This window comes from Plantibacter sp. Leaf314, from assembly GCF_001423185.1.
Lineage (GTDB): Bacteria > Actinomycetota > Actinomycetes > Actinomycetales > Microbacteriaceae > Plantibacter.
In genome coordinates, this window is record NZ_LMOB01000001.1 from 342,999 (window position 1) to 798,443 (window position 455,445).

421 protein-coding genes, 9 tRNA genes, 1 other RNA gene, 1 pseudogene and 1 riboswitch (1 of these 433 cut by a window edge) are annotated in these 455,445 nt (G+C 69.3%); of the genes and pseudogenes, 154 read left to right on the forward strand and 278 right to left on the reverse strand.

Annotated features, from left to right (window positions below; all coding sequences use genetic code 11):
• Positions 1 to 114 precede the first annotated feature (114 nt).
• Genes ASF68_RS01615 through dut form a run of 3 tightly spaced genes read right to left on the reverse strand, consistent with a single transcriptional unit; the run spans position 115 to position 2,027 of the window.
• Positions 115 to 903: a DUF3159 domain-containing protein gene (locus tag ASF68_RS01615; RefSeq protein ID WP_056005922.1), complete on the reverse strand. Its 789-nt coding sequence runs from the start codon at positions 901 to 903 to the stop codon at positions 115 to 117.
• A gap of 3 nt (positions 904 to 906) precedes the next feature.
• The gene (locus tag ASF68_RS01620) at positions 907 to 1,527 is read right to left on the reverse strand and encodes a DUF3710 domain-containing protein (protein WP_056005926.1); all 621 of its coding nucleotides are present in this window, start codon (positions 1,525 to 1,527) and stop codon (positions 907 to 909) included.
• A complete protein-coding gene (dut, locus tag ASF68_RS01625) occupies positions 1,524 to 2,027 on the reverse strand; it encodes a dUTP diphosphatase (RefSeq protein WP_056005929.1) in 504 nt (167 codons plus the stop codon). Before dut ends, ASF68_RS01620 begins: the two co-directional genes overlap by 4 nt.
• 38 nt (positions 2,028 to 2,065) lie before the next feature.
• Between dut and ASF68_RS01630 the strand changes: the two genes are divergently transcribed.
• Positions 2,066 to 2,512 carry a DUF3093 domain-containing protein gene (locus tag ASF68_RS01630; RefSeq protein ID WP_056005932.1) on the forward strand — a complete coding sequence of 149 codons (447 nt, stop codon included), beginning with the start codon at positions 2,066 to 2,068 and terminating at the stop codon, positions 2,510 to 2,512.
• Between the two features lie 96 nt (positions 2,513 to 2,608).
• On the opposite strand, the gene ASF68_RS01635 is transcribed toward ASF68_RS01630, so the two are convergent.
• Complete coding sequence (locus ASF68_RS01635; RefSeq protein WP_056005937.1) at positions 2,609 to 2,902, reverse strand: DUF4193 domain-containing protein; 294 nt, start codon at positions 2,900 to 2,902, stop codon at positions 2,609 to 2,611.
• 200 nt (positions 2,903 to 3,102) lie between these two features.
• Between ASF68_RS01635 and sepH the strand changes: the two genes are divergently transcribed.
• The gene (gene sepH / locus ASF68_RS01640) at positions 3,103 to 4,224 is read left to right on the forward strand and encodes a septation protein SepH (protein ID WP_056005941.1); all 1,122 of its coding nucleotides are present in this window, start codon (positions 3,103 to 3,105) and stop codon (positions 4,222 to 4,224) included.
• 12 nt (positions 4,225 to 4,236) lie between these two features.
• On the opposite strand, the gene ASF68_RS01645 is transcribed toward sepH, so the two are convergent.
• Positions 4,237 to 5,379 (reverse strand): alkaline phosphatase family protein, encoded by a 1,143-nt coding sequence (locus tag ASF68_RS01645; RefSeq protein WP_056005944.1) that lies wholly within the window; start codon positions 5,377 to 5,379, stop codon positions 4,237 to 4,239.
• An 87-nt stretch (positions 5,380 to 5,466) separates the two neighbouring features.
• On the opposite strand from ASF68_RS01645, the gene ASF68_RS01650 reads away from it, so the two are divergent.
• Complete coding sequence (locus ASF68_RS01650) at positions 5,467 to 7,977, forward strand: DNA topoisomerase (ATP-hydrolyzing) subunit A (RefSeq protein ID WP_056005947.1); 2,511 nt, start codon at positions 5,467 to 5,469, stop codon at positions 7,975 to 7,977.
• A gap of 107 nt (positions 7,978 to 8,084) precedes the next feature.
• Here the strand turns inward: ASF68_RS01650 and ASF68_RS01655 are convergent, their stop codons facing one another.
• A complete protein-coding gene (locus ASF68_RS01655; RefSeq protein ID WP_056005950.1) occupies positions 8,085 to 10,163 on the reverse strand; it encodes a type IIA DNA topoisomerase subunit B in 2,079 nt (692 codons plus the stop codon).
• Between the two features lie 215 nt (positions 10,164 to 10,378).
• Between ASF68_RS01655 and ASF68_RS01660 the strand changes: the two genes are divergently transcribed.
• Positions 10,379 to 10,609 carry a hypothetical protein gene (locus ASF68_RS01660; protein WP_056011197.1) on the forward strand — a complete coding sequence of 77 codons (231 nt, stop codon included), beginning with the start codon at positions 10,379 to 10,381 and terminating at the stop codon, positions 10,607 to 10,609.
• A 58-nt stretch (positions 10,610 to 10,667) separates the two neighbouring features.
• On the opposite strand, the gene ASF68_RS01665 is transcribed toward ASF68_RS01660, so the two are convergent.
• From ASF68_RS01665 to ASF68_RS01685, 5 genes are all read right to left on the reverse strand, one after another.
• Complete coding sequence (locus ASF68_RS01665; RefSeq protein WP_056005953.1) at positions 10,668 to 11,417, reverse strand: type 1 glutamine amidotransferase; 750 nt, start codon at positions 11,415 to 11,417, stop codon at positions 10,668 to 10,670.
• Complete coding sequence (locus ASF68_RS01670; protein ID WP_056005956.1) at positions 11,414 to 12,676, reverse strand: MurT ligase domain-containing protein; 1,263 nt, start codon at positions 12,674 to 12,676, stop codon at positions 11,414 to 11,416. The genes ASF68_RS01665 and ASF68_RS01670 overlap by 4 nt, the downstream gene beginning before the upstream one ends.
• 4 nt (positions 12,677 to 12,680) lie before the next feature.
• Positions 12,681 to 13,967, reverse strand: a complete 1,287-nt coding sequence (locus tag ASF68_RS01675; protein ID WP_056005959.1) for an RNA polymerase sigma factor — start codon at positions 13,965 to 13,967, stop codon at positions 12,681 to 12,683.
• Between the two features lie 224 nt (positions 13,968 to 14,191).
• Positions 14,192 to 15,499: a nitrate/nitrite transporter gene (locus ASF68_RS01680; protein WP_056005962.1), complete on the reverse strand. Its 1,308-nt coding sequence runs from the start codon at positions 15,497 to 15,499 to the stop codon at positions 14,192 to 14,194.
• Positions 15,500 to 15,508: 9 nt separating this feature from the next.
• Positions 15,509 to 16,432 (reverse strand): proteasome assembly chaperone family protein, encoded by a 924-nt coding sequence (locus ASF68_RS01685; RefSeq protein ID WP_056005965.1) that lies wholly within the window; start codon positions 16,430 to 16,432, stop codon positions 15,509 to 15,511.
• 120 nt (positions 16,433 to 16,552) lie between these two features.
• Between ASF68_RS01685 and ASF68_RS01690 the strand changes: the two genes are divergently transcribed.
• The 3 genes from ASF68_RS01690 (at position 16,553) to ASF68_RS01700 (ending at position 20,995) form a co-directional block, all read left to right on the forward strand.
• Entirely contained in the window at positions 16,553 to 18,055 is a 1,503-nt protein-coding gene (locus ASF68_RS01690) for a leucyl aminopeptidase (RefSeq protein ID WP_056005968.1), read from the forward strand.
• A 95-nt stretch (positions 18,056 to 18,150) separates the two neighbouring features.
• Complete coding sequence (gene lpdA, locus ASF68_RS01695) at positions 18,151 to 19,524, forward strand: dihydrolipoyl dehydrogenase (protein ID WP_056005971.1); 1,374 nt, start codon at positions 18,151 to 18,153, stop codon at positions 19,522 to 19,524.
• 61 nt (positions 19,525 to 19,585) lie between these two features.
• Entirely contained in the window at positions 19,586 to 20,995 is a 1,410-nt protein-coding gene (locus ASF68_RS01700) for a 2-oxo acid dehydrogenase subunit E2 (RefSeq protein WP_056005974.1), read from the forward strand.
• A 30-nt stretch (positions 20,996 to 21,025) separates the two neighbouring features.
• On the opposite strand, the gene ASF68_RS01705 is transcribed toward ASF68_RS01700, so the two are convergent.
• Positions 21,026 to 22,552, reverse strand: a complete 1,527-nt coding sequence (locus ASF68_RS01705; RefSeq protein ID WP_056005977.1) for a protein kinase domain-containing protein — start codon at positions 22,550 to 22,552, stop codon at positions 21,026 to 21,028.
• A 131-nt stretch (positions 22,553 to 22,683) separates the two neighbouring features.
• Here ASF68_RS01705 and ASF68_RS01710 point away from each other — a divergent pair, with 131 nt between their 5' ends.
• Positions 22,684 to 23,388, forward strand: a complete 705-nt coding sequence (locus ASF68_RS01710; RefSeq protein ID WP_056005980.1) for a DUF4191 domain-containing protein — start codon at positions 22,684 to 22,686, stop codon at positions 23,386 to 23,388.
• Positions 23,389 to 23,480: 92 nt separating this feature from the next.
• Here ASF68_RS01710 and ASF68_RS01715 read toward each other — a convergent pair whose 3' ends face one another.
• Positions 23,481 to 23,912, reverse strand: a complete 432-nt coding sequence (locus tag ASF68_RS01715) for an RDD family protein (RefSeq protein ID WP_056005983.1) — start codon at positions 23,910 to 23,912, stop codon at positions 23,481 to 23,483.
• Between the two features lie 139 nt (positions 23,913 to 24,051).
• Here ASF68_RS01715 and glnA point away from each other — a divergent pair, with 139 nt between their 5' ends.
• On the forward strand, positions 24,052 to 25,476 hold the full coding sequence (gene glnA, locus ASF68_RS01720) for a type I glutamate--ammonia ligase (RefSeq protein WP_056005986.1): 1,425 nt from the start codon (positions 24,052 to 24,054) through the stop codon (positions 25,474 to 25,476).
• A 75-nt stretch (positions 25,477 to 25,551) separates the two neighbouring features.
• On the opposite strand, the gene ASF68_RS01725 is transcribed toward glnA, so the two are convergent.
• From ASF68_RS01725 to ASF68_RS01740, 4 genes are all read right to left on the reverse strand, one after another.
• A complete protein-coding gene (locus ASF68_RS01725; RefSeq protein WP_056005989.1) occupies positions 25,552 to 28,545 on the reverse strand; it encodes a bifunctional [glutamine synthetase] adenylyltransferase/[glutamine synthetase]-adenylyl-L-tyrosine phosphorylase in 2,994 nt (997 codons plus the stop codon).
• A gap of 21 nt (positions 28,546 to 28,566) precedes the next feature.
• Positions 28,567 to 29,922 carry a glutamine synthetase family protein gene (locus ASF68_RS01730; protein ID WP_056005992.1) on the reverse strand — a complete coding sequence of 452 codons (1,356 nt, stop codon included), beginning with the start codon at positions 29,920 to 29,922 and terminating at the stop codon, positions 28,567 to 28,569.
• A gap of 99 nt (positions 29,923 to 30,021) precedes the next feature.
• Positions 30,022 to 31,935: a hypothetical protein gene (locus ASF68_RS01735; protein ID WP_056005994.1), complete on the reverse strand. Its 1,914-nt coding sequence runs from the start codon at positions 31,933 to 31,935 to the stop codon at positions 30,022 to 30,024.
• A gap of 139 nt (positions 31,936 to 32,074) precedes the next feature.
• Positions 32,075 to 32,260, reverse strand: a complete 186-nt coding sequence (locus tag ASF68_RS01740; protein ID WP_056005997.1) for a hypothetical protein — start codon at positions 32,258 to 32,260, stop codon at positions 32,075 to 32,077.
• Between the two features lie 34 nt (positions 32,261 to 32,294).
• Between ASF68_RS01740 and map the strand changes: the two genes are divergently transcribed.
• Together map and ppgK are read left to right on the forward strand one after the other, a co-directional pair.
• Positions 32,295 to 33,197, forward strand: coding sequence for a type I methionyl aminopeptidase (map, locus tag ASF68_RS01745; protein WP_056006000.1), 903 nt, complete (start codon positions 32,295 to 32,297; stop codon positions 33,195 to 33,197).
• Between the two features lie 10 nt (positions 33,198 to 33,207).
• On the forward strand, positions 33,208 to 33,984 hold the full coding sequence (gene ppgK / locus ASF68_RS01750) for a polyphosphate--glucose phosphotransferase (protein ID WP_056006003.1): 777 nt from the start codon (positions 33,208 to 33,210) through the stop codon (positions 33,982 to 33,984).
• An 86-nt stretch (positions 33,985 to 34,070) separates the two neighbouring features.
• Here ppgK and rnpB read toward each other — a convergent pair.
• From rnpB to ASF68_RS01765, 4 genes are all read right to left on the reverse strand, one after another.
• Positions 34,071 to 34,437: RNase P RNA component class A (gene rnpB / locus ASF68_RS13260), an RNA gene on the reverse strand.
• 72 nt (positions 34,438 to 34,509) lie between these two features.
• Positions 34,510 to 35,247, reverse strand: coding sequence for a zinc ribbon domain-containing protein (locus ASF68_RS01755; RefSeq protein WP_056006005.1), 738 nt, complete (start codon positions 35,245 to 35,247; stop codon positions 34,510 to 34,512).
• Between the two features lie 23 nt (positions 35,248 to 35,270).
• Positions 35,271 to 36,110, reverse strand: coding sequence for a Nif3-like dinuclear metal center hexameric protein (locus ASF68_RS01760; protein ID WP_056006008.1), 840 nt, complete (start codon positions 36,108 to 36,110; stop codon positions 35,271 to 35,273).
• A gap of 50 nt (positions 36,111 to 36,160) precedes the next feature.
• Positions 36,161 to 36,778, reverse strand: a complete 618-nt coding sequence (locus ASF68_RS01765; protein WP_056006011.1) for a LysE/ArgO family amino acid transporter — start codon at positions 36,776 to 36,778, stop codon at positions 36,161 to 36,163.
• Positions 36,779 to 36,846: 68 nt separating this feature from the next.
• Here ASF68_RS01765 and ASF68_RS01770 point away from each other — a divergent pair, with 68 nt between their 5' ends.
• From ASF68_RS01770 to ASF68_RS18630, 3 genes are all read left to right on the forward strand, one after another.
• A complete protein-coding gene (locus ASF68_RS01770) occupies positions 36,847 to 37,746 on the forward strand; it encodes a LysR family transcriptional regulator ArgP (protein ID WP_200921007.1) in 900 nt (299 codons plus the stop codon).
• A gap of 63 nt (positions 37,747 to 37,809) precedes the next feature.
• Positions 37,810 to 38,229: an organic hydroperoxide resistance protein gene (locus ASF68_RS01775; RefSeq protein WP_056006014.1), complete on the forward strand. Its 420-nt coding sequence runs from the start codon at positions 37,810 to 37,812 to the stop codon at positions 38,227 to 38,229.
• A gap of 82 nt (positions 38,230 to 38,311) precedes the next feature.
• Entirely contained in the window at positions 38,312 to 38,461 is a 150-nt protein-coding gene (locus tag ASF68_RS18630) for a hypothetical protein (RefSeq protein WP_157579782.1), read from the forward strand.
• A gap of 46 nt (positions 38,462 to 38,507) precedes the next feature.
• Here the strand turns inward: ASF68_RS18630 and ASF68_RS01780 are convergent, their stop codons facing one another.
• The 3 genes from ASF68_RS01780 to ASF68_RS01790 form a co-directional block, all read right to left on the reverse strand.
• A complete protein-coding gene (locus ASF68_RS01780) occupies positions 38,508 to 38,747 on the reverse strand; it encodes a hypothetical protein (RefSeq protein WP_157580142.1) in 240 nt (79 codons plus the stop codon).
• A gap of 147 nt (positions 38,748 to 38,894) precedes the next feature.
• Positions 38,895 to 39,821, reverse strand: coding sequence for an aldose 1-epimerase family protein (locus ASF68_RS01785; RefSeq protein ID WP_056006020.1), 927 nt, complete (start codon positions 39,819 to 39,821; stop codon positions 38,895 to 38,897).
• Between the two features lie 9 nt (positions 39,822 to 39,830).
• Positions 39,831 to 41,129 carry a kynureninase gene (locus tag ASF68_RS01790; RefSeq protein WP_056006023.1) on the reverse strand — a complete coding sequence of 433 codons (1,299 nt, stop codon included), beginning with the start codon at positions 41,127 to 41,129 and terminating at the stop codon, positions 39,831 to 39,833.
• A 71-nt stretch (positions 41,130 to 41,200) separates the two neighbouring features.
• On the opposite strand from ASF68_RS01790, the gene ASF68_RS01795 reads away from it, so the two are divergent.
• Both ASF68_RS01795 and ASF68_RS01800 read left to right on the forward strand, forming a co-directional pair.
• The gene (locus tag ASF68_RS01795; RefSeq protein WP_056006026.1) at positions 41,201 to 41,845 is read left to right on the forward strand and encodes an FMN-dependent NADH-azoreductase; all 645 of its coding nucleotides are present in this window, start codon (positions 41,201 to 41,203) and stop codon (positions 41,843 to 41,845) included.
• A gap of 90 nt (positions 41,846 to 41,935) precedes the next feature.
• Positions 41,936 to 43,510: a molybdopterin-dependent oxidoreductase gene (locus ASF68_RS01800; protein WP_056006029.1), complete on the forward strand. Its 1,575-nt coding sequence runs from the start codon at positions 41,936 to 41,938 to the stop codon at positions 43,508 to 43,510.
• Between the two features lie 18 nt (positions 43,511 to 43,528).
• On the opposite strand, the gene ASF68_RS01805 is transcribed toward ASF68_RS01800, so the two are convergent.
• The 6 genes from ASF68_RS01805 to arfB form a co-directional block, all read right to left on the reverse strand.
• Positions 43,529 to 44,305: an SGNH/GDSL hydrolase family protein gene (locus ASF68_RS01805; protein ID WP_056006033.1), complete on the reverse strand. Its 777-nt coding sequence runs from the start codon at positions 44,303 to 44,305 to the stop codon at positions 43,529 to 43,531.
• Positions 44,306 to 44,369: 64 nt separating this feature from the next.
• Entirely contained in the window at positions 44,370 to 45,413 is a 1,044-nt protein-coding gene (locus ASF68_RS01810) for an LLM class flavin-dependent oxidoreductase (RefSeq protein ID WP_056006036.1), read from the reverse strand.
• 49 nt (positions 45,414 to 45,462) lie between these two features.
• Positions 45,463 to 45,813: a hypothetical protein gene (locus ASF68_RS01815; protein WP_056006039.1), complete on the reverse strand. Its 351-nt coding sequence runs from the start codon at positions 45,811 to 45,813 to the stop codon at positions 45,463 to 45,465.
• A gap of 176 nt (positions 45,814 to 45,989) precedes the next feature.
• Positions 45,990 to 46,649: a ThuA domain-containing protein gene (locus ASF68_RS01820; protein WP_056006042.1), complete on the reverse strand. Its 660-nt coding sequence runs from the start codon at positions 46,647 to 46,649 to the stop codon at positions 45,990 to 45,992.
• Positions 46,650 to 46,698: 49 nt separating this feature from the next.
• A complete protein-coding gene (locus tag ASF68_RS01825) occupies positions 46,699 to 47,661 on the reverse strand; it encodes an NAD(P)-dependent oxidoreductase (RefSeq protein WP_056011203.1) in 963 nt (320 codons plus the stop codon).
• A gap of 107 nt (positions 47,662 to 47,768) precedes the next feature.
• Positions 47,769 to 48,191, reverse strand: coding sequence for an alternative ribosome rescue aminoacyl-tRNA hydrolase ArfB (gene arfB, locus ASF68_RS01830; RefSeq protein WP_056006046.1), 423 nt, complete (start codon positions 48,189 to 48,191; stop codon positions 47,769 to 47,771).
• 78 nt (positions 48,192 to 48,269) lie between these two features.
• Between arfB and ASF68_RS01835 the strand changes: the two genes are divergently transcribed.
• Positions 48,270 to 49,277: a diacylglycerol kinase family protein gene (locus ASF68_RS01835; protein ID WP_056006049.1), complete on the forward strand. Its 1,008-nt coding sequence runs from the start codon at positions 48,270 to 48,272 to the stop codon at positions 49,275 to 49,277.
• 21 nt (positions 49,278 to 49,298) lie between these two features.
• On the opposite strand, the gene ASF68_RS01840 is transcribed toward ASF68_RS01835, so the two are convergent.
• From ASF68_RS01840 to ASF68_RS01870, 7 genes are all read right to left on the reverse strand, one after another.
• Positions 49,299 to 50,012 (reverse strand): cyclodeaminase/cyclohydrolase family protein, encoded by a 714-nt coding sequence (locus tag ASF68_RS01840; protein WP_056006052.1) that lies wholly within the window; start codon positions 50,010 to 50,012, stop codon positions 49,299 to 49,301.
• Between the two features lie 66 nt (positions 50,013 to 50,078).
• On the reverse strand, positions 50,079 to 51,092 hold the full coding sequence (locus ASF68_RS01845) for a LacI family DNA-binding transcriptional regulator (protein WP_056006055.1): 1,014 nt from the start codon (positions 51,090 to 51,092) through the stop codon (positions 50,079 to 50,081).
• Between the two features lie 43 nt (positions 51,093 to 51,135).
• A complete protein-coding gene (locus tag ASF68_RS01850) occupies positions 51,136 to 53,388 on the reverse strand; it encodes a beta-L-arabinofuranosidase domain-containing protein (RefSeq protein ID WP_056006058.1) in 2,253 nt (750 codons plus the stop codon).
• A gap of 3 nt (positions 53,389 to 53,391) precedes the next feature.
• Complete coding sequence (locus ASF68_RS01855; RefSeq protein WP_082455774.1) at positions 53,392 to 55,791, reverse strand: beta-glucosidase; 2,400 nt, start codon at positions 55,789 to 55,791, stop codon at positions 53,392 to 53,394.
• Entirely contained in the window at positions 55,788 to 56,681 is an 894-nt protein-coding gene (locus tag ASF68_RS01860; protein ID WP_056006061.1) for a carbohydrate ABC transporter permease, read from the reverse strand. The genes ASF68_RS01855 and ASF68_RS01860 overlap by 4 nt, the downstream gene beginning before the upstream one ends.
• The gene (locus ASF68_RS01865; RefSeq protein ID WP_056006064.1) at positions 56,681 to 57,640 is read right to left on the reverse strand and encodes a carbohydrate ABC transporter permease; all 960 of its coding nucleotides are present in this window, start codon (positions 57,638 to 57,640) and stop codon (positions 56,681 to 56,683) included. The genes ASF68_RS01860 and ASF68_RS01865 overlap by 1 nt, the downstream gene beginning before the upstream one ends.
• Positions 57,641 to 57,720: 80 nt before the next feature.
• Positions 57,721 to 58,980 carry an ABC transporter substrate-binding protein gene (locus ASF68_RS01870; RefSeq protein ID WP_162235729.1) on the reverse strand — a complete coding sequence of 420 codons (1,260 nt, stop codon included), beginning with the start codon at positions 58,978 to 58,980 and terminating at the stop codon, positions 57,721 to 57,723.
• A 258-nt stretch (positions 58,981 to 59,238) separates the two neighbouring features.
• Between ASF68_RS01870 and ASF68_RS01875 the strand changes: the two genes are divergently transcribed.
• The 5 genes from ASF68_RS01875 to ASF68_RS01895 are packed head-to-tail and all read left to right on the forward strand — an operon-like array spanning position 59,239 to position 67,753.
• Positions 59,239 to 60,237, forward strand: a complete 999-nt coding sequence (locus tag ASF68_RS01875; protein ID WP_056006070.1) for a LacI family DNA-binding transcriptional regulator — start codon at positions 59,239 to 59,241, stop codon at positions 60,235 to 60,237.
• 52 nt (positions 60,238 to 60,289) lie between these two features.
• Positions 60,290 to 62,500, forward strand: coding sequence for an alpha-galactosidase (locus tag ASF68_RS01880; RefSeq protein WP_056006073.1), 2,211 nt, complete (start codon positions 60,290 to 60,292; stop codon positions 62,498 to 62,500).
• 32 nt (positions 62,501 to 62,532) lie between these two features.
• Positions 62,533 to 64,065 carry an alpha-N-arabinofuranosidase gene (locus ASF68_RS01885; RefSeq protein ID WP_056006076.1) on the forward strand — a complete coding sequence of 511 codons (1,533 nt, stop codon included), beginning with the start codon at positions 62,533 to 62,535 and terminating at the stop codon, positions 64,063 to 64,065.
• Positions 64,062 to 65,360 carry a glycoside hydrolase family 27 protein gene (locus ASF68_RS01890; protein ID WP_235522544.1) on the forward strand — a complete coding sequence of 433 codons (1,299 nt, stop codon included), beginning with the start codon at positions 64,062 to 64,064 and terminating at the stop codon, positions 65,358 to 65,360. The genes ASF68_RS01885 and ASF68_RS01890 overlap by 4 nt, the downstream gene beginning before the upstream one ends.
• Positions 65,360 to 67,753, forward strand: coding sequence for a glycosyl hydrolase family 95 catalytic domain-containing protein (locus ASF68_RS01895; protein WP_056006079.1), 2,394 nt, complete (start codon positions 65,360 to 65,362; stop codon positions 67,751 to 67,753). The genes ASF68_RS01890 and ASF68_RS01895 overlap by 1 nt, the downstream gene beginning before the upstream one ends.
• 20 nt (positions 67,754 to 67,773) lie before the next feature.
• On the opposite strand, the gene trxA is transcribed toward ASF68_RS01895, so the two are convergent.
• Together trxA and ASF68_RS01905 are read right to left on the reverse strand one after the other, a co-directional pair.
• Positions 67,774 to 68,151: a thioredoxin gene (trxA, locus tag ASF68_RS01900; protein WP_056006082.1), complete on the reverse strand. Its 378-nt coding sequence runs from the start codon at positions 68,149 to 68,151 to the stop codon at positions 67,774 to 67,776.
• A gap of 93 nt (positions 68,152 to 68,244) precedes the next feature.
• Positions 68,245 to 69,123 (reverse strand): DUF2510 domain-containing protein, encoded by an 879-nt coding sequence (locus ASF68_RS01905; RefSeq protein WP_056006085.1) that lies wholly within the window; start codon positions 69,121 to 69,123, stop codon positions 68,245 to 68,247.
• Positions 69,124 to 69,265: 142 nt separating this feature from the next.
• Between ASF68_RS01905 and ASF68_RS01910 the strand changes: the two genes are divergently transcribed.
• The 10 genes from ASF68_RS01910 to ASF68_RS01955 all read left to right on the forward strand — a co-directional run bounded on the left by ASF68_RS01910 (position 69,266) and on the right by ASF68_RS01955 (position 80,856).
• Positions 69,266 to 69,640 (forward strand): hypothetical protein, encoded by a 375-nt coding sequence (locus tag ASF68_RS01910; protein WP_056006088.1) that lies wholly within the window; start codon positions 69,266 to 69,268, stop codon positions 69,638 to 69,640.
• Between the two features lie 14 nt (positions 69,641 to 69,654).
• Positions 69,655 to 70,497: an AraC family transcriptional regulator gene (locus tag ASF68_RS01915; protein WP_056006091.1), complete on the forward strand. Its 843-nt coding sequence runs from the start codon at positions 69,655 to 69,657 to the stop codon at positions 70,495 to 70,497.
• A 164-nt stretch (positions 70,498 to 70,661) separates the two neighbouring features.
• Positions 70,662 to 71,723: an ABC transporter substrate-binding protein gene (locus ASF68_RS01920; RefSeq protein WP_056006094.1), complete on the forward strand. Its 1,062-nt coding sequence runs from the start codon at positions 70,662 to 70,664 to the stop codon at positions 71,721 to 71,723.
• An 8-nt stretch (positions 71,724 to 71,731) separates the two neighbouring features.
• Entirely contained in the window at positions 71,732 to 72,829 is a 1,098-nt protein-coding gene (locus ASF68_RS01925) for an iron ABC transporter permease (RefSeq protein WP_056011208.1), read from the forward strand.
• A gap of 32 nt (positions 72,830 to 72,861) precedes the next feature.
• The gene (locus ASF68_RS01930) at positions 72,862 to 73,872 is read left to right on the forward strand and encodes an iron chelate uptake ABC transporter family permease subunit (RefSeq protein ID WP_235526736.1); all 1,011 of its coding nucleotides are present in this window, start codon (positions 72,862 to 72,864) and stop codon (positions 73,870 to 73,872) included.
• Between the two features lie 10 nt (positions 73,873 to 73,882).
• Entirely contained in the window at positions 73,883 to 74,671 is a 789-nt protein-coding gene (locus ASF68_RS01935; protein ID WP_056006100.1) for an ABC transporter ATP-binding protein, read from the forward strand.
• Entirely contained in the window at positions 74,668 to 76,305 is a 1,638-nt protein-coding gene (locus ASF68_RS01940; RefSeq protein WP_056006103.1) for an ABC transporter ATP-binding protein, read from the forward strand. Before ASF68_RS01935 ends, ASF68_RS01940 begins: the two co-directional genes overlap by 4 nt.
• 7 nt (positions 76,306 to 76,312) lie before the next feature.
• Complete coding sequence (locus tag ASF68_RS01945; protein WP_056006106.1) at positions 76,313 to 78,124, forward strand: ABC transporter ATP-binding protein; 1,812 nt, start codon at positions 76,313 to 76,315, stop codon at positions 78,122 to 78,124.
• Positions 78,121 to 79,011: a siderophore-interacting protein gene (locus ASF68_RS01950; RefSeq protein WP_056006109.1), complete on the forward strand. Its 891-nt coding sequence runs from the start codon at positions 78,121 to 78,123 to the stop codon at positions 79,009 to 79,011. The genes ASF68_RS01945 and ASF68_RS01950 overlap by 4 nt, the downstream gene beginning before the upstream one ends.
• Positions 79,012 to 79,155: 144 nt before the next feature.
• Complete coding sequence (locus tag ASF68_RS01955) at positions 79,156 to 80,856, forward strand: cell wall metabolism sensor histidine kinase WalK (protein ID WP_056006112.1); 1,701 nt, start codon at positions 79,156 to 79,158, stop codon at positions 80,854 to 80,856.
• 6 nt (positions 80,857 to 80,862) lie between these two features.
• Here ASF68_RS01955 and ASF68_RS01960 read toward each other — a convergent pair whose 3' ends face one another.
• The 5 genes from ASF68_RS01960 to ASF68_RS01980 all read right to left on the reverse strand — a co-directional run bounded on the left by ASF68_RS01960 (position 80,863) and on the right by ASF68_RS01980 (position 86,102).
• Positions 80,863 to 81,144, reverse strand: coding sequence for a helix-turn-helix transcriptional regulator (locus tag ASF68_RS01960; protein ID WP_056006115.1), 282 nt, complete (start codon positions 81,142 to 81,144; stop codon positions 80,863 to 80,865).
• A 108-nt stretch (positions 81,145 to 81,252) separates the two neighbouring features.
• Positions 81,253 to 82,932 carry a glycoside hydrolase family 13 protein gene (locus tag ASF68_RS01965; RefSeq protein ID WP_056006118.1) on the reverse strand — a complete coding sequence of 560 codons (1,680 nt, stop codon included), beginning with the start codon at positions 82,930 to 82,932 and terminating at the stop codon, positions 81,253 to 81,255.
• 70 nt (positions 82,933 to 83,002) lie between these two features.
• Positions 83,003 to 83,896 carry a carbohydrate ABC transporter permease gene (locus ASF68_RS01970; protein WP_056006121.1) on the reverse strand — a complete coding sequence of 298 codons (894 nt, stop codon included), beginning with the start codon at positions 83,894 to 83,896 and terminating at the stop codon, positions 83,003 to 83,005.
• On the reverse strand, positions 83,896 to 84,807 hold the full coding sequence (locus tag ASF68_RS01975) for a carbohydrate ABC transporter permease (RefSeq protein WP_056006124.1): 912 nt from the start codon (positions 84,805 to 84,807) through the stop codon (positions 83,896 to 83,898). Before ASF68_RS01975 ends, ASF68_RS01970 begins: the two co-directional genes overlap by 1 nt.
• Positions 84,804 to 86,102 (reverse strand): ABC transporter substrate-binding protein, encoded by a 1,299-nt coding sequence (locus tag ASF68_RS01980; RefSeq protein ID WP_056011211.1) that lies wholly within the window; start codon positions 86,100 to 86,102, stop codon positions 84,804 to 84,806. Before ASF68_RS01980 ends, ASF68_RS01975 begins: the two co-directional genes overlap by 4 nt.
• A gap of 211 nt (positions 86,103 to 86,313) precedes the next feature.
• Here ASF68_RS01980 and ASF68_RS01985 point away from each other — a divergent pair, with 211 nt between their 5' ends.
• The gene (locus ASF68_RS01985; RefSeq protein WP_056006127.1) at positions 86,314 to 87,513 is read left to right on the forward strand and encodes an ROK family protein; all 1,200 of its coding nucleotides are present in this window, start codon (positions 86,314 to 86,316) and stop codon (positions 87,511 to 87,513) included.
• Between the two features lie 9 nt (positions 87,514 to 87,522).
• Here the strand turns inward: ASF68_RS01985 and ASF68_RS01990 are convergent, their stop codons facing one another.
• From ASF68_RS01990 to ASF68_RS02015, 6 genes are all read right to left on the reverse strand, one after another.
• Positions 87,523 to 88,188, reverse strand: coding sequence for an HAD family hydrolase (locus tag ASF68_RS01990; protein WP_056006130.1), 666 nt, complete (start codon positions 88,186 to 88,188; stop codon positions 87,523 to 87,525).
• 84 nt (positions 88,189 to 88,272) lie between these two features.
• Complete coding sequence (locus ASF68_RS01995; RefSeq protein WP_082498440.1) at positions 88,273 to 91,902, reverse strand: family 43 glycosylhydrolase; 3,630 nt, start codon at positions 91,900 to 91,902, stop codon at positions 88,273 to 88,275.
• Between the two features lie 81 nt (positions 91,903 to 91,983).
• Positions 91,984 to 93,027: an ABC transporter permease gene (locus tag ASF68_RS02000; RefSeq protein WP_082455782.1), complete on the reverse strand. Its 1,044-nt coding sequence runs from the start codon at positions 93,025 to 93,027 to the stop codon at positions 91,984 to 91,986.
• A complete protein-coding gene (locus ASF68_RS02005) occupies positions 93,024 to 94,148 on the reverse strand; it encodes an ABC transporter permease (RefSeq protein ID WP_369796407.1) in 1,125 nt (374 codons plus the stop codon). The genes ASF68_RS02000 and ASF68_RS02005 overlap by 4 nt, the downstream gene beginning before the upstream one ends.
• Positions 94,145 to 95,671: a sugar ABC transporter ATP-binding protein gene (locus tag ASF68_RS02010; protein ID WP_056006133.1), complete on the reverse strand. Its 1,527-nt coding sequence runs from the start codon at positions 95,669 to 95,671 to the stop codon at positions 94,145 to 94,147. The genes ASF68_RS02005 and ASF68_RS02010 overlap by 4 nt, the downstream gene beginning before the upstream one ends.
• A 116-nt stretch (positions 95,672 to 95,787) precedes the next feature.
• Positions 95,788 to 96,786, reverse strand: a complete 999-nt coding sequence (locus tag ASF68_RS02015; protein WP_056006135.1) for an ABC transporter substrate-binding protein — start codon at positions 96,784 to 96,786, stop codon at positions 95,788 to 95,790.
• Positions 96,787 to 97,051: 265 nt separating this feature from the next.
• Between ASF68_RS02015 and ASF68_RS02020 the strand changes: the two genes are divergently transcribed.
• The gene (locus ASF68_RS02020) at positions 97,052 to 98,632 is read left to right on the forward strand and encodes a sugar ABC transporter ATP-binding protein (RefSeq protein ID WP_056006138.1); all 1,581 of its coding nucleotides are present in this window, start codon (positions 97,052 to 97,054) and stop codon (positions 98,630 to 98,632) included.
• On the forward strand, positions 98,625 to 99,671 hold the full coding sequence (locus ASF68_RS02025; protein ID WP_056006141.1) for a LacI family DNA-binding transcriptional regulator: 1,047 nt from the start codon (positions 98,625 to 98,627) through the stop codon (positions 99,669 to 99,671). Before ASF68_RS02020 ends, ASF68_RS02025 begins: the two co-directional genes overlap by 8 nt.
• 19 nt (positions 99,672 to 99,690) lie before the next feature.
• Here the strand turns inward: ASF68_RS02025 and ASF68_RS02030 are convergent, their stop codons facing one another.
• From ASF68_RS02030 to ASF68_RS02055, 6 genes are all read right to left on the reverse strand, one after another.
• Complete coding sequence (locus ASF68_RS02030) at positions 99,691 to 101,238, reverse strand: GMC family oxidoreductase (RefSeq protein WP_235522545.1); 1,548 nt, start codon at positions 101,236 to 101,238, stop codon at positions 99,691 to 99,693.
• Complete coding sequence (locus ASF68_RS02035; protein WP_056006144.1) at positions 101,235 to 102,626, reverse strand: alpha/beta fold hydrolase; 1,392 nt, start codon at positions 102,624 to 102,626, stop codon at positions 101,235 to 101,237. Before ASF68_RS02035 ends, ASF68_RS02030 begins: the two co-directional genes overlap by 4 nt.
• The gene (locus ASF68_RS02040; protein ID WP_056011222.1) at positions 102,623 to 103,522 is read right to left on the reverse strand and encodes an SDR family oxidoreductase; all 900 of its coding nucleotides are present in this window, start codon (positions 103,520 to 103,522) and stop codon (positions 102,623 to 102,625) included. The genes ASF68_RS02035 and ASF68_RS02040 overlap by 4 nt, the downstream gene beginning before the upstream one ends.
• A gap of 100 nt (positions 103,523 to 103,622) precedes the next feature.
• On the reverse strand, positions 103,623 to 104,924 hold the full coding sequence (locus ASF68_RS02045; protein WP_056006147.1) for a glycosyltransferase: 1,302 nt from the start codon (positions 104,922 to 104,924) through the stop codon (positions 103,623 to 103,625).
• Positions 104,921 to 105,895, reverse strand: a complete 975-nt coding sequence (locus ASF68_RS02050) for a hypothetical protein (protein ID WP_157580144.1) — start codon at positions 105,893 to 105,895, stop codon at positions 104,921 to 104,923. Before ASF68_RS02050 ends, ASF68_RS02045 begins: the two co-directional genes overlap by 4 nt.
• Positions 105,892 to 106,821 carry a WcbI family polysaccharide biosynthesis putative acetyltransferase gene (locus ASF68_RS02055; protein ID WP_056006153.1) on the reverse strand — a complete coding sequence of 310 codons (930 nt, stop codon included), beginning with the start codon at positions 106,819 to 106,821 and terminating at the stop codon, positions 105,892 to 105,894. Before ASF68_RS02055 ends, ASF68_RS02050 begins: the two co-directional genes overlap by 4 nt.
• A gap of 227 nt (positions 106,822 to 107,048) precedes the next feature.
• Here ASF68_RS02055 and ASF68_RS02060 point away from each other — a divergent pair, with 227 nt between their 5' ends.
• A complete protein-coding gene (locus ASF68_RS02060; protein ID WP_056006156.1) occupies positions 107,049 to 107,345 on the forward strand; it encodes a hypothetical protein in 297 nt (98 codons plus the stop codon).
• 109 nt (positions 107,346 to 107,454) lie between these two features.
• Here ASF68_RS02060 and ASF68_RS02065 read toward each other — a convergent pair whose 3' ends face one another.
• From ASF68_RS02065 to ASF68_RS02085, 5 genes are all read right to left on the reverse strand, one after another.
• On the reverse strand, positions 107,455 to 109,275 hold the full coding sequence (locus tag ASF68_RS02065; RefSeq protein ID WP_162239330.1) for a cell wall metabolism sensor histidine kinase WalK: 1,821 nt from the start codon (positions 109,273 to 109,275) through the stop codon (positions 107,455 to 107,457).
• Positions 109,276 to 109,344: 69 nt separating this feature from the next.
• Positions 109,345 to 110,532: an ABC transporter permease gene (locus ASF68_RS02070; RefSeq protein ID WP_056006162.1), complete on the reverse strand. Its 1,188-nt coding sequence runs from the start codon at positions 110,530 to 110,532 to the stop codon at positions 109,345 to 109,347.
• Positions 110,525 to 111,232, reverse strand: a complete 708-nt coding sequence (locus tag ASF68_RS02075; RefSeq protein ID WP_056006165.1) for an ABC transporter ATP-binding protein — start codon at positions 111,230 to 111,232, stop codon at positions 110,525 to 110,527. The genes ASF68_RS02070 and ASF68_RS02075 overlap by 8 nt, the downstream gene beginning before the upstream one ends.
• Entirely contained in the window at positions 111,229 to 112,272 is a 1,044-nt protein-coding gene (locus ASF68_RS02080) for a peptidoglycan-binding protein (RefSeq protein WP_082498442.1), read from the reverse strand. The genes ASF68_RS02075 and ASF68_RS02080 overlap by 4 nt, the downstream gene beginning before the upstream one ends.
• Positions 112,269 to 112,883 (reverse strand): hypothetical protein, encoded by a 615-nt coding sequence (locus tag ASF68_RS02085; protein WP_157580148.1) that lies wholly within the window; start codon positions 112,881 to 112,883, stop codon positions 112,269 to 112,271. The genes ASF68_RS02080 and ASF68_RS02085 overlap by 4 nt, the downstream gene beginning before the upstream one ends.
• Positions 112,884 to 112,998: 115 nt before the next feature.
• Between ASF68_RS02085 and ASF68_RS02090 the strand changes: the two genes are divergently transcribed.
• Complete coding sequence (locus tag ASF68_RS02090; protein ID WP_082498443.1) at positions 112,999 to 113,682, forward strand: response regulator transcription factor; 684 nt, start codon at positions 112,999 to 113,001, stop codon at positions 113,680 to 113,682.
• A 40-nt stretch (positions 113,683 to 113,722) separates the two neighbouring features.
• Here ASF68_RS02090 and ASF68_RS02095 read toward each other — a convergent pair whose 3' ends face one another.
• Positions 113,723 to 114,151 (reverse strand): MarR family winged helix-turn-helix transcriptional regulator, encoded by a 429-nt coding sequence (locus ASF68_RS02095; RefSeq protein ID WP_056006178.1) that lies wholly within the window; start codon positions 114,149 to 114,151, stop codon positions 113,723 to 113,725.
• A 95-nt stretch (positions 114,152 to 114,246) separates the two neighbouring features.
• Here ASF68_RS02095 and ASF68_RS02100 point away from each other — a divergent pair, with 95 nt between their 5' ends.
• From ASF68_RS02100 to ASF68_RS02115, 4 genes are all read left to right on the forward strand, one after another.
• Positions 114,247 to 115,164 (forward strand): SDR family NAD(P)-dependent oxidoreductase, encoded by a 918-nt coding sequence (locus ASF68_RS02100; protein ID WP_056006181.1) that lies wholly within the window; start codon positions 114,247 to 114,249, stop codon positions 115,162 to 115,164.
• 68 nt (positions 115,165 to 115,232) lie between these two features.
• Entirely contained in the window at positions 115,233 to 116,489 is a 1,257-nt protein-coding gene (locus ASF68_RS02105; protein ID WP_056006184.1) for an efflux RND transporter periplasmic adaptor subunit, read from the forward strand.
• On the forward strand, positions 116,489 to 117,205 hold the full coding sequence (locus ASF68_RS02110; RefSeq protein ID WP_056006187.1) for an ABC transporter ATP-binding protein: 717 nt from the start codon (positions 116,489 to 116,491) through the stop codon (positions 117,203 to 117,205). Before ASF68_RS02105 ends, ASF68_RS02110 begins: the two co-directional genes overlap by 1 nt.
• A 26-nt stretch (positions 117,206 to 117,231) precedes the next feature.
• Complete coding sequence (locus tag ASF68_RS02115) at positions 117,232 to 118,386, forward strand: ABC transporter permease (protein ID WP_157580150.1); 1,155 nt, start codon at positions 117,232 to 117,234, stop codon at positions 118,384 to 118,386.
• 13 nt (positions 118,387 to 118,399) lie between these two features.
• Here ASF68_RS02115 and ASF68_RS02120 read toward each other — a convergent pair whose 3' ends face one another.
• From ASF68_RS02120 to ASF68_RS02180, 13 genes are all read right to left on the reverse strand, one after another.
• Positions 118,400 to 119,941, reverse strand: a complete 1,542-nt coding sequence (locus tag ASF68_RS02120) for a cell wall metabolism sensor histidine kinase WalK (protein ID WP_056006194.1) — start codon at positions 119,939 to 119,941, stop codon at positions 118,400 to 118,402.
• The gene (locus ASF68_RS02125) at positions 119,941 to 120,735 is read right to left on the reverse strand and encodes a response regulator transcription factor (protein ID WP_235526737.1); all 795 of its coding nucleotides are present in this window, start codon (positions 120,733 to 120,735) and stop codon (positions 119,941 to 119,943) included. Before ASF68_RS02125 ends, ASF68_RS02120 begins: the two co-directional genes overlap by 1 nt.
• A gap of 51 nt (positions 120,736 to 120,786) precedes the next feature.
• On the reverse strand, positions 120,787 to 121,752 hold the full coding sequence (locus tag ASF68_RS02130) for a hypothetical protein (RefSeq protein ID WP_056006197.1): 966 nt from the start codon (positions 121,750 to 121,752) through the stop codon (positions 120,787 to 120,789).
• A gap of 108 nt (positions 121,753 to 121,860) precedes the next feature.
• Complete coding sequence (locus ASF68_RS02135) at positions 121,861 to 123,084, reverse strand: alkaline phosphatase family protein (RefSeq protein ID WP_056006200.1); 1,224 nt, start codon at positions 123,082 to 123,084, stop codon at positions 121,861 to 121,863.
• Positions 123,081 to 123,974: a LysR family transcriptional regulator gene (locus ASF68_RS02140; protein WP_056006203.1), complete on the reverse strand. Its 894-nt coding sequence runs from the start codon at positions 123,972 to 123,974 to the stop codon at positions 123,081 to 123,083. The genes ASF68_RS02135 and ASF68_RS02140 overlap by 4 nt, the downstream gene beginning before the upstream one ends.
• Positions 123,971 to 125,326 (reverse strand): cation:dicarboxylate symporter family transporter, encoded by a 1,356-nt coding sequence (locus ASF68_RS02145; RefSeq protein WP_162239331.1) that lies wholly within the window; start codon positions 125,324 to 125,326, stop codon positions 123,971 to 123,973. Before ASF68_RS02145 ends, ASF68_RS02140 begins: the two co-directional genes overlap by 4 nt.
• Positions 125,327 to 125,683: 357 nt before the next feature.
• On the reverse strand, positions 125,684 to 126,526 hold the full coding sequence (locus ASF68_RS02150; protein ID WP_056006209.1) for an NAD(P)-dependent oxidoreductase: 843 nt from the start codon (positions 126,524 to 126,526) through the stop codon (positions 125,684 to 125,686).
• A 99-nt stretch (positions 126,527 to 126,625) separates the two neighbouring features.
• Positions 126,626 to 127,498, reverse strand: a complete 873-nt coding sequence (locus tag ASF68_RS02155) for a MerR family transcriptional regulator (RefSeq protein WP_056006212.1) — start codon at positions 127,496 to 127,498, stop codon at positions 126,626 to 126,628.
• A gap of 111 nt (positions 127,499 to 127,609) precedes the next feature.
• On the reverse strand, positions 127,610 to 128,476 hold the full coding sequence (locus tag ASF68_RS02160; RefSeq protein ID WP_056006215.1) for a zinc-ribbon domain-containing protein: 867 nt from the start codon (positions 128,474 to 128,476) through the stop codon (positions 127,610 to 127,612).
• Between the two features lie 133 nt (positions 128,477 to 128,609).
• The gene (locus ASF68_RS02165; protein ID WP_056006218.1) at positions 128,610 to 129,152 is read right to left on the reverse strand and encodes a GNAT family N-acetyltransferase; all 543 of its coding nucleotides are present in this window, start codon (positions 129,150 to 129,152) and stop codon (positions 128,610 to 128,612) included.
• Positions 129,149 to 129,598, reverse strand: a complete 450-nt coding sequence (locus ASF68_RS02170; RefSeq protein ID WP_056006221.1) for a hypothetical protein — start codon at positions 129,596 to 129,598, stop codon at positions 129,149 to 129,151. Before ASF68_RS02170 ends, ASF68_RS02165 begins: the two co-directional genes overlap by 4 nt.
• Positions 129,599 to 129,711: 113 nt before the next feature.
• Positions 129,712 to 130,449, reverse strand: a complete 738-nt coding sequence (locus tag ASF68_RS02175) for a hypothetical protein (RefSeq protein WP_157580152.1) — start codon at positions 130,447 to 130,449, stop codon at positions 129,712 to 129,714.
• Positions 130,450 to 130,459: 10 nt separating this feature from the next.
• Positions 130,460 to 130,831 (reverse strand): hypothetical protein, encoded by a 372-nt coding sequence (locus ASF68_RS02180; RefSeq protein ID WP_056011225.1) that lies wholly within the window; start codon positions 130,829 to 130,831, stop codon positions 130,460 to 130,462.
• 259 nt (positions 130,832 to 131,090) lie between these two features.
• Between ASF68_RS02180 and ASF68_RS02185 the strand changes: the two genes are divergently transcribed.
• A complete protein-coding gene (locus ASF68_RS02185; protein ID WP_056006227.1) occupies positions 131,091 to 131,363 on the forward strand; it encodes a hypothetical protein in 273 nt (90 codons plus the stop codon).
• Between the two features lie 49 nt (positions 131,364 to 131,412).
• On the opposite strand, the gene ASF68_RS02190 is transcribed toward ASF68_RS02185, so the two are convergent.
• The gene (locus ASF68_RS02190) at positions 131,413 to 131,988 is read right to left on the reverse strand and encodes a hypothetical protein (RefSeq protein ID WP_056006230.1); all 576 of its coding nucleotides are present in this window, start codon (positions 131,986 to 131,988) and stop codon (positions 131,413 to 131,415) included.
• A gap of 103 nt (positions 131,989 to 132,091) precedes the next feature.
• Between ASF68_RS02190 and ASF68_RS02195 the strand changes: the two genes are divergently transcribed.
• On the forward strand, positions 132,092 to 132,661 hold the full coding sequence (locus ASF68_RS02195; protein WP_056006233.1) for a hypothetical protein: 570 nt from the start codon (positions 132,092 to 132,094) through the stop codon (positions 132,659 to 132,661).
• A gap of 89 nt (positions 132,662 to 132,750) precedes the next feature.
• Here ASF68_RS02195 and ASF68_RS02200 read toward each other — a convergent pair whose 3' ends face one another.
• A complete protein-coding gene (locus ASF68_RS02200) occupies positions 132,751 to 133,098 on the reverse strand; it encodes a metalloregulator ArsR/SmtB family transcription factor (protein WP_200921011.1) in 348 nt (115 codons plus the stop codon).
• Positions 133,099 to 133,182: 84 nt separating this feature from the next.
• Between ASF68_RS02200 and ASF68_RS02205 the strand changes: the two genes are divergently transcribed.
• Entirely contained in the window at positions 133,183 to 134,502 is a 1,320-nt protein-coding gene (locus tag ASF68_RS02205) for an NAD(P)-binding domain-containing protein (RefSeq protein WP_056006237.1), read from the forward strand.
• A gap of 16 nt (positions 134,503 to 134,518) precedes the next feature.
• On the opposite strand, the gene ASF68_RS02210 is transcribed toward ASF68_RS02205, so the two are convergent.
• Together ASF68_RS02210 and ASF68_RS02215 are read right to left on the reverse strand one after the other, a co-directional pair.
• On the reverse strand, positions 134,519 to 134,917 hold the full coding sequence (locus ASF68_RS02210) for a low molecular weight phosphatase family protein (protein WP_056006240.1): 399 nt from the start codon (positions 134,915 to 134,917) through the stop codon (positions 134,519 to 134,521).
• Between the two features lie 22 nt (positions 134,918 to 134,939).
• Positions 134,940 to 135,614, reverse strand: a complete 675-nt coding sequence (locus ASF68_RS02215; protein ID WP_056006244.1) for a helix-turn-helix domain-containing protein — start codon at positions 135,612 to 135,614, stop codon at positions 134,940 to 134,942.
• A gap of 48 nt (positions 135,615 to 135,662) precedes the next feature.
• On the opposite strand from ASF68_RS02215, the gene ASF68_RS02220 reads away from it, so the two are divergent.
• Both ASF68_RS02220 and ASF68_RS02225 read left to right on the forward strand, forming a co-directional pair.
• Entirely contained in the window at positions 135,663 to 136,418 is a 756-nt protein-coding gene (locus ASF68_RS02220) for an MIP/aquaporin family protein (RefSeq protein ID WP_056006247.1), read from the forward strand.
• Positions 136,419 to 136,429: 11 nt separating this feature from the next.
• Complete coding sequence (locus ASF68_RS02225; RefSeq protein WP_056006250.1) at positions 136,430 to 137,803, forward strand: FAD-dependent oxidoreductase; 1,374 nt, start codon at positions 136,430 to 136,432, stop codon at positions 137,801 to 137,803.
• A 98-nt stretch (positions 137,804 to 137,901) separates the two neighbouring features.
• Here the strand turns inward: ASF68_RS02225 and ASF68_RS02230 are convergent, their stop codons facing one another.
• A complete protein-coding gene (locus tag ASF68_RS02230) occupies positions 137,902 to 138,180 on the reverse strand; it encodes a GNAT family N-acetyltransferase (protein WP_200936382.1) in 279 nt (92 codons plus the stop codon).
• A 23-nt stretch (positions 138,181 to 138,203) separates the two neighbouring features.
• On the opposite strand from ASF68_RS02230, the gene ASF68_RS02235 reads away from it, so the two are divergent.
• Both ASF68_RS02235 and ASF68_RS02240 read left to right on the forward strand, forming a co-directional pair.
• Entirely contained in the window at positions 138,204 to 138,623 is a 420-nt protein-coding gene (locus ASF68_RS02235) for a hypothetical protein (RefSeq protein ID WP_157580154.1), read from the forward strand.
• Positions 138,624 to 138,670: 47 nt separating this feature from the next.
• A complete protein-coding gene (locus tag ASF68_RS02240) occupies positions 138,671 to 139,429 on the forward strand; it encodes a GntR family transcriptional regulator (RefSeq protein WP_235526809.1) in 759 nt (252 codons plus the stop codon).
• Here ASF68_RS02240 and ASF68_RS02245 read toward each other — a convergent pair.
• The 7 genes from ASF68_RS02245 to ASF68_RS02275 all read right to left on the reverse strand — a co-directional run bounded on the left by ASF68_RS02245 (position 139,426) and on the right by ASF68_RS02275 (position 147,120).
• Complete coding sequence (locus ASF68_RS02245; RefSeq protein WP_056006256.1) at positions 139,426 to 140,607, reverse strand: zinc-binding dehydrogenase; 1,182 nt, start codon at positions 140,605 to 140,607, stop codon at positions 139,426 to 139,428. The genes ASF68_RS02240 and ASF68_RS02245 overlap by 4 nt on opposite strands.
• Positions 140,604 to 141,326, reverse strand: coding sequence for a phosphonatase-like hydrolase (locus ASF68_RS02250; RefSeq protein WP_056006259.1), 723 nt, complete (start codon positions 141,324 to 141,326; stop codon positions 140,604 to 140,606). Before ASF68_RS02250 ends, ASF68_RS02245 begins: the two co-directional genes overlap by 4 nt.
• On the reverse strand, positions 141,323 to 142,516 hold the full coding sequence (locus tag ASF68_RS02255) for a TIGR03364 family FAD-dependent oxidoreductase (RefSeq protein ID WP_056006261.1): 1,194 nt from the start codon (positions 142,514 to 142,516) through the stop codon (positions 141,323 to 141,325). Before ASF68_RS02255 ends, ASF68_RS02250 begins: the two co-directional genes overlap by 4 nt.
• On the reverse strand, positions 142,513 to 144,270 hold the full coding sequence (gene phnE, locus ASF68_RS02260) for a phosphonate ABC transporter, permease protein PhnE (protein WP_056006264.1): 1,758 nt from the start codon (positions 144,268 to 144,270) through the stop codon (positions 142,513 to 142,515). The genes ASF68_RS02255 and phnE overlap by 4 nt, the downstream gene beginning before the upstream one ends.
• Positions 144,267 to 145,103, reverse strand: a complete 837-nt coding sequence (gene phnC, locus ASF68_RS02265) for a phosphonate ABC transporter ATP-binding protein (protein WP_056006267.1) — start codon at positions 145,101 to 145,103, stop codon at positions 144,267 to 144,269. The genes phnE and phnC overlap by 4 nt, the downstream gene beginning before the upstream one ends.
• 55 nt (positions 145,104 to 145,158) lie before the next feature.
• The gene (locus ASF68_RS02270) at positions 145,159 to 146,100 is read right to left on the reverse strand and encodes a phosphate/phosphite/phosphonate ABC transporter substrate-binding protein (protein WP_056006270.1); all 942 of its coding nucleotides are present in this window, start codon (positions 146,098 to 146,100) and stop codon (positions 145,159 to 145,161) included.
• A gap of 114 nt (positions 146,101 to 146,214) precedes the next feature.
• Entirely contained in the window at positions 146,215 to 147,120 is a 906-nt protein-coding gene (locus ASF68_RS02275) for an EamA family transporter (protein ID WP_056006273.1), read from the reverse strand.
• Between the two features lie 285 nt (positions 147,121 to 147,405).
• Between ASF68_RS02275 and ASF68_RS19385 the strand changes: the two genes are divergently transcribed.
• The 3 genes from ASF68_RS19385 to ASF68_RS18635 all read left to right on the forward strand — a co-directional run bounded on the left by ASF68_RS19385 (position 147,406) and on the right by ASF68_RS18635 (position 149,175).
• The gene (locus ASF68_RS19385; protein WP_369796474.1) at positions 147,406 to 148,098 is read left to right on the forward strand and encodes an alpha/beta fold hydrolase; all 693 of its coding nucleotides are present in this window, start codon (positions 147,406 to 147,408) and stop codon (positions 148,096 to 148,098) included.
• A 152-nt stretch (positions 148,099 to 148,250) separates the two neighbouring features.
• Positions 148,251 to 148,880 carry a maleylpyruvate isomerase family mycothiol-dependent enzyme gene (locus ASF68_RS02285; RefSeq protein WP_056006276.1) on the forward strand — a complete coding sequence of 210 codons (630 nt, stop codon included), beginning with the start codon at positions 148,251 to 148,253 and terminating at the stop codon, positions 148,878 to 148,880.
• Positions 148,881 to 148,998: 118 nt separating this feature from the next.
• A complete protein-coding gene (locus tag ASF68_RS18635) occupies positions 148,999 to 149,175 on the forward strand; it encodes a hypothetical protein (protein ID WP_157579791.1) in 177 nt (58 codons plus the stop codon).
• Positions 149,176 to 149,241: 66 nt separating this feature from the next.
• Here ASF68_RS18635 and ASF68_RS02290 read toward each other — a convergent pair whose 3' ends face one another.
• From ASF68_RS02290 to ASF68_RS02305, 4 genes are all read right to left on the reverse strand, one after another.
• On the reverse strand, positions 149,242 to 149,451 hold the full coding sequence (locus ASF68_RS02290; RefSeq protein ID WP_056011234.1) for a hypothetical protein: 210 nt from the start codon (positions 149,449 to 149,451) through the stop codon (positions 149,242 to 149,244).
• Between the two features lie 52 nt (positions 149,452 to 149,503).
• Entirely contained in the window at positions 149,504 to 149,980 is a 477-nt protein-coding gene (locus ASF68_RS02295; RefSeq protein WP_157580156.1) for a DUF6301 family protein, read from the reverse strand.
• Positions 149,981 to 150,148: 168 nt separating this feature from the next.
• Positions 150,149 to 150,781: an NAD(P)-dependent oxidoreductase gene (locus ASF68_RS02300; protein WP_056006282.1), complete on the reverse strand. Its 633-nt coding sequence runs from the start codon at positions 150,779 to 150,781 to the stop codon at positions 150,149 to 150,151.
• Between the two features lie 26 nt (positions 150,782 to 150,807).
• On the reverse strand, positions 150,808 to 151,473 hold the full coding sequence (locus ASF68_RS02305; RefSeq protein WP_056006285.1) for an SDR family oxidoreductase: 666 nt from the start codon (positions 151,471 to 151,473) through the stop codon (positions 150,808 to 150,810).
• 120 nt (positions 151,474 to 151,593) lie between these two features.
• On the opposite strand from ASF68_RS02305, the gene ASF68_RS02310 reads away from it, so the two are divergent.
• On the forward strand, positions 151,594 to 152,157 hold the full coding sequence (locus tag ASF68_RS02310) for a TetR/AcrR family transcriptional regulator (RefSeq protein WP_056006288.1): 564 nt from the start codon (positions 151,594 to 151,596) through the stop codon (positions 152,155 to 152,157).
• Positions 152,158 to 152,221: 64 nt separating this feature from the next.
• On the opposite strand, the gene ASF68_RS02315 is transcribed toward ASF68_RS02310, so the two are convergent.
• Positions 152,222 to 152,734 carry a PaaI family thioesterase gene (locus ASF68_RS02315; RefSeq protein ID WP_082498445.1) on the reverse strand — a complete coding sequence of 171 codons (513 nt, stop codon included), beginning with the start codon at positions 152,732 to 152,734 and terminating at the stop codon, positions 152,222 to 152,224.
• 47 nt (positions 152,735 to 152,781) lie between these two features.
• On the opposite strand from ASF68_RS02315, the gene ASF68_RS02320 reads away from it, so the two are divergent.
• Complete coding sequence (locus ASF68_RS02320) at positions 152,782 to 153,603, forward strand: NAD(P)-dependent oxidoreductase (RefSeq protein WP_200936384.1); 822 nt, start codon at positions 152,782 to 152,784, stop codon at positions 153,601 to 153,603.
• A 21-nt stretch (positions 153,604 to 153,624) separates the two neighbouring features.
• On the opposite strand, the gene ASF68_RS02325 is transcribed toward ASF68_RS02320, so the two are convergent.
• Positions 153,625 to 154,155: a GNAT family N-acetyltransferase gene (locus ASF68_RS02325; protein WP_200936386.1), complete on the reverse strand. Its 531-nt coding sequence runs from the start codon at positions 154,153 to 154,155 to the stop codon at positions 153,625 to 153,627.
• A 354-nt stretch (positions 154,156 to 154,509) separates the two neighbouring features.
• Between ASF68_RS02325 and ASF68_RS02330 the strand changes: the two genes are divergently transcribed.
• Positions 154,510 to 154,734: a hypothetical protein gene (locus ASF68_RS02330; protein ID WP_056006298.1), complete on the forward strand. Its 225-nt coding sequence runs from the start codon at positions 154,510 to 154,512 to the stop codon at positions 154,732 to 154,734.
• Positions 154,735 to 154,843: 109 nt separating this feature from the next.
• Here the strand turns inward: ASF68_RS02330 and ASF68_RS02335 are convergent, their stop codons facing one another.
• Positions 154,844 to 155,590: a hypothetical protein gene (locus tag ASF68_RS02335; RefSeq protein ID WP_056006301.1), complete on the reverse strand. Its 747-nt coding sequence runs from the start codon at positions 155,588 to 155,590 to the stop codon at positions 154,844 to 154,846.
• Positions 155,591 to 155,768: 178 nt separating this feature from the next.
• Between ASF68_RS02335 and ASF68_RS02340 the strand changes: the two genes are divergently transcribed.
• Positions 155,769 to 157,508, forward strand: coding sequence for a PHP domain-containing protein (locus ASF68_RS02340; protein ID WP_056006304.1), 1,740 nt, complete (start codon positions 155,769 to 155,771; stop codon positions 157,506 to 157,508).
• A 23-nt stretch (positions 157,509 to 157,531) separates the two neighbouring features.
• Here ASF68_RS02340 and dnaE read toward each other — a convergent pair whose 3' ends face one another.
• The gene (gene dnaE, locus ASF68_RS02345) at positions 157,532 to 160,819 is read right to left on the reverse strand and encodes a DNA polymerase III subunit alpha (protein WP_162239332.1); all 3,288 of its coding nucleotides are present in this window, start codon (positions 160,817 to 160,819) and stop codon (positions 157,532 to 157,534) included.
• A complete protein-coding gene (locus ASF68_RS02350; RefSeq protein WP_235526738.1) occupies positions 160,816 to 161,139 on the reverse strand; it encodes a hypothetical protein in 324 nt (107 codons plus the stop codon). The genes dnaE and ASF68_RS02350 overlap by 4 nt, the downstream gene beginning before the upstream one ends.
• Before the next feature lie 301 nt (positions 161,140 to 161,440).
• On the opposite strand from ASF68_RS02350, the gene ASF68_RS02355 reads away from it, so the two are divergent.
• Genes ASF68_RS02355 through ASF68_RS02370 form a run of 4 tightly spaced genes read left to right on the forward strand, consistent with a single transcriptional unit; the run spans position 161,441 to position 166,199 of the window.
• On the forward strand, positions 161,441 to 162,775 hold the full coding sequence (locus tag ASF68_RS02355; protein ID WP_056011239.1) for an O-acetylhomoserine aminocarboxypropyltransferase/cysteine synthase family protein: 1,335 nt from the start codon (positions 161,441 to 161,443) through the stop codon (positions 162,773 to 162,775).
• 2 nt (positions 162,776 to 162,777) lie between these two features.
• Positions 162,778 to 164,088, forward strand: a complete 1,311-nt coding sequence (locus ASF68_RS02360) for an LLM class flavin-dependent oxidoreductase (RefSeq protein WP_056006312.1) — start codon at positions 162,778 to 162,780, stop codon at positions 164,086 to 164,088.
• A 60-nt stretch (positions 164,089 to 164,148) separates the two neighbouring features.
• Entirely contained in the window at positions 164,149 to 165,141 is a 993-nt protein-coding gene (locus ASF68_RS02365) for a putative oxygenase MesX (RefSeq protein WP_056006315.1), read from the forward strand.
• Entirely contained in the window at positions 165,138 to 166,199 is a 1,062-nt protein-coding gene (locus ASF68_RS02370; RefSeq protein WP_056006317.1) for a methionine synthase, read from the forward strand. The genes ASF68_RS02365 and ASF68_RS02370 overlap by 4 nt, the downstream gene beginning before the upstream one ends.
• Positions 166,200 to 166,310: 111 nt before the next feature.
• Here ASF68_RS02370 and imm47 read toward each other — a convergent pair whose 3' ends face one another.
• Positions 166,311 to 167,105, reverse strand: coding sequence for an Imm47 family immunity protein (gene imm47, locus ASF68_RS02375; protein WP_056006320.1), 795 nt, complete (start codon positions 167,103 to 167,105; stop codon positions 166,311 to 166,313).
• Between the two features lie 342 nt (positions 167,106 to 167,447).
• Here imm47 and ASF68_RS02380 point away from each other — a divergent pair.
• Positions 167,448 to 167,523, forward strand: a tRNA-Val gene (locus ASF68_RS02380).
• Positions 167,524 to 167,948: 425 nt separating this feature from the next.
• The gene (locus ASF68_RS02385) at positions 167,949 to 168,329 is read left to right on the forward strand and encodes a nuclear transport factor 2 family protein (RefSeq protein WP_056006324.1); all 381 of its coding nucleotides are present in this window, start codon (positions 167,949 to 167,951) and stop codon (positions 168,327 to 168,329) included.
• 151 nt (positions 168,330 to 168,480) lie between these two features.
• On the opposite strand, the gene ASF68_RS02390 is transcribed toward ASF68_RS02385, so the two are convergent.
• The 7 genes from ASF68_RS02390 to ASF68_RS02420 form a co-directional block, all read right to left on the reverse strand.
• Positions 168,481 to 170,517, reverse strand: coding sequence for a beta-galactosidase (locus tag ASF68_RS02390; RefSeq protein ID WP_082498448.1), 2,037 nt, complete (start codon positions 170,515 to 170,517; stop codon positions 168,481 to 168,483).
• A complete protein-coding gene (locus ASF68_RS02395) occupies positions 170,514 to 172,685 on the reverse strand; it encodes a glycoside hydrolase family 36 protein (protein WP_056006328.1) in 2,172 nt (723 codons plus the stop codon). Before ASF68_RS02395 ends, ASF68_RS02390 begins: the two co-directional genes overlap by 4 nt.
• Entirely contained in the window at positions 172,678 to 173,574 is an 897-nt protein-coding gene (locus ASF68_RS02400; protein WP_056006330.1) for an ABC transporter ATP-binding protein, read from the reverse strand. The genes ASF68_RS02395 and ASF68_RS02400 overlap by 8 nt, the downstream gene beginning before the upstream one ends.
• Complete coding sequence (locus ASF68_RS18640) at positions 173,571 to 174,461, reverse strand: ABC transporter ATP-binding protein (protein ID WP_056006333.1); 891 nt, start codon at positions 174,459 to 174,461, stop codon at positions 173,571 to 173,573. The genes ASF68_RS02400 and ASF68_RS18640 overlap by 4 nt, the downstream gene beginning before the upstream one ends.
• Entirely contained in the window at positions 174,458 to 175,492 is a 1,035-nt protein-coding gene (locus ASF68_RS18645; RefSeq protein WP_056006335.1) for an ABC transporter permease, read from the reverse strand. The genes ASF68_RS18640 and ASF68_RS18645 overlap by 4 nt, the downstream gene beginning before the upstream one ends.
• 64 nt (positions 175,493 to 175,556) lie before the next feature.
• Positions 175,557 to 176,546 (reverse strand): ABC transporter permease, encoded by a 990-nt coding sequence (locus tag ASF68_RS02415; RefSeq protein WP_056006338.1) that lies wholly within the window; start codon positions 176,544 to 176,546, stop codon positions 175,557 to 175,559.
• A 64-nt stretch (positions 176,547 to 176,610) separates the two neighbouring features.
• Positions 176,611 to 178,314 (reverse strand): ABC transporter substrate-binding protein, encoded by a 1,704-nt coding sequence (locus tag ASF68_RS02420; RefSeq protein WP_056006341.1) that lies wholly within the window; start codon positions 178,312 to 178,314, stop codon positions 176,611 to 176,613.
• Positions 178,315 to 178,479: 165 nt separating this feature from the next.
• On the opposite strand from ASF68_RS02420, the gene ASF68_RS02425 reads away from it, so the two are divergent.
• On the forward strand, positions 178,480 to 180,711 hold the full coding sequence (locus tag ASF68_RS02425; RefSeq protein WP_082498449.1) for an alpha-galactosidase: 2,232 nt from the start codon (positions 178,480 to 178,482) through the stop codon (positions 180,709 to 180,711).
• A 57-nt stretch (positions 180,712 to 180,768) separates the two neighbouring features.
• Here ASF68_RS02425 and ASF68_RS02430 read toward each other — a convergent pair whose 3' ends face one another.
• The gene (locus ASF68_RS02430; RefSeq protein ID WP_056006344.1) at positions 180,769 to 183,258 is read right to left on the reverse strand and encodes a glycoside hydrolase family 2 protein; all 2,490 of its coding nucleotides are present in this window, start codon (positions 183,256 to 183,258) and stop codon (positions 180,769 to 180,771) included.
• A gap of 147 nt (positions 183,259 to 183,405) precedes the next feature.
• Here ASF68_RS02430 and ASF68_RS02435 point away from each other — a divergent pair, with 147 nt between their 5' ends.
• Positions 183,406 to 184,563, forward strand: coding sequence for an ROK family transcriptional regulator (locus tag ASF68_RS02435; RefSeq protein ID WP_235526739.1), 1,158 nt, complete (start codon positions 183,406 to 183,408; stop codon positions 184,561 to 184,563).
• Between the two features lie 214 nt (positions 184,564 to 184,777).
• On the opposite strand, the gene ASF68_RS02440 is transcribed toward ASF68_RS02435, so the two are convergent.
• Positions 184,778 to 185,233 carry an acyl-CoA thioesterase gene (locus ASF68_RS02440; protein ID WP_082498450.1) on the reverse strand — a complete coding sequence of 152 codons (456 nt, stop codon included), beginning with the start codon at positions 185,231 to 185,233 and terminating at the stop codon, positions 184,778 to 184,780.
• 9 nt (positions 185,234 to 185,242) lie between these two features.
• Positions 185,243 to 186,523: a transaldolase family protein gene (locus tag ASF68_RS02445; protein WP_369796408.1), complete on the reverse strand. Its 1,281-nt coding sequence runs from the start codon at positions 186,521 to 186,523 to the stop codon at positions 185,243 to 185,245.
• On the opposite strand from ASF68_RS02445, the gene ASF68_RS02450 reads away from it, so the two are divergent.
• Positions 186,522 to 187,283 (forward strand): GntR family transcriptional regulator, encoded by a 762-nt coding sequence (locus tag ASF68_RS02450; RefSeq protein WP_056006350.1) that lies wholly within the window; start codon positions 186,522 to 186,524, stop codon positions 187,281 to 187,283. The two genes, ASF68_RS02445 and ASF68_RS02450, sit on opposite strands and share 2 nt — an antisense overlap.
• An 18-nt stretch (positions 187,284 to 187,301) precedes the next feature.
• Here ASF68_RS02450 and ASF68_RS02455 read toward each other — a convergent pair whose 3' ends face one another.
• Positions 187,302 to 187,706, reverse strand: coding sequence for a tautomerase family protein (locus ASF68_RS02455; protein WP_056006353.1), 405 nt, complete (start codon positions 187,704 to 187,706; stop codon positions 187,302 to 187,304).
• A 184-nt stretch (positions 187,707 to 187,890) separates the two neighbouring features.
• Here ASF68_RS02455 and ASF68_RS02460 point away from each other — a divergent pair, with 184 nt between their 5' ends.
• The 4 genes from ASF68_RS02460 to ASF68_RS02475 all read left to right on the forward strand — a co-directional run bounded on the left by ASF68_RS02460 (position 187,891) and on the right by ASF68_RS02475 (position 192,524).
• The gene (locus tag ASF68_RS02460; RefSeq protein WP_056006357.1) at positions 187,891 to 188,916 is read left to right on the forward strand and encodes a substrate-binding domain-containing protein; all 1,026 of its coding nucleotides are present in this window, start codon (positions 187,891 to 187,893) and stop codon (positions 188,914 to 188,916) included.
• A 101-nt stretch (positions 188,917 to 189,017) separates the two neighbouring features.
• Positions 189,018 to 190,109: an ABC transporter permease gene (locus ASF68_RS02465; protein WP_056006360.1), complete on the forward strand. Its 1,092-nt coding sequence runs from the start codon at positions 189,018 to 189,020 to the stop codon at positions 190,107 to 190,109.
• Positions 190,106 to 190,900, forward strand: a complete 795-nt coding sequence (locus tag ASF68_RS02470) for an ATP-binding cassette domain-containing protein (RefSeq protein WP_157580162.1) — start codon at positions 190,106 to 190,108, stop codon at positions 190,898 to 190,900. The genes ASF68_RS02465 and ASF68_RS02470 overlap by 4 nt, the downstream gene beginning before the upstream one ends.
• Before the next feature lie 190 nt (positions 190,901 to 191,090).
• Complete coding sequence (locus tag ASF68_RS02475; RefSeq protein WP_056006363.1) at positions 191,091 to 192,524, forward strand: sugar porter family MFS transporter; 1,434 nt, start codon at positions 191,091 to 191,093, stop codon at positions 192,522 to 192,524.
• 97 nt (positions 192,525 to 192,621) lie between these two features.
• Here the strand turns inward: ASF68_RS02475 and ASF68_RS02480 are convergent, their stop codons facing one another.
• The 11 genes and pseudogenes from ASF68_RS02480 to ASF68_RS02525 form a co-directional block, all read right to left on the reverse strand.
• A complete protein-coding gene (locus ASF68_RS02480) occupies positions 192,622 to 193,647 on the reverse strand; it encodes a Gfo/Idh/MocA family protein (protein ID WP_056006366.1) in 1,026 nt (341 codons plus the stop codon).
• Positions 193,644 to 194,555: a sugar phosphate isomerase/epimerase gene (locus ASF68_RS02485; protein WP_056006369.1), complete on the reverse strand. Its 912-nt coding sequence runs from the start codon at positions 194,553 to 194,555 to the stop codon at positions 193,644 to 193,646. Before ASF68_RS02485 ends, ASF68_RS02480 begins: the two co-directional genes overlap by 4 nt.
• Before the next feature lie 61 nt (positions 194,556 to 194,616).
• Entirely contained in the window at positions 194,617 to 195,681 is a 1,065-nt protein-coding gene (locus ASF68_RS02490) for a Gfo/Idh/MocA family protein (RefSeq protein ID WP_056006372.1), read from the reverse strand.
• 41 nt (positions 195,682 to 195,722) lie between these two features.
• Positions 195,723 to 196,646 carry a sugar phosphate isomerase/epimerase gene (locus ASF68_RS02495; RefSeq protein ID WP_056011258.1) on the reverse strand — a complete coding sequence of 308 codons (924 nt, stop codon included), beginning with the start codon at positions 196,644 to 196,646 and terminating at the stop codon, positions 195,723 to 195,725.
• A gap of 42 nt (positions 196,647 to 196,688) precedes the next feature.
• The gene (gene iolD / locus ASF68_RS02500) at positions 196,689 to 198,611 is read right to left on the reverse strand and encodes a 3D-(3,5/4)-trihydroxycyclohexane-1,2-dione acylhydrolase (decyclizing) (protein ID WP_056006375.1); all 1,923 of its coding nucleotides are present in this window, start codon (positions 198,609 to 198,611) and stop codon (positions 196,689 to 196,691) included.
• Positions 198,611 to 199,549: a 5-deoxy-glucuronate isomerase gene (gene iolB / locus ASF68_RS02505; RefSeq protein ID WP_056011260.1), complete on the reverse strand. Its 939-nt coding sequence runs from the start codon at positions 199,547 to 199,549 to the stop codon at positions 198,611 to 198,613. Before iolB ends, iolD begins: the two co-directional genes overlap by 1 nt.
• A 110-nt stretch (positions 199,550 to 199,659) precedes the next feature.
• On the reverse strand, positions 199,660 to 200,374 hold a 715-nt coding region (locus tag ASF68_RS19135; protein ID WP_235526741.1), incomplete at its 5' end, for an aldehyde dehydrogenase family protein.
• A gap of 1 nt (position 200,375) precedes the next feature.
• Positions 200,376 to 201,262, reverse strand: a pseudogene (locus ASF68_RS19140) (aldehyde dehydrogenase family protein); the annotation flags it as partial.
• A 53-nt stretch (positions 201,263 to 201,315) separates the two neighbouring features.
• Positions 201,316 to 202,242 carry a class I fructose-bisphosphate aldolase gene (locus ASF68_RS02515; RefSeq protein ID WP_056006378.1) on the reverse strand — a complete coding sequence of 309 codons (927 nt, stop codon included), beginning with the start codon at positions 202,240 to 202,242 and terminating at the stop codon, positions 201,316 to 201,318.
• Entirely contained in the window at positions 202,239 to 203,231 is a 993-nt protein-coding gene (iolC, locus tag ASF68_RS02520) for a 5-dehydro-2-deoxygluconokinase (RefSeq protein WP_056006381.1), read from the reverse strand. The genes ASF68_RS02515 and iolC overlap by 4 nt, the downstream gene beginning before the upstream one ends.
• A gap of 219 nt (positions 203,232 to 203,450) precedes the next feature.
• Complete coding sequence (locus ASF68_RS02525; RefSeq protein ID WP_056006384.1) at positions 203,451 to 204,473, reverse strand: amidohydrolase family protein; 1,023 nt, start codon at positions 204,471 to 204,473, stop codon at positions 203,451 to 203,453.
• Positions 204,474 to 204,566: 93 nt separating this feature from the next.
• Between ASF68_RS02525 and ASF68_RS02530 the strand changes: the two genes are divergently transcribed.
• The gene (locus ASF68_RS02530; protein ID WP_082498632.1) at positions 204,567 to 205,331 is read left to right on the forward strand and encodes a TetR/AcrR family transcriptional regulator; all 765 of its coding nucleotides are present in this window, start codon (positions 204,567 to 204,569) and stop codon (positions 205,329 to 205,331) included.
• Here the strand turns inward: ASF68_RS02530 and ASF68_RS02535 are convergent.
• Complete coding sequence (locus ASF68_RS02535) at positions 205,328 to 205,891, reverse strand: TetR/AcrR family transcriptional regulator (protein WP_157580164.1); 564 nt, start codon at positions 205,889 to 205,891, stop codon at positions 205,328 to 205,330. The two genes, ASF68_RS02530 and ASF68_RS02535, sit on opposite strands and share 4 nt — an antisense overlap.
• A 113-nt stretch (positions 205,892 to 206,004) precedes the next feature.
• Between ASF68_RS02535 and ASF68_RS02540 the strand changes: the two genes are divergently transcribed.
• Complete coding sequence (locus tag ASF68_RS02540; protein ID WP_056006390.1) at positions 206,005 to 207,168, forward strand: epoxide hydrolase family protein; 1,164 nt, start codon at positions 206,005 to 206,007, stop codon at positions 207,166 to 207,168.
• A 317-nt stretch (positions 207,169 to 207,485) separates the two neighbouring features.
• Entirely contained in the window at positions 207,486 to 208,502 is a 1,017-nt protein-coding gene (locus tag ASF68_RS02545; RefSeq protein ID WP_200936388.1) for a hypothetical protein, read from the forward strand.
• Here ASF68_RS02545 and ASF68_RS02550 read toward each other — a convergent pair.
• From ASF68_RS02550 to ASF68_RS02565, 4 genes are all read right to left on the reverse strand, one after another.
• Positions 208,475 to 209,887 (reverse strand): HAMP domain-containing sensor histidine kinase, encoded by a 1,413-nt coding sequence (locus ASF68_RS02550; protein ID WP_056006393.1) that lies wholly within the window; start codon positions 209,885 to 209,887, stop codon positions 208,475 to 208,477. The two genes, ASF68_RS02545 and ASF68_RS02550, sit on opposite strands and share 28 nt — an antisense overlap.
• Before the next feature lie 8 nt (positions 209,888 to 209,895).
• Complete coding sequence (locus ASF68_RS02555) at positions 209,896 to 210,576, reverse strand: response regulator transcription factor (RefSeq protein WP_056006395.1); 681 nt, start codon at positions 210,574 to 210,576, stop codon at positions 209,896 to 209,898.
• 56 nt (positions 210,577 to 210,632) lie between these two features.
• Positions 210,633 to 211,475 (reverse strand): hypothetical protein, encoded by an 843-nt coding sequence (locus ASF68_RS02560; protein ID WP_056006398.1) that lies wholly within the window; start codon positions 211,473 to 211,475, stop codon positions 210,633 to 210,635.
• 105 nt (positions 211,476 to 211,580) lie between these two features.
• Entirely contained in the window at positions 211,581 to 212,222 is a 642-nt protein-coding gene (locus ASF68_RS02565; protein ID WP_056006401.1) for a DedA family protein, read from the reverse strand.
• A gap of 196 nt (positions 212,223 to 212,418) precedes the next feature.
• Here ASF68_RS02565 and ASF68_RS02570 point away from each other — a divergent pair, with 196 nt between their 5' ends.
• Together ASF68_RS02570 and ASF68_RS02575 are read left to right on the forward strand one after the other, a co-directional pair.
• Positions 212,419 to 212,808 (forward strand): VOC family protein, encoded by a 390-nt coding sequence (locus ASF68_RS02570; protein WP_056011263.1) that lies wholly within the window; start codon positions 212,419 to 212,421, stop codon positions 212,806 to 212,808.
• Positions 212,809 to 212,868: 60 nt separating this feature from the next.
• Positions 212,869 to 213,333 (forward strand): hypothetical protein, encoded by a 465-nt coding sequence (locus tag ASF68_RS02575; RefSeq protein ID WP_056006404.1) that lies wholly within the window; start codon positions 212,869 to 212,871, stop codon positions 213,331 to 213,333.
• 274 nt (positions 213,334 to 213,607) lie between these two features.
• Here ASF68_RS02575 and ASF68_RS02580 read toward each other — a convergent pair whose 3' ends face one another.
• Positions 213,608 to 214,009, reverse strand: a complete 402-nt coding sequence (locus ASF68_RS02580; protein ID WP_056006407.1) for a MerR family transcriptional regulator — start codon at positions 214,007 to 214,009, stop codon at positions 213,608 to 213,610.
• A 67-nt stretch (positions 214,010 to 214,076) separates the two neighbouring features.
• Here ASF68_RS02580 and ASF68_RS02585 point away from each other — a divergent pair, with 67 nt between their 5' ends.
• A complete protein-coding gene (locus ASF68_RS02585) occupies positions 214,077 to 215,075 on the forward strand; it encodes an arsenic resistance protein (protein WP_235526742.1) in 999 nt (332 codons plus the stop codon).
• 126 nt (positions 215,076 to 215,201) lie between these two features.
• On the opposite strand, the gene ASF68_RS18430 is transcribed toward ASF68_RS02585, so the two are convergent.
• Positions 215,202 to 215,597, reverse strand: coding sequence for a helix-turn-helix domain-containing protein (locus ASF68_RS18430; protein WP_082498453.1), 396 nt, complete (start codon positions 215,595 to 215,597; stop codon positions 215,202 to 215,204).
• Positions 215,598 to 215,652: 55 nt separating this feature from the next.
• Between ASF68_RS18430 and ASF68_RS02590 the strand changes: the two genes are divergently transcribed.
• Both ASF68_RS02590 and ASF68_RS02595 read left to right on the forward strand, forming a co-directional pair.
• Entirely contained in the window at positions 215,653 to 216,498 is an 846-nt protein-coding gene (locus ASF68_RS02590; protein ID WP_056006410.1) for an SDR family oxidoreductase, read from the forward strand.
• Positions 216,499 to 216,791: 293 nt separating this feature from the next.
• The gene (locus ASF68_RS02595; protein WP_056006413.1) at positions 216,792 to 217,037 is read left to right on the forward strand and encodes a hypothetical protein; all 246 of its coding nucleotides are present in this window, start codon (positions 216,792 to 216,794) and stop codon (positions 217,035 to 217,037) included.
• Positions 217,038 to 217,357: 320 nt separating this feature from the next.
• Here the strand turns inward: ASF68_RS02595 and ASF68_RS02600 are convergent, their stop codons facing one another.
• Positions 217,358 to 217,780, reverse strand: a complete 423-nt coding sequence (locus tag ASF68_RS02600; RefSeq protein ID WP_056006416.1) for a MerR family transcriptional regulator — start codon at positions 217,778 to 217,780, stop codon at positions 217,358 to 217,360.
• An 88-nt stretch (positions 217,781 to 217,868) separates the two neighbouring features.
• Here ASF68_RS02600 and ASF68_RS02605 point away from each other — a divergent pair, with 88 nt between their 5' ends.
• The 6 genes from ASF68_RS02605 (at position 217,869) to ASF68_RS02630 (ending at position 224,065) form a co-directional block, all read left to right on the forward strand.
• Entirely contained in the window at positions 217,869 to 218,852 is a 984-nt protein-coding gene (locus ASF68_RS02605) for an aldo/keto reductase (protein ID WP_056006419.1), read from the forward strand.
• A gap of 243 nt (positions 218,853 to 219,095) precedes the next feature.
• On the forward strand, positions 219,096 to 219,713 hold the full coding sequence (locus ASF68_RS02610; protein ID WP_056006421.1) for a hypothetical protein: 618 nt from the start codon (positions 219,096 to 219,098) through the stop codon (positions 219,711 to 219,713).
• Positions 219,714 to 220,130: 417 nt separating this feature from the next.
• Entirely contained in the window at positions 220,131 to 220,739 is a 609-nt protein-coding gene (locus ASF68_RS02615) for a copper resistance CopC family protein (protein ID WP_056006424.1), read from the forward strand.
• Between the two features lie 62 nt (positions 220,740 to 220,801).
• Positions 220,802 to 221,332 (forward strand): copper chaperone PCu(A)C, encoded by a 531-nt coding sequence (locus tag ASF68_RS02620; protein WP_056011268.1) that lies wholly within the window; start codon positions 220,802 to 220,804, stop codon positions 221,330 to 221,332.
• A complete protein-coding gene (locus ASF68_RS02625) occupies positions 221,329 to 222,567 on the forward strand; it encodes a Dyp-type peroxidase (protein WP_056006427.1) in 1,239 nt (412 codons plus the stop codon). The genes ASF68_RS02620 and ASF68_RS02625 overlap by 4 nt, the downstream gene beginning before the upstream one ends.
• A 46-nt stretch (positions 222,568 to 222,613) precedes the next feature.
• The gene (locus ASF68_RS02630) at positions 222,614 to 224,065 is read left to right on the forward strand and encodes a PepSY domain-containing protein (RefSeq protein ID WP_056006429.1); all 1,452 of its coding nucleotides are present in this window, start codon (positions 222,614 to 222,616) and stop codon (positions 224,063 to 224,065) included.
• Between the two features lie 72 nt (positions 224,066 to 224,137).
• On the opposite strand, the gene ASF68_RS02635 is transcribed toward ASF68_RS02630, so the two are convergent.
• Both ASF68_RS02635 and ASF68_RS02640 read right to left on the reverse strand, forming a co-directional pair.
• Positions 224,138 to 224,569, reverse strand: a complete 432-nt coding sequence (locus tag ASF68_RS02635; RefSeq protein ID WP_157580166.1) for a hypothetical protein — start codon at positions 224,567 to 224,569, stop codon at positions 224,138 to 224,140.
• A gap of 7 nt (positions 224,570 to 224,576) precedes the next feature.
• Entirely contained in the window at positions 224,577 to 225,182 is a 606-nt protein-coding gene (locus tag ASF68_RS02640) for a hypothetical protein (RefSeq protein WP_157580168.1), read from the reverse strand.
• A gap of 725 nt (positions 225,183 to 225,907) precedes the next feature.
• Between ASF68_RS02640 and ASF68_RS02645 the strand changes: the two genes are divergently transcribed.
• Positions 225,908 to 226,717, forward strand: coding sequence for a thymidylate synthase (locus ASF68_RS02645; RefSeq protein WP_056011270.1), 810 nt, complete (start codon positions 225,908 to 225,910; stop codon positions 226,715 to 226,717).
• Positions 226,714 to 227,238: a dihydrofolate reductase gene (locus tag ASF68_RS02650; protein WP_056006439.1), complete on the forward strand. Its 525-nt coding sequence runs from the start codon at positions 226,714 to 226,716 to the stop codon at positions 227,236 to 227,238. Before ASF68_RS02645 ends, ASF68_RS02650 begins: the two co-directional genes overlap by 4 nt.
• A gap of 39 nt (positions 227,239 to 227,277) precedes the next feature.
• On the opposite strand, the gene ASF68_RS02655 is transcribed toward ASF68_RS02650, so the two are convergent.
• A complete protein-coding gene (locus tag ASF68_RS02655) occupies positions 227,278 to 227,748 on the reverse strand; it encodes a peroxiredoxin (protein ID WP_056006442.1) in 471 nt (156 codons plus the stop codon).
• Positions 227,749 to 227,989: 241 nt separating this feature from the next.
• Here ASF68_RS02655 and aceE point away from each other — a divergent pair, with 241 nt between their 5' ends.
• The 6 genes from aceE to ASF68_RS02685 all read left to right on the forward strand — a co-directional run bounded on the left by aceE (position 227,990) and on the right by ASF68_RS02685 (position 235,721).
• Complete coding sequence (gene aceE, locus ASF68_RS02660) at positions 227,990 to 230,716, forward strand: pyruvate dehydrogenase (acetyl-transferring), homodimeric type (RefSeq protein ID WP_056006445.1); 2,727 nt, start codon at positions 227,990 to 227,992, stop codon at positions 230,714 to 230,716.
• A 16-nt stretch (positions 230,717 to 230,732) separates the two neighbouring features.
• A complete protein-coding gene (locus ASF68_RS02665; RefSeq protein ID WP_200921016.1) occupies positions 230,733 to 231,977 on the forward strand; it encodes a CdaR family transcriptional regulator in 1,245 nt (414 codons plus the stop codon).
• A 109-nt stretch (positions 231,978 to 232,086) separates the two neighbouring features.
• Entirely contained in the window at positions 232,087 to 233,010 is a 924-nt protein-coding gene (locus tag ASF68_RS02670) for an ACP S-malonyltransferase (RefSeq protein WP_056006451.1), read from the forward strand.
• A gap of 19 nt (positions 233,011 to 233,029) precedes the next feature.
• The gene (locus ASF68_RS02675; RefSeq protein ID WP_056006454.1) at positions 233,030 to 234,034 is read left to right on the forward strand and encodes a beta-ketoacyl-ACP synthase III; all 1,005 of its coding nucleotides are present in this window, start codon (positions 233,030 to 233,032) and stop codon (positions 234,032 to 234,034) included.
• A 59-nt stretch (positions 234,035 to 234,093) separates the two neighbouring features.
• The gene (locus ASF68_RS02680; protein ID WP_056006457.1) at positions 234,094 to 234,342 is read left to right on the forward strand and encodes an acyl carrier protein; all 249 of its coding nucleotides are present in this window, start codon (positions 234,094 to 234,096) and stop codon (positions 234,340 to 234,342) included.
• Between the two features lie 140 nt (positions 234,343 to 234,482).
• Positions 234,483 to 235,721, forward strand: a complete 1,239-nt coding sequence (locus ASF68_RS02685; protein WP_056006459.1) for a beta-ketoacyl synthase — start codon at positions 234,483 to 234,485, stop codon at positions 235,719 to 235,721.
• A gap of 187 nt (positions 235,722 to 235,908) precedes the next feature.
• Here ASF68_RS02685 and ASF68_RS02690 read toward each other — a convergent pair whose 3' ends face one another.
• Positions 235,909 to 236,412 (reverse strand): DUF3145 domain-containing protein, encoded by a 504-nt coding sequence (locus tag ASF68_RS02690; protein WP_056006461.1) that lies wholly within the window; start codon positions 236,410 to 236,412, stop codon positions 235,909 to 235,911.
• 215 nt (positions 236,413 to 236,627) lie between these two features.
• On the opposite strand from ASF68_RS02690, the gene ASF68_RS02695 reads away from it, so the two are divergent.
• A complete protein-coding gene (locus tag ASF68_RS02695; protein ID WP_056006463.1) occupies positions 236,628 to 237,530 on the forward strand; it encodes an ROK family protein in 903 nt (300 codons plus the stop codon).
• A gap of 108 nt (positions 237,531 to 237,638) precedes the next feature.
• Here ASF68_RS02695 and ASF68_RS02700 read toward each other — a convergent pair.
• From ASF68_RS02700 to ASF68_RS02710, 3 genes are all read right to left on the reverse strand, one after another.
• A tRNA-Ile gene (locus ASF68_RS02700) sits at positions 237,639 to 237,713 on the reverse strand.
• A 40-nt stretch (positions 237,714 to 237,753) separates the two neighbouring features.
• Positions 237,754 to 239,034, reverse strand: a complete 1,281-nt coding sequence (locus ASF68_RS02705; RefSeq protein WP_369796410.1) for a glycosyltransferase — start codon at positions 239,032 to 239,034, stop codon at positions 237,754 to 237,756.
• 121 nt (positions 239,035 to 239,155) lie between these two features.
• Complete coding sequence (locus tag ASF68_RS02710; RefSeq protein ID WP_235526743.1) at positions 239,156 to 240,136, reverse strand: DMT family transporter; 981 nt, start codon at positions 240,134 to 240,136, stop codon at positions 239,156 to 239,158.
• 70 nt (positions 240,137 to 240,206) lie between these two features.
• On the opposite strand from ASF68_RS02710, the gene def reads away from it, so the two are divergent.
• Positions 240,207 to 240,773 carry a peptide deformylase gene (gene def / locus ASF68_RS02715; protein ID WP_056006469.1) on the forward strand — a complete coding sequence of 189 codons (567 nt, stop codon included), beginning with the start codon at positions 240,207 to 240,209 and terminating at the stop codon, positions 240,771 to 240,773.
• Between the two features lie 192 nt (positions 240,774 to 240,965).
• Here the strand turns inward: def and ASF68_RS02720 are convergent.
• The 5 genes from ASF68_RS02720 to dusB form a co-directional block, all read right to left on the reverse strand.
• Positions 240,966 to 241,038, reverse strand: a tRNA-Asn gene (locus tag ASF68_RS02720).
• A gap of 93 nt (positions 241,039 to 241,131) precedes the next feature.
• Complete coding sequence (locus ASF68_RS02725) at positions 241,132 to 241,980, reverse strand: ATP-binding cassette domain-containing protein (protein ID WP_056006472.1); 849 nt, start codon at positions 241,978 to 241,980, stop codon at positions 241,132 to 241,134.
• A gap of 102 nt (positions 241,981 to 242,082) precedes the next feature.
• A complete protein-coding gene (gene dnaG / locus ASF68_RS02730; protein ID WP_056006475.1) occupies positions 242,083 to 243,945 on the reverse strand; it encodes a DNA primase in 1,863 nt (620 codons plus the stop codon).
• 88 nt (positions 243,946 to 244,033) lie between these two features.
• Complete coding sequence (locus ASF68_RS02735) at positions 244,034 to 245,281, reverse strand: deoxyguanosinetriphosphate triphosphohydrolase (RefSeq protein WP_082455798.1); 1,248 nt, start codon at positions 245,279 to 245,281, stop codon at positions 244,034 to 244,036.
• A gap of 25 nt (positions 245,282 to 245,306) precedes the next feature.
• Positions 245,307 to 246,467 (reverse strand): tRNA dihydrouridine synthase DusB, encoded by a 1,161-nt coding sequence (dusB, locus tag ASF68_RS02740; RefSeq protein ID WP_056006481.1) that lies wholly within the window; start codon positions 246,465 to 246,467, stop codon positions 245,307 to 245,309.
• A gap of 51 nt (positions 246,468 to 246,518) precedes the next feature.
• Between dusB and ASF68_RS02745 the strand changes: the two genes are divergently transcribed.
• Positions 246,519 to 247,037 (forward strand): aminoacyl-tRNA deacylase, encoded by a 519-nt coding sequence (locus tag ASF68_RS02745; RefSeq protein WP_056011278.1) that lies wholly within the window; start codon positions 246,519 to 246,521, stop codon positions 247,035 to 247,037.
• On the opposite strand, the gene ASF68_RS19145 is transcribed toward ASF68_RS02745, so the two are convergent.
• The 4 genes from ASF68_RS19145 to recO are packed head-to-tail and all read right to left on the reverse strand — an operon-like array spanning position 247,028 to position 249,438.
• Positions 247,028 to 247,177 (reverse strand): hypothetical protein, encoded by a 150-nt coding sequence (locus ASF68_RS19145; RefSeq protein WP_235526744.1) that lies wholly within the window; start codon positions 247,175 to 247,177, stop codon positions 247,028 to 247,030. The two genes, ASF68_RS02745 and ASF68_RS19145, sit on opposite strands and share 10 nt — an antisense overlap.
• Complete coding sequence (locus ASF68_RS02750) at positions 247,174 to 247,854, reverse strand: DsbA family protein (protein WP_056006484.1); 681 nt, start codon at positions 247,852 to 247,854, stop codon at positions 247,174 to 247,176. Before ASF68_RS02750 ends, ASF68_RS19145 begins: the two co-directional genes overlap by 4 nt.
• Before the next feature lie 28 nt (positions 247,855 to 247,882).
• The gene (locus ASF68_RS02755) at positions 247,883 to 248,704 is read right to left on the reverse strand and encodes an isoprenyl transferase (RefSeq protein ID WP_056006487.1); all 822 of its coding nucleotides are present in this window, start codon (positions 248,702 to 248,704) and stop codon (positions 247,883 to 247,885) included.
• Positions 248,701 to 249,438, reverse strand: a complete 738-nt coding sequence (gene recO / locus ASF68_RS02760) for a DNA repair protein RecO (protein WP_056006490.1) — start codon at positions 249,436 to 249,438, stop codon at positions 248,701 to 248,703. Before recO ends, ASF68_RS02755 begins: the two co-directional genes overlap by 4 nt.
• 83 nt (positions 249,439 to 249,521) lie before the next feature.
• On the opposite strand from recO, the gene ASF68_RS02765 reads away from it, so the two are divergent.
• On the forward strand, positions 249,522 to 250,190 hold the full coding sequence (locus tag ASF68_RS02765; RefSeq protein WP_056006494.1) for a trimeric intracellular cation channel family protein: 669 nt from the start codon (positions 249,522 to 249,524) through the stop codon (positions 250,188 to 250,190).
• Positions 250,191 to 250,197: 7 nt separating this feature from the next.
• Here ASF68_RS02765 and ASF68_RS02770 read toward each other — a convergent pair whose 3' ends face one another.
• The 14 genes from ASF68_RS02770 to hrcA form a co-directional block, all read right to left on the reverse strand.
• Positions 250,198 to 251,610 carry an ABC transporter permease gene (locus ASF68_RS02770; protein WP_056006497.1) on the reverse strand — a complete coding sequence of 471 codons (1,413 nt, stop codon included), beginning with the start codon at positions 251,608 to 251,610 and terminating at the stop codon, positions 250,198 to 250,200.
• The gene (locus tag ASF68_RS02775) at positions 251,607 to 252,365 is read right to left on the reverse strand and encodes an ABC transporter ATP-binding protein (RefSeq protein WP_056006499.1); all 759 of its coding nucleotides are present in this window, start codon (positions 252,363 to 252,365) and stop codon (positions 251,607 to 251,609) included. Before ASF68_RS02775 ends, ASF68_RS02770 begins: the two co-directional genes overlap by 4 nt.
• Before the next feature lie 106 nt (positions 252,366 to 252,471).
• Positions 252,472 to 253,161, reverse strand: a complete 690-nt coding sequence (locus ASF68_RS02780; protein WP_056006502.1) for a response regulator transcription factor — start codon at positions 253,159 to 253,161, stop codon at positions 252,472 to 252,474.
• Positions 253,158 to 254,342: a sensor histidine kinase gene (locus tag ASF68_RS02785; RefSeq protein WP_056006505.1), complete on the reverse strand. Its 1,185-nt coding sequence runs from the start codon at positions 254,340 to 254,342 to the stop codon at positions 253,158 to 253,160. The genes ASF68_RS02780 and ASF68_RS02785 overlap by 4 nt, the downstream gene beginning before the upstream one ends.
• 128 nt (positions 254,343 to 254,470) lie before the next feature.
• Entirely contained in the window at positions 254,471 to 256,231 is a 1,761-nt protein-coding gene (gene leuA / locus ASF68_RS02790; protein WP_056006507.1) for a 2-isopropylmalate synthase, read from the reverse strand.
• Between the two features lie 156 nt (positions 256,232 to 256,387).
• Positions 256,388 to 257,659 (reverse strand): esterase family protein, encoded by a 1,272-nt coding sequence (locus ASF68_RS02795; RefSeq protein WP_162239333.1) that lies wholly within the window; start codon positions 257,657 to 257,659, stop codon positions 256,388 to 256,390.
• Between the two features lie 128 nt (positions 257,660 to 257,787).
• Entirely contained in the window at positions 257,788 to 258,696 is a 909-nt protein-coding gene (gene era, locus ASF68_RS02800) for a GTPase Era (RefSeq protein WP_056006509.1), read from the reverse strand.
• Positions 258,693 to 259,997, reverse strand: coding sequence for a hemolysin family protein (locus ASF68_RS02805; protein ID WP_056006513.1), 1,305 nt, complete (start codon positions 259,995 to 259,997; stop codon positions 258,693 to 258,695). Before ASF68_RS02805 ends, era begins: the two co-directional genes overlap by 4 nt.
• Positions 259,997 to 260,464, reverse strand: a complete 468-nt coding sequence (ybeY, locus tag ASF68_RS02810; protein ID WP_056006516.1) for an rRNA maturation RNase YbeY — start codon at positions 260,462 to 260,464, stop codon at positions 259,997 to 259,999. The genes ASF68_RS02805 and ybeY overlap by 1 nt, the downstream gene beginning before the upstream one ends.
• A complete protein-coding gene (locus tag ASF68_RS02815) occupies positions 260,461 to 261,474 on the reverse strand; it encodes a PhoH family protein (RefSeq protein WP_082498636.1) in 1,014 nt (337 codons plus the stop codon). The genes ybeY and ASF68_RS02815 overlap by 4 nt, the downstream gene beginning before the upstream one ends.
• Positions 261,475 to 261,550: 76 nt before the next feature.
• Positions 261,551 to 261,904: an HIT domain-containing protein gene (locus tag ASF68_RS02820; RefSeq protein WP_056006522.1), complete on the reverse strand. Its 354-nt coding sequence runs from the start codon at positions 261,902 to 261,904 to the stop codon at positions 261,551 to 261,553.
• 50 nt (positions 261,905 to 261,954) lie between these two features.
• Entirely contained in the window at positions 261,955 to 262,692 is a 738-nt protein-coding gene (locus tag ASF68_RS02825; RefSeq protein WP_056006525.1) for a 16S rRNA (uracil(1498)-N(3))-methyltransferase, read from the reverse strand.
• Position 262,693: 1 nt separating this feature from the next.
• Complete coding sequence (dnaJ, locus tag ASF68_RS02830) at positions 262,694 to 263,815, reverse strand: molecular chaperone DnaJ (protein WP_056006528.1); 1,122 nt, start codon at positions 263,813 to 263,815, stop codon at positions 262,694 to 262,696.
• A gap of 54 nt (positions 263,816 to 263,869) precedes the next feature.
• The gene (gene hrcA / locus ASF68_RS02835; protein WP_056006531.1) at positions 263,870 to 264,892 is read right to left on the reverse strand and encodes a heat-inducible transcriptional repressor HrcA; all 1,023 of its coding nucleotides are present in this window, start codon (positions 264,890 to 264,892) and stop codon (positions 263,870 to 263,872) included.
• 215 nt (positions 264,893 to 265,107) lie between these two features.
• Between hrcA and ASF68_RS19150 the strand changes: the two genes are divergently transcribed.
• The gene (locus ASF68_RS19150; protein WP_235522547.1) at positions 265,108 to 265,665 is read left to right on the forward strand and encodes a DUF4870 domain-containing protein; all 558 of its coding nucleotides are present in this window, start codon (positions 265,108 to 265,110) and stop codon (positions 265,663 to 265,665) included.
• Between the two features lie 111 nt (positions 265,666 to 265,776).
• Here ASF68_RS19150 and hemW read toward each other — a convergent pair whose 3' ends face one another.
• Genes hemW through lepA form a run of 3 tightly spaced genes read right to left on the reverse strand, consistent with a single transcriptional unit; the run spans position 265,777 to position 269,505 of the window.
• Positions 265,777 to 267,003 carry a radical SAM family heme chaperone HemW gene (gene hemW / locus ASF68_RS02845; protein WP_056006538.1) on the reverse strand — a complete coding sequence of 409 codons (1,227 nt, stop codon included), beginning with the start codon at positions 267,001 to 267,003 and terminating at the stop codon, positions 265,777 to 265,779.
• Positions 267,004 to 267,013: 10 nt separating this feature from the next.
• Complete coding sequence (locus ASF68_RS02850) at positions 267,014 to 267,658, reverse strand: DUF1990 family protein (RefSeq protein ID WP_056006540.1); 645 nt, start codon at positions 267,656 to 267,658, stop codon at positions 267,014 to 267,016.
• Positions 267,655 to 269,505 (reverse strand): translation elongation factor 4, encoded by a 1,851-nt coding sequence (gene lepA, locus ASF68_RS02855; protein WP_056006543.1) that lies wholly within the window; start codon positions 269,503 to 269,505, stop codon positions 267,655 to 267,657. The genes ASF68_RS02850 and lepA overlap by 4 nt, the downstream gene beginning before the upstream one ends.
• A 219-nt stretch (positions 269,506 to 269,724) precedes the next feature.
• On the opposite strand from lepA, the gene rpsT reads away from it, so the two are divergent.
• Positions 269,725 to 269,985 (forward strand): 30S ribosomal protein S20, encoded by a 261-nt coding sequence (gene rpsT / locus ASF68_RS02860; protein ID WP_056006546.1) that lies wholly within the window; start codon positions 269,725 to 269,727, stop codon positions 269,983 to 269,985.
• 177 nt (positions 269,986 to 270,162) lie between these two features.
• On the opposite strand, the gene holA is transcribed toward rpsT, so the two are convergent.
• From holA to ASF68_RS02905, 9 genes are all read right to left on the reverse strand, one after another.
• On the reverse strand, positions 270,163 to 271,218 hold the full coding sequence (holA, locus tag ASF68_RS02865; RefSeq protein ID WP_056006549.1) for a DNA polymerase III subunit delta: 1,056 nt from the start codon (positions 271,216 to 271,218) through the stop codon (positions 270,163 to 270,165).
• A 25-nt stretch (positions 271,219 to 271,243) separates the two neighbouring features.
• Positions 271,244 to 273,670: a ComEC/Rec2 family competence protein gene (locus ASF68_RS02870; RefSeq protein ID WP_157580172.1), complete on the reverse strand. Its 2,427-nt coding sequence runs from the start codon at positions 273,668 to 273,670 to the stop codon at positions 271,244 to 271,246.
• A 22-nt stretch (positions 273,671 to 273,692) separates the two neighbouring features.
• Positions 273,693 to 274,391, reverse strand: a complete 699-nt coding sequence (locus ASF68_RS02875; RefSeq protein WP_157580173.1) for a ComEA family DNA-binding protein — start codon at positions 274,389 to 274,391, stop codon at positions 273,693 to 273,695.
• A gap of 125 nt (positions 274,392 to 274,516) precedes the next feature.
• A complete protein-coding gene (leuS, locus tag ASF68_RS02880; RefSeq protein WP_056006556.1) occupies positions 274,517 to 277,078 on the reverse strand; it encodes a leucine--tRNA ligase in 2,562 nt (853 codons plus the stop codon).
• 114 nt (positions 277,079 to 277,192) lie between these two features.
• A complete protein-coding gene (locus ASF68_RS02885; protein WP_056006559.1) occupies positions 277,193 to 278,554 on the reverse strand; it encodes an anthranilate synthase component I family protein in 1,362 nt (453 codons plus the stop codon).
• Positions 278,554 to 280,212 carry a thiol reductant ABC exporter subunit CydC gene (cydC, locus tag ASF68_RS02890; protein ID WP_369796411.1) on the reverse strand — a complete coding sequence of 553 codons (1,659 nt, stop codon included), beginning with the start codon at positions 280,210 to 280,212 and terminating at the stop codon, positions 278,554 to 278,556. The genes ASF68_RS02885 and cydC overlap by 1 nt, the downstream gene beginning before the upstream one ends.
• A 4-nt stretch (positions 280,213 to 280,216) precedes the next feature.
• Positions 280,217 to 281,923 carry a thiol reductant ABC exporter subunit CydD gene (cydD, locus tag ASF68_RS02895; RefSeq protein WP_082498456.1) on the reverse strand — a complete coding sequence of 569 codons (1,707 nt, stop codon included), beginning with the start codon at positions 281,921 to 281,923 and terminating at the stop codon, positions 280,217 to 280,219.
• A gap of 9 nt (positions 281,924 to 281,932) precedes the next feature.
• A complete protein-coding gene (gene cydB, locus ASF68_RS02900) occupies positions 281,933 to 282,937 on the reverse strand; it encodes a cytochrome d ubiquinol oxidase subunit II (RefSeq protein WP_056006571.1) in 1,005 nt (334 codons plus the stop codon).
• A gap of 9 nt (positions 282,938 to 282,946) precedes the next feature.
• Positions 282,947 to 284,368, reverse strand: a complete 1,422-nt coding sequence (locus tag ASF68_RS02905; protein ID WP_056011283.1) for a cytochrome ubiquinol oxidase subunit I — start codon at positions 284,366 to 284,368, stop codon at positions 282,947 to 282,949.
• Positions 284,369 to 284,568: 200 nt separating this feature from the next.
• Here ASF68_RS02905 and ASF68_RS02910 point away from each other — a divergent pair, with 200 nt between their 5' ends.
• Genes ASF68_RS02910 through ASF68_RS02920 form a run of 3 tightly spaced genes read left to right on the forward strand, consistent with a single transcriptional unit; the run spans position 284,569 to position 287,398 of the window.
• Positions 284,569 to 285,249: a DedA family protein gene (locus ASF68_RS02910; protein ID WP_056006574.1), complete on the forward strand. Its 681-nt coding sequence runs from the start codon at positions 284,569 to 284,571 to the stop codon at positions 285,247 to 285,249.
• 59 nt (positions 285,250 to 285,308) lie between these two features.
• Complete coding sequence (locus ASF68_RS02915) at positions 285,309 to 286,346, forward strand: App1 family protein (RefSeq protein ID WP_056006577.1); 1,038 nt, start codon at positions 285,309 to 285,311, stop codon at positions 286,344 to 286,346.
• An 11-nt stretch (positions 286,347 to 286,357) separates the two neighbouring features.
• Positions 286,358 to 287,398, forward strand: a complete 1,041-nt coding sequence (locus ASF68_RS02920; RefSeq protein WP_056006580.1) for an aromatic acid exporter family protein — start codon at positions 286,358 to 286,360, stop codon at positions 287,396 to 287,398.
• A gap of 63 nt (positions 287,399 to 287,461) precedes the next feature.
• Here ASF68_RS02920 and ASF68_RS02925 read toward each other — a convergent pair whose 3' ends face one another.
• Positions 287,462 to 288,016 (reverse strand): YceI family protein, encoded by a 555-nt coding sequence (locus ASF68_RS02925; RefSeq protein ID WP_056006583.1) that lies wholly within the window; start codon positions 288,014 to 288,016, stop codon positions 287,462 to 287,464.
• Between the two features lie 105 nt (positions 288,017 to 288,121).
• Positions 288,122 to 289,294, reverse strand: coding sequence for a glycoside hydrolase family 3 N-terminal domain-containing protein (locus ASF68_RS02930; protein WP_056006586.1), 1,173 nt, complete (start codon positions 289,292 to 289,294; stop codon positions 288,122 to 288,124).
• Between the two features lie 116 nt (positions 289,295 to 289,410).
• Here ASF68_RS02930 and ASF68_RS02935 point away from each other — a divergent pair, with 116 nt between their 5' ends.
• Positions 289,411 to 290,580 (forward strand): lytic transglycosylase domain-containing protein, encoded by a 1,170-nt coding sequence (locus ASF68_RS02935; protein ID WP_056006589.1) that lies wholly within the window; start codon positions 289,411 to 289,413, stop codon positions 290,578 to 290,580.
• On the opposite strand, the gene ASF68_RS02940 is transcribed toward ASF68_RS02935, so the two are convergent.
• A complete protein-coding gene (locus tag ASF68_RS02940) occupies positions 290,567 to 291,433 on the reverse strand; it encodes a UbiA family prenyltransferase (RefSeq protein WP_056006591.1) in 867 nt (288 codons plus the stop codon). The genes ASF68_RS02935 and ASF68_RS02940 overlap by 14 nt on opposite strands.
• Before the next feature lie 47 nt (positions 291,434 to 291,480).
• On the opposite strand from ASF68_RS02940, the gene ASF68_RS02945 reads away from it, so the two are divergent.
• From ASF68_RS02945 to ASF68_RS02955, 3 genes are read left to right on the forward strand one after another with little or no spacing between them, the layout of a single operon-like run.
• Positions 291,481 to 292,608 carry a type III polyketide synthase gene (locus ASF68_RS02945; RefSeq protein ID WP_056006593.1) on the forward strand — a complete coding sequence of 376 codons (1,128 nt, stop codon included), beginning with the start codon at positions 291,481 to 291,483 and terminating at the stop codon, positions 292,606 to 292,608.
• The gene (locus tag ASF68_RS02950) at positions 292,608 to 293,324 is read left to right on the forward strand and encodes a methyltransferase domain-containing protein (RefSeq protein WP_056006596.1); all 717 of its coding nucleotides are present in this window, start codon (positions 292,608 to 292,610) and stop codon (positions 293,322 to 293,324) included. The genes ASF68_RS02945 and ASF68_RS02950 overlap by 1 nt, the downstream gene beginning before the upstream one ends.
• Positions 293,321 to 294,478, forward strand: coding sequence for an NAD(P)/FAD-dependent oxidoreductase (locus tag ASF68_RS02955; protein ID WP_056006600.1), 1,158 nt, complete (start codon positions 293,321 to 293,323; stop codon positions 294,476 to 294,478). Before ASF68_RS02950 ends, ASF68_RS02955 begins: the two co-directional genes overlap by 4 nt.
• Positions 294,479 to 294,523: 45 nt before the next feature.
• Here the strand turns inward: ASF68_RS02955 and ASF68_RS02960 are convergent, their stop codons facing one another.
• A complete protein-coding gene (locus ASF68_RS02960; RefSeq protein ID WP_056006603.1) occupies positions 294,524 to 296,014 on the reverse strand; it encodes a DHA2 family efflux MFS transporter permease subunit in 1,491 nt (496 codons plus the stop codon).
• 162 nt (positions 296,015 to 296,176) lie between these two features.
• Here ASF68_RS02960 and ASF68_RS02965 point away from each other — a divergent pair, with 162 nt between their 5' ends.
• Positions 296,177 to 297,004: an aldo/keto reductase gene (locus ASF68_RS02965; RefSeq protein WP_056006606.1), complete on the forward strand. Its 828-nt coding sequence runs from the start codon at positions 296,177 to 296,179 to the stop codon at positions 297,002 to 297,004.
• Between the two features lie 70 nt (positions 297,005 to 297,074).
• Here ASF68_RS02965 and ASF68_RS02970 read toward each other — a convergent pair.
• From ASF68_RS02970 to rplU, 10 genes are all read right to left on the reverse strand, one after another.
• A tRNA-Ala gene (locus ASF68_RS02970) sits at positions 297,075 to 297,147 on the reverse strand.
• Between the two features lie 106 nt (positions 297,148 to 297,253).
• Positions 297,254 to 297,631 carry a ribosome silencing factor gene (rsfS, locus tag ASF68_RS02975; RefSeq protein WP_056006609.1) on the reverse strand — a complete coding sequence of 126 codons (378 nt, stop codon included), beginning with the start codon at positions 297,629 to 297,631 and terminating at the stop codon, positions 297,254 to 297,256.
• 55 nt (positions 297,632 to 297,686) lie between these two features.
• Complete coding sequence (locus ASF68_RS02980) at positions 297,687 to 298,958, reverse strand: hypothetical protein (protein WP_157580178.1); 1,272 nt, start codon at positions 298,956 to 298,958, stop codon at positions 297,687 to 297,689.
• A 23-nt stretch (positions 298,959 to 298,981) separates the two neighbouring features.
• Complete coding sequence (gene nadD / locus ASF68_RS02985) at positions 298,982 to 299,599, reverse strand: nicotinate-nucleotide adenylyltransferase (protein ID WP_255353616.1); 618 nt, start codon at positions 299,597 to 299,599, stop codon at positions 298,982 to 298,984.
• 10 nt (positions 299,600 to 299,609) lie between these two features.
• Positions 299,610 to 299,819 carry a hypothetical protein gene (locus tag ASF68_RS02990; RefSeq protein WP_056006618.1) on the reverse strand — a complete coding sequence of 70 codons (210 nt, stop codon included), beginning with the start codon at positions 299,817 to 299,819 and terminating at the stop codon, positions 299,610 to 299,612.
• Between the two features lie 49 nt (positions 299,820 to 299,868).
• Complete coding sequence (locus tag ASF68_RS02995) at positions 299,869 to 301,137, reverse strand: glutamate-5-semialdehyde dehydrogenase (protein ID WP_056006621.1); 1,269 nt, start codon at positions 301,135 to 301,137, stop codon at positions 299,869 to 299,871.
• Between the two features lie 36 nt (positions 301,138 to 301,173).
• Complete coding sequence (proB, locus tag ASF68_RS03000) at positions 301,174 to 301,953, reverse strand: glutamate 5-kinase (RefSeq protein WP_056006623.1); 780 nt, start codon at positions 301,951 to 301,953, stop codon at positions 301,174 to 301,176.
• A complete protein-coding gene (gene obgE, locus ASF68_RS03005) occupies positions 301,950 to 303,524 on the reverse strand; it encodes a GTPase ObgE (RefSeq protein WP_082498458.1) in 1,575 nt (524 codons plus the stop codon). Before obgE ends, proB begins: the two co-directional genes overlap by 4 nt.
• Before the next feature lie 92 nt (positions 303,525 to 303,616).
• On the reverse strand, positions 303,617 to 303,874 hold the full coding sequence (gene rpmA / locus ASF68_RS03010) for a 50S ribosomal protein L27 (protein WP_056006626.1): 258 nt from the start codon (positions 303,872 to 303,874) through the stop codon (positions 303,617 to 303,619).
• 20 nt (positions 303,875 to 303,894) lie between these two features.
• Positions 303,895 to 304,203, reverse strand: coding sequence for a 50S ribosomal protein L21 (rplU, locus tag ASF68_RS03015; protein ID WP_082455812.1), 309 nt, complete (start codon positions 304,201 to 304,203; stop codon positions 303,895 to 303,897).
• 331 nt (positions 304,204 to 304,534) lie between these two features.
• Between rplU and ASF68_RS03020 the strand changes: the two genes are divergently transcribed.
• Positions 304,535 to 304,825 carry a DUF4031 domain-containing protein gene (locus tag ASF68_RS03020; protein ID WP_056006632.1) on the forward strand — a complete coding sequence of 97 codons (291 nt, stop codon included), beginning with the start codon at positions 304,535 to 304,537 and terminating at the stop codon, positions 304,823 to 304,825.
• Positions 304,826 to 304,835: 10 nt separating this feature from the next.
• On the opposite strand, the gene ASF68_RS03025 is transcribed toward ASF68_RS03020, so the two are convergent.
• Positions 304,836 to 307,220 (reverse strand): Rne/Rng family ribonuclease, encoded by a 2,385-nt coding sequence (locus ASF68_RS03025; RefSeq protein WP_082455814.1) that lies wholly within the window; start codon positions 307,218 to 307,220, stop codon positions 304,836 to 304,838.
• Positions 307,221 to 307,540: 320 nt separating this feature from the next.
• Here ASF68_RS03025 and ASF68_RS03030 point away from each other — a divergent pair, with 320 nt between their 5' ends.
• A complete protein-coding gene (locus ASF68_RS03030; RefSeq protein ID WP_056006635.1) occupies positions 307,541 to 308,140 on the forward strand; it encodes a vitamin K epoxide reductase family protein in 600 nt (199 codons plus the stop codon).
• A 76-nt stretch (positions 308,141 to 308,216) separates the two neighbouring features.
• Here the strand turns inward: ASF68_RS03030 and ndk are convergent, their stop codons facing one another.
• The 5 genes from ndk to ASF68_RS03055 form a co-directional block, all read right to left on the reverse strand.
• Entirely contained in the window at positions 308,217 to 308,633 is a 417-nt protein-coding gene (gene ndk, locus ASF68_RS03035; RefSeq protein WP_056006638.1) for a nucleoside-diphosphate kinase, read from the reverse strand.
• Positions 308,634 to 308,635: 2 nt separating this feature from the next.
• A complete protein-coding gene (locus ASF68_RS03040) occupies positions 308,636 to 309,010 on the reverse strand; it encodes a DUF4233 domain-containing protein (RefSeq protein ID WP_056006641.1) in 375 nt (124 codons plus the stop codon).
• Positions 309,007 to 310,386 (reverse strand): folylpolyglutamate synthase/dihydrofolate synthase family protein, encoded by a 1,380-nt coding sequence (locus ASF68_RS03045; protein ID WP_056006643.1) that lies wholly within the window; start codon positions 310,384 to 310,386, stop codon positions 309,007 to 309,009. Before ASF68_RS03045 ends, ASF68_RS03040 begins: the two co-directional genes overlap by 4 nt.
• On the reverse strand, positions 310,376 to 313,744 hold the full coding sequence (gene ileS, locus ASF68_RS03050) for an isoleucine--tRNA ligase (RefSeq protein ID WP_056006646.1): 3,369 nt from the start codon (positions 313,742 to 313,744) through the stop codon (positions 310,376 to 310,378). The genes ASF68_RS03045 and ileS overlap by 11 nt, the downstream gene beginning before the upstream one ends.
• A gap of 240 nt (positions 313,745 to 313,984) precedes the next feature.
• The gene (locus tag ASF68_RS03055; protein WP_056006648.1) at positions 313,985 to 314,629 is read right to left on the reverse strand and encodes a TetR/AcrR family transcriptional regulator; all 645 of its coding nucleotides are present in this window, start codon (positions 314,627 to 314,629) and stop codon (positions 313,985 to 313,987) included.
• A 224-nt stretch (positions 314,630 to 314,853) separates the two neighbouring features.
• On the opposite strand from ASF68_RS03055, the gene ASF68_RS03060 reads away from it, so the two are divergent.
• The 4 genes from ASF68_RS03060 to ASF68_RS03075 are packed head-to-tail and all read left to right on the forward strand — an operon-like array spanning position 314,854 to position 319,980.
• Positions 314,854 to 316,461 (forward strand): ABC transporter substrate-binding protein, encoded by a 1,608-nt coding sequence (locus ASF68_RS03060; RefSeq protein ID WP_056006651.1) that lies wholly within the window; start codon positions 314,854 to 314,856, stop codon positions 316,459 to 316,461.
• Complete coding sequence (locus tag ASF68_RS03065) at positions 316,458 to 317,435, forward strand: ABC transporter permease (protein WP_082455820.1); 978 nt, start codon at positions 316,458 to 316,460, stop codon at positions 317,433 to 317,435. Before ASF68_RS03060 ends, ASF68_RS03065 begins: the two co-directional genes overlap by 4 nt.
• Positions 317,432 to 318,310, forward strand: coding sequence for an ABC transporter permease (locus tag ASF68_RS03070; protein ID WP_056006654.1), 879 nt, complete (start codon positions 317,432 to 317,434; stop codon positions 318,308 to 318,310). Before ASF68_RS03065 ends, ASF68_RS03070 begins: the two co-directional genes overlap by 4 nt.
• A complete protein-coding gene (locus ASF68_RS03075; RefSeq protein ID WP_056006656.1) occupies positions 318,307 to 319,980 on the forward strand; it encodes an ABC transporter ATP-binding protein in 1,674 nt (557 codons plus the stop codon). Before ASF68_RS03070 ends, ASF68_RS03075 begins: the two co-directional genes overlap by 4 nt.
• Here the strand turns inward: ASF68_RS03075 and ASF68_RS03080 are convergent.
• The gene (locus ASF68_RS03080) at positions 319,960 to 322,164 is read right to left on the reverse strand and encodes an acyltransferase family protein (RefSeq protein ID WP_082498460.1); all 2,205 of its coding nucleotides are present in this window, start codon (positions 322,162 to 322,164) and stop codon (positions 319,960 to 319,962) included. The two genes, ASF68_RS03075 and ASF68_RS03080, sit on opposite strands and share 21 nt — an antisense overlap.
• A 132-nt stretch (positions 322,165 to 322,296) precedes the next feature.
• On the opposite strand from ASF68_RS03080, the gene valS reads away from it, so the two are divergent.
• The 4 genes from valS to ASF68_RS03100 are packed head-to-tail and all read left to right on the forward strand — an operon-like array spanning position 322,297 to position 327,649.
• Positions 322,297 to 324,894, forward strand: coding sequence for a valine--tRNA ligase (valS, locus tag ASF68_RS03085; protein ID WP_056006662.1), 2,598 nt, complete (start codon positions 322,297 to 322,299; stop codon positions 324,892 to 324,894).
• Positions 324,891 to 325,337 carry a GNAT family N-acetyltransferase gene (locus ASF68_RS03090; protein WP_056006664.1) on the forward strand — a complete coding sequence of 149 codons (447 nt, stop codon included), beginning with the start codon at positions 324,891 to 324,893 and terminating at the stop codon, positions 325,335 to 325,337. The genes valS and ASF68_RS03090 overlap by 4 nt, the downstream gene beginning before the upstream one ends.
• Positions 325,337 to 325,582, forward strand: coding sequence for a hypothetical protein (locus ASF68_RS03095; protein ID WP_056006667.1), 246 nt, complete (start codon positions 325,337 to 325,339; stop codon positions 325,580 to 325,582). The genes ASF68_RS03090 and ASF68_RS03095 overlap by 1 nt, the downstream gene beginning before the upstream one ends.
• 33 nt (positions 325,583 to 325,615) lie before the next feature.
• A complete protein-coding gene (locus ASF68_RS03100) occupies positions 325,616 to 327,649 on the forward strand; it encodes a M3 family metallopeptidase (protein WP_056006670.1) in 2,034 nt (677 codons plus the stop codon).
• Positions 327,650 to 327,717: 68 nt separating this feature from the next.
• On the opposite strand, the gene clpX is transcribed toward ASF68_RS03100, so the two are convergent.
• The 6 genes from clpX to ASF68_RS03130 all read right to left on the reverse strand — a co-directional run bounded on the left by clpX (position 327,718) and on the right by ASF68_RS03130 (position 332,709).
• Entirely contained in the window at positions 327,718 to 328,995 is a 1,278-nt protein-coding gene (clpX, locus tag ASF68_RS03105) for an ATP-dependent Clp protease ATP-binding subunit ClpX (RefSeq protein WP_056006673.1), read from the reverse strand.
• Positions 328,996 to 329,106: 111 nt separating this feature from the next.
• Entirely contained in the window at positions 329,107 to 329,775 is a 669-nt protein-coding gene (locus ASF68_RS03110) for an ATP-dependent Clp protease proteolytic subunit (protein ID WP_056006676.1), read from the reverse strand.
• A gap of 29 nt (positions 329,776 to 329,804) precedes the next feature.
• Positions 329,805 to 330,398 carry an ATP-dependent Clp protease proteolytic subunit gene (locus tag ASF68_RS03115; RefSeq protein WP_056006680.1) on the reverse strand — a complete coding sequence of 198 codons (594 nt, stop codon included), beginning with the start codon at positions 330,396 to 330,398 and terminating at the stop codon, positions 329,805 to 329,807.
• A 133-nt stretch (positions 330,399 to 330,531) separates the two neighbouring features.
• Positions 330,532 to 331,032, reverse strand: a complete 501-nt coding sequence (locus ASF68_RS03120; protein ID WP_056006683.1) for a tetratricopeptide repeat protein — start codon at positions 331,030 to 331,032, stop codon at positions 330,532 to 330,534.
• Between the two features lie 81 nt (positions 331,033 to 331,113).
• Positions 331,114 to 332,580: a trigger factor gene (tig, locus tag ASF68_RS03125; RefSeq protein ID WP_056006686.1), complete on the reverse strand. Its 1,467-nt coding sequence runs from the start codon at positions 332,578 to 332,580 to the stop codon at positions 331,114 to 331,116.
• Positions 332,581 to 332,635: 55 nt separating this feature from the next.
• Positions 332,636 to 332,709, reverse strand: a tRNA-Pro gene (locus ASF68_RS03130).
• A 192-nt stretch (positions 332,710 to 332,901) separates the two neighbouring features.
• Between ASF68_RS03130 and ASF68_RS03135 the strand changes: the two genes are divergently transcribed.
• Both ASF68_RS03135 and ASF68_RS03140 read left to right on the forward strand, forming a co-directional pair.
• Positions 332,902 to 332,972 (forward strand) — tRNA-Gly (locus tag ASF68_RS03135).
• A gap of 87 nt (positions 332,973 to 333,059) precedes the next feature.
• Positions 333,060 to 333,251 carry a hypothetical protein gene (locus tag ASF68_RS03140; protein WP_056006689.1) on the forward strand — a complete coding sequence of 64 codons (192 nt, stop codon included), beginning with the start codon at positions 333,060 to 333,062 and terminating at the stop codon, positions 333,249 to 333,251.
• Here the strand turns inward: ASF68_RS03140 and ASF68_RS03145 are convergent.
• Positions 333,248 to 333,784, reverse strand: a complete 537-nt coding sequence (locus ASF68_RS03145; protein ID WP_056006692.1) for a gamma carbonic anhydrase family protein — start codon at positions 333,782 to 333,784, stop codon at positions 333,248 to 333,250. The two genes, ASF68_RS03140 and ASF68_RS03145, sit on opposite strands and share 4 nt — an antisense overlap.
• A 214-nt stretch (positions 333,785 to 333,998) precedes the next feature.
• Here ASF68_RS03145 and ASF68_RS03150 point away from each other — a divergent pair, with 214 nt between their 5' ends.
• The gene (locus ASF68_RS03150; protein WP_056006695.1) at positions 333,999 to 334,487 is read left to right on the forward strand and encodes a Dps family protein; all 489 of its coding nucleotides are present in this window, start codon (positions 333,999 to 334,001) and stop codon (positions 334,485 to 334,487) included.
• 113 nt (positions 334,488 to 334,600) lie between these two features.
• On the opposite strand, the gene ASF68_RS03155 is transcribed toward ASF68_RS03150, so the two are convergent.
• From ASF68_RS03155 to ASF68_RS03170, 4 genes are all read right to left on the reverse strand, one after another.
• On the reverse strand, positions 334,601 to 336,154 hold the full coding sequence (locus ASF68_RS03155; RefSeq protein ID WP_082498461.1) for an amidohydrolase: 1,554 nt from the start codon (positions 336,152 to 336,154) through the stop codon (positions 334,601 to 334,603).
• Between the two features lie 37 nt (positions 336,155 to 336,191).
• Positions 336,192 to 337,193, reverse strand: a complete 1,002-nt coding sequence (locus tag ASF68_RS03160) for an Fpg/Nei family DNA glycosylase (RefSeq protein ID WP_056006697.1) — start codon at positions 337,191 to 337,193, stop codon at positions 336,192 to 336,194.
• A 62-nt stretch (positions 337,194 to 337,255) separates the two neighbouring features.
• On the reverse strand, positions 337,256 to 337,744 hold the full coding sequence (locus tag ASF68_RS03165) for a ribose-5-phosphate isomerase (RefSeq protein ID WP_056006700.1): 489 nt from the start codon (positions 337,742 to 337,744) through the stop codon (positions 337,256 to 337,258).
• Between the two features lie 35 nt (positions 337,745 to 337,779).
• Positions 337,780 to 338,403: a DsbA family protein gene (locus ASF68_RS03170; protein ID WP_056006703.1), complete on the reverse strand. Its 624-nt coding sequence runs from the start codon at positions 338,401 to 338,403 to the stop codon at positions 337,780 to 337,782.
• A 144-nt stretch (positions 338,404 to 338,547) separates the two neighbouring features.
• Between ASF68_RS03170 and pepN the strand changes: the two genes are divergently transcribed.
• The 6 genes from pepN to ASF68_RS03200 all read left to right on the forward strand — a co-directional run bounded on the left by pepN (position 338,548) and on the right by ASF68_RS03200 (position 346,466).
• On the forward strand, positions 338,548 to 341,091 hold the full coding sequence (gene pepN / locus ASF68_RS03175) for an aminopeptidase N (RefSeq protein WP_056006706.1): 2,544 nt from the start codon (positions 338,548 to 338,550) through the stop codon (positions 341,089 to 341,091).
• Positions 341,092 to 341,292: 201 nt separating this feature from the next.
• Positions 341,293 to 342,522: a sensor histidine kinase gene (locus ASF68_RS03180; protein WP_162239334.1), complete on the forward strand. Its 1,230-nt coding sequence runs from the start codon at positions 341,293 to 341,295 to the stop codon at positions 342,520 to 342,522.
• Positions 342,519 to 343,193, forward strand: coding sequence for a response regulator transcription factor (locus ASF68_RS03185; RefSeq protein ID WP_056006712.1), 675 nt, complete (start codon positions 342,519 to 342,521; stop codon positions 343,191 to 343,193). The genes ASF68_RS03180 and ASF68_RS03185 overlap by 4 nt, the downstream gene beginning before the upstream one ends.
• 81 nt (positions 343,194 to 343,274) lie before the next feature.
• Positions 343,275 to 344,282 (forward strand): mechanosensitive ion channel family protein, encoded by a 1,008-nt coding sequence (locus ASF68_RS03190; RefSeq protein WP_056006714.1) that lies wholly within the window; start codon positions 343,275 to 343,277, stop codon positions 344,280 to 344,282.
• Positions 344,279 to 344,707, forward strand: a complete 429-nt coding sequence (locus tag ASF68_RS03195; RefSeq protein ID WP_056006716.1) for a globin — start codon at positions 344,279 to 344,281, stop codon at positions 344,705 to 344,707. The genes ASF68_RS03190 and ASF68_RS03195 overlap by 4 nt, the downstream gene beginning before the upstream one ends.
• 76 nt (positions 344,708 to 344,783) lie before the next feature.
• Positions 344,784 to 346,466 carry an FAD-binding dehydrogenase gene (locus tag ASF68_RS03200; RefSeq protein WP_056006719.1) on the forward strand — a complete coding sequence of 561 codons (1,683 nt, stop codon included), beginning with the start codon at positions 344,784 to 344,786 and terminating at the stop codon, positions 346,464 to 346,466.
• Positions 346,467 to 346,469: 3 nt separating this feature from the next.
• Here ASF68_RS03200 and ASF68_RS03205 read toward each other — a convergent pair whose 3' ends face one another.
• Complete coding sequence (locus tag ASF68_RS03205; RefSeq protein WP_056006722.1) at positions 346,470 to 347,144, reverse strand: hypothetical protein; 675 nt, start codon at positions 347,142 to 347,144, stop codon at positions 346,470 to 346,472.
• Between the two features lie 124 nt (positions 347,145 to 347,268).
• Between ASF68_RS03205 and ASF68_RS03210 the strand changes: the two genes are divergently transcribed.
• A complete protein-coding gene (locus ASF68_RS03210) occupies positions 347,269 to 348,141 on the forward strand; it encodes an acyl-CoA thioesterase II (protein WP_056006724.1) in 873 nt (290 codons plus the stop codon).
• Between the two features lie 26 nt (positions 348,142 to 348,167).
• Here ASF68_RS03210 and ASF68_RS03215 read toward each other — a convergent pair whose 3' ends face one another.
• The 4 genes from ASF68_RS03215 to ASF68_RS03230 all read right to left on the reverse strand — a co-directional run bounded on the left by ASF68_RS03215 (position 348,168) and on the right by ASF68_RS03230 (position 351,479).
• A complete protein-coding gene (locus ASF68_RS03215; protein ID WP_056006727.1) occupies positions 348,168 to 348,641 on the reverse strand; it encodes a thioesterase family protein in 474 nt (157 codons plus the stop codon).
• Between the two features lie 84 nt (positions 348,642 to 348,725).
• Positions 348,726 to 350,408: an energy-dependent translational throttle protein EttA gene (ettA, locus tag ASF68_RS03220; RefSeq protein ID WP_056006730.1), complete on the reverse strand. Its 1,683-nt coding sequence runs from the start codon at positions 350,406 to 350,408 to the stop codon at positions 348,726 to 348,728.
• A gap of 68 nt (positions 350,409 to 350,476) precedes the next feature.
• Positions 350,477 to 351,001, reverse strand: coding sequence for a DUF6993 domain-containing protein (locus ASF68_RS03225; RefSeq protein ID WP_235522549.1), 525 nt, complete (start codon positions 350,999 to 351,001; stop codon positions 350,477 to 350,479).
• 22 nt (positions 351,002 to 351,023) lie between these two features.
• Positions 351,024 to 351,479 carry a single-stranded DNA-binding protein gene (locus ASF68_RS03230; protein ID WP_056006732.1) on the reverse strand — a complete coding sequence of 152 codons (456 nt, stop codon included), beginning with the start codon at positions 351,477 to 351,479 and terminating at the stop codon, positions 351,024 to 351,026.
• A gap of 281 nt (positions 351,480 to 351,760) precedes the next feature.
• On the opposite strand from ASF68_RS03230, the gene ASF68_RS03235 reads away from it, so the two are divergent.
• Both ASF68_RS03235 and ASF68_RS03240 read left to right on the forward strand, forming a co-directional pair.
• On the forward strand, positions 351,761 to 351,961 hold the full coding sequence (locus ASF68_RS03235) for a hypothetical protein (protein WP_056006735.1): 201 nt from the start codon (positions 351,761 to 351,763) through the stop codon (positions 351,959 to 351,961).
• 79 nt (positions 351,962 to 352,040) lie between these two features.
• Complete coding sequence (locus ASF68_RS03240) at positions 352,041 to 352,754, forward strand: hypothetical protein (protein ID WP_157580183.1); 714 nt, start codon at positions 352,041 to 352,043, stop codon at positions 352,752 to 352,754.
• Between the two features lie 73 nt (positions 352,755 to 352,827).
• On the opposite strand, the gene nadE is transcribed toward ASF68_RS03240, so the two are convergent.
• From nadE to orn, 4 genes are all read right to left on the reverse strand, one after another.
• Entirely contained in the window at positions 352,828 to 353,649 is an 822-nt protein-coding gene (gene nadE / locus ASF68_RS03245) for an ammonia-dependent NAD(+) synthetase (protein WP_056006741.1), read from the reverse strand.
• 91 nt (positions 353,650 to 353,740) lie between these two features.
• On the reverse strand, positions 353,741 to 354,091 hold the full coding sequence (locus ASF68_RS03250; protein ID WP_056006744.1) for a metallopeptidase family protein: 351 nt from the start codon (positions 354,089 to 354,091) through the stop codon (positions 353,741 to 353,743).
• Between the two features lie 57 nt (positions 354,092 to 354,148).
• Positions 354,149 to 354,224 (reverse strand) — tRNA-His (locus tag ASF68_RS03255).
• Positions 354,225 to 354,274: 50 nt separating this feature from the next.
• Positions 354,275 to 354,895 (reverse strand): oligoribonuclease, encoded by a 621-nt coding sequence (gene orn, locus ASF68_RS03260; RefSeq protein WP_056006747.1) that lies wholly within the window; start codon positions 354,893 to 354,895, stop codon positions 354,275 to 354,277.
• A gap of 52 nt (positions 354,896 to 354,947) precedes the next feature.
• On the opposite strand from orn, the gene ASF68_RS03265 reads away from it, so the two are divergent.
• Positions 354,948 to 355,166 carry an SCO4848 family membrane protein gene (locus tag ASF68_RS03265; RefSeq protein ID WP_056006750.1) on the forward strand — a complete coding sequence of 73 codons (219 nt, stop codon included), beginning with the start codon at positions 354,948 to 354,950 and terminating at the stop codon, positions 355,164 to 355,166.
• Positions 355,167 to 355,209: 43 nt separating this feature from the next.
• Here ASF68_RS03265 and ASF68_RS03270 read toward each other — a convergent pair whose 3' ends face one another.
• Positions 355,210 to 356,226, reverse strand: coding sequence for an acyltransferase family protein (locus ASF68_RS03270; protein WP_056006754.1), 1,017 nt, complete (start codon positions 356,224 to 356,226; stop codon positions 355,210 to 355,212).
• A gap of 75 nt (positions 356,227 to 356,301) precedes the next feature.
• Between ASF68_RS03270 and ASF68_RS03275 the strand changes: the two genes are divergently transcribed.
• Positions 356,302 to 356,374: transfer RNA gene (locus ASF68_RS03275), tRNA-Arg, on the forward strand.
• Between the two features lie 261 nt (positions 356,375 to 356,635).
• On the opposite strand, the gene ASF68_RS03280 is transcribed toward ASF68_RS03275, so the two are convergent.
• The 6 genes from ASF68_RS03280 to dinB form a co-directional block, all read right to left on the reverse strand.
• Positions 356,636 to 357,202, reverse strand: a complete 567-nt coding sequence (locus ASF68_RS03280) for a hypothetical protein (RefSeq protein WP_157580185.1) — start codon at positions 357,200 to 357,202, stop codon at positions 356,636 to 356,638.
• On the reverse strand, positions 357,199 to 357,999 hold the full coding sequence (locus tag ASF68_RS03285; protein ID WP_056006760.1) for an energy-coupling factor transporter transmembrane protein EcfT: 801 nt from the start codon (positions 357,997 to 357,999) through the stop codon (positions 357,199 to 357,201). Before ASF68_RS03285 ends, ASF68_RS03280 begins: the two co-directional genes overlap by 4 nt.
• Positions 357,996 to 359,462: an ABC transporter ATP-binding protein gene (locus tag ASF68_RS03290; RefSeq protein ID WP_056011297.1), complete on the reverse strand. Its 1,467-nt coding sequence runs from the start codon at positions 359,460 to 359,462 to the stop codon at positions 357,996 to 357,998. Before ASF68_RS03290 ends, ASF68_RS03285 begins: the two co-directional genes overlap by 4 nt.
• 11 nt (positions 359,463 to 359,473) lie before the next feature.
• Entirely contained in the window at positions 359,474 to 360,103 is a 630-nt protein-coding gene (locus ASF68_RS03295; protein ID WP_056006763.1) for an ECF transporter S component, read from the reverse strand.
• 36 nt (positions 360,104 to 360,139) lie between these two features.
• Positions 360,140 to 360,248, reverse strand: a riboswitch (TPP riboswitch).
• A gap of 50 nt (positions 360,249 to 360,298) precedes the next feature.
• Positions 360,299 to 360,628: a hypothetical protein gene (locus tag ASF68_RS03300; RefSeq protein ID WP_056006766.1), complete on the reverse strand. Its 330-nt coding sequence runs from the start codon at positions 360,626 to 360,628 to the stop codon at positions 360,299 to 360,301.
• A gap of 9 nt (positions 360,629 to 360,637) precedes the next feature.
• A complete protein-coding gene (gene dinB / locus ASF68_RS03305) occupies positions 360,638 to 361,936 on the reverse strand; it encodes a DNA polymerase IV (RefSeq protein WP_056006769.1) in 1,299 nt (432 codons plus the stop codon).
• Between the two features lie 82 nt (positions 361,937 to 362,018).
• Here dinB and ASF68_RS03310 point away from each other — a divergent pair, with 82 nt between their 5' ends.
• On the forward strand, positions 362,019 to 363,344 hold the full coding sequence (locus ASF68_RS03310; RefSeq protein WP_082498465.1) for an acyltransferase: 1,326 nt from the start codon (positions 362,019 to 362,021) through the stop codon (positions 363,342 to 363,344).
• Here ASF68_RS03310 and ASF68_RS03315 read toward each other — a convergent pair.
• The 4 genes from ASF68_RS03315 to gatC all read right to left on the reverse strand — a co-directional run bounded on the left by ASF68_RS03315 (position 363,315) and on the right by gatC (position 367,335).
• Positions 363,315 to 363,911, reverse strand: coding sequence for a hypothetical protein (locus ASF68_RS03315; RefSeq protein ID WP_082455830.1), 597 nt, complete (start codon positions 363,909 to 363,911; stop codon positions 363,315 to 363,317). The two genes, ASF68_RS03310 and ASF68_RS03315, sit on opposite strands and share 30 nt — an antisense overlap.
• A 114-nt stretch (positions 363,912 to 364,025) precedes the next feature.
• Positions 364,026 to 365,525, reverse strand: a complete 1,500-nt coding sequence (gatB, locus tag ASF68_RS03320; RefSeq protein WP_056006775.1) for an Asp-tRNA(Asn)/Glu-tRNA(Gln) amidotransferase subunit GatB — start codon at positions 365,523 to 365,525, stop codon at positions 364,026 to 364,028.
• 2 nt (positions 365,526 to 365,527) lie between these two features.
• Positions 365,528 to 367,039, reverse strand: a complete 1,512-nt coding sequence (gene gatA / locus ASF68_RS03325; RefSeq protein WP_056006778.1) for an Asp-tRNA(Asn)/Glu-tRNA(Gln) amidotransferase subunit GatA — start codon at positions 367,037 to 367,039, stop codon at positions 365,528 to 365,530.
• Positions 367,036 to 367,335, reverse strand: coding sequence for an Asp-tRNA(Asn)/Glu-tRNA(Gln) amidotransferase subunit GatC (gene gatC / locus ASF68_RS03330; protein WP_056006781.1), 300 nt, complete (start codon positions 367,333 to 367,335; stop codon positions 367,036 to 367,038). The genes gatA and gatC overlap by 4 nt, the downstream gene beginning before the upstream one ends.
• Positions 367,336 to 367,425: 90 nt before the next feature.
• On the opposite strand from gatC, the gene ASF68_RS03335 reads away from it, so the two are divergent.
• The gene (locus tag ASF68_RS03335; protein ID WP_056006785.1) at positions 367,426 to 369,147 is read left to right on the forward strand and encodes a long-chain-fatty-acid--CoA ligase; all 1,722 of its coding nucleotides are present in this window, start codon (positions 367,426 to 367,428) and stop codon (positions 369,145 to 369,147) included.
• Positions 369,148 to 369,149: 2 nt separating this feature from the next.
• Here the strand turns inward: ASF68_RS03335 and ligA are convergent, their stop codons facing one another.
• Positions 369,150 to 371,465, reverse strand: a complete 2,316-nt coding sequence (ligA, locus tag ASF68_RS03340; RefSeq protein WP_056006788.1) for an NAD-dependent DNA ligase LigA — start codon at positions 371,463 to 371,465, stop codon at positions 369,150 to 369,152.
• 150 nt (positions 371,466 to 371,615) lie between these two features.
• Here ligA and ASF68_RS03345 point away from each other — a divergent pair, with 150 nt between their 5' ends.
• A complete protein-coding gene (locus ASF68_RS03345; RefSeq protein WP_056006791.1) occupies positions 371,616 to 373,103 on the forward strand; it encodes a sugar porter family MFS transporter in 1,488 nt (495 codons plus the stop codon).
• Positions 373,104 to 373,163: 60 nt separating this feature from the next.
• Here ASF68_RS03345 and mnmA read toward each other — a convergent pair whose 3' ends face one another.
• Both mnmA and ASF68_RS03355 read right to left on the reverse strand, forming a co-directional pair.
• Positions 373,164 to 374,276, reverse strand: a complete 1,113-nt coding sequence (mnmA, locus tag ASF68_RS03350) for a tRNA 2-thiouridine(34) synthase MnmA (RefSeq protein ID WP_235526745.1) — start codon at positions 374,274 to 374,276, stop codon at positions 373,164 to 373,166.
• A gap of 59 nt (positions 374,277 to 374,335) precedes the next feature.
• Entirely contained in the window at positions 374,336 to 375,559 is a 1,224-nt protein-coding gene (locus ASF68_RS03355; protein WP_056006795.1) for a cysteine desulfurase family protein, read from the reverse strand.
• Positions 375,560 to 375,626: 67 nt separating this feature from the next.
• Between ASF68_RS03355 and glgX the strand changes: the two genes are divergently transcribed.
• Together glgX and ybaK are read left to right on the forward strand one after the other, a co-directional pair.
• The gene (gene glgX / locus ASF68_RS03360) at positions 375,627 to 377,669 is read left to right on the forward strand and encodes a glycogen debranching protein GlgX (RefSeq protein WP_056006798.1); all 2,043 of its coding nucleotides are present in this window, start codon (positions 375,627 to 375,629) and stop codon (positions 377,667 to 377,669) included.
• A gap of 2 nt (positions 377,670 to 377,671) precedes the next feature.
• On the forward strand, positions 377,672 to 378,163 hold the full coding sequence (gene ybaK / locus ASF68_RS03365) for a Cys-tRNA(Pro) deacylase (protein WP_056006801.1): 492 nt from the start codon (positions 377,672 to 377,674) through the stop codon (positions 378,161 to 378,163).
• Between the two features lie 8 nt (positions 378,164 to 378,171).
• Here the strand turns inward: ybaK and glgP are convergent, their stop codons facing one another.
• Entirely contained in the window at positions 378,172 to 380,745 is a 2,574-nt protein-coding gene (glgP, locus tag ASF68_RS03370) for an alpha-glucan family phosphorylase (protein ID WP_056006804.1), read from the reverse strand.
• A gap of 172 nt (positions 380,746 to 380,917) precedes the next feature.
• Here glgP and ASF68_RS03375 point away from each other — a divergent pair, with 172 nt between their 5' ends.
• Both ASF68_RS03375 and glgB read left to right on the forward strand, forming a co-directional pair.
• On the forward strand, positions 380,918 to 382,972 hold the full coding sequence (locus ASF68_RS03375) for a maltotransferase domain-containing protein (RefSeq protein ID WP_082498466.1): 2,055 nt from the start codon (positions 380,918 to 380,920) through the stop codon (positions 382,970 to 382,972).
• Complete coding sequence (glgB, locus tag ASF68_RS03380; RefSeq protein ID WP_157580187.1) at positions 382,969 to 385,251, forward strand: 1,4-alpha-glucan branching protein GlgB; 2,283 nt, start codon at positions 382,969 to 382,971, stop codon at positions 385,249 to 385,251. The genes ASF68_RS03375 and glgB overlap by 4 nt, the downstream gene beginning before the upstream one ends.
• Positions 385,252 to 385,335: 84 nt before the next feature.
• Here glgB and ASF68_RS03385 read toward each other — a convergent pair whose 3' ends face one another.
• From ASF68_RS03385 to rpsB, 11 genes are all read right to left on the reverse strand, one after another.
• Complete coding sequence (locus tag ASF68_RS03385) at positions 385,336 to 386,328, reverse strand: tetratricopeptide repeat protein (protein ID WP_056006807.1); 993 nt, start codon at positions 386,326 to 386,328, stop codon at positions 385,336 to 385,338.
• Positions 386,325 to 388,193 (reverse strand): hypothetical protein, encoded by a 1,869-nt coding sequence (locus ASF68_RS03390; protein WP_056006810.1) that lies wholly within the window; start codon positions 388,191 to 388,193, stop codon positions 386,325 to 386,327. Before ASF68_RS03390 ends, ASF68_RS03385 begins: the two co-directional genes overlap by 4 nt.
• A 119-nt stretch (positions 388,194 to 388,312) precedes the next feature.
• Positions 388,313 to 389,056, reverse strand: a complete 744-nt coding sequence (locus tag ASF68_RS03395) for an alpha/beta hydrolase (protein WP_056006813.1) — start codon at positions 389,054 to 389,056, stop codon at positions 388,313 to 388,315.
• A gap of 55 nt (positions 389,057 to 389,111) precedes the next feature.
• Complete coding sequence (locus ASF68_RS18435; protein WP_082498467.1) at positions 389,112 to 389,402, reverse strand: hypothetical protein; 291 nt, start codon at positions 389,400 to 389,402, stop codon at positions 389,112 to 389,114.
• A gap of 56 nt (positions 389,403 to 389,458) precedes the next feature.
• A complete protein-coding gene (locus ASF68_RS03400) occupies positions 389,459 to 390,127 on the reverse strand; it encodes a lytic transglycosylase domain-containing protein (protein ID WP_200921020.1) in 669 nt (222 codons plus the stop codon).
• A 75-nt stretch (positions 390,128 to 390,202) separates the two neighbouring features.
• The gene (locus ASF68_RS03405; protein WP_235522551.1) at positions 390,203 to 390,760 is read right to left on the reverse strand and encodes a DivIVA domain-containing protein; all 558 of its coding nucleotides are present in this window, start codon (positions 390,758 to 390,760) and stop codon (positions 390,203 to 390,205) included.
• Positions 390,761 to 390,815: 55 nt separating this feature from the next.
• The gene (locus ASF68_RS03410) at positions 390,816 to 391,862 is read right to left on the reverse strand and encodes a phosphatidate cytidylyltransferase (protein ID WP_235526746.1); all 1,047 of its coding nucleotides are present in this window, start codon (positions 391,860 to 391,862) and stop codon (positions 390,816 to 390,818) included.
• A 71-nt stretch (positions 391,863 to 391,933) separates the two neighbouring features.
• Complete coding sequence (gene frr, locus ASF68_RS03415) at positions 391,934 to 392,488, reverse strand: ribosome recycling factor (RefSeq protein WP_056006819.1); 555 nt, start codon at positions 392,486 to 392,488, stop codon at positions 391,934 to 391,936.
• Positions 392,489 to 392,560: 72 nt separating this feature from the next.
• Positions 392,561 to 393,274, reverse strand: a complete 714-nt coding sequence (gene pyrH / locus ASF68_RS03420) for a UMP kinase (RefSeq protein WP_056006822.1) — start codon at positions 393,272 to 393,274, stop codon at positions 392,561 to 392,563.
• A 169-nt stretch (positions 393,275 to 393,443) separates the two neighbouring features.
• Positions 393,444 to 394,271: a translation elongation factor Ts gene (gene tsf / locus ASF68_RS03425; protein WP_056006825.1), complete on the reverse strand. Its 828-nt coding sequence runs from the start codon at positions 394,269 to 394,271 to the stop codon at positions 393,444 to 393,446.
• A gap of 18 nt (positions 394,272 to 394,289) precedes the next feature.
• A complete protein-coding gene (rpsB, locus tag ASF68_RS03430; RefSeq protein WP_056006828.1) occupies positions 394,290 to 395,216 on the reverse strand; it encodes a 30S ribosomal protein S2 in 927 nt (308 codons plus the stop codon).
• Positions 395,217 to 395,530: 314 nt separating this feature from the next.
• Between rpsB and ASF68_RS03435 the strand changes: the two genes are divergently transcribed.
• Positions 395,531 to 396,055 (forward strand): murein hydrolase activator EnvC, encoded by a 525-nt coding sequence (locus ASF68_RS03435; RefSeq protein ID WP_162239335.1) that lies wholly within the window; start codon positions 395,531 to 395,533, stop codon positions 396,053 to 396,055.
• Here ASF68_RS03435 and ASF68_RS03440 read toward each other — a convergent pair.
• From ASF68_RS03440 to ASF68_RS03490, 11 genes are all read right to left on the reverse strand, one after another.
• Positions 396,028 to 396,957, reverse strand: a complete 930-nt coding sequence (locus ASF68_RS03440; RefSeq protein ID WP_056011311.1) for a tyrosine recombinase XerC — start codon at positions 396,955 to 396,957, stop codon at positions 396,028 to 396,030. The two genes, ASF68_RS03435 and ASF68_RS03440, sit on opposite strands and share 28 nt — an antisense overlap.
• A 57-nt stretch (positions 396,958 to 397,014) precedes the next feature.
• The gene (gene dprA / locus ASF68_RS03445; RefSeq protein WP_056006834.1) at positions 397,015 to 398,304 is read right to left on the reverse strand and encodes a DNA-processing protein DprA; all 1,290 of its coding nucleotides are present in this window, start codon (positions 398,302 to 398,304) and stop codon (positions 397,015 to 397,017) included.
• On the reverse strand, positions 398,301 to 399,830 hold the full coding sequence (locus ASF68_RS03450; RefSeq protein ID WP_056006836.1) for a YifB family Mg chelatase-like AAA ATPase: 1,530 nt from the start codon (positions 399,828 to 399,830) through the stop codon (positions 398,301 to 398,303). Before ASF68_RS03450 ends, dprA begins: the two co-directional genes overlap by 4 nt.
• Positions 399,830 to 400,186: a YraN family protein gene (locus ASF68_RS03455; protein ID WP_056006838.1), complete on the reverse strand. Its 357-nt coding sequence runs from the start codon at positions 400,184 to 400,186 to the stop codon at positions 399,830 to 399,832. The genes ASF68_RS03450 and ASF68_RS03455 overlap by 1 nt, the downstream gene beginning before the upstream one ends.
• Positions 400,187 to 400,309: 123 nt before the next feature.
• Entirely contained in the window at positions 400,310 to 400,633 is a 324-nt protein-coding gene (locus ASF68_RS03460) for a DUF2469 domain-containing protein (RefSeq protein WP_056006841.1), read from the reverse strand.
• A 12-nt stretch (positions 400,634 to 400,645) separates the two neighbouring features.
• Positions 400,646 to 401,290, reverse strand: a complete 645-nt coding sequence (locus ASF68_RS03465; RefSeq protein WP_056006844.1) for a ribonuclease HII — start codon at positions 401,288 to 401,290, stop codon at positions 400,646 to 400,648.
• Positions 401,290 to 402,039, reverse strand: coding sequence for a signal peptidase I (lepB, locus tag ASF68_RS03470; RefSeq protein ID WP_056006848.1), 750 nt, complete (start codon positions 402,037 to 402,039; stop codon positions 401,290 to 401,292). Before lepB ends, ASF68_RS03465 begins: the two co-directional genes overlap by 1 nt.
• Positions 402,040 to 402,114: 75 nt before the next feature.
• Positions 402,115 to 402,462: a 50S ribosomal protein L19 gene (gene rplS, locus ASF68_RS03475; RefSeq protein ID WP_056006851.1), complete on the reverse strand. Its 348-nt coding sequence runs from the start codon at positions 402,460 to 402,462 to the stop codon at positions 402,115 to 402,117.
• Between the two features lie 164 nt (positions 402,463 to 402,626).
• Positions 402,627 to 403,154, reverse strand: coding sequence for a hypothetical protein (locus ASF68_RS03480; protein ID WP_056006854.1), 528 nt, complete (start codon positions 403,152 to 403,154; stop codon positions 402,627 to 402,629).
• A gap of 76 nt (positions 403,155 to 403,230) precedes the next feature.
• Positions 403,231 to 403,890: a response regulator transcription factor gene (locus tag ASF68_RS03485; RefSeq protein ID WP_056006855.1), complete on the reverse strand. Its 660-nt coding sequence runs from the start codon at positions 403,888 to 403,890 to the stop codon at positions 403,231 to 403,233.
• Complete coding sequence (locus ASF68_RS03490) at positions 403,887 to 405,140, reverse strand: ATP-binding protein (protein WP_082498469.1); 1,254 nt, start codon at positions 405,138 to 405,140, stop codon at positions 403,887 to 403,889. Before ASF68_RS03490 ends, ASF68_RS03485 begins: the two co-directional genes overlap by 4 nt.
• Before the next feature lie 112 nt (positions 405,141 to 405,252).
• Between ASF68_RS03490 and ASF68_RS03495 the strand changes: the two genes are divergently transcribed.
• Entirely contained in the window at positions 405,253 to 406,758 is a 1,506-nt protein-coding gene (locus ASF68_RS03495; RefSeq protein ID WP_056006858.1) for a PspC domain-containing protein, read from the forward strand.
• Entirely contained in the window at positions 406,755 to 407,087 is a 333-nt protein-coding gene (locus ASF68_RS03500) for a hypothetical protein (protein WP_056006861.1), read from the forward strand. Before ASF68_RS03495 ends, ASF68_RS03500 begins: the two co-directional genes overlap by 4 nt.
• A gap of 26 nt (positions 407,088 to 407,113) precedes the next feature.
• On the opposite strand, the gene trmD is transcribed toward ASF68_RS03500, so the two are convergent.
• Genes trmD through nirD form a run of 3 tightly spaced genes read right to left on the reverse strand, consistent with a single transcriptional unit; the run spans position 407,114 to position 408,997 of the window.
• Positions 407,114 to 407,821, reverse strand: a complete 708-nt coding sequence (gene trmD, locus ASF68_RS03505; RefSeq protein ID WP_056006863.1) for a tRNA (guanosine(37)-N1)-methyltransferase TrmD — start codon at positions 407,819 to 407,821, stop codon at positions 407,114 to 407,116.
• A gap of 46 nt (positions 407,822 to 407,867) precedes the next feature.
• The gene (locus tag ASF68_RS03510) at positions 407,868 to 408,626 is read right to left on the reverse strand and encodes a sirohydrochlorin chelatase (protein ID WP_056006866.1); all 759 of its coding nucleotides are present in this window, start codon (positions 408,624 to 408,626) and stop codon (positions 407,868 to 407,870) included.
• On the reverse strand, positions 408,623 to 408,997 hold the full coding sequence (gene nirD / locus ASF68_RS03515) for a nitrite reductase small subunit NirD (protein WP_056006869.1): 375 nt from the start codon (positions 408,995 to 408,997) through the stop codon (positions 408,623 to 408,625). The genes ASF68_RS03510 and nirD overlap by 4 nt, the downstream gene beginning before the upstream one ends.
• 211 nt (positions 408,998 to 409,208) lie before the next feature.
• On the opposite strand from nirD, the gene nirB reads away from it, so the two are divergent.
• The 6 genes from nirB (at position 409,209) to ASF68_RS03545 (ending at position 419,222) form a co-directional block, all read left to right on the forward strand.
• Entirely contained in the window at positions 409,209 to 411,809 is a 2,601-nt protein-coding gene (gene nirB / locus ASF68_RS03520; RefSeq protein ID WP_056006873.1) for a nitrite reductase large subunit NirB, read from the forward strand.
• The gene (gene cobA / locus ASF68_RS03525) at positions 411,810 to 412,589 is read left to right on the forward strand and encodes a uroporphyrinogen-III C-methyltransferase (RefSeq protein WP_056006875.1); all 780 of its coding nucleotides are present in this window, start codon (positions 411,810 to 411,812) and stop codon (positions 412,587 to 412,589) included.
• Entirely contained in the window at positions 412,586 to 413,749 is a 1,164-nt protein-coding gene (locus ASF68_RS03530) for a uroporphyrinogen-III synthase (protein ID WP_056006878.1), read from the forward strand. Before cobA ends, ASF68_RS03530 begins: the two co-directional genes overlap by 4 nt.
• A 190-nt stretch (positions 413,750 to 413,939) precedes the next feature.
• Entirely contained in the window at positions 413,940 to 415,358 is a 1,419-nt protein-coding gene (locus ASF68_RS03535; protein WP_056006881.1) for an MFS transporter, read from the forward strand.
• Between the two features lie 37 nt (positions 415,359 to 415,395).
• A complete protein-coding gene (locus ASF68_RS03540) occupies positions 415,396 to 417,558 on the forward strand; it encodes a molybdopterin oxidoreductase family protein (protein ID WP_056006884.1) in 2,163 nt (720 codons plus the stop codon).
• Positions 417,555 to 419,222, forward strand: a complete 1,668-nt coding sequence (locus ASF68_RS03545; RefSeq protein ID WP_056006887.1) for an FAD-dependent oxidoreductase — start codon at positions 417,555 to 417,557, stop codon at positions 419,220 to 419,222. Before ASF68_RS03540 ends, ASF68_RS03545 begins: the two co-directional genes overlap by 4 nt.
• 93 nt (positions 419,223 to 419,315) lie before the next feature.
• On the opposite strand, the gene rimM is transcribed toward ASF68_RS03545, so the two are convergent.
• The 3 genes from rimM to rpsP are packed head-to-tail and all read right to left on the reverse strand — an operon-like array spanning position 419,316 to position 420,637.
• Positions 419,316 to 419,960, reverse strand: coding sequence for a ribosome maturation factor RimM (gene rimM, locus ASF68_RS03550; protein WP_056006890.1), 645 nt, complete (start codon positions 419,958 to 419,960; stop codon positions 419,316 to 419,318).
• Positions 419,961 to 420,212 (reverse strand): RNA-binding protein, encoded by a 252-nt coding sequence (locus ASF68_RS03555; protein ID WP_056006893.1) that lies wholly within the window; start codon positions 420,210 to 420,212, stop codon positions 419,961 to 419,963.
• A gap of 2 nt (positions 420,213 to 420,214) precedes the next feature.
• On the reverse strand, positions 420,215 to 420,637 hold the full coding sequence (gene rpsP / locus ASF68_RS03560; RefSeq protein ID WP_056006896.1) for a 30S ribosomal protein S16: 423 nt from the start codon (positions 420,635 to 420,637) through the stop codon (positions 420,215 to 420,217).
• A gap of 251 nt (positions 420,638 to 420,888) precedes the next feature.
• On the opposite strand from rpsP, the gene ASF68_RS03565 reads away from it, so the two are divergent.
• On the forward strand, positions 420,889 to 422,031 hold the full coding sequence (locus ASF68_RS03565; RefSeq protein WP_056006899.1) for a glutamate--cysteine ligase: 1,143 nt from the start codon (positions 420,889 to 420,891) through the stop codon (positions 422,029 to 422,031).
• Between the two features lie 10 nt (positions 422,032 to 422,041).
• Here the strand turns inward: ASF68_RS03565 and ASF68_RS03570 are convergent, their stop codons facing one another.
• Positions 422,042 to 422,422 carry an META domain-containing protein gene (locus tag ASF68_RS03570; protein ID WP_056006902.1) on the reverse strand — a complete coding sequence of 127 codons (381 nt, stop codon included), beginning with the start codon at positions 422,420 to 422,422 and terminating at the stop codon, positions 422,042 to 422,044.
• A 16-nt stretch (positions 422,423 to 422,438) separates the two neighbouring features.
• Complete coding sequence (ffh, locus tag ASF68_RS03575; protein ID WP_056006905.1) at positions 422,439 to 423,992, reverse strand: signal recognition particle protein; 1,554 nt, start codon at positions 423,990 to 423,992, stop codon at positions 422,439 to 422,441.
• A gap of 103 nt (positions 423,993 to 424,095) precedes the next feature.
• Here ffh and lipB point away from each other — a divergent pair, with 103 nt between their 5' ends.
• Positions 424,096 to 424,770, forward strand: coding sequence for a lipoyl(octanoyl) transferase LipB (lipB, locus tag ASF68_RS03580; RefSeq protein ID WP_056006907.1), 675 nt, complete (start codon positions 424,096 to 424,098; stop codon positions 424,768 to 424,770).
• Positions 424,767 to 425,783 (forward strand): lipoyl synthase, encoded by a 1,017-nt coding sequence (lipA, locus tag ASF68_RS03585; protein ID WP_235522553.1) that lies wholly within the window; start codon positions 424,767 to 424,769, stop codon positions 425,781 to 425,783. Before lipB ends, lipA begins: the two co-directional genes overlap by 4 nt.
• 37 nt (positions 425,784 to 425,820) lie before the next feature.
• Here lipA and ASF68_RS03590 read toward each other — a convergent pair whose 3' ends face one another.
• Genes ASF68_RS03590 through ASF68_RS03600 form a run of 3 tightly spaced genes read right to left on the reverse strand, consistent with a single transcriptional unit; the run spans position 425,821 to position 430,895 of the window.
• Complete coding sequence (locus ASF68_RS03590) at positions 425,821 to 426,321, reverse strand: DUF2004 domain-containing protein (RefSeq protein ID WP_056006910.1); 501 nt, start codon at positions 426,319 to 426,321, stop codon at positions 425,821 to 425,823.
• Positions 426,321 to 427,199 carry a signal recognition particle-docking protein FtsY gene (gene ftsY / locus ASF68_RS03595; protein ID WP_056006913.1) on the reverse strand — a complete coding sequence of 293 codons (879 nt, stop codon included), beginning with the start codon at positions 427,197 to 427,199 and terminating at the stop codon, positions 426,321 to 426,323. The genes ASF68_RS03590 and ftsY overlap by 1 nt, the downstream gene beginning before the upstream one ends.
• A 51-nt stretch (positions 427,200 to 427,250) precedes the next feature.
• Complete coding sequence (locus ASF68_RS03600) at positions 427,251 to 430,895, reverse strand: AAA family ATPase (protein ID WP_056006916.1); 3,645 nt, start codon at positions 430,893 to 430,895, stop codon at positions 427,251 to 427,253.
• Between the two features lie 149 nt (positions 430,896 to 431,044).
• Here ASF68_RS03600 and ASF68_RS03605 point away from each other — a divergent pair, with 149 nt between their 5' ends.
• On the forward strand, positions 431,045 to 432,127 hold the full coding sequence (locus ASF68_RS03605; protein WP_056006925.1) for a GNAT family N-acetyltransferase: 1,083 nt from the start codon (positions 431,045 to 431,047) through the stop codon (positions 432,125 to 432,127).
• 3 nt (positions 432,128 to 432,130) lie between these two features.
• Here ASF68_RS03605 and mutM read toward each other — a convergent pair whose 3' ends face one another.
• The 6 genes from mutM to ASF68_RS03635 all read right to left on the reverse strand — a co-directional run bounded on the left by mutM (position 432,131) and on the right by ASF68_RS03635 (position 437,281).
• Complete coding sequence (gene mutM, locus ASF68_RS03610) at positions 432,131 to 433,021, reverse strand: bifunctional DNA-formamidopyrimidine glycosylase/DNA-(apurinic or apyrimidinic site) lyase (protein WP_056006929.1); 891 nt, start codon at positions 433,019 to 433,021, stop codon at positions 432,131 to 432,133.
• A complete protein-coding gene (gene rnc, locus ASF68_RS03615; protein ID WP_056011317.1) occupies positions 433,005 to 433,661 on the reverse strand; it encodes a ribonuclease III in 657 nt (218 codons plus the stop codon). Before rnc ends, mutM begins: the two co-directional genes overlap by 17 nt.
• Positions 433,662 to 433,773: 112 nt before the next feature.
• Positions 433,774 to 433,983: a 50S ribosomal protein L32 gene (gene rpmF, locus ASF68_RS03620; protein ID WP_056006932.1), complete on the reverse strand. Its 210-nt coding sequence runs from the start codon at positions 433,981 to 433,983 to the stop codon at positions 433,774 to 433,776.
• A 3-nt stretch (positions 433,984 to 433,986) separates the two neighbouring features.
• Entirely contained in the window at positions 433,987 to 434,499 is a 513-nt protein-coding gene (locus ASF68_RS03625; protein ID WP_056006935.1) for a DUF177 domain-containing protein, read from the reverse strand.
• A gap of 111 nt (positions 434,500 to 434,610) precedes the next feature.
• Entirely contained in the window at positions 434,611 to 435,093 is a 483-nt protein-coding gene (gene coaD, locus ASF68_RS03630) for a pantetheine-phosphate adenylyltransferase (RefSeq protein ID WP_056006938.1), read from the reverse strand.
• A 19-nt stretch (positions 435,094 to 435,112) separates the two neighbouring features.
• The gene (locus ASF68_RS03635; protein WP_056006941.1) at positions 435,113 to 437,281 is read right to left on the reverse strand and encodes an ATP-dependent DNA helicase RecG; all 2,169 of its coding nucleotides are present in this window, start codon (positions 437,279 to 437,281) and stop codon (positions 435,113 to 435,115) included.
• A gap of 72 nt (positions 437,282 to 437,353) precedes the next feature.
• Between ASF68_RS03635 and rsmD the strand changes: the two genes are divergently transcribed.
• Positions 437,354 to 437,926 carry a 16S rRNA (guanine(966)-N(2))-methyltransferase RsmD gene (gene rsmD, locus ASF68_RS03640; protein WP_056006944.1) on the forward strand — a complete coding sequence of 191 codons (573 nt, stop codon included), beginning with the start codon at positions 437,354 to 437,356 and terminating at the stop codon, positions 437,924 to 437,926.
• 31 nt (positions 437,927 to 437,957) lie between these two features.
• Here the strand turns inward: rsmD and thiL are convergent, their stop codons facing one another.
• A complete protein-coding gene (thiL, locus tag ASF68_RS03645; RefSeq protein WP_056006947.1) occupies positions 437,958 to 438,974 on the reverse strand; it encodes a thiamine-phosphate kinase in 1,017 nt (338 codons plus the stop codon).
• A 25-nt stretch (positions 438,975 to 438,999) separates the two neighbouring features.
• On the opposite strand from thiL, the gene ASF68_RS03650 reads away from it, so the two are divergent.
• Entirely contained in the window at positions 439,000 to 439,491 is a 492-nt protein-coding gene (locus ASF68_RS03650) for a DUF3515 family protein (protein WP_056006950.1), read from the forward strand.
• 34 nt (positions 439,492 to 439,525) lie between these two features.
• On the opposite strand, the gene ASF68_RS03655 is transcribed toward ASF68_RS03650, so the two are convergent.
• From ASF68_RS03655 to ASF68_RS03705, 11 genes are all read right to left on the reverse strand, one after another.
• Positions 439,526 to 440,617 (reverse strand): D-alanine--D-alanine ligase family protein, encoded by a 1,092-nt coding sequence (locus tag ASF68_RS03655; protein WP_056006952.1) that lies wholly within the window; start codon positions 440,615 to 440,617, stop codon positions 439,526 to 439,528.
• Complete coding sequence (locus tag ASF68_RS03660) at positions 440,514 to 441,659, reverse strand: NAD(P)H-dependent glycerol-3-phosphate dehydrogenase (protein WP_056006955.1); 1,146 nt, start codon at positions 441,657 to 441,659, stop codon at positions 440,514 to 440,516. The genes ASF68_RS03655 and ASF68_RS03660 overlap by 104 nt, the downstream gene beginning before the upstream one ends.
• Complete coding sequence (locus ASF68_RS03665) at positions 441,649 to 442,389, reverse strand: 1-acyl-sn-glycerol-3-phosphate acyltransferase (protein WP_056006958.1); 741 nt, start codon at positions 442,387 to 442,389, stop codon at positions 441,649 to 441,651. The genes ASF68_RS03660 and ASF68_RS03665 overlap by 11 nt, the downstream gene beginning before the upstream one ends.
• 6 nt (positions 442,390 to 442,395) lie before the next feature.
• Positions 442,396 to 443,766 (reverse strand): UDP-N-acetylglucosamine 1-carboxyvinyltransferase, encoded by a 1,371-nt coding sequence (gene murA / locus ASF68_RS03670; RefSeq protein ID WP_056006959.1) that lies wholly within the window; start codon positions 443,764 to 443,766, stop codon positions 442,396 to 442,398.
• Between the two features lie 19 nt (positions 443,767 to 443,785).
• Positions 443,786 to 444,382: a 3-isopropylmalate dehydratase small subunit gene (gene leuD / locus ASF68_RS03675; protein WP_056006962.1), complete on the reverse strand. Its 597-nt coding sequence runs from the start codon at positions 444,380 to 444,382 to the stop codon at positions 443,786 to 443,788.
• Positions 444,382 to 445,878: a 3-isopropylmalate dehydratase large subunit gene (gene leuC, locus ASF68_RS03680; RefSeq protein WP_056006965.1), complete on the reverse strand. Its 1,497-nt coding sequence runs from the start codon at positions 445,876 to 445,878 to the stop codon at positions 444,382 to 444,384. The genes leuD and leuC overlap by 1 nt, the downstream gene beginning before the upstream one ends.
• A 180-nt stretch (positions 445,879 to 446,058) precedes the next feature.
• Positions 446,059 to 447,162 carry a DUF4333 domain-containing protein gene (locus ASF68_RS03685; protein WP_056006968.1) on the reverse strand — a complete coding sequence of 368 codons (1,104 nt, stop codon included), beginning with the start codon at positions 447,160 to 447,162 and terminating at the stop codon, positions 446,059 to 446,061.
• Positions 447,159 to 448,085, reverse strand: coding sequence for a hypothetical protein (locus tag ASF68_RS03690; RefSeq protein WP_056006971.1), 927 nt, complete (start codon positions 448,083 to 448,085; stop codon positions 447,159 to 447,161). Before ASF68_RS03690 ends, ASF68_RS03685 begins: the two co-directional genes overlap by 4 nt.
• Complete coding sequence (locus tag ASF68_RS03695; RefSeq protein ID WP_056006974.1) at positions 448,082 to 449,137, reverse strand: serine protease; 1,056 nt, start codon at positions 449,135 to 449,137, stop codon at positions 448,082 to 448,084. Before ASF68_RS03695 ends, ASF68_RS03690 begins: the two co-directional genes overlap by 4 nt.
• Positions 449,138 to 449,322: 185 nt before the next feature.
• A tRNA-Glu gene (locus tag ASF68_RS03700) sits at positions 449,323 to 449,395 on the reverse strand.
• Positions 449,396 to 449,504: 109 nt separating this feature from the next.
• Positions 449,505 to 450,407, reverse strand: a complete 903-nt coding sequence (locus tag ASF68_RS03705; RefSeq protein WP_056006977.1) for a diacylglycerol kinase family protein — start codon at positions 450,405 to 450,407, stop codon at positions 449,505 to 449,507.
• Positions 450,408 to 450,490: 83 nt separating this feature from the next.
• Here ASF68_RS03705 and ASF68_RS03710 point away from each other — a divergent pair, with 83 nt between their 5' ends.
• Complete coding sequence (locus ASF68_RS03710) at positions 450,491 to 451,129, forward strand: MBL fold metallo-hydrolase (protein WP_056006980.1); 639 nt, start codon at positions 450,491 to 450,493, stop codon at positions 451,127 to 451,129.
• A gap of 10 nt (positions 451,130 to 451,139) precedes the next feature.
• On the opposite strand, the gene ASF68_RS03715 is transcribed toward ASF68_RS03710, so the two are convergent.
• Entirely contained in the window at positions 451,140 to 452,234 is a 1,095-nt protein-coding gene (locus tag ASF68_RS03715; protein WP_056006983.1) for an acyl-CoA desaturase, read from the reverse strand.
• Positions 452,235 to 452,609: 375 nt separating this feature from the next.
• On the opposite strand from ASF68_RS03715, the gene ASF68_RS03720 reads away from it, so the two are divergent.
• Positions 452,610 to 452,813, forward strand: coding sequence for a cold-shock protein (locus tag ASF68_RS03720; RefSeq protein WP_056006986.1), 204 nt, complete (start codon positions 452,610 to 452,612; stop codon positions 452,811 to 452,813).
• A gap of 184 nt (positions 452,814 to 452,997) precedes the next feature.
• Here ASF68_RS03720 and ASF68_RS03725 read toward each other — a convergent pair whose 3' ends face one another.
• Entirely contained in the window at positions 452,998 to 453,699 is a 702-nt protein-coding gene (locus tag ASF68_RS03725) for an SOS response-associated peptidase (RefSeq protein ID WP_056006988.1), read from the reverse strand.
• Positions 453,700 to 453,840: 141 nt separating this feature from the next.
• Here ASF68_RS03725 and ASF68_RS03730 point away from each other — a divergent pair, with 141 nt between their 5' ends.
• The gene (locus ASF68_RS03730) at positions 453,841 to 454,575 is read left to right on the forward strand and encodes a hypothetical protein (protein WP_056006991.1); all 735 of its coding nucleotides are present in this window, start codon (positions 453,841 to 453,843) and stop codon (positions 454,573 to 454,575) included.
• Positions 454,572 to 455,445 carry the 5' portion of a DNA polymerase Y family protein gene (locus tag ASF68_RS03735; protein WP_056006994.1) on the forward strand. 722 nt of this gene lie beyond the right edge of the window, so 874 of the gene's 1,596 nt are visible here — the first part of the coding sequence; the start codon lies at positions 454,572 to 454,574; the stop codon falls past the right edge of the window. The genes ASF68_RS03730 and ASF68_RS03735 overlap by 4 nt, the downstream gene beginning before the upstream one ends.

Below are 455,445 nucleotides of genomic sequence, written 5' to 3' on the forward strand. Positions count from 1 at the left end.
CGCGCATATATCTTGATGTCGAGACAATTCTAGCACCGCGCCGTCAGGATCCCGGACAGCACGAGAGCCCGGTGCCGAACGCACGACGGCGTCGGTCCGGGCTCTCGGTCGTGGTCATGCGACGGTGGACGCCGGCGCTTTCGGGAACACGGCCCGCACGACGAGCCAGCTGAGCACGAGCAGCGGAGCGTAGAGCGGGATCCCCATCAGGAGGCGGAGGGTTCCGAGCAGTTCGACGTTCCCGCTGAAGTACAGCGGGAGCTGGACGAGGAGACGGGCGGCGAACATCGCCACCCACACGAGCGTGAGCCAGCGCATGGCGCGGCGCTGTCCTGGGTGGGTGCGCCAGCTGGTGCCACTCCCCATGAGATACCCGGCGACGAGTCCGACGGCCGGCCATCCGACGAGCACGGAGACGAGCAGGGCCACCGCGTACGCCCCGTTCGTCCAGAATCCGAGCACGTAGAAGTCTTCGGCGCGTCCGGAGAGCAGCGCGAGGGCGGCGGAGAGCGCGATCCCGAGCAGTCCACCGACAGCCTGGGTCACCGGCTGGCGCTGTACGAGTCTCGCGATGGCGAACAGGACGCCGAGGGCGACGGGAGCCACGATCGACGGCACGAGGTCGAAGGTGAGGGTGTAGACGATGAGGAAGACGAGTCCGGGCAGGATCGCCTCGGCGATGCCCCGGATGCCGCCCATGGCCGCGAGGAGGGCCTTCCCCGTAGGGGCGTCACCCTCCGCCATGGCTCCGAGGCCCGACTTGCGGGCTGCCGCACCGAACGCGGCGCTCATCGACGGACCCGCCTGCGGGCGACCGCCATCGGCCACCGGATCGGCGCCCTCGGCCGAGGCCGCGGCGTGCCGCTCGGGGTCGTGCGGCCCGGTTCCTGCTGCTCCCGACATGCTCTAGGCGCTCGTGGCCGTCGGCATGCGCAGCGGGATGAGGTCGCGCGGCGGCATCGGCGAGTTTCCCCGGACGACGACGAGGCTGCGGAAGAGGTCGTCGACGAGCGCTGCGGCGTCCGGCTTGGAGGCACCCTCGCCGGCGACCACGCCACGGAGGAACCAGCGCGGGCCGTCGACCCCGATGAACCGTGCGAGGTGGGTGGCTTCGGCACCGGCGGCTCCGCCGGTCGGGACCTCGGCGACGAGTTCCGGGCCGAACTCCCCTTCGCGCTCGGTGACCGTCCCACCCTGCTGCGCGATCTGCTCGGCGATCTGGGCGCGGGTCTCGTTCCACAGTCCGGTGGACCGCGGGGCGGCGAAGGGCTGGACCTGCAGGGTCGAACCGGCGTAGTCGAGGCCGACGGCGACGACACGCTTGGTGGCCTCCTCGACCTCGAGACGGAGGTTCAGACCCTCGCGCGGCAACACCTTGACGCCGCCGAGGTCGATGTACGGACGGACCGGGTTGGCCTCGCTCTCGTCGAACGGGCCGGCGCTGTCGCGGTCCTCCGGCGCGGACTTCGCGTCGTCGGGCAGCTCGGCGTCGACGTCGAGGTCGGGAAGGTCTTCGAGTTCGCTCATGCGAGGGTTCCTGTCTGCGCGGCACCGTGGGTGCTGGTGGATGAGTCGGCGGGTGCGTGTGCGAGGGCGCCGCGGCCCGTCGAGCCGAACCCACCCGTTCCGCGTGCGCTCCCCGGCAGGCGGTCCACCGGGATGAAGTTGGCACGGGCCACCGGCATCACGATGAGCTGGGCGATCCGGTCGCCGGGCTCGATCGTGAACGCGGCGTCGCGGTCCGTGTTGAGGAGGGTGACCTTGACCTCGCCCCGGTAGCCGGCGTCGACGGTGCCCGGCGCGTTGACGACCGTGATGCCGTGCTTGGCTGCGAGGCCGCTCCGGGGGACGACGAAGGCGGCGAACCCGTCGGGCAGGGCGATGGACACCCCGGTTCCGACGAGGGCACGCTCCCCCGGTCGGAGGACGACGTGTTCGGCGGAGACGAGATCGGCTCCCGCATCGCCCGGGTGTGCGTAGCCGGGCAGATCCGGCGCGATAATGAGTACGTCAACGCTTTCGGTCACGAATCGAGGGTAGTGCAGTTCTCTGAGACAAGGCAGACATGCAGCCGTACCGTGAAACCCTCTGGCCCAGTCCCTGGGTCATCATCGCCCTCGCCCTCGTGGTGCCGGCGACCATGCTCGTCCTCGCACCGGTGTCGCTTCCGGCCGGGGTCATCGGGGCGGTGGTCCTCTACGGCGGGTGTCTCGCCTTCGCCTTCGGGTCGGCGCCGAGGATCGAGGTCTCCGGTACGACCCTGTCGGTCGGCAAGGCGTCCATCCCGCTCGCGCAGGTGGGTGAGGTCGTCGTGTACACCGGAGCGGAGGCGACCGCACAGCTCCGCACCAAGCTGGACGCCAGGGCGTGGCTGATGATCCGCGGGTGGGTCCACAGCCTCGTCAAGGTGGAGATCACCGACCCGGCCGACCCGACGCCGTACTGGTTGTTGTCGTCCCGGCGGCCGCAGCTGCTCGCCGACGCGATCGCCGCCGCGCGCTCGACCGTCTGAACCCGACCGAACCGCACCCGGCGGGAGCGGGAACGACGGAACCCCTCCGGATCGAGATCCGGAGGGGTTCCGTCTACCGCTGATGCGGTGGTGTCGTCAGGCTGCGCACTCCGCGCAGATCGGGCCGAACTTGCCCTCGTGGTCCAGCTGCGAGCGGTGCTTCACGAGGAAGCACTCCATGCAGGTGAACTCGTCCGCCTGAGGCGGGAGCACGACGACGTCGAGGTCGAGGTCGGAGAGATCGGATCCGCCCAGGTTGTAATCGCCCGGGTTGTCGGCGTCTTCGGAGTCGACGACTCCCGACAGCTTGTCTGGAACGCGCTCCTTCAGGGCCTCGATCGACTCGGAATCGTCGTCGGTCTTGCGGGGAGCGTCGTAATCAGTTGCCATGCCTATCCACTTCTCGATGCCGTCGGATACAAAATCGGCGGGCACAGTTTGCATCAGTTCCGCGTGAATAGCAAACCGTGTTCAGGAGGGGGTGCGGAACCTTCCCGTGCAACTGACGGCACGCCCGGTGTATTCCCCGGATCACCCGGTGATCCGTGAGAACGTGGGTCAATCACGTGGCGCGCTGAGAGGCATTCATCATGCAGGAATTGAAGGTAGTCGGGGCGGAGCTCGGAGCTCTGATCGTTGCTGATCGGAACGAGGAGGAGTACCGCCTCATCGTCGACGACGCATTCCACGTCAACCTCCGGCGGGCGAAACCGGCCGGGGCCCCCATCGGCGGCGCCACCAAGATCAGCCCGCGCGAAGTGCAGGCGCACATCCGCAGCGGTCTGTCCGCCGAGGACGTCGCCGCGGTCACGGGAGCGTCCCTGGAGTACGTCCAGCGGTTCGAGGGTCCGGTGATGGCGGAACGCGAACACATCGTCGGCACCGCCCTCGGGGTCGCCGTGCTCCCGACGACGGACACCACCGCCGACGACATCGAGGCGACGTTCGGGAACGTCATCCGGGCCCGGCTCGAGAAGCTCGGAGCCACCGACGAACGTTGGACCAGCTGGAAGGAACCGGAGGGTGGTTGGATCGTCAAGCTCTCCTTCACGGCTGAACAGGTCGACCACGACGCGCGTTGGGCGTTCGAGCCGAAGAAGCTCGCGCTCACCCCCATCGGCAGTGAAGCCACCACGCTCTCCCGGCAGGGCGACCTCCCAGCCGCGCTGATCCCACGCCTGCGTGCGGTCGACACCGACGACTCCCCCGACACCTCCCGCTTCGACAGCGGAGCGTTCTCCCTCGACCGGGCGTCCACGGAACCGCCCGCCGAGGTGACGCGAGCGGCGGAGACCCGTCCGATCGATCCGCTGCCGTTCGCGGCCGACACCGGCTTCGGCCGCGCGCCCTCCTCGAAGGCGGCGACCCAGGCGGCCATCAACCGTGAGGCCTCCAGCCCCGATCAGCACAACCAGACCGCGGACCTCCTCGAGGCGCTCCGGAAGCGTCGAGGTGAGCGGGAGTCCGCGCCCAGCGAACCCGAACCCGCCGAACGGCCGTCGACGCCGCATGCCGTGCCGGACCAGCAGACGCCCCTGGCGGTGTTCGACACCGGTGAGTTCGAGGCGGCGCAGCAGCGACGCTCGGGCGACACCGATCCCCATGGGGACGGTGCTACACCGGCCGGTGCGAAGGCACGACGCGGACGCGCGTCGATGCCGTCCTGGGACGAGATCGTGTTCGGTGCGAAGTCCGACGACGACCCCGTCTGATCGGCGGAGCCGTCAGGGCTCGTAGCGCCCGAGGCCGAGAAGCGGGATCCGACGTTCGTCGTCGGTGAGTGACCCGTGCTGGCCGATCATCCCGCGCGCACTCTGATCGGTCGGCCGGGAGTCGTAGTAGGCGATGCGTTTGCGGGTGGCCACGATGACGTCCCCGATACGCGGCAGCACCTCCGGATCGACCTCGCCGTACCAGCCGTGCTCGATCGCCTCGGCTCGCGTCGCGACCCAGGACCGAGCGCCCTCCTCGGACCTCCAGGACGCCGCCAGCCGCTCGTGGTCCGCGGCGTCCGCGGCGGCGTCGAGATAGAGGTGCAGGCATCGCGGCTCGCCACCGACGTGTCGTACACCGTCCACGAGCGCCGGGGCCTGATCGAACAGGACGTGCTGGTGGGCCGGGACGTCGACGACGCCGTGGTCGGCGGTGACGAGGGCTCCCGCCGTGGCCGGTAGCCGGGCCGACCACCGTCTCAGGTCGCCGTCGAGCTCTTCGAGCAGCGCCGTCCAGCGGGCTGACTCCCACCCGTACTCGTGCGCCGCCTGGTCGAGTTCCGGGACGTACACGTAGCTCAGGGTCCGTCCGGAGCTCGCGGCGACGACGTCGAGCGCCGCGTCGAGACGGTCGGCCATCGAGCGTCCCGCCCGGTAGTCCGCGCCACGGAGGACCGCTCGGGTGAAGCCCGAACCGCGGTACCGCTCCTGGCCGATGACCGTGGTGGTGACGCCCTCGGCACGTGCCCGTTCGAACACGGTGGGCAGACGCTGCCAGGTCTCGGGGACCATGCCGGGGTCCCAGCCGCTCAGCTGGTTGACGACCCGGTCTCCGGCGAGGTCCCTGGCTCGATAGCTGACGAGTCCGTGACGGCCGGGGAGTGCCCCGGTGGTCAGCGTCGCGATCCCGGCGGCGGTCGTCGACGGGAACGCGGAGGTCGTCGTCGACCGAGGGCCGAGACGGGGGGCGAGGAAGCGGGCGTGAGCGGCGGCTCCGCGGAGGTTCGCAGCGCCGAGGCCGTCGACGAGGACGACGATGGCATGGTCCGCCGACGGCAGCGATCCACCGCTCGAGGTCAGGGATGCGAGGCAATCCGGGAGGACATCGGCAAGGCTGCGCGAGTCAGGATCGACCGTCGGTAGCATGGAGGTCATCGGGCTCAGTCTCGCACACCGCATGGTCGAGCGAGCCCCGCCATCGCCGCCGAGCATCGGCTCGGTGTCCCTCAGCAGAGACACGGAATGACCCGCCAACAGCAGACCCCGCCGACGGAGCCCAGTGGCGAGCGCATCGAGGACATCGATGTCTCGTCGGAGATGCAGACCTCCTTCCTGGAGTACGCCTATTCGGTCATCTACGCCCGCGCCCTCCCGGATGCCCGCGACGGGCTGAAGCCCGTCCAGCGCCGCATCCTCTATCAGATGACCGAGATGGGTCTCCGCCCGGATCGCGGTCACGTGAAGTCGGCGCGGGTCGTCGGTGAGGTGATGGGCAAGCTGCACCCGCACGGCGACACGGCGATCTACGACGCGCTCGTCCGCCTCGCGCAGCCGTTCACCCTGCGTGTGCCGCTGATCGACGGCCACGGCAACTTCGGATCGCTCGACGACGGACCAGCCGCCCCCCGGTACACGGAGGCCCGGCTGGACGCCGCTGCCCTCGCGCTCACCGCCGACCTCGACGAGGACGTCGTCGACTTCGTCCCGAACTACGACAATCAGTTCATGCAGCCGGAGGTGCTGCCGGCGGCGTTCCCCAACCTGCTCGTGAACGGTGCCAGCGGCATCGCGGTCGGTATGGCGACGAACATGGCGCCGCACAACCTCGTCGAGGTCATCGGCGCCGCCCGGCACCTCATCGCGCACCCGCAGGCGACCCTCGAGGACCTCATGGAGTTCGTGCCCGGACCGGACCTGCCGTCCGGCGGGACGATCGTGGGGCTCGACGGGATCAAGGACGCATACGCGACGGGCCGTGGTTCCTTCAAGACCCGCGCGAAGGTGTCCGTCGAACCGGTGACCGCCCGGAAGACCGGCCTCGTCATCACGGAACTCCCGTACCTGGTCGGGCCCGAGAAGATCATCGAGAAGATCAAGGACGGCGTCACCTCCAAGAAGCTCAACGGCATCTCGGACGTCACCGACCTCACCGACCGGATGCACGGACTTCGGCTCGTGATCGGGATCAAGACCGGCTTCTCCCCCGAAGCCGTCCTCGAGCAGCTCTACCGGTACACCCCCCTCGAGGACTCGTTCAGCATCAACAACGTCGCCCTCGTGGACGGCGGCCCGCAGACGCTCGGTCTCCGCGAGCTGCTCCAGGTGTACGTCGACCACCGCATCAGTGTGGTCACCCGCCGGAGCCGGTTCCGGCTGGCGAGGCGGAAGGAACGCCTGCACCTCGTCGAGGGTCTCCTCATCGCGATCCTCGACATCGACGAGGTCATCCAGGTCATCCGGGCGAGCGACGACTCGGAGCAGGCCCGCGCGAGACTGATCGAGGTCTTCGACCTGTCCCAGCTGCAGGCCGAGTACATCCTCGAGCTCCGGCTACGACGGCTCACGAAGTTCTCGCGGATCGAACTCGAGGCGGAGCGCGACAAGCTGCTCGCGGAGATCGCCGAACTCGAGCGCCTGCTCGGGAGCCAGCGACTGATCCGGGCGGCGGTCTCGGCGGAACTCGCCGCCGCAGCCGAGCAGTTCGGCACCCCACGACGGACGATGCTGACGAACGCCAAGCCGAGCGTCGCGACGACCGGGCGCGGCAAGAGCGCCCCGATCCTCGAACTGGCCGACACCCCGTGCCGTGTCTACCTCAGCGCGACGGGACGGGCGCTCCGCGTCGACCTCGACCCGGACGCTCAGGCGCCCCGGCCAGGACGTCGGAGCAAGCACGATGCGATCCTGAGCGTCGTCGAGACCACCAGCCGCACCGAGCTCGGCGCCGTCACGAGCAAGGGACGGCTCATCCGGTTCACGCCGCTCGACCTCCCCGCGGTGCCCGCGGCGTCCATCCAGCTCGCGGCCGGCGTCCGGATCGGTGAGTACCTCTCCCTGCCCGACCGCGATGAGCGGGTGCTGGCCATCGTCTCCCTCTCCAGCGAGCAGCCGATCGTGCTCGGCACCGAGACCGGCGTGGTCAAACGCGTCATCCCGGGCGATCTGCCCGCGAAGCCCGACTTCGAGGTCATCACGCTGAAGCCGCGCGACCGCGTCATCGGTGCGGCGCAGGTCGGTGACGACGCCGAGCTCGTGTTCGTCGCCTCCGACGCGCAGCTCCTCCGCTTCGCCGCGTCGTCCGTCCGGCCGCAGGGTCGTGCCGCGGGTGGCATGGCCGGCATCAACCTCGCCGCCGGTGCGAAGGTCATCTCCTTCACCGCCGTCCTCCCGGACGACGAGGTCGTCGTCGTCACCGTCGCGACGAACTCACTCACGCTGGCCGGGACGGACACCGGCAGCGCGAAGGTGTCCGAGTTCTCGGAGTTCCCCGCCAAGGGTCGGGCGACGGGCGGGGTCCGGTCGCAACGCTTCCTGAAGGGTGAGGATCAGCTGGCCGTCGCCTGGGTCGGCGCCGCTCCGGCACACGCCGTCGGCACGGACGGGACGCCTCGGACGCTCCCGGAGGTCGGGGCCAAGCGTGACGCATCCGGCACGCCGCTCGACGCTCCCATCGGGTTCATCGGCGGCGCGATCACACCGCCGGTCGCTCCGCCGACCACGGATGACGCGACCGCCGGCGACGAATCCGACTGAATCCTGTCCTGCGCCGACGAGGCCCGGTCCGAGCATCCGCTCGCACCGGGCCTCGATCGTTCCCGAACCAGAGGGGTCGTCCTCGGGCCTCGTGAACCCCGCGAGGATCAGACGTCGATGCTCTCGCGGGACAGTCGGTCGGAGCTGTCCACGATGAACTCCTTCCTCGGGGCGACGTCGTTGCCCATGAGGAGTTCGAAGATACGTCCGGCCGACTCGGCGTCCTCGACGCGCACGCGGCGGAGCGTGCGGTGGCGTCGATCCATCGTGGTCGTCGCCAACTGGTCGGCGTCCATCTCGCCGAGTCCCTTGTACCGCTGGATCGGTTCCTGATGCTTCTTGCCGGTGCGCTTGAGGTCGGCGAGCACGGCGTGCAGCTCGGCTTCGGAGTAGGTGTAGATCGTCTCGTTCGGCTTCGAACCGGGGTTGATGACGATGACCCGATGGAGCGGTGGCACCGCAGCGAAGACGCGGCCCGCCTCGATGAGCGGCCGCATGTAGCGGAAGAAGAGCGTGAGCAGGAGCGTGCGGATGTGCGCACCGTCGACGTCCGCGTCGCTCATCAGGATGATCTTCCCGTACCGGGCGGCGTCGAGGTCGAAGGATCGACCTGACCCGGCTCCGATGACCTGGATGATGGACGCGCACTCGGCGTTCGACAGCATGTCGGAGACGGAGGCCTTCTGCACGTTCAGGATCTTGCCGCGGATCGGGAGGAGCGCCTGGTACGAGCTGTCGCGCGCCAGCTTCGCCGTCCCGAGGGCGGAGTCCCCCTCGACGATGAACAGTTCACTCGACTCGAGGTTGCCCGAGCGGCAGTCGACCAACTTGGCCGGCAGTGACGAGTTCTCGAGGGCGTTCTTCCGGCGCTGCGTCTCCTTGTGGGTCCGGGCGGAGATCCGGGACTTCATCTCGGACACGATCTTCTCGAGCACGAGCGCCGTCTGCGCCTTGTCATCCCGTTTCGTCGAAGCGAACCGCTCCTTGAGTTCCTTGGCGACGACGTTCGCCACGATGGCCCGCACGGCAGGCGTCCCGAGGATCTCCTTCGTCTGGCCCTCGAACTGCGGCTCCGCGAGCCGGACCGTCAGCACGGCGGTCAGGCCGGCGAGGACGTCGTCCTTCTCGAGCTTGTCCGAGCCGACCTTCAGGCGGCGGGCGTTCTGCTCCACCTGGGCCCGGAGGAACTTCAGCAGCCCCTGATCGAACCCCAGCTGGTGCGTGCCGCCCTTCGGCGTGGCGATGATGTTGACGAAGCTCCGCATGACCGTCTCGTACCCGGTCCCCCAGCGAAGGGCGATGTCGACCTCCGCCTCCCGTTCCACCTCGGTCGCGACCATGGTGCCCGACGGCGACAGGACGGGCACCGTCTCGGTGAACGTGCCGCTTCCGGTGAGACGCCAGGTGTCGGTGAGGGCGGTGTCGCCCGCCAGGTAGTCGACGAACTCCGAGATGCCGCCCTCATAGCGGTACATCGCCTCGGTCGGTTCCTCGACGGTCTCGTCGCGGATGTGGATGCCGAGCCCCTTGATGAGGAAGGCCGTCTGACGGGCTCGGCCCAACAGCTCCTCAGCCTGGAACTGTGCACCCTTCGTGAAGATCTGGCGGTCGGCCCAGTAGCGGATCCGCGTGCCCGTCACGCCGCGCTTGGTCTTCCCGATGACCCGGAGTTCGCTCTGCTTCTCGAAGGGGGTGAACGGCGCGTCCGGCGTGGGCTCACCGGTGTCGGCGAAGATGCCGGGCTCGCCACGGTGGAAGGACATCGCGTAGGTCTTGCCACCGCGGTCCACCTCGACATCGAGCCGTTCCGAGAGCGCATTGACGACGGAGGCGCCGACGCCGTGCAGCCCGCCCGACGCGGCGTAGGACCCACCGCCGAACTTGCCGCCGGCGTGCAGCTTCGTGAACACGACCTCGACGCCCGACAGGCCGGTCTTCGGCTCGATGTCGACCGGGATGCCGCGCGCGTGGTCTCGGACCTCGACGCTCTGGTCGGCGTGCAGGATGATCTCGATCTCGTCGCCGTGCCCGCCGAGGGCCTCGTCGACCGAGTTGTCGATGATCTCCCAGAGGCAGTGCATGAGGCCCCGCGAGTCCGTCGATCCGATGTACATGCCGGGTCGCTTGCGCACCGCCTCGAGGCCTTCGAGGACGGAGAGATGCCGGGCGGAGTAGTCGCTGCTCACCTCTCAAGAGTAGTCTCCGCGTCCGACACGCCGATGGTGACACTCGGCGGCGATCCCGCCATCCTGCATTCCGGCCGGCCACCCATCCGGCTGAGGGTCTGGTCCGAATGATCTACGCGCAGAGCGAAACGAACGCGCAAAGGCACACCGTTGCGGCGAACGCGTGCTTTCATGAGTACTACGAGTTTCGTAGCCGCCCGAGTCAGGAGGAGCACATGTCACAGACTGCTACCGAGAGCACGCCGAGTGACCTCGACGCCCAGCAACTGACTGCCGCCGATCGTTGCGATCTGTGCGGAGCACAGGCCTACATCCGCGTGCAGATGAACAGCGGTGAGCTGCTGTTCTGCGCGCACCACGGCAAGAAGTACCAGGAGAAGCTGACGCAGGTCGCGACCGACTGGCACGACGAGTCTGCGCGGCTCTTCACCGAGCAGCGCGCGTAGCCTCCCCAGTCATGACGAAGGGCCCCGGATCCGAGATCCGGGGCCCTTTGTCATGGGTTCAGCCGATGGATGTGACGATCTGTGCCCGTGCCTGCTCGGCGATGTGGTCGAGCGCCCGCAGTTCCGGCGACTCGTCGAGCATCGACGTCCCACCCGCGACGGCGATGGCCTGACGGAGCAGACGGTCGGCCAGTTCGGGGTTCTTCGCCAGCACCGGTCCGTGCAGATGGGTGCCGATGAACGGACCGACCATCGCCCCCTCGGTGCCGTCTCCGTTGCCGCGGCCGTGGCGCACCGCGCCGACCGCCTGGACGCCCGTACCGGCGCGGAAGTCCCTCGCGTGGTTCTCGTAGCCTACGAGGACGGGCGACTCCAGCTCGAGGTCGCCGGCCGGCACGACGAGCAGGTCGTCGCTGGCCCGAGCGCTGCGGAGCGGGGCGTCCCCCTCGATGATCGCGAGTCCGTCCACCCAGCTGCCCGGTGTCAGTTCGAGACGACGGGTGAGGAGCTTCCATCCGTTCGCCACGGCGAGGACCGGCACCCCAGCCTCCACCCAGGCGATGAAGGCGTCGCGGAACGGTCGGAGCGCTTCGAGGACGACCGGGGCGGACGGGTCGTCGCAGGAGCCGAGCACGACGGCGTGGACCGCGTCGGGCAGATCGGACACCGACTCGACGGGGACCAGCTCGACGGTGAGCCCGCGAGCGCGACCGCGGCGGGCGAGGACCGATCCGTTCTCGGCGTCGCCGTTGACGTTGCAGCTCGATGGCAGCAGGACGGCGATGGTGATCGTCGGCTCGGTCGTCATGCGTCGTCCTGATCGTTCGAGGCGAGCCCGAGGTGCGCACGCGTGCGACGCATCGAGTCGGCGGTGAAGATGACGGTCTTACGGCCGACACCAGGGGCGGGGAGCGCCAGGAACGCGTCGAGGGCCGCACCGAGATCCGGCTCGATGCGATCGATCTCGACGCCGTCGTACCCGAGCTGGAGCGCCGCCTCCCAGGCCTTCGACCCGGAGACGACGGCGACACGACCGAGACGGGCCGTGTCGACCGGCCACAGGTAGGACGGGTCGCGGACGTCGCTGCCGACGGCCACCAGGATCTGTTCCGTGTCCGGGGCGAGACTGTCGATGTTCAGTTGGAAGCTCGCCGGGTTCTGGACGAGCACGAACTCCACTTCGACGCCACGCACGGTGGTCACCTCTCCGCGGCCGAAGACCGGGGTCAGGGCCTCGAACGAGGCCGCCGCCGTCGCGAGTCGGAACTCCGGCCCGAGGACGGCCGCAGCACCGGAGATGGCTGCAGCCGCGTCGACGGCGTAGTGCACGCCGCGAGCAGGGAGACGGAACCGCGCGGTCTCGCCCTTGTGCGCGATGACCACCTCATCGCCGGCCAGCGACTGCACCACCGTGCCGGCGTCCGCGTCCACACGATCCGGAGCGGTCGAGCTGTAACCGAGACCACGTGGGCTGGCTTCCAGGACCGAGGCCGAGACGCCGTACCGCCACCGGGTCGCGGCACTGCCCGAGGCAACCGCGTCGACCAGCGCGTCGTCGCCGTTCAGCACCAGCGAACCGGTCGATCGTCCGGCGATCGCGTCGAGCATCCGGGACACCATGGCGGCATCGTGGAAGCGGTCGATCTGGTCGACGGACACGTTCGTCAGGATGACATGCGCTGGACGGAGCCGCGGGGCGATCAGGGCGCCGTGGCCCTCGTCCATCTCGAGCACGCCCAGGTCCGCGTCGATCCGACCTCGCAGGTCGGCACGTTCGAGTAATGCCGAGGTGAGGCCCTGTGAGATGTTCGCCGTGGACGGGTTCGTGAACACCGAGACCTGATGCGCGCGCAGGATACCTACGAGCATCTTGGTCGTGGTGGACTTCCCGCTCGATCCGCTCACGATGACGAGGCCACGCGGGAAGCTGTTCAGCGTGTCTGGCAGAAACCCGGGCGCGACCCGGTTGACCACGAGGCCGGGAACGGCAGATCCCCCGCCCGGCTTACGCAGCCTGGCGAGGAATCGGACGGCTCGACCCGCGAGGATGGCGGGGGCGTAGCGCATGCTCCTACTCGAGGTAGTCGCGGAGCGACTGGGATCGGCTCGGGTGACGCAGCTTCGCCATGGTCTTCGACTCGATCTGTCGGATCCGCTCGCGCGTGACGCCGAACGTGTCACCGATCTGGTCGAGCGTCTTCGGCATGCCGTCTCCGAGGCCGAAGCGCATCCGGATGACCCCGGCTTCACGCTCGGACAGTGAATCGAGCAGCGACTCCAACTGCTTCTGCAGCATGGTGAAGCTCACCGCATCGGCGGGGACGACCGCCTCGGTGTCCTCGATCAGGTCGCCGAACTCGCTGTCGCCGTCCTCGCCCAGCGGGGTGTGCAGCGAGATGGGCTCGCGGCCGTACTTCTGGACCTCGATGACCTTCTCAGGCGTCATGTCGAGCTCACGGCTCAGTTCCTCAGGCGTGGGTTCGCGACCGAGGTCCTGGAGCATCTGGCGCTGCACGCGGGCGAGCTTGTTGATGACCTCGACCATGTGCACGGGGATGCGGATGGTCCGCGCCTGGTCGGCCATGGCTCGCGTGATGGCCTGACGGATCCACCAGGTCGCGTAGGTGGAGAACTTGAAGCCCTTCGTGTAGTCGAACTTCTCGACGGCACGGATGAGACCGAGGTTCCCCTCCTGGATGAGGTCGAGGAACTGCATGCCTCGTCCGGTGTAGCGCTTGGCGAGGCTCACGACGAGTCGGAGGTTGGCACCGAGCAGGTGGCTCTTCGCCCGGGCTCCGTCCTTCGCGACCCACTGGAGTTCTCGGCCGACCCGCGAACGCTTCTCGAGGTCGGACAGCTGCGAGAGCTTGTCCTCCGCGAAGAGTCCGGCCTCGATGCGCATGGCGAGTTCGACCTCCTCTGCTGCGTTGAGGAGGGCGACCTTACCGATCTGCTTGAGGTAGTCCTTCACCGGGTCGGCGGTCGCGCCGGTGATCGCGGCGGAGTAGACCGGGATCTCGTCGTCGTCGCTGTTGGAGAGCACGAGTGCGTCGGTGGGGAGGGTGATCTCGGGGACGGACTTGTCGTCCTCCTCCTCGACCGTCTCCGTCGCTTCGCCGGCGGGTGCGTCGACCACGGCGTCGTCGGCGACGACCTCGACGACGACGTCCTCGTCGTCGGCAGCCTCATCGGCCTCCGAGTTCGTCTTCGGGGCGGCCTTGGCACGCGTGGCCTTCGCCTTGGGAGCGGCTTTCGTGCGCGGCGTTGCGGGCTTGGTGGTCCGAGCCTTCGCTGCGGGAGCCTCCGTGGCCTCGTCTGCCGGCGCTGCTTCGTCTGCGCGAGCGGTCTTGGTGGCCATAGCTGCACCTTCCTGTTCGGACCCGGCTTCGAGAGTCAACGCCGGATCGTCCGTGATTTCGGACATTACGAGGACCCATGTCAAGTCTTGGTGCAGTGCAACCCGAAAAGGGCCGCCGACATTCCGAGAGGTGAACGGGTCCGAGTTCCATTATAGCGCGCTACGGAAGGCCGCAGAGCCACCGGCGGTTTGTCAAGAGCTGGTCCGGCGCACGGGGCGAACGCTCAGCGACGGCGACCGAGTCGGGCGCGGACGGCGATCCACAGCGGGCCGACCGCGATCCCCTCCTCCTCGACGAAGCGCTTCCGTGTGCGCGACCTGGCCACGAGCAGCATGGCGACGCCGAAGCCGATCACGAGGTACTGCACCGAGAACGCGATCCTGAAGCTGTCCATCGAGTAGTCGGCGCGCGAGCCGCCACTGACCGCGTCGATGATGAGGCCGATCAGGAACATGATGACGAAGCTCGCGAGGAACCCGCCGACGTTGACGATGCCGTTCGCACCGCCGAGCGCACGGATGGGGTTGAAGGTCCTGGCGAAGTCGAACCCGATCAGCGACCCCGGTCCGCCGACCCCCACGACGACGAACAGGACGATGACGAGCCACATCGGTGGCACGCCGGGCCACAGGAGCAGCGCCGCCCACGCAAGGCCCATGACGGTCACGATGCAGAGCACCAGGTTGCTGCGCCGATACGGGAACCGAGCGGTGAGCACGCCGATGATCGGTCCCGCGATCATGCCGGAGACGACGATCACGATGAGGAGCGACGCCGCAAGCGGCTGCGAGTACCCGAGCGCGTAGACCATGAACGGGAAGCCCCAGAGGAGGGTGAGGACGGTCCCGGAGGACTGGGTCACGAAGTGCGACCAGAACCCGAGACGGGTGCCGGGCCGCCGCAGGCTGACCACCACCTCGCGGACGACGTGGCCCCAGCTCTCCGGCCGGGGTGCCTCGTCGGACCCCGTCGGGCGGTCGCGGACGACGATCAACACGCCGACCAGGGCGAGCAGGACGAGGCCCGCCGCGCCGAGGAACGCCGGCGACCACCCGAGGGCGTGCAGGACGAACGAGAAGGGGACCGCCGACAGGACCTGCCCGATCTGCCCGATGTTGCCCACCCACTGCGAGACGATCGGGACCCGGTGCGTCGGGAACCAGGAGTTCACGAGCCGGAGGACCGAGGTGAACACGGCGGCGTCGCCGAGTCCGACGAGCATCCGCCCGATGATGGCGCCTCCCAGTTCGGTCGTGAGCCCCAACCAGATCTGACCGATCATGACGACCGACAAGCCCGCTGCGATGAGGATCCGTGGACCGAGGCGGTCGATGAGGACGCCGACGGGGACCTGCATCGCGGCGTAGACGATCAGCTGCGCGACCGCCAGCGTCGACAGGGCGGCGGCGTCGATGTGGAATCGGCCGGTGGCGTCGACGGCTGCGACACCGAGCGTCGACCGCTGCATGACGGTGATGAGGTAGGCGAACACCCCGACGCCGAACACCCACCAGACGCGTCGAGATCCCACCGATCCAGCTTAGGTGCTCGAACGGTCCTCGTCGCCGTGCCGCCTGCTGGCGAGGAACTTCTCGAGTTCGGCCGCGATCTCGTCGGCGGTCGGCAGGGCACCGTCGATGTCGGTGAGCGGCGACTTCGGGGAGTTGTCCGCCATGTAGGCGTCGTAACGCTCTTCGAGCGTCGTGACCAGCTGACCGAGTTCGTGGTTCGTGCCGACCTGTTCGTCGATCTTGGCGAGGAAGTCACGGCCGTCCTCACGGAGCCGGTCCGTGGGGAAGATCAAACCGGTCGCGGCACTCAGGCTCTCGATGGCCATGATCGCCGCGGCGGGGAACTCCGTGTCCGCCAGGTAGTGCGGGACGAGGAGGACGAACGCCGCGATGCTGTCGCCGCGCTCATAGAGGCGGTGTTCGAGCAGGTGCAGCACGTTGGACGGCACCTGAGTCCGCGGGCGCCAGACCGAGAGCGACTCGATGAGATCGAAGCGGTTGCCGCTCACGGTCACGCCGATGGGTCGGGTGTGCGGGACCGGCATGGGGATCGCGTGGACCCACGTCGTGTCGCTCACCCGGAACCGGTCGACGAGTTCCAGCACCGCGGCGACGAACCGTCCCCACAGGAAGTCCGGCTCGAAGCCGGTGAGGAGGAGGAACGGCGATCCGAGCTCGTCATGCGCGAGCGAGAGCGTCAACCGCGGCGGACGGTATTCCGTCAGGTGGTCCTGGTCGAAGGAGATGATCGGTCGGCGCGCGCGGTAGTCGAGCAGCACGTCGGCGTCGAACTCGGCGACGACCGTCGTGTCGAGCACGTCGTCGAGGTAGGAGTTCAGCTGCCCGACCGCTCCCCCGGCGTCGGAGAAACCGGTGAGCCCCGCGACCAGGTGCAGGCCGGCCGGCACGTCGATCTCTGCGTGCACCTCGTAGAGGTCGTCTGGCGTAGGCATGGTCCAACTCTAAACGGGGGTGTCCGAGGGCTCCGCCCCTCTGGCCCCTCCGGGTACCGCCGAGAGCGAACAGGGGCGGCGTCGCGTCCGGCCCGCGGGGCGCGTGCCTACGATGGAGACATGACGATCCCCGCACTGTCCGTCGTGTCCGCCACCGTGGAGCAGCTCGAGGGCGAGTTACTCGTCCTCGCAGTGAGGCAGGGCCAGGACGGCCCGGAACTGCTCGCTCCCGAGCCGTACACGGCACTGACCGCAGTACTTCGCGCCTCTGGTGTCTCCGGGGCCGAAGACCAGGTGCGTCGGCTCCCCGACCACTTCGGGACCGCGGCGGGTCTCGTCCTCATGGGACTCGGCGCCGACACGGACCCTGCGGCCTTCCGTCGCGCCGCAGGCGCGGTGACCCGAGGGCTGGACGGCCACGCCTCCATCACGTTCGCGCTGACGGAGGAGACGGCGGAGGCAGCGGAAGCCGTCCTCGAGGGCGCGGCCATCGGCGCGTACCGCTACGCCGCGTCCCGTGGCACGGGAACGCCGTCGGCGCCCGACCCCCTCGAGCGCGTCACCGTCGTCGTCCCGCCCGCCCTCGACGCCCCTGGTGTCGACGTCGCCGAGCACGCTGCGGCGGTCGCCGAAGCCATCGGGCTCGTCAAGGACCTCGTCAACACCCCACCGAACGAGCTCTACCCGGCGACCTTCGCCGACGCCGCGCGGGCCGCCGTCGACGGCCTCGACGTCGAGGTCGAGGAATGGGACGAGACCCGCCTGGCCGAGGACGGCTTCGGCGGCATCCTCGGGGTCGGGCAGGGATCCTCACGGCCCCCGCGTCTCGTGAAGCTGAGCTACCACCCGGAGGCGGCTCGAACGCACCTCGCGCTCGTCGGCAAGGGCATCACCTTCGACAGCGGTGGGCTGTCGTTGAAGCCGCCGGTGTCGATGGTCGGCATGAAGTACGACATGACCGGGGCGGCCACCGTCCTCGCCGTCCTGGCCGCCGCTGCGCGCCTCGGCGTGCCGACGAGACTCACCGCCTGGTTGTGTCTCGCCGAGAACCTCCCCTCCGGGACCGCGATCCGACCGAACGACGTCCTCACCATCCGTGGTGGACGCACGGTCGAGGTCACCAACACCGACGCCGAGGGCCGTCTGGTCCTGGCGGACGGTCTGGTCGCCGCCGGCGAGGAGGAGCCGGACGCGATCATCGACGTCGCGACCCTCACCGGCGCCGCCGTGGTGGCGCTGGGCAACCGCTACACCGGGGTCATGGGCGACGCCGCGTTCGTGACCGACCTCATCGCGACCGGGTCCGGCGCCGACGAGCTCTTCTGGCCGATGCCGTTCCCAGCGGAACTCCGCAAGGTGCTCGACTCGGACGTGGCCGACCTCGCGAACGCGAAGCCTGGCACCACCGCGGGCGGCATGCTCGTCGCCGGGACCTTCCTGCAGGAGTTCATCCCCGAACGCACCGATGCCGAGGGCGTGGCGACCCGCATCCCGTGGGCGCACCTGGACATCGCCGGCAGCGCCATGAACGGCGACGCCGCATACGGCTTCACCGCCAAGGGACCGACCGGTGTCGCGGTCCGTACCCTCCTCGCAATGGCCGAGGAGATTAGCCACCCGTAGTAAGGTCGACGGGGGCGGTTCGACCTGCCTCGACACCGCCGAACACACCACGACGGTTTCCGATCGACCACGAAGCACACACAAGGAGCAACGGAGTGTCCGAGCAGAATTTTGACCTGGTAGTCCTGGGAGGCGGAAGCGGCGGATACGCTGCGGCGCTGCGCGCTTCGCAGCTCGGCCTCACCGTCGGCATGATCGAGAAGGACAAGGTCGGCGGCACCTGCTTGCACCGCGGCTGCATCCCGACCAAGGCGCTGCTGCACTCCGCCGAGGTCGCCGACGCGTCCCGCGAGTCCGAGAAGTTCGGCGTCAAGTCGACCTTCGAGGGCATCGACATCGAGGGTGTCACGAAGTACCGCGAGGGCATCGTCGCGAAGAAGTACAAGGGGCTCCAAGGCCTCGTGAAGGCTCGTGGCATCACCACGATCGAGGGTGAGGGCCGTCTGGTCTCCCCGACGAGCGTGCAGGTCGGCGACGACCTCATCACGGGCAAGAACGTCATCCTCGCGACGGGTTCGTACAGCCGCTCGCTCCCCGGCCTCGAGATCGGTGGCCGTGTCATCACGAGCGAGCAGGCGCTGCAGCTCGACTTCGTCCCCAAGAAGGTCGCCGTGCTCGGCGGCGGCGTGATCGGCGTCGAGTTCGCCAGCGTGTGGAAGTCCTTCGGCACCGAGGTGACGATCATCGAGGCGCTCCCCCACCTCGTCCCCAACGAGGACGAGGCCATCAGCAAGGCCCTCGAGCGCGCGTTCCGCAAGCGCGGGATCGAGTACTCGCTCGGCGTCCGGTTCCAGGGCGTCACCCAGGACGACCAGGGTGTGCAGATCACGCTCGAGGACGGCAAGACCATCGACGCCGAGCTCCTGCTCGTCGCCGTCGGCCGTGGCCCGTCGACCGCCGGACTCGGTTTCGAGGAGGTCGGTGTCACCATCGACCGCGGCTTCGTCATCACCAACGACCGCCTCGAGACGAACATCCCCGGCCTCTACGCCGTCGGCGACATCGTGCCCGGCCTCCAGCTCGCGCACCGCGGCTTCCAGCAGGGCATCTTCGTCGCCGAGGAGATCGCCGGTCTCAAGCCGGTCGTCATCGAGGACATCAACATCCCGAAGGTCACCTACAGCGACCCCGAGATCGCGTCGGTCGGTCTGAGCGAGGCGAAGGCGGCTGAGCAGTACGGCGCCGACAACATCACGAGCTACGACTTCAACCTCGCCGGCAACGGTAAGAGCGAGATCATCGGCACGAGCGGCAACGTCAAGGTCATCCGCGTGAACGACGGCCCGGTGATCGGCGTCCACATGATCGGTGCCCGGGTAGGCGAGCTCATCGCCGAAGGCCAGCTCGCCGTCAACTGGGAGGCATACCCGGAGGACATCGCGCCGCTCATCCACGCACACCCCACGCAGAACGAGGCGCTCGGCGAAGCATTCCTCGCGCTCGCAGGCAAGCCCCTGCACGCGCTGTGACGCGGCCCGAACACCCCAATAAGCTAAAGCACACACAACAGGTTTCAAAGGAGACAAGGTCATGAGCGAATCCGTCAGCCTCCCGGCACTCGGCGAGAGTGTCACCGAGGGTACGGTCACCCGCTGGCTGAAGAATGTCGGCGACACCGTGGAGGTCGACGAGCCGTTGCTCGAAGTTTCGACCGACAAGGTCGACACCGAGATCCCTTCGCCCGTCGCGGGTGTCATCGAAGCGATCCTCGTCCAGGAAGACGAGACCGTCGAGGTCGGTACCGCCCTCGTGACCATCGGTGATGGTTCGGGCGCTGCCGCAGCCGAAGAGCCCGCCCCCGCGGCGGAGCCGGCAGCTGAAGCACCCGCCCCTGCCGCCGAGCCCGAGCCGGCCCCGGCAGCCGAGCCTGCTCCGGCTCCCGCCGCTGCTCCGGCTCCGGCTGCTGCTCCGGCTCCGGCTGCTGCTCCGGCACCGGCCGCTGCTCCGGCTCCCGCGCCTGCTGCTCCGGCTCCCGCGCCTGCTGCTCCGGCTCCGGCCGCTGCTCCGGCACCTGCTGCTTCCGAGCAGCCTTCCGGTGTCGTCAACTCCGGCTATGTCACGCCGCTCGTCCGCCGCCTGGCGAACCAGCACGGGGTCGACCTCAACACCGTCACCGGCACCGGTGTCGGTGGACGCATCCGCAAGGAGGACGTCCTCCAGGCACAGCGTGCCGGCAGCACGACCGACACCGAGACCGCAGCGGCACCCGCCGTCCAGGTCTCGGAACTCCGCGGCACGAGCAAGGCCATGTCGCGTCTCCGCAAGGTCGTCGCCGAGCGCGCCGTCGCTTCGATGCAGGGCACCGCCCAGCTCACGAGCGTGGTCGAGGTCGACGTCACGAAGGTCGCCGCCCTGCGCACGGCCGTCAAGGACGAGTTCCTGGCCAAGACCGGCAACAAGCTCTCCTTCCTGCCGTTCTTCGCCCTCGCAGCCAGCGAGGCGCTCCAGACGTACCCGATCATCAACGCCACGGTCGACGGCGATCAGATCGTCTACCCGGAGACCGAGAACCTCGCGATCGCGGTCGACACCGAGCGTGGTCTCCTCACCCCGGTCATCCGCGACTCCGGCTCCAAGTCGATCGCGGAGCTCGGCGCGGAGATCGCCGACCTCGCTCAGCGGACGCGCGACAACAAGCTGCAGCCCGACGAGCTCTCCGGCGGGACGTTCACGCTGACCAACACCGGCTCGCGGGGTGCGCTGTTCGACACCCCGATCGTGTTCCTGCCGCAGTCGGCGATCCTCGGAACCGGCATCGTGACCAAGAAGCCGGTCGTCGTGACGGTCGACGGGGCTGACGCCATCGCCATCCGCTCGACGGTCTACCTCGCCCTGAGCTACGACCACCGGATCATCGACGGCGCGGACGCTGCACGCTTCCTCGTCCAGGTGAAGAACCGCCTCGAAGCAGGCGACTTCCGCGGCTCGCTCGGGATCTGATCGCAGCACGACCACCCGGGGATCTCCGCCTCATCCGGCGGTGAAGACCTCCCGCAGACGCCAGCCCGTCTCGCCCCTCACCACGAGGAGCGTGACGGGCTGGCGTCGTTTCGTCGCACCGTCGTCCGTGGCCACTCCTTCGCCGGTGCCACGGAGGACCGCCGCGTCGCCCTGGCGGTCGACGAGCTCCAGCGTCGCCGCCTCGATCGATCCGATCCCGTCGCCCACCTGCTCCTCGTCGCCGAACGGCGATCCCGGTTCGACAGCCTCCCAGAGGCACGTTGCATCCGAACTCGAACGACACTGGTCGCGTCTGAGCACGAGTGCGCGGGCGGCTGCGAGCGGATCATCGCCCTCGACGGCCTCATCGCCCTCGCCGGCCTCGGCGGATGCGGCGGCATCGGGCTGCACGGAGGGGACGGGCGCAGGAACGGAGGACGGGGGCTGCGACGTCGAGGGCCGCTGCCCGCTCGATCCGGCGTCTGCGGTGCTCGGCGCCTCCGGCGGCAGGAGCACCATCGCGGTCGACGCCAGTACCACCGCCATGCCCGCTCCCCCGAGGATCAGGCGCCGGCGCGGTGGGCCGCTCCGCCGCACCGCAGGGCGGTCGGCGCTCGCCTCACGGGAGCGGCGACCCCCACGAACGTCGATGCACTGACGCAGCCTCGTGGTCAGGGGCGTGCGGCGCCTCGCCTCGGCGACAGCACGTCTCGTCGGCGGCGCGGTCGACCGCATCGCCCGGTCGTGTTCGACGGCAGCGCGGATCTCGTCGGCTGCGGTACCCGTCGGAGGATCGATGCGGTCCAGGAGGACAGGCAGGGGTCGTGCGAGGGCATGGATCCGCTGCTGCAGGCGGTTGGCGATCTCATGGTCGGCGAGTCCGGGCGCGACTTCCGCGACCCACGGCTCAGTCTCGGGCTGATCGGCGGACGGCGTCGATCGCAGCACTCCGTCCATGAGTCTGGAGAACGCCGACCAATCCTCGACGAACGCCGGGTCGGGTTGGCCGGTGCCGCCGCTGAGACCGGGACGGTCGACGGCGACGGCCTGGGACCAACCGGCGAGGACCGGTCGACCGTCGGCGGCGAAGGACACCGCCGTGGCCGCGATGCCACCGTGACTGATGCCCGCGAGATGCGCCGCTCGGACGGCGTCGACGAGCGGCGCCAGGATGGTGACGGCTTCGCCAGGAGCGATCGACTCGCGGCGTCGTAACAACTCCCCCAGCGTGCCACCGGCGAGCCGCTCGACCAGCAGGCACGGAAGGCCACCTGGGTCCTCTGCGACGTCGATGAGTCTCACGATGTGCGGATGATCGAGACGCGACAGGATGGCCGCCCGCCGCCAGAGGCTCCGTTCAGCGGCGTCCGCCCTGGCGCGGAGCAGGACGGCGTCGGCGACGGTCGGCGCAAGGACTCCTCCGCCGCGTCCGCCGGGCTGGACCTCGACCGGGACCGTCGAGTAGGCCGTCCACTCCTGGCCGGTACCCAGGCGCCTGACGAGGCGACGGCCTGCCACGGTGACTGCTGCATCGGACGGATCGATCGTCGTTTCCATATCCCGATCCTGTGACGTCGAGGGTCCGGTGCGTCCCTCCGCTCACATCGTTGTGGACAAGGAACCGGCGGGGCGCTCCTGTGGAGCACATCTCAGCATCACGACCCTCCGGCACCGGCTATCCTGGGAGCATGGCTCAGAAGGACGCGCCCCCGGCGGCGCAGAAGGAACCAGGGCGGATCAAGCAGCTCTGGCAGGTGTTCCAGCTCACCCGTCGCCACGACAAGGCGGCGCAGTGGTTGATGCTCGGTGGGTTCATCCTGCCGGTCCTCATCGGCATCGCCGTGGCGCTGCTGTTCTCCGCCGGAAACATCTTCGCGCTCGTCATGTGGATTATCGCGGGCGTGCTCGCGGGTATCCTGGCTGCGCTGTTCATCCTCACGCGTCGCGCGGACAAGGTCGTCTACACGCAGATCGAGGGTCGGCCCGGCGCTGTCGGACAGGTCCTCCGTGCGGCTCCGCGCTCGTGGCAGACCAGCGAGATGCCCGTCGCCGTGAACCCCAAGACCCAGGACGCGATCTACCGCGCCGTCGGTCGCGGGGGCGTCGCCCTCATCGCCGAGGGACCACGTTCGCGCACCTCACGCCTGCTCGAGGACGAGAAGCGCAAGGTCACCCGTATCCTCCCGAACGTCCCCATCACGGTCTTCCACGTCGGCCCCGACGCCGACTCCGTGCAGCTCCGTCAGCTCTCCGGTGCCCTCCGGAAGGTCAAGAAGTCCTTGACCAACCCAGAGGTGCTCGCCGTGAGCAACCGCCTGTCGTCGTTCGGCACCCAGCTCCCGATCCCGAAGGGCGTCGACCCGATGCGGGTCCGCCCGCAGCGCGCACGCTGATCACCTGACGTCGCGCAACGTCTCCCGCGCAACCGCAACGGCCGCCCTCTCCGGAGGGCGGCCGTTGTCGCGTTCCGATCGTCAGCGCGGATTCAGCGCACGCGGAGGAGCACCGTGCCGGCGACCTTGTCGTGGAAGCCGCGCTGGTCCGAGTCCCAGACGAGCGCCGGCACGACGACGCACAGGAGCACCGTCCGGACCACCGGACGCCACAGCCCGACCCAACCGCCGGTCAGTGGCATCAACCGCATGCCGCATAGGCGGTGACCGATGCTGCCACCGATCGTCGGGATGAACACGAGCTGCATGATCGCGAAGATGACGAGCGTCGCCGTGGCGTCGTAGGCGAAGAAGGCGACGGAGAGCACGACGGCGAGAGTCCAGTCGATCACGAGGGCGGTGATACGCCGACCGACCCGCGCGACCGAACGGACGCCGCTCTCGGGAAGTCCGAGCCGTTCGCCAGGGAAGGCACTGGGAGGAAGCTCACCGAAGGTCCGTGGATTCTGCGGGGTCTGGGGCACTGTGCCATTCTATTCGGGCGGGGATTCTCGTAACATCCACGAAACATGGGTGTCATGGCGGGGTAACCCCCTCCCCGTAGTCTCACAGGTGGCTGCGCTGTGCAGCCTCCCTGTACCAACCCCATTTGGAGCCATTCACATGTTCAGTGATTCTTCCGAAGTGCTCAAGTTCATCAAGGACACCGATGTCAAGTTCCTCGACATCCGCTTCACGGACCTTCCCGGCGTGCAGCAGCACTTCAACATCCCGGCCAGCACCGTCGACGAGGAGTTCTTCACCGTCGGCCAGCTCTTCGATGGCTCGTCCATCCGTGGCTTCGCCAACATCCACGAGTCCGACATGCAGCTGATCCCGGATGTCTCCACCGCCTACATCGACGCCTTCCGTGCCGAGCGCACGCTCATCATGGTGTTCGACATCTACAACCCCCGCAACGGCGAGATCTACTCGAAGGACCCGCGTCAGGTCGCCAAGAAGGCTGAGAAGTACCTCGCCTCGACCGGCATCGCCGACACCGCCTTCTTCGCCCCCGAAGCAGAGTTCTACATCTTCGACGACGTCCGCTACGAGGTGAACCAGCACTCGAGCTTCTACTCGGTGGACTCCGAAGAGGGAGCTTGGAACACCGGTCGCGCCGAAGAGGGCGGCAACCTCGGTAACAAGACGCCGTACAAGGGTGGCTACTTCCCCGTCAGCCCCGTCGACAAGCAGGCCGACCTCCGCGACGACATCAGCCTCAAGCTGATCGACGCCGGCCTCATCCTCGAGCGCGCTCACCACGAGGTGGGCACCGGCGGCCAGGCCGAGATCAACTACCGCTTCGACACCATGGTCGCCGCGGCGGACGACATCCTGAAGTTCAAGTACATCGTCAAGAACACGGCTGAGCTGTGGGGCAAGACCGCGACCTTCATGCCGAAGCCGCTCTTCGGCGACAACGGTTCGGGCATGCACACGCACCAGTCGCTCTGGAGCGACGGCAAGCCGCTCTTCTACGACGAGAACGGCTACGGCGGTCTCTCCGACCTCGCCCGCTGGTACATCGGTGGTCTGCTGAAGCACGCCCCCGCGGTCCTCGCCTTCACGAACCCGACGGTGAACTCCTACCACCGCCTCGTCCCCGGCTTCGAAGCTCCGGTCAACCTGGTCTACTCGGCCGGCAACCGCTCAGCGTCGATCCGTATCCCGATCACGGGCACGAACCCGAAGGCCAAGCGCATCGAGTTCCGCGCGCCCGACGCCTCCGGCAACCCGTACCTGGCGTTCGCCGCGCAGCTGATGGCGGGCCTCGACGGCATCAAGAACCGTATCGAGCCGCACGAGCCCGTCGACAAGGACCTCTACGAGCTTCCCCCCGAGGAGGCCAAGAACATCCCGCAGGTGCCCGCATCGCTCGGTGCCGCACTCGAGGCACTCGAGGCGGACCACGAGTTCCTCCTCGCCGGCAACGTCTTCACGCCGGAGCTCATCGAGACCTGGATCCAGTACAAGCGCGAGAACGAGATCAAGCCGCTGGCCCAGCGCCCGCACCCGTTCGAGTTCGAGCTGTACTACGGCGTCTGAGTCCCTTCAGCACCACGAACCGCCCCGTCATCCCTCCGGATGGCGGGGCGGTTCCGCGTGATCGGTGAGCCGGGCTCAGAGCCCGTAGAACCCGTGCTCGAAGACGGTGCGGGCCCGACGGGTGGCGGCGAGGTAGTCCTGTTCCAGGAGGCTCGCCGATCCGGTCGGGTACTCCAACAGCCGTGCGACGCCCTCGAGCTGCAGTCGGTCGCTGGGCAGCACGTCCTGGGTCTTGTTCAACCACAGGGTCATGGCCGAGCGGATCCGCGACGCCAGGATCCACGCGTCGCGCAGACGGTCGGCGGACTCCCGATCGACGAAGTCCGCCTCCACCGCCGCGTCGAGCGCCCGCAGCGTCGACGTCGTCCGGAGCGCAGGCACATCCGCACCACGCTCGAGCTGCAGCAGCTGCACGAACCACTCGACGTCGCTCAGTGATCCGCGTCCGAGTTTGAGGTGTCGGGTCGGATCGGCGCCCTGCGGCAGTCGTTCGTTCTCGACCCGCGCCTTGATCCGCTTCACCTCACGGACGGACTGCTCGCTGATCTCCGCCGGGTAGCGGACGGTGTCCGCCACCTCGGTGAAGGCGGCGATCAGGTCGGGGTCGCCGACGACGCCGGCAGCCCGCAGGAGCGCCTGCGCCTCCCAGGTGAGCGACCAGCGCGCGTAGTAGTTCCGGTAGGAGTCGAGGGACCGCACGAGTGGCCCGTTCTTGCCCTCCGGGCGCAGGTCGAGGTCGAGGTCGAGCGGAAGTCGTGCGTCCTCGCTCAGCCGGTTGAGCTCGGCGGCGATCGCAGCCGCCTGCCGTTGCGCGAGCTGTGGCTCGACGTCCGGAAGCGCCCGGAACACGTAGAGGACGTCCAGGTCCGAGCCGAGGCCCAGCTCGGCTCCGCCGTACCGACCCATGGCGATGATGGCGAACTCGATGTCGGCTCCGAGCCCGCCGATGCGGCGGACGGCACCGAGGAGTCCGGCGAGCGTGGCCGTCGAGACGTCGGTGAGACCTGCGGCCAGCCCCTGGACGTCGAGCATGCCGACCGTGGAGGACATCGCGAGGCGCAGGACCTCGCGGCGCCGTACCGCCCGGATGGCTGCGGCCGCGGAGTCGGGAGAGTCGTGTCGTCGGAGGATCGCAGCGATCTCCTCGCCGAGCGCTGCCGACGACCGGGGGCGGAGGTCCTCATCGCCGGCGAGCCAGGCAGCGGACTCCGGGATCCGGTCCATGAGCTCGCCGATGAACCGCGAGCCGGACAGCACGCGGGTGAGGCGCTCGGCCGCACCCGAGGAGTCGCGCAGCATCCGGAGGAACCAGTGCGACTCGCCGAGCGCTTCGCTGAGTCGTCGGAACGCGAGCAGGCCGTAGTCGGGGTCGGCGCCGTCCGCGAACCACCCCAGCATGACGGGGAGGAGGTGCCGTTGGATGTTCGCGCGACGGGACACCCCGGCGGTGAGCGCTCCGATGTGGGCCAGCGCACCGCGGGGGTCGACGAAGCCGATCGCCGCGAGTCGGGCCTCAGCCTGCCCGCTGGTCAGACTCAGTCCGCTCTCGGGCAGGGCGGCGACCGCCGAGAGCAACGGACGGTAGAACAGCCGCTCGTGCAGTTGCCGGACGCCGTGCTTCGTCGTCTCCCACCGGGAGACGAGTGCCTGGGCGGTCGTCGCGAGCGTGCTCGACCGTGCCAGCGACCGGAGCGACGGCTCGTCGCGCGGCATCATATGGGTGCGTTGCAGTCGCGTCAGCTGGAGACGGTGTTCGAGGACGCGGAGCAGGCGGTAGTCGTGCGCGAACTCCTGCGCCTCGGCGCGACCGATGTATCCGGCCGTGGCGAGGCCGTCGAGCGCCGCGAGCGTGCCGCGCTGGTGCACGGAGTCGTCGAGCTGGCCGTGCACCAGCTGCAGGAGCTGGACGGTGAACTCGATGTCGCGGAGGCCACCCGGGCCGAGCTTCAACTGATAGTGGACGTCCTCCGCGGGGATGTTCTCGGTGACGCGCTCGCGCATGCGCTGCACGGACTCGACGAAGCCCTCACGTGACGCACTCCCCCACACCTTCGGCTGCACCGCCTCGATGTAGCGCGCCCCGAGCTCCTGATCGCCGGCGAGAGCCCTGGCCTTGAGGAGGGCCTGGAACTCCCAGCTCTTCGCCCACCGGTCGTAGTAGACCAGGTGTGACTCGAGGGTGCGCACCAGGGCGCCCGCCTTTCCCTCCGGGCGCAGGTTCGGGTCGACCTCCCAGAGGCTCGGCTCGAGACCGGCCTGGCCGAGGCCCCGCATGGTGAGGACGGCGAGTCGGGTGGCGATCTCGACGGCACGACCGTTGTCGAGGCCGCCCTCGTCATCCCCCGAGCCCTCACCGACGAAGATGACATCCACGTCCGAGACGTAGTTCAGCTCTCGCGCGCCGGCCTTGCCCATACCGATGATGGCGAACCGTGTCGCCGCGACCTCCTCGCGCGGATAGACGCCGGGACCGCGTGAGCCGCTCGTCTGCGTCCTGGCGACCGCGATCGACGCCTCCAAGGCGCCGGCAGCGAGATCGGAGAGGGCGCTCGCGACGCGGTCGAGGACGACGATGGGATCGGGTGCGCAGAGGTCGAAGAGCGCGACCTCCGCGAGCAGACGCCGGTAGACGACGCGGATCGCGTCCCAGGCCGGTTCCTCGACGACCTCGGCGAAGCCGTCCACGGCACCGACGCTCGCGAGCAGCTCGTCGCGGGCTTCGTCGAGGGTCGGGACCCTCGTGACCGGCAACTCGAAGACCGACAACTGGTCGGGGTGCCGCAGGAAGAAGTCGATGAACCCCTGCGATGCCCCCAACAGCCGGAACAAGCGTTCGGTCGACGCCTGGTCGGCGAGGAGCGCGGCGAGCTCGTCGGGCGACTTCCGGCCGATCATGAGCACACCGACGAGCGCCGCGTCCGGATCCGCCGCGACGGCGAATGACGGCGTGATGACCGCCGGGTCGACCGGGACGAGCGCCGCGAGTTCCTGCAACCGATCCCGGGCCTCACCGAGACCGGTGAAGCCGAGCCTCGCGAGGGTGCTGAGCGAGATGTTCTCCCGGACCATACGAGCCACCGGCCCCCTCGGTTAGAGCATCTCCAGGTTGCTGGCCAATTCGAACGGGGTCACCTGGGCGCGGTACTCCTGCCACTCCTGACGCTTGTTCAGCAGGACGTAGTTGAAGACCTGCTCACCGAGCGTCTCCGCGACGAGTTCTGATCCCTCCATGAGGCTCACGGCACGATCGAGGCTGGCGGGCAGGGCGTTGTACCCGAGGGCACGCCGCTCCGTGTCGGAGAGGGTCCAGACGTTGTCCTCGGCCTCGGGTGGGAGCTCGTAGCCCTCCTCGATGCCCTTGAGGCCGGCCGCGAGCATGAGCGAGAACGCGAGGTACGGGTTCGCCGCCGAATCGATGGCACGGTACTCGACCCGGGCGCTCTGGCCCTTGTTGGGCTTGTAGAGCGGGACCCGGACGAGCGCCGAACGGTTGTTGTGACCCCAGCAGACGAAGCTCGGCGCCTCGGAGAGCTTGTTCGGCCCGACGCCACCCCACAGTCGCTTGTAGGAGTTCACGAACTGGTTGGTGACCGCGGTGATCTCCGGAGCGTGCGTGAGGAGCCCGGCGATGAACTGCCGGCCCGTCTTCGAGAGCTGGTACTGCGCACCGGCCTCGTAGAACGCGTTGGAATCGCCTTCGAACAGCGACATGTGCGTGTGCATGCCGCTCCCCGGCTGGTGGACGAGGGGCTTCGGCATGAAGGTCGCGTAGACGCCCTGCTCGATCGCCACCTCCTTCACGACGGTGCGGAAGGTCATGATGTTGTCCGCCGTGGTGAGGGCGTCCGCGTACCGGAGGTCGATCTCGTTCTGACCCGGCCCGGCCTCATGGTGGCTGAACTCGACGGAGATGCCCAGGTCTTCCAGCATCCGGACGGAGCGACGACGGAAGTCGTGCGCGGTCCCGCCGGGGACGTTGTCGAAGTAGCCGGCGGAGTCCACGGGCTCCGGGCCGTCGACGCCGTACTGCGAGGACTTCAGGAGGTAGAACTCGATCTCGGGGTGCGTGTAGAAGGTGAACCCCATGTCGGCCGCCTTGGCCAGGGTGCGCTTCAGGACGTTCCGCGGGTCGGCCACGGCCGGCTGGCCGTCGGGCGTCGTGATGTCGCAGAACATGCGCGCGGTCGGGTCGATCTCGCCGCGCCACGGGAGGATCTGGAACGTCGTCGGGTCCGGGTGCGCCAGCAGGTCCGACTCGTAGGAACGGCTGAGCCCCTCGATCGCGGAGCCGTCGAAACCGAGGCCCTCGGAGAAGGCGCCTTCGACCTCGGCCGGAGCGATCGCGACGGACTTGAGGGTGCCGACGACGTCGGTGAACCACAGCCGGACGAACTTGACGCCCCGCTCCTCGATCGTGCGGAGAACGAAGTCGCGCTGCTTATCCATCTGCCCCTCTTCCTTCGGCCGGCGGCCCGTGTCTAGGCTACTGGCTCCGTCCGTCTTCGTGCTCATCAGCACGCCAGGCGGAGGCGTTCGACAGGTCCGTCACCACCAGGCGAGCACGTAGACCGCCGTCCACAGCGCGGTCGCCGCCCAGAGCGTGGAGATCGCCGCGATCCGGACCCGTGAACCGCGGTGCGCCCCCTCCCAGACCGGTACGAGGCCGAGGCAACTGACGAGGAGCGCGATCGACAGCCATGGCAGGGCCGCGGGGACGCCGATCACGCCGACCGCCGGGTTCGTCAGGCCGTCCCGCAAGAGCAGAGCCACCGCGCCCACGGCCCAACTCGCGCCGAACACCGGCGCGATCCCCAGGCGGAGACCGTCCTGCACCGGTTCGCGCCGGAGTGCCTGGGCGATCAGTCGGTAGGCCCAGGCGATGGACCATCCGATCGCGACCAGGGCGAACAGCATCGGGAGCGCCAGGACGAGCCACGGTCCGCCGCCACCGGTCGTGTCCGTCACCCACCTGGCGCTCGGGGATACGGCTGCTGCGTCGATGACGGGGATCGCGGCGTCGTCACCGGCACACAGTGCCGCTCGGTAGCTCGACGGTTCACTCAGCCAGGAGCGGACCGCAACCGACGCACAGGAGCTTTCCGCCGTGGGGATCGCGCCGGAGCCGGGGAAGACCGCGGCGATGGCGGAGGCCGACCAGGTGCTCGGCGGGGACGCCCAGGCGGCGTCCTGTTCGGGCGCACTGACGACGAGGAGCGGGCGGTCGAGCGGTGATGGCGCGGGGCTCGCCGCCACGCCGAACGTGGTGCAGGCCGCCGCGGCGACGTCCTCGAGGAGGGTCGTCGTCGGGGTCCCGGGATCGGTCCGTTCGGCAGCTCCAGGCCAGGCGGCCGTCGAGCACCCGAGCACGCGCCCGAGCACGCCGCCCCGTGAGAGGTCGTCGACCGCCGCCGCGGCCAGCGGGTCGAGCGCGGCACGGTGCCCCTCCGCCACGGTCTCCAGCAGGACGGGCAGCGCCGCCTGGGTCGTCGGGTCGGTCAGGGCGTGCGAGACGAGCGTGAGCAGCGCGTCGCCACCGATCGTCGTCGGCCGAGCGCCGGTCGTGCGGTGCGGGCTGGCCGTGAGCGCCTCGCTCGCCGCCGTCAGCCGCTCAGCCGACCAGGAGGTGTCGAGGATCGGAGCCGAGGCGGTCGCCGGTCCCGCATCGCTCGTCTCGGTCTCGTCGGGGCTCGACGGAGTCGGTGCGCGATCGTCGCCCCGCGCGCGGATCACGGAGAGCGCCGCTTCGACCCCTCCGGAGGACACGATCCCCGGCGCGCCCAGATCGGGTCCGTCGAGGACGACCCCGTCGACACCCTCCGGGTCGATGCCCGTCGCGGTGAGCGCGACACCGGCCGAGGAGCCGACCGCGAGCACCGTCCAGCGGGCATAGCCGAGTTCCTGCCGGAGGTCCCGCAGGTCCGCAGCCGCAGCCTGCACCCCGAAGTCGCCCGCCGAGAAGCCGTCCTCCTGCCAGCCCTCCGCGCAGCTCGTGAAGGCGGCTGCGACGGCGGTGACCCGTTCCTCGCGGCTCCCCTCGGTACCGAGCGCCGACCGGAACGCCTCGGCCGCCGGATCGCATGCCAGCGTCGGGGCCGCATCCGCTCCGCCCCGCCGTTCGACGAGGACCACGTCTCGGTCGGCCGCCAGTCCACGCTCGACCGTCAGCGCGGCGACGTCGAGTTCGGAGAGCGGCGTGTCTCCGGCGAGGTAGACGAGGGGCACCCGGCCGGTGTCGAGGGTGGCGGGTACCAGCACGTACGGGAGCATCGCCTGGGCCGAATCGGGCACCTCACGCGAGATCGGGACGCTCAGCTCACCGCAGCGGGAACCGCCCGGCACCTCGACCACGCACTCGGCTGCGCGGACCTCGGCGCGAGCCGTCGGCACGGCGACCGCAGGGATGGCCGGCAGCAGGACGACGACGGCTGCCACGAGGACCGCGGCCACCTTCCAGGGCACACCACGTAGCGTCCGCGGACGGTCGATCCTGTGCATGTTCCCCCCGCTCGAGCTTCATCGCTCGGCCCATCCTGGCGGAACACACCGCAGCTCCGGAAGAGGGAAGACCCGCACGCAGCTCGCGATGCGAGCCGGGGGCTCAGTCGTCGGCGGCTTCCTCGGCGTCCCACTTCGCGCTGTTCGCGCGCAGACGCTCGAGTGCGTGCGAGGCCTCCGCGGCCGTCTCGAAGGGGCCGACGCGGTCGACGACGCTCGACTCGAATCCGAACTCGACCTGACCGGTCTTCGTGTTGTACCAGTACTGCTCGGACGGTTCTTTGGCCACGGCGCTGCTCCCCTGCTCGGTTAGGCTCGATCCTATGCCTTTCGACTCCGCAGGTCACCTGATCCCCGGCCTCGTCGGCCGTCCGCGAACGGTGCCGGCGGTGATCGCCAGACCGGAGTACGTCGGTCGCGCGGCTCCGGCCCCTGACGACCGCGGCGACCTCTACACGCCCGAGGAGATCGAGCGGATCCGCGTCGCCGGGACCATCGCAGCCGACGCGATCCAGGCGGTCGGAGCGGCGGTCCGCCCCGGGGTCACGACCGACGAACTGGACGCCATCGGACACGCCTTCGTCGTCGGCGCGGGCGCGTACCCGTCGACACTCGGCTACCGCGGGTACCCGAAGTCCATCTGCAGCTCCGTGAACGAGGTGATCTGCCACGGCATCCCGGACGACACCGCGCTGCGTGACGGCGACCTGATCAACATCGACATCACGGCCTACCTCGACGGCGTCCACGGTGACAGCAACGTCACCTTCCTCGTCGGCGACGCCGCCGAGGAGACGCGCCTCCTCGTGGAGCGCACGAGGGAGGCGCTCAACCGCGGGATCAAAGCGGTCGCACCCGGTCGCCAGATCAACGTGATCGGGCGGGCGATCGAGTCCTACGCCAAGCGGTTCGGCTACGGCGTCGTGCGCGACTTCACCGGCCACGGGGTCGGCAGGTCGTTCCACTCGGGGCTCATCGTGCCCCACTACGACGCGGCGCCGCAGTACGACACCGTCATGGAGGTCGGTATGGTCTTCACGATCGAACCGATGCTCACCATCGGCGCGCAGGAGTGGGAGCAGTGGGACGACGATTGGACGGTCACGACGCGCGACCGGTCCCTCACGGCCCAGTTCGAACACACCCTCGTCGTGACCGAACGTGGTGCCGAGGTCCTCACGCTCCCGAGCGGGATCGACACCACTCCAGCGCCCCGAGCGCTCTAGGCTGGACGACATGACGAATGCAGCTCCCCGGTCCGCCGTCGGCATCGATATCGGAGGGACCGGCATCAAGGGCGCGGTCGTCGATCTCACGACGGGTGCGCTCCTCACCGATCGGGTGAAGATCCCGACCCCGAAGGGCGGGGAGCCGAAGGACATCGTCGTGACCGTCCGCGAGGTGCTCGAGCAGCTCTCACCCGCCTCCGACGGGCTGCCGCTCGGCGTGTGCTTCCCGGCGATCGTGCGCAACGGGCGGACGATGTCCGCCGCGAACGTCTCCGACGCCTGGATCGGTCTCGAGGCCGAGGAGCTGTTCGAGCAGGGGCTCGGCCGGGAGATCACCTTCGTGAACGACGCGGACGCCGCCGGATACGCGGAGACCGAGTTCGGAGCGGCGAAAGGCGCGTCCGGACTCACGATCCTGACCACGCTCGGCACCGGTATCGGCACGGCGCTCATCTACAACCGCACGCTGATCCCCAATGCGGAACTCGGCCACCTGGAGATCGACGGCAAGGATGCGGAGACCCGTGCCTCCTACGCCGTCAAGGAGCGCGAGGACCTCAGCTGGGAGAAGTGGGCCAAGCGCCTGCAGAAGTACTACGAGCGCCTCGAGTTCTACTTCTCGCCCGACCAGTTCGTCGTCGGTGGCGGGGTGTCCAAGCACGCCGACCACTTCCTGCCGCTGCTCAAGCTCGACACCCCCATCATCCCGGCCGTGCACCGCAACAACGCGGGCATCCTCGGCGCGGCCTCACTCGCCGCCGGCCCCGCGGAACGCATCGCCTGAGCGCGGCGGTCGCGCTGCGGCGATGTCGTCGCAGCGTGGGCGAGTCGTCGTAGCACGACGGAACCGTGGCCGTGCCAGGGGGGGTGTGAACGGGTCGACCGGTACGCCGGGTTCTGTCCCACGCTCTCGCGTTTGGACGGCCATCTCTCTCGGGACGACGTTGCCGCCGCCCTCTAGCGGTCTACCCGGGAACTTGGCGAGCAGCCTCAGCGTTCCCTGTTGACCTTGCTCCGGACGAGGTTTACCGAGCCGGCCGGGTCACCCCGGTCGCTGGTGGGCTCTTACCCCACCGTTTCACCCTGACCGTGGTCGCCCACGGCGGTCTGTTCTCTGTGGCACTGTCTCGCGGGTCACCCCGGGTGGGTGTTACCCACCGCCCTGCTCTGTGGAGCCCGGACGTTCCTCGGCACCGTGACCCGGAGGCCGCGGTGACGCGACCGTCTAGCCGGCCCGTTCACGGAGACGAGTCTACCGGCCCACGGTCGGCACGATGGACCGGCGTGCTGCTCGGCCCGACCCGACGGGTCAGATGAGGCCGGACTCGTCGGTCCGTACGACGATCGCGGCGCACTCCGGGCACTGCACGACGTCCTCGGACGGCGCGGCACGGACGGCCTGCAGGTCGTTCCCGGTGAGGGACATCTTGCAGGCGCCGCAGGTGCCGGCGCGGAAGAGGGCCGCGCCGATGCCGCCGCGGGCACGACGCTGGTCGTAGAGCGCGAGGAGATCGGCGGGGATGCCGGGGGCGAGCGACTCGCGGTCGGCGGTGAGGCGCGCCCGTTCCGCTTCGAGTTCGACGAGCTGCGCGTCGCGCTTGGCGACGACCTCGTCGAGGAGCTCCTGGAGTCCGGCGCGCTCGGCGTCGACCTGGGCGACGGCTTCATCGGCCGTCTCGACCCGTTCCATGACGTTCAGCTGGATCTCTTCGAGGTTGTTCTGCCGGTTCTGCAAGGAGGCGATCTCGCTCTGCAGGGCCTCGACGTCCTTGACGGAGGTCGACGACTGGAGGCGGTCGGCGTCGCGCTTCAGGCGGGCCGCGACGACGGCGACGTCGGACTCGATGCGTCCGAGCTCGGTCTGCGCGTCGTCGCGCACCCCGACACGCTCCAGCCGACGGAGCCGGACGGTCTCGATCTCGGCCTGCAGCTGGGCGATCCGGGCGACGTCGGGGAGGTTCGACGCACGGTGGGCGGTGCGCCGCACGCCGGTGTCGATGCTCTGCAGGGTGAGCAACGTCTTCTGGTCTGCTGGGCTGGCTTTCACGTCTGTTCCAAACTCTCGACTCATCACCCTACCGGCCGCGTCGCCTCCTGGGTGACGACGAAATCCCACGGGTCGGTGCGCTGTCCGCTGACCCGGATGTCGAGCTCCGGGAGCTCCCGGCGCAGCGCGACGGCCGCGACCTCCAGCCAGAGCGACTCGCTCGCCCAATGCGAGACGTCGATGAGCGCGGGCCCGCCGGCGAGGATCGCCTGCTCCCTGGCCTCGGACGCCGGGTGGTGGCGCAGATCCGCGGTGACGTACAGGTCGGCTCCTCGGACGGTGTCGTGGGAGAGCAGCGAGTCGCCCGCTCCCCCGCAGACCGCGATCCGCCGGACCGGCTGGTCGACGTTGCCCGCCACGCGCACGCCGGTCGCCGTCGCGGGAAGCACCTCGGCGAGGAGCCGGGCGATCCGCCCGAGGGTGGTCGGTTCGGCCAGGTCGCCCACGCGGCCGAGGCCGGTCACCCCGTCGGGCGCTGGGACGATCGGGACGGCGTCCACGAGGCCGAGGCGGTGCGCGAGCACGTCGGAGGTACCATCGACCACCACGTCCGCATTCGTGTGGGCGGCGATGAGGGCCGCATCACCGCGGATGAGCCGTGTGATGAGCGCGCCCTTGTAGCGGTCGCCCGCCACCGTCGTGACGCCACGCATGAGCAGCGGATGGTGCACGAGCAGGAGCCCGCCGGGCTCCTGGAGCAGCTCGTCGACCGTGGCACCCACGGCGTCGACCGCCAGCAGGACCCGCGCGACCGGCTGATCCGGGTCGCCGACCACGAGGCCGGGCGCATCCCAGTCCGACGCTCCGGACAGCGGCCACAGCCGCTCGACGACGGCATTGACCTCACGGAGTGTTCTCGTCACCCGGCAAGCCTACCGACGATGGACGATCAGCCGGTGGCGGGCACCGACGGTCAGTGCCGCACGATGAGCAGGACGGCGAGGGTCACCATCACCACGGCGATCGCGGCGTCGAGCACCCGCCAGGCGACCGGCTTCGCGAAGAGGCCCTTCAGGAGACGGGCGCCGAAGCCGAGGGCCGTGAACCACACCACGCTCCCCAGCGCGGCGCCGGCCGCGAACCACCACCGGCCCGGTTCGCCGTGCGTGTTCGCGATCGACCCGAGCAGGAGCACCGTGTCGAGGTACACGTGGGGGTTGAGCCAGGTGAGGCCAACCACCGTGAGCACGGCCGCCCGGAGCGAGGTCTTCGTCCCCGGCCCGTCGGCCGTGAGACCACTCGGTGAGATGGCCCGGCGGGCGGCGAGCAGCCCGTACGCGACGAGGAAGGCGGCACCGGCCCAACGGAGGATGTCGAGCACGAGGGGGAAACGCTCGATCACGAACCCGATCCCGCTGACGCCGGCCACGATCAGGACCGCGTCCGACAGGGCGCAGACGAGGACGACCGGGAGGACGTGCTCGCGGCGGATGCCCTGGCGGAGCACGAACGCGTTCTGCGCACCGATGGCGACGATCAGCGAGAGGCCCAGCCCGAAACCGGCGAGGATGTCCTGGATGGCGGAGGTCATGAGGCGACGGTAAGCCACCAAGGAACATGAGACCAGTTCATGTTTCTCATGGACCATGAGAAACTCTGATGATGGACCTCCAGTTCGATCAGCTCCGTGCCTTCCTCGCCGCCGTCGACCGAGGCTCGTTCGACGCGGCGGCCCGCGAGCTCTCGGTGACCCCGTCGGCCATCAGTCTGCGGATCAAGGCGCTCGAGCAGCACGTCGGCCGGGTCCTGCTCCTCCGGACGCGACCCATCACGACCACCGCATCCGGCGAGACCATCCTCCGCCTCGCGCGAGCGGTGCGACTCCTCGAGCGCGACGCCTCGAGGGAGCTGCACCCGGACGGGGCGTCCGGCGGCGCCGCTCCCTCAGCCATCCCGATCGTCGTCAACGCCGACTCGCTCGCCACCTGGCTCCTCCCGGTGCTGGCCGAGCTGGCCGCCACGGAACCGGTCGCCTTCGACCTCTCCCGCGAGGACCAGGACCACTCCACGGCCCTCCTGCGAGACGGGACCGCGATGGCGGCGGTCACCTCGAGTTCGGAAGCGGTCCAAGGCTGCACCGTCCAATCGCTCGGCCGGATGCGGTACCGACCCGTGGCGTCGCCGCACTTCGCAGCACGATGGTTCGCCGACGGGGTGACGGCAGCCGCCCTGGCCGATGCTCCGGTGGTCGTGTTCGACCGGAAGGACGATCTCCAGGACGCCTATCTCCGTCGTCGCGGTGTCGACCCGGCCGGCCCGCCCCGACACCATGTCCCGGCGTCGGCGGACTTCGCGACCGCCGTCCTCCTCGGCCTCGGCTGGGGCATGCTCCCCGATGCGCAAGGGGCGGCACCGGCCGCGGCGGGCGACCTCGTGGCCCTCGACGACGACGGCGTGCTCGACGTGCCGCTGTACTGGCAGCAGTGGCGACTGGACTCGCCGCTCCTCCAGACCGTCGCGTCGGCGGTCATCGCCGGCGCTCGCGACGCACTCCTCTGAACGCCAGCCGAGAGCTCGCGAGCAAGGTGCACGAGCCGGGCGCGACGGTGCGAGGATGGAGCAATGGATATCGCGTACACAGCAGTTGCCCATGCCACCGGAGGCGGACGAGACGGACACGTCCGCAGTGAGGACGACCTCCTCGACTTCGACACCCGGCCCCCCAAGGAACTCGGTGGGAGTGGCGAGGGCACCAACCCCGAACAGCTCTTCGCCGCCGGCTACGCCGCGTGCTTCCTGAGTGCCCTGCACTCCGTCGCACGGAGCTCCAAGCTCGACACCACCGACGCGGCGGTCTCCGCCAGCGTGGGCATCGGATCGAACGGCGAGGGCGGATTCGGCCTCGCGGTCGAACTCGACGTCTACGTGCCCAACGTCTCCCACGACGAGGCACAGCAGCTGGCCGACCAGGCGCACCAGGTGTGCCCGTACTCGAACGCCACGCGCGGCAACATCGAGGTCACCGTCTCCATCGTCGACTGACGTCGCACCGCCCACGCAAGCCCTGTCGATCGTCGTGCCCGCTGGCTAGGCTGGCGGGCACGACGATCGAGAGGAACACACCGTGTCGGATTTCGGAGCAGTCGAAGGCATTCGCGACGAGGGCGCGGCGGCGATGCTGCCGGGTCTCCCCGATGACGCGGTGGAGGACGAGCTCTTGGAAGACGAGGCACCGGAACCGACAGCTGCCGACGACAGCGCCACTGCGGACTGAATCGCCGTCTCCTCGCCGCTCCGGTGGGACACCCCGCCGTCGATCGTCAGCGCACCATGGCCGCGGCGATCACGCCGACGATACCGAGCTGCATGACGAGCACGAGGCCGATGGTGAGGAACAGGGTGCTCCAGAGCACCATGTTCCCGAGCAGCACGCCCACGAAGGCGGCGACGCGACCTCGAGGTCGGTCCACCGGACGCGCCACGGCCACTCGTTCGGCGCGGGCGATGCGCGGCGTGGACATCGTGAAGGTGATCGGGCTGGTGTCCAGGTGCGTGGTCATGGATCCAGTGTCCGTCGCGACCACCATGGTCGGCATCGGACGATGAGACGATCATCGCGGCTGCGGAGTCATCCTCTGAGCTGACGCTCGTCCGCACCTGGGACCAGGCGCCCTCCCCCGGTCGGCGTGCCTGCGGGGACGCTCAGCTCAAGAGGCCGTCAAACGGATCCCCCACGACAGCGACCACTGCTCATCGGGTTCCAGCCACCGCAGACCGGTCCCGCTGTTCAAGGCGTCCGCCGGGGCCGTCATCGGCTCGATCGCGATCGCCTGCACGGGTCCCTCCGGCGTCGGGAAGTCGCTCGGGGTGTAGACCTGGACGAACCGGAAGTCGTCGTCCGCCCAGAGCTCGACACCATCGCCGTCCGGAGCGGTGAGCCGATGCCTGACGCCTCCGTCGATCGGGCGGACGTCGCCGAGCCCGACATCGATCGCGAGGTCACCCACGCGGACGCCGGAGCGCAGATCGTGGTCCGTGCCGTCCACGGGGCGAGTGACGACCGGGATGCGCTGCTCGTCGGTCTCGAACCAGGAGTCGGCGGCGATCGTGACGGTGAGATCCGCCGTCGAGACGCCCCCGAGCGCGAGATAGGGGTGCGCGCCGACGGCGACCGGTGCCGGTCGCGCCGACCGGTTCACGATCGTGTGGGTGACCCGCAGGCCGTCGTCGACGAGGGCGTAGGCCACCGAGGTGTCGAGGTGGAACGGATAGCCGTGCTGCGGGAACACCGATGCGAGCAGGGTGACGGCCGCGTCCGAACGCCCACCCTCGCGATACCCGCAGTTGCGGAGCAGGCCGTGCGAGGCGTTCCCCGTCGCCGCCTCGGTGACGTCGAGCTGTTGCGGCTCACCGTCGAGCGTCCACCGTGCGTCCCGCACCCGGTTCGGCCAGGGGACGAGGATCAGGCCGCAGCCCTTCGGCGCGACGACATCCTCGCCGAAGGACTGGACGAGCGAGCGCCCGCCGACGGAGAGTTCACGCAATCCCGCGGCGAGCTCGGTGACGGTCGCCCGGACCTCCCCGTGCGGACCGAGGTGGCTGAGGCGGTACTGGATTCCGGAGACAGGCGACATGTCGTCAGCCTACGACGGCTGCCCTCCACGCGGCGTGGAACCCGCGCGCTGGGTCCACTGCTCGATCGCGGCGGCGATACGGAGGAGGCCGCGCTCGAGTTCCACGAACCCGGAGCTCAACGGGGCGAGTCCGATGCGGAGCCCGTCCGGGTGCCGGAAGTCGGGGATGACGCCCACCTCCCACAGCTCCGGCGTGATCTCGCGGAAGGACGGATGCGCGAGGGTCACATGCCCGCCGCGGCGCTCCGGCTCCCGTGGGGTCATCACCCGGACGCCGAAGGCTGCGAGGTGCTCGTCGACCCATGAGATGGCGAAGGCGGTGAGTGCGAGCGACTTCTCGCGGATCGCCGGGACACCCGCGGTCTCGATGAGCGAGAGGGCGTCCTCGAGGGGCAGCATTCCCACGATCGGCGGGGTGCCGCTGAGGAATCGACGCATCCCCTCGGCCGGCCGGTACGTGTCGGCCATCGCGAACACGTCGGAGGCACCCATCCAGCCCTGGACGGGCTGCAGGAGCCGATCCTGATGCCGTTTCGCGACGTAGGCGTACGCCGGAGCGCCGGGACCGCCGCCGAGGTACTTGTAGGAGCATCCGACCGCGAGGTCGACGCCCCAGGCGTCCAGCTCGACCGGGACCGCGCCGGCGGAGTGGCAGAGGTCCCAGAGCACGAGGGCACCGGCCTCGTGCGCGACGGTCGTCAACCCCGCGACGTCGAGGAGGGCTCCCGACCGGTAGTCGACCTGGCTCAACACCACGAGGGCCGTCCGTCCGTCGACGACCTCCCGCAGCTGGTCCGCCGTGACGCCGTGGACCGGATCGGCGTCGATCCACCGCACGCGGAGACCACGCTCGGCCGCGATCCCCTCGACCACGAAGCGATCCGTCGGGAAGTTCCCCACGTCGATGACGATGTCCTCGCGGACCGGTGCCGTCGTTCCGTCGGCGGTGCTCGCGTCGACCGCGGCGCGGATCAGCTTGTAGAGGAGCACGGTGGTCGAGTCGGCGACGACGGTCTGCCCGCCGGCCGCCCCGAGCACGGCGGCTCCGAGACGGTCGCCCAGGGTCAGCGGCATCGCGAACCACCGGTCGTCCCAGGAGCGGATGAGCCTCGTGCCCCACTCCTCGGTGATGAACGACTGCAGGCGATCCGCGGTGGCCCGGAGCGGCCGCCCCAGCGAGTTCCCGTCGAAGTACGCCGACACCCCGTTCGCGGGCACGAAGGCCGCGAGGTGCTCGGCGAGCGGATCGTCCGCGTCGAGCGCGAGCGCATCCGGACGGGCGGGCGTGACAGGGAGGGTGGCGCTCATGGTGCGACGCTAACCGGCCGCGATGAGTGCCGCAAGGAGGTGTACACCGCTCGGCTTGCTAGCGTTGCCGCATGCCAACGCTCCTGCACCTCGACTCGTCCGCCGATCTGGCCACCTCCCGCTCCCGCCGCCTGTCGCAGGCGGTGGTCGACGCCTGGCGGGATGCCGATCCCACCGGTGTCGTCGTCCGACGGGACCTGCACCTGGACCCCGTCCCGCACCTCGCGGACGCGAGCCTGCACTGGTCCGCCGCCGATCGCGAGCCCGGCTCGAACCCGCCCGCCGAGGCGGAGGCGCTGCAACGCGCCCTGCTCGACGAGCTCCTCGCCGCCGACATCGTCGTGATCGGGGCACCGCTCTACAACTTCTCGATCCCGTCGTCGCTCAAGGCCTGGATCGACCACATCCACGTCCCCGGCGTGACGTCGGCGGACACCGGTGCCTTGACCGGCAGGCCGGTCGTGATCACCACCAGCCGCGGCATCGCGTACGACGCGGGCACGCCCACGGAGGGGTGGGACCACGAGGTGCCGGCGCTCCGCACCCTGTTCGGTGGCGCGCTCGGTATGGACGTCCACGTCATCACGACGAGCCTGACCCTGGCCGACCGCGAGCCCGGCCTCGCCGGGCAGCGCGACCGCAGTGCACAGGAGCTCGACGAGGCCCTGCGGCTGGCGGCCGAGACCGGCACCCGACTGGCCGTCGCGACCGCCTGAGCCGTCGGTCGGTGCACCCGGCGCGGATCGGACCAGCCTGATTGTCGCTGTGCTCCGAACTCCTGTCGAACCACGACCAGGGAGTTGCACATGCGATCGAAGCATCAGACCGGCACCAACCGAACGGGACGACGTCTCGTCGTCCTCGCTGCGGCCCTCGCCGGCATCGTCTCGGCCGCGGTGTTCCTCGCCGTCGCAGAGCTCGCCGCGCTGCTGTTCGCCCGCGGCAGCAGCCCGCTGCTGACCGTCGGCTCCTTCGTCATCGACATCGTCCCGCGCTGGGCGAAGGAGTTCGCGATCGAGGCGTTCGGGAGCAACGACAAGATCTTCCTGCTCGTCAGCCTCGGCGTCGCCGTCGTGATCGCGGCAGCGGTCGCCGGTGTCCTCCAGCAGGTCCGACCGCCGCTCGGCGTCGTGATCCTCGTGGCGGCCGGCGTGTTCGCCGGAGCGACGACGGTGACCCGTGCCGGTGCGACGCCGCTCGCGGTGGTCCCGGTGATCCTCGGGCTCGCAGCCGGCGTCACCATCCTGATCCTGCTCAGCCGACGACTGCCGAACCGCCGTGGGGCCGGAGCCGAGGCCCGCGAACGTGACGGGTTCGACCGCCGTGGCTTCTTCCGGGTCGCCGGGATCGCCGCCGTCGGAGCGGTCGTCGTGGGGGTCGGTGCCCGGATCATCAACGTCACGACCTCGTCGATCACCGCGGTCCGGGACGCGCTCAAGCTCCCCGCTCCGAAGTCGACCGTGACCATCCCGGACGGCGCCGAAGTGGACGTCGACGGCATCAGCCCGCTGTTCACCCCGAACGACAAGTTCTACCGCGTCGACACCGCGCTCACCGTGCCGACCATCGACCCCGGCACCTGGTCGCTCACGATCGACGGCATGGTCGGCGAACAGGTCCAGATCTCGTTCGACGAGCTGCTGGCCATGGGGCTCGACGAATACGTCATCACCATGACCTGCGTCTCCAACGAGGTCGGCGGCAGCCTGCTCGGCAACGCGAAGTGGCTCGGTATCCCCGTGCGCGACGTGCTCAAGCGTGCGATGCCCGACTCGAAGGCCGACATGGTCCTCTCCACGAGCGTCGACGGCTTCACCGCGAGCACCCCGCTGGAGTCACTGACCGACCCGAACCTCGACGCGATCCTCGCCGTCGCGATGAACGGCGAACCCCTGCCCCTCGAGCACGGCTTCCCCGTCCGCATGGTCGTGCCGGGGCTGTACGGGTACGTCTCGGCGACCAAGTGGCTCACGAAGCTGACGGTGACCACGTTCGACAAGGACGAGGCCTACTGGACGCCCCGCGGCTACGACGCGAAGGCGCCGATCAAGCTTTCCTCACGCATCGACACGCCTCGGATCGACAAGCAGGTCACGCCGGGCCCGGCGAAGATCGCCGGTGTCGCCTGGGCGCAGACCGTCGGCGTCGCCAAGGTCGAGGTCAGCATCGACAACGGCGACTGGCAGAGCGTGAACCTCTCGACCGCCATCAACGACGACACCTGGGTGCAGTGGTGGATGGACTGGGAGGCGACCGCCGGGACGCACTACGTGGCCGTCCGCGCCACCGACAAGGCCGGGAACCTGCAGATCGAGGAGCAGGCGCCGATCGCGCCGAACGGTTCCTCCGGGTGGCAGCGGACGCTCGTCCGCGTCGGCTGAGCCGATCGGCCCGCGCGGTCAGCCGCGCGGGTCCACCGGCTGGAGCTCCGCGATCTTCGGTTCGCGACCGTCTCCGGAGGACCGCCCGGTCAACCGGCGTCCGATCCACGGCAGGACGTGCTCGCGGTAGTAGGCGGCCGTTCGGCGCTGGCGTGGGCCGGGCGGCGCCGCCGCGACGTCGTCGATCCCCCACTCCTCGGGCACCGGCACCCCGAGGGCCGTGAGGACGTTGCTCGCCACGCGGGCGTGGCCGAGCGCGTTGAGGTGCAGCCGGTCCACGGACCAGTAGCGGAGATCGCCCAGCGGCTCGTCGGCCCAGTTGTCGACGAAGGTGACGCCGTCGCGCGGGTACCGGACGCGGACCGCTCGGGCGAGTTGCTCGCCGCGGCGCGCGAGGAGCGAGCCCATCGGGATGTGCGCGGACGGGTTCGCACCGCTCAGCAGGAGGACGTGCGCTCCCCCGCTGCGCAGCCGTTCGACCGCACCGTCGAGTCGATCGGCGACGCCGTCGATCGACACCCGTGGGCGCATGATGTCGTTCCCGCCGCCGTTGAAGCTGACGAGGTCCGGCCCCATCCCGATGGCCCGATCGAGCTGCTCGTCGAGGATGGGGATGAGCTTGCGGCCCCGGATGGCCAGGTTCGCGTACGCGACCGGCTCGGTGCTCGAACGGGCGAGCCCGAGTGCCACGAAATCGGCCCATCCGCGCAACGAGCCGTCGTCGCGGACGTCACCGTACCCCTCGCTGAAACTGTCGCCGATGGCCACGTACCGCTTGAACCCGTGCTGCGTCATACCTGCACCCTACGCGCGACCGGGCGCGGTCTCGGACGGGTCGTCCGGGCCGGACGTCCGCCGCTCAGGCGGGCCTGGTCGCGCCGTCAGCGGCAGGCCGCCATCCGAGCGCCGGTCCGAGGGCGCCGGCGATGTCGGTGAGCAACTGGGTGTAGTCGTCGGGTTCGAGGGTGAACGGCAACGCGAACGCGACCTCGTCAACCTCCTGGAATCCGGCGTGCTCGTGCAGTCGCTCCGCGATCTCGGCACTCGTCCCCAGCAAGTCCTCGGCGAACAGCATGCGGCGCGGACCGTGCGCGACGCCGACGCGGTGCCGCCTCGACTCGACGTAGTCGCGGTAGCGGCTGCGCTGCGCGGACGTGGCGGAATCGGTCGGCATGACCACGAGGCCCTGCGACACCCGGGCCCGCGCGCCGTCGGGATGCCGCTCGCGGAACAGCCTGACCTGCGCGGCCTGGTTCGCGGCGAAGTCGGTCGTGCCGTCCTCCGCCGCGATGACGCTGCTGGTGAGCAGGTTGAAGCCGTGCTCCCCGGCCCAGCCTGCCGAGCGGAGGCTGCCGGCACCGTACCAGAGCCGCTCGGCGAGCCCGGCGGCGTGCGGCTCGACGCGCGAGGAGTAGTCCTCCTGCCCCTCGCGACCGGCGGTGTCGCTCACGACGTCGCCTCGGATGAAGGACCGCAACCGCAGGACGCGGTCGTACCCGAGGTCCTCCTGCTCGAGGGTGGTGGGATACAGGGCGTCCTTGAACGCGTCGAACCGCATCGGCTCACCCGTGCTGAAGCCCGGCAGCAGGCGTCCGCCGGCCAGCACGTCGACCGTGCCGAGGTCCTCGGCCAGTCGGAAGGGGTTCTCGGCACCCAGTGGGGTCACCGCCGTCCCGAGCGCGATGCGCGTGGTGCGCTGGCTGGCCGCGGCGAGGACGGCGACCGGGGACGAGATGCCGAACTGCAGGTGGCGGTGTCGCAACCAGGCGCTGTCGAATCCGAGGTGCTCACCGAGTTCGATGAGTCGCAGAGTGGACTCGTGCCCGCCCGCCGGATCCTCGGGGTCGAACAGACCCATCGTGAGGAAGCCGAGTCTGCGGAGCGGTGCTGAGGATCGGGGCATACTCCGACCCTACGACGGCTGCGCGACAGGATGCGCCCTCGGGCACCCGTCAGCTCGGTGCGCCGAGCAGCACGGTGAACATCGCCCCGATGCTGCCGAGGATGAAGAGCATGGTGCCGAGCTGCATGGTGAGCGACTTGTTGCGGGACGCCGTCGGGACGTCCACCTCCAGGATCGGGCACCCGGACCAGCCGAGCAGCCCGATGCTCAAGCCGACGATGACGGAGCAGCACCACCACAGCACGCGGAGCCCCTCGGTGAGGATCGCGGGGCGCCAGCCGGAGGCGAGCAGCAGCCCCAGGGTGATCGCGGTACTCCCGACGGCGACGCCGAACCAGACGGTTCCGGTACGCATGATGCGCTCGACGGTGCGCTCGGATGACATGAGGTCGTGTGACACGTGGTGCGGCTTTCTCGGGGTCCCGGATCCTGACACGGGCCGCGGCCGGTGTTCCCGCTCTCTCGCAGCCCCGAACAGGATCCTAGACCCGTGGAAGTGGCGCGATGTCCTTTGCCCCGGGGCTTGCATCAGGAGCGGTCACCCGACACACGGCGTCCGTCGGGATCCGTTCCGCATCATGCCGACGGGGCCCGCGCCGCCCAGCGGGCGAGCGACGCCACCAGGGCGCGATGCTCGGGAGCGGCGTACGAGCGCTCATCGTGTCCGAGGGCGTCGACGGCGACACGAGCGGCTCCGACCTCACGGACCCACACCGCGGGGAACCGCTCGCCGTCCACCTCGTGTTCGGCGACCGTCGTGCTCCGCCCGATCGCCTGCAACCGCAGGTACTGCTCGTCCTCGATCGGCACGTCGGCGACCCGCCCGCCGTCGGGCATCGTGAGCCCGCGGACGACGGAGTGGCCGATCGGCGGATGCCAGGACACCCCGGGCAGCCACATCGCACCGATCGCCGGCGCCCACTCGGGATAGTCGCGGAGCGAGGCGAGCGCCGCGTGCATCGCGAGGACGCCGACGCCTCGACGGAGCGCCTCGGAGAGTCCCTCGACCGCGGCCTCGGGTGCTCGGCCGGACTCCTCCGACCGCCACGGATCGCCGGCGTTCACGATGAGCAGGTCGACGTCGGCGAGCCGGGTCATCGCGCGGTCGACGTCCTCATGGACCTCGACCGAGAAACCGGCGTCCCGCGCGATCTCCGCGAGGAGCGGACTCGTCCGCGTGTAGGGGTGCCAGGGATCGCCGTACCGGCCGGTCCCCGAGGCGATCAATGCCTTCACCGCTACTCCGTTCCTCGGACGACGGTCGACGTCGCCGCGGCCTGACGGTTCACGGGCTCGGGACGTCCAGCTCGTCGTTGGCCACGAGCCAGCGGAGCGCGTCCCTGACCGCGTCCGTCGAGGTGTGCTTCGGCGCGTACCCGAGCAAGGAGCGGGCCTTCTCGATCGAGACGCAGTGACTGCGCACCAGGTGCTCCCACGAGGTGTCGGCGTGTTCCCGGCTCGTGGTCGAACGGAACTCCTCCCAGGTGACCGGGGTGAGATCGGCCGAGCGCCCGAACCAGGAGGCCGCCGCCTCGGCGAACCCCCGCACCGTGATCGCCGAAGCCGAGGTGACGTTGAGGTCCTCGCCGGCGACGCGGTCCCGATGCGCCACCGCGAGCTCGAACGCCTGGGCGACGTCGTCGGCGTGCACGTGGTGCAGCATCTCCGCGCCGAGCCCGGGAATTCGCAACGGCTCCCCGTCTGCCAGGATCCGCCAAACGTCGGGGTCGAAGTTGCCCAGGGGGTTCACCGGGGCCCAGCCGGGTCCGACGATGTGCCCGGGATGGAGCGACGTCGTGACCAGGCCACCGTTGGCGGTCTCCTGCTGGAGCATCCGAGCGATACGGTCCTTCTCGACGCCGTATTCCCCGAAGGGCGGCGTCCCACCACCCTCGACGATGGGTACGACGGCGCTCGGACCGTACCGCCAGATCGACCCGCAGTGCAACAGATGTCCGACGTGGCCGCGGAGGCCTTCGACGAGCGCCTCGGCGGACGGCAGGGTGAAGCAGACCAGGTCGATCACGACGTCGCAGCCGAGCGCGGCGATCCGTGCCGGGAACGTCCCCGCCTCGTCTTCGGCCTCGCGGTCGACGACGAGGCACTCGACGTGCTCCCATTCCGCGGCCTCGGTGTAGGGCGCGCGCGTCCCACGGCTGACGCTGACGACCTCGTGGCCGGCCCGGACGAGTCTCGGGACGAGGAACGACCCGATGTGGCCCGTACCCCCGATGACGACGATTCGCATGATGATCCTCCGTTCGCGCACGCCGACGTCCTCGGGGCTGCGCCTGCACGGCAGGTTAGTCGAGTCGCGCAGGTGCCGCAGGCCCTTGCCACGGACGACGACCGACGTCAATCGTCGGCGGGGCGCCGCCGCTGTTGCTTCGTGGCCGAACGCTGTTGCTTCGCCGCAGTGTGGCGTCGAGCCGACCCACGGGTCGGGCGGGTGGGCCGACGAGGCGCGGCGGACGGCGCCAGCGCTGCACGCAGGCGTCCGGCCAACGCGTCCAGGGCGAGCTCACGGTTGCGCAGCTGGGACCGTTCCTGCGACACCGTCACCGTGATGGTGCCGGCGACGAGCCGGGCACCGAGCTGGGCGAGGAGCCGCTCACGCTGCGCCTCGGAGAGGACGACAGACTCGGCCACACTCCAGGACAACTGGACGCGACTGTCCGAGGTGTTGACGTGCTGCCCTCCGGGACCCGAAGACCGCGAGAACCGCCACCGGAGTTCGGCGGCGGGGATCGTCAACTGCGGCGACACCTCGAGGTCCATGGTGCAAGCGTCTCACGGGCCGACGGCACCCCGGCGTCCACGGCTGCTTCCGAGCGTGCGCCTCCTATCCTTGTGGCTGTGAACGATGCACCAGCCGGACCCGGCCCCCGACGGGCCGCCGTCGTCGTCAATCCCTCCAAGGTGGATGTCGCCGCACTCCGCGCCGCCGTCGCGGACGCCGAGGCGCTCCACGGACTGTCCCCCTCGAGCTGGCACGAGACGAGCGCCGACGACGACGGCCGTGCCGCGGCCGAGGCCGCCATCGCGACCACGCCGTCCGTCATCCTCGTCGCCGGCGGGGACGGGACGCTCCGGGTCGCCGCCGGGGTCGTCGCCTCCACCGGCATCCCCCTCGCGCTCGTGCCGGCGGGGACCGGCAACCTCTTCGCCCGAGCGCTCGGCCTGCCGCTCAACGACCTGCGTCGGTCGGTCGAGATCGCCTGGTCGGGTCACGATCAGCCCGTCGACGTCGGTCGGGTGCGTCTCGGCCGTTCGGACGGCACGCACGGCGAGGAGGTCTTCCTCGTGATGGCCGGCATCGGACTCGACGCGCACATGGCCGGCCACACCAACGCCTGGCTGAAACGACGGATCGGGTGGCTGGCCTACTCGGACCCCATCGCGCGGAGCATCTTCGGCAACCGGCAGTTCGACCTGCACTACCGCCTGGACGAGCTCCCGGAGACGACCGCCCGGGCGCACACGATCATCGTCGGCAACTCCGGGACACTCACCGGAGGCGTCCTGCTGCTCCCGGAGGCGGTCGTCGACGACGGCCTCCTCGACGCCGTCATGCTCCGGCCGGGGCGCGGCCCCGGGTGGACGAACATCGGCTATCGCCTGACCTTCAACCGGATGCTCCACCGTACGAGGTTCGGTCGGCTCGTCGGGCGGTTCTCGCCGAAGGTCCGCGCCATCAGCTACGCCCAGGCGACGTCGATGCGGGTGCGACTGGACGAGCCCCAGGAGATCCAACTCGACGGGGACTCCCACGGCGCCGTGACCTCGGTCGCCCTCACCAACCTCCACCACGCGTTGATCGTCCGCGTGCCGGACGGCGCCCGTCCGCGTCCGCTCGCGGACTGAGCCTCGACCTGGCGCAGCGGGTCACTCCGTCGGTGCCGCGTCGGCGTCGATGGAGGCCGCGAGTCGGTCGATGCGCTCGAGGGCGCGGTCGAACACCGGCACGAGGTCGAACAGTGCCGGCTCCGCCCGGCGGACCTCCTCGAGCGATTCGTGGGCGCTGCGCACCGAACCGAGGTCGAAACTGACGTTCGTGCGCGCACCGGTGATCGCGGCTCGGAGGGCACCGATCGCGACCGCGACGTCGGCGATCAACGCCGGATTGCCGTGTCGGGCCAGCCAGGCGAGATCGTCGACGGCCTCGACGGCGTGCTCCCCGAGCCGTGCCGAAGCGGCGGCCGCCCCGATCGACGCCGCCCGGATCGCCTCGTCGCGCTCCGGACCCCGTGGCCGCCGGAAGGCGCTGCCGAACGCGTGAGAGGCCTCCGCGTCGGCATCGGCCAGGCCGAGGGCGAGTGCTGAACGTGCTTCGGCCCTGGCTCGCAGGGCGGTGATCGTCGCCTCCGGATCGTCGCCGGATCCCGAGGTGCCTTCGCCTCGCCCGGACGCAGCCGCCGACACATGCTCCGGCTCGGTGTACCCGGCGACCATCGCGGTGAGGCCGGCGGCGATCGACAGCATGAGACCGGACGCGGCACCACCGCCGGGGTTCCCCGTCGCCCGCCCCAACGCCCGCATCCACTCGGAGACGCTGGAGCGCGCCGTCGACACCCCGTCCTGCTTCGGTGATCCCGTCATGGAGACCATTCTCGCCGCGGCCGATCGCCGGGCGGCAGGGCTTGCGGGGGCGCGTGGCGGCCAGGCTCAGCTGGAGGCGCGGACGATGAGCTCCGTCGGGAACTCGGCACGGTCCCCCGGGTCGGCGCCCGGTTCCGCGTCGAGCACGAGCTGCACGGCTCGCGCCGCCATCGCCCGCATGGGTTGCCGGACCGTCGTCATCGGCGGGGGCATGAGCCGGGACTGCGGAAGATCGTCGAACCCGACCACCCGGACGTCGTCGGGGATGCGCAACTGCAGTTCCTCGACCGCCCGATAGACGCCGTACGCCATCTCGTCGTTGCAGCTGAAGACGCCGATCGGCAGCCCGCCCTGCCGCAGCAACCGACGGACGGAGACGAACGCGCTCTCGGAGGACCACGGCGACGAGACCTCCTCGACCGTCGCACCCTCGGCGAACCGCTCGACCGCGGTGCGGAACCCCGCCTCGCGTGCGCGTCCGAACCGGTACTTCGGTCTCCCGGTGATGATCAGGAACCGCCGGGTCCCGCGACGGGCGAGGTGCCGACCCGCGTCGAAGCCGCCCTGCCAGTCCGTCGAGCCGACGCTCGGCAGGCTCCGCGCGGGCTCGGCACGCGGATCGAGCAGTACCACGGGGATGTTCGCCGAAGCGAGGATGTCGAGTTGCGAGACATTGGGGCGGATCAGGCACACGACGACGCCGGCGGAGCCGCGTGCGCGGGCGCGGTTGGGCCAGTCGTCGACCATCGAGTCGCTCTCCGGCGTGAGCACGAGGTCGTAGTCCGCAGCGGCCGCCGCCCGCCGGACGCTCGTGACGACGGTGTTCGCCCAGGGATCGTCCCACTGGCTCATCGCCAGGTCGAGGAGCCGAGGCACGGACCGTGGCCGGCCGCGCCGCTGTGCCGATCGGTCGTACCCGAGTTCGAGCGCGACCGCCAGGATCCGGTCCCGGGTCTCGGGAGCCGCGTGGCGCTTGCCGGACAGCACGCGCGAGACGAGGGACACCGAGAAGCCGGACCTCGCAGCGACGTCCGCGAGGGTCACGCCCCGATCGTCCTCGTGGTCGGGCGTCGTCGTCATGTCCCCATCGTCTCGCACGTGCGGTCGTCGTGCCCGCAGCCGCTCAGGCGTCGCTCGCCGTCAGCACCCTGAGTTCGGTCACCCGCGGGGTCTCCTGCCCCGACGGGGCGAGGATCGTGAACCGTCTGACGCCCCAGCCGGCGGTCGTCGGCGGCAACGGGACCTCGACCCAGGCCAGCTCGCCGTCGCGTCCGCCGAACTGTTCCTCAGTGACCAGGCCGTCGATCTCGATCGCGAACCCCCGAGCGTCGTCGTCGGGCAGCCACGAGACCCTGACGACGCGCGCCAGCAGGTGCGGGTCCACGAGCGTGACCGACATCCGGTCCGAGGTGCTGCGCCACCGGACCCCGCCGGCCGCTCCTGACCGGGTCGACGCGCCTCGGAACCCGTGGTCGGCCTCCGGTTGCTGCTCGCCCAGCGCGACACGGTCGACCGTGCGTCCGTCGAGCGTCGCGGCGATCCGGTCCCGATCCGCCAGACGCGCGCGGCGTTCGTCGACGGACCGCTGGTCCGTGCCGGAGGCGACGGGGAAGCTCACGGTGTACCGCGCGTCGTGGAGCCCGGCGAAGGGCTCCAGCCGGATCGGGCCCCGATCCGAGTCGACCCAGAACGCGCCGTCCGCATCCCGCCGGGGCACGGACGAGCGCGGGACGATCGGTGCCGTGGCGAGCGGGGTGAGCGGGCCGACCGCCGTGTGTGCGGCGTGCGGCCGGTCGGCGACGACCGTCTCGGCCTCGAGCGCCGACCCGCGTGCGGCGAGGACGGACGGACCCCAGAGCAACGCCGTCCAGTCTGATCCGTCCGGAAACGGCTCCGAGCGCCCGGTCATCCCGAGCTCGAACGACACGACGTCCCCGTCCTCCCACCCGCGGTCCAGGACGAGGTGCCCGCCGTCGACCGTCGCCTCGACGTCGGTGCCGTTCACCCGCACGAGCGGCACCGAGGCGGTCCACCCCGGCACGCGGATGCGCACCGGGAACCGCCTGCCCCGCTCGAGCCGGAACGTCAGCGCCACCTCGCCGTCCACCGGGAACGCGGTCTCCTGTTCGAGCGTGAGACCGAGCTCCGGGACGCGGGCGGTCGACGACGCGAAGAGCTCCACCGACACCGCCTCGCCGTCCAACCGGTAGAGGGACTCGCCGTGTTTCGCGTGGCTCTCGAGCCCCGTCCCGACGCAGCACCAGAAGCTGTGCTGCGGCGCCGAGTACACGCGGTAGTGGTCCGGCCGCATCGAGGTGAAATACACGAGACCGCCGTGTCCGGGATGCTGCGCGGACAGGAGGTGGTTGAAGAGGATCCGCTCGATCATGTCCGTGACGTCCGGATCCGCCGCGTCGGCGGAGAGCCGTCTCGCGAGCTTGATCAGGTTGTAGCTGTTGCACGTCTCGGGGCCTTCACGGTCCTCCGTCATCGGCGTGAAGTCGTCGACCGCGTGGAAGTGCTCACGCACGCTGTTGCCGCCGATCGCCACCGACCGGCGCGTCACGATGGTCTGCCAGGCGAACCGGGCGGCCCGCCCGAGCGCGGGATCGCCGTTGCGAGCGGCCAGCGCGGCGAAGCCGACGAACTGCGGGATGCGGGTGTTCGCGTGGAGACCGGTCAGTTCGTCGGAGGAGCGCGACAAGGGCCCGCTGAGGGCGGCCCCTGTGAAGCGTGCCGCCATGGCGAGGTGGCGCGGGTCTCCCGTCAGGTCGAACAGGTCGACGTAGGCCTCGTTCATCCCACCGATCTCGGTCTCGAGCATCAGCTGGAAGTGCTCCTCGTCGATGCCGGACGCCAGTGCCTCCCACCAGTCCGCCAGGCGGACGACGACGTCACGGGCCGCCTCGTTCCCGGTCAGGCACGCGGCGTCGATGAGGCCCGCGTACAGCTTGTGCAGGTTGTACCAGGGCACCCAACGGTCGCCACCGAAGGTCGACGCCGTGATGCCCTCCGCCACCTCCTCCCAGAGTTCGGCGCTCCTCGGGATGCCGCCGACGTATCCGGTGCCGAGGTGGGCCTGCGCACGCGAGAGCTCGGCGACGGTGTACGCGAGCCGCGACGCCAGGACCTCGTCGCCGGTCGACGCGACCATGAGGGAGCAGGCTGAGAGGTAGTGGCCCGCGGTGTGGCCGTCGAGCCCGCGCCGCTCCCAGTCGTCGTAGGACGGGGCGCGCGGCGGGAGTCCGGCCTCGCGGAGGAACGGAGCGAGGAGCCGGTCCGGTTCGAGGGCGTGGAGATAGGCGCGGTCGGCCTCCTGCGCCTGCAGGAGCGGGCCCCCGGTGAGCGTCACCTGGGAGACGGGGATGTACGGCATGGCTCACCGACCTCCCGTCGGGTCGACCGCGAGGTCGAAGCCGCGATCGTCTGGACCGAGTCGGTGCCAGTCCACCCTGAGGCTGCGTCGGCCGGTGAGGACGCGCCGCGTACCGGTCACCTCGATCGTCCGGGTGACGGGCCGTTCGCCGGCCGACGGACCGGCGGACAGCACGGACCTGCCCGGCTCGACGACCCGCCGACCGTCGACCCCGGTGAACGAGAGCCGATCGGCGGACACGGCGAACCGGACCGTCGCCGTCGTCCCCGCCGCGAGGTCGATCCGTGCGAACGCGAGCAGCTCGACGGCGGGCCGGACGACCGAGGCGACGAGGTCCGAGCCGTAGAGCTGGACGACCTCGACGGCGTCCGCGTCACCGACGTTCTCGACCGTCACCTCCACCAGGAGCTCTCCGTCCACGGCGAGTTCGGGCGCCGCCTCGAGTGAGCGGTAGCGGACGTCGCCGCCGGTCAGGCCATGACCGAACGGATAGAGCGGTGTGGGGTCGAGCACGCTGATCCCCCGCGACGCGAGACCGAGCGGTGGTTGCAGCGAGGTGCCCGACATGGCGGGCGACCGCGGGATCTGGACCGGGAGCCGTCCGCTCGGCGCGACGCGTCCGGAGAGCACACCCGCGACGGCTGCGGCACCCTCCTGGCCGGGGAAGAACGCCTGGACGACCGCCTCGGCGGCTCCGTACTCGCCCAGCGCGTACGGGCGTCCGGACAACACGACGAGAACCACCGGTGTGCCCGTCGCGAGGACGGCGAGCACGAGCTCGTGCTGTCCACCCGGGAGCCGGAGGTCCTCGGCGTCGCACCCCTCACCAGAGGTGCCGTCGCCGAAGAGACCGGCGATGTCACCCACGGCGAGCACCACGACGTCGGCCTCCGTCGCCGCCCTCACGGCCGCCGGGATGCCGGAACGGTCGGTGGTGGTGATGCCACAGCCCTCCTCCGACACGAGGTCGGCGCCCGGGAACTCCGTGCGCACCGCGTCCAGCAGGGTCGGGATCGCGATCCCGAGATCGTGGCCCGGGTGCTTCGACAGGACGTGGTTCGGGAAGGCGTAACACCCGACGAGACTGCGGAACTGGTCGGCGGCCGGGCCGATCACAGCGATGCGCGACCGCGCGTCCAGCGGAAGCACGCCGCTGTTCCGGAGGAGCACGATCGACTCCTCGGCGAGCCGGGTCGCGATGGCGCGGTTCCGCGGACCGTCGAGATCGGTCGCCGCGGCGTCCTCCGGCACCAGCGGGCCCCCGTCGAGCAGGCCGAGCTCGACCTTCTGCCGCAGATGCCGGAGGACGGCCCGATCGACGAGCGCTTCGCTGACGGTCCCGTCCCGGACCGAGCCGACCAGAGCGGCGCCGAACCCCACGGTCTCCGGGAGCTCGACGTCGATCCCCGCGGTGAGGGCGAGGGCTCCGGCTTCCGCCGCACCGTCGGCGATCCGGTGCATCGTCGCGAGGAACGGGATCGCCCAGTAATCGGCGACGACGGTGCCGTCGAAGCCCCACTCGTCGCGCAGGACGCCCGTGAGCAGCTCCACGCTCGCCCCAGCAGGGACGCCGTCGAGGTCGGTGTACGCGTTCATGACGCTCCGGGCGCCGCCGAGCCGGATGGCGGTCTCGAACGGCGGCAGCACGACGTCGGCGAGCTCACGCCGGCCGATGCTCACCGGGCCGTGGTTCTTCGCCCCGCGCGAGGCGGCGTAGCCCGCGAAGTGCTTGAGCGTCGCGACGACGCCCGTACGCTCGAGGCCCCGGACATAGGCGGCGCCGAGCTGGCCGACGAGGTACGGGTCCTCCCCCAGGGTCTCCTCGACCCGGCCCCAGCGGTAGTCCCGGACGACGTCGAGGACGGGTGCGAGTCCCTGGTGCACCCCGACGGCGCGCAGGTCGGCGCCGATGGACTCGGCCAGGCGTTCGACGAGGTCCTCGTCGAAGGAGGCGGCCCAGGCGAGCGGCGTCGGGAACGCGGTCGCGCCGTACGCGGCGAAGCCCGTCAGGCACTCCTCGTGCGCGATCGCGGGGATGCCGAAGCGGTTGCCGTCGACGACCTGCTGCTGCAGCTCGCTGAGTCGGCGCACCCCGTCCGGCACCGTCACCGGCTCAGTCCCGAAGATCCGGGTGAGCTGTCCGAGTCCGCCGTCGAAGCCGGTGTCCGTGGGAGACGACACCGTCTCCGCGGCTGCGGTGGAATCGGTCGCTTCGACACTCGGGGCGAAGTCGCCGCCGGAGTCGGTGAACCACACCGAACCGAGTTGCGCCACCTTCTCCTCGAGCGTCATCGCTTCCAGGAGCGCCTGCGCCCGCTCCACCGGCGACAGACTGCGGACGTTCCAGCGACCCCGCTCGACCGGCCGCGTGGCCGACCGGGGGCCTTCGTGTTGCAGGGTCATCCCTTGAACGCTCCGTCCATGATCCCCGTCACCATGCGCTTGCCGACGAAGATGAAGGCGATGAGCAGCGGGATGGTGGCGAGGAACGAGCCGGCCATCGCGAGACCGAGGTCGATCGACCGCTGCGACTGCAGCGCCTTGATCGCGATCTGGACGGTGTACATCTCGGGCGACTTCAGGACGATGAACGGCCAGAGGAAGTCGTTCCAGGACCCGACGAAGCCGAGCAATCCCAGGACGAACGCCGCGGGACGGATGACCGGGAAGACGATCCGCCAGAAGATCTGCCAGGTGTTGGCACCGTCGAGTTTCGCCGCCTGCAGCAGTTCGTCGCTGACGGAGCTCGAGATGTGCTGCCGCATCCAGAAGATGCCGAACGCACTCGCGAGCCCGGGGACGATGAGCGCCTGCAGGGTGTCCACCCAGTCGAGGGCGCTGATGATGAGGTACTGCGGGATCACGCTGAGCTGCGTGGGCACCGTCATCGTGAGGACCACGAGGATGAACAGGGCGTTCCGGCCGCGGAACTCCAGTTTCGCGAAAGCGAAACCGGCCAGCGCGCACAGCAGCGCCGAACCGACACCGATCGACAGCGCGACGATGAGGCTGTTGATCATCGACTGGACGAACGGCACCGTCTCGAGGACCAGCCCGACGAGGTGGAACAGGTTGTCGCCCGGGTACAGCCGTGGCGGCAGGGTCGTCGCCGTCGCCGAATCCGTGGTGGCGACCACGAACATGAAGTACAGCGGGAACATGCTCACGATGACGGCACACACGAGCAGCACGTAGGTGTACCACGGGATGCGGCCGACCCGGCCACTGTTCCGCTTCCGGCCGGCGGAGGTCGCGCTCGCCAGCAGCTGGGTGGAGTTGAGCGTCTCGGACATCAGCGTCCTCCTCGGGTTCGGGTGGACAGGAAGAAGTTCAGGAGGGCGACGAGCACGACGATCACGAACAGGGCGACACCGATCGCCGACCCGTACCCGAACTCGAACTGGCCGAAGCCCTGCTCGTACAGGAACAGCGTGAGGGTCTGACACTGTCGGGCCGCACCACAGGTGAGACCGGTGGCCGGGTTGACCAGCAACGGTTCCGTGAACACCTGGAGCCCACCGATCGTCGAGGTGACGATCGTGAACACGATGATCGGTCGGAGCGACGGGATGGTGATGTAGACGAACTGCTTCCAGCCACCCGCACCGTCGACCGCGGCGGCTTCGTACACGTCCCGCGGGATCGCCTGCAGGGCCGCCAGGTACAACAGGGTCGTGTACCCCGTCCATCGCCAGACGACCATCAGGGCGACGAGGAACCAGGAGCCGACCTTGTCGTTCAGGAAGTCGACGTGGTCGCCCCCGAAGAAGCCGATCAGGTAGTTGAACAGGCCGTAGTCGCGGTCGAACAACTGGGCGAACACGATCGTGGTCGCCGCGACCGAGGTGATGTACGGCACGAGCATGGCCATCCGGAAGCCGGTCGCGAAGCGCAGACGCACGTGGTTGAGGAGGTGTGCGAGCCCGAGCGCGATGACCAGCTGCGGCACCGTCGAGATGATGAAGATCGCGAAGGTGTTGAGCATCGCGTTCCAGAACCGGGGGTCGGCGGCGAGTCTCGTGAAGTTGTCGAAGCCGATGAACGTCTGTTGCCCGATCGGGTTCCAGTCGAACAGGGAGACCACGAAGGTGAACACGAGCGGGATCAGGCCGAAGACGGCGAAGATCAGGAAGAACGGGGCGATGTAGAGGTACGGGGCGAAGCGTTCCGGCAGGGTGTTGCGGATCCGCGTCCCGATACCGGGCGGCGACTGCTTCGGCAGCAACCGGGGTGGGGCGATGAAAGTAGTCACGATGATCCTTCGGGGGCGTTCCGGCGTGCTGCTCGGCCGGAACGCCCCGGGTCGGAGCGGAGGTGTGGACGGAAGTGGGGTCAGCCGCCGAGGGCGTCCTTCACGGCCTTCATCGCGGCGTCCCACGCCTTGTCCGGTGGGGTGTTGCCCGCCTCGACGTCGGTGACGGTGTTGATCATCGCCGAGCCGATCGTCGCGGTCTCCGGACCGTTGAAGAACGGCTTGAACTCCTGCAGGGACTTGCCGAGCACGTCACCGATCTTCGAGTCGCCGAAGAACGGGTCGGTGTAGTCGGCGATCGCCGTCGACTCGTACGCTGAGACCGTGCTGGGCAGGGCACCGGTGTCGGTGAAGTTCTTCAGCTGCGACTCGGGCGACTGCATCTCCTTGATGTACGCCCACGCGGCCTCCGGGTTCGCCGCGCGCTTCGGGATGGCGAGGTAGCTGCCACCCCAGTTGCCGGCGACCTTCGGCACCGTCGTCACACGCCACTGGCCCGAGGTGTCCGGCGCGTCCGTCTTGATGCTCTTCAGCATCCAGGAGGGAGCCGCCATCGCGGCGAAGGCGCCGTTGGTCTTGCCCGTGCTCCAGCCGGTGGAGAAGGCGGGGACGTTCGCGGTGATGCCCGCCTCGATCGCCTTGATCGAGATGTCGAACGCCTCCCGAACCTGCGGATTCGTGTCGTACACGAGCTCACCCTCCGGCGTGTAGTACTTCTCGTCGACCTGGTTCACGGTCTGGAAGAAGACCGAGGTGCCGGCGTTGTCGAGGAACGGCTTCCCGGTGGCGGCGACGTACTGCTCCCCGACAGAGATGAAGTCGTCCCAGGTGGGCCACAGCGCCGCGACCTCGTCCGGGTCCGATGGCAGGCCGGCGGCCTCGAAGAGGTCCGCGCGGTACGCCATCGACATCCCGCCCACGTCGGTCGGCACCCCGACGACGGCGTCGTTCTGCGCGACCGCCTGGTCCCAGACCCATGGCAGGTAGTCCTTGGAGATGTCGTCGGCGCCCATCGTGCTCAGGTCGACGAAGTTGTCGGGGTTCGCGACGAAGTTCGGCAGGTCGTCGCCCTGGATGAGCACCAGGTCGGGGACCTTGCCACCGGCCAGCGCAGCGGTGAGCGCCTGAGCGGTCTCCTGCGTGCTGCCGACCTCGGTGAGCTTGACGGTGATGTCGGGGTGGGCTTCTTTGTACTTCGCGACATCGGCCTTCTGGTTGATGCCCGTGAAGGACCAGAACTGGAAGGTCTTGTCATCGCCGCCGCCGGACCCGGAACAACCGGTGACCAGGGCGCCGACCATGACGGCGACGGTTGCTGCTGCTGCAAGACGGAATTTCACTGGAAATCCCCCTCCTATGCGGGATCGTGTTCCGCGGTGTCGCGCTACGTTGCGGTCACCGGCCGGAGAGCGATCTCCGGCTCGCGCCGATGTCGACTGGATCGGGAAGCATCCGGACCGTTCGGGCGTGGTGATCACCATAGGCAGCGCGGTTCCGGGGCACCAGGTCAATATTGCGCAACTCGGAGACCGCTCTCTCGGACTCTGCGATGCTCGTCACCAGACCACCGGCAGGTGGACGATCGCAAAGGAGCGAGGATGCGCAAACCGACCCTGGTCGACGTCGCCCGAGAGGCCGGCGTCTCCCGAGCGACCGCCTCGCGGGTCCTCGCCGGAGCCTCGACGGTCGACGCGTCGATGGTCGTCGCCGTCCGGGAGGCGGCCGTGAAACTCGCCTACCGGACGAACGTCGCAGCCCGGTCGCTGGCCGGCGGCAGGACGGGCGCCGTCGCGATCGTCCTCGCGGCCGGCGAACTCGAACCGTTCTCCGGCTCGTTCGTCGCGGCACCGCTCAAGGGCGCGACCGCCGCCCTTCTCTCGGCGGCCCAGCAGCCCGCCCTGTTCCTCGCGGATCCACACCAACTCGACGCACTCGTCGCCTACCTGGCGGCGCACTACGTGGACGGGGCGGTGGTGATCCTGCAGCACGAGATCAGCACGATCACCCAGGCGCTCGCGCCGGTGGACCTCCCGATCGTCTTCGTCGGCCGCCCGATGGGCGAGCACACGGAGGACGTCACCTTCGTCGACTCCGACAACTACGCGGGCGGCCGTCTCGCGGCCGAACACCTGATCGCCCTCGGCCGCACGCGGATCGGCGTCATCTCGGGCCCCGCCGACATGGCCGCCTCCAGCGACCGCGTCCGAGGCTGGCGGGACGTCCTCACCGAGCGCGGCCTCGACACCCGGGCGATCGCCCGAGGCGACTTCACCATGCCCAGCGGGTCGTCGGCCATGGCGCGGCTGCTCTCCCGATACCCGGACCTCGACGCCGTCTTCGCGGGCTCGGACCTCATGGCGGTCGGGGCGATGCGCGTCCTCGAGGCCAGCGGCCGAAGCGTCCCGGACGACATCGCGCTCGTCGGCTTCGACGACACGGTCGTCGCAGCCACGGCGGAACCGCCGCTCACCTCGGTCCGCCAACCGTTGGAGCAGATGGGACGGGTCGCCGCGGAACTCGTCATGGAGCTCATCGCCGGCCGGACGGTCGCTCCGCGCTGGCTCGACACGACGCTCGTCGTCCGCGACTCCGCCTGACCATCGGCCCACCGGCCACTCAGACCACCTCATCGACCGGTTCGGAGGAACCATGTCCGATCTCCCAGCGACGCCCGACCTCCGCGTCATCCATCTGCAGTGCGACGGCGTCTCCGTCGTCCTCACCCAACGCGGGACCCGTCTCCCGGCGATCGCGCACTGGGGAGCCGCCGTCCAGGGCACCGACGCCGAGTGGCTGGCGGCTGCTGCAGCCACCGTGCGCGGCGACCTCGTCGACGGCTCGGACGCACCGTACGAGCCGAGCCTCCTGCCCGAACACGCGCTGGGCTGGTCGGGTCTCCCCGGCCTCCGGGCGCATCGGGCCGGAACCGCCTGGTCGTCGCGCTTCGACGTCACCTCGGTCGAGGTCGACGGTCGAGCCCTGCGGGCCGGCGAGGTGCTGCAGTGCGGCGCCGCGCTGATCGCGGTGTCGGCGGTCGACGGACAGACCGGCACCGTGATGCTCCTGGAGGTCGAGCTGACGTCGAGCGGTCTGCTGCGGACCCGCGCGACCGTCGGGAACCGCGGCGACGACCTCCTCGAGATCGAGGGCGTCGCCCCCGCTCTGGCGATCCCGACGTCGGCGCGCGAGATCCTCGATTTCGCCGGGCGGTGGGGCACCGAGAAGCTTCCGCAGCGTCACCCCGTCGTGACGGGCACCCACCTCCGCGAATCGCGGCACGGTCGCCCCGGTCTCGACGCCACCGGGGTGACCGCGATCGGAACGCCGGGGTTCGACAGCCGGCAGGGCGAGGTGTGGCTGTGCCACGTGGGGTGGAGCGGGAATCACACCATCGGTGTCGAACGCACCGACGGACACCTCGCGTTCCGTGGTGGAGAGCTGCTCCTGCCCGGCGAGATCCGACTCGGCCCGGGTGACGACCACCGGACGCCGTGGTTGTACGGCGCCTACGGCGTGGGCCTCGACGACGCGTCGTCGCGGTATCACCGGTGGTTGCGTTCCGCCTCGCGGGCGGCTCGTCGTCCGCGACCGGTCACCCTGAACGTCTGGGAGGCGGTCCTGTTCGATCACGACCTCGACGTGCTGGCCGAGCTGGCGACCCGTGCCGCGGATCTCGGGGTCGAACGTTTCGTCCTCGACGACGGGTGGTTCCGTGGACGCCACGACGACACCCGTGGCCTCGGCGACTGGACCCCGGACCCCGAACGCTGGCCGGACGGTCTCGCCCCACTCGCCGACCGGGTCCGGTCGCTCGGCATGGAGTTCGGGCTGTGGTTCGAACCGGAGATGATCAACGAGGACTCCGACCTCGCCCGGGAGCACCCGGACTGGATCCTCCGCGCGCGGGACGAGCTCCCGCCGCCCGTCAGGCACCAGCAGGTGCTCGACCTCGACAATCCGGCAGCCTTCGCGTACATCCTCCGATCCATCGACACGCTGGTGACCGACCTGGGGATCGCGTACCTCAAGTGGGACCACAACCGCGACCTCGTCGACGCCGGCCATCCGTCGTCCGGCCGGGCGGCCGTGCACGACCAGACCGAAGCCCTCTACCGGCTGCTCGACGAGCTCCGGGCGAGGCACCCGCAGCTCGAGATCGAGAGCTGCGCATCGGGTGGCGGTCGCATCGACCTCGGCATCCTCGAACGGACCGATCGCGTCCACACCTCCGACAACCACGACCCCGTCGAGCGCGCACGGATGCTCCGGTGGACAGGACTCCTCGTGCCACCCGAGATGCTCGGATCCCACGTGGCCTCGGCACGATCGGCCACGACCGGACGCACGCACACGCTCCACACGCGGAGCGCGATCGCGCTGCTCGGGCATTTCGGCGTGGAGTGGGACCTGCGGGAGCTCGACGAGGACGAACGCGCGGTCGTCGCCCGGTGGATCAGCGTGTTCAAGCGTCACCGGGCCCTCATCGCCTCGGGACGCGTCGTCGGCGACGGCGAGTGGGACGACGACGCCCCGACGCTGCGCGGCGTGGTCGCCGAGGACGGTGGTACCGCGCTGTACACCCTCGTGACTCCCCCACGGTCGGCCGACTCCCGGCGTCGGGTCCGCCTCCCCGGGCTCCGCCCGGACGGCCACTACCGCCTCGCCGTCGCCCAGGACGACTCCCTCGGCCCCCGCTGGGTGATCCCAGCCTGGCTCCGGGAAGCGCCGCCGCTCGACGCCGACCCGGCCGCGCTCGAGGCGGCACCCGTGCTGAGCGGTGGCCAGCTCTCCGGAGTCGGCCTCGACCTCCCCACCTTCCAGCCCGACCGCGTGATCACGATCCTCGTGACCGCCGTCTGACCCACGACCCGCTGCACAGAACAGGACCATCCATGGACTCCACTGCGACCATCGCCGTCGACCTCGACCGCCCGGGCCCCACTATCAGCCGACACGTCTACGGCCACTTCGCCGAACACCTCGGACGCGGCATCTACGACGGCTTCTGGGTCGGCGAGGACTCGCCCGTCCCGAACGTCGGCGGCATCCGGCTCGACGTCGTGGAGGCGCTCCGCGAACTGCGCATCCCGAACCTCCGCTGGCCGGGTGGTTGCTTCGCGGACCGGTATCACTGGACGAGCGGTGTCGGGCCTCGCGAGGACCGCCCGAAGCTCATCAACACGCAGTGGGGTGGGACGAGCGAGACGAACGCGTTCGGCACCCACGAGTTCATGGAGCTGTGCGAACTCCTCGGCGCCGACGCGTACATCTCGGGCAATCTCGGTTCGGGCACGGTGCAGGAGATGGCCGACTGGATCGAGTACCTGACCGGTGCCGGCGAGACGCCGATGGCCGAGTTGCGCCGAGCGAACGGCCGCGATGAACCCTGGGACGTGCCGTTCTGGGGGCTGGGCAACGAGCCGTGGGGGTGCGGCGGCAATCTGCGCGCCGGCGCCTACGCGGACCTGGCACGCCAGTTCGGCACGTTCTGCGAGAGCGGTGGGAAGGTCCCGCTCTACCGGATCGCGGCCGGTGCCGACGGCTTCGACGTCGCCTGGACGAAGACCCTGATGGAGGTCGTGGAGGACGTCGCCTCCCACCCGTTCTCGGCGACGCCCTGGGAGGCCGTCTCCGTGCACTACTACACGATCGGCGGCAGCTGGAAGGCGAAGGGCGGCGCGACCGGGTTCGCCGCCGCCGAGTACTGGAGCACGATCGCCGCAGCCCAGGGGGTCGAGCGACTCCTGTCGTCGCATGCCGCGGTCATGGACGTGTACGACCCGGAGGAACGGCTCGGGATGGTGCTCGACGAGTGGGGCACCTGGTGGGACGTCGAGCCGGGCACCCATCCCGGGCACCTGTTCCAGCAGAACACCATCCGCGACGCCATGGTCGCGGCCTGGCACTTCGACGTGTTCCACCGGTTCGCCGGCCGGCTGCGCATGGCGAACATCGCCCAGACGGTCAACGTGCTGCAGGCGATGCTCCTGACCGATCCCGAGGGCGGCGAGATGGTCCGCACGCCGACCTTCCACGTCTTCGAGATGAACAGCCGGCACCAGGACGCCACCTCGCTCCCGACCCACGTGGTCGGACCGAGCCGGGTGGCCGACGCGACGGCTCCCGGGATCCCGACCGTCTCCGCCTCGGCGAGTGTCAAGGACGGCGTCCTGCACTGCTCGCTGACGAACGTCGACCTCGACGCGCCGCTCGTCGTCGAGATCGACTTCCGCGGCGGATCGGTGACGGATCCGCACGGGCGACTGCTCACCGCCGAGCGGCCCGACGCCCACAACCGCCCAGGTGAGACCGACGCCGTGTCGCCACGACCGCTGACCGACCTCCACGTCACCGCCACCGGTATCCGGGTGACGCTGCCGCCGCACTCCTTCGCCACCATCACGGCTCAGGTCGTCGCCTCGTGAGCGGGGTGGACGACGCGGACACCGCCGTGCGCGCCGAGCGTCGGTCGCAGGCCGCCCGGCCGCCGATGGGGTGGAACAGCTGGGACTGCTTCGGCGGGTCCGTCACGGAGGCCGAGGTACTCGCCAACGCGGCGTTCCTCGCCGAGCACCTGCTCCCTGTCGGCTGGGACACGGTGGTCGTGGACATCCAGTGGTACGAAGCGACGCCGGGGGTCGACGACTACGAACGCGTCTCCCACCCGACGCTCGACGCCTGGGGCCGACCACAACCGGCACCGAACCGGTTCCCGTCCGCGGCATCCGGCGGGTTCCGCGCCCTCGCCGACCGGGTGCACGCGCTCGGACTGCGCTTCGGGGTGCACCTCATGCGGGGCGTCCCGCGCCGGGCCGTCGAGCTCGACCTGCCGATCCTCGGCTCGACGGCCACGTGCGCGGAGATCGCCGATCCGAGCAACGTGTGCCCGTGGAACCCCGACAACGTGGGCGTCGACATGAGCGCGCCTGGCGCCCAGGCCTACTACGACTCGGTCATGGCGCAGCTCGCCGACTGGGGCGTCGACTTCGTCAAACTCGACGACGTGCTGTACCCGCCGATCCAGACTGCGGAGATCGAGGCCATCTCGCGGGCGATCGACACGAGCGGTCGGCCGATGGTGCTCAGTCTGTCCCCCGGGAAGCGGCTATCCACCGAGCACCTGGACACCCTGCGATCGACCGCTCAGCTGTGGCGGATCTCCGACGACCTCTGGGACGACTGGTCCGCGGTGCTCGAACAGTTCCAACGGCTGGCCCGCTGGGCGCCACACCAGCGCCCGGGGGCGTGGGCCGACGCGGACATGCTGCCGCTCGGGCGGATCGGCATCCGCGCCCACGTCGGTGCGGACCGGCTGAGCCGCCTCACCGCAACCGAGCAGCAGACGCTCATGACGCTCTGGTGCATCGCCAGATCCCCGCTCTTCGTCGGAGGCCATCTCCCCGACACCCCGGCGCACACGCTCTCACTCCTCAGCAACCCACAGGTGCTCGCACTGCTCGGCAGTGACGGCAGCCGGGAGATCATCCGCGACGGCGACCTCGTCGTCTGGGCGGCGGAGCTCGGCGAGACCCGATGGCGCGCGGTCTTCTGGCTGGGAGACGCGGACGCCGAGGTGCGGATGCACCTGGCCGATCTCGGGTGCGCCGACCGGTCGTCCGTCACCGAGCTGTGGAGCGCGCAGCCGGTACCCGTCACGGGTGGCGCCGTCGACCTGTCCCTGACCGCGCACGGCGCCGCCCTCCTCCGGATCGACGACTGATGGACCACCACCCGCAGCCGCCCGTCGCACGGCATCGGGTCGAGCTCGAAGAACCGGCCACGCGGTTCGTCGACCGGTTCCTCATCGGGAACGGCTCCCTCGGCGCGGCGCTCGACGGCGTACCGGGACGCGAGGGCATCGACCTGTCCCTCGACACGCTGTGGTCGGGAGGTCCGAGACGGCCGGACGGTGCGTCGCGACCACGCTCGGCTCGCGGCGCACTGGCCTCGGTGCGTCGGGCGATCGCCGACGACGACCCGCTGGCGGCCGACGCCCGCGCGGCCGCCCTGCGCGGGACGACGTTCACCGAGTCCTTCCAGCCCCTCGGCCGGCTCACCGTCGACTACGCGTCGCCCGACGACGGTGCGCGCTCGCGACGAGCACACGACCTCGCACGGGGTGTGGTCGAGACGAGGAGCACGTGGAGCGGGCGGGCGGCCACGCTCTCCGCGTTCGTGTCCGCACCCGACGGGGTGCTCGTCGTCGAGGTGGTGGGCGACGGGGTCCGAGAGCCGATGCTCGGTTTCGAGACACCGCACCCGTCGACCACGACAAAGGACGCCGTCGGCGACACCCGGTGGTGGTCGTCGACGGGCCGCGCGCCCTCGGGGGTGCGGCCCTCCTACCTCGGCGGTGACGACCACGACGCCGTCCGATACGCGACCGATCTGCCGGACCCGGACGGTCTCGTCGATGCGGGCATGGCGTGGGCGCTGACGATCGCGGTGCAGCCGATCCCTGGCGGATTCCGCCTCGTCGCCGGTGCGCGTTCAGGACACCGCGGCTGGCGGGAACGGCCGCTCGGTGATCCGTCCTCGCTGCTCTCGCAGACGCGGACGACGGTCGCGCGTGCGCTGCGTCAACCCGACGGTGCCCTGCTCGCCAGGCACATGGCCGACCACCGGTCGCTCTTCGACCGTGTCGAGCTGGATCTCTCGGGATCGGCGTCCGCGTCGGCCGACGCTGCGGAGCGGTACTTCGACCTCGGACGGTCGCTCCTCATCGGCAGTTCCCGAGCCGGAGGCGAACCGACGAACCTCCAGGGCGTGTGGAACGATCAGGTGCGGCCGCCCTGGAGCGCGAACTTCACCACCAACATCAACCTCCAGATGAACTACTGGCCGGCGGAGAGCACCGGACTCGGTGGCCTGGCCGAACCGCTCGCCCGCTTCATCGGCGAGCTGGTGGACGCCGGGCGGCGCACCGCTCGAGACGCCTACGGACTCGCCGGAGCGGCGGCCCACCACAACAGCGACCTCTGGCGACACACGGACGCCGTGCCGCTCGACGCCCACTGGGCGAACTGGCCGAGCGCACTCCCCTGGCTCGTCGCGCACCTCCACCGCCGTCTCGAGGACGGCTCTGCCGATCGCGCCGCACAGGTGAAGGTCCTCCAGCTCCTGGAACCGGTGGTCGCCTTCGTCCTCGGGATGCTCGTCACCGATGCCGACGGATCGCTCGTGGTGAGTCCGTCGACCTCCCCGGAGAACCGGTTCGTCGTCGGCGTGGGGTCTTCGGCTGCGCTGACCGCCGGGGCGGCGATGGACCAGGAGCTGGCGCACGAGTGCCTCCGCGACTACCTCGCTCTCGCGGAGCGGGTCGGTGTCGGCCTCGCGGACGTCGACCTCGTGGGTCGATCGCAGGGAGCCTTCGACGCCCTCCGCCTCCCGCGGATCGGTCACGTCGGCGCGCTCCTGGAGTGGGCGGCGGAACGCGAGGCGACCGAGCCCGGCCACCGCCACCTCTCCCACCTGTACGGCCTGTACCCGGGGACGCGGATCACGGAGACGGGGACGCCGGAGGACTTCGCGGCGGCCCGACGTGCGCTGCGACAGCGACTCGAGCACGGTGGTGGCGGAACCGGATGGAGCATGGCGTGGGTGCTCTGCCTGGCCGCGCGACTCCGGGAGCCGGAGCTCGCGTCGCACGCGCTCGAGGCCCTGCTCGGACCGCTGTCGTCGGCCTCGCTGCTCGACCTCCACCCCATGGGTGAGCTCGACGCCGTGTTCCAGATCGACGGCAACCTGGGCGGGACCGCCGGTGTCGTCGAGCTGCTCGTCCAGGGGCATGGCGGCGTCGTGTCGCTCCTCCCGACCGTCCCTGCCGAGTGGTCGGCCGGGAGCTTCAGGGGGTTCCGAGTCCGTGGTGGGCACGTCGTCGCGGCGGCGTGGAGTGATCACCGCATCTCCAGCGCACGACTGCGACTCGCCGCAGCGGACGTGATCGTCGAGCTGCCGGACGACGGATCGACGATCACCGTCACCGGCCCGCACGGACCGTTCCCGCCTCACGTCGTCGACGGCGCACCAGGCGGACGGCGGCGCATCCTGCTGGCGACGCCCGGTGTCCACGAGCTGGTGTTCGCCGCGCCAGGTGTCGGGAGTCGGCCCTGACGTGCCCGGCGGTGCTCAGCTCACTCGGCCTGGGCTTCGGCCTTCGCCGCGGCGATGGCCGCGTGCACCTCGGACATGTCGAGACCGCGCACCTGCGAGATGAGGTCCTCGAGCGCGGGTGCCGGCAGGGCTCCGGCCTGGGAGAAGACGAGGACGCCGTCGCGGAACGCCATGAGCGTCGGGATCGACGTGATCTGCATGCCGCTCGCGAGCTCCTGGTTCGCCTCCGTGTCGACCTTGGTGAACACGACGTCCTGGTGCTGCTCGCTCGACTGCTCGAAGACGGGACCGAAGGCCTTGCAGGGGCCGCACCACTCGGCCCAGAAGTCGACGAGGACGATGCCCTCGGCCGACACGGTGTCCTCGAAGTTCGAGATGGTCAGTTCCTGCGTGGTCATCGTGCGCCCTTCGGGTCGGTGGTCGGACGCGTCGCATCCGAGTGACGAGCCTACCCGCGGACGACCGCTCGTCCTCCCTCGGGCGCCACCTGGTCAGCGACTCGGTGGGAGCTCCGGGAGGAGCAGCAGGCGGCGTTGCGTCCGTGACATGGCGAGGAGGACACCACCGAGCACGCCGAACAGCACCCCGCCAGCGATGACGGCGATGCCGATGGCCGCACCGAGGAAGGCGTAGCTGTCGTCGGAGCCGTTGACCACGAGCACGACACCGACGAGGAGTCCGAGCACGCCGATCCCGAGGAGCACCCAGCACAGGACGAGATACGTGCGGAACGCACGCGCCCCGTGGAACGTCGGTCGGATGCCGTACTGGGTGCCGACGTACTGGGCCCACCGTGAGCCGGTCCACCACCTCGTCGCCCGCGACGACACGTCGTACCAGCCTGCACCAGGGCCGTCCTGCTCGCCGGGCAAGGGCCGGACCGCGTCGATGACCGTGGGCGCACCCGTGGGTCGCGGGATCCTGCGCACCGCGGTCGTCTTGGCGGCGATGCCGAACCAGAGGATCGACACGAGCAGCAAGGGGACGCCGTTGAACGACAGGTGACTGGACAGGAGTCCCAGGCTGAACTGCGACAGCGAGAGGACGAGGAACACCGAGGCGAACACCCACGCCAGGGTGGGCTGCTCGGTGGTCGCCCAGTCCGTGCCCGGCTTGCCGTCCTTCACCCGCAGCCCCGTCCAGTGCGAGCCGTCCCACCACCGCAGCTGATCGGGCCCGGTCGGATACCAGCCGGGCTGCGGGCCGGCAGCGGTGCCGCTCGGCGAACCCGGCTGCGCGGGCGCCTGGTGCGACGGCGGTGGCCCGGCGGTCGGGCCGGCGGCAGCCACCTGCCCGGTCCACCGCGTTCCGTCCCACCAGCGCAGTTCGCCCGGTGTCCCCGCGTCGTACCATCCCGGTGCAGCAGTCATCGCCGCTCCTTCCCCCGAAGATCCCGCTCATGACGACCATGCAGCGACCCCAGTGTTCCCGGTCGGGACCGACGGGGCAAGCCGCCGTTGTCGTCCGGACCCCTGACGGGTAGGTTGACGGCGACACGATGAAGGGACCACCGTGGCCAAGCGCAAGACGCCCGAGCAGCTCGCCGACGAGGAACGTCGGTACGAGCTCGCACGATCAGCGAGCACCTTCGACGACTTCGTCGTCCTCGCAAGCGACCCCAACCAGGCGATCCGCGCCGCCGCCGCCCACAACCCTGCGGCGGACGCGGCGGCGTTGGAACTGTTCCTGCAGGACCGGTTCTGGGGCGCCCGCATCGAGATCGCCCTGCACCCGAACGCCACCGATGAGCTGCTCCGCCGGCTCCTCGAGGCGGATCCGCGCAAACGCGGCGTCGTGCACAACGAGGCGAAGCGACGGCTCATCGAGCACGGCGTACGTTTCGACGACGACGGCCTCCCGACGACCGGCGCGGGGGCCGAGCACTGAGAGCGGTCGAGTCGGTGAGCACCTACGGGCAGGTGGACTGGGACGAGAGCCCCGAGCATCCGTCGTCGGTCGCCGAACCGTATCTCATGGGCACCGGTGTCGTCACCGACGAGGACACCGGGAGCCGCCCGCTCTCGCCGCCGCACCGTCACCCGGACGCCATGCTCGCCTGGTGCTACCGCGGCACGGTGTGGGTGCACCTCCCGAACGCCATGTGGCGTCTGGCCCCGGGCCAAGGCGTGTGGATCCCCGCGCACACACCACACACCGCGCACCATGAACGCGATTCGACGGGCTGCTACACCTACCTGCCGCGCGCCTCGTTGATCCTGCCGGTCGACGAGGTGCGGCAGGTGCTGGTGCCGCGCGCCGTCCAGGAGATGCTCCTCCACCTCGGAATGAACGACATGCCCACCGACCTCCGTGTCCGCGCGCAGGCCGTGCTCATCGAGATGCTGCAGCAGCCCGCGCCCGAGGCGACCGACGGATGGGGTGAGGTCCCGATGCCGTCCGACGACCGCGTGCGCTCGCTCGTCCGCGCGGTGCTCGGCGACCCGGGTGATCCGCGGAGTGCGCTGGACCTGTTCGAGGCGCATGGACTGCACGAACGGACCGTCCTGCGGATCTTCCAGCACGACATCGGGATGAGCTTCTCGCGGTGGCGGACGAGTGTCCGGATGACGCTCGCAGCGCGCCTGATCGTCGACGGCACACCGATCGGCGCAGCGGCGCAACGCTGCGGCTACGCGTCCTCGAGCGCGTTCTCGGCGAGCTTCCGTGCCCGCTTCGGGATGACGCCGCGGGAGTACGTGGCGCGGGTCCAGGCGGATCCAGCGCACCAGCGCTACTGGCGCTGATCGGCCCGGAGCCGGGCCCAGACTGGCGGATTCCCGACAGAAGTCGTCGGTTCGCCGACACCGCGCGCCGTCGGAGCGCCCTACGATCATTCTGTTAGGACATGCTTACCTAACTTCCGGCCGCGCAGCAGCGGCCCACTCCCCCACCATTCCGAAGGAGCTCCATGTCGCACGTTCTCGCGCGCCCGAACATCCGCCGCAGATCATCGCTCGTCGCGGTCGTCGTCGCCACCGCCCTCGCCCTCGTCGGGTGTTCCACTGCCGCAGGCAGCACCGGATCGACCACGGCCGCAGGCGACGGTGTCGTCATCGAACACGCGCACGGCGAGACGGTCATCCCGGAGAAGCCCGAGCGGATCGTCGCCCTCGGCTGGATGACGCCCGACATCGTCGCCGCCCTCGGCACGAACCCCGTCGGCATCGAGGAGGTCTGGGGCGCCGGAGAGAGCGGCTACCAGCCCTGGTTCGAGGACTACGTCACCGAGGCGTACGGCGAGCTGCCCGAGATCATCCCCTTCGTCGACGACGGCCCCAACTACGAGGCGATCAAGTCTCTGAAGCCCGACCTGATCCTCAGCCTGTACTCGGGGGTGACCGACATCGAGTACGAGCGACTCACCGAGATCGCCCCGACCGTCCCGTACATCGAGGGCCCGTGGAACCCCGGCACCTGGGAGGGCATGACGCGCACCGTCGGGAAGGCGATGTCGGAGGAGGCCAAGGCCGAAGAGCTCATCACCCAGACCGAGACGCTCATCACCTCGCTCGCCGACGCCCACCCGGAGTTCGACGACAAGACCTTCGTCTGGGGTCTGACCCTCAACGAGGGTGGGACCGACCTCGGCGTCTACCTCGAATACGACCCGCGGGTGCGCATCACCGAGGCACTCGGGTTCACCTCCACGTCGGCGATGGACAGCTTCCTGCAGAGCGCCGAGGGCGACAACTGGTACACCGGGGTGAGCCTCGAGCAGCTCTACGACGTCGACGCCGACCTCTTCGCCGCCTGGGGCGGCAGCGCCGCCGAGGGCACGTACACGGTCGAGAACGCCGTCGTCTCCCGCTGGGCGCCGATCGCCGCAGGCTCCTACGTGATCTACGCCGACGCCGCGAAGGCCTCGGCGATCAGCGCCCCGACCGTCCTGTCCCTGCAGTACGTGCTGCCGGGTTACGTCGACGACCTCGCAGCCGCCCTCCAGAGCGAGCCCACCATCGACGGGAAGTGACCCCGACGATGTCTCAGCCGCCAGCTGCTCCAGCCACGCTGGACCCGGCCGACGGCTCCGACGTCCCGCGGTCCGGTGCGGGGAAGCGCTCGAGCGATTCCCCGCACCGGACCGCGGTGCTCGCGACCGGTCTCCTCGTCGCGACCCTGCTCCTGGCCGCGGCCGCCATCGCCTCCCTCGCCGTCGGCAACCGCGCGATCGACCCGGTGACCGTCCTCCACGCGCTGTTCTCCTACGACCACGAGAACCCGCTGCACCTGATGGTCGTCGAACTGCGCGTGCCCCGCACCCTCCTCGGGGTGCTCGTCGGCGCCGCGCTCGCCGTGTGTGGCGGGCTCATCCAGGCCTTCACCCGCAACCCCCTCGCCGACCCGGGCATCCTCGGGGTGAACGCCGGAGCCTCCTTCGCCGTGACCTTCGCCGTCGGGGTGCTGGGATTGACGACGCCCGGAGCCTACGTGCCGTTCGCCCTCGCCGGTGCCTTCGTCCTCACGCTGCTCGTGTATGTCCTGGGATCGGTCGGCTCCTCGGGCGCGACACCCATGAAACTGACCCTCGCGGGGGTCGCACTCGGTGCGGCCTGCACCGGGTTCACGACGGCGATCGTGCTCCGCGACGAGGGCACCCTCCAGGTCATGCGGTTCTGGAGCGTCGGGTCGATCGGCGGACGCACCCTCGACCAACTCGTGTGGGCCGCACCGCTGGTCGTCGTGGGGCTCCTCATCGGCCTCACCTGCGCCCGGTCGTTGAACGCTCTGACCCTCGGCGATGACCTCGCGCAGGCGCTGGGGGCACGGGTCCGCAGCACGCGCGTGTGGGTGGTCGTCGCGGTCACGATCCTGGCTGGCACCGGGGTCGCGGCGGCGGGGCCCATCGCCTTCGTCGGCCTCATGATCCCCCACGTCGTCCGGTGGTTCACCGGGCCGGACCAGCGCTGGGTGCTGAGCACCTCGATGGTGGTCGGCCCGGCCTTCCTCCTGCTCGCGGACGTGCTCGGCAGGATCGTGCTGCCCTCCGGCGAACTCCGGGTCGGGATCGTCACGGCCCTCCTCGGTGCGCCCATCCTGATCATGCTCGTGCGCCGGAAGCGGGTGAGCGGCCTGTGAGCGCCGTCGATCATGGACGACGCCACATCCGCGTGGACACCGCGCATCTCGCGACACTCGTCCCCGTCCGGTCCGTCGTCGTGTGCCTCGCGCTCGTCGTGGTGATCATCGGTGCCGGCCTCGCCGCGACGACGATCGGCGCATACACGATCGAGTTCGACGCGGTGCTCCGGGCGATCGTCGACCCGGCCTCCGATCCCGACGTGCGCCAGGTCGTGTTCGAGTGGCGACTCCCCCGGGTGCTGTTCGCGGTGCTCTGCGGAGCGGCGCTCGCCCTCTCGGGAGGCATCTTCCAATCGCTCACCCGCAACCCGCTCGGCTCGCCGGACATCATCGGGTTCGGCGTCGGAGCGCAGTTCGGCGTGACGCTGACGATGCTCGTCCTCGGGCTCAACACGTACCTGTTCAAAGCGGCCGGAGCACTCGTCGGCGGGCTGCTGACGGCCTTGCTCGTCGCGGTGCTCGCGAACCGGCACACGATGTCGTCCTTCCGCCTCATCGTCGTCGGCATCGGTGTCTCGGCAGGGCTCGGCTCACTCACGTCCTGGATCCTCATCTCGGTCAGTGTCGAGCAGGCGATGATGGCGGCGACTTGGGGCGCAGGATCGCTCGCCTCGCTCGGCTTCGACCAACTGCTCCCCGCCGCCACCGCGTTCCTCGTCCTCGCGGTGCTCGCGCGCCCGCTCCACCGCACCCTCCCGGTGCTCGAGATGGGCGACGACGCGGCCACCGCGCTCGGCGTCCGGCCCGGGCGCACCCGCCTCGGCGCCATGGTCATCGGCGTGGCTCTCGTGGCCCTCGTCACGGCCGCGGCCGGCCCCATCTCGTTCATCGCGCTCGCGGCCCCGCAGATCGCCCAACGGCTCACCCGCTCGAACACCCCGATGGGGCTCGCGCCGGTGATGCTGACCGGCGCGGCCCTCGTCGTCGTGTCCGACGTCGTCGCCCAGCTGGTCGCCGTGCCGGTCGGCGTGGTGACCGTCTCGGTCGGCGGCATCTACCTCACCTGCCTGCTGGCGGCGCAGTTCCTGCGCCGCACGTGAAAGGACCACCATGACCACGACGCTCCTCGCCCGCGACCTGAGCCTGGGCTACGGGGACACCCCCGTCGTCTCGGGGCTGTCGCTCGAGATCCCCGACGGCTCGTTCACCATCGTCATCGGACCGAACGCCTGCGGGAAGTCGACCCTGCTGCGCGGGCTCGCCAGGCTCCTGCGACCCGCCACCGGGGCCGTGCTGCTCGACGGCGACGACATCCGCACCCTGAAGTCCAAGGACATCGCGCGCCGGCTCGGGCTGCTCCCCCAGTCGGCGATCGCCCCTGACGGCATCACCGTCGCCGATCTCGTGGGACGCGGACGGTTCCCGCACCAGAGCGCCATGCGGACCTGGAGCCGAGCCGACGAGCAGGCCGTCGCAGCGGCCATGGCCGCCACCGGGGTCACCGAGTTGTCCCGCCGCCTGGTCGACGAACTGTCCGGCGGGCAACGACAACGGGTCTGGGTCGCGATGGCCCTCGCGCAGCAGACCGGGCACCTCCTCCTCGACGAACCCACGACGTTCCTCGACATCGCACATCAGATCGAGCTGATGGAGCTGTTCACGGATCTCCACCGCGACGGGGCGACCCTCGTCGCCGTCCTGCACGACCTGAACCACGCGGCACGCTACGCGACCCATCTCGTGGCCATGCGGGACGGCGCGATCGTCGCCCAGGGCGACCCGCAGGAGATCATCACCGCCGAGCTCGTCGAAGCGGTCTACGACCTGCCGTGCCGGGTCATCACCGATCCCGTCTCCGGCACGCCGTTGGTGCTCCCGCTCGCGCGGCGGGACCGGTGACCGGCTCCCCCGCTCGGCTCGTCGGGATCGCCCTCGTCGCGGACGGGCGCGGGCCTGCACTCGCGGCCGCGACCGTCCTCCTCGTCGTGCACGCCCTGTCGGAGGCGGCGATCCCCGTCATCATCGGTGCGACCGTCGATCAGGCGGTGGTCCCCTCGGATCCCGTCGCCCTCTCGGTCTGGATGAGCGTCCTGGTGGGCACGTTCCTCGTCCTCACCGTCAGCTACCAGTCCGCGTCCCGCCTCATGGTGTCGGTCTACGGTCGCGGCGAGCAGGCCCTCCGACACCTCACCCTCTCGCGGATGCTCCGGCCACGACTGTCCCGACGGATCCTGAGCCCGGGTGAGGCCCTGACGGTCGTCACCTCCGACACGTATCGCGTCGCCGGCGTCGCGTGGTCGGTCGCACAGCAATGCGCCACGATCGCCGCGATCATCGGCGCGGCGCTCGCGATGTCGGTGATCTCCCCGGTCGCCACGGTCGTGGTGTTCGCCGCCACCATCGGCATGATGCTCGTGATGCGCGTCGTCTCACGCCCGCTGGAGCTGCGCGGGCTCGCGGAGCAGCGGGCCGCGACGGAGGCGGGCGCGGTCGCCGCCGACTTCATGAGCGGGTTCCGGGTCCTCGTCGGCATCGGCGGGCGAGGCGAGGCCGAGCGACGATACCGGGCCGCCAGCGACGTCTCGAGACAGGCGGCGACCGTGGCCGGGCGGTCGCTCGCCGCCTCCGAGGCGGTGAGTGGCGCCCTGGCGGCGCTGGTGACAGCTGCCCTCGTGGGACTGTCCGCCTGGTTCGCCGCTGCGGGCCGCATCAGCATCGGCGAGTTGGTCACCGTGCTCGGGCTCGCCCAGTTCATCAGCGGCTACCTCGCGCAGGTGGGGTCGTTCCCGTCCAACTGGATCCACAAGCTGGCCTCCGCCAAACGGCTGGCCGCGGTCGTCGACGCCGCGGACCTCCTCGACGAGCCCGTGGCGCCGGCTGGATCGTCCGCCAGCCCCGCGGGGGACGTCGTCCTGTCCTTCCGAGCGGGCGACGCCGAGACCCGGGTGGACGTGCGGGCCGGCGAGCTGCTCGGCGTCCGTCCCACGGACAGCGACGCGGCGCGCGCCCTCTCCCGCCTGCTGGGCATGCGGACCCCCGCGGCCCGCGGCAGCGTCTCGCTCGCCGTCGACGGCGTGCTCGTCGATCAGCAGGACCTCGACCCGGTCGCCTACCGCCGGCGGGTGCTCGCCCCGCCGCACGAGCAGCGGGTCATGAGCGGCACCCTGGCCGACGCGGTGCGTGGACACGGCATGACCGGCGATCCCGACACGGCGTTCGTCGCCATGGCCGCGCTCGACGACGCGGTGGTCCAGCTCGGCGGCTGGTCGTCGCCGGTCGGCGAGGCCGGCCGACGGCTCTCCGGCGGACAGCGCCAACGCGTCGGGATCGCGCGGGCACTGCACGCCGAGGCGGAGGTGCTCGTCCTCGACGAACCGACGTCAGCGGTCGACGTGCTGACCGAGACCCGCATCGCGCGTGCACTCGTGGAGCACGATGGCACCGTCGTGGTCATCACGACCTCCGCCGTCCTCCTCAACGCCTGCGACCGGGTCGTCGGGGTCGGTCGCGGAGAGGACGCCGACCGTGGTTGATGAAGACATGACCTCCGCGACCACCGCCCGGCTGCCGGTCGCCGAGGCGGCCCGGGTCCGCGCCGTCGTCGCCGCCCTGCTGCGCCGACACCGCGGACGGACCGCTGCCGTGGTGGTCCTGTTCCTCGCGGCCTCCGCCCTCGGGGTCGTGCTGCCCACCAGCCTCGGGCGGGTCGTGGACGCCATCACCTCGGAGGCCGGGCCGTCCGTCGTCGCGGGCTGGGTCGCCGGAGCCGCCGTGGGCGCGGTCGCCGCGGTCGTGGTCATGCTCTGGGCCGTGCGCGTCCTCACCGGCCTCGTGCAGGACCTGCTCGCCGAACTGCGCGAGGAGGTGTTCGCCTCGGCCATGCGACTCCCGGTGAGCACCATCGACGACGGCGAGACTGCCGACCTGCTGTCCCGGGTGACCGGCGACGTGGACGCCGTCGCCGAGGCCGGCGGTGGTGTCGCCCCCACCCTGCTGTCCGCCGGGTTCGCCATCGGCGTGTCGGTGATCGCGCTGGCCGCTCTCGACCCCTGGCTCGCCCTCGCAGGCCTCGCCGCGGCGCCGTGCTACGTCATCGGGACCCGGGCGTTCCTCCGACGCTCCCGGATCGTGTTCCGGGAGGTCCGCACGCGCGAGGCGTCGCGCAGCCAGGCCGTCTTGGACGCGGTCCACGGCGCGGAGACGCTGACCGCGTTCGCCGCCGCCGACCACGCGATCGAGCGCGTCGGCGAACGCGCGGCAGCGTCCATCGACGCGCAGATCGAGGGCGTGCGGGTGGCGAACCGGCTCTTCCGGTGGATCAACGGCGGTGAACTCGTCGGGCTGTCGGCGATCCTGGCGACCGGATTCCTACTCCACGCGCAGGGGGCGGTCACCGTCGGCCTCGTGACCACGGCCGCCCTCCTGTTCCACCGACTGTTCGGTCCGGTCGGCCAGGTGATCTTCGGGCTCGACGACATCCAGCGCGCCACCGTGGGGCTGGCGCGCCTCGTCGGGGTCATCGACCTCGCATCGGCGTCCTCGCCGACGGCCGGCCCAGCGACCGACGACGGCAGCGGCGGCGACGAGTCGGCGATCCGGGTGCGCGACCTCACGTTCCGGTACCCGACCACCGGACGCGGCATCGTCGGGGTCACGCTCGACGTCCCGCGCGGCACGACCACGGCACTCGTCGGCACCTCCGGTTCCGGCAAGAGCACCCTGGCTCGGGTCGTCGCGGGGCACCATGCACCGACGTCGGGGAGTCTGCACGTCGCCGACACCCCGTATTCCCTGTCGCAGGAGCTCCACCACTTCCGCGGCTCGATCGCCGACAACCTCCGTCTCGGGGCGCCGGACGCGAGCCAGGAGGAGATGGTCGCCGCGGTGCACGCCGTCGGTGCGGCATGGGCGGTCGCCGGACTGGTGGACGGTCCGACTCGGGACCCGACCGATGCGGTCGACGCGCCGGTGCCGCTGGACGAGGGCCGGATCCAGCAACTCGCCCTCGCCAGAGCCCTCCTGGCGGACCCGGCCGTCGTGATCCTGGACGAGGCGACGGCCGACGTCGGGCTGCACCATCGTGCAGCCGTCGAAGCGGCGATGCTGCGGCTCCGGGCCGACCGCACCACCCTCCTCATCGCCCACCGGCTGGAGCAGGCGGCGACCGCCGACCGGATCGCGGTCTTCTCGGACGGGCGGATCATCGCGCACGGCACCCATGACGATCTGCTCGCAGCCCCCGGCGCCTACCGCGACTCGTGGCTCGCCCACCGGCAGCACGTCGCCGAACCCGCCGACACCACCCAATCCATCGACCCCACCGACCCCACCCCAGAGCCGGAGCACCCATGACCATCCACCGCGGCATCGTCACCGAGACGAGCGTCCTCAGCCCCAACCTGATCCGTGTCACCCTCGGAGGCCCGGGCGTCGCCGACTTCATCAGCACCGGGACGGGAGACGAGTACGTCCGCGTCTTCTTCCCCCACGGCGACGACCCGGCGGACGTCTCGCTGCCCCTCCCCGTCGGCGACTGGTGGGAGTGGCCCGAAGGCACCCTGCAGGCACCGATGCGGACCTACACGGTCTCCGGCGTCCGCACGGACCAGAACGAGATCGACCTCGACTTCGTCGTGCACGAGGCGGGCGTCGCCGGCCCGTGGGCGGCTCGGGCTCGGCCAGGGCACGTACTCGGGCTGAACGCGCCGACCGGGCTGTACGACCCTCCGGAGGACACTGAATGGCAGGTGTTGGTGGCCGACCTCTCCGGCCTGCCTGCCGTCCGCCGGATCGTCGCGCAGACCCCACGCGGACTCCGGACCCGGGTGGTGCTCGAGGTGCCGTCCGAGCAGGACCGGATCGCGTTCGAGACGGGCCTCGATGTGCTGGTCACCTGGGTGGTCGGCGGGAACGGGTACGGTCCGAGCGCGCTCGGACGACTCGTCCGGAGCGTCGTCGACGAGCGGCTCGCCCTCGATCAGGGCTACGTCTGGGTGGCGGGTGAGACGGTCGCCCTCCGGGATGCGCGGAAATACCTGCGCCGGGAGCTCGGACTGCCGGCCACGCGGTTCAAGGTCGTGGGCTACTGGACGCCGATCGCCGCCTGGGACGAGAAGTTCGCCGCCCTGCCCACCGACGTCCAAGCGGAACTCGACGCCATCTGGACCGCGACCGACGACGCCGAGCCGGAGGACGTCCAGATCCGGTTCGAGGAGCAGCTCGACCGACTCGGGCTCTGAGCCGCCGCACTCCGTCGAGCGCTCGCAGCGGCGCGTTCGACCGACGCTGACGGTGCAGGTTCCGGGACCCGCCGCCCGCCTCGGATGTGAGCGCCGCGACCACTGCAGACTGGGAGGCACCCACGGCGAGCAGGAGGAACGCAGATGCCACGTTGGATCGGACAGGGCGAGCGCCACCCCCGGCTCGGATTGGTGAGCCGGAGCCAGGGTCCGCTGGCGCTGGGGGTGGTCGTGGTCACCGCGATCGTCGGAGCCACGACGCCGGCGTTCCTCAGCGTCAGGGAGCTGCAGCTGTCCTGGGTCGTCATGGGCCTGGCGCTCATCGCCACCCTCGCGATCCCGTGGGAACGGCTCGGACGGGCCTGGGCGCTCGTCCTGGTCAGTGCGGACCTCGCCGTCGTCGGGCTCGTGACCCATGCGGTGTCGCCGGTCCTCGGCGCATCGATCGTCCTGCTCGCCTTCCCGGTGCTGTGGCTGGCCCACGGCTTCGGTCGTCTCGGCGCCGCCCTTGCGCTCATCGGCAGCGTGCTCGTCATCTGGTTGCCGAACGTGCTCTACGGCGAGTACCCCGGGAGCGTCCAGGCCTGGAGCGAGCTGATCGCGCTCACGGTCTTGCTGCTGCTCGTCATCGTCGTCGTGAGTCTGCAGTCCGGACGGTTCGAGCGCGCCCAGGCGAGCCTCCGCGCCGAGGCCGACGCGAAGGTCGAAGCCCTCGCCTCGCAGAACCGGCTCGCCGTGATGCTCCGTTCCGTGGTCGCGGAGGTCAACGTCGGACTCGTCTTCTTCGACGAACACGGCGAGCAGATCCTCAACAACCGGACCTCCATCGAGCTCGCCGCGCTGGCCGGCTACGACCCGGCGACCGGGAGTGCACGCTTCGTCTGGGCGGCGGACGGTGTCACGCCACTGGCCCGCGAGGAACAGCCGGTGATCCGGGTCCTCGGCGGTCAGGACGTCCGCGACTTCTTCTATCGCGTGGGGCCGCCGGGCAAGCAGCGGGCCCTCGTCGCCAACGGCCGGTCCGTCCGCGATGCGACCGGCGCACCGCACGGAGCGGTCCTCGTCGGACAGGACGTGACCGAACTCACCGAGGCGGTCCGGATGCGATCCGAGTCGCTCACGAGCCTCAGCCACGAGCTGCGGACGCCGCTCACGAGCATCCTCGGCTACCTCGACCTCCTCGGTGACGACGACGACCTCGCTCCGCAGGTGCGCTCGCAGCTCGCCGTCATCCGCCGGAGCGCCGACCACCTCGGGCGTCTCGCGGAGCAGTTCCTCGCTGCCAGCGCACCGGAGCTGGAGCTCTCCACCGAAGCCGTCGACCTCGGTGGCCTCGTCGTCGACGCGGTCGCGGAGCGGCGACGCCTCGGACTCCCCACCGGCGTCGAACTCCGACTGGGAGCCCGTCCCGAACTGCGCCTCGACGCCGATCGCCGTCGGATCGAGGAGCTGCTCGCCATCCTGCTCGACAACGCGGCGGCGTACACGAGGGAGGGGGAGATCTTCGTGAGCGCCCGGTCGGACGGACGAGAGGCGGTCATCCGGGTCTCGGACACGGGGATCGGCATCCCCGAGGACGAACTCGCCTCCGTCTTCGAGCGCTTCCATCGGGCGGCGAACGTGCGGGAGGAGACCATCCGAGGGTCGGGGCTCGGACTCACCATCGCCCGGTCGATCGTCCGCGCGCACGGCGGCACGATCGAGGCGTTCGCGACGGGGAACCCCGGGACGACGATCCTGGTGCGGCTGCCGCTCCGGCGGGCCGAACCTGCAGGGGCGCCCAAGGCCACGGACCCACGCTCGCGCCGCGTCGGCCCGGCCCGCCGTGGTACAGATCAGGGCTGACGCCGGCTATCCCTCGAGCGCGTGGAGGACCGCGTCGTCGACGATGTGCGAGACGTGGACGTCGGCGACCTCGTAGTGGGCCTCCCGTCCGACGCGCTCCACGGACACGAGGCCCGCCGAACGCAGCGTCCGGAGGTGCTGCGACACCAGCGGTTGGGACAGGCCGCTCGCGTCCGCGAGCTGACCGACCGTGGAGGTGCCGGCGGCGAGGATCCGCAGCAGTCGGAGCCGCGACACCGAGGAGAGGGCCTTGAACAGTTCGGCAGCCGGTTCCAGATCCTCAGTCATCCCCCCATATAAGCAGACACGAATGGATCGCGGGGTCCCGCGTCGTCAGAACCCCCGTGCGGTCCACAGCCGACCAGCCCGGTCCGACGTCCGCTCAGCCGCGGTCGCTCACCCGAGGAGCTGCGCCGGAGCGATCCAGACCGTCGACTCCCCGGGAACCGCGTCGTCGAGGAGCGCGCCGAGCACCACCGCATCGGAGGGCGCGCCGAGCGGATACGGCTCCGTGCCGAAGTTCGCCACCACCTGCCAACCGTTCGGTCGGGTGAACCGCAGGACGTCCTCCCGGCCGGTCTCGATCCAGTCGAGCTGTTCCCCCGTCTGCAGCAGTCGTCGCAGCCGGAGCGCCTCGCGGTACAGCGAGAGCGTCGACGTGGGATCCTGTGCTTCGACCTCGACGGCGTGCTGGGCGAACCACCGCGGTTGCGGCAGGTGCGCGACCGCGTCACCGAAGCCGAACGAGGCACCGTCCGCCGTCCACGGCAACGGGACCCGGCAGCCGTCCCGCCCGAGGCCGTCATACGCTCCCCCACGGAAGAACGCCGGGTCCTGGCGTTCCCCGTCGGTAATCTCGGCGACCTCGTGCAGGCCCAGCTCCTCGCCCTGGTACAGGTAGGTGCTGCCCGGGAGTCCGAGGATGAGGAGGGTGGCGGCCCTCGCACGGCGCGCTCCCTGGTCCAGGTCGACCCCGTCGGGAGGACCACCGGCAGCCACCCACTCCGTGCCTTGCTTCACCGGGCGCCCGGCCAGGGGCGGGAGCCCGTACCGCGTCGCGTGCCGGGTGACGTCGTGGTTCGAGAGCACCCACGTGGTGGATGATCCGGACGCCTGCGCCTGCGCGAGGTTGTCCGCGATGACGGTCCGGAACTCGGTCGCGTCGAAGTCGGCTTCGAGCAGGTCGAAGTTGAACGCCTGCCCGAGCCCAGCCGCCGACGCGTACTTCGCGCGCCGCTCGGGGGTGCTCACCCACGCCTCGGCGACGGCGGTGCGCGGCGGGTCGTACTCGTCGAACACCCGACGCCACTCGGCGTACACCTCGTGCACGTCGTCGCGGTCGAGCAACGGGTGGGCCCCGTCCTGCGGGATCAGCTCCAGTTCCGCGCGACTCGGCAACGGCTCGGAGAAGTCCTTGGTGAGCATGTGCGCGACGTCGATCCGGAAGCCGTCCACGCCCCGATCCGACCAGAACCGGAGGGTCTTCAGGAAGTCCTCTCGCACCTCCGGGTGATCCCAATCGAGATCCGGCTGCTCGGTCGCGAAGTGGTGGAAGTACCACTGGCCGTCCGCCACCCGCTCCCAGGAGGAACCGCCGAAGACGGACTCCCAGTCGGTGGGCGGCTCCTCACCCGACTCGCCGGTGCCCTCCCGGAAGAGGTACCGCGCTCGCGCGGCCGAACCGCGACCCGCGGCCAGCGCCTCCTGGAACCAGGCGTGCCGGTCGGAGGTGTGGTTCGGCACGATGTCGACGATGACGCGGATACCGCGCTCGTGCAGGGCGGCGATGAGCTCGTCGAAGTCCGCCAGAGTGCCGAGCCGCGGGTCGACGTCACGGTAGTCCGCGACGTCGTACCCGCCGTCCGCCAACGCCGAGGGGTAGAACGGGCTGAGCCAGATCGCATCGATGCCGAGCTCGGCGAGGTAGTCCACCCGCGACCGGATGCCCGGCAGGTCCCCGAGTCCGTCCCCGTCCGCGTCGGCGAAGCTCCGCGGATAGATCTGGTAAACGGCGGCCTGGCGCCACCAGGTGGCTGCGGCCGCCTGCTGGGCGTCGACGAGTGCGGTGTCGGTCATGACGTGCGGTCCTTCGGTCTCTCGGGTCGTGGTGGTGTTGCGGTGTCGGTTCAGCGTCGAGGCGTCGCCGTCATCCCTTGACCGCCCCCTGGGTCACGCCGGACATGACCCAGCGCTGCGCGAACAGGTAGGCGATGATCGCCGGCGCCATGGCCATGAGGTACGAGGCGAACGCGACGTTGTAGTTGCTGCTGAACTGCGTCTGGAAGAGGTTCTGCCGCACCGGGAGGGTCTGCAGGCTCGCATCCGAGATGATCAGCGACGGCATCATGAAGTCGTTCCAGGCGTACAGGAACGCGAAGATGCCGACCGTCGCACTCATCGGTGCCAGGAGCGGGAAGATGAGCCGCCAGAACGTCTGCCAGGTGCTCGCGCCGTCGATCCGGGCGCTCTCCTCGAGCTCGATCGGGATCGACCGGAGGAACGCCGTGAACAGCAGCACGCTGAAACTCAGCTGGAACATCGTCGCGAGGATGATCACCCCGAACGGGTTGTCGAGTCCGACGCGGCCGGTGAGCTGGATCTGCGGGAGCGCCACCACCGGGAACGGGATGAACATCGCCGCGAGCAGGTAGAAGAACGAGAAGCGGAACAGTCGGCGGTCCCAGTTGCGCACGATCGCGTACGCCGCGAAGGAGGCCAGGATGATCGTCGCCACCACGGTCCCCGCGGTCACGAGGAGCGACATCGCGAAGCCCACGGGGAACTTCGTGAGGGTCCACGCCTGGACGAACCCGTCGATGCTGAACGGCGCCGGCAGCGAGAAGGCGTTCCCGTCGACCGATTGGGTGTCGGTCTTGAACGCCATCGAGATGGTCACGTAGAGCGGCAGGAGCACCGTCACGGCGCAGAGCAGCAGGATGACCGTCGTCGACCAGCTGACGCGCTCCCCCTTCGTGCGTTGCTTCGTGCTGGCGTTCGCCGTCGTGATGGATCGGGTGCTGAGTGCGGTCGGGGTGGCCATCAGAGTGCGTTCCTTCCGCGCGTCGCCGACAGTTGCACGAGGGCGATGATGATCGTGATGATGAAGAAGAGGGTGGCCGTGGCCATCTGGTACGCGTAATCACCGGTCTGGAACCCGCGGATGATGGTCATCGAGATGCTCCGCGTGGAGGTACCCGGACCACCGTTCGTCAGGCCGACGATGATGTCGTAGGCGTTCAGGTAGTTCTTGAAGCCGAGGATCACGTTGATGACGACGTACCCCATCACGAGCGGCAGCGTGATCCGCAGCAGCTGCTGACGCTTGTTCGCGCCGTCCAGGGACGCCGCCTCGTATACGTCGCCGGGCACCGCGAGCAGGCCGGCGATGTAGATGAGCAGCGTGCCGGGGATCGACTGCCAGGCCGTGACGATGACGATGCCGAGCCAGGCGAGGTCCGGGTTCGAGAGGATGCTCGTCTCGAGGAAGGGGATCCCGAGGGCGGAACCGGCGGAGGGCACCGAGTTCATGAACAGGAACTGGAACACGTAGGCGATGATGATGCCCGAGATCACCATCGGGATGACGAACACCCCACGGAGCCCCATCTTGAACTTGATCTTCGAGGTCAGTCCGACGGCGAGCAGGAACGCGATGACGTTCACCACGATCACCGTCACGAGGGAGAACCCGAAGGTGAAGAGGAAGCTGGTGAGAATCGCCGGGTCACTGAACGCGGCGATGTAGTTCGTGAACCCGATGAACTCGTAGTCACCGATGCCGATGGAGTCGGTGAAGCTGAAGACGATCCCGACGACGCCGGGGACGGTGATCGCGAGCGTGAACAGGACGACGGCCGGGAAGAGGAAGAGGTAGTAGATCGGTTCGACGCGCTTGCGGCTGCGGCGGACCTTCGGGTCTCCTCCGGTCACGATGGCGGTGGTGGCGCTCATTCGGATCCCTCCTTGGTCGACACGGGCGGCTGTCTGAACGCGAGCCGGGCCCAGTCCGCGTCCATGGTGCGGAGCATCGACGCCGCGTTGGTCCCGAGGACCAGCGATTGCGCGTAGTTCTCGGTCGGGATGGCGCGCGGATTGAGCACGCCGGGGCCCTGGTAGAACGCTCCGGCGTCGTAGTACGGGATCATGCCGGCCACGCGGGGGTCGTCAGGAGCCGTGCCGTCGTCCGTCGGGACGAAGCCGAGCTGCGACTCGTTGTAGGCCTGGATGACCTCCGGCTGGTACAGGTACTCCAGGAAGTCGCGGGCACCCTCCGGGTTCTTCGCCTCCTCGGGGATGATCGTCACGAGGTCGAGGTTCACGCGGACCTTCAGGTCCTTCGGGTCCTCCGTCATCGGCAGGGGGAAGGTGCCGAGGTCCAGGTCGGGTGCGGTGAGTGCGATCTGGCTGAACGCCCACGGCCCCTGCAGGTACATGGTGCCCTGGCCTTCGGCGAACGCGACGTTGCCGGCGTCGTAGGTGCGACTCGGCGCATCCGCCTGCGTGTACTCCTTCGCCAGCAGCTGCATCTTCTCGATGGGCTCGAGGAAGTCCTTCTCGAAGGAGACCGGGGCGTCCGGTCCCACCTCGGTGCCCTCCTCCGCGAGCCGGTCGTAGAACTCGGGGATGTCGACGGCGCCGCCGACCGAATAGTCGAACCAGCCCTGGTTGGCGGTCCACGCATCGGCGAACGTCGCGTAGAACGGCGCCACACCGGCGGCCTTGAGGGTGTCGGAGACGGCGATGAGTTCGCTCCACGTCGTCGGCACCTCGAGGCCGTTCTCGGCGAAGATCGTCTTGTTGTAGATGACGGAGGCGGCCATCACCGAGTAGGGCAGCGCACTCGTGCGCCCCTCGCAGACGCCGTACTGGTCGAGCAACGGCTGGAGGTCGTCGCGGATGGACGCCGCCGCCGTCGTGTCGGAGAGGTCGGAGAGCGCACACCGCTCCACGAAGCGTGAGACCTCGTGGTTGTAGTTCGAGAGCATGAGGTCCGGCGGGTTGCCTCGGACGAAGCTGGCGGCGAGTGGATCGGGCCCCGAGGTGTCCATCACGACCTCGTACTGCTGCTGCGAGGCGTTGTAGTCCGCGACGGCCTGGTTCATGAAGGTGAACGCCTCGCGCTTGCTGAAGGTGAAGTGGACGGTCTCCCGGCCGTCGCTCGAGCAGGCGACGAGGGTGCTCGCGACCAGGAGTCCCGTCGCCACCCCCGCCGTGACGCGTAACGCGCGTTTCAGTTGGTTCGACATCATTGTCCTTCCACGCGGTCCGACCGGACCACTGACTAAATACAGAGAGCAAATCAACTCATGTCGGACACTCTGCCATCCGCGCGCGGCAGGGTCAAGCATCGGTTGGGTCACGCCGCGCCGAGCCGCGCGGGCGTGATCGTTCACGGTCGAGTGCGACGCGCGGACCCGCGCCGTCCGGCCGCGCCCCGGACCGATATCGTTGACGCTCATGGACGCGACGACGAGCCTCACCGGACCACCGGAGCCGCGGGCCACGAACCTCGCCGCCGTGCTGGCCCACGCCTGGGCCGAATCGGCGTTCACCGCGGCCGACGTCATGGCGGCGACCGGCCTGTCCCGATCGACGGCGATCGCCCTCTGCGACGACCTGATCGACCTCGGCTGGTTCACCGAACTCGACGACGCACGTCAGGCGGGTGTCGCGTATCGCAAGGGGCGCCCTGCGCGGCGCTACGAGCTGCACGATGCGGCCGGGGTCGTCGTGGGCGTCGACGCGGGAGCCCACTCCATCACGACGATCGCCGCGGACCTCCGTGGGCGAGAACTGGCGCGCTCGCACCGGGCGATCGACCCGGCCGCCGACGCGGAGGAACGCGTCTCCGTGGTCGACGCGGCGATCACCGAGGTCCTGCAGTCCGACGGCACGGGGAGGCCGCTCTGCATCACCCTCGGCGTACCGGCCCCGATCGACGCGCTCGGGCGCTCCCCCGAGGGCAACGTCTTCTGGGAGCGCATGAACCCGAGGCTCGGCGAACGCCTCCAAGACCACGGCTGCGTGGTGCTCACGGACAACGACGCCAACCTCGCCGCCGTGGCTGAGGGCGCGCGCGGTGCCGGTGCGGGCGTCGACTCCTACATCGCCGTGATGACGGGTGAACGGCTCGGCGCCGGCTACGTCCTCGACGGGCGTCTCGTGCGCGGCCGAGGACGGGCGGGCGAACTGCACCTCCTCGACCTCGTCGACGGTGTCGGTTCCGCGCGGGGCTTCGCCGCGGTGCTCCGCGACTGGGGTCGCGCCCATCGCGAGAGCGGCGGTCTGCCCGAGAGCAGCCCGCTCAGCCGGCTGCCCGTCGAGCGGGTCGACGCGTCGTCCGTCCTGGCGGCGGCCGACGATGGCGACGAGGCTGCGCTCGACCTGGTCCGGCGTCTGGCCGACCGCGTCGCACGGATGAGTGCCGTCCTCGGTGGGCTCCTGGACGTGGAGCGGATCGTGTTCGCCGGGGCGATCGCCCCATCGATGTCGTTGCTGCTCGAGATCGCCTCCGAGCGCCTCCCGGGGTACATGAGCGCCGAGCCGCCGCTGCTCGTGGCGTCGGCACTCGGTGCGGACATCGTGGCGCAGGGGGCTGTCGCCACCGCCGTCGACCACGTCCGGCGCAACGCGCTGCGCATCGACCTCGCCCGCTAGGTTCCGGGCTCAGTCGTCCGAATTCCCCCGGGTGAGCTCGGGGACGAGCTCACTCAAGCCGTCGATCACCGGGTGGCGTCCGTGGACGGGTGGGTCCTGGTGTCCGTTGCGGAAGCGGACGAAGCGGACCCCGAGAAGCTCGGCGATCTCCTCGTCGTGATTCGTGTCCCCCACCATGACCACGCGCGACGGGTGATGCCCCGAACCCGCCAGCCAGGAGCCGACGACCTGCTCTTTGGACGCATGGTAGACGTCGGTGATGCCGTGGACACCGGAGAAGTAATGCGTCAGGGCATGTGGTGCCAGTTGACGCTCGAGCACGGCCTCGGGGGTCGCCGAGATGAGGACCTGTTCGACGCCGAGCGCGTGCACCGCCTCGAGCGTCTGCAGGGCGTCCGGGTGGAGAGCCGCGGTCTCGACGTCGACGGCGAACCGGGCAAGATACTCGTCGGCCGCCGCCACGAAGTCGGCTCCACCGATGCCGACCCGCTCGTAGAAGTCGCGGATCGGGAACCCGAACACCCGCCGGTACGCCGCCTCGTCGACGAACCCTCGCAGGCCCCGACCGGCGAGGAGCAGATCCATCGCGGCGCGTGCGACCCCGACGTCGTCGAGCAGGGTGCCGTTCCAATCCCAGCACAAGGCGTCGGTCGAGGAGGCGGGGAGGTCCGTCATGATCCACGATTGTCGCAGCACCGACTGACCGTCCGACCCGTGGGCGGTGGAACGCCTGGGTCGGACGGTCATCCGGTGCCGCGATCAGCTCGCCTGGGTCGCCCGGCGGCGACGGACGACGAGCCAGGCGCCGGCCGCGAAGAGGAGGCCCGCCAGGCTCAGGAACCCGACGACCGAGACACCGGTGGTCGAGAGCGAGCCCGGCCCGCCGCTTCCCGCGCCCGGTGACCCGGCGGACGGCGCACTTCCGTCGGCGGCGAGGACGGTCAGCGCCGCCTCCGCCGTGATCCCGGAGTCAGCACCCAGGGCCCGCAGCGTGTGGGCACCGGGGTCCACCGACGCGGGAACCCGCACCGTGGTCGTGAACGCGCCCGAAGCGTCCGCGACGACCATCCCGAGCTCCGTCGGGGTGGAGAAGAGGGTTAGCTGCACCTGCTCCCCCGCGGTGAAGCCGGACCCGGACACCGAGAACGACTCCCCGACCCGCACCGACGCCGCATCGATCGTCAGCGTGCCCTCGGCACCGGGCACCGCGATCCGCTGCGGACCCACGCTCTCGAGGGTCGGGACGACCGGGTTCATCAGACCCGTCTCCGGATCGAAGGTCACGCGGTCGATCGTCGTCTCGCGGTGCTGACCGTCGCCGCCAGGGATGGCGAACCGGTGGTAGACGATGTACCAGTCGTCGGTGCCCGGCACGTTCAGGATCGAGCTGTGACCGGTGGCGAGGATGCCGAGTTCCGGTCGCTTCTGCAGGATCACGCCGTGGGCGGTCCACGGCCCGTCGACGCTCGTCGCCGTCGCGTAGCCGACCCGGTAGTTCTCCGAACCGGTGTCGTCGATCGAGTAGGTCAGGTGGTACAGGCCGTCCCGGTAGTTGACGAAGGCCCCCTCGCGGAAGTCGGTCAAGCCGTCGATGCGCTTGAGCGTGTCCGCCTTGATCGAGAGCATGTCGTCCGACAGTTCCGCGTACACCGGCGAACCGTTGCCCCAGAACAGGTAGCTCTTCCCCGTCACCGGGTCGGTGAAGGTGGCCGGGTCGATCGCCTGTCCCGAGGTCACCGCCTCGTCGTTCAGGATCATCGCGTCCGGCTGTGCCGTGAACGGGCCGGTGGGGCTGTCCGCGACGGCGACACCGATGGTCTTCCGATCGACGGTGGGGTTGTGGCCGCTGAAGTAGAAGAAGAACTTGCCGTTCTTCTCGCCGATCGTCGGCGCCCAGGCGTTGCCCGTGGCCCACGGCACGTTCCCGTTCGCGCCGTCGAGGGTCAGGATCGGCTCCGCCGAACGTTCCCAGTCGACGAGGTCCTTGGACGACCAGACGAAGAACTCCTTGCCACCCCAGCCGGCGAAACCGTCCGAGGTCGCGTAGAGGTAGTACGTGTCGCCCCAGGCGAAGATGTTCGGATCGGCGTACAGCCCCGGGATGACCGGACTCTTCATCTCGACCGCCCGCATCGTCCAGGTGACCGGTTCACCGGAGGTCGGTGTGAGCGTCACGGTGGCTGGGCTGCTGAGGTCGACGGCGGTCCCCGAGGCGGGGCTCGCCGTGACACCGGCCACGGTCGTGAAGGTCGGGCTGAGCGCCGTGCGGTCGGTTCCAGGCCGCACCGGGAAGACGACCTCGTGGCGGTCGTTGTCGACGATCGGGGCGGTCTTCAGTACGTCCTCCTCGAGACCGATGTCGGTGAGTGCGGCGCTGTTCCCTGAGCCGGCGAGCACCTCGTCCGCCGAGAGCGCCCGGTTGTAGATCGCGAACTCTCGGAACGCGCCCTTCAGCCGGTTGTCGCCGTCGTAGTTGGAGCGACCGAGGTAGTTGGCGCTCGTCCATCCGGCACCGATGTCACCAGGATCTGACGTCACGGTCCCGGTCCCGACGGCGATCCCGTCGAGGTAGATCGTCGCCGTCGTGCCCTGCAGCGTGTAGGTCAGCGTGGCCCAGCGTCCGCGCGTGAGGTCCTTGCCCTGCGACACGGTCTGCTCGGTGCTCCAGTTGCCGGTCGCGAGACTCGTCCGGTACGCGTTCCCGGTGCTGAACAGGTAGCCGTTCCCGGAGCCGTCGGTGGTGTTCCCGAGCCCGTAGATGAAGTACGGGTTGGCCTGCGACGGGTCGATCCAGACCTGGGCCTCCACCGTGACGTCGGTCACGCCGGCGAGCAGGTCGTCGGGCAGTTTGACGTAGTCGTCGCCGCCGTCGAGCTGCAGTGCGCCGTCGGCGAAGGAGGCGCCACCCTCGACCGTGGCGTCGAGGCCGTTGCCGGACACGTCGTTCAGGGTCGATCCTGCGGATCCTGCGAAGTCGTAGCGGACGATCTCGCCGTCTTCGTTCGCTGGCACCGGTTCGGCCACGCCGCCGAGGCTGTCCTGGAGCTGCTGCAGTTCGGCCGCAGTCACGGGGAGCACCGTGCCGTGCCGCGGGCTCGCGGGGAGGTCGTAGTCCTTCGCGACCTGCCAGTCCGGGTTCGCGATGTCCTCGGTCTCGAGCGGGATGTAGCCGCGTCCGCCGTACTCGTCGACGAAGAGGTAGAACTTGTCGCCGTTGACGTCGCCGGGGTTGGCGGCGAACGCCGTCGGCCCCTCGACCGCGCTCGTGCCGGCGTCGCGACCGATGCAGCTGTCGAGCACCGTCCAGGACTCGAGCGTGGCCCGCAGGTCCGTCGAGGACTCCTGGATGATGTCGGCGCACCCGGTGCCACCGGCACCCTCGTCCTTGGTGAAGCGGTAGTAGGTGTCGCTCGACCTGATGACCGTGGAGTCGATCCGCGAAACACCCTGGTCCTGCCAGACCTGCGGGTCGCTGAAGGTCGTGAAGTCGCGGGTGGTCGCGTACATCATGCGGTGGTAGCTGTTCCCCGTGTGGTCCGGGTCGTCGGCTCCGTAGAGCGACGACGCCCAGAACACGACGTAGGCACCGATGGTGTCGTCGTAGTAGGCCTCGGGCGCCCAGGTGTTGCCGGCGTTCTCGGGGGCGACCTCGATGTGCCGCTGGTCGGACCAGGTCACGAGGTCGTGGGACTCCCACACCTCGAGGTAGTGGCTGCCCTGGCGGACCGAGTCACCCCAGGACGTGCCGCTGCCGATCGACAGGTCGGTGGCGATGAGGTAGAAGGTGTCGCCCTCGGGAGAGCGGATGAGGAACGGGTCGCGCAGTCCCTTCGTCCCCTCATCGGAGGTGAGGACCGGGCGTCCGGCGTTGAGCTCGTTCCAGTCGAGCGCGTTGTTGCCCTCGCTCGCGGCGAAGTAGATGTTCTCGCCGGCGAGGGAGTTGCCGGTGAAGTAGGCGAAGGCGTAGCCCTCGTAGTCAGGCGTCGCGATGGCGGCGCGGACGGTCGCGGTGAACTCGCGCGTCGCGGTCGCCTCGCCCTGCCGCAGCGTCGCGGTCAGGGTGACGGTGCTGTCGGCGGCGGGCCGCGAGACGACCCCGTCCGTGGCGATCACGGCGGGATCGGAGGACATCCACTCGATGGCGATCCCCTCCAGTGCGCCGGGCAGCGTCAGGTTGCCGCGGACGTCGTCGACGTTGGCGATCGAGAGGGAGGCGGCAGCGGCGTCCAGCACTTCTTGCGCCGTGGGGGCGGCTCGGAGACCCGTCTGGGAGGTGGGCGTCTGGGCGGTCCCCGGCGCCGCGACGGCACCGCCGGAGACGCCGACGAGCGGCAGGATCAGGGTCGCGACGCAGGTCGCGACGACCGTTTTGAGGCGCAGTCGAGGCATGGGGGTTGGTTCTCCTGGTTCGGCTTCGTTGTCGAGCGGGGATGGAACGGTGGTGCCGCGGTCGCGGGGGCGACCGGGGCGTCAGGTCTTGCGCTTGCGCGAGACGACGAGTCGCTGGAGGAGGACGAAGACGAGCAGGATGCCGCCGGTGATGATCGTCGTCGCTTCCGGTGGGATGCTGCCGTCACGGGTGATGAGGACGTTCATGAGCCCGAGGACGAGCGCACCGACCACGGACCCGAGGACGAACCCCGCGCCACCGGTGAGCAGCGTGCCACCGATGATGACCGCGGCGATGGCATCGAGCTCCCACCCGACACCGGTGATGTTCTGAGCGATGCCGAGCTTCGAGGTGTAGACGACGGCGGCGAGGCCGGCCAGGGTGCCGCTGATGATGTAGACCATGAGCTTCGTCCGGACGACGGGCAGACCCATGAGGAGGGCCGACTGCTCGGAACCGCCGATCGCGTACACGGTGCGACCCATCCGGGTCTTGTGCAGGACGACGAAGGCCGCGGCGACGACGATGAGTGCGATCACGACGTTCGGGGTGGTGATGAGGTCGTTGATCTTCGGGCCGTCGATCACCTTCCACTCGGTCGAGAGCGAGCGGATCGGCGAGTCGTCGGCGAGGCGCTCAGGGGTGGTGCTGAGCATCGACGCGAGCCCTCGTCCGAGGAACATCATCGCCAGGGTGGCGATGAAGGGTTGGACGTTGAAGTACTGGACGAGCACCCCTGAGAAGACGCCGAAGGCCGAGCCGATGAGGACCATGATCACCATGACGGCGATCGGATTCCAGCCCGAGTTCGCGAGCATCACCCCGACGAGACTGCTGATCGCGATGATCGCGCCGACGGAGAGGTCCACGCCCCCAGTGAGGATCACGAAGGTGAGCCCGACGGCGAGGATGATCAGGTACGCGTTGTTGATGAGCAGGTTCGAGATGGTGCTCGCCTGGACGATGCGCCCGTAGGCGATCTCGCCGTACACGACCATGCCGATGAAGATGACGACGGCGGCCAACGTCGGCAGCGTCTCGAGGTTCGGCGTCAGACGCGCCAGCAGCGTCCGCCGCGGGGGCGCCGACGCGTCGAGCGTCGGTCGTTCGCTGAGGGTGCTCATGCGGACACCGTTTCCTTTCGCGTGGGGACGGACGCGGGTGGCGTCGTCCGGGAGTTCCGACGGGCGAACAGGGCTCGCACGCGCTGGGACTGGAGGAGGCAGATGATCACGATGACGACCGCCTTGAAGGCCGGCGTCGCCGACGAGGGGATGGAGAGGAACACGATCGTCTTGTCGAGCGTGGCGATGAGGAGTGCCCCGATGACGCTGCCGGTGATGGAGAACTTGCCGCCGGCGAGCGAGGTGCCGCCGATGACGACGGCGAGGATCGCGTCCATCTCCGCGTTCAGACCGGTCTTCGCGACCTCGACGGTCATGACGCTGGCCGTGCTGAAGATGCCGGCGACACCGGCCAGGACCGAGCTCACGATGTAGACCGCGATGAGGATGCCGATCGGGCGGATCCCCGCCATCCGCGCCGCCCGCGGGTTGATGCCGATGGACTCGATCATGAGCCCGAGCGCGGTGCGCCGCACGAGGACGGCGACGATCGCGACGATGACCCCGGCGATGATGAAGACCACCGGGAACCCGAACACCGTGCCGTTCGCGAGCCACCGGAAGGGCTCGTTCGTCGCCGAGGTGTTCTGACCGGAGGTGATGACCTTCGCGAGACCTCGGCCGGCGAGCATCGTGATCAGCGTGGTGATGAACGGCTGCAGCCCGACGATCGAGACGAGGACCCCGTTCACCGTCCCGAGGAAGGCGCTGACAGCGAGCGCGAGCAGGGCCGCGACGATCGCCGTCCCGGCGTCACCGCCGCTCTGGTTGCTCATGAACTCCATCGACACGGCGCCGGAGACGGCCATCACGGATCCGACCGAGAGATCGATACCGCGGGTGGCGATGACGAGGGTCATGCCGACCGCGATCATCATGATCGGGGCGCTCGCGCGGAGGATGTCGATCGGGTTGCCCGACAGGTTGCCGGTCGTGCCGTTGACGGAGACACCGAGGTAGCCGGGGTCCTTCACGAGGTTGATGACGAGCAGCAGCAGCAGGGTCACGATCGCCCAGATGTAGGGCTGGTGGACGATGGTGCTGACGATGCCGCGGGCGGAGCGCTGCCCTCCGCTGGCGGAGGAACCGGAACGGGCCGGACCCTGACTGGTGGCGCTCACGTGGCGCTCCCTTCGGTGGCGATCAGGTCGACGATGGTGTCTGCGGTGACCTCGGGTCCGTTGACGATCTCGCCGATCTTACGATGATCCTTCAGCACGACGATCCGCTCGCTCAAGCGCACGACCTCCTCGAGCTCGGAGGAGATGAAGACGACCGACATGCCGTCCTCGGCGAGGGCGGCGATGGCCTCCTGGATCTCGGCCTTCGCGCCGACGTCGATGCCGCGGGTGGGCTCGTCGAGCACGATGAGCTGCGGCTTCGTCGCGAGCCACCGGCCGAGGAGCACCTTCTGCTGGTTGCCGCCGGACAGGTTCTTGATGGGACGCTCGGGGTCGGACGGGCGCACGTTGAGTTCGAGCAGGTACTTGTCGCACAGCTCGTTCTGCTCCCGGCGGGAGAGCGGGCGGGCCCACCCTCGGCGGGCCTGCACGGCCAGGATGAGGTTCTCGCGCACGGTGAGGTCGCCGATGATGCCCTCGTCGCGACGATTCTCCGTCGAGAAGGCGATCTTCTTGGACAGCCCGGCCATGGGGGTGTGCACCTCGGCCGGGGATCCGTCGATGGTGACGGAACCGGAGTCGGGTCGGTCGGCCCCGTAGATGAGGCGCCCGAGTTCGGTGCGTCCTGAGCCGAGGAGTCCGGCGAGACCGACGACCTCGCCGGCGTGCACCTCGATGTCGACGGGGTCGATCGAGCCCTTCCGGCCGAGCTCGGTGGCGCGGTAGAAGGCTGGAGCGTCCGCAGCGCCTGCGCGCCCGCGGTTGGAGCCGAGGGCGGCGAGCGTGCCGTAGTCCTTCCCGATCATCTTCGAGATGAGTTCGGTCCGGTTCAGTTCCGACGTCAGGTACTCGCCGACGAACTCGCCGTTGCGGAGCACCGTGAGCCGGTCGCTGATCGCGTAGACCTGATCGAGGAAGTGGGAGACGAAGAGGATCGCGACGCCCTGGTCGCGCAGTCGGCGCATGACCTGGAAGAGGCCCTCGACCTCGTTGGCGTCGAGACTGGAGGTCGGTTCGTCGAGGATGAGCACCTTGGACTTGGTGACCATGGCCCGGCTGATCGCGACGAGCTGTTGCAGCGCGAGCGAGATGCTCGAGAGCGGCTGCTTGGGGTCGATGTGGCCGAGGCCGAGGCCGACGAGCGCTTCGTGCGCCGCCTCGTGGGTCCGGCGCCAGTTGATGCCGAACGGCCCGCGGACCTCGTGGCCGAGCATCACGTTCTCACCGACGGTGAGGTTGTCGCAGAGGTTCACCTCTTGGTAGACGGTGGAGATGCCGGCGCTCTGGGCGTCGGCCGTCCCGGAGAAGGAGCGCGGCCCGCCCGCGACGAGGATCGAACCGGAGTCGATCTTGTACACGCCGGTGAGGGCCTTGATGAGCGTCGACTTGCCGGCGCCGTTCTCACCCATGAGGGTGTGGACCTCGCCCGGGAAGAGGCGGAAGTCCACGTCTTGCAGGGCTTTGACGCCCGGGAACTCGATGGAGATGTGCTGCATCTCGACGATCGGCTCGGTGATTGCCATGTCTGCCTGGTCGTTCTGCCGGGTCGTCCGGCGTCGTCGCTGGGGAGCGTGAGCCCCGGAAGGTGTGGGCCGGTCGCCCGGCAGCGAGGCGTTCGCTGCCGGGCGACCGGGATGCATCAGTACGCGCGGGTCGGAAGTGCTTCCTTGGCCGCGTCGGGTGAGTCGAACGTCACGCTCGGCACGACGATCTCGGACTCGACCGAATCGCCGGCGAGAGCCTTCTTGACCACGTCGATCGCGGTGTCGCCGAACAGCGGGTTGTACTCTGCGACGAAGCTCAGGCGGCCTGCCTCGAGCGCCTCGAGGGCGGCCTTCGTGCCGTCGATCGTGATGATCTTGACGTCGGTGCCGGGCTTCAGACCGGCCTCCTCCACGGCGAGGGCTGCGCCGAGGCCCATCTCGTCGTTCTGGGCGAACACGAGCTGGACGTCGTTGTTGTTCGCCTTGAGGATCGTCTCGAAGACGCTCTTCGCCTCTTCGGTGGACCAGTTGGCCGACTGTGACTCGAGCTTCGTGAAGTTCGGGTCGATGGTCTCGTCCCAGCCCTTGTTGCGGTCGTTCACCACGGAGAGTCCGGGAGGGCCCTCGAGCACGACGTACTTGGCGCCGTCGGGGAACTGGCCGTTCGCCCATTCGGCGGCGGAGCCGGAGATGCCGACGTTGTCGGGGGCGATCCGGCTCGTGTAGAGCTCGGTGTCGTTCGGCTCGATGCCGCGGTCGAGGAGGACGACGGGGATCTCGGCCTCCTTCGCGCGCTCCAGGACGCTCTCCCAGCCGGTCGCCTCGGTGGCGGACAGCAGGATGGCGTCGACGCCCTCGTCGATGAACGAGGTGAAGGCGGTGATCTGCGAGTTCTGATCGCCGTTCGTCGCCGGCGCGTACTTGAGGTCGAAGCCGTTCTCCTTCGAGAACGAGTCCTGGATGTTCTTCTCGTTCGCGGTGCGCCATCCGCCTTCGGGGCCGACGGCCACGAAGCCGATGGTGGTGAGTTCGCCGTCGCCGCCGGCGTCACCGCCGGTGCTTCCGGAACCGCCGGAGCAGGCGGTCGCGCTGATCGCGATGGCACCGACGAGAGCGAGGCCCGCGATGGCGCGGACACGTGCTGTTCTGAACATTGATCTCCTCCTTGAGACCCGCGGTCCCGACACTGGGGCGCGGTGTGAATGCGATGTGTGCTGCTGGTGCAACGCCGGTGGGCACTGATTGTTAGCGATCACAATTGCGTTGTGCTGAACATTAGCCAGGGCCGCGACACCATGTCAACAGGCAATGTGAGCCCTCACATTCGTCCGCGATCCACTCCCCCGACACGTGTCGCTCGCGCTAGAGTCGGGGTCGTCGGCGTTCCACCCGACCGCCCGCCTCGATGGAGAGTCACCCATGTCCACACCCGCGCCGCTCGTGCATCTGCGCGGCGTCTCCGTGCGGTTCCCGGGTGTGCAGGCCCTCGACGACGTCGAGCTCCGACTCTTCCCCGGTGAGGTCCACGCCCTGATGGGCGAGAACGGTGCCGGGAAGTCCACCCTGGTCAAGGTGCTGACGGGCGTCCACCACGTCGACGCGGGTCGCATCGGTTTCGACGGCCGCGACGTGTCCTTCTCGAGCGTCGCCGACGCCCAGGCGCACGGGATCAGCACGGTCTACCAGGAGGTCAACCTCCTCCCCAACCTCACCGTCGCGGAGAACATCCTCCTGGGTCGTGAGCCACGGCACGCCTGGGGTGGGATCTCCGGGCGACGCATGCGCGAGCGGGCCAGGGAGCTGCTCGCTTCCGTCGGACTCGACATCGACCCGTCGTCGCAGCTGTCGACCCATCCGCCGGCCGTCCAGCAGCTCGTCGCGATCGTGCGCGCCATCGCCGTCCGCACCCGGGTGCTCGTGCTCGACGAACCGACCTCGAGCCTCGACACGGACGAGGTCACCGAGCTCTTCCGGATCATCTCGATCCTCAAGGCCGAAGGGGTCGCGATCCTCTTCATCTCGCACTTCCTCGACCAGGTGTACGAGATCTCCGATCGCCTCACCGTGCTGCGCGAGGGCCGTCTCGTCGGCGAGTACCTCCCCCACGAACTGCTCCGCATCGACCTCGTCCACAAGATGATCGGTAAGGAGCTCGCGACCTTCGACGAGATCCGCCGCGGGCTCGACCTCTCCGACGAGGGCGACGCACTCGACGGCGAGGAACCGTTCGTCGCCGCCATCGGCCTCGGACGCCAGGGAGGCGTCGAACCGATCGACCTGAAGGTCTACGAGGGCGAGATCGTGGGCATCGCGGGACTGCTCGGCTCCGGCCGGACCGAACTCGCCAGGCTTCTCACCGGTGTCGACCGGGCCGACACGGGTTCGGTGCAGGTGGGCGGTGCCCCGACCCGTCTCAGCACCCCGCGGCGGGCGCTCAAGCAGCGCATCGTCTACGCCTCCGAGAACCGCCGGACGGAGGGGATCATCGGCGAGCTCAGTGTTCGCGACAACATCGCCCTCGCTCTGCAGGCCGACCTCGGCTGGTTCCGACGGATCCCCCTGCGGCGGCAGAACGAGCTGGCCGAGAGCTACATCCAGGCCATGGGCATCCGGCCCGCGAACCCCGATGCGCTCATGAAGGAGCTCTCCGGGGGCAACCAGCAGAAGGTGCTCCTGGCGCGGTGGCTGGCGCTCGCCCCGCGACTCCTCGTCCTCGACGAACCGACGCGCGGGATCGACATCGGCGCGAAGGCGGAGATCCAGAAGCTCGTGAGTCGCCTCGCCGAGAACGGGCTCTCGGTCGTGTTCATCTCCGCGGAACTCGAGGAGGTGCTGCGGATCAGTCATCGCATCGCCGTGCTCCGAGATCGACGGAAGGTCGCGGATCTGCCGAACCATGATCTGACCGTGTCGAAGCTCTTGGCAGCGATGTCGGAGGCTCCGGACGAACGGGTGCCTGACCAGCGTCCGAGCGCCGAGCCGGACGGACCCCGTGGCTGAGGCGTCCCGCCATGCGACGATCTTCGACGTCGCTCGGCTCGCCGGGGTCTCCCATCAGACGGTGTCACGGGTGCTCAACGACCTGCCGAACGTCCGACCGGCGACGAAGGCCCGCGTCGAAGAGGCGATCAAACAGCTGCGGTACGTGCCCTCCCCGGCAGCGCGCACCCTGGTCACGAAGCGGTCGCGCACCATCGGGCTCATCGCCACCGGTGGGACGGAGTTCGGACCGTCGTCGTCCGTGCTCCACTTCAACGCGGCCGCTCGGGACGCCCGGTGGTCGGTGTTCACGGCGAACATGGTGGACAGCGACCCCGGATCGGCACGAGCCGCCGTCGAAGGGTTCCTCCGCCAGAACGTCGAGGGCATCGCGGTCATCAGCGCCCGGGAGGGCGTCACCGACATCGTCGCCGGGATGGAGCTGAGCGTGCCGCTCGTCGCCCTGCACGCGACGCCTCGAGCGGGCCTGGTGACGGTCGGTGTCGACCAGTACGCGGGCGCACGGGCCGCGACCGCGCACCTCATCCGGCTGGGTCACCGGCGCATCGGCCATCTCGCCGGGCCCGCAGACGCCGTCGACGCGCGGGAGCGCGAGCGTGGGTGGCGGGACGAACTCGCCGAGGCGGGTCTCGTCGCGCAGCTGATCGGCACCGGCGACTGGACGCCGACCTCGGGCTACGTGGTGGGTCGGCGTCTGGACGACGAGGTGACCGCGGTGTTCGCCGCGAACGACCAGATGGCGCTCGGGCTGATCCACGCCCTGACCGAGCAGGGCGTCCGCGTCCCACTCGACTTCAGCGTCGTCGGATTCGACGACATCCCCGAGGCCGAGCATCTCTCGCCACCCCTGACGACCGTCCGTCAGGACTTCGAGCTCGTCGGCCGGACCATGCTCGCCACGCTCCTCGACCACGTCAACGGCGACCCGGCGCGGACGACGGCCCCCTCGGTCCCGCTCCTCGTGGAGCGGGACTCGACGGCGGCGGCCCCGACGACGATCCGCGTCCGCCAGGACCTGGCGCGCACACGGGTCGACTGAGCCGGTCTCCGGTTCCCGATCAGCGGGCTGCGAGCATCCGGTCGGCGGTCCGCACCGACAACGCCATCTGGGCGAGGCCCGGGTTCGCCGCCAGGGCGCTCGGGAACGTGGAGTTGTCGCAGATCCACAGGTTGTCGATGTCGTGCGACCGACCGTCGCCATCGACGACGCCCTCGGATGGATCGGTGCTCATCCGGCACGTCCCCAGCGTGTGCGCCGTGCGTGCGAGCACCCGGGTGCTCCGAGCGCCTGCCGCCGTGAGGATGTCCGTCATCGTCCGGATGGCGTGACGGTCGATGGCCTCCTCGTTCGCGCCGGGCGAGAAGGTGATCGACGCCCGCGGCAGACCCCACTCGTCCTCCTCCGAGGACAGCTCGAGGCGGTTGCCGTCGGCGGGGAGGCACTCGGCGTTCATGCCGATGCCGGCGCTGTGACGTGACAACTCGAGTTCGTCCATCAGTTCCGAACCCCACAGGCCACCGCCGCGCACGAGTGTCGTGGCGTAGTTGAAGGGCATGACGCCGAGACTCTGCAGGAGGTATCCGCCGACGAAATCGGCGTCCTTCGGACGCAGGAAGTCCTCGGTGATGAGTGCCGACGGGTAGCCGCGGTATCCGCGGATCTGCTCGTCGAACCGGCCCCACACCTGGACGGCGCCGTGGGCGAGGAAGTTGCGTCCCACCTGGCCACTGGAGTTGGCGATCCCGTTGTGGAGCAGGAGGCGGGGCGTCTCGATCCCACCGCCGGCGAGCACGAGCGCCGCGCACCGCTGCCGATGGTCGGCACCGTCCTGCCGGTAGACCACGCCGGTGACCTGACCGCGAGCGTCGCGCTCGATGGTGTGGACGACCGCATCCGGACGGATCTCCGCGCCGGCCGCGACGGCGGCCGGGAGGTAGGTGATGGCCGTCGTCGCCTTCGCACCGTGGCGTTCGCCCTGGTGGATCGATCCGACGTTCGTCGTCGCGCGCCGCAGGCCGTGGTGGGGCTGGTCGCGGTCGCGGGTGATGATCGCGGCTGGTGCGTCCGTGGCCCGGATCCCGAGGGCGTCGGCACCCTTCGCCATGAGGTCCGCCGGGGCGTTGCGCTGCGGCGGAGCGTACAGGTACGTGCGCGCCGGGTCCCAGGGGTACGGCGTCGGACCGGAGACGCCGATGAACGCCTCGACCTCCTCGACGTAGCGGGTCAGCTCCGCGTGGTCGACGGGCCAGTCCATTCCCTGCCCGGTGTCGCTGCGCAGGCGCAGGTCGCGGGCATCAGGACGTGGGGTGAACGCGCCCCAGTGCACCGTGCCACCGCCGACGCCGAATCCGCTGTTGTTCGGACCGAACGCGGTCGGGGCGTCGCCGCCGCTGAACCGGCTGGACATCCAGTTGATCGTGGTCGCATCGACCTCGTCCGGGGTGGATTCGGCCGGATCGTGGTTCGGCCCGGCTTCGAGGGCGACGACACGGAGGCCCTGCGCGGCGAGGCGTGCGAGCAGTGGCGCACCTCCCGCTCCGGTCCCGACCACGACGACGTCGACGCTGTCCTCGAGGTCGTACGTCTGCATGGAATCGAGGTTCACGCGGTGTCCTTCTGCGTCTGGTCGAGTGGGGCGACGCCGAGGTCGGAGGGCTCCCACTCGTCTCGGGTGTCTGCGGCGAGTTGCTGGTAGCCGGCGAAGTCGACGTCCTCGGCTCCGGTCGCGAAGCCGTCGTAGCCGACCCGCGCGAGGGACGCCGGGTGGATGAGCCATTCCCGCACGAGGTCGACGCGCAGGTCCTCGAACCAGCGACGCAGCTCGTCTCCCGCCACGGTCCCGCCGGGCACGCCCTTCCCGTCGATGACGTCGCGGATCATCGCGTCCTGGCCGTCGGGTGAGGTCGGCCAAGCCGGCAGGAGCTCGTCCAGGCCGACGCGGTAGGCCTCATCGTCCGTCAAGGCCCCCATCGGCCGCCAGCCGTCGCCGCCGCCTGCTGCGAGGTCGGTGTCGACGCGCGCGGCGAGGTCGATCGCCCCGCCGACCGGCTGCGGCACGAGCCGCGCGGCGATCTGTCGGAGCAGGTCGAGCTGCTCCGGCTCCAACACACGCGATCGGTATGCGGCAGCGTCGGGCAACGCCCGTCGTGCAAGGGCGCTCCGGACGCGCGTCGTGGTGCGTGGTGAGGCGATGACGCGCCCCCACTCGGCGGGCACGAGCGCGCTGTGGACGAGGATCTCGTCCCACAGCTCCGTGATCGCGTGCGCGACCTCGGCAGGGCGTTCGAGCGGGAGCAGGTGTCCCGCTCCGGCGAGGGAGACGAATCGCGCACGCGGATATACACCGGACAGCAGGTCCGGCTGCACGGCGGCACCGAGCGCATCGTCCTGGTCGCCAGCGAGGACGGTGCACGGGAGGTCCAGGACGCCGACGGACGAGGTGGTGTCCTCGAGACTGCCCTGCTCCAGCCAGCGTCGCCACGCCACCGGCGACATGGCCTGCACGGACGCGACGGTCGGCTGCTGGAGCTCGGCCGACAGCGGAGCACCCACATTGTCGTCGACGAAGGTCTGCGCATCGGCTTCGGCGATGCGGCCGTCCTCGACCCAGGCGAGCATCTGACTGCGCTTCTCGTCGGGCATCGGTTCGGGTGTCGGCGGCGACGGTGCGAGGAGGACCACCCCGAGGAGACCGAAGACGGGGATGTCGCCGTCCCGCACCCGGGACGCGATCCCGGCAGCGATCTTCCCGCCCATGCTGTGCGCACACAGCAGCCATGGGCCGCCGTCGGCCTCGTCCGCGATCACCGCGAGGGCGGTGTCGATCTGTGCGGACACCGAACCGTCGGGCGCATCGGCGGAGCCGCCCTGACCGGGGAGGGTGACGGGGACGACCCGGAAGCGGTCACCGAGCTCATGAGCGAGGGGCTGCGCCGCCGCCGCGTCCAGGCCGAGCCCGGGAAGGAAGAAGACCGTGCACTCGGCCGCGGTCACGGAGTGACCATGCCGCCGTTGACGTTCAGCGTGGCACCGGAGACGTACCCGGATTCCGCTGAGGCCAGGTAGACGTAGGCCGGCGCGAGCTCGGCAGGCTGCCCCGCCCGCTGGTAGGTGTTCTCGTCGTCGAAGTTCGTCATCTGCTCGTCCGACACGCCGTCGGACACCTGCAGTGCGGTCCACACGGGGCCAGGGGCGACCACGTTGACGCGGATCCCCCGGTCGGCGAGCTGCAGGGCGAGACCCTTCGACAGGTTGTTGATCGCGGCCTTCGTCGCGGCGTAGTCGAGCCGGTCGGGCGACGGCTTGTAGGCCTCCAGCGATGCCGTGTTGACGATGCTCGCACCGGCACCGAGGTGCGCGAGCGCGGCCTTGGTGATCCAGAAGTTCGCGAAGACGTTCGTCCGGAAGGTCTCCTCGAACTGTTCGTCGCTGAGGTCCTCCACGCGGTCGACGGCGATCTGCTTGCCGGCGTTGTTGACGAGGATGTCCAGACCGCCGAGGAAGTCGGCGGCCTCCGACACGAGCCGGCGGCATTCGGCGGCGTGCGAGACGTCGGCGACGATCGCCAGGCCGCGTCGCCCGGCCTCGTCGATGAGCCCGAGCACGTGCTCGGCGTCCTCCTCCTCACCCGGAAGATGCGCGATGACCACGTCGGCGCCCTCCCTGGCGAACGCGATCGCCGTGGCGGCACCGATACCGGAGTCGCCGCCGGTGATCAGGGCCTTGCGACCGGAGAGTCGTCCGCTCCCCCGGTAGCTCGATTCGCCGAGGTCGGGAACCGGCGTCATCCGGGCCTGGACGCCGGGCTCCGGCTGGTGCTGCAATGGTGGTTCGACCCGGGCGTATCGGGTCACAGGATTGGTCAGCTCGTACTGGTCATGCGGGGACATGACGACCACGCTAGACGAGTGACCGGTCGACCTCGGTGGGGTTGCGCTCGGGCCGTCAGCCGGTCATGAGACCGGGCGGACGACTCGTATCGGGGACCGGTCAGCAGAACGACGAGGGTCCGCCCCAGCCGCCGACCCAGGCCTCGAGGCGAGGGTCGGACCGCAGCGGGAACACGCCCTCGGCGACGAGCCGTTCCGTCGTGAACGCGGCAGGGCCGCCCCAGCGCTGCGCTCGACGCGTGGCGCGCCGCGACCGCAGGGTGCCGAGCGGGATGCCTTCGTCGTCGACGAGCTCGATGGTGCCCACCTCGCCCGTTCCGAGGCGTCCGGCGGCGTCCGTGATCCACGCCGGGTCGAGGACGACGACGGGTCGCTCGAGGTCCCACGTCACGCGCGCGTCGGTCTGATCCGATCCGATGACCACGCGCGGGTCGTCCCGGAGCTCCGGCGCTCCATCGTCCTCGAGGACCAACCTGGCCTGCGGGAAGGCGGCGAGGAAGGAGTCCGCCGCGATGAACCGGGCGGCCCCGCTGTGCTCACCCCGCAGCCGCATCACGACGTCGACCGCGTCCGACCACAGGGCTCTCGGTGCGGAACCCGGGACGGGGATCGCCGAGAGCAGCCGGGTCGTCTGCGCGTTCGCGCGGTGCATGCCGGAGTCGGCGCGCCCGGCCCACTCCGCTCCGTCGTGCCAGGCCACCGCGGCGGGCACGTGAGCGAGCACGGCACCGGCCTGCCACATCCGGTGCGCCCACTCCCAGTCCTCGCCGCCGTACGTGGTGAAGGTCTCGTCGAAACCGCCGACCTCGTCGAACATTGCCCGCGAACACGCGATGACCGCTCCGATCACGAACCGGTAGGACCGGTCGTCCGCCTCGAGGAGGTCGTGCGACCTGGCGTACGCCTCGGCGAGCCAGGCGGGTTCGGCCAGTTCACGACCGGCCGCAGCCTCGACGACGGGCACGTCCGGATCGATGCCGGAGAAGTCGGCGTGGCGGCGACGGCCCACGGTGACGGCCTCGGGCAGCAGGGCCGGCAGCCGGGTCAGCGCCCGGACGTAGCCCGGCTCCGGGACCGTGTCGGCGTCGAGAAAGCACAGCAGTTCACCGCTGCTCGCGCGCACACCGAGGTTGCGGACCGCCGCGAGGCGGAAGCCCTGGTCCTCCTGCCGGACGTGGATCACGTCGTCGGGCACCTCGACCACGCCCGGTGAACCGTCGTCGGCGACGACGATCTCCAGCAGCTCGCGCGGGTAGTCCTGCGCGGCGAGGGCGTGCAGCGTGCGGCCGAGCTCGCCGGGCTGGTCGTAGTGCGCGACGATCACCGACACCCGAGGGAGCGGATCGGGGTGGATCCCGTCGAGTGTGTCCCAACGGTTGCCGACGACCCAGGGCCGCCTCATGCGTCCAGCCCGTCCCACCAGCGCAGGTACGAGTCCGTCGCCTCCGTCCACGACATCGGCAGGCGCCGCAAGCCGTGCCAGGTCTGCTGTGGCTGTTCGGCGGCGCTGCGGACCGCGACCGCGAGGTCCGATTCGTCGACGGACGTCAACGCACCCGGGCGCAGGGCGGCCATCTCGTCGATGTACCGGTTGCGCATGGCCACCGGTCGCCGACCCCAGCCGATCCAGGACGCGAGCGAACCGGATGCCGAGACGTGTCGGTGCGCGATGACGGGGACGGCGACGGCTCTCCCCCGCCGGGCGATCTCCGCATCGTCGAGCCAACCGGTCACTTCGACGCCGACGCCGAGGGCACCGGCACGACGGATGAAGGCCTCGAGGTCGGCGGCGTGTCCGTCGGAGGCGCGGCCGAGGACCGTCAGTCGGGTCATCCCGGCGGCCGCTGCGGCCGCCGCCGCCTCGTCGTGTCCCTTGCCGGGGTAGAAGAAGCCGAGGACGCCGACGGATCCGTCGGGCACCTGTGGCTGTTCTCCGTCCTGGACTTCGACCGGCAACGGGATCCGGGCGACCGGCCCTGACCAGACACCCTCCTCGCGGAGGAGTTCCCGCTCGTGGTCGCTGTTGATGACCACGCCGCGCGCGGCCGCTGCCACCCGGGCGTAGGCGGCCCGCCGACGTGGGAGGTTGTGCGCCCCGTCGGAGGCCTGCGGGACGTCGTGCAGGGTGACACTCACCCGCAACCGCGCTGCGAGCTGGACGAAGTCGTCGGCGGCGTGCTCCGGTGACCCGCCCCAGAGGCGATCGGTGAAGTGCGCGTGCACCGCGGTGCCGTCGGCGAGGCGATCGAGGTGCGTCGCGTCGACGCTCCGGACGGCCGGATGCCGCGCGGCGACCTCGGCGGCCAGTTCCCGCGCGTAGACGGCGACGCCGTGGTTGCCCGCGTGGACGAGGAGGAGCGGCACCTCCATCACGCGTCACGCCAGACGGCGAGGAGGTCCGTCAGCCTGCCGACGGCCGCGACGACGAGGCCGGGGTGGGACGCGTACCAGTCGGTGTGGGCGGCGCGAACCTCGGCGTCGTCGATCTCGGCACCGTCCACGATCCAGTGGTCACGAGGCTGGTCGGCGAGGGACCACGCGTCGACGACCTCGGGAAGCAGCGGTGCATGCACGGCGTTCAGCAGGGGCCGACCGGGATCGGTGACGCCACCGCCCAGACCGAGCACGCCGAGCACCCTCACCCCCAGGGGAAGCCAGATCGCGTTCCCGGGGTGGTTGACCGTGCGGACGTGATCGGCGGTGACCTCGTCGAACAGATCGGAGACCGCCACGTCGGTGAGCGCTTCACGCGTGCGGAGCACCTCGAGCGAGGACTGACCGATCGCCCGCACGGCGTCCGGCGGCAACGCCGACGCGACAGGGATGCCGGCAGTAGCGGCAAGCGTCCGGACGTCGTGGTAGTCGACGATCGGGAGGCTCTCCTCGAACGCCGGGATCCGGATGGAAGCCTGGAACGGGTACAGTCCTCCGAAGCGCACCGGCGGCAGGGTCAGGACCCGGCCGTCGGTGGCGGCCGCCACCTGCCTGGTTCCGAGCGGCAGCCCGTGATAGTCGTCGCGGACGGGCTGCGTCACCACACTGTGGGCGCTCCGCACGACCTCGTGAAGGCGCTCGGCGTCCTCGGCGGTCATCTCGTGCACGGCGGGAACGCGCACGAAGCGTCGTCCCTCGGCGTCCATCACCGTGCGGAGCGATTCGGCCTGACAGTTGCCGAGCACCACGCCGAAGTCGGCCGGGAGCGGCGCGAGCCCGTAGAACTCCGCGTAGTGCCGTCGACGCGCCGACACCGATGTCTCGGAGGGCGCGCTGATCGTGCCCGGGTCGGCGGTGAGGCTCATGCTCCGACCGTATACCGTCGCCGGAGACCGGAGGTTCCTGCGGCCATGAGGTTGCGCAGAGGCCCTACCGTCTGCCAGTCGGTCGGTCGGCGCCATACCTGCCTGTGGCGTGAGCGACCAGGTCTATCGGCGATGACAACCGTTATCGATTACATGAAGACATTGCAATTCGTTTATGTATGTGGTGCGATGGATCCATCGCCGGACCTGCAACTGAAGGAGCACCCATGAGCACCACCGAGATCCACGCCGAGCACACCCTCGCCGACCACACCCACGGAGCCGACTGCGGCCACGAGGCCGTCGCGCACGAGGACCACACCGACTACGTGCACGGCACGCACCACCACGCCGAGCACGGCGACCACTACGACGAGCACGAGAGCGTCGCCGAGCACACCGTCACGGACCACGCTCACGGTGACGACTGCGGCCACGAGGCCGTCCAGCACGGCGACCACGTCGACTTCGTCCACGAGGGTCACAAGCACGCCGCCCACGGCGAGCACTACGACGAGCACTGAGCCCGTCCCTGCTGAACGCCTGAGGGCCCCGACCGGACGGTCGGGGCCCTCAGGCCTTCCCGGACCGCCCCTTGACCGGGCAAGCCCGGCGGGGCCAGGGTTCGACGTCCTACTCCCCCGCGCGCGACGCCCCGCGTCGGTGCTGCTCCGTCGCCGGGAGTGAGACCTCGAAACGGCTGCCCTCGCCGAGGGTGCTGTGCGCGGTGAGGCGGCCCCCCAGCGCCTCGGCGAGGCCGCGGGCGATCGAGAGGCCGAGACCGGTGCTCCGTCCGGCGCGGACCCGCGACGGCTCGCCACGCCACAGCCGGTCGAAGATCCGTGGCAGGTCCGCCGCCGGGATACCCTCACCGGTGTCGACCACCGCGATCCGCACCGTACCGTCGACGACCACCGCGTCGAGGTCGATGCGCCCGCCCGCCGGGGTGTGCCGCAAGGCGTTCGACAGCAGGTTGTCGAGGATCTGCCGCAGTCGGGCTGGATCGGTCTCGAGGCGCAGAGGACCGGTGATCTGGACGTGCAGCGCGACATCGGAGGCCGCCGTGCGCACCCGGTACGCCTCGGCGAGGTCGCGCACGACCACCGCCGCATCGCACCTCCGCAGGTCCAACACGAGGTCCCCGGACTCCGCCAACGCGAGCAGCTGCAGGTCGCCGGTGATCCGCTCCATCCGCCCCGCCTCATCCAGCACGAGCCGGCGGAGGGCCGCGTCGTCGAGTCCCAGTCCGTCATCCGCAGCCTCGACCCAGCCACGGATGTTCGTCAGCGGGCTGCGCAGCTCGTGGGCGATGTCGCCGAGCAGGCGACGGCGGGAGGCCTCGTGTCCGGCGACCTCACTCGACATGCGGTCGAACGCCGCTCCGACGCCGGCGAGGTCGTCGCCCGCGGGGAGCTCCGCGCGGGCATCCCGATCGCCGGCACTGAACCGCTCGACAGCAGCCTCGAGCCGACGCGCGCTCCGCAGGGTCGGCACGATGATGAGTGCCGCCGCCACCGACAAGAGCGCCAGCAGCACCACGATGAACCCGGCGACGCGGGCGATCGATCCGGGACTCGCGTCGAGCGGGCCGCGGGCGTCGCCGCGTTCATCGGTGAGCACCAGGGTGACGGCGGGCGCCGTCGTGGCCTTCGCCTGATCGCTGCGCGCCTGGAGCAGGCACTCCTCGGCGGTGTCGTCACCGCTCGGGACGGTGCGCAGCGCGAGTCCCGCGGGGGCGACCGACGGCGACAGGGCGAGTTCGACGCTGGTGATCAGCGGTGCGTTCGCCGCAAGCAGGCACGCGTTCGTCCGAGCACGGAGGTCGTCGAGGGCGGTCTGCTCGCTCGGCAACGGGGTTTCCAGCGCGGCGCGGCCGCAATCCGGGGCATCCTCGTCACCGGAGACGACCGGTCGGCCGGTCGCCCACACCGCCGTCTCGCCGACCGCCTCACCCAGACACGTCACCACCGCATCCGCCTGCCGGGCGAGCTCCGCACGCTGCGTCCCATCGAGCAGGAACGGCCCGATGATCCCGTCGGGCAGCCCCAGCTCGGACGTCACCGGATCGGCTCGGAGCGCGAGCGGGTCGAGCAACCGGGTGGCGCGCGCCGGGCGAGGCAGCTCGGGCGCGGTGTCCGCGATCACCGTCCCGTCGCCGCCGACCACGGCGATGCGGCGTCCCGTCTCCTGACCGAGGACCAACAGCGTCGACCCGACATCGTTCCAATCCGGGTGATGCCCGGCCCAGACCGTCAGCGCGTCCATCACCTGCTCGTCCCGCATGAGATCGGAGCCGGACGCCTGCTCGTCGTACCGGTACTCCGACGTCTGCGCGAGCCAGATCGTGCCGCCCACCGAGGCCAGCACGAGCAGGAGCCCGGCCGCGAGATAGCGGGCGAGGAGCCGCGGTACGCGTCGGCGCCCCACCGTCGCCGCTCCGCCGCTGTCAGTCATGTCGTCAGCCATGCTCTCATCGCTTCCCGTCCCGGTTCGCATCCGTGCCCCGATCGCCACGCCACGCGATCAGGTCGCGGCGAGGGCCGCGGTCGGCGACTGCCGAGCGGCACGGATGGACGGGGCGAGCCCGGCGACGGCACCGGTCACCAGTGCAGCGGCCATCCCGGACAGGATCGTCTCCACCGGGACGACCAGCGGCCAGTGCTGCAGACCACTCCACGCCCAGGTGCCGAGCAGACCGAGCACCACGCCCGTCGCACCACCCAGTGCGCAGAGCGTGACCGCCTCCACGAGGAACTGCGCCTGGATCTGACCGCGGTGTGCGCCGAGCGCTCGCCGCAATCCGATCTCCCGGCGACGTTCCAGCACGGAGACGAACATCGTGTTCGCGACGCCGATGCCACCGATCACGAGCGCGACGGCGGCGAGTGCGAGGAACAGGCCGTCGAAGCTCGACCGGGCCGCGGCTTTCGCGGCGAGCACGGCCGAGGGCTGACTCACCTGCACGAGTCCGCCCGCCCCGGGCGAGAGGGTGGCGGCGACGACGGGACGCAGGGCGTCGATCGACGCCTCGACACCCGTGACGTAGGCGACCGTCGGTGCGCCGTCGAAACCCAGCCAGCGCTGTGCGGCAGCGTCGTCGACGAGGACCGCCGACTGCACGTCGGCGGACAGCGGCGTCTCTGCGAGCACACCGACGACGGTGAACGCGACGCCGCCGACATCGATCGTGGCCGGCCGATCGGGCAGCCGAGACAGGCCCAACCGCTCGGCTGCGTCGATGCCCAGCACCGCGGTCGGCAGGTCGCTCCGATCGAGCCAGCGGCCGGAGGTCACCTCGGTCCGCAGCACCCCTCGGAGGTCACCGCGCACGGCGAGCGTGGTCAATCCGGTCTCCGGGTACCCGCGGAACACGTTGCTGCGAACCGGGGCGTGGGTGTTCCCGACCGTCGCGGCGTCGGTCACGGTTCCGATGCGCTGCAGCATGCCGAGGGCCTCGTCGGGCAGCGGGACGGGCGACCCGTCGGCGCCGGCACGGGGATCGGCACGCAACAGGTCCGCCCCGAGCGCCGTGAGCTGCTCGTCGAGCGCGGCCTGCGAGGAGGCGGGCACGGCGGTGACGGTCACGAGGGTCGCGATGCCGATGGCGATGCCGATCGTCGAGAGCACGGCACGAAGCGGTCGGGTACGGAGCCCGACCGTGCCGACCTCCAGGAGGTCTCGGAGGTCGAGACGTCTGCGGGGCTCACGCATGGGCCATCCTCTCGGTGTGTGCATCGGTGTCGGTGTCGGTGATGATGCGACCGTCGCGCAGCTCGATCCGACGCGGCAGCCGTGCGGCCAGCTCGACGTCGTGGGTGATGACGACGACGGTGGTCCCCTCGTCGTGCAACCGTTCGAGCAGGCCGAGCACGCGCTCGCCGTTCGCGGTGTCGAGGGCGCCGGTCGGTTCGTCCGCGAGGACGACGAGCGGGTCGGTCACGATCGCCCGGGCGATGGCGACCCGCTGCCGTTCGCCGCCGGAGAGGTCCTGCGCCGCGTGCCCGATCCGGTGTCCGAGGCCCACCCGCTCGAGCGCCGCGCAGGCGAGGTCGCGGCGTTCCCGCCTCGGAACGCCGCTGTAGAGCAGCGCCGTGACGACGTTCTGTTCGGCGGTCACGCCGTCGGACAGGTGAAACCCCTGGAAGACGAACCCGATCGAGCTCCCCCGCACGTCGGACAGTGCCCGATCCGTGAGCTCACGGGTGTCGACACCGCCGATGCGGACCACGCCGGCGGTGGGCCGGTCGAGCGTGCCGAGCACGTTGAGCAACGTCGACTTGCCGGCGCCGGAGCGCCCGACGATCGCGGCGAGCTCACCCGCGTCGATCCGCAGGGAGACGTCGTCCAGCGCGGCGACCCCGCCGGGGTGGATGCGACTGACGTGCTCGAGTTCGAGCGCCGGCGTCGTCATCGTGCCGACACCACGGTCATCCCGGCGTCGATCCCACCACCGCTGACCTCGACGCGGTCGTCCGCGATCAGTCCGATCTCGACCCCGTGGAGTCGACCGCGCTCGTCCTGCAGGGCGTACCCGCCTTCCGCGAGCGCGACGAGGGCCGCCACAGGCACGATCAGCACGTCCTGCACGGAGCGGGTGGCGACCCGGACGGTCACGGCGGCCGCGTCGACGCCGTCGAGCTTGGCCTGATCGTCGATCGCCACGACCGCACGCACCTTCGCCTCGGCTCCTTCGCCGGTCGTGGTCACCGTGACGATGGATCCGCCGACGGTGCGCCCGTCGGGCAACTCGATCGTGGCCTTCGCACCGGCGCCGATGACGCCCGCATCCTTGGCCGGGACCGACGCCTCGACGACGCGGGTCATGGGCGTGACCGTGAACGGCTGCCCACCCGCCGGGTCGCCGAGGCGTGCGGTCACGGCGGCGATACGACTCGGCGCACTCAAGACGATCACGTCGGCAGGTCCCAGCGTGCCGGTGCACTCCAGGCCCAGCGACTCCTGCCAGTCCCGCACGGCTTCGCCGAACGCCTCCCCGGTCTCGAAATCCGCCGGATCACTCCGGCTGAGGTATCCGAGCTCCATGAGGTTCGACGCGACCATGCTCACGTCCGCCCCCTCCATCCCGGAGCCGTCGATCGCGCGATAGAGCGGCAGCTCGCCGATCAGCACCGCGACCGGTCGCTCGTTCGCGCGCAGCGCCACGGCTCCGCGGTCGAGGACACCGCCGACCGGGGGCAGGCCGGTGATGATGCCGTCGGCCTTCGTCGTCACGGGTTCCGCGGTACCGAACCCGACGGCGCCGTCGAGGCGGGCGGTCTGGACGAGTTCTCCCCGCTCGACGACCACGGTGGCCGGTGCGGCCCTCGGCTCGACCGGAGCCGCATCGGCCGCGGGGCGGAGCAGCAGGGTGGCTCCCCCGGCCCCCGTCGCGAGGACGGCGCAGAGGACGAGCGAACCGATGAGCACGGTGCGCCGTCGCGGCCTCGTCATTCGGCGCTCCCGTCCGAGGTGGAGGCCATGCAGGCGTCCACGTACTGCATCCCGAGCGAGATCGAGGTGGCGTCGTTCGACTCGCCGCCGAAGGCGAGGTTGATCCGGCCGAACGTGTCCGCTTCGGTGATCTCGACCTCTCGCACGCCGCGGTCGCGCAGGCAGTCCACCACGCGCTGCACGAACCGCAGCGCATCGGGGTTCTGCGCGTCGAGCTCCCACGGGGGCAACGGCGCCACGCGCAGACAGAGCGCCTCGGCCTCCGCGACCCCCGCGAGATCCTCGGCGACGCCGCCGCTGACCGAGCCGCCGTCACCGCCCGTCGGAGCGTCCGGCATCGCCGGGCCGTGGTCCGCGAGACAGCGGTCCCGCGGCTTCCAGGCCTCCGCCTCCTCCTCATCCGACATGTCGAGACGCAGGCGCACGGGCTCGCCGTACTCCGCGAAGAGCGGGTCGACGGCCCCGGTCGGGGTCGGAGCGGCGGTCTCCAGGGTCGCGATACCGCCGTCGGCCCCCTGGTCGGAGGCGGGTGCGGAGCAGGCGGTGAGTCCCGCCAGGAGCGCCAGGGCCCCCGCTGCGGCGGTCAAGGTTCGATGGGTGGTGCGTGGCACGGTTCCTCCTCAGGTGTGGACGGCTACGACCCACCCTCGTCACCGGATGTGAGCGACTTGTGAGCGAACGGTGCCGAGCCCGACCGCATGCCGGGCCCGTGCCTAGGATCGGAACGTGACCAGAGTCTTGATCGTCGAGGACGATGCCCTGCAGTCGGAGCTCGTGCGCCGCTACCTCGAACGCGAGGGGCACGACGTGACGGTGCTCGCGGACGGTGCCGAGGCGCTCGCGGAGGTGCGCCGCTCGACGCCGGACCTGCTCGTCCTCGACGTGATGCTCCCCGGCGCCGACGGCCTCACGGTCTGCCGGACGCTGCGCGAGGAGGAGTTCTACCTGCCGATCCTGCTGCTCACCGCCCGCTCGACGGAGAACGACCTGCTGCTCGGGCTCGAGCTCGGCGCCGACGACTACCTCGCGAAGCCGTACAGCCCCCGCGAACTGGTCGCTCGGGTCCGTGCCCTCCTGAGGCGCGCGCGGCGGACGACGCCGACGTCGACGGTCATCGCCGTCGGCGACCTCGAGATCGACCCGGACCGGCATCAAGCCACCCTCGGGGAGCTCCCGCTGGACCTCACACGCGCCGAGTTCGACCTCCTCGAGGAGTTCGCGCTGCATCCCGGCATCGTCCTCAGCCGCGCCCGCCTGCTCGACCGACTCCACGGCACGGATCGCTGGATCGGCGACCGCACCATCGACACCCACGTGAAGAACCTCCGCGCGAAGATCGAGACCGATCCACAGCGCCCGGCCAGGCTGGTCACCGTCTACGGCGTCGGGTACACCCTCCACGCCGGCTGAGCGAGGCGCGGGCTCCGTCCACGTTGCCGTCGCGGTCGCGCTACGCGCCTGAGCGGGCGGCCTTCAGGAGGAGACGACCGACCACCGCGAGTTCCCGCTGGGTGAGGCCGTTGAGCGGACTGCGCCGGAGCACCGCCTCGATCATCGACGCCCTGACCGTGCCGCCACGTGCCGTCAGGGAGACGACGCGCTGTCGTCCGTCCGAGGCGTCCGGGCGGCGCTCCACGAGCCCCCGTTGCTCGAGCTGCCCGTAGAGGAACGTCGCGTTCTGCGGGGTGCAGTGCATGCGTGCGGCGAGCTCCTTCATCGGCAACGCGTCCACATCGGGGTCGACCATCCACAACGCGTAGGCGGTGTTCATGGTGAGGCCCAACTCGTCGAGCGCGGGCGTCACCGACTCCGTCGTGCGGGCGGTGACGTCGTACGCCGCCAGCAGGGCGGAAGCCGTGTCCGCGGTCCTCAGGTCCATGGGGAAACCGTAGCAGCTCCTTCGAGACTTGAAGTGTTATGGTCAGCAGGTGATTCAAGACTCGAAGCATATGCCCGACCGGAGGACGACCTGCCATGACCACTGAACGACTGGACTCCCGCGTCATCGCGGTCACCGGAGCCACCTCGGGCGTGGGGTACTTCATCGCCGAACAGCTGGCCGCGCTCGGGGCCGAGGTCATCGTGATCGGACGATCCCCGGATCGAGCACGCACGGTGATCGAGCTGCTGCCCCACCCGCACCGCCATCACGCCCTGACGGCGGACCTCGACGACGTCGACACCGTCCGCTCGGCGGGAGCGCACCTGGCCGCGCTCGACCGCCTCGACGCACTCGTGCTGAACGCCGGCGTGGTGGGTCCGGCGCGGGCGCGCCGAGTCGGGCCGTTCGGTGTCGAGCACACCATGGGCGTCAACCACCTCGCTCACGCGGAGCTTCTCCGGCACGCCCTGCCCGCGCTCGAGCGAACGGTCGGTGCCCGAGTCGTCCACCAGGGCAGCCTCGTCGCGGCGACCCATCCCTTCGACCGGTCGGACTGGCTCTCCGAGCGTGACTACCGACCCCGCATCGCATACACGAACTCCAAACACGCCGTGCAGCTGTTCGGATTCGAGCTGGCCCGTCGGCTCGAAGCCCAGGGCCACTCGACGCGGTCGATCGTCGTCCATCCCGGAGCCGCCATCGACGCCCTCACCGTCGACCGGTCCGGCGTCCACCAGCGCAGCGCATTCGTCCAGGCCGCAGCCGCCGTGATCGGCCCGCTCTTCTCGCGGATCGTCGCCGGCAAACACGAGGCGGCCCGATCGGCCGTCCTCGCCGCAAGCACTCCCGAGCTCCCGTCCCTGGCGTACATCGGTCCGGAACGGCGCGAGGTCGGAACCCCTCGCGTGGTCCCCGCGCCGCCCATCAGCCTTGATCCGGCACTGGGGGCGTTCATCTGGGAGGAGACCGAGCGGCTCATCGGAGCCCCGATCCTCTCGGCGCGGTCCTGACCCCGGCTTCGAGGCCGCCCCGTCGAGGTCCTTATCTGAGGCTTAGGAAGGGCCCATACGCTGCCGCCATGATGACCAAGAAGCGATGGATGTTGTGGGGTGCGGCCGGCCTGGTGGCCGCGGTGGCGGTGGGCTCGGGGGTCGTCCTCGCGACCGCGACCGGGCGGGCCGCACCGGCACCCGCCGCCGCGACCGCCACGGCCGAACAGACGACGATCTCCGCGACGGTCACGGGGAAGGGCTCCATCGCCGCGGCGAGCAGCGCCTCCGCCGGGTTCGTCGACGGGGGTCGCGTCAACACGATCTCGGTCGCCGTCGGTCAGACGGTCGCCGCCGGGCAGGAGCTCGCCACGGTCGACCCAGGACCCGCCGACCTGGCCCTGGAGAAGGCACAGGGGGCGCTCACCGCCGCCCAGAGTGCGCTGGACAGCGCCCGGCAGAGCGCGCAAGCCGGGCTCGACGCCCTCGCCGCCGCGAAGGCGACCCTGGCGACCCTCGCGGCCGACGCTCCAGAACGCCAGACCACGGAGGCCACCGTGCGGGACCTGTCCGCCCAGGGGCCGACGCAGCGCGATGCCGTCACGCAGGCGGAGAAAGGTCGCGACGATGCACAACGCGACGTGACCGCCGCGCAGACCGCACGCGACCAGACCACGCTGCTCGCGCCGATCGCCGGCGTCGTCACGGCCGTCAACGGCACCGTCGGGACCATCCTCACCGCCGGTCAGTCGTCGCAGGCGAACGGCGACGGCACGAACACGGCCTCAGCCACCGCATCGGCAGGGCTCGTGGCCATCGCCGACGTGTCGAGCCTCCGGGTGACGGCGTCCATCCCCGAGGCGGACATCGCGACCGTCGCCGTCGGCCAGACGGCCACCGTCACCCTCCCCGTGAAGGGCGCTGCGCCCATCGCCGGTACCGTCCTCGCCGTCGCCCCCACCCCGCAGAGCAGCACCGACGGCGTCGTGAGCTACGCGGTCGCGATCCAGCTGACGGCTCCCCCGGCCGGGGTCCGCCTCGGGCAGACCGCGGTCGTCGCGATCACGGTCGCGACCGCGGAGGACGCCACCGTCGTCCCGGCGGAGGCCGTCCAGCTGACCTCGACCACCGCCGGCACCGTGCAGGTCCGGGCGGCGACGGGCAAGACGAGGACCGTGGACGTGACCGTCGGGATCAGCACGCCGACCCAGGTTCAGATCCTGAAGGGGGTCTCCCGTGGCGACACCGTGGTGATCGTCGCGCCGACACCCGTCACGAGCACCGACGACGGGCTCGGCGGCCAGATGCCCGGCGGCGGCGACGGTTCGTTCGGAGGTGAGCAGTGATGCCCGCGATCTCACTCGACGGCATCACCCGCCACCACCGCAGCCAGGACGGCTCGACGGTCCGGGCGCTGGACGGGATCGACCTGACCGTGCCGTCCGGGGAGTTCCTGGCCATCATCGGTCCCTCGGGCGCCGGTAAGTCGAGCCTGTTGAACATCCTCGGCTGCCTCGACCGGCCGACCTCAGGCCGGCTCCTCATCAACGACCGACTCGTGTCGACCATGCCCTCGGCGACCGTCGCAGACATCCGCAACACCGAGATCGGATTCGTCTTCCAGGCGTTCAATCTGATCCCTGCCCTGACCGCGCGGGGCAACGTCGAACTCCCGATGGTGTACGCGGGTGTCGGGCGTCGTGAGCGCCGACTCCGGGCCACGGAGGCATTGGACCGGGTCGGGCTCGCAGCACATGCCGAGCGGCATCCCAACCAGCTCTCCGGCGGTCAGCAGCAGCGGGTCGCCGTCGCCCGCGCGATCGTCAACGACCCGGCGTTCATCCTCGCCGACGAACCGACCGGCAACCTGGACTCGCGATCGACGGACGACGTGCTCGGCATCATCGAACAGCTGCACCGGGCCGGCTCGACCGTCGTCCTCATCACCCACGAGGACGAGGTCGCCGCCCGAGCGGAGCGCGTCGTGACGATGCAGGACGGCCGGATCGCGGCCGACGAGGATCGACGCACGGCGATCACCGGGGCGGTCGTGACCTCGTGAGGGCGGGCGACCTGTTCGGCTCGGCCATGCGTGGGATCACGGGCAACCTAACGAGGTCGATCCTGACGATCGTCATGATCGTCATCGGCGTCGGTTCCGTCATCACCCTCGTGGCCGTGGGGAACGGTGCGTCGAAACAGGTCAACGACCAGATCGCCGCACTCGGTGCCTCGGCCATCACCGTCTCCCCCGGCTTCTCCTCCACCGGCACCGGCGCCTCGCTGCAACCCGAGGACGCGGATGCGATCCGCTCGAGCCGGGCGGCGACGAGCATCTCGAGCGTCGCCCCGCAGGTCTCCGCGGAGAAACGCGCCGTCGCGGGGAGCCGTTCGGTCTCGATCACCGTCGTCGGGACGACCGACGCGTACTTCACGATCACGAACGCCGTCATCGCCCAGGGTCGGGCACTGAGTGCCTCCGACGCGATCGGCGGTGGTGACGTCACCGTGTTGGACGCGAAGTCAGCGTCGGCGCTGTTCCCGGACGGGAGCGCCGTGGGCCAGACCGTCCTCGTGGGCTCGACACCCCTCCGTGTCGTCGGCGTCCTCGCCGACGGCGGTGCCGCGCAGCAGATGTTCGGCTCCGGCCGAACCATCTACGCCCCGATCGACCGCGTCCGCGCCTCCATCACCGGCTACGGCTCCTTGAGCGCCCTCTCGGTGGGCGCCGTGTCCCCGGCCGCCGTCGGCCAGGCTTCCGCCGAGGTCCGCGCCGTCCTCGCTCTCCGGCACGGCTCCGTCGCGTTCGACCTCTCCACACCGGACCAGCTCCGCTCCGTCCTCGGCGGTTCGGCCACGAGTCTCAACGGGATGCTCGCGGGCGTCGCCGCCATCAGCCTGCTGGTCGGTGGGATCGGGGTGACGAACGTGATGCTCCTCACCGTCCGTGAGCGGACCAGGGAGATCGGCATCCGCAAGGCACTCGGCGCCCGTCCGCTCCCGATCGCCGGCCAGTTCATGATCGAGGCCACCACGTTGAGCATCGTCGGAGGGGCTCTCGGCGTCGGAGCCGCGTTCCTCGTCACCCGCGTCCCGATCAACGGCATCCCGCCCGTGATCGAACCGACGATGGTCCTCCTCGCCGCCGGACTGTCGATCGGGATCGGCATCGTCTTCGGGACCTATCCCGCGGTCAGAGCGTCGCGGATGGACCCGGTACAGGCCCTCCGGGTCGGCGTGTGACCGGCCGGCGGTCTCAGTCGTGGGGCGGCCGCTCGAGCGATCCGTCCACCGCTCGCTGGTCGACGACCCGAGGTGGATGCGGCACGAGGACCGAGAACCGGGTCCGGCCGGGCCGGCTCTCCACGGAGACCGTGAACCCGGACGCGTCGGCGAGTGCACTGACGATGGCCAGGCCGAGCCCGACCGTGCTGGCGTCCCGGGTGTTGCCGTCTCCCGGCGGCCTGGCCTGGGTGAACCGCTCGAAGAGGGTGGGGAGCGCCTCCTCGGGGATGCCGGGGCCGTCGTCCTCGACCGACAGGATCGTCGCGGCCTCGGCCGTCGTCAGCGAGACGGTCACGGAGGTGCCCGGTGGGGTGTGGTGGCCGGCGTTGCCGATGAGGTTCAGCAGGATCCGCCGGATCGCGTCCTCGTCGCCCAGGACCACCGCCGGATCCGGCGGGAGGGCCAGTCGCCACCGGTGCCCAGGACGCGCGGCCCTCGCATCCGAGACCGTCTCCAGGACGACCTTCGAGAGGTCGATCTCCTCGATCCGCAGCTCGGGGTCCGCATCGAGTTTCGCGAGGAGGAGGAGCTGCTCGACGAGCGTCGTCATGCGCAGCGACTCCGCTCCGATCCGGGCGAGCGCTCCGACGACGTCCCGATCGAGGCCGGGCGTCGTGATCGTGAAGTCGGCATAGCCGCGGATCGCTGCGAGCGGGTTCCGCAATTCGTGGCTCGCCTCGGCGACGAACCGCCGCATCGACTCCTCGGTCGCATGGCGCGCGTTCAGCGAGGCTTCCACGTGGGTGAGGAGCCGGTTCAGGGCTCCGGCGACGCGGCCCGCTTCTGAGTCACGGTCCTCGTCGCGCAGGGGGACGCGTTCGCCCCCGCTCACCTCACCGGACGACATGGGTGTGGCTGCGACCCGGTCGGCGACGTCGACGACGTTCTCGAGCGGCGCGAGCTCACGACGGACCAGCCGGTACCCGATGGAGGCGGCGATCGCGGCGGCGAGCAGACCGATGACGACCTCCGCCAGCATGAACGCGCGGAGGGTCGCGTTCACGTCGTCGAGCCCGCCGCCGGTGACGAAGGTCAGCTCCCGGTCGGGCTCGTCGGCCAGGGTCAGGCTGGTCCGCAAGGAGAGGAAGTCCCCGAGCTCCGGGACGCTGATCGCGGTGGTGTCGTCACCCGTCGTGCGGCGGAGGACGGCCGCGGCCTCGGCGTCCGTCAGGTCACGAGCCGAATAGTCCGGCGCGACGTAGACGGAGAAGAGGACCGTGTCCCCGTCGGCGATGACGTAGTACCCGTCCGGTGCGGCGAACAGGCCGAACGGGCCGCCGAGCGTGTCGAGGTCCTTCGCAGAGCCGACCTCGGCACTCACCCGGCCGATGGCGCTGTCGGTCGCCAGGAACACCCCGTTGGCCACCTGGGTCATGAGGTTCTGATGGAGGATCGAGACCGAGACGACCCCGATGACCCCGACCACGGCGACGATGAGGGTGCACACCAGCATCACCAGGCGGACGCGGAGGGGGAACCTCGCCGCCTTCGGTCGTGTCCGACGGAGTCGCATCAGCGCTCTCGACCCACGGTGTCCGAACGCTCGGGCGGCGCCTCGGTCGCCTCGGGCGTCGCCTCGCTGGCCGCCTGGAGGAGGTAGCCCACGCGGCGGAGGGTGTGGATCATCGGCGGACGCCCGGCATCGATCTTCTTCCGCAGGTAGGAGATGTAGAGCTCCACGATGTTCGACTCACGGCCGAAGTCGTACTCCCACACCCGATCGAGGATCTGGTGTTTGCTGAGCACCCGGTTCGCGTTCTCCATGAGGTACCGCAGGAGCGCGAACTCGGTCGCGGTGAGCGTGATGTCCGTCCCTCCCCGGGCGACGGCATGGCTGTCCTCGTTGAGGGTGAGATCGCCGACCGTCATCACGGGGGAATCGGTCTGGCTGAGCATCGGGCTTCGCCTGGCGAGGCCCCGCAGACGGGCGACGACCTCGTCGATGCTGAACGGCTTCGTCACGTAGTCGTCGCCGCCGGCCGTGATGCCCGAGATCCGATCCGACACCGAGCTGTTGGCGGTGAGGAAGAGGACGAGGGTGTCCGGCAGGTCTTCGCGGATGCGCTCGAGCACGGCGAGTCCGTCCAGATCGGGCAGGACGACGTCGAGCACCACGAGGTGCGGCCGGTGCGCCCTCGCCTGAGCGATGGCGGCCTCACCCGTCCCCGCGACGAAGACGTTCCAGCCCTGCTGTCGGAGCACGGCGGAGAGCAGGTGACGCAGGTTCGCCTCATCGTCGACGACGAGCACACGGATGCGCGCGGAGTCCGGAGATGGCGACGCCTCATACATGCTGTCAGCGTGCATCGTGCTCCTGTGCGCCAGATAAGGACGGCCGGACGCCGCCGCGCCGCGAGCCTACCGCGCGCTGGTCTGCGGCGAACTGCTCGACGGCTCCGGGGTGAAGGCGATCGCGCCGGCCGGGTCCCGGGTCAGCACGCCGGTGTAGGAGACCGTCGTGATGGGGAGCTCATCGTCGGAGAAGCGGACGCGGAAGGTCGACGTCGCGTGGTATTCGCCATCGGTCAGCGTGATCACGGGACCCGGCTCGCGGAACCACTGCGCGGTCACGGCCTCCCCCAGCGGTCCCGGCAGCGAAGCGGTCAGCTCGGTGGGGCAGGACGGCCCGACGAAGCGCTCGGCCGCACATGTAGCCTGCAGCCCCTCGACCGCGGCGGCGAGTCCCGGTTCGACATCCGCCGTGAACGCCGGCGAGAAGCTGAAGTCGGCCCGGCCCTCGTCGCCCCCGAGGTCGGGGACATAGGCGGTGAACGCGTCCTCCGTGCCGAGCAGCTTGGTGAGGCCGGTCGGATCCTCGTACCTCACGCCGTACGCACCGGGGAGGAGCTGCAGTTCAGCGCTGTCCTCGGCGAGCGGGTACTCCAGCTGGTCGTTCACGGTCACGGTCGCGGCGGACTCGATGCCGCCGATCGTGATCGGGGTGTCGCCGCGCCAGCCGGTGATCCGGAGCTCGCCGTCCTCCCGCGACACCGAGAGTTCGAGCGTGCCAGGTGCTTCGGCACCGTCGAAGGTGTACTCGACGGTCGCCCTGAATCCTCCGGAGTCGTAGCCCCTTGTCTCGACGATACGTGCGTCGGTCGGCAAGGCGTCGGATGCGCGGTAGAAGTCGTCGTCGATGAACTCCTCGGGGAAGTCGATCGTGGTCAACGCCGCGGCCTTCGTCGCCTCACCCGCTTCGAGGTGTGCGAAGAACTCCTCGACGAGCGCGGTGCTCCCGGAGTCGTCCGTGTCGATCCCCCGTGCACATCCCGTGAGCGAGACGGTGATGGCGAGCACGCCGACGAGTGCTGTGCGTTTCCTCATGGCCACACGCTACTGGTCCTGCACCGTCCTGCGGATGGGGACCGCTCCCCATCCGCCACGCCGAGCGGTCGTCCGTCCAGCGGTGGCCTCGCCGACGCGCCCGACGGATCAGGTGTTGTTGAGGACGAGGTCGTGGATGTCGCGGCTGCGCAGCACGTTCGCCGCGTAGCGTTCGGCGAGCGGTCCGGTCACCGGTCCACTGATGATGAGCGGGACGAGCTGCTCGTACCGACCACCGTGCGAGCGCAGCGCACCGTGGAGCTGCGTGAGGTCGTGGGCGGAAGCCGTCCGGCCGAGCGCGGTGTCGGCGGCGGCGGTGACGGCGAGGTCGCCGATGCGGTCGAAGGGGTGTTCGTAGATCGTGGCGGAGGCCTCCCGGTCCCACACCTCCTCGATGCCGGGGACCGCCGTCAGGGCTCGACGGGCGCGTTCGCGGTCGGCGTCGGGGAGGTAGATCCAGGCGAAAGAGCCGAGCGCCCCGTGGTGCTTGGTGTACGGGTCGGTGATCGGGAGCACGATCTCGTCGAAGGCGATGCCCGCGTCGCGCAGGGTGTCCTCGAGGTAGATGACGCGTGCTGCACCGGTGGCATCGTGCTTGCTGTTCATGCCGTGATCGGCGGTGATCGCGATCAGGCATCCGGCATCCAGGTAGTCGCCGAGGAGTCGGTCGAACTCGACGAAGAACTCGTCGGCGAGGTCCTCCCCCGGCGCGGCCGCATGCTGTACCCGGTCGGTGAGCGAGACGTAGATCAGCTTCAGTTCCGGGGTGTGCCGGAGGGCCGCCAGGCCGATGCGCATCGCGTAGTGGCTCGCTCGCGGTTCGTACACGCCGGGTGCCGGCTCGCCGACGAGCTGCTCGACGTCGTCGATGCCGTAGGCGTCGAGGCCGGCGCCGGCGGCACGTTCGACACTGACCGACGGGACACCACCGTTGCCGAGCAGCAGGCGGAGCTTGTCCTTCGTGGTCACCATGAGGGTGGGCACCCCGGCGGCCTCGAACGCCGCGTGGATGCTCGGCGCGCGAAGGAACCGTGGATCGTTCAGCAACTCGAGCGTGCCGTCGGGGAGCCGGCAGTAGTTCCCCGGGATGCCGTGGATCGCGGGCGAGACGCCGGTGACGATGGAGATGTTGTTGGGGTTGGTGAGGCTCGGCATCTCGGAGGCACCGAGCGCGTACGAGCCGCCCGCGGCGAGCATCGCCGCCAAGCGCGGCATGATGTCCCGCCTGAGGGCGTCGTCGAAGTAGCGCGGGTCACCACCGTCGACGGTGAAGACGACGACGGTGCGTTCGGGGATCGTGTAGGTGCGGTCGTTGACGGTGACGGTGCTCATGCGGAGCGGCCTTTCTTCAGGTGGTCGAGGAAGAGCTCCTCGAGGAGGGACGGGGTGCGGACTGGGCGGCTGATGAGCGAGATGGCCCGCGGAGGAACCGGGGTCGGGAATTCGACCTCGGCGACCGCGCCGGCCCGGAGGTGGACGTCGACGACGGAGCGGGACAGGCAGGTGATCCCGAGGCCGTGTGCGACCGCCGCGAGGATCGCCGAGGTGCCCGTGAGGGTGCTGTGCTGCACCGCGGGGATCTGCCAGCGGGCTGCGAGCTGCAACTGATGCTCGCGGGTCCCGGATCCTCGCTCGCGGAGGAGCAGACGCGTACCGCGCAGCATCGCCGGATCGATCCGCTGGCCGGCCAGGAGATGCTCGGGCGAGATGATGACCGCCTGCTCCTCCATCGCGATCGGCTCGCAGTAGAGTCTCGGGTCGTCGCTGACTCCCGCGATCAGGGCGAACGGGAGCGCACCGTCGATCACCTGAGCGACGATCTGCTCCGTCCGCGCGACGGTGACGTCCACATCGACGTCCGGGTGGCTCGCGAGGAAGCCGGCCAACGCCGCCGGCAGGACGTGCTCTGCAGCGGTGGTCGTGGCGCCGGCCCGCAGCAGGCCACCGACGGGCGCGTCACGTGCGCGGGCGACGCCATCGAGCACCTCGTCCGCGCTCACGAGCAGCGCGCGACCATGGTCGACGAGGGCCCGTCCCGCATCGCTGACCTGGAAGCGTCGTGCTCCCCGATCGATCAGTTGGGCGGAGACGTCCGTCTCGAGCTGACCGACGGCTGCGGAGACGGACGACTGCGCGACGTCCATGGCCCGGGCTGCCGCCGTGACCCCTCCGAGGTCGACGACGTGGATGAAGGTCTGCAGGCGTTGCAGGTTCAGCGTCACCGGGTGCTCCGCTCGGCCAGGTCGGATCCGATCACCGCAGGCGCCTCGTCCGGTTCAGAGGATGCGGGCACGTCGCGCCCGCGCATGAACGCGTTGGCCGCTCCCGGCGTGATCTCCCCCTGCCAGCGGGCGATCACCAGACCGGCGACGGCGTTGCCCAGGGAGTTCACCACGGCTCGGCACTCCGACATGAAGCGGTCGATCCCGAGGACGAGCATGGTGCCGGCGATGGGGACGAGACCGGTCGATGCGACCGTCGCGTTCAGCATCACGAAGCCACCACCGGTGACGCCGCCCGTGCCCTTGGAGGAGAGCAGCATGATGGCGAGCAGCAGCAGCTGTTGTCCCAGGTCGAGGTCGATACCGAGCGCCTGGGCGATGAACACCGTGGTGAGCGACAGGTAGATCGAGGTGCCGTCGAGGTTGAAGGAGTAGCCGGCGCTCACGCTGACACCCGCGGTGCCCTTGTCCACGCCGATGGCCTCGAGCTTGCGGATGATCCCCGGCAGGGCGACCTCGGACGACGACGCCCCGAGGGCGAGGAGGACCTCCTCGCGGAAGTACCGCAGGGTGTACAGCGGGTTCAGGCGGGCGAGCAGCAGGATGCCGCCGAGCACGATCACGATGAACAGCGCGGAGGTCCCGTAGAAGGTGACGATGAGCTTGACCAGCCCGGCGATCACGGCGGCACCGTGGGCGCCGACGGTGTACGCCATCGCCCCGAAGACACCGATCGGTGCGAGATAGGTGACGAAGCGGACGATCGTGAACAGCACCATGCCGAGTCGTTCGACACCGCGGGCGACGATCTTCGCCGGTTCGCCGACGACCGTGAGGGCGATACCGAACAGCACGGAGAAGACGAGGATCTGCAGGATCGAACCGGCTGCGAAACTCTCGACGATGTTCGACGGGATCAGCTGGGTGAAGTAGTCGGACCAGTGCAGCCCCTTCGCCGCGTCGATCCGCTCCGCGGCGTCCGCGGACACCTCGAGCGATGCGGGGTCGACGCGGAGGTCGGCGCCGGGGCGGACCACGTTGACGGCGACGAGGCCGAAGACCATGGCGATGGTCGTAACGATCTCGAAGTAGATCAACGACCGCAACGCCACCGCGCCGAGCTTGCGCAGGTCGTGGACCGCTGCGATGCCCGCGACGACCATGCAGAAGATGATCGGGCCGAGCAGCATCGTGATCAGCGCGATGAAGGCGTCGCCGACCGGCTCGAGCGACGCACCGAAGTCGGGGGCGAGGAATCCGACGACGATGCCGGCGATCATCCCGACGACCACCCAGACGTACAGGCGCTGGAACCATCGAGACCGCTTCGGTGACAACGATCGGCGAGCCACGGCTACCCCCAGAGGAAAACGCCCCGAACGGTTCGGGGCGACACCCAGATAACGGGGCCCGGAGGACATCGAAGAGGACGGGGCGCGGCTCGGGACGGAACGGGAGGTGAACGTGCCACGAACCGCTGCTGTCTCCCATCGGCTGAGGCGATGGTCCGCGGGCGTACCAGCGCCCGGACCGCTCGGACCGAACCCACCGGAATCGCGTCCGGACCGCGTCCCGCCACCCGAGACATCGGCTCAGCTCCCGGCGGGCATCGCCACCATGACGGCTGGCAGCACGGCTGCATGTCTGAGGGGCGGCTCAGCCGGCGACGATCACCAACGACGCCGGGCCGCCAATCCTCGACCCACTCGTCAGAGCGTCGCGAAGCCTGCGCGCCAGCTGGGGTGGCGGAGCGTGAAGCCCTGCGCTCGAGCGCGGTCGTTCGACACCGGCCGGCCGACATCACCCGTTCGCTCGACCGTGGGCGCCGGTGCCCCGACCGCGTGAGCGAAGACGGGCGCCCATTCGGTCCCGGGAGCGGGTTCGTCGTCCACGATGTTCCACACGCCGGTCGGCCACCCGAGGGCCTCGACGACGGCCGCCGCCGCGTCGTCGACGTGCACGAAGGAGGTCACGGTCTCCGTCGCGGGCAACGCCCCCGACCGAGCGGCTTCGGCGAACCGGCCGGCTCGCGAGTACCACGTGCCTGCGCCGTACAGCTGCCCGAAGCGCAACACCACGCTCTGCGGGAGGTCGTGGACGGCCGCCTCGAGTGCCTGCACCGCGTGGACCGTCGAGCGACGAGGCTCGGGCGCGTCCAGATCCAGCGGGTCGGTCTCGATCGCTGGGAGTGCTGAGGGCGGGTGGATCCACGAGATGCTCTGTCCGATGATCCTCCGCACGCCCGCCGCACGTGCCGCGTCGACCAGGTTCCGGGTGCCCTCGGATCGAAGCAGCGCGTTACTCGCCGAGTCCCCCGTGCCGAGGTCGGTCATGAGGTGCAGGATCGCTTCGGGTGCTGCGCGCCGGACGGCCGCAGCCGTCGCATCGCGGTCGCGGGCGTCCAGAACCACCCCTGTCGCTCCGAGCTGCTCGAGCGCGCCCAGCTTCTCGGTCGATCGTGACGTCGCGCTGACCTCATGGCCCAGTGTGAGCAACCTCGGAATCACCGCTCGGCCGAGCACGCCGGACCCGCCGGCAACCAGTACACGCATGCACCAATCCTCGCAGGCCGCCACCGGACGACCGACCGCGTCGACGACGCCGGCCCGGCCCCTCACGCCTCGCGATGGTCGATCACGGGGCGCTGCGCCTCAGGCCGTGTCGAGGACGTCGAGCTCCAGCGCCAGTTCCATGCTCCGGAGGCGTGCACGGGAAAAGTCGTAGGGCATCATCCGCACCGCCTCGGTGAGGCTCGTCGTCCCGCACGTCACGCCGGCACCGTCGTCGGGGACAGGGTGTGCTTCGTCCCATGCCTCGAACCGCTCGTCGTCCGCCTGCGCCAGGCCGGAGTCCTCGATCACCGTGCTGAGGGCGGTCTCGAAGGCGTGCCGCTCGGCCGCCACCTCCGCCACGCGGGGGTCGTCGACGGCGACCGTGTCATCGAGCGCCTGTTCGGCGGCGTCGACCCGGTCGGCCTCCTCGCGCAACTCGGGGTGGGTGGCCAGGGCGATGAAGCGCGACGCCTGGACGGACGCGCTGAGTTCGCCGAAGATCCGCTCGGTCACGAGCAGGGTGTCGAGGTCGTCCTGCCGGAGCGTCCCTTCGGGCAGATCCGCGAGGCGATCGCTCACCAGGTCGGAGAGCAGGCCCAGCCGGCTGCCCTGCGCTCGCATGCGTTGGACGGCGGTGCGCTGCAGCTCGAGTTCGGCCTGCTTGGCGACGAGAAACGCCTCCAGTCGGTCCAGGGTCCGCGTGACGTCGCCGTCCTGATCGGCGGTGTCGGACGCGGCCGCGAAGGCGTCTCGGATGTCGTCGAGGGCGATACCGGCGTCGGCCATCCGGCGGATCCACAGCAGCTGGATCATCTCCTCGTAGCCGTAGCGGCGGCGGTCGTCACTCCCCCGCTCGGGCTCCGGGAGCAGACCGATCTGGTGGTAGTGACGGATCGCTCGTGGCGTGGTGCCGACGAAGGCGGCGGCACCGCCGATCGTGACCTGGCGTGGCGGGGTGAATGACGAGAACATGGTGGTCCTTCCTCGGTGGGCGGGATATGACCACTGCACCACATGACGCTACGGCAGGTGCAACTCCGTGCCCGATCCGTCGCTGCGCCACTCCGGTCGGGCCGCCATGCTTCAGCGCAGATACGCGTCGACCAGCAGCGGGCCCCGGACGGTTCTGAGCGTCTCGACCAGCCGGTCGAGGGCCCGGCCGTTCCATGAGGTGAGCTGCAGGTCGTGCGGCCCGAGGGGTTCGAGCTTCCCGGTGCGGAGGCGGACGACCTCCCAGCCGGCGGACCGCAGCGCGCGGTCCTTCCGTCGGTCGGCCTCTTCGCGGCGACCGACGTGCTCGACACCGTGCCTGCCGATGCTGTCGTACTCGATCGCGATGCGGAGTTCCGGGAAGACCAGGTCGGGCCACACCTCGACGTGCGTGAAGAACGGGCGTTGGACGCGCACGGCGTTCATGCCGGTGGTCAGGGCCAGACGCTCGTGGACGTCCGCGCGGAGCCGGTCCTCGACGGCGGAAGCCGGCTTCGGTGCACACGCAGAGGTGAACGCCTCCCCCACCGACAGGTCCGGCGTCTTGTCACACAGCGACGCCTGACGGCGACCGCGACGCTCCCGGACGACACCGGCGCCTGCGGGTACCGGATCGGTCACCGATGCTCGCATCGGCAGGGCGACGACCCTGGACGGGTTCGCCTCGTCGGAGCACTCCGGACACCAGGCGCTCCGGCGGCGCTCCCTCCCGGGCCGCGAGCGCTGCTCCGCCGGGGTCGCGACGAAGCGGTGTCCGCGGTCGCACTGCCACTGCAGCAGGACGTCGGCCGCCGGCGGCACTTGGCTGAGGACGATCCCTGCGTTGAGATCGGCGTGGTACTGGCGCCACAGCGCGGGGAACGGTGCCCACGCGTGGCGGTAGGCGCCGACCGGATAGGGCGTCTCGAGGCCCTTCGACCATTGGCGGCGAGCCCACCACGATTCCACACGTTCCGACACGTTCCGAAGCTATGACGGACCGCCGACACCGGTGACGCTGCGGCGCCCGTGCCCGTGCCGACCCGGCTCGACGACCAGCGACGCAGCCGGAGAACGCGTTCCTCGCCGCCTGTCGGATGACGTCCGCGACCCGCTACCTCGTGAGGATGCGTTGGAACAGGCGATGGTCCTGCCATCGGCCCGCGATACGCAAGTACTCCGAGGCGAGCCCGAACTCGACGAACCCGCATCGCTTGAGGACCGTCTGCGATGCGACGTTGTGCGGCAGGGTCCCCGCCTGGATCCGGTGCAGCCGGAGGTCATCACGGGCCAGGTCGACGGCGGCTCCGACGGCGGCCGTCATGAGCCCATGACCGGCGTGGTCGGCGTCGATCCAGTACCCCAGGTTCGCGCTCTGGAAGGCGCCCCGCACGATCCCCGTGAGGTTGACCCGCCCGACGATGCGCGACGCCTCCGCGAGCACCAGTGGCAGGGCCGTCCCGGCCTCCTGATCGAGCAGGAGCTGCCGGGTGGCGGACTCCTGGCCACTCTCGGTGTAGAACGCCTCGGATCGTTCCGGATCCCACGGGGCCAGATGGTCGCGATTCTTGCGGTACGCCTCGGCGAGCGCGGCCGAGTCGTCGATCGTCACGGCGCGGAGCACCACTCCGCGGCCCAGGTCCACGTCAGAAGTCATTCCGAGATGCTAGCGCGCGGACGGTTGCGGACGACGACCATGAGCCCCCAGGCGAAGGCGATCGTGAGGCCTACGAACACGACCGCCCAGATCCACTGCCAGAGGTCGGGCCGGGCTGGCGGGTCCAGTCGGACCCCACCCGTCCCGTCGTCCACCCACGCTGTGACGGACGCTCCGACCCGCGCGTCGTCGCTGCGCACGACGGCCCGCTGCGTCCCGTTCGCCGTCGGGTAGTCGACGCTCACCGTCCGGTACTCGACCCAGTGGCGGTTGCGGCTGTTGCCTTCCATGACGCGTTCCGTGTCCTCGCCGATCACCTGCGCCGTCACCGAGGTCTGGGTGGCCGTGAGATCGGTGACGAGACGCTGCACTGCGGTGGCGCCCAGCAGTCCGGAGAACCCGGTCAGGATGACGAGGACGAGCACGGTGACCACCTGCCCGGACACGGACGGTCGCGGTCGAGCGTTCCTGGCGCCACCCGAAGCCGATTCAGCCCTCATCCATCACCTCCACCTTCAACGAACACACCGGCATGATCGCGCGCCTTTCCTCAGCCGCCTCAGCGGTCCGACGGCGCTCCTGGGCCGTGACCCGCGAAGTACCGATCGAGGGCATCGGCGTACCGGGCGGCGACCACCTCGGCCGTCTCCTCGGGAGTCGGTCTCGCGATGGATCGGCTCGACGCGTCGAGTGCACGCCGCTCGCTTTCGACGGCGTCGATCGCCCCGAGATCGGCGTTGGCGAACCAGGCGCACACGGCCAGTCCGTACCGCGTCTCCTGCTGGGCGCCGGCTTTGCGGTTCTCGCGCTGCTCCCACGTGAACAGCGAGATCAACGACCAGGGGGTGAAGCCGGGCACGTTCGGCTCGCCGTCGCCGTTCGAAGACCGAGCCCACGCCGCAACCGCAGCACCGAGCCAGATGTTCTGTCCGTCACGGATCAGGTGGGCCAAGGTCATCCCGCGCTCAGCATCGAACAGCACCTGCGTCCCGTCCCGCTCGAGGAGCAACCCCGCGCACGCCATCTGCACCGGCCCCCAGGCCTCGATCACGGCGAACCCCGCCCCGAGCAGCTCACGGGCGAGGGGCTGCAGCTCGGCCTCGATGGTCGGGATGACCAGCTCGGGGTCGTTGTGGCGGGGCGCCGGGCCCACCGGCTCGGGGAATCCGGTCGAAGCGACTCGAGGACCCGTCGCCCTCGTGCCTCCGCTACCGGCCCGCGCGGAAGATGCTGCCGACAGGCCGACCCAGGCGGCGATCCGTTGGCCGAGGCTCGGCGGACGGTTCATCTCGTTCATCGCTGACCGCTCAGACCTCGGGCGACGTGCACTGGCGCGTCGGTCGAAGTCGATCGTCACTCACGGGAAAGGACACGTCGTAGTACAGCTGCGTCGCGCGCATGTCGCCCCAGTCGTCCTTCTTCACCCGGATGCCGGTCGGCGAGACCTCTGCGATGCGGACCCGCAACCACGAGCCGTCGTCCAGGCGGAGCTCATGAGGCTCGGCGAGATAGCTCAACCCGATCTCGTCGAGGGTCTCCTCGGCCTCCATCCAGTCCACCGCCCCGGTTCTCCGGCGCCCCAGAAGGCCGATCACGATGAACCCCTCACCGTCGGGCTGCATCCAGCCCAACCGTTCGCCGTCGCCTGATCGTCGATGCTCGATCCAGTCCGCGTCCATGAGCCGAGGGTAACGCGGCGACCCGAAGCCTCGCCGGACGACGTTCCGATCGGCCAGGACGTGAGAGGCGTCGACCGGCTCGGGATCCGCGTCGATCACCGTGGCGCCTCGAACGGAGTGCCACGACCCGCTGGGAGTGTCGACCGCCGCCGGATCCGGGGCAGCGATCTACCCTGGTGGGATCACCGGGACGCCGCCGTCTTCACCGGGCCGTTCCCCGACCCCGCCCTCCCGTGACCCTCCGACGACAGGACCGACGATGACCGCCGACTCCACCATCGACCGTCTCACCGCGGTGGGCACTCGCTATATGCGGCAGCTCACCCAGGATCCCGAAGTGCGTTCGATCCCGCTCGAGGACGATGCCGGGGTGTGCGTCGTGCACACGGTTCGCGGCGGCGGCAAGATCTACGTCGCGCCGGACGAGAGCGTGCTCTTCGTGGGCTCATCGATGGACTTCGGCGCGGGCCTGACCGAGTTCCTCGCCGGTACCCGTACGCCGCGGGAGCGGTTCGTCCGCCCGACGTCCTGAGTCACCCCGCCTCGGAGCTCTCGAGCACTGCTGAGCGGTGCTCTCTCCCCTATCGCCGTGACGACGAAGCTCGACGTGACCGTGTCCCGACGCCGGCTCGCTGGAGCGCCCGGGCGATCATCCCCGAGAGCACGGCGGCGGCGACCTCACCGACGATGCGTCCGAGGAGTGTCCCCAGGACGATGGGCGCCGTGAGGTGCTCCGGCGAGAAGACCGCGAGCGAGACGCCGAAGAGCGCAGCACCGAGGATGACCGCGGCGAGCAGGTACCTGGCCTGGACTGACCGCGGACCCCGGTTCCCGCGGTCGACCTTCCCGACGACGAGGTCGATGATGGTACCGGTGAGCAGGAACGGGACGAGGATGACGACGCCCGAGGGGCTGGTCGCCGCGATGAGGAGTCCTGCGATGCCCGCGGTGACCGTCGCACTGCCGACGACGCCCGTGTACCGGCGCGCCACGAACGGGAGCACACCGTGGATGCCCGCGCCGAGCGCGTACAACGGCGGGGAGGTCGGTGCCAGCACCGCGAGGAACGTCCCCGTCGCCAGGTGGAGCAACAGGTGCACAGCCGCGAACGCAGCGCAGACGAGCAGCACCCTCGTGGACAGGCCGACCTGCTTCATCGTGTTCTCCGTTCAGATCGTCCAGCCGGCGGCTCGTCCCGGTACTCCCAGCATGCAGGACTGGCTCCGAACCCCTGTCCGACACGCGCGGCATACTGTCCTCATGAATGGTGCACCGTCCTCCTTCCCACCCCTCGTCGTCGGTTCCGACCCGGTGCGGACCGAGCGGGCGACCCGCCCCGCGTTCGTCATGGCGCTCGTGTGCGCCGGTCTGATACCGATCATCGGCGTCCTGCTGGCAGCCTTCACCGCCTCGGTCAGCGGGTTCGGGCTGGGTGCGCTGTCCGGGCTGGTGTTCATCGTCGTCTCGTGGTTCATGCTGTTCCTCGCGCTGCAGCTGGCGACCGTGCGGGGTGCACAGTCCGTGACCCGCACGGTGATGACCCTCGACGCGGCAGGCCTCAGCGGCAGCATCCAGCAGGGCGAGGTCTTCCTCCCCTGGGGTGCGGTCGAGCGCGTCTCGACGCGCTCGCGCGGCCGGTGGCGGATCCTCACCTTCCACCTCCTGCCCGGGGTGACGGCGCAGTCCCCCGGCGTCACCACCACCCTCTCGCAGGCGGCCTTCGCACGACTCGCCAAGCTGGGCTTCCAGGTCGGCGAGGTGGCGATCGACACGCCGATCGACACGCTCCTCGCCGCGTCCGGTGCGTTCACCGGTGGCCGCCTGCGCTGACCCGAGCTCAGGCAGATACCGACCGGTCGGTCCGTCGCCCACGCATCGTCACTCGACTGCGCCGAGCAGTCGGACCATCACCGCTCCGGTCACGGACGGATCGCCTGGGAGGCGCGTTCGAGGCCGTCGGTGATGACGCGGAAGTACGCCCAGCGGCCGCGCTGTTCGCGGGTCGCGAGACCAGCGTCGACGAGGATCTTCATGTGGTGCGACACCGTGGGCTGCGTCAGCCCGACGGGTTCGGTGAGGTCGCAGATGCACGCCTCACCGCCCTCGCTCGCCGCGATCAATGACAGCAGCCGGACGCGGTTCGGGTCAGCGAGCGCTTTGAAGATGTGGGCGATCCGCTCGGCTTCGTCGAGCGCGAGCACTCCGCCGGTCACAGGGGTGCAGCACGCTGTGGCGTCGGCTTCCAGGAGGGGCAGTTCGATCTGCATGGACACATTCTGACAGATCGTATTGACATGTGTCGATGTGTCGATCAGTCTCGTCGTATTGATGGTTGTCGATTGGAGTTGACGATGGTGAACGAGCTGCCCGTGATCGTGATCGGTGCCGGCCCGCAGGGTCTGGCTGCTGCAGCGCACCTGGTGGAGCGCGACGTTCCGGTGATGGTGCTCGAGGCCGGCTCCTCGGCCGCTGCGGCGGTGTCGGAATGGGGTCATGTGCGGTTGTTCTCTGGTTGGTCCGAGCTGGTCGACGCGGCGTCCGCTCGGTTGCTCACGCCGACCGGGTGGAGCGCGCCGACGACGGGGTACCCGACCGGCGCCCAATGGATCAGCTCGTACCTCGCCCCCCTCGCGGATGCCCTCGGCGAGCGGGTGCGGTTCGGTTCACGCGTCGTCGGCGTGTCTCGCCGTGGCCGCGATCGCTTGGTGGATGCCGGCCGCGCAGAGCAGCCGTTCACGGTGCACGTGGAGTCCGCAGACGGCGAGTACCGCCTCGATGCTCGGGCGGTCATCGACGCCTCGGGCACCTGGTCGACGCCGAACCCGGCCGGGGCGGACGGTCTGCCGGCACTCGGGGAACGGGCCGCGTCCGAGACGCTCAGCTACCGGATCCCCGACTTCCGGAACCGCGCCGGGTTCGAGGGCAAGCACACCGTCGTCGTGGGGTCCGGGCACTCGGCAGTCACCGCGGTCATCGCCCTCGCTCGGATCGTGCGCCGCAACCCAGACACCACGGTCACCTGGGTGCTGCGTCGGGGAACGGTCGGGAACACCTTCGGTGGCGGCGACGCTGACGAGCTGCCCGCCCGCGGCGCGCTCGGGTTGAAGGCGAAGGAACTCGTCGATGGTGGCCTCATCCGCCTCGTCACGGGCTTCCGCGTCGAGCGCGTGAGGCGTGACGGCGACCAGACCGTGTTGCTGTCGGAGGACGGCCGCGAGCTGCCCGGCGCTGATCGGGTGATCGTGCTGACCGGATTCCGGCCTGATCTGTCGTTCCTGTCGGAGTTGCGGATCGAGCTGGATGCGACGCTGCAGGCTCCGGTGCGCATCGCGGCCGAGGTCGACCCGAACCTCCACTCCTGCGGCTCGGTCGCAGCGACCGGTGCGAAGGATCTCGCGCAGCCGGAACCGGACTTCTACATCGTCGGCGCGAAGTCCTACGGGCGGGCCCCGACGTTCCTCGCGATGACCGGATACGAGCAGGTGCGCTCCGTCGTCGCCGCTCTGGCGGGCGACCAGGCTGCGGCCGAGCGGGTGGAACTGGTCCTCCCGGACACGGGCGTGTGCGGTGGGGCTGGTCTGTTCGATGCTGCTGGTGCGTCGCTGGGTGGTTCGTGCTGCGCGGTGCCGGAGCAGGTGCTGCAGATCGGTCGCGCACCAGCAAGTGCCTGACCGCTCGCTGCGGGTGCTACCGGGTGAGCAGCTCAGTGCGGATCTGCTCGGCCACGGCTTCCCGCAGCGGGCGCACGGCTTGGACGTCCCAGGCCTCGGGGTTCGGGAACGACCAGGCCAAAACCTCGCCGCGAGGGGTGGCCGGCGGGGCCAGGCCGGGTTTCATGAGCACCACGACGTCGGCCTGATCCAGGTCGGCGGCAGTGACGGCCCGTGGTACCCGGTCGGTGATGTCGAGGCCGAGCTCAGCGACGGTCGCTGCGACCGCAGGGTTCACGGCATCCGATGGGGCGAGGCCTGCTGAGGTGGCGGTGAAGCGGTCTCCGGCGAGGTGTTCGAGCAGGGCTGCGCCGAGTTGGGAGCGGCCGGCGTTGTGCTGGCAGATGAACAGGACGACGGGCTTGGGTGTGGTCATGAGGGCGCTGGGTGCTTTCTGGTCAGGAGGCGAGCAGGCGGGGAGCGAGGTCCGCGATGCGGCGCTCCAAATCGATGTAGGCGGCGTCGAACGCGGCATCCGTGCCGACGCGCACCGGGTCGGGGATCGACCAATGCAGATCGCCCGTGACGCCGATCTCCTCGTGCGCGTTGTCACACACCGTGATGACGAAATCGTCCACACCCAGCACGGTGGCGAGTGCGCTCGGCGCGCTCGACGGGAGGGCGAGCTGGTGGCGTGCGGCTGCGGCGATCGCGCCGGGCGCGATCTGTTCGGCGGGGTGTGTGCCACCGGAGGCGACGGGGATGGTGCTCTTCCGCGCCCAGAGGGCGGCGGCGAGCTGGGAGCGTGCGGAGTTCGCCGAGCACACGAACACGACCCGACTCGCTGAGGCCGCAGCTCCCGGCCCCATGCCCTCGAACCCGTCGGGGTCAAGACGGACGTAGCTGCGGCGCTTGTCACCTTCGGACGTCGCCCGGGTGATCATGCCGACGGATTCGAGCACGTTCAGGTGATGGGTGAGCAGGTTGGCCGGGGTGCCGAGCGCGACCCGGATCTCCGTCGGGGACAGGTCGCCCAGGGTAAGCAGGTCGATCATCTGCAAGCGCGTGGGATCGCTGAGCGCGGCGTGCTTTGCCGCCCGTGCTTCGACGGCTTCAGTTCGTTCGATGTTCATTGTTTCAATATTGACTGAAGTACCGTTGTGAGTCAAGATGATGCCGCCATGAACCCACCGAACCCCGCACCCACCCCGGTCCGACCGCATCTGCTGCGTCGGACGCTTGCCGAGTTCATCGGCACCGGACTCCTGGTGGCGATCGTCGTCGGCTCCGGAATCATGGCGCAGCGACTCTCCCCGGATGACGTCGGGCTGCAGTTACTGCAGAACAGTCTGACGACCGCGCTCGGGCTCGCCGTGCTCATCCTCGTCCTCGGCCCGGTCTCCGGCGCTCACTTCAACCCCGTCGTTTCATTCGTCGACTGGTGGGTGAACCGCGGCACGCCGCATGGGCTGCCGCTGCGGAACCTGCTGCCGTATCTGGTCGCGCAGATCGTCGGCGGGACCGCGGGCACGGTGCTGGCTGGGGCGATGTTCGACACCGAACCAGCGCTCTCCACGACGGACCGGGCGAGCGCCGGGACGGTGCTCGGTGAGGTCGTCGCGACCGCGGGCCTCATCCTGGTGATCTTCGCCCTGGCCCGCTCCGGGAAGAGCGCGGTGACCGCGGCCGCGGCAGGAGCCTACATCGGGGCGGCGTACTGGTTCACCAGCTCGACGTCGTTCGCGAACCCGGCCGTGACGATCGCTCGCATGTTCACCGACACCTTCGCCGGGATCGCCCCGGCCTCGGTCGGCCCGTTCCTCCTCGCGGAGCTCCTCGGCGCGACCATCGGACTCGGCCTGGTGCTCGTGCTCTACCCGACTCCCGCGCGCAGCACCCCTGCGGCCGTGGCTCCCCATCCCGCAGCTCAGCTCTGAAAGGCACCCTCATGCATCTCGCAGTAATCGGCGGTAGTGACGCCGGCATCTCCACCGCTCTCCGCGCGCGGGAACTCGACCCCTCCATGGACGTGACGGTAATCGTCGCGGACGCCTACCCGAACTTCTCCATCTGCGGCATCCCCTACTACTTCTCCCGTGAGGTCCAGCCCTGGCAGTCCCTCGCACACCGCACCCACGCCGACCTCGAGGCCACCGGCATGACCCTGCGCCTGAGCACCCTCGCGACCGGAATCGACGTCGCCGACCAGCGCCTCACCGTCCGCGACGAGCAAGGGACGGCATCGACGATCGCCTACGACGAACTCATGGTCGGCACCGGAGCCTCACCCTCCACCGCCGGCATCACGGGCCTCGACCAGCTCGGCCCTGACGACGGTGTGCACCTGCTGCACTCGATGGGCGACACCTTCGCCCTCGAGCGCTACCTCGACACCCACCAGCCGGAGACCGCGATCATCGTCGGCGCCGGGTACGTCGGTCTGGAAATGGCCGAAGCCCTCACCGTCCGCGGCCTCCAGGTCACCCAACTGCAGCGCGGCCCCGAAGTCCTCTCCACCCTCGACGCCGAGCTCGGCTCCCTCGTCCACGACGAACTCACCCGCCACGGCGTGAACGTCATCACCGACACCCGCGTGGAGCACCTCAGCAAGACGAATAGTGGTCTCACCGTGACCGGCCTGCAGGACGGCCAGCCGTTCGAGCGCAGCGCCGAGCTCGTGCTCGTCGTCGTCGGCGTCCGGCCGAACACGAGCCTGCTCACGGAGGCCGGCGCGACGACCGGACCCGGCGGCGCGGTCATGGTCGACGAGCAGATGCGCACCGGCCTGCCGCACGTCTGGGCGGCCGGCGACGGTATCGTCACCCACCACCGCCTGCTGGGCGTCACGTATCTGCCGCTCGGCACGACAGCGCACAAGCAGGGCCGGGTCGCGGGCGAGAACGCGATCGGCGGCAACGCCCGCTTCGCCGGGTCGCTCGGCACACAGGTGGTGAAGGTCTTCGACCTGGTCGCCGCTCGCACCGGTCTCCGCGACCACGAAGCCGTCTCGGTCGGGTACGCAGCGCACAGCTCCACGGCGATCGCGGACGACCACAAGGCCTATTACCCGGGCGCAACACCGATCAGCATCCGGATCACCGGAGCGACCGACAGCGGGCTACTACTCGGTGCGCAGCTCGTCGGCACCCGCGGGGCGGAAATCGCGAAACGCGTCGACACCTACGCCACCGCCCTGCACCACGGCATGACGGTCGACGCGATGAGCGACCTCGACCTGTCCTACACGCCACCACTCGGCTCCCCGTGGGACGCGGTCCAGGTCGCGACGCAGGCGTGGAGCCGCGAGGCACGGACCAGATAGTCACCGCTGCGTCCGGCTCGCAGCGCGTGTACCGGGACGTCGGAGAGGTCTCGCCGTGCAGCCTCCGCTCTAACGGATGGTGTCCGAGGCGAGAGCGCCTACCGGACCATGCGGGCGTCGGTGATGGACGGCGCGGAGGGATCCACCTGCTCGACACCGTCGAAGGCGAAGCCGTTACGCAGGTAGAACGACGTCGCGCGGGGGTTCTCCTTCGCCACCCAGAGCATCGCCGGCCCGGCGCCGATCGTCGCATCGAGCAATGCCTGGGCCGCGCCGCTTCCATAGTGCGACGCCGCCAGGTAGATCGCGTAGAGCTGCCACGGCCGGGACGGGGTCTCGTCGCCGGCGACCCATCGGGGCCCCGGCTCGCCGGTCACCGCCGACTCAGTACCATGGGCGCATGCCCGCTCTCCCCGCACCAGCACGAGCGCTGAGGGTGTTCCAAATCCTGTGGGTGATCGGCTTCCTCATCGGGACGACCACGCACACGGCGGATCTGATCTTCGGCGGACTGGACGTCTACGGCGGCTTCCCTCCAGGTGTGCGGCTGTTCTGGGTGTCACTCACGATCCTCGATCCGGTGACCGTGGTGCTGATCGTCCTTCGTCGGCGCTCCGGCATCGTGCTCGGTAGCGCCGTGATCATCGCCGACATCGCGGTCAACTGGACCGTCTTTTTGACCATCGGCGGGCTCTCGGTCTTCGGAATCGCCAACCAGAGCCTGTTCGCGGTGATCATCGCCGCCACGGCTCGTCCGCTCTGGAACTGGTTCGGGCGATTGTCCACACGAGGACGCGGCGACGTGGACGGCACGGCCTGACCACCCTGCACGTCGAGGGCGACAACTAGTATGCCTATGTGTCCGCCATGCTGTACGTCCAGATAGCCGATGACCTCCGCCGCAAGATCGTGAGCGGCGAGCTGTCGCCGGGTGACGACGTGCCGAGCGAGGGCGAGCTGGCCGAGCTGTGGCGGAGCTCGCGCGGGCCGATCCGGAACGCCCTGGCGGCGCTGCGGAACGAAGGTCTCATCGAGACCCGGCGCGGCAGGCCTGCCCGGGTCGCCGAGCGGAAGGCGCAGCAGGCCGCCGACGTGTCCATTCCTTTCACCCGCTGGGCGGAGTCGATGGGTACCACCCCGGGCGCCCGCACCCAGGAGGTGTCGTTGCGTCGCGCCGACGAGGAGAAGGCAGCCGCGCTCGGTATCGCGGTCGGCGACCCGATCGTCGAGGTCGTCCGGCTGCGCCTCCTCGACGGGCGCCCCACGATGCTCGAGCGACTCACCTTCATCGAGGAGGTCGGCCGGGCGCTGTTCGACGTCGACCTCGACACGGTCTCGATCACCGAGTATCTGAACGGGCGGGGCTACGGCTACCAGGACGTCGACCACGAGATCGACGCCGTCGCCGCCGACGAGCTCGACAGCCGGCTGCTCGACGTCGAGCCGGGCACCCCGATCCTCCGCCTCCACCGAGTCACGAGGGGCCCGGACGGCCGCATCTTCGAGGCCTCCGACGACCGATACCGCAGCGACATCATCCGGTTCACGGTCTCCGCCTCGGGACGGGCTCGTGAGGGCGGACACTTCATCCGGGCGATCGGCGCGATCGGCGCTGAACCCGCCTAGCGCCGGGGCGACCCGGCCTCGCGGGTCGCATGGCCGGGCGCGAGCGGAGCCAAGCCTGGGGCCACGCCGATGCGGACGGCCCGTCCACCCATGGCGGCCTCGAGGCCGTCGTCGAGGTCACCGAGCGCCACCGTCGCCCCCACCAGTTCGGCGAACGGGTGTGCTTCGTGGCGTTCGGCGAGGTAGCGGACTGCCTGCTCGAGATGCGTCGGTGCGTAGTTGTGCACACCACGGATGGTGACGAGCCTCCGCACCACGCTCTCCGGGTCGAGGGCGACGGGGTCGCTCGGCGACACGCTGCCGACCAGCACGGCGACGCCGCCGATTCCCAGCACGTCGATCGACGCGGCGACACCGAGCGGGGATCCGGACGCCTCGATCGCCACGAGCGGCCGAGTTCCGACGAGATCCAGCGCGGCCTGGAGTGATCCCGGTTCCGTCGGGTCGACCGTGGCCGCGGCACCGAACCGGGTCGACAGCTTGCGACGCCGCTTGGCGGGGTCCACCACGATGACCCTGGCTCCCGCGTCGCTCGCCATCGCGCAGGCGGTGAGACCGATCAGCCCGGCACCGTGCACGATCACGACCTCGCCGTCCAGCGCGACGATCGCCGAGGCGGCCTCGAGGGCGGCGACCGCCGTGGCGGTGCCGCACGAGACGGGTGCGAGCACCTCGGCGGGGAGATCGTCGTCGGGTACCGGCACGATCGCGGTGCCGCATTTCAAGTGCACGTGCGACGCGAATCCCCCGCTGAGCTCCCACCCGGTCTCGAGCCGCTCATGGCCGTACTTGCGCACGGTCTGGCACTTCTGCGGCAGCCCGCGAACGCAGGTGGGGCAGGCACCGCATCCGATGGTGAGCGCCCACACCACGCGCTGCCCCGCCCGCAACGGTGCTCCGGCGGAGGTGACGGCACCGTCGCCGACGGCCACGACGTGGCCGACCTGTTCGTGGCCGAGCACCAGCGGCGTGGGGGCCTCGCGGTGCCCCAGCACGGTGTGCACGTCGGAGCCGCAGATGGTCGCCAGCTCGATCGCGACGAGGGCTTCGCCCGGTGCCAGCGAGACCGACGGCACCGCGATGCGCTCGTGACGCCGCCCGGCCTGCACCCACACCATCGCGGTCGGTGCCGGGTCGAGCTCGATCCGCACCGTCGTCGCCTCGTGCGTGAGCGTCACCGCGTGGCCAGTCGCGGCAGGGCGGTCAGCTCCCGGACGCTGTCCAGTACCACGTCGGCCCCGGCCTCGGTCAGCTGGTCCCGGGTGTGCGCACCGGTGGTCACGCCCACGACGAGCCCCGCACCCGCGTTCCGGCCCGAGCGCATGTCGCTGGTGGTGTCACCGACGACGATCACCGAGGCCACCGAGGTCGCTCCGGTGGCGATGAGTGCGGCGAGCACGAGGTCGGGCGCCGGGCGGCCTCGGCCGGCGTCGGCGGGCGAGAGGGCGGCGTCGACCTCCCAGCCCAGGCGGGCGAGCACGGCGTCACGGGTGGCGGGCGAGAACCCGGTCGTCAGTGCGACCTTGAGCCCCGACGCGCGGAGGCCGGCGATCACGTCGGATGCGCCGGGGATCGGGTCGACCCCGACTTCGTCGATGAGCTCGGCGTAGGCGGCTTCGAAGGCCTCGTTGCCGGCCTGCGCGGCGTCCTCGTCCCCGCCGGTGAGGTGGCGGAAGACCTCGATCTTCGACTGCCCCATCGTGTCGCGGACGTACTGCAGCGACTCCTCGAGCGGGCGCCGGGTGTCGAGGCCGGTGCGGCGTGCGGCTCGCTCGAAGGCGCGCTCGACGATGCCGTCGTCGACGACGGTGGTGCCGGCCATGTCGAGCACGACGAGTTCGACGGGGACGCCCGTGGGGCTGTCGGGGATCGTGGTGGTCGTGGTCGTGATGGTCATGGTCTCGTGCTTTCTGTCAGCGGACGGGAGTGGGTGTCGAGATGGCCTCCGACGACGTGTTCGGCGAGCCCGAGGCCGGTGGTCATGCCGATGCCGGTCGTCACGACGGTGACCAGCACGCCCGGCTCGACCTCCTCGATGAGGAACTCCTCGGGCCCCGTGGCGTAGACGCCCTGCCACCGTTCGACGACGGCCGGGTCGCGGTCGAAGAGCGTCCGGAACTCCGCGAGGAACGCCTCCGGGGCGGCCTCCGGCTGGAACGGCGGGACGGTCTCCCCCTTCCAGTGGCTGTCGCCGACGATGAGCGACCCGTCGGGCCGTTGCGTGTACATCTGGTTCAGGTCGAGGGCGGCCAGCTCGGGCCGCTCCCGCCCGAGGCGCTCGCGCACAGCGGCCGAGCCAGGAAGCCCGGCGAACGCGCTGTACCGGATGAGTGACCACCCGGTCAGCAGGGGGCCACCCAGTGGACGCGGGAGGTCGGCGGTCACCCGCAGCATGTCCAAGCCGCACCGGATGACGCCGTGTCGTTCGGCGAGCTCGGGATAGAGCTGGTCGATGTCGTGGTTGACGGCGACGACCACGAGGCCTGCGTCGACCGGGCCGCGGCTGGTCTCGACGCGTCCGCCGGTGATCCGTCCGGCTGCGGTGCGCATCCGGAAGACGACCCCGCGCGCGGCCAGATGGTCGCGGATGGCGTCGGCGGCGAACCGGGGGTCGACCTGCAGGTCGCGGGGCAGCCTCGCGCCGCCGACCGCAGTGCCGGCAGGCAACGCGGCCAGTGCCTCGATCTGGGATGCGGTGAGCAGCTCGACCTCGGGCGACTCACCGTCGTGCTGGGGCCGTCGTCGCTCAGCTAGGTCGCGGAGCAGCGCGAGTTCGTCGTCATGGCGGGCGACGACAACGGTGCCCGCCTGGTCGATCCAGAAGCCGGCGTCGCGGGCCAGCCGCAGCCAGAGCTTCCGCGACGTCGCGGCGTAGTCCCGGGCGACGCCCGACTGCGGGGTGAAGCAGAGATGTCCGAAGTTCCGGATGCTCGCCCCCGCGATCTCGGACGCGCGGTCGACCACCAGCACGGAGCGGCCGCGGTCGACGGCTGCGAGGGCCGCGCCCAGCCCCACGATGCCCGCACCCACGACGACGACGTCGAAGCGCTCCGGAGCTGCGGAGACTCCCCCTGCGGCGCCGCTCATCGGAACACCCGCCGCATCCAGATGGCGATGCCCTCGACGACGAGCACCGTGACGAGGATCATCAGCACGATCGCGGTGACGACGCCGTAGTTCGAGCCCTGGCTGGCGTTGAGGAGGTAGTAGCCGACTCCCCCGGCGCCGACGATGCCCAGCAGGGTCGCCGCGCGGATGTTGGTGTCGAGCATGTAGAAGGTGTGACCGATCAGGGCGCGGACACCCTGCGGGACGGTCGCGCCGGCGTACACCTGGAGTCGGGACGCACCGGCGGCGGTGAGTGCCCGTTCGGGTCCGGCCTTGACCTCCTCGAAGGAGTCGGCGATGAGCTTGCCGAGCAGTCCGACGCCGCCGATCGCGAGGGCGATGGTGCCGGCCTGGGTGCCGAGCCCGGAGATGACGATGAGCACGATGGCGAGGATGATCTCGGGGATGCCGCGGACGGCGACGAGCAGGAACCGCATCCCACCGCGCACCCCCCGGCTCGGTGCGACGTTCCTGGCCGCGAGCGACCCGACCACGAGCGAGACCACGAGCGTCAGGAGGGTGGCGGCGAGGGCGATCGCGATCGTCTCGACCATCGCGTCGGTCATGGTCGACAGTTCGTAGCTGCCGAACGACGGCGGCCAGAACTGCACCGCGACGGCCGGGATCTTCGCCCACACGGTGAGGAGGTCACGCCACTGGATGTCGCAGATCAGGACACTGCCGACCACCACGGCGACCGCGAGCCAGCCCCAGGTGGTGTTCCGCACGCGGGTCGCCGTCCAGGGACGCCGCAGTGCGTCGTCAACCGTCGCGACGCGGGCCTGACCGTCCGAGGTGCCCGTCCGCGAGGCGGCGCGGCCTCGTCGGATGCTGCGCAGCACCCGGTCACCGAGGCCCCGGCCGGTGGGCGCGATGCCGAGCATGGCGGCGCGCACCGCGCTCGAGACGATCTCCATCACGACGCAGAGCACGAAGATGACGACGGCGTACCCGAGGCCCAGGCCGTAGTCGAGGGACTTGAACGCGAACGACATCTGCATGCCGAGGCCGACGACACCGACATAGCCGAGGATCACCGAGCCGCGCAGGTTGATGTCGTTGCGGTGCAGCACGGTCGCCACCCACGAGGGCATGACCTGGGGCAGCACCCCGGCGGTGAACTCCTGCATCCGGCTGCCTCCGGCGGCCCGGATGGCGAGGCGGGGGCCCTCGTCGATCTGCTCGATCGCATCGGCGAACATCTTCGAAATCATGCCGATGGAGTGGATGCCGATCGCCAGGATCCCGGGCAGCGTCCCGAGCGAGAAGACCAGCACGAAGACCATGGCGAACACGACGTCCGGGATCGCCCGGGTCAGCACGCCGAAGAAGCGGGCGAACGCGCGCCACCCGGTGCCGGGGGTGGTGTTGGACGCGGCCAGGTAGGCGATCGGCACCGAGATGACCGCGGCCAGGAGCGTGCCACAGATCACGAGCCCAAGCGTCAAGCCGGTGAGGTACAGCAACTCGCCTGGGTCGGGGAAGGAGATGGCGCCCACCCGACCGAAGAAGCGTTCGGCGTTCGACCAGCTCTGGGCCATCCTGGCCGGATCGATCCCGATGCTGTTCAGCGCCACGATCGACGCGGCCAGGAGCGCGAGCAGGGTCAGGACGGCGGCGATGCGCTCCGGCGAGACGGCGCGGCGAGGGACACGCCCGACAGGACCTGCCGGGCCGTCCGCGGTCCGGAGTCCCGTCCGGGTGTCGGGTCGGGTGCGTGTGTCAGCGCTCATCGCGGGGTCTCGCTGACGGCGTCGACGAGGAGCTCGGTCTCGATGGCGTGCAGCTCGCTGGTGGTGGTCGCGACCCGGCCGTAGATCTCCATCACCTGCGCCTTACTCAGTCCCTCGGTCGGCGTGTCGAGCACGACGCTGCCGTGACGGAGACCGACGATGCGATCGGCCCAGCTGAGGGCCAGATCGACCTGATGGAGACTGCACACCACGGTCAGGCCGCGGTCGACGGCGATCTCGCGGATGAGCGCCATCACCTGGTCGCTCGACTCGGGGTCGAGCGAGGCGACCGGCTCGTCGGCGAGGAGGATCTCGGGGTCCTGCATGAGGGCGCGCGCGATGGCGACGCGTTGCTGCTGGCCGCCGGAGAGGGTGTCGGCCCGCTGGTAGGCGCGGTCGAGCAGTCCCACACGGTCGAGGTGCCCGAGCGCGGCGAGCTTGCCGGCACGGCCGTACGACCAGAGGCCGAGACGTGGGCCGCGGACGGTGGCGAGCGACCCGGTGAGCACGTTCTCGAGCACGGTGAGCGAGGGGACGAGCTCGAACTGCTGGAAGATGAAGCCGACTCGGCCGCGCAGGGTGCGGAGTCGTCGGCCGGAAAGGTCGGGCACCAGCTGGCCGAGGACCTCGACGGTGCCGGCGCTCGGCTGCTCGAGCCCGTCCAGGTGGCGGAGCAGGGTCGACTTGCCCGACCCGGAGAGTCCCAGGAGGACGACGATCTCGCCTCGTTGCACCTCGAGCGATGCGCCGTCGAGTGCGAGTGTCGCGCCGAAGCGCTTCGTCACGTCGGACAGTCGCACCACGGTCTCGGTCGGTGTCTGGGGATTCGTCATGGGAGTCTCCGGGTCGGGTTCGTCGGCGGGTGGACGGTTCAGTGGCCGGGCGCGATCAGCTCTTGCACTGGGTGGCGTTCGTCTTCTTGCAGATGTCGCGGATCGTGTCGTAGTACTTGTCGTCGACCGGCTTGGTCTCGTAGAAGACGCTGCGGAAGCCGTCGGTGTCGGCGGAGGTGACACCGGCCTTGATGATCTGGTCGATGGTGACGTCAGCCAGGACGTCGGTCAGCTTCGACTGCACCTCGGTGGGCAGCGTGCTCGACATCACGATGGGCGCTCCGGGGACCATGGTCTCGGCGATGACCGTGACCTTGTCGGACTTGGCGACCTCGCTGTCCTCGGCGAAGCCCGCCTCACACTCCACGCCCTCGCCGACCTTGGTGACGCTGACGTCGTGCTTGCCGGCGAAGACCGGGGTGATGTCCTTCTCGGGGTCGACGCCGGCCTCGAGCAGGTTGTAGCTGGGGAAGAGGTAGCCCGAGGTGGAGGACGGGTCGACGAAGCAGACCTTCTTGCCCTTGAAGCCGGCGAGATCGGTGATGTCGCTCCCCTTCGGGACGATGGCCTGGGAGTAGTAGCCGGGCTCCTGGCCCTCCTTGGTGACGATCGAGGAGATCGGGGTGAGCTTGGCTCCGTTGTTCGCGGCGGTGACGTAGGTGAAGCCCGAGAAGGAGGCGACATCGATCTGACCCGCGATCGAGGCTTCGATCAGCGCCGCGTAGTCGGTCGACTCGTGGTACTCGACCTTCTTGCCGGTCTCCTTGGCGATGTAGTCCATGAGCGGCTGGTAGTTGGTCTCGGTCTCGACCGAGTCCGGAACGACACCGAACACGAGCGTGTTCTCGTCGACGGCGTAGCTCCCGGCATTCGAGCCCGCTGCGGAGGCTGAGCCGGTGGAGGTGGACGCTGCGGAGGCGGAGCATCCGGAGAGGACGGTGGCGAGCAGCGCTGCACCTGCGAGTGCGGTGGCGAGCTGCGAACGGCGGAGGGTCATGACGGCCTTTCGGTGTGAAGGGGACGTCAGCATCGTGACACGCAGCCGCGAACAAATGTACCTATGTTGCTTCAGTTCAGGCGAAGTTCATCTCTTGTATGCCTATCTCGGCGGTCAGAGCGCGAGCAGCAACACGCCCACGACCACGATCAGCGAGGCGGCGATCCGCCACCCAGGTCTCCCCTCGCGCAGGACGACGACGCCGAACAGGGCCACGAGCACCACGCTGATCTCCCGCATCGGCGCGACGAGCGCGACCGGCGCCATCGTGATGGCGATCAGCACGAGGATGTAGGACAGCGGCGAGAGCACGCCGAAGGCGAGGAGTCGGGGCCAGTGCCGTCGCAGCACGCCGGCCAGTTCTCGGCTGCGGCGGCGGAGCGCGATCGAGTAGATCGGGATCTCGATGAGCGTGCAGCCGACCATGAACGCCACGGGTGAGAGTTCCCAGGTCCGCACGGCATGGGCGTCCCAGATCGTGTAGGTGGCGATGGCGACGCCGGTGAGGAGACCCCACAGGACGCCCGGGTCGATGCGCCGCCGGCGTCCAGCCATCCGCGCATCGGGTCCTCCGGGTGTCCCCCGGTCGGCGAGTCCGACGGCGACGACGCCGGCGAGGATCGCCACCACACCGATCAACGCGATGCCCGATGGGCGTTCGCCGAGCAGGAGCACGGCGACCACCACGCTGATCGTCGGCCCGGTCCCCCGGGCGGTCGTGTACACGGTCGAGAGGCGGCCGGTCGCGTAGCCCCGCTGCAGCACGAGCATGTAGCCCACGTGGATGACCCCGGACACGCCGACGCCGAGGAGGAAACCGGCGAGATCACCCGATCCGTCCGGCCCGCCGGATCCGATTCCCCCGGTGAACGGGATGACGCCGGCCCACAGCACGGTGCTGACCACGGCTCCCCACCAGAGGAACGGCAGACCGATGCGACTCACCCCGTGGGCCAGGACGTTCCAGGCCGCATGGGCGACCGCAGCGGAGAGGACGATGAGGACGGCGAGCGAGGACATGACGACCCTTCTCCTGGTCGCGGGCGCGACGAAGGAGGGTCCTCCGGGCTTTTGTCCTGTCAGATGACGGCCGGCGCATGGGCTTCGACCGTGGCGCCGCTCGGACCAGCCGAGCACTGCTGCTCCGGAACCCTAGGCGCTATCGCGGACGACGCTAGCAGACGGGTGTGACGGGCGAGGTGAACACTCGGGTCACGGCCGTCTGGCGCACTGCGGCCACGGGCACGGTTCGACCGGCGCATCGGCGGGAGTCGTTAGATTCAGGACATGGAGAATCTGAACGCGATGCTGCCGCTGGACGGATGCTCCGTGGCCTTCCGGGACTCGGGGCCCGCCGGGCGCGCGGTGCTGTTTCTGCATGGCGCTGGAGCAGACCATGTGTCGTTCGAGGAGCAAGCCGGCGCCGTGGCGAACTCGGGTCGCCGAGCAGTCGTCTGGGACCTGAGGGGGCGCGGGCTGTCGAGGCCCAATCACTCGCGAATCACGGCAGACCGATTCGTCGCAGATGCAGAAGCACTCATATCCGAGCTCGGCCTGGACCATCCCGTGCTGGTCGGTCACTCCCTCGGCGGGAACATCGCCCAGGAGATGGTCAGACGAGAACCGGAGGCGTACTCGGGACTCGTCGTCATCGACGCGACCTGGAACTCCGGACCATTGGGGTGGATGGAGCGGCGACTGCTCCACCTGGCAGCTCCTACGCTCAGCCTCATCCCCGCGCGCACACTTCCAGGCCTCATGGCCCGAGCCTCGGCCGTCACGGACGCGGCACAGCAGGACTTGATGCGCGCCTTCTCGCAGGTGCCGAAGCGAGACTTCTCGCGATCTGGCAAGCGACCGTCTCATTCGTCCGACCCGCACCTCGCTACCGCACACCGATCCCCTTGTGCCTCATCCGAGGCGCGCACGATCGAACCGGCAACATCGCGAACGCGATGCCCGCTTGGGCTGAGCACGAGGGGAACGGCGAGGTGGTGATCCCTGACGCTGGGCACGTGCCGTCGCAGGATGCTCCCGAGGCCGTGACGACAGCACTCCTGCGTTTCCTGGACACGCTGGACGAAGCCCGATGATCGAGAACGAGAACGTCGACGGACAGTCCCGCACTCGGGGTACGAGAGGATGACGGCATGGAGCGGAACGCAGCCTGGCTGAGCATCGATGCTGAACGGCGAGCGCTCGCACGCGACCTCGCACCGCTGGGCGAGACGTCCTGGTCGACGCCGTCGCTCTGCGCCGGGATGACCGTCCGCGAGGTCCTCGCCCACCTGACGGTGAGTGGGGCCGTGTCGGGGCCGCGTTGGTTCGCTGGGGTCGTGCGTGCGCGTTTCGACTTCGACAAGCAGGTGGATGATCGTCTGCGCGAGCAGCTTGGCGCGTCGCCGGCGGAGACGCTCAGCCGTTTCCGTTCGACGATCGGCAGCCGGATCTCGCCGCCTCTCCCGAGAATGGCGCTCCTCGGCGAGATGGTCGTTCACGGCGAGGATATTCGCCGCCCGCTGGGTCTCGTCCGGGAGTACCCGGAGGCGACGCTGACTGCTCTCCTGAGGTACTACGCAAGCACCGATCAGGTCGTCGTCGCGAAGAAGCGGGTACGAGGTCTGCGACTGGAAGCTGTCGACACGGCCACCACCATCGGAAAGGGTGATGTCGTGCGGGGCAGCACCCTGGCGCTCATCATGGCGATGACGGGTCGCTCCGCGTACTGCGCCGAGCTGACAGGCCCAGGAGTCGCCGATCTGCTCACCCGCTCGAGCTGATCCTCCACGCTCTGCGCGCAGCGACAGACGCCTGGACGCAGGGCGGTCCCCCGTCCGGCGGATGTGCGCTCCCTCAGGTTCTTCTACGGTCGAGAGCAGGACCGGAACGGAGCGACACATGACCAGAGCAACGAACTCGAACCTGTACCAGGCCGCAGCCGTCATGACGGTGGTCGTCAGTGTGGTGTTCATCATCTTCGGGATCATCGTCCAGAACGCGGCAGTCACCGCTGTCTTCGCGGTGTTCGGCATCGCCGGACTCGCCTCCTCGACGGTGCTCCCCCGCAGACGCTGACCAGTCGTACCGATGTCGGTGCGCGAAGCGATCCCGCCACCGGGTTCGCCGCTCGACTCCCGCAGCTCAGCGCTTGTCGCGTCGGAAGCGGGCCTCGCGGCTCGCGATGTGCACACCGAAGCCCGTCGTCCCCGCAGCGAAAGCGGAGATCAGTACGAAGAACGCGAGCTCGTCCCCCGCGCGGAAGGCGAAGGCGGCGACGATGAGTGCGATCGAGGCCGCGACCACGAGCAGCACGCCGACGACCTCGCCCCGGCTCCCCAACATCTCCCGCATGCCCCCAGCGTGCAGCAGGAGCCACACAACCGCAATGCCCGATCGTCGGCGTTCAGTCCGCGCCGAGGCCCAGACGCTCTTCGCGTCGCTCCACATCGGCGAATCGCTGCCCCTCGACGACGAGCAGCACCTTCTTGGGTACCGTCTTGAGCCAGATCCTGCCGCCGTTGTCCAGCTCCCAGAATGGGTCTCCGGCGTGGGCGCCGGAGGGCTGACCGAGGTGCCGGCTCAGCGCTGACTGCACGTCGAGCGCCACACTCCGCAGTCCTGCCCGGTCGTCGCTCTTGTCGGAGACCGCGACCGTCACTTGGGAAACCGCCTGCTCTGCGATGAGCGAACGAACGGTCGGTAGGTTCACGGGGTACCCGGAACGATGCTGGACACCGCTCGACGTCTCCACCTTGAGCTGCCACCCGAGGCGCTCCGCGACCGCCGTGAAGTCGCCGCGGTCGAGGGGCCAGGACACCGTGGCGAAGGCATCGCAGACGGCGTCGATCTGCGCGTCTGTGGCTCGGGCGAGTGCGGTCATCCGGATGATCCTACCGAGGAAGGCGAAGGTGCGACTCGACGGGTCCAAGCCGTTCTCGCTCACCGACGTCGTCACCTCGATGCCGGCAATCCACATCCGCGCTCACGAACACCGGATCGTGGTCAGAGCGCCACCGCGGAGCATTCCGCGGCGGCGCCGTGGCCGCTGTCAGTTGCTGATCCGGAGCTCCTGCTGGACGTATCGCAGGTCATCGGCCTGAGCGAGCATGAACCGGGCGAGGTCGGCGCGGGCGATGCGCAAACGGACCCGGTCGCCGGATCCGGCCGCGGTTCGCACCCTGACCGCTCCCGATCCGGGCTTGTCTTGGGGCATCGTGACGACCACGGTCGTCCAGTCGCGATCAGAGCCGCGGATGGCCTCGCCCACCTCGGTGGACTCAGGCCCCAGCCTGAGCAGGGCGTAGCTCGCCCTGCTCACTGCGCGCATCAGCGGGCTGCGGGGAACCAGAATGCTCGGTCCCCAACTGAAGACGAGTCGGCGGACCCCGTGCGTGCGCATCGCGGCCACGATGTTGCGCGTTCCGGCAGCGACGGGCATGTCCTTGGATCCACCGACGATCTGGGCGGTCAGGGTGGCGAGGACGGCGTCGGCACCGCGGACGACGTCTTTAACGGCGACCGCGTCGGTCAGCTCGCCCTGAACGACCCGCAGTCGGTCGTGGCGCAGGTCGAGCTTCGCCGGATTGCGGATGAAGGCCACCACGTCATGCCCGGCGGCGAGTGCCTGCTCGACCAGGTGGATACCGGTGCGGCCGGTGGCGCCGAAGATCGTCAGCTTCATGATGTCTCCCTCGCGAAGTCTGCAGGTCAGCCGTTGTAGGCGACGTAGTGCAGCTCGGCCTGCTGACGCTCGTCGTGCAGCTGTGCCAGGGCCTCCGCGATGACCTCGGGCTCGGCGTCCGGGTGGCCGCCGCCGATGAGGGCGGTGATGCCCAGGTGCGCGACGTAGACGCCCTTCGGTTGCAGTGCGTTGTGCAGGTTGAGGGCCCAGTTGCGAAGTCCCGCTGCAGCGATGTTCACGTTGCCGAGGAAGGGCATGGGGCTGATGGATCCGCCGCCGGTCGTGATGAGCACGGTCCCCTTGCCTGCTGCGATCATGTCCGGCAGCACGGCCCCGACGGCGGCGAGCGCGCCGCCGAGATAGAAGTCGAGCTGCGGTTGCAGGTTCTCCATCGTCACCTCGAGGACGTCGACGGGCGCGAGGGACGGGTCCGCGGGCGAGAACTCGAGCACGTCGATCGGGCCGAGGGTGTCCGTGATCGAGCGCAGTGCCGCGGTGACGGTGTCGGGTCGGCTGATGTCGGCAGCGAACCCGTGAGCGGTGATCCCTTCGCCTGCGAGGGTCTGGGCGAGCGCGTCGAGCTTGGACTGGGTTCGCGCGACCAGCGCGACGTCGAAGCCCCGACGCCCGAAAACGCGGGCGATCTCAAGGCCGAGACCGGGGCCGGCTCCGATGATGGTGATGAGCGACATGATGTGTCCTTTCGAATCCCACGGGGAAGTGGGGCGTTGCATACTTGAGCTAAGTTGAGGGTGCCCTCAAACAAGATCGAGCATAACTTGAGGTTGCCCTCAATATCCACTGGAGTTGTCATGTCACAGTCGAACGGTCTCCGCCGAGACGCTCGGGCCAACGTCGAGAAGTTGCACGCCGCCGCGGTGGGGGTGTTCTCCCGCCGCGGACTCTCAGCTCCGTTGGAGGAGATCGCTCGCGAGGCCGGCGTGAGCATCGGCACCCTCTACAACCGGGTCGGATCCCGCGAGGCACTCATCGACGCCGTGATCCCCGCGATCGCCGGCGAGAAGCTCTTCGCGCTCAAAGCGCAGGCGCTCAGCCAAGAATCACCCCGCGCGCGGCTGGAGGCGTTCATCGCGGGAATGATCGACCTGCAGGTCGGCGATCCTGCTCTGAATGACGCGATGCTCCGCCGGTTCCCGGATGCGACCTCGCTCATCGAGACGTGCGATCGTTCGACGGCACTCGGCCGAGACCTGATCGACGATGCCCACGCCGCAGGCACCCTCTCCCCGGACTTCACCGCAGACGACCTCATGACCGTCCTGTGGATGGCCGGAACCGCAAGCCACGATCCCTCAGCCCCGGCCGGCTGGCGACGCGTCATCGACCGCAGCCTCGCCTCCGCCTGGACCAGCTGAGATCTCGGGGGCCACCATTCGAGACACGATCGACGCCTGTAAGCGCTGCGTCGCGCCGGTCAGTTCACGCCGGGATCGGGAAGACGAGCAGCGTGCTGGACGCCGTGGCCACCACCCGGCCGTCCGCATCGGTGATCACCGCTTCGGCGAACGCGACCCGAGACCCCGGTTTGATGACGGTTCCCACGGCGGTCAGCTGCCCCGATGTGGCACTCACGGCCCGCAGGTAGTTCACCTTGATCTCCAGCGAGGTGTACCCGACCCCGGCGGGCAGCGTGGTCTGGACCGCGCACCCCGCAGCCGAATCCAGCACCGTGCACATGAACCCGCCGTGCACGGCACCGATCGGGTTGTAGTGGGACTCGTTCGGCTCACAGATGAACGTGGCGGTCCCACGCGAGACCGAGCTCAGGGTCATGTCCATGAGCGAGATGATCGGCGGCGGCGGCAGGGCCCCGTCGATCATGGCCTGGAGGTAGTCGATACCTGCCATCTCGGCGACCCGTGCGGCCCCGATCATCGGATCCTGCCATTCGATCGTCCGCCGGCGGACTGGAGGTGCTTCATCGCTCTGCATGCCCCATTGTCGCCTCATGCGCTGCGGCAGCCGTGGAGACACTCAGCTTGCTGGATGTCGTCTTGTACGCTCACACGATGACAGAGATCGCTGGAACCCGTTGGGTCATCACCGGAGCCGCCGGGAACATCGGATCGGCGCTCCGCTCCGCACTGCTCGACCGCGAGGCGGTGCTCGTCTCCACCGACGTCCGCTCGATGACTCCGCTCGGTCCGCAGGAAGTCGTCACCAGCACCGACCTCGCCGACCTTGCCGCGCTGGTCGAGCTGTTCGATGGGGCGCACGGGGTGATCCACCTCGGCGGGATACCCGACGAGGCTGACTTCCACGACTTGGCCGAGGTGAACATCGTCGGGACTTATCACGTTCTCGAGGCCGCCCGGCGGGCCGGCGTCGCCCGGGTCGTGTACGCGAGCAGTAACCGTCTGACGGGCTTCTACCCGTCGGGCGCTCACATCGCACCGCATGTTCCGCCCCGTCCGGACGGGTTCTACGGGGTGTCGAAAGTCGCCGGAGAAGCGCTGTGCCGGCTCTACGCGGACAAGTTCGGAATCAGCACCATCTCGCTCCGCATCGGCAGCTACGAGCAGCAACCAGGTTCCGCGCGAGAGCAGCGGACCTGGCTCAGCCCCGCCGACGCCGTGCGCGCGTTCATCGCGGCGATGACCACCACCGAACACACAGCCGTGTTCTACGCGGTGTCCGCGAACACCGAGGGATGGTGGGATCTCGACGCCGGAACGGCGGTCGGTTTCACCCCGCAAGACGACGCCTCCCAGTGGGGCGAAACCCAACACATCGACCCGCACATGCCGCAGGGCGGGGTGTACGCGACGCCGGCGTATTCGACCGATCGGATGCGAGAGTGACGGATGATCTGAGGTACGGCACTACCGCTTCAGGTCGACTCGCCGCGACAACACCTGGCCCGGCCATGCGTCGGTACCGTTGCCGACCGTGAACGTCACGTCACGCTCGAAGCCTGCGGCCTCGTAGAAGCGGACGAGATCCCCCGATCCTCCGGCGTAGCAGTCGACCCGCAGGCGACCGACCCCCGCGGCCTGCGCGCGCTCCTCGGCGAGAGCCAGCAAGCGGCGACCCGTGCCCTTCACCCGCGGATCGCGCGAGCCGATCAACACCCTGACGTAGACCTCTGGTTCGGTGGCGGCCGGCACGTACTCGAGCGCCTCGCCCAGCACGAGTGCTCCGCACACGCCGATCGCGGGATGCTCAGCGACCCAGGCATCGGATGAAGCACACCACTGCTCGACACGAGTGATCCAGCGCTCCTGCCCGGACGCCGGCTCGGTACCCCATTGCCGGGTGTTGCCGATCCGGACGAACCAGGCGATCGCTGCATCGAAGAGCGCCAGCACCGCAGCCGCGTCCGCCGGGACGGCCCGACGGAACCTCACCGGCACAGCTTCGCCTCCGGTCCACGCAGGCTCCAGCGTGCCGCCCTCACCGCGCTCGAACTCACCCGTCACCGTACTTCTCCGCATCGCTTCGACATGTCGTCCGTCCTCCCTCGCTGATGCCAGGTTGGCACGCGTCACCCTCGGGACGCCAACGCCTGCGGCGGTCGACGTCGCCGAGTCGTGCTTCGAGCCTCGCTCAGCACTGGCCGCGCGCGTCCGCCATATCTGGCCCGCTCCGAGGTCCCCCAGCCCCTCCCGCGCTGCCCCGGGGAAACCCCCTCGCCGCATCGACCGGACGCCCTCTACCCTGATGCGGATGAGCCGACGCAGCCGACGCGACGGCGGAAACGAGACACGATGTCGCTCCCTCCCGCTCCCGATCCCACCCGAACCGCCAAGCGCTTCGTCCTCGCGGCGTTCAGCTTCGTCGGCCTGATGGCGTCCGGTGTCGGTGTGGTCGCCTGCTCGATCGGCCTCGCCGACACCGGCCACCCCGCCATGATCGTCGGGCTCGCGTGTAGCGTGCTCGGCATCGCTGCAGCGTTCGTCGTGATGTGGACCGCCTTGCGCGCCGAACGCTGACGGCAGGGACAAGGGCGCTGCCGGCGACAGCTTCCCGGCTCAGGGTGACAGCACCGCCAAGCAGGCCTCCGAACGGTGGTCGCCCTGTCAGAGCACGTATGGCGAACGCCTAACGGACACGCCTGCGCAGGAGCAGGGCGGTGCCGCCCGCGAGCAGGCCTACGGCGACGACGACGGCTCCGCCGAGCTGCCAGCCCGTCAGCGCCAGGTCTCCGTCAGCGGAGGGTCGTGCTGTTGCCGAGGGTCGCGGTGTCGTGATCGCCCCTGCTCCAGGGCCTTCCGCGGGTGGGGCAGCGGTCGGCGTGACCATCGGAGGGACCGGCTCGACCTGAGCGCCGGGAACCGACCAGACACCTGCGGCGAAGGCCACCGGCAGGGTCGCCGCAGTGACCACCGACGACGGGATGCCTGACTCGAGGACGAGGCACTCGAGCGCGAGGGTCGCGTCGCCCTGGTCGACGCCGCCGTCCACGACCTCCTGGAACGAGATGGCCATCGGCACCTCGACCGGCTGCCCGGCGGTCACCGCGACGGTCGGAGACGTGACGACGGTGACCCCTCCCGCCGTCACGGAGAGTCGGGCGCCGTCATCCGCGTCAGCGGGGCAGCCTGCGGCGAGCACCGCGGAGCCGAACGACGGAACAGCGCGCGCGTCACCTGATGTGACCGCGGCGCCGGCGGTGTCGCGCAGCGTGAGCGCTGCCGGTTCGGCCGTCGCGGAGGCGGCGACGGCAGCACCGGCGCCGGCGCCGGCGAGGCAGAGGATCGCGCTGGCGCTGAAAGCTGCCGAGACGAGCAGGGCGCGCCCTGCGGCGCGGAACGGAGAACGGTGGGTGACGCGAACGGTGGAAGACATCGGGACCTTTGGTGGGTGCGGTGGGCCTCCGGGACGGCGATACCCGGCGACGCCAGGACTCTCGCCCACGCAGATGAATGGGTCGTGAACGCCGGGCGTCACCCACGGCACCGGCCGTTGGGCCGAGGTTCACCTGCGCTGCCTACGATCGGCGCGTCCGTCCGATGAAAGTGATGCCATGCCCTTCGATCCCCGCCCCGAGCAGCCCGCGCCGACCGGTGGCGCATCCTCAGTGCCCGAGGTGGACCGGGGCGCATCGGCTCGGTCCGGCCTCTCACGCCGGTCCTTCCTGGGGGCTTCCGTCGCCGCAACGGTCGCTGTGGGAACGGCCGCCCACGGGCTCGGGAGCGCGGCCTCCGCCCAGGCCGCACAGCTGCCATCGGCGTCGGCGGTCGTCGACCCGGACGCGCTCTCCTGGCTGGTGTTCGACCACCACGTGCACTCGGTCTACTCGCACGACGCCAAGTACCCGATGACGACGATCCTCGATCAGGCGCAACGCTTCGCGGTCGACGCGATCGCCTTCACCGAGCACAGCAACACAGGGCACGCCAACGTCGGCGGGGTGTTCAACGCGGCACGCGAGATCGACACCGCGCGGGCGGCGCGCCCGGACATGCTCGTGCTCCAGGGCCTCGAGTGGTACATCCCGGGAGCCGAGCACGCGACCGTCCTGGTCGCGCCCGGGCCCCGCACGACCCTCGTGCTGCGCCGCTTCGAGCTGGACCACGACGGCAAGCTCAACGGTTGGGAGAAACCGCGCCCTGGTACCGAAGACGCCGCCGAGTGGCTCGTGCACGCGACCGACGGGATCGCCTGGCTCGGCGCCCAGAAGCGTGCAGGTGTCATCGACGACGTGATCGTCCTGGCGAACCACCCGAGCCGCCTCGGCATCGACTCGCCCGGAGAGCTCCGTGCCTGGCAGGACGCCGACCCCGAGGTGTTCGTCGGCATGGAGGGCGCTCCTGGCGCCCAGGCCGGAGCGATCGCCGCGAATGCGACCGAACGCTCGCGGCGCGGCGAGTACGAGAACACTCCAAGCGAGTTCTCCTTCCCCGGCTACCCCGCGGAGGCGTACCTGACGCACGGCGGCTTCGACTGGACGACGGCCGTCGTCGGCGGCGTGTGGGACTCGCTGCTGAGCGAGGGACGGCGCTGGTGGATCACCACGAACAGTGATCTGCACCTCAAGGAGTCCGACGCGACACGCGTCGGCGACTTCCCGACCGGGCCGGGCTGGGAGGCCGGGGCGACGCTCGCGAACTTCAACCGCGCCGGCCGTCGGCCCGACCCGATCGCCACGGACACGCCGCAGAACGGTGCCGACTTCTGGCCGGGCGAGTTCAGCCGCACGCACGTCGGGGTCGTCGACCGGTCGTCCGCCTCCCTGCTCGACGCGATCCGCGCCGGCCGAGTCTGGGTCGACCACGGGCACCTCGTCGCCGGACTCTCCGTCGTGCTCCGTGCCACCGACCAGCCGGAGATCAGCGCCACCTTGGGCGGGATCCTCGCCGTCGAGCGCGGCACCGCCCTCGAGCTCGTGATCGACGTCACGCCCACGACGACGCCGACCTCGCGGGGCACGACACCGAGATTGGCGCACCTCGACCTGATCCGCGGGCGCGTCACCGGGGCCGCAGCCGATCGTGACGAACAGCGCGCACCCGGCACCCGAGTCGTCGAGATGCTCGACGTCACCGACCGCAGTGACTCCCCGTTCCGTGTGGTGGTGCCGCTCGAGCCTGCCTCTGAGGACGGCTACGTCCGCCTTCGCGGCAGCGACGGCCAGGTGCACGGGGTCGGTCCACTCGGCGCCGAGGTCGACCCGCGGGCGCCCCAGCCGTACCCGATCTCCCCGGCCGACCCCTGGGCCGACACCTGGCTGTACACGAATCCGATCTTCATCAGCGTGCGTTGATCGGGGCCCGGTCGGTGCCGGTTTCACACGGCATTCCGTCGCAACGGCGTGATGTCCACAAGATCGGACCCACTCGCCGACCACTCGTGCTGCGCGGCGAACAAGTCCCATGCCGCCGCTCCGGTGACCGAGACGCCTCGCGCACCTGAGCGCCTCGTCGTGCCGCGCACGAGCAGGTAGTGCGTCTGGAAGACGCCCGACCCGATCTGCTCTTGGACGTCATGGAAGAACACGACGTTTGAGACCGGTCCGGTGCCGTCGTCGAGTGAGACGAAGACGACGCGCTTGCCGCCGCGCATCGGTGGTGTGTTGGTGGCTCGGCGGACGCCGGCGATGAGGACTTCGGTTCCGCCGGGGAGGTCCATGAGATCGCGTGCCGGCGTCACCCCGAGTTCACTGAACAGTGGGTAGAAGCGTTCCATCTGGTGGCGGTTCACCGCCAGGCGCATCTCTTGGAGTTCGAGGTCGGTCTGGGTCCGGCCTCGGAGCTCGAGTGAGGTGATCGTGCTGCGCTCCGGCACGGGGAGGTCGAGTTCGAAGGCGAGTTGCTCGTCGGCGATGATCTGGGCACTCGTGGTGACACCCGCGAGATGGGCGAGAAGCTCGTGGCGCCGTCTGGGGATGTAGTCGATGAACGCGTCGAGCGCACCGACGCGTGCCAACGCCTCGAAGGTGCGGCGGCGCGGGCGCACACGGTCCCGGAAGTCCTGGAGAGAGGAGAACGGTTGGTGCCTCGCGATGCGGGCCCGTTCCTTCTCGGTGCTTCCCGTCATCTCGACTAACGACATGCGCACGCCGAGTCGCCCGTCTGGTGCGATCTCGACGACGTACTCCAGCCCCGAGCGCTGCACGTCGATCGGGAGAACTGGCACGTCGAGGTGGCGGGCTTCAGCGAGGATGAGGTCCTTGGGCCACATGCCCGGGTCGTGGGTGAGTAGGCCTGCCATGAACTCGGCCGGGTGATGGCGCTTCAGCCAGGCCGACTGGAACGTCGGCAGCGCGAAGGCCGCCCCATGGGCCTTGGCGAAGCCGAAGGATCCGAAGCCGGCGAGGATTGTCCAGGCCTTGTCGATCACGGCGGGCTGGAAGCCGCGCGCTGTGGCGCGGTCACGCACGAACGTCTCGATGCCGGCGAGGCGGCCACGGTCGGCGAGCTGGCGGCGGATGACGTCGGCGGGGCCGAGGCCGCAGCCGGTGAGTTCGTCGATGATCCGCATGACCTGCTCGTGGAACACGACCACGCCGCGCGTCTCTCGCAGGATGGGGCGGAGCCGTGGGTCGATGTAGTCGGGCATGGTCTCGCCGTGTCGTACCTGTAGGTATTGCAGCGGCATGTTGTTCTGCATCGGTCCAGGGCGGAAGAGCGAGATCTCGACGGTGAGGTCGTTGAACACCTCCGGCTGCAGCTTGCCGACGAGTTCCATCTGTCCGGGCGATTCGAGCTGGAACACCCCGAGGGTGCGGGTGGAGCGGAGGAGTTCGTAGGTGGGTTCGTCGTCGAGCGGCAGCGCGTCGAGCTCGATGGTCTCGCCGGTCAGTCGTTCGTGCTCGCTGACGGCGTGTGCCATCGCGGATTGCATGCGCACGCCGAGGATGTCGAGCTTGATGAGGCCCATGTTGTCCATGTCGTGTTTGTCGTACTGCGACATCGGCAGACCCATGCCCGACAGCTGCGTCGGGGTGCGGTGCAGGAGCGAGGTGTCGGAGAGGATGACGCCACAGGGGTGGACGCTGATGTGTCGCGGGAGCCGGTCGAGGCGTTCCGTGACGTCGACGAGCAGGTCGAGCTCGCGCGATTCGCGGACCGCTTCGGCCAGGTCGGCGAGCTCCGGCTTGTCGCGGAGCGCGTCGCGGAACTCCCGGGCATTGAACCGCCACATCTGCTTGGCGATCAGGTCGATCATCGACTCATCCATGCCCAGGGCGAGGCCGGCGTCTCGGACGGCTCCACGTGACCGGTAGGCGTTGGTCATCGACATCAGCGTGACGCGGTCGGACCCGAAGCGGGCGAAGATCTCGCGGTAGACATCGTGGCGGCGTGCGGATTCGACGTCGAGGTCGATGTCCGGGAGGTTGGTGCGCTCGGGCGAGAGGAACCGCTCGAAGATGAGTCCATTGCTGATCGGCTCCACGGAGGAGGTGTGCAGGGCGTAGTTGAGGACGGACCCGACGCCTGACCCGCGCGCCTGGATGCGGATGCCCATCTCGCGGATGATGTCGGCGACCTTCGCGACCGTGAGGAAGTACGACGGCATCCCCAGCTGCTCCACGATCCGCATCTCGTGCTCGAGCGCACGGTGCGCGTCCTCCAGCGACGGCATCCCGGGGCGTGCGTACCGCTCATCCACACCGGCCCGCGCGCGCTCCCACAGCGCCTGGTGGGGGTCTCCGCTGATGCCGATCACCGATGCCTCCGGCATGCGAGGCTGCTTCCACCCGACGTCGGACACCGGATCCAGGGCGCATCGCTCTGCGAGGCGCTCCGTCTCCCCCAGCAGCCGTTGCACCGCACCGTCGTCATGCGTGCCGGCGCCGACGATCATCCGCGCGATCTGCCGCATCTGCTTCGCCGGCTTCAACCACGCCTGCCCGTTCACCTGCAGCTCGTTCTGATCGTCGAGCTCCGCCAGCGGGCGAAGGAAACGTGCGGCATCAGCGAGGTCGGCTGTCGCTGCCTCGTCGGGGAGCCCGTAGCGGACCGCGTTGGTCAGCACAGCTGGGACACCAGCCGACTCCGCGAGGCTCAGTAAGCGGGTCGCCGCCGCGACGTTCCCGCGTACACCCTGGTCGGTGAGATGACAGACGACCTCGATCACCAGATGCCCAGCAGGAACGCACTCGCGCCACCGGTCGAGCGCGACCCGCGCCGCTGCACGATCGCGACGCTCGACCGCCTGCCCGACGTCGGACGACGGCCCGAGCATCACCGTCAGCGCCGGCTCATCGCCCAGCACCGCCGCGAGGTCCTCCCGGAGGATCGCAGGCCCATCACGACGGCCATGCGCTGCGCTCACCACGCGACAGAGCTGGGCGAATCCGGCTCCCTGGTTCTGACCGTGGGCGAGGACGACCACACGGCCGATCGGCTCCAGATGTTCGTCAAGTGCAGCGAGATCCACCCCGAGCCCCGGCGCGATACCCGCAGCAAGGCACGCACCCACGTGCTTCGGGCCGCCATAGAGACCGTCGCGATCCGTCAGCGCCAGGAACGACGCGCCATCCTCAGCGGCGAGACCGGCGAGGGCCGCACTCGAGGTGACGCCGTAGTGCGCGGACAGGTGCGACGCGACGTGAAGGTGTGGGAAGCTCACGTCCAGGCGACCGCGAGCGTCCATCTGCCGGTCGTATCGCGGCGGAGGTCGTAGCGTGTGGGCTCCTCATCGCCGCGAGCCGCATCGACCCGCCACGTCTCGATGTCGATACGTGCAGGCGACGCATCACCCCGCCACCACGGCTGGCGAGAGAACAACGCCTGAGGCTGACCGACGACACGGTGCTCGAACCGCTTCCAGACGAACGCCGTCGGATCCCCATCCGCCGCCAGATCGACGTCCACTGCCTCATCAACGATCGTCGCCATGCCACACCCTCCAGATTCGAACACACGTTCGATGAAGCGAGTGTACGTCACTCCCACGACACGACTTGACGCACACCGTGACAGGACCGCGGCGGTGATGCCCCAGCGCAGGAGTGAGGGCACATGACCGCAAGGGCGCGGTGACGCTGACAGGTGCCGAGAGATGACCTACCCCACCGGGCTCACGGCAACACCGTGGACCAGTGGGCACGCACGTACCGCCCACGCCCGCGGTCATAGTCCGTCATGTCCTGGCGCGTACCCGCCGCGACCTGCCAGGCTCCCGGAATCAGCCTCCCAGGCGCCCGGACAGGAGCATCCCGTGACCATCACCGCCCCGGCAGCCGCCGCGATCTCGCGATCGGCGCCCGCACCGCAGTCCTCCGCGGCTGCTGGCTTCTCGACCCGTCAGGTGCACGCGGGAGCCGTGCCCGACGGTGCGCACGGGGCGCGGGTCACCCCTGTGCACCTCAGCGCCGGCTTCGTGTTCGACAGTTTCGAGCATGCACGGGAGCGGTTCGCAGGCGAGGACGAGGGGTACCTGTACACCCGCAACGGCAACCCGACCACCGAGGAGGTCGAGCGGCGGATCGCCGACCTCGAGGGCGGGGCAGAGGCGATCCTGGTGGCGAGTGGGCAGGCGGCTACCGCCTCCGCACTCTTGGGGATCGTGCAGGCCGGCGACCGGGTGCTCTCGTCGCGTCGGCTGTACGAGGGCAATCGCGGGCTGTTGGTGCAGAACTTCGGACGGCTCGGGATCGGTGTGGACTTCGTCGACGACGCCGGCGATCTCGAGGAGTGGGAGCGCCGGATCGGACCCGACACCCGCGTGCTCTTCGGTGAGCCCATCCCGAATCCCAAGAACGACCTGCTCGACGTCCCGGCGCTGGCGGCGATCGCCCACCGGCACGGGCTCCCGTTCGTCGTCGACAACACGCTCGCCACTCCGTACCTCCTGCGGCCGATCGAGCACGGGGCCGACGTGGTCGTGCACTCGACCAGCAAGTTCCTGGCCGGGCACGGCGCCGCCCTCGGTGGCGTGATCGTCGATGCCGGCACGTTCGACTGGGGCGCGCGACCCGCGCTCTTCCCGCACCTGAACCAGGCGGAGCGCGCGTTCGACGGGCGCAGCTGGGCCGAGCAGCGCGGCAGGCGCGCGTTCGTCTCCTACACCCGCGACATCGTGGTGTCGCGCCTCGGCCCGACGCCGTCGCCGCTGAACTCGTTCCTCCTCCGGCAGGGCATCGAGACGCTGTCGCTGCGGGTGGAGCGGCACTCGAGCAACGCCCTCGCCGTCGCCCGCTTCCTCGAACGACAGTCCGAGGTCGTCTCGGTGGACTACTCCGGTCTGGAGTCGAGCCCGTCGTTCGCGCTCGCGCAGCGGCTACTCCCCCGCGGTCAGGGCTCTGTCTTCTCGTTCACCGTGGCCGGAGGCGAAGCAGGCGCCGCCGCCTTCATCGACGCCGTCGAGCTCTTCAGCCACATGACCCACCTCGGCGATGTGCGCTCCCTGGTGCTGCACCCGGCGTCGACCACGCACGCCGGGCGCACTCCGGCCGAGCGGGCCGCCGCCGGCATCCATCCGGGTCTTCTCCGACTGTCCATCGGCATCGAGGACGTCGACGACCTCCTTCGGGACCTGAACCGCGGGCTGGCTGCCGTGCGAGCCCTGGCCGCGGAGGCGTGAGCGTGACGCGTCGTCAGCACTTCGGCTGGTTCTTCTCCCGCGGATTCGGGCCGCAGGGCTGGGGGCATCCGTACCAGGAGTGGAACCACGACTGGACCAAGCCGGAGCTCTACCAGCAGTCGGCCCGCGAGCTGGAGCAGGCCGGCTTCGAGCTGATCGTCATGGAGGACGCCGTCTCGCTCGGCTCCCCGGACACGCTCGACCTGCGGGTGCGGGGAGCGTACGGCGGACCCAAGCACGATCCGCTCCTCCTGGCGCCCTACCTGTTCGCCGCGACCACTCGGATCGGGTTGGCGCCGACGATCAACGCCGGGATCACGCCGCCGTACCTGGCCGCGCGGCAGGCCGCGACGCTGCAGCACCTCAGCTCGGACCGTTTCGGGATCAACCTCGTCACCGACGTGGGCAGCGCCCGCCATGTCGGCCTGGAACCGCTGTCGCACGACGCGGCCTACGACCGGGCCGACGAGTGGATGGCGATCGTCCGCCAGCTCTGGCACAGCTGGGGCGAGGGCGCACTGGTCGCCGACGCCGGTTCGGGTCGATACGCCGACGGGGCGCGCATCGACGCGTTCCAGCATCGTGGTGAGCATTTCCGCGTGGACGGCCCGCTGAACGCCGTACCGTTCGCGAACGGCGACCCGATCGTCGTCTCGCCCGGCGGCTCCCCCCGAGGTCTGGCCTTCGCCGGCACGCAATCGGACGTGCAGCTCGCGCTCGCCCCGCTGGAGGCGCATGCGGTCCGTGCCTATCGGGCGAGAGTCCTCGCCGCGGCCCAGCTGCAGGGTAGAAGTGCCGACGACCTGCGGGTCCTCTTCGTCGTGAAGCCCGAGATCGTCTCGAGCCCCGAAGAAGCGGTGCGCGTCGTCGAGGCGTCGCGGCACCCCGATGAGAGCACGCTGCGGCAGATCGCGCTCGGCTGGTCCAGCGACCTGGAGACCGATCTGACGGGCCTGGATCTGGATCGCCCTGTCGAGCGGTCGGTCTTCGGCGAGCATGTCTCCCACGGCACGATCGCGGGCCTGTACGGCGAGACCGAGGACGCACCGCTGCGTGAGCTGCTCATCCGGAAGGCGCGCAAGGGCCTTGTCGCCGACCGCGCCGGCTTCGTGGGCACCGCGGAGCAGTTCGCCGACTTCGTCGAGGACCTCGGCGACGACGGCGATAACGACGGTTTCCTCTTCTCCGGGGACCTGCATCCGGTCACCCTGCATCGGATGCTCGACGACCTCGTCCCCGTTCTGCGGCGTCGCGGGGTGCTCCGCGACGAGCTTGCGTCCGGTGGGACGCGCGCGAACCTGTTCGGAACGTAGGTGCAGTCGCACATCCCGCGAGTCGAACCCCGCTCTGCCTCTCCTATCGAACGGCCGATCATGACGAACGAGTTCACCTTCAGTACGACCATCACCTCCTTCGACGAGGACTACTCGCCGGCGGAAAGCTCCCGGATCACCACCAACTTCGCCAATCTGGCCCGGGGTGCGCGCCGCAAGGAGAACCTTCGCACGGCGCTGGCGATGATCGATGACCGGTTCAACGACCTCGTGCCCGGCGACGATCCGAGCCGAGGCCGCTACACCGTCGGACTCGACATCGTCTCCGTGGGCCTGCGCCTCTCCGCGGACGGCGAGGACCGGGAGTTCCCGCTGCTGGAGGTCCTGCGCACGAGGATCATCGACCGCCGCACCGGTCGATGTCAGCCCGGAACCCTGGGGAACAACTTCTCGTCCTACCTCCGCGACCACGACTTCAGCGTGCGGCTGCCGGCGGTCAACGCCTCGCAGACGGAATTCACCGTCCCCGACGACTTCGGCGTGCTGCACGGCGCGCTCTTCAAGCACTTCCTCACCTCCGCGCAGTACGCGGAGCTCGCACCGACGCCGCCCGTCATCTGCATCAGCGTCTCGACGAGTCGGACGTACCGGCGCACCGGGAGCAGCCATCCGATCCTCGGCGTCGAGTACCGGCAGGACGAGCTCTCGCTGACCGACCGGTACTTCGCGCAGATGGGCCTGCGCGCCCGCTTCTTCATGCCGCCCGGCAGCGCGGCACCGCTCGCGTTCTACTCCGGCGGCGAGCTGCTCGAGGACTACTCGGACCTCCAGCTCGTCGCCACCATCAGCACCATGGAGACGTTCCAGAAGATCTACCGGCCCGAGATCTACGGTGCGCGCTCGGTGGCCGCCGACGTCTACCGGCCGAACCTCGAGGAGCAGGACTACGCGCGGCCAGCGGTCGCCTACGACCGAGAGGAGCGAGGCCGGCTCGCGATCGAGCAGGGGCAGTTCGCGGACGAGCACCTGATGAAGCCTCACGGGGAACGGCTGCGGCAGTGGGCCGCCGGGCACACGGAGGCGGTCCGATGACCGCCCGCGGATCCTCGACGGCCCTCCCGCTCCTGCCCACCTCGATCGTCGGCAGCCTGCCGAAGCCGTCCTGGCTCGCACAGCCCGAGACCCTGTGGTCGCCGTGGAGGCTGACCGGCGACGCCCTGGTCGAGGGGAAGCAGGACGCCCTCCGCGCAGCTGTCCACGAGCAGCTCCACCGAGGCCTGGACATCGTCAGCGATGGGGAGCAGACCCGTCAGCACTTCGTCACGACGTTCATCGAGCACCTCACGGGTGTCGACTTCGAGCGGCGCGAGACGGTGCGCATCCGCGACAGATACGACGCGAGCGTCCCGACCGTCGTCGGTGCCGTGGGCATCGAGAAGCCGGTGTTCGCAGACGACGCCCGGTTCCTGCGCGAGCAGACCGATCAGCCGATCAAGTGGGCACTGCCCGGCCCGATGACGATGATCGACACCCTCTCCGACCGTCACTACGGGAGCCGGGAGCAGCTGGCCTGGGAGTTCGCGACGATCCTCAACGAGGAGGCGAGAGCTCTTCAGGCTGCGGGAGTCGACATCATCCAGTTCGACGAGCCCGCCTTCACCGTCTTCTTCGACGAGGTGCAGGACTGGGGCGTGGCCGCTCTGGAACGGGCGGCTGAAGGACTCCGCGTGGAGACCGCCGTGCACATCTGCTACGGCTACGGCATCCAGGCGAACACCGACTGGAAGGCGACGCTCGGGTCGGAGTGGCGGCAGTACGAGAAGTCGTTCCCGCTCCTCCAGCGGTCCTCGCTCGACATCGTCTCGTTGGAGTGCCACCACTCCCGCGTCCCGATGGAGCTCATCGAGCTCGTCCGCGGGAAGAAGGTCATGCTCGGAGCCATCGACGTGGCGAGCGAAACCGTCGAGACGCCCGAGGAGGTCGCCGACACGCTGCGACGCGCCCTCCGGTTCGTCGACGCGGACCTGCTCCTCCCGAGCACGAACTGCGGCATGGCGCCACTGCCGCGAGACCTCGCCTGGAAGAAGCTGAGTGCACTGAGTGCGGGGACAGCCATCGTCCGCGAGGAGCTCGCCGCCTCGACGCCCTGACCATGCGGCAGTCCACCTGGCAGCCGACGGTCGCATCGACCATCTGCTCGGCGCAGCGGCACCATCGCGTCACCAGCACGAACCACCGGAGCACTGCACGGTCGCTCCGAGTCAGAGTCGATGGCCGTAGAAATACTTCGCCCCGCGGACCCAGTCCTGGCGACTGAGTGCGTCGACGTAGGCGTGCACAGCGTCGAGCCGGTCGCCGTTCATCTGCGTGTCGAAGTCGACGGGACAGTCGACGCCGGACCAGATCGACAGGAGGCTCCCCGGAACGATGATCCCTAGCTGCTCCCCGGAAGCCGCAGCGATCGAGGCGCGTTCGACGAGTCTCCGTGCCAACACCGCGGGGTGAGCGGGCTGACCGTAGAGGACGTATGCGGTCCGATCAGTCGACTGGATGGCGCGGCCGAAGTGCTCGGCGAGTTCGTCGGGGGACGGAGAATCGCCGAGTTCCGCCTGGAAGGGCACCAGACTGGCGATGGCCTGGAGTAGCGCCTCGGAGATCTCCGGGTCTTCGTTCCAGTCCTCGAGCAGAGCGAGCATCGGAGCCACAGCCTCGATGGACATCATCGATGTGGTGCTGTGCGCGAAGGTGACGACCGTGGACGGAGCGGCCTTCGTCAGGAATGCCATCGTCTCGAGGTCGGCCAGGTCGTCGTGCGTCGCAACCGACGCGAACACTCGGACAGCGAAGTCCGTGAATGGCTGGTGGCGCACCGTATTGAGGAGATCGATGAGGATGCTCTTCGAATCGAAATCACCGACCCTGAAGGAGTCGAGTGCTGCGAGAAGATACTCGTCCGGCGTCCGCGCGGCACGCAGTGCTGCTGCGCGATCCGCAGCCGTCGCGCTCGATACTGGACCGAACCATTTGCTGCGTTGCATCTCGATGGAGATCGTCACGGCTGGCTCCTCTCGCTCCTCGAGCCTACCCGTCGCTCCCACGCCATGACGCGGATGCAGAAGGCGATCACTTCGGTGCGCTCGAGGCGGTGTGCCGAGTGACTTTGTCGAGTCCCCGACGAGCAGGAATCCGCACACCGAGGTTTGGTCGAGTGCCTGGAGTGGTTGCGTGCCGATGCGCGGGCCGACCTCCGTGTGAGCTATGAGCACTCCGAATCGTGCCCCATATACTGCGCGAGCCGACTCAAGTCGCGCGTCCTGGAGGGGTTGACGAGCGTTCTGAACCCGACGGCGACTCCCGGTAGACTCAATGCGTCGCTTCGGGTATTCCCATCCGAACGCGGGCCTTTAGCTCAGCTGGTAGAGCGCCACGTTTACACCGTGGATGTCGTCGGTTCGATCCCGGCAGGGCCCACCAGGTGAAGATCGCCGAGATCATGCGGATCTCGAGGGTTTTTGGTCGCGTCGCGCCACGCTCGGATATGGACGCGGAGTGTTGGATACGTCCCCGTGGCGTCCCCGTGCAGAGCCACCCTGAGCTTGCGCTGGCCTGCGCAGAGAGCGTTGCGTTGCCTGCGTTGCAAGAGAACCCGTTGACTCTCGATCGGATGTCTCAGTGGGGCAACCCGTTCCAGGGGTGCCTCTGGTTGTGAACGGCCTGAACGGCGGAAGGGTAGTCGCCCAGGAGCGCGCCGATCCGCGCCACTGCGCGCAAAGTGGCGTTGCTGCTGCGGGACGGTGCTGACGACACGACGCACCTCAGCGCCCGACGTTCACGGTGCTCCGAAAACGATCGTTTTCGGTCAGGCACAGTCCGCGGAAACCGCACGCTAGCCTCATCACATGACGACACGGGACGATCAGGGGCGCTCCGTCGACCAAGCCCAGGAGGCTCTTCACGAAGCCATGCGCGGTGGCGACGTGAGCCATCTTCGCGAGTTGCTATACGAGGGCCTGGCCTTCGAGCTGCCGGGCGAGTCAGTGATTGGCCGTGCAGCCGATCTCGATGCTCATGCCTCGGGTGCGACGCGATTCGACAAGCTGTCGGAGCTTCATCGGTCAACTCTGGAACATGATGGTCATGGCCGGACATCGTCGCTCGTGGACATCGTCGTATTCGATGGAGGCCACCGCATCGAGGCTCGCATGATGTACCGCCGCTATTGGTCGATCATCGAGGGTCGTTGGCAGGTAGTGGCGGGCAGCGCCGAACCGTCCGCATAGAACTCCTCTTACTCCGGCCCGACCAGCAAGCAGCGGAATGCTCAGCATCGCGAGTGTCGCGTGGGACGCGAAGGACGACATCGCCGACGCGCTCCAGCACACCCCGCATCAGTCGAACCACAGGATCCTCGTCAACGAACACGACTGCGTACTACTCCCTCAGGACGACGACCGCGCCCGGCGCGAGCGGCACCCGTCCCTCGTGGGCTGTACCCGTCAACAGGTCGACACCGGACGCCTCGGCCCAGCCCTCCTCGTCCCGATGGTTGACGAGGAAGAGGTAGGACCGGTCGGCGCTCGACCGGCGGACCGCCTCGACACCCGTCGACACGCTCGCGACCGGTTCGATCGGGGTCTCCTCCAAGAGCTGGTCGATCAGTGCACCCAGGCTCGACGCATCCAGGTCGGCGGAGAGGTACCACGCCGTCCCACGACCCACGCGTCGACGAGTGATGGCGGGGAGTCCTGCGACCGCGCCATCCGAGTAGCTGGCGATGACGTCCACTCCCTCCGCTGCGGACGGTGCTTGCAGGACCTCGGTCCAGCGGGCGGCGGTCCAGCCGTTGTCGAGGCCGACGGTCTGCCCCTCCGCGAGTGGAGCGAACTCCTCCACCACGACGCCCAGTAAGGACCGGAACGCACCCGTGAACCCACCTGGGCGCACGGTGTTCACCTCATCCACGACCCCGGAGAACCAGGTGACGAGCACGGTCCCTCCGGCCTCGACGAAGGCTTCGACGGCACGCGCGTTGTCGTCCGAGACGAGGAACAGCCCCGGGACGACCACGATCCGGTAAAACGAGAGATCCGTCCACGGAGCGACCACGTCCGTCGTGGTGGCCCGTTCGAGGAAGGCGTTGTGCACGGCACGAGCCGTCTCGGAAGCACCCATCCGGTTGATGGGCTTGAGTCCGCTCCGCACCGCCCAGCCGGCCTCGTTGTCGTGCAGGATCGCGACGTCGGCCCGGGTGACGACGGTTCCGCGCACCTCCGCGAGCGCCGCGACGTCCTGACCGAGCGAGACCACCCGTCTGAACGCCCGACTGTCACGGCCGGCATGGGGCAGCATGGCGGAGTGGAACTGTTCTGTCCCGGACTTGGAGGCACGCCACTGGAAAAACATGACGCTGTCCGAGCCGCGCGCGACGTGCGCCAGGGCGTGGCGCGCGAGTTCTCCGGGTTCCTTGGGTTGGTTGATCGAGTGCCAACTCGACCCGCCGGTCGCGTGCTCCATGAGCATCCACGGGCCACCGCCGGACATGCCCCGCATCCGGTCGCCGCTGAAGGCGAGGTCCTGGTGCCGGAGCGGGTCCGGACCGTAGGTGTAGTGGTCGTTCGCGACAACGTCCATCTCGACCGCCCAGCGAGTGTAGTCGACGACATCCGGACCGAGCCCGACCATGAAGTTCGTAGTGATGGGCAGGTCTGTGTGCTCCAGCAGGACGGCCCGTTCCGCGCGATACTGCTCGAGGAGTTCGTCCGAGGAGAACCGTTCGTAGTCGAGCAGCTGGCCCGGGTTGTGCGCCGTCGCCCCGCTCGGTGTCGTGACCTCTTCGAACGATGAGTAGCTGTTCCCCCAGAAGGCCATTCCCCAGGCAGCGTTGAGCGCTTCGACGGTGGTGTACTTCGCCTCCACCCACTCGCGGAAGCGGTCGTTCGACACGGGGCAGTGACAGCGCGCGTTCCCGCCGCCGAGCTCGTTGCTGACGTGCCACATCCGGACCGCCGGGTGACCGGCGACGTGCGCGGCGAGTCGCTCGACGATGCGCAGGGCGAACCGCCGGAACACCGGTGACGATGGGCAGAAACCGAGGCGGCCTCCCGGCGCGAGCGGGTGCCCGTGTTCGTCCTGCGGCAGGATCTCCGGGTGGAGACGGTGCAACCACATCGGCACCGCAGCGGTCGGCGTCGCGAGGTCCACCGCGATCCCGTTCTCGTGCAGGACATCGAGCATCCGGTCGAGCCAGGTGAAGTCGAACACCCCCTCCCGCGGTTCATGCACGACCCAGGAGAACACTCCGAGCGTCACGAGGTTGACGCCGGCCTCCCGCATCAACACCATGTCCTCCAGGACGGTCTCCCACGGCCACTGCTCGGGACTGTAGTCGCCACCGAACGAGAGCGTCTCGGTGGGCCAGGCCGCGGTCATCGGTCGGCTGGGCTCGGTCGTCTCGGTGCTCCTGGTCATGCCGGGGAATCCTTCGTCGTGGTCGGTGCTTCGGGTTCGGGGGTGAGGGTGAGGACGCGGGCGGTGGGCGCCGCTGTCGAGACGGAGACCGTCAGCTCGCCGGACGGTGCATCCCAGCGCCAGGCCCAGCCGTCGGTCTCACTGGGGAAGAACGGGGCCACGACGACCTCGCGTCCGCGGTAGTGCGGCACGGGGATCACCACGGTCTCGGAGGCGCCGGGGCGACGCCACAGGCTGAGGCGCGCGCCGTCGGCGTTCCGGAGTCCCAACGCCACCCACGGGTCATCCCACGCAGGAAGCCCGAGTGGCCAGAACGGCAGCGACTGCTCGATGTCGGCGAGGACGAGCTGCTGCGCGGCGACCGCCTCGCGCACCAACTCGACCTCGACCGGCTCCATCCGGTTGAGGTATCCGGAGAGGTACATGCGGCCGAGGATCCCGTTGACGAGGGCGAACACCATCGCTTCCCGGCCGGATCCGGTGAGTGGGTAGGCCCAGTTCCCCGCCTGCTCGGGGAGCATCGACGCGGGCGCGGCGGCTGCGATCGTCGCGTACATGACGGGGTCCTGCTGATCGGAGGTCGACTGGAGGTGCAGCCGGGAGAGCATCGCCGAGTCCATTCGCATCGCGCCGGAGGCACAGCTCTCGAAGAGCAGTGACGGGTGACGCTCCTGCACGTCGTCGAGCAGATCGAGCAGCGCCCGGTTGTGCTCCAGGAGCCCTGCGCCGGGAGCCAGTCCTCCCGCGTCGGTGCCCGGACCGGTCATGGTGTTGGAATCCATCTTGATGAAGCCGATGCCGTGGTCCGCGACGAGGCGGTCGATGACACCGTCTACGTGCGCACGGGCGGCCGGGTCACGCAGGTCGAGCAGGTGTCGGCCGTGCTCGGCGATGCGGATGCCCTCGCGGGAGAAGAAGGCCGATTCCGGGAGTGCGCGTCCCGAGGTCGCGAGCGCGAGGGGCGAACGGACGCCGATTACCTCGGGCTCCAACCAGAGTCCTGCGATCATCCCGCGTGAGCGGATGTGGTCGATGACCTCGTCGATGCCGCCGGGGAACCGGCTCGCGGCCGGCAGCCACTCCCCGACCGTGTCCCACCAGTGGCCCTCGGCATACCACCCGGCATCGATGCAGAAGAGGTCTGCTCCGGCGTTGGCCGCCGCATCGATGAGCGGCAGCAGTGTCTCCGTGGTCGGATCCCCCATGAGCGTGTTCATGTAGTCGTTGAACACGATCGGGAGGGTGTGGTCCGCCCCACGCAGGTGGCGCGTCGCTCGGCGCTGCTCAGTCAGCGCGCCGAGCACCTCGTCGACGCCGCCGTCGGCGAAGGCGACCGATGCCGGCACGGAGGTGAACTGCTCGCCTGATGCGAGTCGGACACTCCACTGGTTGTCCTGATCCGTCGGGCCGGTCAGCAGCAGATAGGCACCGTGACGCGTCTCGCCGAGCTCGTATCCCCAGGGCCCGTTGTGCTCGACCTGCCACGCCAGCGCGTATTCGCCGTTGGTCGCGAGGAGCACCGCGGTCGGCGCCTGCTCGCCACTCGACCACGACCCGCGGTTCGCGACGTGGATGCGACTGCGCGGCGGCTGGTGCTGCACATCGCGGTCGATGCGGGCGAGTCCGATGTCCCGGAGAGGCTTCGTCGTCCAGCGGCTCTCAGCGACCCAGTCGTTCGCCGCGGAGGCGAGGACGAAACCGTCGACCTCGGGGGCCGCGGTGAGGAAGGCCCCGGTGACGAACGTGGAGACGAAATCGAGGACGACCGGCTCTCCGGCGGTGACCTCCGTCCACGTGCGGAAGGCGCTGACTTCCGGCCGCAACTCGAAGACACTCGTGACGCTGAGACCGGTGTCCACGTCCCTCTGCTCGATCCGCAGTGTGTGGTCGTCCTCGAGCCGGTGGGACCGATATCGCAGCCGTGCTCCGATGACCGTGTCGACGTGTCGGAAGCTGCCGGGGAACCGCCCGTGGCCGAACGCGGACACCTCCACGAGCGGCTGCCGCAGCGCCTGCCCGAGGATCGGGACGGCGCGGTCGACGCCGCCGCGCGACCCGATGCCGACGAGAGCGACCGGTTCGTCAGGACCCGACGCGAACGCCAGTTCCAGCGCCTCGTTCCCCCACCGGAGCAGGTGCTCCTCACCCGCGTCGTGCCGCTCAGACACGCGCCGGCGTCCGGTCCGCGGATTCCCAGGAAGCGGTGTGGTGGTTGTAGCAGACGGAGTTGTCGAGCAACGCCCGGTCCGGTGCCGCCTCGCTCGACACGACCTTGCCGACCTTCTCCGGGTCGGGCGCCGCGAGCGCGAGCAGCTTCGTGTAGTCGTGCTGGGGGTTGAGGATGACGTCGTCCGCCGGTCCCCGCTCGACGACCCGTCCGTGGTACAGCACCAGGATCTCGTCCGAGAAGTGCCGTGCGGTCGCGAGGTCGTGCGTGATGTAGAGGACCGCGAGGTCGTCCTCGCGCTGGAGTCGACCCATCAGGTTCAGCACCCCGAGGCGGATCGACACGTCGAGCATCGACACCGGCTCGTCGGCGATGAGCACCTGTGCGCCCGGAGCGAGCGCGCGGGCGATGGCCACGCGCTGCCGCTGTCCACCCGAGAGCTCGTGCGGGCGGCGTGCCGCCATGTCCTCGGCCGGAGTCAGGTTCACGCGTTCCAGCATCGTCAGCACCTGCTCGTGCACGGCTCCCGCCCCGGAGGCCCGGCGATGGATCCGGATGGGCCGTGCGATGTGGTGCTCGATCGTGTGAAAGGGGTTGAGCGAGGCGAACGGGTCCTGGAACACCATCTGCACGTGGCGTCGGTAGAGCGAACGGGGCACCGTCGCACCATCGTCGAGGGTCACTTCGATCTGGCCGGACGACGGGCGTTCCAGGCGCGCGAGCATCCGAGCGATGGTCGACTTCCCCGACCCCGACTCCCCCACCAGCGCTACGGTGCGTCCTGGGACGAGGTCGAAGGACACCCGGTCGACCGCTCGGAACGCCGTCCTCTTCAGCCCCTGCTTGATGGTGAAGTCCTTCGTGAGGTCTGTGACGCGGATCGTCGTCATGACGCATCCTCCTGTTCTTCGTCGACACCGGTCCGGATGAAGGCACCGCGGGAGCCGCTGAGGCTCGGGAACGATTGCAGCAGCCGCTGGGTGTATGGATGCTCGGGCTCGCGGTAGATCTGATCCGCGGTGCCCAGCTCGACGATCTCGCCCTCGAGCATGATCGCGATGCGGTCGCTGATCTCGAGGAGCAGCGGGAGATCGTGCGTGATGAAGATGACCGCGAAGTCGAGTTCGTCCCGCAATCGCACGATCTCCCGCAGGATGTCGCGCTGGACGACCACGTCGAGTGCGGTCGTCGGCTCGTCCATGATCATGACCTGCGGTTCGAGGAGCATCGCCATGGCGATCATCACGCGTTGGCGCATGCCGCCCGACAGCTCGTGCGGGTACGAGCTCAGTCGGGACCGGTCGACCCCGACCCGCTCGAGGACGTCGCCCGCCCGTTGGACACGCTCCTTCCTCGACAGCTGAGGCCGGTGCGTGATCAGCACGTCGCACAATTGCGCCCGCACGTTCGTGACCGGATTGAGGGCGTTCATCGCCCCTTGGAAGACCATCGACAGCTTCGTCCAGCGGAACGTCCGTAGCTCCTCGTCCTCGAGCGCGAGGAGGTCGACGTCACTGCCGTCGCGGTCGTGGAAGGTGATGCTCCCCGAGGAGATCCGCGCCGGCGGCTTGTGCAGGCGGTTGATCGCATACGCGAGCGTGGTCTTCCCGCAGCCTGATTCTCCAGCGAGCCCGAGGATCTCCCCTGGTGCGAGGGACAGCGTCGCGTGCTTGACCGCTGTGACCGGGTGTTCGACCTCGTAGACGACCGAGAGGTCGTCGATCGTGACCACGGCCGGCCTGGTCGACCGTCGCGACGGCGTTTCGAGGAGCGTCATGCCCGTGCCTTCCTGTCGGATTCAGAGCTTGCGCTGTCGCGCTTCGCCGTCGCACGCTCCAGCCGCGCGGCCGTTTTGGCCCGCTTCCGGTGCAAGCGGACGTTTTTCAGCTTGGGGTTGATGATCTCGTCGATGGAGAAGTTGATGAGCGACAGGCCCATGCCGAACAGGGCGATGATGAGACCGGGCGGACCGAACCACCACCAGGCACCGAGCGGCAGGGCGAACCCGTTCTGCGCGTAGAACAACATGGTGCCGAGTGTCGACGAGTTCGACGCACCGAGCCCGAGGAATGACAGGCCCGCTTCACCGAGGATCGCCGCGATGACGGCGAACACGAACTGGGACGCGAGCACCGGCAGCAGGTTCGGCAGGATCTCGACCGCGATGACGCGACCTGCCCGCTCGCCGGCGACCCGGGAGGCGGCGACGTAGTCCCGACTGCGGATGGAGAGCGTCTGGGCTCGGAGGACGCGACTGGATGCGGCCCACCCGGTGATCGCGAGCACGACCGCGATCGTCCAGAGACCCCGCTGCTCCGGTGGGACGAAGCCGGAGATCACGATCACGAGCGGCAGCCCGGGGATCACGAGGAACACGTTCGAGAACAGTGAGAACGCCTCATCGGTGAAGCCGCCGATGTACGCGCCGAGGATGCCGAAGAACGCGGACAGGATCGTCGCGAGCACTCCGACGATGAGCCCGATCTGCAGCGAGCCGGCTGTCGCGTACGCCAGCTGGGCGAAGACGTCCTGCCCGGTCTGCGTCGTGCCCAGGAGGTGCTCGGCACTCGGCGGCTGCAGACCGTCGTCGCGGATGGTCGTCGGGTCGCCGACGAGCAAGGGCCCGACGAGTCCGAAGAGCGCAATGCCGCCGACGAGGATGAGACCGACGGCGAGCCACGGCGTCATGGTCGGCAGCATCATCCGCCAGGCCGATCGCGGTTTCTTCCCTCGCTCGGCGGCGGCGGTCGCGAGGGCCCGTGTCGCGTCGGGCACGTTGGGTTCGGTGCGAGGAGCGAGGTTCGTCATCGGCTGAGTCCTTCCAGAACGATCGGCTGCGCCAGGAGTGGGACACACATCGTGCGCCCGGGCATCAGACGCTCACCCGGGTGCGCGGGTCGATGAGCCCGTAGAAGAGGTCGACGATGAGGTTGGCCCCGAGGACGGCGAGCGTGATGTACAGGAAGATGCCTTGCATCAGCGCGTAGTCGTTGTTGGTGACCGCCGAGAGGAGCTTCGACCCGATGCCCGGATACGAGAACACCTGCTCGGTCACGATCGACCCGGACACGACGAACCCGAGTGAGATCGCGAAACCGGCGACCGACGGCAGGACCGCGTTCCGCGCCGCGTAGTTGCGGAGGATGCGCCCCTGGCTGAGCCCCTTCGCCTGGGCCGTGAGGATGTAATCCTCGGACAGCGTCGAGACCATCATGTTGCGCATGCCGAGCAGCCAACCGCCGAGCGACGCGATGACGATCGTCAGTGCGGGAAGGAACCCGTACTGCACGGCCGAGGCGATGAACTCCCAGGAGAAGCCCGGATCGAGGACGACGTCGTAGCCGCCCTGGGAGGGGAAGAGCTTGAGCGTCGTCGCGAACACGTAGACGAGGATCAGGGCCAGCCAGAAGTACGGCACCGCCGCGAGCAGCGTGGTCGCCGGCACGAGGGAGTCGAGCCAGGTGCCAGGCTTCCACCCCACGATCGCGCCGAGGGAGACGCCGATGATCGTCGCGAGGACGGTCGAGATGCCGACCAGCACGATCGTCCACGGGAGTGAGGTGCTGATCACCTCGGTGACCGGCGTCGGGAAGTAGCTCACCGACACCCCCAGGTCACCGCGGAAGACGTTGACGAGGTAGTTCCAGTACTGGAGGGGCAGCGGATCGGAGGAGTCGCCGCCGAGCAGGAGCTCGTAGGCCTTGCGCGTGTCCGGGGTGACGATGCCACCCCGTTGCTGCAGCTTGGCCAGCAGGATGTCGACCGGGTTGCCGGGCAACAGTCTCGGGATCAGGAAGTTGAGGGTCAGGGCAGCCCAGAGGGCGACGAGGTAGAACCCCAGCTTGCGGACGAAGTAGTTCACGACGTCCCTCCCCCGTGCCGCGTTTCCTGCTTGTGCTCCTGCTCCTGCTCAGCGGCGATCATCGTCACTTCCCCGTCGGCTTCAGTGCCTTGAAGATCTCCGCGTTGTCCGGAGATGCCCAGATCGCGGGGAAGGCGTACAGGTTGTCGAGCGTCGGCCAGCCGGTGAACTTCTCACTGTGGAACTCGCTGGTCGTCCCTCCGGTCATGATCGGGATGTACGGCATGTCCGCGACGATCTTCGCCTGGATGATGTCGAACTGCGCTTGACGTGCCGCGGTGTCGCTCGGGTTGGTCGCCTTCAGGACGGCCAGCGCGGCGTCGACCTCTGGGTCGCTGAAGCGGGCGATGTTCTGCGGCGCGATCTCACCGACGGGTGCCGTGAACGCGGAGTTGAAGTACTTGTCGTACAGGTAGTACGGGTCGGAAGCGGCACCCTGACCGAGGGAGTCGATCGCGAGCTGGTAGTTGCCCTTGCCCTTCTTGTCCGTCCACTCGTTCCACGAGGACTGCGCCACCTTGAGCTCGATGCCGGCCGCCTTCAGCTGCTGCGACATGGTGTCGATGGCGGTGATGTAGTCGGTCCAACCGGTGACGACCTCGACGGTGAGCGACAGCTTCGTGCCGTCCTTCTCGTAGATGCCGTCGGAGCCCTTCGACCAGCCCGCGCCCTCCAGCAGACCGGCGGCCTTCGCCGTGTCGGGGGTGTTCGGCGCGACGGGCTCGGCGATCGCCGGGGAGATCAGGTCCTGCTGGGTGGTGGTCAGCGCGAAGGTCGGTGAGATGTCGCTCGCGGTGTTCTGGAAGGCGAGCGAGTTCATCTGGTCGCGGTTCAGTGCTGAGTAGATCGCCTGCCGGACAGCCGGGTCGGTCTGCGGGCCGGCGCAGCCGAGCGCGGTACTCGAGCAGGTGAGCAGCGCCATCTGGTTCTGCGGGATCGTGATGGCCTCGTACCCGGGGTAGGTCGTGGACACGTTCTCGATGTCCGGCACCGGGCCGGTCTGCCAGTCGATCGACCCTGCCGCGAGCGCGTCGGCGCCCGCGGTGTTGCCAGAGAGCGAGAGGTAGCGGACCGCCTTCACGGCCGGCTCGCCGTCCCAGTACTTCGGGTTCGCGACCAGCGTGAAGGCTTGGGCTTTGAAGTTGCCGAGGGTGTACGGACCGGTGCCGACCGGCTTCTCCATGACGTCGGTCGTCGGGTCGGTGTCCTTCCAGATGTGCTCCGGAACGATCGGGGTGCGTCCGAGGAGCGTCGGTCCGCTCACGAAGGCCGGGTGGTCCCAGGTGAACACGACGTGCGTGTCATCGGTCGCCTCCACGGTCCCGTCGAAGCCACCGGTGTTGATCGACGGGGTCTTCAGCAGGAGGTCGAAGGTGAAGGCGACGTCCTTCGCGGTGAACGGCTTACCGTCGGACCAGGTCGCGCCGTCGCGGACGGTGACCGACAACTGCGTGCCGTCGTCGTTCCACGTGTACTCGGTGCCGAGGAGCGGCTTGTACGGGTCCGTGTTGACGTTGGTCACGAAGAAGAGCGACTCGTAGATGGTGCCGATGCCGCCGATCTGCGAGGGCGAGTACGGGTTGAAGTTGATCTGGTAGTCGCCCGACTGGCCGGTGTAGGCGACGAGCGTGTCGGACGCTGAGGCCGAACCGCTCGATCCGCTCGACGGAGAGCAGCCGGAGAGGAGGAGTGCTGCCGCGGCGGCCGCGACGGCACCCACGACCCAGGTGCGGCGACGGGGCCGGGAGCCCGTGGTACTGAGGAACATCGTTGATCCTTTCCCAGGGCGTTGACCGCGGGATGCAGTCGACGCCGACTTCGTGGTGGGGGTGGATATTTCCACCCGACACGTCCATTGTTACTTAGGTAAATTATGTGCGTCAAGCACTTCGGGCGAACTCGTCCCGATCCGACGCCGCACCGAAAGGGCCTCATGACAGACCTCCTGGACACGCAGCTTCACGGCGATGACGCCGAAACTCGACCCAGCTCCGCGCACCCCGTCGTCCTCCGGCGAGACGGCGTCTCCCTCGTCATCGACACCGGCGGTCACGATGCAGGCGCGCACAGCCGCGCGACCTTGCCGACCGTCCTGCACTGGGGAGCGGACGTCGGCGACCTCTCACCTGCGGCGATGCTCGACCTCGCCACAGCGCTCAGCCGACGATCCGGCGAGGAAACGGTGGACGCCTCATGGCAGGCTTCGATCCTGCCGGGTGAAGGCGACGCCTGGGCCGGTCGACCAGGTGTCCAGCTGAGACGCGACGGCGTGCCGCTGTACCCCCGCTGGTCGAACGTCGAGCCCGTCGCGGCCGCCGACGGGACCACGCTCACGACGATCGCACACGACCCGACGAACGCTCTAAAGCTGACCTCCACCATCGCCATCGAGGCGGGAGGCGTGGTCACGCTCACCCACTCCCTCGAACGGACACACGCGGACGCCCGAGCGTCGAGCACCCTGACCGTGGACTGGTTGGAAGCCACCCTGCCGGTCCCCAAGTCCGTCGACCACCTGACCACCTTCGCCGGGCGTTGGACGCGGGAGAAGGTGCCCAGCACGAGTCGAATGCCGCGCGGCTCCACCGTGCGGCAGACCCGACGCGGTCGCGGTGGCCACGACGCACCGAACATCTCCATCGCCTCGGTCGACGCTCCCCGGGACCGGCTCGGCGAACTGTGGGCGGTCCACCTCGGTTGGAGCGCCGACTGCACCTACCGCAACGACCGTCTCGCCGAAGCAGTCGACCTCATCGGTGCGGGCGAACTGCTCCGTGCCGGAGAGATCGAACTCGCTCCGGGCACAAGCTACACGACGCCGACCACCTACTTCGGCTGGTCCGATGCCGGCCTGGACGGACTCTCGCAGCGTTTCCACCGATTCGAGCGGGCACGTCCCAGTCATCCGCGCGCTCCCCGACCACTCGTCCTCAACACCTGGGAGGCGGTCTACTTCCACCACGACCCGGCCTTCCTCCACGAGCTCGCGGCGATCGCTGCGGACGTCGGCGTGGAACGCTTCGTCCTCGACGACGGCTGGTTCCTCGGCCGCCGGGACGACACCCGCGGTCTCGGCGACTGGTTCGTCGACCGCGACGTCTGGCCGGACGGTCTCGGCCCCCTCGCAGCTCGGGTGCACGAGCTTGGGATGGAGTTCGGCCTGTGGTTCGAACCCGAGATGATCAACCTCGACTCCGACCTGGCGCGGGCACATCCGGAATGGTTGCTCCACGCACCGGATCACTTCCCGACACCCGAGGGGATCTCGTGGCGCAGCCAGTTCGTCCTCGACATCGCCCGCGAGGACGCCTACGCGTACATCCTTGACCGCCTGCACCGTCTGGTCGGCGAGCTGGGCATCGACTTCATCAAGTGGGACCACAACCGCGATCTCGTCGAGGCGACGCACGACGGGCGACCGGGTACGCATCAACAGACGCGCGCCCTGTACCGCCTGATGGCCGAGCTCAAAGCGCTGCACCCCGGTCTCGAGATCGAGTCCTGCTCCTCCGGCGGCGCGCGCAGCGACCTCGGCATCCTGAGCGTCGCAGACCGCGTCTGGGCGAGTGATTCGAACGATCCGGTCGAACGACAGGACATCCAGCGCTGGACGCAGCTGCTCCTGGCGCCGGAACTCGTCGGAGGTCACGTCGGTCCGACCACGGCGCACTCGTCGGGAAGGACCACGGCGCTGTCGTTCCGCCTCGCGACCAGCCTGATGGGATCGGCGGGGTTCGAATGGAACATCGCGGAGTGCACCCCCGAGGAACGCGTCGTGATCACCCGCTGGGCCGCGCTCTACAAGGAGCTGCGACACGTGATCCACACCGGCACCGCCGTCCACGCGGATGTCCGCGATCCCGCGCTCCGCGTCGTCGGAGCGGTGTCCGAGGACCGCTCGGAAGCCGTCTACACCATCGCCAGCATCGCCACGCTGGAGGACTCCCTGCCCGAACGCATCAGACTCCATGGACTCGACACGACGGCCGACTACCGGATCCGGGTCCGCGACGAGATCGGACGGACGAGCCATGGATTCGCCACCCCGGAGTGGATCACCGCCGGAGACGTGACACTGCCCGGCTCGGTCCTGGACTCGATCGGCCTGCAGATCCCCCCACTGTGGCCGGCACAGGCGCTCGTCCTCCACGTCACACGGGCCTGAAGCCGACGTCGGGACCCGTCCGGCAGGACGGGTCCCGACGTGGCGCCGGCGTCGGCCTCAGCGTCCGGCGTGCAGGCCGTTCGCGTGACGCAGGACCTCCTCGGCGACGAACGCCGACGGCTCGAGACCAGCGCGCGCCGTCACACGGAAGATCGCCTGTTCGCCCGGGAGCAGTGTCACCATGCCTCGATCGACGCGGGCCGAAGCGTCGACGCGGTCGACCAGGAGCGTGATGTCCCTGACGAAGCTCCTCGCGGTGACGGTCACGAGGTAACGACCCGGATCGTCGACGTCCACGACCACCTCGGTCGACACCGGGTCAGCGTCGAGTGCTTGATCGACGACCTCCGAGGGATTGTGGATCGCGGTCGCGAATCCCGCGAGGGACGCGGTGATGACCTCGGTGCGCCTGTCCACCACCGCTTCGACACCGGCCGGGACGATCACCCGTGCCGACCCACGCGCTGCGACCGACGCCTGCACGGCCGCGGTGGCCCGGACGGTCCCGTCGAACGTCCTCCGGTGGAGGAGCACCTCCCCCGTCCACGCGTCGGCGGTGTCGTTCAGCACCACGAGTTCCAGACCTCCCTCGGCGGGCTGGAACGTCGCGAGACGTGGCTCGTAGACCGCCCGGAGCGCGAACCAGAGCGGTTTGCGATGTTCGGCGAAGTCGATGGCTGCCCAGGAGACGACTGGCCAATTGTCGTTCAGTTGCCAGACGATGACGCCGGTGTTCAGGGGTGCGAGCGAACGGAAGTGCTCGATTCCGAACCGGATCGCCGCCGCTTGGTTGAGCTGGGTGGCCCAGTGCCATTCCTCGATCGTGCGGGGCTCGGGCAGATGTCCGCGCAGGCCGCGTTCGAGTTTCAGGTTGCCGTCCTCCGCTTTCTGATGCACCAGCATCTGAGGCCCGTAGGGGTCGAGCGATTCATCGTGGACGACCCCGACGAGCGTCGACCACGCGGGTGGCCCTTGGAACCCGAACTCCGAGGCGAATCGCGGCTGGTGCCGGCGGAACTCGGCGTAGTCGAGTCGGTTCCACACGTCCCAGATGTGCATGGTGCCGTTCGCGGCGTCGTTCGGATGCAGGTACTCCTCGAAGGAGTACGGGCTCGCAGGCGAATAGGGACGAGTCGGGTCGAGCTCGGCGATGAGGGCGGGGAGGAGTTCGCGATAGTACCCGTTCCCCCAGGTGCGTCCCTGGAGCTCGGTCCGCCACCCCCACTCGACGTATCCCCAGATGTTCTCGTTGTTGCCGTTCCAGACCACGAGGGACGGGTGGGGGCTGAGTCTGGTGATCGCCTCGCGCGCCTCCGCCTCGACTTCGGCCGCGAGCCACTCCTCCTCGGCATACGCAGCACACGCGAACAGGAAGTCCTGCCAGACGAGGACGCCCGCCTCATCGCAGGCGTCGTAGAAGTCGTCGGACTCGTAGATCCCGCCACCCCAGACGCGCAGGAGGTTCATGTTCGCCTCCACCGCGTCGGCGACGCGGCGTCGGTATCGGTCGCGGTCGATCTCCGTGACGAAGGCGTGGTCCGGGATCCAGTTCGCGCCACGGATCTGGATCGGCTCGCCGTTGACGACGATGTCGAACGGCGAACCGTGGTCGTCCGGCACCGTGTCGATCCGCACCGTCCGGAAGCCGATGCGCGAGTGCCAGTGCGCCGTCGATGCGCCCGCCCACTCCTCGCCGACGACGTCGACCTCGACGTCGTAGAGGGGCTGTCCACCGTGACCCCTCGGCCACCAGACGTCCACATCCGGAACGGCGAGGGTGACCCGCACCTCGGCGACGCCCGGCTCGACGGACACGGTGTCCTCGACCCCACCGACGGCGACCCGGAGTCGTACACGCTCGGAATCCGCGCGGGACGGCGTGGCCCAGTCCAAGCTGATGCGCGCATCCAGGACGCCAGCCAGGCCGTCTTCATGGTCCGCCAGGTCGACGAGCGGGCGGACGGAGTCGATCCGGACTCCCGACCAGCTCTCGATGCCGATCGGTCGCCAGATACCGCTGGTCGCGACGTCGATCCCCCAGTCCCAGCCGAAGTTCGATGCGGCCTTCCGCAGCGCGTTGTAGGGATGATGGTTCACATGCGGCCTGGCTCCGTGCGCCGCGGATCTCGCCTCCGCCTCGTCGACAGGAGCCGCGAAGGTGATCGTCAGTCGGTTCTCGCCCGTGCGAAGGTGCGGACCGACGTCGAAACGGTAGCTCCGATGCTGATTCTCGGTCTCCGCAATGAGCCTGCCGTTCAACTCGATCGAGGCGACGGTGTCGAGGCCGAGCGCCACCAGATCGTGACGCTCCGCCTGGTCGGCACTCCAGTGGAAGGTCGTCTCATAGCGCCAAACCGTGCTCCCGATCCACTGCTGGGCCGCCTCGTTGTCCCCGTCGAACGGGTCGGCGATGAGTCCGTGGGCGTGGAGATCAAGGTGCACGCAACCGGGGACCGACGCGGCGACGGTCACGTCACGGACCGCGTTCGGCACCGGTCCGGCGAGAGCGGTGAGGGTCCAATCGGAATGAAGCGGGAGGTAAGCCATGAGCGTCCTTGCGTGTCGGGCCTGCTGACGGATGTCATCTGCTACTTTATTACTTAACGTGACAAAGTCGATCACGATGACGGAAGCGGTAGGCTCCCGATGCCGACGCCGATGCCGGCGAGACCCGATGGCGAGAGGACCCCACGCGTGACGGAGACTCGTCTGTCCACGAACGCTCCACACCGGTGGCCGCACCTTGCGGACGCCGAACGCGGCGCCCTCCGCGAACTCCTCATCCACGGCCCGCTCCCCCGCGCCGAGATCGCGCGACGCCTCGACGTGTCCCGAGCGAGCCTGACCCGCGCGACCCGGGTGCTTATGGAGCAGGCGATGGTCACGGAAGGCGAGACAGCCCTGCGCGGCGCCATGGGTCGGCCGAGTGAGATGCTCGTCGTCCGTGGCGACGCTCACCATTTCCTCGGGGTGAAGCTGACCGGCGATGCCGTGTTCGCGGTCGTGACGGATCTCAGTGCGCAGATCGTCGCGAGCGCGGAGGAACCATTGGTGTCCACGTCCGTCTCCGACACCGTGGACCAGATCGGCCGGCTGTACGACCGATTCGCCGTGGAGTTCGACGACATCCGCGCCGCCGGAATCTGCCTCGCCGGAGACCTCGCCCGGATCGACGGCCGTCAGATCGTCCTCGCCTCCTACTTCCTCAAGTGGCGGGACGTGCCGCTCGCCGAGCTGCTCGGCCAGCGGTTGGGCATCCCGGTGACGGCCGACAACGACGTCCACGCACTGACCGCCTCGCAGCACTGGTTCGGCGCGGGCGCAGGATCGGACTCACTGGCCCTCATCACGATCGGCGCCGGCATCGGATTCGGCCTGATCGTCGACGGCCGCGTCGTCACCGGCCACAGCGGACGTGCCGGTCGCTTCGACCACCTGATCGTCGATTCCACCGGCTCGACCTGCGGGCTCGGGCATCACGGTTGCGCAAGCGTCTATCTCACGAGCGAGTCCATCGTGAGAGCGGTGGGCCGCGAGGGCGTCGACTATGCGGGAGCAGTCTCGCTCGCCCGCGCGGGTGACGCGACCGCACTGCGGGCGTTCGAATCAGCCGGCCGAGCCCTGGGCGTCATCATCGGGACGATCATCAACGGACTCGATCCGGAACGGGTCGTCCTGACCGGCGATGGTCTCGCCGTCCTGGAAATCGCGGGCACTGAGGTGCGTCGGACGATCGAAGCGATTCGACTTCCGAACGACGCACCAGCGCGGTTGGAGGTCCTCCCGTTCGAGTTCACCGAGTGGGCTCGTGCGGGTGCTGTGGCAGCGATCCGGACGATCCTCCGGTTCTGACGCCCGCTTCCAAACATTCGAACCACGGCGACGCTTTCGGGCTGCACTGGCTCAGTCGCCGATCCAGTACTCGCGAGTCGGCATCGCGGCGGCAAGGTTATGCCACACCTGCTCCGTCATCGCGATCCGAAGGAGAGCCAGGTTGGCGGCGCCGGTCTCGCTCACGTTCCGAGCGACGACGGCCCCGCCAGCCTTGGTGCTGTGACGAAGGCTCTTACCGGGACGCCGGTGATGCGGGAAGCCGATCACGGTCGTAAGTCGTCGCGGTGTACCCATGCGGTACCGGGTGCCCATCCTCGTCGAGACTCACGAACACGATCCGTTCGATCGTGAGGATGCTCCGTCGGGAGACCATGTTTCGCACCTCTGCCCGCATCGTGAGCGAGGTCCGGCCGAAGGCGGTCGCGCGGAGCCCCATCTCGATGAGGTCCCCCTGGAGCGCAGAGGAGACGAAATCGATCTCGGAGATGTACTTCGTCACCGCCCGCGGGTTCCCGAGCTGCAGGATCGCGTAGATAGCCGCCTCCTCGTCGATCCAGCGCAGCAGACTGCCGCCGAACAGACTCCCGTGTGCATTGAGATCCTCCGGACGGACCCAGCGACGCGAATGGAAGGTGATCCCCTGCGCCTGCTCCGCCCGCGCTGCAGAGCCACTCGACCCGACACTCACGGTTCGGCCTCAGATCACCGGCAGGAGGATGTCCCGCACCAGCGCGTCGAGCTTGGCATCGGCTTCGAGGAACTGACGCAACGTCCGGCGTGTGGCGCCGAAATCGTCGAACTCATCAATGGACATGCCATCCACCAGGTATGCCCGCCGGAATTCGGGGACGCGTTCCAGGAGCGCATCCACGATGTGTTGCGCGACCGGCACATCGATGCGGTGCGGGTCCACGGGGATCAGGTTCTCGTTGATGCGCAGCTGCCAGTCGAACGGCGGAGAGATGACAAGGTCACCGCCGACCAGCTCGGACCACTGCAGGTGGTTACGGAAGGCGGCGGAGAGGATCCTCGACCGGTAGCCGCGTTCGGTGAAGATCCTGTGCGCCTCCTTCAACGCGGCCACGCCCGCCCACTCGAGGTAGCCGGGATCGATGAGGATGCGGTCCTTCGCGACGGACGCCTTCAGCCAGTCGTCGAGGCGCCCGCCCATGATGGTGACGACGGAGCCGAACTCCCAGTCCGGCAGTCCCTCAGCGGCCCGTCGATCGAGACCGCGCTCGATCGCCTCGGCGACCGCGACGGCCTGCGCCACCGTGAACGAGACCGTCGCGTTGATGCTGACGCCTCGATAGGTCGCTTCCTCGATCGCGCGGATACCGACCGCGGTCGCGGGGATCTTCACGATGATGTTCTCGGCCAGCGCCGAGAATCGAACGGCCTGCTCGACGAGCGCGTCAGCGTCTCGGTGCAGGCGTGGATCGGTCTGGATCGACAGCCGACCGTTGCGGCCGTTGCTTTCCCGGAACGCCGGCTCGAGGAGCACGGCGGCCTGGATCGACAGCTCCTCGACCACCTTCCAGCCGAGCTCGGCCTCCCCTGCCGTCGGGAACTCGACAGCAAGTTCAGCGATCCGCGGCGCCCACACGTCGAGGTTCTGGGAGATCACGGCGAGCGCGATGACCGGGTTGCAGGTCGCGCCGACCGCACCGAACGCGATCGACCTGGCGAGTTCGTCAGGGTCCGCGGAGTCGTTCCACAGACTTGTCGGCGTCGAGGCGGCTGCAACGGCGAGCGGAAGGGTGTCGGCTGTGGTGAGTGTGTCGGTCATCGAAATGCCTCCGGAAGTCGAGTGGGCGATCGCCGGAGCTGCGGCGACGCAGTACGTCGAGCCTATCCAATTTTTGACAGTATGTCCTGACAATCTGCGAACCAACTCACTGCGACCTGACATACCCACCATTTGGAAAGCCCTGATATTGTCAGGACAAGTTTTCACTCCACCCTGAAGGAGCCTCATGGCACAGCTCGAGCAGACGCTCCCCGTCGAACTCTTCCTCGACCTCGACCGCTCGGGTCCGGTCCCGCTCTACTACCAGATCGCGACCCGGCTCGAGCAAGCAATCCACGATGAGACGTTGCCGGCGGGATCGCGTCTCGAGAACGAGGTCGCGCTGGGCAATCGCCTCGGACTCTCCCGCCCCACGATCCGTCGAGCCATTCAGGAACTCGTGGACAAGGGCCTCCTCGTTCGTCGCCGCGGCATCGGCACACAGGTCGTCCACGGCAAGGTCACGCGGAACGTCGAACTCACGAGCTTGTTCGAGGATCTCGAGCGTACGGGCCAGAAACCGGAGACCGACATCCTCTCGGCCGAGGTCACAACGGCGGACGAGAAGGTCGCGGACGCCCTCGGCGTGTCGGCCGGTAGCCCGATCGTCCACATCAAACGGCTGCGCCGGGCGGACGGTGTCCCGCTGGCGATCCTCGAGAACTTCCTCCCCGAGGACCTCACCGACCTCGACCTCGGAGCCCTCGAGCACCACGGTCTCTATCAACTCCTCCGAGCACGCGGCGTCACGATGCGCGTGGCCAAGCAGCGGATCGGCGCGAGGGAGGCGACGGGGGCGGAGAGTGAGATGCTCGACGTCCGGAAGGGCGGCGCTCTCCTGACGATGTCGCGGACCGCCTTCGACAACTCCGGTCGGGCGGTCGAGTTCGGCCAGCACGTCTACCGACCCGACCTGTACTCCTTCGAGGTCACCCTCGTCGACCGGTAACGACCGGATCGCGCGACCTCAGCGCGCCGGAACGGCGAGCTCGCCGCTCAGGTACTGTGCGCGACCGAAGCCGAAGGACCAGTCTTGCGGCCCGTTCTCGACGTAGCCGATGAAGACGTCCGCGCCGTCGACGCCGACCTCGGAGAGATGCCCGGCTACAGCCGCGTAGAGCGCCTGCTTGGTCTCGTCGCTTCGACCGCGCTGGGTGAAGATCTGGATCATGACGACGCCGCCGGAGCGCTCGAAACCGAGCCCCGCATCCTCGGCGATGATCTGACCGGCCAGATGTTCGGTCACGATCTGGAAGCGATCACGGGGCGGAATCCCGTACACGGACACGATCGCCTCGTGGATGGCGTCTGCGATCTCTCGGACGTTCGCGGCATCACGGCCGGCGGTGAGGTCGATCCTGACGAGCGGCATAGAAGTCTCCTGTTCGGCAAAACTTTGTAAGGACATTCTTACCTTAGCGGCTCACCGGGCCTCTGTCACCAATAAGTAAATATGTCCTGACTTTCTATTGCCCTCTTGTCAGTTCTTCACTAGCTTGAGCCCTGCAATGATGCACGGGCCGCCCGAGGCCCACCCCTCGAAAGGACACAACGAAGTGAACACCTCAGCACGACGCTCGCTCCTCGGCACGATCGCCCTCGTCGGCGTCGCTGCACTCGCCCTGGCCGGTTGCACGGCGACCCCGAGCGCCGGCAGCAGCTCAGACGCCGGGCTCGCCTCCGGTTTCGGATCGCGCGCGGACAACCGCGACGCCTACTTCTTCACCTACTACAACCCGGCGAGCGACCCGTTCTGGGCGCAGATCCTGAAGGGCGGCGAGGACGCCGCCGAGCTCGGTCACCTGAATCTCACCCACCAGACCGCGGAAGGCGACCCGGACAAGATGGTCGACCTCGTCGGCACGGCGATCGCGACCAAGCCCTCGCTCATCTTCATGCCGTTCAACGAGGGTGAGAAATGGTCGAAAGTGGCCTGTGACGCCCACGACGCCGGTATCACCGTCATCGCCTACAACGTGCCCGCTCCTGACAGCGCGAAGGACTGCGTGTCCGGCTTCGTCGGCCAGGACTTCACCGAAGTCGGCACGCTCGTCGGCGAACGCCTCCTGAAGGAAGTCGACCTCAAGGAGGGCGACAAGGTCATGTTCCCGGCTGAAGAACCGGAACAGGACTACGCGATCAAGCGAGGCGGCGGCGTCCAGAAGGCCCTCGACGAGGTCGGCGCCAAGGGTGAGTACCTCCGCACGTCCGGCGCCGACGAGGAAGCCCTCAACTCCATGACGTCGTGGCTGACCGCGAACCCCGACGTCAAGGCGATCGTCCCGCTCGGCGGCACGCCGCACCGGAACGTCGTCGCCGCCATGGAGGCTGCGGGCATCTCCGTCCCGGTCGTCGGTTTCGACACGTCCCCGCAGGTGATCCAGGGCATCAAGGACGGCAAGATCCTCGCGACCGCCGATCAGCAGGGCTACGTGCAGGGGTACCAGTCGGTCATGCAGGGCATTCTGTCGATCGACTTCGGCCTCTCCCCCGCCAACATCAACTCCGGCGGCCTCGGCCTGATCGACAAGTCCAACGTCTCCTTCCTCGAGGAGAAGGACCTGCAGGGCATCCGCTACTGACGCCCGCCCACAGCGCCGGGGGCCGATCCACGACCCTCGGCGCACCGCACGGCATCCCCTCTCCGAACCGACCGCGATCCGTCGCGCACCGAAGGACCCCCATGTCTCAACCACCCACGCGCGAACCCGCGCCCATCCTGACCGCCCCGCTCTCCACGGAGAGCATCTCCCAGCCGCGCAAGCTGTCCGACAACCAACCGCACGGATTCGTCGACCGACTGCGGGACACGATCACCTACACCCGCGGACGCGGCGCACTCGAGATCGGCATCATCTTCGCGATCGTCCTGCTCGGCTTCATCATCGCCGGCGTGGTCGCACCGGACGCGTTCCCGTTCCTGTCGCCGAGCAACCTCTCCGGCGTCATCTCCCAGTCCATCCCCGTGCTCGCCATCCTCGGCATCGGCGCCGGGATCCTCATGATCGCGGGCGAGTTCGACCTGTCGCTCGGCGCGAACATCGGCTTCTCCGCGATCATCTTCATCCGCGTCTCCGAGGCCGTCGGCTGGGGCTGGGGTGCACTCGCAGCCATCGCCTGCGGCACCGGCATCGCGCTCATCAACGGCCTCATCGTCGTCGTCACCAAGATCCCGTCCTTCATCGCCACACTCGGTATGGGGTTCTTCTGGACCGGTGCAAGCCTCTTCGTGAACGGCACATCGCCCGCAATCCTGTCGAGCGCGAAGGACGACACGCTCGTCACGCTCTTCGCCGGCGACTTCGGCCTGTTCCGGTCACAGCTGGTCTGGTTGCTCGTCATCGGCGTGATCGGCTGGCTCTTCCTCCACCGGCACAAGCGCGGCAACCACGTCTACGCCGTCGGCGGCAACGCGGCCGCGGCGAAGGCGATCTCCATCAACCCGGCCGTCGTCCGGCTCATGGCGTTCGGCATCTTCGGCGGACTCGTCGGGTTCGCCTCGATCCTTATCGCGGTCCGCACCTCGTCGATGCAGCCGGGGAGCACCGATGACTACACGCTCATGGCCATCGCCGCCGCCGTCGTCGGTGGGACCTCGCTCCTCGGCGGTCGAGGCAGCATCGTCGGCATGATCATCGGCGCCGCCCTCATCCGCATCATCGAGAACGGACTCATCCTCGCGAAGGCGCCCGGCTTCTACATCCAACTCTTCGTCGGCCTCATCATCGTGATCGCCGCCATCTTCAACAAGCTCATGGAAGGAAAGGCCTCGTGATCATCGACGCCACCATCGACACCGCGACGCCTCTGCTCAGGGTCGAGGGAGTCACCAAGCGATACGGAGCCAACACCGTCCTGAACGACGTCTCCTTCGACATCGGCCACAGCGAGGTCGTCGGCCTCCTCGGCGACAATGGCGCCGGCAAGTCGACGCTCGTGAAGATCATGTCGGGCGTCGTCCAGATGTCGTCGGGTTCGTACACCTGGGAAGGTCAGCATCACGACACCGTCAACCGGGCGCTGACGGAACAGCTCGGCGTCGAGACGATCTTCCAGGACTCGGCGCTCGTGCCACAGATGTCCATCACACGAAACCTGTTCATGGGTCGGGAGATCACCAACCGTCTCGGTCTCATGAAGATGAAGCAGATGGACGCGATCACCTCGGAGATCCTGGACACCGTCGTGACGATCGAGGGCATCAAGTCCTCGAAGCAGCTCGTTGCCTCGCTGTCAGGCGGCCAAGCACAGGCGGTCGCCATCGCCCGAGCGGTGCACTTCAAGCGAAGCCTGCTCATTCTGGACGAACCGACGTCCGCGCTCGCCGTGCGGGCGACCGAGGCGCTGCTCAACTATCTCCGACAGTTGAAGTCGGAGGGCGTGAGCTCGGTGCTGGTCACCCACAACCTGCACCACGCCTACCAGGTGTGTGACCGGCACATCGTCATGAACCACGGGCGGAAGATCCTCGATGTCCGCCGCGAGGACACGAGTGTCGAAGAACTCACTGCTGCTGTCGTCGAGGGCGCGGTCGGCGTCGAGCGGTTCCGCACTGGCGCGTTCTGAATCAATGCCACCTCCTGCGAGCCCTGCCCCACCGTTGCGTGGCGGCAGGGCTCGCTTCGTGAAGACGCTCATGTCGGCACTAGCGCTTGTTGGCAGAATGTCCTAACATAAGGACACATTCTCACCCGGTTCAGCGTCGACAACCGGCCCATCGGGGCTGGAGGCGGGAACACGCAAAGGAGCGAACAACGTGTCTCATGGTGGAACGATCACCAATGCTGTGAAGGTGGCCCTGCCGCCCCTCGGCAACGGCCCATACAACAAGCGCCTCGGCCTCGTCGCCGTCATCGCGACCTTCGGCGGGCTCCTCTTCGGCTACGACACCGGCGTCCTCAACGGCGCTTTGTCATTCATGATGGAGTACTTCGGCCTCAACTCCTTCCAAGAAGGGCTCATCACCTTCACCCTGCTGATCGGCGCAGCGGTCGGCGCCTTCTTCGGCGGTCGTCTCTCCGACCGCCTGGGCCGCAAGCGCAACATCCTCATCATCGCCGTCCTGTTCTTCATCGGCGCCGGCGGCTGCGTCATCGCTCCGAGCTACGAGATCCTCCTCGTCTTCCGCTTCATCCTCGGTCTCGCCGTGGGTGGCGCCTCGGTCACCGTCCCGGTCTACCTCGCCGAGGTCGCCCCGTTCGAGAAGCGCGGAAGCCTCGTCTCCCGCAATGAACTGATGATCGTCGGCGGGCAGTTCCTCGCCTTCGCCATCAACGCCATCATCGGCAATGTCTGGGGCTCCAACGACCACGTCTGGCGCTACATGCTCGCCATCGCCGTGATTCCGGCGTTCGTCCTGTTCTTCGGCATGCTCCGGATGCCCGAGAGTCCGCGCTGGCTCCTCGCTCGCGGTCGCGACGACGAGGCCCTCGAGGTGCTCCGGCAGGTGCGATCCGAGGAGCGGGCCGTCGCCGAGATGGAAGAGGTCCGGCAGCTTTCCGTGATCGAGAAGGACGAGCAGTCCGGCACCTTCATGGACATCGTGCGGACCCCGTGGATCCGACGCCTCCTCTTCATCGGCATCGGCATCGCCGCCTACCAGCAGCTCACCGGCATCAACTCGATGATGTACTACGGCACCCAGGTGCTCGAGGCGGCCGGCTTCACCCGGAACGCGGCGCTGAGCTTCAACGTCCTGAACGGTGTGATGTCCGTCACGGCGATGCTCGTGGCGCTCTCCATCATCAACCGCTTCAACCGTCGCTCGCTGATGCTGTTCGGCTTCATCGGGACCACGACGATGCACCTGCTCGTCGGCGCCATCGGCCTGGGGCTCCCCGAGGACAACCCCGTCCGCCCGTGGTTGCTCCTCATCGCGATCCTGCTCTTCATCGGGATCATGCAGGGCACCATAGGCCCTCTCGCCTGGCTCATGATCGCCGAGATCTTCCCACTGAAGATGCGCGGCGTCATGATCGGCATCACCGTCCTGGTGCTCTGGTCCACGAACGCGATCATCTCGTTGGCGTTCCCCTCGCTCGTCGAGTCGCTCGGTTTCGGAACGTTCCTGCTCTTCGCAGCGGTCGGTCTCCTCGCCATCCTCTTCGTCGCGACGAGCGTCCCGGAGACGAAGGGCAAGAGCCTGGAGTCCCTCGAGGACCACTTCAAGGAGCAGTACAAGACGTTCTGATCGGCAGCCGCTGTACCGCCGAACGGCCCGCCCTCATCGAGAGGGCGGGCCGTTCGGTCGTGGGGGCTTCATCCCCCGGCTCCGTGTGCCGGAGGCGTCAGACGGATGAGAGGTCGACCCACGCTCCGAGGCGGTCGCTGTGCCGCGCTGCCTCGAGGATCGCGAACGTCGCGAGCGAGCCCTCGACGGCGACAGGGAACCCGCCCGACCCGGAGTCGACGGCGTCGCGGACACCGGTGTAGAAGTCCTGCCACCGGCCGTCGGCCCGCGGGTAGGGCCGACGCTCGCCATCGACCGTCGTCAGCCTGCCCCACCGCTCGTGCGGCTCGACACCCCACCCCTGGTCGCCCGGTCGCAGGCCGGCGAGCACCTGCTCGGTCTGGATGTCGAGTCCGTCCAGGGTGATGGTCCCGGAGCTTCCGGTGACCCGGAGGCGCGGCCGGCCGTCCGGCTGGAGGACGTCGGATGCGACGATCGACCGGACACCGTTCCGGTGCTCGATCACCAGATCGAAGGCGTACTCGTAGGCGTCAGCGGGTCGGCGGTCGATCGTCGCGAACACCCGGTCCGCCGGCCCGAGGGCTTCGCGCACCTGGTCCACGATATGACTCCCGAGGTCGAGGAGCTGGCCGCCCCCTGACCCGTCGGCAGTCGCCTCGGGCTCCCAGCGGTCGAGCACGTTCTCGACCGTCCGGAGGTCACCGACCGCTCCGGAACGGACGATCGCCCGCAGCGTCCTGGACTCCGAGTCCCAACGCCGGTTCTGGAACACGCTGAGCGGCACGCCCCGCTCGGCGGCGTAGGAGACGAGCTCGCGGGCCTCGGCGAGGCTGACGGCCATCGGTTTGTCGACGATCACGGGTATGGCCGCGTCGATCACCTGTTTCGCGAGATCGATGCGTCCTGACGGCGGCGTCGAAATCGTGACGACGTCGACGCCGGATGCCAGCAATTCGGCCAGGGTGTCGAAGGCTGGGACACCAGGATGATCCGATGCCAACTCCGCGCGTCTCGCCGGCGAACGGGTCACCACACCGGCGAGGACGCCCTCGCCGAGTGCGGCGACGAACGGGGCGTGGAACGTGCGCCCGCCGAAACCGTATCCGACGAGGCCGAGTCTCACGCGTCGGCTCCCGCTCCCTCATTCGAGGCGGCCGCGCGGCCGGTGTCGATGAGGGCGCGGAGGCGCTCGAGCTGGAACCGCGAGATCTCGTCGGCGCGCTCGTCCTCCGCGAAGACGTTCGACACGAGGATGGCGTCCTCGCGATCGAGGAAGCCTGTGCGACCGAGCGTCGCGAAGAGTCCCGTCCAGTCGACGTCACCGTCGCCGATCGCGAGGTGCTGGTGCACACGTGCCGCGTTGCCCGGCGGGTTGCTGATGTATCGAAGGCCATGCGACCGGTGGTGGTCGAAGGTGTCCGCCGCGTACACCGCACCGAGTCGGTCGCCGAGCTCAGGCAGCAGGCTGGCAGCGCGGTCGCCGGAGTGGAAGGTGTGCGAGGCGACGTAGACGAAGCCGACGGATGACGAATTCAAGCCGCGGATGATCCGCCAGGCCTCGAGCCCGTCCTCGACGAAGTCGTCGGGGTGCGGGTCGAAGTTGATCCGGACACCCTCCCGCTCGGCGAGCGGCAACAGGGTCTCCATCGAACGGTAGAACGCCGCCTCCGAGTCCTCGCTGCGCTCCGGCCGGCCGCTGAACTCGGTGTTGAGGGTGTCGACACCGAGCTCGACCGCCAGCCGGATGATGCGCGAGAAGTTCCGGACGGCAGCCTCCCGCTGTGGCTCCTCGGGTGATGAGATGCGCTGCACCGGCAGGAGTGCCGGGATCGTGATCCCGGCGTCGGCGACGCGCTTGCGCAGGGCGGCGACGAGGGCGTCGTCGGCCTTGGGGTAGCGGTAGAACGGCCCGAAGTCGGCGTGCGGCGTCAGCTGCAGGTGGTCGTACCCGAGCCGTGCGGCGATGTCGGGGAAGTCGAGCAGCCCGTGGTCGTGGTGGTACGGGGTCGGGTCGAGGGCGATGCGGACCATCGGGGAACTCCTTCGTCAGTGCGTCCGGCCGGCGTCGCGAGGGACCCCGACCGGACGCGGATCAAGCGTAGAACGCGGGGCGCTCGGGAACGACGACGGGCACCGGGCCGTCGGTGTTGAGGGCGGTGACGCCGGCCTCGCAGGCGAGTGCCACCTTGTAGCCGTCCCAGGCGTTCGGGCCGTCGACGAGCGTGCCGAGACGGACGGCGTCCACCCAGCGCTGCACCTGCTCGTCGTAGGCCGCGGCGAACCGGGTCACGAAGCTCGTGTGGTCGGCGACGCTGAAGCGGCCGTCCTTCCACTGCTGCAGCCCCGACGGCTGGCCGATGCGTGCGATGCTCTCGGCGAAGACGGCCTCGGTCGCGACCTGGTAGCCGAACTGGACGCTCACGTTCATCTCGACGTCGACGAGGACACCGTTCGCGAGCTCGATGATGACGAGGATCGGCTCGCGCAGGTGGTCGGGGCTCAGCCGGTTGCGGCGCGGGTACTTCACCTCGACGCTCGCGACGGTCGAGCCGGCCACCCACGGCAGCACGTCGAACTCGTGCACGACGGAGTCGGTGATGAGCATCGTCTGCGTGTATGTGTCGGGGACGACCGCGTTGCGGTGGACACCGCGGAGCATGAGGAGCTCGCCGGCCTCGCCCGACTCGACGAGGGCGCGCAGCTGCTGGTACTCGGCGTCGAACCGGCGCATGAACCCGACCTGGATGTGCGGTCGGTCGAGCTGCTGCTCGGCCTCGAGCACCCGCCACGACGACGTGGAGTCGGGCGTCAGCGGCTTCTCGCAGAGGATCGGGAGTCCGGCGGCGAGTGCCGGCAGGAGCACCGGCTCGTGGAACTGCCCGGGGGTCGCGATGAGGACGGCGTCCACAGCGCCGGCCGCGATCGCGTCCTCGATCCGCGTGAACGCCTGGGCCCCGGGGGCGTTGGCGGCCGCGGCTGCGGCGCGGCCTGCGTCCGGTTCGATGATCGCCGCGACGACCGCACCGCTCACGCGTTCGGTGATCCGTTTGACGTGGTCGGCTCCCATCAGGCCGGCACCGACGATGCCCACCCGGAGGTCGCCGGTCCGTGCGTCGGTCCCCGTGGGACGGTCAGTGGTCTGGGTGGTGGTGCTCATGGCGTCGGTGCCTTCCGTGGGTTCTGGCTGGTCGGGGTGGGTCAGCTGACGCGGGCCGCGGCGGTCTCGCCGAAGATGTGCTCGCGCGTGCGCTTGGCGATGGGGAACGGGCGATCGATCGAGCAGCCGTACATGTCCTGCTCGACGATGCCGAAGATCTGCGGGTCGAGTGCCGCGACGCGCTCGATGATGGGGCCGAGCTCCGGGACGCCGAACGGCGGCTCCACCATGATGTCCTGGGTGACGGCCTCGGCGAACGGCACGTCGTTCTTCAGGACGTCGAACAGCAGGCTCGTGTCGACCTGCTTCAGGTGCAGGTAGCCGATCCGCGACGGGTGGTCGTCGATGAGCTTGAGGTTGTCGCCGCCGTAGTAGGAGAAGTGGCCCGTGTCGAGGCAGAGGTTCGTGTACCGCTCGTCGGTCTCCGCGAGGAAGCGCTCGACCTCTCTCGTCGTCCCGACGTGGCTGTCGGCGTGGGAGTGGAACTGCTGCTTGATTCCGAACTCCTCGAGGAGGGCCTTGCCGAGGCGGTCGTGACCCGCGGCGAGCTTCGCCCACTGCCCGTCGTCGAGGGTGCGCGCCTCGAGGACCTCGCTCGTCGCGTCACTGCGCCACAGGTCCGGGATCACCACGAGGTGCTCGGCCCCGAGCTTCGAGACGAGCCCGGCGATGTCGAGCGCCTGGTCCCAGGCGCGCTTCCACTGGTCGTCGCCCTTGTGGAAGCCGGTGAAGACGGTCCCCGCCGAGAGCTTGAGCCCACGGGAGCCGAGTTCGTCGGCGAGTTGGTTCGGGTCGGTGGGGAGGTACCCGTACGGGCCGAGCTCGATCCACTCGTATCCGGAAGCGACGACCTCGTCGAGGAACCGCTCCCACGGGACCTGCTTCGGGTCGTCGGGGAACCAGACACCCCAGGAGTCGGGAGCGGTGCCGATACGGATCGACGGGGTGGTGGTGGATGCTGACATCGGGTTCCTTCGGTACTCGTTCGTGGGGTTCTGGTCGGTCACTCAGCCGAGCAGCGGCTTCTGGGTGGCCTTGATCTCGGCGTACTCCTCGTACGCACGCTGCGTGCTCGGCAGCTCGGAGACCGCGGGGACGGGGACGTCCCACCAGCCTTCGCCGTCGGGCGCGTACAGCAGCGGGTCGCTGTTGATGTGAATGAGCGTCGTCCGGTCGGAGGCCTTCGCGGTCGCCATGGCCGCCCTGAGGTCCTCGATCGACGAGGCGCCGGGCTCGACCTCGATCACGTCGACGCCGTAGCTGCGCGCGTTGGCGGCGAGGTCGACGGGCAGGATCTGCTCGCCCTGGAAGTTGCGGGCCTCGGGATCGAGGCTGCGGTACCAGGTGCCGAAGCGCTCGGATCCGACCGTCTCCGACAGATGTCCGATCGAGGCGTACCCGTGGTTCTGGATGAGGACGACGATGAGCTTGATGCCCTCGGCGACCGCGGTCACGAGCTCCGTGTGCAGCATGAGGTAGGACCCGTCGCCCACCATCACGACCACGTCGCGGTCGGATCCGCTCGCCTCGGCACCGCGCTTCACCCCGAGCCCGCCGGCGATCTCGTACCCCATGCAGGAGAAGGCGTACTCGACGTGGTAGCCGAGGGCGTCCCGCACGCGCCACAGCTTGTGGAGGTCGCCGGGGAGCGAGCCGGCCGCCTGCACGATCACGTCCTCAGGGTCGGTGCTCGACTGCACGGCACCGATGATCTCGGCCTGGCCGGGGAGCGCGAGTCCGGAAGGCACGAAGGCCTCGTCGACGACCGCATCCCATGCCGCTTTCTCGCGGCGGACGGTCTCGGCATGGTCGGCGTCGACGCAGAACCCGGTGAGCTCGGTCTGCAACGCTTCGAGCGTCTCGCGGGCGTCCGCGACGACGGCGATCTGCGTGCCGTGCTTGTACGCGTCGAAGCTCGCGACGTTGACGTTGACGAAGGTCACGCCCTCGGCCTGGAACGCCGTGCGGCTCGCCGTGGTGAAGTCGCTGTAGCGCGTCCCGACGCCGATCACGACGTCGGCTTCCGCCGCGAGACGGTTGGCCGCCGTGGTCCCGGTGGCGCCGATCGCGCCGACGTTCTGGGGGTGGTCCCACACGAGCGAACCGCCACCGGCCTGGGAGGTGCCGACGGGGATGCCGGTCGCCTCGACGAGCAGCCGCAGTGCCTCCTCCGCGTTCGAGTAGATCACTCCCCCGCCGGCGACGATGATGGGACGCTTCGCCCCGCGGATGGCCGTGACGGCGCGAGCCAGTGCCGCACGTTCCGGCAGTGGACGGCGGAGGTGCCACTCGCGGTCCTGGAGGAACTCGATCGGCACCTCGACGGTCTCCGCCTGCACGTCCTCCGGCAGAGCGATCGTGACCGCGCCGGTCTCGGCCGGGTCGGTGAGGACGCGCATGGCGGCGAGGGCGATCGAGAACAGCTGCTCGGGCCGCTGCACCCGGTCGAAGAAGCGGGACAGCGGACGGAACGCGTCGTTGACGGTGATGCCGATGTCGTGCGGCAGTTCGAGTTGCTGGAGGACCGGGTCGGCGACGCGTGTCGCGAAGGTGTCGCTGGGCAGCAGGAGCGCCGGGAGCCGGTTGGTGGTGGCGAGGGCGGCACCGGTGAGCATGTTCGCGGCACCCGGGCCGACCGAGGCCGCACTCGCGAAGGTGCCGAGGCGTCGGTGCATGCGGGCGTAGCCGACGGATTGGTGCACCATCGCCTGCTCGTTGCGCGCCTGGAAGTAGGGCATGAGGTCGGGCTCGAGCGCGTTCGCCTGTTTGAGCGCCTGCCCGAGACCTGCGACGTTGCCGTGCCCGAAGATGCCGAACATGCCGGGGATGGTCCGCTCCCGGTGGTCGCCGTCCACGGTCCACTGGTGACCGAGGAATTCGACGAGCGCCTGGCTCACCGTCATCCGCTTCGTCCTGGGGTTCGTCGCCATCACTGCTGTCCTTCGTCGTCGGTGCTGTCGTTCGAGTGGTGCGGTGCCGCATCGGCCGTGTACGGCAGGCGCTGGTCGACGTCCTGGCCGGCCCAGCTCTGGCGGATCCACGCGTGTGCGGGGTCGTCGCTGATGTGCCAGACCCGTTCGTCGTCGGGACCCGCCATCACGTTCAGGTAGTAGAGGTCGTATCCCGGAGCCGCGACCGCCGGCCCGTGGTAGCCGAACGGCACGAGCGCGATGTCACCCGTGCGGACGATCGCGGTGATGTCGATCTCCCCGGCGGGCGAGGAGTAGGTGGCGAACATACCGAACGGGTCGGCGGACGCCGGTGCCGTCAGCCCCTTCGACACGGCGGACTCGAAGTAATAGATCTCCTCGAGTCGCGACTCCTCGCCGGGCACCGACTCGTCGTGCTTGTGCGCGGGGTACGACGACCAGTTCTCCGCGGGGGTGACGACCTCGCAGACGATGAGCTTCGCAGCGTCGAGCGCGTCCGGCGTGCCGAAGTTGTGCACCTGTCGGCTGGACCGCCCGGCACCACGCAACTCGACGGGTACCTCGTCGGCGCGCACGTGGCGGGTCGGGAGCGCGGTGCTCGCGGGTGCCTCGGCGACGGCGACCCGGCCGGAACCGCGCAGCGTCCCGGCCGTCCCGACGCCGAGGTACAGGACATCGGTGGGGCCGTCGAAGACGGACGCTCGACCGCCGAGCACCGCGGTGTCGGAATTCCCCTCGCCGTCCGACCACTGCACGGAGAACGAGCCGGCGAGCGGCACGACGATGCGCTCCACCGCACCGGCCGGGAGCCCGAGCTCGTCGTCACCCGAGAGTTCGGCGACACGGAGGCCGGTGTGCTGCCAACCCTCGGTCGCCCCGTCGACGACGCTCTCCCAGCCGTCGCGGGAGAGGTCGCCCTGCTCGTACATCCACTGCATGGTGTTCACTCCGTCGTGTGTGGTTCGATCTTGCCGCTCGGCCCTTGCCTTCGACAGGCTCCGGGGTGTCGGTCCCTGAGCTTGTCGAAGGGCGGGCGGGCCGGGGTGCCTCAGTTCTGGGGGAAGCCGAGGTTGATGCCGCCGTGGGAGGGGTCGAGCCAGCGGGCGGTGATGGCCTTCTGCTGGGTGAAGAACCGCACACCCTCGGCGCCGTGGGCCTTGGTGTCGCCGAACAGCGAGTCCTTCCAGCCGCCGAAGGAGAACGTGGCGACCGGCACGGGGATGGGCACGTTGATGCCGATCATGCCGACCTGGATCTCGTTCTGGAACCGGCGTGCGGCGCCACCGTCGTTGGTGAAGATCGCGGTCCCGTTCCCGAACGCACCACCGTTGATGAGCGCGACGCCCTCCTCATAGGACTGCACGCGCACGACGGCGAGGACGGGTCCGAAGATCTCCTCCGTGTAGACCTTGGAGGTCGTGGGGACGTGGTCGATGAGAGTGGGGCCGAGCCAGAACCCGTTCGGGTCGCCGTCGATGGGGGTGTTGCGGCCGTCGACGACGATCGTCGCACCGTCGGCCTCGGCGATGTCGAGGTAGGAAGCGACCTTGTCGCGGTGCACCTTCGTCACCAGCGGTCCCATGTCGCAGTTCCGACGGCCGTCACCGATCCGCAGCGTCGCTGCGCGCTCGGCGATCTTCCCGATGAGCTCGTCCGCGACCGGCTCCACAGCCACGACCACCGAGATGGCCATGCACCGCTCGCCCGCGGAGCCGAAGCCGGCGTTGATGGCGGAGTCGGCGACGAGGTCGAGGTCCGCGTCCNTCCACAGCCACGACCACCGAGATGGCCATGCACCGCTCGCCCGCGGAGCCGAAGCCGGCGTTGATGGCGGAGTCGGCGACGAGGTCGAGGTCCGCGTCCGGCAGGACGAGCATGTGATTCTTCGCCCCGCCGAGGGCCTGGACCCGTTTGCCGTGCGCAGTGCCGGTCTCGTACACGTACTTCGCGATCGGGGTGGAGCCGACGAAGGAGATCGCGCGGACCTCGGGGTGGGTGAGGAGTCCGTCGACCGCTTCCTTGTCGCCGTTCAGCACCGTGAACACGCCATCGGGGAGCCCGGCTTGCTTCCAGAGCTTCGCGAGCCAGATCGCCGCGGACGGGTCCTTCTCGCTCGGCTTCAGCACGACCGTGTTGCCGGCCGCGATCGCGATGGGGAAGAACCACATCGGCACCATCGCCGGGAAGTTGAACGGCGAGATGATGCCGACGACCCCGAGCGGCTGCTTCGTGGAGTACACGTCGACGCCGGTGGAGACCTGCTCGGAGAACTCACCCTTCAGGTGGTGGGCGAGACCGGTCGCGAACTCCACGACCTCCTGCCCGCGGGTGATCTCGCCCAGCGCGTCGGAGACGACCTTGCCGTGCTCGGCGGTGATGATCTCCGCCAGCTCACCCTTCTTCGCCTCCAGCAGCTCACGGAACTTGAAGACGATCTGCTGACGCTTCGCCAGCGACAAGTCACGCCAAGCCGGGAACGCCTTCGCAGCCGATGCGACAGCTGCTGCGATCTCGTCCTGGTTCGCGAGAGCGACGTGCTTCGTCGCGACACCGAGCGCGGGGTCGTAGACGGGGGCGGTGCGACCGGAGGTGGAGGGGGCCTCAGCGCCGTCGATCCAATGCGGGACGACGGGGAGGGAGTCAGTGCTCATGATGCGGGTGGTTCCAATCTGTGGAGGATCGACGCTCGGAGCGGAGCGGTATGTCAGGACGGGAGGTCGCCGTGGACGAGACCGGCGGCGGTGTCGACGGCGGCGGTGACGTCGCCGTCGGCGGGGTAGATGAGGGTACGTCCGACGACCAGGCCGCGGACGCCGGGCAGCTCGAGGGCACGCTCCCAGGACGAGTACACGTCGTCCTGGTGGCCGTTCGGATCGCCGCCGAGGAGGAGTGTCGGCATGGTGGTCGCCGCCATGACGCGCTCCATCTCCTCAACCACCGGGAGTTTCATCCAGGTGTACGCGGAACTCGAACCGAGGCCGGCGGCGATGGCGATCGAGGTGATGACGGCCTCCGGCGAGAGGTCGTTCACGATCCGACCCTCGCGCCACTCGCTCATGAACGGCTCGAGCATGATCGGCACCCGAGCCGCGGCGGCCTGGTCGACGGCGCGTGCGTTCGCCTCGATCGTCGCGACCGATCCGACATCGCCGAGGTTCACCCTGAGGAGGGTCTTGGCGAAGTCGAGACCGTCGCGGACGATGCCGGGAATGTCGTAGCCGGTGAAGCGGTCGTCCATTTCGAATGCGGCGCCGCGCAACCCGCCCCGGTTCATCGATCCGACCACGACCTTGTCGTCGAGCAGACCGAGGAGGGCGAGGTCGTCGATGATGTCGGGGGTGCCGAGCACGCCGTCGACGCCAGGACGCGAGAGCGCGAGCGCGAGGCGGTCGAGGAGCTCGTACCGGTCGGCCATCGCCATCGTCTCGTCGCGCACCCCGAGGGCTCCGCGAGCCGGGTGGTCGGCGGCGACGATGAAGAGTCGGCCGTCACCGCGGATGAGCTCGCGGCGGCGGCGGTCGGTGTGGGCTCGAGCGATCGCTGCCGGGTCGGATGCGCGGACCTCGCGCAGGCGCTCGAACTCGGTTTCACGGAGGAAGCGTGATGTCCTGGTGTTGTTCACGATGGTCATCGGGCACCTCCGAGTTCTGCAGCACCGACGGTGCTGATGCTGTCGAGGATCTCGAGGACCTCAGCGGAGTTCGGCATGGCGGTCGAACACTCACGCCGCGAGGCGACGATCGCCCCGGCGATGTTCGCGAACCGCAGGATCTTCTCGAGACCCCAGCCTTCGATGAGGCCATGACAGAGGGCGCCACCGAAGCTGTCCCCCGCGCCCAGTCCGTTCACCACGTCCACGAAGTACGGCGGAACCTCGACGATCTCGTCGCGCGTCTTCGCGAGGACGCCCTTCGGGCCCTGTTTGACGATGGCGAGTTCAACGCCGCGTTCCAGTAAGGCGTCTGCAGCGCGGTGCGGATCGGTCTCGCCGACGGCCACTTCGCACTCCTCACGATTGCCCACCGCGACCGTGACGTGTTCGAGCGCTCGCCCGACCTGGGCTGAGGCCTGCGCCGCCGAGTTCCAGAACATCGGGCGGTAGTCGAGGTCGAGGATCGTCAGGGGCCGACGGGCTCGGGCTTCCCAGGCGGTGAAGTGCGCCGAGCGGCTTGGCTCCTCACTGAGTCCCGTCACCGTCGCCCAGAACACCTTGGCGCGGTAGATCGCGTCGAGATCGAGCGACTTCGACGTGATCGTCAGATCGGGTGCCTTCGGCTTGCGGTAGAAGTACAGCGGGAAGTCGTCCGGCGGGAAGATCTCGCAGAAGGTGACCGGCGTCTGCAGCTCGGCCTCCCAGCCGACGAACTCGTCTGCGACGCCGAGGCGTCCGAGCTCGCGGTGGACGTATCGACCGAACGGGTCGTTGCCCGTCCGGCTGATGAGGGCCGTCGGGTGCCCGTGCTGTGCGGCCGCGACGGCGACGTTGGCGGCGCTTCCTCCGAGGTACTTGCCGAAGGTATCGACGTCCTCGAGCCCGATGCCGTCCTGCAACGGGTAGATGTCAACGCCGACGCGTCCCATGGTGACGACGTCGTAGGTGGTGGCTGATGGAGCGGTCATACGTCTCTGTACAACTTTCTGTGAGCTGTTCGATGAGGCCACGACCAGCATACACAGAATGTCTTAACAAATGAACATGACCTGCAGAATCTCGGATGGAGAGCACGCAGGCCCTGTTCGAGGCAGACCCCCGGCTTGGAACCCATTCGGTCTTGGCCGGCAGGTGACGCGGCAGAATACTGGGTTCGACGAACGAATCCACAGCATCCGTCAGAGCGCTCACCGTCGTCGGGCGATCAACCTCTCCCAATTGCCGGAGCCGATGGCGATCTTCTGCTCGTGGGTGAAGGGTGCGCCCTCGAGGAAGCTGCGACCGACGCCGGCAGAGGTGTCGAGGAACGGGAACCCGCCGGGGCGGGTGCCGAACGTGTACGGATAATCCGTGGAGTAGACCATGCGCTCGGTGCCAACGACCTCGGCGGTCCATCGGAGGTAGCGCTCGGACACGGTGCCACTCCCGGCGATCCAGAAGTTCTGCGTCCAGTAGTCCAGGAGCGGGCGTTTAAGGCCCGCGTTGTGGGCCATGATGCCGGTGTGGTCGAGGTAGAACATGACCAGCTCGCCCCAGTGTCCGGCAACCACTTGGAGGTCCGGGTGGCGGTCGAAGACCCCACCGAAGATCATCCGCAGGTACTGCACGCCCAGGTCGTAGTACCAACCGAGGCCGGCGGTCGCCAGACCCATGCCAGCGGAGCCGAGGCCGGAATAGTAGGAGTCGATGACCCCCGGGACGGGTACCTGCGGATGAAAATGCAGGGGCACACCGAGTTCGACGGCCTTCGCGTAGAGCTCGTCATGAACGGGCGAGTCGGCCAAGACCTCCGCGGTCCGGCCGTAGAGCATCGCCCCGACGAAGCCGAGCCGCGTGACGGCACGATCGAGCTCCGCCGCCGCTGCGGCCGGGTCGGCAGTGGGAATCGTCGCCCACGCCTGGAACCGGTCTGGATGTTCCGCGACGATCTCGGCAAGGTGATCGTTCGCGTCGCGGGCGACGACCGGCGCGTCCCTTCCGGACAGATTCTGGACGCCCGGCGAGTTCAGCGAGAGCACTGCGACGTCGATCCCCTGGTCGTCCATATCAGCCAAGCGCTCCTGCCCTGTACTGCGAAGCCGGCGTGCGAACGGGTCATCGCCCCACCCGGCGTGAGGGTTCGGCTGCACGCCGGAGCGTTCCCAGGCATCGAGCACGAGCGGTAGTGCGATGTGCTCCTCGAGGGCGACGATGGTGATCTTCTCGGACATGGGTAGACCCTCCTGTGGGTGATTTCATCGATAACACTTTTCGCGTAGCGCCGATGTTATCACCCCTAACGTCATTGCGGTATCGTCGTGACCATGAGGGAACAAAGCATGGAGAGCCAACGGGGTCGCACCCGGGAGGCGATCCTCACCGCCGCCAGCGAGCTCATCGCGGAAGGCGGCGCGGGCGCAATGACCACCCGCGCGGTCGCGCTGCGTGCCGGCGTCCAGGCGCCCGTGATCTATCGGTTGTTCGAGGACAAGCAGGGTCTGGTTCGCGCCGTCGCCGCCCACGTCTTGGCAACGTACGCCCGCTCGAAGGACGTGGCCGACGACGACGCCGATCCCATCTCCGCTCTGCGTGTCGCCTGGCAGGCACATATCGACTTCGGCCTCGCCAACGGAGGGCTGTACCTCCTGATGAACGAACCCACCCAAGCGAGTGATGGAGCCGAAATCGATCTGCCTGCGGAGTTCCCCGACGTCCTGGCACTGCGAGTACTAGCGATCGCGTCGGCGGGTCTCCTGGCGATCAGCGAGGAGCGAGCAGTGGGCCTGATCCGCGCCGCTGGGGACGGGGCGATCCGGGCCCTCCTCGCCTCGACGGCCGATGCCGACCACGCATCGGCGCTGTCAGATGACATGCTCCACGCCGTGCTCGCGCGCATCGTCGCGAATGAGAGCAGTGTCACCGCCCGCCCTGTCGATGCCCTGCTGATCCAACTGCGTGCCGTGGCAGACGACCTCCCGGGGCTCAGCCCCGCGGAGCAGGCACTCCTCCGCGAATGGGCTGCCCGGAGCCTCAACCGGGAGACCACCTCGACCCGACACGCCACCTCGTCGTCGGACGCAAGGCCCTAGGCCGGCGCGTCGAGAATCTCGGCCACCCGGTCGGACGTGACACCCAGCAGGAGCAGACTCGACGTCGTGACGGCGCGCGCATCGAGCCCACCATCCGCGAGGCCGTGATCGGCAATGGAGAACACCGTCGACCACGCCACTTGCCCGAGCACCGCCGCCGGCAGGTGCACCCCGAAGACACCTTCATCCTGACCTCGTCGCACGAGCTTGGCGAGGGACCGATCCACTGGGGCGAGTTCAGCATGGATCTCCGCCCCAAGCGGGCCGCGCCGAAGAGCGACGAGGACTCTGTACCTGCCCACGAGCGGCCAGACCCTTCCGAGGAATGCCGCCCACATCGCATCCGCCGGACCGGAGTCGACTGCGCCGATGGCATCCTCGATCTCGAGGGCCGCCCGGCGAGTCAGTGCCAGCACGAGGTGGGATCGGCTGGGGAAGTATCCGTACACCGTGCGACGGACCACGCCCGCGGCTGTAGCGACGTCACCCAGCCCAGCTTCAGGATCGACTCCCAGCACCTCGGCTGCAGCGTCGAGGATGCGGTCTGCGGTCTGCGTCACATTGCCTCCTGAAGAGCGATCGCCGGAGATCGATCATTGCACATGCGTGTGCAATCGTCGTACTCTCGATTGCACACACGTGTGCAATGACCGCGCAGGCAGGAGCAAGACCGATGCATGAGACCACCACTTCGGACGACGTCGACATTCGACCGTTCCGCATCGCCGTCCCGAACGGAGAACTCGACGATCTGTACCGGCGCCTCGACTCCGTTCGATGGCCGACGGCCGAGACCGTGGACGACCGCTCCCAAGGGGTTCGCCTCGAGCGGGTGCGGGAGCTCGTGGACCGATGGCGCAATGGCTACGACTGGCGACGGACCGAGGCGACCCTCAACGCCCACCCACAGTTCCACACCACCATCGACGGTGTCGACCTGCACTTCCTCCACGTCCGCTCATCCCACCCACGCGCGCTGCCCGTGATACTGACGCACGGCTGGCCCGGTTCGTTCGCGGACTTCACGGAGCTTATCGAGCCGCTGGTGGATCCGGTGTCGTCCGGCGGCCGTGCGGAGGACGCCTTCGATGTCGTCGTTCCGTCGCTGCCCGGCTTCGGGTTCTCGGGAAAGCCGACGACACCGGGGTGGACTGTCGAGCGGATTGCGGCCGCCTGGGCGACGCTCATGCGACGACTCGGGTACCGCGAGTGGGTGGCACACGGCGGAGATTGGGGAGCGGCCGTCACCACCGCCCTTGGGGCCTCCCGCCCCGAGGGGCTTCTCGGCGTGCATCTCAGCACGCCGTACGCCTTCCCCGCGCAGATCCCGACCGACCTCGATGCGTCCGAACGGCGGGCGGTGGACGGACTCGCTCTCTACGCGGGAGCGCTCGGCGGCGCGAACCACGTGCAGGGCACGGTGCCACAGACGCTCGGGTACGGGTTGGCGGACTCCCCTGTCGGGCAGGCGGCGTGGATCTGGGACAAATACGAGTCGAAGACCGACAACGCCGGCCGCGCCCAGGATGCCATCGACGTCGATCGGATGATCGACACGATCGCGATCTCGTGGTTCACGAACAGCGCAGCGTCCTCGGCGCGTATCTACTGGGACAACCGATCGGCGACCATGTCCGGCCCCCACCTCCACCTCCCGGTCGCCGTCACCGTGTTCCCGAAGGATGTACCCCTGCTCCCGCGGTCCTGGATCGAGGACGCCTACAGCGACCTCGTCCACTTCGGGGAGGCACCACGAGGCGGCCACTTCGCCGCGCTCGAGCAGCCGGAGTTCCTCGCGAGCGAAATTCGCAGCGGACTGCGCGGGCTGCGCACCTGAACCCGGGGAGCACGCCAGGAGCGCTCTCGGAATCGGCCACCCGCCGGCGAACGCTGGCGCGGCACGCCCTGGCGATCCGAATGCTCTCCGCCTCGCCGAACTCTCATCGTCCTGTCAGAGAGGGCCTGCAGCTATCGCTCTATCCTCGGCGACACTCACGGTCACGAACGGGCACCCCGGCTCATGGGTGAGTCGGGATGCCCGTCGTACTCGGCGGTATGCCGCTCGGGTTACGGCATCGTCCAGCTCATGCAGCAATGGACCCGAGCGGGCCCGACACGGGCCCCCACCCACCATTGTTTGTGGGCGGAGAGGTCGTGCGCGATGAACGTGGCGCCGCAAACGCCTCGCTGGTCAAAGCCGATAGCGGTGACGCCGGCGGATCTCATCGTGGCTCGGGATGTTTGTTCATCGGCGTTCCACCGACGAGAGGGGTGGGTGCTGGGCTGAGAGTGCTCTCAGAGCTCGGCTCTCGCTTTCCGTGTCATCTCTCGGGAGGCGCGTGCAGGCTCCCGCTCATGAGTGTTGTGCCTGCGCCCGCGTCGGTCGTCGCGTCGAAGGTACCCGAGGTCACGGCGGTCTTCTGGGTGCTGAAGCTGCTGACCACGGGGCTCGGTGAGACGGCGTCCGACTGGATGGTGGTGCGCCTCGACCCGGTGCCGGTCGTGCTCGCTACGGCAGCACTCTTCGCAGCCTGTCTGATGATCCAGCTTCAGGCACCGCGGTACGTGGTGTGGCGGTACTGGTTGCTGGTGGGCATGATCGGGGTGTTCGGGACGATGGTCGCCGATGTTGCGCACATCGTCGTCGGGGTGCCGTACATCGTCTCGACGGCGGCGTTCGCCGTGGCACTCGCCGTGGTGCTGGGCGTGTGGTGGCGGTCCGAGGGCACGTTGTCGATCCACTCGATCACGAGCCGGCGGCGGGAGGTGTTCTACTGGGCGACGGTGTGCGCGACCTTTGCTCTCGGCACCGCCGTCGGTGACCTCGCCGCGCACGACCTCGGTCTCGGCTACGGCGGGTCCGCCATCGTCTTCGGCGTACTGTTCCTGCTACCGGGTCTGGCATACCGGTTCTTGGGTTGGTCGGCGGTCGCGATGTTCTGGGCGTCGTATATCGTCACGAGGCCGCTCGGCGCGTCGATTGCGGACGGGCTCGCGGTGGTGCCGTCGCGAGGCGGTCTAGGTTTCGGAACGGGTCCGGTGACGCTGGTCGCTCTCACCATCACGATTGGACTCGTCGCCGTCTTAGCGCGACGCCACACCCGCAACCCGATGCCCGCCGGAAAACGTTCAGGCGGCGCCGGTCAGCTGTCGTGCGACGGCGCCGCCTGAACGGCAGGCAGGCCGATGCGGATCGTCAGCCCGTCGCCCGGCCGGTTGTCCAGCTCGATGCTGCCACCAGCGTTCCGAACCAGTGCGGCGACGATCGCGAGTCCGAGACCGGTTCCTTGACCGCCGGTCCGCGAGGCATCTTGACGGGTGAAGCGGTCGAGTGCGAACGGCTCGAACGCCGGGTCCATCCCGCCGCCGGTGTCAGTTACGAGGAGCCACGCGAATCCTCCTCCAACGGCCAGCTGGACGTCGATCACCCCGCCGTGGCCGACGGCGCGCAGTGCATTGTTGAGCAGGTTGTCGAGGATGCGTCCGAACGCCTCAGCGCCGATCGGGAAGCTGCCAGTGTCCTCGGTCCCGTCGTCGGACGCCAGGAGCTCCGGCCCGTCGTACAGAATCGAGACCTCCGTGTCCTGTGCGCGGAACCGAGCACGGTCGGTCGCGTCATCGGCTTCACGACCGAGGGCTCCGATCGAGCTTCGAACACCGTCGTCGGCAGCTTCAATCGCCGAAAGTTCCAGCAGGGAGGTCACGAGGGCCGCCAGGCGGGTGACGTTTCGTCTGGCACCGTCGACGTCTCGCACCATCTGTTCCACCGATGACGCCTCAGCGACCGCGACCTGCAGTTGGGTGTTCAGCAACGCGATCGGCGTGCGGAGCTCGTGGCTGGCGTCAGAGACGAATTGCCGTTCCCGGCGGGCGGAGTCGCGCAGCCGCTCGATGAGCTCATTCAACGTGCGGGCGAGGTCCGAGATCTCGTCGCGAGCCTCGCCGACCGCGAGGAGTTCCGAGGACGACCCAGCGCTGAGGGCATCAGCACTCCGGCGAAGGCGACGGACTGGGCCGAGGGACAGACTCGTGAGCGCCCAGGCGGTCCCGGCAGCACCGACGGCGATCACCGCGAGGCCCGTGAACAGCAGCGTTCGCATCTGCGCGAGAACGGTCGTCTCCTCCTGCGCGTCTCGGGCGGCCACCACAACCCAGTCCCCACCTGCGACTGCGACCGTCGTCGACAAGACGATGAAGGACGCATCTCCCACCCGGACGTCGTGCGCCTGCCCGGATCCGCCCACATCCGGCAGCTTGTCGGCCAGCGAAGCCGGCAGTGTGTTGATGGGCGTCGAACCGTCGGGAGTTAGGACGGCGACGAGTTGTGACGGCCCTGGCGCGTCGAAGGAGTCGTCCGGTTCCGTCTGCAGGGCGACGACGTAGGGGGCGCTGTCGCTTGAGAGGACCGAGCTGGTGCCGTCACGGACGATGCGTTCGATCTGCGCGTTCAGGACGATGCCCGCGGCGACTGCGATGAGGATCGCGATGAGGAGACTGCCCCCGGCGATCCTCATCCGGATGCCGAGACGGTCGATCAGCCTGCGGGTCGTCGCCACGGGGACCCTCACGGACCCTTCGAGGCGACGAGCCGGAAGCCGACGCCGCGGGTGGTCACGATGCGCACGCCCGCCCCGCTCTGCTCGAGCTTCCGCCGCAAGTAACTCACGTACTGGTCGACGATGTTCGGATCGATGTGCTCGCTGGTCTCCCAGACCTCTGCGAGGATGTCCGCGCGGGTCACGGTGTCGTCCACGCGAAGCGCGAGGACACGGAGCACGTCGAACTCCGTGCGGCTCAGTGGGATCTCCCGATCGCCCAGCCGGGCGCGATGGCGTGCGAGATCGACCGTCAGGTCGCCGAGCAGGATGCGGGCGGGTGCGTGCAGCGCGTCGCGGCGGCGGACGGCTCTGATGCGCGCGGACAGCTCGGCCAGGTCGAACGGTTTGACCATGTAGTCGTCGGCACCGGCGTCGAGCCCCCGCACCCGATCGTCGACGGCGTGCCGAGCGGTCAGGAGGATGATCGCGATCGTGGGATCCAGCTCTTTCAACCGGCGGCTGAGCTCGAACCCTGACATCCCCGGAAGCATCACGTCGACGACCGCGAGCTCGAACTCCGTGTCCGTCGCGAGTCCGATGGCGTCGATACCGTCGTGCGACTCGACGACCTCGTGGCCGTCGGACGCCAGCCCGCGAGCGAGCAGTTCCGTCATCTCGTGCTCATCGTCGACGACGAGGATCCTCACGACCTGCCCCCTCCCGCCTGTTGCCGGCAATGCCCACCCGGCCCCGTTTCCACATCCTAGGACGCAGCGAGCCGCCGGACGTCGGCTGCCGCTGAGACGGCCGACGGATCGGACGCTGCAAGCTGTCGACGCTGACGCGCGAGCTGCACTGTGAGGAAGACGACGAGGGCGATGATGACGATGCCGAATACCGCGCTCGTGGCGGTCGTTCCGAGCCCCAGCCCGCCGTCCGCGACCGGTTGGGAGGCGAGATCGCCGAGCGATGCGCCGAGTGGGCGGGTGAGGACGTAGGCGATCCAGAAGCACACCACGGCGTTGGCGTGGAAGACGACATACGCGATGGCGACGGCCGCGATGACCGCGGCGAACAGGACTGCGGCGAGCACGTATCCGAGGCCGAGCGCCTCCGACAGGAAGTCTCCAGCCGCAGTACCGAGCGCGAAGGTGAACAGGATCGCCCACCAGTAGAACGCCTCGCGGCGGCGGGTGACGATGGAGTGGATCGACAGGGTCCGCTCGCGCCGGAACCACACCGTGAAGGTCGCCCCGAGCAGGACGGCGAAGCCGAGCGTCGACGCCCACAGTGGCACCCCGACGACATCGGTGAGGTTGTCGGTGATGAGGGTGCCGACGACGCTGATCAACACGACGGTGATCCAGTAGACCGTCGGCACGTAGCGCCGCGTCCGGAACTGGACCGCGAGGGCGATGAGGAACAGTGCGCCCGTCACGATCGACGTCGCCGTCAGGCCGAAGCCGAGCGTGTCGTTGAAGTAGTCGGCCGCGGTCTCGCCAACGGTGGTGGAGAACACTTTGATCACCCAGAAGGCCAAGGTGATCTGGGGGACCTTGCTGAGCAGCAGGTCACTGACGCGAGTGGATTCGAGTGTCGAGGGCATGCGTCAACGCTCTCGTTCCACCCTGCAGCCGGCCTGACTTTGACGACCCGCGTTCGTGAGGGTGCTCACAGAATGCGGTGCGCCCGCGCGTCCCGGACGGCTGGTTCAGCTGTCTGTGCGTCCCGCGCGACGACTTCGGATCACGCTGACGATGATCGAGAGGATGGAGATGACGACGATGCCGCCGAGGATCAGGTCGATGTATTGCGACACGAAGTCCGCGACGCCGGGGATCTGTCCGAGGAAGAACCCAGCGAGGATCAGCAGGGTCGGCCAGGCGATGCCGCCGACGATGTTGAAGAGCAGGAATCGTGGATAGTGCATGCGGGCGGTTCCTGCGGCGACCGGTGCAACGGTGCGGACCACGGGGACGAATCTCGCGATCGTCACCGTCGCGGGACCGTATCGGTCGAAGAATCCGTTCGTGCGCTCGAGGGTGGCCCGGCTAATGAGTCCCGCGGCCTTCCGCTCGAAGACCCGAGGGCCGACCCTCCTCCCGATGAGGTACCCGAGCTGATCCCCTGCGACCGCCGACACGGCGACCGCGAGAATGACGACTGCGACGGGCACCCCGATCACGCCGGAGAACGTCAGCACACCCGTAAAGAAGAGCAGGGTGTCGCCCGGAAGCACGAACCCGATCAGCAGTCCCGTCTCGACGAAGATGATCAGACACACGACGGCAAGCGCCCACCCGCCACTGCTCTGGATGATGGACTGAGGGTCGAAGAGACCGGTGTGGATCATCTCCCGAGGCTCGCACGTCCAGCGGAACTGCGCCCTCGAATGCGCACCGACACCCTGAGAGTTCTGACAGAACCGACGCCAACGCGCGATCCACCAGACCTGCCGGTGACACACCCGCTTGTCGAGACACGTGCCGGCCGAGCACACTGGAGCACGACGGGCATTCGAACCCGTGATCGTCGCGAAGGAGTGCCCGGTGCAGTGGAGTCTCGAAGTCGTTCCTGTCAGCGTCGCCGACGTCGACCAGGCGAAGGACTACTACGCCCAGCAGGTCGGATTCCACGTGGACCTCGACGTCCGGATCAGTGACGAGCTCCGCATCGTGCAACTCACACCGCCCGGCTCACGTAGCAGCATCCAACTCAAGACTGGCGAGACCCGTCTGGAGGGCCTGCAGCTCGTCGTCGACGACATCGATCAGGCACGCGCCGAGTTGGCCGACCGCGGTGTCGACGTGAGTCCAGTGACACACTTCGAAGACGGCGTCCGCCTCGAGGGCCGAGGTGGCGACTGGAACTCATTCGTCCTCTTCGCCGACCCCGACGGGAACACCTGGGTCATCCAAGAACGCCCCCAAACCAGCTGACGGCCACCGCGTGTGCATTTCGCCCTACAGTCGGATGGGTCGGTAACCGAGGAGGAACCAATGTCGTACGTCGTCGATTTCGCCACGGTGTCGGAGGTCGGGCTCGAGTCGTCGCCGGTGGCTGCGGCACTGGCCGGACTGCGGGCCAACGAGGCCCGCTACTTCCAGAACAAGTACGACCACGTCTTCACAGTCAGCCCCGCGAGCCAAGTGCCGGAGATCATCGAAAGAGTGCACCGCATCTTGCAGGACGAGCGCAGCCTGACGATCGAATCCAGACCGCTCGAAGCCACCAGGTTCGAGGTGGAGGGCATCGACATGTCCTATGTGTTTTACGAGTCCGGACTCTCCATCAACGTCATGTACACGATCGAGGACGGTGGGAAACGCGCCGTCGGGTTCAAGCTCTCCGACGGTATGGACGTGCCGGCCGAACTCGAGTCGAGGTTCAAGTTCGCCCGCCAGAAGTCGAAACTCGCCGGCACCATCCGCGGCTCGTATTTCGTGATCAAGAGCGTGTACTGAGGATCGACCCACGGCGCTTGAACCCTCACCGGTTGTTCGCGCGTCAGTACCGCAGTCATGGCTACGCTGGCGACCATGACCACGATGACGGCCTGCCGCAGGTGCGAACGTTGCTAGCGGGCAGCGACCAAACGCATTCGGAGCGGAGCCGTACGCTGCCCGGAACCGATTGCGTTCGGTTTTTGCCTCTCCTACGCGCCGCCGCTCGACTCCTCGTGGGACGTCATGCAGGTGTCCACGCAGGCGTGGGCGGGGATGCTCGGTCGGTGAAGCGCTACCTGACTTCGACAGCGGGTGTGGTCCGGGTGCGGAACACGCACTCCGTTGAGCAGTGGTCGTCGCGGTCTGGACACGCTGCGAGCCCATGATCGGCCTGGTCGAGGCGGGCGCGTTTCTCGTCGATCTGCCGCACCCGTTCCGCCAGAAGTGGGCGGAGCTGGTCGCGGACGTCGGTGCAGGAGTCGTCCTCCAGCGACCGGAGATGCCGACCGATGTCAGCAAATGGCAGGCCGAGTTCTTTGCTCGCTTCGACCAGATCGAGCCGCCCGAGCACCGCGGTGTCATAGTCGCGGTAACCGCTGAGGGTGCGGCCGGGAGCGATCAGGCCGATGCTCTCGTAGTAGCGCAGTGCGGTCGGTGCGACGCCGGTGCGTTTGCTGACCTCCGAGATGCGCATGCGCCGATCCTACGGCCGGGAACCCCGATTGACCTTCCAGCGGCTCGAACGTTTACGGTTGAGCCTCGTGCCCCTCAACGCTCGATCCCAGCTCGTGACGGCGATCGTGCCGTGGCTGGAACGTCACCAGATCGTCCTTTACCTCGCGGCGATCGCTGCTGGCGGCGTCTTCGGCCTGCTGCTACCCGGCGCGCATCATTTGGAAGTGGCGATCGAGCCGGTCCTCGCGCTACTGCTGTTCGCGACGTTCCTCGGGGTGCCGTTCGCCGCGATCGGCCGCTCGCTCCGCGACGTCCGGTTCCTCGCCGCGGTCGGCGTGGTGAACTTCATCATCGTGCCGCTCGTCGCCTACGGACTGTCGCGGTTCGTCGCGGATCAACCGGCGCTGCTGTTCGGGGTGCTGTTGGTGCTGCTGACGCCGTGCATCGATTATGTGATCGTGTTCGCCGGCCTCGCCGGAGGAGCCTCGGAGCGCCTGCTCGCGGCTGCTCCGCTACTGGTGCTCGCGCAGATCCTGCTGCTGCCGGTCTACCTGCTGTTGTTCATCGGTCCCAGCGGTGTCGCGGCTGTCGAGCTCGGCCCGTTCGTGCGCGCGTTCCTGCTGCTCATCGTGCTGCCGCTGACCGCGGCCGCCGTGACGCAGCGGCTTGCCAAGCGGCACCGGATCGGACGTGGGATCGAGCGCACCATGCTGACGCTCATGGTGCCGCTGATGGTCGCCACGCTCTTCACCGTCGTGGCCTCGCAAGCGGGAGCTGTGAGCACCGCGGCCCTGCAACTGCTCGTGCTCGTGCCGCTGTACGCGGCGTTCCTGATCGTCATGGCATTCGTCGGCACGGGCGCCGGGCGCCTGTTCGGCCTCGACGTCCCGGCAACCCGAGCCCTGGTGTTCAGCGGTGCCACTCGGAACAGCCTCGTCGTCCTCCCGCTCGCGCTCGCGCTACCCGCGTCGCTGGCGATTGCGCCCGTGGTGATCGTCACGCAGACCCTCGTAGAGCTGGTCGGCATGGTCGTGTTCGTGCGACTCGTCCCTCGGCTGGTTCGGGAGCGAACACCGGTCAGTTGAACCTCGCAGGTTGGGTTTCGACAACAAGTTCTGAGCACCCGAAGTGTGCGGAACTTCGCCAACCGCACCGGACCAACAGGCGAGTGCTCAGAAACAATCGTTTTCAGCTGACCGCTACGCCCTGCGTCAGGAGTGCGTGGTCGGCTGGTAAACCACACCAGTGCAGGATGCCGGGAACGCGACAGCATCTTCTTCGTCTGCCGCTGCTGGAACGGTCATTGCCCAGGCGTTCATCGCGTCAAGGACGGGCCGTAGGCCCTGGCCCAGGTCGGTGAGCTCGTACTCCACTCGGGGAGGGATTTCCGGGTGCGAGGTTCGAGTGACGATTCCATAGGTCTCGAAGCGACGCAGCCGATCCGTCAACGTGTGAGCACTGATCCCTGGCAGCGCATCCTTCAGCTGGCCAAAACGAAGCGACCCATTAAGCAGCTCTCGAACGATCAAGGTCGCCCACGGCCCCTCAAGAAGCGACAGAAATCGGGCGATCCCGCACGCCGGCCAGGTCTGTGCTGTGAATCCCATGATGCCTCCTTAGTGCACTTGAAGTAACCAGTGCATCCTATGCACTAATGGTCTCATGACATTCATCACTCACGGTGCAACGGGCGCTCAGGGCGCCCCCATCTTCTCCCTCCTGCACGCAGCAGGCCACGACACCACTGCGGCGGTGCGCGACACAGCGAAGATCGACGGGAAGGCTGTCTCCGTCGACTTCGATTCGGCGGCGTCCCTCACCGAGGCGTACCAAGGCGCAGACGGTGTCTTCGTTCACCTACCCCTGGGAAGCCCGGACCAGCAGGTAACGTTCGCGACGGCGATCGGCGACGCGGTCGCGAAGGCGCGCCCCAAGCGAGTCGTGTTCTCGACCAGCGGCTACCCGCTGGCCCTGCCCGATGGCAGCCGCACTGCGCACGGCATCCTCCACGACAGACTGGAGAAGTCAGGAGTGTCTTACGCCGTCATCACTCCGAAGACGTTCCTCGAGAACTTGCTGTTGCCGGTCACCCTCGACCCCGCCCGCGTAGAGGGGAAGCTTCGTTACCCGATCCGTGAGGATTACGCCATCTCGTGGATCTCCCACCTGGACATGGCTGACATCGCAGTGCAGCTCCTCACCGACAACGTCGACGTGCAGGGCGTTGTCACCGCAGGTGCACTGCCGGCCCTGCTCGGCGACGACCTCGCTGAGGGATTCTCGGCACACCTGAACACTCCGGTCAACTTCGAGAGCCAGAACCCCGACGACTACGGGAAGCTGATCACCCCACTCTTCGGGGCCGCGGGCGTTGAGCCCGTCATCGCGTCGTACCACGCACGATGGTCGATGCCCGACGAGCGCATCGACGAGTCCCGGTCCGCGCAGATGCTACTCGGCGTCACTCCCCGTTCGGTTCAACAGTGGCTTCGTGACATGGGGATTTAGGATCTCAGAACATGTGGTGGCGTTGGACCATGGGTCCGGCGCCACTTTCGCGTCCATACCGGAAACGATCGTTTCCGGTATCGGCCGCAAATCTGATCGGACGCCGCGTGTTCGCTGGGTCTAGGCTCCGAACAGGTCATCACCCGGCGAGAGCCCGCATCGGATGGCTAGGGTCCGGAGAGACAGCGGGGCAAGAGTCTCCGCGCCTAAACCAAGTGACCCGCCCTTCAGCGTTGAGTGGCGGGTCATCTGTTTCACCAGCGCCGGTGATTCGGTGCAACACGAGCGGAGCAATGATGAACATCGAACGGTGGTGGCCGAAACTCAAACCCACCACCCGGCAGTACCTGATCGAGCACAACGGGTCCTCGTTGCCCGCGGACGCCCGAGCAGAAATCGTCAGTGTCGGCGGGCGCCTCACCTCCGGCTCCTCGTGGGTGACGAGCTGGCCAGACGGCTACTACTTCCCGGCCGCGACCACACAGTGGATCGCCGCGCTGACCCGAGAAGCGACGGTCGAACCGGGCACCCTCTCATAGCGCCTCAGCGGACAGACGGCGGGGCGGCACACGCGGAACCCGAATCCGTACTGGCAACGCTGCCCCGGTCGGGAGCGATAGTAGGCCTGCCACACACGGGGCGCAAGGAGCTGTTGCGACCGCGAACCGATACCGGCGACCACGACGCTGCAGGCTGCCCAGCGGGTGTCCGCTGCGCTGAGAACGGCTCCTGGCCAACACGCGGTGTGCGTGTGACCAGGAACCTGCGACAGGCGGGGCCCTGTCGCGCCCAGCGTAGCTCTCAGCACACTCCGGGCCATCTCGAGACCCGTTGTGCGTGGGGCCAGATACGTGTGCCGTCAGCGCGTTCGGGCCGCGGGCTGCGCGCTGGAACTCGTCGTGGCAATGGCCTGGCGGTACGCGGCAATCTTGCGTTCCAGCGCTGCGAGGTGCCGTTGAACCTCGGCCTGTCGCTCGAGGACGGCCGCGTGGTGCTCTTCGAGGAGGGCCAGTCGTTCGGCATCGTCAGCGCCGGCCCGGTACGCGGCCGCGTACTCGCGCATCTCCTGGACGCTCATCCCTGTGCCGCGGAGCATCAGCGTTCCGGCGAGCCAAGTCAGCGCAGCCGTGTCGTACCGACGCCATCCGTCCGGACCACGGCCGGGCGCGGGCGCGATGCCTTCCTTCTCGTAGTAGCGGATCGTGTCGACCGTGATGCCGAGCAGCTCAGCGGCGACGCTGATCGTGACGGGCTCGTCGACGTGGACCTCGGGAAGCAGCATGCCCTGAGTGTCCCACTTGACATGGTGTGCGCACCAGGGTCGAGAGTTGGGTCGTCCGGGTCGACCCGGCGGTGAACGGAGAACACGCATGCAGCAGATTCCTCTCGGCTCCCAAGGCCTCGTCACATCCGCGCTCGGACTCGGGTGCATGGGGATGAGCGCCTTCTATGGCGGCGCCACCGAAGCCGGCTCCGTCGAGACCATCCGCCGAGCACTCGACCTCGGAATCACCTTGTTCGACACGGCAGAGGCGTATGGGCCGTTCGAGAACGAGCAGCTGCTCGGCCGGGCTCTCGGTGCCGACCGGGACCGGGTGGTCGTCGCGTCGAAGTTCGCCACAGACTTCACCGACGATGGCACCCCGATCGGCCTTGACGGGTCCCCGGAGCACGCCCGTCGCGCGATCGACCGGTCGCTCGGCCACCTCGGCACCGACCATGTCGACCTCTGGTACCTGCACCGCGCCGACCCGAACGTGCCGATCGAGGACACCATCGGTGCCATGAGCGACGCCGTCACCGCAGGCAAGGCCCGATACATCGGCGTCTCAGAAACCTCAGCAGAAACCCTGCGACGAGCGCACGTGACGTTCCCGATCACCGCGATCCAGTCTGAGTACAGCCTCTTCGAGCGTGACGCCGAGCACAATGGCGTCCTCGACACCGCTTCGGAGCTCGGCATCGGGTTCGTGCCGTTCTCCCCGCTCGGCCGTGGGTTCCTCTCCGGCACCGTCACCCGGAAAGACGACCTGCCCGAGGGTGACGCCCGCCGGAATCTTCCCCGGTTCTCAGACGAAGCCATCGATGCGAACCTCCGCGTCGTCGATGCACTCGGAGTCATCGCCAACGAGAAGGGCGTTACCACCGCGCAGCTCGCTCTCGCGTGGCTCATCCAGGCTGGCACCGTCCCCATTCCCGGCACCACGAAGGCATCCCGGGTCGAGGAGAATGTCGCCGCCACGGACATCGCGCTCACCACCAGCGACCTCGAACGGATCGAGGCGGCCTCACCCCACGGAATTGCCGTCGGCACCCGCAACACCGAAGCAGGGATGGCGCGAGACCGAGGCTGACCCATACGCAAACGCCCGTGGCACTGACCAGGTGCCGCGGGCGTTTCGGATCGTGAATTCTCAGACCGCGATCGAGGCTTCCTTGTCTGTGGATAACTCTTCGGGAATATGACCGATACCCATGTTACGACGCGTCATTCCGGCTCTAAGCCATCGGATCGAGCGTGCAGGATCAAACAGGGTCGGATACGAGCTGGATGGCTCGGAGCGGTTCCTGCGGTGCCCGTCTGCGACAATGAACGCATGTCGTCCGCCCGCTCGATCCGCACCCTTCGTGGTGTGGTCGCTGCGGCATTCTCGACGTTCGTCGCGCTGCTGTCGCACATTGCCGGCGGGGGCTCCATGCCTGGCGTTCTGGGCATCGTCGTGCCGCTGATGTTCTCGACGCTTGTCTGCGTGCTGCTGGCTGGCCGACGGCTGTCCATCATCCGCCTGTCGCTCTCGGTCGCGGTGAGTCAGGTCCTGTTCCACACACTCTTCGTGCTCGGCGCCACCCACGGCAGCCCTCCGATGGCGATGCCGAGCGGTCATCTCTCCCACGGATCGCCTGTCACCCTCGATGTGTCATCAATGCCGATGATGCACGACGGGCACGGCGGTGCCGGCATGTGGCTCGCGCACATCGTCGCCGGCGTCGTGACCATCGCCGCGCTCCACCGTGCGGAGACGCTGCTGTCAACGGGCGCGGCGATCAAGGAGTTCGTGCTCACACGGCTGGTGCCCGCCGTCCTCGCGGCCCTGGCATCGCCGGCGCTACCCGCGCGCGTGTCGCCCCGGACCGACATGCCGATCCTGCGCCCACTCGGCGTGTATCCGGAGACGACCGCCCTGCGCGGACCTCCGGCGCTGTCCTTCCTCTGACATCACGGCACGACCTCGCTGAGCTGTGCGCTCGGTTGACGATCACCGCTGCGCGCGCATAGGACACCTCCATCGACGACTGGCCTCGGCCGTTCGTTGTCCAGGTGCGCCGCGCACCTGAGTGCCGCCTTGTCCGCGCCCGTGCCTGCTGCGCCTTCACGTGTTGCCGCAACGTTCGCCCGGTGAGCTGAGCCGCAGGGTTTGAGCCTGCCGGCTCTCCTCGTCGGTCATGCGTTCATCGGCGTTATCGCGTGGAGCGCCGGCGTCGACGGCGCCTCCTTGCCACCTCCGGTAACTGCGGAGTGACGAACGTGCCGCGAACCGCTGCGACCTCGAAGCCGAGCGCGGACCAGGGCAGACGACAACGCCCGTCCCGCCCGCATCACGACCACACCAGGCCCCTCGAAAGGACCATCCGTGACAGCACCCGCACCAACCCGCCTAAGACGCCTTGCGCTGCTGCTCGCTGCAAGCGTCCTGGCCGTCGCCATACCGCTCACGCTCGGCGCCGCGCCGGCGTCCGCGCACGACCAGCTCCTCGCGAGCACGCCCGGCGACGGTGCGGCGCTCGACGCGTCGCCGACGGAAGTGACCCTGCAGTACTCGGACAGCGTCCTGACGATCGGCGCGATCGTGCTGCTCGTCGACCAGGACGAGCACAACTGGATCACCGGCGAACCGATCCTGAACGGCTCCGACGTCACCGCGCGCATCGACGACACCCTCCCGACCGGTGCGTACGAGATCCGCTGGCGCGTCGTCTCCGCCGACGGCCACCCCATCAGTGGGCTCATCCCCTTCACCGTCGGTGACGCCGCACCCGTCGAAAGCGCACCCGCGACGACGACACCTTCACCCAGCGCGGCAGCCGCGACCGATACGGCAGGCCCCGAAGACGACGCCGCGGCTCTCCGGCCAGTACTGATCGGGATCGGCGGCGCGGCGATCGCCGTCCTCGCGTTCTGGGCGTTCACCGTCTGGCGCAAACGCCGCCCCTCAGCCGCGTCCGGAACCCGATCAGAGTGACGACAACACCACCGCACGTCCAGCATCCGATCCAGCAGCATCCCACCAAGAAAGGCATCACCATGCACGCACGCACCACCAGCAAGCTCCTCGCCCTCACCGCAGCGGCGATCATCGCCCTCACCGGCTGCAGCACCGCCGCCGGTAGCACCGCGGAGACCACGCCGGCAGGTGACTCCGTCACCATCGAGAACGGTTGGGTCAAGGCCGCCGACGAGGGCATGTCCGCAGCGTTCGGCGAGCTCGAGAACAGCAGCGACCAGGACGTCACGGTCGTCTCGGCTACCACCAAGGCGTCGAACATGATCGAGCTGCACGAAACGGTCGAGAACGAGTCCGGCGAAATGGTCATGCGCGAGAAGTCTGGCGGCTTCACCATCCCCGCCGGCAAGAGCCTGACGCTCGCGCCCGGCGGCAACCACATCATGCTCATGGACCTCGTGAACTCGATCAAGGCGGGCGACGAGATCACCTTCACCCTCACGTTCTCCGACGACTCCACCTACGACTTCACCGTCCCGGCGAAGGACTACTCCGGCGCCAATGAGAACTACGAGGGCGACGACATGGACATGGGCGGCGACAGCAAGTGACCGAACCCCAGACACCCCAACCGGGCCGGTCTGGCGTCAGTCGGCGGGGGCTCCTCTTCGGAGGAGCCGTCGCCGGCCTCGGCGCGGCGGCAGCCATCGGCGCCGACGCCCTCCTCAACCGCGGCAGCGACGCACCGGCGACCACCGAGACCGAAGCCGCGTTGAACGGTGAGGAGACCGTCGCGTTCTACGGCACCCATCAGGCCGGTATCGCCACCACCCCGCAGGCCCATGCCACCTTCATCGCGCTCGACCTGCACCCGGAGACCGATCGCGATGCGCTGCGGCGCATGATGCAGATCCTCACCGACGACGCCGCTCGCCTCACCCAGGGCCTGCCTGCCCTGGCCGACTCCGAACCGGAGCTCGGCACCGTTCCGGCACGGCTCACGGTCACCTTCGGGTTCGGACCCGAGTTCGTCACCCGCGCCGCGAACGCGTCAGCGAAGCCCGCCTGGCTCGGCCCACTCCCTGCGTTCACCATCGACCAGCTCGACCCTGCCTGGAACGACGGCGACCTCCTCCTGCAGATCGCCGCCGACGACGCGTTCACCGTCGCCCATGCGACCCGGATGCTGCTGAAGGACACCCGCAGCTTCGCGACCGTCCGCTGGACCCAGACCGGGTTCCGCCGCGCGCACGGATCCGAGAAGCCCGGCACGACCATGCGGAACCTCTTCGGTCAGGTCGACGGCACCTCCAACCCAGCTCCCGACGGTGACGACTTCGCCGCACTCGTCTGGAACACCGAGGGCTGGCTCGCCGGCGGCACGAGCTTCGTGCTCCGCCGCACCCGCATGAACCTCGACAAATGGGACCGTCTCGACCGCGGCGGCCGTGAGCAGTCCGTCGGACGCACGCTCGCCAACGGCGCACCACTCACCGGGACGCACGAGCACGACGAACCCGATTTCGACGCCAAGACCAGCATCGGCTTCCCCGTGATCCCCGAGTTCTCCCACATCCGCAGGGCCCGCTCCGAGAACACCGCCGAGCGCATCTACCGGCGCGGCTACAACTACGATCACGCGCCCACGGGCGCCGAGATCTCCAACAGTGGGCTGCTGTTCGTCTCCTACCAGGCCGACGTCACCAAGCAATTCGTGCCCATCCAACGACGCCTCGACCAGCTCGACCTCCTCAACGAGTGGACCACCCCGATCGGTTCCGCCGTCTTCGCGATCCCACCCGGATGCACGGACGGCGGCTACATCGGCGACACCCTCCTCAGCTGACCCACCCGCGCACCTTCTACACCAGCACCGCAGAACAGGACACCGCATGACCACCATGACCCGGCCACCAGTGGACGAACCCCACGCCGATGGACCACCCCCGAAACCGAACCAGAGTAGAGGGTGGTTCCCGCAGCTGCTGCTCCGTCTCCACTTCTACGCCGCGATCTTCGTCGGACCGTTCATCCTCGTCGCGGCGACGAGCGGCGCGCTCTACGCCCTGACCCCGCAACTCGAGCAGCTCGTGTACGCCGAGCAACTTCACGCACCGGAAGCCGATGAATACCTGCCGCTCGCCGACCAGATCGAAGCCGCGAACGCGTACACGAAGGGCCAGGACACCATCGTCGCCGTGCGCCCAGCGCCGAACCCCGGTGACACCACCCGCGTCATGTACACCGGCGACGGGCTCGGCGAGAGCGAGACCCGCGCCGTGTTCGTCGACCCGGCCACCGCCCAGATCCGCGGCGACCTCACCGCGTACGGCACCAGCGGAGCACTGCCGCTGCGCACCTGGATCGATCAGCTGCACCGCAACCTGCACCTCGGCGAGGTCGGACGCCTCTACAGCGAGCTCGCCGCCTCCTGGCTCGGTGTCATCGCCCTCGCCGGCCTCGGCCTCTGGATCGCCCGCATCCGCAAAGCCCGCACCAAGAAGTACTTCGTCCGGCCGAACAACCGAGCCAAGGGGTACCGGCGCATCCTCTCCTGGCACACCTCCACTGGCATCTGGCTCTTCGTCGGCGCACTGTTCCTCTCCGCCACCGGCATCACCTGGTCCCAGTACGGGGGCGGCAACGTCGGCACCATCCGTGCCGCCTTCGACTGGTCCACCCCATCGGTCACCACCGACCTCAGCGGCGAATCCGCACCGGCCGATGAGCACGCAGGGCACAGTGGGCATGGCGGTGGCGCCGCACCCACGTCAGATAGCCCAGCAGTGACGGCGAACCCTGCGACGTTCGACGCGGTGCTCTCCATCGCTCGCGAAGTCAACGTCAATACCGGTCTCGTCGAGATCAAACCGCCGGCCACTGCCGGCACGGCATGGGTGGTGCAGGAGATCCAGCGCAGCTTCCCGACCGAAGTCGACGCCGTCGCGATCGACGGACAGACCATGCAAGTCACCGACCGTGTCGACTTCAAGGACTTCAACCTCGCCGCGAAGCTCACCCGCTGGGGGATCGACACCCACATGGGCTCCATGTTCGGCCTCCCGAACCAGCTGCTCCTCTTCGCTCTCGCGTCCGGGATCATCGCGATGGTGGTCTGGGGTTACGTCATGTGGTGGCAGCGACGGCCCACCCGCGAACCCGGCCGCATCGTCGGCCGCACCCCGGCACGCGGAGCGCTCCGCCGCGCACCCTGGTGGGGCATCGTCGCCGTCCTCGTGGTCGCGGCCGGCATCGGCACGCTCCTGCCGCTCCTCGGGATCAGTCTCGCGGCCTTCGTCGTCGTAGACGTCCTGATTGGGCTGCGCCACCGGAAAGCTGCGTGAGCAGCGAGGGGCCCGAGTTGTTCAGCTCGGGCCCCTCGCGAGCGTTGACTGTGCTCTGGTTGCATCGCAGCCCTAGTTGTAGGCGTCGATCACAACCAATGCAGCTTCAGCGCTGTCGGCGGGGAAATCATCGGCATCGCAGGCGAAATCCCATGAGTCGGTCGAGGCCACCAGGGAAGGAACCTCGCGCGGTCCGTCGGCCTCACACACGAGCACGGTCCCATCCGTGAAGGTGATCGTGGAGACGGGGCTGAATTTGATGCTGTTGGCGTTGCTGATCGTGAAATCGAGCGTGAGTTCGGTGCCGACGGCTGTGGTCGTCAGCCGGGCGGTATCGACCGTGTAGTAGCCGGTCGCGGTGTTGTCGGTGATATCGGTGATTGTGGCACTATTCGTGACAGCGAGCGGATCGACCTCTTCGGCTGCGCATCCCGCGAGGGCAATGCTCATGCTTGCTGCCACGGCCAGCAGCATGACCGTTCGCCGCTGCATGCTTTCGTTCATCGGAGGACTAGACGAACAGTTGCGCGACGAGTGCGGCCGTGAGTGCTCCGGCACCAGCATTCGCGGCCGAGCCGAGCACGCCGCGAAGGGTGGCGAGCGCCCCCTTCACCTTCCGCTGGTTGGGTTCTGTCTGCACGATCTCGTCGAGCACGATGGTTGCGGCATGGCGACCGGCCTCGCGTTCGTCCTCGTCCAGATCACCGGCCGCGTTGAGGGCGTCGAGCGCCTGTTGGATCTTCTGCGCCAGCTCCTCGTACCCGGGTGTCACAGTCGAGGTCTGGTTGAGTGTCCCGCCTCGCGTCACGACGTTCACATTGTGTGAGCCGGTGATGACGTACTGATCACCGTGCACGTGCTGTGCGGGTTCGACCGGCCGTGGCGGGCTGGTGGTGAACTTCGCCTCAATATGGGATGCGTGCGAGGGCATGTTGCTCGGTGCCTTGTTCACGTCGGTAGTCGTGATGTAGACGGTTCGTGTGCCGCCCGTGGTGCTGCGCGGGTCGCTCAGCTCCATCGTGTCGCCGTCGTGCACGGGCGCGGTGATGTCGAAAAATGCGCTGTGCGCCTGCACCTGTGCTTCGAGTTCGTGCCGAACGCCCTCGTGGATGACCACGACCGATTCTGTGCCGAACCGTCGCCCGATGCGCGCGATGAAACCACCTTTTTCGGGTCGTGGCAGGGGATTCATCTGCGTCTCATTTCTGGCGTGATGTGGGCCGATTCGGCCTGTGAATAACTACCCGGGAATACGACCGATAACGTGGATTACTCGCGGGCGGAATGAACACCCCAAGGACACCCATCGCGGCTATCTCTCCAACGGCTTCCTTGGCAGGACGGGGCAGTGGCAACTCAGGCGTTCGTCCTGGACTGATCATGACCACGAGTGTAGGAACGACCACCGACAGTCTCGTCGTCGGGGAGAGATTGGACGATGAAGATCCAACCTCCTGGCACACACCACCAGAGAGCGTCGTCGCCTTCCATCGCTGCTCCATTTTGGCGACTTGTTTGCCCAAATGTGCAGTCAATGTGGCGGGGTGGGTCTGCGCGGCATAGCGACTTGGTCAGCGCATCCAGCGCGTCCCCGAGGCGTCCCCGCGCTGTGCAATGTGAGACTCCACGGGCGCCTTCGAGCAAGCACCGAACCCCGAGAACACGCGGAGCCGTCCGACGCGGGAGTCTTTACACCGTGGATGTCGTCGGTTCGATCCCGGCAGGGCCCACCACATGGATAACGCCGGGATCATGCCGATCGCCGGGCGCCTGGCCGAAAGTCCCCCGACACTGGACGATCGGTCGAGCGCGGTGACGGCGGCTGCCCGTACGATCGAGGGGATGGACACGACGATCCCCACCCCGTACGAAGACCTCCTGCGCGACACGCTCGAGCACGGCGCCGTCAAAGGCGACCGCACCGGAACCGGAACCCGCAGCGTCTTCGGTCGCCAGCTCCGGTTCGACCTCTCCGAGGGCTTCCCGCTCATCACCACCAAGCGGGTCCACTGGAAGTCCATCGCCTACGAACTCCTGTGGTTCCTCCGCGGCGACGGCAACGTCCGTTGGCTCCAGGAGCACGGCGTGTCCATCTGGGACGAGTGGGCCGATGCCGACGGCGAGCTCGGTCCCGTCTACGGTGTCCAGTGGCGCTCCTGGCCGACGCCCGACGGCTCGCACATCGACCAGATCTCGCAGGTCATCGAGCAGCTGCGCACCGACCCGAACTCGCGCCGCATCATCGTCTCCGCCTGGAACGTCGCCGACATTCCCAACATGGCGCTCGCGCCGTGCCACGCCTTCTTCCAGTTCTACGTCGCCGACGGCAAGCTCTCCTGCCAGCTCTACCAGCGCAGCGCAGACCTCTTCCTCGGCGTCCCCTTCAACATCGCCAGCTACGCGCTCCTCACCCACCTCGTCGCCGAGCAGGTCGGGCTCGAGGTCGGCGACTTCGTGTGGACGGGCGGCGACTGCCACATCTACGACAATCACGTCGAGCAGGTGACGGAGCAGCTCACGCGCGCACCGTTCCCCTCCCCGCAGCTGCGCATCAACACGAAGCGCGACAGCATCTTCGATGTCGAGTACGACGACCTCGAGATCGTCGACTACCAGCACCACCCCGCCATCCGCGCGGCCGTCGCCGTATGAGCCTGGCGCTCATCTGGGCCCAGGCCCACGACGGCGTCATCGGCGCCGACGGCGACATGCCCTGGCACGTCCCCGAGGACCTCGCTCACTTCAAGGCGCTCACCGGGTCGGACGCAGTGATCATGGGACGCCGCACCTGGGATTCGCTCCCCCCACGATTCCGTCCGCTCCCGGGACGTCCGAACATCGTCGTCACCCGCGATCACGCGTGGTCAGCCGACGGCGCGATCGTCGCGCACTCCCTGGAGAACGCGTTCGAAGCGGCACAGCTCGCCGGCAACGGCCAGGCCTGGGTCACCGGCGGCGCAGGTCTCTTCGCCGAGGCGCTCCCCCTCGCCGACCGCCTGGAGGTCACCGAACTCGACCTCGACGTCGCGGGCGACACCTTCGCGCCGATCATCGGCGAGGAATGGGTGCCCGTCACGATCGATCCGGCGCACGGGTGGTCGGAATCACGAACAGGCGTGCCGTATCGGTTCATCCGCTATGAGCGCGCACCCGAGATCGTCATCACCGGCTGACACGTCCGGCGAACCGGATCGACCTCAGCGGGCCGCGGCTCAGGCCGGCTGCCGCAGCTCTTCGAGCGCGGCACGGTAGGCGGCGAGCGAACGGGCCTCGCCAGGCGCGGTGATGAAGCTCTCGCGGATGATGCCCTGCTGGTCGATGAGGAACGTCGCCCGGTTCGCGAAGCCCTTCTCCTGCAGGAAGACGCCGTACTCCTTGGCGACTTGACCATGCGGCCAGAAATCCGCCAGCAGCTGGAAGCCGTACTGCTCCTGCTCGGCCCAAGCCCGCAGGGTGTGCTTCGAGTCGACGGAGATGCCCACGAGCGTCACCTGGTCGTCGGTGAACAGGCTCAGGTTGTCGCGCAGTTCGCACAGCTCCCCCGTGCACGTCCCGGAGAACGCCAGCGGGAAGAAGACGAGTGCGACGGCGGACTGGCCTCGGAACTGACTCAACCTGACGAGTTCACCGAACTGGTTCGCCAGTTCGAAGTCGGGTGCCAGGGTGTCGTTCTCGAGTGCCATGAGGGTCCTTTCAGGCGGGTGCGCCTGCTCCGGATCGCCCGAGCGGTGGACGGGTCCGATCCGGTCACACATCCTAGCCCCGCGCCGCAGCTGGGCAAACCCGGAGCCCTGCTGCGCTCGGTCACCGTTCCCTGGGGTGACCGGATAGGGTGAAAGGTGGCGCCCGCGTCCATACCCATCAGGACGCATGGAGTTCACCATCACAACCCAGGCACGATCTGCCACGAGAGAAAGGTCGACGGTGACTGTTCACGACCAGGATCCATACTCGTCCAACCACGTAGACGCCGATCCTGAGGAGACGTCCGAGTGGAATGAGTCCCTCGACGCCCTCGTCGACGAACGTGGCCGCGGTCGCGGCCGCGACATCATGCTGAGCCTCCTCAAGCGCTCGAAGGAGCTGCACCTCGGCGTGCCGATGGTGCCGACCACCGACTACATCAACACCATCGCCTCGGAGAACGAGCCCGACTTCCCGGGCGACGAGGACATCGAACGCCGGTACCGTGCCTGGATCCGCTGGAACGCGGCCATGACCGTGCACCGCGCGCAGCGCCCCGGCATCGGTGTCGGCGGACACATCTCCACCTACGCGTCCTCCGCGGCGCTGTACGAGGTCGGCTTCAACCACTTCTTCCGCGGCCAGGACGCCCCGGGCGGTGGGGACCAGATCTACATCCAGGGCCACGCCTCCCCCGGCACCTACGCCCGAGCCTTCCTCGAAGGACGCCTCAGCACCGACCAGCTCGACGGCTTCCGCCAGGAGAAGTCGCACGCACCGCACGGCCTGTCCTCGTACCCGCACCCGCGGCTCATGCCTGACTTCTGGCAGTTCCCGACGGTGTCGATGGGCCTCGGTCCGATCAACGCGATCTACCAGGCGCACCTCGCCAAGTACGTCACGAACCGTGGCATCAAGGATGCGAGCGACCAGCAGGTCTGGGCGTTCCTCGGCGACGGCGAGATGGACGAGGTCGAGAGCCGCGGTCAGCTGCAGGTCGCCGCGAATGAGGGTCTCGACAACCTCAACTTCGTGATCAACTGCAACCTGCAGCGCCTCGACGGCCCGGTCCGCGGTAACGGCAAGATCATCCAGGAGCTCGAGAGCTTCTTCCGCGGTGCCGGCTGGAACGTCATCAAGGTCATCTGGGGCCGCGAGTGGGACGACCTCCTCAACCGCGACACCGACGGCGCACTGCTCAACCTCATGAACGTCACGCCTGACGGCGACTTCCAGACGTACAAGACGGAAGACGGCGCGTACGTCCGCGAGAACTTCTTCGGCCGCGACGAGCGCGCCCTGAAGCTCGTCGAGGGCTACAGCGACGACGAGGTCTGGAACCTCAAGCGCGGTGGCCACGACTACCGCAAGGTGTACGCGGCGTTCAAGGCGGCCAGCGAGCACAAGGGCCAGCCGACGGTCATCCTCGCGCACACGATCAAGGGCTACGGCCTCGGCCCGAGCTTCGAGGGCCGCAACGCGACCCACCAGATGAAGAAGATGACCCTCGACAACCTGAAGACCTTCAGGGACACGATGCGCATCCCGATCACGGACTCGCAGCTCGAGGAGAACCCCTACCTCCCGCCCTACTACCACCCGGGCGAGGACGACGAGGCGATCCAGTACCTGCACGAGCGTCGTCGCGCGCTCGGCGGCTACGTGCCGGAGCGTCGCAGCAAGTACACGCAGCTGAACCTGCCCGACGACTCCGCTTACAAGGCGGCGAAGAAGGGTTCCGGTACGCAGGAGATCGCCACCACCATGGCGTTCGTCCGACTGCTGAAGGACCTGCTCCGCGCGAAGGACTTCGGCAACCGCATCGTCCCGATCATCCCCGACGAGGCCCGCACCTTCGGCATGGACGCGTTCTTCCCGAGCGCGAAGATCTACAACCCGAACGGTCAGCACTACACCTCGGTGGACCGCGAACTGCTGCTCGCCTACAAGGAGAGCCCGCAGGGCCAGATCGTCCACGTCGGCATCAACGAGGCGGGCGCGATCGCGGCCTTCTCCGCGATCGGCACCTCGTACTCGGTGCAGGGCGAGCCGCTCATCCCGGTCTACGTCTTCTACTCGATGTTCGGGTTCCAGCGCACCGCCGACGCCATCTGGGCGGCCGGCGACCAGATGACCCGTGGGTTCATGATCGGCGCCACCGCCGGTCGCACGACGCTCACGGGTGAGGGCCTCCAGCACGCTGACGGCCACTCGCTGCTGCTCTCGTCGTCGAACCCCGCGGTCGTGAGCTACGACCCGGCCTACGGCTACGAGATCGCGCACATCGTGCGCAGCGGTATCGAGCGCATGTACGGCGGCGAGCACCAGGACCCGAACGTCATGTACTACCTGACCGTCTACAATGAGCCGATGATCATGCCGGTCGAGCCGGAGGATGTCGACGTCGACGGCATCGTGCGCGGCATCCACCGCATCAGCACCAGCGACAAGCAGGGCCCCAAGGCTCAGCTCATGGCGTCCGGTGTCGCGGTGCCGTGGGCGATCGAGGCGCAGCAGCTCCTCGCCGACGACTGGGGCGTCTCCGCCGACGTCTGGAGCGTCACGAGCTGGACGGAGCTCCGTCGCGACGGTCTCGCGGCCGATCAGCACAACTTCCTGCACCCGCAGGAGGAGCGTCGCGTGCCGTACGTCACGAGCAAGCTCGAGGGCGCATCCGGTCCGTTCGTCGCGGTGACCGACCACATGCACGCCGTGCCGGACCAGATCCGTCAGTTCGTCCCGGGCGACTTCGCGACGCTCGGTGCCGACGACTTCGGCTTCTCCGACACGCGCGCAGCTGCCCGTCGCTTCTTCAAGATCGACGGCCCGTCGCTCGTCGTCCGGACCCTCCAGCAGCTCGCTGCTCGGGGCGAGGTCGACGCGAGCCTCCCGCAGCAGGCGATCGACCGCTACCGCCTCCACGACGTGAACGCCGGCAACACCGGTAACGCGGGTGGCGAGAGCTGATTCCATCGCTACCACGGTGACGAAGACGAAGACGAAGGCCGAGACACTCGACTGGCTCCGCCGGATCTCGGGTGAGCTCGCGACCGCGACGCTGAAACGCCTCGAGGACACCCTTCCCTGGTACGCCGAGATGCCACCGGGCCGCCGCTCTGCGGTCGGCCTGGTGGCTCAGGCGGGCATCAGTTCGTTCATCTCGTGGTTCGACGATCCACGGTCCACACCGTGGATCGCCGCAGACGTGTTCGGTGCAGCTCCTCGCGAGCTGCTGCGATCCGTCAGCCTGCAGCAGACCCTGCAGCTCATCAAGGTCACCGTCGAGGTCGTCGAGGAGCGCGTCGCCTCCGGCAGCGTCGACCTCCGCGAGGCGATCCTCCTCTACTCCCGCGACATCGCGTTCGCGTCGGCCGACGTCTACGCCCGCGCGGCCGAGGCCCGCGGACTCTGGGACGCGCGCCTCGAGGCCCTCGTCGTCGACTCCATCCTGAGCGGCGAGGCCGACGACGAACTCCCGAGTCGGATCGCCGCCTTGGGCTGGCACGGCCACGGTGAGGCCTGTGTCCTCGTCGGGACCACGCCCCGAGTCCTCGACGTCGACATGCTCCGGCGCACCGCCCGGCATCTCGACGCTGACGTCCTCATCGGCGTGCAGGGCAACCGCCTCGTCCTCGTCCTCGGGCGGGCGGAGCTCCCGAGCACCGACGCCGGTGACGCCGAGCCGATCGACGAAGCGGAACAGGCCGCCGCCGACGCACGCGCGAGCGCCCAGCTGAGCTTCCTCGACATCGCGGCCAGACTCGAGCACGGGTTCGGACCCGGCCACCTCGTCCTCGGCCACGCCGTGCCGTCGCTCATCGAAGCGTCGCGCAGCGCGAAGGCTGCCCTCGCCGGGTTCGCCGTCGCGAAGTCCTGGCGTCACGCGCCGCGTCCGGTCTCGGCCGACGATCTGCTGCCCGAACGTGCACTGGCGGGCGACAACCTCGCGAAGACCACGCTCATCGAGCGGGTCTACCGCCCGCTGAAGGATTACTCGGGCGAGCTGGTGACGACGCTCTGGTGCTACCTCGACAACGGTCGCTCCCTCGAGGCCACGGCGCGCGAGCTGTTCGTGCACCCGAACACCGTCCGGTACCGCCTGAAGCGCGTTTCCGAGGTGATCGGGTGGGACGCCACCGGAGCGCGGGAGTCCCTCATCCTCCAGGCAGCGCTCATCCTCGGCGCCATCGCCGAACCGGAACCGTCCCGCCGTCGCCTCTCCTCCTGACGCGGCACACCTCGGCGGCAGGTCCGTTGTGGAACAGTCACAACACTTTCCCGAAAGGTTCGTGGCGTTGCTCCACTGCTGAGGCTCGTTCCGTTGGCAGACTGGACCGGTGATCGTCATCGCCTGCCCTGGACAGGGCTCCCAGACCCCCGGCTTCCTCGACCCCTGGTTGCAGGACGTCTCCGCGAGGGAAGCGCTCGGCCGCTTCTCCGACGAAGCCGGACTCGACCTCGTCAAGCACGGCACCGTCTCCGACGCCGACACGATCCGCGACACCGCCGTCGCGCAACCGCTCATCGTCGCCGCCGGCATCGTCGCCCTCGACGCACTCCGCAAGGCGCTCCCCGCAGATGCGGCTCCGTTCGGCGGCATCGCCGGTCACTCCGTCGGTGAGATCACCGCGGCCTACGGTGCGGGCATCCTCTCCGACAGCGACGCCATGAGCTTCGTGAGCGAGCGCGCTGTCGCCATGGCCGAAGCGGCTGCGATCACGCCCACGGGTATGAGCGCGGTGCTGGGTGGCGACCAGGACGCCGTCGTCGAGCACGTCCGATCCTTCGGCCTCGAGCCGGCCAACTACAACGGTGGTGGCCAGATCGTCGTGGCCGGTGCCCATGACGCGCTCGCCCGCCTCGCCGACGAACCGCTCAAGGGCACCCGGGTGATCCCGCTGCAGGTGGCCGGGGCGTTCCACACGAGCTTCATGCAGTCGGCCCGCGACTGGCTGGCCGGCGCGAGCCGCACGGTCGAACCGCAGGACCCGTCGCTGCGGATCTGGACGAACCACGACGGTTCCGAGGTCACCTCGGGTGCCAAGTTCTTCGACCTCCTCATCGGCCAGGTCGCCTCCCCGGTACGCTGGGACCTGTGCATGGACGCGTTCAGCGCCGCAGGGATCACCGGACTCGTCGAGCTCGCTCCCGCCGGGGCGCTCACCGGACTCGCACGTCGCGGCCTCAAGGGCGTGCCGACCGTCGCCATCAAGACTCCCGACGACCTGCCGGCAGCCCTCGACCTCATCGCCCAGCAGTAGCGCAGACGGAGAACCAGCAATGACCACCCCCACCCTCAAGCAGTCGCGCGGTCCCGAGTTCACGCGGATCCTCGGCCTCGGTGCCGCCCGCGGCGACCTCAGCGTCCCGAACGACGACCTCGTCGGTCCGATCAACTCGTCCGACGAGTGGATCCAGCAGCGCACCGGCATCGTCACCCGCACCCGGGCGTCGGCCGACGTCAGTGCCGTCGACCTCGCCGCCGAAGCCGGCGCCGAAGCGATCCAGGCGGCGGGGATCGCCCCCGAGCAGGTCGACCTCGTCCTCATCGCGACGATCAGCAACGTGCAGCAGTCTCCGTCGATGGCCGCGGTCGTCGCCGACCGGGTCGGTGCGAACCCGGCCGCGGCGTACGACCTCAACGCCGCCTGCGCGGGTTACGCCTACGCCATCGCGCAGGCAGACGCCCTCATCCGCTCGGGGGCGGCGCACTACGCGCTCGTCATCGGCGCCGAGAAGCTCTCCGACATCGTCGACCCGACCGACCGCTCCATCTCGTTCCTCCTCGGTGACGGCGCCGGTGCCGCGGTCGTCGGTCCGAGCGACTTCCCCGGCATCTCCCCCACGGTCTGGGGTTCCGACGGCTCGAAGGCCGACGCGGTCGGCATGAGTGGCACGCTCACCGAGTTCCGTGACGGCACCGCCGCCTGGCCGACGCTGCGGCAGGAGGGCCAGACCGTCTTCCGCTGGGCCGTCTGGGAGATGGCCAAGGTCGCCAAGCAGGCGCTCGAAGTCGCCGGCGTCGAGGCGTCAGACCTGTCCGCGTTCATCCCCCACCAGGCCAACATGCGCATCGTCGACGAGTTCGCCAAGCAGCTGAAGCTGCCGGAGAGCGTCGTCATCGCCCGCGACATCGAGACCACCGGCAACACCTCGGCGGCATCGATCCCCCTCGCCACCCATCGGCTCCTCCAGGGCCACCCCGAGCTCAGCGGCGGTCTCGCCCTGCAGATCGGGTTCGGAGCCGGGCTCGTCTTCGGCGCCCAGGTCGTCGTCCTGCCGTAGCAGGACGCCCGACGCGACTACACTCGACTACGGTCAAACCTCACCCAAGGAGTAGAACAATGGCATTGTCCACCGAAGAAGTCCTCGCCGGCCTGGCCGAGCTCATCAACGACGAGACCGGCATCGCGACCGACACCGTCGAGCTGGACAAGTCCTTCACCGACGACCTCGACATCGACTCGATCTCCATGATGACCATCGTCGTCAACGCGGAGGAGAAGTTCGACGTGAAGATCCCGGACGAAGAAGTCAAGAACCTGAAGACCGTCGGCGACGCCGTCGACTTCATCGTCAAGGCTCAGGGCTAGTCCCAGCGCAGTGCTGAAGGGTCGGCCGGCATCTGGCCGACCGGCCCTTCAGCGTTCGAGACGGCTGCTCCGTCCGAACACGGACTCGACCGCCGCAGGGTTCGGGATCCCCTCGTCATCTCCACAGAAGGTTTGACTCAATGACCACCAAACGCATCGTCATCACCGGCATCGGTGCCACCACCCCGCTCGGTGGCAACGCCACCGACTCCTGGGACAACCTCCTCGCAGGCAAGAGCGGCGCGAGCCGCCTCGAGCAGCCGTGGGCCGAGGAGCTCGAACTGCCGGTGCGCTTCGCCGCGCAGGCCGCCGTCCCGACCGCGGACGTCCTCGACCGCCGCGAGGTCAAGCGACTCGACCCGTCGAGCCAGTTCGCGCTCATCGCCGCTCGCGAGGCCTGGCAGGACGCCGGAGCTCCCGAGGTCGACCCCGAACGACTGCTCGTCGACTGGGCCACCGGCATCGGTGGCGTCTGGACGCTCCTCGACGCCTGGGACACCCTGCGCGAGAAGGGCCCGCGTCGTGTCCTCCCGATGACGGTCCCGATGCTCATGCCGAACGGCCCTGCTGCGGCGATCGGCATGGACCTCGGCGCCCGCGGCGGAGAGCGCACCGTCGTCTCGGCCTGCGCCTCCAGCACCGAGTCCCTCGCCAACGCCTACGACCATCTCCAGGCAGGCCTGGCGGACATCGTCGTCGCCGGTGGGTCCGAGGCCGCGATCCACCCGCTCCCCCTCGCCTCCTTCGCCGCCATGCAGGCGTTGTCGAAGCGGAACGACGACCCCGCCATCGCCTCGCGTCCCTACGACGTCGACCGCGACGGTTTCGTCCTCGGCGAAGGGGCAGCAGCCCTCATCGTCGAGACCGAGGAGCACGCCAAGGCCCGCGGAGCCCGCATCTACGCCGAGCTCCTCGGCGGTGCGGTCACGAGCGACGCTTACCACATCACCGCCCCCGACCCTGAGGGTTCCGCTGCTGCCCGCGCCATGCGCGCAGCGGTGGAGAACGGTGGAGCGTCGCTCGACGAGGTGGTGCACGTCAACGCGCACGCCACGAGCACGCCGGTCGGCGACATCGCGGAGTACAACGCGCTCCGTCGCGTCTTCGGAGCTCAGCTCGACCAGATCGCGGTGACGGCCACCAAGGCGTCCACCGGACACCTGCTCGGCGGCGCCGGCGCGATCGAGGCCGCGTACACGGCTCTCGCCCTGCACCACCGGGTCATCCCGCCGACCATCAACCTCGACAACCAGGACCCGGAGATCCCGCTCGACGTCGTGACATCTCCGCGCGAACTCGGCTCCGGCGACCTGCTGGCGATCAGCAACTCCTTCGGCTTCGGCGGGCACAACGCCGTCGTCGCCTTCCGGAGCTACTGAGCCGACGACGACGAAGGGCCGTGGTGCACTGCACCACGGCCCTCCGTCGTTCCGTGAGCAGGGTGCCTCGTTTCGTCACCTCGTGTCTGCCGGGACGGATCACCGACCTCGCACGGTCCACGCCACGTGGACACCCTGTCGTCAGTGTTGAATTGTCTGCGCGACGTCGCCGTGCAGGTGGGCCGGTTCAGCCCACGTTGTGGAGCCAGATGACGGAGGACCCGTCACCGGCGTGGCGGAAGGGCTCGAGTTCGTCGTCCCACGGCTGGCCGAGGGCGACGCGGAGCTCCCGCTGCAATTCCGAGGCGTTCCCCGACGCGACCTCCATCGCGTAGCGGATGCGGTCCTCAGGCACGACGACGTTGCCGATGCTGTCGGTCTGCGCGTAGAAGATACCTAGATCAGGGGTGTGCATCCAGCGTGCGCCGTCGACGCCCTGAGCTGGATCCTCACTCACCTCGTAGCGGAGGTGCTCCCAGCCACGCAGAGCGGAGGCGAGAGCGGCACCGGTTCCGTGCGGGCCCTCCCAGAAGACCTCGGCGCGCTGGGCTCCGCGGAGGATCGGCTGATCTTCCCAATCGAAGCTGATGGCGCGACCAAGTGCGCGACCTGCCGCCCATTCGAGGTGCGGGCAGAGCGCGCGAGGCGAGGAGTGCACGAACAGCACACCCTTCGTCATCGGTGTCGACATGATTCCTCCACTGCGTCCGGGTGCGTCTTCCCCAACGACCCATGCAGTGTGATCCATGTCGGTGTCCGGCGAACCGGACCTCCGTGTATGCAGTTGTTCGACTCTCGCCGATACGAGCATTATGCCCCAAGACCTGGAGAAATGACAACCGTGTCGTTCCCAGTACGCTGGTTCTGGAGCGGAGTCGGCGCGCGCCGAACCGGGATGGAGCGGTGATGCACGAGGCCCTCGCGATCGACATCGGCGGGACGAAGGTGGAAGCCGCAGTGGTCGACACCGACGGACGGATCGTGTCCGGCACCCGGTTCCGTGGAGCGACGGGTCCTCTCGCGAGCCGCGCGGAGCTCGAAGCGACGATCATCGCGACCGCTGAGCGGAGCGTCACCGCGCACGAAGGATCCGTCGTCGGCGTCGGCATCGGTTCGGCGGGCCCGATCGGGACGACCGACGGCACCATCTCGCCGATCAACCTGCCGCGGCTTGCGGCCTTCCGGGTGGCCGAGGCCGTTCGGCGGTTCACGACCGCTCCGGTGGAACTCCGCTTGGACGGCACCTGCATCGCTCTGGCCGAGCACTGGCAGGGTGCACTCCGAGGCACGGAGAACGGCATGGGCATCGTGGTCTCGACGGGCATCGGAGGCGGGATCATCCTCGGATCCCGGCTCATCGCCGGCGCCTCCGGCAACGCGGGGCACCTCGGCCAGATGCAGCTCCGTCGGCGGGAGCCGGATGCGGCCGGCGCACCGTGGACGCTCGAAGGCATCGCTTCCGGAACGGCGACCGTCGCTTGGGCTCGCGCCCAGGGGTGGACCGGATCGACGGGCGAGGAGCTCGGCGCGGACGCGGCTGCGGGAACGGACGTCGCGGTCCGCGCGATCCGCCGCTCAGCCGAGGCGGTGGGCGAAGCGCTCTGCAGTATCACGACGCTGCTCGATCTGGAACGCGTCGCCGTCGGCGGCGGGTTCTCCCGGGTCTCCCCCGACTACCTCGACCTCGTCCAGGAGTCGGCGACCGCCTCGGCGCTGCACGACTACGCCCGGAAGCTGCGTGTCGTCCGGTCCGGGCTCGATGCCGACGGCCCCCTGATCGGCGCCGCGGCCCTCGTACTCAGACCCTGACCCGATCGAGCCCGGACCTCGAGCTCGCCCATCCCGGTCCCTGAGCCTCTCGACGGGCACCCAGCGACAAGCCGAGACACCGAAGAGGGCTCAGGGACCGATTCACGGTAGGGCGGGTGGGACTTGAACCCACGCATCGTTCGGTTATGAGCCGAATGCCTTCACCAGCTTGGCTACCGCCCCGTGCGGAACCCAGTGTACCGAGAGAGCGGGGCGGCGGGCTTCAGTCCTGCGAGTCTTCGCGCTCGGCGCCGGCGGTGTGACGCTCGGTGGTCGGATCGACGATCTGCTCACCGCGGTACAGGGCTTCGAAGGTGTCGAGGGTGCGTTCGATGTCGTGTGCGGAGACGAGCTCGAGCGAGGCGTCCTGCATCCGGCGGTACTCTTCGTCCGACGCGCGGAGCACCGTCGTGAGTCGCTCCGCCAGCTGGTCGACGTTGCCGGGCTCGAACAGGTAACCGTTGACCTGGTCATGCACGAGGTGCGGCAGCGCCATCGCGTCCGCCGCGACGACGGGCAGCCCGGACGCCATGGCCTCCATCGTCGCGATGCTCTGCAGCTCCGCGATGGACGGCATCGCGAAGACCGTGGCGTTGGTGTACGCACGCTTGACGTCGTCGTCGGACACCTTGCCGAGGAAGCGGACGCGATCGCCGAGACCGAGCTGCTGCGTCAGCTGCTCGAGGTTCTTGGCCTGGTCGCCGCCGCCGATGACGTCGACGAAGGCGTCGAGTTCCTTCGGGATCTTCGTGAGCGCCCGGAGGAGCACGTCGATCTGCTTCTCGCTCGTGATGCGGCCGACGAAGAGGATGGTGTTGCGCTTCCGCGGTTCGAACGACGGCGTGTACTGGCCCGCCTCGATGCCGCAGGAGATCGCGTGCACCCCGGTGAGCCCGCTGAACTGTTCGAGGAAGTCGGCCGCCTTGCGGGTCGGCGTCGTCACCGCGAAGGCCCGGTCGAACACGCGACGAGCCGCAGCCCACTGCGTGCGGATGAGCCACTCCTGGGTGCGCTCGGGGATGACGGTGAAGTCGAGGATGTTGTCGGGCATGATGTGGTTCGTCGCCACCATGCGGATCCCGCGCTGTTCCGCCTCGATCGACAGGCCGCGACCCACGACGACGTGCGACTGCAGGTGCACCACGTCCGGCTTCACCCGGTCGAGGATCTTCCGGGCGTTCCGTCGCGAGGTCCACGGCATCGCGAAGCGCAGCCAGTCGTGCGGGTACCAGCGGAGGCTGAAGAGCCGGTGCGCGGTCATCGTCTGACCCTCGTGGGTCTCCTTCCACGTGCCGAACCGGCGCGATCCGGCAGGGGCGACGATGTGGACGTCGTGCCCACGGCGGACGAGGCCGGCGGCGAGGCGCTCGGCGAAACGCGCCGCGCCGTTGACGTCGGGCGAGAAGGTGTCGGCACCGATGACGACCTTCAACGGCCGACGGGTGTCGGAGGGCGTCGTCGCGTCGGACGGCGTCACGAGGTGCTGGTCGTCTGGAGAAGTCAAGGTGTCGGTGATTCCTCTGTGCTTGGCCAGTGATGTGCGGTGCGCGGGCGGTGCTCACGACCCGGTTGCGGCGCGGAACGCCATGGCCCAGCATACCTGCCGCCCGTTCCGCCTCCAGGGCTCAGGCTGGCGCGTCGCCGGTCGCGAGCGCCTTCGCCGCGGCTGCCGCGGCCGGCGTCTGGCTGACCTGCGGGTGGTGGCGGGCCAGCTGGAACACGCCCCAGACGGCGATCGCGCCGGCCACGACGAAGCCGAACCCGGCCCAGAACGGGGCGTTGCTCGCCTCCCCCAACACGATGATGCCGATGCCGACGGCGATCATCGGATCGATCACGGTGAGCCCGGCGATGACGAGGTCGGGCGGGCCCGAGGAATACGCGGTCTGCACGAAGTACCCGCCGAGCGCACTGGCGGCGACGAGGCCCAGCCCGCACAGCACCGTGAGCCAGTCGAACTCGCCCTGCTGTAGGCGACCGATGATGACCTTCGCGAGGGTCGCGACGAACCCGTAGAGGACGCCCGTCCCGACGATGTAGAAGATGGCGGTGAAGCGCGCGCGGAACAGCACGAAACCGAGACCGAAGGCGAGCAACACCACGCCCAGCATGACGAGGATCGTGATGAGCTCGGACTCCGTGATCCGATGCTCGCCGGTGAAGATCGCCGCGATGGTGACGAACAGTCCGACGCCGCCGACGCAGGCGACGATGGCGACCACGGAGCGGCGGTTCAACCGCACCCCGCTGATGCGGCTGTTGACGACCGCCGTGATCACGAGGGCGACCGCCCCGAGCGGCTGGACGAGGGTGATCGGTGCGAGCGACAGGCTCCCGAGCTGCAGCACGATCGCGAGCCCGAGCATGACGGTTCCGGTCACCCATGACGGCCGACCGAGGAGTGCGAGGAGCTGGGCCAGGTTGAGACCGGAGGTGGCGTCGGTGCCGCTCGACGACTCGACCTTGGCGACACCCCGGTGCTGGAGCTGCGCGCCGAGGGAGAGGAAGACGGCTCCCAGGAGCGCGAAGGGGATGCCGAGCAACTGGGAGGGGTTGCGGGTGAAGTCGTCCGCGAGGTCGGCGATGTCGATGGCGGCAGGGAACACGCGTCGAGGCTACCCCGTCGTTCCGCCGATCCCGGCGCGGCAGGCCGAGCTTGGCGGATAGGCTCGAGCAATGGCAATTCTCGAGATCTGCGTGACCGGCGACCCGGTTCTGCACACCGCCGCCCGGCCGGTCACCGCCGTGGACGACGAGCTCCGACAGCTCGTCTCCGACATGTACGAGACGATGGACCTGGCACCCGGGGTGGGGCTCGCGGCTCCGCAGGTCGGCGTGCCGCTCCGGCTCTTCGTCTACAGCTACGAGGACGACGACGGCCTCCCCTGGCGCGGGGTCGCGATCAACCCGGTGCTGTGGATCAGTCCCCCGCCGATCGGTGAACTCGACGAGGAGGAGGAATCGGAGGGGTGCCTCTCGGTTCCGGGTGAGCGCCACCCACTCAGGCGGTCGGAGGCGGCGATGCTCATCGGCACCGACCTGGAAGGCGAGCCGGTCGAGTTGCGCGTCGTCGGCTGGCGCGCACGCATCCTGCAGCACGAGTTCGACCACCTCAACGGGATCCTCTACGTCGACCGGCTGGAGCTCCCGCACTCGCGGCGCGCGGCGAAGGCTATCCGGAAGTCCGGTTGGGGCGTGCCCGGCATCACCTGGCTCCCGGGACGCGACGACCTCGAGGGCTGAGCGGGGCTCCTTCGCCAGCACCGGCTCTCCCCGGTGGCCGACGCTGCCCACGAGCCCGCCCAGGCATGCAACGAGGCCCGAAGAGTGGAGTCTTCGGGCCTCGTGGTCAAGTGTACGGCGTCTGAGCGGATTCGTGAAACCGCCCACAACGACACATCCCCCGGTCCTGACGGACCGGGGGATGCAGTGCAGCTCCTCGAGTTGGACTCGAACCAACAACCTATCGATTAACAGTCGATTGCTCTGCCAATTGAGCTATCGAGGAATACGAGCTCCGACTGGCCGGGGATTCCGGCCTCTGCGTTGCAGCGCATATCTACTGTAGCAAAGGATTCGTAGACTCCAAATCGACACGCGATCAATCGATGCCGACGGCCTCGGGAGTCTCGTACTGGGTCTCGGTGCCACCCGATTGGGCGAGTGCTGCGAGGAAATCATGCGGCGGATCCGCGAGCATCGCGTCGATCGGTCCGTAGCCCACCACCCGCGACTGGTGCAGCGCGAGCACATCGTCCGTGAGCTCCCGCAGCATGGCGAGGTCATGCATCACGACGATGACGGTGCCGCCGTCCTGCCGGAAGCCGTTGAGCAACTCGGTCACCGTGTGTCGCACCGTGATGTCGATGCCGGCGGTGGGTTCGTCGGCGATGAAGAGTCGTGGGCCGAGCACGAGCGCCCGCGCGATCGCGATCCGCTGGCGCTGCCCGCCGCTCAGCTCGTACGGGTACTTGTCGAGGCTCGAGAGCGGCATCTGCACGGCGTCCAGGAGCGTCGCCACCCGAACGCCGAGTGCCTGCTCGCTGAACTTCTTGTCGCGCGCGAGGACGGGCTCGGAGATGAGTTCCGTGACGGTGAGCTCGGGCTTCAGATGAGCGCCCGCCTCCTGCTCGAGCAACGAGACCTCGAAGGTGAGCTTCGTGAGCTCACGGCGCCCGACCTTCCGCATCGACCGACCGAGGGTCGTCGCATCACCACCGGAGACGAACGGACGCGAGTCTCCGCCGGTGAGGTGCCGACCGGAGAGGACCCGGAGAAGGGTGCTCTTCCCTGAACCCGAACTGCCGATCACCCCGAGGGACCCGCCGACGGGCAGTTCGAAGCTGATGCCGTCCAGTGCCCGATTGCTCGGGCTGACGCCGTGGGCTGCGTAGTCGACGCTCAGATCACTCGTCCGGACAGCCGGTCCGTCCTGCTCTGGGTGCTTCATGAGACCTCTCCTGCCGGTGCACGGGGCGCCACCGGATCGCCATCGAGTGTATCCGGCCATCCCATCGCGTCCACGTGCCACGCTCGACGGCGGAACCCCGGGTCAGGCTTCGGCGCGCAACGCCCGACGTTCCGCCTCGACGGCCGCGAGCCGCCGGGTGATCTCCCGGTGGGCCTCGTCGCGCGGGTCGGTGCGTCGGAGCGAACCGAGCAGCGCGGCCTTCTGTCCGAGCAGATCGCGGTCGATCAGTGCCCGAGCGATGTCGCGGACGTAACTCGGGAGTTTCTCCTCGTTCGTCTCCGGGAGCGGGGACACGCCGAGCTCGCGCACCAAGCCGTCGAAGCCGGGAGGGACCTGCGCGATGACCGTCTCGAGCCAGGCGTTCGAGCCGAGCTGGTCGAGACTCACGCTCATCGCATCGCGGACCACGACCAGGGAACTGTTGGCGACGGAGCTCTGCACGGCGCGTTCCAGCATGGGCCGTTCGAGGTGCTGGGGCAGCTGCAGGATGGCCCGGAGCGCGTCCTGTTCGAGGCGCGTCGACGGGTCTTTCGGGAGATCGGCGAGCGATGCCTGACGCTCACGCGGCGGCGCTGCAGCGGGATCGCCCGGACCCTGCTGCCTGGCGTCACGCGCCGACGACGAGGCGTTGCCGACCGCCCCTCGCACCGCTCGCGCCACCTCGTCGAGCTCCATGCCGAGCTGCTTCGCGAGCACGCGCGTGTACCCGGGCCGGAGCGAGGGGTCGCGGATGTCGGCGACGACCGGGGCGGCCGCACGGAGGGCACCGACGCGACCTTCGACCGTCTCGAGGTCGAACCCGGCGAGCGTCCGCCGGATGATGAACTCGAACATGGGCTCGCGTCCGTCGACGAGCTTACGGATGGCGCCGTCGCCACGATTGAGCCGGAGGTCGCACGGGTCCAGACCGTCCGCGGACACCGCGACGTACGTCTGCGCCGCGAACCGTTTCTCCTCACCGAACGCACGGATGGCCGCCTTCTGGCCCGCCTCGTCCGGATCGAAGGTGAAGATGACCTCGCCGGTCGCCGAGTCGTCTCCCATCACGCGTCGGATCATCTTGATGTGATCGACACCGAAGGAGGTCCCGCAGGTCGCCACCGCGGTCATCTCCCCTGCCAAGTGGCACGCCATCACATCGGTGTAGCCCTCGACGACGACCACGCGCTTGCCCCGGGAGATGTCGCGCTTGGCGAGGTCGAGCCCGTACAGGACCTGGGCCTTGTGGTAGATCGCGGTCTCGGGGGTGTTGAGGTACTTCGGGCCCTTGTCGTCCTCGCGCAGGCGCCGCGCGCCGAAGCCGAGCACCTGGCCGGTGGTGTCGCGGATGGGCCAGATCAACCGGCCACGGAACCGGTCGTAGGAGCCACGGTCGCCGCTCGACACGAGCCCGGCCGCGAGCATCTCCTCGTCGGTGAACCCGCGCGCGCGCATCGCCTTCATCAGGTGGTCCCAGCCGGCGGGAGCGAATCCGATGCCGAAGTGGTCGGCCGCCGCCGCGTCGAATCCGCGTTCGCCGAGGAACCGGCGCCCGAGGTCCGCATCGCCGTCGTGGAGCTGTTGCTGGAAGAACTCGGCCGCCGCCTGGTTGGCCGCGAACAGCCTGGCACGGTTGCCGTGGTCGACCTTGCCGCCGCCCTCCTCGTAGCTGAGTGGGTAGCCGATCCGTTGCGCGAGCCGCTCCACCGACTCCGCGAACGTCACGTGGTCCATCTTCTGCAGGAAGCTGTAGACGTCGCCGCTCTCACCGCAGCCGAAGCAGTGGTACAGGCCGACCGTCGGACGCACATGGAAGCTCGGGCTGCGCTCGTCGTGGAAGGGGCAGAGCCCCTTGAGCGAGCCGACACCGGCGGACTTCAGGGAGACGTAGTCACCGACGACGTCGCCGATGTTCGTGCGGGCTTTGACCTCTTCAACATCGCTCTGTCGAATCCGTCCGGCCATGCTTCGATCCTAGTCTCGTGCGTCTCTCGTCCCTCCCTGACGGCGGTCTCCCGACGGAGGCGGTCACCCGGCAGGGTGGGGAGCGGGGTCAGGCGCCGGTGTGACGCTCGTGCCAGGAGAGCGCGCTCTGGTCGGTCAGGCTCGCGATCTGGTCGACCACGACGCGTCGGCGCTCCTCGTCCGATCCGGCGGCACGCCAGTCGGCGGCGAACCCCACGTCCAGCGCGGACTCCCCCAGCGCATACACCGCGTCGGACAGCTCGACCAGGATCTCCCGCTGCCGCACGTAGAGCGGCTGGCGCGAGTCGCTGTACATCACGAACGCCGCGACGATCCCCTTGAGCAGGGCGATCTCCGCCTGGATGCCGTGCGGCACCACCACGTCCGCGCCGAACCGCACGAGGCTGGCCTGCGGGAAGGCCTCGCGGGTCGCCGCCGTCGCCGCACCGGCGAATCGGCCGATCATCTGGCTGGTGAAGTTCTTCAGACGCCCCAGATCCCGCCGGGAGCCGTCCCACGCCGTGATCCAGGTGTGCGACGACTGCAGCCGGTCGAAGGCCGCTGCGAGGTCGTCGTGGGTGAAGTCGTCTCCCGCCCACGAGAGCGCGGTGGCGATGAGGCCGTCATGGCCTGCTCGCGCGTTCAGGAACGCCGGGTCGATGTACTCCCCCACGACGGCGTCCTCGAAGTCGTGCACGGAGTAGGCGATGTCGTCGGCGAGGTCCATGACCTGGGCCTCGACGCATCGGACCCGCTCGGGGGCTCCGGCACGCAACCATCGGAAGGCCGCCGAGTCCTCGTCGAAGAACCCGAATTTGGCGCGGCCACCCGGGTCCGGGATCGACTGCGCGGCCGGCCACGGGTACTTGCAGCTGGCGTCGAGGCTCGCCCGGGTCAGGTTCAGCCCGTACGGCTCCCCGTCGGGCCCGAAGACCTTCGACTCGAGGCGGGTGAGGATGCGCAGGGTCTGCGCGTTGCCCTCGAAGCCGCCGATGCCCGCCGACCAGTCGTTGAGCGCCCGCTCGCCGTTGTGGCCGAAGGGCGGATGGCCGAGGTCGTGCGCGAGGCACGCCGTGTCGACGACGTCCGGAGCGAGGTCGAGACTGGCGGCGAGCTCACGGCCGACCTGCGCCACCTCGAGGGAGTGCGTCAGACGGTTCCGAGCGAAGTCGACCCCGCTCGTCGGGCTGAGGACCTGGGTCTTCGCGGCGAGACGACGGAGTGCGCTCGAGTGCAGCAGACGCGCCCGGTCGCGGGCGAAGTCGGAGCGTCGGGTGGAGTGGTGCTCAGGGAGCCAGCGCTCTTCGTCGTGCAGGGTGTAGCCGTCCTGGTCCATGGACGTTCTCCCCTGCTCGGTGGTGCTATCCGCCACTGTGGTCCAGTTCCGCGCCCGCGATCTCGGTCTGCTCGTCGGCACCGAGCGACTGTGAGTCGAGCCAGCCGTAAGGCAACGCCGGTCGTTTCGGCGTGCCGGCTCGTCCGCGCTGCCCCTCGGCGGCGGCGCCGGGGTACGGAGCCGTCCAGTCGAGGGTCGCCAGGAGCTCGTCGAGCTGCTCGAGTGACTCCACCGTGGCGAGACTGGCCCGCAGGTCGCCACCGACGGGGTAGCCCTTGAAGTACCACGCGACGTGCTTCCGGATGTCGCGGCACCCGCGTTCCTCGCTCTCGAAGAACTCGGCCAGCAGTTCGGCATGACGCCGGAACGCGGCAGCGACGTCGCCGAGGGACGGCTCCGCCTTCGTGCCCTCGCCGGCGAACGCCGAGCTGAGGTCGCCGAAGAGCCAGGGGCGCCCGAGGCAGCCACGGCCCACGACGACGCCGTCGCAGCCGGTCTCGTCGACCATCCTGAGGGCGTCCTCGCCCGACCAGATGTCTCCGTTGCCGAGGACCGGCACCGAGGTGACCGTCTCCTTGAGCTTGGTGATCGCCGCCCAGTCGGCGTGTCCCGAGTAGAACTCGGCCGCCGTCCTGGCGTGCAGGGCGATCGAGGCGACACCGGCGCCCTCGGCGATCCGCCCGGCCTCGAGGTAGGTGAGGTGGTCGGAATCGATGCCCTTGCGCATCTTGATCGTCAGCGGGACGTCGCCAGCGGCGCGGACGGCGCCCTCGACGATGTCGCGGAACAGACCGGTCTTCCACGGCAACGCGGCGCCACCGCCCTTGCGGGTCACCTTCGGGACCGGGCAGCCGAAGTTGAGGTCGATGTGATCGGCCCGGTCCTCGGCGACGAGCATGGTGACGGCCTCGGCGACCGTCTTCGGGTCCACCCCGTACAACTGGATCGAGCGCAGCGTCTCGCTCTCGTGGTGTTGGATGAGCCGCATCGTCTCGGGCGTGCGTTCGACGAGCGCACGGGAGGTGATCATCTCGCTCACGTACAAACCGGCGCCGTACTCACGGCAGAGGCGACGGAACGCGGTGTTGGTGATCCCGGCCATGGGCGCGAGCACGACCGGCGAGTCGAGCACGATGGGCCCGATCGCGAGGCTCGGGCGCTGCGGGAGCGTGGTAGGAAGAGACATCACCCTCGATTCTCCCAGATGATCGGCGCTTCGGCGCCCAGTGAGGACCACATGTCAAACGCCGCCACGCAAGCCGTTCCAGAACCCGTCGGCCGCGAACGCGTCGCGGCTGCGGCGGCCTCCCTCGGCATCGACGTCGAGCTGGTCCAGCGCCCGGCCGCGCGCAGTCTGCACGAGGCGGCGGAACTCCTCGGGATCGAGCCCGCCGAGATCGTCAAGACGATCGTCGTGAAGCGTCGCAGCGGCGACTACCTCTTCGCGCTCGTCCCCGGCGGGCGCAAGATCTCGTGGCCGCCCTTCCGCACCTTACTGGGCGTCAACAAGCTCGCGATGCCCGACGCGGAGACGGCGTTCCGCGCGACCGGTTACGAGCGCGGCACGATCACCGTCCTCGGCGCGACGAGCGCATTGCCCGTGTACGCCGACGAACGGATCCTCCGCCGCGGCGGTCGCATCTCGATCGGTGCCGGCGAGCACGGCTGGAGCGCGTTCGTCGACGCAGCGGCCTACCTCGCCGCGATCGGGGCCGTCACGGCCGACCTCACGGAGCCGGAGGACCCTCAGTCCTGAGCCGCGGCACCCGTCAGGACGAGACAGCTGTCGCCCTCGCAGACGACGGCGTCCGCGCCGAGGATCCGCAGAGGCGGTCTGCTCGCCGCGCTCTGGGGGCGTTCGGCCGGCTCGGTCGGCGACGTCGTCTCCGACGTCATGCCTGCACCGGCTCGGCGTTCGCGCGTTCCGTCCAGACCTGCTCGAGCACCTGCGCGAACGCTGCGGGCTCCTGCGCACCCGAGACCCCGTACGCGCCGTCGATGACGAAGAACGGGACACCCTGGATGCCGTAGCCCTGAGCGGTCGCCTGGTCCTCACGGACCGCCTGCGTGAACCGACCGGACTCGAGCGCCGACACGACGGCCTCACGATCGAGTCCCACCTCCGCGGCGAGGTCTGCGAGGTCCTCGACCCGTCCGACGTGGCGGCCCTCGGTGAAGTAGGCCTTGAGAAGACGCTCGGTCATCTCCAGTTGCTTGCCCTCGGCCTTCGCGAAGTGGAGCAGCTCATGTGCCTTCACCGTGTTGGTGTGCTGGAGGATGCCGAAGTCGTACGCGAGGCCGGTCTCGGCGGCGATGCCCGTCACGCGGTCGAGCATCTGCTGGACCTGATCGGCTGGCATGCCTTTGTGCTTCACGAGGAAGTCGATCTCCGTCCCGTCGAAGTCGACCGGGGTGTCGGGCGCGAGCTCGAAGGAGTGGTACTCGACCTCCACCTCGCGTCCGTCGCCGAGCTGCGCGAACTCCGCCGAACCGCGCTCGAACTTGCGCTTGCCGATGTAGCACCACGGGCACGCGATGTCGGACCAGATGTCGATCTTGATGGGTTCGCTCATGTCAGGGCCAACCACGGAGGAGCGCCGGTCATTCCCCCGCCGACTCGGCGGCGTCGGGGACGTCTCGTGCTCCCCCGAAGCGCCGATCGCGTCCGGCGTACCGCTCCACGGCGTCCCACAGCTGACGCCGACCGAAGTCGGGCCACAGCGTGTCGAGGAAGACCATCTCCGCGTAGGCGGACTGCCACAGCTGGAAGTTGCTCGTGCGCTGCTCTCCCGAACTCCGCACGAAGAGGTCGACGTCGGGGAGGTCGGGCAGGTACAGCCGGCTCTGGATGAGCCGTTCCGACACTGCGGACGGTTTGATCCGCCCAGCGGCCACGTCGTCGGCGATGGTGCGCACCGCGTCGACGATCTCGTTGCGCCCGCCGTAGTTGACGCACATGGTGAGGGTCAGGCGGTCGTTGTCGCGGGTGAGCTGCTCAGCCGTCTGCAGTTCCTTGATGACCGACGCCCAGAGGCGTGGCCGCCGGCCGGACCAGCGGACGCGGACGCCCCACTCGTTGAGCTGGTCGCGTCGGCGGTGCAGCACTTCTCGGTTGAACCCCATGAGGAAGCGGACCTCGTCGGGCGAACGCTTCCAGTTCTCGGTCGAGAACGCGTAGACCGACAGGTGCTTGATGCCGAGCTGCAGTGCACCGGCGACGACGTCCAGCAGCGCGGCTTCGCCCGCCTTGTGCCCCTCGACCCTGGTGAGCCCTCGTCGATTGGCCCAGCGGCCGTTGCCGTCCATGACGATGGCGACGTGCGCGGGGACCTCGCCCCGCTTGAACTCCGGCGGGTACTCCCCCGTCCAGTCGATCGGTTTGAAGGGCACCGCGTCGCGGTGGGTGTACGGCTTCGGGGTCACCCGCGGCTCCGATCCTGTTCGAGGTGCGCGAGCGACCGCAGCCCACGCTCCAGATGCCATTGCGCATAGGCCGCGGTGAACCCGCTCGCCCGCGAAGCCGTCTGTTCGGCGGCCGCCTCCGCGTACTCCCAGTCGCCGGACAGCAGGGCGCCGAGGAGCGAGAGGGTCTCGGCGTCCAGCCGGGGACTGCCAGACGGCGCGCAGTCGTCGCACACGACGCCGCCCAACTGCACCACCACGTGCGAGTAGTCGCCCTCCGTCCCGCAACGTGAGCAGGCGCCGAAGCTCGGTGCCCATCCCGCGAGCGAGAACGCGCGCAACAGGTACGAGTCGAGGGTGAGCCGCGGACCGTGCTCGTGCTTCGAGAGCGAGCGCAGCGCGCCGACGAGGAGCAGGTACTGCTGGAGGGAGCCCTCCGACTCCGTCAGTCGGTCGGCCGCCTCGACCATCGCGCTCGCAGCGGTGTAGCTGCCGTAGTCGGCGCTGATCTCGGCCCCGTAGGAGCCGAGCGACTCGGCCTGGGTGATGGTGTCGAGGCTGCGGCCCTCGTAGAACTGGACGTCGGCGACCATGAACGGCTCCAGCCGCGAGCCGAACTTCGACCCGGTGCGGCGGACACCCTTGGCGACCGCCCGGATCTTGCCCCTGCTGCGTGAGAGCATGGTGACGATGCGATCGGCCTCGCCGAGCTTGTGGGTCCGCAACACCACCACTTCGTCTCGATATACCGGCACGCATCGATTATCCCGCCTCGCACCGACAACGTGCCCCGGGAACCGCCGTCCGGGACCGAAGGAGCGCCGCGAGAGATGCAACCGTGAACGAGGTCCTCTTCGTCGTCCCACTCTGGGTCGACCTCTCGGCGGTCGCGATCGGCGCCGTCCAGGGCGCGATGTTCGCGGCCAGGTTCCAGGATCGTCAGCTCGACTGGCTCGGCGTCGCGATCATCGGGGTCGTCGTCGGGCTCGGCGGCGGTCTCATCCGCGACATCCTGCTCGGGCAGGTTCCGGCATCGCTGCAGAACAACTGGTACCTCCCCGTCGCCTCGGGGGCGGCCCTGCTCGGCATGCTCCTCCTCCGGACGGTGACCCGGCTCGGACCGGTGATCATCGGCCTCGACGCCCTGACGATCGGCATGTTCGGGGCGATCGGCTCCACCAAGGCACTGGCGGCAGGGCTCCCCGTCATCCCGGCCATCTTCGTCGGCACCGTCTCGGCCGTCGGAGGCTCCGTGCTCCGGGACGTCATGCTGGGCGTCCCCGTGGCACTCATGCACGTGGGCTCCCTGTACGCCGTCGCCGCCGCGGTCGGGACGGCCCTGCTCGTCCTCGCCGTCACCTTCGGCGCTCCGCTCGGGATCGCGGCGATCGTCGGTGTCTCGTCGACCGCGGTGATCCGGCTCCTGGCGGTGCGCTTCGGGTGGACGCTGCCCGAGCAGCGCCAGATCGGCGGATGGCGAATCTGGCGCCGCTCGACGCGAGGCTGAGCGGGGCTCAGTCGACCGCGAGCGCGGCGACCGGGGCGATGCGGGTGGCCCGTCGTGAGGGAGCCACCGACGCCGCAGCGGTGAGCAGGGCGGCGAGCACCACGATCACGAGCACGATGCCCCATGGGATGACCGGCACGATCAGTCCCGGCGAGCCGTTGATCGCGCCGAACATCGACTGCGCCCCCGCCCACCCGTAGAAGGTGCCGAGCACGAGCCCGACGGCCACGGCGGCGATCGTCAGCTGCGCCGACTCGATCACGATCATCCGGCGGATCTGTCGGGCCGAGAACCCGAGCGCCCGCAGCAGCCCGAGTTCGCGGGTGCGCTGGAGCACGCTGAGGGACAGGTTGTTCACCATGCCGACGGCGGCGATGAGCGCACTCAGCCCGATGAGTGCGGAGAACACGCCGACGGTCGTCGCGACCACGGTCTGGGTCCCCTCATAGAGCTCCGGCTCCATCGCCTGCGCGTTCATGACGAGCTCCTGGAAGTTCGCCGCCGCGACGGCGAACATCGTCACGAGCGTGACACCGATCACGAGACCGATCGTGGTGCGTGAGCTGCGCTCCGGGTAGCGGACCGCGTTCTCGGCGGCGAGCCTGGCCGTCGCGGAACCCCCGAACAGCCGGCCGACGAGACGCAACGCCGGCGGCATCACGAGGTGCGCACCGAGGATGAGGCCGGAGAAGGACACGATCCCGCCGACGATGCCGATGAGCACCCCGAGCGGCGACACGAGCCCTACGCCCACCCCGGCGAGGAGGAGCAGGACACCGACGACGAACAGGCCGATCGCGACCGCGTTCCGAGCGGGTCGCGCGACGGTCTCCTCCCGGCTCAGCTCCTGGGATCCGCCGATCGCCTGCATGGGGGTGACCGACAGGACCCGACGAGCACCGATCCACGATGCGAGCCAGGTCGTCAGGACGACGGCGGCGACCGGGAGGAGGACCGCCGGCTCGGCGATCGGGTACGGCAGCTCCGGCAACACACCGGTGGCCACGCCGACGCGGACGAGGGCGAAGGCGGCGAGGAGGCCGACGACGAGGCCGGCCCCACCGCCGAGCAGACCGACGACGACGCCTTCCCGCGCGACGGCGCGGCGCTGGGACCTCGCGGTCGATCCGATGAGCCGGAGGAGCGCGATCGTCCTCGTCCGGCCGGCGACGATGGTCGCGAAGGTGTTGGCCGTGACGATCGCACCCACGTACACCGCGAGCGACACGAAGACGGCTGCGGCCAGCACGAGCATGATCACGACGGACCCGCTGGACCCCGTGACGTCGTCCGCGAGGATGAACGTCGACAGGATGCTGGTGACCATCAGCAGGAGGACCCCGAACGACGCGCTCAGCGTCGCGACGAGCAGGCTCGCCCGATGCTCACTCGCGCGCGGGCCGAGCGCCGAGCCGCTCACGCCGCACGCTCCATACCCAGCATCAGTGCGGAGATCTGCTCGGGTGTCGACCGCGGACGGTCCTCGACGACCTTGCCGTCGGCGAGGAACACGATCCGGTCCGCGTAGCTCGCGGCGATCGGGTCGTGGGTGACCATCGCGATGCTCTGCCCGTACTCCGTGCTCGCGGCTGCGAGGAGCGCCAACACGCTCCGGCCGGTGCGTGAGTCGAGGTTGCCGGTCGGCTCGTCGGCGAAGAGCAACTCGGGCCGCGTCGCCAGGGCACGCGCGATCGCGACCCGCTGCTGCTGGCCGCCCGAGAGCTCATGGGGTCGGTGCCCCAGCCGCGACGCGAGTCCGAGCGTGCTCACGAGCACGTCGATCCAGCTCTGCTCCTCGCTCGTCGGACGTCTGGCGTCGAGCTCGAACGGCAGCCGGATATTGGCTGCGACGTCGAGGGTCGGAACGAGGTTGAACGCCTGGAAGACGAACCCCACCCGGCGCCGGCGCAGGATGGTGAGCTGCCCGTCGTCGAGGTCGGTGATGTCCTGGTCGCCGAGCCGGACGCGGCCCTCGGTGGCCTGATCGAGGCCCGCCATGATGTGCATGAGCGTCGACTTCCCCGATCCACTCGGCCCCATGATGGCCGTGAACCGACCACGCTGGATCTCGAGGTCCACGCCGTCGAGCGCGACGACCTGATTGCCCGACGGGCCGTAGCTCTTGCGCAGTCCGCGGACGCTGGCGACGACGGCTGGTTGTGCTGAATTCTCCATACTTCGACGCTATGGAGGGAGCCCCTTCGTCCGCGTCGTGCGCCCGAGCGATCCCCCTACATCGGACGGATGATCCTCGAACCCCGGCGGTGGAGCGGGCGACCGGTCAGACGAGCCCGTGCTCGAAGGCGAAGACGACGAGCTGCACGCGGTCACGTACTTCGAGCTTGCCGAAGATCCGGCTGATGTGGGTCTTCACCGTCGCCTCGCTGAGGAATTCCGCCGCCGCGATCTCCGAGTTGCTCAGCCCGCGCGCCGCGAGGAGGAAGATCTCCCGCTCCCGAGCGGTGAGTTCGGCGTAGCGCTGGGGTGCGACCGGCGGCGCGGGCGCCTGGCGGAAGTGCTCGAACAGCTCCCGCGTCGCGGACGCCGCGATGACCGCGTTCCCTGCATGCACCGTGCGGATCGCCGCGAGGAGGAACTCCGGTTCGGCGTCCTTCAGCACGAAACCGCTCGCCCCGGCCCGGATCGCCGTCGCGGCCGCCTCGTCGAGGTCGAAGGTGGTCAGCACGATGATGCGGGGGCGCTCCGTCCCGCGCGCGTCCGCTTCCGCCAGGATCGCCTTGGTCGCCTCGATACCGTCCATGACCGGCATCCGGACGTCCATGAGGATCACCTGCGGACGGGTGCGGGCAGCGAGCTCCACCGCCTGTCGTCCGTCGGACGCTTCACCGACGACCCGCAGGTCCGGCTGGGAGCCGATGAGCATGCGGATGCCACCGCGGAACAGGGCCTGGTCGTCCACCAGCGCGATGGTGATCGCCTCCGCCGCCGCGTTGCCGTGTGGATCGGTCATCTCGTCACTCCTGCCGTCGTGAACGGGATCGATGCGTACACGGTGAAGAGACCGTCCACCAGGGTCGTCCCGAACCTGCCGCCTGCCAGCGTAGCGCGCTCGTTCATCCCGGCGAGTCCGTGACCGGTTCCGGGCTTGGGCGGTTCCGACTTCGCGCGGTTGACGATCCACACCTGCAGCTCCGGGCCGGTCCAGTCGAGGTGGACGTCGATCGGTGCGCGGTGGTCGCCGTGGCGGAGGGCGTTCGTGAGCGCCTCCTGGATGATCCGGTAGACCGCGAGCTGCGACCCGGTCGCCACCGGCCGCTCCGCTCCGTGGTTCTCGACCACGACGTCGACGCCAGCACCGCGCAGCTGCTCGTACAGGCGGTCGAGGTCGGCCATGACCGGCTGCGGACCCTCACTCTGCTGGAACCGCAACTGCCCGAGCAGCACCCGCACGTCGGCCAGGGCCTCCCGGGAGATGCTCGAGATCGTCCGCAGCGCCTGGTCCGCCGAATCGGGGTCGGCGGCCAGAGCGTATCTGGCTCCGTCGGCCTGTGCGATCACGACCGCCAGCGAGTGCGCGACGACGTCGTGCATGTCGCGGGCGATGCGGTTGCGCTCCTGTTCGACGGCGACGTCGCGTTCGGCCAGCAACTGCGCCTGGCGACTGTCCCTGGCTCGGCGCCAGGTCCGCATGAGGACACCGGCCGTCCACGCGAGCCCGAAGAACGCCGCGAACGCGAGGAACATGAAGAGCCCGATCGTCACCTTCGCGATCGGGGTCAGGTCGGTCGCCAGTCCGAAGGAGTTGATCTCGGCGTTCACGCCCGTCGTCCAGCTCGGGACGACGATCACGTAGACCACGATGAGCGCGGCCCCGAGGAAGGCGGAGGCGAAGGAGAGCCATCGTGCGACCTTGCCGCCGTACGTCGCGGCGGCGTACAACACCACGGGGATCGCGAAGTTCGCGGGGTCCGGTGCGAGGAGCAGCAGCATCTGCACGAGGGCCGTCACCCAGGCGATGGCGAGCGAGATCCCCGGGGCGAGCCGGCGCACGGCGAGGGCGGCGCACATGCCGAGGAGCACGATCACGTACTGCTGCGGCCTCGTCGCGTACAACAGGGACGTGAGGATGAACAGCACGGACGGCAGTGCGATGTCGACGGCCAGTTGGCCGGGCCGGAGCGTGCGGAGCATCCTCCAACCGTACGACCTGCCCACCGGAGGGCCTGCACCCACGGCGCAAGATCATCCTCCGGGTGTACGTCCAGAGAACGCCGCTGCGCCGGGTCTTCCCGAAGGACGACCCGGCGCAGCGGGAGACGTCAGATGGCCGCCAGCTCCCGAGCCTCGACGCCGGACCGCACGGCGCGGTTGACCGCCGACACGACGGCCTTCAGCGACGCGGTCGCGATGTCGCCGTCGATACCGACGCCCCAGAGGCGCTGATCGTTCACCTGCAGCTCCACGTACGCGGCGGCCTCGGCGTCACCGCCGGCGCTCAGCGTGTGCTCGACGTAGTCGTAGAGCGTGACCTCGATGCCGCGGTCGGAGAGCATGTTGAGGAACGCCGCGATCGGACCGTTCCCGGTCGACGTGCGCTCCTCCACGGCCTCGCCGTCGCGGAGGGCGACCTCGAGCACCACGGTGCCCGCGAGGTCGCTCGACGTCTTGGTGGACTGCAGTTCGAACCGGCCCCACTTCGCGTCGGCCGCAGCCGCCGGGAGGTACTCGTCCTGGAAGACCGCCCAGATCTGGCCGCTCGTCACCTCGCCGCCCTCGGCGTCGGTCTTGGCCTGTACGACTCCGGAGAACTCGATCTGCAGTCGACGCGGGAGGTCCAGTGCATGGTCGTTCTTCAGCAGGTAGGCGACGCCGCCCTTGCCGGACTGCGAGTTGACGCGGATGACCGCTTCGTAGCTGCGGCCCAGGTCCTGTGGGTCGACGGGGAGGTACGGGACCGCCCACTCCAGGTCGGAGACGTCCTTGCCCTGCGACGCCGCTTCGACCGACATCGCCTCGAAGCCCTTCTTGATCGCGTCCTGGTGCGAGCCGCTGAACGCCGTGAAGACCAGGTCGCCCGCCCAGGGGCTCCGTTCGTGCACCGGCAGCTGGTTGCAGTGCTCGGCGGTCCGCTTGACCTGGTCGATGTCGCTGAAGTCGATCTGCGGGTCGACACCCTGGGTGAACAGGTTGATGCCGAGTGCGACGAGGTCGACGTTGCCGGTCCGCTCACCGTTCCCGAAGAGGCAACCCTCGATGCGGTCGGCGCCCGCCTGGTAGCCGAGCTCGGCAGCGGCGATCGCCGTACCGCGGTCGTTGTGCGGGTGCAACGAGATGATGATGTTCTCGCGATTGGCGAGGTTGCGGCTCATCCATTCGATCGAATCCGCGTAGACGTTCGGCGTGGCCATCTCGACGGTGGCCGGGAGGTTGATGATGACCTTGCGGTCCGGCGTCGCTTCGAGCACCTCGACCACCTGGTTGCAGATGTCGACGGCGAACTCGAGCTCGGTCCCCGTGTAGCTCTCCGGCGAGTACTCGTAGTAGATCTCCGTCCCTGGGACGGTGGACTCCATCTCCCGGCACTTCCGGGCCCCGTGCAGGGCGAGGTCGATGATGCCCTGCTTGTCGCTCCGGAACACCACGTCCCGCTGCAGGACACTGGTCGAGTTGTAGAGGTGCACGATCGCCTGCTTCGCGCCGTGCAGCGACTCGTAGGTGCGCTCGATGAGGTGGTCGCGCGCCTGGGTCAGCACCTGGATGGTGACGTCTTCGGGGATCGCGCCCTCTTCGATGAGGCTGCGCACGAAGTCGAAGTCGGTCTGGCTCGCGCTCGGGAACCCGACCTCGATCTCCTTGTAGCCCATCTTCACCAGGAGGTCGAACATGATGCGCTTCCGTTCGGGACTCATGGGGTCGATGAGCGCTTGGTTGCCGTCACGCAGGTCGACGGCGCACCAGCGCGGCGCCTCGGTGATTCGGCGGTCCGGCCAGGTGCGGTCGGGCAGTGACACGGCGAACTGGTCCTGGTAAGCGCGGTAGCGATGGACCGGCATGCCTGAAGGCTTCTGGGTGTTCTTCATGATCCTGGGATCTCCTCGTGGGATTGGGGGTGAGCCAATGACGAACTCCGCGACGAGGGAGGCCTGGAACTAGGACTCGTCGCGGCAGCTAAGGAGGAGCAGACCGGTGAACACGTCGCCAGCATAGCACTGACCCACGGGTCCGTCCGAGTGCCCTCAGCCGAGGCCGAACCGCGACGCGACCGCCGGCAGCGCCCGTTGGAGGACCGTGTGGACGGTGTGCCAGTCGTGCGCGGTCCCCTGCGACACGAAGGTGGTCGTCCGCATACCGGCGGCGGCTGCGGCCGCCTGGATCCGTTCGACGCCAGGCCCGTAGCGCGCATCGGCGCTGCCGTACCCGAAGATCGCGACGGTGTCCGCGTAGGGGGCCCGCTCGGCCATGATCGCGGACGGGGCGGCTGCGGCATAGGCCGCCTCCGACCCGCCGAACCCCTTCGCGACCGTGGCCGGACCGATGGTGGGGACCACCTCTCCGGAGATGTCGAGGATGCCGCCGAAGCGCCCGGGATGAGCGGCGCCGAGCTGGATGGAACAGGTGCCGCCCTGCGAGAAGCCGGCGATGAACCAGTCCGTCCGAGCGGAGGAGACGGGGAGGTGCGCCGTGATCCACGCCGGGACGTCGACGGTGAGATAGCTCGCCGAGTTCCCGAGCGGGCCGTCGACGCACATCGGGTTGGCGTCCGGTGCCCCGAGCTGGTCCGGCACCACCACGATCGGCGCCAGACCGTGGTGGGATGCCGCGAACCGGTCGAGGAGACCCGCGAATCCGGCCGACGCGAACAGGTCGGCCGGCTGGCCCGGCTGACCGCTGAACGCCTCGATCACGGGCAGCGCCGGCGGGTGGGCGGTCAGCGCCGCGGGCGGCAGGTAGACCAGTGCCTCCCGGTGTCGGAACCCGGACGTCGTGGCCGGGATGTCGACCCGCTCGACGCGGCCGGCGGCGGGGAGGGCGCTCGGAGCACGCCAGTCCGCGGTCGTCCCGTGTGCCGCAGCCACCGAGGTGAACGCCCCGTAGGGACTGATCCCGAGCGCCGCCCGCACGGTCGGGAACTGACCGAAGTCCTGGTTGATCCCGAGGGCACCGATGAGCAGGAACACCGGCACCGCGACGACGGCCGTGACGACGCGCCATGCTCTGGCCCGCGGGATGCTGACGATCGCGAGTGCGGCACCGGAACAGGCGACGGCCGCCCACGCCCGCGTCGTCGGGGTCAACCCGATCCCGAAGACGTCGAGGACGTCACCGAGTACCCAGGCCAGCACATATGCGAAGACGGCCCCGCACACCGCCGCGAGCACCTTGGTGATCACGGAACGGACCGATCGACGGCCGGTGATCAGGATCACGGCGATCAGCGCGGCGACGATCGCCGCCCAGACGAGCAGCACCGGCTGATCCAGCCGGAATCCCAGCAATCCGTCGAACACGTGGACACCCTCTCCCGACCCCGGGATCAGTATGTCCGCGCGCAGCGCGGGACGCCCTGCGCGATCGCTGTCCCACAGCAAGCGCTCAGTCCGCGCTCAACCGTCTGTCAGCTGGCCGACACGGCGGGTCAGAATCCGAGGCGTCCCAACAGTTTCGGATCGCGCTGCCAGTCCTTCGCGACCTTCACGCGGATCGAGAGGAACACCCGTGACCCCACGAGCGGTTCGATGCCGGCCCGGGCGCGGGCGCCGACGTCGCGCAGGCGCGAGCCGCCCTTGCCGATGATGATGGCCTTCTGGCTGTCCCGCTCCACGAACACGTTGGCGTAGATGTCGAGCAGGTCGGTGCCCTCACGCGGGATCATGTCGTCGATGGTCACCGCGAGCGAGTGCGGCAGCTCGTCCTGGACACCCTCGAGGGCGGCCTCACGGATGAGCTCGGACACCCGGTCGACGACGGTCTCGTCGGTCGTCGCCTCCGCGGGGTAGAGGCGCTCCGAGAGCGGCATGAGCTTCGTCACCTCGGTGACCAGGATGTCGAGCTGGTCGTCCGTCACGGCTGACAGCGGGATGACCGCGTCCCAGTCGCGGAGCTCGGAGATCGCGAGCAGCTGCTCGGCGATCGTGGTGCGGCTCGCGGTGTCGGTCTTCGTGACGATCGCGACCTTCTTCGCCCGCGGGAAGCCGTCGAGCGACTCGTTGATGAAGCGGTCGCCGGGACCGAGCTTCTCGTTGGCCGGGATGCAGAAGCCGATCACGTCGACGTCCGAGAGCGTCGACTGCACGAGATCGTTGAGCCGCTGTCCGAGCAGCGTCCGCGGGCGGTGGATGCCCGGGGTGTCGACGACGATGAGCTGACCGTGCTCGCGGTGCACGACGCCGCGGATGGCGCGTCGAGTGGTCTGGGGCTTCGAACTCGTGATCGCGACCTTCTCCCCCACGAGGGCGTTGGTCAACGTGGACTTGCCGACGTTGGGACGCCCGACGAAGGACACGAACCCCGCGCGGAAGTCGGACGGAGGGGTGGTGTCGCTCATGGGTGCTCCCGGTGTTCGGTGGACGCCTGCTGGGCGTCCTGCAGCTGGTCGTCGCGCTGGACGATGACGGTGAGGATGCGTCCCCGCCGCCCCTCGACCCGCTCGGCGGTGAGTTCGAGTCCGTTGGTCGAGACGGTGGATCCGACGACGGGCAGACGTCCGAGCGCCTTGGCCAGCAGACCACCGACGGAGTCGACGTCGTCGTCGTCGAGTTCGAGACCGAACAACTCCCCCAGCTCGTCGACGGCGAGACGGGCGTCGACCCGGAACCGACCGTCGTGGAGGTCGGTGACCTCGGGGGTGTCGGTGTCGTACTCGTCGGAGATGTCGCCGACGAGCTCCTCGATGAGGTCTTCGAGCGTGACGAGACCGGAGATGCCGCCGTACTCGTCGACGACCATCGCGATGTGGTTCGAGTCCTTCTGCATCTGCTGCAGCAGCGAGTCGGCCTTCTTCGACTCCGGGACGAAGCTCGCCGGCCGCAGCAGCGGCTCGATCGATCCGACCTCGGCCGCGCCCTCGCCGCCGAACATGGCCTTCACGAGGTCCTTCAGGTACAGGATGCCGACCAGGTCGTCGATGTCGCCGTCGCTCACCGGTGCCCGCGAGATGCCCGTCTCCAGGAACACCTCGAGCGCCTCACGGACACTGAGGTCGCGTTGCAGGCCGACGAGGTCGGTGCGCGGCACCATCACCTCCCGGACGAGCGTCTCGTTGAACTCGAAGATCGAGTGGATGAGCTCGCGGTCGTCCTCCTCGAGGACCGAGTGCGCCGTCGCCTCGTCGACCATGCTGAGCAGCTGCTCCTCGGAGGTGAAGGAGACCGAGCGTGGGAGGCCGGGAGTGACCCGGTTGCCCAGGGAGACCAGGACGTTGGCGATCGGCCCGAGGACGACCCGGGCGGTGCGGATCGCAGGGGCGCTGAACCGCAGCACCCCGCTGGCGTGGGTCCGCCCGACCCCTCTCGGGCTCGCGCCGACGAGGACGAAGGAGGTGCCCGTCATGATGATGACGGCCAGGACGAGGACCAGCCACAGTTCATCGATCGAGGAGGCGAGCGCGAGCGTCACGAGGACGGCCGCGGTCGTCTCCGCGAGGATCCGGATGAAGTTGATGGCGTTGACGTGCGCGCCGGGGTCCGCGGCGATCGCCCGGAGCGCCGACGCCGAGCGCGCGCCCTCGGCGAGGTCGAGGATGTCGGCGCCCGATTGCACGCCGATCGCCGCGTCGGCCGCGGCCATGAGACCGGCGAAGGCGACGAGGAGGAACGCGACGATGACGAAGACGGCGACGAGGGACATCAGCTGGTGCGTCGTCTCTCCTGCAGCGCGAAGGCGAGGAGGATGTCGCGCTGGATGCCGAACATCTCCTTCTCCTCGTCGGGCTCGGCGTGGTCGTAGCCGAGCAGGTGCAGGACGCCGTGGCAGGTCAGGAGCTGGAGCTCCTCCATCGTGGAGTGCTTCGCGGCGGTCGCCTGCGTCTCGGCGACCTGCGGGCAGAGGACGATGTCGCCCAGGAGTCCGGGTGGTGTCGGGTTCTCCTCCGTCCCAGGGCGCAGCTCGTCCATGGGGAAGCTCAGGACGTCCGTCGGGCCGGGCTCGTCCATCCACTGGACGTGCAGCTGTTCCATGGCGCCCTCGTCGACGAGGACGATGGCGAGCTCGGCGTCGGGGCTGACATGCATGGCGTCGAGCGCGAAGGACGCGAGTGCGAGGATCCGCGACTCGTCGACCGCCACGCCTGATTCGTTGTTGATCTCGATGGTCATGAGCGTCCTCGTTTCGGCTGGTGGTCTCGCGCTGACCCACGACGCTCCGCGCGGTTGGCGAACTCGGCCGCCTGCTCGCGTTCGAAGCGCTGTGCCTGGCGGACGGCGTCGTACTCGCCGTACGCGTCGACGATGCGACCGACGAGCGTGTGACGGACGACGTCGTCGCTTGTCAGGTTGGCGAAGTGGATGTCGTCGATGTCCTTCAGGACCCGGGTGACGAGACGGAGTCCCGATGCACCCGTCGGGAGGTCGATCTGCGTGACGTCGCCGGTGACGACGATCTTGGAACCGAACCCGAGCCGCGTGAGGAACATCTTCATCTGCTCCGGCGTGGTGTTCTGCGCCTCGTCGAGGACGATGAAGGAGTCGTTCAGGGTGCGTCCGCGCATGTAGGCGAGCGGAGCGACCTCGATCGTGCCGGCTGCGAGCAGCTTCGGGACGATCTCGGGATCCATCATCTCGTTGAGCGCGTCGTAGAGCGGACGGAGGTACGGGTCGATCTTGTCCGTGAGGGTGCCGGGCAGGTAACCGAGCCGTTCGCCGGCTTCGACCGCCGGGCGCGTCAGGATGATCCGGTTGACCTCCTTGCGCTGGAGCGCCTGGACCGCCTTCGCCATGGCGAGGTACGTCTTGCCGGTGCCGGCCGGACCGATGCCGAAGACGATCGTGTTCTCGTCGATGGCGTCCACATAGGCTCGCTGACCGACGGTCTTCGGTTTGATCGTCTTGCCACGGGAGGTCAGGATCACCTGGCCGAGGACCTCGGACGGCGAGGCCGTGCCGTCCTGGCCGAGGATCCGGGCCGAGGTGCTGACCTCCGCCGGGCCAGGGTCGTGTCCTTCTCGGACCATGGTGATGAGTTCCTCTACGAGTCGTCTGGCCGCATCGGCTTGCGCCGAGGGGCCGGTGATGGTGATCTCGTTCCCGCGCACGTGCACGGAGACGCCGGGGTGTTCGCGCTCGACGGTGGTGAGCAGGCGATCCTGCGGCCCGAGCAGCCGGACCATCGCGATGCCGTCGACCTGGAGCACATGCTCCACGTCCTCCTCCCGTCGACCGGCGGGGACGTCAGGGGTCGTTGCTTCAGGCTCCGCCAAGGGAGCCCTCCTGGAGGGAACCGCCGAGGACGTGCGCGTGCACGTGGAAGACCGTCTGGCCCGCGGTCTCACCGGTGTTGAAGACCAAGCGGAAGTCGCCGCCCGTGTGTTCCTGTGCGAGCGACGACGCGACCTCGACCATCTCGGCGAGCAGCGAGGGGTCGCCGGCCGCCAGTGCCACGACATCGCGGTATTCGGCGGTCTTCGGCACGACCAGCAGGTGCACTGGCGCCTGGGGGTTGATGTCGGCGAAGGCGATCACCCGATCGGTCTCGGCGAGGAGGGTCGTCGGGATCTCCCCGGACACGATGCGGCTGAAAACGGACGGTGCTTCACTCATGCCCACCAGTCTAAGGTTCGCAGCGGCGTCCTGCGCGGGCTGGACCCGGGTCACCAGCGGCCGAGCAGCACGTTCACCGCTGCGATCGCCGCCGGCCCCGCCGTCGAGGTGCGCAGCACACCCGAGCCGATCCGCACGGCGACCGCGCCGGCGTCGACGAGTCGCTCGAGCTCGGCGGGCGAGATCCCGCCCTCGGGGCCGACGACGAGCACCACCTCGTCGGTGTCGAAGGTCGACGGGTCGAGGTCCGTCAGGCTGAGCGCGGCCGTGGGCTCCAGGACGAGTACGGTCCGTCCGTCGGCATGGGCGGCGAGGCCACGCGCGTCGACGACCTCGGACACCTCGGGCACCCGGGCGCGGATCGACTGCTTGGCCGCCTCGCGCACGATCAGCTGCCAGCGGGCTCGGCCCTTGCTCGCCTTCTCGCCCTGCCAGCGGGAGATGCTGCGCTCAGCACCCCAAGGGATGATCCGGTCGACCCCGAGCTCGGTCGCCGCCTGGATGGCGAGTTCGTCGCGATCGCCCTTGGCCAGCGCCTGCACGAGCACGAGTGCCGGACGGTTCTCCGGATGCACGACCACCGACTCGACGCGCATCTCGAGCTCGCCCGGTTCGCTCCGGACGACGGTTCCCGTGGCGATCAGTCCGCGACCGTTGCCGATCGACGTGGTCTCCCCCACCCGCAATCGGCTGACCGACACGGCGTGCTTCGCCTCCGGCCCCCGGAGGGTGACCGAGTCGCCGACGCCGGTCGATTCGAGGTCCTCGCGGACGTACAGCGAGCTCATCTCAACCGACGCCGTGGAAACGGTCGCGGATCTTCGCGAACAGGCCCTGCTGGAACTGCGCCAGCGCAGGAGGACCCTGACGCCTGCCCGAGGCGAAGCTCTTGATGAGTTCCCGCTCGCGGTGGTCGAGCTTGGTCGGGGTGACGACCTGGACGCCGATCTTGAGATCGCCGCGGCTGTTGCCGCGGAGCCGGGTCACGCCTCGGTCCTTGACCGTGATGACCTCGGAACTCTGGACGCCCGGACGCAGTTCCACCTCGACGTCTCCGTCGAGTGCGTGGACCGTGACGTGGCGCCCGAAGATGGCGTCCGTCATCGGGACCTCCAGCGTGCACAGCAGGTCGTCGCCGTCGCGGCTGAAGACGTCGTGGTGCTTGACCTTCATCTCGAGGTAGAGGTCGCCGTTGGGGCCTCCGGCCGGACCGACCTCGCCGCTCCCGGGCATCTGCAGCCGCAGACCGGTGTCGACACCGGCCGGGATGTCGACCGACACGGTGCGACGGGCGCGAAGGCGTCCCTGCCCCTGGCAGGTGACACACGGGGTCGCGATGATCGTCCCGTAGCCACGGCAGGTGCCGCAGGGTGCCGAGGTCATGACGTTCCCGAGCAGCGAGCGGACGGCGCGCTGGATGGAACCGGTACCGTGGCAGATGTCGCAGGTGACCGGCGAGGTGCCCGGCTGGCAGCACGAGCCGTTGCAGGTGCCGCAGAGCACCGCGGTGTCGACCTCGAGGTCGCGGTGGGTGCCGAAGATGACCTCGTCGAGGTCGAGCTCGACACGGAGGAGGGCGTCCTCGCCGCGCGAGCGACGCGACTTCGGTCCACGCTGCTGTCCGCCACCGCCGAAGAAGGTGTCGAAGATGTCACCGAACCCACTGAAGCCGGCGTCGCCTCCACCGAACCCACCCGCCTGCGGACCCAGGTCGTACTGCTGGCGCTGCTTGGGGTCACTGAGCACGTCGTAGGCGTGCGTGACCTCCTTGAACCGCTCCGAGGCGTCGGATCCCGGGTTGACGTCGGGGTGCAGCTCGCGCGCGAGGCGGCGGTAGGCCTTCTTGATCTCTTCGGGCGTCGCCTCCTTGGCGACGCCGAGGGCTGCGTAGTGGTCGGGGTAGTCAGCCACTGAGGGCCTTTCGTTCGAGGTGCGGAAGGTGTTGGTGGACGCGACGAGGAGGCGTCACTCGGCGTCGAGGATGCGCGAGAGGTATCTGGCGACGGCTCGGACCGCCGCCATGTTGCTCGCGTAGTCCATTCTCGTGGGGCCGAGCACGCCGAGGCGGGCGATTTCGCCACCAGAGGAACGGTAGTTCCCCGCGACGACACTCGTCGTCTCGAGGCCGAACGACGCGTTCTCCCGCCCGATGCTGGCGACGACCCCGTCCCGCTCCGACTCCATCTCGCCGAAGAGCCTGAGGAGGACCACCTGCTGCTCGATCGCGTCGAGCACCGGGTAGATGCTGCCCGGGAAGTCGTCCTCCGTGCGAGCGAGGTTCGCAGCGCCCGCCATCACGAGGCGGTCCTGGCGCTGGGCCGAGAGCTGCTCGCGCACCGCGTCGACGATGCGGACCGCCGAGGACCGGTCGAGTTCGGCGATCGTGTCGGGGACGTCGCCGAGGGCGTCGTGGGCGTCGAGGAGGGGGCGTCCGGCGACCGCCTCGTTGCACGCACCGCGGAGGCGCGCGATGAGGTCGTCGTCGACCGGCCGCTCCGTCTCGATGAGACGCTGCTCCACCCGGCCGTTGTCGAGGATGATGACGGCGAGCACCCGGTTCGGCGTGACGCTCACGAGCTCGAGGTGCCGGACGCGGGCACGGGAGAACATGGGGTACTGGACGAGCGCGACCTGGTTCGTGAGTTGCGACAGGAGCCTCACCGTGCGGTGGAGCACCTCGTCGAGGTCGCCGGATGCGCCGAGGAACGTCTCGATCGCCGTCCGTTGTGCGTTGTTCAGGGGACGCCGGTCGGCGAGGTGGTCGACGAACATGCGGTAGCCCTTGTCCGTCGGGACGCGCCCCGAGGAGGTGTGGGGCGCGGCGATGAGCTCCTCGTCCTCGAGCTGGGCCATGTCGTTGCGGATGGTGGCCGCCGAGACGCCGAAGGAGTGACGATCGACGATCGTCTTCGACCCGACCGGCTCACGCGACGCGACGTAGTCCTGGACGATGACCCGGAGGACCTCGAGACCGCGATCCGACACCATGGCGAACCCCTCTCCTCGTCTCCGCCGAACACCGACCGTCAGCACTCGAACACCCTGACTGCCAATCATATCGCGGCCCACCGGAAGGCATCCCTTGCGCGCCGTGGCGGCCCAGGAATACCGTTGGCGACAGGCGTGGGTCCCGTTTCCGCGACACCTGGTGCGATACGCTCTGCTGGACCAATTGAATATCACTCTCCGTGAAAGGTGCGAAGATGTCCGATCCGAACGCTCAACCGCCCGTCGACCCTGCCAAGGGCGGGTCGGTTCCGCCTGCAGGAGACGGCGCGACGCCCCCGCCCGCAGCTCCTCACCAGCCGCCGGCAGGCTCCTACCCGCCGCCGCCCGCCGGTGGCTACGCGCCGCCGCCGCCCGGTGCCGGTTCCTACCCGCCGCCGCCCGCCGGCGCTCCGCAGTACCAGCAGCCCTACCCCGTCGCGCAGCCCATGAGCCCGTCCGACGAGAAGCTCTGGTCGACCCTCATCCACATCGGTGGGATCTTCTTCGGGTTCATCCCGCCGCTGATCGGCTACCTGGCGCTCAAGGACCGCGGGCCGTTCATCAAGGCCCACACGCTCACCGCGCTCAACTTCCAGTTGACGATGCTGATCGCGCTCGTGGTCGGCTCGATCCTCACGATCGTCGTGGTCGGCATCCTCGTCATCATCGCCGTGTACATCGTCGTGATCGTCTTCAGCATCATCGCCGCGATCAAGGCGAACAAGGGCGAGCTGTACAGCTACCCGCTCACGATCCAGTTCATCAAGGCCTGATCCTCCGAGCCCCACTCGACAGCCCCGTCCGGTCCGCCGGTCGGGGCTGTCGGTCTTCCGGCGGTCTGACGCCGTCCGACGGTCTCCCGGCCGGGACGCGCCCGGACCGCGTCAGTCGCCGACGAGTCGACGGACGACGGCGTCGGCGAGGAGTCGACCGCGTCGCGTGAGCTCGAGGCGGCCGAGGAGCGCCTGCCGCGCATCGACGAGCTCCTCGGCGATGAGCCCCGCGACGGCGGTTCGCGCCTCGGGGGCGAGGGTGCGGATCGGGATGCCGTCGCGCGTCCGGGTGAGCAACAGGATGCGTTCGAGTTCGCGGGTCTCGTCGTCGAGGGTCTCGCGACCGGCGGCGGGCGACTCGTCAGCCGCGATGCGCTGGGCGTAGGCCGCCGGGTGCTTGACGTTCCACCAGCGCACCCCGCCGACGTGGCTGTGGGAGCCGGGACCGACACCCCACCAGTCCTCACCCGTCCAGTAGGACAGGTTGTGCCGGGAGCGGTGAGCGTCGGACGTGGCCCAGTTGCTGACCTCGTACCAGCCGTATCCGGCTGCGGTCAGGAGGTCGTCGGCGAGCTCGTACATGTCGGCCTGCAGATCCTCGTCGGGCGTGCCGACCACGCCGGAACGGATCTGGCGGGCGAGCTTCGTGCCGGGCTCGACGATGAGCGAATAGGCCGACACATGGTCTGGGGCGCAGGCGATGGCGGTCTCGAGTGAGACCCGCCAGTCGGCGAGCGTCTCCCCCGGCGTCCCGTAGATGAGGTCGAGGCTGACGCCGAGACCGGCGTCGCGCGCCCACTGCACCACTAGCGGCACCCGGGCCGGGTCGTGCGTTCGTTCGAGCGTCGCCAGGACGCTCGGCACCGCAGACTGCATGCCGAACGAGACGCGGGTGAAGCCGGCGTCCGCCAGCGTCTGGAGGTACGCGGCGTCGACGGAATCCGGGTTCGCCTCCGTCGTCACCTCGGCGCCGGGCGCGAGGACGAAGGAGTCGGTCACACCACGCAGCATGCGGACCAGGTCGTCCGCCGGCAGCAGGGTCGGGGTGCCTCCCCCGAAGAAGACTGTGGAGACCTCGCGGTCGGGGACGCCGGACGCCTCCAGCACGCCGCGTCCGAAGCGGATCTCGGCCACCGCCTCGTCGGCGTAGTCGGACTGTTTCGCGCCGCGGAGTTCCGTCGACGTGTAGGTGTTGAAGTCGCAGTACCCGCAGCGCACCCGGCAGAACGGCACGTGCAGGTAGACACCGAACGCACGCTCGTGGGCACCGACGGCGGCCGACTCCGGCAGCAGCCCGTCGGACGGCGCCGGATCGGCGAGGGGAAGCGCGCTCGGCACGATCCGTCGCTCAGAGGCCGCGCGACGGCAGGAGTGCGCGCAGGTAGGCGTCGTTCATGGTCTTCCGACGGCGCTTCGAGCCGACGAGCTTCGCGGCGCCCTTCGTCGGGCGGAAGAAGGAGCGCACCACGATCCAGACGGAGTCGTCCTCACGCTGTTCGATCGTGAAGGACTGCTCGCCGCTCTCGGGGTCGCCGTCCATCGTGCCGATGGCCAGGCTGACGTGCCCCGGCTCCTCGGTCACCGAGATGACCCGGTGCGGGCCCGCGAGCGGTTCCCCGCCGACGGCACCCGCGAACACGACCGTCGTTCCCGGCGTGATGAACGGCGTACCGTCCTCGGCGAACCGCTGCTCCTCGTGCGTCTCGATCGGCTCCAGCGGGGTGCCGTCCTCCGCGAAGGCGATGCCGCCGTATTGCACGCCCGTCCCCGGGTGCACGTCGGTGATCTCGACGCCGCTCGCCCGGTGCAGTCCCCAGGTGAGCAGCGCCGTGGTCGCCAGGGCGAACCGTTCCTCCCCGCTGCCGAGTCGGAACTCGTCCTCCGAGGGCACGTAGCCCTCCGGCGGGTACTGCATGAGGTCGCTGCGCTGCGTCGCGCCGACCGCCGCGTAGTCGACGGCCTCGTCCTCGAACGAACTGCGTCGGGCGGTCACTTCTTGTCCTTCGTCTCGACGTCCCCGGAGAGCGCCGCGATGAACGCCTCCTGGGGCACCTCGACCTTGCCGACCATCTTCATGCGCTTCTTGCCCTCCTTCTGCTTCTCGAGGAGCTTCCGCTTGCGGGTGATGTCACCGCCGTAGCACTTGGCCAGGACGTCCTTGCGCATCGCACGGACGGACTCGCGGGCGATGATGCGCGCACCGATCGCCGCCTGGATCGGGACCTCGAACTGCTGCCGAGGGATCAGTTTCTTCAGCCGCTCGGTCATGAGCACGCCGTAGGCATAGGCCTTCTCGCGGTGCACGATGGCACTGAACGCGTCGACCTGATCGCCCTGGAGCAGGATGTCGACCTTCACGAGATCCGCGGCCTGCTGGCCGGAGGGCTCGTAGTCGAGCGAGGCGTAGCCCTGCGTGCGGCTCTTCAGGTGGTCGAAGAAGTCGAAGACGATCTCACCGAGCGGCATCGTGTACCGGAGTTCGACGCGGTCCTCGCCCAGGTACTCCATGCCGAGGAGCGCGCCACGGCGGCTCTGGCAGAGCTCCATGATGGTGCCGACATAGTCCTTCGGCGCGAGGATGCCCACCTTCACCATGGGCTCGGAGACCTCGAGGATCTTGCCCGACGGGAACTCACTCGGGTTCGTGACGGTGACGACCTGCTTGTCCTCGGTCTTCACCTCGTAGGTGACCGACGGGGCCGTGGCGATGAGGTCGAGGTCGAACTCGCGCTGGAGCCGCTCGGTGACGATCTCGAGGTGCAGCAGCCCGAGGAAACCGACGCGGAACCCGAAGCCGAGGGCGACCGAGGTCTCCGGCTCGTAGTTCAGCGAGGCGTCGGAGAGCTTCAATTTGTCGAGCGCGTCGCGCAGGATCGGGTAGTCGCTGCCGTCGATCGGATACAGACCGGAGAACACCATCGGCTTCGGATCCGTGTAGCCGGGCAGGGCGTCCGTCGCCGGCTTGACCGCCGTCGTCACGGTGTCGCCGACCTTCGACTGCCGGACGTCCTTCACGCCGGTGATGAGGTAGCCGACCTCACCGACGCCCAGCCCCTTGGTGGGCGTCGGCTCCGGTGAGCTGACGCCGATCTCGAGGAGGTCGTGTACGGCGCGGGTCGACATCATCTGGATGCGCTCGCGTGGACTCAGCTGGCCGTCGATCATCCGGACGTAGGTCACGACGCCGCGGTAGGTGTCGTAGACGGAGTCGAAGATCATGGCGCGCGTCGGTGCGTCCGGGTCGCCGGTGGGGTTCGGGATGCGGCCGACCACCCGGTCGAGGAGTTCCTCGACGCCCATGCCCGTCTTGCCGGAGACGCGCAACACGTCCTCCGGTCGACCACCGATCAGGCTGGCGAGTTCCTTAGCGTACTTGTCGGGGTCCGCGGCCGGCAGGTCGATCTTGTTGAGCACCGGGATGATCTCGAGATCGTTCTCAAGCGCCAGGTAGAGGTTCGCGAGCGTCTGCGCCTCGATACCCTGCGCGGCGTCGACGAGGAGGATCGCGCCCTCGCAGGCGGCGAGCGATCGGGAGACCTCGTAGGTGAAGTCCACGTGCCCGGGGGTGTCGATCATGTTGAGCGCGAAGGTCTCACCGTTCAACGACCACGGCATCCGGACGGCCTGGCTCTTGATCGTGATGCCACGCTCGCGCTCGATGTCCATGCGGTCGAGGTACTGCGCCCGCATGTCGCGGTCCGACACCACACCCGTGATCTGCAGCATGCGGTCCGCCAGCGTCGACTTGCCGTGGTCGATGTGGGCGATGATGCAGAAGTTCCGGATGAACGCCGGGTCGGTCGATGCCGGCTCGAGGGCCTTCACTGCTTGGGGGCTCACGCGTTCCTCGGGGTCAGGGGTGGAATCGGGCAACCCTCATTGTCCCACGGCGGAGAGCACCCGCGCTGCGGTACCCTGGATTGCCAGAACTCGGCCTGACTGGTAATGTTGCCTGTTGGCTTGCGTGTGAGTTGAGACCACACGAGAACTCGCTTGAAGACGCCCTCTTCCGTCCGACGGCACCGAACATCATTTCCTCGAACCGAAAGTTGACCCAACGTGGCAAACATCAAGTCGCAGATCAAGCGCATCGGCACCAACAAGAAGGCCAACGAGCGCAACAAGGCCGTCAAGAGCCAGCTGAAGACCGCCATCCGCGCCACGCGCGAGGCCGTCGTCGCCGGCGACAAGGCTCAGGCCGAGTCCGCTCTCAAGCTCGCCGCGAAGAAGCTCGACAAGGCCGTGAGCAAGGGCGTCATCCACCAGAACCAGGCAGCGAACCGCAAGTCGGCCATCGCCAAGCAGGTCAACGCGCTCTAAGCGACACCAGCTGCAAGGCCCCGGCGTTCTTCGGAACGTGCGGGGCCTTTCGCGTTGCCGGGCAACCCGCATCGAACCAGCCGCGGCCCATGAAGCCCGCCCCGCTCCCTGAAGCCAGTGCCGGTCCCTGAGCTTGTCGAAGGGCAGCCCGATCGGCGGCGCGTCGAGCGTGACCGGCTACCGCGCGGCCGGATCGACGCCGCGCGCGGCAATGACGCCGACGAGGCGCTCGAGCGCGAACACCGGGTCGCGGGTCGCGCCCTTCACCCCGGCATCGGTCTCGGCGAGCATCTGCACGACACGGCCGATTCCCGCGTCCGTCCACCCGGACAGGTCTCGGCGGGCTCGGTCGACCTGCCAGGGAGCCAGGCCGAACTGCTGTGCGATCTGACCGGAGCCACCGCGGGCCGACGACACCTTGGCCATCGTGCGGATCTTCATCGCGAAGGCGGCCACGATCGGAACGGGGTCGGCGCCGGAGTCGAGCGCCTGACGGAGGGCGAGCAAGGCCTCACCGTGGCGCCCTCCGATCGCGGCGTCGGCCACGTCGAAGGCGCTCGTCTCCACGCGGCCGCCATAGTACTTGTCCACCGTCTGCTCGGTGATCTCCGCCGACGCGTCGGCCATGAGTTGGCTGCACGCCGCGGCGAGCTCGGCGAGGTCGTCGGAGAACGCCCCGACGAGTGCGCGCAACGCCTGTGGAGTGATCCGTCGGCCCGCCGCCTTGAACTCCGCGGCAGCGAAGTCCGCTTTGTCGCTGTCGCGCTTGAGCTCGGTGCAGACGATCTCCACACCGCCTCCGGTCCCGGAACGGATCGCGTCGAGCAGCTTCTTGCCCCGCACGCCGCCGTTGTGCCGCAGCACGAGGTACGCGCCCTCCGGTGGTGCCTCGAGGTAGCGGATGGCCTCGGTGAGGAACTGGTCGGAGCACTTCTCGACCTGACTGACGCGGACGAGCCGCGGCTCGCCGAACAGGGAGGGGCTCGCGACCGTGAGGAGTTCCCCCGGCGCATAACTGTCTGCGGCGACGTCGTTGACCTCGAGCGAGGGGTCCTCGGAGACGAGGAAGTCGCGCAGGCGGCGGATGGCACGTTCGGCCAGGAAGGATTCGGTGCCGGAGACGAGCACGATCGGGGCCGGCCGGATCTCCGACCAACCGAGCTGGGGGATCGCCGCGGAGGCCTTGGCGGCCGTCTTGGCCTTACCGCGACCGGCGGAACGTGGTGCAGCCACAGCGGCTCCTCTCGACCGTCCGAGTCTACCGGCGGCCGCCGACGCCGGTCGGGTCGGCGGCTCCGGCACGTTCCGACCAAACCCGGAACGCCCCGGCCTCCCCCGGCGCGAGCAGGATCGTGCCCGACTCGTCCGTCCGCAGGATCTCGGCGCCGGTGCCCGCGTAGAGGTCCAGGGCGGAACGCGTCGGGTGCCCGTAGCCGTTGTCGGCGCCGACCGACACGAGCGCCACGCTCGCTGCGAGCGAACGCGCCAGGCGCTCGCTCTGATCGGCCGACCCGTGATGGGACACCTTGACGACGTCGATCGCCTGCCCGAGGGTGTGTCGACCGAGGAGTCGGTCCTGTGCCTCGGCACCGAGATCGCCCAGCAGCAGGACCGAGGCGGCCGCGAGGTCGAACCGGACCACCACACTCGCGTCGTTGCCCGGTTCGATGCCGCCGGCAGCGGGATCCGGCCACAGCACCTGCCACGGGGCGCCGGTCTGCGGATCCCCGAGGAGACCTTGGTCGCCGGACGCCGCCTGCCGCACCTCCGCGCCGGCGTCTCGCAGGACCCGCCCGATGCGCTCGTCCGCCGGATCGTCCACCGGCCCGACGAGGGCGTGGTCGACCAGACCGACGACGGCCTCGAGCCCGCCGACGTGGTCGAGGTCGTAGTGCGTGAGGACGAGCAGATCGATCCGGGTGACGCCCAGTCCGTCGAGGCAGGACCGGAGCGGCTCCGGGTCCGGTCCCACGTCGACCAGCGCGGTGGAACCGCCCTGTCGGAGCAGCACGGCGTCGCCTTGTCCGACGTCGCAGGCAGCGATCGTCCAGTCACCTGGGCGGTGCAAGGCGGTGCCGAGACCGACCCCCACCGTTCGACCGCACAACACGACCAGTGACAGCACCACCACCACGGCGATCGCCCTCCTCCATCCGGCCGAAAGCTCGCGCCCGCGCAGGAGGAGGATGGCAATGAGCAGCGTCGGGATCGTGACGAGCACGACGCCCAGGGGCCCCTCCGGCCACGGGACCCGCGCCGCGGGGATCCCCGCGAACCACCGCGCGACCGCGGCGATCCAGCTGGCCGGCACCCACCCGAGCCAGGCGACCGACATCGCGAGTGGCGTCGACACCGGGGCGAGGAGGCAGGCGAGGAGCCCGAGCAACGTGGACGGTGCGGCCGCCGGACCGGCCAGCAGGTTGGCCGGGACACCGCCGAGTTGGATGCTCGGATCCAGCAGGACGAGCATCGGTTGGCAGGCGAGTTGCGCGGCCGCCGGGATCGCGATCAGGGCCGCGATCCGTCGCGGCAACCAGCGGGCGAGGAGGTCCGTGAGTGGGCCGCTGAGCAGCAGGAGCCCGCCGGTCGCGAGCACCGACAGGCCGAACCCGTACTGTCCTGCCAACCAGGGATCGTTCACGAGCAGCACGATCACGGCGAGAGCCAGTGCGGCGAGGCCCCGGAGCGGTCGTCCGAAGCCGCCCATCAGCAGGACGAACGCGGCCATGAGCGCCGCCCGCTGCACGCTCGGCTGCGGCGTGACGAGGACCACGAACGCCGTGAGTGCGAGGAGCGCGCAGCTGATCCTGAGCGCCCGTCCTCCTCCGAGCGCCGCGACCGCTGAGCTGATCAACCAGACGATGACGGCGCAGTTCGCGCCGGACACGGCCGTCAGATGTGACAGGGAACTCTGCTGCATCCAGCCGGTCACCTCGTCGCCGACCTGGCTGACGTCGCCGATGGCGAGACCGGGTAGGAGCTCACCACCCGGCCCAGGAAGCGAGCCGGCGAGCTCGATGAGCCCGGACCGGAGCGACGTCGACCAGCCGAGGGCGGCAGGGGTCTCCTCCAGTCGCGTCGGCGGATCGCGCACGAACACCAACGCGGCGCGCGCATCGCCGGGAGCGTTCCATCGCAACGCTCCCGTGATCCGCCACCGCTCGCCGACCCGCGGGGATCGGTCCGCCTCAGCCGGCGCGAACACGAGGACGGGCACGGAGGACTCCTGCAGCACCCGTCCGTGCGACACCGACACGAGGTCGGCGGCGAACCGGATGGACGACCCCGAGGAGGCGGTACCCGACGGGACCGCGTCAGCGGTCACCACGACCTCGGCGGTCACCCGCGAGGACCCGAGCGCCCGCAAGGCCGCGGGCTGACGATCGGGCGCGTGCGCGGCGACGGAGGCGGTCACGAGGCCGAGCGTCGCCGCGCAACACGCTCCCAGCAGGAGCATCGTCGCCCAGATCTCCCCCTGACCGGCGGCACGTGTCGCCGCGTCGGCTCCACGCCGCTGGATCGACACGGCGCAGACGAGGCAGAGCGTCGCGGTCACGAACGCGACCAGCGCCGTCCCCCATGCCGCGCCGGGCATCCCACAGCAGATCGCGGCCCCGATCCAGGTGACCGCCGCCGGGACGAGCATCCGGGGCCACGTTGACGCGGCGCCGTCGCGTTCACCCACGGGTCAGCGACCGCGGGCCACGTCAGACGGTGGCCGCCGCACGCAACCCCTCCAGCGTCTTCGTCCCGATGCCCTCCACCGCGCTGAGATCGTCGAGCGTCGCGAACGGACCGTTCGCCTCGCGCCAAGCCACGATCCGTTCCGCCAGGGCCTCACCGATACGCGGCAGCGCGGTCAGCTCCGAGGCCGAGGCCGAGTTCACATTGACGAGCTGCCCACCGGACGGGCTCCCGGCGCCTGCACCGTTCACCGCTCCCCCGGTCGGTACCTCACCGATGACGGGCACGTACAGCTGTTCCCCGTCGTTCACGAACCGCGCGAGGTTGACCGCGGTCGTGTCGGCGTCCGGGAGGAGTCCGCCGGCGGACGCCACGGCGTCGAACGCGCGGGAACCACCCGGAAGGCGATAGACCCCGGGAGCGGCGACGGCTCCGAGGACGTGGACGTAAAGCTCACCGGTGGTCGTCGACGGAGCCGTCGCGCCGGCTGAGGACGCGGGCGCCGAGCCGGTGTCGGCCGAGAGCTCCGCGCCGCCGATGGTCCGGACCGCGCCACCAGAACTGAGCGTCGACACGACGATCGCGACCACAAGCGCTGCGATCACCAGGACCACGGCGGCTCCGGCTCGGAACTCGGGCCGCGGCCGTCGTCGGAGGCGGGCAAAGGCCGATGGACGCCCGAACGGCATCTGCGGGGATGCGGGAGCCTGATCGCTGGTCATCCTCGAACGCTACGAGTCGGGGCGCACCTCCCCCGTCGCTCGTCCTCGCTCCGGGCATGGAGCGCGCCGTCGAGGTCCCTGTGGAGCGGGCTCGGGGCGAGCCGAGAGACCCGCCCCGAACCGCGTCAGCCCTTCGTGGCGATGCTCACCACGCGCGGGGCACGGACCACGACGTTGACGATCTCGCGGTCACCCACGGAACGTTGCACGGCAGCGCTGGCGCGAGCGAGCTGCTCGAGCTCCTCGCCGGAGATCTTCGGCGACACCTCGAGCCGGTCGCGGACCTTGCCGTCGACCTGGACGACAGCCGTCACCTGATCCTCGACGAGCAGCGACCGGTCGGCCTTCCGCCACGGCACCAGCGAGATCGACGGCTGGTAGCCGAGCTTGGCCCACATGTCCTCGGCCGTGAACGGCGCGAACAGGTCGAGCGCCATGGCGGTCACCTCTGCGGATTCGCGCACGGCAGGGTCGCCGGCACCGGGGCCACCGTCGATCGCCTTGCGGGTCGCGTTGACGAGCTCCATGAGCCGCGCGACGACGACGTTGAACTTGCCCGCTTCGATGAGCCCGGGAGCCTCGGCCAGGAAGTGGTGCGTCAGCTTGCGCAGCTTCTCGTCGCCGTCCTTCCAGGCGACGTCGGGCGAGCTGGTGACGTCGTGCGCCACGCGCCAGGCACGTGCCAGGAACTTCGCCGATCCCGCCGGCGAGACGTCGGCCCAGTCGATGTCGTCCTCCGGAGGTCCGGCGAACGCCATCGTGACACGCAGTGCGTCGGCTCCGTAGGACCGCAGCTCCTGCGCGAACTCCACGAGGTTGCCCTTGCTCTTGCTCATCTTGGAGCCGTCGAGGATGACCATGCCCTGGTTGAGCAGGGCGCTGAACGGCTCGGTGAAGCCCACCTTGCCGAGGTCGAAGAGGACCTTCGTGATGAATCGTGAGTACAGCAGGTGGAGGATGGCGTGCTCGACGCCGCCGACGTACTGGTCGACCGGAGCCCACTTGTCGGCCTCCTTCGGGTCGAACGCGATCTCGTCCGAGGTCGGGTTCAGGAACCGCAGGAAGTACCAGGAGCTGTCGACGAAGGTGTCCATCGTGTCGGAGTCCCGCTTCGCAGGCTTCCCGCACGACGGGCAGTCCACGTTGATCCAGTCCTCAGCCGCGGCCAGCGGGCTCATGCCCTTCGGACGCAGGTCGAGCCCGGCGGCATCCGGCAGACGCACCGGCAGCTGGTCCTCGGGCACCGGCACCTCACCGCAGGCCTCGCAGTGGATGATCGGGATCGGCGTCCCCCAGTAGCGCTGCCGGGAGATCAACCAGTCGCGCAGACGGTAGTTCTTCGTCTTCGCTCCGAGACCGCTCGACGCGAGCGCGGCCGTCACCTTCGGGATGGCGTTCGACTTGCTCAGACCGTCGAAGGGGCCGGAGTTCGTCAGGCGTCCCTCGCCGGTGAGCGCGACACCCGTCTTCGCGGGATCGATCGACGGCAGGTCCTCGGGCAGTTCGCCGTCGACGATGATCGGGATGGCACCCGTCACGGGCTGGGTGGTGTCGACCACGACGCGCACGGGCAGGTCGAAGGCTCGGGCGAAGTCGAGGTCGCGCTGGTCGTGCGCGGGAACCGCCATGATCGCGCCGTGCCCGTAGTCGGCGAGGACGTAGTCGGCGGCCCAGATCGGCAGACGCTCCCCGCTCAGCGGGTTGACGGCGTACCGCTCGAGGAAGACGCCGGTCTTCTGCCGGTCGGTCGCGAGACGCGCGATCTCGCTCTCACCCTTGACGCTGTCGAGGTAGGACTGGAACCGTCCCTTGACCTCGTCGGAGGCGTCGGCGACCAGCTCGGCGGCCAGCTCCGAGTCGGGCGCGACGACCATGAACGTCACGCCGTACAGGGTGTCGGGACGCGTGGTGTACACGGACACCGGCTCGTCGCGGCCTTCGATGCTGAACGCGACGTCGGCACCGTTCGAACGACCGATCCAGTTCCGCTGCATGCTGAGGACCTTGGACGGCCAGGTGCCCTCGAGCTGGTTGAGGTCGTCGATCAGGCGGTCGGCGTAGTCGGTGATGCGGAAGTACCACTGGGTGAGCTTCTTCTTCGTCACCTCGGCGCCGCAGCGCTCGCAGTGACCGTCGACGACCTGCTCGTTCGCGAGCACGGTCTGGTCGTTCGGGCACCAGTTGACGGGGCTCGCCTTGCGGTACGCGAGGCCCTTCTCGAACAGCTGGAGGAACAGCCACTGGTTCCAGCGGTAGTACTCGGGGTCGCTGGTGTGCAGCTCACGGTCCCAGTCGAACGACGGGCCGTACTGGCGGAAACTCGCCTTCTGCTGGGCGATGTTCGCGTACGTCCACTCGCGCGGGTCGACGCCGCGCTGGATCGCCGCGTTCTCGGCGGGGAGGCCGAAGGAGTCCCAACCGATCGGGTGCAGCACGTTGAATCCCTGGTGGCGCCAGTAACGCGCCACGATGTCGCCGAAGCCGAAGGCCTCCGCATGACCCATGTGGAGGTCGCCGGAGGGGTAGGGGAACATGTCGAGGACGTACTTCCGGGGACGCTTGTCGGCCGGATCGGCGGTGGCGAAAGGCTTCAGCTCGTCCCAGACGGGAAGCCACTTCTCCTGGATCGCCTGGAAGTCGTACCGCTCGCCGTCGCGGCGGTCCTCGGTGTTGCGCTCGTCTGACACGTCACTCTCAATCACTGCAGGTGCTGGGGTGGAACCCGTGGGTTGCTCGCACGGCGGTCGGCCGCAGGATGGGCGGGTTGGAGCGCACGCCGGCGCTCCGTCCAACGGTCAAGCCTACCGGGATTCCGGCTCCGGCCGTCCGACGCCGAGGGCCCTCAGCGGAGCAGCCGCCTTGGTCCAGGTCTCCTCCAGCTCCTCCTCGGGGACGGAGAGCGCCGTGATGCCGCCACCCGTGCCGATCGAAGCGCCGTCCGGATCGATGACGATGGAGCGGATGACCATCGCGAGATCCATCGATCCGTCCGCCGACAGCAGCCCGAAGGCCCCCGCGTACACGCCACGTGGTCCCGCCTCGAGGTCGTGGAGCAGTTCCATGGCCCGCCGCTTGGGCGCGCCCGTCATGGAGCCGGCCGGGAACGCGGCCTCAACGACGTCGAGCGCGTCGAGCCCCGATCGGAGTCGACCCTCGACGGTGCTCACCAGCTGATGCACCTGCGGGTAGCTCTCCACCTGGTGGAGGGCGGTGACCGCGACCGAGCCGAGCTCGCACACCCGTGAGAGGTCGTTGCGCATCAGGTCGACGATCATGAGGTTCTCCGCCCGTTCCTTCGGACTGGCGAGCAGCTCCGCGCGTTGCCGCGCGTCGTCCACCGGGTCCGCGCCGCGCGGACGTGTCCCCTTGATCGGTCTGGTCCGCACCCGGCCGCCCGCGGAGACCTCGAGGAACTGCTCCGGCGAGGAACTCGCGAGGGACAGCTGCCCGAAGCGGAGGAGACCGCCGTGGTGGGTCGGGCTCATCGCCCGGAGACGGAGGTAGGTGGCGAGCGGATCGTGGACGCCGTCGACCCGGAGGGTGTTGGTCAGGCAGAGCTGGTAGGCGTCGCCACGCCTGATGTGCTCCTGGCAGGCCCCGACGAGCCGGACGTACGCCGGGTCCGCGTGGCGCGGCATGCAGACCCCGCCGGCCGTGGGCGCCAGCGGCGGCAGCGGCGACCGGTCCTGCACGCGCTCAGCTGCCCACGCGAGCCAAGCGGGATCGGCCGACGAGATGGTCACCGTCCGCGCAGCGTGGTCGAACCGCACCTGGTCGTCGAGGCGCATCATCGACGCGGCGGGGACGGAGGTCTCGCGAGCCGGAGCGCCGACGAGTCCGGCCCCGAACTCGTAGCCGAACCACCCCACCCAATCACCCGGATCCTCTGGCGCGTCTGCACGGAGCGCGCGGAGGGACTCCAGCAGCGACCCCCGACGGACGGTCGAGTCTGACGCGACGCTCACGTGTTCCACCGTGCCGAGGACCGCATCGGCGACGAGCCGCTCCGCGCCTCGCCCCATCAGGCTGACGCCGGTCTCCGCCCCCGGCCCGGAGTCCAACCAGCACGCCCACGGTTCGTCGACGAACACCCGACGGAAGACGTCCTCCGGCTCAGACCAGCTCGGCAGCACGAGCTGTCGTCGCTCCCGAGGCGTCGGCATCACCGGAACGTCGCCAGCGGCGGGGCGACGATCCGGAGTCGGGCGGTCACCAGCGCTGCCGGTACCGGGGTGTGGGAGATCACGACGACGGCACGGCCGTCCGAACCCGCGGCGCCGAGCAGGTCCTCCAGGAGCGCGTTCGCCCGTTCGGGATCGACGTTGGCCGTCGGCTCGTCGAGGACGAGCACGGGGAACTCGCGGAGGAGCGCCCGAGCAAGGGCGATCCGTTGCGCCTGTCCCCCGGACACGAGGGCCCCGTGTTCCCCGACCGGCCGGTCGAGTCCGCCGCGCTCCGCCAGCCAGGACGAGAGCCCGACCCGCTCCAACACCGACTCGAGGGCTGCGTCGTCCGCCGTGTCACGGGCGAAGAGTAGGTTCTGACGGATGTCCGCGTCGAACAGGAACGGTCGTTGTTCGACGAGACCGACCGTCTCACGGAGTGTGTCCGCGCGGATCTCGCGGGCCTCCACCCCTCTGACGCGATACCGGCCCTCGTACTCGAGGAAGCGGACGAGCACGTGAGCGAGCGTGGTCTTCCCCGCGCCGCTGTCGCCCTCGACGAGGAGGCGATCCCCCGCCGACAGACGGAAGCTGATCGGTGCAAGAGCGGGCCGCGCATCGCCCGGCCAGCGCGCGCTCAGGTGCTCGACCTCGAGCAGGACCCCGTCGGACGCCGGTAGCTCGGCGATGCCGGCGTCCTCGTCCGGGATCTCCTCGGGACGGGTGCTCGGGACCGCCTCGGCGACCCGTTCAGCGCTGGCTACCGCCTCGCGCCAGGCGCCGAAGGCGAGCGGCACCATCGAACAGACCTCGAAGACGGCGAGTGGAACGAGCACGACCACCGTGAGCGCGGGTCCGCCGATCGAGCCGAGGGCCGGCATACCCGCCCACAGGGCCGCGACGACGGCTGAGCCCGAGGCGAGCGCAAGCACGGCCCCGGCAACACCGGCTCCGGCCGCCCGCCGGACCATCGCGCGCGTCAGCGCAGCGTCCGCCCGCTCGATCCTGGCCCGTGCGGCCCCCACGGCACCGTACGCCGTCAACACGTCCAATCCGGTGACGAGTTCCAGGAGCGCTTCCGACAGCGCGCCGCGCAGTGGGGCCAGGTCGCGTTCGGCTCGCGCGGCCACGCGACTGACCAGCAGCCAGGACACGAGGAACGCGACGATGAGGCACACCGCCAAGGCGATCCCCGCTGCCGGAAGCAGCGCGGTCGTCAGGATGACCGCGGCACCGGCGATGACGCCCGACACCACCAGCGGCTGGACGACGCGCAACGGCACGTTCTGCAGCTCGTCGACGTCGGTCACGAGTCGTGTGAGCAGATCCCCTCGCCCGGTGAGCTGCAGGCCGTCCGGGGCCACGGGGATGACCCGCTCGATCATGCCGGCGCGCAACTGCGACAACTGGCGGAAGGCCGCGTCGTGGCTGAGCAGTCGTTCGAGGTACCGGAACGACGCCCTGGCAAGGGCGAACGCACGGACGCCGACGACAGCGACGCCGAGCTCGACGATCGACGGTTGCTCGGCGGCCTTGGTGATCAGGAACGCGCTGGAGGCGAGGAGGGCCACGGCTGCTCCGGCGGAGAGGATGCCGGCGAGGAGCCCTGGGAGGAAGCGTCGCACCGGCGGTTGCGCCAGGCGGATGATCTGCTTCACGCGCTCATCCATGGAGCACCGCCGGCTCATCGTGGGCACGCGAGGCACGCACGGGGATCTCCAGCACGGCATCGGCGCGTTCGCTGATCATGGGGCGGTGCGTGATGACGATGACCACTGCTCCGGCGTGGGCGGCCTCACGCGCGGCGTCGATCACGAGCGCCTCGGACGCGGAGTCGAGGGCCGAACTCGGCTCGTCGAGGAGCAGGACGGGCGTCCCGGCGGCGGCGGGGGTGCGCGCCAGGCGGTACAACGCCCGCGCGATCGCGATCCGCTGCGCCTGCCCACCGCTGACCCCGTCGCCGACCGCACCGATCGGGTGCTCGAGCGGAAGTGTGGACAGTCCGACCCTCGAGAGCGATCGGGCGACGAGCGCGTCGTCGGGCGTCTCGTCGCCGAGTGCCACGTTGCCGCCGACGGTCCCCGCGATGAGGGCGGGACGTTGGCCTGCCCACGACAACCAAGGTCGGTCTGCGGACGTGGGCGACACCTCGACGCCGTCATGCCGGATCGTTCCACCGGTCTCGACGAAGCCGAGGATCGCGGAGGCCATACTCGTCTTCCCCGCACCGCTGGGCCCGACGACCGCGGTCATCGTCCCGGCGGGGAACGAGGCGTCGAGTGCATCGAGCACCACCTGGTCGCCGTACCGGACGTCCAGCCCATGGAGCAGCAGGCCCGGTGCCGACTGCGTCCGGTGACCCGCCGTCGACACCGACCGTGCGGACGCGCCCGGGGTGGCCTGCTCGGACAGCGCCGCCGCCTCGTCGAGGATCTCGAAGACCTCTTCGGCCGCGGTAACCCCCTCCGCCGCGGCATGGTAGTTCGCGCCGACGTTCCGCAGCGGCAGGAAGGCCTCCGGGGCGAGGATGAGGACGAAGAGCCCGGTGCCGAGGAGCAGCGAGCCGTCGAGGAGCCTGAGCCCGATGCCGACGGCCACCACGGCGACCGCGAGACTCGAGAGGAGTTCGAGGGCGAACCCGCTCATGAACGAGAACCGCAGCACCTTCATGGTCTCGACGCGGTACTCCTCCGTCACCGACCGGACCCGCGCCACCTGTCGATGCTGCCGGCCAAAGAGCTTCAGGGTCGCCATGCCCGCGACGAGTTCGAGGAATCCGCGCGACAGGTGCGCCAGGGTGTCCCACTGGCGTCGTTGCACCGTCTGCGTCGCGAACCCGATGAGGATCATGAAGACGGGGATGAGGGGCAGGGTCACGACGACCGTGATCCCGCTGATCGGATCCTGCAGGAAGATGACCGCTGCGATGATCGGCATCGCGATGGCAGTGAGGATGAGTTGCGGCACGTACCGGCCGAAGTACGCGTCCAGCGCGTCCAAGCCACGGCCCGACACCGTGGTGAGCGCCGCTGAGCTCCGCCGGGAGACCCAGCCGGGACCGAGCGCCTCGAATGCTCCGACGAGCGCGCGCCGCAACTCGCTCCGGACCACGGCGGAGCCGCGGGCGTTCACGGCGTCCGCCGCCAGGACCGCTGCCGAACGGAGGACCACGATGCCGGTCAGCAGCCACAGCGACGGCAGCAGCTCGTCGATCGGATCGCCGGCGATCGAGCGGGACACCAGCTGCGCGACGAACCAGGCGAAGCCGAGCGTGCATGCGGTCTGCACCAGGGCGATGACCGCGCCGAGGGCCAGGACCGACCTGGCTCCCCGGGCATAGCGGAGCAGTCGCGGATCGAGGGGGCGCACGATGACAGGTTAGTGCGCGGCCGCTTCGATGTGCTGACGGGTGATGCGCTTCCGGAACACCCAGTAGGTCCACCCCTGATAGGCGAGGATGAGCGGGAGGAAGATCAGGGCCGTCCAGGACATCACCGTGAGCGTGTACTCCGTGGAGGACGCGTTCGCGATCGTCAGGCTGTTCGCGGGGTCGTTGCTCGCCGGCATGACGGCGGGGAACAGCGCGGTGAACAGGGTCAGCACCGCGGCGGCGACCGTCACCGCCATGAGCGCGAAGGCTCGTCCCTCGAGCCCACGGCTGTTCGCGAACCAGGCGCTGATCAGCGACACCGCGGCGATCGCCGCGAGGATGAGGACCGGCAGCGAGAAGTGCGCGAGGACGGTCCATCCGAGGAACGAGGCGGCCAACACGATGGCGAGGAGGCCCGCACGGCTCGCGAGACGACGGGCGCGTTCACGGATGTCGCCCTCGGTCTTCAGCGAGGCGAAGACGGCCCCGTGTGCGAAGAAGAGCACCAGCGTGGTGAGACCACCGAGGATCCCGTACGGGTTGAGCAGCGTGAAGAGGGTGCCCGTGAAGTTGTGGTCGGCGTCAAGCGGCACGCCCTGGATGATGTTCGCGAACGCGACGCCCCAGAGGAAGGCCGGGAGCGCCGACCCCACGATGATCATGAGGTCGAACCGCCGCTTCCAGGACGCTTCGGGACGCTGGTGCCGGTATTCGAACGACACCCCACGGACGATGAGGGCGAGCAGGATGAACAGCAGCGGGAGGTAGAACCCACTGAACAGGGTCGCGTACCACTCCGGGAAGGCGGCGAACAGGCTCGCGCCGGCGACGATCAGCCAGGTCTCGTTCAGATCCCAGACCGGCCCGATCGTGTTGATGAGCATCCGGCGGTCGGTCTCGTCCTTGCCGAGGAAGGGGATCGTCATTCCGACGCCGAAGTCGAACCCGTCGAGCACGAAGTATCCGACGAACAGGGCGGCGATGATCCAGAACCAGAGAATCGTGAGGTCCATGATGCGCTCCTAGTAGACCGTGGTTGCCGGGGCGGCGGGCTTCTGCACGCCGTCGTCGTCGGGCGGGGACATCTCGATGGCATCCGGTCCGGCGGTGATGGTCTTCTTCAACAGCCCGAACTCGACGACCAGTAGGGAGCCGTAGACGACGGTGAAGGCGATGAGCGAGATCAGCACGTCGAGACCGGTGGTGTTCGGCGAGACGGCATCCTCGGTCTTCAGCAGGCTGAAGACGATCCAGGGCTGACGGCCCATCTCGGTGAAGACCCACCCCATCGTCATCGCGAGGAACGGCATCGGCACGGCCCACACGGCGACCCGCCACATCCAGCGCTTCGGCTCGCGGCCCTTCCGAGTGAACCAGAGGCCTGCGGCCGCCACGAGCATGGAGGCGAGCCCGAGGCCGATCATCCAGCGGAAGGCCCAGTAGGTGACCCAGATGACCGGCGAGTAGTCGCCGGGGCCGTAGAGCTGCGTGTACTGCGCCTGCAGGTCGTTGATGCCTTCCACGGTGCCGTCGAAGGTGTGGGTCGAGAGGAACGAGAGCAGGTACGGGATCCTGATCGAGAAGAGCTCGTGGACGCCGTCCGGGGTACCGAGCGTGAAGATCGAGAACGAGGCGTCCGCGCCGGTCGAGGTGTTGTACATGGCCTCGGCTGCGGCCATCTTCATCGGCTGCGTCTCGACCATCGCCAGGCTGAGCTGGTCGCCGGCGAGCATCGTGGCTCCTCCGGCGATGAGCATGCTCCAGGCACCGACCTTCAGCGCGGGCCGCATCATCTCGACGTGCTGACCGCGGGCCAGGTGCCAGGCGGCGGCGGTGATGATGACGGCGGCCGAGACCATGAAGCAGGCGAAGATCGTGTGCGGGAAGGCGGCGAGCGCGACCTTGTTGGTCAGGAGCTCCCAGATGTTGGTGAGCTCGGCCCGGCCGCGTTCCTCGTTGATCCGGTAGGCGACCGGATTCTGCATGAAGGCGTTCGCGGCGATGATGAAGTAGGCCGAGAGCACGGTGCCGAGGGCGACGATCCAGATGGTCGCGAGGTGGAGCTTCGGTGAGAGCTTGTCCCAGCCGAAGATCCAGAGTCCGATGAACGTGGCCTCGAGGAAGAACGCGAGCAGGCCTTCCAGTGCCAGTGGCGCACCGAAGACGTCGCCGACGAACCGCGAGTAGGTGGACCAGTTCATGCCGAACTGGAACTCCTGCACGATCCCGGTCACGACGCCCATGGCGAAGTTGATGAGGAAGATCTTGCCGAAGAAGCGGGTCAACTGCAGGTAGTGCAGTTTGCCCGTCCGGACCCAGGCGGTCTGGAACCCGGCGACCGTCACCGCCATGCCGATGGTGAGCGGCACGAAGATGAAGTGGTAGACGGTGGTGAGGCCGAACTGCCAGCGGGACAGCAGTAGCGGGTCGAGAAGATCGTTCACGATGAACACTCCATGTTCGCGGCATCCAGGGAAGGCGGCGCAGGTGCAGCCCGATCGGGTTGATCATCCCCGAGGCTTCGATCCGTGTCGTCGAATCCCATGGTACACCAAAAAGCGCCTGTGGTCAGACCACACGTGTCGCCTGTCGTGCACAGGGCTTTCAGAGCCTCAGAACCCGGCCGAGAGCTAGGCTCTGACCCGTGAACGACGTGCTCGGCTGGCTCCTCGACCTGGTGCAGAGCGTCGACCCCGTCACCCGCACGCTCCTCGCCGGACTCGGCATCATGCTCGAGACCTCCGTACTCGTCGGTCTCGTCGTCCCCGGCGACACGGTCGTCATCGTCGCCAGCACCGCCGTGGTCGGTCCGGTGCAGTGGATCTCGATGATCCTCGTCGTGATCGCCGGTGCACTCATCGGGGAATCCGTCGGCTTCGCCCTCGGCCGATGGTTCGGTCCGCGCATCCGTGCGAGTCGGCTCGGCCGCAGGATCGGTGAACGACACTGGGTCAGAGCGGAGCGATACCTCGACCGGCGAGGCGGTATCGCGGTGTTCGTCTCACGGTTCCTCCCCGTGCTCCACTCGCTCATCCCCCTGACGGTCGGCATGAGCACGATGACGTACCGTCGGTTCATCTCGTGGACCCTGCCGGCCTGTGTCATCTGGTCCTCCGCCTACGTCTCGGTCGGTGCGGTGGCGGCCGGGAGCTACCGTGAACTCTCCGAGCGCCTCCACTGGGCCGGATACGTGTTCGTCGGGATCATCGTGCTGTTCGCCGTCGTCGTCCTCATCGTCAAGCGGGTCCTGCAGCGGAGCGAGGAACGGCACATGCTCGACCAGGAGGATCCGGCATCCCCGGGCGGAGCGTCCACGCCGGAGTGACCCGGCGGTCCGCGGGCTCCAGCGGCTGAACAGACGCACCGGCATGACAGACTGAACGGGTGAAGGCACCCGACGATCGTCCAACGGCCTCATCCGACGCCGCCCAGCAGATCCGGCACTTCGCCGCTCGGATGGAGGACGCTATCCAGTTGCGCCGGCAGCGGCGCGCACGGCGGCATGGGCGCGAGGCGGCGATCATCCCCTTCACCGGCTACGGCTCGACGTCGTGGATCCGCGTCCTCGCTCGAGTGGTGTTGGCGGAACCGGGCAAGACCACCGTGAAACCGCAGCAGAAGGTGCGAGGCTGGAAGAGCTTCTTCGCCTTGAGCATCGCGGACCCCACCGTCGAGGTCGAGATCGACGGCCGACGCCACACGGTCACGGGAGATCGTGGCGGCGTGGTGGATGCGGTGGTCCAGGTCTCCCTGACGCCGGGATGGCACACCCTCCGCCTGAGTTCCGAGGGCAGCGACCCCGTCGAGGCCCCCGTCTTCATCGTGGGCGACGACATCGAGTTCGGCATCGTGTCCGACATCGACGACACCGTGATGGTCACGGCACTCCCCCGCCCGTTGGTCGCCGCGTGGAACACCTTCGTCCTCGACGAGCATGCGCGGACCCCGGTCCCGGGGATGGCCGTCTTCTTGGAGCGGACCGCCCGTGAGCACCCGGGCTCCCCGATCATCTACCTCTCGACGGGCGCCTGGAACGTCGCCCCGACGCTCACCCGGTTCCTCTCCCGCAACCTCTACCCCGCAGGGGCCCTGCTCCTCACCGACTGGGGCCCGACCCACGACCGCTTCTTCCGGAGCGGACGCGAGCACAAGCGGACCAACCTCGACCGCTTCGCCGAGGACTTCCCGCGGCTGCGCTGGCTCCTCGTCGGTGACGACGGGCAGCACGACGAATCGCTTTACCGCAGTTTCGAGGAGCGTCACCCCGACCGCGTCGCCGCCGTCGCGATCCGTCAGCTCTCCCCCGGCGAGGCGGTGCTGGCCGGCGGTCGCTCGAAGGTCGGTGGACAACACGAGGGGGCGCCCTGGGTGTACGCCGGGAACGGCGCGGAACTGCTCGACCAGCTCCACGGCAAGCTCTGACGGCGCTCCGCATGTCCGTCGTCCCCGTCCTGCGCACCCGGTCGCGGCTCCCGCTGCTCCAGGTGCTGAAGACGGCGCTGGCCGCCATCGCCGCCTGGATCGTCGCGATCACGATCATCCCGGGCCAACTGCCGGTCTTCGCCGCCATCGCCGCCATCCTCGTGGTGCAGCCGAGCGTCAACCAGTCGTTCGGCAAGGCACTCGAACGCAGCCTCGGGGTGATCACCGGCGTGGTCCTCGCGACCGCGATCGGGAGCGTCTTCGGACACTCCGCCTGGATCGTGCTCCTGGCCATCGTCGTCGCCATCCTGCTCGGCTGGGTCCTCCGCCTCGGGCCGGGTTCCGCGAACCAGATCCCGATCAGCGCGATGCTGGTCCTCTCGATCGGCGCCGCCACGCCGGACTACGCCTTCGCGCGCATCATCGAGACCGTCCTCGGCGCCGGGATCGGGCTGCTCGTCAACGTCGTCCTCGTCGCCCCCGTCCTGCTCGCGCCGGCCAGAACAGCGGTCGGTGCACTCGCGCTCGCCTGCGCCGACACCTTGGACCACCTCGCGACCGCGCTCACCAGGGCCAACACGGACGCCGAGCTGGCCGCGCTCCTCACGGAAGCCCGCGCGCTCAAACCACTGCGGGAACGCGCGATCGCCGCGGTGAAGGAGGGCGACGACAGTCTGCTGCTCAACCCGCGCCGGTCACGGCACCGTGAGGAGCTGGACCGTCAACGACTCCTGCTGCGTCGACTCGAGCCGGTGGTCACACGGACGCTGGGCATGGCGCGCTCGGTGCACGACCACGACGACCCGACCCTGCACGAGGAGCCGACGGTGGCCGACATCGCCGTCGAACTCGGCCGCGCGGCGCACGACCTCCGGCTGCTCGTGAACGACCGCGCAGCCTCCCGCGAACCCCCGACCGAGACCGCCGAACTCCCCGCGCTCACCGCACCCCTGGTGATCCACCGACCGCACCCGCAGCACTGGATCCTCATCGGATCGCTCATGGAGGACCTCCGCCGGGTCCGCGACGAGATCGTCGGCGAGCCGACCTGAGCCGACCGGAAACCACGAAGGGCCGATGGAGCGACGCTCCACCGGCCCTTCGACGTCCTGGGACTACGCCTGGTGCGCAGCCTGCAGTTCGATGGTGATCGTGACGTCGTTGCCGAGCAGCACGCCGCCGGTCTCGAGCGCCGCGTTGTAGGTGAGGCCGAAGTCCTCGCGGTTGATCTTGGTGGTCGCGGTCGCGCCGAACTTGTAGTTGCCGTAGGGGTCGGTCGCGAAGCCGCCGAACTCGACGGTGAAGGTGACGGGCTTGGTCACGCCCTTGATCGTGAGGTCGCCGTCGACGAGGAAGTCGTCGCCCTTGGCGCGGGCGCCGGTCGAGACGAAGTCGATCGTCGGGTAGGACTCGGCGTCGAAGAAGTCGCCGGTGCGGAGGTGACCGTCGCGGTCGGGCTGGTTCGTGTTGATCGAAGCGACCTCGGCGGACGCGGTGACCTTCGTCTCGAGGGGGTTCTCCGGCGTGACGAACGTCGCGTTGAAGCGCTCGAACTTGCCCTTGACCTTCGAGACCATGATGTGGCGGATGCTGAAGCCGACCTCGCTGTGCGTGGTGTCGACCTCCCAGGTGCCAACCTTGTAGCCGGGAATCGTCAGGGTGTCGGTCATGCGGTACTCCTTGCGTCGATGTGCGGCGCGCTCGCGCCACGTTCTATTCAAACGCAAGGACATCGTGGCTATTCCCACGTGTCCGAGAAATTCTCCTCGACGTCATCAGGACGACATCGGCCGCATCGCGGGAAGGCCCAGCCGGACACGCAGCAGGTGGTGCGCCGCTTCGGCGACGACGTCCTCCGAGATCCTCCCCGAGCGCACCGCAGCCGCGATGTCGGCGATGAGCACGTCGGGGTCGACACCCGTCGAGGAGGGATCCGCGCCCAGGACGTAGAGCAGCATCGTGTTGCCGGCCGCCACCGCACGGATCGCGTTCTCCGACGGGTTCTGGTACTCCGGGAGACCGGTGTGCTGCAGCATGAGCATGTCGTCGGTGATCGTCATACCGGAGAAGCCGAGATCGTCGTGGAGCTTCGCGTGCCAGGCGGACGAGAGCGTCGCGGGCGCCGGATCGACCGCCGAGTAGACGAGGTGGCCGAACATGACGACCTCCGCACCGGCGTCGATGCCCGCCGCGAACGGGACGGCGTCGCTCGCCCTCCACTCCTCGAGCCCCAGCGACGTGGAGGGGACCGTCGAGTGGGAGTCCCCGGGGGCCTGACCGTGCCCGGGGAAATGCTTGAGCGTACTGAGGACCGCCCCGCGCTCTCCTCGGACCGCGGCGGCAACGCGCGCTGCAGCGGCGTCCGGGCTGGTCCCGAGCGCACGGTCGTAGATGAACGAGGTCGGATCCGCCGTCTCATCGGCGACGATGCCGAAGTTGACCGAACATCCCGCGGCCGCGAGCATGGTCGCGCGCGCCGTGAACGCCGTCTCCGTCGCCTCCGGCGGTTCTGACTTCAGGGTGTCCGCCGCGGCCGCGACGTCCTCGTCGATGCGACGGACGTCGCCACCCTCCTGGTCGATGCCGATGAGCAGGGGCATGGTGGGGTCTGGGCTGAGGGCGTCCGTGACCGCGGGCAGTCCGGCGAGTCCCGGCACGTTGTCGCCCATGAGGATGAAGCCGCCCGGTCGGTAGCGTTCGACGAAGGCTCGGAGCGCCGCGGGATCGGTGCCCGGGGTGTGCAGCATCAACATGGAGGCGATGCGCTGTTCGAGCGTCATCGAGGCCAGTTCCGCCGCGGCGCGCAGTTCGCCGGCGTCCGGCCCGGTGGCTGCCGGTCGTCCCGATCGCTCAGGCGGAGGCGGGCCCGTGCATGCGGACAGGCCGAGCATCGCACCGACCGCCACGGAGGCGCCGGTGACGAGGAAGCGTCGCCGTCCCACCTGCACCGGGCGAGTCTAGGCTCGCATCATCCATGACGGCTGGACGTCTTCGCCGGTGTGGCACAAGTGACGGATGTGACTTCGACGGCTACACTTACGTGGGTGACAGCCAGGATGGACGCATGCGCAAGCCGCTGACGAACCGATCGCCTCGTTCGAGGGGCGTCTCGCGAGCCGCCGCCCTCGGCGCCGCGGTCATCATCGCGGTGTCGTGTGCAGGTCCGGCAGCCGCCGTCAGCCCGACGACGGTCCGCACCGCCGACTACCCGAGCTGGGACGACGTCCAAGCGGCGAAGTCGAACGAATCGACCGCCCAGGCCGAGGCCGACCGCATCGTGTCCCTCCTCGACGGGCTGCGCGACGAGTCCGCCCGGCTCGGCGACGAAGCCGTCCGCCAGGGTGCAGCGGCAGGCGAGGCCAAAGCCGCGCTCGACGCGCAGGCCGCCGTCGCCGACACGATCAGCGCGCAGGCGACGGCCGCAGCGACGGCCGCCGCGTCGAGCAAACGCCAGGCCGGGGCGGTCATCGCGCAGATGACCCGCACCGGAGGCGTCGACCCGACGCTGTCCCTCGTCCTCTCCGGCGTCGCCGACGACGACCTGCTCTCGAAGCTCAGCGCCATCAGCAAGCTGAGCGAGACCTCGGCTCAGGACCTCGCGTCCGCGACCGCCGCGAGCAACACCGCGTCCGCGCTCGCCGAGCAGGCCACCACCGCCGAGGCGGAACGGCAGCGCCTGTCCGAAGCCGCTGACGCCAGCTACGAGACCGCGCAGTCGGCGAGCGACGCGGCGGACGCCGCAGTCGCGGAGCAGCAGGCGAACCGGGATCGGCTCTACCAGCAACTCGCCGTCCTCAAGAACACGACTGCCGCGATCGAACAGGCCTACGCCCAGAGCCAGGAGGCGATCGCCGCCGAGGAGCAGCGACGCAACGAGGCGACGGGCGGAGAGGGTGCCACGAGCGCACCGCCGCCGGACCTCTCGGCCGATCCGGCAGGGGCGAAGGCGTACGCCCAGTCGGCGATCGGGGCCTACGGCTGGGGTAGCGGCGAGTTCCAGTGCCTGCTCCAGTTGTGGACGCGCGAATCCAGCTGGCGGGTCAACGCTTACAACGAATCCAGTGGGGCCTACGGGATCCCGCAATCGCTCCCGGGCAGCAAGATGGCCAGTGTCGGCGACGACTGGCGGACCAACGCTGCGACGCAGATCACCTGGGGTCTGAACTACATCGACAGCCGGTACGGTTCACCCTGTGGCGCCTGGGCGCACTCCGAAGCCGTCAACTGGTACTGACGACCCCGAGGTTCGTGCCCGAGACGGCCAGGACCACCGTGACGAGCAAGGCCGCGCTGATGATGAGCCGGAAGAGGAGCCGGTCCGGCTGACGGCTGCCGACCAGCACGAGGCCCAAGATCACGAGCCCGAGGACCCCGGCGCAGCCGATGAGCCCGACGAGCGGTGGCGCGGCGAGGCGCCCGGTGAAGACGCCGCTCTGCCCCAGCACGGCGACGACGCCCGCCACCCCGAGCGCCCCGAACGCGGCCCGACCTGCCGTCCGTGCTCCGAGGCGGTGCGGCAGACCACGGACACCGGTCCGGAGATCGTCGTCGAGGTCCGGGAGCGCGTTCGTGAAGTGGATCGCGATGCCGAACAGGCCGCCGACGGCGAGGGTCCAACCGGCCGGCGGGATGGGCGGGATCGCCGCGAACGTGACCACGGCGGGCAGTGCGCCGAACCCGATGATGAACGGGACCACCGACCACGCGGTCGCCTTGAGGTGGAGGTTGTAGGCCCAACCGCACGCGAGGAAGAGCAGGTGTGCCGCTGCCGCCGCCCAGCCGAGGGTGAAGGAGAGCGGGATGCTCGCGGCTCCGGCCAGGAGCGCCGCCAGACGGACCGTCCCGACGCTGAGGTCACCACGCGCGACGGGCTTGTCCAGCCGCCCTGACCGGCGGTCGCGACGCGCGTCGAGCCAGTCGTTCGACCACCCGATCGAGAGCTGACCGACGAAGACCACCAGCGCCAGGAGCAGCGTCCGCAGCGGCTCGACCCCGACGGCGGAGGCCAGGACGACGGCCAGGACCGTGACCGCGACGGTGGGTCCGGGATGGGAAGACGCGAACAGACGGCGGGCGGTGGAGAACACCGCCTCAGCTTAGGGTGGCTGCCCGGACGACGGCGATACACTGAAGCATGACCGTCTCCGTGAGGGCGATCGGCGTGGCCGTTCCTCAGACCATCCTCCATCAAGACGAGATCAGAGACGTCTTCCGTGATCAGCCGGGCAGGACGCGCCTCGCACAACGACTGATCGGCGCCGCCTTCGACGCCTCCGCGATCGATACGAGGCACACGGTGATCGACGCGTTCGACGACGAGGTCCCGACGACCACGGCCGCGTTCTACGACGCGGAACAACGGCTGGTCCGCTCACCCCCGACCGGCCTCCGGAACGACGCCTACATCGAGCACGCTCCCCCGCTCCTCCTGGAAGCGGCGAGGCGAGCGCTCGATGAGGCGCCCGGCCTGACGGCGGCCGACGTGACCCACGTCGTGACCGCGTCCTGTACCGGGTTCTTCGCCCCGGGACCGGAGTACCTCCTCGTCCGCGACCTCGGCCTCGATCCGGGCACCGAGCGCTACCACCTGGGCTTCCAAGGGTGTTTCGCCGCGTTCCCCGCCCTCCGCGCCGCCGCGGCGTTCTGCGCCGCCGAGCCGGACGCCGTCGTGCTGGTGGTGTGCATCGAGCTCTGCTCCATCCATCTCCGTTCCTCAGACGACCCCGACGTGATCCTCGGATCCTCGGTCTTCGCCGATGGAGCCGCCGCAGCCGTCGTCACCGGACGGGACACCGGCTCGTCGGCGCCCGTCTTCGAGTTCGACGGATGGTCCACGGCACTCGTCCCCGACGGCGAGACGGAGATGGCCTGGACGATCGGCGACCACGGATTCGAGATGGTCCTGAGCGGAGCCGTCCCGAAACTCATCGGCGAGCACCTCGAGATCGCGCTGCGCCCACTCCTCGCGGCGGCGGACGACGCCGAGGTGTCATCGATCGACCGGTGGGCGATCCACCCCGGTGGTCGGAGCATCCTCGACCGCGTCCAGCGGGGCTTCGCCCTCGACGACGAGCTGCTGGAACCGTCGCGGGCGGTGCTGCGCGACTTCGGCAACATGTCGAGCGCCACCGTCCTGTTCATCCTGAAGCGCCTCCTCGACGGCGCGGGCCCCGAGGTCGATGAACGGGTTTGTGCGCTGGCGTTCGGTCCCGGCTTGACGATCGAGAGCGCGCTGCTCCGGCTCCGCGCCGGCGGAGCCTGATGCGGGTCGATCTCACGCGGCGTGCGACGGAGCTCGTCGAGCTCATGGACGACCCCGAGTGCGACCCGGTGCTGCTCGACGCGACCTATGCCCGGTTCGCGACGGTGAACAGGCTCGTCTCGGGGTGGCGCAGTCTCTACCGTTCGCACATCCGGCCTCGTCTGGACCCGTCGCGCACGACGTCGATCGTCGACATCGGGTTCGGCGGCGGTGACGTCCCGACGGCCATCGCCTCCTGGGCACGAGCCGACGGCCTGCCGGTCCAGGTGACGGCGATCGACCCCGATGAGCGTTCGGTCGACTTCGCCCGCCGCCGGTACGCGGAGGGACCGGTCGACTTCCGCTCGGCGCACAGCAGCGACCTGGTCGCCCGGGGCGATGAGGTCGACATCGTGCTGTCCAACCATGTCCTGCACCACCTCGACCCGGCCCAGCTGGCCGGTCTCCTGTCCGACAGCGCCTCCATCGCCCGAAGGCTCGTGCTGCACAGCGACCTGGAGCGGGACCGGCTGGCGTACGCCGCGTACGGGCTCGTCACCCTGCCGGGACGGCGGCGCTCCTTCCTCCACGTCGACGGGCTCCGCTCCATCCGCCGCAGCTACCGGCAACAGGAACTCCAGGAGGTCGTCCCCGACGGATGGCTCGTCGAGCGTCGACTCCCCATGCGGCTGCTGCTGTCGAGGCGCTTCGACGCGACGACCGACGGACGCCGATGACCGGGGTGCTCGTCATCGGCGGCGGACCGGTCGGACTGGTGGCGGCGATCCTGCTCGCCCAGGACGGCGTCGACGTCACGGTCTGGGAGCGACGGGTGGACCCTCCGTCGGGAACGCGGGCGATCGGGATCCACCCGCCCTCCCTCGAGCTGTTCGACGACCTCGGCGTCCTCGACGACATCCGCGTCGACGCCGTCCGAATCGACCAGGGTGAGGCGTGGAGCGGCGGTCGGCGACTCGGCACCGTCGTGTTCCGTGATCGTCCGGTCGCCCACCCGTATGTCGCCGCGCTCGAGCAGTGGCGGACCGAGCGGATCCTCCGTGCGCGCCTGGAGTCCATCGCCCCGGGGTCCTTGTCGACGGGGACCGCGTGCACGAGCGTCCGCTCCGTCGGGGACGAGGTCGTCGTCGAAGGGACCGACGCCTCCGGCCCCGTGAGCGCTCGTGCAACCATGGTCATCGTCGCAGCCGGTGGGCGAGCCGGGTTCCCCGGAGCCGAGAATCCCGGGCCGGTCCACCGCTACCGCGACCGCTATCTCATGGGCGACGTCGCGGACCGGAGTGGCGCCGGGCCCATCGCGCGGGTCCACCTGCATCGTGACGGCGTCGTCGAGTCGTTCCCACTCCCCCGCGGCATGCGCCGGTACGTCGTCCACACCGGGTACACCTCCCCTCGTGACGAGGCCAGCCTGCAGCCGAGTGCCGACGACCTCGCGACCCTCGTCGCGGATCGCACCGGCGAGGAGGCCGATGCGGCGACGAACACCATGCTCAGCGCGTTCGGGGTGCGGAGTCGTCGTCGGAGCCGTGTGGTCGACGGACGGATCGTCCACGTGGGCGACGCCGCGCACGAGATCAGCCCGATCGGCGGCCAGGGCATGAATCTCGGCTGGGCGGACGCCCGCGTGTTCGCGCCGCTGGTCGCGCGCGCGGTCACCGGGCGAGGGACGCTCGAGCGCGAGTTCGCGGCCGCCGCCGAACAGCAGCGGCGCGCGGTCAGACGTGCCTCCTGGCAGGCGGCGCTCAACATGCGCTTGGGTCGCCCGATCCCCACCGCACTGGTGGGCGTCCGCGATCTCGGCCTGCGGGCCGCCCTCAGCGGCCCACTGATGCCGGTGCTCGCCGACGCCTACACGATGCGCTGGTTGCGCTGAACCGACGGCGTCCTCAGGCGACGGTGATCCCCCGCCGTTCGCGCATCAGTGACCGACGTGCACGCCCGAGGGCGTCTGGTCGGTCCGGCGGATGAGGAACGACGCGCCCACCGCGAGCAGCGAGAGGACGGCGCCGCACAGGAACGCCGCCTGCACGCCCGCTGCCGTCGCGTCGACCGCGGAACTCCCGGCCGCCGCGCGAGCGGCAGCCGTCGTGGACATCATCGTGATGAACACCGCCGTCCCTGCGGCGCCGGCGAGCTGCTGGACCGTGCCGACGATCGCGCTGCCGTGGGGGTAGAGCTCGGCTCGAAGGGAGCCGAGGGCCGAGGTCAGGAGCGGCGTGAACATGAACGCGAGACCCGCGCTCAGGAGCATGTGGACGGCGATGATCATCACGATGGCGCTGTCGACGCCGAGCATCGTCAGGAGCCAGAGGGCGGCGCTCACGGCGAAGGCGCCGGGGATCACCAGCGGACGCGGCCCGAAGCGGTCGAACAACGACCCTACGAGCGGCGCGAGCGCGGCCATGGTCAGCCCGCCGGGGAGCAGCATGAGTCCCGTGGTCAACGTGTCGACCTGCAGGACGCTCTGCAGGTAGATGGGCAGGATGATCAACGATCCGAACAGCGCCATCATGACGATCACGACGAGGATGATCGACACGGTGAACGAGCGGTTCGCGAAGGTGCGCAGATCCATGAACGGCCGGTTCTCACGGACGAGTCCGCGCTGACGCAATACGAACGCCAGGAGCGCGAGGACGCCGACGGCCAGCGGGATCCACACCGGCATGAGCGCATGGCCCTCCGCCGACTCCCCGATACTGCTCAGCCCGAAGATGAGGCCACCGAAGGCGAGCGCGGAGAGCACGAGCGAGAGCGCGTCGAACCGGACCTTCCTCGGCTCGGTCACGTTGCGCACCAGCAGGGCGCCGAGGATCAGCGAGGCCACGGCGATCGGGAGCACGATCCAGAACATCCATCGCCAGTCGAGCACGCTCAGGATCAGGCCCGACACCGTGGGTCCGACCGCCGGGGCGACCGAGATGACGATCGAGATCGCGCCCATCGTCCGACCGCGAGCCGAGACCGGCACGATGTTCAGCACCGTCGTCATCAGCAGCGGCATCATGATGGCGGTTCCGCTGGCCTGCACCACGCGGCCGAGCAGCAGGGTGCCGAAGCCGGGTGACAGCGCGGCGATGAGCGTGCCGAGGCTGAAGAGGACCATCGCCGTGATGAACATGGCGCGGAGGGAGAACCGCTCCAACAGGAACCCGGTGGCGGGGATGACCACGGCCATCGTGAGCATGAAGCCGGTCGTCAGCCACTGCGCCGAACTCGCCGTGATGTCGAGGTCCTCCATGAGCCGCGGCAGGGCGACGCTCATGATCGTCTCGTTGAGGATCACGACGAACGCCGACACGAGCAGCAGTCCGATGAGGAGCTTCGACCCGGGCGGGAGGCGATCTGCCGAGGACTTCCCGGAGGTCGGGACCGAACCTGTCGGATTGGGCACGGTGTCAGTCGTCATAGCGGTGTCATCCTTCTCAGGCCTCGGCCGTCGTCAGGGCAGATGCCTGCCCTCTGGAAGGACAAGCACCGGATCGCCGCGGGTATTCCCAGGCGTGTCGACCGGTTACGCGCAGGGCGAAGACCCGTTCCGGATGAACGGTTCCGGTGCCACCATGAAGCCATGACTGTTCCCACCATCACGCTCAATGACGGCCACACCATCCCCCAGCTCGGTTTCGGCGTCTTCCTCGTCGACCCGCAGGAGGCGGAGCGCATCGTCTCCGATGCACTCGAGGTCGGCTACCGCCACATCGACACCGCCGCGATCTACAAGAACGAGGAGGGCGTCGGCGCCGCCATCGCCAAGTCCGGCATCCCCCGCGACGAACTCTTCATCACCACGAAGCTCTGGAACGACCGTCACCAGAAGGCGTCCGCGCACGCGGCGATCGACGAGAGCCTCGACAAGCTCGGTCTCGACCACGTCGACCTCTACCTCACCCACTGGCCCACGCCCGGCAAGGACGACTACCTCGAGGCGTGGTTGGCGCTGGAGGAGATCAAGGCCGCCGGCAAGACGCGCTCGATCGGCGTCTCGAACCACCAGGTCGAGCACCTCGAGAAGCTCCTCGCCAACTCCGACACCGTCCCGGCGGTCAACCAGATCGAGTTGCACCCGGCTTTCGCGCAGCGCGAGCTGCGGACGTTCGGCGCTGAGCACGGGATCCACATCGAGTCGTGGGGGCCCCTCGGTCAGGGCAAGTACGACCTCTTCGGTGAGCAGTCGGTCGCGGCTGCTGCCGAGGCCCACGGTGTGACGCCCGCACAGGTCGTCATCCGCTGGCACCTCCAGAACGGCCTGATCGTCTTCCCGAAGTCGAACTCGCGCGAGCGCATCGCGCAGAACTTCGACGTGTTCGGCTTCGAACTGTCGGCCGACGAGATCGCCGCGATCGACGCCCTCGACTCGGGGAAGCGCGTCGGCAGCCACCCGGACGAGGTGAACTGACCTCGGGTTCCGGCCCAACGAAGAAGTCCCCGTCAGCTGTTCGGCTGACGGGGACTTCTTGATGTTCCAGTGGATCTGAGGGGACTCGAACCCCTGACCCCCTGCATGCCATGCAGGTGCGCTACCAGCTGCGCCACAGACCCATATTCACGTTGCTTGCCCCTGCTGTTTCAGCGGAAGCAACTTGAATAGGTTACTACATCTTGAGAGCGGTTGTGACCACTTTCGATGCCGACACCGACGCGTCGGTCAGCTCGCGGGCTGTGGAGCCGACGACACCAGCGGAATCACCGGGCAGTCCTTCCACAGGCGCTCCAGCGAGTAGTACATCCGCTCCTCCTCGTGGAAGACGTGGACGACGACCTCGCCGAAGTCGAGGAGGATCCAGCGACCTTCGGACTTGCCCTCGCGACGCAAGGTCTTCACGCCGCTCGCGTTCAGGCGATCCTCGACCTCGCCCGCGATGGCGACGACGTTACGCTCGCTCCGCCCGGTGACGAGCAGGAAGGCGTCCACGAACGGCAGCGGGCCAGAGACGTCGAGTGCGACGAGATCCTCGCCGCCCTTCGACTCGGCTGCGGTCGATGCGAGCTGGACGGCGTCCAGCGTGGTGTCGGACAGGGTCATGTGGTGTACTCCTCTGACGACCGCAGCGGAAGCGGTCGGGTGAATGGCGGAAGGGCTAGAACGCCCCGCCGAAGAATCCGATGATGAGCACCGCGATGACGCCCGCCGCGAGCACCGCGGCGGCGATGGCGAGGGTCATCAGCAGCTTGTTGCTCTGGTTGGTGGTGGCCGGGACGACGTCACGCGTCGATCCGTGGCTACTGACCGCGCGGCTCGCCGCGACGGGCGAAGCGGCGGTGACGGAGGCCGGGAGTTCGTCCCCCTCGACGAGGCGGTCGATGCCCGCGCCGTCGAAGTGGTTCGGGTCCTGGCCGGCGGAACCGAGCCCCCGAGGGAGGTCGATCGTTCCGGTGATGAGGATCTCGCCCGTGGAGTTCGACGTCGCACCGGCCTCCGCCTGCGCGGGGGCCACGGGGATGATGAGCGAGCTCGTGGTGATCTGGCCCGTCGTCGTCATGCTGCTGCCGAGCAGGTCTTCGAACGCGACCTCGTTGTCGACCTGTGAAGCGCGCTCGGCCTCGAGCGCCGCCACGAGCATGGAGTCGCGCCCGAACCCCTTCGAGAGCGTGGACGCGGGGTCCTCGGAGATGTCGTCGCGGTCGGAGACGTCAAACAGGGAGCCGGACGCGACGGGCTTGTCGCTCGCCGGCGTCACCTGGGGTGCCGGAGCCTCGGACGCCCGAGCCTTGGCGGCTCGCTCCTCCGCGGCGGCACGCTCGGCTGCCTGACGCTCGGCCGCCTTGCGCTCCTCGGCCTTGCGCTCGGCAGCGAGGCGATCCGCGTCCTGCTGCTCGTGCAGCTTGCGGGCCGCGGCCTCACGGCGTTCGGTCTCCGCAGCGGCTTCAGCCTCGGCGGCGGCCGTCTGCTGCGCGAGCTTCGCGGCCTGCTGCCGGGCGGCCTTGTTCTGCTTCTGGGGAGGAGCGACGACCTGATCCGGCGTGCGCGGCGGCAGAGCGACCGAGGGCACGGGCTGCTCCACAGGGGGTGCGACCGGCGCGGTCGCCGCCGGGATCTGCTCGATCGAGCCGGTCCGCTCCAACTCGCGGAGTTGACGACGAGTGAGCCCACCGGTGGGAGCCGGGCTCGGCGCGCCGGTCGACGGCGTCGTGCCGGGGCTCGAGGCGGCCGCAGCTGATGCTGGAGCGGGTGACGCCGACTCGACGCGTGGAGCGCCACTGGGCTCCGACACTGCCGGCTCGGGGATCGCTCCCCCGGCGACCGGCTCCGACGTCGATGCGCGACGGCTCCGCGGAGCAGCCGCTTCGGGCGCTGCATCGTCGGCGGGCGTCGACGACTGCTGGCTCGCTCGAGCCTGTCGCCTGGTCAAGGGCGCGTCTTCTGGCAACGCGGTCATGTGGCTTCACTCCGATACAGGTGGTGCTTGGTGATGTACTGCACGACACCGTCGGGAACCAGATACCAGACTGGAAAGCCTTTGCTCACCCGGCTCCGGCAATCCGTCGACGATATCGCAAGGGCCGGAACTTCCAACAAGCTTACGTCGTGCTGCGGTAATCCGGAAACGTTCAAATCGTGTCCCGGACGACTCACAGCAACGAAGTGAGCGAGATCCCAGACCTCTCTGACGTCTTTCCAGCTGAGGATCTGGGCGATCGCGTCCGCCCCGGTGATGAAGAACAGCTCGGCGTCCGGCCGCTTGCGTCGCAGGTCGCGGAGGGTGTCGATCGTGTAAGTGGGACCGGCGCGGTCGATGTCGACGCGGCTGACGGTGAAACGGGGGTTCGCCGCGGTGGCGATGACCGTCATGAGGTAGCGGTGCTCGCTGTCGCTCACACCCGACTTGCGGTACGGCATGCCGGTCGGGACGAACACGACCTCATCGAGGTCGAAGTGTTGCGCGACTTCGGAAGCGGCGACGAGGTGCCCGTGGTGGATGGGGTCGAACGTTCCACCCATGACGCCGATCCGAGGACGACGTGTCGTCGTCTCGGCGACGGGCGCGCTCACGCCGGACAGCTCAGTGACCGTGCTCGCCGTGCGCCAGCGTCGGCTCGTCCTTGCCACCGTGGCGGTTGGCGACGTCGCGATAGCTGAAGGTCACGGCGCCGAGGATGGCGAACAGCACGAGCGCGACGGCGCCGAAGACCCAGGTCGGAGCGGCGAGTTCGACGGCGTGCTCCGACTCGGCCAGAACGGTGGCAGCCAATACGGACGCGGCAATCGACATGATCTCTCCTTCTGTGCGACGCCTGGTGACGCTCACCTCATTCTAGCGACTACCGACGGGTGTGACCCGTACCACGCACGAGCCACTTCGTACTCGTCAGTTCCGGGAGGCCCATCGGCCCTCTGGCGTGCAGTTTCTGGGTGGAGATGCCCACCTCGGCACCGAACCCGAACTCCGCGCCATCGGTGAACCGGGTCGACGCATTGACCATGACGACCGCCGAGTCCACCTCCGCGAGGAAGCGGTCGGCGTTGACGACGTCGTTCGTCACGATCGCGTCCGTGTGGCCGGTGGAGTAGCGGTCGATGTGCTCGAGCGCGGCATCGAGGTCGTCGACGACGCGCACCGACACCTCGAGCGACATGTGTTCGGTCGACCAGTCCTCCTCGACGGCGGCGACCGAATCGGGGAAGATCTCGCGCGCCTGCTCGTCCGCATGGATGAGCACGTCGTGCTCCCGGAGGTCGCCGAGCACGGCTGGCAGCAGGCGTTGAGCCGCGTCGCGGTGGACGAGCACGGTCTCGAGCGCGTTGCAGACCGAGGGGCGCTGGACCTTCGCGTTGCGGACGATGTCCACCGCCCAGTCGCGGTCCGCGCTCGCGTCGAGGAACACGTGCACCACACCGGCACCGGTCTCGATCACCGGCACCGTCGACTCCCGGACCACCGTCTCGATGAGCGAGGCGCTCCCCCGCGGGATGAGGACGTCGATGAGGCCCCTGGCGTTCATGAGCTGCTTCGCGCCGTCCCGGCCGAACTCGTCGATCGTCTGCACCACATCACCGGGCAAGCCGACGGACTCCAGCGCCGATCGGAGCAGACCGACGAGGACCGCGTTGGTGTGCTCTGCCGCGGAACCACCGCGGAGGACGACCGCGTTACCGCTCTTGATCGCGAGGGCGGCGATGTCCACGGTGACGTTCGGTCTGGCCTCGTAGATCGCGCCGACCACGCCGAACGGGACGCGGACCTGCTCGAGCTTCACGCCGTCCGGTGTGTTGCTGCCCCGGACGACCTGACCCACGGGGTCGACGATCGCGATGACGTCGCGCACCGCGACCGCCAGCCCCTCGATCCGTCCACGGTCGAGGCGGAGACGGTCCTGCAGGCCGACCGCCATCCCCTGCTCCCGCCCGCTGGCGAGGTCGAGCTCGTTGGCGGCGATCACCGCGTCGGCGCCCTCCACGATCGCCACGGCGATCGCTTCCAGCGCCCGGTTCTTCTGCGCGGTGGTCGTCTGAGCGAGCATCCGGGACGCACGCTTTGCAGCGGCGAGACGATCCATGAGCGGGAGCGCGGTGGTGAGAGACGACGACATGCGTCGATTGTACTCAGCGACCCCAGCGGAGCCGGCTCAGGCCGGCTGGAACCAGGTCCCGAGCTGCTCGCCCCGGAGCGCGGCGGCGACGTTCGCCGTCGAGGTCACCAGGACGGAGGTCCCTGCCTCAGCAGCCAACCGGGCCGCGGACACCTTCGTGCCGGCACCGCCCGTTCCAACGCCCGCTGACCCGATGTCGCCGAACGTCACGCCGGTGAGCGGGTCGCCGAACGGCACCTCTTCGATGCGCTCGGCACCGGGCTCCTGCGGAGGACGCGTGTACAGCGCGTCGACGTCGCTCAGCAGGATCAGGACGTCCGCCGCGACCAGCACCGAGACGAGCGCAGCGAGCCGGTCGTTGTCGCCGAACCGGATCTCATGCGTCGCCACGGTGTCGTTCTCGTTCACGATCGGGAGGATGCGCAGCCCCAGCAGCCGTTCCATCGCCCGTTGGGCGTTGCTCCGGTGGCTCGGGTTCTCGAGATCGCCCGCCGTCAGGAGCACCTGACCGGCGACGATGCCGAACCGGTCGAGGCTGTCCTGGTACCGGTAGATGAGGACGTTCTGCCCGACGGCCGCAGCCGCCTGCTGCGTCGCCAGGTCGCTCGGGCGTGCATCGAGGCGCAGGTACGGCATCCCGGTCGCGATGGCGCCGGAGGACACCAGGACGACCTCGGTCCCCCTGTCGTGCGCTCCGGCGAGAGCCTCGACCAGCGCAGTGATCTGCCCGGCGTTCTCACCGCTGATCGAAGAGGAACCGACCTTCACGACGATGCGGCGGGCACCAGGGATCGCACTGCGCTGGCTGACGGTCACCGTTCGTCGTCCTCCGACGCGCCACCCTCGTCCTGCTGGGCGTCAGCCGGCACGGAGCCCACTTCGAAGCCCTCATCGTCGTTCCAGAGACCGGCCGCGCGTTCGCGGAGCAGCTCCGCGCGCGCCTCGGCCTTGGCGTCCATGCGCTCGAAGTACTCGTCACGACGCTGGTTGCGGGTCGGGCGGTGGCTCGCGTCGAGACGCGGGTCCGTTCCACGCGGTTGCGTCAGCAGTTCCGCGGTGCTCGTGAGTGTGGGCTCCCAGTCGAAGACCACGCCGCCACCCGCACCGATCATGACGGTGGCACCGGCGACGGCGCCGGCCTTGAACAGCGCCTCTTCGACACCGAGCTTCGCCAGGCGGTCCGCGAGGAACCCGACGGCCTCCTCGTTGTTGAAGTCCGTCTGCTGCACCCAGCGCTCCGGCTTCGCGCCGAGGATGCGGTAGAGGTTGCCGTAGGTGCCACCCTCGACCGTGACGGTGAACTTGGAGTCGTCGACCGGCTTCGGGCGGAGCACGATCCGAGGCTTGGCGGCCTCGAGGGCTGCGCGGGCGCGGCTCTCCTCGACGAGCTCGCTCAACGCGAACGAGAGCTGTCGGAGACCTTCGCGCGAGACCGTCGAGATCTCGAAGACCTTGTAGCCGCGTGCCTCGAGGTCGGGACGCAGGAACTCGGCGAGCTCCCTCGCCTCCGGGACGTCGATCTTGTTGAGGGCGATGAGCTGCGGGCGCTCGACCAGCGGCGTCTGGCCCTCCGGGACGGGATAGGCGGCGAGCTCGGCGAGGATGACGTCGAGGTCGCTGATCGGGTCGCGGCCCGGCTCGAGCGTCGCGCAGTCGAGGACGTGCAACAACGCGGAGCACCGCTCGACGTGACGGAGGAACTCGAGGCCGAGCCCCTTGCCCTCGCTCGCGCCCTCGATCAGGCCGGGGACGTCCGCCATCGTGTAGCGCACCTCGCCGGCCTCGACGACGCCGAGGTTCGGGTGCAGCGTGGTGAAGGGGTAGTCGGCGATCTTCGGCTTGGCAGCAGATATCGCGGCGATGAGGCTCGACTTCCCGGCCGACGGGTAGCCGACGAGCGCGACGTCGGCAACGGTCTTCAGCTCGAGGAGGACATCGCCCTCCCAGCCGTGCGTGCCGAGGAGCGCGAAGCCCGGGGCCTTGCGCTTGGTCGAGGCGAGCGCCGCGTTCCCGAGGCCACCCTGCCCGCCGGGCGCGACGACGAACTCCATACCTGGCTCGACGAAGTCGACCAGTTCGACGCCGTCGACGTCCTTCACGACGGTGCCGACGGGCACCGGCAGGATGAGCGTCTCGCCCTGGAAGCCGTTCCGGTGGTCGCCCATGCCGAAGCCGCCGGTGTCGGAGCTCCGGTGCGGAGACCGGTGGTACCCGAGCAGGGTCGTGATCTGAGGGTCCGACACGAGCACGATGTCGCCACCGTGTCCGCCGTTGCCGCCATCGGGGCCGGCCAGCGGCTTGAACTTCTCGCGCTTCACGGAGACGCAGCCGTTGCCGCCGCCGCCCGCTCGCAGGTGCAGTGTGACCCGGTCGACGAATGTGACCATGGACGCTCAGCCCCTCTCTGGATCATGTAACTCGGTTGTACGACAGCAGGGGGCGGGCCGAAGCCCGCCCCCTGCTGGAAAGATCGGTGTTGCTACTCTGCAGCAGCGACGATGTTGACGACCTTGCGGCCGCCCTTGTTGCCGAACTGGACGGAGCCAGCCTCGAGAGCGAACAGCGTGTCGTCGCCGCCACGGCCGACGTTGGCGCCGGGGTGGAAGTGCGTGCCGCGCTGACGGACGAGGATCTCGCCCGCGAGGACGACCTGGCCGCCGAAGCGCTTCACACCGAGACGCTGTGCGTTGGAGTCACGACCGTTGCGAGTGGAACTCGCACCCTTCTTGTGTGCCATCTCTTCTTCTCCTCGATGCCTTACTTGATGCCGGTGATCTTGACGCGCGTGAGCTCCTGACGGTGCCCCTGACGCTTCTTGTACCCGGTCTTGTTCTTGAACTTCTGGATGATGATCTTCGGACCGCGGAGGTTCTCGAGCACCTCGGCCGTCACCGTGATCTTCGCGAGCGACTTCGCGTCGGAGATGATGTTCTCACCGTCGACGTGGAGCACCGCGGGAAGCTCGATGTTGCCATCCTTGTCGGCCTTGACCCGGTCCATCGTGACGATGGTTCCGATCTCGACCTTCTCCTGCCGTCCTCCGGCGCGCACAACTGCGTAAACCACTACGTACCCGTTCTTTGGGGAGCGAAACGCTCCGACTGACTGTTGCTGGAAGTTACTGCTCGGAAAGGCTCGAACACGTGGGACACCTTGATGGCAGAAAACCGTGGGTGGCAATGAAAACTCAATGCACACCAACGGTCGAGTTTACTTCATCGTGCAGTCCAGGTCAAACCAGTGGGACAGACGCTCGAGTTCGAGGCTGTTCCTCACGGCTCCCACACCGGATGCACTCGACCAGTGTACCCCGGGGCCTCCTGAACGAAGGCCTGGTGCCCGGCGCGTCCGGACCCGACCGGGAATCCACCGTCGGCGACGGTGGTTGGATGGGGGCATGACCGTGCTCATCGACCCCCCGCTCTGGCCGGCACACGGCACCCTGTGGTCGCACGTCGTGAGCGACAGCTCGCTCGAGGAGCTGCACGCGTTCGCCGAGCGCACCGGTCTGCCGCCACGCTCGTTCGACCTGGACCACTACGACGTCCCCGCCGAACGGCACGAGACCCTCGTCGCGGCCGGGGCGGTGGCCGTCCCCGGCGGGGAGCTCGTCCGCCGGTTGATCGCCAGCGGCCTGCGCATCACCGCACGCGAACGGCGCGCCTCCCGCGGAGACGCGCCGTCCTGATCGATCGGTCCTACTCGGCCTGGCGCTGCGACGCGTCCGACCCGACAGCCTGCCCACCGGCGAGCGAAGCCGTCGACACGCGTCGGCTCCGGCCACGACCCTGACCGGGCTGCTTCGGCTCAGGAAGCGCGTCGAGGACGGACTCCAGCAGGTGCTCCGGATCGACCACGGCAGCACGCCGCGGCTTGTCGGCCACCGGGGCGATCGGCAGGTCCAGCAATGCCAGCGCGGGTGACGCGGATTCCGCCGTGGTGTCGGCGGAACGATCCTCGGTGGCGCCACGACGGGAGTCGTCGCCGCCTCGACGTCGCGGCTCGCGCTTCTCGCGGCGGCTGCGGCGGCCCTCCTGCTGCTGTCCGGCGGACGCGGCCGACCGGTCATCCTGCTGGGGCGTCGATTCCTCGGTGGCCCGGTCCTCGGCGCTTGCCGCCTCTGCGACGACCGCATCGGCGACCGCCTCAGCCGCGGCGAGTTCCTCGTGGTGCAGCGTGCGAGCGGCGATCAGCGCGAGCGCGTTCTTCGCGTCGTCGGTGATCCCGTGCGTCTGACCGGCCGGCTTCTGCTGCGCGTTCTGGCCGCCCGACGGCTGACCGCCCTGCGCTCCACCCTTGCCTCGACGACGCTGCTGCTCCGGCTGCGGGGTCTGGCGGTGACGGACGACGGGGTCGTGGTGCACGACGACGCCACGCCCGGCGCAGACCTCACACGGTTCGCTGAACGTCTCCAGAAGCCCGAGACCGAGCTTCTTGCGCGTCATCTGGACGAGTCCGAGCGAGGTCACCTCGGCGACCTGGTGCTTCGTCCGGTCGCGGCTGAGGCATTCGACGAGCCGTCGGAGGACCAGGTCGCGGTTCGTCTCGAGCACCATGTCGATGAAGTCGACGACGATGATGCCACCGATGTCGCGGAGTCGCAGCTGACGCACGACCTCCTCGGCGGCCTCGAGGTTGTTCTTGGTGACCGTCTCCTCCAGGTTGCCGCCTGAACCGACGAACTTGCCCGTGTTGACGTCGACCACCGTCATCGCCTCGGTGCGGTCGATGACGAGTGAACCGCCGGAGGGGAGCCAGACCTTGCGGTCGAGCGCCTTCTCGATCTGCTCCGCGATGCGGTAGTCGACGAAGGCGTCGCCGGTGCCGTCGTAGGCCTCGACCCGCTCGAGCAGGTCGGGCGCGACGCCGCGGAGGTAGCTCTGGATGTCCTGGAGGGCGTCGGAGCCCTGGATGACGAGCTTCTGGAAGTCCTCGTTGAAGACGTCGCGGATGATCTTGATGAGGAGGTCGGGCTCGCTGTGGAGCAGGGCCGGCGACTGGACCGTCTCGATCTGACGCGAGATCTCCGCCCACTGCGACTTCAGCCGCGTGACGTCGAGCGTGAGCTGCTCCTCGGTGGCACCCTCGGCGGCCGTGCGCACGATGACGCCGACGTTCTCCGGAAGTACCTCCTTGAGGATCTTCTTCAGGCGTGCTCGCTCCGTGTCCGGCAACTTGCGCGAGATCCCGTTCATCGAGCCGTTCGGCACGTAGACGAGGTAGCGTCCGGGCAGGGAGACCTGGCTCGTGAGGCGCGCACCCTTGTGGCCCACGGGGTCCTTCGTGACCTGCACGAGGACGGTGTCGCCGCCCTTCAGCGCGAGCTCGATCCGGCGGGGCTGGTTGCCCGTCTCCACGGAGTCCCAGTCGACCTCACCGGAGTACAGCACGGCGTTACGCCCGCGGCCGATGTCGACGAAGGCCGCCTCCATGCTCGGCAGGACGTTCTGCACGCGCCCGAGGTAGACGTTGCCGATGAGCGAGGCCTCCTGGCTCCTGGCGACGTAGTGCTCGACGAGGACGCCGTCCTCGAGGACGCCGATCTGCGTCTTGCCGTTCTTGGAGCGGACGACCATGACGCGGTCCACCGACTCGCGTCGCGCGAGGAACTCGGCCTCGGTGACGACCGGACGACGACGACCCGCGTCACGTCCGTCGCGGCGGCGCTGCTTCTTGGCCTCGAGCCGGGTGGAGCCGCGCACCTTCTGCGGCTCGGTGATGAGCTCCGGCTCGCGAGGCGTGCGGACCTTGACGACGTTGCGGCTCTCGGAACGCGAATCGCCGCGCTCGGCCTGCTCCGGTCCGTCCTCGCCGGCACGACGACGGGTGCGTCGCCGGGACGAACTGAGTTCCGCTTCGAGCGGCTCGTCGTCGCGGTGCACGATCGGCGGGAGGTCCGGCGCCTGGAACAGCAGCATGGTCGTCGGCGGACGCACCGGTGCGACGGGCGTCGATTCCTCCTGCGTCGTCGGCTGCTCGGTCTCGGTGGACCTGTCGGCGGCGTCAGGTGTCGTGAGCTGCTGGTCGGTCGGTTCGTGCTCGGTCTCCGGCGTGGCCGGGTCCTCGGTGTGCTCTTTCACCATTCCTGGTGTACTCCCCTATGCCGGGTCGGTGGCCGCGCCACCCTCCGGTTCTTCATCTCGTGCGAGCGTCTGCGGGTGCAGCCGTTCGCAAATCCTGTGTGATCGCTGGCTCTCGGAGCTCTCACGATCGTGCCGGCACGTGCCGGCGGGTCCTGGGCTCTCATTGCCCAACAAGCCTGTTGTGTCGTGCGGTCGAGCGCGGCTCGGGCACAACCCCTCGATTATCGCACGAACGGGGCCGGCACTCCTGAGCGCCACCTGCCCGGGCATGTCCTGGAGCGTCTGAGCCGGCGTGCAGCTCCGCGTGCGACAATCGGAGCGTGTCAGCTCCGGTCATCGACGCGCGCCCCAAGGGCCTCGCGATCTTCCTCATCCTCGCAGGCGTCATCGGGTGGATCGCCGCGTTCGCGCTCACGCTCGACAAGTTCCAGCTCCTGCAGGACCCCGACGCACAACTGGGCTGCAACCTGAGCATCCTGGTGCAATGCGGCGTCAACCTGAACTCCTGGCAGGGCGCGATCCTCGGGTTCCCGAACCCGCTCATCGGCCTCTCCGCCTGGATCGCGCCGATCGCCGTCGGGATCGCGATCCTGGCCGGCGCGCGGTTCGCGCGGTGGTTCTGGATCGCCTTCAACGTCGGACTCCTCGGCGCCCTCGGGTTCGTCATCTGGCTGATCTCCCAGAGCATCTTCGTCCTGGGCACGCTCTGCCCGTGGTGCATGGTCACCTGGTCGGTGACGATCCCGTCGTTCATCGCCGTGACGGCGTTCACGCTCAAGAACGGGATCATCCCGGCCTCGCCGGCCGTCCGCCGGGTCGCCGGCGTCGTCTCCTCCTGGATCGTCGTGGTGGCCCTCGCTTGCTACCTCGTCGTCGCGGTCATCGCGCAGCTGCGGCTCGACGTCCTGTCCTACCTCTGACCCCTGCCCTGCAGAACGACGAAGCCCGCCCCCGGAGACCGGGGGCGGGCTTCGTCGTCCGATGGACGGACCGACGTCAGGCGAACCAGAGCGCGAGCTCGCGCGAGGCGGACTCGACGCTGTCCGAGCCGTGCACGAGGTTCTGCTGCACCTTGAGGCCCCAGTCACGACCGAAGTCGCCGCGGATGGTGCCGGGGGCCGCCGTCGTCGGATCGGTCGTGCCCGCGAGCGAACGGAACCCCTCGATCACACGGTTACCGGCCACTCGGATGGCGACGACCGGGCCGCTCAGCATGAACTCGACGAGCGGTTCGTAGAACGGCTTGCCCTCGTGCTCGGCGTAGTGCGCGGCGAGGAGTTCGCGGTCGGGTTCGACCATGCGCAGGTCCACGAGGGAGTAGCCCTTCGCCTCGATCCGGCGGAGGATCTCGCCGGTCAGGTTGCGTGCGACGCCGTCGGGCTTCACGAGTACCAGGGTTTCTTCAACAGCCACGGTCAATCCTTCGCTTCTCGGTAGAACGCCTGCTGACGCTCGATCTTGTCGCCTTGGACCATCGCATAGGTCCAGACGGCTGCGGCCATGCCACCGACGAGGAACATCATCGGGACGAGCAGACCGGTAGCCACGATAGCGGCTTGCACCGCCCAGCCCAGCCAATACCCCCAGCGGAATCGCAGGAGCGGGATCGTCGCGACGATGATCAGACACAGCACCGCGCCGCCGATCAACGCGACCGGGGCCGGCAGCGCCTTCAGCCCGAAGATGACGAGCGAACCGAGGAACATGACGACCATCTCGAATCCGAGGATGATCGATCCGAGCGTTTGCTTGATGCTCCGCGGACCACGCCGAGCCGACATGCCGCTCATGCCTTCGCCTTCCATTCGCGGTCGTCGGCGACCTCGATCGCCTCACCGACGAGCGTGATGGAGCCGGTGATCACGACGAGCCGGCGAGGCGCCTCATCCGCCCAACGACGGGCGTCCTCCGCGGCCTCGTCGAGGGTGTCGGCGAACGTCGAGGCCGGCAGCTCGAGCGACGCCGCGAGCCGCGAGAGCTCCTCGGCGGGGATCGCGCGCTCCGACTCGGACTGGGTGAAGAAGAACCCGGACGCCGCCGGCGCCAGGGTCGTCAGGATCCCCGCGGCGTCCTTGTCCTGCAGGATGCCGACGACGAAGGCGATCTCGTCGACGTCGAAGTACGTCCCGAGCGCCGCGACGAGTGACGCCGCGCCGTGGGGGTTGTGCGCCGCGTCGACGAGCACGGTGGGATCGGTGCCGACGAGCTGCAGCCGCCCCGGTGAGGCGACCTCCGTGAGCCCTTCGGCGAGGACGTCTTCGGCGATGGCCTGCGTCGCACCGCCGAGGAACGCCTCGACGGCGGCGATCGCGAGCGTGGCGTTCCGTCCCTGATGGTCGCCGTACAAGGGCAGGTAGAGCTCCGGGTAGGTCCCCGCGCGGCCTCGGACGGTGATGAGCTGTCCGCCGACGGCGACGGCGTCCTGCTCCAGGGCGAACTCGTCGCCCTCGAACACGATGGGGTCGGACGCGGCGGCCGCCGCCTCCGTGAGTGCACGTCTCGCGTCCGGGTGCTGCGCGGCCGACACGACCTGAGCGCCGGGCTTGATGATCCCCGCCTTCGTCCGCGCGATCTCGGCGATCGTGGATCCGAGCCGCTGCACGTGGTCGAGGTCGATCGGGGTGAAGACCGCGACCTCGGCGTCTGCCGCGTTCGTCGAGTCCCACGCCCCGCCCATGCCGACTTCGACCACCGCGACGTCGACGGGCGCGTCGCCGAAGCAGGCGAACCCGAGCACCGTCAGCGCCTCGAAGAAGGTCAGCGCCGGCTCCCCGGCCGCCGTGAGTTCGGCGTCGACCATCGCCAGGTAGGGCCGGATGTCGTCCCAGTTCTTCGCGACGGCTTCGTCGGAGATCCGCTCGCCGTCGACCCCGATGCGCTCGGTGAACCGGACGAGGTGCGGACTCGTGAAGAGACCCGTCCGGAGACCGTGGGCGCGGAGGATGCTCTCGATCATGCGTGCCGTGCTCGTCTTGCCGTTCGTGCCCGCGATCTGGATGATCGCGAACGACGACTCGGGGTTGCCGAGCAGCTCGAGCGCTCGCTTGGTGGCGCCGAGTCGGGGCTGCGGCTGGGCCTCTCCGAGACGGTCGAGCAGCTCGCGGTACACGGCGTCCGCCGCGTCCGCGGCCGAGCGGTCGTCAGGCTCGTTCAGTTCATCGGACATGTGCGGTCTCCTCTGCGCGCTCGACGGTGACGGTGAAGGCGCCGGTGTTGCCGAACTTCCCCGCCGCGAAGGTCTGCGAGAAGCCGGACGATACCGACGACGCCACGGTGCCGGCCCAGTTCAGCGAGGATGCGAGCGTGTCGCCGGCGAGGTCGACCACGTCGAGCACGCTCCGTACCGCGCGCTCGTCGGCTTCCTCGTCGAACCGGAGTCCGAGGGCGATGCGGTCGCTCACCTGGAGATCGGCGGCCTTCCGGGTGTCCTGGACGGCGCGGATGACGTCGCGGGCGAGACCCTCGGCCTCGAGTTCCGGCGTCAGGGTCGTCTCGAGCAGGGCGAACCCACCCGACGGGAGCAACGCGAGCGCCACCCCACCGGCGGCACCCGAGGACGCCTCCATGACGAGCTCGTACTCGCCCTCGACGAGTTCGATACCACCGGCCGTGACTGTCCCGTCGATCTCGGACCAGTCGCCGCTCCGAGCGCCCTTGATCGCCTGCTGCACCGTCTTCCCGAGCCGAGGCCCGGCTGCCCGGGCGTTGACCGAGAGCCGTGAGGTCACCCCGTACTCGGCGCCGCTGGCGTCGGTCAGTTCGGCGAACACGACCGCCTTGAGGTTGAGCTCCTCGCGGAGGATCGCCTCGAACGGCGCCAGCGACGCCGGGTCGGGCGTCACGACGGTGAGCGACGCGAGCGGCAGCCTGACCCGGAGGCCCGCCTGCTTCCGCAGCGCGAGGGTCACCCCGGAGATCTCGCGGACCCGGTCCATCGCCGCGACCAGGGCGGCGTCCTCGGGGAAGGCCTGTGGTTCCGGCCAGTCCGTGAGGTGGACGCTGCGCTCCCCGGTCAGCCCGGTCCAGATCTGCTCGGAGATCAGGGGCAGCAGTGGCGCGGCGACCCGGGTGAAGGTCTCGAGGACCGTGTACATGGTGTCGAAGGCGTCACGGTCGAGCTCTCCGCCGTCGCTCGCCCAGAACCGGTCGCGCGAACGACGCACGTACCAGTTGGTGAGCACGTCGGCGAAGTCGCGCAGCGAGGCGGCGGCGAGCGTCGCGTCGAACGCCTCGAGGTGGTCGGTGACGGTCACGACGAGTTCACGCGTCTTGGCGAGGATGTACCGGTCCAGCACGTCGCTCGAGTCCGTCCGCCAGACGGCGTCGTACCCGCCGGGCACCGCGGTGTTGGCGTACAGCGAGAAGAAGTACCAGCTGTTCCACAGCGGCAGCATCACCTGACGGACACCCTCGCGGATGCCCTCCTCGGTGACGACCAGGTTGCCGCCGCGGAGGACCGAACTCGACATGAGGAACCAGCGCATCGCATCGGAACCGTCGCGGTCGAACACCTCGTTGACGTCCGGGTAGTTGCGCAGCGACTTCGACATCTTCTGGCCGTCGCTGCCGAGGACGATGCCGTGGCTCACGACGCTCGTGAACGCCGGCCGGTCGAAGAGTGCGGTGGACAGGACGTGGAGGAGGTAGAACCAGCCACGCGTCTGCCCGATGTACTCGACGATGAAGTCGGCAGGGCTGTGCGAATCGAACCACTCGCGGTTCTCGAACGGGTAGTGCACCTGCGCGAACGGCATCGAGCCGGAGTCGAACCAGACGTCGAGGACGTCCGTGATGCGACGCATGGTGGAGCGACCGGTCGGGTCGTCGGGGTTCGGCCGGGTGAGCTCGTCGATGTACGGGCGGTGCAGGTCCGTCGGACGGACACCGAAGTCGGCCTCGAGCTCGTCGAGCGAGCCGTAGACGTCGATGCGCGGGTACGCCGGGTCGTCGCTCTTCCACACGGGGATGGGTGATCCCCAGTACCGGTTGCGGCTGATGGACCAGTCGCGCGCACCGGCGAGCCACTTGCCGAACTGCCCGTCCTTGACGTTCTCCGGCACCCAGGTGATCTCCTGGTTGAGCTCCTCCATGCGGTCGCGGAACTCCGGGACGCGGACGAACCAGCTCGACACCGCCTTGTAGATGAGAGGCTGCTTGCACCGCCAGCAGTGCGGGTAGGAGTGCTCGTAGCTCGCCTGTCGCAGGAGGCGTCCCTGCGACTTCAGCAGCTGCGTGAGCGGCTTGTTCGCGTCGAAGACCTGCAGGCCCACGACGTCTGACACCTCGGGGAGGAACTTCCCGCCGTCGTCGACGGAGACGATCACCGGGATGCCCGCGGCCTCGCAGACCTTCTGGTCCTCCTCACCGTAGGCGGGAGCCTGGTGGACGATGCCCGTACCGTCCTCGGTCGACACGTAGTCGGCCACCAGGATGCGCCACGCGTGCTCCATGCCCCACTCGGCGTCGGCGTAGTAGTCCCACAGGCGGTCGTAGGAGACGTCCTCGAGGTCGCGGCCGACGACCGTGCGGGACACGGCGGCCTGCGCGTCTGCCGCGGAGTCGTACCCGAGGTCCTTGGCGTAGTTGCCGAGCAGCGCCGAGGCGATGAGGTACTCCCCCGCGAGCACCTCCGTGTCGGCGTGGGCAGCGCCCTCTTCGCGCAGGACGGTCGCGTCCGGGGTACCGTTCGGGCCGGCCGGGACGACCGCGTACTCGATGTCGGGACCCACGGCGAGCGCCGCGTTCGTGGGCAGGGTCCAGGGGGTCGTCGTCCAGGCCAGCGCTCGGACCGCGGTGAGTCCGAGGCTCTCGGCCTTGGGGCCGACGAGTGGGAAGGTGACGGTGACGGTCTGGTCCTGGCGGGACCGGTAGACGTCGTCGTCCATGCGCAGTTCGTGGTTGGAGAGCGGGGTCTGGTCGCGCCAGCAGTAGGGCAGCACCCGGTAGCCCTCGTAGGCGAGGCCCTTGTCGTGCAGTTGCTTGAACGCCCAGATGACCGACTCCATGTAGGTCACGTCGAGCGTCTTGTAGTCGTGTTCGAAGTCGACCCAGCGCGCCTGGCGCGTCACGTAGTCCTGCCACTCCTCGGTGTACCGGAGCACCGAGTCGCGGGCGACCTGGTTGAACGCGGCGAGACCCATCTCGTCGATCTGGCGCTTGTCGGTGATGCCGAGCTGGCGCTCCGCCTCGAGCTCGGCCGGGAGACCGTGGGTGTCCCAACCGAAGCGCCGGTGCACCTGCTTGCCGCGCATCGTCTGGAACCGGGGGAAGAGGTCCTTGGCGTAGCCGGTGAGGAGGTGGCCGTAGTGCGGGAGGCCGTTGGCGAAGGGAGGGCCGTCGTAGAACACCCACTCGGGTGCTCCTTCGCGCTGGTCGATCGACGCCTGGAAGGTCCCGTCGGCCGCCCACCGTGCGAGCACGCCTTCTTCGATGGCGGGGAAGCTGGGCGACGGTGTGACGCCGAAGGCCGCACCGTTCGAGGCGGACTCGGAAGCGTTCGGTTCCTGGGACTTCGGGTAGCTCATCGTTCTCCTGGCAGGTCTCGTGGGTCCTGCGAGGACGCCGGCTCGCCGACGCGGTACCACCCCGCTTGCCGTCCACGTGTGACGGCCGCTCTGCACCGGCTGTGACGGGCCTGCCCCGCTCGGCTCTACTGGGCGGCCGACTGGCGGTCGCTGTTCTTCCGAGGACTCCCCGGTGATGGCCGGATCGATGTCGTTGCTCCCATGGTACAGCCTGGAGAACCGGTTCGCGGAGGTGTCCGACTAGGAGGTGACGGGGCCGGTGGCTCTGGCCAGCGCACGGCCGAACCCGTCGATGACCGGCGCGATCGCGCTTCGGAGGTAGGCATCGAGCTCGCCGCGGTTCACGCCCGCACCGGCCCATGCGCCGGCCCCTGCGACGACGGCCCCGGCGGTGGCGGCCGCCGCGGCGCGGACCGTCAACTCGTCGACCCCGGGAGCCAGCCGCGCGAGGTACACCCGCAGCACGGCCTGGAGTCTGAGCAGCCGCTCGAGCCCCGACGCCTGCAGCTCCCAGGCCGTGTCCATGAGGTCGATCTGGGTGAGGGCCCACGGCACGGCGCCGTTCGGGCGTTCCTCGGCGATGCCGAGCAGGGCGTCCTGCAGTGCGGGCATCGCCTCGTCGGCCGTGGACGCCGGGCCTCCTGCGGCGAGCGCCCGCTCGAGTCCGGCGAGCGCCGCGTCGACGTCCACCCAGAGGACGTCGCTCTTGGAGCCGAAGTAGTTGAAGAAGGTGTTGCGGCTGACGCCGGCGCGGCTGGCGATCTGATCGACGGTCGTTCCCGGGTAGCCCTGCTCCAGGAAGAGTTCCGCCGCGGCCTCTTCGAGGATGCGCCGCGACGATCGACGAGGGCGCCCGACGGCGTTCCGTGCCGGTGGTCGTGTCATGTGCGCTCCTTCCGCCGCCTGCGAGCCTAGCCGTCGCGCGAGGGGTCGGCAGGATCACGGGAGCCCGTATGCTGGTTCCGAGACTGCGTCCAATAATTCGTCCGACGTGGTCGCCGGGACCACAGCACCCGGTCGATACGCTTCCTGGAGTCCCTGTGCCTGCATCCCTCTCCCCCGTCCGTCCTCGTCGGGCATCGTCGGGCCGCCGGACGGCGCGTGTCGTCGTGGCGTTCGTCCCCCTCGCGGTCCTGCTCGCAGCGTGTGCTCCCGGCGCACCGTCCGCGTCCAGCACCCCGAAAGCCGGCGGCACGCTGGTCTACGCCAGTGGGGATGCGGAGCCGACCTGCCTCGACCCGCACGTCGGTGGCAACTACCCGCAGGCTCTGCTCAGCGCCCAGGTCCTCGAGCCGCTCGTCTCGCGCGACGCGAAGGGTGCGATCATCCCGTGGCTCGCCGAGTCGTGGACCACCTCGGAGGACGGCCTGACGTGGGAGTTCACCCTCCGCCCGGACGTGACGTTCACCGACGGGACGGCGTTCGACGCCGCAGCGGTCAAGACGAACATCGAACACCTCCAGGACCCGGCGACGAAGTCGTCGACTGGATACCTCGCGGTCGGCAAGGTCGCCTCGGTCGAGGCGGTCGACGCCACGACGGCCCGCTTCACCCTCTCCGCTCCGGACAGCGCCCTGCTCGAATCCCTGTCGCAGCCGTGGACCGCGATGGAGTCGCCCACGGGGATCGCCCGTGGAGAAGCGGCGAACTGCGACGCACCGGTCGGCACCGGACCGTTCGTCGTCGACGAGTGGGTCAAGCAGGACCATGTGTCGCTCGTGCGCAACGAGGACTACGACTCCGCCCCCGGGGACGCCGCCCACGACGGGCCCGCGTATCTCGACGGCATCACCTGGCGGTTCATCCCCGACTCCGCGTCCCGGTTCGCCGCGCTGCAGAGCGGTGACGTCGACATCATCGACAACGCGCAGCCCGACACGATCGCGCAGGCGAAGGACTCGAAGACGATCGTCGACCTGGACGCACCCCGTCCGGGCGCTTCGAACCGCATCGAGCTGAACTCCGGTCAGGCTCCGTTCGACGACCAGCGCGTCCGTGAGGCCTTCGTGCGGTCGACGGATGTGAACGCCGGGATCGAGTCGCTGTTCTTCGGGACGGCGAAGCGTTCCTACTCCCCGCTCTCGAGTGCCGAGACGACCGCGTACGGCGACGAGAGCCTGTTCGGCTACGACGTGGACGCCGCGAACAAGCTGCTCGACGAGGCCGGCTGGACCGAGAAGGACGCGGACGGGGTCCGGACGAAGGACGGGGTCCGCCTCACCGTGCGGTTCCCGGTCAGCACCAACCAGTCGATCCCGGCCGAGCAGTCCTTGTTCGAGCAGATCCAGGCGGGCGCCGGCGACGTCGGGTTCGACGTGCAGCTCGAACTGCTCGACCTCGCGAGCTGGTACGAGGCACTCGGGAGCAACGCGTACGAAGCCGTCAGCGCGCCGTACACGAAGGTGGGCCCGGATGTGCTCCGCGTCCTCTACGACTCGTCAGGCATCGTGCCGGCACCGAGCGGCTACTTCGCGAACCACGCCCAGCTCGACGACCCGGCGCTCGACGACATCCTCAAGCAGGCGAGCGACACGCTCGACCCCGAGGAGCGCGCCTTCCTCTACGAGCAGGCGCAGCAGATCATCCTCGACGGCTACTACATCCTCCCGCTCTACGACCAGCAGAACCACTTCCTGCTGAGCACCTCCCTGCAGGGCGTGCGCGCTCTGCCGACGGTGTCGACGCCGGTCTTCGGGGACGCCTGGCTCGTGGAGTGACGGTCATCCACCGCGAGGGACGCGACCTCCGCCGCCTGGCCGCGCGGATCGGGGCGCGACTGGCCGGCGCGGTGTTCGTGCTCTGGGCGGTCGCGACGGTCACGTTCTTCGCGGTCCGACTGATCCCGGGCGACCCGGCGCAGGCCTATCTCGGCGGCCCGGGCTCACAAGCGTCCGCGGAAGCGCTCGAACGGGTTCGCGAACAGTACGGCTTGGACCAGCCGCTCCTCGTCCAGTACCTCGCGCAACTGGTCCGACTGGTCCAGGGGGATCTCGGCGAGTCGGCGTCCCTCCGCACGCCGGTGGCTCAGGTGCTCGCCGAACAGCTCGGCGGCACCCTGGTGCTCGCGACGGCGTCGCTCGCCGTCGCCTGGCTTCTGGCGCTCGGCCTCGCGGTCTGGTCGACCCGTGGCGGACGGGTCTCCGCAGCGCTCGGATCGGCCGTCGAACTCGTGGCGGCGTCGCTCCCCCAGTTCTGGCTGGCGACCGTCCTCATCACGCTCTTCAGCACCTGGCTCGGATGGCTCCCTCCGGTGAGTACGGGTGATGCGGTCGGTCTCATCCTCCCGGTGCTGACCCTGGCCATCCCGGTCGCCGGGTTCCTGGCCCAGGTGATGCGGGAACCGTTGCTCGACGCGGGGAGCGCGCCGTTCGCCGTCTCCGCGGCCGCGCGTGGTGAATCGACGACCGGCCTGCTGCTCAGACACGGCCTGCGTCATGCCGCCGTGCCCGCGGTGAACCTGTCGGGATGGGCCTTCGGGTACCTCATCAGCGGTGCGGTGGTGGTGGAGACCATCTTCGCCCGGCCCGGTCTCGGACGGACACTGCTCCAAGCGGTGACCGTGCGCGACGTCCCGGTGGTCACCGGCGTGGTGTTGAGCTCGGCGGTGGCCTACGTCGTCGTCATGTTCCTCGCGGACCTCGCGGCGGAACTGCTCGACCCACGCGACCGGATCCGGCGGTCCGGTTCATGAGCGGGCTCGCGATCACCCCGACATCCGGACGCCCCGACGCCCGGGTCCGCGGCGGACGGCGCCGGTCGTCGGGATTCGGCGCTCCCGAGATCATCGCGGCCGTCGTGGTGCTGTTCCTGCTCGGCTGTGCGCTCGCCCCCCAGCTGTTCGCGACAGCGTCACCGACGGCGGTCGACCCGCGGGCCGCGTTCTCGCCGCCGTCCCTCACCCATTGGTTCGGCACGGACGAGTCCGGCCGCGACGTCTGGAGCCGGGTCGTGCACGGTGCGGGGACCTCGCTGCTCATCGGCGTCGCCGCGACGGCCATCGGACTGATCCTCGGAGCGGTCCTCGCGACGATCGCCGCAGTCGGCGGCCGGATCGCGGACTTCGCCGTGGGACGCGTCCTCGAGGTGCTCTTCGCGTTCCCCGGCCTGTTGCTCGCGCTCCTCGTGATCGTCATCGCGGGGCCCGGTCCCGTCACGGCGACGATCGCGGTCGGCCTGTCGACGGCGCCGGGCTACGCGCGCCTCATCCGCGGTCAACTGCTCCAGGTCCGCTCCTCCGACTTCGTCGAGGCCGCGCGAGTGCTCGGGCACGGGCCGGCCCGGATCCTGTTCCGACACATCCTCCCGAACGCCGTCGCCCCGCTGTTCGTCCTCGCGACCCTTGGCATCGGACAGGCGGTCGTCTGGGCGTCCGCCCTGAGCTACCTCGGGCTCGGGGCGCAACCACCCGCGCCGGAGTGGGGTGCCATGCTCGCCGCAGCACGCACCTACCTCGCGACGGCGTGGTGGCTCACGGCGTTCCCCGGTCTGATGATCGTCTCGACCGCCCTGTCCACCACGGTCCTCGGACGGGGTCTCCAGCGCCGATCACGGGAGGACGGCCGATGAGCGACTCCACTCCCCTGCTCCAGGTGGAAGCGCTGACGGTCGGATTCGGCGGCGGCGACGCTGTCGTCTCCGACGTCTCTTTCCAGGTCGAGCGCGGCACCTGCGTCGCGATCGTCGGCGAGTCGGGCTCCGGCAAGAGCGTGACCGCCAGATCGCTCCTGGGCCTCGCCGGCGCATCGGCGCGGGTGACGGCCACTCGACTCGACTTCCACGGCACCGACCTCCGCGGACTCGGAGCATCTGCCTGGCGACGCCTGCGCGGGCGTCGCATCGGACTCGTCCTCCAGGACGCCCTCGTGTCGCTCGACCCCCTGCGACCGATCGGGCGCGAGATCGACGACGCACTCCGACTCGGTACCGACCTCGACCGGACCGCCCGCACCCGGCGGGTGCTCGAACTCCTCGACTCCGTCGGCATGCCCGACCCGGCTTCCCGCATCGGCCAACGTTCCGGTGAACTCTCCGGCGGACTCCGCCAGCGCGCGCTCATCGCTTCTGCGATCGCACTGGACCCCGACCTCCTCATCGCCGACGAACCGACGACTGCCCTCGACGTCACCGTCCAAGCACGTGTCATCGGCCTCCTCGACGACGTCAAGCGGCGCGGCGCGGGCCTCCTCCTGATCAGCCACGACCTCGCCGTCGTCTCGTCGATCGCCGACCACCTCGTCGTGATGCAGCACGGTGTCGTCGTCGAGCAGGGGCCGGCCGAGCAGGTGCTGACCAGGCCGACACACCCGTACACCCGAGCCCTCATCGCCGCGGTCCCCACCGACCGCGCTCGAGGGACGCGCCTGAGCGCAGACCCGGCGGTCGACGCGGCACCGGTGGCCGAACAGCCGCCGATGGGCACCCGTCCGACGACGCAGGCCCGATCGGACGCACCCGCGCTGGAGTTCCGATCCGTCACCCGGAGCTTCGAGCGTGGCCGCGGCGCCTCGGCGATCCTGGCGGTCGACGACGTCTCGCTCCGCCTGGAAGCGGGGACGACCCTGGGCGTGGTCGGCGAGTCCGGTTCGGGCAAGACCACGCTCGCCCGCATCGCACTCGGCCTCACCGCGCCGCAGTCGGGAACCGTGCTCCTGGAGGGCGAACCGTGGTCGGAGCTCCCCGAGCGAGCGCGTCGTCCACGACGAAATCGTCTGGGCTGGGTCTCGCAGGATCCGTTGAGCTCGTTCGATCCACGCTGGCGCGTCGACGCCATCCTCGCCGACGCCGTTCGTGGGCGGCAAGCCGCACCTCGCGACATCACCCGTCTCCTCGCGGACGTCGGCCTCGATCCCTCGCTGGCTCGCGCGCGCCCGCGGACACTCTCCGGCGGGCAGCGACAACGGGTGGCGATCGCGCGGGCACTCGCGGGCCGACCGTCGACGCTCATCCTCGACGAACCCGTCTCCGCGCTCGACGTCACCGTCCAGGCCAGGATCCTGGACCTCCTCGACGAGCTGCAGCGACGCCACGGCCTGAGCTACCTCTTGATCTCCCACGACCTCGGCGTCATCCGACACATGAGCGACCGGGTCGCCGTGATGCAGCACGGGCGGGTGGTCGAGCATGGCGACGCCGAGCAGGTGTTCACCGCCCCGGCCTACCCCTACACCGCCCGACTCGCAGCCGACGCTCCGCGCCTCATCGCGCCCGGTGCGGCGTCAGGGCGCGACGCCGTCTGACTCCGGCGTCGGGATCCGGTCCAGCACCGCCTGGACGACGGGCGCGAGGGTCTCGGCGTACACCCAGCTCAGGTGGTGATGGTCGCGGTACGCGAGGACACCGCCGATCACCGGTGAGCACCGATCGGACGAGCACAGGGCGTCCGAGAGGTCGACGGGGCGGACCCGTGGGTCGGTGCTCGCGAGGGCGGCCTCATACTGCGGATCCTCCGTGAGCGCGTCGCTCCGGTCCCGGGCGCACCCGTCCTCCGGATCAGCGTCGTCGCGGACGCACTTCAGCACGTCGTCCGACATCGTCGGGGTGTCGCGCAGGACGACGATCTGCTCGATCGTCGCTGGCACGAGCGCCCAGCGCTCCTCATAGGCTTCCGCAGCCACCTCCCGCCAGTCGCGGTCCCCCTCGGCGACGACCGGGTTCCGGGCTCGCGCCGAGACGACGAGCGTGTCGATCTCCGGTTCGTCCTGCAGCAGCTCGAGGGCGTTGCGGTTCCAGCTCAGGCACCCGGCGCGCATCTCGGCGAGCACCGCCGCGCTCGTCCCGGGCTCCGTGCGCTCGGCGTCGCTGAACGGGCAGGAGCTCTTCGCCGCGACGAGGAGCCGCCACCCGTTCGTCTCGGCAGCAGTCGCGAACGCCGGCAACCACTGCTCGGCGTGCGAGTCGCCGATGAGCGCCACCGTCCTCGTCGCCCGCTCCGCGGTGGCGCCGTAAGCGCAGACCTCGAACGCTGCAGCTCGGATGTCGGTGATGCAGCGGTCCGGCGGCAGGTCGGCGAGCGACGCCTCAGGAATGACGACCCCGCGGGTCTCGTCCCCGGGCGACGCCGAGGAACCGTCGCGCGAGGTCTCGCCACCGGAGCCTTCCCTGCCGTCCGATGACGCTCCGTCGTCCCGCGGACACGCTGCAGCATCGACGAGCTCCGCGGCACCGAGGCAGTTCGACGGGGTCGCGACCAGGGTCTCGATGCGCTGCTGTTCGGCGGCGATGCGCGCCTCGGCACCGGGGAGCACCCCGATCGAAGCGATCGACAGGACGCTCATCGCGAGGGCTGTCGCGCCGATGACCCGTCGTGGCCGCCAACCGGCGATCCGCCCGAACCGGATCGGGCGCTCCACGAACCGCGTCGTCACCTCCGCGAGGGCGCCCGTGATGAGGAGCAGGACGATCTGCTCGGGGATGGTGGCCGACCGACCGAGCACGATCCCGCCGAACACGATGAGGGGCCAGTGCCACAGGTAGACGGCGTAGGAGCGGTCGCCGAGCCACTGGATCGGCGCCCGGGCGAGCAGCGCGGTCGGCGACCACCGGACGTCAGGTGCCCAGGCCGCGATCACGGCGATCGTCCCGCCCACCGGCAGCGCCGCGGTCAACGCCGGGAAGGGCGTCTCACCCGAATACCAGACGGCAGCCGCCCCGATCGCGGCGAACCCGAGCCAGGCGATGACCGTGCGCGCACCCGCCCGCAGCGCCCAGCCGCGCCGGGCCCCCTCGGCCACCAGGATCGCCGTCAGTCCCCCGGCGGCGAACTCCCAGGCCCTCGTCGTCGTGGCGAAGTAGGCCGGAGACGGGTCCTGGATGGTGAAGACGACCGACCAGGCGGCCGACGCGATGCAGACGAGTCCGATCGCGATCGCGACGCCCCGACGCCGCGCCGTCGTCTCAGCAGCGCGTCGGGCGAACCGGACGGCGAGCCAGCCGGCGACGAGGACCAGGATCGGCCAGACGAGGTAGAACTGCTCCTCGACCGACAGCGACCAGAAGTGCTGCACCGGCGACGGAGCGTCCTCCGCCGCGAGGTAGTCGATCGCGGATCCGGCGAGCGCCCAGTTCTCGATGTACAGGCCCGACCACGCGATCTCGCGCAGGAACCGGGGCAGGTCCCCGAGTGGCGCGAGGTACCAGCTTGCGACGAGGGTCGCGGTGAGGACGGTGAGCGCGGCGGGGAGCAGCCGTCGTGCGCGCCGCGCCCAGAACCGCCCGAGCCGGACCGAACCGGATCGCTCGACCTCGGCGAGGAGGTGCGCCGTGATGAGGAACCCGGAGATCACGAAGAACACGTCGACGCCGACGAACCCGCCCGGCACGAGCCCCGGCCAGAGATGGAACACCACGACGAGCGAGACCGCCGCGGCACGGAGGCCTTGGAGGTCGGCTCTCACGGGGCCGGAGGCGGCTCTGGTCGACACGGTCCGATGCTATCGGCCGAGGATGACGGTCTGCGGTCCGGCGTCCTCCCGTCCCCCTGCGATAGCATGGGATGTTCCCATACACTCAGGCACGCAGACACGGTGCCGCACATATCAGCAGGAGATCCCCTCATGACCGCTGCCAGCATCCCGGACAAGCCGGCCCTCGAAGGTCTCGAGCAGAAGTGGGGCTCTTCATGGGAGTCCGCGGGGACGTACCGGTTCCAGCGCGAAGGCGCGACGCGCGAGTGCATCTACTCGATCGACACCCCGCCGCCGACCGCCTCCGGGTCGCTGCACATCGGGCATGTGTTCAGCTACACCCACACCGACATCGTCGCCCGCTACCAGCGGATGACGGGCAAGCGCGTCTTCTACCCGATGGGCTGGGACGACAACGGTCTCCCGACCGAGCGGCGTGTCCAGAACTACTACGGAGTGCGGTGCGACCCGACGCTCCCCTACGACGCGAACTTCACGCCGCCGTTCGAGGGCGGCGACAACAAGAGCACGAAGGCCGCCGACCAGATCCCGATCTCCCGCCGCAACTTCATCGAGCTCTGCGAACGCCTCACCGTCGAGGATGAGCAGCAGTTCGAGGCCGTCTGGCGTGCGCTCGGCCTCTCGGTGGACTGGACGCAGAGCTACCGGACGATCGGCGACGAGTCGATCACCGCCAGCCAGCTCGCGTTCCTCCGGAACCTCGAGCGGGGCGAGGCCTACCAGGCCATGGCGCCCACGCTCTGGGACATCACCTTCCGCACGGCCGTGGCCCAGGCCGAGCTCGAGGACAAGGAGCAGCCGGGCACCTACCGCCGGCTGTCCTTCCACCGTCCCGACGGTGGCACGATCGAGATCGAGACCACCCGTCCCGAACTCCTCCCCGCGTGCGTCGCCCTCGTGGCCCACCCCGACGACGAGCGCTTCAAGCCGCTGTTCGGCACCACGGTGACGACCCCCGTCTTCGGGGTCGAGGTGCCCGTGCTCGCGCACCACCTCGCTCAGCCCGACAAGGGCGCCGGCATCGCGATGGTCTGCACCTTCGGTGACATCACCGACATCGTCTGGTGGCGCGAACTCGACCTCCCGAACCGCGCGATCCTCGGCTTCGACGGCCGGATCATCTCCGAGGCGCCCGAGGCGATCACCACCGAGGCGGGCCGCGACGCCTACGCGCAACTCGCCGGCAAGACGGTCTTCAGCGCCAAGCAGGCCGTCGTCGACCTCCTGGCGGCGTCCGGCGACCTCATCGGCGAGCCGAAGCAGATCACCCACCCCGTCAAGTTCTTCGAGAAGGGCGACAAGCCGCTCGAGATCGTCTCGACCCGCCAGTGGTACATCCGCAACGGCGCGCGCGACGAACAGCTCCGCAGCCGACTGCTCGAACTCGGCGCCGAGCTCGAATGGCACCCCGAGTTCATGCGGGTCCGCTACGAGAACTGGGTCGGTGGCCTGTCGGGCGACTGGCTGATCTCCCGGCAGCGGTTCTTCGGCGTGCCGATCCCGCTCTGGTACCCCCTCGACGGCGACGGCAACCCGGTCTACGACCAGCCGATCGCGCCGGACCACGCGTCCCTGCCGGTCGACCCGTCGAGCGACGCGGCCCCCGGCTACGACGAGTCCCAGCGCGGCGTCCCCGGCGGCTTCATGGGCGAGGTGGACGTCATGGACACCTGGGCGACGTCGAGCCTCACGCCACAGCTCGCCGGCGGCTGGGAGCGCGACCCCGAGCTCTGGAACCTGGTGTTCCCCTACTCGCTGCGCCCGCAGGGCCAGGACATCATCCGCACCTGGCTGTTCTCCACCATGCTCCGCAGCGTCCTCGAGTACGACCGGAAGCCGTGGGAGCACGCGTCCGTATCCGGCTTCATCGTCGACCCCGACCGCAAGAAGATGTCGAAGTCGAAGGGCAACGTCGTCACCCCGGCGGCGATGCTCGAACAGCACGGTTCGGACGCCGTTCGGTACTGGGCGGCCTCGAGCCGTCTCGGCACCGACGCGGCCTTCGACCCGCAGAACCCGACGCAGATCAAGATCGGCCGACGCCTGGCCATCAAGGTGCTCAACGCTTCGAAGTTCATCCTCGGCTTCACCGGACGCGAGGACGCCCCCGTGACGGAGGCCGTCGACCTCGCGATGCTCAGCGTCCTCCGCAAGGCCGTCGCGGACGCGAGCACCGCCCTCGCCGGGTATGACCACGCACGAGCCCTCGAGCTCACGGAGGCGTTCTTCTGGACCTTCTGCGACGACTACCTGGAGCTCGTGAAGGAACGCGCGTACGGCGAGGAAAGCCCCGAGCAGGCGTCGGCGGTGGCCGCGCTGCGGATCGCGCTGTCGACCCTGCTCCGCCTGTTCGCCCCGTTCATTCCGTTCGCCGCGGAGGAAGCCTGGTCGTGGTCACACGACGGCTCGGTCCACCTCGCCAACTGGCCGTCGGACGACGAGTTCGCCGGCCTCGCCGCGGGCGAACCGCAGGTGCTGGCACTCGCGAGCGAGGCCCTCACGGGCATCCGTCGGGCGAAGACCGACGCGAAGGCTTCCCAGAAGACCCCGGTCGACTCCGCGGTCATCGCCGGCCCGGCAGCCTCGGTGGAGCTCCTCGCCCAGGTCGCGGACGACCTTCGCGCCGTCGGACGCATCGCCGTCCTCGAGTTCCGCACCGCGGACGCCCTCTCGGTGGCGGACATCGTCTTCGCACCGGCCGCCGAGGGCACGGAGGCCGGCGCATGAGCATCGTGATCCGGCCCGTCGTCGAGAGCGACCTGTTCGCCTGGCACGCGCTGTACTCCGGGTACGGCGAGTTCTACGACAATCCACTCACCGACGAGAAGGCCGTTCTCGTGTGGGGCTGGCTGAGCGACCCCAACCACGCGTTGACGGCGCTCGTCGCAGAGGATGACCACGGGGCCCTGGTCGGCCTCGCGCACTACCGGGTGTTCCCGCGCGCCCTCGCCGGTGGTACCGGCCTGTACCTCGACGACCTCTTCGTCGCCGAGGAGGCACGCACGGCCGGTGTCGGAACGTCGCTGATCGAGCGCGTTCGTGAGATCGCGAAGGCCGACGGACACAGCGTCGTCCGATGGATCACCGCCGCGGACAACGAGCGCGCGCAAGCCGTCTACGACAAGCTCGCCACCCGCACGAGCTGGGTCACCTACGACCTGGAGCCGTGATGCAACTCGGAACCCGGTGGTCGGTCGGAGCGACCGCGCCCGAGGCGGTGCCGCCGGCCGTCCGTGTCGCCATCGCCAGCGAGGAGCAGATCCTTCGCGACCAGCAGGTGGACACCACCGCCTGGCGATGGACCCTGACCTGGCTCGAACGCCGACCGGTGGTCGAACTCGACGACGGCACCACCATCCGTCAGCACGCCGACGGCTCCATCAGCCTGACCCGCCCGGATCCGGACGACGACTGAGTCGTCTCCCGGGCATGCTGGATAGGGTGAGGTATGGAATCACACACGAATCCGTTCCTCCAGCCGAGCACCCTCCCCTACCAGCTTCCGCCGTTCGCGGAGATCCGCGAGGAGCACTACCGGCCCGCTTTCACCGCCGGGTTCGAGCAGCAACTCGCCGAGATCGCAGCGATCACCGCGCAGTCGGATCCGCCCACGTTCGAGAACACCTTCCTGCCGCTCGAGCGCAGCGGATCGATCCTGGGGCGCGTCGCCGCCGTGTTCTTCAACCGGAGTTCCGCCGACAGCTCGGCGTTCACGAACGACCTCGAAGAGGAACTCGCCCCGCAGCTCGCCGCCCATGAGGACGCGATCCGGCTCGACCCGGCCCTCTACGCCCGCATCTCCGCCGTGCATGCCCAGCTGGAGCATCTCGACCTCCCCGCTGAAGCCGCCTACCTTGTGCAGCGGGTCCACACCGAGCACACCCTGGCCGGGGCTGGTCTGGACGACGAGCAGAAGCGGGAACTGTCCGAGCTGAACCTCCGCCTGTCGAGCCTCACCACGCGGTTCGAGAAGCAGCTGCTCGCCGACACCAACGACCTCGCCGTCCACCTCACGGACGCCTCCGACCTCGACGGACTCAGCGCGGGTGAGCGCTCCGCAGCAGCACAGGCCGCAGCCGAGCGCGGACTCGAGGGCTGGCTCATCACGCTCGTCCTCCCGACGGGGCACCCCGCACTCTCGACGCTCACCGATCGCCGGGTGCGCGAACGGATCATGACCGCTTCCCGGGCCCGTGGTACGCGCGGCGGGCACAACGACAACCGTGACCTGGTGCTCGAGATCACCCATCTCCGTGCCGAGCGCGCGGCCCTGCTCGGCTTCCCGTCCCACGCGGCTGCGGTCACGGCGGACCAGACTGCTGGGACGCCCGAAGCGGTCGCCGAGCTGTTGTCGCGGCTGGCGATCCCCGCCGCCCGCAACGCCGACCGGGAACAGCGCGAACTCGAGCGGGTCTCCGGTCTCGATACCATCGAAGCCTGGGACTGGCCCTTCACGACGGAACAGGTGAGAGCCGAACGGTTCGACGTCGACACCGCGCAGATGCGCCCGTACTTCGAAGCCGAGCGGGTCCTCTTCGACGGGGTGTTCGCCGCCGCCACCAAGCTCTACGGCATCACCTTCGCGGAACGACCGGAGCTCACGGGCTACCACCCGGACGTCCGGGTCTTCGAGGTGTGGAACGAGGACGGTTCGGGTCTCGGTCTGTACCTCCTCGACCTCTACACCCGCGACAGCAAGCGCGGCGGCGCCTGGATGAACGCGCTCATCTCCCAGAACCGCCTGCTCGACCAGCCCACGGTGGTGGTGAACAACCTCAACGTGCCGAAGCCGGCGGCCGGCGAGCCGACGCTCCTGAGTGTCGACGAGGTCACGACCTTCTTCCACGAGTTCGGTCATGCACTGCACGGATTGTTCGCAGAGGTCGAGTACCCCCGATTCTCCGGAACGAACGTCTTCCGGGACTTCGTCGAGTTCCCGAGCCAGGTCAACGAGATGTGGATGCTCTGGCCTGAGGTCCTCGCCGGGTATGCGCGGCACTTCGAGACCGGGGAGCCGATGCCGGAGGAACTCGTCGCGAAGCTGCAGGCTTCCGAGGGCTTCAACGAGGGTTTCTCGACCAGCGAGTACCTGGCAGCCGCGATGCTCGACCAGGCCTGGCACAGCATCGGTGCAGACGACCGCGTGGACGACGTCGAAGCGTTCGAGGCGGCCGCCCTGCGCTCCGCGGGTCTCGACAACCCAGCGGTCCCGCCACGCTACGCGAGCACGTACTTCGCCCACACCTTCTCGGGCGGGTACGACGCCGGCTACTACTCGTACATCTGGAGCGAGGTGCTCGACGCCGACACGGTCGACTGGTTCACCGAGAACGGGGGCCTGACGCGGGAGAACGGCGACCGGTTCCGGGCGCGGCTCCTCGGCGTCGGAGGTTCGAAGGACCCGCTGGAGGCGTATCGCGACTTCCGTGGGCGCGACGCGGCCATCGAACCGCTCCTGCGGCGCCGCGGCCTCGAAGGCTGAACGACGAAGCCGCCGCGACGGAGCCGGAATCCGGTTCGTCGCGGCGGCTTCGCTCCGCAGCGTGTCGACTAAGCCGACTTCTCCTGACGGCGCGCCGCGCGGGGAACGATGGTGGGCGCCGCGTTCTCGACGACGGACTCCCGCGTGATGACCACCCGGGCGACCTCGTCGGTGGAGGGCACTTCGAACATGATCGGCCCGAGGACCTCTTCCATGATCGCCCGCAGACCTCGTGCGCCGGTCTTCCGGAGGACGGCGAGATCGGCGATCGCTTCGAGGGCCGCCTGATCGAACTCGAGCTCGACCCCGTCGATCTCGAACATGCGCTGGTACTGCCGGACGAGTGCGTTCTTCGGCACCGTGAGGATCTCCATGAGCGCATGCTGGTCGAGCGGCGTGACCGTGGTGACCACGGGCAGACGACCGATGAACTCGGGGATCAGACCGAACTTGTGGAGGTCCTCAGGAAGCACCTCGCCGAAGAGGTTCACATCGTCGCCCTTGCTGTGCAGTGGGGCTCCGAAGCCGATGCCCTTCTTCCCGGCACGGGAGGAGATGATCTCCTCGAGTCCGGCGAACGCACCGGCGACGATGAACAGCACGTTCGTCGTGTCGATCTGGATGAACTCCTGATGCGGGTGCTTCCGTCCGCCCTGCGGCGGCACCGAGGCGACGGTGCCCTCGAGGATCTTGAGGAGCGCCTGCTGGACGCCCTCGCCCGACACGTCTCGCGTGATGGACGGGTTCTCCGCCTTCCGCGCGATCTTGTCGACCTCGTCGATGTAGATGATGCCGGTCTCTGCGCGTTTGACGTCGTAGTCGGCGGCCTGGATGAGCTTCAAGAGGATGTTCTCGACGTCCTCACCCACATAACCGGCTTCGGTCAGTGCGGTCGCATCGGCGACCGCGAAGGGGACGTTCAGCCGCTTCGCGAGCGTCTGCGCCAGGTAGGTCTTGCCGCAACCGGTCGGGCCGATGAGCAGGATGTTGCTCTTCGCGATCTCGATGTCGTCGTGCACCGTCTCGGCCGGAGCCAGGGTCGCACGCGACCGGACACGCTTGTAGTGGTTGTACACCGCGACGGACAGCGCCTTCTTCGCGCTCTCCTGGCCGATGACGTACTCCTCGAGGAAGGCGAAGATCTCCTTCGGCTTCGGGAGGTCGAACTCGCTCACGGTCTCTTCGCTCGCCTCGGCGAGTCGCTCGGCGATGATCTCGTTGCACAACTCGACACACTCGTCGCAGATGTACACGCCGGGACCAGCGATCAGCTGCTGGACCTGCTTCTGGCTCTTGCCGCAGAACGAGCACTTGAGCAGATCGGCGCTTTCGCCTATCCGTGCCATGTCTTTCCCTCTCCCTGGAGATTCGGTGCTCCGAGCCTAACCTGTCCCTGCGACAACTCGGCGCGCCACCCCGCTGGGATGACGCGCCGAGTCGAGAGCACGGGAACCGGGTCAGGCCGTGATGGCCGCGACCGGGTTCTTCCGCGAGGTGAGCACCTGGTCGATGAGACCGTACTCGAGCGCCTCGGCGGCCGAGAGGATCTTGTCGCGATCGATGTCCTTGTTGACCTGCTCCACCGAACGGTTGGAGTGGTGCGCCAGGGTCGACTCGAGCCAGCCGCGCATGCGGAGGATCTCAGCGGCCTGGATCTCGATGTCCGATGCCTGACCGTGGCCGGCCTCGCCGACGGCGGGCTGGTGGATCAGGATCCTGGCGTTGGGGAGCGCGAGGCGCTTCCCGGGCGTGCCGGCAGCGGTGAGCACCGCGGCGGCAGAGGCCGCCTGCCCGAGGACGACCGTCATGACGTGCGGACGGATGTACTGCATCGTGTCGTAGATCGCCGTCATCGCGGTGAACGAACCACCGGGCGAGTTGATGTACATGACGATGTCGCGGTCAGGGTCCATGCTCTCGAGGACGAGCAACTGAGCCATGATGTCATCGGCCGACGCGTCGTCGACCTGCACCCCGAGGAAGATGATGCGGTCCTCGAAGAGCTTCGCGTACGGGTCCTGGCGCTTGTAGCCGTAGGCCGTGCGCTCTTCGAAGCTCGGGAGGATGTAGCGAGCGCCCGGCATCTGCAGCGAGCGGCCCGCCGCACTGAACGTTGGAGTCTCCATGTGTTGCATTCCTGTCTGTCGAAGCCGGGTTACTTGTCGCTGTCGACGGTTCCGCCGCCGCCGGCCACGTCGAGCGCGGACTCACGGAGGTGGTCGACGAAGCCGTACTCGAGCGCTTCCTCGGCGTTGAACCAACGGTCGCGGTCGCCGTCGGCGTTGATCTGCTCGACACTCTTGCCGGTCTGTGCCGCCGTGATCTCGGCGAGACGGCGCTTCATGTCGAGGATGAGCTGCGCCTGGGTCTGGATGTCGCTCGAGGTGCCGCCGAACCCGCCGTGGGGCTGGTGGAGGAGCACCCGGGCGTTCGGGGTGATGTACCGCTTGCCCTTGGTGCCCGCCGTGAGGAGGAGCTGACCCATGGAGGCTGCCATGCCGATACCGACCGTGACGATGTCGTTCGGCACGAACTGCATGGTGTCGTAGATGGCCATGCCGGCCGTGATGGAACCACCGGGCGAGTTGATGTAGAGGTAGATGTCGCGCTTCGGGTCGTCCGCGGCGAGCAGCAGCAGCTTGGCCGCGATCTCGTTCGCGTTCTCGTCGCGGACCTCGGCGCCCAGCCAGATGATCCGGTCCTTCAGCAGGCGGTCAAAGACACTGGGCGAGAACTGTGGTTCGGCCATTATCGCTCCGTTTCGGTTGTGCAGTGGTTCGAATCTATCGGAGGCGACGCACGACCAACGCCCTGTTCGCCCTCGGCAGACTCCCGGGCGCCGGGGTTCGCCGGAGGCGGACGGAACGCCAGGAGCCCAGGACTCAGCGGGGCGGTCGCGACTCGAGTTCGTCGGCGTAGGCGCGCACGGACCGGTGGTAGCGCGGCAGGTGACGCACGAGGGCACGCAGGGCGACCGCGGTCGCACGGTGGGGATCACCGGAGCTGGCGAGCGCCAGCGCCAGGAAGGCGGCCGTGGCATCCGCGTAGGGGCCCGTCGCCTCGGCGGCGAGCTGCTCTTCCAGCAGTCCCACGCTCTCGGCGACCCGCCCGAGGTTCCTCAAGGTGCTCGCCAACTGGATGACCGCCTGAGGACGATGCTCGTCGTCGAGTCCGGCGTCGAGGGCGGCACGGTAGAGCGCCTCGGCCTCGACCTCGTGCCCGGCGGAGTCGCGTGCGCCCGCCGATTCGAAGAGCGCTCGGGCATCGCCGTGAGGTCGCTCCGTGGCGAGGGCGTCGATCGCCACGATGCGCTCCTCGTCGCTGAGCACCGCATCTTCCCAGACCGCCGCGACCCGCGCGTCCCAGTCCTGCGCCTCATCCATCCCGCGTTCCCTTCCGTTCGTGTCCGAAGACGACAGTAGGGGCGGAATCGCTTCCGCCCCTACTGTCACTGCTGGTGAGTGCTACTCGGCTGCAGCCTCGTCGGTCGCCGCCTTCTTGGCCGGAGCCTTCTTGGCGGGCGCCTTCTTGGCCGGAGCCTTCTTGGCAGCTGCCTTCTTCGGCTCGGCCTCGACCGGAGCCTCTTCGGCGGTGTCCTCGGACGCGGCCTCGGTGGTCTCGTCGGCAGCGGGCTCAGCCGCGGCGTCCTCGTCCTCGACGACGGCGACGAAGTCGCTCAGGTCGACGGGCTTGCCGTTCGAGTCGACGACCTCGGCCTTGCCGAGGGCGATCGCGATGGCCTTGTTGCGGGCGACCTCGCCGACCATGGCGGGGATCTGACCCTGCTGACCGAGGGCCTCGATGAACTCGCCGGGCTCCATGCCGTACTGCGACGCGCTCTGGATGAGGTACTCGGTGAGCTCGTTCTGGTTGACCTGCACGTTGAGCGACTCGGCGAGGGCGTCGAGCAGCAGCTGCGTGCGGAGCGCCTTCTCGCTGGACTCGGTGACCTCGGCACGGTGCTCGTCGTCCTCGAGGCGGTTCTCGCCCTCGAGGTGACGGTGGACCTCGTCCTCGATGACGCTCTCGGGGACCGGGATCTGCGCGGCCTCGAGCATGGCGTCGACGAGCGCGGTGCGCGCGTCGCGGCCCTGCGTGATGACCTGCTGACGCTCGACGACCTCGCGCAGCTGCGCCTTGAACTCGTCGATGGTGTCGAACTCGCTCGCGATCTGCGCGAAGTCGTCGTCGGCCTCGGGGAGCTCGCGCTCCTTGACAGCGGTCAGCGTGACGGTGACCTCGGCGTCCTCACCCTCGTGCTCGCCACCGAGCAGCGGCGACGTGAAGGTGGTGGTCTCGCCCGCGGTGAGCGAGTCGAGCGCCTCGTCGATACCGGTGAGCAGCTCGCCCGAACCGATCTCGTAGGAGACACCGCTCGCGCGGTCGACCTCGGCGTCGTTGATCGTGGCGACCAGGTCGAGCTGCGCGAAGTCGCCCGTCTTGGCCGGGCGGTCGACGGTCACGAGCGTGCCGAACCGGGCACGGATGCGGTCGAGCTCGTCCTGGACGTCGGCCTCGCCGGCCTCCTGGGCGTCGACGGTGAGCTTGAGGCCCTCGTAGGCCGGGAGCGTGATCTCGGGGCGGACGTCGACCTCGATGTTGACCAGCAGGTCGCCGGAGAAGTCCTTCTCGTTCGGCCACTCGACGATGTCCGCCTGCGGGCGGCCGAGCGGACGGAGCTCGTTCTCCTCGAGAGCCTTGCGGAAGAAACCGTCGAGACCCTCGTTGACGGCGTGCTCGATCACGGCGCCCTTGCCGACGCGCTGGTCGATGATCGCCGGTGGCACCTTGCCCTTGCGGAACCCGGGGACGTTGATGTCCTCCGCGATGTGTCCGTACGCGTGGGTGATGCTCGGCTTGAGCTCCTCCGGCGTCACCGCGATGGCGAGCTTGACGCGAGTGGGGCTCAGCTTCTCGACCGTGGTCTTCACGTGATTACTTCTCCTGTGTCGGGGATTCTGCCTCAGTTGAGGACGCAAAACGGAGTCGGGGCGACAGGATTCGAACCTGCGACCTCCCGGTCCCAAACCGGGCGCTCTACCAAGCTGAGCTACGCCCCGGATCGGCGACAATCCGGCCAGCCGGCCCGACCGACGAGCGGCGGGCGAAATGGCCTCGGTCAGTCTAGCCCAGAATCTGGGCGCGACCTGTGCGGTTTCCCGGGCTGCAGGCCGCGCACGACCCGCATTGCACAGACGCACCTCCGGCATGCAGTAGCATTGCCAGGTGAGTTCGTCGCATCGCGGCGCCTCGGGGATGTAGCTCAATGGTAGAGCCTCAGTCTTCCAAACTGATTACGCGGGTTCGATTCCCGTCATCCCCTCTGTATTCATGAGAAACAGGCAGCGCCGCGAAGGCAGGTGCGACGGTTCGGCTCCGCGCACGGATCTTCCGGCCCTAGGCTGAGCGCATGCGACTCGACGCCCTCTGGCCCCACGTCTGGACCGTGGCCGGCGCGCTGGTCTTCTTCGTCGGCGTGTACGCCCTCGCCACCGGCCGCCTCGGCGTCGGCCTCATCTGCATGATCGGCTGCGTCGTCTGCCTGTCGGGCTCGCTCGCGGCCCAACGTCGCCTCAAGAAGCGCGACGCTCGCCGCCGCTAGTCGTCATCCACCGCCGCTGCGTGGACCGCCCTGAGAGCGACGTAGTGGGCCGCGTTCTGCCGGATCGCCTCCTGCTCATCGGCGGACAGCTCACGCCGCACCTTGGCAGGGACCCCGGCGACGAGCGAGCCGGGCGGCACGATCATGCCCTCGAGGACCACCGCTCCCCCGGCCACCAGCGACCCGGCCCCGATCACCGCTCCGCTCAGCACGACCGACCCCATGCCGATCAGACAGTCGTCCTCGACCGTACAGCCGTGGACCACCGCGTTGTGTCCGACCGAGACGTTCCGGCCGATGACCGTCGGGTGGCCGCTGTCCGTGTGGACGGCGACACCGTCCTGGATGTTGGACCCCGCGCCGAGGGTGATCGAGTCCGAGTCCGCACGGAGCACCGCGTTGTACCAGACGCTCGAATCGGCAGCGAGGGTGACGGCCCCGACCAGCATCGAGCCCGGCGCCGTATAGGCGGTCGGATCCAGCTCGGGCGCGCGCCCACCTGGGAGCTTCCTGACAGAACCGTGAAGAGTCATGGGCCCCACGGTACCGCAGGCGTCGTCGAACACCGGAGAACCGCGTGATCCCGGCTCGGATCGCCGATATGGTCAGGCTTTCCTTCGTGAGTGCAGCCTTCGTAAGCCGAGCCTCGACTTCCTTGCGGAATGTCTCGGCCTGAGTACCGTTATACCCAAGCAGACCGGCGAACACGCCCGACCAGGGCCTCACTCGTCAACGAAGGGGAACACCATGACCGACATCACCACCTCCATTCCGCAGGCCGTCGCCAACCCGGACGTCGCGGCAGGCACCGCACAGTTCCTGAGCCCCGTCGTCCTCGACCTCACCGCCATCGTCGTCAACGGCAAGCAGGCCCACTGGCACGTCCGCGGAGCGAACTTCATCGGCGTCCACGAGCTGCTCGACGACATCGTCGACCACGCGCAGGAGTGGGCCGACCTCGCCGCGGAGCGCATCGTCGCCCTCGGCCTCCCCGTCGACGCACGGCTCAGCACGGTCGCCGCGAAGACCAGCACCCCGGAACTCAGCGAGGGCTTCCAGCAGTCCGACCGCACGATCGCCGAGGTCATCGCGCTGATCGACGCCGCGTCGGCCTCGGTCAACACCGCCGTCAACGAGCTCGACGAGCTCGACCAGACGAGCCAGGACATCGCCATCGAGATCGCCCGCGGCCTCGACAAGGACCGTTGGTTCCTCTTCGCACACCTCAGCCGCTAGGCGAGCGCCGGGCGCACCGGCATGCACCATCCCGAAGGGGCAGTCATCCGTGACTGCCCCTTCGTGCTGTCAGAACCCTCGAAGGTCCCGCAGCCCGTTCCTCCGGATCGGGGCTATCCCCCCGTCGGCGGCGACGACGCGGCGGCCGTCACCCGCCCCGCGAGCAGCGTGGCACGGACCGGCATGGTGCGGAGGGCCTCCGGAGGGCAGGTGAACGGGTCCGCGGACACGACGACGAGGTCGGCGAGGCTCCCCACCGCCACCACGTCGTCGTCGCCCCTGGTCGACGCGGCCAGCGCCTCCTCCACCGTGATGGCCTGCTCGCCGTGCCAGGCATCGCGTCCGTCCCGACTCCGGGTCACGGCGGCGGCGATGGACACCCAGGGGTCGAGGGGCGCGACCGGGGCGTCGGAACCGAGTCGCAGGGTCGCTCCGGCGTCGAGCAGACTGCGGAGCACGAACGCGCGGTCCGTGCGGCCGGCCCAGTGCACCTCCGCGATGTCCCGATCGTCCATCGCGTGTTCCGGCTGGACACTCGCGGCCGTCCCGGTCCGGGCGAACCGTTCCAGGTCCGAGGCCCGCAGCAGTTGCGCGTGCTCGATCGTCCCCCTCGCACCCGTGGTCTCGATGGCGTCGAGCGCTAGGGTGTTGGCCCGGTCGCCGATGGCGTGCACCGCGCAGTGAAGCCCGTTGGCGGTCGCCAGGGCGAGCAGGGCGGTCAGCCGCTCCGGCGGCACGTTGAGCATGCCGTGCGCATCCGACCCCGGAGCGGAACCGGGGTAGGGCGTGTCGCAACAGGCCGTGCGGGTGTTGAGCGAGCCGTCGGTGATGACCTTGAAGGGGCCGACCTGCACCAGCCCGTCCGTTCCGGCCAGTACTCCACCGGTGACGAGACCGGCGTCGATCGCCCGCTCGAGGTGCTCGGCGTAGATGCCGAAGGAGATTCGGAGCGCACGCGTGCCGTTGCCGACCCGCCGGACCCAGTCCGCGGCGTTCCACCGCATCTCGAGGTCGACGACCCCGACGACGCCCCGTGACGCCGCCTGATCGGCTGCAGCGTCGACCCATCGGTCGGAGAGCTCGGCCGCCACCTGGTCGAGCTGTTTGAGGACGGCGAACGACTCCTCCTCCCGGAGCAACCCCGTGGGGTGGTCCCCGAAGCCCGTGGCCCGCAGCGCGGCGCTGTTCAACCAGCAGCAGTGCAGGTCGGCGCTCACGAGCACGACCGCGCGGTCGGGGGCGATCTCATCCAACACCGCGAACGTCGGCAGGTCCGGCCAGAGGGCGTCCCGGAACCGCGCGCCCTCGATCCAGCCGTCGCCGTCGGGCTCCTGCGCGATGCGTTCGGCGACCAGCGCCGCCGCCTCCGCGGCCGACGCCGCCGACGACAGATCGACGCGCCTCGCCGTGCGCGCCCACTGGGTGAAGTGCACGTGATGGTCCCAGAGGCCTGGCAGCAGGAAGCCGCCGCCGCCGTCCAGGACGCCGGGGTCGCCGTCGCGGAGGACCTCGGGGTCCGCAGGACGGATCGCGACGATGGCACCGTCCTCCAGGAGGACGTCGACCCGTTCGGTGTCGGACGCGCCTCCGCGGCGCGGGCCCGACAGGTGGACGTCGGCGATCGTCGTGACGACGTCGCCGACGGATCCAGGGCGGTGCTCGGTCATCACATCGGTCCTCGTCGGTTCGTCGGGCGGGTTCGGATCAGCGTTGGCAGTTCGGGCACCAGTACAGCTTGCGGGCACCCATCTCCTCGAGCAGGATGTTCGTCCCGCAGACCCGACAGGGCAGCCCCTCGCGCTTGTAGACCCAGTGGCGATCGGCGCGGTTGGCCATCGCGAGTCGGTAGTCGGCGGGCGAGAGGTCGTCCATCGTCATCATCTGCCCGGTCTCCACTCCGATCGCGAGCAGTCTCGTCCAGTCGGCCCAGATCTCGCGCAGCGTCTCCTCCGGGACGGTCTTGCCCGTGCGGTGCGGGTCCAGTCGCGCGCGGAACAGCAGTTCGGCGCGATAGACGTTGCCGATGCCGCTGACGATCTGCTGGTCCATCAGCAGCAGACCGATCGGCGAACCCTTCCGGTGCGCTCGGGAGACGAACCGTTCGCCGGCCTCGGCACTCGGGTCGAGCAGCGGGTCCGGTCCGAGCCGGTCGATGACCGCTTGGACCCCGGCCGAGTCAATGACCTCGCAGGCGGTCGGGCCGCGGAGGTCGGCGACGGTGGTGTCGGTCAGCAGACGCACGCGCACCTGTCCGACGGGCTCGGGAGGGAACCGCTCGTCCAGCTCGGCGAGAGGACTCGACTGCTCGGACATCCGTACGCGGGCCCGACGCGGCGCACCGATGCTGTGCAGCGAATTCTCCCCGTCGAGGTCCAGGATCGGCTCGTCGTCATCGTCGACGACGGTCCCCCGCTGGTTCGTCTGGCCCATGCGCCCGTTCGCGGCGGCGATGGTCGGGTCGGAATGGATGTCTCCGGCGAAGTCCCATGCACCGTAGAGCCCCAGGTGGACCCGCAGCCACAGGCCGTCGTCGAATTCGAGGAACATCTGCTTACCCACGGCTTTGGCGTCCGTGACGGTCCGTCCGTCGAGGACCGAGGCGCCCTCCGCGAACCGTCCCTGTGGCGACGACACCGCGACGCGGTGACCCACGAAGTTCTGGCGGAACTGGCGGGCGATGCGATGAACGGAGTGCCCCTCGGGCATGGTGACTCCTCACTCGGGTGGCGGCGCGGTCGAGCGGCGCCGCAGTGGCGATGGCGGACGCGTCAGTCGTCGACGTGCTTGCCGGCGATGGTGCCGGTCGCCTCGTACTCCGCGAGTTGGGCGATACGACGGGCGTGGCGTTCCTCGAGGCTGAACGGTTCGGCGATGAACGCGTCGATGAACGACACCGCCTCGTCGATCGAGTGCTGCCTGGCGCCGATGGAGATGACGTTGGCGTCGTTGTGCTGCCGGGCGAGCTGGGCCGTGCTCAGGTTCCAGACGAGCGCGGCGCGGACACCGATGACCTTGTTCGCGGCGATCTGTTCACCGTTGCCCGACCCGCCGAACACCACGCCGAGCGCTTCCACTCCGGCTTGCTGGTCCCGCACGACCGCCTTCGCGGCGTTGATGCAGAAGGAGGGGTAGTCGTCCAGAGCGTCGTACACCGTGGGGCCGTGGTCGACGACGTCGTGACCCGCTGCGCGCAGGTGGTCCTGAAGGGTGCGGCTGAGCTCGAGACCGGCGTGATCGGTGGCGATGTGGATGCGCATGTGGAAAGTCTAGGGTTCCGGACGCGCAGCTCGGGTCAGTCGAAGATCGGGTCAGCCGTGCGGCTGCGCTTGAGCTCGAAGAAGCCCGGGTAGGCCGCCGCGGCGACGACACCGTCCCACAGGGCGAAGGCTTGGTCACCCTTCGGTGCGGGCGAGATGACCGGCCCGAAGAAGGCGACGTCGTCGATCGCGATGACGGGCGTGCCGACGTCCTGCCCGACCCGCCCGATGCCGTCGAAGTGGCTCTCGCGCATGGGGCCGTCGTACGCATCCGTCTTCGACGCTTCGGCGAGCGCCGCAGGGAGTCCGGTCTCCGCGAGGGCTTCGGCGATGACGGCGTCGACGTCCTCAGCGCGTCCTCCCGGGTGGATCCGGGTGCCGAGTGCGTCGTAGAGCGGCTTGACGACCTCTTGGCCGTGTTCCTGGGCCGCGGCGGCGACGAGGCGGGTGTACCGGAGCGCGCGGGGGAAGAACGCCCGGTAGTCGTCGCTCACGTCCTGGTCCTCGTTGAGGACGGCCAGGCTCATGATGTGCCAGGTGACGTCGAGGTTGCGGGCCTCGGTGACCTCGTCGACCCAACGTGAGGTCATCCAGGCCCACGGGCAGGAGGGGTCGAACCAGAAGTCGACGCGGGTGGTGTCTGCGGCGGAAGTCGTCATGCCGCAACCCTACGCTCCACCCGCCCCCATCGCTCCGGGAGTGGACGCACACCGGGTCTAGGCTGGTTGCTCGTGCCGGGGTCGTCACAAGCGACCACGTGCAGTTCACACGTCACGTGTCCATCAACACACCAGGGAGCAGCTGTGCCAGGAGAGAACCTCACCCGAGTCGAGGCCCAGGAGCGCAGGGCGCTCGTCGACACGTCGAGCTACGAGGTCGTGCTCGACCTCACGACCGGTCCCGAGGTGTTCCGCAGCACCACGACGGTCCGGTTCACGGGTGAGCCCGGTTCCTCGACCTTCATCGACGCCATCACCCGCACGGTCCACTCCGTCACGCTGAACGGCGTCGAGCTCGATCCGGCGACAGTGTCCGACGGGATCCGCATCCAGCTCGACGGCCTCGCCGCCGAGAACGTGCTCGTCGTCGACGCGGACTCCGAGTACACCAACACGGGCGAGGGCCTCCACCGCTTCGTCGACCCGGTCGACGGCGAGGTCTACCTGTACAGCCAGTTCGAGGTCCCCGACTCCCGCCGGGTGTTCGCCGTCTTCGAGCAGCCGGATCTGAAGGCGTCCTTCACCTTCACCGTCACCGCCCCCGCGGCCTGGGAGGTCGTCAGCAACTCCCCGACGCCCGAGCCGGTCCCCGCGCACGACGGCGCTGCGACGTGGAGCTTCGCGCCGACGCAGCGCATCTCGTCCTACATCACCGCGATCGTCGCCGGCCCGTACGACGTGGTCCGCAGCGAGCTCACCTCGAGCGACGGCCGCACCATCCCGCTCGGCGTGTTCGCGCGGAAGAGCCTCGCCGAATACCTCGACGCCGACTACATCTTCGAGAAGACGCGGCAGGGGTTCGCCTACTACGAGGAGAAGTTCTCCTACGCATACCCGTTCGAGAAGTACGACCAGCTCTTCGTCCCCGAGTTCAACGCCGGAGCGATGGAGAACGCCGGCGCGGTGACCTTCACGGAGACGTACGTGTTCCGCTCGAAGGTGACCGACGCCATCAAGGAGCGTCGCGTCGTCACGATCCTGCACGAGCTCGCCCACATGTGGTTCGGCGACCTCGTCACCATGAAGTGGTGGAACGACCTCTGGCTGAACGAGTCCTTCGCGGAGTGGGCGTCGACGATCGCCACCGCTGAGGCCACGGAGTGGACCGAGGCCTGGACGACGTTCAACGCGATGGAGAAGACCTGGGCGTACCGCCAGGACCAGCTCCCCTCCACGCACCCCATCGTCGCGACGATCAACGATCTCGAGGACGTGCAGGTCAACTTCGACGGCATCACCTACGCGAAGGGCGGCTCGGTCCTGAAGCAGCTCGCGGCATGGGTCGGGATCGAGGCGTTCTTCGCCGGCGTCGGCAACTACTTCCGGAAGCACGAGTTCGGGAACACCGTGCTCGACGACCTCCTGGTCGAACTGGAGGCGACGAGCGGTCGTGACCTCCGCGAGTGGTCGAAGCTCTGGCTCGAGACCTCCGGTGTCGGGACGCTCAGCCCCGAGTTCACGGTCGACTCAGACGGCACGTTCACGGTGTTCGCCGTCCGCCAGACGGTTCCGGAGGCGTACGCCACCCTGCGTCCCCACCGCCTCGCCATCGGCCTCTACCGCTTGCAGGACGGCAAGCTCGTCCGCACCGAGCGCGTCGAACTCGACGTCGACGGTTCCCTCACCGAGGTGCCGGAGCTCCTCGGCAAGACGCAGCCCGACCTCGTCCTGCTGAACGACGACGACCTCGCCTACGCGAAGATCCGACTCGACGAGCGCTCCCTCGCGACGGCGATCGGCCACCTCGCCTCGATCGAGGATCCGCTGGCCCGCTCGCTCGTGTGGGGTGCTGCGTGGGATGCGACGCGCGACGCCGAGTCCACCGCGTCCGACTACGTCGACCTCGTGCTCGGCAACATCGCGACCGAGACCGAGTCGACCACGCTCCGCACGACGCTCGGACAGCTCGGGCTCGCCGCGCGGAACTACGTCGCCCCCGAACGCCGCCTCGACACCGTCGAGCGCGTCGGCGACGCCCTCTGGGCCCTCGCGCAGGACGCGGAGGCCGGGTCGGACGCCCAGTTCCAGTTCGTGAAGTTCTTCGCTTCCCTCGCGTCGACGCCCGAGCACGGCGAGCACCTCCGGGCGCTGCGCGACGGCACGACCTCGCTGCAGGGGCTCGAGATCGACACCGACCTCCGATGGGAGCTGCTCGAGGGCCTGGTGCTCCTGGGCCTCGCGGACGGTTCCGACATCGACGCGGCGCTGGCGGCGGACAACACGGCCAACGGCGCACAGGCGGCCGCACGTGCGCGTGCGACCATCCCCACGACCGAGGGGAAGCGCGCCGCGTTCGACTCCGTCGTCGAGCAGGACGACCAGCCGAACGCCATCGTGCGGAACGTGGGACTCGGGTTCGGTCACGTCATCGACCCCGCAGTCCTCGAGCCGCTCGTGGAGCCCTACTTCGCCGCGCTGACGACGGTCTGGGAGTCGCGGAGCTACAAGATCGCCGAGTACATCGTGGAAGGCCTCTACCCCTCCGCGCTCGCCTCAACCGAGCTGCGGGACCGCACCCGTGCGTGGTTGGACGCCAACCCGGAGGTCCCGGCGCTGCGTCGCATGCTCGTCGAAGCCCTCGCGGGTGTCGAACGGGCGCTCGCGGCACAGGCACGGGACGCCGCGTGACCTCCGCCACCGGATAGCACCGCGGTACCAGACGCACCACCTGAGGACCCCTCCACGGCACGACCCGCCGCGGAGGGGTTCTCCGTATCCTTGGAGGATGAGCGGCCCTGTGAACGATGTCCGGCCCTCCGGGTCGTCCTCTCGATGACCGACCCGGTGCAGGCGTCCGTCCGCGACCGCTCGGCGACAGAGACTTCCCTGATGCTCCCCCGGCCACCGGGGGTCGTCCGGCGCTGGTGGGCCAGGCACCCCTGGACGGCTGACGCTTTGATCGCAGCGGGGTACCTCCTCGTGGCACTCTCCGTCAGCACGGCGGAGTGGTTCGACGTCGACCTGGCGACCCAGCCGTCGCGGATCGCCCTCGCGGTGGCCATCGTCGCCGTCACGACCCTCGCCGTCCTCCTGCGGCGCCGTCGACCGCTCACGATGGCACTGATCGTGATCGCGGTCGGACTCGTGTCGGTCGCGCAGACCGTGGCCGTCGATGCCTTCGCCGTGCCGGTCCTCCTGTACTCCGTCGCCGTCTACCGCGGAGTCGCCCTCGGCTGGCGGGCCTTCGCCGCAGCCGCGTTCGTGGCGATCCTGGCTCCGTTCCTCCCGTGGGCTGCGCCGCAGGCACCAGGCGAGCCGGAGCAGACCATCATCTCCGTCGTGCTCTTCGCGCTGTTCGGCCTCCTCGTCGGCATCAACGTCGGCAACCGGAAGCGCTACGTCCAGGCCCTCGTGGACCGCGCAGCACAGCTCGCGCGCGAGCGTGACCAGCAGGCTCAGCTCGCCGCCGTCGCCGAACGCACCCGCATCGCGCGGGAGATGCACGACATCGTCTCCCACAGTCTCACGGTGATCGTCGCCCTCTCTGAAGGCGCCCTCGCGACCAAGGACCCGACGGCGTCGCGAGCCGCCATGACCGCGGTCACCGACGCCGCGCGCACCTCACTGGTCGACATGCGACGCATGCTCGGCGTGCTCCGCGAGACCGGGAGCGCACCCCTCGCACCACAGCCTGACGCAGCTTCGATCCCCGCACTCGTGCAGACCTTCCGTGGGCTCGGACTCCCGGTCACCCTAACCGACTCCGGTCCCCCGACCGACGACCCCTCGATCCTGCTCGCCGTGCACCGCATCACCCAGGAGGCGCTCACCAACGCCCTGCGGTATTCGGAACGGCCGAAGCGCGTCGACGTCGTCATCACCTCGTACGACGACCGCATCGAGCTCATCGTCGAGAACGACGGCTCCATCCCGGACGCGCCGTCGCTCGGCGCAGGTCAGGGGCTGCTCGGGCTCCGCGAGCGGGTGGCGTTCCAGGGAGGCCGGGTCACGGCGGGCGTGGTCGGCGATCGCCTCTGGCGTGTGCACGCCGTGCTCCCGAGGGATCCCGGTGCAGCACGATCCCGTCCGACCCCCGATCCGCGAGGAACCACACCATGACCGACCCCATCCGCATCCTGCTCGTCGACGACCAGCAGCTCATCCGACTCGGCTTCGGCCTCGTCCTCGGCGCCGAGGACGACCTGAGCGTCATCGGTGAGGCGTCCAACGGTGCCGAGGCGATCGACCTCGCCGCCAGGCTACGACCCGACGTGATCCTGATGGACGTCCGGATGCCGGGCCTCGACGGGATCGAGGCGACCCGCCGGATCGTCGCGGCGCACCCCGACAGCCGCATCATCATCCTCACGACCTTCGACCTCGACGAGTACGCGTTCGGCGCGCTGCGGGCCGGCGCCAGCGGCTTCCTCCTCAAGGACGCCCTTCCCCACGAGCTGACGTCCGCGATCCGCGCTGTGCACGCCGGCGACGCCGCCGTGTCCACCCGGGTCACCAAGCGGATGCTCGAGCTCTTCGCGACGGCGCTCCCCGGCAGCGCGGCCGACACAGCCGAGGGATCGGCGGCGGGGCTCGCCGACCTGACCCCGCGTGAGCACGACATCCTCGTCGCCATGGCGGAAGGGCTCAGCAACGCGGAGATCGCGGCGCACTTCATCCTCTCCGAATCGACGGTCAAGACCCACGTGGGGCGCGTCCTCATGAAGCTGCAGTTGCGAGACCGTGTGCAGGCCGTCATCTTCGCCTACAAGCACGGGCTCGTCCGTCCATGACCGTCCGTCCGGTCGACGTGCGGCTGCCGTCCGGCCCGCTCACACGATTCACTCCAGCACGCTGAGTACACTGAGCCGGATATGAACTGGGATGAGCTCTGGCCGGACGTGACCGCATTCCTCTGGACCGCGGGTTGGAAGATCATCGGCGTGGTGGTCGTGATCGGATTGGCCTTCGCCGCCGCCTGGGTGTTGCGCTTCGTGATCCGGCGGGTCGTCGGACGCATCGTCAGCGGCGTCAAGAAGAGCGCCGACGTCACCGACACGCAGTCGTTGCTGGCCTCGCCGCTCGCAGCGGTCAGGCTCGTCCAGCGCACCAGGACACTCGGCACCGTCCTCAGCAACATCGTGAACGTCACCATCGTCATCGTCGCCGCCATCCTCGTCGTGAACGTGATCGACTCGAGCATCATCGGGTCCTTCGCGCTCCTCACCGCAGCGGTCGGTGCCGGTCTCGGTTTCGGAGCGCAGAACATCGTCAAGGACATCCTCAACGGGCTGTTCATGGTGGTCGAGGATCAGCTCGGCGTCGGCGACGTCGTCGACCTCGGACCGGCGACCGGCGTCGTCGAGACGGTGGGTATCCGCATCACCCAGGTGCGCGACGTGAACGGGACGCTGTGGTTCGTCCGCAACGGCGAGATCCTGCGCGTCGGCAACATGTCGCAGGGCTGGTCCCGGGTCATCATCGACCTGGCCATCCCCTACGACGCCGATGTCGAAGCCGTCCAGGAGCGCATGCTCACCACGGCGAACGACCTCGCCCACGACCCGAAGTGGCGTTCCCGCATCCTCGAGAAGCCCGAGCTGTGGGGCCTCGAGTCGGTCTCGGCCGATGCCCTGATCATCCGCCTGGTCATCAAGACGCGCACGAGCTCGAAGGACGACGTCGCGCGCGAACTCCGGATGCGACTGAAGCGCGCCGTCGACGAGATGGGTGTCAAGCTCCCGGCGTTGAACAGCATCGTCCTCTCCGGCTTCGAAGGCGCCGCGAGTGTCACCGGTTCCCGGCCGCCGCGGACCCACCCGACCACAGTCGTCCCGCCCAGGGCGCCGAAGACCAAGCGACCCCCGAGAGCGGAACGATGACCGACCAGCAGCCGCCAGGGATGTCCTTCTACGAGCAGGTCGGCGGTCGTCCGACGTTCCAGCGGCTCGTCGACGAGTTCTACCGGGGAGTCGCCGGCGACCCGGTCCTGAAACCGATGTATCCGGAGGAGGACCTCGGCCCTGCGGCCGAACGACTCATGCTGTTCCTCGAGCAGTACTGGGGCGGCCCGGGGACGTACAGCGCCGAACGCGGGCACCCACGGCTGCGTCTCAGGCACCAGCCCTTCCACGTGAATCCCGACGCTCGGGACCGCTGGTTGCTCCACATGCGCAGCGCCGTCGACAGCCTCGACCTGGCCCCGGTCCACGAGGCGACCCTCTGGGACTACCTGGAGCGCGCAGCCCACGCGATGGTGAACACCTTCGACGACGATCCAGGGGCACCACGCCGCAGCCTCCTCTGATTCCGACGCCGATTCCGCGCGTTCCGACACGGCGGCCGTAGGATCGGACGCACGTCCGTGCCGAAGGAGTCACCAGATGTCCGCAACCGCCCCTCCCTCCCCGTCCGCCGACCGAACCGAGGCCGACGCGATCGTCATCGGGAGTGGGCTGGCCGGCCTCGTCGCCACCGCCGAACTCATCGCCGCTGGGAAACGGGTCATCCTGGTGGAGCAGGAGTCGGAGTCGAACCTCGGCGGACAGGCGCACTGGTCGTTCGGCGGCCTGTTCCTCGTCGACTCCCCCGAGCAGCGCCACCTCGGGGTGCGGGACTCGCTCGAGTTGGCGACGCAGGACTGGTTCGGTGCCGCCGCGTTCGATCGGCCGGAGGACCACTGGCCGAAACGGTGGGCGGAGGCCTACCTCGACTTCGCCGCGGGCGAGAAGCGCGCCTGGCTGCACGAGCAGGGCATGCGGTTCTTCCCCGTCGTGGGCTGGGCGGAACGCGGCGGCTACGGCGCCATCGGACACGGCAACTCCGTCCCACGGTTCCACATCACCTGGGGCACCGGCCCCGGCGTCGTGGAGCCCTTCGTCCGCCGCGTCAACCAGGGTGTCGCCGACGGCTCGGTGTCGCCGCACTTCCGGCATCGCGTCGACGAGCTCCTCACCGAGGACGGCGCGGTCGTCGGCGTCCGAGGGTCCGTCCTCGCCCCGTCGGCCGCGATGCGGGGCGAGAGCAGCTCACGCGACGTGGTCGGCGAGTTCACCTGCCGCGCTCCGGCCGTCCTCGTGGCGAGCGGTGGCATCGGCGGCAATCACGACCTCGTCCGCGAGCACTGGCCAGCCCGTCTCGGCCAGCCGCCGACGACGATGCTCTCCGGAGTCCCCGCCCACGTCGACGGCCGCATGCTGGGCATCAGCGAACGCGCGGGCGGACGCCTCATCAACCGCGACCGGATGTGGCACTACGTCGAGGGCATCACCAACTGGGACCCGATCTGGCCCCAGCACGGCATCCGGATCCTGCCCGGGCCGTCGTCGCTCTGGTTCGACGCGACCGGTCACCGTCTCCCGGTACCGCTCTACCCCGGGTTCGACACGCTCGGCACCCTCGAGCACCTGCGCGCCACCGGCCACGATCACAGCTGGTTCGTCCTCACCCAACGGATCATCGAGAAGGAGTTCGCGCTATCGGGGAGCGAGCAGAACCCCGACCTGACCGGCAAGGACCTCGGCCTGCTCGCGAAGCGCATCGGACCCGGCGCCCCCGGCCCGGTCGAAGCGTTCAAGGAACACGGTGTGGACTTCATCGTCGCCGACACGATCACGGAACTCGTGGCGGGGATGCAGGCGTCCACCCCCGAGACGGCGATCGACGGCCGCAACGTCATCGCGGAGGTCGAGGCGCGCGATCGCGAGATGGACAACCCGTTCACGAAGGATCTGCAGATCACCGCTCTCCGCGGCGCACGCGCCTACCGCGGCGACAAGCTCATCCGCGTGGCGGCACCGCACCGACTGCTCGACCCGAAAGCCGGCCCGCTCATCGCGGTCAAGCTGCACGTGCTGACCCGCAAGAGCCTCGGCGGGCTGGAGACCGACCTCTCGAGCCGCGTCCTCGGCGCTGACGGGAACCCGGTGCCCGGTCTCTTCGCGGCGGGAGAGGCTGCCGGGTTCGGCGGCGGAGGCGTCCACGGCTACCGGGCGCTCGAGGGGACCTTCCTCGGCGGCTGCCTGTTCACCGGTCGCGTGGCCGGCCGCGCGATGGCCGGCGTCTGAGCGTCAGGAAACGGCGTTGGCCAGCACGTGACCACGCCGGGTGCTCAGTCGCACCCACCCGCCGGAACGGAACACCGTCGCTCGCTCCGGTTCCGCGATGAACCCCAGGCCCACGGCCGCGAACGCCGCCCCGGTCGGAAGACCGAAGCCGTCGCCGAGTGGCCTCGACCACACCTGCGACCGCACCTTCTGGACGATCTGGTCCCCGACAGCCGTCGGAAGCGCCTCGGCGATCTCCGTGGCGCCCGTCCTGGCGACGAGTTCGAGCTCGATCGTGTCCACGTCGCCGACGCGTTCCCAGCCGCCGCGCGGCGGCGCCTGGCCGACCCACGGGGCCGTCCTGGTCGACCGCGGGAGCTCGAGCGACGCCGACGCTGATCCGTCGGGTCGTCCGGTCGTCGAGCCGCCGAGTGTGCGCACGATCCGGTCGATGAGTTCGCGCGGGGTCGCCAGGACGTCGGCCGAGGCAGCGTGGGCGAGGGCGAAGGTGCGCATGCCGATGATCGTCGGGCTGCGATCGAGCAGACCCTGCGGGTGCAGCACGGGGGCGGAGACCGCCAGGACGTGGTCGGCGGCGAGGAGCCGGACTCCGGAATCGTCGATCCGGCTGGCTCGCGCGAGGAACGTGCGGAGGTCGGCGAGCGAGTCGGCGTCGAGGAGGTGCAGGGTGGTGGACATCTCCTCTCAATGTACGCCACCGCCGCGTCGGCTCCGGGACATCGTGAGCCTGCCGTGGATAGACTCGGCGGGTCGGATCGGGCGTCGCTGTGGTGCGCCGGTCCCCGACGGAAAGGCGTACCCCGTGAAGGAACCGATCGAATCCCTACTGACCGCGCTCGACCTGAGCGCGCCCGGCGTCCGCACCGATGAGGACATCTTCACCGGGCCGTCGCAGTGGATGCCGCAGGGGCGGGTGTTCGGGGGTCAGGTCCTCGCGCAGTCCGTCGTCGCCGCGACGCGGACCGTCGACGCGGAGCGCATCATCCACTCGATGCACGGGTACTTCCTGCGTCCTGGCGACGTCGACCAGCCCATCACCTTCGCCGTCGACCGCATCCACGACGGCCGGTCGTTCGCGACGCGGCGCACCCAGGCGTATCAGAACGGCGTACCGATCCTCTCGATGATCGCCTCCTTCCAGACGCAGGATGCGGGCCCTGAGCACCAGATCGACCTCCCGGCGGGCCTTCCCGATCCGGAGACGCTGCCGTCCGCCGCCGAGATCCTCCACGGGATCGACCACCCGGCGGCCGAGGCCTGGGCCACCGGGCGACCGTTCGACCTCAGACACGTCGGCTCCCCCGTGTACCTCCGGGTGGAGGGCGAACGTACGGCCCAGCAGGCGGTCTGGTTCAAGACCATCGGCGAGCTACCTGACGACCCGGCGCTCCACCGCGCGGCACTGGCCTACGCGAGCGACTACACGATCCTCGAACCGGTGATGCGACGCCATGGTGTCCCATGGGCCACACCCGGCATCAAGATCGCCAGCCTCGACCACGCCATGTGGTGGCACCGGCCGGCCCGGGTGGACGAGTGGCTCGTCTACCTGCAGGACTCCCCCAGCGCGACCGGTGGCCGCGGGCTGTCACTCGGCCGCATCTACGACCGGGCCGGGTCGCTCGTGGCGAGCGTGGCTCAGGAAGGCATGGTCCGCTTCCCGACACCCCGCTGATCCGGTGTCATGACGAGATGCCGCGCTCAGCGACGCGAGAACTCGATCGGGTCCTCGATGAACGGTTCCCACACGGCGCGCTCCGCATCTGAGATCCGTCGAGGCTTCATGGTCTTCGCGTCGACCATCACGACCGTCGTCGCGGCGCGGGCGTAGAGCGTCTGCGGCTCAGTACCGCGCGGAGAGTAGACCTCGTAGGCGACCTGCAGGCTGGCTCCCCCGATCTTGCCCATCCAGAGCTGGACGTCGAGCGGATCGCGCTGATACGGGATCGGGGCCAGGTATTCGATCTCCTGATGGGCGACGAGCGTGATCGTCTCCGCGTCGAGACTCGCGTCGATGACCGCCGTCGGCGGCGCCTCCTCCGATGCGAGCGTCGGGATCCAGAACACCCTCACACGCGCCTCTTCGAGGAGCTTCAGCATGGAGGCGTTGTTCACGTGGTTGAAGGCGTCGAGGTCGCCCCATCGCAACGGGATCGGCACGTGGAGTCTGGTCATCGGTGAACCTTCCCTGTTCAGGCTGGTGGGAGACGGACGAGTGACGGCCCATCAGCCGGAGCCGATGGGCCGTCCTCGTCACACTCAGTCGCGGGTGAGCTTCCGGTACGCGGAGCGGTGAGGCTTCGCGGCGTCCGGGCCCAGGCGCTTGATCTTGTCCTCTTCGTAGGACTCGAAGTTGCCCTCGAACCAGTGCCAGTTCGACGGGTTCTCCTCGGTGCCCTCGTAGGAGAGGATGTGGGTCGCGATGCGGTCGAGGAACCACCGGTCGTGGGTGATGACCACGGCACAACCCGGGAACTCGAGGAGCGCGTTCTCGAGGCTCGACAGCGTCTCGACGTCGAGGTCGTTGGTCGGTTCGTCGAGCAGCAGGAGGTTTCCACCCTGCTTGAGCGTCAGCGCGAGGTTGAGGCGGTTGCGCTCACCACCGGACAGGACGCCGGCCTTCTTCTGCTGGTCTGGGCCCTTGAAACCGAACGTCGACACGTAGGCGCGCGACGGGATCTCCTGGTTGCCGACCTGGATGTAGTCGAGTCCTTCGGACACGACCTCCCAGAGCGTCTTGTTGGGATCGATGCCCCCGCGGGACTGGTCGACGTAGGAGAGCTTCACGGTCTCGCCGACCTTGAGCTCGCCGGCGTCGAGCGGCTCGAGACCGACGATGGTCTTGAACAGCGTGGTCTTACCGACACCGTTGGGGCCGATGATGCCGACGATACCGTTGCGCGGCAGGCTGAACGACAGGTCGTCGATGAGGACGCGTCCGTCGAAGCCCTTCTGCAGCTTCTTGGCTTCGAGGACCGTCGAGCCGAGGCGCGGGCCGGCGGGGATCTGGATCTCTTCGAAGTCGAGCTTCCTGGTGCGCTCCGCCTCAGACGCCATCTCTTCATACCGGGCCAGACGAGCCTTGGACTTCACCTGGCGACCCTTGGCGTTGCTGCGGACCCACTCGAGTTCGCTCGCGAGGCGCTTGGCGAGCTTGGCGTCCTTCTTCCCCTGGACGTTGAGGCGCTCGCCCTTCTTCTCGAGGTAGGTCGAGTAGTTGCCCTCGTAGGGGTAGAGACGACCGCGGTCGATCTCGCAGATCCATTCCGCGACGTGGTCGAGGAAGTACCGGTCGTGGGTGACGGCGAGCACGGCGCCTGCGTACTGGGCCAGGTGCTGCTCGAGCCAGAGCACGCTCTCCGCGTCGAGGTGGTTGGTCGGTTCGTCGAGCAGCAGGAGGTCGGGCTTCTGCAGGAGGAGCTTGCAGAGCGCGACGCGACGCTTCTCACCACCGGAGAGGTGGGCGACGGTGGCGTCGGAGGGTGGGCAGCGCAGGGCGTCCATCGCCTGCTCCAACTGGGAGTCGAGGTCCCAGGCGTCGGCGGCGTCGATCGCCTCCTGCAGCACACCCATCTCGGCGAGCAGGGCGTCGAAGTCGGCGTCGGGCTCGGCCATCGCGAGCGAAATCTCGTTGAAGCGGTCGATCTTGCCCTTGATCTCGCCGACGCCCTCCTGGACGTTCTCGAGTACCGTCTTGTCCTCGTCGAGTTCCGGCTCCTGCATGAGGATGCCGACGCTGAAGCCCGGCGTGAGCTTCGCCTCGCCGTTCGAGGGGGTGTCGATTCCCGCCATGATCTTCAGGATCGTGGACTTACCGGCACCGTTCGGGCCGACGACGCCGATCTTCGCTCCGGGCAGGAACGCCATCGTCACGTCGTCGAGGATGAGCTTGTCGCCGACCGCCTTGCGGGCGCGGACCATCGAGTAAATGTATTCAGCCATGTCGCCGTCCAGTCTACGGGCGGACCCGGCGTTTGCGATGCACGTCGACGGCCATGGCCGTCCGGCCGCTACCAGTCGATCGGACGCGTGGCGCCGATGAGGCACCGGCCGGTGTCGAGCAGCGGCACCACGGAGGAGTGATACCCCGTCGCCGGCCCGTTCTGCCCCAGGATGCACTGTCCCTGCCACCGGATCGAGAACTGGATCGAGTCCGCCGGCTCACCGATGCTCGTGGTGTCGGAGGAGACCTCCATCTCCGCCTTCGGGAACCCTGCCGCCACGAGCCCGTCGATGATGGCCTGGCCTCCGGCAGCCGGATTCGCCGCCAGGGTGGCCGCGTTCACGGTGTCGAAGAACGGCAGGTTGTCGGCGGCGGTACCCTCCGGCTGCAGCACGGGTGCCGCTGCCGGTGTCTCGGTGGGCGTCGGCGCCTGGGTCGCCGTGGGCGTCGGGACGGGCGCAGGCTGCGCGCAGCCGGTCAGGCCGAGACCGAGGGCACCGAGCACCACGACCACGCCGAGTCCGATGGACGACGAGCGACGACGGACCGGGCTGACGACGGAGGCGGGGCGATCACGAAGGCTCTTCTGCACGTCGAGCAGTCTACGCGGCGCGTCAGAACGGCGTGTCCTGGGGCGGAGCCGGGGCCCACGCCGCCGGCGCTCCGGCCACCGCCGGTCCTGCCGGAGATCCCTCCGCGCTCGACTCGCTCGCGCCGGACGACTCCGCAGCGGCTCTCGGCTGCCAGGAGATGTCCGAGCCGAGGTGATCGGCTTCGATGTCGACCGAGGTCCCGCGTCGTTCACCCTGCTCCCAGTCGCGGATCCGGAGTCTCCCCAGCACGATGACGCGTTGGCCCTTCACCAGTGACTCGGTGGCCGCGGTCGCCAGGCCCCGGAAGGCGCTCACCGTGTACCAGTTCGTCTCCTGCGCGACCCACGTGCCCTGCTTCTGGTCGTAGCGACGTTGCTGGCACGCGAGACGGAAGCTCGTGATGTCCAGCCCGGAGGCGGTGCGGTGGTGCTTCGGTTCCGTCGCGACGTGTCCGCAGACGGTGATCTGGTCGTTCATCTGATCCTCTCAGCTCGGTGTCTCGATCCATTCGGCGGACCGGGCGTGCGTCCGGAGCGGGTCCGTGCCGTTCACCGCCCCGGACGCACCATCAGCCTCTCCGATCACGAGCGCCCACAGCTCGGCCATCCGCAGTCGGTCGACGTCCACAACCGTCGGTGCGCCTGTGGAGGACGCTCGCACGAATCCGCCGAGCCCGATGTCGGTGGTCGGCCATACGCTGACCAGTACCAGCCGGCACTCGCCGGGAGGCCGCGCCGATCGATACACGAGGAGTCCCCATGCCCAACGCACTGAGCATCCGTCCCGGGTACTGGCGCGTGACGAGCGCCGACGGCCGCGTCCTCGGCAACATCGAGGCCGTCGGTGCCGACGGCGGCGCCGAGTACCGCGCCAGTCGGTTCCGCCCCGCAGTACTCGCCTACGCTCCACTCGGCAGTTTCACCGATCTTGCGGTCGCGATCGACGCGTTCCGCAGCTGATTTCGGGCACGAGAGCGGATCCCGGCGCCCGCGGGGCGTCGTCCGCGTTCACGCCCGAACGAGGGGTAACGTTCGGCGCATGCAATGGTGGAATGATCTCGTCGAGTGGGTGACCTCTTCAGAGGTCCGCCCCATGCTGTTCGCTGCGGCCCTCTTCATCGTGGCCGTCGTGGTGTCCTCCCTCGTCGCCGCCGGCGCCAGTCGTCGTGCGCTCCGCGGCATCGTCGATCAGCGCGATCGCGAGCAGAAGCATGCGGCCATCATGGCGCTCGTCGATGCAGCCACGGAGGCGAGCGTCTGGAACTCGCTCACCCCGCAGGAGCAGGTGCTGAGCGATCGCGCGGTCGCGCAGACCGACACCCTCGTCCGGCTCAGCCCGGTCAAGGGCGCTGCGGTCGCCGCGGACTGGGCCAACCACCAGCTGCACGAGATGAAACGCAACTCCGCGACCTACGGATACGAGCTCGACCCCGTGGTCGAGGAATTCCGTGACCGTCTCGTCGAGTGGTCGAAGAAGCCGGCGCGGGCACGGAAGGACTTCGAGGCGGACCTCCGTCGTTGGCGAGCCGAGTCGGCAGGGTCGGAGCAGGCCCTGATCGCCGAGCAGGAGTCCTGGGTCGCCAAGCAGCACCACGAGCAGTACGCCGAGGTCAAGCCGGCGGCCACCGCAGGATCTCGGCCCGGAGACATCACCCGCTCCACCGGCGGCACGATCAACACCAGCACCACGCAGCGCATCATCGACGACGTCAAGGTCCTGGAAGCCGAGCGCAAGCCGTCCAGCGTCAGCTGACGCCCAGACCACACTGGAGAACGGCGGCCCGATCATCCGATCGGGCCGCCGTCTTCATCTCAGGGGAACCGGCTCAATGCCACCAGGTGTCGAACTTGCTCACCGGGAGCTGGCGCTTGTGCTCGGTGCTCGCGTAGCGACCCTCGATCGCTTCTGCGGCCGCAGCATCGATGTCGTGCCCCTCGAGGAAGTCGTCGATCTGCTGGTAGCTGAGGCCCAGGTTGTCCTCGTCGGTCTGCCCGGGTGTCCCGTCGAGCAGATCGGCGGTGGGAGCCTTCAGGTACAACCGCTCCGGCGCCTCCAGCGACTCCAGGAGCGAGCGTCCCTGACGCTTCGACAACCCGCTCAGCGGCAGGACGTCGGCACCGCCGTCGCCGAACTTGGTGAAGAAGCCGGTGACCGCCTCCGCCGCATGGTCCGTGCCGACGACCAGGAGTCCCTGCTGTCCGGCGATCGCGTACTGCGCGACCATCCGAGCCCGCGCCTTCGCGTTCCCCTTCACGAAGTCGCTGAGCGGCTGCCCGGTGGCGTCGGCGAACTCAGCCTCGAAGCCGTCCACCGCCCGCTGGATGTTGAACACGATCGACTCGTCGGGGCGGATGAACGACAGGGCGAGCTGGGCGTCCTCCTCGTCGTGCTGCACGGCGTAGGGCAGCCGTACGGCGACGAACCGCGCGTCGCCACCCTCAGCCCGGACCTCCTCGGCCGCGAGCTGGCACAACCTCCCGGCGAGCGAGGAGTCCTGCCCGCCACTGATCCCGAGGACGAACCCCTTCGTGTGCGTGGCCTGCAGGTAGGACTTCAGGAAGTCGATCCGCGAACGGATCTCCGCCGCCGGGTCGATCGTGGGGCTGACATGGAGTTCCGCAATGATGCGGGCCTGGATCTCGCGCATGCGACCAGGCTACTCGTTCTCCTGCGACCGACACGGAACTCCGAGGCACCCGCAACACGCTGGAAACACCGGCCGGCTGACCAGGTGACGGTCAGGCCCACCCGAGCTCGTGCAGGCGGTCGTCGTCGATGCCGTAGAAGTGGGCTATCTCGTGGACGAGGGTGGTGTGGATCTCGTCGGCGAGTTCGTCCAACGACTCGCACGCGGCCAGATGCGGCTCCCGGTAGACGATGATCCGATCCGGCATCTCGCCGAAGCCGTAGCGGTCTCGTTCCGTCAGGGCCACGCCGTCGTAGAGGCCCAGGGTGTCGAGCGTGCCGTTCTCAGGGCGATCCTCGACGACGAAGACGACGTTGTCGAGCCCGTCCACCATCTCATCGGGCAAGCGGTCGAGTTCCTCGACGACCAGCGCCTCGAACGCCTCGGTGTCCAACTCCAGCATGCCTGTGCTCCCCGGATACGACAGAAGCCGGAGGAGTCCTCCGGCTTCTGTACGACATGGGGTGAGTAACGGGGCTTGAACCCGCGACCTCCTGGACCACAACCAGGCGCTCTGCCAACTGAGCTATACCCACCATGCGACCTGTTCCGCGGAGACCGCGTCACAAGCGACTGGACGAGTCTATTACATGTTCGGGGCGTATCGTGACACGACCGCCTCCGAAACCTGCTTCGCGTCGTCCGAGCTCGGGCCGGGCAGGTCGACGAACAGCGCACCGCGGTAGTACGCGAGCTCCCGGACCGACTCCAGGATGTCCGCCAGCGCGCGGTGACCACCGTGCTTCGACGGGGCGTTGAAGTACACCCGCGGGTACCAGCGGCGGGCGAGCTCCTTGATGGAGGAGACGTCGACGTTGCGATAGTGCAGGTGCGCGTCGAGACGCGGCATGTAGCGGGCGAGGAACGCACGGTCCGTTCCGATGGTGTTGCCGGCCAAGGGCGCCTTCGACTCGTCGGGCACGAACCGCTGGATGTACTCGATCACCTGGAACTCCGCGTCGGCGACACTCACGCCGTTCGGGATCTCCTCGAGGAGCCCCGAGGTCTGGTGCATGTTCGTGACGAACTCGCCCATGTTGTCGAGCGCCGACTGGTCGGGCTTGATGACGACCGAGTAGCCCGGATCGAGGATGTTCAATTCGAAGTCGGTGATCACGACGGCGATCTCGACGAGTTCGTCGACCTCCAGCTCGAGTCCGGTCATCTCGCAGTCGATCCAGACCAATCGGTCCCCAGCTGTGCTCATGGGTCGAGTCTACTCAGCACCGCCGACGCGGCCGCTTCCGTAGACTCGAGCGGTGATCATCGCCGTCTCCGTCCTCCTGCTCATCAACGGTGTCTACAACGTCGTCGTCTGGCCGCGGTTCCTGAAGCGCATCACCGCCGACCCGCGCGCACGCGACGCGCAGGGTCGCGGCACCACCTTCCTCCGCGTGCACGTCATCCTCATCAGCATCGCCCTCGTCCTCGCCGCCCTGTCACTCGTGGCCGGCGTCCTCGGCATCGTCGTCGGCTGACCCCCGTCGGCGCCCCTCCGAGCGCCCCTGAGCGGAGCGTCGCTCATACAGCGGAGGCGCGGAGACGACTCCGGGTCATGAGGATCCGCGGAGCCGTGTACAAACGCGGAATCCGGCGCGTCAGCCGCCAGACGACCAGGCTCGACACCACCGCGAGCGTCGCGACCACCGGCGGCAGGACCGCCTGGACGGGCGCGGGCACCTCGGGAAGCAGGAGCAGCGCCCTGGTGATCCCTCCGATGACCAGCACGTGGATCACGAAGACCGGGAGGCTGTGACGCCCCACCGACTGCAGGATCCGGGCAACCGACGTCCCGTCGATGGCGCGGAGCGCCAGCACGGTGGCGAGGATGGCCGGGACACCGAGCGCCGTCAGCACGCCGGGCACGTGGTCGAGGTCGACCGCGAAGATCAGCCCGGAAGCGAGGACCACGGCGGCGAGGAGGCCGGCAGCGACGAACGGGCGACGGCGCTCGGCCAGAGCGACGATCCGTCGACGCCCGTGCAGACCCAGCAGGAAGAAGAAGAGGTAGCCGGCAGCGCGCTGATAGCTCCCACTCTCACTCCCGAGGGCACCCAGGGCGACGGCCGACAGGACGGCGGCTCCCGACAACTGCACCCAGACGGGCACTCTGCCGTTCATCACCTTGCCGACGACGAGGTAGAGGGCGAGCGCCTGCAGGAACCAGAAGATGCCGGTCGGCCAGACCGGGCTGATGAGCACGACGCCCGGGTCGGCGTAGTGCGGGAACGAATCGATCGGGAGGAGCGAGAACCAGGCGAACCGGATCACCGTCCACACCAGGATCATCCAGAGCAGCAGTGCGAGCCTGCGGTCCCAGAGGTCCCTCCACGACCGGTCGACGATCCGGATGGCGAGCATCCCGGAGAGCGCGAAGAACAACGGCATGCGAATGGCGAGCGCCAGCTGCGACAGGACGTACCAGACCGGGGAGGACACCCCCTCCTCGACGAGGATCATCGTCGCGTGGCCGAGTGCGACGAGGACGACGGCGAACCCGCGGGCGGTGTCGAACCATGGAATTCGGTCTGTAGTCATAAATACTAATATATAGTATTCGCGACTGCGTGACCAAACGGGATGGCACGCGCCGTGCGGTATCGTTGGATGCCCGCCTCCGTAGCTCAGGGGATAGAGCAGGAGCCTTCTMATCTCTTGGTCGCAGGTTCGAATCCTGCCGGGGGCACCCAGAACATCTCGCGGACCCTTCTCATCTCTTGGTCGCAGGTTCGAATCCTGCCGGGGGCNNNATCTCTTGGTCGCAGGTTCGAATCCTGCCGGGGGCACCCAGAACATCTCGCGGACCCTTCTCATCTCTTGGTCGCAGGTTCGAATCCTGCCGGGGGCACCCCTTCGACAAGCTCAGGGACCGGTGTGCGACTTCTCGGCCCCTCAGCACGTTCTGGATTCCCTTCGACGGAACCGGGAACATATCCGGCCGCATGGATCAGGCGCGGAGCCAGGGCCGCCAACGGTCGTCACGCTGGAGCATGCTCAACACGCGGGCACCGACCGCCGCTGCCGACCCCGTCGCCTCGACCACCAGATCGGCGTCGCGATCGGGACACTCCCGTTCAATGAACGCATCCTCCTGGAGCGTCCACGCTGCGAGCCAGTCGACGCCGTCGTCGCGGCCCACGAGCCGGTCGGTGCGCTGGTCCACCGGCGCGTCGAGCCACAGCACCGTGTCGGCCGAGACCCGCGACGCGCTCGACGACGACCCGCAGCCCTCCACGATGAGCGGCCGATCGGCTGGGACGGCATGCCGGTCCGCACGCTTCGACCGTTCCCAGTCCCACCGCTGCCACTCCCCCGGCCGCCGATCGGCGAACGGGGTCAGGATCCACTCCACGAGGAGTCGCGACCCCTCTTCGAGGCCGTCCCATCCCGGATACAGGTCGTCCATGTGGACGACGGTGCTCTCCGTCAATGCGGCGGCCACCGAAGAGGCGGGCGTCGTCTTCCCGGTACCCGACCGCCCGTCGATCAGGAGCACGGGCGCTGCGGCACTCATTGCCCCACGAACCGGAACGTACCGGCGAGGACGGCGGTGGACAAAGCGACGGCCATGATCGCGACCGCCACCAGGACCGCCACGAAATCGATCACGCCGAGCCGCGACGGCCTGGCCCACGTTCGCTCGACGGGGGCGCCGAAGCCCCGTGCCTCCATCGCCGTCGCGAGCTTGCTGCCCCGGCGGATGGCGAACACGAGCAACACGAACGCCATCGAGGCGAAGCGCCGGACCGCCCCACGGTCGCCGAGCCCTCGGGCACGGCGGGCGAGCGCGAGACTGCGCCAATCGTCGATGAAGAGCCCGAGCATCCGCGCCCCCGCGAGGATCCCGAGGACGAACCGCGACGGGAGCTTCGCGATTTGGGACAGCCCGTCGCCCAGGTCGGTCGGATCCACCCGCGCGAAGAGCAGGATCGTCGGCAGGCCGAGCGCCAGCACCCGGATGGTCACGGCGACGGCCAATTCGATCGAGTTGTCGGTCACCCGGACGAAACCGAGCGACAGGTACTCCGTCCCGCCCGGCTTCGCGTACAGCAGCATGCTGATCCCGCCGATGGGCGCGAAGACGAGCACCGGGATCGACCGCTTCAGGAACGGCGACAGCCGGAGACCAGACAGCGGAAGCAGTGCCATCTCGAGGAGGACCGCGGCGGTGGCGCTGACCCAGTCGATCGTGAGCAGCAGCGGGACGGACAGGATGAGCACCGCGAGCACCTTCGTCACCGGGTTCACCCGGTCGAGCGGCGCCTGGCGAGGGAGTTTCGCGCGACGGTCCGGTGCCGTGACCCGCGTCATGCGGCACGCCCCGCTGCCGATCGCGACTCGAGCCGGATCCGATGGTCGCCCAGATGCTCGATGACCCCTGGATCATGCGTGACCGACACGATCGTCGCGCCGCGTTCGAGCTCCAGGTGCAGCAGCCGCATGAGTGACAGCCACGTCAATCGGTCCTGCCCGAACGTCGGCTCGTCCAGGACGAGGACGGCGGGTCGTGCCACGAGCACCGTGGCGACCGACAGTCGTCGCTTCTGGCCGCCCGAGAGACTGAAGGGGTTCGCTTCGGCGAGCGCGGCCAAACCCAAGGCGTCGAGGACTTCGGAGACCCGCTCGTCGATCGCGGCGCGTGTCCACCGCAGCGCTTGCAGGGCGACGCCGAGCTCCTTGCGCACGGTCGCGGCGACGAACTGATGCTCCGGGTCCTGGAAGACCGTCCCGATGCGGGTGAGCAGCTCGGTCGACTTCCAGCGGATGGGCCGTGGACCGATCCCACCGGCGAGGCCGCGAGCAGCGTCCACAGTTCCGGCGAGCTCGGGGAGCAGTCCGGCCAAGGTGAGGGCCAACGTCGACTTCCCGGCCCCGTTCGGTCCGACGACCACCGTCGCGGCGCGCTCCGGCACGTCGAGGTCCAGGTGCTCCTGCACCGACTGGGAACGGAGCCGACCGATCGTCAGGTCGGACGTCGTCAGGACGGCTGCGCTCGGCTGCACCATCCGGCGGGGCGGCAGCCCCAGCGGGATGCCCGGCACCCAGACGCCGGCGTCGGCGAGCCGGCGTCCGACATCGTCGAGGACGACAGAGGGAGGACCGTCCGCGAGGACCCCTCCGTCCGCATCGAGCACGACGACCCGCGTCATCAGATCGCGCCAGACGTCGACGCGGTGTTCGATGACGACCAGGGTCGACGAACCGTCGTCGACCACACGCGCGACGGCGTCCCTGACCTCGGCGACGCCGATCGGGTCGAGGTTGGCGGTCGGCTCGTCGAGCAGCAGCAACGAGGGCTGCATGGCGAGCACCCCGGCGAGGGCGAGGCGCTGCTTCTGTCCCCCCGACAGCGCGGAGGTCGGGTGGTCCAACGGGAGGTCGAGGCCGACGGCCTGCAGCGACGAGACGACCCGTCGCCAGATCTCCTCGCGCTCGACCCCGAGGTTCTCGCAGCCGAACGCGACGTCGTCGCCGAGCTTGGACAGGATGACCTGCGAATCGGGGTCCTGCAGCACGAGGCCGATCCGACCCCTGGCCTGTTCCGGCGCGACCCCGTCCACGAGCAACGACCCGTGGGACTCTCCCTCGTCCGCTCCGCCGAGGACTCCAGCGAGCGCGTGTATCAGGGTCGACTTACCGGCGCCGGACGCGCCCAGGAGGAGGACCCGCTCCCCCGGTTCGATGACGAGGTCCAGGTCGCTGACCGCCCATGCCTTCCGACCGGCGTGACGCCACCCCCAGTCACGGGCGACGACGCGCGCCGGACCGGTCATACCGACCACGCTCAGACCTCGCGCCGCGCGTCCCGCCCTGAGGCGAACCGGCTGAGCGCCCCCGTGGAGGCGAGCGCCTTGACGAGGACCCAACCGACGACGCCCGCGAGGATCGCGCCGGAGACGAGCAGCGAGCCGAGGTAGATCGCGTTGAACTCGGCACCCTTCTCCAGGTTCGCCGACATGAACAGCTCGAGCAGCCATGCGCCGGTACCGGCGCCCGCACCGGCGAGGATGGCCGGGACGAGGCCGAATCGCTTGTACGCCAGCGCGGCGAACACGAGCTCCGCGCCGAGCCCCTGGGCGAGTCCCGAGTACACGGTGGTGATGCCCCAGGCGTTCCCGATGAGCGCGGAGACGACTGCTCCGATGGTCTCGACGAGGACGGCCGCTCCGGGCTTCCTGATGATGAGCCCGCCGAGGACGCCGCCGAGCAGCCAGATGCCGACGGCGATGCCGCCGAAGCCGGGCGTCACGGCACTCGCTCCGGCGTACCAGAGGGATCCGAGCGTGTTCCACGCCCAGAAGATGAGGCCGGTGGCGACACCGAGGACGGCGACCACGACGATGTCGACGACCCTCCAGCGGAGGTTCCGCGCGGCGGCGCGTTCAGACGAGGAGATTTTGGTCGATGCTGACACGATACGTGCCCTTCCTGTAGACGGAAAAGAGCACGGGATAGCGAGAAATGGTCTCCCTGCGCTGGCATGATCCAGATCAGGTTCGACGGTCGAAGGCGAATACCTTCCTCTCAGCCCGGTTCACCGGACTCCCGTGGTGGCACGAGTCTAACCCCTGCCGCGCAGGATCGCTCGGCAGGGGTTCGACGGGGATGGCTACTTCTTGAGCGCCTTGATGAGCCCGGACAGCGCCTTGCCGCTCACCCAGATGAACGGGATGGCGACGGCGATGAGTGAGATGAGGTTCGGGTCGAACCGGAGGCCCTCGTCGGTCTTGATGTAGGCGCCGACGGGGATGGAGACGCCACCGCCTCCGCCGCCACTCGGTGCGTCGTCGCCGTCACCCTCGGACCCGCCACCGAAGCCGTAGTACGTCAGGGCCACCGGCACGAGCTTGGTGCCGTCGATGTCCTGCTGCTCCCCGTAGGCCGCGCTCACGCCGAGCCCCTTGGTCTGTTCTGCCAGCTTCTCCACGAGATTCGTCATGCTGCCACGCTACCGCTGCGCATCCGCCGGTCCAAGGGGTTGATCCGTGCTCCCAGCACCCTGCGAGTCGCCTCGATTCCCGAGCCCTCGTCGCCGCGGTTTCCCGAGGAGCGAGGCCGGAGCGATCGCGAGGTCGCCGAAGCGACTGGCCACCCGGTCGATCGTCTGTTCAGCGCCGCGCCACTCCTCATCGGGATCCCACAACGCCGATCCGGCCTCCTCGGCGGGCACCAGTTGATCGACCTTCACGCCGACGAGGCGGACCAGACGCCCTCCTCGATCGAGGTCGCCGAAGAGCGAAGCCGCCTCGTCGTAGACGCGACGTCCGACGTTCGTCGCTTCGCCGATGGTCCGTGACCGGGTCACGACGCTGAAGTCCGCGTAGCGCACCCGGATACTGATCGTCCGACCGGCGTACCCACCCTTCCGGAGGCGGATCGCGACGAGTCCCGCGAGGTTCAACAGCTCTCGTTTCAGCACGGTGGGGTCTGCGACGTCCGTCGGGAACGTCACCTCGTGGCTGACGCTCTTCTCCCGCCGCGCCAACTCGATTCCACGCGGGTCGATGCCGTTCGCGAGCTCGAGGAGCCGGCGTCCGGACGCCTCGCCGACGGCGCGCTGGAGCATGGACAACGGGGTGGAGGCGAGCTGGCCGATGGTCCGGATGCCCCGGTTCGTGAGCTGTTCCTCGGTTCGTCCACCGACGCCCCACAGCGCCCCGACCGGCAACGGGTGCAGGAAGGAGAGCGTCTCAGCAGCCGGCACGACCAGGAGTCCGTCGGGCTTCGACAGCCCCGACGCGAGCTTCGCCACGTACTTCGTCGCCGCCAGACCGACCGAGCAGGGAAGCCCCGTGGCGTCGAGGACCCGCTGCTTCACGAGCGCCGCGATCGTGCGCGGACTCCCGAGCAACCGCACCGCCCCGGAGACGTCGAGGAACGCCTCGTCGATGCTCAACGGCTCGACGAGCGGGGTCACCGACTCGAACACCTCCATGACGCGATCCGAGTACTCGCGATACCGGCCGTGATGCGGCGGGAGGACGACCGCGCTCGGGCACAAGCGCATGGCCTGGGACACCGGCATCGCGGCACGCACCCCGTACCTGCGGGCCTCGTAGCTCGCGGAGGTGACGACCGAGCGGCCCTCCTTGTTGCCGACGATGATGGGCAGGCCACGGAGCTCGGGCCGCTCCAAGAGCTCGACCGAGACGAAGAAGGCGTCCATGTCGACGTGGAGGATGGGGGTACCGCTGTCGTCGGCATCGTGCGCCGAGACGCGACGAGACGCTCCATCCTGCCGACTCATGACTCCATTGTCGCAGTCACCTCCGACACGCTCTCCACAGGGGCCGAGGTGGGAGCGCTCGGCGGCGCTAGGCTGTCCGGCGATGAGCACGCGAACGCGGACCGGGTCGGCCCCGGCGGTCCCAGACCTCTCCGGGCGGGACCTCGCCCTCGACCTCGTGCGCGTCGCCTGCGTCGTGACGGTCGTCATCGTCCACCTCCTGATGGTCGCGGTGGCGGTCGAGCCGGACGGCACGATCGGCATCTCCCGAGCGTTGGAGCAGCAACCCTGGTTCGACACGGGTACCTGGTTCGGCCAGATCATGCCGCTGTTCTTCATCGTGGGCGGCTTCGCGACGATCACCGGCTGGCGCAGCACCGTCCGACGTGGTGGCGGGACCAGCGACTTCCTCCGGTCCAGGGTCTTCCGACTCGCCCCGCCGACGATCCCGGTCCTGCTCTTCCTCGCCGCGGGGCTGTGGCTGGCCGGGGCGCTCGGTGTCGACCCCGCCATCATCGAGGCCGTCGCCGCAGGCGTCGGGTCCCCGCTCTGGTTCCTGGCCGCCTACCTGCTGTGCCAGGCGGTCGCCCCGTTCCTCGCCACCTGCCACGACCGCCACCCCTTCCTGACCTGTGCGGCACTGCTGGCCGGCGTGATCCTCGTCGACGTCGTCCGTTACTCGACCGGCCTCCTGGGCATCGGTCTCGTCAACCTCGTGTTCGTCTGGCCGCTGCTGCAGCAGTTCGGGTTCTTCCTGGCCGACGGACGTCTCCGCTCCGTTCCGCGCCTCGTCCTCGTGGCCGTGGTGCTGATCTCCTACGGCGCGCTCGTGCCGATCACGACCTGGCTGCCGTACTCGACCAGCATGCTCGGCAACCTCAACCCACCGACCCTCCCCCTCGTCGTCCTCGGCGTCGGGCAGCTCGCCCTGCTCGCCCTGGTGCACCCTCTGCTCACCGCCATCATGCGGACCCGCGCCGCGCGAGCGGTCGTCTTCCTCATCGGGTCCCGGCTGATGACGGTGTACCTCTGGCACCTGCCCCTCATCATCGCCGTCGCCGGTCTGCAGCTCGCCCTCGGCATCCCCTTCGCGGAGCCGCTGACCGCCGCCTGGTGGTGGACCCGACCGGTCGTGTTGCTCGTCGTCGCGGTCCTCCTGGCGGGTGTCGGAGCACTCCTCGGCCGCGTCGAGCACCCCCGGAGGCTGCGCCTCGACCCGGAGCGCAAGCCGGCGCACGTGGCTGTGTGGATCGCAGTCGTGAGCGCGTTCCTCATGCCCTTCGCCGAGATCTCCCACCCGCTCACCGCCGCCATGGCCGCTGCCGGAGCCGCCGGCTCGATCATCGCGGTCGTGCTCCTGAACCCGACCCGTCGGCCGGTCGAGCGCGTCGCGAGCGGATCAGACCAGGCTGTGGACCAGCGGTCGTAGCCACTCGCGAAACGCCTCCCGGTCGTCCCGGAGCGACTCACTGACCACGATCGTGTCGGGTGCGACGACCCAGGCACCCGGTCGGCAGATCGGAAGCACCTCGAGGTCCAGTCGGAACGAGCTGGATTGCCGACGTAACTCGAACTGGCGCTCGCGGATGAGCTCGTAGACGTCGGCGAGTCTGCTCGGTGAGCGTCCGGCCAGGGCGATCTCATACTCGCGGATCCTGTCCGTCGCCCACCGGTAGGCGCCGTCGTAGGCACGGTAGGCGAGTTCCTGCAGTTCGAGGGCGCGATCGAAGACCTCGAAGTGCGGAGGACGCACCTCCGCCAGGAACAACCGCGTGTCACGCCGGGCGATCCCGGTCCACCAGCCGTCGAACTGGAGTGCCAGGGCGTCGCGATCGAGGTCGGCGACGTCGATCGGATCGGGTGCGGGGGCCACCGCTGGGAGCTGGCCGACGCACCGGTCCCCGAGACCGGCCATGGAACGGAAGGCGAGCGCGAGCATGAGGGCCATCGGGGCGTCCTCGGTGACCTGCCAACGCATGGTGCCTTCGACCAGCATGGCCGAAGTGTATGCCGCACCGGGGACACGCGCCAGGGCTTCCCGGCGGGACGGAAAGGGGCCCGGACGGCAGTGCACGACTGCCGTCCGGACCCGATGTCGCTGGTGCGGGACCTACTGCCCGGCGCGCTCCAGGACGAGTTCGCGCACACGCGCCGCATCGGCCTGTCCGCGCATCGCCTTCATCACGGCGCCGATGACCGCGCCGGCGGCCTGGACCTTGCCGTCGCGGATCTTCGCGAGGACGTCCGGCTGGGCGGCAAGAGCCTCGTCGATGGCGGCGATCAGCGGACCGTCGTCGGACACGAGCGCGAGACCACGAGCGTCGATGACCTCCTGAGGAGTGCCCTCCCCTTCGATGACACCCTCGAGGACCTGACGGGCGAGCTTGTCGTTGAGCGTTCCGTCCTCGACGAGCGCCGCGAGTGCGGCGACGTGCTCGGGCGACACGAGGCTCGTCGCCTCGACGTCGCGCTGGTTCGCGATCCGGGAGATCTCGCCCGTCCACCACTTCCGTGCGGCGGCCGGAGCGGCTCCCGCCTCGACGGTGGCCGTGATCTCGTTCAAGAGGCCACCGTTCACGACGTCCTGGAACTCGAGATCCGTGAAGCCCCACTCGCCCTTCAAGCGGCGCCGACGGACGGCCGGCTGCTCGGGGAGCGCCGCACGCAGTTCCTCGATGAGTTCGGGCGACGGCACGACCGGGAGCAGGTCGGGCTCCGGGAAGTAGCGGTAGTCGTCGGCGTCGCTCTTCGGCCGGCCGGCCGACGTGGCGCCGGTGTCCTCGTGCCAGTGACGCGTCTCTTGGACGATGGATCCGCCGTCCTTGAGGATCGCGGCCTGACGCTGGATCTCGTAGCGGACGGCGCGTTCGACCGACCGCAGGGAGTTGACGTTCTTCGTCTCCGTCCGCGTGCCGAGCTTCTCCTGGCCACGCGGGCGCAGCGAGATGTTCGCGTCGCAGCGGAGGTTCCCGCGCTCCATCTTCGCATCGGAGATGCCGAGCGCCACGACGATGTCGCGGATCGCGGAGACGTAGGCCTTCGCGATCTCCGGCGCCCGGTGCTCGGTGCCGTAGATCGGCTTGGTGACGATCTCCACGAGCGGGACGCCGGCGCGGTTGTAGTCGACGAGCGAGTACTCGGCACCCTGGATGCGCCCGGTCGAGCCGCCGATGTGCGTGAGCTTACCGGCGTCCTCCTCCATGTGCGCGCGTTCGATCGGCACGGTGACGATGGTGCCGTCGGCGAGCTCGACGTCGACGGAACCCTCGAAGGCGATGGGCTCGTCGAACTGCGAGATCTGGTAGTTCTTCGCAAGGTCGGGGTAGAAGTAGTTCTTCCGCGCGAAGCGGCTCGACGGGGCGATCGAGCAGCCGAGGGCGAGCCCGAGGCTGATCGAGTACCGCACCGCCTGCTCGTTCACGACCGGGAGCGAGCCGGGCAGACCGAGACACACCGGCGAGATGTTCGTGTTCGGCGCGTCGCCGAAGCCGTTCGGCGCCGAGGAGAACATCTTCGTCTTGGTGTTGAGCTCGACGTGCACCTCGAACCCGAGCACGGGCTCGTACAGCTCGAGGGCTTCCTCGTAGGAGAGGAGCTTGTCCTTGGCCATGGTTACCGACCTCCGAGAGCGGGTGCCTGCGAGATGAGGGTGTGCCCCCACGTCGATTCGAGGAGCGCCTCGAGAGCGGCGCCGACCCGGTAGAGCCTGGCGTCCTCTCGTGCTGGCGCCATGAACTGGATGCCGACGGGCAGGCCGTCCTCCGGGGCGAGCCCGATCGGGACGCTGATGCCCGGGACCCCGGCGAGGTTGGCCGGGATGGTGGTGACGTCGTTGAGGTACATCGCCAGCGGATCGTCGATGCGCTCACCGAGCTTGAACGCCGTCGTGGGCGCGCTCGGGCTCACGAGGACGTCGACCTGGTCGAAGGCCGCCGCGAAATCGCGCTGGATGAGCGTCCGCACCTTCTGGGCGCTGCCGTAGTAGGCGTCGTAGTATCCGGCGCTCAGGGCGTAGGTGCCGAGGATGATGCGACGCTTCACCTCAGGACCGAACCCGGCCTCGCGAGTGGCGGACATCACCTGCTCGACCGTGCCGCCACCCTCAGGGGTGACGCGCATGCCGAACCGCACGGAGTCGAACTTCGCGAGGTTGCTGGACGCTTCGGCGGGGAGGATCAGGTAGTAGGCGGCGACCGCGTACTCGAAGTTGGGTGCCGACACCTCCACGATCTCGGCGCCGTTCGCCTCGAGCACCGTGAGCGCCTCCTGGAAGCGGCTCTTCACGCCGGCCTGGAAACCTTCGCCGTTGAGCTCCTTGACGACGCCGACGCGCAGACCGCGCAGTACGTCGCCGCGAGCACCCTCCCGAGCGGCTGCGGCCATCGATGGCCAGGCGTCACGGAGGGAGGTGGAGTCGAGCGCGTCGTGCCCGGCGATGACGTCGTGCAGCAGCCCGGAGTCGAGGACGGTCCGGCTCACCGGCCCGACCTGGTCGAGCGAGGACGCCAGGGCGATGGCACCGTAGCGGCTCACCGCTCCGTAGGTGGGCTTCACACCGACCGTCCCGGTGACGTGCGCCGGCTGACGGATCGAGCCGCCGGTGTCGCTGCCGAGCGCGATGGGCGCCTCGAACGCGGCGACCGCTGCGGCCGAGCCGCCTCCGGAACCGCCGGGGATGCGGTCGAGGTCCCACGGGTTGTGGGTCGGGCCGTACGCGGAGTGCTCCGTGCTCGACCCCATGGCGAACTCGTCCATGTTCGTCTTGCCGAGCGGCACCAGGCCGGCCGCCCGCGATCGCGCGACGACGGTGGCGTCGAAGGGCGACAGGTATCCCTCGAGGATCTTGCTCCCCGAGGTGGACGGCATGTCGGTCGTGACGAGCACGTCCTTGATCGCGAGTGGGACGCCGGCCAGTTCGCCGAGCTCCTCACCCGCTGCACGACGCGCATCGATGTCGGCGGCGACGTCGAGGGCGTGGTCCGAGACGTGCAGGAAGGCGTGGACGTCGCCGTCGACCTGGGCGATGCGGTCGAGGTGCGCCTGGGTGACCTCGACGCTCGACACGTCGCCGGCGCGGAGCTTGGACGACAGTTCGGCTGCCGTCAGACCGATCAGGCCGCTCACTGCTCCTCCCCCAGGATGGCCGAGACCTTGAACCGGCCGTCGGCCGACTCCGGTGCGTTCTGCAGCGCCTGCTCCCGGGTGAGCGTGTTGCCGACGACGTCGTCGCGGTACACGTTCTCGAGCGGGATCGGGTGGCTCGTCGCCGGGACGTCAGGTGTGGCCACCTGCTGCACCTTCGCGATGTTGTCCACGATGGAGTCGAGCTCCGTGGTGAGGTGGGCGATCTCGTCCTGGCTCAGGGCGATGCGAGCGAGGGTCGCGAGATGTGCGACCTGCTCGGTGGTGATTTCCGACATGCGTCTCCCGTACGTGTAGCGGTGGCGGTCGCTCCAGTCTATTCGCCAGGGACGTGGTCGACGGTCGGCCTCCGCCCCTACAGTGGGACGGTGAGCCAGAACGACTCGAGCAGCCGTCCCCGTCCCCCGCACGAGCGCCCGTGGCTGGCGAGCTACGCCGCCGACGTCCCGGACGACATCCCCGAGCAGACCGGCAGCCTCGGCGATCTCGTGGAGGCCTCCGCGGCGAGCTACCCGGACGCGGTGGCGCTCGAGTTCTTCGGCTCGACGACCACCTACGCCGAACTCGACGCCCTGATCGCGCGCGCTGCGGCCGGTCTGCGCGACCTCGGCGTCCGGGCCGGCGACCCGGTCGCCCTCATGCTCCCGAACTGTCCGCAGCACATCGTCGCGTTCTACGCCGTCCTCCGACTCGGCGCCGTCGTCATCGAGCACAACCCCCTCTACACGCCGCAGGAGCTCCGCCACCAGTTCGAGGACCACCGCGCCCGGTTCGCGATCGTCTGGGACAAGGTCGCAGGTCACCTGCAGGACTTCCCGGCCGACCTGGCGGTGGATGCGCTCGTCACGATCGACGTCACCCGTGCGATGCCGATCCACATGCGCCTGGCACTGCGGCTCCCGATCGCGAAGGCACGCGCCTCCCGTGCGCAGTTGACCGCCCCGGTCTCCGGCACGGTGGTGTGGGAGCGGCTCCTCACCACCGGGTCACTCCCGGCGAGCCACCCGAAGCCGGCGACCGACGCGCTCGCGCTCATCCAGTACACCAGTGGCACGACAGGCTCGCCGAAGGGTGCGGCCCTGACCCACGGGAACCTGCTCGCCAACGCCGCCCAGTCGCGCGCCTGGGTGCCGACCGTGCCACGGGGATCCGCCGTCGTCTACGCAATGCTCCCGATGTTCCACGCCTACGGGCTGACGCTGTGCCTCACGTTCGCCATGAGCATGGGCTCGCGACTCGTCCTGTTCCCGAAGTTCGACCCGGCGCTCGTCCTCAAGGTCATGAAGAAGCGCCCTCCGACCTTCCTGCCGGCGGTGCCGCCCATCGCCGACCGTCTCCTGGCGGCGGCGACGGAGCAGGGCGTCTCGCTGCAGGGTACCGAGATCGCGATCTCCGGGGCCATGCCGCTCCCCCACGAGCTCGTCGTGCCGTTCGAAGCGGCGTCCGGCGGGTTCCTCGTCGAGGGGTACGGGCTCTCCGAGTGCTCACCGGTGATCTCCGCGAACCCGGTGTCCGCCGCCAGGAAGCCCGGCACCATCGGTCTCCCGCTGCCGAGCACCGAGGTCAGGGTCGTCGACCCCGATGATCCGGGGACGGACCGGCCGGCCGGAGAGCCGGGCGAACTCCTCGTCCGCGGACCCCAGGTGTTCCGCGGCTACTACAACAAGCCGGAGGAGACCGCGGCCGTGCTCCTCCCGGGCGGTTGGTTCCGCACCGGCGACATCGTGTCGATCGACGACGAGGGGTTCATGACGGTCGTCGACCGCATCAAGGAGCTCATCATCACGGGCGGGTTCAACGTCTCCCCCAGCGAGGTCGAGCAGGTCCTCCGCGGCCATGCATCCGTCGCGGACGCCGCCGTCGTCGGGATCCCCGACCCGCACTCCGGCGAGCAGGTCGTCGCAGCCGTCGTCGCCGCTCCGGGCACCACCGTCGACGCCGAGGCGCTCCGCGCGTGGGCTCGCGAGATCCTCACGCCCTACAAGGTGCCGAAGCGGGTGGTCGTCGTGGACGAACTCCCGAAGTCGCTCATCGGCAAGGTCCTACGACGCCAGGTCAGGGACGATCTCCTGGACGCCGCCGGGCACTGAGCTCAGTCGGTCGCCGGTGCCTCGTCGGCCGGAGCCTCGTCGCCGGGCGTCTCGGGCTCGCCGAGGGCTGTCGGGCCCTCCGAGACCAGGATCGCGAACTGCTCCGCGTCGATGATCCGCAGACCGAGCGCTTCCGCCTTCGCGAGCTTCGACCCCGCGCCCGGGCCGGCGGCGACGAAGTCGGTCTTCTTCGAGACGCTCGACGCCGCCTTGCCTCCGGCCTGCACGATGGCCTCCAGCGCGCCCTCGCGGGTGAAACCGTCCAGGGAACCGGTCGCGACGACGGTCACGCCCGAGAGGACACCGCCAGCAGCGACGGCGGCACCTGGGCCCGGGTGACCGGGCGTCGCCCACTGCACGCCGGCAGCCGTCCACTCCTCGACGATCTCGCGGTGCCAGTCGATCTCGAACCAGGCCATGAGGGCGTCGGCGATGATCCCGCCGACACCGTCGACCTCGGCCAGCTCCTCGCGGCTCGCAGCTCGGATGGCGTCGAGCGATCCGAAGTACTCCGCGAGCGACCTGGCCGCCACGGGACCGACGTGGCGGATGTTGAGGGCGACGAGCAACCGTGCGAGCGGGCGCGTCTTCGCGGCGTCGAGGTTGGCGAGCAGCTCGACCGCGTTCTTCGACGGCACCGAGGACTCGTCGCCGTCGAACTCGGACGCCTCCGGGGCGTGCACGCCGTCCTTCTTCGCCCGACGGCGGCGGAACGGCGTGACTCGCTTCTCCGAGCCGTCCTCGTTGAGCTTCGGCAGGCCGGTCTCGTTGTCGCGCACGACCACCGTCACCGGGAAGAGGTCGGCCATCGTCAGCGAGAAGAGCTCAGCCTCGGTGGTCAGCGGCGGCTCCGCGGGTTCGAGCGGCTGCGTGAGCGCCGCTGCGGCCACCTCGCCGAGGGCTTCGACGTCGAGTGCTCCACGTGAACCGATGTGCTCCACCCGGCCTCGCACCTGAGCCGGGCAGCTCCGCGCGTTCGGGCAGCGCAGGTCGATGTCCCCCTCCTTGGCAGGGGCGAGCGGGGTGCCGCATTCCGGGCAGTCGTCCGGCATGACGAACTCGCGCTCGGAACCGTCGCGGAGTTCGACCACGGGACCGAGGACCTCGGGGATGACGTCGCCGGCCTTGCGGAGGACGACGGTGTCGCCGATGAGCACCCCCTTCGCCTTCACGACGTCCTGGTTGTGCAGCGTGGCCTGGCGCACTTCGCTGCCGGCGACCAGGACCTTCTCCATGACGGCGAAGGGCGTGGCCCGACCGGTGCGGCCGACGCTGACCACGATGTCGAGGAGCTTGGTGTTCACCTGCTCCGGCGGGTACTTGTAGGCGATGGCCCAGCGCGGAGCCCTGCTCGTCGCGCCGAGTTCCCCGTGGAGCGCGAGATCGTCGACCTTGACGACGACCCCGTCAATCTCGTGCTCGACGCTGTCGCGATGTGCTCCGAAGTACTCGATGAACTCGGCCGCCCCCGTCGCTTCGTCGTGGACCCGGTAGTGCGACGAGGTCGGCAGACCCCACCGGTGGAGGAGCTCGTAGACCTGCGACTGACGCGCGACCGGCGGGCGCTCCCAGGCGCCGATGCCGTGGACGAGCATCTGCAGCCGGCCGAGCCGGTCGTGCATGAGGGCGAGCTGCGCCGGGTTCTTGCTCTCCGCCTTCTGACGGAGCGATCCGCTCGCCGCGTTTCGGGGGTTCGCGAACACCCGTTCACCGGCGGCCGCCTGGTTGGCGTTGAGCTCGCGGAACGCCTCGACGGGGAAGAAGATCTCGCCGCGCACCTCCACGACCTCGGGGACCTCGACGTCCGTGTCGGCGGTGGTCAGCACGCTCGGGATGGAGCGGATGTACCGGACGTTCTCCGTGACGTCCTCACCGACGACGCCGTCGCCGCGGGTCGCCGCGCTCACCAGACGCCCTCGCTCGTACCGCAGGTTGATGGCGAGGCCGTCGATCTTCAGCTCGCACAGGTACTGGACGGCACCGTCCGCGTCGCGCTCGACCTTCGCCGCCCAGGCGAGGAACTCCTCGGTCGAGAAGACGTTGTCGAGGCTCAGCATGCGTTCGAGGTGGGTGACCGGTGCGAACAGCGTCGTCTCCGTCCGGCCGCCGACCGTCTGCGTCGGGCTGTCCTGGCTCTGCAACTCGGGGAAGAGCCGCTCGAGCTCGTCGAGCCGCTTGATCATGGCGTCGTACTCCTGATCGGAGGCGAGCGACTCGTCCCGCTCGTAGTACGCGTCGCGCAGCTCGAGGATTCGAGAGGTGAGCTCCTCCGCCTCGGCCGATGCCTGCTGCAGGGTCTGTTCGTTGCTGTTCGCCACCTGGTCAGTCTATGAGCGGCCCCCGACACGCAGGAGCGCTTGACACACCGCACGTCCTCCCCGATCGGGGCAAGCGGGTCTGCGAGCCGCTGATCGAGGAGTAGGGTGTCGCAGTGCCGCAGGAACCATGCGCGCGGAATCGGAGGAACCATGTCCCAGTCCAGCAGGCCAGGAACGGGGGCGGCTCCTACCAGTAAGCAGCTCACCGCGCGCGTCATCGGTATCTCCGTCTCCGCCGCGGTCGGTGGCTTCCTCTTCGGCTTCGACTCCTCCGTGGTCAACGGCGCGGTCGACGCCATGCAGGACCACTTCCAGCTGAGCGAGGGGCTGATCGGCTTCGCCGTCGCCTCAGCCCTCTTGGGATGCGCGCTCGGCGCCTACCTCGCCGGCCGGATCGCGGACAGCCGCGGACGCATCTTCACGATGCTCCTCGGTGCCGGTCTCTTCTTCGTCTCCTCCTTCGGTGCCGGCTTCGCCTTCTCTCCCTGGGACCTGATCCTGTGGCGGATCGTCGGCGGTCTTGGCATCGGCATCGCATCCGTCGTCGCTCCGGCCTACATCGCCGAGATCGCGCCGAGCGCCATCCGCGGACGCCTCGCCTCCCTGCAGCAGCTCGCCATCACCCTCGGCATCTTCGCCGCGCTCCTGTCCGACTCGGTCCTCGCGGGCGTCGCCGGCGGTGCGTCCAACCCGCTGTGGTTCGGCGTCGAAGCCTGGCGCTGGATGTTCATCGCCTGCGCCATCCCCGCCGTCGTCTACGGTCTCCTGGCCATGCGGCTCCCCGAGTCGCCACGCTTCCTCGTCCGCAAGGGCAAGGCCGATGAGGCCCGCCGCATCTTCGCGACGGTGTGGCCGCAGGAGGAGGTCGACCGCGCGGTCAAGCTCGCCGAACAGGCGGTGAAGGACGACGAGCAGCAGAGGAAGGCCTCGCTCTGGGGCGGGAAGTTCGGTCTGCTCCCGATCGTGTGGATCGGTGTCATCCTCTCGATCTTCCAGCAGTTCGTCGGTATCAACGTCATCTTCTACTACTCGACGACCCTCTGGAAGGCGGTCGGATTCCAGGAGTCCGACTCGCTGCTCATCTCGGTCATCACCTCGGTGACGAACGTCGCGGTCACGATCGTGGCGATCCTGCTCGTCGACCGCATCGGTCGCCGGCCGATCCTCCTCGCCGGATCCATCGGGATGACGGTCTCGCTCGGGGCCATGGCGATCGCCTTCACCCAGTCGGTCACCGACAGCGCGGGCGAGGTGTCGCTGCCGCAGCCCTGGGGCACGATCGCACTGATCGCTGCCAACGTGTTCGTCGTCGCGTTCGGCGCCTCCTGGGGTCCACTCGTCTGGGTCCTCCTCGGCGAGATCTTCCCGAACCGGCTGCGTGCCAAGGCCCTCGGTGTGGCGGCGATGGCCCAGTGGATCGCCAACTTCCTCATCACCGTGAGCTTCCCGGGTCTCGCCGCGTTCTCGCTCCCGGTGACGTACGGCATGTACGCGTTCTTCGCCCTGCTCTCGTTCGTGTTCGTACTCGCGAAGATCCCGGAGACGAACGGGCTCACCCTCGAAGAGGCCGAGACGCTGTTCGTCAAGAAGCCGAAGAAGGCCAAGGCGTCGAAGTCGGGGACGACCGCCGGAGCCTGAGCATCGGACGCGGAACGCCCGGCGAGCATCGATCGCCGGGCGTTCGGTCGTTGCGGGGTGTCAGGCGCCGACGCCGGCGGGTACAGCGCTGACGGTGCGGTCGATCGTGAACTGTCCCAAGACGCGCGTTCCGCTGTAGAGCACCGCGGTCTGTCCGGGCGCGACCCCGTCGAGCGGCGTCTCCGGGTGGACGACGAGTTCGCCGTCGACCAGGGCCAGCGCGGCCGGGACCGGGTCGGCGTGGGCACGGATCTGGACGTCGCACGGGATCGGGTCCACGCCGACGGCCGGAGCACGGCCCGCCCAGGTGTACCGGGAGCCGGCGATCTCGCCGATGGCGAGAGCCTCCTTCGGCCCCACCACGACGGTGTTGTCCTTGGGACGCACCTCGAGGACGAAGCGCGGACGACCGTCCGGGGCCGGTACGCCGAGGTGCAGCCCCTTGCGCTGTCCGACGGTGAACGCGTGCGCGCCCTCGTGCGAACCGACGACCGCGCCGTCGCGGTCGAGGACCTGGCCGGTCTCGGTGCCGACCCGCTCCCCCAACCAGCCCTTCGTGTCGCCGTCGGGGATGAAGCAGATGTCGTGGCTGTCGGGCTTGTTCGCGACGGTGAAGCCGCGCTCCGCGGCCTCGGCACGTACCTCGGCCTTCGACGGCGTCGCACCGAGCGGGAACATCGAGTGCGCGAGCTGCTCGGCGGTGAGCACGCCCAGGACGTACGACTGGTCCTTCGCCCAGGCGCTCGCGCGGTGCAGCTCGCGATCGCCCTCGGGGCTCGTGACGATCGTGGCGTAGTGGCCGGTCACGACCGCGTCGAACCCGAGGTCGAGCGCCTTCTCCAGCAGTGCGGCGAACTTGATCTTCTCGTTGCAGCGCATGCATGGGTTCGGCGTGCGGCCCGCACGATACTCCGCGATGAAGTCGTCGACGACGTCGAGCTTGAAGCGCTCGGAGAAGTCCCAGACGTAGTACGGGATGCCGATGAGGTTCGCCGCCCGCTGGGCGTCCATCGAATCCTCGATGGTGCAGCACCCCCGGCTGCCGGTCCGGAGCGTGCCCGGCATCCGGCTGAGGGCCAGGTGGACCCCGACCACCTCATGGCCCGCATCGACGGCGCGTGCCGCTGCCACGGCGGAATCGACCCCACCACTCATCGCTGCCAGAACCTTCACCGGGCAAGTCTACGCGCCAGTCGCCGGACAGCCACCCGCAAGTGATCGGGCGCGTGGGCTCAGGGCCGCGCGCCGAGCGCCGTGTCGCGATCCGCGGAGCCGGCCCGGCTCGCCTGTGCATAGGCCGAGGGAAGCGCCTGCAGGAAGCGGTCGACGTCGTCCTCGGTCGTCGTCCTGCCGAGCGTGATCCGCAGAGCCGCGCGGGCGTCCGACTCCGAGCGCCCCATGGCGAGCAGGACGTGGGACGGTTCGGGGACACCGGCCTGACACGCAGAGCCCGTGGACACCGCGACCCCGGCGAGGTCGAGGAGGAACAGCATGGAGTCGCCCTGGGTCCCCGGGAGGACGAGGTGCACGTTCGAGGCCAGTCGTTCCACGGGGTCGCCGGTGAGTTCAGCCTCGGGCACCGCGGAACGGACGCCCGCGGTGAGCCGGTCCCGGAGCGCCAGCAATCGCTGTTGCTCGGCGACCCGCTCCCGCTCAGTCGCCTCGGCGGCGACGGCGAACCCGATCGCGGCCGCGACGTCCTGGGTACCGGAGCGGAGTCCGCGCTGCTGGCCACCGCCGTGCTGCAAGGGCTCCACCACCGCCGCCCGACTGACCACCAGGGCGCCGACCCCCACCGGGCCGCCGATCTTGTGCGCGGACACGCTGATCGCCACGAGACCGCCGGCCCCGGTCGAACCGGAGGCGGCACGCAGGCCGGCCAGATCGATCGGCAGATGCCCGTACGCCGACACGGCGTCCAGGTGGAACGGCACGCCTGCCGCTGCGGCGAGCGCCGCGAGTCGTTCGGCAGGCTGGATGGTGCCGACCTCGTTGTTCGCCCAGAGGGCCGTGGCGACGGCGACGTCGTCGCCGTGCTCGGCGTACAGCTCCGCCGTGCGTTCGAGTGAGACGGCTCCGAGGTGGTCGAGTGGAGACCACACCGCCGTCGCCGCCTCGTGGCGTTCGAGCCACTCGACGGTGTCCAAGGTGGCGTGGTGCTCGCCGGCGGGTGCGAGCACCGCGGTGCGCCGACGGTCCCGTTGGCGGTGCCAGTAGAGCCCCTTGAGGGCGAGGTTGATGGACTCGGTGCCGCCCGAGGTGAAGACGAGTTCGATCGGGTCGCAGCCGAGGGTCTGCGCGATGCGCTCGCGAGCCTCCTCGAGGAGGCGGCGCGCCTGTTGGCCGGGTCCGTGGATCGACGCTGGGTTCCCGACGGTGGCCATGGCGGCCGCGTAGGCGTCGATGACCTCGGGACGCACGGGGGTCGTGGCGGCGTGGTCCAGGTACACCACCATGCCGCCCCTCCTCTCGTCGCCGCGTCCGCGGATCTCGGCGACTGCTGCACTCACTACTGTAGAACCCATGAACGCTGGTGACCCCCTCCACGATCTCGGCGTCCGCCTCGGCCCGTCCGGTGGTGAGCTCCGTGTGTGGTCGGAGCATGCAGATGCCCTCGAACTCGTGATCTTCGACGACAAGGATCTGAACTGGATCACCCAGTCGGTCGAGATGACCCGGGACGAGGGTGGGGTCTGGAGTGCCCGGTCGGAGGAGCTCGTGCACGGTCGGCGCTACGCCGTCCGAGCGTCCGGGCCGTCGACGCCGAACAACGCCTTCGACCCGCATCTGTTGCTCCTCGACCCCTATGCCCGCGGTCTCGCGCGGGTGTCCGCCGAGCAATGGCGCTCCGTCGTCGTCGACGACGCGTTCGACTGGGGTGGCGTGCAGAAACCGCGCATCCCGCTCGACCGCACCGTCGTGTACGAGGCGCACGTCAAGGGGCTCAGCAAGCTGCACCCCGACGTCCCGGAGGAGCTGCGCGGAACCTACGCCGGGCTCGCCCATCCCGCGATGATCGCGCATCTGCACGACCTGGGTGTCACGAGTGTCGAACTCCTGCCGGTGCACGCGTACACCTCGGAGCAGCGCCTCATCAAGCAGGGTCTCGTCAACTACTGGGGCTACAACACCCTCAACTTCTTCAGCCCGCACGCCGCGTACGCGACGAAGGCCGCCCAGGCGGGTGGTGCCGACGCCGTGCTCCGGGAGTTCAAGGGCATGGTCAGGCTGCTCCACGAGGCCGGGCTCGAGGTCATCCTGGACGTCGTCTACAACCACACCGCCGAGGAGGGACCGGGCGGTCCGCGCACGAGCCTCCGCGGCATCGACAACGCGAGCTACTACCGCCAGGACGCCACCGGCGCGTACATCGACGTGACCGGCTGTGGCAACACCGTCGACTTCGGCCACCCTGTCCCCCAGCGCCTGGTGCTCGACTCCCTGCGCTACTGGGCGGAGGAGGTGCAGATCGACGGGTTCCGCTTCGACCTCGCCGCGACGCTCGGGCGGAACGAGGCGGTCGAGTTCACCCCGGACCATCCGTTGCTCGGAGCGATCATCAGCGATCCGTCGCTCATCGACGCGAAGATGATCGCCGAACCCTGGGACGTCGGGATGGGCGGTTGGCAGACCGGCAACTTCCCGAACGGTTGGCACGAGTGGAACGACCGGTACCGCGACCGCGTACGCAACTTCTGGCTCTCCGACATCGACTACGCCAGACGCGCCGACGCCCCCGTGGGCATCGGCGGCTTCGCGACACGACTGGCCGGATCGAGCAACACCTTCCCCGCCGAACGCGGGCCGCTCGCGTCGGTCAACTTCATCACCGCCCACGACGGGTTCACGCTCGCCGACCTGGTGTCGTACGACGTGAAGCACAACGTCGGCAACGGCGAGTCCAACCGAGACGGGACCGACAACAACCGGTCGTTCAACCACGGCGCCGAGGGCCCGACGGACGACGAAGCGATCCTCGCCGCCCGCCGGAAGGCGATGCGCAACCTGCTCGGGACGCTCCTCCTGTCGGCCGGCATCCCGATGATCACCGCGGGTGACGAGTTCGGGCGCAGCCAACGGGGCAACAACAACGCCTACTGTCACGATTCGGAACTGACCTGGGTCGGGTGGACGCGGGAACCCTGGCAGGATCAACTCCTCGCACACAGCCGCAGGCTCCTCGAGCTGCGGCGGGAGCATCCCGCGCTCCGGCCGGAGCACTTCGGGGCGGCAGAGACGACGGTGCCCGGCGCGAGCGCCATGGACTGGTTCGACGCCACCGGCGGGACGATGAGCACGGACGACTGGACGAGCCCCCGGAACCGGACCCTGCAGTTCTTCTCGTCGAGCACCCCGGAGTCCGAGGCGCTCGACCGCGTCCTGCTCATCGTGCACGGCGTCGAGCAGCCGGTCGAGGTCACACTGCCCGAGCACGACGGGGTGACCGCCTACCGGCGCATCTGGAACTCCGCAGACGACGTCCCGGTGTCGGACGAGGACGAATTCGCCCCCGGGCACACGGTCGCGGTCGGCGCCACGTCGATGCAGCTGTTCCGGGCCGTCTGACGGTGGCGCGGCGGAAGGCGGAGGGCGGGAGCACGCCGGCGACGCTGGCGCTGACCGGACTCGGCATCCCCTTCACCCCACGGCCCTACCAGCACGACCCCTCGACGACCGCGTTCGGGCTCGAGGCGGCGGCAGCCCTCGGCGTGGACCCGTCCCGCGTCTTCAAGACCCTGATGACCGAGGTCGACGGCTCGCTCGTCGTCGCCGTCGTCCCGGTCTCGGCGCAACTCGACCTCAAGGCGCTCGCCGCAGCGGTCGGCGGGAAACGCGCACGTCTGGCCGATCCCGCCGTGGCGGAGCGCAAGACCGGGTACGTGGTCGGCGGCATCAGCCCGATCGGTCAGCGGACGGCACTGCCGACCGTCCTCGACGCGAGCGCGTCGGACCACGAGACGGTGTTCGTGTCCGGTGGACGGCGGGGCTTCGACCTCGAACTCGCCCCGGAGGGGCTGCGCACGGCGGTCTCCGCCCTCCTGGCCCAGATCGCGCGCTGACCCCGCCCCTACTGGTCCGCCAGGGCGACCAGTCCGAGCTCCGCCGGCGTGAGCAGCAACTCGTGCTTCGGAACGATGCGGACCGTGTACCCGAAGCCACCCGCGCGATCGAGTGGCAGGGTGCCCGCGTATTCGAGCGTGTGCTCCGGTCGGCTCGTGGACGGGGTCTGCTGCTGCTCGAGCGGCTGCGAACCGACGTCGAGCAACTCGCCCGCGGCTCCGGGGACCCCGGAGACCACTTCGACGGTCACATCGTCCGGTGACAGTGAGCCGAGCTGGACGTACGCGCGCAACCGCAGCACGTCGCCGACCTGCGGGACCTCGTCGACACCGCCGCTCTCGACGTGGGCGACGGCCAACTGCGGCCACGCGTCGCGCACACGTCGTTTGTAGGCCGCCAGATCGCGGGCGCCGAGCTGATCGGACGCGGACAGCGCACGTTCCATCTCGGCCGCCGGGAGGTACATCCGCTCGGTGTACTCGCGCACCATCCGGTCGGCGCTCAGCGGCTCCGACAGGGTGGAGATCGTGTGTCGCACCATCTGCAACCAGCGCCACGGCGGTGCACCGTGCTCGCGGTCGTAGTAGCGGGGTGCGAGCTGGTGCTCGATGACGTCGTAGAGCGACGCGGCCTCGAGGGCGTCGCGCTCGTCGTCGTCCGGCGTGCCGTCGGCGGACGGGATCGCCCACCCGTTCTCCCCGTCCGCGTACTCGTCCCACCAGCCGTCGAGGATCGACAGGTTGAGCGCTCCGTTGAGCGCCGCCTTCATGCCGGACGTCCCGCAGGCCTCGAGCGGACGCAGGGGGTTGTTCAACCACACGTCACAACCCGGGTAGAGGGTCTTCGCCATCCCGATGCCGTAGTCCGGCAGGAAGACGATGCGTGCACGCAGGAGGGGGTCCTGGGCGAACTGCACGAGGCGTTGGATGAGGCGCTTCCCCTCGTCGTCCGCCGGGTGCGCCTTCCCCGCGACGACGATCTGGATCGGTCGATCCGGGTGCAGGAGCAGCGAGCGGAGTCGGTCCGGGTCGCGCATCATGAGGGTGAGGCGCTTGTACCCCGGTACCCGTCGTGCGAACCCGATCGTCAAGACCTCCGGATCGAGGAGTTCGTCGATCCAGGACGGCACGACGGCGAGGGGATTCTGCGCACGGTAGCCGTCGGCGATCCGACGGCGCACATCGGCGACCAGGCGCTCGCGCATCCCCCGTTTGAGCATCCAGAGCTCGTCGTCGGACACGGACGGACCGGCCCAGTCGGCGCGGCCCGGCTCGATCCCGCCCCACCGTTCATCGGCGAACCCGAGGAGGGCGGGATCCGTCCAGCTCGGGGCGTGGACACCGTTCGTGATGGAGGTGATGGGCACGTCGGAGACGTCGAATCCCGGCCAGAGGCCTCGGAACATCGCACGACTGACCTCTCCGTGGAGTCGACTCACCCCGTTCGCGCGCTGCGCCAGGCGGAGACCCATGATCGCCAGGTTGAACACCTCGGGCGAGCCGCCGTTCGCGGTCTCGTCGCCGAGCGCCAGGACGTCCGGTGCGGCCACGCCGGGGAGCAGGTCGCCCGAGAAGTAGCGCTCGATCACGTCGTTCTCGAAGCGGTCGATGCCGGCGGGCACCGGCGTGTGCGTGGTGAACACCGTGCCCCCGCGAACGAGCTGCAGCGCCTCGTCGAAGGAGAGGCCGTTCCCGACGAGGTCGCTGATCCGTTCCAGGCCGAGGAACCCGGCGTGGCCTTCGTTCGAGTGGTACACCTGCGGGAGCGGGTGGTCGGTCAGCTCGCTCCACTGCTTGATCGCCCGGACACCGCCGATGCCGAGGAGGAGCTCCTGGTGGAGGCGATGCTCGCCGCCGCCGCCGTACAGCCGGTCGGTGACCGCGCGCAACTCCGCGACGTTCTCGGGGATGTCGGTGTCGAGCAACAGCAGTGGGACGCGTCCCACTTCGGCGATCCACACCCGCGCGGACAGGCTGCGGTCCTCGGGCAGGGCCAAGGTGACGGTGACCGGCGTGCCGTCCGGTTCTCTGAGGACCGTGAGCGGGAGGCCGTCGGGGTCTTGTACGGGATAGGACTCCTGCTGCCACCCGTCGTTCGTGATCGACTGGGCGAAGTACCCCGAGCGGTACAGGAGGCCGACGCCGACGAGGGGCACCCCGAGGTCCGACGCGCTCTTCAGGTGGTCTCCGGCGAGGATACCGAGGCCGCCCGAGTACTGCGGGAGGGCGGCGGCGACACCGAACTCCGGCGAGAAGTAGGCGATCGTCTGCGGCTTCGGGTCGGGAAGACCCTGGTACCAGCGCGGCTCCTCCAGATACCGGCGGAGGTCGGCGTGGAGCGCTTCGGCGCGACCGACGAAGTCCGCGTCGGCGGCGAGCTCGGCCAACCGTTCGGGGGTGACGAGGCCGAGGCCCGTGATCGGGTCGTGCCCGGACTCCCGCCAGACGTCAGGGGCGATCTCGTCGAAGAGGCGCTGCGTCGGCTCATGCCACGACCAACGGAGGTTCGCCGCGAGGGCGGTCAGCGAGGTCAGTGACTCCGGGATGAGCGCGCGGACGGTAAACCTGCGGATAGCCTTCACGGGCTCACTCTATGGCACCCCCACCGGCGGCCCGACCGGCCGCCGTCCACCCTGCGGGAACCGCACGGCACCGTCCGCCTTAGCATGACGCGCGACACCCCGCGCGGCCCTTCATCGGCCCACGTTTCGCGGTACGGTCGGACGAGTGGCACCGAAGGAGATGGAACGCACTATGCCGAAGTCAGTACCGCAGTCCTCCACCGTCGACGACGCCGGAACGGTGTCGCTCACACTCACCCCGAACATCGGGCGCATCCCGATCCTCGATCCGACCCCCTCCGTCGAAGGCGGGCGTTGGCCGGCCAAGGCGTTCGCAGGAGAGGTGGTCCCCTTCGCGGCGACCGCGTTCCGCGAAGGCCACGACCTGATCGGGGTCGAGCTCCTGCTCACCGACCCCCGTGGGAAGACGGCCGCCCATCGCATGGCACCGGGCGCCGCCGGTACCGACCGCTTCGAGGTCCAGGTCCAGCTCGCCACCGAGGGGACCTGGAGGTATCAGGTGCGTGCCTTCGCCGACGAGTTCGCCACCTGGGAGCACAACGCCCGGGTGAAGATCGAGGCGGGCGTCGACGTCGACCTCATGTACCTCATCGGAGCGGAACTCCTCGAGGGAGCGTCGACGGACAAACTCCGCCCCGCCAAGGACCGCCGGTTCCTCACCTCGACCGCCAAGCTGCTCCGCGACGCCGACGCCGATCCCGACGCGAGGTTCGCCGTCCTCGACGATGCGGAACTGCTCGCCATCGCCGCGCGACGCCCGTTCGCCGGACTCGCCAGCACCAGCGAGCAGCGACGCATCCGGGTCGAGCGCACGCGGGCCGGTGTCGGCTCGTGGTACGAATTCTTCCCCCGCTCCGAGGGCGCCGAGCAGCGCCCGGACGGATCCTGGGCCTCCGGCACCTTCCGGACGGCCGCAGCACGCCTCCCCGCCGTGGCCGCGATGGGCTTCGACGTCCTGTACCTGCCTCCCATCCACCCGATCGGCGAGACCTTCCGCAAGGGACCGAACAACACCCTGACGCCAGGCGAACACGACCCGGGATCGCCCTGGGCCATCGGTGGTGCCGCCGGCGGCCACGACGCGATCCATCCCGACCTCGGAACCGAGAAGGACTTCGTCTCCTTCGTCCGCCAGGCGAAGAAGTTCGGCCTGGAGATCGCGCTGGACCTCGCCCTGCAGGCCTCGCCCGACCACCCCTGGGTGACCGAACACCCCGAGTGGTTCACGACGCTGCCCGACGGCACCATCGCGTACGCGGAGAACCCACCCAAGAAGTACCAGGACATCTACCCGGTGAACTTCGACAACGATCCCGAGGGCATCCGGACCGAGGTGCTGCGCATCGTCCGCCACTGGATCTCGCTCGGCGTCCGCATCTTCCGCGTCGACAACCCCCACACCAAGCCGCTCGACTTCTGGGAGTGGCTCCTCGCGACGGTCAACCGCACCGATCCCGACGTGGTCTTCCTCGCGGAGGCGTTCACCCGACCGGCGCTCCTGCAGGGACTCGCGAAGGTGGGCTTCCAGCAGAGCTACACGTACTTCACCTGGCGGAACACGAAGGAGGAACTCGAGGAGTTCCTCGGCGCGGCGGCCACCGAGACCGCCGACTTCCTCCGCCCGAACCTGTTCGTGAACACCCCCGACATCCTGACGGAATACCTCCAGTTCGGTGGACGCGCCGCGTACAAGGTGCGTGCGGCCATCGCGGCGACGGCAGCGCCCACCTGGGGCGTGTACGCCGGATACGAGCTCATCGAGAACGTCGCCCGCCCGGGTGCCGAGGAGAACATCGACAGCGAGAAGTTCGAGTACCGTCCGCGGGACTGGGCGGCGGCCGAAGAGGCCGGGACGTCGCTGTCACCCTATCTCACTCTCCTCAACCAGATCCGACGGACGCACCCCGCACTCCGGCAGCTGCGCAACATCAGCTTCCACTGGAGCGACGACGACCAGATCCTGGTCTTCAGCAAGCATCTCGACGAGCGGTTCACCGGGACGGGCGAGCCGGACACGATCGTCGTCGTCGCCAACCTCGACCCGCACTCCGTGCGACAGACGATGGTGCACCTCGACCAGACGGTCTTCGGTGGCGTGCCAGGAGGCACCTTCGACGTCACCGACCTCGTGACCGGGGCCGAGTGGATCTGGTCCGACAGCAACTTCGTGCGCCTCGACGCCTTCACCGAACCCGTGCACATCCTGAGCGTGAGGATCCGACCATGACGACCATCCCCCCATCCGCCGGCGGTGCTGCGGCACCGAAGCGCTCGGGTCGGCGGGCTGCCGCTCCCCCGGCCGCCGAGGTGGCTCCGCCCCCGCGTGAGCTCCCGCTCCCGTCCGTCGACGACTGGATCCTCGACGCGGTCTCGGAGGGCCGGTACCACGATCCGCACCAGATCCTCGGGCAGCACCTCGTCGACCTCGGCGGGGTGAGCGACCCGCTCGTCGTGGTGCGCGCGCGCCGCCCCCTGGCCGAACAGGTCACGGCGGTCCTCGCGAATGGAGCGCGCGTGGAGCTCGCCCACGTCCGATCCGGCATCTGGCAGGGCTTCCACGTCGACGGCATCCTCGACTACACGCTCGACGCACGGTACGGGGACGGCTCGACTTGGAACGCCGACGACCCCTACCGCTTCGCCCCGTCCATCGGCGAGCTCGACCTCCACCTCATCGGTGAGGGACGCCACGAGCGGCTCTGGGACGCCCTCGGCGCACACGTGACCGAGCAGCAGGGTGTCGCCGGCACCGCGTTCGCCGTGTGGGCACCACACGCGCGGGCCGTCCGCGTCATCGGCGACCTCAACTCGTGGGACGGCACCGCGCACGCGATGCGGAACATGGGAGCCACCGGGGTCTGGGAGCTGTTCATCCCCGGCGTCGGTCCCGGAGAGCTGTACCGATTCGAGATCCTGGCCCAGGACGGCCGCTGGGTCCGACGGTCCGACCCCATGGCCCGGTTCACCGAGCGGTCCCCCGCGACCGCATCGGTGACGGGTGTCAGCGACCACCGCTGGAACGACGCCGACTGGATGGAGCGTCGGGCCGCGAGCGACCCGCACAACGGCCCGATGAGCGTCTACGAGCTCCACGTCGGGTCGTGGCGTCCCGGCCTCGGCTACCGCGACCTCGCCGACCAGCTCATCGAGTACATCGGCGAGCTCGGGTACACGCACGTGGAGTTCATGCCGCTGGCCGAGCACCCCTTCGGCGGCTCCTGGGGCTACCAGGTGACCGGCTACTACGCTCCGACGAGCCGGTTCGGTTCGAGCGACGATCTGAAGTACCTGATCGACCGACTCCACGGCGCCGGGATCGGTGTCCTCATGGACTGGGTCCCCGGCCACTTCCCGAAGGACGAATGGGCACTCGCCAATTTCGACGGCCAGCCCCTGTACGAGCACCCCGACCCGCGACGCGGCGAGCAGCCGGACTGGGGCACGCTCGTGTTCGACTTCGGCCAGCCCCAGGTCAAGAACTTCCTCGTCGCCAACGCCCTGTACTGGCTCGAGGAGTTCCACGTCGACGGTCTCCGCGTGGATGCCGTCGCCTCGATGCTCTACCTCGACTACTCGAGGAAGGACGGCGAGTGGCTCCCGAACGTCCACGGAGGACGCGAGAACCTCGAGGCCATCAGCCTGCTCCAGGAAGCGAACGCGACCGCGTACCGCCGCAACCCCGGCATCGTGATGATCGCCGAGGAGTCGACCAGTTGGCCCGGCGTCACCGCGCCGACGAGCGAGGGCGGCCTCGGCTTCGGCCTGAAGTGGAACATGGGTTGGATGCACGACTCGCTCGAGTACATGCAGTACGACCCGCTGTACCGCTCGCACCACCACGGTGAGATCACGTTCTCGATGGTCTACGCCTTCAGCGAGAACTTCCTCCTGCCGATCAGCCACGACGAGGTCGTCCACGGGAAGGGCTCGCTGCTGGCGAAGATGCCGGGTGACCACTGGCAGCAGCTCGCCAACATGCGCGCCTACCTCGCGTTCATGTGGGCCCACCCGGGCAAGCAGCTCCTCTTCATGGGTCAGGAGTTCGGCCAGCCGTCCGAATGGTCGGAGGAACGCGGGCTGGACTGGTGGATCCTCGATCAGCCGAGCCACCGCGCCCTGCTCGGGCTCGTCGCGCGGCTCAACGCGGTGTACACCGAGCATCCCGCGCTCTGGGCGCTCGACCACGACCCCGCCGGCTTCGAGTGGCTCGACGGCGGCGACGCGCAGAACAGCGTGCTGTCGTTCATCCGCTCCGACGACGAGGGCAACGTCATCGCCGCGCTGGTCAACTTCTCCGGAGCGCCGGTGGGGCCCTATCGCGTCGGCCTCCCGCGCGCCGGCAGATGGGAGGAGCTGCTCAACACGGACGCCGTCGAGTACGGCGGATCGGGTGTCGGGAACTACGGATCGATCGAGGCGACGGCGGCACCGTGGGCCGGCCGGCCGGCCTCCGCGGAACTCACCCTCCCCCCGCTCGGCATGATCTGGTTGAAGCACGTCGGCTGAGCCGGGCGGACGCATCCCGGCTGCAGCACGAAGGCCCGCCTCCTGAGGGAGGCGGGCCTTCGTCGTCCGCTGGACCGGGACGGATCAGTAGAGCAGGCCGGTCAACCGCGCCCGAGCCCGCATGACGCGGGGATCGGTGACACCGGCGACCTGGAACAGCTCGAGCAGGCGCGTCCGGACCGTGTCCTTGTCGGCCTGGTCGAGTTCGGGGAACATCGTGAGCAGTCGGTCGAAGGCGTCGTCGACGTGGCCGCCGGACAGGTCGAGGTCGGCGACCGCCAACTGAGCGTCGAGGTCGGCGGGAGCGGCTGCAGCCCGACTGCGGATCTCCTCCAACGTCTTCCCGCCGAGACGGTGCAGGAGCCGTACCTGGGCGAGGCCGGCCACGGCCATGTCGTCCTTCGGGTTCTGGGCGATGGCTTTCTCGTACGCGGCGATGGCCGTCGGGTAGTCGGCGCGCTCGATGGCCTCGTACGCCTCCGCGTGCAGCGGCGGCAGGGGCGGCTCCGCCGGCTCCGCCTCCTCGGCTGCGGTCGCTCCGTCGGCGACGACAGCGCGGCCGGAGACGCCGTTCTGCGCGGCCAGCTGGAGCAATTGCTCGATGACCTCACGCACCTGGGACTCGGGGATCGCACCGTTGAACATCGGCACGGGTCGGCCACCGACGACCGCGACGACCATCGGGATCGACTGGGCCTGGAACGCCTGCGAGAGCTGCGGGTTCGCATCGACGTCGACCTTGGCGAGCACGAACCGACCGGCGTATTCCGCAGCGAGACGTTCGAGCACCGGCGAGAGCTGCTTGCAGGGCCCGCACCATTCCGCCCACAGGTCGATCACGACCGGGACGACGGAGGACAGTTCGACGACCTGGCCGAATCCGTCGTCCGACGCGTCGAAGACGAACGACGGGACGTCGACGGTCTGTCCGGTGGTCGCGCCGGGTGCCTCCGCGGGGGCGCCTGACTGGCCCGGCTGAGCTGGAGCTCCGGCGGGCGGTGCCTGGTGGCGACGGGCGAGGCCGGACAGGTCGACGGCGCCGCGCAGGTGCGCCGCGCTCGGCTCCGCGGCGCTCACGGGAGCTCCGATGCGGCGGTGAGGGTCTGGGTGAAACCGAGCAAGGTGATCTTCTCTCCGGAGTTGACGGCTGGCACGTAGAACAGGAGCTGGTCGCCGTAGGTGGCCTGCGTCCCCTTCGCGCTCTCGGTGATCCCGGAGAGCGCGGCGACGGAACCCTGAGGTTTCACGGTAGCACCGGCGGTGACGACGCTGACCGTCTCACCTTCCTGGACGTTGACCGCCACGATCGCACCCGAGTCGTTGGTCGCCAGCGCGACGTTCGGACCGGTCCCGGCGGCGGCCGAGAAGGCGATGCTCGCGGTCGTCGGCAGGCCGGCGGCCTTCGTCGCCCGGTCGGCGGCGACCTGCGTGCGGAAGACGTCGCCGTCCGCGTCGAAGAGGCCGGCGAACGAACTCGCGTCACCGTTGGTGATGATGTCGGCGTACGCGGCCGCGATCTGCTCGGGCGGCATGACGAGCAGCTTCGAGTCCGGCGGCACACTCGCGGCGCCGATCGTCGCCGGAGCGACGTTCTCGAGCCGTGCGCCTTCGAGGAGCTTCTCCGCGTAGACGACCTGGTAGTTCGACCGCGGGTCCTCCTGCGTCATGACGAGGACGGTCGGCGAAACCGTCTCGTCCGACTTGTCCTGGATCGCGGTCATGACGGTGCGGGGCCAGGCGTCGGTCGCCTGCGGCAGGGTGAGGGTGACGGGCGACGCCGGGATGGGCGTCGCACCGGCGGCGTCGGCGACTTTCGCACGGAGGGCGTAGTTGGCAGTGCGTTCCGCGAGCGCCGGGCCGGCGAACCGGACCGCTGCGGCGGTGCCGTCGAGCGCGGCGTCGGCCTCGGAGGCAGCGGTCGAGATGCGCGACACGATGCGCTCGACCTGGGGAACGGTGACGACGGGAGCAGCGAAGTCCTGATCCTGGCTGTCGGCCGGGAGATCGGTCGCGGTCACCGTCGGCGTCGGGGACGGAGCACCGATCGTGGGCCAGTAGTCCTGTGAACATCCGCTGAGCCCGAGCGTCCCGACGAGGACGAGGGGCACACCGATCACCAGGGAACGGCGGAGCGGACCGCGCTTGGTCTTGCCTGCACCGAGTTCTCGGGGGCGACGCGGCTTCGGCTGTCTCGACATCTTGGTGAGGCCCTTCTGTCCTTGGCCGGGACCCTTGCGGCGCGGGCCGCGGGAGCGACGCATCCGCTGGATGCCCGACAGGTACAACACGATGCCGGCCAGGAGGACGACGATGCCGCCGGCGATCAGCGGCCCGGCCCACGGGGTGGCGTTGTCGAGGGGCCATGAGAGACGGAGTGAATCCGGGGCGGCGGCGCTGCCGTCGGTCGCGACGAGGACGTCGATGTCCTTCGGGAGGTTCATCGTCGCGATGACGGCGCCGGCCTCGTCGTACTCGCCGAGCCAGAGGTCCGACCCGCGCGGGTCGGGACCCTTGTCGTCGGCCGGGGCGGCTGCGGTCGGCTCCGGGGAGGGAGCGGTCGAGGGCTGGTCGCTCGGTGACGCGTCACCGTCGTCCGTGGAGTCGTCGGCGTCCGGGACGACGCTCGTCGTCGTCAGCGCGGTCCCCGCGCTGTTGACCCCGACCCGGCTGTAGGGCTCGTCGCCCAGCCAGGCGGTGATGTCGTCCGCGCGACCGTAGCTCATGAACACCTGTGTGTCGCCGCCGGCGCTCGCGACGATCGACTGCGCCCCCGGCTGCGACTGCAACACACTCCCGGGGATGACGATGAAGCGGTCTCCGTCGTCCACCGTCGTCGACAGGCTGAACGTACCCGGTTGGAGGAACACGGTCCGTTGCGCGATGCCGGTCACGATCATGACGGCAGCCACGACGAACGCGGCGATGGCGAGAACGAAACGCACGGAATACTCTCCTCTGGCGCCGGGGACGACGCGGGTGATCATGCGCCCGACGGGCTCCGGCGGGTCGGGCCGGCACGAGACGCAGGTGGTTCAGGCTATCGGACGTGACTGGGAGGCTGCTAGACGGCTGCTGAACGGTCCGGCGTCGGCCAGTGCGTCGGCAGCGGCAGTGCCGCAGGCTGCACCGCGGCCACGATCTCGGTGAGGACGCGTCGGGTCTGACTCTCGCCCACCCAGAGGTGCTTCGCACGGTCGACCGGTACGAGCGTCGCCCCCGGGAGGACGCCGAAACGCTCCGTCGCCTCCGGTGGCCGGAGGAAGTCGTCGAACTCCGGGACGAGCACGATCATCGGGCGTTCGTCGGCGGCCCACGCGCGCAACTCGTCGTCGCTGGTGCGGTGGAGCGGCGGCGAGAGGAGGATCACCCCGTCGACGGCCGCTTCGCGTCCGTACTTCAACACCAACTCGGTTCCGAAGGACCACCCGAGCAACCACGGATGCGGGAGTCCGCGCTCAGCGACGAAGGCCAACGCCGCCTCGACGTCCGCCCGTTCGCCCACTCCACCGTCGAAGGCGCCGTCGCTCGTCCCGCGGGGTGACGAGGTCCCCCGCGTGTTGAACCGGAGGACGGCGATCCCCGCCAGGGCCGGCAGGCGTGCGGCGGCCTTCCGGAGCACATGGGAGTCCATGAACCCGCCAGCGGTCGGCAGCGGGTGCAGGGTCACCAGGGTGGCGACGATCGGGCCGTCCGCCGGCACGGCGAGCTCACCGACGAGGGTCAGGCCGTCGCTGGTGTGCAGCTCGATATCCTCGCGGACGGCGGGCAACTCGGTCCCGCCGCGGATCTCGATGGTGTCGGTCATGTGATGTCTCCTCCTCGGGGCGGATCGTCGGCGTCTCCGGGCGACCGGAGCGCCCTCAACGGATCCGCCAACATCGCTCATGCCAATGGCGTCGAGCGGCGATGTCCGCCTGATCGCCCAGCACGCCGTCCGCGCGCCAGGTCACCACGTGCGCGGTACCCGGCGGGATCGTCTGCCCGCAGCCCGGGCAGACGTAGGTCTTCTGTGCGCTGGAACCGGACACCGGTTGGACATTCCAGGAGCCGTCCCGGTGGTCTTCGGTGCGCTTCCACCCGGCGAGCAGCCGGTCGAGCCCGTTGCCTTCGTCGTCGCCGGGCCGAGGCCGATGGCGGTGATGTCGAGGCATGGGTCAAGTCTAGGCACAGCCTCCCCGACACCCGTCGAGCGGGCGCGCGGGTCGGGTCAGTACCAGCCGTTCGACTCCGAGTGAGCCCACGCACCGCACGGCGTGCTGTACCGGCTCGTGATGTACCCGAGCCCCCAGGTGATCTGCGTGGCCGGGTTGGTCGCCCAGTCCGCTCCTGCAGACGCCATCTTCGAGCCGGGCAGTGCCTGCGGGATGCCGGTCGCGCCGGAGCTCGCGTTGTACGCGTACACGTTCCAGCCGGACTCGCGGTTCCACAGGGATACGAGGCAGCTGTACTCGCCCTCTCCCCAACCGTTCGCCATGACCATGTCGTACGCGATGGCCTGAGCCGTACCCGGGTCGGGTGTTCCCGCCGCCGGCGCACTGCCGGACGAGGAACCCTTGTCCGTCGCGGCCGGGGCGGCCACGGGTGGCGGCGGGGGCGGCGGAGCGACGACCTCGTAGCTGTCGCGGGCGAAGGTGTACTGGAAGTTCGAGCTGGCGACCACCGACTGCGCGGCGTTCCCGCCGAACTGCGCCTGCTTCTCGGCGTAGGAGGATGCCACCACGCTCGAGGTCGGGTCGACCATCGTCACCGCCACGAAGCCGAACGCCGCGGTGGCCGCGAAGATCCCGAGGACCTTCTTGCCACGCGAACGCGGACGACGGTAGGACTGAACAGCCTTACCGGAGTTCGGCTGGGCTGATGGTTTCCACGGAGTCACGTCAGTTGAGTGTTGAGGCACGATGCATCGATGGTAGCCGAGAACACCGGAACAGGCCACCGGAGAGGAGGACCCTCAGCGAACCGCCAGCATGACGTCGACGACGCTGTCGAGGAGGGCGTCGACCTGCGACTCTCGATAGCCCGCCCATTCGTTGCGGAAGACGGCGGTTCGGACACGGTCGACACTGAGCGGCGTCCCGTCGTGGAAATAGGCGACGAGGCGGTCCGCCAGAGCGTCGACGTCCTTCCGGCTGTACCCCCGCGCGAGGAGGCTCACCCGATTGAACCGTTGGCCCTCGGGACGGGTCAGCCGGTTGAGGATGACCTGGGCGGTGCCGCGGGCGTCACGGAGCCACTCCTTCGCGCCGCGCTCCTCGACGGACCGCTCGCGCTCCCGCAGGGAGAAGGCGTCCTCGAGGCGCTCCAGTGCGGCGTCGACGTGCTCGGTGCTGTACCCGCCGCGCACCAGCCGGAAGGCCACCCGACGGATGTCCTCTGCGGACAGCACGGTGTCGGCGTCGGCCTCGGCGTCCTGTGCGTACGCCGCGCGAGCGCGGTCGAGGAACTCGTCGACCTCGGCTGGATCGTAGCCACGCTTCGAACGCTTGGAGGTGGGGAAGATCGTGCTCACCGGACCATTCTCCCCCATGACGGACTGATCGAGCGAAACCGAGGGTGCCGGCGACTCAGCTCGCGAGCGAACCGAAGACCAGGTAGACGACGTAGGCGACGACGGCCGACGGCAGGATGGAGTCCAGCCGATCCAGGAATCCGCCGTGCCCGGGAAGCCAGGAACTCATGTCCTTGACGCCGATGTCGCGTTTGATGAGCGACTCGGCGAGATCGCCGACCGTCGCGCTCCCGAGGAGCAGGAGACCGAGGAGCACACCGACCCACCACGGGACGCCCAGCATCAGGATCGCCAGGAGGACGCCGGCCACGACCGCCGCGACGCCTGCCCCGGCGAAGCCCTCCCACGTCTTGTTCGGACTGATCACGGGCGCCATCTTGTGCTTGCCGAACGACAGACCGCTCGCGTAGGCGCCGACGTCGACGCAGATGACGAGGATCAGGAAGGCGAGCGTCCACCACTCCCCGTCCGGTTGGGCGACGAGGTAGACGGCGAAGGACGCGAGGAACGGCACGTAGACCTGGATGAAGGTCCCCGAGGCCAGATCCCGGACGAGCGTCGGGAGATCCGTGCGCCTGGTAGCGATCAGCTGCTCGGCCACCCGCCAGACGATCACCAGCAGGATGCCGAGGAGGACGACCGACCAGCGCCACACGTCGTGCAGGAAGAACGCGGCCGGTTGCATGGCGACCGCCGAGATCACCGTCGGGATCGCCGGGACCCGACGGCCGGTGTGCTCGAGGGCCTTCCGCAGTTCCAGTGCTGCGAAGGCCACTACGGCCGACGCGAGCACCACGAAGATCACCTTGAAGATGATGAGGCTCACGAGCATGATGCCGCCGGCCGCCACCCCGATGAGGATGGCGTTGACCAGGTTGCGGCCGACACGAGCCTCGATGCGCTCGTTCGTCGCGTCGAACTGCGCCTTCGTGGCCTGGACCTGGCGCTCGATGTCGGCCCTGGTGACCTCGACCTGGCGCTCGAACTTGGCCCGACGGTCCTTCAGCTGCGACCGCAGCTCCTGCGGTCCGAGCTTGCCGGCTTTGCCGGGTTCCGGCGTCGTCGGCTCAGCCGACCGCCCGGAAGCGACATCGTCTTCCACAGGTACCTCCAGCGGGCCGGCCGTCGATCGATTGACCGGGCGGCGAACGGAATCAGCGGACGGACAGCGGCTCAGATCGAGAGCAGCTCGGTCTCCTTGGCCTTCAGCGCGGCGTCGACGGCGTCGATGTGCGACTTGGTGACCGCCTCGAGCTCCTTCTCCCCGCGCGCGACATCGTCATCGCCGACCTCGCTCTTGAGTGCCTCGAGGTCGTCCTTGCCCTTGCGACGGATGTTCCGGATGGAGACCTTCGCGTCCTCGCCCTTACCGCGGACGATCTTCACGTACTCCTTGCGACGCTCGGCGGTCAGCTCCGGCATCGTGACCCGGATGACCGTGCCGTCGTTCGTCGGGTTGGCGCCGAGGTTCGGGATGTCCCGGATCGCCTGCTCGATGTCGCGCAGCGCGGTCTTGTCGTAGGGCGTCACGACGATGGTGCGCGCCTCCTGGTTCTGCAGGGAGGCGAGCTGGGCGAGCGGGGTCGGCGTGCCGTAGTAGCTCACCAGCACCTTCTGGAACAGCTGGGGGTTGGCGCGACCCGTACGCACCGTGGCGAAGTCATCCTTCGCGGCCTCGACGGCCTTCGACATCCGGGTACCAACATCCGAGAGGACATCCGCGATCACGAGCACTCCTTTGATTGCATTACTGGGTTCAGTCTAGTCGGGCGACGGCGCAGGACCTGGCCGCCCTGCCGCCTACGCGGAGGTGACGAGGGTGCCGATCGCAGCGCCACGGATGGCTGCCGTCACGTTCCCGGCGGGTTCCATGCCGAAGACCCGCATCGGCATGCCGTTGTCCATGCAGAGGCTGAACGCCGTCGAGTCGACGACCTTCAGGCCGCGCTGGAGGGCCTCCTGGTAGGAGATCGTGTCGATCTTCGTCGCGGTCGGGTCGACGCGCGGGTCGGCGGTGTAGACCCCGTCGACACCGTTCTTCGCGACGAGCACCTCGACGGCGCCGATCTCCAGCGCGCGCTGCGCCGAGACGGTGTCGGTCGAGAAGTAGGGCAGCCCTGCGCCGGCACCGAAGATCACGACGCGACCCTTCTCGAGGTGACGCTCCGCGCGGAGCGGGATGTACGGCTCGGCGACCTGCGTCATGGCGATGGCGGACTGCACGCGGGTCGCGGCGCCGGCCTGCTCCAGGAAGTCCTGGAGCGCCAAGGCGTTCATCACCGTTCCGAGCATGCCCATGTAGTCGGCTCGCCCGCGGTCCATCCCGCGCTGGCTGAGCTCGGCACCACGGAAGAAGTTGCCTCCTCCGACGACCACGGCGACCTCGACCTCGGCGGTCGCTTCCGCGATCTCTCGGGCGATCGACCCGACGACGTCGGGATTGACGCCCAGCTGGCCGCCTCCGAACGCCTCACCTGACAGCTTGAGCAGTACCCTGCGCTTCTTCTCCGGCATCCGCCTGTCCTCCCTCGTCCCTCACACAACTTAGTGCCCGGAGCCACGCGCTGTCCGCGACAACCGACGACTCCGCGGCTGGATCATCACCGATTCGGCGTGCACGGATATGCCCGTGCACGCAAAGGGGTCCGGATCGCCACTGGCGATCCGGACCCCGTCACAACTGCTACGCGCCGACCTTGAAGCGGGCGAACCCGGTCACGGTGAGGCCCGCGTCAGCGAGCACCTTCTGCACGGACAACTTGTTGTCCTTGGCGTAGTCCTGCTCGAGGAGCGCCACCTGCTTGAAGTACGAGGTCACTCGGCCTTCGACGATCTTCGGCAGAGCCGCCTCGGGCTTGCCCTCGTTCTTCGAGATCTCGGTGACGATCTCGCGCTCCTTCTCGACCTCGTCGGCCGGGACGTCGTCGCGGCTGAGGTAGGACGGGTTGGCGAAGGAGATGTGCTGCGCGGTGCTGCGAGCCGTCTCCGCGTCGTCACCCGTGTAGCCGACGACCACGCCGACCTGCGCGGGCAGGTCCTTGTTGGTCTTGTGGAGGTACACGGCGAAGTGCTCGCCCTGGACCACCGCGAGGCGGCGGAGTTCGAACTTCTCACCGATGATCGCTGCCGAGTCCGCGATGACCTCGGCGACGGTCTTGCCGTCGGCCGGAGCCGCGTTCCCCTCTTCGACGGTGGTCGCGCCGGCGGCGACGACCGCGTCGAGGACGAGGTCGGCGAGGGCGAGGAACTTCTCACCCTTCGCGACGAAGTCGGTCTCGCAGGCGAGCTCGATGAGGGTGGCGGTCTCGCCGTTCTCCTTCGCGGCGACGAGGCCTTCGCTCGTGGAGCGGTCGGCACGCTTCGCGTTGCCCTTCGCACCCTTGAGGCGGAGGATCTCGGTCGCCTTCTCGACGTCGCCATCGGCTTCGACGAGTGCGTTCTTGGTGTCGACCATGCCGGTGCCGAGCTGCTCGCGCAGCACCTTCAGGTCAGCAAGAGAAAAGTTTGCCATTGCTGGTGATCTCCTTGATTACTTCTCGTCGGCGACGGGCTCGGCTGCAGCTGCACCCGCGGCGTCGTCGGCGGACTCGGTTGCGGCGACCTCGACGTCTTCGACGGCGGGGGCGGACTCGACGGCGTCGGTCGCGGCGATGGCCTCATCGGCGACCTTCGCGGTCTCGGCGGAACCCTGCTCGCCACCCTGGAGCAGCTCCTGCTCCCACTCGGCGAGCGGCTCGGCCGGGGCGTCGCCCTCGGTCGGCTTCTGGTGGCGCTGGATGAGCCCCTCGGCGGCGGCGTCGGCGATGATGCGCGTCAGCAGGCCGACGGAACGGATCGCGTCGTCGTTACCCGGGATCGGGTACGTGACCTCGTCGGGGTCGCAGTTGGTGTCGAGGATGCCGATGACGGGGATGCCGAGCTTGCGCGCCTCGTCGATCGCGAGGTGCTCCTTCTTGGTGTCGACGACCCAGAGGGCGGACGGCGTCTTCGAGAGGTTGCGGATACCACCGAGCGACTTGTGGAGCTTGTCCAGCTCGCGCTTCTTGATGAGGAGTTCCTTCTTGGTGAAGCCGCTCTTCGAGGCGTCTTCGAAATCGAGCTCCTCGAGCTCCTTCATCCGGGCGAGTCGCTTCGACACCGTCTGGAAGTTGGTGAGGAGGCCACCGAGCCAACGCTGGTTGACGTAGGGCTGGCCGACGCGCGTCGCCTGCTCGGCGATGACTTCCTGCGCCTGCTTCTTCGTGCCGACGAAGAGGATGGTGCCGCCGTGGGCGACCGTCTCCTTGACGAAGTCGAAGGCCTGGTCGATGTAGCCGAGCGACTGCTGCAGGTCGATGATGTAGATGCCGGAACGCTCGGTGAAGATGAACCGCTTCATCTTCGGGTTCCAACGGCGGGTCTGGTGCCCGAAGTGCACGCCGCTGTCGAGCAGCTGGCGGATGGTTACGACGGCCATGAGCCGTTCTCCTGTTCTGCGCTCGCCACCGCACCGCTGGCGCGGACGGGTGGGAGTGCCTCGGTTGTCTGACGGACCGGATGGCCTCGTCCCTGGTGCCCGGCGCACGTCCGCCGCGCTCCGGAGAGCGAGGACCGAATGGAAGTGGAGGCCGAAATGGCACGCGTAGTCACCCCGACGAGCGAGGTGCTCCGTTCAGCATAGCATCCGGGCACCATGACGACCGCGCTCCACAACCGCCTCGACACCTCGTCCGCTGCGCTCACCCGATTCCCCGTGGACCCCGGGTGTCCCGCTTCCGGGAACCTCGGATGATGACCATCTCCATCACGCTCCGCCTGCTCTCCGTCTGCCTGCTGCTCGGCACGCCGTCGAACGGCTCCGCCGTGACGCCGGCCTGGTCCGGGCCCCTCGCTCCCCCGCACCCGGTCGTCGCCCCCTTCGTCGCTCCTCCGGATCCGTACTCGGCGGGCCATCGAGGGATCGACATCGCGGCGAGCCCAGGAGCACCGGTCACAGCTGCGGCCGCCGGCGTCGTGACCTTCAGCGGGACGGTGGTGGACCGGCCGTTGGTCGTGATCCGGCACGACGATGGACACGTCTCCAGCATCGAACCGGTCGTGGGCTCGGTGGAGGTCGGCAGCTCCGTGCCGCGTGGAGCGCCGATCGGGACGGTCGGCAGTGGCGGACATTGCGCCGACCGGTGCGTGCACTTCGGGGTGCGACGCGACGGCGTCTACGTCAACCCGATGTTGCTGCTCGGCGAGGTCCCACCGGCGGTCCTGCTCCCGCTGACCGCGACGGCGGCGGCTCAGGCCCGTGGATGGGCGCTGCGGTAACTCTCCTTGATGCGCTCGACGGAGACGTGCGTGTAGATCTGCGTCGTCGCGAGGCTGGCGTGCCCCAGGAGTTCCTGGACCGCTCGCAGGTCGGCCCCGCCGTCGAGGAGGTGCGTCGCGGCCGTGTGACGCAGGGCGTGGGGTCCCGCCGGGCCGCCGCCGGGCACGGCGTCGAGGAGCCGGGCAACGAGGGTGTACACGGAGCGCGGGCCGAGCCGGCCACCGCGGGCTCCGAGGAACAGGGCGGCGCCGGGCGCCGGTCGACCGTCGCTCGAGCGGACCCGAGCCGCGAGCTGCGGTCGAGCGCTCGTGAGGTAGTCGACGATTGCCGATTGCGCTGGGACACCGAACGGCACCACGCGTTCCTTGTCACCCTTCCCGGTCACGCGGACGGTGAGTCGGTCGAGATCGAGGTCGTCCCGGTCGAGGCCGCAGAGCTCGGAGACGCGGAGCGCCGACGCGTACAGGAGCTCGACGACGGCGAGATCGCGGAGCGCGTTCGGCTCGCCCGCCGCCGCGCGGTCCTCGAGCCCGGCGAGCAGCTCGTCGAAGGGCCCGCGGCCGACGACCCGGGGAAGGGTCCGACCGGTCTTCGGACTCCGGAGGCGTGCCGCGACGTCCGCGTCGACCCTGCCCGTCCGGAGGAGCCAGGCGCTCCAGGCCTTGGCCGTGGCGGTCCGTCTGGCGAGCGTCGCCTTGGATGAGCCCGATTCGGACGCCACCCAGAGCCAGTCACGCAGGAGGTCGAGGGTCACACCGCTCACGTCGTCGACGTCGCGTCCGCTGGCGAAGTCGGCGAGCTGCCGGAGATCGGATGCGTAGGCGCGAACGGTCTGCGGCGAGAGCCGACGTTCGGAGACGAGATGCTCCGAGAAGGCGGCTGCGCTCGTCTCGATGTCCACCTGCACAGCTTGCCGCACGGGTGCGGCGGCGCGTCCCTCCCCCGCCGATCGTGCACGTCATGCTCGTCCGGCGTGGAGCACCCATCCGTGTTCGCGCTCCGAGACGACCCCGGCGAGGTCCAGCGCGCCGAGCACGCCCGTCACCTCGCGCAGGCTCAGACCGCTCTCCTTCGCGATCGCGTCGACGCTGCGCGCCGAGCGGACACTCATGGCATCACGGACGCGGCGCTCCTCGACGGAGGCGTACGCCTCGCCCGTGTCGTCCAGCGCGCTCCACCCGGCGAGCTCGGCCATCTGTTCAGCGTTCGTCACGCACGTGGCCGCGTACTCGCGGATCAGCCGGTGGCAGCCCGCCGAGGAGGGACTCGTGACGGGGCCAGGGACGGCCCCGAGCGGTCGTCCGAGCGACGCGGCGTGGCCTGCGGTGTTGATGGACCCCGAGCGACTCCCCGCCTCGAGGACGACCGTCGCGGACGAGGCTGCGGCGATGAGTCGGTTGCGCTGCAGGAACCGCCATTTCGAGGGCACCGAGCCGCACGGCGATTCGCTGACCACGGCACCGCCCGATTCGCGGATCCGACGGATCAGGGCGTCGTGACCCGCCGGATAGGGACGATCCACCCCTCCGGCGAGGTACGCCACGGTCATCCCACCGCTCCCGAGCGCAGCACGGTGGGCCGCACCGTCGATACCGTACGCGGCACCGGAGACGATCGTGAAGGCCCGGTCGACGAGCCCTGCCGCGGCCTCAGCGGTCACGTGCTCGCCATAACCGGACGCGGCCCGCGCACCGACCATCGCGATCGAGCGGGCGGAGACGGGTGCTCCGGGATCGCCCCGCAGCCACAGGGCGTGAGGGGCGTGCACGTCGAGATCGCCGAAGCCCGAATGCCAGCCGGGGCCGGCGGGCAGGATCAGCCGGGCACCGACGCTGATCGCCGTCTCACAGGCGGCGACGAGGTCCGCGGACACGAGTCTGGGACGCCAGCGCTCGAGCGCGTTGCCGAGCACGCGGGAAGCCGGAGGTGCTGCCGGCTCGTCGGTGTCCGATGATGCGGGGGTGCCCGCTCCCGGCCACCCGCTCGCCAGGATCCGGCGCTGCAGCTCCGTCGGCCCGGCCCGCTCGATCACGGCCGAAAGCGCCCCCGCCGGACCGAGCGCGGCGACCACGAACCCGGAGACACCGTCGCCGGGTTCCGCGATCATCGTCCACGCGGCCCTGGCGAACGCCTCGCGCACGGCCTCGGCGTCGGAGACGACGCCTGCCCCGTCGACATCCGGATCGTTCCCGAGTCGCCGGACGAGCCTGTCGATCAGCGTGCTGTCCAACCCGAACCAGGAGCTCATGAGATGCCCTTCCGGAGGAAGAGCGCCCGGCCGAGGTGCTCCGCCGTGGGGCTGACGGCGTCGTCGAGGTCGGCGAGCGTCCACGCCAATCGGAGGATCCGGTCGTACCCGCGCATCGTGATCCCGCCGCGCTCGAGCGATCGGTCGAGCGCCACCGTGACCGATCTGGCGAGACGCATCCGCGGGCTCCGGAGCCAGGTGCCGCTGGCCTGCGCGTTCGTCGTCCAGCCGGTGCCCGCCAATCGTTCGGCGCTCGCGCTCCGGACGGCTTCGACCCGGGCACGGGCCTCGGCGGTGGACAGCCCGACCTCCTGCGAGAGGCCGGACAGCGCCGAGGTGATCCGTGAGACACGGACCCGGATGTCGATGCGGTCGAGGAGCGGTCCGGACACCCGTCCGAGATACCGCCGCCTGGCCTGCGGCGGACAGGTGCAGACACCGTCCGCCGTGCCGTACTGCCCGCAGGGACATGGGTTGGCGGCGAGGACGAGCTGGAAGGCGGCCGGGAAGGTCGCACTGCCGTGCGCACGGTGGACGGTGACGACACCCGACTCGAGCGGTTGCCGCAGCGAGTCGAGGACGTCCGCCCGGAACTCGGGTGCCTCGTCGAGGAAGAGCACCCCGTGCGCTGCCCGTGCCGCAGCCCCCGGCCGGATCTGCCGAGAACCTCCGCCGATGATCGCCGCAGCCGAGGACGAGTGATGGGGGCTCTCCCAGGGCGGTCTGCGCACGAGGGATCCGTCCGGTGGGAGGCCGATCAGGGACCGGAGACAGCTGACCTCGACGGCGGCGTCCGGGCCGAGATCGGGGAGGATCTCCGGCAACCGGGCGGCGAGCATGGTCTTGCCCGCACCCGGTGGTCCAACCATCATGACGTGGTGACCACCGGCGGCGGCGGCGACCATCGCCTCGACCGCGTCCGGCTGACCGACGACGTCGGCCAGGTCGAGCGGGTCCGGCTCCGGCAGTTTCTCGACCCGCTGCCGGACCGGCTCCAGGTCGATGGGCGTCAGTTCGGCGCCGTGCCAGATCGCCGCGTCGCGCAGCGACGTCGCGCCGATGACGGTGACCCCGGGGACGAGCTGTGCCTCCGCGACGTTGGCGGTCGGCACCATGACCGCGTCGTAGCCCGCGCGAGCCACGGCGAGCACCGCGGGGAGCACACCCGTGAGCGGCCGCAGCCGACCGTCGAGTCCGAGCTCACCGAGATGCACCACCCGCTCGGCGGACTCCCGGCGGACGAGGCCGCCGACGGCGAGACAGGCGATGGCGATGGAGAGGTCGAACGCACTCCCCTGCTTCGGCAACGACGCCGGCGACAGGTTGATCGTGAGCTTGCCGCCCGGCAACGGGCAACCCGAGTTCGCCGTCGCGCTCTTGATCCGGTGCGCGGCCTCGCCGAGGGACTTGTCGGGGAGTCCGACGATCGCCATGCCGGGGACCGTCGCCGACGCCGACGCCTCGACCTCAACGATCGACCCAGTGAGCCCGGCGAGGGCGACGGACCAGGTGCGCGCCACGGCCATCAGGACACCCCTCTGAGGTGCTCGAGACGCACGCCGCCCTCCGGCGGCAGCACGATCCCGACGACGTCGACGCGCATCCGCCTCGACCGTGGATGGTGCTCGGCGCACCATGCCCCGGCAAGGCGGCCGATCCTCGCGAGCTTGCGAGCGGTGACCGCCTCCGTCGGGTCTCCGAACCCGACACCGGAACGGGTCTTCACCTCGACGAAGACGAGGGTGCCGTCGTCGTCGGCGACCACGTCGAGCTCGCCCTGCGGGCATCGCCAATTGCGATCCAGGATGCGGAACCCGCACGCCTCGAGATGTTCCGTCGCCACCTGCTCGCCCCGACGGCCGAGCTCGTCCTTCCGTGCCATGTGCACCTCCTGGCACCCAGCCAAGCGGGACGGAGGAGGTTCGGATGCGCCGGGTGACGTGGGAGCGAGGATCGGGTCGACGGACCGTCCTGTGGAGCGGGGTCGGCGGCGAGCGAGTGTCGGTTACTCGTCGAGCGTGAGCTCCTTGGGCAGCTCGAAGTCGCGCGAGGAGAGCTGCTCCACGTTGACGTCCTTGAAGGTGAGGACGCGGACGCTCTTGACGAAGCGGTCGGAGCGGTACACGTCCCAGACCCAGACGTCGGTCATCGAGAGCTCGAAGTAGAAGTCGTTCGCCGTGTCGCGTCGAACGAGCTCGACCTCGTTGGCGAGGTAGAACCGGCGCTCGGTCTCGATCACGTACTTGAACTGCCCCACGACGTCGCGGTATTCGCGGTAGAGGGCCAGTTCGACCTCGCGGTCGTAGTCTTCGAACTCGTCTTCGTCCATGGTCTCTCTATCCTACGTGTAGGCCGGCAGCCAGCTGCTCCGGTGGTGCAGCGTCAGACCGTGCTCCGTCAGCGCCGCCAGGTGGTGGACCGAGCCGTAGCCCTTGTTCCCCTGCCAGCCGTACTCCGGCAGCGTCTCGTGCAGCTCGATCATGAGCCGATCCCGATGCACCTTGGCGAGGACCGACGCCGCCGCGACGGAAGCACAGTCGCGGTCCGCCTTCACGCGGGTGGTGATCGTGAGCGGGCGATGGAGCGAACGGCTCAGCCAGTCACTGTTCCCGTCGAGGAGCACGGTCGACCCCGTGACGTCGGCTCCGACGGCGTGGAGCTCGAGCAACGCACGGCGCCCGGCCAGGCCGAGGCAGGCCGTGATGCCGAGTTCGTCGACCTCCGCCGGACTCGCCAGCCCGACCGCGCCGTAGAGCACCCACTCGCGGGTGAGCGGCTCCATGCGGGTCCGTGCCTGCTCACTCAGCAGCTTGGAGTCGCGGAGCCCGACGGGGAACGGACCACACGCCGGGGCGACGACCGCCGCGCCGACCGCCACCGGTCCCGCGATGGCGCCCCTGCCGACCTCGTCCATGCCGATGACCGACGGGACCCCCGCGGCGAACAGTCCGTGCTCGACCTCGAGGGTCGGTTCGCTGACCGCCATCACTCCTTCTCTGGAGCGGGGATGCCCTGGAACACCGAGGGGTAGTTGTCGAGCCAGGCCCAGTTGCTGGACGGCCAGGTGATGACGAACGCCCGCCCGACGACGTTGTCGATCGGGACGAACCCGCCACCAGGCGTGTCGGCGTTGTACCGGGAGTCCTTCGAGTTGTAGCGGTTGTCGCCCATGACCCAGAGCGAGCCCTCCGGCACCACGATGTCGAACGCGTCGCCGGAGACCTTCTCGGTGCCCGCGGGGAGCTTCACGTACGGCTCGTTGAGCGGCACGCCGTTGACCGTCATCTGGCCGAGCGGGTTGCAGCACGTGACGTGGTCGCCCGGGAGCCCGATGACGCGCTTGATGAGGTGGTCGTCGCTGTCGGGGGCGACGAGACCGAAGATCGACAGGACCCATTCGACAGCAGCGGTGGCCGGCGGCTGCGGGGGCTCGACCGTCTGCGGCAGCCAGCCGCCCGGATCCTGGAAGACGACGACGTCGCCGCGGTTCAGGGCGACCACGTCCGGGACGAGCTCGTTCACCAGGATGCGGTCCTGGATCTGCAGGGTGTTCTCCATCGACCCGGACGGGATGTAGAACGACCGGACGAGGAAGGTCTTGATGAGGAAGGAGACCAACAACGCGACCACGAAGATGATGAGGAGGTCGCGAAGGAAGAGCAGCGCTCCGCGTTTCCCGCGTGGGCGCTGCTTGTGGTCGGGCGACGCGTCTGCCGCCAGGGAATTGTCTGTCATTTAACCGCCTGAGCTCCCCACCAGCTTATCCGGTGGGGAGCTCAGGAATGATCGCGCAGGCGACCGGGAGGACGACTAGTTGTCGCGCTTCTCCTTGATCTTCGCCTTCTTGCCACGCAGTTCGCGCAGGTAGTAGAGCTTGGCGCGACGGACGTCACCGCGGGTGACGACCTCGATGTGGTCGATGTTCGGGGAGTGGACCGGGAAGGTGCGCTCGACGCCGACCTGGTAGCTCACCTTGCGGACGGTGAAGGTCTCGCGGACGCCCTCGTTGGAGCGGCCGATGACGACACCCTGGAAGACCTGGATACGGGACTTGTTGCCCTCGATGATGTTCACGTGCACCTTGACGTTGTCGCCGGCGCGGAAGTCGGGGATGTCCGACTTGAGGGATGCTGCATCGACTGAGTCGAGAATGTGCATGATGATTCCATCTCTGCGACCGCCACAGGTCGACCGCTGAATACGTTCGGAAGGAAGGGTGTGCCCGTTGCCGGCGTTCCCCTGTGGCAGAACTGCGGAGGCACAAACAGCAATTGTGTCATGAAAGCGTTCCGGATGGGTAACCGGGCGCGTCCGACGCCTCCTCAGCGACGTTCGTCGGGCTTCTTCTCCTCAATGACGATGAACTCGCCGCCGTCGATCGGCCCGGGTTCGAACCGCTGCGCGGGTGGGATCGAGGATCCGGGTACCGTTCCCGGAGCGGCGGCGGCCATCCGCTCGAACTCCGCCATCGTCTCGCGCGCACGGCGCGTCGTCTCTGAGATGAGCTGGGCGATGACGCCCCAGAACGCGGCGAGCCCGGCGACGACGCCGAGCACGGCCCAGAGGGCCACACCCGAGCTGAACGAGCCGAAGCAGATGATCGTGACGTGCCAGAGGGCGAGCAGCCCGACATCGGTCCAGGAGACGAGGCGTGTCGTGCGGACACTCGCGCGGGCCGAGATGAGGAAGGCGATCGCGGCGAGCGCGATGGCGAGGATCGGCATCGCGATGAACAGCCCGACGAGGCTCCAGCCGCTCTCGCCGAACAGACCCCATCCGACGAACGGCCAGGCGGGCAGGACGAAGATCGCGATGAATCGCCAGTAGAAGAACGCCCGCCGGATGATCATGTCCCCAGGGTACCGTCGGGTCCCCTGGCGTGCGCTGGGCGTTCGCTCACGGCCGAGCCGCGGCAGACGGGACCTGTCAGAGCAGCTTGCGTTGCAGCGCCCAGGCGGCGAGCTCGTGGCGCGAGGACAGCTGGAGCTTGCGGAGGACGCTCGAGACATGGGTCTCGACGGTCTTGACGGAGATGAACAGCTCGGTCGCGACCTCCTTGTAGGCGTATCCGCGCGCGATGAGCCGCATGACCTCCTGCTCGCGGGCGGAGAGGCGGTCGAGTTCGTCGACGGACTGGGCCGTCTCCCCCGCCACGGCACCGAAGGCGTCGAGCACGAAGCCGGCCAGACGAGGTGAGAAAACAGCGTCGCCGTCGTCGACGCGTCTCGCCGCCTCCGCGACCTCCGCGCCCGAGGAGCTCTTCGTGATGTAGCCGCGCGCTCCCGCCCTGATGACCCGGACCACGTCTTCGGCGGCATCCGACACGCTGAGCGCGAGGAACCGCGTGGCGGGCACGATCGCGGCCGAGCCGGCGATGACGTCGGCTCCCCCGCCACCGGAACCGCCCGGCAGGTGGACGTCGAGCAGCACGACCTGTGGGCGGGTCTCTGCGATGACCCGGATCGCCTCCTCGACGTCTCCCGCCTCGCCGAGGACGTCGATCCCCGGCCCGAGCTCGCTGCGGAGCCCGGAACGGAAGATCGAGTGGTCGTCGACGATCACGACGGTCAGTGGTCGCTCGCTCATGGTCGGCTCCTCGGAACGGTCTGGACGGGTGCGGGCTGCGGCGCGGGCGGCGCGGCGTCGTGGACAGGCAGGACGAGACGGACCTCGGTGCCGCGGCCGCCGGGTCGCGAACGGATCGTCGCTTCACCACCGATGCGCTGCATGCGGCCGATGATCGACTCACGGACCCCGAGGCGGTCGCGCGGGACCTGCTCGAGGTCGAAGCCGGGACCACGGTCGGAGATCGACACCTCGATCCGCTGCGGTGCCGTCTCGAGGTAGACGGAGACGTCGCCGCCCGCGTGACGTGCCGCGTTGAGCACGGCCTCCCGCGCGGCGGCGAGGAGCGGTTCGGGAGCGTCGTCGACGGGCCGCCCCACCGCGACGACGTCGACGCGCACCGCGTGGTCCGCTTCCACCGCGGCCGCGATGGTCCGCAGCTCGGTCGCCAGATCGCCCGTCGGAGCGGTCCCGCCGGAGAAGAGCCAGTTCCGCAGCTCGCGCTCCTGCGCCCTGGCCAGACGGGACGCCTCGCTGCCGGGCCCGGCCTGCTGCTGGATGAGCGCGAGCGTCTGGAGCACCGAGTCGTGCAGGTGCGCCGCGATCTCGGCGCGGTCGGCCTCCCGCATCCGCGCGGCTCGCTCGTCTGCGAGGTCGCGGTTGAGCTGGAGCGCCCAGGGGGCGATCACCACCGCGACCCCGAGGAGGACGGCGAGCGCGGCGACGATGACCGTCCACATGTTCGGGCGATCGCCGGTCACGAAGAAGAGGAGGATGCCGAGGACGACGAGGACGAGCGCTCCGAGCACGCGGATCAGGAGCGCGCGGGAGCCCTCACCACGACCACGCTCGCCGAACTGCCTCCACGCGAGCGCGGCACCCGCGAGGACGACGATCACGGGGATGACGGCCTCGAGCGGGATGTCCATCCCGGTCCGCGTCGCGATCAGCGCGGTCCCGGCCGCGAGCAGGGCGATGCCGAGGAGCACCTCCGTGATCGGCGCCCGACGAGGAATGTCGGAGTCCGCTGCGCCATCGGTCGAGGCAGGGCGCAGCAGGTGCTCGCGAGGATCGATCGGTGCATCGACACCCTGCGTGGGCGTCATGACCCACAGCCACACGTAGAGGAGTAGGCCCGCTCCGCCGCAGCAGGCGAGGATGACCGTCGCCGTCCGCACCGCGGCGGCGGGGAGACCGGTGTGCTCGGCGAAACCGGCGCAGACGCCGCCGAGCAGGCGGCGCCTCGGACGGATCATCACCTCGGTTCCCATGGAGCCATCCAAGCAGTTCGGGATGCGGTCGGCACCCTGGGAGGTCAGGTTCAGGGTGCGCTCAGGGTCATGCCGGATGGGCCGGGCCCGGGCGCTTCGCGAGAATCGGATCATGACGAACCACAGCACGCCAGCCGCCGGAGCAGAACAGGGCGCACCCGCCCCGCAGGATCCGACGACCCGCTTCTTCGACTGGTGGCGGTCCACCGGTCTCCGTCGCTCGGACGACTCCTGGCTCGGCGGTGTCGCCGGCGGTGTCGCGACTCGGCTCGGCCTCGATCCGATGATCGTGCGCGGCGCCCTCATCGTCATCGCGATCCTGGGCGGACCGGTCCTCTTCGTCTACGCCGCGGGCTGGGCACTCATCCCCGACCAGCAGGGTCGGATCCATCTCGAACGGGCGATCCGTGGGGTGTTCGACCCGGCGATCGTCGCCATTGGCATCCTCGCGGTACTCACCGTCGTGCCGTTCATGCGTGGTCTCTGGTGGGACGGCGTTCCGCACGCTTGGAACCTCCCGGGCTGGCTGGAGTCGACCATGACCGCCGGCTGGGTCATCGCACTGATCGTCGCCACGGTGTGGCTGATCGTGATGTTCTCGCGACGCGACTCCGAGCGGGCGACTCCCCCTGAGACTCCATCGCAGCGTGACCCGTGGACCAGCGACGCCTCGATCCCGAAGCCGTCGGCACCGTCGGCCACGTTCTCCCCCTCCAGCCCTCCCGGTCAGGCGCCGGCCTCCCCCGGCGCCACGGCCCCGGTGTCACTCGCGAAGGTCGCCGGTTCGCCAGGTGACCAGGGCGCGACCATGCCGCCCCCTGGCGCCACTCCCACCACCGTCTGGGACGGGGCTCCGAGCCAGCACCGAGGCTGGACGAGCCAGGAGTTCCGGGACGAGATGAGCCGCCAGCGCGCCGAGCAACAGGCCGAGCGCGAGACCAAGGCTCGAGAGCGGCGTGCGCAGCACCCGGGAGCGGCCTTCGTCGCGATCACCCTCGGGCTGGCGCTGCTCGCCGGTGCCGGCGCGGCCGTCGTCGCAGCGAGCGCCGGGTTCTCGATCCCCGTCGTCGTCGTCATCGGCCTCGCCGCAGCGCTCGGCGCGCTCGCCGTCGCGACGATCGTCGCGGGCATCAGCGGACGGGAGAGCGGTTGGCTCGGGCTCTTCACGTGGGCCGCCGTGATCTCGTTGCTCGCCACCGGGGTGTTCCCGCTCGGCTCCTCCTTCCTGCCGGTCGGACGCGCGACCTGGACCGTGACGTCGACGGATGCGGACGAGCGACGTGGCTACGTCATGATCGCCGGCCAACCCACGCTCGACCTCGGCGAACTCGCCGACGACGACGCCTTGCGCGGTGGGACGATCGACGTGTGGATCGTCGCCGGCGAGGTCGACGTGCTCATCCCCGAGGACGTGCCGGTGATCGTCGAGTTCTCGGCCATCGCGGGCACCCTGGACACGGGACGCGGTGATCGGGACGGAACGGACCGACGCGGCGGAGCCCTCTTCCAGGACGAGGCCAGGTACGGACAGACGACGTCGGCGGACACGACGCGGGTCCGGGTGTGGACGGTCGCCGGTAGCGCGGTCGTGACCGAGGAAGCGGAGGCGGGACGATGAGCGAGCAGGACGACCGGACCGAGCGGGACGACCGGACCGACGCGACGACGGAGTCGACTCCACCGGCGAGCGATCAGACGACCACGTCAGAGCGGACGAGCCACGAGGCGAAGAGCGGCTCCGATCAGACGGGTCGAGGCGGTCGGGCGCCCCGGTTCGGCACCATCCTCTGGGGTGTGCTCCTGCTCGTCTTCGCCGGGGCCATGCTGGTCACCAACCTCACCGAGGTGCGTATCGACCCGCTCGGCTGGATCACCGGTGCGATCATCGCGACCGGAGCGGTCCTCGTCGTCGCAGGCATCGCGGCCGCGGTGCGCCGGCGACCCTGAGACCAGGACGCTTGAGCGCGAACCGCTCAGCCACCGGTGACGTCGTCCGGCAGCAGGTCGGGCCGGACCTCGCGGGTCCGCTCGAGCTGCTGCTGGCGCCGCCACGTCGCGATGGCCCCGTGGTTGCCGCTCAGGAGCACCGGCGGTACCGGCAGCCCTCGCCACTCGGACGGCTTCGTGTAGCTCGGGTATTCGAGCAGACCGTCCTCGTGCGACTCCTCGACGAGACTCTCGGGATTGCCCACCACGCCGGGGACCAGCCGACCGATCGCCTCGATCATCGCCATGACCGCGACCTCGCCGCCGTTCAGGACGTAATCGCCGAGGCTCACGAGGCGGACGCGTGCCCGGCTGGCCGTGTGCTCGAAGACGCGGTGGTCGATGCCCTCGTACCGGCCGCAGCCGAACACGAGGTGCGACTCGAAGGCGAGTTCGCGGGCCATCGCCTGGGTGAAGACCTCACCCGCCGGCGAGGGGAAGATGACGAGCGGCTCGTCCTCGGTGTCGTCACCCAGGATGCCGTCGAGCGCCTCGCCCCAGGGCTCGGGCTTCATGACCATCCCGGCCCCTCCGCCGTACGGGGTGTCGTCGACCGTGCGGTGACGGTCGTGCGTCGAGTCGCGGAGATCGTGGACGTCCAGCTCGATCAGGCCGCTCTGCTTGGCCTTGCCGAGCAGGGAGAGGTCCAGGGCATCGAAGAAGGTCGGGAAGATCGTGACGATGTCGATGCGCATGAGGAGCAGTCTATTCGCGCGAGGGGCGGCCTCCCGGTCGGGTCGATCAGTCGGACAGCCTGGCCGACGCCTCCTCGTAGCGATCGATCACGAGGTCGACGATGCCTGCATCCGGCGCCTCGCCCGGGTGGAGGAGCGGCGACGTCACCGCGTCGGCCCCGGCTTCCTCGAGCAGCCGCGCGAAGTATCCGGGTGCCAGCAGATAGGTCGCGATGACGACCCGCCCGCGCGGTCGGCTCGCTCGGGCTTCTGCGACCGCGTCGGGTACCGCCGGGCTGGCGGCGGAGACGAACGCGGTCACGACCGGGACGCGCAACCGTGCCTCCAGGCGCCGTCCCATCTCGAAGCAGTCCGCGACGGCACGCGCATCCGTCGAGCCGGCGGCGGCGAGGACGATGCGGTCGTCGGGCGTCACGCGCAGCGCCTCGAGTCGGCGGGCCAGCACCGCGACGAGGCGGTCGTCTGGCCCCATCGCGCGCGCCAGGGCGGTCGATCGCTCCGTCGCCTCGAGGTCCTCCACGAGGTCGACGTGGACGTGGAAGCCCGCGGACAGGAGCAGCGGCACCACGACGGCCGGACGGCCCGATTCCACGGAGCCGAGCGTAGCGGGGACGTCGGGCTGCTGGACGTCCACGAAACCACCGGCGACGTGCAGGTCGGCCCTGGCATGCTCGACGGCGGTGACGAGCGCGGCGACCGACGCCTGGCCGATGGGACAGCTCGTGCCGTGCGAGACGGCGACGAGGGCCGGCGTCGTGCGGGTGGCGGGCTCCGCCCGGCGGACACCGGGGGCGAGCAGGGTCATCGCTCCTCCCCCAGCTCGATCTCGACGAAGCCCCCGACGATGCGGGTGCTGAAGGTCCTGAGGAACAGGTTCGGGTCGGTGAAGCACTCGCCGGTTCCGAGGTCGTAGACCTGCTTGTGCAGCGGCGAGGCGATGGTCGGACGCTCTCCCCGTGAGCCGACGATGCCGCGGGCCATCACCGGCGCCGCCGTCTGGGGGTCTCGGTGGTCGACCGCGTACACCTCCTCGGCGCCGATGCGGAAGACGGCGATCTGGCGTGCGCGGAGCAGCGCCACCTCGCCCCACGACAGCTCGAGATCGTCGATGGCGCAGACCCGTCGCCAGTCGGCGAGCGCCGTCCGCGCGGTCTGCTCCGGTGTCGTCACGCTCATCGTCGGCCTCCTGCTGGTCGTGCGTCGGAGCACCGACGCTACGGGCGGGGTGTTTCGGCTGATCACCCGCGAGGTTTCGGTGAGGTGAAACCGACCTCACATCGTGTCCCACCGTCTGTGCGGTCCTCGACCCGTCGGGGACACATCCGGGCAACGGTCCGGAAACGCCGCCTCAGTACGCTCGCTGGAACACGAGCCGAGGGGGCCCACGATGACCGATCGCACTCCACAGGGCGGACCACGCCGCATCGTCGTCGTCGGCGGCGGACCGGCCGCGCACCGGTTGGTCGACGCCCTGCACAGCCGTGACGGCGGGGAACGGACGCACATCACCGTCATCTGCGAGGAGCTGCACCGCCCCTACGACCGCGTCGCGCTGAGCAAGCGACTCGACGACGCCTCGATCGACCTCACGCTCACCCCGTCCGCCGTCTGGGACGAACACCATGTCTCCCTCCTCCTGGGCGAGCGTGCGGAGCGCATCGATCGTGACGCACGGACGGTGCACACCTCGCTCGGTCGGCTCGTGGAGTGGGACGAGCTGATCCTCGCGACCGGCTCGTCGGCGCCGGTGCCGGAGATCGACGGCGCGGAGCACGCACTCGTCTACCGCACGCTCGACGACGTGGACCTGCTCGTCTCCGAGATCGAGCGCATCGGAAGACTGCGGGGACGTCCCGCTCGCGTGATCGTCGCCGGCGGTGGTCTCCTCGGGCTCGAGGCCGCCGGCGGCGCGGCTCGCCTCGGCGCCGACGCGAGCGTCGTGCACTCCGGTTCGTGGCTCATGTCGGCACAACTCGACGAGGGAGCCGGACGTGCACTCGGCCGGATCATCGGCGCGCAGGGCATCGCCTTGCATCTGGGGACCCGTCCTCGCTCGATCCTCCTCGACGAGGACGGCGCCGTCTCGGGGGTGAGGTTCTCGAGCGGCCAACAGGTCGAGGTGGACATCGTGGTCTTCGCGATCGGCATCCGGGCGAGGGACGAACTCGCGCGCGACGCCGGGATCGACCTCGGCGAGCGCGGTGGCGTGGTCATCGGGACCGACTGCAGGACGTCGGCGGCCGGGGTCTGGGCGATCGGGGAGGTCGCCTGCTTCGAGGGACGCTGTACCGGGCTCGTGGCGCCGGCGAACGCGATGGCGGAGGTCGTCGCCGACCGGCTGCTCGGCGGCGAGGCGGAGTTCACGACGGTCGACGACGCGACGAAACTGAAGCTCTCCGGCGTCGACGTCGCGAGCTTCGGCGACGCCCTCGCCCGGACGGAGCACAGCCTCGAGATCGTCTACGCCGACCCGGCACGGGGGCTGTACCAGAAGCTCGTGATGACCGACGACGCGAAGACACTCCTCGGCGGCATCTTCGTCGGCGACGCCTCGCCCTACGTCGCGTTGCGCCCGCTCCTCGGGAGTGAGCTGTCGAGCGAACCCGCGGCCTACCTGTCCGCCTCCGGGATCGAGGCACCGGCCGGGGACGAGCTGCCGGACGCGGCGCTCGTCTGTGCGTGCAACGCCGTCACCGCGGGCTCGGTCCGCGAGGCGATCGCCGGCGTGCACGGCGAGGCCTGCACGGAGCTCGGCCCGCTCAAGGCCTGTTCACGGGCCGGCACCCAGTGCGGCTCGTGCGTCCCACTCGTCAAGAAGATCCTCGAGACGGAGCTGACGAAGTCCGGTATCGCCGTGTCGCGCGCCCTCTGCGAGCACTTCGCCCTGTCTCGGCAGGAACTGTTCGAGTCCATCCGGGTGCTCGGCCTCACCTCCTTCGACGACATCCTCGCCCGGTTCGGCGTCGGTCGCGGCTGCGACGTCTGCAAGCCCGTGGTCGGCTCCATCCTCGCCAGTCAGCAGGGCGGCTACATCCTCGACGGCGGGCGCGGCACACTCCAGGACACGAACGACCGTGCGCTCGCGAACATGCAGAAGGACGGCACCTACTCGGTGGTCCCGCGGATCCCCGGCGGTGAGATCACGCCCAAGAAGCTCGCGGTGATCGCGCAGGTCGCCACCGACTACGGGCTCTACACGAAGATCACGGGCGGGCAGCGCATCGACCTCTTCGGGGCCCGACTCGAGCAGTTGCCGGAGATCTGGCGCATCCTGGTCGACGCCGGGTTCGAGTCCGGCCAGGCCTACGGCAAGTCCCTCCGCAACGTGAAGAGTTGCGTTGGGTCGAGCTGGTGCCGGTTCGGGGTGCAGGACTCCGTCTCCATGGCGGTCTTCCTCGAACTCCGCTACCGGGGGCTCCGGGCGCCGCACAAGTTCAAGTTCGGCGTGTCCGGCTGTGCCCGTGAGTGCGCTGAGGCTCGTGGGAAGGACGTCGGGATCATCGCGACCGAACAGGGGTGGAACCTGTATGTGGGCGGAAACGGCGGGTTCCAACCGACGCACGCGCAGCTCCTCGCGGGTGACCTCGACGACGAGACGCTCATCCGGTACATCGACCGGTACCTCATGTACTACATCCGCACGGCCGACCGTCTCCAGCGCACGGCACGGTGGATGGAGGACCTCGAGGGCGGACTCGACCACGTCCGGGAGGTCGTCGTCGAGGACTCGCTCGGGCTCGCCGCCGATCTCGAACAGGCGATGGCTGCCCATGTCGAGGGCTACGAGGACGAGTGGGCCGCCACCCTCGCCGACCCGGAGCGCCTCCGACGGTTCCGTTCCTTCGTCAACGAACCGGGCGAGGCGGAGCCCGGGTTGCCGCGCGTGGCCGAACGCGGCCAGTACCGACCGGCCACGGCTGCGGAGGTCGAACGCGGCGAGGCCGTCTACGTCGCAGGGCCTACCATTCCAGTGAGAGAAGGGGCGTAGATGTCGCGTGCAGGCAGGGTCACCCTGGTCGGTGGCGGACCGGGCGATCCCGCGTTGCTGACCGTCGCCGCGGTGGAAGCCCTGCGCGACGCCGACGTCGTGCTCTACGACCGACTCGCCCCGCATGACGCCCTCCCTTCCCTCGCACCGAACGCCCTCCTCGTCGACGTCGGCAAACGCCCGGGCCACCACCCGATCGGGCAGGAGGGCATCGAGACCGTCATGGTCCAGCACGCCCTGGACGGTGCGGCCGTCGTCCGCTTGAAGGGCGGCGACCCGTACGTGTTCGGCCGTGGTAGCGAAGAGGTGCTCGCCTGCCATCGCGCGGGCGTCCCCGTCCGCGTCATCCCCGGCGTCTCGAGCGCCGTCGCCGTACCCGCCGCCGCCGGGATCCCCCTCACCCATCGGAACCTGAGCCGGCTCTTCACGGTGGTGAGTGGTCACATGCCGCTCTCCGACGACGAACACCGTCACCTCGCCGGGCTGGGTGGCACGATCGTGGTCCTCATGGGTATCGGCACCCTGCCCTCCGTCTCCCAGGGACTGCTCACCGCGGGACTCGCCGCCGACACCCCGGTCGCGATCATCGAGCGCGGTTACAGCGAGACCCAGCGGACGACGATCGCGGACCTCGGTTCGATCCTCCACGTGGCGGCGGCTGCCGGGGTGCGATCCCCGGCGGTCATCGTGATCGGCCACGTCGTCTCCTTCGCGTTCGACGGCGACGCCGAGGCCGCCGAGCTCCTGGAGCGGGCAGAACGCCTGGCGGCGACGGCATGACCGACGCCACGGCGGGATCGCCGGACCCCGGCCCCGACGTCACCTCGCCGGTACCGGGGTTCCGCGCGGACCAGCTCGAGGGGTTCCGGATCGGCGTGACGAGCGACCGCCGGTCGCAGGACCTCATCGACGCCTTCGAGCGACGCGGCGCCACGGTCGTGCACGCCCCGACGCTCCGGATCGCCCACGCTCAACACGACGAACCCCTCATCGACGACACGCGCGACATCATCGCGGCACGTCCGGACGTGCTCCTCGCCACGACCTCGTACGGCGTCCGCCGGTGGTTCGAGGTGGCCGACGCCGCCGGACTCGGCGACGAGCTCGTCGACGCGCTCGCCGACACGGACATCCTCGTCCGCGGCCCGAAGGCGCGTGGGGCCGTTCGGGCTGCGGGCCTGAACGACGTCGGTATGAGCGACCGCGAGACCACCGCCTCCCTCGTCGACAAGGTCCTGGCCGAGTACCCGGCAGGCCTCCGGGTCGCCGTCCAACTGCACGGGTACACCGATGAGCGACAGCTCGAGCGCCTCCGCGCCGTGCATCCGGAGGTGCACACGGTCGCCCCGTACCGGTGGACGGACCCGGACGCCACCGACGAACGCGTGCGCCGGCTCGTGGACGCCATCGTGAGCGGATCGCTCGACGCGGTCACCTTCACGAGTGCACCATCGGTCGTCGCCCTCTTCACCGCCGCCGAGGCCCTCGGACTCGAGGACGCCGTCGTCGACGCGTTCCGCCACGACGTGCTCTGCGCGGCGGTCGGCCCCGTCACGGCCGCACCGCTGCTGGCGCAGGACATCGAGCCCATCGTCCCCGAACGGTTCCGCATGGGGGCGCTCATCCGACTCCTCTGCGAACACCTCGAACAGCACGCGATCCTCCGCGCCGAGACGCTGCACGGTCCCATCGCCATCCGCGGAGCCATCGTCGAACTCCCCGGGTCCCGCGTGCGGCTCCCCCCGAACTCGCTCGCGCTGCTGCGAGCGCTCGTGCGCGCCAACGGCGCGGTCCTCTCACGGTCTGCCCTCGCCGACGCCCTCCCGGCGGCGGCCGACCACCACGCCCTCGAAGTGCAGATGAGCCGACTGCGCCAGGCACTCGGCGTCCCCGGCCTCATCAACACCATCGTCAAGCGCGGCTACCGACTCGACGTCTGACCCGTTCGAGCCGACGCGCGCGTCCGACCGAGCCCGACCGCGTCCCGACGGTCCGCGTCCTCACGGTCGTCGACGAGCGGTGTGAGCAGGAGGTGACGCAGGTGTTACGTGGGCGGTCGGACGCCGAAACACGGCGTCGATAGCGTCGGAGACAGCACCTCTCCCGCTTCACCGAACGCTCGGAGCAGTCATGACCACGAACCTCGACGCAGCAGACACGACGCCGACCACCGCCCCGACGGCCGGAGCCCCGGTCGCCCTGATCCACCGCCCGGGGCGCTGGATCGACGGCTGGAACCCTGAGGACACGGCCTTCTGGGAGCGTGAGGGTCGGAGCATCGCCGGGAGGAACCTGCGGTGGTCGATCTTCGCCGAGTTCCTCGGCTTCGTCGTCTGGCAGCTCTGGAGCATCGTCGTCGTGATGTTGCCGAGTGCGGGGTTCTCCTTCTCCACCGCCGAGACGTTCTGGCTGATCTCCATGCCGAGTCTCGTCGGCGCCACCCTCCGGTTCCCCTACTCGTTCATGGTCCCGAAGTTCGGCGGACGCAATTGGACGATCATCTCCGCCGGGCTGCTCCTCATCCCGTCGATCGCCCTCGCGCTCTGCGTGGGCAATCCTGACACCCCCTTCGGCGTCATGCTCGTCGTCGCCGGACTCGCCGGCTTCGGCGGCGGCAACTTCGCCAGTTCCATGTCCAACATCACCTACTTCTACCCGCAGCGGGAGAAGGGGTGGGCGCTCGGCTTGAATGCGGCCGGCGGCAACCTCGGTGCCGCGGTCGCGCAGTTCGTCGTACCCATCGCGGTCACGATCGGTGCGGCGGCCAGCCTCAATCTGAGCCTGGCCGGCTGGATCTGGGTGCCGCTCATCCTGGTGGCTATGGTCGGCGCGTACCGCTCCATGGACAACCTGTCGTCCGCGAAGGCCGATCTCCGCGGGTCCGCGGCCGCGCTCCGCGAACCGCACCTCTGGCTCCTCGCCGTGCTCTACATCGGTACGTTCGGATCCTTCATCGGCTTCGCGAGCGTCTTCCCCAAACTCATCGCGGATCAGTTCCCCGCGTTCTCGACGTTCGCCGTGGGTTCCGCCTCGATCTCCCTCGCGTTCCTCGGAGCCTTGATCGGTTCCCTGGCCCGGCCCTTCGGCGGACGGCTCGCAGACCGCTTCGGTGGTGCGGTCGTGACGATGAGCGCGTTCGCGGTCATGGCGCTCGGTGCGCTCGCGGTGCTCTGGACCCTTCCGCTCGCGAACTTCTGGCTCTTCCTCGGATGTTTCCTGCTCCTGTTCGTGGCCGCCGGCGTCGGCAACGGCTCGACGTACCGGATGATCCCCAGTGTGTTCGCCGCACGTTCCGGGCTGCAGGACGCCCACCAGCGCGGTGGCGATGTGACGACGCAGCGGAAGGCGGCGGCCGCCCTGGGACTCATCTCCGCGATCGGTGCGTACGGCGGCTTCGTGATCCCGCAGATCCTCGGCCTCTCGCACGGTGCCACCGGCAGCTACTCGTCCGCGTTCATCGGGTTCGTCGGAGCGTACGTCGTCCTCTTCGCGATCACCTTCCTCGTGTACTTCCGGAGGAACGCGTCGCTCGCCGGTCAACGGCTGTGAGCGACCGTCCCGTCCACGTCTGACCGAAGGACACCGCATGCCGCGTTCCACCGCCCCGGCGACCGACACCCACTGCCCCTACTGCGCCCTCCAGTGCGCGATGTCCCTCACCCGGGCACCCACGGTGGACGGCGTGGCTCCGCGGCTCCCACTCGAGGTCTCGGGACGGGACTTCCCGACGAACCGGGGAGGCCTCTGCAAGAAGGGGTGGACGTCCGGCGAGCTCCTCGGGCGGGGCGACCGCCTCACGGCCCCGCTCGTGCGGAACCCCGCCGGGGCGCTGGTCGAGACGAGCTGGGACACCGCGTTGGATCTCGTCGCCTCGACCATCCTGCGGATCCGCGAGGCACGCGGAGCGGACGCCGTCGGGGTGTTCGGAGGCGGCGGACTCACGAACGAGAAGGCCTACCAGCTGGGCAAGTTCGCGAGGATCGCGATCGGCACAAGTCGAATCGACTACAACGGGCGGTTCTGCATGTCGTCCGCGGCGGCCGCGGGCAACCGGGCGTTCGGGATCGACCGGGGGCTGCCGTTCCCGCTCGAGGACCTCGACGGCGCATCGACCGTCCTCCTCCTCGGGTCGAACGTCGCGGAGACCATGCCGCCGTTCATCGGTCATCTCACGGGTGCGCAAGCCGCCGGCGGTCTCATCGTCGTCGACCCGCGTCGTTCGGCGACCGCCCGACTGACCGAGCAGCAGCGTGGCATGCACGTGCAACCCGCCCCGGGCACCGACCTCGTCTTCCTGCTGGGGCTGACGCACCTCGTCCTCGCCGAGGGGCTCGCCGACCTCGACTACCTCGAGCGCCGCACGACGGGGCTGGGTGCGCTTCGGCGCAGCGTCAGCGCCTGGTGGCCGGAACGGGTCCAGTCGGTCACGGGCGTGCCCACCACGGTGCTCCGCGAGGTCGCGCATCGACTCACCACGGCCGGCGGGGGCACCTACATCCTCACGGGTCGGGGCGTCGAGCAGCATGTCGACGGCACCGACACGGCCACCGCGGCCATCAACCTCGCGCTCGTCCTCGGCCTGCCTGGCCGGCCGGGGTCCGGCTACGGCACCCTCACCGGTCAGGGCAACGGCCAGGGCGGTCGGGAGCACGGGCAGAAGTGCGATCAGCTGCCGGGGTATCGGAAGATCACCGATCCCGAAGCGCGCCGTCACGTCGCGGGTGTCTGGGGCGTCCCCGTCGAGTCGATCCCCGGCCCCGGTCTCCCGGCCGTCGCCCTGCTGAACACGCTCGGAGATGCCGACGGCGTGCACGCGCTCCTCGTCCACGGCTCGAACGTCGTCGTCTCGGCACCCAACGTGCAGACGGTCCGCGATCGCCTGGAGCGTCTCGAACTCCTGGTGGTGTGCGACTTCTTCCTCTCCGAGACCGCCGCGCTCGCCGACGTCGTCCTCCCCACCACCCAATGGGCTGAAGAGGAGGGCACCATGACGTCCTTGGAGGGCCGGGTCATCCGCCGACGGCTGGCCGTCGATCCTCCGGCGGGTGTCCGGAGCGAACTCTGGATCATGCGCGAGCTGGCGCGTCGACTCGACGCCCCCGGTCGGTTCGACGTGGACCCGGCCCTGGTCTTCGACGAGCTGGCGGCAGCGTCGGCCGGTGGTGTCGCCGACTACTCGGGTCTCAGCCATGCCCTGCTCGACACCGGCATCGCCGCCCATTGGCCGTTCCCGGCGGGCGGTTCCGGCACCCCACGGCTGTTCAGCGAACGGTTCGCCCACGACGACGGTCTGGCGCGTCTCGTCCCCGTCCGTCCCGCCGTCGGATCGGAGTCCGTCGACGCGGAACACGAGCTCACCCTCACGACCGGTCGGCTGCTCGAGCACTACCAGTCCGGGACCCAGACACGCCGCGTCCCGGAGCTCGACGACGCCCGCCCCGCCGTGTTCGTCCAGCTCCACCCGGCGACCGCTGCACGTCTCGGCATCGTCGAGGGCGGAATGGTCGAGCTGTCGAACCGTCGTGGAACCCTCACTGCGCGGGCGAGCATCGACCTCGACATCCGTCACGACACCGTGTTCCTTCCGTTCCACTATGCCGGTGCGGCCTCGGCGAACCTCCTGACGCAGGACGCCGTGGACCCGGTCTCCGGCATGCCCGACTTCAAACGCGCGGCGGTCCGCGTGCGTCCGGCCGTCCACGGCGGATCCCCCGTGCCCGCTGCCGCCGGGGTCGGTGCACGATCATGAACGCCCAGCGTCGCGGCCCACTCCGGATCGTCCTCATCGGCTTCGGGCCGGTGGGCGCGCGGTTCGCCGAGGAGCTCGCCCCCGGTGTCCGGGCAGGCGACGTCGCGCTGACCGTGATCGGCCAGGAACCGGTCGACGCCTACAACCGTGTCCTCGTCGCCGAACACGCCACCGGTTCCGCACAGCTCGCCGACATGACCCTCGTCAGCGCCCGGGACCTGGCCGACGACGGCATCAGGGTGCTCCTCGGTGCAACCGCGACCCGGATCGATCGCGCGGGCCGGACGGTGGAACTCGACCGTGGAGACGCACTCCCCTACGACCATCTCGTCCTCGCGACCGGAGCACGGGCGAACGTCCCGACGCTCGACGGCGTCGATCGGTGGAGACGCGACCTCCCCGCACTGGAGAAGTACGGCGCGCGTCTCATGCGGTCGGATCACGCCCTTCCGGCCGGGGTGTGCGCCATGCGAGACCTCGACGACGCCGACACCGTCGCTGCGGTGGTGCGGACTGGCGGACGGATCGTCGTCCTCGGCGCGGGTGTGCTCGGCCTCGAGACGGCTCTCGCGGCGGCGAGGGCCGGGGCCGACGTGGTCGTCGTGCACCACGGCCCAACGCCCATGCCACGCAACCTCGATCGCGGCGCCGGCTCCGTCCTGTCCGCAGCGTTGCGTGCGGCGGGGGTCGAGGTCGTGGCGAACAGTCGAGCGGAGGCGGTGGGCTTCCGGGACGACCCCGCTGGCGGTGGTCGTCGGTTCGACGCCCTCATCACCGCGGACGGCAAGCGGATCGCGGGAGACCTGCTCCTCTTGTCGTGCGGGGTGAGCGCCCGGTCGGACCTCGCGGTCCTCGCCGGGCTCCGAGTGGGCGCGGGCGTCCTCGTCGATGAAGCGCTCACCAGCTGGTCCGACGAGCGGATCTCGGCGATCGGGGACTGCGCGCACATTCTCACCCCGACGCCGGAGCGCCTGAGCGAACGGGTCGTCCCCGGCGGCCCCTCCGGACTCATCGGTCCGGGGTGGCGGCAGGCGGAGTGGCTCGCTGCCCGCCTCCTCCGAGCGGGCGGAGCGATCGACGATCGGCGCGGTCTGCTCACGCCCCCACCGGTCGAGCGATCCAGTCCGGTCGCGCTCAAGGCCATCGGCGTCGACGTGGTCGCGGTCGGCGACGTCCAGGTCGACCCCTGGGACGTCTCCCCCGAAGCGACGGACTCCTGCGGGATGCACGGGCCGGCGAGGCGGAGCGTCTCGGTCTGGGCGGACCCCGACCACGGCCGGTACGTGAAGATGGTCACCCGAGCCGGCGTCTTGAGCGCGTTCGTGGCCGTCGGGATGCCTCGGACCGCCGCTGAGCTGACCCTCCTCTACGAGAGCGGTGGCGAGCTGCCCGCGGACCGTTCCGTACTGCTCCGCCTCGACGGGCCGGACGCCGCAGGCGCGTCATCCGCCGACGCCTTCGCACCGACCACGACCGTCTGCACCTGCAACGGCGTGACCGTCGGCAGGATCCTGGAGGCGGCGGAGGCCGGCAGCACGACGGTCGCCTGCATCGGCAAGGCGACCCGTGCCGGCACCGGCTGCGGCGGGTGCACCGATCGGATCACGGCGGTGCTGGAGCGTGTCGCGACCGGCGAGCATCAGGGTGAGCCGGTCGCCGTGTGAGGCTCCCGGGAACGACGACGGCGGAGGCGCCTGCTGCATGCAGCTGACGACTCCGCCGTGCGGTGCGAACCGGAATACGGCTCGGAACGGGTGCTACTCGGGCTTCGACGTTCCGGTCTCGTCCGGCGCCGTCTCCGGCGCCTCGGGCGCTTCGGCCTCTGGGGCGTCGGCGACCGGTGCGTCGTCGGCCTCGGGGAGCTCCTCGAAGAGCCCGGTCGGCGGCGTGACCGTCACGATCCCGGCGGCGACGTCCACAGCCGGGACGATGGCCTTGACGAACGGGACCATGACTTCGCCGTCGCGCGTCTTGACGATCAGGAGGTCCTGCGAGGGGAAGTGCTCGACCCGCGCGACGGTTCCGACCGACGCACCATCACGATGCACCGCCAGACCGACGAGCTGGTGGTCGTACCACGCGTCTTCCTCGGCCGGCAGCTCCGTCGGGTCCTGTTCGACCCACAGGATGGCCTTGACCAGGGTCTCGGCTTCGCTGCGATCGGTGATGCCGACGAAGAACGCCACCGGCTGGCTGTTGTACCAGCGGAGCTCGATGAGCTCGAGTGACTTACCGCGCCATTTGGAGCCGGCGGGGACCTGCAGGGTGAAGCTCGCACCTGGCGTGAACCGGTGTTCCGGCTCGTCCGTGTAGAGCTCGACCTTCAGGGCGCCCTTCAGGCCATGTGCCTTCGTGAGCCGACCGACCCGCAGTTGGGTCTTCGGCTCCGTCTCCTCAGCCACCTAGGCGCTTGCGCCGGTGGCGTCCGTGTCGACCACGTCGACGCGGACCCGCCGGCCGTCCGCCAACGCAGCCACGAGGGTGCGGAGGGACTTGGCCGTCCGGCCGGCACGACCGATGACCCGGCCGAGGTCCTCGGGGTTCACACGAACCTCGAGGACCTCGCCACGGGCGGAGTTCTGTGCCGTGACGCGAACGTCATCCGGGTGATCGACGATCCCCTTGACGAGGTGTTCGAGCGCGGGAGCGAGCAAGGCTACGCCTGCTCTGCTTCGGCGGCGTCAGCGGCGGGAGCCTCGGCCTCGGCCGGAGCAGCCTTGGCCGGAGCCTCGGCCTTCGGCTTGAGGACGGGCTTCTTCTTCTCGTCGGCGACGAAGGCGGCCTTCGGCTCCTTGACGCGGACGGTGCTGACCGCGTCCTTGTCGCCCTTGAACTTGCCCCAGTCGCCCGTGAGCTTGAGGAGCGCTGCGACCTGCTCGGTCGGCTGCGCGCCGACGCTCAGCCAGTACTGTGCGCGCTCGGAGTCGACCTCGATGAACGAGGGCTCCTCGGTGGGGTGGTACTTGCCGATCTCCTCGATGACACGGCCGTCGCGCTTCGTGCGCGAGTCGGCGACGACGATGCGGTAGAACGGCGCGCGGATCTTGCCGAGACGCTTGAGACGGATTTTGACAGCCACGATTCTCCTGAATGATGTGATGTTTGATGTGCTCGCTGCCGAAAGGTGGGGCCACACGCTCGACGCGAAAACTGTGGTTGCTGCGGGCGTCGGATAGAGGGTCGAACTCCGCGCAGACTCAACTCTCTATTCTGCCAGACATCGGCCGATCTGGGTAATCCTGCGACACGGGGGCGGAAGGACCGGCGTACCGCGTGGAAGGATGGGCTGGCGCACGGCACCCGGCCGTGCCCTGCGGGAGGTCGACGCCAATGCCCATCGAGTTCGCCAGCTCCGAGCGTTCGACCGTCGGCCTCGAGTGGGAGGTCGCCCTCGTCGACCGCGACACCGGGGATCTCGTCGCCTCCGCCGACACCGTGCTCTCGGAACTCCGCGGCGACGACGGTTCCGAGCACGCGCAGATCACGAACGAGCTGCTGCTCAACACGCTCGAGCTCGTCTCCGGGGTGCACCACACCGTGCCGGAGGCGATCGCGGACCTCGAGGGACAGCTGGCCGAGGTGCGCGCCATCACCGATCCCATGGGCGTGGAGCTCATCTGCAGCGGTTCCCACCCGTTCGGGCAGTGGTACGACCAGCAGGTGACCGACAAGCCGCGGTACCACAAGCTCATCGACCGCACGCAGTGGTGGGGCCGGAACATGATGATCTGGGGCGTCCACGCCCATGTCGGCGTCGAGACGGTCGACAAGGTCCTCCCGATCATGAACGGACTGCTGACGTACCTCCCGCACCTCCAGGCGCTGTCCGCGTCGAGCCCCTACTGGGGTGGTGTCGACACGGGGTACGCGTCGAACCGCGCACTCATGTTCCAGCAGCTCCCGACGGCAGGCCTCCCCTATCAACTCTCCGACTGGGAGCAGTTCGAGGCGTACGTGGACGACCTGACGGTGACGGGCATCATCGAGGACCACACCGAGGTCCGCTGGGACGTGCGCCCCTCGCCCCAGTGGGGCACCGTGGAGATGCGCGCCTGCGACGGCGCGTCGACCGTGGGCGAGTTCGCCGCGCTCGCCTCCCTCATCCACTGTCTCACCGAACACCTCTCCGATCGCCTGGACGATGGCGAGCGACTGCAGACCCTGCAGCCCTGGTACGTCCGGGAGAACAAATGGCGCGCGGCGCGGTACGGGCTCGACGCCGAGATCATCCTCGACTCCTCCGGTCACGAACGGCTGGTGACGGACGACCTGCACGACCTGCTCGACACCCTCGCGCCGATCGCGCGCCGGCTCGGCTGCTCGGAGGAGCTGGCGAGCATCGCCTCGGTCATCGACCACGGCGCGAGCTACCAGCGTCAGCTCGCCGTCGCCCACGCGAATGGCGGCAGCCTGCAGGCGGTCGTGAGCGCGCTCGCGAAGGAGCTGCGACACGGGGTCCAGCCGACCACCTGACGAGGCGGCGTCACTGGTCGCGGTCGAGCGTTCCGATCCGCGTGCCGGCGTCGTCGGTCACGATCAAGCGCTCGCCGTCGTCCGAGAGGGCGACCTCGGCGACGCCCCGGAGCCAGGTGTCGACGCCGGGGCACGCCATGAGTGTGCCCGCGACATCGGAGACCGCGACCGAGTCGTCCTCGGCCCGCCAGGAGCCGGAGAGGCTGTTGCACCCGTCGGAACCGGTGACCCGACCGTCGTCGGCGAAGACCAGGTGGGGCTCCGCTGCGCCGCTACCGTCGCCCCACGTTCCGACGACGCGCTCTCCGACGCCACCGGTGGAGCAAGCGGCGAGCAGCGCGGCCACGAGGACGACGCCGATGGCCGTCGCCGGCACCCTCAGCGCACGCATCCCGCCACCGCCGGTGTCAGCGACCCAGGAACTTCTGGAGTTCGGCGAGTTCAGCCTCGGTCGGCGCCTTCGTGCCCGCCGACGCGCCGCCACCGAGCCCGAAGCCCGCACCGGTTGCCGGGGCCTGCGCCTCGACGACACCGGCGTTCTCCGCTGCCCGCTTGGCCGGGTTCCCTGATCGGGAACCCTTCTTCTTCGCCTGAGGCTTCGGACGGTTCGTCCGTGCGCCGGGGACCGGGCCCATGCCGGGGATGTTCGGAACGCCGCCCTTGGCGACCGTCTTCATCATCTTGGCAGCTTGCTCGAACCGGTTCACCAAGGCGTTGACCTCGGTCACCGTCATGCCGGAACCCTTGGCGATCCGCAGCCGGCGCGAGCCGTTCAGGATCTTCGGGTTGGTGCGCTCGGCGGTCGTCATCGACTGGATGATCGCCTCGGTGCGCACGATCTCGCGCTCGTCGAAGTTCTGGAGCTGCTCCTTCATCTGGCCCATGCCAGGGAGCATGCCCATCATCTTCTTGATGGAGCCCATCCCCCGCAGCTGCTGCATCTGCTTGAGGAAGTCGTCGAGGGTGAACGAGTCGGTCGCGAACTTCTCGGCGACCTTGCGCGCCTCGTCCTCGTCGAAGTTCTGCTGCGCCTGCTCGATGAGGGTGAGGATGTCACCGAGGTCGAGGATCCGGCTGGCCATGCGGTCGGGGTGGAAGGGCTCGAAGTCGTCGAGGCCCTCGCCGGTCGACGCGAACATGATGGGACGGCCCGTGACCGAGGCGATCGAGAGGGCGGCTCCACCGCGGGCGTCGCCGTCGAGCTTCGACAGCACGACACCGGTGAAGTCGACGCCGTCGAGGAAGGCCTTGGCCGTCGCGACCGCGTCCTGTCCGATCATCGCGTCGATGACGAAGAGCACCTCGTCGGGGTCCACCGCCTTGCGGATGTTCGAAGCCTGCTTCATGAGCTCGGCGTCGACACCGAGTCGACCTGCGGTGTCGACGATGACCGTGTCGTAGAGCTTCTGCTCGGCGAACTTGACGCCGTCGCGCGCGACCTTCACGGGGTCGCCGACGCCGTTGCCCGGCTCGGGCGCGTAGACGGGGACACCCGCCTGTTCACCGACGACCTGGAGCTGCGTGACCGCGTTCGGCCGCTGGAGGTCCGAGGCGATGAGCAACGGCGTGTGGCCGTCCTTCTTGAGCCACTTGGCGAGCTTGCCCGCGAGCGTCGTCTTTCCGGCACCCTGGAGGCCGGCGAGCATGATGACGGTCGGTGGCTTCTTCGCGAACTCGAGCCGGCGCTGCTGGCCGCCGAGGATCGTGATGAGCTCGTCGTTGACGATCTGCACGACCTGCTGCGCCGGGTTCAGCGCCTTGCTGACCTCGTCCCCGAGTGCGCGTTCGCGGACGCGACCGGTGAAGTCCTTGACGACGTCGAGTGCGACGTCCGCGTCGAGGAGTGCGCGGCGGATCTCGCGGACAGTGCCGTCGACATCGGCAGCGGAGAGCTTGCCCTTGGTGCGGAGGTTCTTGAACGTGTCCGCGAGGCGGTCAGAGAGGGTACCGAACGTTGCCATGATCCCTCCAGTTTAGGGCAGTCGGCGTCCTGGTCCCGTCGATCGATCGGAACCACCGGAGATGAGTATTTGGACGGCGTCCAAGAATGCTATCGTGGCCGCCATGACAGAGCTCCTCCTCGCCGGACTCGCCCCGGCGTTCGTCCCCTACCTCGACGGCTGGGCGCTGCAGCGCCGGGTGCACGCGGCCGTGGTCGCCGGCACCGGCCCCGAACAGTTGATCCTCTGCGAACACGAGCCGGTGTACACGGCGGGCAAGCTGACGCGCGCCGACGAACGTCCGGACGACGGGACTCCGGTCGTCCCGGTGGACCGCGGCGGGCGGATCACCTGGCATGGCCCCGGACAGCTCACCGGCTACCCCATCGTCCGCCTGCCGGAGCCCGTCGACGTCGTCGCCCATGTGCGTCTGCTCGAGGAGGTCATGCTGCGGACCATCGCCGAGCTCGGGGTCACCGGGCGGCGGATCGAGGGACGGTCCGGCGTCTGGGTGGATCCGGCGGACGGCGGTCCCGCGGCGAAGATCGGGGCCGTCGGCGTTCGCATCCAAGGCGGGGTCGCGATCCACGGCTTCGCCCTCAACTGCAGCAACTCGCTCGAGCCGTTCGAGCACATCGTCGCGTGCGGCATCGCCGACGCCGGTGTCACCACGATCAGCAAGGAGCTCGGCCGCACGGTCACGCCGGGTGACGTGGCTCATCGCGTGGCGGAACGGTTCGCAGACCTCCAACACGGTTGGCGGTTCACCTCCGCCCCTGCGGTCGGAGCGGTCGCGTGAGCGCCTGTGGTGCACCGGCACCCGATGCCGCGGCGGACACCGGCGGTCGCAAACTGCTGCGGCTCGAGGTCCGCAACGCGCAGACGCCCATCGAGCGGAAGCCCGACTGGATCAAGACCCGCGCGACGATGGGCCCCGAGTATCGGCAGCTCCAGACCCTCGTGCAGGAGGAGGGGCTGCACACGGTGTGCCAGGAGGCCGGGTGCCCGAACATCTTCGAGTGCTGGGAGGACCGCGAGGCGACCTTCCTCATCGGCGGCTCGCAGTGCACCAGGCGGTGCGACTTCTGCCAGATCGACACCGGCAAACCCGCCGACTACGACCGCGACGAGCCGCGCCGGGTCGCCGACTCCGTGCAGCGCATGCGGCTCCGCTACGCGACCGTGACGGGTGTGGCCCGCGACGACCTTCCCGACGAGGGCGCGTGGTTGCACGCCGAGACCGTCCGCCGCATCCACGAGACCAACCCCGGCACGGGTGTTGAGATCCTCGCGACCGACTTCTCCGGCAACCCCGACCTCCTCGGCGAGGTGTTCGCCTCACGTCCCGAGGTGTTCGCGCACAACGTGGAGACGGTCCCGCGCATCTTCAAGCGGATCAGGCCCGCGTTCCGGTACGAGCGGTCGCTCGACGTCCTCACCCAGGCCAGGGCCGCCGGGCTCATCACGAAGTCCAACCTCATCCTGGGCATGGGCGAGGACCGGAGCGAGATCAGCCAGGCGCTCGAGGACCTGCACGAGGCGGGCACGGACATCATCACCGTCACGCAGTACCTGCGCCCGACGCCTCGGCATCTCCCCGTCGACCGATGGGTGAAACCGCAGGAGTTCCTCGAGATCAAGGAGGAGGCCGAGGAGATCGGGTTCCTCGGCGTGCTGGCCGGTCCGCTCGTCCGCTCCTCCTACCGGGCCGGTCGCCTCTGGGCGCAGTCCATGACGGCGAAGGGACTGCCGGTCCCCGAGGGCCTGCGCCATCTCGCGGACTCCTCGCTCGGGTTCGCCCAGGCGGTCTGAACGCCGGGGCTCCGTCCCGGGGCCGAGGCCCCGGGACTCAGTCCTCGCTCGTGACCCCGGTGACCTCGCCGTCGGAGCTGTAGGCCACCATGAGCACGCCGTCGAGCTGGTCGGCGTCGAGTGAGTACTCGAAGATCGCGAACGCTTCGTCGCCGTTGTGCTGATGCGGCGCGAACCCGACACTCAGCAGGGTCATCGATCGGATGACGTCGACGTCGCGGTCGCCGGACTCGTCGACGAGGACGTCCGGCAAGGACTCGCCCAGCTCCTCGACGGCCTGGATGATGTACTCCGTGACCTCCGAGGTGCGGTCGTCGACCTCGCTCAGCATCGCCTCGCGGGAGCGCAGGTCGAAGCCCTCGAGGGCCAGGATCATCGCGGCCGCGAGGTCGAGCGCGTCGGCGGGGATCTCGTCCTCCTCGGGCGCGCTGAGCGAGATGGACACGGACTGCTCGCCCACGTCGATGTTGTCCGACCAGTACACGCCGCCGCCCGGCTCGGTCGCGATGATGCCGAAGTAGTCGTGCTCGATCGCCATCAGTTGCCCACCAGGTTCTGCGCGAAGACGTGGGGCGTGAACCCGGTGAGGTCCCCGATCCCCTCACCCTGTCCGACGAGTTTGATCGGGATGCCCGTCTTCTCCTGGACGGCGAGGACGAACCCGCCCTTCGCGGAGCCGTCGAGCTTCGTCAGGACGAGCCCCGTCACGCCGGCGTGCTCGATGAACGCCTGCGCCTGCGACAGGCCGTTCTGCCCGGTCGTCGCGTCGAGGACGAGGAGCACCTCCGAGATGGGCGCCTGCTTCTCGACGACGCGCCGGATCTTCGACAGCTCGTCCATCAGTCCGCCCTTGGTCTGCAGCCGGCCAGCGGTGTCGATGATGACGATCTCGGTCCCCGTCCGCTTCGCGTATTCGATCGTCTGGAACGCGACCGAGGCCGGATCCTGACCCTGCTGCTGGGGCCGCACGATCTGTGCGCCGGCGCGCTCCGCCCAGGTCGCGAGCTGTTCGACCGCCGCGGCACGGAAGGTGTCCGCCGCCCCGACGACGACACTGCGGTCGTAGTTGCGGAGGAATTTCGCGAACTTGCCGATGGTCGTGGTCTTGCCGACCCCGTTGACGCCGACGACGAGGACCACCGCCGGACGCTCGCTGAGCTTCAGGGTCGTGTCGAACTTCGACAGCCGCTCCTCGACCTCCTCGCGGAGCATCCGCTGCAGGTCGCGCGGATCGGTCGTGCGGTAGCGGTCGACGGAGGCGTGCAGACCGGTGACGATCGACTCGGTGACGTCAGGGCCGAAGTCGGCGCCGATGAGCGCGTCCTCGAGGTCCTCCCACGTCGTCTCGTCGATCGTCGGACGTTGGAACATGCCTTTGAGGGCACCGGAGAGCGACCAGGGTGTGCGTGCAGCCATGGTCTCAGCGTAGCCGTCGGCGGGGCGGTCCCGTCGCGGGACGGGGAACGATCAGCCGGCCCGTTCCTCGGCGACACGTTGACCGACCACGGCCGAAACGCCGTCCTGACGCATCGAGACGCCGTAGAGGGCGTCGGCGATCTCCATCGTGCGCTTCTGGTGCGTGATCACGATGAGCTGACTCGTCTGTCGGAGGTCCTCGAAGATGGTGAGGAGCCGCCCGAGGTTCGCATCGTCGAGGGCCGCCTCGACCTCGTCCATGATGTAGAACGGGCTCGGTCGGGCTTTGAAGATGGCGATGAGCAGGGCCACCGCGGCGAGCGAGCGCTCCCCACCGGACAGGAGCGACAGGCGCTCGATCTTCTTGCCGGCGGGCTTCACCGACACCTCGATGCCCGTGGTGAGCATGTGGTCGGGGTCCGTGAGCGAGATGCTGCCGGTGCCGCCGGGGAACAGGATCGGGAACACCTCGGTGAACGCGGCTTCGGTGTCGGCGAACGCCGAGGCGAAGATCACCTCCATCTTCCCGTCGATGTCCTCGATGATCGACAGCAGGTCGGCGCGGGTGCTGGTGAGGTCGGCGAGCTGTTCGGTGAGGAAGCGGTGCCGTTGTTCGAGCGCGGCGAACTCCTCCAGGGCGAGCGGGTTGACCCGGCCGAGCTGCGCGTAGGTGCGCTCGGCGGCGGCGAGTCGTTTCTGCTGCTCGGCGCGGACGTACGGGGTCGTCGGCACCTCTGGCGCGTCGAGCTCCGACGTCTCGCCGGCGGGGCTCGCCTCGGCAGCCGCGTCCGCAGGAGCGTCCGTCGCCTCGCCGGAGGCGTCGGCGGCACCGGCGTCCTCGGGTTCCGGAGCCGTCCGGGCGGTGGCTCGCGGCGTCGGCGGGTCGACCGGCACGGGGACGTCCGGCCCGTACTCGGCGACGAGGATGTCCTCGACGAGTCCCAGCTCCGATCCGGCCCGCTCGAGGAGCCCGGACAGGTGCAGCTTCTTCTCGTAGATCTGGAGCTCGAGCCCGTGGACGCTCTCCGTGACGACCTGCAACCGTTGCCGGAGCGTGTGCTCCTCTCCACGCAGGCGCACGAGCTCGGCGTTCCGGCTGGATCTCGTCGCCTCGGCTTCCGCCAGGGCGACCCGCGCCTCGGTGACCGAGCGGTCGACCGAGTCGAGGACGGGTGGCAGCGCCTCGGTGACGGCGGTGGCCGCCGCCGCCTGCCGCGCCCGGATGACGGCCCGCCGTGCGGCCTCCTCCGCGGCTGCCTCGTCGGCCTGCCGCTGCCGTTCGAGGTTCGCGACCGCGAGCTCCTCCGCCCGGACGCGTTCACGTGCGGTCTCGAGGAGCAGGCGGTGCTGCACCTCGGCCTCACGGGCCGCGTCGAGTTCGGCGGAGAGCGCGTCGCGGACCGTCACGTCGAGCAGCGGGCGTGGACGCGCCCGGGCGGTGTCGTGATCCTGCTTCGCGCGGTCGGCTGCCACGACGGCATCGGCGACGGCGGCGTCGGCGTTCGCCGCAGCCGCGACGAGACGGTCGTGTTCCGCCTGGGCCGATTCGTACCGGACGGTCACCCGGTTGACCCGTTCGGCTTGCGAGGCGCGGTTGGCGTCGAACTCGCGCAAGGCGTTGAGCGCGGCCTGCGCCGTCTGCTTCGCCTCCTGCAGGATCGTCCGCTGCTCACCCAGGGCGAAGCGTGCCCGTTCGATGAGTGACTCGACCTCGCCGTGTCGGTCGGCGGCCGCATCGCGTTCGGCCAGGAGTTCGATGCGACTCTGCGCGCCACCGCTCCCCCCACGCACGATGCTGTCGGTGACGACGGCGCCGTCCCTGGTCACGATCGTGAACGCCGTCAGCGCTGAGCCGAAGCGGTCGTACGCGTCGATCGCCTCGTCGAGGGAGTCGACGACGAGGACCGTCGCGAGGATCCCGAGGACACCGGGAGGCGCGTCCACCAGTTCGGCCGCCGAGGTGAACCCGGCCGGAGCGTCCGGCACCTCGCGGGTGCCGTCCGCGATGACGATCTCGACCCGGCCCAGCTCCCGGTCCGCGGCGTGGTCAAGCGCCCGACGGGCAGCGTGTCGATCGACCGCGACCGCCGCCTCGGCGAGCGTGCCGAGCGCTGCGGCCACGGCCGCCTCGTGGCCGGGCCGGACCTGCACGCGGTCCGCGACGATCCCGTCGATCCCGTCGAGGCCGCTGCCGGCGAGTTCGGCCGACCCGGTCTTGAGGTCGAGTGCGCGGGAGAGCGCGCTCGTCTTGGCACCGAGCGAATCGCGTTCGCGTTCGAGCGCATGCAGCTGTTCGCGCAGGCGCTCGATCTCGCCCTCTGCGGCGGTCGCACCGCGCTGAGCCGCCTCGTAGGCGTCGTCGAGGCCGGAGTCGGCGGCGTCCGCGAGGGTCGGGTCGTCTCCGAGCGCTTCGACCTCCAGCCGGGCGGCGTCCAGACGGAGGACCGCCGCATCGATGGCGTTCTGCTGACGCAGGGCCTCGCCGCGGACCGCGGCCAACTTGGACGAGGCGGCGTCCACGGCACCGGCGAGTTTCGACAACTCCAGGTCGTGTCGTGACACGAGGGCGCTCTGCGCGGCGATCTCGACGTCCACCGCGTCGAGCGCGGCGCGCTGCTCGGCGGTGGTCGCCTGCGCCTGTCGCAGGGCGAGTTCCGCTTCGACGACCGCCGCGCGAAGCCCGTCGATCTCCGCGGTGGCGTCGGCGACCATCTGTCTCGTGATCCGTGGTTCGGCAGCGACCTCGTCGGTCGCGGGTCCGAGCAGCGCGAGCCGCTGATTGGCGAGCGTGTAGAGGTTCCGGAGCCGCTCCTGCACGCTCTCGAGCTCGAAGGTGATCCGTCGCGCGTCGTCGACCGCATCGCCCAGTTGCGTCTGCTCGATCCGGCGGATCCGCGACTCCGCCTGCTCCAACTGCTCCTGGAGCACGAGGCGCTCGCTGTGCCGTTCGCTCTCCGACCGATTGTGCTCGTCGAGCGAGCGCCGGAGCCCGACGACGTCGTCCGCGAGGATCCTGGCGCGGGCGTCACGCACGACCGCTGCGATCGTCTGTGCCTCCCGTGCGATCTCCGCTTGGCGTCCGAGCGGCTTCAGCTGCCGCCGGATCTCCCCGGCGAGGTCGCTCAACCGGGTGAGGTTGGTCTGCATCGCCTCGAGCTTCCGGAGGGTCTTCTCCTTGCGGCGACGATGCTTGAGGATCCCAGCGGCCTCCTCGATGAAGCCGCGCCGCTCCTCGGGCGTCGCACGGAGGACGGCGTCGAGCTGTCCCTGGCCGACGATGACGTGCATCTCGCGACCCAGGCCGGAGTCGCTGAGCAGCTCTTGGACGTCCAGCAACCGGCAGGTGTCGCCGTTGATGGCGTACTCGCTGCCGCCGTTCCGGAACAGGGTCCGGCTGATCGTCACCTCGGTGTACTCGATGGGCAGGGCACCGTCGCTGTTGTCGATGGTGAGCGTGACCTCGGCCCGTCCGAGCGGTCCCCTCGTCGACGTGCCGGCGAAGATGACGTCCTCCATCTTGCCGCCGCGGAGGGTCTTCACCCCCTGCTCCCCCATGACCCAGGCGAGTGCGTCGACGACGTTCGACTTGCCGGAACCGTTCGGGCCGACGACGCAGGTGACGCCTTGCTCGAACGCGAAGGTGGTGGGGTGCGCGAAGGACTTGAACCCTTTGAGCGTCAGGCTCTTCAGGTACACGCGCACCTCCTCTCCCGCGTCGCGGATGCTGTGGACTACGGTAGCGAATCCGCCGACGGGCGAGGGACACCACGCGGTGCGGGCCGTCCGGGGTGGTCGTAGCATGGACCGCATCACCCAGGACGGTCTGGCGTGAGAGGGAGGCGACGATGCGCGTCACGATCGACGACGTGGAGATCCCGGCATCCGGGAGCTCGGCCGTGTTCGATGCGGTCCAGGAGGTCGCGAACACGCTCGAAGCGGAGATCTGGTCCACCGACGACTTCTCCCTGACCTCCTCCATGACCCTTCCCGAGTACCGCGACCAGCGGTTCCAACGACGCGTCCTGCTCGCCGCCGTCCTCGACGGCCGTGTGGTCGGTCGCGGCTGGCTCGGGTACGGCACCGAGGGCGACGCGGCGACCGCCTCCCTGGACGTCGGCGTCCTTCCCGAGGCGCGTCGTCGAGGGATCGGCACGGCTCTCCTGCTGGACCTCGAGCGGCGGGCCCTCGCCGCCGGTCGCCAGACGGTGACCGCGTTCACGCAGCACGCCGTCGACGACATCCCGTCCGACGAACCGCTCCTCGGCGCGAGCGTCGGCGAACGGGCGATCCCCGCGAACGCCGCGGCCAGCCGGTTCATGCTCGATCGTGGATACGCCCTCGCGCAGGTCGAGCGGACCAACCGCTGCGACCTCGCCACGACGCTCGGGAAGCTGCCGGACATCGTCGCGACGTCGACCGCGCGAGCCGGACACGCGTACCGCCTCGTGCACTGGGTGGACCGCACCCCTGATGAGCTGCTCAGCTCGCTCGCGACTGCCCGCGAACACATGGCGACCGACATCCCGGCCGCCGATCTGGAACTCGACCCAGAGGTCTGGACGCCCGATCGCGTCCGCGCCCGCGAGGATCAGCTGGCGGCGTCGGGCGACCACGCGATCGTCCTCGCCGCCGTCCACCGCGACAGCGGCGCGGTCGCCGGGTACACCGAGCTCGTCCTCGGCGAGGGCAAGGTGCACGCGGAGCAGTGGGACACGCTCGTCCTCGCCGCCCACCGAGGGCACGGCCTCGGGCTCTGGATGAAAGCGGCGAACCTCCTCGCACTCGCGGAGCGGGCACCAGAGCGGTCGAGGATCTACACCTGGAACGCCGATGAGAACGAACACATGCTCGCGATCAACGACCGACTCGGGTTCCGCATCGTCGGCTACTCGGGCCAATGGCAGCGCCGGCTCCCCCGCGACGCCTGAGCGTCACGTCCGGCGTTGGCAGACCGGACAGCGGTGTGATCCGCGGTTCATGAACTGTTCGCGCACGATGAACGTCCCACAGCGCGCGCACGGCTTCCCCTGCCGGCCGTAGGCGTTGAGGCTGTGGGCGAAGTACCCGGCCTGCCCGTTGACGTTCACGTACTGGGCGTCGAAGCTCGTGCCGCCCTCCGCCAGCGCCTTCGCGAGGACGTGCCGCACCTCGTCGAGCAGGCGCGCAGCGCGCGGACGGCTCAAGCGGGCGGTCTCCTGCTCGGGATGGATGCGCGCCGCCCAGAGCGACTCGTCCGCGTAGATGTTGCCGATCCCGCTGACGAGGGTCTGGTCGAGGAGCGCCCGCTTCACCCCGGTCCGTTTCTCGCGCAGCCGTCGGAGGAAGACGGCGTCGTCGAAGGCGGGGTCCATCGGGTCGCGGGCGATGTGCGAGACCTGATCCGGCACCAGTGCGACGTCGTCTCCGAACCCTCCGGCAGCACCGTCCAGCGTGGGGACGAGCGCCGTCACGGCCATGGACCCGAAGATCCGCTGATCGACGAAGTGGAGCCAGAGTTCCCCGTGTTCGGGATGCTCCAGCTGCAGTCGGATCCGCAGGAGTCGGTCGGCGTCGTCGCCCGGCGACCGCAGCAGCATCTGTCCGCTCATCCCCAGGTGGCCGACGATCGCCTCCTGGTCGTCGAGCGGGAACCACAGGAACTTCCCGCGTCGGACCGCCGAGCGGATCGTCCGCCCCGTCAACCGTGCCGTGAAGTCGGCGACACCGCTCGCGTGGCGGCGCAGGGAGCGTTCGTCGAAGACCTCGACGCCGGCGATGGTCGACCCACTGACGGCGGGCTCGAGGCCGGCGCGGACGACCTCGACCTCAGGGAGTTCCGGCACTGATCCTCGACCAGGCTTCCAGGGCGGCCGCCATCTCGGCGTGCTTCTTGCTCGTGCCGGAGCCCGTCGCGGTGACGGCGGTGCCGACCGTGACCGTCGCGACGAACCGACGGTTGTGGTCGGGACCGGAGCTGGCGATCTCGTACACGGGTGCCGGAGCACCGATCGCGGCGGCGGCCTCCTGCAGGCTCGTCTTCGGGTCCATCGCGGCCCCGAAGCGTTCGGGGTTCTCGAGCAACGGCGTCACCAGGCGCAGGACGAGCGCCGTGGCCGCGTCAGGACCGGCGGACAGGTAGGTCGCGCCGATGACGGCCTCCATCGTGTCGGCCAGGATGGACGCCTTGTCTCGGCCCCCGGTCTGGTCCTCGCCCTTGCCGAGCTTGATGCGCTCGCCCAGGCCGATCGAGCGGGCGACCTCGGCGAGCGCGATCGTCGACACGAGACTGGCCCGTCGCTTCGCGAGCTGGCCTTCGTCGAGGTGCGGGAAGTCACGGTAGAGCATCACCGTGACGGCCTGCCCGAGGATGGAGTCGCCGAGGAACTCCAGGCGCTCGTTGTGCGGGAGCCCACCGTGCTCGTACGCGTACGAGCGGTGTGTCAGCGCGAGGTCGAGGAGCTCATAGGAGACATCGACATCCAGCTGCCGGGCACAAGCGACGACACCGGGGTCGGGCTCCGAGAAGGAGCCGACCCCGGTGTGGTCGGAATGGTTCGTGTTCACGCTGTTCGAACGCGGACGTTCAACAGAGCGATCAGACGTCTGCGACCTTGCGGCCCTTGTACTCGAGGTAGAGGGCGGTGCCCTGCGAGTCCTCGACGACCTTGGCGCGGTGCGGCAGGCTGTACGTGACGCGGCCGTTCTCCACCGTCTTCACGAGCGTCGGCACGGCGGCCTTCCACTGCGAGCGACGCGAGCGGGTGTTCGAGCGCGAGACCTTCCGCTTCGGGGGGTTTCCAGCCATGATCTATCTCTCTTCTGTGTCTGCAGCCGCGCCCGGGGCGCTGCTGGCGTCTGTGTCAAGTTCGGAGTCTGAGGACAAGCCCGCGAGCGCAGACCAGCGAGGATCTGCGACGTCTTGGGGGTGTCGTTCCGGACGTTCGGCCAGCCGCTCACCGGTCTCGGGATCGAGTCCGGGGCAATCCGGCTGGCACACCGGCTGAAACGGTAATGCGAGAACTACCGCATCTCTGACCAGAGGTTCAAGATCCACGTGGTCGTCGTGAACCTCGAAGTCAGACGCTTCCGAATCAGGATACGCGAAAAGTTCCTGAATCTCGACTTCGACGGGCAGTTCGATGTCGCGGAGGCACCGACCGCACTCGCCGGTCGCCGTCGCATCGACGTCCACGGTGACGAGGATGCCCTCGTGCACGGACTCGAGACGGACCTGCTCGGAGAGCGTCGTGCCCTCCTGGACGGCGACGAGACCCTCGCCCCATCGCTCGGCGAGCACCACCTCGAGGTCGTGCTCACGCATCTCCCCAGGACGGTTCACCAGATCGCGCACGTTGACGCTGAACGGGGAGTTGTTGGTTCTCTTTCTAGCCACGATCGACGATTCTACGCCGAACGCGACCGAGGAGCCGCCCTAGCCCTCCTGCAGGAAGGAGGCCACGACCGGTGGAACGTACGGGCTGACGTCGCCACCGAGTGCGGCGACCTGCCTGACCAGCGAGCTCGAGACGTGGGCGTGCGCCGGGTCCGGGAGGAGGAAGACCGTCTCCACGCCGGCGAGGCTGCGGTTCATGATGGCCATGGGCGTCTCGTAGGCGACGTCGACCTGCGAACGGATGCCCTTGACGAGCACGCTCGCGCCGACGTCGGTGCAGTAGTCCACCAGCAGACCGACGTTCCACTGCGCCACCACGATGTTGTCCGGCAGGCCGCCATCCGTGATGGAGCGTTCGAGGAGCGACACGCGCTGCGGCATCGGCAGCAGTGCGGACTTGTCGGGGTTGTGCACGACGAGGACGTGGAGTTCGTCGAAGATCCGCGCCGCCCGCTCGATGACATCCAGGTGCCCCAGGGTGACGGGGTCGAACGATCCGGGGACGACGGCGATCCGCTTCATGGAGCCAGCCTAGCCGTGCTCAGTTCTTGGCGAGGGCGGCGCGGTCGGATTCGTCGAGGCGTCGGCGCAGGGCCTCCGCCAGGGCGGGGTGGTCGGCGAGGTCCGGATCCGAGGCGAGGAGCTCGGCCGCATCAGCCCGAGCTTCGATGATGACCTCACTGTCGTGCACCACCCGCAGCAGCTTGAGGGATGACCGACCACCGGACTGCGTGCTGCCGAGGACGTCGCCCTCGCGCCGCAGTTCGAGGTCGACCTGCGCAAGGTCGAAGCCGTCGAGCGTCGCCGCCACGGCGTCGACCCGCTCGCGGGCGGTGCTCTCCATCTCAGCCGCGGTGACGAGCAGACAGAGGCCCGGCACACCACCTCGCCCCACCCGGCCGCGCAGCTGGTGCAACTGTGAGACGCCGAAGCGGTCCGCGTCGAGGACGACCATCGTCGAGGCGTTCGGGACGTCGACACCGACCTCGATGACGGTGGTCGCCACCAGGACGTCGATGTCGCCCGCCGCGAAGGCGCGCATCGTGCGGTCCTTCTCCTCGGCGCTCATACGACCGTGCAGGACCTCGATCCGTCGGGCGGCGAGCAGCGGGTGCCGCCGGAGGTCCTCGACCGTCATCAGGACGGAGGCGACCGGGCGTGCCGGATCGACGTCCTCCTCGAGGGACTCCCCCGGTTCGACCTCCTTGGCGTCGATCGCCGGACACACCACGAACCCCTGCCGCCCCTGGGCGAGTTCCTCCGCCAGCCGCTCCCACACGCGCGAGATCCAGCGTGGGTGGTCCGCGAGGGCCACCACGAAGCTCTCGATGCCCTGGCGCCCCTGCGGCAGCTCCTTGATCATGCTGACGTCGAGATCACCGAAGACGGTCATGGCGACCGTGCGTGGGATCGGCGTCGCCGTCAGCACGAGCACGTGCGGCGGGGTACGCCCCTTCTGGCGGAGCTGATCGCGTTGCTCCACGCCGAATCGGTGCTGCTCGTCGACGACCACCAAGCCCAGGTCGGCGAAGCTGACGGCATCACCCAGCAGCGCGTGCGTCCCGATCACGATGCGAGCCTGGCCGGCGACGATGCGGAGCAGCGCGCGTTTGCGTTCGGCCGTCGGCAGCTGCCCGGTGAGCAGGGTCGGCATGAGTTCCGCCGCGAGGTCCGGGCCGAGGGATCGGACGATCGACCGCAGGTGCTGGGCCGCCAGGACCTCCGTGGGCGCCAGGAGCACGGATTGTCCTCCGCTGTCGGCCACCGCCGCCATGGCCCGCAGCGCGACCAGGGTCTTCCCCGAGCCCACCTCGCCCTGGACGAGGCGGTTCATGGGATGGCGCTGCGCGAGGTCGGCGGCGATCTCCGCTCCGACCGTCTGCTGGTCGCCGGTCAGCTCGAACGGCAGCGCCGCGTCGAGCCGGGTCAGATACCCGCCGGCTCGGGGTGTGCGCGGCTCGGCCGCGAGGGCTCTGGTCGCCGCGCGCTGTTGGAGGAGCGCCGTCTGCAGCAGATACGCCTCCTGGTAGCGGAGGCTGCGGCGCCCCCGCTGCCAGTCGCGGTCCACGGCAGGACGGTGCACCGCGCGGATGGCGGCATCGAAGGACAGCTCGCTCCTCGCCGAGCGGACGGACCGCGGAACGGGATCCTCCTGGGGCGGCAACGCGTCGAGGACGAGCTCGACGGACTGTTTGAGGTTCCAGCTCGTGATGGTGCTCGTCGCCGGATAGATCGGGATGGGCGCCTCGGACCACGCCTTCGCCTGCGCATCGGCGAGCGCCGGTGCTTCGGCGTCGTCGGGGAAGAGCTGGTATTGCGGATGTGCGAGTTGGTAGCTGCCGCGGTAGTCGCCGACCTTGCCGGCGAAGATGCCACGGAGTCCCGGTCGGAGTTCGTTCGCCCGCCACTTCTGGTTGAAGAAGGTGAGGTTGAGTCGGCCCTGACCGTCGGAGATGACCACCTCGAGGATGGAGCCCTTGCGCTGCTTCATCTCCCGGTCGCGGACCTCGACCACGTCGGCGACGATCGTGACGTCCTCGCCGAGCGGCAGCTGGCCGATGGCCGTCAGCTCGCCGCGTCTCGCGTAGCGACGGGGGTAGTGCTCGAGCAGGTCGCCGACGGTCTCGACGCCGAACGCCTTCTGCAGTGCCGTGGCCGTGCGCCCACCGAGGACGCCGCCGAGCTTCGTGCCCAGCTCGATCCCCGTCATGCCCTTGATTCTATTCGGCACCTCGGACACCGACGGTTCGCCTCGTCCCGTGCGGCCTGCGAGGATGGAGCCATGGCCGGCATCAGGATCATCTCGGGTTTCGCCGGATCACGCACGATCCGGGTTCCGGGCAGCGGGACACGACCCACGAGTGATCGTGTCCGCGAAGCGCTCTTCTCGGCGCTGGAGGCCCGCGACGTCATCGCCGGGGCCGAGGTGCTCGACCTCTACGCCGGATCAGGCTCTCTCGGACTTGAGTGCGCGAGTCGGGGCGCGACCGTGGTGACCTTGGTCGACCGGTCGTCCGAAGCCGCGAAGCTGTGCCGCGACAACGCCAGGATCGTGACGTCGGCCGCCCCTCGTGGCGCGTCGCCCCGGATCACGGTGCAGGCCAAGGCGGTCGGCGCCTATCTCGCGGGGGCGACGGTCCCGTCCGACCTCGTGTTCATCGATCCGCCCTACGACCTGCCCGAGGCCGAGCTCACCGCCAACCTGGCGGCGCTCGTCGGCCTCGTGGCGGATGACGGCCTGATCCTCGTGGAACGCAGCTCCCGGTCGCCGGAACCCACGCTCCCCGCCGAGCTCGAGGTGTTGCGGAAGAGCACCTACGGCGAGACCCTCATCTGGTGGATCGCTCCGGCCTGATCCGTCCCACCGAGGCCGTCGACGCCGCACGTCAGCCGGCGGCGTCGTCCCAGTCGCGGTACGGGTCCCACCCCGCGTCGCCGTCGTAGAGCCTGCCGTCCACGAGGACACCGGCTCCCGACCGCACCGTGCCGATGGCGCGGAACCCGTCGGGGACACCGCCCGACGCGGGGAACGTCGCCAGCAGCGCGTGGTCCTCTCCACCGGAGAGGGCGAGCACGGCGTCGGCGCCCAGCGCGTCGCCCCGGAGGTCGATCGCGACACCACTCGCCCGAGCGAGACGCCCGGCGTCCAGCGCGAGGCCGTCGGAGAGGTCGAGCATCGCCGTGGCTCCCCCGACGGCCGCGACGACGCCGGCACCGATCGGTGGGCGCGGAGCCAACTGCGCCTCGACCAGGGCCCGATGCTCCACCCGCAGCGCGGCCGCCGCCTCGGCCGACGGGACCCCCGCCTCGTCGACTCCTCGCTCGAACAGCAGCCGGAGGCCGGCAGCCGCCGCTCCCAGCTCACCGGCGACCGCGACGGTGTCACCGAGCTGCGCGCCATCGCGTCGGACGGGAGCTCTCCCCTCCAGGTCCCCGAACGCCGTCACCGCGATCATGAACACGTCCGAGACGGCCAGATCACCACCGACGACGCCACACCCCGGCGCGAGGGCGGAGCAGGCGTCGCGGAGGCCCTCGGCGAACCCGTCGAGGACGGCGACCGGCAGGTGCTTCGGCATCGCCAACGCCACCACGAGGGCCGTCGGCCTGGCACCCATGGCGGCGACATCGGCGAGGTTGCTGGCCGCGGCCTTCCAGCCCAGATCCTGTCCGGTCGACCACGCGAGCCGGAAGTCCGGGCCGTGGATCATCGTGTCCGTCGTCACGACGAACCGACCGTCCGGCGCCTGCACGACCGCTGCGTCATCGCCTGGCCCGAGGAGTTCGGCCTCCGCGTGCGGCAGACGGGGGAAGATCCGTTCCAGCAGCTCCCCCTCGGCCAGGTCGCCGACGGACGTCCCGTGCATCGCACCACCGCCGGAGGCACTCCCAGACTCGTTCATGGGATCAACGGTAGCCTGGTGTGCGATGTCCCCGACCCGCGCCCTCCTGGCCACCGCCCTCGCTGCGGTCGCCGCCCTCGCCCTCGCCGGCTGTGCCCCCGCCGTCGCACTCGAACCAGCCGACGACGCGAACAACCCGCAGTGCGCCGAGGTGACCGTGCGCCTCCCCGACGTGGTGGCCGAGCTGCCGGAACGCACGACCGACGCGCAGGCCACCGGCGCCTGGGGCGACCCGTCAGCCGTCCTCCTGCACTGCGGCGTCGCCATCCCCGGCCCCACCACCCAGCAGTGCCAGTCCGTGAACGGTGTCGACTGGATCATCGACGACAGCGACGCGCCGCGCTACCGCTTCACGACCTTCGGCCGCACCCCCGCGGTCGAGATCGTGCTCGACGGTGACGCCGTCGCCAGCAGCACCGTGCTCGCCGACCTCGCGCCGGCCGTCTCGGTCCTGCCCATCACGGGCAAGTGCACCGCCCTCGGCGACGCCGAGCTGCCGATCCCCACTGACGGCTGACACCGACGGCTGACGCCCGAGGGCACCCGTCTGGTCACGACCGGGCGCGCGCGACCTCGATCAATTCGGTGATGAGTTCCGGATAGCTGAGCCCCGAGGCGAGCCAGCAACTTGGGAACATCGAGATCGGCGTGAAGCCGGGCATGGTGTTCACCTCGTTGACGACGAAGCCGTCGGCGGTCAGGAAGAAGTCGACCCGCGCGAGCCCGGCGCATCCGAGGGCGTCGAACGACCGCCTCGCGAGGTCCTGCATGTCGGCGAGCTGCGCGTCGGGGATGTCGGCAGGGCAGACCAGCTCGATGCCGGGGGCGTCCAGGTACTTGGCCGCAAAGTCGTAGAAGTCGCGTCCGGTGACGACGACCTCGCCGGCCACGGACACCCGCGGAGCAGTGCCGGGCAGCGACTCGAGGACGGCGCACTCGACCTCGCGCCCGACGAGGCCGGTCTCGACGAGCACCGTCGAGTCCTCGGCGAGTGCGACCTCGATCGCGGCGGCGAACGCCTCGGGCGAGGACACCTTCGAGACACCGACACTCGATCCGGCGCGAGCCGGCTTCACGAAGGCCGGGAGCCCCAGGGAACCGAGTGACGACAGGACCTGCTCCGGTGCAGACGCCCACTCGTAGGCGGAGAACCGGACCCAGGGGGCGACGGCGATCCCTGCGGCTTCGAGCACGGTCTTCGTGAAGTGCTTGTCCATCCCGAGCGACGACGCCAACACCCCCGACCCGACGTACGGCAGGTCGACGAGCTCCAGCATCCCCTGCACGGTCCCGTCCTCGCCGAACCGGCCGTGGAGGATCGGGAACACGATGTCGATCGGTCCGAGCGTCGACTCGGCACCGTCGGGGCCGACCACGGTCAACTCCCGGGAGCCGATCCGATCAGGCCACCGCACGGCGGGACGCGAGGCGTCGACCTCCGGAAGGTGCTCAGGATCGAGCGCGTACCGGCTCGGGTCGTCGACCTCGAGGACGTAGGAACCGTCGTGGGCTATGCCGACCGGGTAGACGTCGTATCGTTCACGGTCGATCGCCGCGAGGACGCCGCCCGCCGTTGCGCAGCTGATCGAGTGCTCGCTTGAACGGCCTCCAAAGAGCACCACCACTCCGGTCTTGTGCGTCATCGTTGCTTCTCTCCCCCTGGGGTTCGTCGTCGTCGGTCGTCAAGTGTGGTGCGATGTCCTTCGGGTCGAGCGTGCCGTCGAGCACCTGCTTGACCTGTTCGACGATGGGCATCGCGACACCCTTCGCGCGGGCCAGTTCGAGGACCGGAGCGACGGAGGCGAGCCCCTCGGCCGTCTGCTGCATCTGCTTGACGACATCGTCGAACTGATACCCCTGCCCGAGCAGTCGGCCCGCCGTGTTGTTGCGGGACAACGGGGACTGGCAGGTGGCGATGAGGTCGCCGAGCCCGGCCAGGCCCGACAGGGTCTCGGGCTGGGCGCCGTGGGCGACCGCGAAGTCGGTCATCTCCACCAGCCCTCGCGTGATGATGGACGCCTTCGTGTTCTCGCCATATCCGACGCCGTCGACGATGCCGATCGCCACGGCGATGAGGTTCTTCAGGACCCCACCGAACTCGGTCCCGATCACGTCGGTGTTCACGAAACTGCGGAAATACCGGTTGCGCGCCAGGAGTGCGACCGTCTGCGCGGTCTCGAGGCTCTCCGAGGAGATGACCGCCGCGGTCGGCTGCTCACGGGCGATCTCGAGGGCGAGGTTCGGACCGGAGGCGACGGCGATGCGCGAGGGGTCGATGTCGAGCGTCTCCCGGATGACCTCGCTCATGCGCGAGCCGCTGCGTCGCTCCACACCCTTCATGAGCGACACCACGATGGTGCCCTCCTCGAGGTGCGGGCGCAGCGCGATGAGGTTGTCGCGCAGGGACTGGCTCGGGACCGACAGGAAGACGACCGCTGCCCCGCGCACGGCGTCGACCATGCTCGCCGTGGCCGTCATGCGCATGGGCAGGTTGATGCCCGGCAGGTAGTCGCTGTTGCGCTTCGCCTCGGTGATCTCACGGGCGAGCTCGGGTCGTCTGGCCCACATGACCACGTCGGACCCACCGTCCGCGAGGATCTTGCCGAACGTCGTGCCCCAGCTGCCCGCTCCGAGCACGGCGACCCTCGTGGCGGCCGGTGATGCCGGAACGTTCCTAGGACTCAAAGCGGCCCGTCTCCTTCTGCTGGTGTTTCGAGGGGTCCCAACGCTCCGTGGGAGCCTGGGCACCGCGGAGTTCCTCGCAGAGGGCGGTGATGGCCTGCATGACGACCTCGGTCGCCTCGTTCAGCGTCTTCGAGTCTAGCGGCCGACCCGCGAAGGCCGAGAGGTCGACCGGCTCACCGATGGCGACGTCGACGCGCTTCCGCAGCGGGAACACCCGCAGCTTCCCGTACCGCGGCATGACCTCCTGCGTACCCCAGTGCGCTGCGGGGATGATCGGCAGGCCGTGGGTGAGGGCGATCCGCGCCGCGCCCGTGCGTCCGCGCATGGGCCACAGCCCCGGGTCACGGGTGAGCGACCCCTCCGGGTACACGATGACGCCTTGACCGCGACGGGCGAGGTGCGCCGCGGCGCTCACCGGATCCATGCCCCTGGCCGAACCCTCCCGCTGCACCGGGATCTGCCCCGACCGGCTCAGGAGCCACCCGACGACCGGCACGCGGAACAGGCTGCCCTTGGCCATGAAGCGAGGTTGCCTGCCGAGCCGCCAGACGGCGGCGCCCATGATCAACGGGTCGAACTCGCTGTCGTGGTTGGGCGACAGGATGAAGGCACCCTCCTGTGGCAGTCGTTCACCGTGCCGGATCCGCAGCTTGACGAGGGCGCTGAACGGCGGGATCGCTATCGACGACAACAGCCAGTAGATCGACGGTCTCGACCGCTCCACCCCCACAGCGGACTACTTCGTTTCGAGGACGAAGTCAGCACCGAGCTGCTGGAGCTTGACGATGAAGTTCTCGTACCCGCGGCTGATGATGCCGACGTTGCTGACCGTGGACTTCCCCTCGGCCGTCAGCGCCGCGATGAGGTGGCTGAAGCCACCGCGGAGGTCGGGGACCTCGATGTCGGCGCCGTGCAGCGGCGTCGGTCCGTTGATGACGGCGGCCTGCTCGAGGTTGCGACGAGGCACCCGACGAGGCGTGCCGGACAGTCCGTTCGGGTGCACGACGATGTTCGCGCCCATCGTGTTGAGCGCGTCCGTGAACCCGAAGCGGTTCTCGTACACGGTCTCGTGGACGATGGACTCACCCTTCGCCTGCGTGAGCGCCACGATCAACGGCTGCTGCCAGTCCGTCATGAATCCGGGGTGCACGTCGGTCTCGATGACGACGGGCTTCAACTCCTCCTTGCGGTAGAAGCGGATGCCGTCGTCGGTGATGTCGAACCCGCCGCCCGCCTTCCGGAAGATGTTGAGGAACGTCATCATGTCCTGCTGCTTCGCGCCGCCGACGAACACGTCGCCGTCGGTGGCCAGTGCCGCCGAGGCCCAGCTGGCGGCCTCGTTGCGGTCGCCGATCGCCGTATGGTCGTAGCCCTCGAGCTTGTCCACGCCCTCGATGAGGATGACGCGGTTGGGCTCGTAGGAGATGATCGCGCCCATCTTCTGGAGGACCGCGATGAGATCCATGATCTCGGGTTCGATCGCGGCGCCCTTGAGCTCCGTCGTGCCCTTCGCACGGACCGCGGTGAGGAGCACCTGCTCCGTCGCGCCGACGCTCGGGTACGGCAGGTGCACCGTCGTCCCGTGGAGACCGTTCGGAGCCGAGAGCCGGATGCCCTGCGGGAGCTTCTCGACGACCGCGCCGAACTTCCGGAGCGCGTCGAGGTGGAAGTCGATCGGACGGTCGCCGATGCGGCAGCCGCCGAGGTCCGGGATGAAGGCTGCACCGAGGCGGTGCAGCAACGGGCCGCAGAACAGGATCGGGATCCGCGAGAAACCGGCGTGTGCGTCGATCTCCTCCATGTGCGCGGACTCGACGTTCGTCGGGTCGAGGCGGAGCTCGTTGGGGTTCTCCCCCTCGGTGACGTCGACGCCGTGGATCTCGAGCAGCGACCGGACGACCCGGACGTCGCTGATGTTCGGCACGTTGCGCAGGACGCTGACGTTCTCCCCGAGCAGCGACGCCACCATGGCCTTGGTCACGAGGTTCTTGGCACCCTTGACCTCGATCCGGCCGGTGAGCGGGATGCCGCCGTTGATCGTGATGCGGTCGACATCGAGTCCGACCGACGAGCCTGCCGCCTGTGACGCCTGGACGAGTGAATTCAAACCGGTACCTACTGCCTTGCTACTTGACGGGAATGGTGCGGGGCAGCCAGTTGGGCCGCCGGGCTTCGAATGCGGTGATCTGCTCCTCGCTGCGGAGCGTCAGCCCGATGTCATCGAGTCCTTCGATGAGCCGCCACCGAGTGTAATCGTCGACCTCGAACGAAACCGTGAGATCGCCGACCGTGATGGTGCGGTCGATGAGGTTCACCACCGAGTCAGCACCCGGGGACGCCTCGATCGCCGCCCAGAGCTGTTCCAGCTCCTCCTCGGTGACCTGGGCCGCCAGCAGCCCCTGCTTCCCCGAGTTGCCGCGGAAGATGTCGCCGAAGCGGGACGACACGACGACGGTGAACCCGAAGTCGCGGAGCGCCCACACGGCGTGCTCGCGCGACGAGCCCGTCCCGAAGTCGTGCCCGGCGACGAGGATGCTCGCGCCCTGGTAGGCCGGCTGGTTGAGCACGAAGTCCGGGTCCTGACGCCACCCGGCGAAGAGCGCGTCCTCGAAGCCCGTCTTCGTGACGCGCTTCAGGTAGACGGCGGGGATGATCTGGTCGGTGTCGACGTTGGAGCGGCGCAACGGTGCTGCGATGCCGGTGACGGTCGTGAACTTGTCCATCAGGCGTGCACGCCTTCCTGCTCGGTCGCCGCGTGTCTGCCGGGGCCGACCTCCAGGTCGGCGGGGCTGGAGAGCGTTCCGCGGATGGCGGTGGCGGCGGCGACGAGCGGCGAGACGAGGTGCGTCCGACCGCCCTTGCCCTGACGACCCTCGAAGTTGCGGTTGGAGGTGGACGCACAGCGTTCGCCCGGGGCGAGTTGATCGGGGTTCATGCCGAGGCACATGGAGCACCCGGCGAAGCGCCACTCCGCACCGAAATCGGTGATGATCTTGTCGAGGCCCTCGGCCTCCGCCTCGATCCGCACCCGAGCTGACCCGGGGACCACCATGACCCGCACGCCCTCAGCCTTCGTGCGGCCTTCGATGATGGACGCGAAGGCCCGGAGGTCTTCGATGCGGCTGTTCGTGCAGGAACCCATGAAGACGGCGTCGACCGGGATGTCCTTCATCGGCGTGCCGGCTTCGAGGGCCATGTACTCCAGGGCGCGCTCGGCGGCCGACCGTTCGTTCGGGTCCGCGATGGCGGCGGGGTCCGGCACGTTCTCGCTCAGCGAGACGCCCTGTCCGGGGTTGGTGCCCCAGGTGACGAACGGCTCGAGGGTGTCGGCGTCGAGGAAGACCTCGGCGTCGAAGGCGGCACCCTCATCGGTCGCGAGGGTGTCCCAGTACGCGACGGCCTCGTCCCAGTCGGCTCCGGTCGGCGCGTGCGGGCGACCCTGCAGGTAGTCGTAGGTGGTCTGGTCGGGGGCGACCATGCCGGCACGTGCTCCAGCTTCGATCGACATGTTGCAGATCGTCATGCGCCCCTCCATCGAGAGCGCACGGATCGCGGAACCGCGGTACTCGAGCACGTACCCCTGCCCGCCGCCGGTGCCGATCTTCGCGATCACGGCGAGGATGATGTCCTTCGCGGTGACGCCCGGACGCAAGGTGCCCTCGACGGTGATCGCCATGGTCTTGAACGGCTTCAGCGGAAGGGTCTGGGTCGCCATGACGTGCTCGACCTCGCTCGTGCCGATACCGAAGGCCATCGCGCCGAACGCGCCGTGCGTCGAGGTGTGCGAATCGCCGCAGACGACCGTGATCCCCGGCATGGTGAGGCCGAGCTGCGGGCCGACGACGTGCACGATGCCCTGATCGAGGTCGCCGAGCGAGTGGATGCGGACGCCGAACTCGGCAGCGTTCCGCCGCAGCGTCTCGATCTGCGTGCGGCTCGTGAGGTCGGCGATCGGCTGGTCGATCGCGAGCGTCGGGGTGTTGTGGTCTTCGGTCGCGATCGTGAGGTCCACGCGGCGGAGCGGGCGATCGGCCAGGCGCAGCCCGTCGAACGCCTGCGGGCTCGTCACCTCGTGGACGAGGTGCAGGTCGATGTAGATGAGGTCGGGCGTGCCGTCCTCGCCCTTGACGACGAGATGGTCGTCCCAGACCTTCTCGGCCAGCGTCCGCGGGTGCTCGGGGATGCTCGGGATGGAAGGATCGGCGTTCAGCTGCGACATGTCGTGGAATTCCTTCAAACGATGAGTGGACAGGCGTCAGCGACCTCCGCGACGAGGGAGCCTGGGTCTAGGCCTCGTCGCGGCACGGAAGGAGGAGCAGCCCGGACAGCATGGGCCCAGCGTACCACCCTGCACACGCCCGGCCTCGCCCCGCAGCCGGGCCCCCGGAGCCCCGATCCCCTACTTCGGTGCGTCGACCCCGACGCGGTACTGTCCCTGGTCGTTGATGACCTCGACCGCCACCGGGTAGCTCTTCGCGTTGTAGGAGAAGGTGCACTCGAACTGCGTCCCGGTCGTGGCCGGCTGGTCGCTCGGGCACTCTACCTTCTCGACGTCGGCCAACCCGAAGTCCTGCTTGAGCACCTCGGCCACGCCGGTCTGCACCGCCCCGCGGTCGAGCATCGGGGTGAACAGGCGGCCGACCGACAGCAGGGTGAGCGGAACCGCGATGAGCGACCCGGCCACGGCACCGATGACGACACCGGTCCAGAGTTTGCGGCCGAGCGGCTTGCGCGGCGCCTTCGGCGTCGAGGCGGACTGCTGGGCCGGGCCGCCGTACTCTGGCCCGGGACGGAACGGACCCGTGGACGGACCGGGCTGCTGCTGCCCGGGTCGCTGAGACGGCCCCTGCTGCTGCGGACCCTGCGGCTGCCCTGCCGGGAACGGAGCGCCCGGGTGCTGGGCCTGTCCCGGCCCGAAGGGCTGGGGTCCGGGAGGACGCCCCTGACCGAACGGCTGGTTGCCCTGCTGGCCGTTCGGTGCGCCCGTCGGACGAGCCTGAGGTCCTCCGTGAGGCTGGTTGGGCTGCAGCGGCTGCTGGCCCTGGCCGGACTGACCGTAGTGCGCCGGAGGACGGAATCCGTCCGGGCCCTGCTGCTGTCCCTGAGCCGGCGGCCGACCAGCGGGCGCGCCCGACGGCGGACCCTGCTGAGGCCACGGCCGCCCGGCCGCGTCGGGTGCGGCCTGCTGACCCTGGTTCGTCTGCGAAGAGCCGGTGGGCTGCTGCCCCGGGGCGCCGTTCGGCCGCCCGTTCGGGTACGACGGCGATCCGGACGCCGAGCTGTTCCCGGGCGTGCCGTTCTGGGCGGGGCCGCCCTGGGACGGACCGTGCTGGCCGTTCTGCGCGGTGCCGTTCGTCGGCTGCGTCTGCAGCTGCGGGCTCCCCGGTCCGAACTCCAGGCGCGGTGCGTTCGGGTCGGGGAACCCGGGCGGCTGCTGGTCCGGTCGCAGCGGTCCGCCGACCGGGGGTCTTCCGAGGTTCTCGGGCTTCTGGTCGTCGGTCATTTCCGCAACTCCTCGATCCGATCCCAGAACGCGGCCTGATCGGCCGCCGGGATCACCGTCGTGTCGAATCCTGATGGTGACGTCGGCAGGTCCTCGAGGGTCGACGTCCCCGACACCTCGAAGCCGGCTTGCAGCTGCAGCGGCGTGTCGCCGTCGACCGTTCCGCTCAGCTCCATCTTCACGAGCCCGCCCTCCGCGTTCTGGAAGATCGTGACGGGCAACTGCGTCGCCAGCTCATCCTCGCTGAACGAGGAGACGACATCGTCCGGCAGGTCGAAGAGCGTCCCCACCGCCAGCACGCTCTCGAGGGTCGCGCTCGTCGAGATCTGCGAGGACCCGTCGTTGCGCATCGAGACGACGACGCTGCTCGGCACCCCTTGCTCGGAGCTGCGGGTCGCTTCGACCGCCGTGTAGATGTCGCACGCGATCGAGATCCCGGGGAAGACGCACGCGGGCCCGAGCGAACCCTCCGTGTCCTCGTCCGCCGTGTACTGCGTATCGACGGCCACCCACTCCGTCGGGGCGAGTTCTTTGAGCTCGCCACCCAGGAGGAGCAGGTCGTAGTTGCGGCCTGCCTCGTGGTAGATGTCGACCGTGTTGCCGTCGGCCGAACCCTTGTCCTGGCTGAACGAGGCGGTCGGGTCACCGAACAGGACCACCGAGTCGTTCTCGTGCGACTCGAGGTCGCCGGAGACGGCGTGCACGTATGCAGACCCGATGACGTCCGGCGCCTGCCCGATCTGGGCGGCGAGGAGTTCGAACCTGGCCTCGGCGAGATCCTGCATGTAGCTCTGTTGGGCGGCGGCGTCGGGGAACGCCGAGCCTGGCGTCGTGCACGCGGTCAAGGCGAGGGCGGCCCCGCCGGCGATGACGAGGAGGCGGATCACCCCAGGGCGCCGCGTCGTCTGCAGGTGGGCGGTCACGATCCCTCCGCCAGAGCGTCGTTGTAGAGCGTGAGCGCCCGCTGGCCGAGGACCGGGCCCTCGAGCCAGGATCCGTCGCCGCGGGAGGTGACGGAGGTGACGTACCCGGCGCCGGTGGCGGGGTCGAGTCTGGTGAGCCAGCCGCCGCCCGAACATCCCGGCGTCATGAGGCAGTCGACCCGGTAGCCCGCGTACCCCTTGGTGGCCGCCTGGCTCGCGCAGTACCGCTGCGACTGGCCGTCGAACGGAGCGGCGGACGGGTACCCGATCACGGTGATGCCCTCCGGTGGGGTTCCGAAGGAGATGCCCTGACCGCCGGTGACCTCCTGGATCTTCTGACCCGACGCGTTCGGAGCGAGCCGGATGAAGGCGAAGTCGTACGCCCAGCCGTTCCCGCTCGTCGCGCCGCTGGCGTCGGAGGTCGCCTCACTGGTGAACTCGTCGGGGACGTAGGTGCTGACACCCGCCCACTGGCCGTACGGCTGGGTCTGACCGTTGGCCGCGTCGGCCGGGATGAAGATGATGTTCTCGGCGAGCTGCTTGCCGTAGGTGTCCCACACGCAGTGGCCCGCAGTCAGCACGAGGTCCATGGTCGGCGCGTTGACGACGCTCGCGGAGCAGACGTAGGTGGCGCCACCGATGGAGAAGTAGAGGCGCCCCTGCGTCGCTGCGGCGAGCCCCGTCGCCGGGTAGGGGTCACCGGCGGCGGTCGGCGCGATGGCCTTGACGTCGACGTCGGGGCCGACACCGGTGCTCGGGTGGACGACCACGCCGGTCGCCTGGTCGCCCGTGAGGGTGTCCTCGCCCGGCTTGAGGTCAGGTGCCTTCGCGCCACCGAACTTGTCGTCGGTCCAGTAGTCGTTGACCTCCTGCGGGCTCGCGTCGAAGTCCTTGCGCAGGGTGTCGTCCGTCCCGCCGGCGACGTCGATGACGGGGCCGGCCTCACCCGCGACGGGCTCCCCCGTGACCGGGATGGAACATCCCGTCAGCAGGGCGGCGAGGATCAGGACGGCGGCTGTCGCCGGAGCGCGGCGCTTCTGCTTCACGATCACCCGGCCAAGCTAGCACGCAGCAACGTCCCAGGAGATCGGTGCGAACCCTGCCGTCGCCGCGCATCGCCCCGAAACGTCGGACGACACCGCCGCGAACCGGGCATCGCGAGGGAGGCCCTCGACCCCACGACGAAGAAGCCCCGCTCCCTGTAGACACAGGAGAACGGGGCTTCTTTTCGGTGTTGTGACCCCAACGGGATTTGAACCCGTGCTGCCGCCGTGAGAGGGCGGTGTCCTAGGCCGCTAAACGATGGGGCCGTAAGCAACGGATATGAGTATGCCATACGATTTCGAGCCGTACAAATCGACGCCCTGACAGGCCTCCGGCGGGCGAGTCGGCACCCCTCCCGGCTGTGTCGCCGCGGCCTCAGGCGAGGACTCGGAGCGCCCCCGGCACCACCTCGACCACGACCGGGAGGGGTCCGATCCGTTCCCCGTCCGCGTACGCCGAGATGTCCGCCGCTCCGATCGACACGGAACGGACCCGCGACAGCCGGACGATGTCGAGTTCGGTGTGCGCGCCGGAGAACACCTTCGGGAAGAGGCGGAGGAACCGCGACCGCGACACCGGCGCGACGACGAAGAGGTCGAATCGCCCGTCGGCGAGGTCGGCCTGCGGGGCGATCAACATGCCGCCTCCGATCGAGGTGTTGTTCGCCACGGCGAGGAGCACCGCCTCCACCGACTCGGCCACACCGTCGACCACCAAGTCGTACCGGCGGGGTCGCAAAGCGATGAGTTCTCGGAGGATCGCGATGGTGTAGCGACTCCGACCGCGCGGACGCCGCATCCGGTTCGCCCGCTCGTTCACCAGTGCATCGAACCCTGCAGACACGGCTCCGACGAACCAGGTCGTGCGATCCCCGACCGTCGCGGTGCCCGCATCGATGGTGCGCGGCTCCCGATCCAGCGCCCGCACCAGCAGGTCGATGGCCGCCGCGGGGTCGTCCAACGGGATGCCGAGGCCTCTGGCGATGTCGTTCCCCGTCCCGGAGGGGACGACGCCGAACGGCAGCCCGGAGTCCCGCACCGCCTCGACCGCCAGACTCACCATCCCGTCACCGCCGACGACGACGAGCGCGTCCAGGCCGGTGTCGATCGCGGCACGCACCGAGACCCGGAGTCCCTCGACGTCGTCCTCCTGCAGGTGGACGGTCCGGTGGCCGGCGGTGTGGAGCGCGTCGAGCACCATCGGGCCGACCGCTCGGGTCGCGCCGAAGGACGCGGACGGGTTGATGGCGACGCCGATGCGTCGTTGCTGCGTGGTCACGTGCCGATTCTGACAGGAGCGGGGCCGAGCGAGGCCCGACGGACCGGGTTGCCCTGGATGCCGGGACGGTATTCACTCGTCCTATGAGACTGACGAAGTTCGAACACGCAGCATTCCTCCTCGAGACCGACGGCGCCAAGCTCGTCGTGGACCCCGGGTCGTTCACGGCACCGATCGCGGACGTCGACCACGTCGTGGCGGTCCTGATCACGCACCTCCACCCCGACCACTGGACCGGGGAGCACCTGGACCGCATCCTCGCGGCGAGTCCCGGGGCCGTCGTGTACGGCCCTGCCGGTGTGGCCGCCGCGGCAGAGGGATACGACGTCACCGTCGTCGCACCGGGCGACGTGGTGGAGGTCGGACCGTTCGTGCTCCGGTTCTTCGGCGGCACCCACGCGGTGATCCACCCGTCGATCCCCGTCATCGACAACGTCGGCGTCCTCATCAACGACCGGGTGTACTACCCCGGGGACTCCTTCGCCGTGCCGGAGGGGGTCGAGGTCGACGTCCTCGCCGCACCGGCCGGGGCCCCCTGGATGAAGATCTCCGAGGGGATGGACTTCGTCACGGCCGTCGCGCCGAAGCGGGCCTTCGGGACGCACGAGATGGTGTTGTCCGGCGCGGGGCAGAGCATGTCACACGATCGCCTGCGATGGGCGACCGAACAGGGCGGTGGAAGCTACTTCGCACTCGCCCCGCTCGACACCCTCGAGATCTGACCGCCGTCGACTACCGGCGGCGGAAGTTCGCCGCCGCCGGGCAGTCGAACGGGTCGCGGGCCGAGAGGCCGACGCGGTTCAAGTACTCGATGACGATCGCGTAGGACTGCAACAGCGTGGTCTCGGTGTACGGGACCTGCTGGGTCTCGCAGTGCTCCCTCACGATGACGCGGGCGCGGGCGAGAGCCGGTCGGGGCATGCTCGGGAACAGGTGGTGCTCGATCTGGTAGTTCAGGCCGCCCATGAAGGTGGCCATGCCGAATCCGCGGACGTTGCGCGAGGTCAACACCTGCTTGCGGAGGAAGTCGAGCTTCATGTCGGCGGGGATGATCGGCATGCCCTTGTGGTTCGGGGCGAAGGACGCTCCCATGTAGACGCCGAAGACGGCGAGCTGGACACCGAGGAACGCGAACGCCATGCCCAGCGGCAGGAAGAGGAAGATCGCTGCGAGGTACAGGCCGACGCGAGCGACGATCATGCTGATCTCCGCGACCCGGCCGTCGACCTTGCCCGGCCCGAAGAGGGTCTTGAAGGACAGCGCGTGCAGGTTGATGCCTTCGAGCATGAGGAGCGGGAAGAAGAGGTACCCCTGCTTCCGGGTGATGAGCGCCTGGAGCCCCTTGGCCTTCGCCGCGTCCTCCTCGATGAAGGAGATCGTGTCGATCTCGATGTCGGGGTCCTTGGTCACCTGGTTCGGGTTCGCGTGGTGACGCGTGTGCTTCGTCATCCACCAGGAGTAGCTGATGCCGACGATCCCGGCGGCGAGGAACCGGCCGGCGCGGTCGTTCGCCCGACCGGACTCGAAGACCTGACGGTGCGAGGCCTCATGGGCGAGGAACGCGAACTGGGTCAGGATGATGCCGAGCGCTCCGGCGATGAGGAGCTGGAACCAGGACTCGCGCAGCAGGATGAATCCGGTCACGCAGCCGAGGAGCGCGATGACGAGGAACGAGAACGTGAGGATGTAGAACATGCGGTGGCGGCGCAGCAGTCCTGCTTCACGAACCGTCTTCAACAGCGACGAGTATGAGCTGGTGACGTTCGCAGCGCCGGGCTTGCGGGGGCTCGTGGCACGAACCGGGCCGAGGATGGCTTCAGTTGACATGGGCACTCCGGAGGAATCGTGTCGACTTCCCAGCCGGGGGCGATGAGCGGACGCTCGGTCGAGCGGAAGCTCTGCAGATGGCCTCAGCCTACGGTCGACGGCTGGGGAATCACCTCACATCTCGGTATCCGCACAGGTTCCCCACGTCGAGACGGGCGATCCGGGGAAAAGTCGCAGAATTCGTCAATCCGTTACCTGTTTGAGTTCCACTTGAGCGCCCTCATGGGCTAACGTGGATCGAAGTTGTTGTGTTGCGCAGGTATTTCAAGCCGCGTTTCCACCGATGGATACGCTGCTTTTCTGAGGAGCGAGCAAAGAACACCGCGACGAACGGTCCCGAAAGTCGGGAACGGTCACTCATGAAAGAGGAAATACATGTCAACTGGAACTGTGAAGTGGTTCAACGCCGAAAAGGGCTTCGGCTTCATCACCCCTGACGACGGCAGCGCCGACGTCTTCGCACACTTCTCCGCCATCGCGACGAGCGGCTACCGCTCGCTCGAGGAGAACCAGAAGGTCGAGTTCGAGACCAACCAGGGCCCCAAGGGCCTGCAGGCTGAGAACATCCGCCCCCTCTGATTCTCTGATCAGTCGGAGCTGACGATCCGAGTGGCCGGTCTTTCCAGCCCTCGCGTCTGAGACACCGAGAACCGCCCCTGACGTTCGCGTCAGGGGCGGTTCTGTGTTTCCAGGGGGTACGTGACCGGATGTCGACCGCGCCGTCGCCCGATCGCGCCGACGGCCCGATGTCGCGAGCGAGTGGTCAGTCCTGGACCGGGACGATGAGCTCGGGCCCGTCACCCTGCAACGGTGCGACACGGTGGAACACCAGTTGCTCCGCGACGTCGGTCGCAGCGAGCACCATCTCGTCGACCTCGTCCTGATCCGCCTCATGGTGCGGGTCGAGCCATTCGTCCCAGCACTCCGGAGGGAGGGTCACGGGCGTCCGCGGGTGCAGCCCCTGCAACGACCCGACGGCCGGGCGGGTGAGGATGGTCGCACTCAGCACCCATCGCCGCGGATCGTCGTCCGAGAGCGAGCGGTCCCGCCACCACGAGTAGAGTCCGGCGAAGACGATCGGCTCACCGCCGGCCGTCTGCACGTAGTAGGGCGTCTTCACCGTTCCCTCGGTGTGCCATTCGTAGTATCCGGCGGCGGGGATGAGCGCACGGCGTCGCTTGAGCGAATCCGCGAAGGTGGGCTTCGTGGTGATCTCCTCCGAGCGCGCGTTGAAGGTCGGGTACTGGCTCTTCAGCTCCGTGGCGAACGCCGGCACGAGCGACCATCGTGCGGATTCGAGACGCCGGACCGCCGGCTCCGTCTTCGCCGAGTCGAGGATGATCGGGATCTGCTCCGTCGGGCGCACGTTGTACGAGGGCCCAGGCAGCTCGGCAGCCGCATGGTCGATGTCGAAGAGCTCGATCAGCTCTTCGGTGGATTCGGTCACGACGAAACGTCCGCACATGGGCCCAGCGTACCGGCCACCGACGACACACCACGCCGCGTGTCGGTGGTCTCGTGGACCATAGTCCCACTGAGCGTCATCCGTCGGTGAACCCGGGTCGACCCGGTTGACTTGTTCGAAGATATGTTCGAATATTGAGCCATGGCCCTCCACGCACTCGTCGACTCCCCCGTCAGGGCGGACACCGCGACCGAGCTGCACGAGCTCCAGGGCCGCATCAAGCGGATGCAGGGGACACGACTCGACACCAGGTCGCTGCCGACCGCCCCGGAACTCTCGCGACTCCTTCCCGGGGGCGCACTCCAGGCCGGCGGGAGCTACTCGGTCCTCGGTTCCACGGCACTCGCCATGTCCCTCATGGCCGGTCCATCCGCGGCCGGCACCTGGTGCGCCGTCATCGGCCTTCCAGCGTTCGGGATCGAAGCCGCGGCCTCCTCCGGGATCGATCTCGAGCGACTCGTCCTCGTCCCCCGGCCCGGGCCCGACTGGCTCACGGTCACCGCCGCCATGGCCGACGTCGCCGGGGTGCTCATCACGGCGCCCCCAGGCCGGATCGCGCCGAGCGACGCAGCACGGCTCGCCGCCCGGCTCCGCCAACGCGAGGCGGCACTCATCGTCCTCGGCTCCTGGCCGCAGAGCGACGCGACGCTCCGCGTGACCGAGAGCTCCTGGAGCGGCCTCGGCTCGGGTCACGGGCATCTCCTGCGTCGACGACTCACGGTCAGCTCGATGCTCGGGCAAGGTGGGGTCGGCAGGCCTCGCACCGCGCACCTCACCCTGCCCCTGGGGCCGCTCGACGACCGGGCCGAGCAGCCCTCCCGCACCAGGCTCGACGACGACACGGTCACCCGGCTCCCCATGGTGGTGAACCGATGACGATCGAGACGCCTGCCGAACTCGTCGAGCGCACGATGGTGCTCTGGTGTCCCGACTGGCCGATCGTGGCGGCGAGACTCTCCGGCACCCTGCCTCCGGACACCGCCGACGGTCCCCTCGCGCTGGTGGAGCACGGGGAGGTCCTCGCCTGCGACGCGATCGCTCGCCGAGCAGGAGTCCGGAGAGGGTTGCGCATCCGCGAGGCGGAGGCCCGGTGTCCGGAGTTGGTCACCGCAGACTACGACCCGGTCATCGACTCCCGGGCGTTCGAACCGATCCTGCTCGGCATCGAAGCACTCATGCCGGGCGTCCAGCCCTACCGCGCCGGGCTCTGCGCCATCCGCTCCAGAGGTCCGAGCCGCTACTACGGCGGCGAGTCGGCTGCGGCGGACGTCCTCCGCGCCTGCCTCGACGACCTCGGTGTGCCCGACGCCCGGATCGGTATCGCCGACGGCCCGTTCGCCGCAGAACAGGCGGCGCGGTCGACCGTGGCCCAGCAGGACGACTCCCGGATCCTGATCATCCCACCGGGAGCGTCCTCGGCCTTCCTGGCCCCACTGCCGGTGACGACACTCGGACGCCCTGAACTCAGCACCCTGCTGCACCGACTCGGGATCAGCACCCTGGGAGCGTTCGGGTCGCTGCCCGCGACCGAGGTCCGCGACCGCTTCGGCGTCGACGGCGCCCGTGCCCACCGTCTCGCCGCCGGCGCGGACGCCAGGAGTGTCGTCCCCCGCGTCCCACCGACCGAGCTGAACGTCGCCGTCTCCTTCGAACCTCCGCTCGACCGCATCGATCAGCTCACCTTCGGGTTCCGGCAGTCCGCGGAGCGGTTCATCGCCGGATTGACCGCGGCAGGACTCGTGACCA

Bases quoted from the DNA above. Each gene is read 5' to 3' on its own strand.
- ASF68_RS02920 (WP_056006580.1), top strand. From the start codon at position 286,358: ATGTCCGTCGTCCCCGTCCTGCGCACCCGGTCGCGGCTCCCGCTGCTC.
- ASF68_RS03230 (WP_056006732.1), bottom strand. From the start codon at position 351,479: ATGAACGACCAGATCACCGTCTGCGGACACGTCGCGACGGAACCGAAG.
- ASF68_RS02180 (WP_056011225.1), bottom strand. From the start codon at position 130,831: ATGGACGCGGACTGGATCGAGCATCGACGATCAGGCGACGGCGAACGG.
- ASF68_RS02305 (WP_056006285.1), bottom strand. From the start codon at position 151,473: ATGTCGCTCATCACCATCATCGGAGCCGGCCCCGGTCTCGGCCTTGAG.
- ASF68_RS02690 (WP_056006461.1), bottom strand. From the start codon at position 236,412: ATGTCGACACCGATGACGAAGGGTGTGCTGTTCGTGCACTCCTCGCCT.
- ASF68_RS02495 (WP_056011258.1), bottom strand. From the start codon at position 196,646: ATGTCAGCATCCACCACCACCCCGTCGATCCGTATCGGCACCGCTCCC.
- ASF68_RS01800 (WP_056006029.1), top strand. From the start codon at position 41,936: ATGCGATCGAAGCATCAGACCGGCACCAACCGAACGGGACGACGTCTC.
- dprA (WP_056006834.1), bottom strand. From the start codon at position 398,304: ATGAGCTCCTGGTTCGGGTTGGACAGCACGCTGATCGACAGGCTCGTC.
- ASF68_RS02015 (WP_056006135.1), bottom strand. From the start codon at position 96,786: ATGTTCAGAACAGCACGTGTCCGCGCCATCGCGGGCCTCGCTCTCGTC.
- ASF68_RS03110 (WP_056006676.1), bottom strand. From the start codon at position 329,775: ATGGAGACTCCAACGTTCAGTGCGGCGGGCCGCTCGCTGCAGATGCCG.
- ASF68_RS01675 (WP_056005959.1), bottom strand. From the start codon at position 13,967: ATGGCCACCAAGACCGCTCGCGCAGACGAAGCAGCGCCGGCAGACGAG.
- ASF68_RS02965 (WP_056006606.1), top strand. From the start codon at position 296,177: ATGACTGTTCCCACCATCACGCTCAATGACGGCCACACCATCCCCCAG.
- ASF68_RS02240 (WP_235526809.1), top strand. From the start codon at position 138,671: ATGCTGTACGTCCAGATAGCCGATGACCTCCGCCGCAAGATCGTGAGC.
- ASF68_RS02365 (WP_056006315.1), top strand. From the start codon at position 164,149: ATGACGAACGAGTTCACCTTCAGTACGACCATCACCTCCTTCGACGAG.
- ASF68_RS03465 (WP_056006844.1), bottom strand. From the start codon at position 401,290: ATGGCGGTCAGCGAACCGACCCTCGAGGTCGAGCACGGACTGTTCGCC.
- ASF68_RS02100 (WP_056006181.1), top strand. From the start codon at position 114,247: ATGACCACTGAACGACTGGACTCCCGCGTCATCGCGGTCACCGGAGCC.
- obgE (WP_082498458.1), bottom strand. From the start codon at position 303,524: ATGGTCACATTCGTCGACCGGGTCACACTGCACCTGCGAGCGGGCGGC.
- ASF68_RS03170 (WP_056006703.1), bottom strand. From the start codon at position 338,403: ATGACGACTTCCGCCGCAGACACCACCCGCGTCGACTTCTGGTTCGAC.
- phnE (WP_056006264.1), bottom strand. From the start codon at position 144,270: ATGAGCGCTGACACACGCACCCGACCCGACACCCGGACGGGACTCCGG.
- ASF68_RS03485 (WP_056006855.1), bottom strand. From the start codon at position 403,890: ATGAGCGAGCGACCACTGACCGTCGTGATCGTCGACGACCACTCGATC.
- ASF68_RS02275 (WP_056006273.1), bottom strand. From the start codon at position 147,120: ATGTCCTCGCTCGCCGTCCTCATCGTCCTCTCCGCTGCGGTCGCCCAT.
- ASF68_RS02490 (WP_056006372.1), bottom strand. From the start codon at position 195,681: ATGAGCACCACCACCCAGACCACTGACCGTCCCACGGGGACCGACGCA.
- ASF68_RS02680 (WP_056006457.1), top strand. From the start codon at position 234,094: ATGGCATTGTCCACCGAAGAAGTCCTCGCCGGCCTGGCCGAGCTCATC.
- ASF68_RS03235 (WP_056006735.1), top strand. From the start codon at position 351,761: ATGCCCAACGCACTGAGCATCCGTCCCGGGTACTGGCGCGTGACGAGC.
- hrcA (WP_056006531.1), bottom strand. From the start codon at position 264,892: ATGGTGTCGGATCGCGGTCTCGAGGTCCTCCGGGTCATCGTCCAGGAC.
- ASF68_RS03310 (WP_082498465.1), top strand. From the start codon at position 362,019: ATGAGCACGCGAACGCGGACCGGGTCGGCCCCGGCGGTCCCAGACCTC.
- ASF68_RS03215 (WP_056006727.1), bottom strand. From the start codon at position 348,641: ATGACCAGACTCCACGTGCCGATCCCGTTGCGATGGGGCGACCTCGAC.
- ASF68_RS02600 (WP_056006416.1), bottom strand. From the start codon at position 217,780: ATGCTGCTTCCCGAGGTCCACGTCGACGAGCCCGTCACGATCAGCGTC.
- ASF68_RS02065 (WP_162239330.1), bottom strand. From the start codon at position 109,275: ATGACTGACAGCGGCGGAGCGGCGACGGTGGGGCGCCGACGCGTACCG.
- ASF68_RS03460 (WP_056006841.1), bottom strand. From the start codon at position 400,633: ATGGACGAAGACGAGTTCGAAGACTACGACCGCGAGGTCGAACTGGCC.
- ASF68_RS02335 (WP_056006301.1), bottom strand. From the start codon at position 155,590: ATGTCTTCCACCGTTCGCGTCACCCACCGTTCTCCGTTCCGCGCCGCA.
- ppgK (WP_056006003.1), top strand. From the start codon at position 33,208: ATGACGAATGCAGCTCCCCGGTCCGCCGTCGGCATCGATATCGGAGGG.
- ASF68_RS19145 (WP_235526744.1), bottom strand. From the start codon at position 247,177: ATGACGTCGGAGACGACGTCGCCGACCGAGCCGGCCGAACGCCCCCAG.
- ASF68_RS01825 (WP_056011203.1), bottom strand. From the start codon at position 47,661: ATGCGAATCGTCGTCATCGGGGGTACGGGCCACATCGGGTCGTTCCTC.
- dusB (WP_056006481.1), bottom strand. From the start codon at position 246,467: ATGTCTCTTCCTACCACGCTCCCGCAGCGCCCGAGCCTCGCGATCGGG.
- ASF68_RS03685 (WP_056006968.1), bottom strand. From the start codon at position 447,162: ATGACCGACGACCAGAAGCCCGAGAACCTCGGAAGACCCCCGGTCGGC.
- ASF68_RS01875 (WP_056006070.1), top strand. From the start codon at position 59,239: ATGCGCAAACCGACCCTGGTCGACGTCGCCCGAGAGGCCGGCGTCTCC.
- rsfS (WP_056006609.1), bottom strand. From the start codon at position 297,631: ATGACCCTGTCCGACACCACGCTGGACGCCGTCCAGCTCGCATCGACC.
- ASF68_RS02190 (WP_056006230.1), bottom strand. From the start codon at position 131,988: ATGAAGCAGGTCGGCCTGTCCACGAGGGTGCTGCTCGTCTGCGCTGCG.
- ASF68_RS03570 (WP_056006902.1), bottom strand. From the start codon at position 422,422: ATGCGTGCGCTGAGGGTGCCGGCGACGGCCATCGGCGTCGTCCTCGTG.
- ASF68_RS02220 (WP_056006247.1), top strand. From the start codon at position 135,663: ATGAACCCACCGAACCCCGCACCCACCCCGGTCCGACCGCATCTGCTG.
- ASF68_RS01650 (WP_056005947.1), top strand. From the start codon at position 5,467: ATGACCCGCCAACAGCAGACCCCGCCGACGGAGCCCAGTGGCGAGCGC.
- ASF68_RS02420 (WP_056006341.1), bottom strand. From the start codon at position 178,314: ATGTTCCTCAGTACCACGGGCTCCCGGCCCCGTCGCCGCACCTGGGTC.
- ASF68_RS02955 (WP_056006600.1), top strand. From the start codon at position 293,321: ATGACCGGGGTGCTCGTCATCGGCGGCGGACCGGTCGGACTGGTGGCG.
- ASF68_RS03455 (WP_056006838.1), bottom strand. From the start codon at position 400,186: ATGGCACGGAAGGACGAGCTCGGCCGTCGGGGCGAGCAGGTGGCGACG.
- ASF68_RS02185 (WP_056006227.1), top strand. From the start codon at position 131,091: ATGACCGCCGACTCCACCATCGACCGTCTCACCGCGGTGGGCACTCGC.
- ASF68_RS02150 (WP_056006209.1), bottom strand. From the start codon at position 126,526: ATGCGTGTACTGGTTGCCGGCGGGTCCGGCGTGCTCGGCCGAGCGGTG.
- ASF68_RS03045 (WP_056006643.1), bottom strand. From the start codon at position 310,386: ATGTCCGATGAACTGAACGAGCCTGACGACCGCTCGGCCGCGGACGCG.
- ASF68_RS02250 (WP_056006259.1), bottom strand. From the start codon at position 141,326: ATGACCATCACGACCACGACCACCACGATCCCCGACAGCCCCACGGGC.
- tsf (WP_056006825.1), bottom strand. From the start codon at position 394,271: ATGGCAAACTTTTCTCTTGCTGACCTGAAGGTGCTGCGCGAGCAGCTC.
- ASF68_RS03375 (WP_082498466.1), top strand. From the start codon at position 380,918: ATGCCGAAGTCAGTACCGCAGTCCTCCACCGTCGACGACGCCGGAACG.
- ASF68_RS03540 (WP_056006884.1), top strand. From the start codon at position 415,396: ATGCCGCGTTCCACCGCCCCGGCGACCGACACCCACTGCCCCTACTGC.
- ASF68_RS02120 (WP_056006194.1), bottom strand. From the start codon at position 119,941: ATGCGACTCCGTCGGACACGACCGAAGGCGGCGAGGTTCCCCCTCCGC.
- cydB (WP_056006571.1), bottom strand. From the start codon at position 282,937: ATGGACCTCACGATTCTCTGGTTCTGGATCATCGCCGCCCTGTTCGTC.
- ASF68_RS03625 (WP_056006935.1), bottom strand. From the start codon at position 434,499: ATGCGTGAGCACGACCTCGAGGTGGTGCTCGCCGAGCGATGGGGCGAG.
- ASF68_RS03155 (WP_082498461.1), bottom strand. From the start codon at position 336,154: ATGACCGAGCACCGCCCTGGATCCGTCGGCGACGTCGTCACGACGATC.
- arfB (WP_056006046.1), bottom strand. From the start codon at position 48,191: ATGGACCTCGAGGTGTCGCCGCAGTTGACGATCCCCGCCGCCGAACTC.
- ASF68_RS02205 (WP_056006237.1), top strand. From the start codon at position 133,183: ATGGTGAACGAGCTGCCCGTGATCGTGATCGGTGCCGGCCCGCAGGGT.
- ASF68_RS02125 (WP_235526737.1), bottom strand. From the start codon at position 120,735: ATGCACGCTGACAGCATGTATGAGGCGTCGCCATCTCCGGACTCCGCG.
- ASF68_RS03605 (WP_056006925.1), top strand. From the start codon at position 431,045: ATGCGCGTCACGATCGACGACGTGGAGATCCCGGCATCCGGGAGCTCG.
- ASF68_RS03435 (WP_162239335.1), top strand. From the start codon at position 395,531: ATGACCATCTCCATCACGCTCCGCCTGCTCTCCGTCTGCCTGCTGCTC.
- ASF68_RS01805 (WP_056006033.1), bottom strand. From the start codon at position 44,305: ATGACGCAGCACGGGTTCAAGCGGTACGTGGCCATCGGCGACAGTTTC.
- ASF68_RS03190 (WP_056006714.1), top strand. From the start codon at position 343,275: ATGAACTGGGATGAGCTCTGGCCGGACGTGACCGCATTCCTCTGGACC.
- ASF68_RS02945 (WP_056006593.1), top strand. From the start codon at position 291,481: ATGACCGTCTCCGTGAGGGCGATCGGCGTGGCCGTTCCTCAGACCATC.
- ASF68_RS02580 (WP_056006407.1), bottom strand. From the start codon at position 214,009: ATGCGCATCTCGGAGGTCAGCAAACGCACCGGCGTCGCACCGACCGCA.
- ASF68_RS02515 (WP_056006378.1), bottom strand. From the start codon at position 202,242: ATGACCATCGTGAACAACACCAGGACATCACGCTTCCTCCGTGAAACC.
- glnA (WP_056005986.1), top strand. From the start codon at position 24,052: ATGTTCAGTGATTCTTCCGAAGTGCTCAAGTTCATCAAGGACACCGAT.
- ASF68_RS02200 (WP_200921011.1), bottom strand. From the start codon at position 133,098: ATGCAGATCGAACTGCCCCTCCTGGAAGCCGACGCCACAGCGTGCTGC.
- ASF68_RS02575 (WP_056006404.1), top strand. From the start codon at position 212,869: ATGTCGTACGTCGTCGATTTCGCCACGGTGTCGGAGGTCGGGCTCGAG.
- ASF68_RS02995 (WP_056006621.1), bottom strand. From the start codon at position 301,137: ATGTCGTCGTCTCTCACCACCGCGCTCCCGCTCATGGATCGTCTCGCC.
- ASF68_RS03055 (WP_056006648.1), bottom strand. From the start codon at position 314,629: ATGACACGACCACCGGCACGGAACGCCGTCGGGCGCCCTCGTCGATCG.
- ASF68_RS02925 (WP_056006583.1), bottom strand. From the start codon at position 288,016: ATGACCGACACCCTGACGATTCCCGGCTACAAGGTTGGCACCTGGGAG.
- nirB (WP_056006873.1), top strand. From the start codon at position 409,209: ATGACCGATCGCACTCCACAGGGCGGACCACGCCGCATCGTCGTCGTC.
- ASF68_RS03480 (WP_056006854.1), bottom strand. From the start codon at position 403,154: ATGATCATCCGGCGGGCGTTCTTCTACTGGCGATTCATCGCGATCTTC.
- ASF68_RS01965 (WP_056006118.1), bottom strand. From the start codon at position 82,932: ATGACCGACACCGCACTCGTCGACGCCCAGCAGGCGGCCGCAGCCACC.
- ASF68_RS02735 (WP_082455798.1), bottom strand. From the start codon at position 245,281: ATGGACCAGGACGGCTACACCCTGCACGACGAAGAGCGCTGGCTCCCT.
- ASF68_RS02820 (WP_056006522.1), bottom strand. From the start codon at position 261,904: ATGAGTGAAGCACCGTCCGTTTTCAGCCGCATCGTGTCCGGGGAGATC.
- ASF68_RS02825 (WP_056006525.1), bottom strand. From the start codon at position 262,692: ATGAGCTCGCTGTACGTCCGCGAGGACCTCGAATCGACCGGCGTCGGC.
- ASF68_RS01845 (WP_056006055.1), bottom strand. From the start codon at position 51,092: ATGACGACGACGCCCGACCACGAGGACGATCGGGGCGTGACCCTCGCG.
- ASF68_RS01620 (WP_056005926.1), bottom strand. From the start codon at position 1,527: ATGAGCGAACTCGAAGACCTTCCCGACCTCGACGTCGACGCCGAGCTG.
- ASF68_RS02070 (WP_056006162.1), bottom strand. From the start codon at position 110,532: ATGCGTGAGCCCCGCAGACGTCTCGACCTCCGAGACCTCCTGGAGGTC.
- ASF68_RS03070 (WP_056006654.1), top strand. From the start codon at position 317,432: ATGAGCGGGCTCGCGATCACCCCGACATCCGGACGCCCCGACGCCCGG.
- coaD (WP_056006938.1), bottom strand. From the start codon at position 435,093: ATGAAGCGGATCGCCGTCGTCCCCGGATCGTTCGACCCCGTCACCCTG.
- era (WP_056006509.1), bottom strand. From the start codon at position 258,696: ATGAGCGACACCACCCCTCCGTCCGACTTCCGCGCGGGGTTCGTGTCC.
- ASF68_RS01955 (WP_056006112.1), top strand. From the start codon at position 79,156: ATGCCACGTTGGATCGGACAGGGCGAGCGCCACCCCCGGCTCGGATTG.
- ASF68_RS03395 (WP_056006813.1), bottom strand. From the start codon at position 389,056: ATGACCGACACCATCGAGATCCGCGGCGGGACCGAGTTGCCCGCCGTC.
- ASF68_RS02285 (WP_056006276.1), top strand. From the start codon at position 148,251: ATGGAGCGGAACGCAGCCTGGCTGAGCATCGATGCTGAACGGCGAGCG.
- ASF68_RS02210 (WP_056006240.1), bottom strand. From the start codon at position 134,917: ATGACCACACCCAAGCCCGTCGTCCTGTTCATCTGCCAGCACAACGCC.
- ASF68_RS01960 (WP_056006115.1), bottom strand. From the start codon at position 81,144: ATGACTGAGGATCTGGAACCGGCTGCCGAACTGTTCAAGGCCCTCTCC.
- iolB (WP_056011260.1), bottom strand. From the start codon at position 199,549: ATGCAGTGGATGTACGAGCAGGGCGACCTCTCCCGCGACGGCTGGGAG.
- ASF68_RS02290 (WP_056011234.1), bottom strand. From the start codon at position 149,451: ATGCGGGAGATGTTGGGGAGCCGGGGCGAGGTCGTCGGCGTGCTGCTC.
- ASF68_RS02650 (WP_056006439.1), top strand. From the start codon at position 226,714: ATGAGCCTGGCGCTCATCTGGGCCCAGGCCCACGACGGCGTCATCGGC.
- ASF68_RS01970 (WP_056006121.1), bottom strand. From the start codon at position 83,896: ATGGCCACCCCGACCGCACTCAGCACCCGATCCATCACGACGGCGAAC.
- ASF68_RS02950 (WP_056006596.1), top strand. From the start codon at position 292,608: ATGCGGGTCGATCTCACGCGGCGTGCGACGGAGCTCGTCGAGCTCATG.
- trmD (WP_056006863.1), bottom strand. From the start codon at position 407,821: ATGCGCATCGACATCGTCACGATCTTCCCGACCTTCTTCGATGCCCTG.
- ASF68_RS03165 (WP_056006700.1), bottom strand. From the start codon at position 337,744: ATGCGCATCCACATCGCCACCGATCACGCCGGTCTCGAGCTCAGCCGC.
- ASF68_RS02400 (WP_056006330.1), bottom strand. From the start codon at position 173,574: ATGACGACGATCCGCGTCACAGACCTCACGAAGGACTTCACCATCAAG.
- ASF68_RS01840 (WP_056006052.1), bottom strand. From the start codon at position 50,012: ATGACGGGATCACCGAAGCAGGACGGGGTGTCGACGGCGCGCTCCAGC.
- ASF68_RS02590 (WP_056006410.1), top strand. From the start codon at position 215,653: ATGACATTCATCACTCACGGTGCAACGGGCGCTCAGGGCGCCCCCATC.
- ASF68_RS02525 (WP_056006384.1), bottom strand. From the start codon at position 204,473: ATGTCCGAGAAGATCACCATCGTCGCCCTCGAGGAGCACATCGCACTA.
- nadE (WP_056006741.1), bottom strand. From the start codon at position 353,649: ATGCGCGAGATCCAGGCCCGCATCATTGCGGAACTCCATGTCAGCCCC.
- ASF68_RS02750 (WP_056006484.1), bottom strand. From the start codon at position 247,854: ATGAGCGAACCCATCAAGATCGACATCTGGTCCGACATCGCGTGCCCG.
- ASF68_RS02695 (WP_056006463.1), top strand. From the start codon at position 236,628: ATGCACGAGGCCCTCGCGATCGACATCGGCGGGACGAAGGTGGAAGCC.
- ASF68_RS02540 (WP_056006390.1), top strand. From the start codon at position 206,005: ATGCATGAGACCACCACTTCGGACGACGTCGACATTCGACCGTTCCGC.
- ASF68_RS01705 (WP_056005977.1), bottom strand. From the start codon at position 22,552: ATGGAAACGACGATCGATCCGTCCGATGCAGCAGTCACCGTGGCAGGC.
- ffh (WP_056006905.1), bottom strand. From the start codon at position 423,992: ATGGCAACGTTCGGTACCCTCTCTGACCGCCTCGCGGACACGTTCAAG.
- ASF68_RS03535 (WP_056006881.1), top strand. From the start codon at position 413,940: ATGACCACGAACCTCGACGCAGCAGACACGACGCCGACCACCGCCCCG.
- ASF68_RS02135 (WP_056006200.1), bottom strand. From the start codon at position 123,084: ATGAGCACCGTCACCGTCAACGACCGCACCTACACGATCCCCGAACGC.
- ASF68_RS01670 (WP_056005956.1), bottom strand. From the start codon at position 12,676: ATGCGCTACGCCCCCGCCATCCTCGCGGGTCGAGCCGTCCGATTCCTC.
- lipB (WP_056006907.1), top strand. From the start codon at position 424,096: ATGACAGAGCTCCTCCTCGCCGGACTCGCCCCGGCGTTCGTCCCCTAC.
- ASF68_RS03280 (WP_157580185.1), bottom strand. From the start codon at position 357,202: ATGAGTGCCGCAGCGCCCGTGCTCCTGATCGACGGGCGGTCGGGTACC.
- ASF68_RS02010 (WP_056006133.1), bottom strand. From the start codon at position 95,671: ATGGCAATCACCGAGCCGATCGTCGAGATGCAGCACATCTCCATCGAG.
- ASF68_RS02935 (WP_056006589.1), top strand. From the start codon at position 289,411: ATGCGCAAGCCGCTGACGAACCGATCGCCTCGTTCGAGGGGCGTCTCG.
- ASF68_RS02215 (WP_056006244.1), bottom strand. From the start codon at position 135,614: ATGAACATCGAACGAACTGAAGCCGTCGAAGCACGGGCGGCAAAGCAC.
- nirD (WP_056006869.1), bottom strand. From the start codon at position 408,997: ATGAGCGTGACGACACCGGAGCAGACCGCGCGGACGGCGCTCGCCGAC.
- ASF68_RS01615 (WP_056005922.1), bottom strand. From the start codon at position 903: ATGTCGGGAGCAGCAGGAACCGGGCCGCACGACCCCGAGCGGCACGCC.
- ASF68_RS03590 (WP_056006910.1), bottom strand. From the start codon at position 426,321: ATGGCGATCGAGCACGACTACTTCGGCATCATCGCGACCGAGCCGGGC.
- ASF68_RS03545 (WP_056006887.1), top strand. From the start codon at position 417,555: ATGAACGCCCAGCGTCGCGGCCCACTCCGGATCGTCCTCATCGGCTTC.
- ASF68_RS02000 (WP_082455782.1), bottom strand. From the start codon at position 93,027: ATGAGCACCCTCAGCGAACGACCGACGCTCGACGCGTCGGCGCCCCCG.
- ASF68_RS01780 (WP_157580142.1), bottom strand. From the start codon at position 38,747: ATGACCACGCACCTGGACACCAGCCCGATCACCTTCACGATGTCCACG.
- ASF68_RS02020 (WP_056006138.1), top strand. From the start codon at position 97,052: ATGTCCACACCCGCGCCGCTCGTGCATCTGCGCGGCGTCTCCGTGCGG.
- def (WP_056006469.1), top strand. From the start codon at position 240,207: ATGGCAATTCTCGAGATCTGCGTGACCGGCGACCCGGTTCTGCACACC.
- ASF68_RS02270 (WP_056006270.1), bottom strand. From the start codon at position 146,100: ATGACCCTCCGCCGTTCGCAGCTCGCCACCGCACTCGCAGGTGCAGCG.
- ASF68_RS03090 (WP_056006664.1), top strand. From the start codon at position 324,891: ATGAGCATCGTGATCCGGCCCGTCGTCGAGAGCGACCTGTTCGCCTGG.
- ASF68_RS02645 (WP_056011270.1), top strand. From the start codon at position 225,908: ATGGACACGACGATCCCCACCCCGTACGAAGACCTCCTGCGCGACACG.
- ASF68_RS03040 (WP_056006641.1), bottom strand. From the start codon at position 309,010: ATGAGCGGCATGTCGGCTCGGCGTGGTCCGCGGAGCATCAAGCAAACG.
- ASF68_RS03720 (WP_056006986.1), top strand. From the start codon at position 452,610: ATGTCAACTGGAACTGTGAAGTGGTTCAACGCCGAAAAGGGCTTCGGC.
- ASF68_RS02685 (WP_056006459.1), top strand. From the start codon at position 234,483: ATGACCACCAAACGCATCGTCATCACCGGCATCGGTGCCACCACCCCG.
- ASF68_RS02455 (WP_056006353.1), bottom strand. From the start codon at position 187,706: ATGCCGCTCGTCAGGATCGACCTCACCGCCGGCCGTGATGCCGCGAAC.
- rplS (WP_056006851.1), bottom strand. From the start codon at position 402,462: ATGCACATTCTCGACTCAGTCGATGCAGCATCCCTCAAGTCGGACATC.
- ASF68_RS01920 (WP_056006094.1), top strand. From the start codon at position 70,662: ATGTCGCACGTTCTCGCGCGCCCGAACATCCGCCGCAGATCATCGCTC.
- ASF68_RS01990 (WP_056006130.1), bottom strand. From the start codon at position 88,188: ATGACGGACCTCCCCGCCTCCTCGACCGACGCCTTGTGCTGGGATTGG.
- ASF68_RS03200 (WP_056006719.1), top strand. From the start codon at position 344,784: ATGTCCGCAACCGCCCCTCCCTCCCCGTCCGCCGACCGAACCGAGGCC.
- ASF68_RS01925 (WP_056011208.1), top strand. From the start codon at position 71,732: ATGTCTCAGCCGCCAGCTGCTCCAGCCACGCTGGACCCGGCCGACGGC.
- ASF68_RS03730 (WP_056006991.1), top strand. From the start codon at position 453,841: ATGGCCCTCCACGCACTCGTCGACTCCCCCGTCAGGGCGGACACCGCG.
- ASF68_RS03180 (WP_162239334.1), top strand. From the start codon at position 341,293: ATGCTCCCCCGGCCACCGGGGGTCGTCCGGCGCTGGTGGGCCAGGCAC.
- ASF68_RS03655 (WP_056006952.1), bottom strand. From the start codon at position 440,617: ATGACGCACAAGACCGGAGTGGTGGTGCTCTTTGGAGGCCGTTCAAGC.
- ASF68_RS02390 (WP_082498448.1), bottom strand. From the start codon at position 170,517: ATGACCAGGAGCACCGAGACGACCGAGCCCAGCCGACCGATGACCGCG.
- pyrH (WP_056006822.1), bottom strand. From the start codon at position 393,274: ATGCCGGAGAAGAAGCGCAGGGTACTGCTCAAGCTGTCAGGTGAGGCG.
- ASF68_RS03115 (WP_056006680.1), bottom strand. From the start codon at position 330,398: ATGGCCGAACCACAGTTCTCGCCCAGTGTCTTTGACCGCCTGCTGAAG.
- ASF68_RS02080 (WP_082498442.1), bottom strand. From the start codon at position 112,272: ATGACGAGGCCGCGACGGCGCACCGTGCTCATCGGTTCGCTCGTCCTC.
- glgX (WP_056006798.1), top strand. From the start codon at position 375,627: ATGAACGCTGGTGACCCCCTCCACGATCTCGGCGTCCGCCTCGGCCCG.
- dnaG (WP_056006475.1), bottom strand. From the start codon at position 243,945: ATGGCCGGACGGATTCGACAGAGCGATGTTGAAGAGGTCAAAGCCCGC.
- ASF68_RS02225 (WP_056006250.1), top strand. From the start codon at position 136,430: ATGCATCTCGCAGTAATCGGCGGTAGTGACGCCGGCATCTCCACCGCT.
- ASF68_RS03195 (WP_056006716.1), top strand. From the start codon at position 344,279: ATGACCGACCAGCAGCCGCCAGGGATGTCCTTCTACGAGCAGGTCGGC.
- ASF68_RS02045 (WP_056006147.1), bottom strand. From the start codon at position 104,924: ATGAGGCGGCCCTGGGTCGTCGGCAACCGTTGGGACACACTCGACGGG.
- iolC (WP_056006381.1), bottom strand. From the start codon at position 203,231: ATGACCGCTCCATCAGCCACCACCTACGACGTCGTCACCATGGGACGC.
- ASF68_RS01645 (WP_056005944.1), bottom strand. From the start codon at position 5,379: ATGACCTCCATGCTACCGACGGTCGATCCTGACTCGCGCAGCCTTGCC.
- ASF68_RS02445 (WP_369796408.1), bottom strand. From the start codon at position 186,523: ATGAGGCTCCTTCAGGGTGGAGTGAAAACTTGTCCTGACAATATCAGG.
- ASF68_RS01810 (WP_056006036.1), bottom strand. From the start codon at position 45,413: ATGCCCCGATCCTCAGCACCGCTCCGCAGACTCGGCTTCCTCACGATG.
- ASF68_RS01985 (WP_056006127.1), top strand. From the start codon at position 86,314: ATGGACGCGACGACGAGCCTCACCGGACCACCGGAGCCGCGGGCCACG.
- ASF68_RS02130 (WP_056006197.1), bottom strand. From the start codon at position 121,752: ATGAGGAAACGCACAGCACTCGTCGGCGTGCTCGCCATCACCGTCTCG.
- valS (WP_056006662.1), top strand. From the start codon at position 322,297: ATGACCGCTGCCAGCATCCCGGACAAGCCGGCCCTCGAAGGTCTCGAG.
- ASF68_RS02605 (WP_056006419.1), top strand. From the start codon at position 217,869: ATGCAGCAGATTCCTCTCGGCTCCCAAGGCCTCGTCACATCCGCGCTC.
- ASF68_RS02330 (WP_056006298.1), top strand. From the start codon at position 154,510: ATGTCGCTCCCTCCCGCTCCCGATCCCACCCGAACCGCCAAGCGCTTC.
- ASF68_RS01700 (WP_056005974.1), top strand. From the start codon at position 19,586: ATGAGCGAATCCGTCAGCCTCCCGGCACTCGGCGAGAGTGTCACCGAG.
- ASF68_RS02875 (WP_157580173.1), bottom strand. From the start codon at position 274,391: ATGACCAGCGATCAGGCTCCCGCATCCCCGCAGATGCCGTTCGGGCGT.
- ASF68_RS01775 (WP_056006014.1), top strand. From the start codon at position 37,810: ATGGATATCGCGTACACAGCAGTTGCCCATGCCACCGGAGGCGGACGA.
- gatC (WP_056006781.1), bottom strand. From the start codon at position 367,335: ATGTCGGAAATCACCACCGAGCAGGTCGCACATCTCGCGACCCTCGCT.
- ASF68_RS03100 (WP_056006670.1), top strand. From the start codon at position 325,616: ATGGAATCACACACGAATCCGTTCCTCCAGCCGAGCACCCTCCCCTAC.
- map (WP_056006000.1), top strand. From the start codon at position 32,295: ATGCCTTTCGACTCCGCAGGTCACCTGATCCCCGGCCTCGTCGGCCGT.
- ASF68_RS02095 (WP_056006178.1), bottom strand. From the start codon at position 114,151: ATGGACCTGAGGACCGCGGACACGGCTTCCGCCCTGCTGGCGGCGTAC.
- rpmA (WP_056006626.1), bottom strand. From the start codon at position 303,874: ATGGCACACAAGAAGGGTGCGAGTTCCACTCGCAACGGTCGTGACTCC.
- ASF68_RS02780 (WP_056006502.1), bottom strand. From the start codon at position 253,161: ATGACCGATCCACACGGCAACGCGGCGGCGGAGGCGATCACCATCGCG.
- ASF68_RS02155 (WP_056006212.1), bottom strand. From the start codon at position 127,498: ATGTTCTCGTCATTCACCCCGCCACGCCAGGTCACGATCGGCGGTGCC.
- ASF68_RS01980 (WP_056011211.1), bottom strand. From the start codon at position 86,102: ATGTCGAACCAACTGAAACGCGCGTTACGCGTCACGGCGGGGGTGGCG.
- ASF68_RS03240 (WP_157580183.1), top strand. From the start codon at position 352,041: ATGCAATGGTGGAATGATCTCGTCGAGTGGGTGACCTCTTCAGAGGTC.
- ASF68_RS03290 (WP_056011297.1), bottom strand. From the start codon at position 359,462: ATGACCGGTCCGGCGCGCGTCGTCGCCCGTGACTGGGGGTGGCGTCAC.
- ASF68_RS02040 (WP_056011222.1), bottom strand. From the start codon at position 103,522: ATGTCCCCGCATGACCAGTACGAGCTGACCAATCCTGTGACCCGATAC.
- ASF68_RS02385 (WP_056006324.1), top strand. From the start codon at position 167,949: ATGACGACACGGGACGATCAGGGGCGCTCCGTCGACCAAGCCCAGGAG.
- ASF68_RS02175 (WP_157580152.1), bottom strand. From the start codon at position 130,449: ATGAACGAGATGAACCGTCCGCCGAGCCTCGGCCAACGGATCGCCGCC.
- ASF68_RS01630 (WP_056005932.1), top strand. From the start codon at position 2,066: ATGCAGCCGTACCGTGAAACCCTCTGGCCCAGTCCCTGGGTCATCATC.
- ASF68_RS03095 (WP_056006667.1), top strand. From the start codon at position 325,337: ATGCAACTCGGAACCCGGTGGTCGGTCGGAGCGACCGCGCCCGAGGCG.
- ASF68_RS02775 (WP_056006499.1), bottom strand. From the start codon at position 252,365: ATGGAGAATTCAGCACAACCAGCCGTCGTCGCCAGCGTCCGCGGACTG.
- ASF68_RS02425 (WP_082498449.1), top strand. From the start codon at position 178,480: ATGACAGACCTCCTGGACACGCAGCTTCACGGCGATGACGCCGAAACT.
- ASF68_RS01975 (WP_056006124.1), bottom strand. From the start codon at position 84,807: ATGAGCGCCACCACCGCCATCGTGACCGGAGGAGACCCGAAGGTCCGC.
- ASF68_RS02560 (WP_056006398.1), bottom strand. From the start codon at position 211,475: ATGCCCTCGACACTCGAATCCACTCGCGTCAGTGACCTGCTGCTCAGC.
- ASF68_RS03250 (WP_056006744.1), bottom strand. From the start codon at position 354,091: ATGCTGGAGTTGGACACCGAGGCGTTCGAGGCGCTGGTCGTCGAGGAA.
- ASF68_RS03650 (WP_056006950.1), top strand. From the start codon at position 439,000: ATGTCCCCGACCCGCGCCCTCCTGGCCACCGCCCTCGCTGCGGTCGCC.
- ASF68_RS02310 (WP_056006288.1), top strand. From the start codon at position 151,594: ATGTCACAGTCGAACGGTCTCCGCCGAGACGCTCGGGCCAACGTCGAG.
- leuC (WP_056006965.1), bottom strand. From the start codon at position 445,878: ATGTCGCAGCTGAACGCCGATCCTTCCATCCCGAGCATCCCCGAGCAC.
- leuD (WP_056006962.1), bottom strand. From the start codon at position 444,382: ATGGACAAGTTCACGACCGTCACCGGCATCGCAGCACCGTTGCGCCGC.
- trxA (WP_056006082.1), bottom strand. From the start codon at position 68,151: ATGACCACGCAGGAACTGACCATCTCGAACTTCGAGGACACCGTGTCG.
- ASF68_RS03205 (WP_056006722.1), bottom strand. From the start codon at position 347,144: ATGTCCACCACCCTGCACCTCCTCGACGCCGACTCGCTCGCCGACCTC.
- ASF68_RS01860 (WP_056006061.1), bottom strand. From the start codon at position 56,681: ATGTCCGAGACGCTCAACTCCACCCAGCTGCTGGCGAGCGCGACCTCC.
- ASF68_RS02295 (WP_157580156.1), bottom strand. From the start codon at position 149,980: ATGACCGCACTCGCCCGAGCCACAGACGCGCAGATCGACGCCGTCTGC.
- leuA (WP_056006507.1), bottom strand. From the start codon at position 256,231: ATGAAGAACACCCAGAAGCCTTCAGGCATGCCGGTCCATCGCTACCGC.
- ASF68_RS03565 (WP_056006899.1), top strand. From the start codon at position 420,889: ATGCCCATCGAGTTCGCCAGCTCCGAGCGTTCGACCGTCGGCCTCGAG.
- ASF68_RS02340 (WP_056006304.1), top strand. From the start codon at position 155,769: ATGCCCTTCGATCCCCGCCCCGAGCAGCCCGCGCCGACCGGTGGCGCA.
- ASF68_RS18430 (WP_082498453.1), bottom strand. From the start codon at position 215,597: ATGGGATTCACAGCACAGACCTGGCCGGCGTGCGGGATCGCCCGATTT.
- rpmF (WP_056006932.1), bottom strand. From the start codon at position 433,983: ATGGCTGGAAACCCCCCGAAGCGGAAGGTCTCGCGCTCGAACACCCGC.
- ASF68_RS03270 (WP_056006754.1), bottom strand. From the start codon at position 356,226: ATGACTACAGACCGAATTCCATGGTTCGACACCGCCCGCGGGTTCGCC.
- ASF68_RS02805 (WP_056006513.1), bottom strand. From the start codon at position 259,997: ATGTCCCTCGTCGCCGTCTTCGTCATCGTCGCGTTCCTCCTCGTCGCC.
- ASF68_RS02450 (WP_056006350.1), top strand. From the start codon at position 186,522: ATGGCACAGCTCGAGCAGACGCTCCCCGTCGAACTCTTCCTCGACCTC.
- ASF68_RS02370 (WP_056006317.1), top strand. From the start codon at position 165,138: ATGACCGCCCGCGGATCCTCGACGGCCCTCCCGCTCCTGCCCACCTCG.
- ybeY (WP_056006516.1), bottom strand. From the start codon at position 260,464: ATGACCATCGAGATCAACAACGAATCAGGCGTGGCGGTCGACGAGTCG.
- ASF68_RS01665 (WP_056005953.1), bottom strand. From the start codon at position 11,417: ATGACGACCGAGCCGACGATCACCATCGCCGTCCTGCTGCCATCGAGC.
- ASF68_RS02485 (WP_056006369.1), bottom strand. From the start codon at position 194,555: ATGGTCCGCATCGCCCTCGACCCGACCCCGTACCACCACGACCACGGG.
- ASF68_RS01895 (WP_056006079.1), top strand. From the start codon at position 65,360: ATGGACCACCACCCGCAGCCGCCCGTCGCACGGCATCGGGTCGAGCTC.
- ASF68_RS19385 (WP_369796474.1), top strand. From the start codon at position 147,406: ATGCTGCCGCTGGACGGATGCTCCGTGGCCTTCCGGGACTCGGGGCCC.
- ASF68_RS02110 (WP_056006187.1), top strand. From the start codon at position 116,489: ATGCCCGCGATCTCACTCGACGGCATCACCCGCCACCACCGCAGCCAG.
- ASF68_RS03510 (WP_056006866.1), bottom strand. From the start codon at position 408,626: ATGACCCTGCTCGCCCCCGGTGTCCGCCGGGCGGAGCCCGCCACCCGC.
- ASF68_RS02990 (WP_056006618.1), bottom strand. From the start codon at position 299,819: ATGTCGATTGCCGCGTCCGTATTGGCTGCCACCGTTCTGGCCGAGTCG.
- gatB (WP_056006775.1), bottom strand. From the start codon at position 365,525: ATGGCCAAGGACAAGCTCCTCTCCTACGAGGAAGCCCTCGAGCTGTAC.
- ASF68_RS02635 (WP_157580166.1), bottom strand. From the start codon at position 224,569: ATGAACGAAAGCATGCAGCGGCGAACGGTCATGCTGCTGGCCGTGGCA.
- lepB (WP_056006848.1), bottom strand. From the start codon at position 402,039: ATGACAGACAATTCCCTGGCGGCAGACGCGTCGCCCGACCACAAGCAG.
- ASF68_RS03075 (WP_056006656.1), top strand. From the start codon at position 318,307: ATGAGCGACTCCACTCCCCTGCTCCAGGTGGAAGCGCTGACGGTCGGA.
- ASF68_RS01795 (WP_056006026.1), top strand. From the start codon at position 41,201: ATGCCAACGCTCCTGCACCTCGACTCGTCCGCCGATCTGGCCACCTCC.
- ASF68_RS18640 (WP_056006333.1), bottom strand. From the start codon at position 174,461: ATGACGCTCCTCGAAACGCCGTCGCGACGGTCGACCAGGCCGGCCGTG.
- ASF68_RS03120 (WP_056006683.1), bottom strand. From the start codon at position 331,032: ATGGATGAGGCGCAGGACTGGGACGCGCGGGTCGCGGCGGTCTGGGAA.
- ASF68_RS02055 (WP_056006153.1), bottom strand. From the start codon at position 106,821: ATGAGCCTCACCGCCGACCCGGGCACGATCAGCGCGCCCTCCGAGACA.
- ASF68_RS02165 (WP_056006218.1), bottom strand. From the start codon at position 129,152: ATGACTTCTGACGTGGACCTGGGCCGCGGAGTGGTGCTCCGCGCCGTG.
- ASF68_RS01770 (WP_200921007.1), top strand. From the start codon at position 36,847: ATGATGGACCTCCAGTTCGATCAGCTCCGTGCCTTCCTCGCCGCCGTC.
- ASF68_RS03315 (WP_082455830.1), bottom strand. From the start codon at position 363,911: ATGCTGGTCGAAGGCACCATGCGTTGGCAGGTCACCGAGGACGCCCCG.
- ASF68_RS01935 (WP_056006100.1), top strand. From the start codon at position 73,883: ATGACCACGACGCTCCTCGCCCGCGACCTGAGCCTGGGCTACGGGGAC.
- ASF68_RS02595 (WP_056006413.1), top strand. From the start codon at position 216,792: ATGATGAACATCGAACGGTGGTGGCCGAAACTCAAACCCACCACCCGG.
- ASF68_RS01785 (WP_056006020.1), bottom strand. From the start codon at position 39,821: ATGTCGCCTGTCTCCGGAATCCAGTACCGCCTCAGCCACCTCGGTCCG.
- ASF68_RS03150 (WP_056006695.1), top strand. From the start codon at position 333,999: ATGACCGACATCACCACCTCCATTCCGCAGGCCGTCGCCAACCCGGAC.
- ASF68_RS01730 (WP_056005992.1), bottom strand. From the start codon at position 29,922: ATGGATAAGCAGCGCGACTTCGTTCTCCGCACGATCGAGGAGCGGGGC.
- ASF68_RS03635 (WP_056006941.1), bottom strand. From the start codon at position 437,281: ATGACGGGGATCGAGCTGGGCACGAAGCTCGGCGGCGTCCTCGGTGGG.
- ASF68_RS01790 (WP_056006023.1), bottom strand. From the start codon at position 41,129: ATGAGCGCCACCCTCCCTGTCACGCCCGCCCGTCCGGATGCGCTCGCG.
- ASF68_RS01885 (WP_056006076.1), top strand. From the start codon at position 62,533: ATGGACTCCACTGCGACCATCGCCGTCGACCTCGACCGCCCGGGCCCC.
- ASF68_RS03345 (WP_056006791.1), top strand. From the start codon at position 371,616: ATGTCCCAGTCCAGCAGGCCAGGAACGGGGGCGGCTCCTACCAGTAAG.
- ASF68_RS01855 (WP_082455774.1), bottom strand. From the start codon at position 55,791: ATGACCCTGCAACACGAAGGCCCCCGGTCGGCCACGCGGCCGGTCGAG.
- ASF68_RS01945 (WP_056006106.1), top strand. From the start codon at position 76,313: ATGACCTCCGCGACCACCGCCCGGCTGCCGGTCGCCGAGGCGGCCCGG.
- ASF68_RS02815 (WP_082498636.1), bottom strand. From the start codon at position 261,474: ATGGTCCGGCTGCTCGGGCCGCAGGATCGCCTGCTCACCACCGTCGAG.
- ASF68_RS03495 (WP_056006858.1), top strand. From the start codon at position 405,253: ATGACGAACCACAGCACGCCAGCCGCCGGAGCAGAACAGGGCGCACCC.
- ASF68_RS02465 (WP_056006360.1), top strand. From the start codon at position 189,018: ATGTCTCAACCACCCACGCGCGAACCCGCGCCCATCCTGACCGCCCCG.
- ASF68_RS02300 (WP_056006282.1), bottom strand. From the start codon at position 150,781: ATGAAGCTGACGATCTTCGGCGCCACCGGCCGCACCGGTATCCACCTG.
- ASF68_RS02530 (WP_082498632.1), top strand. From the start codon at position 204,567: ATGAGGGAACAAAGCATGGAGAGCCAACGGGGTCGCACCCGGGAGGCG.
- ASF68_RS01950 (WP_056006109.1), top strand. From the start codon at position 78,121: ATGACCATCCACCGCGGCATCGTCACCGAGACGAGCGTCCTCAGCCCC.
- ASF68_RS03140 (WP_056006689.1), top strand. From the start codon at position 333,060: ATGCGACTCGACGCCCTCTGGCCCCACGTCTGGACCGTGGCCGGCGCG.
- ASF68_RS02235 (WP_157580154.1), top strand. From the start codon at position 138,204: ATGCCCGCTCTCCCCGCACCAGCACGAGCGCTGAGGGTGTTCCAAATC.
- ASF68_RS01690 (WP_056005968.1), top strand. From the start codon at position 16,553: ATGACGATCCCCGCACTGTCCGTCGTGTCCGCCACCGTGGAGCAGCTC.
- ftsY (WP_056006913.1), bottom strand. From the start codon at position 427,199: ATGGCTGCACGCACACCCTGGTCGCTCTCCGGTGCCCTCAAAGGCATG.
- ASF68_RS03285 (WP_056006760.1), bottom strand. From the start codon at position 357,999: ATGACGCGGGTCACGGCACCGGACCGTCGCGCGAAACTCCCTCGCCAG.
- sepH (WP_056005941.1), top strand. From the start codon at position 3,103: ATGCAGGAATTGAAGGTAGTCGGGGCGGAGCTCGGAGCTCTGATCGTT.
- ASF68_RS01905 (WP_056006085.1), bottom strand. From the start codon at position 69,123: ATGACTGCTGCACCGGGATGGTACGACGCGGGGACACCGGGCGAACTG.
- ASF68_RS03450 (WP_056006836.1), bottom strand. From the start codon at position 399,830: ATGGCCGTGGCGCGCACCTGGTCCGTCGCCCTCGCCGGGCTCACTGGG.
- glgB (WP_157580187.1), top strand. From the start codon at position 382,969: ATGACGACCATCCCCCCATCCGCCGGCGGTGCTGCGGCACCGAAGCGC.
- ileS (WP_056006646.1), bottom strand. From the start codon at position 313,744: ATGAGCTACCCGAAGTCCCAGGAACCGAACGCTTCCGAGTCCGCCTCG.
- ASF68_RS03725 (WP_056006988.1), bottom strand. From the start codon at position 453,699: ATGTGCGGACGTTTCGTCGTGACCGAATCCACCGAAGAGCTGATCGAG.
- ASF68_RS03160 (WP_056006697.1), bottom strand. From the start codon at position 337,193: ATGCCCGAGGGGCACTCCGTTCATCGCATCGCCCGCCAGTTCCGCCAG.
- ASF68_RS02675 (WP_056006454.1), top strand. From the start codon at position 233,030: ATGACCACCCCCACCCTCAAGCAGTCGCGCGGTCCCGAGTTCACGCGG.
- ASF68_RS02255 (WP_056006261.1), bottom strand. From the start codon at position 142,516: ATGAGCGGCGCCGCAGGGGGAGTCTCCGCAGCTCCGGAGCGCTTCGAC.
- ASF68_RS18435 (WP_082498467.1), bottom strand. From the start codon at position 389,402: ATGCCTCGACATCACCGCCATCGGCCTCGGCCCGGCGACGACGAAGGC.
- ASF68_RS02610 (WP_056006421.1), top strand. From the start codon at position 219,096: ATGTCGTCCGCCCGCTCGATCCGCACCCTTCGTGGTGTGGTCGCTGCG.
- ASF68_RS03020 (WP_056006632.1), top strand. From the start codon at position 304,535: ATGACCGTGCTCATCGACCCCCCGCTCTGGCCGGCACACGGCACCCTG.
- ASF68_RS19150 (WP_235522547.1), top strand. From the start codon at position 265,108: ATGTCCGATCCGAACGCTCAACCGCCCGTCGACCCTGCCAAGGGCGGG.
- ASF68_RS01765 (WP_056006011.1), bottom strand. From the start codon at position 36,778: ATGACCTCCGCCATCCAGGACATCCTCGCCGGTTTCGGGCTGGGCCTC.
- dinB (WP_056006769.1), bottom strand. From the start codon at position 361,936: ATGAGTCGGCAGGATGGAGCGTCTCGTCGCGTCTCGGCGCACGATGCC.
- ASF68_RS02745 (WP_056011278.1), top strand. From the start codon at position 246,519: ATGTCAAACGCCGCCACGCAAGCCGTTCCAGAACCCGTCGGCCGCGAA.
- ASF68_RS01850 (WP_056006058.1), bottom strand. From the start codon at position 53,388: ATGCCGTACATCCCCGTCTCCCAGGTGACGCTCACCGGGGGCCCGCTC.
- ASF68_RS02620 (WP_056011268.1), top strand. From the start codon at position 220,802: ATGCACGCACGCACCACCAGCAAGCTCCTCGCCCTCACCGCAGCGGCG.
- ASF68_RS01635 (WP_056005937.1), bottom strand. From the start codon at position 2,902: ATGGCAACTGATTACGACGCTCCCCGCAAGACCGACGACGATTCCGAG.
- ASF68_RS03715 (WP_056006983.1), bottom strand. From the start codon at position 452,234: ATGTCAACTGAAGCCATCCTCGGCCCGGTTCGTGCCACGAGCCCCCGC.
- ASF68_RS03355 (WP_056006795.1), bottom strand. From the start codon at position 375,559: ATGGTGGTGTACCTGGACCACGCCGCCACGACCCCCGTGCGTCCCGAG.
- ASF68_RS02060 (WP_056006156.1), top strand. From the start codon at position 107,049: ATGAGCACCACCGAGATCCACGCCGAGCACACCCTCGCCGACCACACC.
- ASF68_RS01880 (WP_056006073.1), top strand. From the start codon at position 60,290: ATGTCCGATCTCCCAGCGACGCCCGACCTCCGCGTCATCCATCTGCAG.
- cobA (WP_056006875.1), top strand. From the start codon at position 411,810: ATGTCGCGTGCAGGCAGGGTCACCCTGGTCGGTGGCGGACCGGGCGAT.
- ASF68_RS02655 (WP_056006442.1), bottom strand. From the start codon at position 227,748: ATGGCACTCGAGAACGACACCCTGGCACCCGACTTCGAACTGGCGAAC.
- ASF68_RS01725 (WP_056005989.1), bottom strand. From the start codon at position 28,545: ATGGTCCGGGAGAACATCTCGCTCAGCACCCTCGCGAGGCTCGGCTTC.
- ASF68_RS03185 (WP_056006712.1), top strand. From the start codon at position 342,519: ATGACCGACCCCATCCGCATCCTGCTCGTCGACGACCAGCAGCTCATC.
- ASF68_RS03025 (WP_082455814.1), bottom strand. From the start codon at position 307,220: ATGGTGAAAGAGCACACCGAGGACCCGGCCACGCCGGAGACCGAGCAC.
- iolD (WP_056006375.1), bottom strand. From the start codon at position 198,611: ATGGCGACGAACCCCAGGACGAAGCGGATGACGGTGAGCCAGGCGCTC.
- ASF68_RS03500 (WP_056006861.1), top strand. From the start codon at position 406,755: ATGAGCGAGCAGGACGACCGGACCGAGCGGGACGACCGGACCGACGCG.
- ASF68_RS02105 (WP_056006184.1), top strand. From the start codon at position 115,233: ATGATGACCAAGAAGCGATGGATGTTGTGGGGTGCGGCCGGCCTGGTG.
- ASF68_RS18645 (WP_056006335.1), bottom strand. From the start codon at position 175,492: ATGACGAACCTCGCTCCTCGCACCGAACCCAACGTGCCCGACGCGACA.
- ASF68_RS03530 (WP_056006878.1), top strand. From the start codon at position 412,586: ATGACCGACGCCACGGCGGGATCGCCGGACCCCGGCCCCGACGTCACC.
- ASF68_RS02075 (WP_056006165.1), bottom strand. From the start codon at position 111,232: ATGACGACGCCGGCGCTCGAACTCGAGCACGTCAGTCGCATCCACCCC.
- ASF68_RS02630 (WP_056006429.1), top strand. From the start codon at position 222,614: ATGACCACCATGACCCGGCCACCAGTGGACGAACCCCACGCCGATGGA.
- ASF68_RS03490 (WP_082498469.1), bottom strand. From the start codon at position 405,140: ATGGGAACCGAGGTGATGATCCGTCCGAGGCGCCGCCTGCTCGGCGGC.
- phnC (WP_056006267.1), bottom strand. From the start codon at position 145,103: ATGACGAATCCCCAGACACCGACCGAGACCGTGGTGCGACTGTCCGAC.
- rpsB (WP_056006828.1), bottom strand. From the start codon at position 395,216: ATGGCCGTCGTAACCATCCGCCAGCTGCTCGACAGCGGCGTGCACTTC.
- ASF68_RS03710 (WP_056006980.1), top strand. From the start codon at position 450,491: ATGAGACTGACGAAGTTCGAACACGCAGCATTCCTCCTCGAGACCGAC.
- ASF68_RS02195 (WP_056006233.1), top strand. From the start codon at position 132,092: ATGAATGGTGCACCGTCCTCCTTCCCACCCCTCGTCGTCGGTTCCGAC.
- rsmD (WP_056006944.1), top strand. From the start codon at position 437,354: ATGGCCGGCATCAGGATCATCTCGGGTTTCGCCGGATCACGCACGATC.
- ASF68_RS02885 (WP_056006559.1), bottom strand. From the start codon at position 278,554: ATGCCGACGCCTCGGGAGCGACGACAGCTCGTGCTGCCGAGCTGGTCT.
- ASF68_RS01660 (WP_056011197.1), top strand. From the start codon at position 10,379: ATGTCACAGACTGCTACCGAGAGCACGCCGAGTGACCTCGACGCCCAG.
- ASF68_RS02565 (WP_056006401.1), bottom strand. From the start codon at position 212,222: ATGATCCACACCGGTCTCTTCGACCCTCAGTCCATCATCCAGAGCAGT.
- ASF68_RS01710 (WP_056005980.1), top strand. From the start codon at position 22,684: ATGGCTCAGAAGGACGCGCCCCCGGCGGCGCAGAAGGAACCAGGGCGG.
- ASF68_RS01995 (WP_082498440.1), bottom strand. From the start codon at position 91,902: ATGCCTCGACTGCGCCTCAAAACGGTCGTCGCGACCTGCGTCGCGACC.
- ASF68_RS01685 (WP_056005965.1), bottom strand. From the start codon at position 16,432: ATGCCTACGCCAGACGACCTCTACGAGGTGCACGCAGAGATCGACGTG.
- ASF68_RS02725 (WP_056006472.1), bottom strand. From the start codon at position 241,980: ATGAAGCACCCAGAGCAGGACGGACCGGCTGTCCGGACGAGTGATCTG.
- ASF68_RS03300 (WP_056006766.1), bottom strand. From the start codon at position 360,628: ATGACGAATCTCGTGGAGAAGCTGGCAGAACAGACCAAGGGGCTCGGC.
- orn (WP_056006747.1), bottom strand. From the start codon at position 354,895: ATGAGCACAGCTGGGGACCGATTGGTCTGGATCGACTGCGAGATGACC.
- ASF68_RS03145 (WP_056006692.1), bottom strand. From the start codon at position 333,784: ATGACTCTTCACGGTTCTGTCAGGAAGCTCCCAGGTGGGCGCGCGCCC.
- ettA (WP_056006730.1), bottom strand. From the start codon at position 350,408: ATGGCTGAATACATTTACTCGATGGTCCGCGCCCGCAAGGCGGTCGGC.
- clpX (WP_056006673.1), bottom strand. From the start codon at position 328,995: ATGGCACGGATAGGCGAAAGCGCCGATCTGCTCAAGTGCTCGTTCTGC.
- ASF68_RS02115 (WP_157580150.1), top strand. From the start codon at position 117,232: ATGCGTGGGATCACGGGCAACCTAACGAGGTCGATCCTGACGATCGTC.
- ASF68_RS02785 (WP_056006505.1), bottom strand. From the start codon at position 254,342: ATGCTCCGCACGCTCCGGCCCGGCCAACTGGCCGTCGACATCGCACTG.
- thiL (WP_056006947.1), bottom strand. From the start codon at position 438,974: ATGAACGAGTCTGGGAGTGCCTCCGGCGGTGGTGCGATGCACGGGACG.
- ASF68_RS18635 (WP_157579791.1), top strand. From the start codon at position 148,999: ATGACCAGAGCAACGAACTCGAACCTGTACCAGGCCGCAGCCGTCATG.
- ASF68_RS02430 (WP_056006344.1), bottom strand. From the start codon at position 183,258: ATGGCTTACCTCCCGCTTCATTCCGATTGGACCCTCACCGCTCTCGCC.
- ASF68_RS02960 (WP_056006603.1), bottom strand. From the start codon at position 296,014: ATGACGACTGACACCGTGCCCAATCCGACAGGTTCGGTCCCGACCTCC.
- ASF68_RS02315 (WP_082498445.1), bottom strand. From the start codon at position 152,734: ATGCAGAGCGATGAAGCACCTCCAGTCCGCCGGCGGACGATCGAATGG.